This window comes from Mycolicibacterium sp. MU0053 (assembly GCF_963378095.1).
GTDB classification, from domain to species: Bacteria; Actinomycetota; Actinomycetes; order Mycobacteriales; family Mycobacteriaceae; genus Mycobacterium; species Mycobacterium burgundiense.
The window spans coordinates 4,834,353-5,289,941 of record NZ_OY726397.1; the positions used below are offsets into that span (position 1 = coordinate 4,834,353).

The following is a 455,589-nucleotide window of genomic DNA, read 5'->3' on the forward strand; positions in this document are numbered from 1 at the left end:
GTCATTGCGCTCATCCCATCTGCAGCGTTTGACCGCCGTCGACCACGAGTTCGGAACCGGTGATGAACGAGGCGTGCTCGGATACCAGGAAGGCGACCGCGTCGGCGATCTCGGCGGGTTTGCCGAGGCGGCCACTGACCGCCGAGGTGGCCAGCTTCGCCTGGGTGGGCTCGTCGAGCATCGGAGTCTGCACCGGACCGGGCAGCACCGCGTTGACGCGGATACCGATGCCCGCGAGTTCGGCGGCCACGATCTGGGTCAGTCCGCGCAGCGCCCACTTCGAGGATCCGTAGGCGGCGTGGTTGGGGAATGCCCGGATCGCGCCGGTGCTGCAGGTGTTGACGATGGCCGCACCGTGGGCTTCCCGCAGCGCCGGCAGGCAGGCCTGAATACCCAGGAACGCGCCCAGACAGTTGACCCGCCAGGCCCGTTCGAAGCCGGCCTGGTCCTCGTCGGCGATCGCGGCCCGATGCAGCACCCCGGCGTTGTTCACCAGGGTGGTCAGCAGGCCCAGGCGGGTGGCGACCTGCTCGACCGCCCGGCTCCACTGGTCCTCGGAGGTGACGTCCAACGGCACCGCGATCACACCTGGATCGTCGAGTGCCGCGACGCCGGCGGTGAGTTCCTCGGTCCGCACGTCGCAGGCCGCCACCGCGAAGCCGTCGCGGCGCAGGCGGGCCACGATCGCCGCACCCTGGCCGCGGGCCGCCCCGGTCACCAGGGCGATCCGGTCTGTCGCCGTCATGTCAGCTGTATCCCTTCGACGTGTCCTCGACCGCGGTCGGCCGTTCACCGGTGGCCTCGCGCAGATGTTCGGCCGCGCCGCGGCGCAGCGCCTGGGACTCCGAGGCCAGCGAGATCAGCTGAAATCCCCACCCTGCCACCAGGTTTCCGATCCGGCCAGCACCCGCGTGAATACCGGTGACCAGCCCCGCCGCGGCGGCGGTGCGCTGAATCTCTTGGACGGTGTCGGTGACTTCGGCGGTCTCCCACAGCCCCGGCACCGGGTGGCCGAGCGAGATCGCGAGGTCGGCCGGTCCCACATAGATGCCAGAAAGCCCTGGCACGGCGCAGATGTCGGCAAGGTTCGCGCACCCGGCCGCGGTCTCGATCATCGCGTACACGCCGGCGCGTGCCTCCAGCGCCGCGGTGTCGACGCCGAGGCCGGCCCGCAGCGGTCCGAAGCTGCGCACCCCGGCGGGGGCATACCTGGTGGCCGCCACCGCCTGGGCGGCCTGCTCCGGGGTCTCCACCATTGCGATGATCACCGCATCCGCGCCGGCGTCGAGCACCCGGCCGATGGGAGCCGGTGCGGCCGAGGGCAACCGCACCGCGGTCGCGATCGGGACGTGTTCGAGGCGGCGCAGCAGCAGCGCCGCGTCGGCGTCGCTCAGGTAGCCGTGTTGGGTATCGAGTCCGACGTAGTCGTAGCCGGCCGCGGCGAACTCCTCGGGGCCGAGCAGCGTCGGTCCCACCACCCACCCGCCCCAGGCGCGGGCACCGCCGGCCAGGGCCGACTGCAGTCTGCTCGCCGTCACGCCGGACTCCCCTCGTCCGCGATCGCGATCTTGACCCGGCCGGGCTCGGGTCGACACGCCAACTCGAAGGCGGCCGGCACCTGGTCCACCGAGAAGGTGTGAGTGATGTAGTTCGGCAACAGCTCGGGGTGGTCCCGAGCGAAATCGTCGGCGGCGCACAGCATCCGGGCGCGGTCCAGCGTCACCCCCGAGCGCAGCGTCAGGTTGTTGCGCAGCATGGTCCGCATCGAGATCGGGTAGCTGTCGTCGTCGGGCACGCCGAAGTAGAAGACGGTACCGCCGAAGGCCGCCGCCTCGATCGCATGGCTCAGCGTCGCGACCTGGTGCCCCACCGCCTCGATCACGATGGCCGGACGATCGGTCGCGGACAGGTGGACCACCCAGCGGTCGCTGGTGGCGCGCACCATCTCGTCGACGCCGAACGCCGCGGCCAGGGGGGCGCGGTCCACCGGGTCAACCCCGGTCACCTGGGCGGCGCCCAATGCCTTTGCGACATAGGAGAACAGCAGGCCGATCGAGCCCTGGCCGATGACTGCCACCCGGCGGCCCGCGATCTCGGGGAGCTGTTCGAACGCGTACAGCACACATGCCAACGGCTGCAGTCCCACCGCCTGGGCGGGGGTCAGGGCCGGGTCATAGGACGCCAGCCCGTTTCCGTCGGCCACAACGTAACCCATCAGGCCGTCGAATCCCGAGGCCCACCCCACCACCCGGTCCCCCGGCCGGTGGTGGGGATGCCGGCTGGCCAGCACCTCGCCGGCGATCTCATGCACCGGGAAGCCGTTCATCTCCGCCGCGCACGCCCCGGTGTCACCGGGCAGCTTGCCCTGGGTGCCCCGGTACCCGGGCAGGTCGCTGCCGCAGATACCGGCCGCCTCGAACCTCAGCAGGACCTGTTGGTCGGCAAGGGATTCCGGTTCGGGGGCGGGCAGCTCCCGGCGCTCGAAAGTGTACGGGGCGGTCAGCCGATAGGACCACATGAGCTACACCTGCACCGGGATGTTGTTCCAGCCCCATTGGAAGCTCGACGGCGGCCGCGACGCCGCCTCGGCATCGATCGAGAATTCCGGCACCCGCTTGAGGAACTCCTGGATCATGATGGTGATCTCGAGTCGGGCGACGTGCACCCCGAGGCAGAAGTGCTGTCCGCGACCGAAGGCCAGCAGACGTTCGATGGGCCGGTCCCAGCTGAACGCGTCCGGATCGGGGTACTCGCGCTCGTCACGGGCCGCCGACGCCAGCAGGGCGATGACGCGCTGGCCGGGCTGAATCGTGGTGTCGTGAATCGGGTACGGCCGGCGCGCGGTTCGCGCGAACCACTGCGCCGGTGCGCTGTGGCGGATGATCTCCTCACGGGCGAGCGGGACATTGGTCGCCAGATCGGCGCGCACCGCGGCGAGTTGTTCGGGATGCTTGCTGAGCTGCCACAGCCCCGTGGCGGTGATCTTCGGGACGGTTTCGGTCCCGCCGATGAACACCCCGAGCATCTGGGTCGCGGCCTCGACGTCGTTGAACGACGATCCGTCCGGCAACGAGAAGTTGATCAGACTGTCCGCGATCGGGACGCTGCCGTCGGCCCCTGCGGCGCGACGACGTTCGATGATCGGGGTCAGATACGACAGGTAGCCCGGCCGCGAGTTGCCCACCTCGACACCCTGGCCGGGCTGGGCCAGGCTGCCGGCGTTCACCGTGGCCAGCACCTCGCCAGCGAGATCGACTGGCAGACCTACGAATTCGCACACCATGGCCGCCGCGACGATGCCGCCGTAGTCCTGCGTGAGGTCGAAGCTGCCGCGGGGCAGCAACTCGTCGAGCCGCTCGTTGGCCAGCGTGCGGATGCGATCCGCGAGCTTGGCCGCGGACCGGGGCCGAAACTGCGCCGACGTGCAGCGCCGCACGTTCTCGTAGATCGGGGAGTCGAAGTTGGCGTGGAACGGCATCGGATGCACCGGCGGATCGGGCACCGGTCCGTCGTTGTGCTTCGCCAGCACCGTGGCCGCCGGCAGCGTGCCCTCGGAGGCCACGAACGTTCCGTCGGTGAGCCCGAGCACCTGCCAGATGTCGTCGAACCGCGACAACGCGTAGGTGTCCCACTTCGGGATGTAGTACACCGGATGCTCATCGCGCAGCACCCGGTAATAGGGCAGCGGATTCGCCATCACGTCCGGATCGAACGGATCGTAGCTGAAGTCCTGGGCGACACTGTGATTCATCGTGGGAGTCATTTCAACGGCGACGGGGGCAGCGCGGCCAGAATGGAGTCCTCCCAGCCGTCGCGCAGGGCGGGCGCCACACTCATCCAGGTGACGATCTCGGCAGGCGGCTCGCCCTTCCACGACGGGTAGTGGTTCTCGAAGCAATCCCAGTCACCGTCGAGCGCCCAGTAGTGGATGACCTCGTTGAACCGGAACGTCGTGATGTAGGAGCCCAGCCAGCGCTTGCCGGTGCTCTCCGACCACGGCACGTAGAGGCGTTCCAGTTCACGGATGTAGTCGTCCTGGCGACCGGGCTTGGTCTGCATGATCTCCTGAATCACCAAGCCCGCCCGGAAGTCCGACTCCCGCAACTGCGCCAACGTCTTGTTGTACTTGCCGGCGTACATGATCCGGCCCTCGCCGCGGGCTCCGGTGCCGGCCAGGTACCGCGACCACGCCGCGGCCGTGTCGGCGTGGCTGCCGCCGCGGGCTTGCGCGCGCCCGATCCGGGCGTAGTCGGCGAACGCGTCGATCTCCCAGATGATCGTGACCTGCGGCCAGTGGCCGTTGTAGGGCGTGGTTTCCCAGATCGCGAACAGTCGGGCGCCGAGTTCGTGCATCATCGGTTGGTACAACTCGGTGAATGTCGCGGTGAACTCGTCGCTGCGCCCGGACCCCAGGTCAATGGTCTCGTGGAGGTAAAGCAGCGTATGGCCGTAGTACTTCTTCATGGCCATAACCGGGGGCCTGTTGACAGTGACACCTAGCGAGCGTGACACTTGTCCCGTGTTTTGTAAAGGTAGACGGGCCGGGTCGAGGCAACCGTGCTGACAGTGACTCCATTGGCCAACGGTTTCTGCTTCGGCGAGGGCCCACGCTGGTTCGAAGGACTGCTCTGGTTCTCCGACATGCTCGGCGAGGCCGTGCACACCGTGACACTGGGCGGGGCCATGACCACCCTGCCCGTCGAGGGGCACGCGCCATCGGGGCTGGGGTTCTGCCCGGACGGCTGCCTGCTGGTGGTCTCCGGCGAGAAGCGGCAGGTCCTGCACTATGACGGCGAGGACGTCACCGGGTTCGCCGACCTGTCGGAGCTGGCACCGGCGAACCTGGGTGACATGGTGATCGACCCGCTCGGGCGCGCCTATGTCGGCTCCCAGGCCCGCTCCGGCGGGGTGATCATCCGCGTCGATCGCGACGGCAGCGCCCGGGTGGTCGCCGAGGATCTCGACTTCCCCAACGGCATGGTGATCACCGCCGACGGGTCGACGCTGATCGTCGCCGAATCGGTGGGGCGTCGGCTCAGCGCCTTCAGCATCGACGCGGCCGGGGCCCTGCACGACCGCCGGGTCTTCGCCGACGGTCTGGGTGCCCCACCGGACGGCATCGCGCTGGACGCCGAGGGCGGCGTCTGGACCGCGATGACCCTGGGCTGCCGATTCGACCGCATCGAGGCCGGCGGCGCCGTCACCGACAGCATCGACATGGGCGAGCGCACCGCGATCGCATGCACGCTCGGCGGGCCGGAGCGCCGCACGCTGTTCCTGTTGTCGAGCACCGACGCCTATCCGGAGCGCCTGATCGGCACCAAGAACTCGCGCCTCGACGCCGTCACCGTCGACGTCCCCGGGGCGGGATGGCCCTGATGTCGGACTGCTACTACGAACTTCTCGACAGCGACCCCGACGGCGAGCGATTCGCCCCCACCGATCTGGTGCGCAGCACCTGGTCGGCGAGCATCCAGCACGGCGCGCCGGTCTCCGCGCTGCTGACCCGCGCGCTGGAGCGCTGCGCGCAGCGCGAGGACACCCGCCTGAGCCGGGTGGTGGTGGATCTGCTGGGCGCCGTTCCCGCCGAGGGCGACTGCTGGGTGCGGTCGCGGGTTGAGCGCAGCGGCAAGCAGATCGAGTTGGTCAGCGCCGAGATGCTCGGGCCCGGACCCGACGGCACCCCGCGTCCGGTGGCGATCGCGACCGGTTGGCGCATCCAGAAACTCGACACCGAAGCGCTGCTACACGCGCCCGCCGAGCCCATGCCGCCGCTGTCGGCGGCCAAGGCCCGCGACATGCGCAAGGACTGGGACCGCAACTACGTGCACAGCCTGGACTGGCGCTGGCTCACCAAGCCGTTGAATGAGGGACCCGGCGAATCCTGGATCAGGCCGCTGGTGGACCTGGTCAAGGGCGAGACCATGACGCCGCTCCAGCGGCTGTTCACGGTCGCCGACGACGCCAACGGCCTCGGCAACAAGCTGGACATCCGCAAGTGGACGTTCATGAACACCGACCTCGCGGTCCACATCCATCGGGTGCCGCAGGGGGAATGGACCGGCATCCGCGCCGAAACCAGCTATGGCCCCGACGGCATCGGCGCCACGCTGGGCACGCTGTTCGACGAGCAGGGCCCAGTGGGCGCCATCGCGCAGTCCGTCCTGGTCCGCCCCCGCCCCCGCTAACCCCCTCACCCCTCACCGCGAGCGGGCGTGTCCCCGGCCGACACGCCGGCCAAAACCCCGGGTCTGCGCACGCTCGCGCGACACCGGTCGCACACCGGTCTGACTGAAGGCCTCACTGAATGTGGGCGGGCACCCGCTTCACGCCGTGCACGAAGGTGCTGTACAGCAGGTCGGGTTCGCCGAACTCCACCTTCTTGAGCCGAGTCAGCAGCTCGCGGAACAGGTTTCGCAGCTCTGCCTTGGCCAGTTGACTGCCCAGGCAGAAGTGCGGGCCGCCGCCGCCGAAACCCAGATGAGGGTTGTATGAACGGGTCAGTTCGAATGCGCCGGGGTTGTCGAACACGGCCTCGTCGCGATTGGCCGAGCAGTAGAACAGTCCGACCTTGTCGCCGGCCGCGATGGTCTGACCGCCCACCTCGACGTCCTCGGTGGCGAACCGGGCGAACTGCATGACCGGGGTGGACCACCGCACGAATTCCTCCACCGCAGGCCCGATCCGGCCCTCGAAGTCCGCCATCAACCAGTCCCGCTGCTCCGGGTTGGCCGCCAGCGCCATCATGGCGTGCGTCGTGGTCTGCTTGGTGGTGTCGTTGCCGGCCGAGGCCAACAGGATCAGAAAGGCGCCAATCTCCTCGTCGGTGAGCCGATGCCCGTCCACCTCGGCATTCACGATGCTGGTCATCAGGTCGTCGCCGGGGTTCGCGCGGCGGAACTTCGCCAGTTCGATCCCGGTGTTGGAGATCAGCATGATCTCGTTGATGGTGTCCATGGCGCGCTCTTCCAGCGTGCTGTACTCGTCGTCGCTCATGCTGAACAACTTTTCGGCGGCCGCGGCCAACGCCGGTTGGTCGGCCTTGGGCACCCCGAGCATGTCGGAGATCGTGAGCATCGGCAGCCGCGCCGAACACGCCGCCACGAAATCGACGTCGCCCACCCCGATCAGATCGTCGACGATCTTGACCGCGTTGGCCTGGATCTGTTCCTCGATCCGGCGGACGTTGCGGGGGGTGAACGCCGAGCTGATCAGTTTCCGATAGACGGTGTGCTGGGGCGGATCCATGACCAAGAAGAACGCGGCAACCTGCTGCATCTCGGCGGGCATCGGGTCCAGTGCGACGCCGCGCGCCGAGGTGAACAGTTCGGGATGACTGCTGGCGAAGACGATGTCGGCGCGCCGCGTCAACGCCCAGAACCCCGGCTCTTCCAGCTCGAACAGGGTGGGCAGCGGTGGATGCCAGCTCAGCCCTTCGCCCTGTCGAAGCTGTGCGAACGTCTGGTCGCGAACCGCGAACGGCCGGCTCCAGAAATCGTGCGAGGTGATGTCGTGCGGACTGTACTCACGTGCCTGTGCGGCGCTGGCGACCGTCACTGGATGCCTCCCTCCTGGCCGCGGCGCGACGGCGGCGACTCCGGACATCAGCGTGACATTTACCCTCAAATTTGTAAAGACTGCGTGCGATTGCCTCCGCGACTGGCGGCTTGCCATTTTCAGTGATCCGCCCCGCAGGCTTTTACAAGCGACCTAAGCTTTGTAACGTTAGATGTTTCGCGGGCGGTTCGCCCCGCAACAGCAAAGGCAACGTCGACCGGCGAGGGGGTTTCCCGTGGAGGAAACGACGTTGCCCGGCCGCGATGATCCCGACGTCGAGGGAAGTTCGTCGCGGCAGCGGATCCTGCGCGCCACCGCCGAGGTGCTGGCCCGCAACGGGCAGACCAAGCTGAGCCTGTCCGAGGTGGCGGCGCAGGCCGGCGTATCCCGACCCACGCTCTACCGGTGGTTCGCCTCCAAGGACGAACTGCTCACCGCGTTCGGCGCGTACGAGAAAAAAGGTTTCGACGACGGGATCATCGGTGCCACCGCGGGATTGCGCGGCACCGATCGCCTCGACGCGGCCTTGCGCTACATCGTCTCGTTCCAGCAGTCCTATTCCGGCGTGCGCATCATCGATGTCGAACCGGAGGCGGCGATCTCCCGGATCGCGCGCGTCATCCCGGTGATGCGCACGGGGCTGCAAAGCATGCTGCCCGGGCCCAACGGCGCCGAGAAGGCCGCGACCGCGGTGCGGGTTGCGGTGTCGCACTACATTGTTCGCAGTGATGACGCCGATCAGTTCCTGGCGCAGTTACGTCACGCCGTCGGACTCAGGCCCTGACCCGCACCGGCAGGCGTCGGTCAGCGGGCCGGTTTCGGCGCTGAGTAGTTCGGCTTGCCCAATCCCAGGATGTGCGTGGCGATCATGTTGCGGAACACCTCCAGGGTGCCGCCGTAGATGCCGCACGGTCCAGCCAGCCGGTAGACGTATTCGGCGGCGCCGTCGTCGATCGCGCCGGGGGTGTCCGCGGGCAGCAGCGCGGCGGTGCCGAGGATGTCCATCAACTCCGGTGCCACCTCCCGCATGGCGGTCACGTTCGCGACCCGACCGAACATCTCCGGGGTGCTCAACGCCGCCTCCATCCGGGCCACGCTGCGCCCGAGCCGGTATTGCACCGCCGGATCATCGATCCGGCGGCCGCCATCGGGACCTCCGGCACCCACGATCGCCGCCGCCCGGTCCACAGCCTCCGCCATCAGCAGCGCATGTTCGGACATCATCGAGATCTTCTGCAGACCCTGCGAGTCTGGTTCCATCACACCGTGTTCGGCGTCCAACGCCACCCGCATCACAGACCAGCCGCCGTTGACCTCTCCGATGCGGTAGCGGTCGTCGACCCGCACATCGCTGTAGTAGACGATGTTGGTGCGGTCGCCGTCGACGGTCCGCAGCCCCTGGATCTCGATGCCCGGGGTGTCGAGCGGAACCAGAAACATCGTCAGGCTCTGGTGCTTGGGCGCCGCCGGGTCGGTGTTGGTGAGCAGGAAGACGTACTGCGCATGCTGCGCATTGGAGGTGAACATCTTGGCGCCATTGATAATCCAACCATCGCCGTCGCGCACCGCGCGGGTCTTGCACGTCGCCACATCGGAGCCGCCCTCGGGTTCGGTGTAGCCCAGGCACAGCCGGATGTGACCGGACAGCACTCCGGGCATGACCTCCTCGAGGATGTCCGCGGCGGCGAACTTGGCCACCAGGTGGGCCACCATCGCCGTCGTGCCCCAGTGGAACCACGGCGTGTGCGCGCGTCCGATCTCCAGATCCCAGATCCGGCGGCGCAGCCGGCTGAAGCCGCCGTCGCTCTCGTCCTTGAAGTCGGCGGCCAGCAGACCCTTGGCGCCCAACGCCAGGTGGACATCCTCGTCGAAGTTGTCTCCGGTCTCGCGGTCCCGCCGGATCACGTCGTCGGTGACGAGCTCGGTCAGGCAGGTGCGCAGTTCCGCTTGGAACGCCTGATCGTCGTCCGACAACGCAACGCGGGAAAAGTCCACTCGTCCTCCGTGCTCCAACCGAATCCGCCACCTGCGAGCGTGACAGTGTTTGCCGGAGTTGTAAAGCCCGCGTTAGGCTGGCGGCCATGCCGGACCAACCGTGGAATCACCTGGAGCCAGCGCGATGAGCCTGGTGGCGGGCCGCGGACCGTTCGGCAGCGATCCGGCAGGGTGGTTCTCGGCCCCGGTACCGGCCGACATCGTCTTCGTCGAACCCCACCCGCGCCGCGTGCAGGCCCTCCTGGCCGGCCACAGCGTGATCGACACCGAGCACGCGCTGTTGGTGCATCGCCTCGGCCGCCCACTGAGCTACGCCTTTCCGGAGGCCGAAACCACCGGATTGCCAAGCGAACCCGTACCCGAGGCGCCCGGCTACGTGTCCGTGCCGTGGGAGGCGGTCGACACCTGGCTCGAAGAGGACCGCCAGCTGGTGCACTACCCGCCCAACCCGTATCACCGCGTCGATTGCCGGCCCACCCGGCGCGGGCTGCGGGTCCGCGTCGGCGACACCACGCTGGTGGACACCACGACCACCACGATCGTGTTCGAGACCTCGCTGGCGCCGCGGCTCTACGTGGACCCGGCGCTGGTGCGCACCGATCTGCTGCATCGCACCGCCACCACGAGCTACTGCAACTACAAGGGCTACGCGACGTACTGGGGCGCGACCTTGCCCGACGGCAGCGCCGTCGAGGACATCGCATGGAGCTACGAGGATCCGCTGCCCGAATCGCTGCCGATCAAGGGGTTCCTCAGCTTCGACGCCGAGCGGGTGGAGATGCTGGCCGAACTGCCCGACGCCGGCGGCGGCGATTGCGGCTGCCCGACGTAACCAATTCGCGACCTGAGCGCGGGTGTGTCGCAGGCGCGCGGCACCGCGCCCAGTGCTGAGATTGCAGGATGTCAGCGGTGGCGAGCGCGCGGTCGGCGGTCGGTGCCGCCGGCCCGGGTGCCGTTCACGACATGCACTGCAGTAACAAATCCGCGATGATCTGCGACTTTCCTGGTAGTTCGGCCGGTTCATTACGATCGGTGATTCTGGGTACGGCGAAAGGATGACCATCGTGCGGCAGGCGCTCCGCTACACCTTGGCTTTGCTGGGGATCGTGACACTCACGCAGACCGCGTGGGTCGCCGTCGGCTCCGCCGCCGTGTCCGCCCCGATCTCCGATGTCAGCGTGGTCGATGTGCAACCCCGGTCGGGCACGCCGGTCGGCGTCGGCCATCCGATCATCGTGACCTTCGGCGAGGCCGTCGCCAACCGGGCGCGCGCCGAGGGTTCCATCCGGGTCGTCTCCCCCACCGCGGTCAGCGGTGCGTACGACTGGGTCAGCCCCACCACCGTGCATTTCGTGCCCGACGCCCCCTGGCCGGCGCACTCCGAGATCAAGCTGCTGGCCGGCGGGATGCCCACGAGCTTCCAGACCGGGGCGGCCGTCAGCGCGGTCGCGGACATCTCCGCCTACACCTTCACCGTCAGCATCGACGGCGAGGTGGTCCGCCAGATGCCGGCCTCGATGGGCAAGTCCAAGTTCCCGACACCCCAGGGCCGGTTCACGGTGCTGGGCAAGGAGAACCCCGTCGTGATGGATTCCCGCACCATCGGCATCCCGTTGGACGACCCGGAGGGTTACAAGCTCACCGTCAACCACGCGGTCCGGATCACCTGGGGCGGGGTCTACGTCCACTCCGCACCGTGGTCGGTCGGGTCGCAGGGCTACGCCAACGTCAGCCACGGCTGCATCAACCTGAGCCCCGACAACGCCGCCTGGTACTACAACAACGTGGGCCTCGGCGACCTGGTGACCGTCCAGGCCTGAGCCGCGCGGCGTTGTTTGGCCCCCTCGATGGGCGGGCATCCGGCAGGAATGCAGGCAGACAACGACGAAGAACACATGCTCGAACCGTCCGAGAGCCTGGACTCCGACGAGGTCCGCAACGATGACGGCGACGAGGTGGTCGACCCGCCCGAGAAGTGGCTACCGGCCGACGACGACCGCACCCTCGATGAGCGCCTCGCCGAGGAGGTGCCCGACGTGACACCCGCGGACGTCGACCCCGCCGATGCCGACGCCGAGCGGACGGTCGTCCCGACCCCCGATGATCAACTGGACCGCGCCGATCCCGACCGACACGGCCGCGACAGCGGACAGGTCGACGGCAGCCCCGAGGACGGGGAGTCGTTCTTCACGATCGTGGAGTGAGTGCCACGATGGGTGCCGATGCGATCCGGCCCGCCGACACCGGTGGAGCAGCGGGCGGTGACGAACAGTTCGAGCTGTTGCAGGAGTTGCTCTGGGCGTATGGCCCCTGCGGGCAGGAAGACGCGGTCCGCGACATCTGCCGCCGCGAACTGGCCCCGCACGTGGACGACACCTGGGTCGATCCGGCGGGCAACGTGGTGGGGCTACTGCGCGGACGGCGTTTCGGCGACGACGACAACGCCGAGCGCCCGCCGATCACCCGGGTGATGGCGCACATGGATGAGCTCTCGATGCTGGTCAAACGTGTCTTCGAGGACGGCTCGCTGCATCTGACGCATCTGGGGACCATGTACCCGGGCAACTTCGGGCTGGGACCCGTGGCGGTGCTCGGCGATGAGGAGACGCTGCGCGCGGTCCTGACGCTGGGCTCAGAGCACACCACGAGCGAGAGTCCGCGGATCTACGCCACCAAGCCCGATCAGGGTGGCAAGGCCCTGGACTGGAGCGATGTCTACGTCTTCACCGGCCGGACCCCGGCGCAGTTGACGGCCGCCGGGGTACACCCCGGCACCCGGGTGTGCGTCGACACCAGCAAGCGCACCCTGTTGGCATTCGGCGACTACATCGGCAGCTACTTTCTCGACGACCGGGCGGCCATCGCCGTCGTGTTGGACGTCGCCCGCGCGCTGCACGACGGGCCGCGACCACCGTCGGACGTGTACTTCGTGTTCACCACGAACGAGGAGGTGGGCGGTGTCGGCGGCTCGTATGCCAGCCGCACGCTGCCCGGAGATCTGACCCTCGGGGTGGAGGTGGGCCCCACCGAGGAGGAGTACGGAACCCGCGTGGCGGCTGGGCCGATCGTGGTCTACAGCGATGCGGAGTGCGTCTACGACAAGGCGGTCGCCGATCGGCTGATGGAGATCGGCACGAAGCTCGGCACGCAGCCGCAGCCCGCGGTGGTCGGGGCCTTCGAGGCCGACCCGTCGCACGCCAAGGCCAACGGGCTCACTCCCCGCGCCGCCCTGCTGTGCCTACCGACGCTCAGCACGCACGGCTACGAAGTGATTGCCCGGCAAGCCATCCCGGCGGTCACCGAGGTCCTGACCGAGTTCCTGCTGCACCCGCAGTGACTCTCAGCCCGGCAGGGTCTCCCCGCCGATGGGGGCAAGCACCTCGCCGCTGTAGTACGACGACAGCCGGTTGGCGGCAAAGAACACGTAGGACGGCGCGATCTCGTCCGGCTGTGCCGCGCGGTTCATCGGGACCTGCTCGCCGAAGGACTCGGTCCGTTCGGCGTCCATGGTCGCCGGGATCAGCGGCGTCCAAACCGGGCCCGGTGCAACGCAATTGACCCGAATCCGGCGCTCGACCAAGGTCTGCGCCAGCGAATAGGTCAGTGCGATCACCGCACCCTTGGTGGCCGAGTAGTCGATCAGGGTCTTGTTACCGCGCAGGCCGTTGATCGATCCGGTGTTGATGATCGCCGACCCGTCGGGCAGATGGTTCAAGGCCGCCTTGGTGACGTGGAAGAAACTGTCGATGTTCACCGCAAACGTGTGCCGCCATTGCTCCTCACTGAGGTCGGCGAGACTCTCCACCGGCGATTGATAGGCGACGTTGTTGACCAGAATATCAAGCCCGCCAAGCTGTTTGACGGTCTGATCGACGACGGATCGGCAGTGGGCCGGACTCGCGAGATCCCCGGCAATCTCCATCCCGGTGCGGCCGGCGGCTTCGATCAGCGCGACGGTGTGGGCGGCGTCCTCGGTTTCCTCGAGATAGGCGATCGCCACGTCGGCCCCCTCCTTGGCGAAGGCGACGGCGACGGCGCGCCCGATGCCCGAATCCCCACCGGTGATCAGCGCGCGTTTACCGGCCAACAGATCGGAGCCGGTGTAGTCGCGCATCTCATCGCGCGGATGCTCGGACATTTCCGCGGTGCGCCCGGGGTAGGGGATGACGCCATGCGGGGCGGGGTCGGTGGGGTCCTTTGACATGGCCGACGCATACCCCGGCTAAAGCCGTCCAAACCGGCGCGGTGCTCAGGCCACCACGCGGATGCGGTCCAGCGACGGGTCGGCGGGGTCGGGCAGCGTCATGCCGGCGGTCAGTCCACCGCGCAGGTAGTCGAGAACGGCGTCGTTGAGCCGCTCGCCCGGCACCACCGCCGGAATGCCGGGCGGGTACGGGGTGATCTGTTCGGCGGCAATCCGGCCGCCGGCCTGCTGGACGGGGACCATCTCGGTGGCGCCGAAGAAGGCGTCGCGGGGCAACATCGCGCTTTCCAGCTGTAGCTCGGCGGGGGCCGGCAGTCGGATCTCGGGCGGGGTGGCAAAAGTCTCGGCGGCCGCGCGCCACGCGGTCATCGCCTGCACCAGCCGCTCGGTGGTGGCGTGGTCGTCCGCGAAGGACATGGTGGCCAGAATCCGGCGGTGGTCACTCATCCCGACATCGAGCCGGCAATGGCTGCGCAGCCAGTCGGCGGCCTGATAGCCGGTGGTCCCGGTCTCGGAGACGTCCATCAAGATCTGCAGCCGGTCCAAGTCGTCGGAGGCCTCGACGCCCAACAGTTCCTGCTCGAGCACCTGCAGGCCTGGGATGTCGTCCAGCCGAGCCCGCACGGACTTCGCCAGCCCGAGGGCCTCGCCCAACAACGTGGTGCCGTGCTCGACCATCTGGCGACGCCAACCGTCGAGCGCGCAGTACAGCATCACGTTGGGGCTGGTGGTCATCAGCAGATCAGCGCAGGCGGAAAGCCGGTCCCGGTCGATCAGATCGCCCTGCACATGGAACACCGAACCCTGCTCGAATCCGGCGCCCATCTTGTGCACGCTGACCACACAGACGTCGGCGCCGGCATCCATCGCCCAGGTGGGCAGGTCGTCGTGGAAGGGCAGGTGCGCGCCCCAGGCCTCGTCGACAATCAACGGCTTCCCGCGCTCATGACACACCTCGGCGATCCCGGCGATGTCGGCGCAGGTCCCGTACGGGCTGGGACTGACGATCAGCGCGCCCGCCGCGTCGGGGTTCTCCTCCCACGCGTCGCGGACCTGTTGCGGCGACGGGGGATGCGACATGTGGTGCTCGGCGTCCCAGCGCGGCGCGATCCAGCCTGGCTGCACACCGGAGAAGATCAGCCCCGCCACAATCGACTTGTGGCTGTCCCGGGCGACCAGCAGGCCACCGTCGGAACCGCCGGCGACGGCCATCATCGCCGCCTTCACCGACAGCGAGCTGCCGCAGGTCGAGAAGAAGGCGTACTCGGCGCCGACCGCGTCGGCCATCAACGCCTCGGCGTCAGCCAGATATCCGTTACTGGAATGCCAATCGTCCAGTCCTCCCGAAGCCAACACGTCGTTGCGAAAGGGCTCGGAGCCCATGACGTCCAGCACTCGCGAGTCGGTCCCCCGGCCCTGCCGGTGCCCGGGCGGGGTGAAGCCGTATCGGTCGGCGCGATGGTATTCGGCAAGCGCCGTCAGCAGCGGCGCGCGACAATGATCCATGCGAGCGGCGTACCCGATTCCCGGTTCGGTAATCGGTGCGCAATCAGGCGCGCCCCGCCAGATCCGAGGTTGCCGGGCCTTCCAGGAGGCGGCCGTCGGGCGCGAACCGCGAACCATGCAGCGGACACTCCCACGCGTGGTCCACCTCATTCCAGTTCAGCACGCCGCCCAGGTGCGGGCACACCGCCGACACTGAGTGCTCGGCGCCGTCGACGCAGCTTTCGGCGCGCAGCCGCCACGGCGGCCCGGAGACCGCCGCCGCGCCGTCCGCGGAGACCCGCCGACCGACCCGCGGCGTCGCCCAGCCGCGGGCCAGGTGAAAGCCCACCTCCAGGTTGGCCTTCAATGCCGCACCGACACCGGCGAACTCGTGCGGGCTCCAGCTCGCGAAGGCCCCGGCCCACGGCAGGTGGCCGCCGAGTACCCGCCCGGACAAGGCGAGACCGGCGGCGACCGCGTTGGTCATGCCCCACTTGTCGAAGCCGGTGGCCACGAGAATCCCGTCGACTCCCGGCAGAATTGGTCCCACATAAGGCAATTCGTCGGCAGGTGAGTAGTCCTGGGCCGACCACAGGTGGGTCTGCTGCGCCCCCGGGTAGTAGCGGGTCGTCCACTCGGTCAGTTCATCGAGTCCGCTGCGTTCGTCCCGGCCGCGTCCGACCGTGTGTCCGGCGCCGCCGACGATCAGGTGTTCGGCTCCCGACGCCGACGTCGCGTAGCGCACCGATCGGGTGGGTGCGTCGGTGGACAACAGCATCGGTCGGGTCACCCCGCCCGGCACCTCGAAGGCCAGGCAGTACGACCGTTCGGGAACGACCCGGGCGAAGAACCCGCCACGGTCGAGGATCGGGATGCCGGTGGCCAGGACGCAGTGCCGGGCGTCGACGGTGATCTGCTCCGGCGGCTGGTCGTTCCGGACCCGGACCTTGATACGCACCGGCCCGCTACCGGACACCGATTCCGCGCGCACGCCCTGCAGGCAGCGTCCACCGTGTTCTTCGAGTTCCACCAGCAGGCTGTCGAGCACCGGCAGGGGGTCCAGTTGCGCCTGCTCGGGCAACCGGACGCCGCCGTGGAACGGGAACGGGACATCGGCCTCCATGGCCCAGCTGACCGGCAGTCCGGCCTCGCGGGCGGCCCGAAGTTCGGCGTCGGCGTCGGCCAGACCGGTGGTGGACTGCGCGTACGTGTAGGCGTCCTCGATCTGGGTCGACAACCCGTGGCTCTCGCAGTAGCGCAGCAGCCAGCTTTGACCTTCACTGTTGCCGGTCAGGTAGTCGCGCACGGTGTCGGGGCTGTGCTTGGCCCGTATCCGGGACAGTTTGGTGCCTTGCAGGAGGCTGACCTTGCCGGTGGTGTTGCCGGTCGTGCCGTCGCCCACATGCCGGGCCTCCAGCACGACGACGTCCTTGCCCGCCCGGGCCAGCAGCACCGCCGTGACCAGTCCGGTCAAGCCGGCTCCGATCACGGCGACATCGACGGTCCCGGCCGCTCGCGCCTCTGCTGCGCTGGCGGAGCGCTCGGCGCGGTCCGCGTTCCATAGTGACGGCACAGCTGCGATCTACCCGTTTCGGATCGACCCGAACCCTCGTTTGGCCATCCCCGTCTCGGGTATGCGACGTCAAAGCCGATCCTCGGCCAGAGGAGTGAGATGAGCCAGACAGTTGCCGACGTCGTCCTGAGTCGGCTGCGCCAATGGGGCGTCGAGCAGGTCTTCGGCTACCCGGGTGATGGCATCAACGGCCTGGTCGCGGCGTTTGGCAAGGCCGATGACGCGCCCGAATTCGTCCAGTCGCGCCACGAAGAGATGTCCGCGTTCGCCGCGGTCGGTTTCGCCAAGTTCTCCGGCGACGTCGGGGTGTGCATGGCGACCTCCGGGCCCGGGGCCATCCACCTGCTCAACGGCCTCTACGACGCGAAACTCGACCATGTGCCGGTGGTGGCGATCGTCGGGCAGACCGCGCGCTCGGCGATGGGCGGCAGTTATCAGCAGGAGGTGGACCTACAACGACTCTTCGGCGATGTCGCCGGGGAGTATCTGGTCGAAGTCAACGTCGCCGAACAGCTGCCCAACGCGTTGGACCGGGCGATGCGCACGGCGCGCACCCGCCGGGGGCCCGCCGTCGTCGTCATTCCGGCGGACCTGCAGGAGGAGCCCTACAGCCCGCCGGAGCACGAGTTCAAACAGGTGCCGTCCAGCGCGCCCAACGACTACGCCGGGGCGTACAGCCCGCCGGATGAGGCCGTGGCGCGCGCCGCCGCGATCATCAACGCGGGCTCGAAGCTGGCGATCCTGATCGGCCAAGGCGCCCGCGGCGCGGCCGAACAGGTCCGTCACCTCGCCGACTTGACCGGCGCCGGGGTGGCCAAGGCGCTGCTGGGCAAAGACGTGCTCTCCGACGAATTACCTTATGTGACAGGCTCTATCGGCCTGTTGGGCACGCGTCCGAGTTATGAGCTGATGCGCGACTGCGACACTCTGCTGATCATCGGTTCCAACTTTCCGTACAGCCAGTTCCTGCCCTCCTACGGACAAGCCCGCGCGATCCAGATCGACATCGACGGCACCTCGATCGGCATGCGCTATCCCACCGAACTCAACATCGTCGGAGACGCCGCCGCCACCCTGGACCGGTTGATCCCGCTACTGCGACCGGAGTTGGACCGCTCCTGGAGCGAGACCGTCGCGGCCAACGTCACCGAGTGGTGGGAGGTCCTGGAACAGCAGGCGATGGTCTCGGCAGAACCGGTCAATCCCATGCGGGTCACCTGGGAGCTTTCGCAACGGTTGCCGCGCAACGCGATCGTCACAGCCGACTCGGGTTCGTCGACCACCTGGTATGCCCGCTGTCTGAAGTTCGGTGACGAGATCCGGGGCTCCCTTTCGGGCACGTTGGCGACCATGGGCTGCGCGGTCCCGTACGCGATCGGTGCGAAGTTCGCCCACCCGGACCGGCCGGTGATCGCGCTCGTCGGGGATGGCGCGATGCAGATGAACGGGCTGGCCGAACTGCTCACCATCGGCCGGTACCGCCACCGGTGGGACAACCAGCAACTGGTCGTCTGCGTATTCCACAACAACGATCTCAACATGGTCACCTGGGAGTTGCGCGGGATGGGTGGCGCCCCCAAGTTCGAAGAGTCCCAGTCGATTCCGGATCTCGACTATGCCGCGGTGGCCCGCGACATGGGTATGCGAGCGATCCGAGTGGATGAGGACGAGGCCGTGGCCGACGCCTGGGAACAGGCGCTGCGCGCCGAGGAGCCCGTGTTACTGGACGTCTACTGCGATCCGGAGGTGGCCCCCATTCCGCCGAACACCACCGCGGCTCAGCTCAAAGACCTCGGCTCCGCGGTGCTCAAGGGCGATCCGAATGCGGGACATCTGCTGTTCCAGAACGCGAAAACCAAGGTGCAGGAGTGGGTCAGCACTCGCCGCGGCGACTGAGCCGCTCCCGGTGACGCCGAACATCCGGATTCATCCGCGACACGCCGCGATCGCGTGTCAATCCGCAGGCTCGACGACGTCCCCCGCGGTCAGCTCTCGCTGATCGCGTGTTCCGGGCAGGCCTCGATCGCTTCCCGGACCGCGTCGTGGTGCTCCGGCGCGACGTCGTTCTCGATCGCCTCGGCACCACCCCAGTCGGCGAGGGTGAACACCTCCGGGCAGATCCCAACACACACGCCGTGCCCGCGGCACAGGCCGTCGTTGACCGATACTTTCATCGCTGTCCCATTCCTGGCTTCACGCCCCCGCAGCGTTCTCGGCGACGGTGAACTCGAGGTGCAACTCGGTCAATCCGCGCAGGATGAACGTCGGCACGTAGGTGAACCGGCGCGCGTCGGCGGGGCCGTGATGCTCCTCCGACAACCGGATGTCGGTGGTCCGGGCCAGGATCCGCTCTAGGCTCACCCGGGTCTCCGACCGCGCCAGCGGCGCCCCCGGACAGCTGTGCACACCGCGCCCGAAGGCGATGTGGCGCCGCGCATTCGAGCGGGTGATGTCCAGCTCGGCGGGCTTCTCGAACAGCCGCGGATCGCGGTTGGCCGCGCCGTTCATCACCATCACCGTGGTCCCGGCCGGAACGTCGACGCCGCCGATCGTGGTGTTGCGCTTGGCCAGCCGGAAGTCGCCCTTGACGGGGCTTTCGAAGCGCAGGCATTCCTCGATGAAGTTGGGGATCTTGTCGGTCTCGGTGCGCAACCGCTGCTGCAGTGCCGGGTCTTCGGCGATGATCTTCAGCGCGGTGCTCAACAGCCGCACCGTGGTCTCCTGGCCCGCGGTGTACAGGTTGGCCGCGATGCGCACCACGTCCATCACCTCCGGGGTGGACCCGTCCGGGAACTTCGCCGCGGCCATCTCGGTCAGCGCGTCCGCGCGGGGTTCGGCGCGGCGCTCTTCGATATAGGCGGAGAACTTCTGATACAGGTACTCCAGCGGGCTGTGCGGCAGGTTGCCGCCGCCGGTGGCGCCCACTCCGCCCTGGCTGTGGTCCATGTACTTACTGAACTCCGGGCGGTCCTCCTCCGGGACGCCGAGCAGGTCGGCGATGATCGCCAGCGTGAAGGGGGCCGCGAAACCCTTGATGAAGTCGCCGCCGGTCGCGAGGTAGGGCTCGAGCATGGTGTCGGCGTGCCGCCACATGAACTCTTCGTTTTCCTTCAGGCGCTTCGGCGTGATCAGCCCCATCAGCAGCGCGCGGTGCGCGGTGTGCTTGGGCGGGTCCATCACCGTGACCTGATCGCTGAACGGCAACTGCTCGCGATACTCCTCGATGATGTCGGACACGTCGTCGGCCTGACCCTCGATCGGCACCGGGAATCCCGGGAAGGGCCCGGTGACCGCGGTGCACGACGAGAACGTGTCGGCGTCGCCGAACACCGCGACCGCCTCCTCGTACCCGGTGACGACCAGGACGTTGTGGTGCGGTTCGCGGCGAACCGGGCAGCCGGCGCGCATGGCCTCCATATACGGATACGGATCGCCGACCACGCTCTGGTCTTTGAAGAAATTTATCTGGTCCAGTTCGGTCATCGTGGTCGCTTTCGGTCATTCGGGCGGCATCGAGCTTTACGATCGACTAGTAAGTTACTATACGATCGTAAAGTTGGTCCAGGCAATCATCGATCAGTGCAGGAGGGCGCTACGTGGGTCAAGCCGCAGCCGACGCCGCGACTGCGGACGCCGACCATTCGCGCCAGGACACCCGGCAGCGCCTGATCGACGTCGCGGTCGAACTCTTCATCCGGCACAGCTTCGCGGGCACCTCGCTGCAGATGATCGCCGACGAGCTCGGCTTCACCAAGGCGGCCATCTACCACCACTTTCGGACCCGCGAACAGTTGCTCTACGCGGTCGTCGGACCCATGTTGGAGCGGCTCAAGACCGTCATCGCCGAGGCCGAGAAGCTGCGCGGCGCCAACGCCCGCGCGGACTATCTGCTCACCGGGTTCGCCGAGCTGGCCGTGGAGAATCGGGTGGTGGCGGTCCTGGCCACCGACCCCGCCGTCGCCAAGATGCTGCGCGCAAGCGAGTGGGACGAACTCATCCAACGCCAGATGGCGCTGCTCGCCGACGTCGACCCCGGTCCGGCCGGCCTGGTGAAGGCCACCATGGTGTTCGCCGGTGTCGCCAGCGCCTCCGGCCCGATGTCCGCCACCCTCGGCCGCGATGAACTGCTGGGCTATCTGGTCGACACCGGTCGCCGTGCCCTGGGTCTGCGCGCGCCCCGCCCCAAGCCCTGAACTCTCCATTCTCAAGCCAGCCCCACCGGAAGGAAACAGTTATGTCGGAGACGAACGCCCCGAAGGTCGCATTGGTGACCGGCGGCGGATCGGGTATCGGTAAAGCGATCGCCGAACGCCTCGGCGCCGACGGCTATCGCGTCGCGACGCTCGACCTGCAATCCTCCGATGCGCCGCATTGCTATACCGCCGACGTGACCGACCGCGACCAGATCGATGCGGCCCTGACGAGCATCCACGACGAACTCGGGCCGGTGGGCATCCTGGTCAACGCGGCCGGCCTGGACGGGTTCAAGCCGTTCCTGAAGATCTCCTTCGAGGACTGGCAGCGGGTCGTCAACGTCAACCTGCACGGCGTCTTCCACATGATTCAGGCGGTGCTGCCGGAGATGATCGAGGCGGGCTGGGGACGCATCGTCAACATCTCTTCGTCGAGCACCCACTCCGGCACGCCCTACATGTCGCACTACGTCTCGGCCAAGTCCGGCGTCAATGGGCTGACCAAAAGCCTTGCGCTGGAATACGGTCCGGCCGGGGTCACCGTCAACGCGGTGCCACCGGGCTTCATCGACACCCCGATGCTGCGCAAGGCAGCGGACAAGGGTTACCTCGGCGACATCGAGAAGACCATCGAGGCCACCCCGGTGCGCCGGATCGGCAAGCCCGCGGACATCGCCGCGGCCGTGGCGTTCCTGGTGTCCGAGGAGGCCGGCTACATCACCGGTCAGATCCTCGGGGTCAACGGCGGCCGCAACACCTGATCCCGCGGGCGGGCCGCCCCGCCCGCGGGCCGGACGTCCTAGGAGGGGAAGCCGCTGAGGATGACGCCGTTGCACTCGGCGGCGGCCTGCCGCAGCTTGAGGGCGGCCTGGTACTGATCGGAGTTGTACCACTCGCGGGCGGCCTCGACCGACTCGAATTCCAGCACCACGGTCTGGCTACCGTGCCAGCTACCTTCGAGCACCTCGGGCTTGGTGTCGACCGCGACGATCTTGGCGTTGCCCATCGCCGGCCCCGCCAGCTTGGCGTACTCCTTCATCCCTTCCGGGTCCTTGATGTCCTCGGTGATGATGATGTAGCCCTTGGCTGCCAACTGAGTCTCCCTTTTTTAATCGCGGCGTCTCGAGAACGTCGCTCTCTGAATCGGAATATGAGATTTCCAGAGTTGCCCCGGCGCGTCAATCGCCCAAGGACTCACCCGGCGCCGGCGGCCGTGGCCACGTCGTCGCCGAACCACTTTTCCCTGATGATGTTGTAGGTGCCGTCCTCGCGCATGCGAAACAGCGCCTGGTTGATCGGTTTGCGCAGCTCACTGTTGATGTCGAGGACGAATCCCTGGCTCTCCTCCTGGAACACCGGCCCGGCCATCACCGCCACACCCTCGCCGCGGTGGGCCACGTAGTAACGCAGCACCGGGGCATCGAAGACCACCGCGTCATAGCCCTCCTCGCGCAGCAGGTGATAGGAGTCCTCGACGGTGGTCGTCTCGGTCGCGTCGATCCCCATGCTGCGCAGGAACGCGGAGGCGGTGGTGTCGGCGACGGTGGCCACCGACTTCTCGTAGAGGTCGGCCGGCCCATTGACCTTCGCGTCCAGCTTGGCCACGGTCAGCGTCGCGCTCAGGTTGGCCGAGTAGAACGCCACGAAGACGATGCCCGCGAAGGCCCACAAAATGGCCAGACCCTGAGTGACGGCCCGGGTCGCGGTGGTGGTGCGGGCGCCGACCAGCGAGCCGATCCCCCACCCGAACGACTGGAAGATGCCCGGGAAGTAGGACCGCGACACCACCGGCTTGGCGCTGCGGCGCTCGATGAACCAAAAGATGTGCGCGGGCAGCACGCTGACCACCACCGCGGCACTGAGCCAGATCAGCATGGTCCGGGAGAACAGCAGTTCCAGGTAACCACCGAGGCCGGGCACCGACGCCCGAGTGTCGTGCACCGGGACGATGATCTGCGATCCGCCGTCCATCGTCGGGTGGGTGAAATCGAAGGACTGTTCGCGCTCGGCGGTCAACGACACGGCCCCGGCCGCCACCTGGGCGCGCCGCTCGGCCACCGCCGCCAGTTGGTCGCGCACGTCGTCGGTCATCAGGTAGTCGGTGGTCCAGTTCAGCCGGTTGGCGACTTCGTTCCACAAGTCGATGCTGAAACCGGTCAGCTCCCCGCCGCTGGTCGCCATCACGAAGGGTTCCAGGGTGTGGATGGCGACGGTGACCGTGCGGTCGTCCGGCTCCGGTTGGGCCTCCGCGGCCGGGGCGAACGCCGAAGCGATCCCGAACAGGCACGCCATGAACACCAGGGCGGTCACCACCCCATACCGCGGACCCATGCACTCACATCCTCTTTGATCGGGCGCACTCGCACCCTATCGACCTTGGCCATGACGGCGGCGATGTCGGGCTGCTATACACGTTCACAACCAGTACGACAGCCCCGAGGAGGGCCATGACCGACCAGGTGAGCTTCAACCTGTCGAAGGTGTTTTCCACCGTCGCGGCCGAATTGCCCGACCAGGACTTCCTGGTCTGGCGCGACAAGCGGTTGAGCTACGCCGAGGTCGAGGCCCGCGTCGACGGGGTCGCGCACTTTTTGACCGAGCAAGGCCTCGGTTGCCACACCGAGCGCGCGCACCTGCGTGGCCACCAGAGCGGGCAGGACCATCTCGGGCTCTACCTGCGCAACGGCAACGAATACCTCGAGGCGATGATCGCCGGGTACCGGGCCCGGGTCGCACCCTTCAACGTCAGTTACCGCTACGTCGACGAGGAGTTGCTGTATCTGCTCAACGACAGCAAGGCCACGGCGCTGGCCTACAACGCGGAGTTCGCGCCGCGGGTGGCCGCGATCCGCGACCGACTCCCGCATCTGCGGGTGCTCATCCAGGTGGCCGACGAGTCCGGCAATGAGCTGCTACCCGGCGCCGTCGACTACGAATCCATCACTGGCACAACCGCTCCCGCGGGGGGACTGCCCGAGCCGACCGCTGACGACCTCTACATTCTCTACACCGGCGGCACCACCGGCATGCCCAAGGGTGTGTTGTGGCGCCAACACGACATCTTCATCTCCGCGATGGGTGGGCGCCCGTTCGGCAGCGACACCCCGCTGGGCTCGTATGCGGAGTTGGCCGAGCGCGCCAAGATGACCGGCGGCGCGATGTCGATCCTGATGCTGCCGCCGTTCATGCACGGCGCCGCGCAGTGGGCCGCGTACAACATCATCACGATGGGCGGGCGGATCGTGATCCCCGACGACGTCGAACGTCTCCAGATCGACGATGTGCTGCGCCTGGTGGAACGCGAACGCGTGCTGAGCATTCCGGTGGTCGGTGACGCCATGGCCCGACCGTTGATCGACGCGATCGAGGCCGGCGATTACGACCTGTCCGGCCTGGCGTCGGTGACCAACGGCGGCGCCCCGATGTCCCCGGGCGTGCGCGACCGCATCCGCGCGGCGCTGCCCAACGTGCTGCTCATCGATGCGGTCGGTTCCTCGGAGGCGGGCCAGCAGATGAACACCGTGGCCACCGACGAGGAACAGTCCGCGGTGTTCAATCCGCAGGCCGACACCGCGGTGGTGTCCGCCGACTACGACCGGGTGCTGACCCCCGGCGACGACGAGACGGGTTGGTTGGCCCGGCGCGACATCATCCCGCTGGGCTATCTCGGGGATGAGGCCAAGACCGCGCGCACCTTCCCCACCATCGACGGTGTGCGGTGGTCGGTGCCCGGCGACCGGGCCCGCTACCTCCACGACGGCCGCATCGAGTTGCTTGGCCGCGACTCGGTGACCATCAACTCCGGCGGCGAGAAGATCTTCGCCGAAGAGGTCGAACGGGCCATCGCGGCCCACCCCCACATCTACGACGTCGTCGTGGTGGGCCGGCCCTCGGAACGCTGGGGCAGCGAGGTGGTGGCGGTGGTGCAGTTCGCCGAGGGCACCACGGTCAGCGACGAGGAACTCGTCGAGACCTGCAACCGCAGCATCGCCCGCTACAAGGTGCCCAAGTGCTTCATCCGCACCGACAAGGTGCTGCGCTCGCCGGCGGGCAAGGCCGACTACCGCTGGGCCAAGGACATCGCCACCTCGTCCCCGTAACGCCCAAACTCACCTTTGGGCCGGTTTGTGCGAGTGCCGTCCGGCATTTCGTCAATCTCGGCGCGGGGGTCAGGCCGTCACCAACGGCTTGCCGGCGGTCTCGCGCAGGGTTAGTACCGTCACCAGGGAGATCAGGGCGGCGACCACGATGTAGTAGGCCGGCGCAATCGGATCCGCGCTGGACGCGGTCAGCCAGGTCACGATGTAGGGCGTGGTGCCGCCGAACACCGCGACACACAGGTTGTAGCCGACCCCGAACCCGCTGTAGCGGACCCGGGTCGCGAACATCTCCACACCCGCCGACACCGCGACCGCGATGTACACGCATTCGATGACCGCCAGCCCGATGTGCGCGGCGATCGCCGCCGCCAACGAACCCGAATTCAGCAGCAGGAACAGCGGATACGCGAAGACCGCGAACCCCACCGACCCCGCGATCAGCATGGGCCGACGCCCGATCCGGTCCGACAGCGCGGCCAACGGCAGGATCAGCACGATGGCCACCAGGCACGCCGCCGTGATGGAGATGAACGCCGCGGCCTCGGAGAACTCCAAGGTCCGGATGAAGTACGTCGGCAGATACGCGAACACCACGTAGTAGCCCACGTTGAAGATCACGAACATCCCGATGACCTGCAGGATCTGCCGCCACGACGTCCGAAGCGATTCCCGCAGCGGCGATTTCGCGACGTCGTCGTTGTCGCTGAGTTCCTTGAACTCCGGGGTGTCGTCCAGCTTCAGCCGAATGTAGAGCCCCACCAGGCCCAGCGGTCCCGCGATCAGGAACGGAATCCGCCAGCCGTAGCTGTGCATGGCCTCGGCCGACAACGCCGCCTCCAGCAGCGTCACGGTGATCGAGCCGAGCAGAAAACCCACCACCCCCGACCACACCATGAAGGTGATGGTGCGCCCCCGGGTGCGGTCCTCGGCGAACTCAGCCAGATAGACTGCGCCGCCGCCGTATTCGCCGCCGGCCGAGAAGCCCTGGAGGCAGCGCATCAACAGCAGCAGCAACGGCGCGGCCACCCCAATGGCGGCGTAGGTGGGCAGCAACCCGATGGCCAGCGTGGCCGCCGACATCAGCAGGATCACCAGCGCCAGCACCCGATGCCGCCCGATCCGGTCGCCGAGCGGACCGAAGACGAATCCGCCGAGCGGCCGCATGAAGAATGCGGCGGCGAAGATCGCGAACGTGTTCAGCAGGGCCGCGGTGTCGTTGCCCGCGGGGAAGAAGTTCGCCGCGATGAACGTTGCGAGGAATCCGTAGATGGCGAAGTCGAACCATTCGACGGCGTTGCCCACCGACGCCCCGATGATGACCTTGCGCAGGGTCACGTTGTCCGTCTCGCTGACCTGCGTCATGAAAACCATCCTCTCATCGACCGAGAAGGCAGTTTACAAGCCAGGCCCGCGCGGGTTGCCCCAGGAACGGTGCGTCGAGGAACCGGCCCCGAAAGCTGCGGGTGCGCAGCTCAGTTCGGTGGCCGATAAACCCCGCGGCCGGTCCCCAGCGGAAGATCCAATGTGGTGTGCAGTCCGGGGGCGGCCGCGACGACGTCGGGAATCGCGTTGACGATCCGGCCGGCGGCGGCCAGGATCGCGGCGTAGTTGTGGTCGCCGCGACTGCTGCTGGGGCAGATGTCGACCGCGTAGGACGGCTCGCCGGTGATCTCCAACCGGTAGGAACCGCCGGGCTGCGCCGGTTGCGTCCAGTCCGGGCGCAGGTCGTCCCGCAACCGGGTGATGTGCTCGACCACGACCGCGGGGTGGCCGTCGACCAGTCCCCGGATCTCGAACCGCAACGCCGCCACGGTGCCCTTCTTGATCCGCCCGACCGCGACGTCGAGATCCTCGGGGGCCGGTTCCTGTTCGACGGAGTCGGTGATCTCGTCGACCTCGATGCCCAGTCCGGCGGCCAGTTGCCGGATGGCGGTGCCCCACGCCAGCGACAGGATGCCGGGCTGGAACAGCAACGGCAGATCACCGATCTCGTTGCCGAACCCCATGACGTCGAACATCACCTCCTTGCCGTCGTAGCTGGCGTAGTCGGCGATCTCCAGGGTGCGGATCTGCTCGATGCGCTGACAGGTGCTGGCGAACGCGAACGGGATCAGGTCGGTGACGAAACCCGGGTCGACCCCGGTGATAAAGATGCTCGAGTTGCCCTGTCGGGCTGCCTCTTCCAGCCGGTCGATGGCCTTGCCCGGTACCAGGCCCCACGGGTACTGCAGGGTGCCCGGTGCGGAGCCGACGACATTGACCCCGGCCGCCAGCGCGCGCATCACGTCGGCGGTCGCCTCGACGGGGCGGGTGTCGCCCATCGCGCAATACACCAGGCAGTCCGGCGCGGTCGCCAGCGCCGCCTCCATGCCGAGGGTGGCCGTGATCCCGGTGACGACGTCGACTCCGGCGAGTTGGCCCGCGTCCTGGCCCACCTTGTCCGCGGTGGACACTCCGACGGCAGTCAGTTCGAACCGCGGATCCTCGATCAGCTGGATCAGGGCGAGCCGCCCGCAGTTCCCGGTGCCGATCAGCGCGACGCGGATGGTCATACCTGTCTCCTCACGGTGGCGTTTCCAGGGCAGTATGCGCGGTTCTCGGCAAAATTGGAACAGGTTCTAATTTTGCCCGCGCGGTGCGGTAACCTGACGCCCCATGGGACGTGTGGCCGGAAAAGTCGTATTGATCAGCGGCGGAGCCCAGGGCATGGGCGCCGCACACGCACGCATGCTTGTCGCCGAGGGCGCCAAGGTGGTCATCGGCGACATCCTCGATGAACCGGGTTCGGCGCTGGCCGACGAACTCGGGGACGCCGCTCGCTACGTCCATCTCGATGTGACCCAGGCCGATCAGTGGGATGCGGCGGTCGCGATGGCGGTCGAGGCCTTCGGCGCCGTGACGTCGTTGGTGAACAACGCCGGGATTGTCGCGATGGGCAAGATCGGCAAGTTCGATATGACCCAGTGGCAGAAGGTCATCGACGTCAACCTCACCGGCACCTTCCTCGGCATGCAGGCCGTGGTCGGTCCGATGAAGGCCGCCGGCAGCGGGTCCATCATCAACATCTCCTCGATCGAGGGCCTGCGCGGCGCCCCGCTGGTGCACCCGTACGTCGCGTCGAAGTGGGCCGTGCGCGGATTGGCGAAGTCCGCGGCGCTCGAGTTGGGCCGGCACAACATTCGGGTGAACTCGGTGCATCCCGGCTTCATCCGCACCCCCATGACCGAGCACTTCCCCGAGGACATGGTGACCGCCCCGCTGGGCCGGTCCGGCCGGTCCGAGGAGGTCTCGACGTTCGTGGTGTTCCTGGTCAGCGACGAGTCCTCGTTCGCCACCGGCGCCGAGTTCGTCGTCGACGGCGGCCTGGTCACCGACGTCAACCACAAGGACAACATCTTCTAGCCCCAGCCCGTGCCGCTGCCCCTTCTTGGCGCGAGCGGGCGTGTTCCCGGCCGACACGCCGGGCGGATCACCGGGTCTGCGCACGCTCGCGCGAGGTTGGGAGCGCGCAAGGTTGAGAGCGCGCGAGGTTGGGAGCGAGCGCGCGCTCAGGAGCGCTGAGCGGTGAGCCAATGACGGTGCTCGGCAGGCGAACCGAACAGCGCGCGGTTCAGCGTGGCCCGCTTGAGGTAGGTGTGGATACCGGCTTCCCAGGTGTAGCCGATGCCGCCGTGCAGTTGCAAGGCCTTACCGGCCACCTGCACCGCTATCTCACCGGCGTAGGCCTTGGCCATCGCCGCGGCGCGGGCGGCGTCCGGGCCGTCCGCGACCATCGCGGCGACGCCGGCATCGATCAACTGCCGCGCGACCGTGATCTGCACCAACATGTCCGCGCAGGCGTGCTTGACCGCCTGGAAAGATCCGATCGGCCGCCCGAACTGCTCGCGCACGCCCAGATAGGCCACCGTGGCGTCCAGCATCGCGGCAGCCAATCCCACGCTGTCGCAGGCGAGGGCGAGGTACCCGCGGTCCAGCACGGCGGCCAACCCGTCGGGGCACCGCGACACCGCACCCTCGTCCACCTGGACGTCAACCGCCGAAACCGCTGCCAGCAAACGGGTTTCGTCCACGACGGGCTGACCGACCACGCTCAGCCCGTCCGCATCGGCCTGAACCGCGACGACGACGAGTTCACCGTCGGGGTCGGTGGCGGGGATCAGTAGCCACGGTGCGGCGCCGTCGATGACGAAGGAGACCGCGCCGCCCACCCGCCGCTGCGCGTCGAGCGTGAACGCCGGGCCGGCGCCGCGTTGCGCCGCGGACAGCGCGACCGCCACCGCGTTCGAGCCCGCCGCGACCTCGGCCAGCAGCTGATCTCGAACGGGGCTGCGCGGCAGCATGTTCAGCAGTCCGACCCCGAGCACGACACCGCCCAGGTATCCGCTGCGGGCCGCGGCGCGGCCCATCTCCTCGCAGATGAGCGCCGTTTCCCGGAAGGTGGCGTCGGCGCCGCCGCACTCCTCGGCGATCTCCAGGCCGGTCCAGCCGGCCTGCGCCAACAGCGGGGCGCCGATCTCGGCGCCGGATGCCTTGCCCAGCACATCGCCGGCGATGGCACGCAACTCGTCGTGCAGCTCACTGAAATCCGGTCCGGTCACTGCACACTCGGTTCCCGCGGCAACCCCAGGCCGCGCTCGGCGATGATGTTGCGTTGGATCTCGCTGGCCCCGCCCGGAATGGTCCACTCCCACGAGCCGATGAAATCCAGTACCCAGGCGCCGGATTCCCAGCCGCTGGACATCGGTTTGGTCAGCACGGTGTGGGCGGCCACGCCGCCGATCTGCACGCCGAAGTCGGTCATCCGCTGCAGCAACTCGCTGTAGAACAGCTTCACCACCGATGCGTCGGCGGCTCCGGCGGTGCCGGCCTCGCTGCGCTCCACCAGGTCCCGGCACAGCCCGCGCAGACCGGCGATCTCGATCTCGAACGCGCTGACCTGATCCTGCACCGCGGAGTCTGGGTTGTCGCGGCAAGCCTGCACCAGCCAACGAAATCCGGCGTTGCCCAGCCGTTCGGCCAACTCCAGCATGGTCATGCCACGCTCGGCCCCCAGGGTGGCCTGGGCCACCTGCCAGCCGGCGTTCTCGGCACCCACCAGGTTGGCCGCCGGGATGTGCACGTCGTTGAGGAAGATCTCGCAGAAGTGGGATTCGCCGATCGCGTTGCGGATGGGCCGCACCTCCACACCGGGGCTGGACATGTCCATCAGGAAGTACGAAATCCCCTTGCGTTTGGGCGCGCTCGGGTCGGTGCGCGCCAGGAGCAGGCACCAGTGCGCGTGCGATGCGCCGCTGGCCCACACCTTCTGCCCGGTCACCACGAACCCGTCACCGTCGCGGCGGGCGGTGGTCCGCAACGACGCCAGGTCCGAGCCGGCTTCCGGTTCGGAGAAACCCTGCACCCAGATCTCGCCGTCCAAAATGGCCGGCAGGTGGCGCTGCCGTTGTTCCTCGGTGCCGGCCACCAGCAGCGTCGACGCCGCGTGGTGGATGCCGACGAACGCCAACACCAGCCGCGGCGCGTCGCGCGCGGCCAGTTCCTGATACAGCACAACCTGTTCGGCCACCGACATGCCGCCGCCCCATTCGGCCGGCCAGTGCGGCACCGCATAACCGACGGCGTGCAGCTTGGCGAACCAGTCCTGCTGGAACGCCACGAACTCGTCCTCGGTGGTGGCGGCCTGCGTTTGCCGCCAGTCCGCCGGCACGTTGGCGGCGCACCATGCCCGGACCTCGGCGCGAAACTCGTCCAGCGCGGTCACGTCGAGTACAGCCCGGTCAGACCGCGCCGCCCGACTTGGGCGGTGAGCAGATCACGGGTCGCCGACAAACCAAAGGGCAGGCGCCGCAACGGCTGACTGTAGCGCGAGAGCCACGACAGCGTCGTCTCGTCGCAGAACCCGACCGCGCCGTGCAACTGATGGCACACCCGGAACACCACCTCGGCGGCCTCGATCGCCGCCATCCGCAACGCCAGCGCGTCCGCGAGCGCCTCGGCCGCCGAACTCGGCGACGACGACCCCGCGCTCCACAGGGCGTGCTTGGCCAGGATTTCCAGCCCGCCGCGCTCCACCTCGGCGTCGGTCAGTTGGAACTGCACGCTCTGGAACGACGACAGCGGCTGACCGAACTGCTGACGCAGCCGGACATGGGCGATGGTCAGTTCCAGTGCCCGGTCCAGCATCCCGAGCAGCGTCCAGCACGGCAGCACCAGCGCCAGCGCGACGTCACTTGGGGTCGACGTGCTCGTCGATGACAGTTCGAGTTCGGCGACGAAGCCGGGCCGCGCCGACGAGGTTCCGGCGACGGTGTGGCACCGGCCGTCCAGTGTCACCGCCGACCACGGCAACTGCACGCCGACGACCGGCGCCGACGGGTTGTTCTCGGCCACCACCAACAGGCCGGCGGTGTCGCCGTCGGCTGGGCGGGACAGCCGTTCGGCGACCGGATACGGCAGCGCCCAGTAACCCGCGCTGCGACACAATGCGGCAGCGGCCTCCAGGCTGTCGGTGTCGCCCCGCGGTTCCAGCTCCCAGGCGCCGAGTCCGGTGAGAACCGAACCGACCAGCGCCTCCCGCGCTTGCGGCTTGGCCTCGGCCTCCTGCAACAACTGGTCACCGCCGGCGGCCTCGAACGCGCGCAGCGCCTGCCGGCCGAATTCGGCGGCCTCGGGGCTCAAGTCCAGGATCATGACGCCGCCAACAGCGCGCGGGACAGCAGGATCCGCTGCATTTCGATGCTGCCGGAGGACACCGTGGACGCCTGCGAGTACCGCCAGTGGTCCTCGACCTCGTCGCGGAATCGTTGCACCGCGGGGTCGGCCGCGTCGGCGGCCGCAATGATCTCCATCAACACCTCGGCGCTGTCCTGGTCCAGCTTCGTCACCGCGATCCGGTAGCCGGACGCGTCCCCGGGGCGCACCTGCCCCTTGCTTTGCAGCTCCACCAGCCGATACGCCAGCAGCCTGGCCCGACGGCAATGCACCTGCATCCGGGTCCACCTGGCGCGCAATTCATCCGGCAGTTGGTCCCAGGCCGCCCCGAGCGCTTCGGGAGCGTCGAGCAGCAACTTCTCGCACCGGGCGTACCGGGCGATGCCGACCCGTTCGAACGACAGCACATCCTGCACAATCGACCAGCCGGCACCGACCTCGCCCAGCACTTCGGCGTCGGTGACCCGCAGATCGTCGAAGAACACCTCGTTGAGGTGGTGCGGGCCCATGATGCAGCGGATCGGCCGGACCTGGATCGCCGGATCGGACATCGGCACCAAGAAGATCGTCAGACCCTGCTGCTTCTTGCCCTCCTTGGAGGTCCGCGCGAGCAGAAAGCACCACTGTGCCATGGTCGCGTACGACGTCCAGATCTTCTGACCACTCACCAGCCAGCCGTCGCCGTCGCGGCGGGCGGTGGTGCGCAGCGACGCCAGGTCGGAACCGGCCTCGGGTTCGGAAAACCCTTGGCACCAGATCACTTCGCCGTTGGCGATCAGCGGCAGGTGCCGGCGCTGCTGTTCGGCGGTGCCGTGGCGCATGATGATCGGGCCCACCCAGTTGACGCCCATGTACTGGGCCCCGCGCGGTTCGTGGTGCGCCCACATCTCCTCACGCACCACGGTCTGTTCCCACACCGAGGCGTCCCGGCCACCGAACTCGGCCGGCCACGACATGCACAGCAGACCCTCGTCGGCCAGCGTGCGGCAGAACTGTTGCGCGGCTGCCAAATCCGCGGGGTCGTCGGTGAACGCGCCCATGAAGTCGGCGGGCAGGTGCTCGGCCACCAGGTTGCGGAGCTTGCCGCGCAGCGCGCCGGCCTGCTCCCCCATCTCGAAATCCACTGTGGTCCCCTATCCCGAACCCAGTACGGGCTCGGCGTCGTTCTCCGGCGCCGACGGCGCGGTCGCCAGCACACCCAACTCCGCCAACACGGCGGCGGTGTCGGCGCCGAGTTCCGGGGCCGGCCCCCGGACATGACCGGGAGTGCGCGAAAACCAGGTCGGCACACCGGGAAAGCGCACCGGCCCGTGCGGCGTCTGCACGGTTTCGAACAGGCCGACGGCGTTGAGCTGCGGGTGGTCGAACAGCGCATCCGGGGTGTTGATGGGCGCCGCGGGAATCTCCAGCTGTTCGAACAGCGTCAACCACTGCTCGGTGGTGCGTTCCTTAAGGGTCTCGGCCACAAAGCCGTAGACCACGTCGATCTGGCGGGCCCGATGCTCCAAGGTGGCGTACGCCGCCGGATCCGCTGCCGCCCAGGGCGGCCGGACCGCCTCGATGAACGCATTCCAGTGCTTGTCGTTGTAGATCAGTACCGCGATGTGCCCGTCCTTGGTTTCATACGGGCGACGGTTGGGGGCCACGGTCCGTGGATAGACCGCCGGTCCCAGCGGCGGATCGAACATCGCGCCGTTGGCGTGTTCGACGAGCATGAACGAGGCCATCGTCTCGAACATGCTGACCTCGACCTCCTGGCCCTCCCCGGTCCGTTCCCGATGGAACAGCGCCATCATGGTGGCGTAGAGCGCGGTCAGGCCGGCGACCTTGTCGGCGATGATGGTCCCGACGTAGTTCGCCTCGCCGGTCAGTTGCTCCTGGACCGCCGGTAACCCGCATTCGGCCTGGATGGTGTCGTCGTAGGCGGGTCGGTCGGCTGCGGGCCCGCGTCGGCTGTAGCCGTAACAGTTGGTATAGACGATCGTCGGGTTGATGGCCGCCACGTCGTCATACGAAAAGCCCAGACTGGCCACCGCTTTGGCCCGCATCGAGTGGATGAACACGTCCGCCGACTCGATCAGGGCCCGCAACGCGGCCGTGCCCTCATCCGAACGCAGATCGAGCACCGCGCTGCGCTTGCCGCGGTTGACGTTCACGAACACCCCGCTCATGCCGGGTGCCGGGCCCACCGAGATGAACCGGGTGTTGTCACCCTGCGGCGGTTCGACCTTGATGACCTCGGCGCCCATGTCCGCCATGATCTGCGTGCAGTACGGACCCATCACCATCGCGGTGAGGTCCACCACCCGCACACCGGCCAGCGGGCCCGCGGCGCTCACGTCTCCACCGCCTGCGACGCCATCCCGAAGCTGTACCGGATGTGGTCGGCGTGGCCGTCGGGGACGACGGGAAAGACGATCTGATGGGCGGTGTCCCGGATCTCCGCCAGGTTCTGCGCGACGTCCTCGAGGGTCCACGACGGCCGGTACACACCGCGGGTTTCGGCGATGTAGGCGCGGGCGACCCGACCGGCCAACGCCACCATGATTTCGCCGGTGACCGAACAGGTCTCGTGGGCGAGCCAGCCGACCGTGGGTGCGACGAGTTCCGCCCCCATCGGCGGGTAGGCCGAGGTGTCCAGGCCGTCGGCCATCCGAGTGACCGCGGCCGGCACGATCACATTGCAGGCCACATTCGCCGCGGCGCCCTCGAGCGCGGCCACGTTGGACAGTCCGATGATGCCCGCCTTGGCGACACCGTAGTTGGCGACGTCGTGGTTGCCGTACAGTCCGCCGATCGACGAGGTCAGCACGATGCGGCCGTAGCCCGCGGCGAGCATGTGCGAAAACGCGGGCCGCACCACGTGAAACGCACCGCGCAGGTGCACGTCGACGACGGCGTCGAAGTCCTCGTAGGACATCTCGGCGAGCGGTGCGCGGCGCACGTTTCCGGCGTTGTGGATCAGGATGTCGACCCGGCCGTATTCGCGCAGCGCAGTATCGACGATCGCCTTACCGCCTTCGGCGGTGGCCACCGATTCGGTGCAGGCCACCGCCTGCCCACCGGCGGCGGCGATCTCGCCGACCACCGTGCTGGCCGGACCCGCGTCGGCACCGTCGCCGGTGAGCGTGCCGCCGACGTCGTTGACCACGACCTTGGCCCCACGCGCCGCCAACAGCAGCGCGTACTCGCGGCCCAGCCCGCGGCCGCCGCCGGTGATGACGGCCACCCGGTCATCGAATCTCAGGGCGGCACTCAACGAATCTCCAGTCCCTCGAGGTCGCCCTGGTCCCGCCACTGTGCAATGAGTTCGTCGAAGGCGTAGAACCCCGGCGAGTAGAAGTCGCCCAGGAACGCCCCGTTGCGTTCGGCACCGCCGCGGCCCTCGTTGTTGTAATAACCGGGCGTGCAGGACAGTTCGAACGCCGAGTTGTCGATCGCCAATTCGCCGACGGTCGCCACCCAGGCGTCCTGCCCCTCCTGGGTGGGCTCCACCAGGCTGGCGCCGCGGGTCTGTGCCTCGGCGATGAGGTAGGCGATGTGCTTGGCCTGCTGTTCGAACATGGCCGTGGTGTTGGCCGACACGCCGCCCTGGATGAACCCCATGAAGAACTGGTTGGGGAATCCGCGGCTGGTCATCCCGTGCAGCGTCTTGTAGTCGTCGCGCCAGTGGTCGAACAGGGACAGCCCGTCGCGGCCCACGATGCGATCGATCGCGAAGCGACGGCTGATCTCGGTGGAGATCTCGAAGCCGCTGGCGAAGATCACGCAGTCGACTTCGTACTCCACCCCGTTGGCGACGATGCCCTTCTCGGTGAGACGTTCGACGCCCTTGGACTCCGACACATCGACCAGCGTCACGTTGGGTCGATTGAACGTGGCCAGGTAGTGCTCGCTGGACGTCGGGCGCTTGCACATGAAGCGGTAGTAGGGCTTGAGCGCCTCCGCGGTGGCCGGGTCCGCCACGACCTCGGCGACCAGGCGGCGCAGCCGCTCCATGATCTTGAAGTCCTCCTCCTCCCGGAATGCCATGATCTGCTCGATGGTCACCGCGGCCGGGTCCGCGGTGGCCGCGATCCGTGCGGTCAGGTTGCGCCCCAGTTCGGTCCAGAAGTCGCACACCAGGTCCGGTTCGCCGAACACCACACCCACGAACGGCGACCAGTTGTGGAAGTTGCGTTTGCGTTCTTCCTGCCAGCCAGGCTGCAGCGCGGCTGCCCAGGCCGGGTCGGTGGGCGGGTTGGTGCGGGCGTCGACCGAGGACGGCGTGCGCTGGAAGACGTAGAGCTGCTGGGCGTCCCGGCCCAGGTGCGGCACCAGCTGGATACCGGTGGCGCCGGTGCCGACCAGCGCGACCCGCTTGTCGGCCAGCTTGTGCAGGCCACCATCGGCGTTGCCGCCGGTGTAGTCGTAATCCCAGCGCGCGGAATGGAACACGTGGCCGGTGAAATCCTTGATGCCCGGGATGCCCGGCAGTTTCGGGCGGTTGTAGGAACCCTGCGCCATCACCACGAAGCGGGCCCGGATCTCGTCACCGCGGTCGGTGCGGATCGACCAGCGTTGCGGTGCGTCCTCCCACTGCAATTCGCGCACCTGGGTGGAGAAGAGCGCACCGTCGTAGAGGCCGAAGTGTTTGCCGATGTTGCGGCAGTGCTGGAAGATCTCGGCACCGTCGGCGAACTTCTTACTCGGCATGAAGTCGAGTTCTTCCAGCAGCGGGATATAGCAGTAGGCGTCGTTGTCGCACTGGATGCCGGGAAACCGGTTCCAGTACCACACGCCGCCGAAATCTCCGGCCATCTCGATGACCCGAATCCCGTCCACCCCGGCCTTTTTCAGGTAGGCCCCGGCCAGCAGACCGGCGAAGCCGCCACCGAGGATGACGACGTCGACGTCCTCGGTGATCGGGTCTCGTTCGACGGGGGTGGTGTAGGGGTCGACCTCGTAGAAATCGGCGAAATCGCCTTCGAGTTCCAGGTATTGGTCGCCGCCCTCGGGTCGCAGCCGCTTGGCGCGTTCCGCGGCGTAGCGTTCCCGGATGGCCGGGATGTCGATGTCGGTCGGGGTGTCGGTGGGCCCGCACTCGGTGCCCGGCGGGGTCGCGGTCATGCGCGAACCCCTTCTGGCAGCGCGGCCGGGTGCAGTGGCGCGGCCATCTCGTGAACGGCGGGCAGCACTTCGGCGGCGAACAGCTTGGTGCTCTCGAAAGCGTCCTCGTACGGCATGGTGCCGAACTGCGGAACGATGGTGACCTCGGAGAACGAACACGCCTCCTGCGCGGCCTTGAGCTTCTCGAACACCACCTCGGGCGTGCCGATCAGCAGGTTCGACGCGTGGTATCCGGGCGGGCCGCCCTTCTTCTGATCTCCGGTGACCGCCGAGGCGAGTACCGCGGTCGCGGTGGCCTCGCGGGCCGCGTACGCCTCATATCCCTTGACACCCTTGAAGTTCGACGAGTCGGCGAACCCATAGTGCACGTTGACGTCGCGGTTGGCCGTCCAGATCCATTCCTCGGTCAGCGCCGCGAGCCGGTCGTCTTCCTTGGCCGTGCAGTACATGAACATCACGTTCTTGGGCTGACACGGCTCGAACCCCTCCTCGGCGCGGAAGGTGTTGACCTTGGCCACCTCGGCGCCGGCGTCCCAGATCGGCTTGTTGCCCACGAACAGCGGCACCATGCCGCGGCGGGACAGGATCTCCAGCGATTCGGCCGTCGAGGACGAACTGTAGATCCGGGAGAACAGGTCGGTGCTGATGGGCTCGGGCCGCAGCGACATCTCCGGAAAGCTGAAGATCTCACCGTCGTAGGAGAAGCGTTCACCGGAGAAGGCGAGCTCCAAAATGTCGAGGGTCTCGTTGAACCGCTGTCGGCTCTCCTCGCGGGGCACCCCGACCGCGTCGAACTCGGTCTTGGACACGCCGCGCCCGATTCCGATGGTGTTGTAGCGACCGTTGGACACGATGTCGAGGTAGGCGATCTGATGCGCCAGTCGCACCGGGTTCCACCACGGCGCCACCGCCACGAAGGTACCGAGGCTGACCCGCTCGGTGCGACCCGCGAAGTAGGTCAACGCCTGAATCGGGTTGGGCGTCATGCCATACGGGGTGCCCTGATGTTCCGGGAACCAGATGCCGTCGAAGCCCAGCGGCTCGGCGAGGTCGCCGAGCGCCAGCGCGGCCTGCACGCACTGATAGTCCGGTGTCTCCGGCGGGGTGCTGAAATCCCCGGCCATGACGCGTTCCCAGTCACGAGAGTTCTGCGCTCCGGTGCCCAGATTGACTTTCATCTTCTTCTCCTTCGGGGTGATTTCGGTGCGCTCGGCGGCGCTGAGCGCCCCCACGCGCACCGAAATCGCGGGGCTACAGGTCGCGGGGTTCGCCGGTACCCATGTACTTGGACAGTTGGTGGTGCAGGTTGACGGTGCTGCGTTCGCGGTACGGATTGGGCCGGGTGCCGGGGAATCCCATCGACTTCATGCCCTGCTGCACGGCGGCCATGTTGGAGAAGTCCTGCGGCAGCACCGACCGCCAGCGCGGGTCGCCCACCGGCGTGTACTCCCAATCATTCTCCGGCTCTTGCCCTTCCGGGTACAGCTCGAAGACCGAGACCTCGAAGATGCATTTGTTCGGGTCGTAACCGGGGTCCGGGCGGGCGCCGTAGCACAACGCCGAGGTCAGACCCTGCCCGATCTGGAAGTTCGGGAACAGCTGCCAGGCGGTGCCGCTCTGGCCGAGGATCTCCGGCGGGATCGTCGGCCAGATCACGCCGCGGGCCGCGTCGTCACGGCGCGCCGAGCTCAGCCAGTGCTCGAGAACCTTGTCCGGCGGGGTGCCCTCCGGCAGTTCGTCGACGAGCCGCAACGCGGCGTTGACCAGCGTCTGCGTGGTGGTGGCGTTGGTCTCTTCCATGGTGTAGACCTGCATCTCGGCCGTCGAGATGCGGGGGTCACCGGTGCCGAGGCGGATCTTGGACTTGGTCTCCTCGAGATCCTTGGGCGCGTCGTAGCCGATGTTGCTGTGCCGGCCCTGGGCCTTCGCCCAACCCTTGAACTCGCCGAACTTGTTGAACTCCGGATGGGTGGTGAACACGTGGTAGGTCTCGTTGAATGCCTCCAGCGCCACCTTCCAGTTGCAGTCGAAGTTCACGAACTTGCGCCACTTGCAGCGCATGTTCTGCAGCCCGAACGGGTCGAGGATCTTGGCGGCGGGATGCAGGTAGTCGGCCAGCGATTCGCAGTCGGGGTCCATGTTGATCCACAGCCAGCCGCCCCAGGTGTCGACGCTGACCCGCGCCAGGTGCGTGTTCTCCGGCGTCAGGGTGCCCTGCCAGTCGTCCTGCTCCCGGATGTGGGTGCAGGCGCCGTCCAGACCATAGGTCCAGCCGTGGAATCCGCAGATGAACGACTTGCGCGCCCGACCTCGAGCGTTCTTGGCACCCTCGGGCACATCGACGAGCCGGCGCCCGCGGTGCATGCACACGTTGTGGTGGGCGGCGAAACTCTCGGCGGACGAGCCGGTTCCGGTGCGCACCACCAGAATCGAGTCGTCGAGGATGTCGTAGGTGAGGTAGCTGCCTACCTCGGGCAGTTCCTCGACCCGGCCCACCTGCTGCCACACCTTGCGCCACAACTTGTCTCGCTCGGCTCGGGCGTACTCCGGCGAGGTGTAGGCCTCGGTCGGGATGGTCGTCGGGGCCGACAGTTCTTCGCACCTGTCGACGTCGATGTTCGCATCGTTGGGGGCGTCGGTCATGCGGTCCTCGCTTTCGCTGGTGGCCAGTGCTGCGCTGGCGCTGCCATCAGGGCTCCCATCGGGTGATGGCGGCGCGGAAATTTTCGTCCTTGAGGAACAACGACGTGTTGTCGGCACCGAGGTGCGTCCAGCGCAGATTCAGTCCGCCGTCGACCAGCAGGGTCTGTCCGGTGACATAGCTCGACAGCTGCGACAACAGGAACAGGACGGCACCGGCCTGTTCCTCGGGGGTGCCCCGGCGGCCCATCGCGATGGCACGGTGGTCGCGTTCGGGGTCGTCGTCGACATAGGTGCCCGAGGCCGGGGTCTCGGTGACGCCGGGCGCCACGACGTTCACCCGGATGTTCGCGGCGGCCAGTTCGACGGCCATGGTGCGGGTGGCGGCGATGACCGCGGCCTTGGCGGTCCCGTAGGCGATGTGGAACGGCGCGGTGTTCACACCGCTGATCGAGGAGATCGAGACGATCGAACCCGGCCGTTGCTCGCCGCGCAGTTCCGCGGCGACGGCCTGGCTCATGAAGAACATGGTCTCCAGGTTCTGGGTGAACAACGCCCGCCAGTCCGCCCGACTCACCCGGGTACTGGGCATCCAGGTGTTCGGGGCCGCGCCGCCGGCGACGTTGACCAGACCGTACAAGTCACCGTCGACGTCGCGAGCCTGCTCCAGGACGGTGGCAATGCCCTCGTCGGTGGCGGCGTCGGCGGCCACCGGGACCACCGGCAGACCCTCTTCGATCAGCGGGCCGATGTGCTGGTTGAGGTTGTCCAGCGAACGGCTCACGGCCACGACCGTGGCCCCGGACCGGGCGACGGCGCGGGTGATCATGGTGCCGATCCCGCCGCCGCCGGCGCCCGACACGATCACCACGCGGCCCGTCAGCCCCAGCAGATCGTCACCCATGTTTACGCGGCCCACCTAATTGTCCGGACAAATAATCGGCATGTACCGATTTGAGAACATCATTCTGCACGGGCTCGCCGCTAGTCAAGGGCGGATTGGGAAACTACGGGTTTCCTATTGTCTGGACTTATTTACGTTGATAGGGTCCGTGCCGTGAACGGTGGACCGATGACACGCGCTGGCCAGTTCTCGACCGCGCCGGGCAGCGCCACAGGTTGGCGCATCGATCGAATCACCGCCCCGAGCCGGCTGTTCGGCGCCAACGGGCTGCGGACCGGCCCGGACGGCCGGGTCTACATCGCGCAGGTCACCGGCAGTCAGATCAGCGCGCTGGACCTCGGCTCCGGTCAGATCGACGCGATCAGCCCCAAGGGCGGTGCGATCGTCGCCCCGGACGACGTCGCCTTCGCCGACGACGGCACGCTGTTCGCCACCGAGGTGATGGACGGCCGGGTCAGCGCGTACGCGAACGGCCACACCCGCGTCCTGCGCGACGATCTGCCCTCGGCCAACGGCATCACCGTGCACCGCGGCCGGTTGTTCGTCGGCGAGTGCCGCGAGGGCGGCCGACTGCTCGAGCTCGACCTGGCCGGCGGCCCGCCCCGGGTGCTGCTCGAGGATGTCCCCTCCCCCAACGCCATGGAGTTCGGCCCGGACGGGCTGCTGTATTTCCCGGTCATGGGCGCCAATGAGATCTGGCGCATCGACCCGGACCAGTCCGGATCCAGCACCGCCGAGAAGGTCGCGGGTGACCTCGGCGTCCCGGACGCGGTCAAGTTCGATGCCGACGGGCAGATCGTCTCGACCCAGGTCGCCAGCGGTCAGGTGCTGCGGATCGACCCCAAGACCGGCGCCCAGACTGTGCTCGCGACGCTCACCCCCGGATTGGACAACCTCACCTTCGCCGACGGCCGGTTGCTGGTGTCGAACTTCACCGGCGAGATCACCGAGATCGTCGACGGCGCCGCGCGCACCGTGTTGCCCGGCGGTCTGAACTGGCCGCTGGACCTGGCCGTCGGCGCCGATGGCCACCTCTATGTCGCCGACGGCACGTACTTCTATCGGCTGGGCGAAGGCGGCGCACTGCAAACCGTCGGAATGCTGTTCAGCCCGGGCTATCCCGGCTTCCTGCGCGGTATCGCCGCGTCGGGAACCGACGAATTCGTGGTGACCACCTCGGGTGGTCAGGTCGCGCGGTACCGGCCCGGGGCCGCCGAGACCGAATACTTGGCCGACGGCTTCGATCAGCTCTACGGGGTCGCCCTGGCACCCGGCGGCGCCGCGGTGGTCGCCGAATTCGGCACGGGCCAAGTGCTTTCGGTGCAGTCCGGCCAGACCAGCGTGTTGGCCACCGGGCTGGCCGAGCCGGTCGGCGTCCTCGTCGATACCGCCGGCACCGTCCTGGTCACCGAGTCCGGCGGCGGCCGGGTGGCCAGACTCGCGGGCGGCGGCGCCGAAACAGTGCTCGACGGGCTGGTCAGTCCGCAGGGCCTGGCGGAGTTCGGTGGCCGGCTCTATGTCGTGGACGCCGGCGACAAGTCGGTCGTCGAATTCGATCCGGCCACCGGCGCGCGCCGCACGATCGCGACGGGGTTGCCGCTGGGTGTACCACCGGGAGTCACGCCCCGGCCGCTGCACGGAATGCCGCCGTTCTCGGGTCCGCAGGGGCCCTTCGCCGGCATCACCGCCGACGCCGACGGCACCCTTTTCGTCTCGGCCGACGGCGACGGCAGCGTCCTTGCCTTGCGCCGCACGACGGCATGAGCCGATGACCGAGGCCCGCACCGCCGATCCCCGCTACCTGCAAGTCGCGCGCGCCCTGCGGCAGGACATCGTCGACGGGGTCTATCCCGTGGGGTCCCAGCTGCCCACCGAACATGCGCTGTGTGAACGCTTTTCGGTGAGCCGCTACACGGTCCGCGAGGCCCTGCGCCGCCTGCGGGAGGATCATCTGATCTCCTCACGGCCCCGGGCCGGGACCCTGGTCGTCCCGCGCACGTCGACGAGTTCCTACGCCCAGGACGTGATGTCCATCGACGATCTGATGGCCTTCGCCACCGGCGCCCGCTTCGTGATCCACGCCAACAAGATGCTCACCGTCGACGCCGACCTGGCTGATCGGACCGGACTTCCCATCGGTGAGGAATGGCTGGCCGTGGGTGGATTCCGACAGGTCGAGGGCGCGCCCAACCCGGTGTGCTTCACCGAGTACTACATCAATCGATCGTTCGCCGCGGTCGGCCGGTTGCTCCAGCGCCACCAGGGACCGGTCTTTCCGCTGATCGAGGACATGTTCGGCCGCAGCGTCGTCGAGGTCCATCAAGAGATCTCGGCCGTGCTGATGCGATCCGATCTCGCTGCCCGCCTCGATGTCGACCCGGGCACCGCGGCGCTGGAACTGCGTCGCACCTACAAGACCTCCGACGGTGAGATCGCCCAGGTGACCATCAACACCCACCCCTCGTCCCGCTACCGCCACTCGATGACCCTGCGGCGGGTAAAGGGCTAGGACGCAACACGATGAACAGCACCATAATTCGAGACGCGGCCTACCAACGGGGGCTGTGGGTGACCGACACCCTGGCCGATGCGCTCCACGACGCGGCCACCCACACCCCCGACCGGGTGCTGCTGGTCGACGGTGAGGTGCGGTTGGACGGTGCGACATTGCAGCGTCAGGCCCGCGCGCTGGCGCAATCGCTGTTGTCGCGGATCCCCACCGGCAGCGTGGTGTCGTTCATGTTGCCGAACTGGCATGAGGCCGCCGTGGTCTACCTCGGCGCCACGCTGGCCGGGATGATCGTCAACCCCATCCTGCCCTCCCTGCGGGACCACGAACTGGCGTTCATCCTGGACGACGTCGACTCCCGAATGATCTTCATTCCCGCCACCTTTCGCGGCCACGACTACGCGGCGATGCTGGCCCGGGTCACGGCTCAGCTGAGCGCACCGCCGGAGGTGGTGGTGGTGCGCGGCGACGGACACACCCCGTACGCCGCCGTGCTCGCGCCGCACACCCAGCACACCGAGCTGCCGCAGCTGGATCCGGACGCGGTGCGGATGGTGCTGTACACCTCGGGCACCACCGGCCGCGCCAAAGGTGTGCTGCACAGCCACAATTCGCTGCACGCCCTGATCAGCCAGCTGCGCGACAACTGGCTGGTGAGCCCTGGCGACACCTTCCTGGTGCCCTCGCCGATCGCCCACATCGGTGGCTCCATCTACGCATTCGAATGTCCGCTGCTGCTCGGCACCACCGCGGTCCTGATGGAGCAGTGGGATCCCGACGCGGCCGTGACGCTGCTGACCGCTGAGCGCTGCTCGCACATGGCCGGGGCGACACCGTTTCTGGCCGGTGTGCTCGGTGCCGCCGAACGCGCCGGCACCCGACTGCCGGACCTGAAAGTCTTCATCTGCGGTGGTGCGTCGGTGCCGCCCTCGCTGATCCGGGCCGCCACCGCGTACTTCGACAAGGCGGTGGTCAGTCGCGTCTACGGATCCACCGAGGTTCCGGTGACCACGGTGGGGTCGATGACCCCCGGCGATGTAGAGCATGCCGCGGAGACCGACGGGCGGCCCGGCATCGCGGAGGTCATCCTCGCGGACGGGGAGATCCGGGCCCGGGGCGCCCAGATGCTGCTGGGTTATCTGCATCCCGAGGACAACGACACCGCATTTGACGCACACGGTTACTTCCGCACGGGCGACCTCGGGGCCTGGGTCGACGACGGCTACCTGGTGGTGACCGGGCGCGCCAAGGACATCATCATCCGCAACGGCGAGAACATCTCCCCCAAGGAGATCGAGGACATCCTCCTGGCGGTGCCGGAGATTGCCGAGATCGCGATCGTCGGTGTACCCGACGACCGCACCGGCGAGCGGGCCTGCGCCGTCATCGTGCCCGGGCCGGCAGGCGCCCCGGATGTGCACCGCCTGCACGAGGTGCTGCTTGGCCACGGCGTGGCGAGGTTCAAGGTCCCCGAGCAGGTGGTGATCTGGGATGAGCTGCCCAAGAACGACGCCGGCAAGGTACTCAAGCACCAGATTCGCGCGGCGCTGACCGAGGCCGTCGACGCGGAGTCCGACCGCTGACTTCGGTGACGAGAGGGGATTGGCGATGCAGGTAGCGATAGTCACCGGGGCCAGCAGCGGCATCGGGTTCGGTTGCGCGACAATGCTGGCCGAACAGGGCATGGCCGTGTTGGGCACCGGCCGCGACGAGCAGCGCCTCGCCGCGCTGACCGAGGCCGTGACCGCGGCGACCGGTGATCCGACGCGGGTCGCCACCGTCGCACTGGACCTGACCGCCGATGACAGCCCGGCGCGCATCGTCGAGACCGCCCTGAACCGGTGGGGTCGCATTGACTTCCTGGTCAACAACGCCGGGGTGGGCAGTCCCAAGCCGCTGCATGAGACCGATGACGAAGATCTGGACTACTTCCTGGGCTTGATGTTGCGCGCGCCGTTCCGGCTGGCCCGCGACGTGGTCGGGCATATGCAACCGGGTTCGGCGATCATCAACATCACCTCCACCTTCGCGGTGGTCGGCGGGTTGCGGGGCGGCGCCTATTCGGCGGCCAAGGGCGGCCTGACCGCATTGACCACCCACATCGCCTGTCAGTATGGGGCGCAGGGGATCCGGTGCAACGCGGTGGCCCCGGGCGTGACCGTCACCCCGATGGTCGAGAAACGGCTCGAAGACGAGCGCTTCCGCAAGATCAACACCGAGATGACCCCGCACGAACGGTTGGGCCGCGTCGAGGACATCGCGAGCACCGTCGCCTTCCTCTGTTCCCCCGGCGGCAGCTTCATCAACGGCCAGACCATCGTCGTCGACGGTGGCTGGAGTTCGACCAAGTTCCTATCGGACTTCGCGCTCGGTTCCGAATGGGTGCCGCGGTGAACATCTTCACCATGCTCGACCGGGCCGCGACCCGCTACCCCGACGAGGGCGCGCTGTATCTCGGCGATCGCTGCGTGGTGTCCTGGCGCGAGTTGCGGGAGCGCGCGCTGCGATTGGCCGCCTCGATTCGGCGCAGCGCCGCACCCGGTACCCGGGTCGCGGTGGCCAGCGAGAACCGGCCGGAGATCGTCGAGTTGATGTTCGGCATCTGGGCCGCCGGATGTGTCTTTGTCCCAATGAATTTCAAGCTGCACCCGCGCGAGATGGCCGACATCCTCAGCGACTGCGAGGCGGCCCTGGTGGTTGCCTCGCCGAAGCTCGCCACCGCCCTGGCCGCGCACACCGGGATCGCGATCGACGTGTTGGACAGTCCGGCGTACCGGGACCGCTTCGACTGTCCGCCGATGAGTCCGGCCGACGTCGCCCCGGACGCGCTCGCGTGGTTGTTCTACACCAGCGGCACCACCGGCCGGTCCAAGGGCGCGATGCTCTCGCACCGCAACCTGACCGCGATGACCGTCGCCCATCTGGCCGATATCGACGATCCGGACCAGGGCTGCAGCCTGGTGCACGCCGCGCCCATGTCGCACGGCTCCGGCCTGTACATCCCCGCCTATGTGCTACGCGGCGCCCGACAGGTGGTACCCGCCTCCGGCGCGTTCGACGCCGACGAATTCCTGGACCTGTGCGCCGCTCATCCCGGCTGCACCGCGTTCCTGGCCCCGACGATGGTGCAGCGGCTGGTCGATACCGGCCGCTCGGCGCCCGACGCGCTGCGCAGCATCATCTACGGCGGCGGCCCGATGTATGTCGAGAGCCTGAAACAGGCGTTGGCCGCGTTCGGTCCGATCTTCGCCCAGATCTACGGCCAGGGCGAATCCCCGATGACCATCACCGGTCTGCGCCGGGCCGATCACGAGTGCGGTGACGATGCGATCCTGGGCTCGGTCGGTGACGCTCGCTCGGGCGTCGAGGTGGCGGTGCTACGGCCCGACGGCACCCGGGCCGATCCGCACGAGATCGGCGAGATCGTCTGTCGCGGCGACGTGGTGATGACGGGGTACTGGAACAACCCGGCGGCGACCGCGGAGACGCTGGCCGGCGGTTGGCTGCACACCGGCGACCTCGGTTCCTTCGATGAGCACGGCTACCTGACCCTGCGCGACCGCTCCAAGGACGTCGTCATCAGCGGTGGCTCCAACGTCTACCCCCGCGAGGTCGAGGAGGTGCTGCTCGAACACCCCGAGGTTCGGGAGGCCTGCGTCGTCGGGACACCCGACGCCGAATGGGGCGAGGCGGTGGTGGCTTTCATTGTGGGCGAGGCGGATCCGAGGTCGCTCGACGCGTACCTGCTGGAGCGCATCGCCCGGTTCAAACGACCCAAACGGTATCTGTTCGTCGAGGACCTGCCCAAGAACAGCTACGGCAAGGTACTCAAACGTGCACTCCGGGCCCGCCTGAGCTCGGAACCGGTTACGGGCCCGAATACCTGACACCGCCGGCGAAGAAGCGTTCGGTGCGGGTGGCCGCAGCCGGGGCGGATGCCATTACGAGGGCACGGCTCTTGAACGCATGCGCTGCCGCGGTCAGCCGGTGCTCGACGACCGTCGTCGCGGTGTCGACCGTGGCCGGCAACGCCGCGCCCCAGAACGTCACCTCGGTGCGGCCGCGACGCAAGGCCGAGACCACCTCGCGGCTGATCCGCAGGTCCCGGGCGAACATGTCCGAGGACACCGCGAGCGCTTCCGGGCGGCGGCTGTCGGCTGCCGCCGGGCGCAACGCCGTCTCGAGGTCGAACACCCGGGCACCCACGATCGACAATGGTCGGATGTCGCCGGGCTCCGCCAGCAGCACGTTGACTTCCCAGCCTGCCATCACGCGGTCGAACAGCCAGCCGCCCGAAGCCGAGACCGCGTCGAGCACCGAGGAGGCCACCACGTTGAGCTGGTACTTCAGCGAATCCTCGCCGGGGACCCCGCCGAGGGTGAATTCGTCATGCTCCAGGGTCGCAGATGTCACTGGAAACCTCCGTGTCGGCGTGCTGAGCTCCGTCCCACGAGCGTGACAGTTTTATCGAGATATGTAAAGGCTCGATTTGGCCACAGCGGGCGCGTCGCCTGTTTACAGTTCGACGCTTGGCTGTCACAGGTGGAGCAGGGCCGTCCGGTGCCTCAGGCGAGCGCCGAGGACAGGTCGCCGATCCGATCGAAGCGCATCCGGACGGTGGTCCCGTGTGCCGAGCAGTCGATGACCACCTCGTCGGCGAGGGCTTCCATCAGCGGAATGCCACGCCCGCGCAGCTGCGGATTGCCCGCGTCGGTGGGTTCACGCCAGGCACCCTCGTCGGTCACCGTGACCGCCAACGATCCGTTGGTCGGGTCGCAGGCCGCGGTCAGGGTGACAGATCCCGGCTCACGCTGGTGCCGGTACGCGAACTCTGCGGTGTTCGCGAGGGCCTCGTTGACCGCCAGCACCAAATCGTTGTGCCGGTAGGTGGCGAGACCGAATTGGCGCAGCCAGCGACCGAACTCTTCGCGAAGACGGCCGACGCTCAGGGCATCGGCGGTTTCGCTGCGGTGGTGGGACTCGGCTGCGGGCATGTCGGAAGTTGGGTTACCCGTTTTCGCTGGCCACTACGCCGCCAGCTTTTCCAACGCCTCTTCCAGCGTTGTGTATACGTCAACGATGTCGGCGACGCCGACCAATTTCAGTGGCCGACCGGTGACCGGACCGTCGGCGACCACGGCGAACCGGACGCCCTCGGGGACCTGCTGGTTGGCGGCGATCAACACGCTCATCCCGGCGGAGGCGAGGAACTCGACGTCAGTAAGGTCCACCACCAGTGCCGCCGGCTTCTGCACCAGCGCCGCCGCGATCCGCTCTTCGAGCTTGGGCGAGGTCAGCATGTCGACGGTGCCGGCCGCGGAGACCACGGCGACCCGATCGAACCACTTCTCCTCGACCACGCACTCCGGCGGCAGGATCACGTCGTCGGTGATGTTCGTTTCTTCTGGCATCAGGCACCTCACTGTAATCGCACTCTGCCGATTACGTCACTCACGTTGCAAGGCTTCGGGCTGAACCTGGCATGGTCGTCTCGAGAAGGATACTGCCCTGCTCACGACGGCCTGGCGGCTAGGGCGCAACGCCCGGGCGTTCCGGGTGTTGCAGCCAACCACAACCGCTTTACCTCTACGATCTGGTTCATCATACGTACATCGCACCAACCGACCCGGGTAGGACCTGCGCAGTGAACCGACCTAGCACCACCACCGCTGCGGTGGATGCCGTCGACGACAACTCGACGCGGCAGCGAATTCTGGCCGCTACCGCCGAGGTGCTGAGCCGCAGCGGGCAGACGAAGCTCAGCTTGTCGGACGTGGCTCAGCAGGCCGGGGTGTCCAGGCCGACCCTGTACCGGTGGTTTGCCTCCAAGGAGGCGCTGCTCGATGCGTTCGCAGTCTACGAGCGGCAGATGTTCGACACCGGGGTCAGCCGCGCGACCGCGGAGTTGCGCGGTTCCGACCGCCTCGATGCGGCACTGCGGTTTATCGTCGACTATCAGCACTCCTACTCCGGGGTGCGCGCGGTGGACATCGAACCCGAGGTGGTCATCGCCCGGTTGTCCCAGGTCATCCCGGTGATGCGGGCCCGGCTGGAACGCCTCCTCAGCGGACCCAGCGCGCAGGTCAAGGCAGCCACCGCGATCCGCGTCGCGGTGTCGCACTACATCGTCCGCAGCGACGACGACGACGGCTTCCTCGACCAGTTACGGCACGCCGTCGGCATCAAGCCCACCAGCAGGTAGTCGGACGCGGCGCCGTCAGCTGATGATGACGGCGCCGCCGAACATGTCCAGCAGGACCCCGGTTCGCCACCACACCAGAGCCACGAACACCACCAGGAACGCCGCGGTCACCGTGGCCGCCACCGCGGTGCGCTGCTTGGCGGGGGCGTAGACGAAGGCTGCGGCCACCAGCGCGCCCGTGATCAATCCACCGAGGTGGCCCTGCCAGCTGATCGCGCCCGCGCCGGCCAGCGGCGCCACGAACGTGATGACCAGGTTCAGCCCGATCAAGATCACCACGCCTCGGACGTCGAGGTTCAGTCGGCGGCCGATCACGAAGGCCGCACCGAACAGGCCGAAGATGGCGCCCGAGGCCCCGGCGGTCGCGGTGTTGAGCGGCGACAGCAGATAGACCAGCAACGAACCGCCCAGCGCGCTGAGGCCGTAGAGCAGCCCGAACCGCAGCCGCCCGAGGGCCAGCTCCAGCTGGGGACCCACCACGTAGAGGGCCAGCATGTTGAACAGGATGTGCATGGTGCCGTAGTGCAGGAAAGCCGACGTGACCAGCCGGTAGACCTCGCCGTCGGCGACCGCCGGCGGCCACAGGGTCAATTCGCGCTCGAGCTGACCGGAGGCCATTTGCAGGACGAACATCACCACGTTGATGCCGATCAGCGTCCAGGTGACGATCGGCTTGCCGGAGCCGTGCCACCGACCCCCCAGTGCGGTGCGGGGTTGGCGCACGCTGGCCGCACCCGCGCGCACGCAGTCCACACACTGCTGCCCGACCGCGGCCGACCGCATGCAATCGCCGCAGGCATAACGCTGGCAACGGTTGCACCGGACATAGGTGGTGCGGTCGGGGTGCCGATAACAGACCGGCGTCGATCCCGGTGCGCTCGGGTAACTCATGCCAATAACGTACTTGGGCGCTGCCCCGCACATCGTCGGGCGAGGGCACCGGCGAGGCGGTGTTCTGCCCGGCGCCGAACTAGGTCTCCGACTCGTCCGATTCCGACGCCTCGACCAGCAGCGCCATGCCGTGATGCGGGGGCATCTCGACGGCGAAGCTGTGCAGATCGTCCACCGTCGCGAATGCGTGGCCGCTGAACATGTCCGAGACCGTGGACCCGGGCGGCAGCGTGTCGGAACGCACGGTGCCGGCAATGGGCTCGTCGGCGAAGTTGAGCACGGTGAGCTGGTACTGCTGCGGATTCTCGAGTTGATGGACCATCACCAGCATGGCCCGGTGCGACACCTCCGGGATGTCGATCTGCCGGCTGGTGGCGATGCCGTAGTGCGCCCGCACCCGCAAGATCGCCTGCAGCTGCCGCAGGAAGCTGGTCTCGTCCGCCAGCTGATCCGGAATCGACCCGTAAAGACTTCTGCCCCTCGGCATTCCGGCCATCGACTGGGTCGCGGTGGGGTTGACCCCCATCAGGTCGTGCGCGGCGCGGTGGATCCAGCGGGTGTCGCCGAACCGCAACAGTTCGGCGACGTCGTCGACCGGCAATGTCAACATGCCGCACAGGTCCCAGCCGGACAGCGCGAACACGCCCGGCTGCAGCGCGTTGAACATCGCCAACAGCAGATGGGCGCGACGCACCCGGTCGACGTCGTCGGGGTCCTGAAGGTCGTCGAGAGCGCTGAAACCGAGCGTGGCGGCGATCAAAGATGCGGTGGTGCAGGCGATCCCGTTGGTGGTGAAGACGCGGTTGTACGGCGCATTGTCGCCGGTGAGCTTTTCGATCAGGTCCCCCCGGACGATCTCGCCGAGTTCCTCGCCGGTGACCTCGGCGGACTTGTAGGTGAAGCGGTCGTCGCGGTGGCCGGCGGACCAGTGCACCAGCTCATAGGTCAGCTCGTCGTGGTTCTGCAACGCATGCACCAGCGACGCCGGATCGACGCCGAGCTCCAAGGTGGTGCGCAATGTCAGCCGCAGAAACTCGGTGTCGGCCATGGCGAAGGCGTGCTGATAGGCGGGCCGGTTGATGAAATCGTAGGACAGGTCGGCGCCGGCCTCACCGATCTGCCGGATGTCGTCGATGGTCAGATTCAGTTCCTGGAAGGTGAACCCGCCGAGTTTGCGCACCATGCTGGCGATCAGGTGGTTGGCGGCTTCGGACAGCGGGTGTCCCTCCGACCATCCCGGGTTGTCGTCGGCGGCCGTCTTCTCGGCACCCAGAAAGCCGTTGGCGTCCAGCCGCAGTCCACCGGTACCGAGGTCGGTCAGCGAGTGCAGGGCATCGCCGATCACCAGGCGCATCCCGGCGAACGACGGGTCCAGCCAGTTGATCGACGGCTGCCCGTCCTTGAAGTAGTGCAGATACACCCAGCGGCGCTCGACCCCGTCGACCCCGAGCACCGGGCGGGTCACGCTCCAGTTGGTCTCCTTGACGCCCTCGGCGTAGAAGATCACCCGCTGCAGGCGGCCGATGATGTAGCCGGCCTTGTCCAGCCAGTCCTCGCAGGCCGCATCGATGTTGACCGAATCGGCGCCCACCGGCACCGCGGGCAGGTGCTCCCAGTCCCGCGGATCGATCTCGACCATGTGATAGATGCCCGGATAGTCCGCGTACTTCATCTCGGCGAGCCGGAAGTCCGCGCCCTTGCCGGTGTGGCCGGGCACGATGTCGTCGATGATGGTGCCGCCGTACCAGTTGGCCGTGCCGCACAGCTGCCGGAAATCGTCCTCGGTGCCGAAGGCCGGGTCTATCTGGGTGCTGATCCGGTCGAAGTGCCCGTCCACGCTCGGGGTGTGGGTCCATCCGGAGATGCCGCCGGCGCGTTTCACCGGGCCGGTGTGGACGCCCTCGATGCCGATCTCGGCGAAGGCCTTCCACATCGCCTCGTCGGCCATCGCCTTGAGGAAGGACTCATCGGACCGGGTGATCAGCGAAAGCGGGTAGGCGGTGAACCACACCGAGGCGGTCTCGACGGCACCGCGCGGCATGGGCGTCGCGTACGGGTTCTGCCACATCGAGCCCTGTCCGGAGAACTGCTGGCTGATCGTGTTGGCGTCGGCCAGCATCGACTGGGAGAGCAACCAGGACACATAGGCCGGGTTGCCCGCGAACGGAGAGCCGTCCTGCGCGATGGACTTCCGGGTGAACGACGCCTTGACCCGCGGCCGATACCGCAGCGTCCGCGGACGGGCGGGATGCAGGTGTTCGTCGAAGGTGAGCTCGGGGGTTTCGCTGTGCTGCTCCGGTTGCTCGCCGGGCACCGACTCCACCGGTTGCGACATCGAACCCCTTCCGTGTGGTCAGACCGAACCGCGTATTCCACGAGCCTACGGACGGGGGTCCCCGTTGCCGTGCGTGCCCGTTGCTGCGAGGTCAGTATTGCCACGCCGGTCGAACGCCGAAACCCGGGCGTCCACGGCGATCCGCTATTCGGCGCTGCCCATCGCTTCGGCGATGGCCGCGGCCAGGAACGAGACGGCCTGGTTGCGGCTGACCGACCCGAGCAGTTGCGCCGCCGCGCGCATGTCGTCGCCGACGAAGACCGTAGGTCCCTCCTTCAGGCTGGCGAACGCCTCGGCTACCACGGACGAGACCTCGACAGCGCCGGGCGGGGCGTGGTCCTCGGCCGCGATCTGTCCGCGGCTGTATTCGAGGCGTCGCAGCGCCGGGGTGTTGGTCTTGCCCAGGATCAGACCCACGACGTCGACCCCGGCTGGGTTCAACTCGGTCCACAAGGCCTCGGCGAAGACCATGTCGAAGGCCTTGCTCGCGGAGTAGGCGACCATGTTGGGTCCACCGGCCAGGCCGGCCCCCGAACCGAAGATCACGATGCCGCCGCGGCCACGTTCCACCATCCCGGCGGCGTAGTGATGGCACAGCCGCAGCAGCGTGACGCAGTTGCGCTGCACCATTGCCACCGCGGCGTCCGCCGAGGTGTCGAGGAAGGGCTGGAAGGCCGGATCGGCCCCGGCGCAGTAGACCAGAAATCCGACCGCCAGGTCCTCGGTGGCCGCAATGATCTGTGCCGCAGCGTCGTCGGCCGCGAGATCAACCGCCAGCGTGCGGGTTCGGACTCCGGTGCGCGCGGCGATGCCGGCCGCCACCTCCTCGAGTACGGCCGCGCGCCGCGCCAGTAACACCACGTTGATTCCGCGTTCGGCCAGTCCTTCGGCGAATGCGGCGCCCACTCCGTCGGAGGCGCCGGCCACCACCGCCCACGGCCCGTACTCGTCGGCGAAGGTGCTCACGCGCCACCGACCGGGCTGACCCGCACCGTCGTGAAGCGGCGCCGGGCAATTCGCCAGCCGTCGCCGGTGCGCGCCAGGTCGTCGTCGTAGCACCCGACCGCGTTGACCCCGGATTGATTGTCCTGCGACAGGATCAGGGCGTCCACATAGGCGCGCGCTTGGGCCCGATCCCCGTCGACGGTGACGACGATATTGCTCAACCGGTGCAGCGTGTGGCCGGCCATGGCGTGGGTCTGTGTCATGAAATCGGTGACCGCGTCGACCCCTTTCCACGCCCCGATCTCGCCGTAGTCGAGTTCGCAGTCGGCGGTGAAAACCGTTCGGAACAATGGCCAATCCCGGCGGTCGATGCCGGTGGCGTATCGGATCAGGACATCGGCGATGTCCCGGTGGTCATCGGTCTGTGCCATGACGGCCTCCCGTTCGTACGGACGCAAGCAGGCTTTACAACTATCGCTACCAGTGTCACCCTAGGCGAATGACCCAGCCGCACGGAGCCGGTTGGCCGGGGAGGAAATCCATGACCGCGTCCCCCGTCGTGGACGGCCCCGGTGCCACCGACCGCGTGTACACGTTCTGCCGGTATTGCCTGGCGGCCTGCGGTGTCGAGGTCACGGTCGAGGGCAACCGGGTCACCAAGATCGCCGCGGACAAGCAGAATCCGCACAGCTGGCAGGACTTCTGCGCCAAGGGCCGCAACGCGCAGCAACTGGTCGAGCATCCACGCCGGATCCTCGCTCCGATGAAACGCGTCGGAGATCGCTACGTGGCGGCCGGCTGGGACGAGGCGATCGCCGACATCTCCGCGCGGCTCACGGCGCTGATCGCCACCGACGGACCCGACACGGTCGGCGCCTACTACGGAAACCCGGCCGGATTCTCGTCGTCCAACCTGATCTTCTTGAACGGCTGGCTCGACGGCATCGGCACTCGGAGTCGCTACGCGGTGGGCTCGGTGGACCAGAACGCGCTGCACGTCGTGGCCGAGGCCATGTACGGCTCGGCGATCATGGTGCCGGTCTCCGACATCGATGCCTGCGACTACTTTCTGCTGGTCGGCACGAATCCGGCCGTGAGCGCGTGGAACTGGGTGGAAACCGTGCCGGGCGGCTGGCGGCGCGCGCTGCAGCGGCAACGCGGCGGCGCGAAGATCGTCGTGGTCGACCCGCTGCGCACCGAGAGCGCCGACCTGGCCGACACCCACATCGCGGTGCGGCCCGGCCAGGACTGGGCGCTGCTGCTCGCGCTGGTCAAGGTCATTCTCGACGAGGGCCTCGAACACCGGCAGGACTGCGCCGAGCGGGTCAACGGGATGGGCGAGTTGCGCGCGTTGGTCGCTGCGGCCGACCTCGATGACCTGGCCGCCCGCTGCGACGTGCCGCGCGCGCTGATCCAGGACACCGCGCGGGATTTCGCGGCCGCGCGCGGCGCGATGGTGGTGACCCGTACCGGGGTGTCGCTGCACCTGGCCGGCACGGTCGGGGAATGGCTCGGGCACGTTCTGAACGTGATCACCGGCCGGATGGACCGCCCCGGCGGACGCCGGTTCGAGCCCGGCTACGTCGACGCATTGCGGCTGGCGGGCCTGGCGAAGACGCCCGAGCACCGCAACCGGGTTTCTGGCCGGCCGATGGTCGCCGGGGCGCACTCGCTGAGCGACCTGGCGAACGAGATCGCCACGCCGGGACGCGGCCGGATCCGCGCGATGGTGATCGACGCGGGCAACCCGGTGGTCTCCGGCCCGGATGGCGCCGCCCTGGACCGGGCTTTTCAGCAGCTGGATCTGTTGGTGGCCATCGACTTCGTCCAGCGCGAGAGTCACCGGCACGCGCACTGGCTGCTGCCGGCCGTGCATTGGCTCGAACGCGACGACCTACTGGCGCTCACCAGCAACATGCACGACGAGCCGTTTGTCCAGTACGGCGCCCAGGCGGTGCAACCGCCGCCCGAGGCCCGACCCGAGTGGCGAATCTTCGCCGACCTGGCCATCGCGATGCGCACGCCACTGTTCGGTGTCCGCGGGCTCAACGGTTTCCTCAAGGCCACGGCCGCGCTTGCGCGGCTCACCCGACGCCCGGGCCTGGCATTCAGCCCGGCGTGGCTCGACCGGTTGATGATCGCCACCTCGCGCAAGGTCAACGGGCGGCGGCTGCGGTGGCGCGACCTGGTGCGGAATCCGCACGGACTGGTGCTCGGTCCCCGCGAATACGGCCACTTCACGACGGCGCTGCGCACCGCGGACAAGCTGATCCAACTCGCCCCGGCCGAACTTGTCGCCCGCACCCGGGAGTTGCTCGCGGCGCCGCACCCGGTGGCGCCGCGCGGGTACCCGTTCCAGCTCGGGAACCGCCGCCATCGGCACTCGATGAACTCGTACCTGAACGAACTCCCCGGCTTGCATCCCGGCGGCCGGGGTAACCGGGTGCTGATGAACTCCGATGATGCGGCCGCTCTCGGTGTCGCCGACGGCGACCGGGTATCGGTGTTCTCGGCGGTCGGCGAGGTGGAGTTGGAGGCCGAGATCAGTGACCGGCCCCGCCGCGGTCTGCTCGTGCTGGACCACGGCTGGGGTTCACGGGTTTTCGACCCACGCGGGTCAGAGCCGGCGCAGTCCCATGGCGTGAACCGCAACCTGTTGATCGACGCCAACCCGGTAGATCCGCTGTCGCAGACGCCCGCGCTGAGTTCTGGATACGTGGGAGTTCGGCGATGCGCGGTCGAACGAGCCCCTACACTGGCAAGTTATGAGGTCTAAGCAAACCGTCGGGCTGGCCGCCACGCTGGCCCTCGTCGGCTGGTGCGCCTCGGCGGCGATCGCGGTTGCCGAGCCCGAACCCGCGCCGGCTCCGCCACCGGGTCCCGTCACGACGTTCGAAGGCGACGGCACCTATGCCGTCGGCACCGAGATCACGCCGGGAACCTACAGTTCAGCGGGTCCGGTCGAGGGCGGCGGCGCGTGCTACTGGAAGCGGGTCAGCAACGGCAAACTCGTCGACAACGCGATGAGCAAGAAGGCCCAGGTCGTCAAGATCGAGGCCGGCGACACGTCCTTCAAGACCAGCGACTGCCAGCAGTGGAACAAGATCAACGACTGCCTGCCCGGGTGCGGGCCGCAGGGCGCCAATCCCGCCGCGATCCTGGGCCAGCTCGGACAGATCGTGCTCGGCAATCCCGGCGGCCCGCCGCCCGCGTCTCCGGCCGCTCCGGCTGCCCCCGCCGCCGAGGCCGCCCCGGCCGCTCCGGCCGGCACCGGCCCGGCCCCTGGTCCCGCCGAAGCCGCCTCCTGATCCACCGGCACCACACATTCCCGGCGCTGCGTCGCTGACGCTTTAGTAAGGTTCAGCGGGTGAGCATGCCGTCCGCGCGCGCCCGCCGCCCGCGCGGCGCGTTGATCGGTGGCTGTTCCGCGCTGGTCACCGCGGCCGCGCACGCGGGCGCCGGCGGTGGGCTGCCGGGCGGCGGCACCCTGATGGTGCTCGCCCTCGTCTCGATCACCATCGGTGTCAGCGCCGGCCGGTTCCGGATCGAGGATCGGCGCGGCCAGGTCGGCGCGCTCGTCGCCGCGCTGCTGGCCGCCCAGGCGCTCGGCCACCTGACGCTGGCGTTGACCGCCGGCCATGCGCATGAGTCCCTGCTGCCGTCGGTGCCGATGCTGCTGTTCCATACCGCCGCCGCGGTCGGACTCGCCGTGCTCATCGCGGCGGTCGAGCATCTCTACGCGGTGTGCGAATCGGTGCTCTGCTGGCTTCGGCTGTTCCTGGTCGGACGAACCCGGCCCGCCGTCAGACCACGCCGATTCCGTGCGACCGATGTTGTCGCACAACCGATTCTGTCGTATTGCGGGTTGGGCATGCGCGCCCCGCCCGGTCTCGCGTCGCACGGCGCCTAGCGCCGCTCCCCACCGCCCCCGGCCCCGCCCGGCGGGCATTCCAGGGCACCGCAACCGAACCGTCGGTTCGGTTGCGCCCTCCTCTTCGACGCAGACGAAAGCGCACCATGACCACTACCCAACCCGAAACACCACCCCCGAACGACGAGGTCCTCGCCTCCGAACCGAACCGGCGTCCACCCGGCTTTGCCGCGCTGCTGCGCCGGTTGCATTTCTACGCCGGCGTGTTCATCGGCCCGTTCATCCTGATCGCGGCGGTGACCGGCCTGCTGTATGCCCTGATCCCCCAGATCGACACCGTTGTGCACCGTGAGCAGTTGACCGTCGACCGGGTCGGCGATCAGCGCCTCCCGTTGGCCGACCAACTCGCCGCCGCCCGCCTCGCGTACCCCGAGGGCGCGGTGGAAAGCATCCGGCCACCGGCGGCGCCCGACGAGACGACCTGGGTCACCCTCGCCGTCGACGACGTTCCGCCGGATTACGCCCGCACGGTGTTCGTCGACCCGTACAGCGGCGAGGTCCGCGGCGCGCTGACCACCTACGGCCAATGGTTGCCCGTGCGAGCCTGGTTCGACGAACTGCACCGCAACCTGCACCTGGACGCCGTGGGTCGCCATTACAGCGAACTGGCCGCGAGCTGGCTGTGGATCACCGCGCTCGCCGGGCTGTGGTTATGGATCGGGCATCGTCGTCAGACCGGATCCTGGCGTCGCATCGCGGTCCCCGACCGCACCGGCAGGGGGCGACGACGGACCCGGTCCTGGCACGCCGCGATCGGGGTGTGGATTCTGGTGGGTCTGCTCGGCCTCTCGGTCACCGGTATCACCTGGTCCCGGTACGGCGGGGCGTCGATCGACGCGGTGCAGCAGGCGTTGCACACCACCGCGCCCGCGGTCGACACCACCCTGACCGCCAACGGACCTGCCCCGGCGGCCGGGGCGCACTCCCATCACGGTGAATCCGTAAGCGCGGGAGTCGATTTCCTGAACGGCGCCGATCACGCGTTGCATGCCGCGCACGGCGCGGGCCTGACGGAACCGATGTGGATGTACCCGCCGGGCAACAGCGCGGAGGGCTGGCTGGTCGCCGAGAACAAGCGGGACTGGCCGACCCGCAACGACGCGATCTCGGTGGACCCGGACACCGGGGCGATCACCGACCGCGTCGACTTCGCGCAGTGGCCGTTCCTGGCCAAGCTCACCCGCTGGTCCATCGACACCCACATGGGGATCCTGTTCGGGGTGCCCAATCAAATTGTGTTGGCGCTCACGGCAATCGGATTGATCTTCCTGATCATCCACGGCTACCGGATGTGGTGGCAGCGCCGCCCGACGCGTGGGTCGGCGTGGTCCGCCGGCCGGCCCCCGCTGCGGGGCGCGATCCGGAGCCTGTCACCGGTGGCGGCCGTCGCGCTGGTGGTCGCGGCCGCCGCGGTGGGCTGGTTCCTGCCGCTGTTCGGGCTGAGCCTGCTTGCGTTCGTCGTCGTCGATGCGATCATCGGTGTCGTCAAGCGCAATCGCCGCGCTCAACCGGCGGCGGCGGACTAGCGACAGGAGCGGCGATGCCCGACGGCGGACTACCGGACGATCATGTGGAGTTGCTCCGCCGTCGGGCACTCACCGAGGACCAGGCCCGACCCGAGGCGGTGCAGCGCCGCCACGGCGCCGGTGCCCGCACCGCCCGGGAGAACATCGCCGACCTGGTCGACCCCGGATCCTTCGTCGAATACGGCCGATTCGCGATCGCCGCGCAACGACAGCGGCGGCCCGTCGACGAACTGATCGAACGGACCCCGGCCGACGGGCTGGTGGCCGGCACGGCGCGGGTCAACGGCGAGCTGTTCGGGCCGCGGCGCAGCGCCTGCGCGGTGCTGTCCTACGACTACACCGTGCTGGCCGGCACCCAGGGCGTGTTCGGGCACCGCAAGAAGGACCGACTCTTCGACCTGATCGAGCGGATGCGATTGCCGACGGTGTTCTTCGCCGAGGGCGGCGGCGGACGTCCCGGCGACACCGACTATCCGACGGTCTCCTCGCTGGAGGTCCGCGCGTTCAAGCTGTGGGCGGCGCTGTCGGGGCTGGTTCCGCGCATCGCGGTGGTCAAGGGCCGCTGTTTTGCCGGCAACGCCGTCATCGCGGGATCCGCCGATCTGATCGTGGCCACCGCCGACACGTCCATCGGGATGGGCGGCCCGGCGATGATCGCCGGCGGCGGCCTCGGCGACGTGGCCCCCGATGACGTCGGCCCGATCTCGGTGCAGGAACCCAACGGCGTCGTGGACGTGGTGGTGGCCGATGAGGCCGAGGCGGTCGCGGTCACCAAGCGGTTGCTGTCCTATTTCCAGGGTGTCACCGAACCCGGCCCGGCCGCCGACCAAACCGGTTTGCGCACAATACTTCCCGAACGCGCCCGGCGGGCCTACCTGGTCGACCCGATCATCACCACCCTCGCCGACCAGGACTCGGTGACGTTTCTGCGGCCCCGGTTCGCGCCCGAGTTGGTGACCGCGCTGGCGCGCATCGAGGGCCGTCCGGTCGGGATCATCGCCAACAACACCCGGGTGATGGCGGGGGCGATCACCGCGGCGGCCGCCGACAAGGCCGCGCGCTTCCTGCAACTGTGCGATGCCTTCGACCTGCCGGTGGTGTCCCTGGTGGACTGTCCGGGTTTCATGGTCGGCCCGGACGCCGAGGCGCAGGCCCTGGTCCGGCGCGCGTCCCGGATGCTGGTGGCCGGCGCCGCGCTGGAGGTGCCGCTGATCGCAGTGATCCTGCGCCGCGGCTACGGCCTGGGTGCGCAGGCGATGACCGGCGGCAGCCTGCAGGAACCGCTGCTGACGGTGGCCTGGCCGGGTGCCCACCTCGGGCCGATGGGGCTCGAGGGTGCGGTGCGCCTGGGACTGCGCAAGGAACTCGAGGCCATCGCGGACCCCGCCGAACGCGAGGACCGGGTGCGGCAGGCCACCGAGGCGGCGCAGGACAACGCCAAGGCGCTCAACGCCGCGCAACTCTTCGAGATCGACGACGTCATCGACCCCGCCGAGACCCGCGCGCTGATTGCGGCGACGCTGAACGCCGCCGCGCTGCACGAGCGCGGCCCGCGCCGGCCCAGGTTCGTCGACACCTGGTAGGACCCGAATCACACCCCGCCCTATCTTGACGGGTGTCTGTTCCATATCGTGGCTCACATGAGCACCGCTGCTGATTCCGAACGGGTCGCCGACCTTGCCCGGCAGGTCCTCGCCGACCACGACCCGAAATCCGTTCCCATCCCCGACTACCTCGGCGCCTGCTACGACGCCGGGCTGGCGTGGGTGCACTTCCCCGAAGGCCAGGGCGGGCTCGGCGTCTCGCGCGGCCTGCAGGCCGTGGCCGACGGGATCCTGCAGGGCGCCGGCGGTCCGGTTCCGCTGAGCCTGAACCCGATGGGCTACGGCATGGCCGCGCCCACCATCCGCGAGCATGCGCAGTCCGACGACCTCAAGAAGTCCTGGCTGCGGCCGCTGGCCACCACCGAGGACATCTGGTGCCAGCTGTTCTCCGAGCCCGGCGCGGGTTCGGACCTGGCCGGCCTGGCCACCTCCGCGGTGGTCGACGGTGACGACTGGGTGATCAACGGCCAGAAGGTGTGGACCAGCCTGGCGCACCGGGCCCGGTGGGGCCTGTTGCTGGCGCGCTCCAATCCGGACGTGCCCAAGCACAAGGGCCTCACCTACTTCGTCGTTGACATGCACGGCCCCGGCGTGGAGACCCGTCCGCTGCGCCAGCTGACCGGCCAAGCCGAGTTCAACGAGGTCTACTTCACCGACGCCCGGATTCCCGACGCCCACCGTCTCGGCGCCGTCGGCAACGGCTGGGGCGTGGCGATGACCACCCTGATGAACGAACGCAGCGCCCTCGGCGGCAGCGGCAGCCGGCGCGGCGCCGGGACCATCTCCGATGCGGTCGCGTTGTGGGCCGCGCGGCCCGAGTTGCGCACCCCGGTGTTGCGCGATCAACTGACCCAGCTGTGGCTGCGGTCCGAGGCGCAGCGCCTGACCGCGGAGCGCTCGCGCGCCACCGCCGGGGTCGGCGGGCCGGGCCCCGAGGGGTCGATCGGCAAGCTGGTCGGCGCCGAGCTGAATCAGCACATCTACCAGTGGTGCATGGATCTGCTTGGGCCCGAAGGCATTCTGTACCACAACTACAACCTGTTGGACGAGCGGGATTCCGAGGCCGACTGGCGCGGACCGGTTCAGCAGCGGTTCCTGCGCAGCCGCGCCAACACCATCGAAGGCGGCACGTCGGACGTGATGCGCAACATTCTCGGCGAGCGGGTCCTGGGCCTGCCGGGCGACCTGCGTGCCGATGCCGGCATGCCCTGGAAGGAGATCCCCCGTGGCTGAGTTCACGTTCACCACCGAGCAGCAGGAGCTGCGCAACGCGGTGCGCAAGTTCGCCGCCGACAACTTCGACGAGGCCACGGTGCGGCGGCTGATGGAGTCCGATCCGACCTTCGACCCGAAGGTGTGGGCCCGGCTCGGTGCCGAACTCGGCGTGCTGGGCCTGGCCGTTCCCGAGTCGGCCGGTGGGGTCGGTGGCACGCTCGTCGACCAGGCGGTCGCGGTCGAGGAACTGGGCGCCGCATTGGCCTGCGGTCCGCTGTTCGGCACCGTGTACCTGGCCATTCCGGCCTTGGTGGCCGCCTCCGCTGGGGCGGCGCGCGACGAGCTGCTGCCCGAGCTGATCGAGGGTCGCAAGACCGCGGCGTTCGCGGTCGGCGACCACGGCGGGGCCTTCGCTGCCGCGCAGGTCCCGTTGACCGCGGTAGCCACCGGTGACGGTGTCGCGATCACCGGCACTGCTGACCGGGTCGTCGATGCCGGCGCCGCCGATGTACTGCTGGTCGCGGCAACCGGACCCGACGGCGTGGGCCTGTACGCGGTCGAGGCCGCCGGCCCCGGGGTGCAACGCACGAATCTGGTCACCCTGGATCTGACCCGTCCCCAAGCCACCGTCGAATTCCACGAGGCCCCAGCACAATTGGTCTCCGCCGCCGACGAGGCCGAACGCGTCATCAACCACGCGCTGCAGGTGGGGTCGGTGCTGCTGGCCGTCGAGCAGGTCGGCGCCAGCCAGCACCTGCTCGACATCGCGGTGGACTACGCCAAGACCCGGTTGCAGTTCGGCCGGCCGATCGGCTCCTTCCAGGCCGTCAAGCATCGGTTGGCCGATCTGCTGGTCGACGTCGAGCACGCCAGATCGACTGCCTACCACGCAGTCTGGGCGCTGACCGACGGCAGCGACGACCCGGCGCTCGCAGCCAGCATCGCGCAGGCCGTCGGATCGGAGGCGTTCAGTCGCGTCGCCCGCGACACCATCCAGACGCTCGGCGGCATCGGGTTCACGTGGGAGCATCAGACGCACTTGTACTTCAAGCGCGCCACCACCGATGCGGCACTGTTGGGTTCGGCCGAACAGCATCGCTCACGGGTGGCCGATATGGTGCTCGACACCGCAGCCGCGGACCGCGTTCCGGATGTGGCGGTGGGCGTCCCCGGCTGAGTCCGCGGGGGCCACCCCCCAATAGCGCGAGCGCTCACTGGGGTACGGAATCCGCACGATTTCTGTACCCCAGTGGCCGCTCGCGCTGGTGTTGGGAGGTGCCTACCTTCGCAGGACCTGCACGGGCACCCGGTTGTATCCCGCGACGTTCTGCATCTGAACCCGCGCCAGGCGATCCCACTGCACCTCGTAGCGCGGCATGAAATCGAGCAGCCGCTCCAGCGCGATCGTGGTCTCGAGCCTGGCCAGCGCCGCCCCGAGGCAGCTGTGGATCCCGTAGCCGAAACCCAGGTTCTGCGCCTCGCTGCGATCGCGGTCGATGTCGAAGACGTGCGCGTCGGTGAACGCCCGCGGATCCCGATTGGCCGCCGCCTTCATCAGGAACACCGGTTTGCCCGCCGGAATGGTGACGCCGTGCAGATGCGCCTCTTTCAGCGTGTACCGCACGTTGTAATGCACCGGACCGTCGAAGCGCAGCATCTCCTCGACCGCGGCCGGCACCTTGGTGCGGTCATCAAGCAGCTTCTGCCACTGCTCGGGGTTCTTGGCGAAGGTCACCATCGCGTTGCCGATCAGCTTGGTGACGGTCTCGGCGCCGGCCCCGCCCAGGAGTGCGGTGAACCCGGCGACCTCGATGTCGTCGAGGGTCCGGACCTGACCGTCCTCGCCCACGATCTCGGCGGTGATCAGCCGGCTGATCATGTCGTCCTGCGGGTTGGCCCGACGCTCCAGAGCCAGCTGGTAGTAGTACGTGCCCGATTCGATGGCCGCCTGCGTGCCGGCCTCGGTGAAGCCCATGTTGCCGGGTTCGCGGGCCAGTGAAATGTCGATCCACTCCCGCACCCGCTGGCGATAATCCTCGGGCACGCCGGCCATCCGGGTGATGACCTCCACCGGGAACGGGCCGGAGAAGTCCTGCACGACGTCGAAGTTGTCGGGATCGGCCTGACTCAGGTAGTGATCGATCAACTCCTCGACCGTCGCGCGCTGCGACTGGATCGCACGCGGGGTGAACGCCTTGTTCACCAGGCTGCGCATCACGCGGTGATCCGGCGGATCCATGAAGATGATCACCTTCGCCTGCGGGCCGTCGCCGGCCTGCACGGTCGCCAGGTCGCAACCCTGCGACGAGGAGTAGGTCTCGTGGTCCTTCAGTGCGGCCGCGACATCGGCGTGCCGGGTCAACGCGAAGAAATCGAGTTCCTCGCTGTGATAAACCGGGGCATCGTCCTGCATCCGCAGGTAGATGTCATAGGGATCGGTGAAGTACTCGTCGGAGAACGGGTCGAAAACTACCTGCGGCTTGGTCATGGATCTTTCTCGAGTTGACGGGGTGAAACGCACCGGTCAGCCGACCGGTTTGGCCTTGCGTTCGAATGCGTCCCGGTCTTCCTGCGGGCGCAGCGGATTCAGGGCGTAGACGACACAGAATTGCTTTCCGGCCGGATCGGCCATGATCACCCACTTTCCCGGATGGTCCACGAAGGAGTCGTCGACCACCGTCGCGCCCAGGCCTTTGAGTCGTTCCACCTCGGCTTCCAGATCGTCGGTGTGGATATCGAAGTGCACACCGGCCTGACCCGAGTGCGCGTTCTGGACCACCACCCGGTAGTCGTCCGAAGCGCCTTCGAGGATCCGGTAATCGCGGCCACCGCGCGGCCGGAACGCTTCGGCGTCGAGCGCCCCGGCCCAGAATTCGGTCGTCTTCTCGAAGACATCCGACGGCGCATCGATCAGGAAGGTGCTGAGCAGTATGCGATGCATGTGGTCCTCGGGTCAGGGGACGAAGGTGGGCATGGCGGCCCAGCCGCGTACGGCGGCGGTCTCCGACGGAGCCGCGTTGGCCCAGTCGACCTCCCACTCGGGGAAGCGCTTGAGAATCTCTTCCATGGCGATGCGAAGCTCCAGCCGAGCCAGCGCGTTACCCATGCAGAAGTGAGTACCCGCACCAAAGGTCATGTGTGCGCGCTGTTCCCGATGGATATCGAAGACATCACCGTTCGGGAACCGCCGCGGGTCCCGGTTGGCCGCGCCGACCAGCAGCAGCATCGCCGAACCCTCCGGCACGGTTTGGCCGTAGTACTCGACGTCGCGGGTGACGTAGCGCGCGAGCTGCAGCGCCGGCGGCTCCCAGCGCAGGATCTCCTCCATCGCCTGGGGAATCAGGCTCGGATTCTGCACGAGGTCGCGACGCTGATCCGGAACCTCGGCCAATGTCTTGCCGGCCCAGCCCAGCATCCGGGTGGTGGTCTCGGAGCCCGCCGTCGCGATCACCGTCAAGTACAGCAGGAGCTCATCTCGGCGCAGTTTGCGCACCGTGCCGGTCTCGTCCTCGAACTCAGCGTTCAGCAGTTCGGTCATGATGTCATCGGAGGGGTTCTCGATGCGCCAGTCGACGAACTCCGCAAACACCTCACCGGTGGCCAACGAATCGACCTTGTCCTTCTTGAGCGTCTCCTCACCGTGGTCGGTGATGGCCTGCTGCCGGTCTTCCGGTATACCGAGCAACATGCCGATCACCCGCATCGGCATCTGTTCGCCGAGGTCGTTGACGAAATCGAACTTCCCCGTCCCCACCACTGGGTCCAGGCATCGGGTGGTGAACTCGCGGATTTGCGGCTCGAGGGCCAGCACCTTGCGCGGGGTGAATACCCGCGACAGCAGGTTGCGGTGGATGTTGTGGATCGGCGGGTCCTCGAAGATCAAGGTGCCGGGCGGCATCTCCATCCCCGATTTGATGAGCTCCAGCAAAGCCCCGCGACCCGAGATGAAGGTCTCGTGGTCGATGACGCCCTTGTTGACGTCGTCCCAGCGACTCAGCGCATAGAAGTCGTGCTGCTCGTTGTAGTAAAGGGGGGCCTCTTCCCTGAACCGGGCGAACACCGGATAGGGATCCATGTTGAGCTCGATGTTGTACGGGTCGTAGTACATATCGGCCGCGGTGGGTGCAGTCATGAGATCGTCTCCAAGAAGTGGGCAGGCGGAAGTTACTGCGGGGAAATCGGGTTGGCTGCGGGCACGGCGATCTCCTGAACGCGATGATGTGCTGGGCACCTGCTTAGCAGACGCGTTGTCCCCTGGTCAAGGCTTGCTCGCAAATTTGGCGCCGACAGCCCGGTAGCGCCGGCGCGCGCGCAAAACATCGGTGCGGTTACCGCGCTGTCGACGAAACATCCAGTAGTACAGGCGTTTCCGGCCGGCACGTCGCTCACCGATCGAGCCGATTGCGTGCGCCGGGGCGCGCGGTGGGCAATCGAGGGAGTAGTGTCGCGGACCAGTTCGATTCACAGCGGAGGGAAAAGTCATGTCTGAGTTGCGCTTTGATGGCCGGGTAGCCATCGTGACCGGCGCCGGCCGTGGGATCGGGCGTGGTCACGCGCTATTGCTGGCCCAAAAGGGCGCCCGGGTCGTCGTCGCCGACTACGGTGTCGACCCCGCGGGCAACGGGACGTCCTCGGCCCCCGCCGACCAGGTGGTGCAGGAGATCAAAGACCTCGGCGGCGACGCCGTCGCGTGTTGCGCCTCGGTGGCCGAAGAGGTTTCGGCGACGTCGATCGTCGAGACGGCGATCGAGGCCTTCGGACGGCTGGACATCGTGGTGAACAACGCGGGCATCCACGACCCCGCGAACTTCGATGAGCTGTCGATCGAACAGTTCCGAGCCATGCTTGACGTGCACTTTTACGGGGCGCTGTACGTGATCCGGGCCGCCTGGCCCCATTTCGTCTCCGCCGGATACGGCCGCATTGTCAACACCGTCTCCGAGGCCATGCTCGGCGGCGTTTCGGGGCTGACCAGCTACGCCTCGGCCAAGGGTGCCGTCTACGGGCTGACCCGAAACCTCGCCACCGAGGGCCTGCCCGCGGGCATCCGGGTCAATGCCGTTGCGCCCCGGGCCTACACGCGGTTATCGGCCGATCATTGCGACAGCCTCTCGCACCTGTACGGGATGTCCGAAGACAAGATTCAGCAGGTCAACGCCAGCATGCCGCCCGAGTTGTGCGCCCCGGCGGTCGCCTACTTGGCGCATCAGGACTGCCGGCTCAACGGCGAGGTGCTTCAGGTCGGAATGGGCGGCGTCGCCCGGATGGCCTTCATCGCGACGAAGGGTTTGCGCGAGGCCGCGCTGACCGCGGAAAGCATCGCCGACAACATCGACACCGTGCTCAGCATCGACCGCGCCCAGGTCCCGTCAACCGACGACATCTTCAGTCCGCTGCGGGCAAAGTAGCACTGCCCGAACGCGTTTGAACAGCGCGTTCAACCCTCGGTAAGCCGTGGTCGCTGTCCGCTGAGCGACTGCGCGTGCTCGAGAATCCGCGTCCGGGTTCGCGGCTGCGCGACGGCCAACAGGCAGATGTCGAAGGCATGCAACGCGCCCGCGCGCAATCCGGCGTCGTCGAGTTCGCCGGCGGTCCATCGCCGCTGCAGGTGGAACAACACCATGGCGGCATGCTCGGCCAGCAGTTCCGGCGCAATATCGTCCCGCAGCGCGCCCGCCTTGGTCGCGGCGCCGATCTCCGAGACGATCAGATCCCAGCCCGTCCAGCGCACATTCACCACGTCGACCAGGCGATCGTCCATGACGACGGCACGGACCACGGCCTTGGGCACCTCGGCCGCGGTCTTGTCGATCGAGACGGCGATGGCCTCCCAGATCCGTTCGATCGGGTCGGTCGCCGAGAGGTGGTGGACCGCGACATCGATCGAGTCCAGCGACCGTTGGACCAGTGCGGTGAGCAGCCCGTCCTTGTCGCCGAAGTGGTTGTAGAGCGTGCGAACGCTGACGCCCGCCTCGGTGGCCAACCGCCGCATCGACAGTTGCTCGAGGCCGTGCGTCTCGATAAAGGCCCGCGCGGCGTCCAGGACCTGTCGACTCGTCCGCTCCTGAACCCGCGATTTCATAGCGAAAACCCTAGTCAATGCCTTGGGCGGGCCGATCGGCCCCCATTGATTGCCACATCGGGGCAAAAGTACAACACCGTTGCAAAAAGGGGCTCCGGTCGTCTAGCATTTCCCCAACGAACCGCCCAGAGCGCCGAGCCGCCGCGCCTCATCGGGCTCACATTTCGCCAGCACGAGGGGAAGACATGTCGCTAGATCAGTCGGAAACCGCCGGAGCCGTTCAGGCCGACCAGCGCTACGTCACGGTGTCGATCGACAGCCACGTCGGTCCGTCGGTCAAGGACCAGCTGCGCCCGTACTGCGACGCCAAACACCTCGACGACTTCGACCGTTTTGTCGCCGAGATGGAGAGCCAGGGACTGTTGTCCTGGCGGTCCTCGGAAGCGAAATCCGGTGACAAGCAAAGCTGGTCGCTGGGCAAGTCCCAGGCCGAGAAGGGCAAGGCTCGGGCCGAGAAGCTGGGACAAGCCGAGGCGGAGAAGTTCGGCAAGCAGGCGGGCATCCGCAACGCCGACCAGGTCGGAGCCCGGTTCCTGCAACGCAGCTACGAGCACAGCCTGGCCCCCGGACTGCAGGACCATGACGCGCGGATCGCCGACATGGACGAACAGGGTGTGGCCGCCGACGTCATCTTTCACGGCGGGCTCAACGGCCAGTCGATCCCGTTCTCGACCACGGGCCTGATCAGCTGGGGCGACACCGCCTACGACTATCTGGAGAAGGTCGGGGTCCGCATCTACAACCGCTGGTTGGCGGACTTCGTGTCCCTGGCCCCGGAACGGCATGCGGGCATCGCGCACATCCCGATCTCCGACCTCGACGCCTGTGCGAAGGAGGTCGAGTGGGCGGCCGAGGCCGGCCTGAAGGGCATCAACCTCCCGGCCCCGCGCGGCGACTTCCCGATGCTCAATGACCCTGCGTGGGAACCTCTTTGGGCAGCCTGCAACGAGACCGGCCTGTCGGTCAACACGCACGGCGGCGGCGGCGAACACTACCCCTACGAGGGGCAGGGCGCGCAGATGATGTACATGATGGAGACGCCGTTCCGCACCCGCCGCGGCCTGTGGGTGATGATCTTCAGCGGAGTCTTCGAGCGTTATCCGAACCTCAAGCTGGTACTCACCGAGCAGTGGGTGGACTGGGCGCCCGCGGCCATGGCCGACATGGACGGGCTGTACCACGGCCCCACCGGCGCCGCCATCCGCGCGAAGCTGCCCAAGCCGCCGTCGGAGTACTTCCGCCGGAACTGTTACATCGGAGCGAGTTTCATGTCCAACGCGGAGGCCAAGCTGTCCGTGGAGAACGACCTCGTCGACAACGTCATGTGGGGTGACGACTACCCGCACGCTGAGGGAACCTTCCCCGACACCCGCGAGGCCATGCGGTTCACGTTCTCCGACATCGACCCGAAGTACACGCAGAAGTTCCTCGGCGAGACGGCCCTCGATCTGTACGGCCTCGACCGCGAGAAACTCACCAAGGTCGCCGAGCGCATCGGCCCCACCGTCGGCGAGGTCGCGACCCCCTACACGCTGCCCGAAGACGCCGTCGTCGGTCTCTACGCGTTCCGGACCGGGCCGGGCATCTTCATCTGAGGCAGCCCCGCCGCTCACCCATCACCCGCCAATTCCGTTGCCTACGAGGAGATGACTACCCAACATGGATGACACCACCGGCCTGAAGTCGCCGTGCCGCTTGGTCACCGCGGATGAGGTCGCACATCTCCACGAGCATGGCTGGGTGAAGCTCAAGCGTTTCGTGGATCCCGACGTCCTGGCCCGGATGCTCGAGCTGGCCCAGGAGAAGATGGGCGAGGACGCCGACAGTAATCCGTTGAAGGCCGGCATGTCCCCCGCCGCCGAGGGCGAGGCCAAGGGTGCGCTGGCCTACTTCAACGCCGAGCGCAGCGGCGGCCTGGGCAGCCCGGTGCTACGGCCGCTCATCGACGAGATCGGCAAGAGCGCAACGCTGTTGCTGGGACGTCGGAGCAACGACGGGACGTCCGTCGGAACCCGGTACTACTCGGATTTCTTCGTCCCGAAGCTGCCGTCTACCAAGTCTTCTCGGCACGGCGGCAACGGCGCGACGGCCTTCCACCAGGACTACATCACCTTTGCCGTCGACCGCACCGGCGGCATGACGTTCTGGATCCCGCTCGAGCCGTACGGACCGCAAGCCGGAACCATGTCGTTCGTGAGCGGGTCCCATCGCCTCGGCGTCATGGGTGACTACACCACCTACGGCGGCGGTGACGCCCTGGGCGCCTTCCCGGAACTGCGCGATCTCGAGATGAGCGACCAGATGGACTACGAACTGGGCGACATCACCGTGCACACGCACCTGACCATTCACGGCGCCGGCGCCAACATGATGGACCGCCCCCGGTGGGGTTACCTGCTGGTGGTCCAGCCGGCCGACGTCTGCTGGAACGGCTCGCCATGCCCGAACTTCGACACCACCGAGATGGTGCCGTGGCAGGCGCTGAACGATGAGCGGTTCCCCGTGATCGGCTGAGCGGGGCACCGCCTGCGCACCGCCTGACCCGACCCCTAAGGACGCCTTCGTGACCATCGCCGCACCGCTTGTCAACCAGAATTTCATGCAGGTCTGCTGGGTTGTGCCCGACCTTCGAGCCGCCATTGAAAACTGGTCTCGCACCGCCGGGGTGGGTCCCTTCTTCTGGTTCGACGGTGTGGACTGCGTCGACGGACGACACCGCGGTGTCCCCGCCGCCTTCCCGGGGGTGACCGCGGCGATCGCCTACGCCGGTGATCTGCAGGTGGAACTCGTCTGCCAGGACAACGACGACCCGGGGGTGTTCCGGGACATGTTCGACCGCGGGCAATCGGGTTTGCACCACATGGCGTTGGTCTGCACCGACTACGAGTCCGAGCGCGACGCCTACCTCCGGGGCGGCGCCGAGCTTGCCTTCGAGGGCCGGGTGGGCAACAGCCGCACCTGCTGGGTCGACACCACCCCCACGCTCGGCTTCATGATCGAGTTGCTCGAGCCGAGTCCGGTGCGCGCGAAGGGGTTCGCCGCCATGCGGGCCGCCGCCGAATCCTGGGACGGCGTCGATCCCATCACCAGGTTCTGACATGGACCGCCCACGTCCACGAGACCAACGGTCCCACCGATGACCGGCACCGAACCACCGTCGACGTTTCCGCAATTGCTCGCCCGGATCGTCGCCGAGCGCGCCGACCACGATGCACTCCTGGTCGGCGCCGACGCGCTCAGCTACCGGGATCTCGATCAACGCACGAGCCTCCTGGCGCGCGCGCTGTTGGCGATCGGCGCCGGCAAGGGCACCCGGATCGCCGTGCTGGCGCCGGACAGCGTGGCGCTGCTCACGACCTTCTATGCCGCGCTGCGCATCGGCGCACTGGTCACCCCGATCAGCACGTTGACGACGCCGAGCGAACTGGCGCACATCGTCCGCACCAGTGATGCACAGATCCTGATCGGCGTGCGACGCTTCGGTTCTCGCGATTACGGGACCAATCTCGAAGCTGCGCTGCCAGGTCTTCGTCAAGCCGCGCGCGGTGCTCTGCGGCTGCCGGCCGCACCCTATCTGCGGTCGGTGTGGTTCGACGATCCGACCGGACTGCCGTGGGCCGGGTCGGTCGAGGATCTGCATCTGCACGCCGCGGGTCCGACGGCCCCGGATGCCGCGTTGCTCACCGCCGTCGAACGCGAGGTGGTCGACGGCGACGACGCCTTCGTGGTGTACACCTCGGGGAGCACCGCCACCCCGAAGGCCGTGGTGCACGGACAGTGGGCGGTGGCCCGCCAGCCGCCCGTCCTGGCCACCTACTTCGACGTGCAACGCAGTGACCGCACGTTGTCCCTGCTGCCGGCGTTCTGGATGGGTGGCATCTCGGCGGCGCTGCAAGTACTCAGCACCGGAAGCACTTTGGTGTACCCCACCAGCCCGGACGTCGACACGGTCCTGGACACCATCGAACGTCATCGCATCACCAACATCGTCATCTGGCACATGCTGACCAAGCTGCAGGCGACCGCCAAGGACCGCGGCATCGACCTCGACGAGATCAAGATCACGACAGGGCCGACCCGGGACGAGACCGGTGCGCCCATCCCCCGGCCCCTCCAGACCCGGATGCTCGGAATGTCGGAGAGCTTCGCGCCGCACAGCGCGGAGTCGGTGACCACGCGACTACCGGAGTCCAAGGCCGGCGCGGCCGGGCGCGCCGTCAACGGGATCGAGCGTCGGGTCGTCGATCCCGAGACCGGACAGGAAGTGGCCCCCGGCGAGGTCGGTGAGTTGCACCTGCGTGGCGGCGCGCTGATGACCGGCTTCTACAAGGTCCCCCGCAACGAGGTCTTCACCGCGGACGGGTTCTTCCCGACCAAGGATCTCGTCCGGATCGACGCCGACGGTTACGCATTCTTCGTCGGCCGGATCAGCGACATGATCAAGACCAACTCCGCCAACGTTTCTCGGCTCGAGGTCGAGGCGGCGCTCAACGCCCTGCCGCAGGTGGAGCTGTCCGTGGTCGCCGGCGTCCCCGATCCCGAACTCGGCGAACTCGTCGTCGCCGCGGTGGTCCGCGCCGAGGGCAGCGACGCAGGCGAGGCCGAACTCCAGGCGGCGCTGCGCGAGACCCTGTCCGGCTACAAGGTCCCCCGTCGCATCGTCTTCATCACCCACGATGACATCCCGAGGACGCCCACCGGGAAGGTGCGGCTCTCCGACTTGACCGACATGGTCGCAGCACACCTCGAGGCGCACGCGCGCCCGGATCACGCACATTCGGCAACCGGCTGAAATCGATGACCGACTTCGCCGTGGTGACGAAAACCGACAGGAGACGCAGCACATGACAGACCAAGCAGAACGCACGCCGGAGTCCAAGGCCAGTCCGTCGGCCGAAGAGATCGTGCTGTACGAGAAGGACCCGGAGACCAAGATCGCCACGATCACCTTGGATCGTGCCGACGAACTCAACGCGATGACCATCGATGCGCAGCACCGCTACGCCGACCTCATCCACTACGCGAGCATCGATGACGATGTGAAAGTTCTGGTGATCCGGGCGAACGGGCCCAACCTGGGCAGTGGCGCGGACCTTGCGGAACTGCTGGACACCATGGCCGGCCGTGGCGAGGGCACCATGAACCACGCCGTGCGGGTGCCCGAGGACGCCGATGTGGTGTACCCGCCGGAGGGCACCTACCGTCGCCGCGCGACCACGGTGCAGTACTACACCGACCCGAGCGCCGGGATGCGCAGCCTGCAGGACTTCAAGAAGATCAGCATCCTGGAGGTCCGCGGCTACTGCTACGGCTGGCACTTCTATCAGGCCGCCGACGCCGACATCGTAATCTCCTCGGAGGACGCCCTGTTCGGGCATGCGGCCTGGCGATACGCGGGATTCGCTGCGCGGCAATGGCAGTGGTGCAACACAATGGGCGCCCGCAAGTTCATGGAGATGGTGTTCACCGGGCGGCCGTTCACCGCAAAGGAGATGCACGACTGCAATTTCGTCAACGCGGTGGTGCCCTTCGACGAACTCGAAGCCATGACGGCGAAGTACGCACTGGCCTGTTCGCGCAGCCGGCCCACCGACACCGTGTTCGCGCAGAAGACGTTCTTCGAGATCTACAAGCAGCATCAGGGTGAGTACATGGGCAGCATCGTCGCGGGTCTGCTCGAGTCCACCCTCGATCAGTTGCAGCCGGACCCGCGCACCAACTCCATGGAACTCGACGAGGCGACCCTGGGCCGGCTCACCGACACGGTCCGCGACAACGACGGGCAATTCCCCCCGGACTGGCGGCTGAGCCGGCGGGGCCGGGCCGCAACATAGTTCGGAGGGCAACAAATGTTGGCAATCACCGAGGCCAAGGTCTTCGACGGCCGAAAACTGCTGCCGGGCAGGCACACCGTCACGGTCGAGGCGAACACGATAACGGCGATCGACGGGCCGGTCCCGGCCGAGTCGACGGTCATCGACGCCAGCGGTATGACGCTGATGCCGGGCCTGATCACCAGTCATCTGCATTCGGACTTCTTCAAGTTCAACATCGCCGACAGCGACCGACTGGGCAAGGAACGGCCGCCCGGTGTCCTGATGGCGATCGGCGTCCGTACCTGCCGGGTGCTGCTGGAGAGCGGGTTCACCGGCTATGCCGGGGCATCGTGCTCCAACGACATCGACGCCCAACTCAAGATGGCGATCGAAGAGGACATCATCCCGGGCCCGCGCATTCGCGCCTGCGGGCACCACATCGGCACCACCGGTGACATGAACAACGGCGGACGCTGGTGGAAGGCCTACCAGACCCCGGGCACCGACATCTGCGCCGACGGCCCGGATGCGTTGCGCACGTTGGTCCGCCAGGAGATCAACCGCGGCGCCGAGACCATCAAGATCTTTGCCAGTGCCGGTCACGGGCAACCCCATCGGACCACGCGCAACATGTCCCGCTCCGAGATCGCCTCGATCATCGAGACCGCCCACGAGCGCGGCGCCAAGGTGCGCGCGCACGTCGCCGACAAGGCGATGATCATGGAGTGCATCGAACTCGGTCTCGATGTCGTCGACCACGGCGACGAGATCGACGACGAGGTCATCGCGGCGATGGTCGAGGCCGGGACCTTCTGGGTGCCAAGCCTGATCTTCCTCAGGTGCGTTCTCGAACTCGGCTACGGCGACAGCATGGGCGTGCGACCGGAACAGTACGAGCACGTCCGCACCGTGCTCCCGGCCGCGCAGGCCGCCGGGGTTCGCATCCTGATCGGCGATGACTACAGCGGTGTGTTCCGCGACCTCATCGAGGACGACCCCCTGGACCACCAGGTCGGCAACTATGGCCGCGAGTTCGCCTACTACGGCCAGATCGACGGCCTGACACCGCAGGACGTGCTCAGTTGGGGCACCCACAACGCCGGCCAGTTCCTGGTGGACCCGCCCGCCCGGGTCGGCGTGATCGAACCCGGCGCACTGGCGGATCTGATCATCCTCGACGGCGATCCCACCGAGGACCTATCGCTGCTGGCCCGCCCGCGTCAGGCCTTGCGGGCCGTGATCCGCGACGGCGTCCCGGTCCTGAACCGGCCGGGCGGCAACCATTCCGAGCGACCGCATACCGAACTGGACAACCTGCTGGCACCGGTAGGACCGTCGTGACTTACCACAGAGATGAGCAACAGTGGCACCCGTAGAACCGCAGAAGGTCGCCTTCATCACCGGTGCGGCATCCGGCATCGGCCGCGCCGCCGCCGAGGCATTCGTCCGGCGCGGGTACGCCGTGGCGCTTGCCGATGTCGACGATGAGGCCGGCGCCAAGGTCGAGGCCGAACTCAGCGCCTGGGGTACCTGTACTTTCGTGCACTGTGACGTGACCGACGACGCCGGCGTGGCCGAGGCCGTCGCGCACACGGTCGCGGTGTACGGCCGCCTCGATGCGGCGTTCAATTCCGCCGGCGTGGACGGCGAACACGGCAAGCTGACCGCCGATTCCACCATGGCGAACTGGAATCGCGTGATCGCCGTCGACCTCACCGGGACGTGGTCGTGCATGCGGTATCAGATCCCGGCGATCATCGAGGCCGGCGGCGGCGCCATCGTCAACTGCGCCTCGGTCGCGGGTCTGCGGGCGGCCCCCACCGTGTCGGCATACACCGCCGCCAAGCACGGCGTCGTCGGCCTCACCAGGGTCGCCGCCCGCGAGTACGCGAGCCAGGGCCTGCGCGTGAACGCGATCTGCCCCGGCACCGTCGACACCCCGATGTTCCGCGAATCGATGTCCCCCGAGGTGATCGAGAACCTGCTCACCGCAGCACCTATCGGCCGTCTCGCCGAAGCCGGCGAGATCGCCGACATCGCGCTGTGGCTGTGCGCTGATGCCCCCGGCTTCCTGACCGGTCAGGCGATTGCCGTAGACGGCGGAATGGGGGCCTGAGCTTTGAGTCAGAACGCTACTGAGACAGCACAACCCGGTCTTGCCGGACCCATCGAAGGGAACAGCCCAGTGCCCACCGACCAGATGGCGCCCACCAGTGGCGTCAGCTACGACCCCTATGACCTCGACATCAACCGCGATCCCTACCCGACGTTCCGCAGGCTCCGGGACGAGGCGCCGCTGTACTACAACGAGCGCCACGACTTCTACGCCGTCAGCCGGTACGACGACGTCGCCAAGGGATTGGCCGACCGCAACACGTTCAAGTCCGGCCGCGGCAACATCCTCGAACTGATCAAGTCGGGTATCGAGATGCCGCCCGGCCTCGTGATCTACGAGGATGCGCCGACGCATGCCATCCATCGCAAACTGGTGTCGAAGATGTTCACCCCCAAGACGGTCGCCTCACTGGAGCCCAAGATCCGGGAGTTCACGGCGGCCTGCCTGGACCCGCTGGTGGGCCTGGATCGGTTCGACATCATCTCCGAGTTCGCCGCCCAGATGCCGATGCGGGTGATCGGAATGCTGCTCGGCATCCCGGAAGAGGACCAGGAACACATCCGGGACCGCAGCGATGCCAATCTGCGGGTAAAACCCGGAAAGGCCATGAAGTTCAAGGAGAACAGCCTGGTGCGCGGTGGCGTGTTCGCCGAGTACCTCGACTGGCGGGTGGACAACCCGTCCGACGACATCATGAGCGAACTCCTGCACCTCGAATTCGTCGACGAGACCGGCACGCAACGGCGCCTGACCCGTGCGGAGATCCTGGCCTACGTACAGGTCGTTGCCGGCGCCGGCAACGAAACCACCACGCGCTTGATCAGTTGGATGGCCAAGGTACTTGCCGAGCATCCCGATCAACGACGCCAACTCGTCGAGGACCCGGCGTTGATTCCCAACGCCGTCGAGGAGATCCTGCGCTACGAACCGCCCGCCCCGCATATCGGCCGATACGTCGCCGCGGATGCCGAGTTCCACGGTCAGACCGTTCCGGCGGGCAGCGCAATACTTTTCGTGGCCGGCGCGGCCAACCGCGACGACCGGGTGTACGACGACCCCGACCGCTTCGATATCCATCGCAAGATTCCCTCGCTGCTCACCTTCGGCATCGGCGCCCACTTCTGTCTGGGGGCGGCACTAACGCGCCTCGAGGGTCGCATCGCGTTGGAGGAGATGCTCATTCGGTTCCCGGAATGGGATGTCGATCTCGACGCCGCGGAGATGTCCCCGACGTCTACGGTTCGGGGGTGGGACTGCCTGCCGCTGACCGTGTCGTGACATCTGGTGTGTAGAACCGGGATTCGCCAGTGCAAGCGATTCCGGGATACCCACCGTCGTGCTAACTTGATTTTCGAATTCATAACTGGGACAAGGGGTAATGATGACCGCCGAGGAAGTAGTGCGCGCCGAGATCGCCGCATGGGGCCGCAATGACGTCGACGAAGTCATGAGCCACTTCGCTGACGACGCCACCTTTTTCATCGGGCCCGAGTATCCGGAGCTTTCCGGACGCGAGGCGATCCAGCAGATCATGAAGGCGTTCTTCGCCCGTGGAAAGTGTGTGGACCTCGAGATCCGCCACCTGGCCGTCACCGGCAACGTCGTGCTGATGGAGCGTTTCGATCACTGGATCGTCGAGGGCAAGCAGAAGAGCTGGCCGGTCATGGGCGCCTATGAAGTAGTGGGCGACAAGATCACGGCCTGGCGCGAGTACTTCTTCACCCCGCCCGAGGACTGACCGCACAGACCGGGCGTGTACCATTCGGTCCATGCCGGCACCGCACCCTTTCGACGAAGCGCTGATCCTGAAGCCCGCCGCCGACGGAATGCTGCGCGGACATACCCACCCCGCGTGGGCCAACATGGTCGGCCCGTTCGGCGGCATCACCGCGGCCACCCTGCTCCGGGCGGTCGAGGAGCATCCCGAGCGACAGGGCGAACCGCGGGCCCTGACGGTCAACTACCTCGCCCCGATCGCCGACGGCGAGTTCACCATCGCCGCGCGTGCGGTACGCACCAACCGCACCAATCAGCATTGGCAGATCGAACTGTCCCAGGACGGTGCACCGCGCACGACCGCGACCGCGGTCTTCGGGATACCGCGGGCCACCTGGTCTGACACCGAACTGAGCGCGCCGACGGCCCCGGCCGCGGAAGACGTGCCCACCGCGGAGGCCCCGGACGGCGCCGTGATCTGGGTGGGGCAGTACGACATGCGGTTCGTCGAGGGTGCGATGCCGGGCCCCGGTGCCGGATCCAGCCCGTCGTCGACGACCACGCTCTGGGTACGGGATCGTCGGGGCCGAGGCATCGACCACGCCGGCGTGACCGCGTTGTGCGACATCTTCTATCCGCGGACCTTCCTGCGACAGGGCGGTCCCGGGCCCGCCGGAACGGTCACCATCACCGTCTACTTCCACGCCGGGGCCGGCGAACTGGCCGACTTGGGCGGTGATTTCGTGCTGGCCACCGCACGCGGCAACCGGTTTACGGCCGGTTACTTCGATCAGTCCGCCGAACTCTGGTCGCGGTCGGGAAACCTGCTGGCGACCACGCACCAGCTCGTGTACTTCAAGGGTTGACCGGTCACCCCAGCACGGCGTCGATGGCCCGGTAGATCCGCTGTTCGCTGACCGGCCGCGGGGTGCCCAGTTGTTGCGCCCACAGGCTGACCCGCAGTTCCTCGATCTGTCTGGCGATCTCCCGAACCTCCGGTGCGGCCGTCCGTGCTGACGAAATCGACTGCAGTAGCTCATGATAGGCGTCCTGGACCGCATGTACGCGCAGCATCCGGTCCCGGTCGGCGGCCGGGGCCTGCGGCAACCGCTCCAGGCGGCGACCGATCGCGGTGAGATAGCGGGCCAGATCAGCCAGGTGCGCTGCTCCGGTGGCGCTGACGAATCCGGTCGGCAACAGATCCGCGAGCTGCTCGCGGATGTCCGCGATCGCCTCGGCCTCGGCCGCCCCGGGACGGTCCGGGAGCGCCACCTGCACAGCGTGATAGGCCGCCAGCACCCGCTCTACTTTGGTGAGGATGTCGCGGGTTCGGGGCCCCAACTCGGCGGCAACCCTGGCCCGCAGGGTGGCGAACTCCGCAGCGGTCCATGCCGGCTCGGGCATCAGGGCGTCAGTGGCGGCGTCGGCGCAATCCTCGATCAACGCGGCCAACGAACCGTCCGGATTGTTACCGAGCACCAGTCTGACGCGGGGATCCAGGCCGCGCTCGATGGCTTTGACCGGGACGGGCACCGCGAGTCGCAGCAGCCGCCGAGTGCCGTTGCGCATCGCCGTGCGCTGTTTCTCCGGTGTCGGGAACACCCGCACGTCCACCGTCTGGCCCGCGTCCACCAGCGCCGGATAGCCGCGCACCGGGTTGCCGGCGCGCACCGACTCCACGGTTTGCGGCAGCGTCGCCAGGTCGTCGGGCCATGCGCGCAGCCCGGCGCGTTCCACCCCCGCCGCGACCGCCTCGGCAACCGCGGCGCGAGTGGTCCCGGCCAGGCTCTCCCGCAGCGCGTCGATGTCCTTGCCGCGCGCCACCTCTGAGCCGTCGACGTTCTCGACGGCGAAGTTGACACGCAGGTGCGCCGGAACCTTGTCCAGGTCGAAGGCGGACACCGGCACCACCACTCCGGTACGCCGGCGCAACGCCCGCTGCAACGCGTCCAGCAGCGGCTCGGTTTCGGCGTCCAGTTCCGGCAGCACGGCCCGGGCGGTGTCCGGCGCCGGGACGAAGTTGCGGCGCAGGTCCTTTGGCAGCGAACGGATCAAAGCGGTGATCAACTCTTCCCGCAACGCCGGGACCTGCCAGGCGAAAGTGTCACCGCCCAACCGTGCCAACACTTCGACGGGCACATGCACCGTGACCCCGTCGTCGTCGGCGCCCGGTTCGAACCGGTAGGTCAGCGGTAAGGCCACATCGTCGGCCCGCCAGACATCGGGGTGCTCGGCTTTGTCATCGCTGCGCAGCAACTGCTCGCGGGTGAAGGTGAGCAACTGCGGGGCACGCTGCCGCTGCTTTCGCCACCAGGCGTCGAAATGGCGGGCGGAGACGATGTCGGCCGGAATCCGGGCGTCGTACAGCGCGTAGATCTCGTCGTCGGTGACCACCAGATCGCGCCGCCGCGCCCGTTCCTCCATGTCGGCGAGTTCGTCGAGCAACGCGTTGTTATCGCGGAAGAAGTGATGCCGGGTGTCCCACTCGCGGTCCACCAGGGCGTGCCGGATGAAGAGTTCGCGCGCCAGTTCCGGGTCGATCTGGGCGTAGTTCACCCGACGCCGCACCACCAGCGGCAGGCCGTACAGCGTCACCCGCTCATAGGCCATCGCGGTGCCGTGTTTGGAGCTCCAATGTGGTTCGCTGTAGGAGCGTTTCACCAGATCACCGGCGATGGCCTCGATGGCTTCCGGTTCGATTCGCGCCGCGATCCGGCCGTAGAGTCGGCTGGTTTCCACCAGTTCGGCGACCACCAGCCAGCGCGGCGGCCGCTTGGTCAACACCGATCCGGGCGCGAGCACGAAGCGCGAGTTCCGCGCTCCCTGGTACTCCCGGGTGTCGCCTTCGCGCAGCCCGATGTGTGAGAGCAGGCCCGCCGCCAACGCCGCGTGGACCCGGTCCGGATCCGTCGGCTCATCGGCGCTCTCGTCGGCCCGGATGCCCAGGCCGGCGGCGATACTGCGCAGCTGCCCGACCAGGTCCTGCCATTCCCGGATGCGCAGGTAATGCAGGAACTCCTCGCGGCACATGCGTCGGAACGCACTGCCGGAGCGTGCCTTTCGCTGTTCGCTGAGGTAGTTCCACAGGTTCAGATAGGACACGAAGTCGGAGTGTTCATCGGCGAACCGGGCGTGCTTTTGCCGGGCCGCGTCCTCGCGGTCGGTGGGCCGCTCCCGCGGGTCCGGGATCGACAGCGCGGCCGCGAGCACCAGTACCTCCCGCACGCAACCCTGGTCGGCGGCGGCCAGGATCATCCGGCCGATCCTGGGGTCGACCGGCAGCTGCGCCAGCCGTCGGCCGAGGGCGGTGATCGCCCCCGCGGCGTCGAAGGCGCCCAGTTCCTGCAGCAATTGCACGCCGTCGCGGATGCTGCGGCTGTCCGGTGGATCGAGGAACGGGAAGCGATCGATGTCGCCCAGTCCCAAGGCGGCCATCTGCAGGATCACCGCGGAAAGGTTGGTGCGCAGGATCTCCGGGTCGGTGTAGCGCGGCCGCGTCTCGAAGTCCGTTTCCGAGTACAGCCGGATGCAGACGCCGGGGGCGGTGCGCCCGGAGCGGCCCGCGCGCTGATCGGCCGAGGCCTGTGAGATGGGCTCGATCGGCAGGCGCTGCACCTTGGTGCGCCGGCTGTAGCGGGAGATCCGGGCGGTGCCGGGATCGACGACGTAACGGATCCCGGGGACTGTCAGGGATGTCTCGGCCACGTTGGTGGCCAACACGATTCGACGGCTCAGGTTACTGTCGGGCCGCGGCGCGAACACCCGCTGCTGCTCGGCGGTGGGCAGCCGGGCGTACAGCGGTAGCACCTCCAGCTCGCGGCCGCCGGTGTGGGCGGCCCGCAAAGCCTCTGCCGTGTCCCGGATCTCACGCTCGCCGGACAGGAACACCAACACGTCACCGGGCGGTTCGGCGGCCAACTCCGCGACCGCGTCGAGGATCGCCTCGGTCTGGTCGCGGGTTTCGGTGCGGATGATCTCGCGGTCGGGGTCGTCGGGGTCGGAATCGTCGTCGTCTGACGTCGTCACCATTTCCAGTGGGCGATACCTGATCTCCACGGGGTACGTCCGGCCGGACACCTCCACGATCGGCGCCCCCCGAAAGTGCTCCGCGAACCGTTCGGGTTCGATCGTCGCGGAAGTCACGATCACCTTCAGGTCGGGTCGGCGCGGTAGTAACTCGCGCAGATAGCCCAGCAGGAAATCCACATTGAGGCTGCGCTCGTGCGCCTCGTCGAGGATCAGCGTGTCGTATCGCAGCAGCCTGCGGTCCCGTTGGATCTCGGCCAACAGGATGCCGTCGGTCATCAGTTTGATCAGGGTCCGGTCGCTGGCCTGGTCGGTGAACCGGACGGTGTAGCCGACGGTCTCACCCAACGGGGTGCCCAGCTCGTCGGCGATGCGCTGAGCCACGGTGCGGGCCGCCAACCGACGAGGCTGGGTGTGACCGATGGTGCCGAGGATCCCGCGGCCCAACTCCAGACACAGTTTGGGCAGCTGCGTGGTCTTGCCCGAGCCGGTCGCGCCGGCCACCACGACGACCTGGTGGGCGTTGATGGCAGCGGCCAGCTCGCCGCGGCTGGCGCTGACCGGCAGGTCCGGGTAGGTGACCTCGGGCACGGCGGCGCGCCGCACGGCCACCAGCCGCTCGCCCGCCGCGATCTGGGTGTCGATTTTGTGCAGCACGTCCGGCGCCGGATCCCGCAGATTCTTCACCCGTCGCCCCAGCCGGGCGGCGTCGCGCAGCGTCAGTCCAGCCAGGCGGGAGCGCAGATCACGCACCGCCTCGCGCGACGAAGGCTCAGACACTCAGTCGAGGATAGGCGGGGACCAGTAGGCCAGCAGCTCCGCGAAGGTGTCGAAGGCGGCCTTGTTCACCCCGTAGGTGGCTTCCAGGTGGATGCTCAGCGGGAAGCCGAGGTCGGCAACCCCGTCGATGACCCGCTGGTAGAGGTCGAGCATCTGCCGGCGGCGCTGGGCCGGTTCGGCCGCGGCCAGCGTTTTGACAAAGGCCTGTTCCTCGGCGACCGCGGCGTTACCGGGGTCCTGGATCAGCCAGTTGATCAGACCGACTCTGGTCTCGACCTGCGGCACGAACCCGAACGACAGCAGGATCTCGGGGCGGTGGTCGGTCTCGGCGGCGAATCGGGCCAGGAAGTCCACGATCGCGTCGGAATACAGCAGCTGCGTCAGCCCGTAGGTGATGCCGCGGTCGCACTTGAAGTTGAACCGGCCGTGTTCCCCGTCGCGGGTCGGAATCAGGATCGCGCCGCGGTTCGGCACCTCGGCCTCGAAGATCGACAACGCGTCGGTGGGGGCGACACCCGAGCCTTCCCCGTCGTTCATGGTGCGCGGGACGCCGACGAAGGCGATCCCCTCGATGCCGGCTCCGCGCAGGTCCAGCACGCGCCGGCGCAACGTCGGCTCATCCATGAACGCGGTGACCTGGGTGCACAACCCGCTGACCCCGGGCAGTTCCGGCCTGATGGTCTGCCAGTAGTCCAGGACGTCCATCTTGGGCTTCATCTCGATGGGGCGGTCGCCGTCCTCCTCGATCATGCTGGGCATCATTACGTGCCCGATCCGGCCCTCCAGCCCGGTCGCCGAGGCCGCCTCCCGCACCTTGTGTGCCTCTTCGATCGCGCGGTCGCGGCCGAGCTCGGCGTTCGGCGGCACGAGTTCGAGCGCAACGGTGTTAAGGGTCACGTAACAGCTCCTTGGACGGCGTGCCGGTGAGTCTGGCGGCAGCGCCCGACTTCGGCGGCCGAGAATCGGCACCTCAGGACACGATAGCCGCACCTGGTTCGCGGCTGGACGCTAGGACGAGCTCCACGTCCTACTGCGAGTCGAACAGGACCGGGACCGCGGTGGGTGATCGGAACACCTGGCCACGGATGTGCGGGTCGTCCGCGTCGGGATCCAGTCGGAGGTTCGGCAACCGGTCGAGCAGCAGGTTGATCGCAGCGCGCATCTCGAGGCGCGCGAGGTGCATACCCAGACAGACGTGTACCCCGTGCCCCCAGCCGAGGTTGCCCTTCGGAGTGCGGAAGATGTCGAATGCGTTCGGGTTGGGGTACCGGTCCTCCTGCCGGTTGGCCGATCCCAACATCGGCATCACCGTCGCGCCGGCCGGGATCTGCACTCCCGCCAGTTCCGTGTCGCGCGTGGCCACGCGAGTGATGGTCAGCAGGGGTGCTTCCCACCGCACGCCCTCCTCGATGGCCTGGGGCAGCAGCGACCGATCCGCGCGGACGGCGTCCAGCTGGGCCGGCTCCGACAGCAGCGCCAGCAGCAGGCTGCCCAACGCCCGGTACGTGGTTTCCACGCCGGCGGGCAGCAGCAGCCGCAAAAACGAGAAGATCTCCTCGTCGGCCAGCTTCTCCCCGTCGATTTCGGCGGCCGCCAATGCGCTGATGAGATCCTCGCGGGGCTCGGCGCGGCGCGCCTCGAGGATCGGCGCGAAGTACTCACACAACGCCGCCGACGCCGCCAGGCCACGTTCGGGGTTCATCAGCCAGCTCAGCAGGGAGATCGACCACCGTTGGAACTGCGGGTAGTCCGCTTCGGGCAGTCCCAGCAGGCCCGCGATGATCTGGCTGGGGTAGTCGAAGGTGAACTCCTTGACGAGGTCGGCCTTGCCGTTCGGTGCGAACTTGTCGATCAGGTCGTTGGCCACCCTGCCAACCAACTCGTCCTCCCAGCGCGCCAACGCCTTCTGCGTGAACGCCTTCTGCACCAGGGCGCGTAGCCGGCCGTGCACCGGTTCGTCCATGCCGAGCATGACCCGCTCACCCAGCACCGGTCCGAACGCCGCGATCACGCTGGCCGACGAGAAAGTCTGGTTGTCGCGCAGCATCTGCTGCACTTCCTCGTAGCGGTACACGATGAACATCGGCAACGACTCCTCGTGCGGCAGCGCACCGGAGGTTTCCAACCGTTGTACGGGCTGCTCGTGGCGCAACCGGGCCAGTTCGGTGTACGGGTCGCGGACGTCACCGGATATCGCGTCGTCGAAGGACCCGAAGTCGTCGAGGTCGTCGAATAGCTGCTCCATGCTGCTCCTTGAGGGATGAACGTGCTTGGCGCAAGCAAAGATCACTGAGCCGGATAGGCCACCGATTTCACTTCCGTGTACTGACTGAAGCCGACGAGGCCGTTCTGCCGGCCCACGCCGCTGTCCTTGTAGCCGCCGAACGGGGTGTCCGCGCCGTACCCGGCGGTGCCGTTGAGCCCGATGAATCCCGCCCGCAACCGTCGCGCCACCGCCAGGGAGCGCTCCAGCGAATTCGACATCACGTTTCCGGCGAGGCCGTACGCGCTGTCGTTGGCGATGCGAACCGCATCGTCCTCGTCGTCATAGGGGATGACCGCGAGGACGGGCCCGAAGATCTCCTCCTGCGCGATGGTCATCTTGTTGTCGACGTCGATGAAAAGTGTTGGGCTGACCCAGAATCCCTTGTCGAACTCGGTGGGCGGTTCGGTGCTGCCCACCAGCATCTTCGCGCCCTCGTCGATGCCCTTCCGGATGTAGCCCAGAATGCGGGACTGCTGCCTGGCCGAGATCACCGGGCCGCACAGGGTGCCGGGGTCCTGGGGATCGCCGGCGGCCATGTTCTGGTACATGCCCTGCAGGATCGCGACGCCCTCGTCATACCGGGAGCGGGGCAGCAGCATCCGGGTCGGCGCCGCGCATCCCTGGCCGGCGTGCATCAACGGCCCGATGCCGAGCAGGCACGCAGTATTGAAGTCGGCGTCGTCCAGAACGATGGTGGCCGACTTACCGCCGAGTTCGAGGAACAGCCGTTTCATGGTTGCGGCCCCCTTCTCCATGATGCGTTTACCGACCCCGGTGGAGCCGGTGAACGAGATCATGTCCACCTTGGGCGAGATGGTCAGCTCTTCGCCGACAAGGTGATCCGAAGCGGTCACCACATTCACCACACCGGCGGGGATGTCGGTGTGCTCGGCGATAAGCCGTCCCAGCCGGGTGGCGTTGAAGGGGGTGTCGGGCGCGGGTTTGAGCACCACGGTGTTGCCCGCCGCAAGCGCCTGTCCGAGCTTGTTGATGCTCACCTCGAACGGGAAATTCCACGGCACGATGGCACCGACCACGCCGACCGGCTCGTGCCAGACCTTGCGGGTGGTGTTGACGCCGGTGACCGAGACCACGGTGTCGCCGAGATCGATTTCCCACGGGAAGGTTTCGATCAACCGGGCCGGATACCTGAGGCCGTCGGCGAGCGGGGCGTCCAACTGCGGGCCATGGGTCAATGCGCGCGGCGCACCCACCTCGCGGATCAACTCTTCCCGCAGTTCCTCCACTTCGGCTTCGATGGCCTCATGCAGCTGCTCGAGGCACCGCTTGCGCAGTTGATGCTGGCGCGACCAGTCGCTGTCGTCGAACGACCGGCGGGCGGCCTCGATCGCGCGGCGCATGTCCGCCGTCGACGCGTCGGCCACCTCGCCGAGCACGTCTTCGTTCGAGGGGTTGATGTTGGTGAAGGTGCCGGCCTCACCGTCGACGAGTTTGCCGTCGATCAACATTCTGGACTCGAACGTCACAGCCGGGGCCTCAGCCATCGGTCTCACTCTTCTTCTCGGTGGATTTCTTGGCATGCCGCCGCTCGGCCGCCTCGCCGAGGCGGCGCAGGACCGGCTGCGGAAGGACTTTGGCGGCCAGCACCATGGCCCGCTGCGCGGCGGTCAACGGCACCGCGCCGCCCCGCATGGCACCCTGCCTCGGAATGCCGAGGACCAGGCGGGACATGTGGTGCATCCCGGCGGCGGGCAGAACTCTGTTGGCCACCAACAACATCGACGCCTCGGCGCCGACACCGCGGCGACGAAATGGGGCCCGGTCCCCCAGTGCCCGCAACAGACCATCGGCGAACTTCTCCGGCGGACGGGCAAAGCTCATCGCAAACCTTCCCCGGGTGTTCATGGTGTCGTGCACCCGGGCGTAGGGCCCGTCGAGAATCCGATCGTCGATGGTGCCCGCGTCGGTGATGATGTCGGTGTCGTAGGTGCCGGTCACCAGCACCGTCACGCCCAGCCCGAACGGCGCGATCTCGCCGGCCATCGACTCGCCCCACCGCTCCAGCGCCCCCTTGGCCGCCGAGTACGCCGCGATGCCCGGCTGTCCGCGCACCCCGCCCGCGCTGGAGATCACCACGATGCGCCCCTGACCCGCAGCGCGCATAGCGGGCAGCAGAGCCTTGGTCAGCGCGACCGGCCCCATGACGTGGGTGGCGAACATGTCCTGCCACAGCTGGACATCCGCTTCCTCCACCATGCCCGCGGCGGAAATCCCGGCGTTGTGCACCAGCGCGTAGGGCGCACCGACCGTCTCCTCGATAACCTTGGCGGCAGCGGCGATCGACGCCGTGTCCATCAGGTCCAGCTGGACGGCGATCAGTCGGTCGTCGTCCTCGCTCGCCCCGGTCGCCTCCCGCAGCAGCGGCATCCCGCGATCGGGGGTGCGCATCGCGGCGACCACGCGCCACCCCTCGCGATAGAGGCGCACGGCCGAGGTGAAGCCCAGGCCCCGCGACGCTCCGGTGACGACGACGGTGCGCGGCTCAGCCATCCTGGTTCTCCGGCGCGCAGTTGCCTTCACCCGGCGGCGGCGGTTCGACGTCGGGCCGCCCGTTCGGCAGGCCGCTCTGCCAGGTGGCCCACTTTCCGACCGAGAACGGCCCCTCGGCGCCCTCGCGTTCGAAATAGCCTTGTGGGTCATACACTTTGGCCTCGGGGTACGGCCACGGGCAGGCCACCGCGGTCGCCAGCCCGCTCGCCTTGATCGCGGCGAACCAGGATCCGTAGGCGAAGTAGGCGACGTTGATGATGACGAACATCACCAGGAAGGTGCCCAGCGCCGGCTTCGTCGGGAACAGTCGCGCCCGGGCCGCGAGTTTCTCGGCGACCGACTTGCCGGTGTCATCGCGGTAGCACAGGACCGCCGCCGGGATCATCACGAACGTCACCGCCAGCGACTCCCAGATCAGCGGGAATTGGAAGGTCGTGCCGGGGAACAGCGTTCCGAACGGGATCGCCTGCGAATAGATGTACAGGCCGGTGCGGACCAGGCTCACCTCGAGAATGGCGTCGAAGACGAACCCGATGACCAGCACCAGCAGGCCCAGGCTGATCAACGGATGCCGCGACACGAACGCCGTGGGGCCGTGCTTGGCCTGCCACTTGCGCAGAATCCAGATCGCCGGGAAGAACGGCGCGAAGTAGAACGCGACGTAGCCGAACACGATGAACGGCTCGACCGTCGGCGACAGCATGATCAGCGGCCAATTCTCGGGCCAGTGAATGAGTTCGGGGTTGTAGACCGCGAACGGCGCCCAGTTCATGATCGGGTCCTGCCACACGATAAGCGTGGTGCACAGGAACATCAGCATGATCGGGCTGCCCGGATCGCGGCGCCAGCCCCGGACGAAGATCGCGACCAGGATCACCAGCAGCACCACGGTGCCGATCTGGTGGACCCACAGCCAGCCGTCGAAGCCGAAGAGGAACTCCACCGGCCGGGGCCGGCCTTCGAGGTTCGGATTCGCGACCCGGGGGTGGACCTCGGTGCGCGCGAAGGCGATGAAGATCCCGAAGAAGGCGACGAGCGCGAACGCGCCGAGCCACCGACCCCAGTTCGGCCCGTTGCCCGCGGACTTGCTGCTGGCCTCGCCCGGTGTCTTCTCCGTGACCAGCGGGGTCTCCTCGGTGGTCATCGGGGGTCTCGGATCGGCACGTCCATCGGTGTCAGCCTTCCTCGCCGAAGCGATCGACCAGATGCGAATTGATGCCGTCCGCGTCGAGGGTCCGTGCCACCAGATACCCCGAGCCCATCCACGCCCGTCGGGTCCATTTGCCGAAGGACACCCGGGTGCCGGGCGCGCCGGAGGCGGCGGGCATCATCTTGACCCGCTCGAGGGCTTCCTTGACGCCGCGCGGGCTCAGCGGATGTGCGTCGGCGAACGCCCGCACCAACGTGGCGGCGACATCGTGGTTCACCACCGACACGCAGTACTCGGGACGACTGCCGTCGTACCTCGTCGCGTACCGATCGAGCCAGGCCTGCCCCACCGGGTTGCCCTCGTCGTACTGATCGACCCCGATCCAGCCCAGGAAGGCGTTCCACATGATGGGGTTGACCCACGCGTTCTGGAACGCGGTGGTGGTGAAGCGCGGTGGATCCCAGTCGACGGCCTCGAGCGCGGGATTGATGAACACGATCCCGAACCCGAATCCGAGGTGGACGATCGCCTCGGCCTTCGCCTCGTGCAGGGTGCGGACGGCCTCGTCGATGTCCTGGGCGGTCTGGGCGATCGCGGCCTCCGCGACGATGCGAATGTTCCTGCGCCGAGCGGCACTTCGCAGGTTCTTCAGATAGGTCTCGCCAATGAGGTTCTGCTCTACCAGCACCCCGATTTCGGTCAATCCGCGCTTGGCGATCAGGTCGATGAGAAAGATCGGCTCGTCGGTCAGCGACCCCTGCGGAAAGGCGAAGGTCCACTCCCCGAGCCAGTCATCGGTGCCGGTGACGCTGATGGCCGGGACCTTGAATCGCTCCTCGATCGCTTCCCGCACCGGCACGCAGTTGTCGGTGATGTTCGGCCCGAACACCACCAGGCAGCCCTCGTCGACGAGTTCGCCGTACGCATCGATGACCGCCTTGACCGAACCCTTCGGCAGACCCTCGACCTCGCGGTAGATCATCTGCACCGGCCGATCCATCAGTCCCTGTTGGACCGCCTCTTCGAATACCAGATCGAAGGTCTGGGTGAAAGAGCCCATCAACTCCTCCGGGAACCCCGGCGGCAAGGTGAAGTCCATCAGGTAGCCGACCTTGATGGGCTCTGCGGTGCTCTCGTACGACATTTGACCTCCGAGGTGGGGTTCCGGGCCGTACCCCATGTGTAACCTAATATTTGTTGCGATCCTATCGGCGGCGGGACTGGAGCGTCAATGATTCGGCGCCGGGCGGCCCAGGTAGAGATCGATCATTTCGCGCAGTCCACGTAGCACGGCCGCGTCGTCGGTGAGCGGGCCCGCAATGGCCACGCGGGCCGCCTCGACGGTCGACAGCCCCTCGACAATGAGGCGCCCCGCGGCGATGAGCACGCGAGTGGACGCGACCTCCCGCAGCCCGCCGGTCTCGAGGCGCCGGATCGCCTGCCCGAACCGCACCAGCTCGACCGCGGTGGAATGGTCCACCCCGGCCTCGCGAGCGACGATGCCCTCCTCGATATCCGGCTCGGGGAAACCGAATTCGATCGCGACCATGCGCTGCCGGGTCGAATCCTTGAGATCCTTGAGCACACTTTGGTAGCCCGGGTTATAGGACACGACGAGGCCGAACCCCGGGGCCGCGTCGAGAGTGATGCCGAGCCGTTCGATCGGCAACTGCCGCCGGTAGTCGGCCAGCGGGTGCAAGACCACGGTGGTGTCCTGCCGCGCTTCGACCACCTCGTCGAGATAGCAGATCGCGCCCTCGCGCACGGCCCGGGTCAGGGGACCGTCGACCCAAACCGTCTCGTCGCCCCGCAGCAGGTACCGGCCGACCAGATCGGCGGTGGTGAGGTCGTCGTGGCAGGCGACCGTGATGAGCGGCCGGCCGAGGTCGTGGGCCATGGCCTCCACGAAGCGGGTCTTTCCGCAGCCGGTGGGACCTTTCAAGACAATCGAGAGGCCCTGGCGGAAGGCCGCTTTGAACACCGCATCCTCATTGCCCACCGGCTGGTAATACGGTCGGGTGCTCGCCGCCTGCGGGTCCACCCCGTTCTGGTAGACGAGCCCGGATTCATTCGACATCAACACACCTTTCTCCAGGGCCCCATCACGACACCCTCCTGCGGACTTCCCCCGAACGGATCGCCGATCTGAACATCGGCCCGATGACGTTCGCCAGCTGGTCCGGCCGGGCGATCGTGGCGTGCGCGGTGCTTCCGAACACCTTGCCCAGCGACACCACGTCCGTGCTGGCACCGACGGTCAGGCACACGCACCCGGTTCCCCGGCGGCGCGCCTCGGCCAGCGCGTGCCGCGCGTCAGCGGCGCCGTAGGCCCGTTCGTATCCGTGGTCATAGGCGAGGCCATCGGACAGGACGACCAGCAGTCGACGGGAGGTGCCGCCGCGCTCCTCCAGAATCGTTGAGCCGTGCCGGATCGCAGCGCCGAGGCGCGAGTATGCACCGGGCTCCAGGCTGTTGAGTCGTCGGAAGATCCGCGCGTCGAGGTGATCGTCGAACCGCTTGACCGGGACCATGTTCACCGCCGAGCGCCCTTGCGAATAGTATGCGTACAGGGACACCCGGTCGCCCAGATCGTGCAACGCGACCATGAGGTGCGCGGCGGCCGCACGCTGTTGTTGGTGCACCGTTCTCCCGACCGTCCCGGGTTCGGCGGCTGAACCCGAGATATCAAGCAGCAGTAGCACTGACAGGTCGCGCCGACGTCGCAAGCTGTCCAGGTAGACCGACTCCTCGGGCACCGATCCGGCTCTGGCCTCGACGCGCGCTTCGACGGCCGCGTCGAGATCGATGTCGTCGCCCTGGGGCTGGCGGTGGCGGCGGTGCAGGCCCATCCCGAGCCGAGCGAGCGGACGCCGCACGCCGATGGCGCCCTCGACCTCCTGCGTGGCAGCGGGTTTGATCTCCGGCTGCACCTCGCGGATGGTGCACCAGTCCGGTTTATAGTTGCGGTGCTCGGCATCCCACTCCGGATACTTGAGGCCGTCCTTCTCGATGTCGGCCGTGTCGTCGCTGTTGAGCGTTGCCAGGGATGACACCGCGTAGGCGCCCCGGTTGGCCGAGTTGGTCCGGTGGGTGGGTGCGTCGGCACCGGGCGGCCCGGCGCCCTTCCCACCCGTCTTCCGAGCAGACGACAGCAACTTCTTCAGAAGTTTCCCGATTGCCCCGCCCCCGCCGACCGGACTGGAGAACAGGTCGGGGTCATCGGAGTCGTCGATCTCGCCGTCGTCCAGTTCCTCCAACTCCTGGCGGGGCTGGCTCCGCGGAGCGTGACCGACCGTTTCGTGGTCCACCTGCTCGGCCGCCGCGGCCGATGCCGTCAGGATTTTCTTGGGGCGAAGCACACCGAACTCCCACGGCGCGACCTGTAGCGGCTGCTTGCCGCCGGCAACTTCGAGCGACCTCGCGCTCGAACCGCTCAGGCCTGCGACGGCGCGATCCGCCAGCACCCCCAGCCGCGGCGGCAACATCGTGCCGTTGGCGACAAGCGCACGATGGGCCTCCACGGCGAGGTACCTCTTGGCTTGTCGCGGGTGACGGACCAATGCCCGGACCACCTCGGGTTCCAGACTGCCGGCCGCGATCAGCGAGGCATGCACGGCAACGGATGCGGTGCAATCGACCGCCGGTGCGGTCGGATCGAGAAAGATGGTCTGGCCATCGGTCCAGGACGGTTCACCCGCTGCCAGCGGCGAAACCCCCACCGGGCGACCCGCCAGCGCCGATGCGAACATGCCCAGCGCTCCGACGCGAGCGTCGTCCCCGTCGCTGTGCACCCATGCCCTCCAGTTCGCCGCCCGCCCTCTGTTGACCAAATATCTGTTCCAGAATAAGGTTCACCCTCTGAGCAGTCAATCGATTGGCGACCGCAATATCGGGAGTTTTCGAGATGATCGATTTCCACGGGCAAGTCGCGATTGTGACCGGCGCGGGCCGGGGCCTCGGCCGGCACTACGCCCTGGAGCTGGCGCGCCGCGGCGCGTCCGTGGTGGTCAACGACCTCGGTAGCACCATGCATGGCGACGGTGCCGACGTCACGGTGGCAGACGGTGTGGTCGAGGAGATCACGGCGGCCGGCGGCCGGGCCGTGGCGTCCCACGACTCGGTGGACAACCCCGAGGGCGGTCAGGTGATCGTCGACACCGCGATCAGGGCGTTCGGACGGCTCGACGTCGTGATCAGCAATGCCGGGATCTTCAACAGCATTCCATTCGAACAACTCTCGGCCGACGAATGGCGCCGGATGCTGCGGGTGCATCTCGATGGCGGCTTCTACCTGAGCCAGCCCGCATACCGGGCGATGATGAAACAGCGGTACGGGAGGTTCGTGTTCATCTCATCGTCGGCAGGCAACTTCGGGCAGCCGATGGAAGCCCATTACGCGGCCGCCAAGACCGGCCTGGTGGGCCTTTCCAATGTCATTGCCATCGAAGGTGCTGAGCATGGGATTTCGTCGAATACGGTTTTACCCACCGGTTTTTCACGGATGGTGACCGAGACGGTGGGCGATGAACAGTTCCTGCGCGAGTCGGGGTTCATGCGCGCCATCCGGCCTGACCTGGTCGCCCCGTTGGTGGTATTCCTGGCCAGCAAGGCCTGCAATTTCACGCACCGCAACTACTCCGCATGCGCGGGACGCTACGCACGGGTTTTCGTCGGACTCGGGCACGGCTGGCTGGCAACCGCCGATAGCTCGCCGACCGTCGAAGACATTCACGCGCACCTCGACGAGGTGTCGGCGCTGGAGCCGTTCGTCGTGCCCGACGGCATCGTCGACGAGGTTCTCGAGGTGTGTGACCGCCTCGGGATCAGCGCGATGCCCGGCGACGCGGAAATATCGTTTCCCGACCCCACCCCGATCTAGTGTGCCGCAGCAGCCGTAACTCACGCTGAACAATTTTTTGGGACCGACACGTGAGTTCCGCGGCGCGGTCCGCCCTGAGCTGTGAGCGGATCTCGACCGGCCGGCCGCGACCTCTACACTCGGTCGCGAAGCCCCGACCAAGCAGAGAGGTGGTGCCGTGGCAGCGCTACCCGTGATCGCGCTGACCGGCTACCTCGGCGCAGGCAAGACCACGCTACTCAACCACGTGCTGCGCGCCCCCGATGCGCGGATTGGTGTGGTGATCAACGACTTTGGTGACCTCAATGTTGATGCATCCCTGGTCACCGGGCAGGTGGACGAACCCGCCTCGATCGCCGGGGGGTGCATTTGCTGCCTGCCCGACGAAGGTGGACTCGACGGGGCGCTGGCCAAACTGGCCGACCCGCGATTGCGGCTGGACGCGATCATCGTCGAGGCCAGCGGGCTGGCCGAGCCAGTCGCAGTGGGCCGGATGATCCGGTTCAGCGGCGTCGAGAACGTCCGGCTCGGCGGTGTCGTCGACGTCATCGACGCGGCCTCACACTTCGAGACGGTGGATCGCGATCCCAGCCCCCCGGCCCGTTACTCGGCATCGTCGCTGGTGGTGGTCAACAAGCTGGACCAGATCGCGGAGCGGGACCGCGCGGCCCAACTCGACCGAATCGAAGCGCGTATTCGGGAATCCAACCCGGCGGTGCATGTGGTCGGCGCGGTCGCCGGGAAGATCGACCCCACGTTGCTGTTCGACATCGCCGACACCGTCGAGGATTCGGGGCAGCTGTCCATGCGCGAGCTGTTCCTGGCCGACGGCAGGAGCGAACCCGAGCCTCACCTGCACCTTCACCACCGCGACGGCACCCACGCCGCGTCGGTGACCGTGACCAGCACCGGTGACGTCGACCCGGGTGCGTTGCTCGACCTACTGGAGAATCCGCCGGCCGGGGTCTACCGGATGAAGGGCACCGTCGCGGTGCGGTCCCGAGAGCGGTCGCGGCGCTACCTCGTCAATACGGTCGGAACGACGATCCACATTGGGGCGGCCCCACCGAAAGCCCGGACCAATGCTTTGGTCGCCATCGGTACCGGCCTCGACGTCGACGACGTCCGCCGCCGGGCCGAGACGGCGGTACGACCGGTCGTTGGGCCGGCACCGACAGCCGGGTTTCGCCGACTGCAGCGCTACCGCAAACTCAGCATCTGAAGCCGCCGCTTCAGCGGTACCGCCACGGTGCCGGTTCGGCCGGTAGAATCGCGGCAGAATCCTCGTGCCCGAGCGCACCGGTGGGATTGCTGCGCCAGAGGTAGGACGGAGTCGGTAACCGTGCAAGAAGCGGTGAGCAACGGTGTCGTGACCGGGGACGCCAGTCGGCGTACCGAAATCCTGCAGACGGCGAACACCGTGATCGCCAATTCCGGCCTGCGGACCTCGTTGCAGCAGATCGCCGACGCGGCCGGCATCCTCGCCGGCAGCCTCTACCACCATTTCGAATCCAAAGAAGCGATCCTCATCGAGTTGATCCGGCGGTATCACGCCGATCTGGACCGCATCGGTCAGGACGCTCTCGGTCGTCTCGACGATCCAAGCCCTAGCCCCATCGACCAACAGGTCATCGCGCTGGGGTGTGCCATCGCAGCGTGCGCGGTCGAACATCGGGCAGCTCTTCAGATGTCGTTCTACGAGGGGCCCAGTGCCGATCCGGAGTTGATGGAACTGACCCGGCATCGGCCGACCTCCATTCAGGAGGCCATGCTGCAGATCCTGCGGGCCGGCCGGTGGAGCGGTCATATCCGAGCCGAGATCGATCTTCCCATCCTGGCCGACCGGATCTGTCAGACCATGCTGCACGTGGGGCTGGACGTGATCCGCAACAATGCTCCGAGTGACCGCGTCGCGACCGTTCTGTGCCGAATACTGTTGCAGGGACTGGCCACCGGCCAGCCCGCTGATGCCGCGCTGGACCAGTCGGCGGCGTTCGCCGCGGCCGACGAGGTGGTGAACACCTGGGATGACGGCGACGACGGGGACTCCGAAAGCAAAGCCGACCGAGTGCGGTCCGCCGCCCGCGCCGAGTTCGGCCGGCGCGGCTACGAGGGCACCACGGTCCGCCATATCGCCGCGGCCGCCGGGATGGGAACCGGAACGGTGTACCGCCTGATCGGCTCGAAGGAAGAGCTGCTGATGTCCATCATGCTGGCGTTCGGCCAGCGGGTGGGCGCGGGGTGGACGGCGGTGCTCCGCTCGAAATCGACGCCGATCGAGAAGTTGGATGCCCTGAGTTGGGTCAATATCAATGCGCTGACCCGCTTTCCGGACGAGTTCCGGATCCAGCTGGCGTGGATGCGACAGTCACCGCCGGACACTCCGAATCCCGGCGCCGCCTTCACCACCCGCATTCGGCAGATGAAATCCTTGCTGTCCGAAGGGATCCGCGGCGGAGAGATCAGCATCGAGCATCCGAACGCGGAGATGCTGGCCCGCTGCATCATCGGGGTGCAATGGATTCCGGAGAACATACTGCTCGCACTCGGCCCACGGGATTCCTTGATTCATGCCCGTGACACCGTGATTCGCGGTGTCACGATCCGCGCGAGCTGACGGGGCCGCACCGGATCAGTTGTCGTAGCGCGCGAGCTGTTCGGTCAGTTCGCAGGCATAGGCCAGTTGCCGGGCGAGTTCGGTGCACGCATCTTGGGCCTGCCGATGACATTCGAGGACGTAGGCCCTGGCAGCTGCGTTTTCGACGGCGGTGCTGTCCGCGGCGTCCAGCGCATGCAGGGCCGCGAGTAGTCGGCGCATCTCATCGAGACTGAAGCCCAGGGGTTTCATCCGGCGGATGGACAGCAGGCGGTCGACGTCCGCTGCGGTGTAAAGCCGAAAACCTCCCGTCGACCTAGCGGACGGAACGACCAATCCCACCTCGTCGTAATAGCGAATAGTCTTGATCGACAGTGCGGTTCGCGCGGCGACCGCGCCAATCTGGAGATGCTGCTCGCCGGCGATCGGGCTGCTCATCATGGACCCCTCGGTGTGCCGATCAACTTGACCCGGTGAGTCGTCCGCTGAGCCGTGCGTGTCGCTGGGCGCTGTTGTCGTTCATCCCGATAATGCTGACGGTCTTCCCTTTGGCCGCGTACTTGGTGGTGATCGCGTCCAGGGTCGCCACCGACGAGGCATCCCAGATATCGGCTTGACTCACATCGATGATGATGTTGTCGGGGTCGCCGGCGTAGTCGAACTGATAGACGAGGTCGTTGCTGGAGGCGAAGAACAACTCCCCCCGCACCGCGTACACGCGGGTGTGCTCGTCCGGGTGGGCGATGTCGACGACCTCGGTGAGGTGAGCGACGCGACGGGCGAACAGCACCATGGCGGTCAGGATGCCCACTCCGACTCCGTAGGCGAGGTTACCGGTGGCCACCGTGACCCCGACGGTCGACAGCATGACGACGGTTTCGCTCTTGGGCATGCGCCGCAACGTCTTCGGGTGGACGCTGTGCCAGTCCAGCGTGGCGACCGACACCATGATCATGACCGCGACCAGCGCCGCCATCGGGATCAGCGCCACGATGTCGCCGAGGCCGACCACCAACCCGAGCAGGAATACCCCGGCCAGGAAGGTGGAGATCCGGGTACGGGCACCGCAGGCCTTGACGTTGACCATGGTCTGCCCGATCATCGCGCAGCCGCCCATGCCGCCGAAGAAACCGGTGACGACATTGGCGACACCTTGACCGAGCGCCTCCCGGGACTTGTCGGAATGGGTGTCGGTGATGTCGTCGACGAGCTTGGCGGTCATCAGCGATTCCAACAATCCGACCACGGCCATCGTCAGCGCGTAGGGGGCGATCACCCCGAAAGTCTGCAGCGTGAACGGCACATCGGGGATCAGTAGCGCGGGCAGGCTCGACGGCAGTTCGCCTTCGTCGCCCACATTCGGCACCGACCATCCCAGTCCGATGGTCGCGACGGTGAGCACCACGATGGCGATCAGCGGGGCGGGGATCGCGGTGGTCAGCTTCGGCAGCGCCACCATGACGACGATCGCCACCGCGACCATCGGGTAGACCAGCCACGGCACGCCGAGCAGATGCGGGAGCTGAGAGAGGAAGATCAGGATCGCGAGGGCATTGACGAACCCGACCATTACGCTGCGCGGCACGAACCTCATCAGCTTGGCGACCCCCAGCCCGCCCAGGACCAGCTGCAGCACTCCGGCCAGGATCACCGTGGCGGTCAGATAATTCAGCCCATGGCTGTGCACCAGCGGTGCCACCACCAGCGCGACGGCCCCGGTGGCCGCCGAGATCATCGCCGGCCGACCGCCGACGATCGAGATGGTGACGGCCATCGTGAACGACGCGAACAGACCGACCCGAGGATCCACCCCGGCGATGATCGAAAACGAGATCGCCTCCGGGATCAGGGCCAGTGCCACCACCAGGCCGGCCAGGACCTCGGAGCGCAGCCGACGCGGTGAACGCAACGTAGCCAACACCGACTGCTGCTCGCGCGGTGTGATGGCCTCGGGCAGTTGTTTCACCACAGCTCCGTTCCGGCACCGCACCGCACGCCGGCGTGGCGAATGTCAAAGATCCATCGGGACGCGCGACGTTGCGCGAAAGTCGTTGCCAGAACGGTGAATCAATGACCTGAACGGGAATCTCTGCGTTGGGTCAGGTCACCCGTGCGTCGGCGACGACCGAACCCTACCCCTACGGGAGGGTTGGGCTCCAATCCCGATGCCCGGGTGTGGGCAAGCCCACGTCCGGCGGGCCGTAGGTGATCACGCGATGCGGCCGCGGCGCTCATGCCCGAGGTGTCAGTGTGAACGGCATCTCGATGGTGAGCCACCGATTGACACCGCATGCGCCGCTGGGCCCGACGGTCTTGTCCCAGCCGATAAGCACCGCCGGGTTGGCCCGGTCGGGCCAGAACGAAAACCCTTGTTTGCCGGGAGCGGTCGACCCGTCCGGACACCTGATCCAGTCGGGCAGCGTTTGCGCTACCCACCATTGGCCGCTGCGATAGCTCAGATCGGCGCTCCAGCCGTGGTCGCTGACGACCCGCCCGGTGCAGTCCAGATAGTTCTGACAGGTCGAGCTGACGGTCCAGGTGCTGATCAACGACGGCCGGTCCTCGTAGCGTTCATTGGTCTTGGCCCATTCGCCATCCGATACCGCGGTGTATACCCCGTTGATGGCCACGTCGTCGGCGTGTGCGAGCGGTGCACAGACACCCGCCAGCAGCATTCCGACAGTTACCGACATGACCACGGCCCTCATGTCGTCTCCTGCCGGAGCACCAGATCCCGCCAGTCTCGCGGGCCGGCGACCAGGTCGGCCTGCCGATAGCTGTGCCCATCGGTGCCCAGGTAGCGTCCCGTTCGCGGGTCATACTCGGCGACGGCCACGGCCGGTCCAGACTCCGCGGTGGTTTCCGCCGCGCTCGGCGCCACCGTTCCGGCCGGGTGCCCCGGGGGAACCGGCGCCGGCGGAGGCAGCGGCGTCCCCTCGATCGGACCGAAGATCTGCGCATCGCCGCCGGCTCGGTCGTCGAGCGGCACGCCTTGGCCAACCAGACTGGGGTCGAACGGTGCGGGTCCCGTCGCATGTGGCCGCATGGCCAACGGCATGAATTCCTGATCGCTCTCACAGATCTCGACCGTTGGGGCCCGTTTGCCCGGCCTGGTCATGCACGGCAGATTCCGGGCTCCGCGGACGGCGATCGGTGAATCCTGAGGCAACTTGCAGTACAACCCGTCCGGGGTGTCGACCGTCGTGGTTTCGGCCGGCGAGCGCCACTGCGACGCCGGAAGAAAGCCGACCGTGCACCCCGGCGGGTCGTCGACCGATATGCGGAAGTCGCCCAACGGTATTCCGGTCGCATTGTTCTTCGGCATGGAGGACTGGTAGTAACTCGTCACCGGCGGCAGCAGCAGCAACAACTGCTCCAGGCCGGGGCGGTAGGTCACGCCGACCTGACCGAGACTCACAAGATTGGCGAGCAGGATCGGCAGCGTCGGCCTGACCTGGTCCAACAGTAATGAAACCTCTTGCGCCAGAGTAGGTCCCGTCTGCAAAACCGTGCGGATCTGAGGGTCGTTCTCGGCGAGTTGTCCCATGACCCCGGCTAGGCTCTTCGCCCAGCTTCGGGTGGACTGCTGGGCCTGCACCTGGCCGTCGAGCAGCGGCGCGCCGTCCTCCACGAGGACTCGCAGCTCGGATCCAACCGAGCGACCGTCCCGGGACAGTGTTGCTGCGGAGTCCAGTAGGGAGCCCAGATCGGGGCCGGCGCCGCCCAGACCCTGATAGGTCTCGTCGAGCAGTGCGGAGATGCTGTCCTTCGGGAGACTACCCACCAGCTCACTCACCTGATCCAGCATCGGCCCTATCGGTTGCGGAATCCTGGTGTTGCGCACTGGGATCACCGAGCCGTTCCGCAGATAGGGTCCGGCACCGTTCGCCGGTAGCAGTTCGACATATTGTTCACCGACCGCCGAGACGCTGCGGACCTCGGCGATCAGTTGCTCGGGGATCTTCGGGCTGGCAGCCAACGACAACTTCGCTCGGACCCCGTCCCGGTTGACGTCGACCGCGGTGACCTTGCCGACCTCCACGCCCCGGTAGGTGACGTTGCCGAACCGGTACAGACCGCCGGCGGCGGGAAGTTCGAGGGTCACCGTGATTCTGCCCAGCCCCAGCAGGGTCGGCACCTGGATGTACTGGAACAGCATCGTCGCGACACCGATCACCGACGCAATCGTGAAGATGATCAGTTGCACGCGCACGAATCGGGTGAGCATCAGCCGGTTCCCGGGGGGAGGCCGGTCGGCGGCGGATCGACTGCCGGTGGCGGTGGGCCGTTGGGAGACTCCGCGATCGGAGCGGTCACCGGATTCCCGCCGTAGAACGCGTTGTAGCCGGGATCTCCTGGTGCCGGCACCAAGGGCAGATCGGAGTTCCCCCACCGCGTACCGGCAGCCAGTCCCTTCTTCAGGCGGTGCTGAGTCAGGTCGATGGTGACAAAGAGGTTCATGTAGTCGCCACGGATCCCCCGGTCGATGAGGTTTTGGCCCAGCGGATAGACCGGGGCGAAGGCGATCGCATCGTCGATGTCGGGGCCCACATCGGCCAGCGCTGCGACGGTCGGAACGAGGTTACGCAGGTTGCGGACCAGATCGGCCCCGGCATCGTCGATCAATCCGCGGGCGGTGTCGGCGAAGATGCGCAATTTATCCAGGGCCGTGGTGAATCGGGTGCGTTCCCGATTGAGCACCGCCAGCGCCGGCGGGATCCGTTCCAGTGCCGCGCTGACAATGTCCCGCTGGGAAGCCAAGGTCGCGGCGAGCCGGTTCATCGCTGCGATGGAAGCGATGACGTTGTCGCGTTGCTGATCGAAGACGCCGACGAAGCGGTCGAGGCGGGCCAGCAGGTTCCGGGCCTGGCTCTGACTTCCGGACAGCGCGGCGCCGAAGTTGTGCACGATGTCGCCGATTTGCCCCAAACCGCCGGCGTTCACCACCGTCGACAGCGACGCCAAGGTCTGTTCGGTGGACGGGTACGCCCGCGACCGGTCGGGCGCGATGGTGGCGCCGGGTTCGAGCCGACCGCCCACCGGTTCCCCCAACGGGGCGTCGAGGGCGACGTGCATGGATCCCAGCAGGCTGGTCTGGCCGACGGTGGCCACCGCGTTGCCCGGGACGGCGACGTCGGATCGAACCGAGATCTCGACGTGGGCCTGCCAATGGTTCAGGCGCATCGAACGGACACTGCCCACCACTACGTCGTCGATCAGCACCGGCGAGTTCGGTTCCAGCGTGCCGACGTTCGCGAGTAGAACGTGGTAGACGACGCCGTCGGCGCCGCGTCCGACGACGCCGGGCAGCGGCAGCGAGTTGATCCCCTGAAACGCACACCCCGGCAGCAGTGCACAGCACCCGACGGCGAACGCGCGGCGCAGCAGTCGTGTGGTCCTCATGACGGCGGGCTCCCCGCATCGGGTTGTAGGCCGTGCTGCTCGGCCGGTAAGGGCCGGACCGGTCCGGTCGGCAGGAGAACCTCCGGAAGCTGCGCAGGCGGGCCCCATCCGGGTGGTGGCGGCACATCCCCGATTCCGGTGTAGGCCGAGACAGCCGGCGGTGGTTCGGGGGCCGCCGGCGGCGGGTCGGCGGCCAGGTGGGGTTCGGAGTAGATGAGGTCTTCGGGCCGCGGTTGCGCGGTCAACACCGGGTTGAACGGGAAGGGCAGGTAATTGAGGCTCGAGCTCCGCAATGCCGGACCGAGGGTCTGTGCGCACAGGCTTGTCGTCGTCGGGGCCGTGATGTTCTCCAGGGCGCCGATCTGTCCGCAGATGAACTTGACCGGGTCGGCGAGGTTGCTCAAGGTGAACACCCCGCCGGCGGCTCCGGTGCGCGGGTCGAACATGTTGTAGGCGTTGGCGTATGCCGTGGGCGCCACGTGCAACACCTCCTCGAGGTCCCTGCGGTGATCGACCAGCGTCTGCGTCACGTTGGACAGGCGCTGCACCTGTTCGACCGTCTGGTCCCGGGTGCCGCGGACGAAGCGGGTGACCTCCCCGATCACCTCGGAAATATTGCGCAGCGCCAGGTCCAGATCGGACCTGCTGCCCTCCAGGACGCTCGACAGCGTGGCCAGCCGACCCTGAAATTGGACGATCTGATCATTGCTGCTGCGCAATGTGGTGATGAAGTTCTGCAGGTTCCTGACGATGTCGACGAGGTTCCCGCTGCCTTCGGCAAGAATCCGGCCGGCACCGGAGAGTTGCTCGAGTGTCTCGCGGAGCTTGGTGCCGTTGCCCGCCATCGCACCGGCCGCGCTGTCCACCATGCGCGACACCGTGGTCTCCGCTGCCGCGGCGGTCGGACCCAGCGCGGTCGCCAGGCGCATCACCTGATCCTTGACCTCATCCCACTCCACGGGCACCGCCGTCCGGTCCGCGGTGATGAGGGCCCCGTCGGCCATGGTCGGGCCGGTGTCGATATAGGCGGGGGCCAGTTGGACGTAGCGGGCCGCCACCAGGTTCGGCGCGACAATCACAGCCCTCGCCTCAGCCGGGATGGGAATTCCGTGCGCGACCTGCAACGTGACGGTGACGTGGGCACCGTCGGGCCGGATGGCGGTGATGGTGCCTACCTTCACCCCGGCCACCCGGACATCATCGCCGGGGTAGACCCCGGTCGCCGCGGTAAATTGGGCGGTGATCGTCGTCGGCCGGAATACATTGGCACGCAACAGCACTGCGCACCCGGTCAGCAACAGGATCACCAGCGCCGCGGCCAGAGCGGTTCGAGCCCTCGTCATCACCGCGGCTCCTCCGGAATCCCGTTGTACGGGAAGGGGAATTCCGAACGTGGACCGACATTGTCGGGCGGTTGCCCGGCATTGACGCCGCGGCGGAATCCGAAGGCGTAATCGAGGAACGGCTGCAGCAGGGGCGGCAGATCGAGGTTCGGGATGAATGCGGTGTAGAACGGACCGCTGGCCACGGTCTCGCCCAGCGTCACCTGGAACTTGGCCAGCCCGGGCAGGGCCTTGGCAATGTTGTCCCGGCTGTTCTCCAACATCGCGGTCACCGCGTTCAGCTTCTCCAGCGTGGGAGCCAACTCCCGTTCGTTCTCGGCCACCAGTCCGGAAAGTTCTCGAGCCACTGCCGATGTGCCGTTGATGAGGCGGACGATCTCATGTCGGCGTTGAACCAGCACGTCCAGCAAGTCGTTGGCGTTGAGCAGCAGTGTGTTCACCTGCTGACTGCGTTCCGACAGGATCCCGGTCACCTCGCCGGTACTGGCGAGCAATTCGCTCACGGTGTCGTTGCGCCGGTTGACCGACTGGGACAGCCGGGACAGCCCGTCGAAGGTCGGCCCCAGCTGTGGAGCGATCCGGTCGATGGTCGCCGCCAGGGTATCCAGCGCCTGGTTCAACGTTTCGGTATTGGTTCCTGCCACATTGGTGGTCAACTCGCCGACGGCCTCGGTCAGCGAATAGGGCGACGAGGTCCGGGTGACGGGGATGACCTCGAGCGGTTTCATCGTGGTCGCGCCGTCCGACTCGAGGATGAGCATCCGCTCGCCGAGCAGCGTCCCGGTCCGGATGTGCGCGGTGGTCTTCGATCCCAATGACACCCTGCTGTCGACGGTGAAGGTGACCTGCGCGTGTCCGCGCTGCAGTGAAATACCGGATACCGTACCGACTTTGACACCGGCGATCTTCACCTCGTTGCCGGTCCCCAGGCCGCCCGCCTCGGCGAAGGCGGCGTGGTACTGGATCGCGGAGGCCCAGCTGACAATGCGTTGGGGCGCCAGCCCGATGGCGACGACGAGCAGCATAAGCACCGCTCCGATGAACCCGGTATGAATCAGGCGCGGTCCGCGGTACCGGTTCATGAGGGCTCCGCGCATCGACCGGCTTCTTGTTTGAAGACCGGGAACTGGGCGGTGCGGTTCTGCAGATCCGAGATACGGATGGCGATCGAGCAGATGTAGTAGTTGACGAAGCTTCCATAGGAACCGATCCGGACCAGCTTGCGGTAGTTCTCCGGGGCTTTCTGCAACGCCGTTTCGATGCGGTCCTTCTTGGCATCGAGTGCGGGCGCCAGCCGGTGGAGCTGGTCGATGGTGGCGGCCAGCGGTGGCCGGGCTTCGCTGAGCAGGTCCACCAGGGAACTGGTGCCGCTGCTGAGCGCATCGATGGCCGCACCGATGGGTTCACGTTCGGCGGCAAGGCCGCTGATCAACTGCTCGATCTCGTCGACCAGGTCGGAGAATTGGGCGCCGTCGGAGGCCACGGTGGTCATCGCCACGTTGAGGTTGTCGATGAGTTGCTCGAGGATATGGCCGTTGTCGGCCAGGGCCGTGGTGAAGCGCGAGGTGCGCGCGAACAGCGATTCCACGGTCCCCTCCTGGCCCTGCAGGACCTGGACGAGTGCTGAGGTCAGCGCGTTGACATCGGCGGGGTTCAAGCCCTGGATCACCGGTTTGAGGCCGCCGAGCAGCGAGTCCAGATCCAGCGCCGGCGCGGTGCGCTCGACGGGAATCCGGCCGCCGGCAGGCAGGATCGCGGTGGGGCCCGGTCCGTCCACGAGTTCCAGGTAACGGTCACCCACCAGGTTGAGGTAGCGCACCACGGCCCTGGTCCCGGTGGTCAGGACCGCCGCGCGATCGGCGTCGAACTCCACCACGGCGTTCTTCTCGGCAGTCAACGCGACACCGCTGACCCGACCGACCCGTATCCCCGAGATCCGCACGGAGTCACCCTTTTTCAGGCTCGACACATCCGTGAAGACGGCGCTGTAGCGGTGCGTGTCACCGCCGCGGTACTCGCTGAAGATCACCACCATCAACGCCGTCAGCAGCACCATGACCACGGCAAAGGCCCCGAACTTCCACGCGGTCCGGTTCGTGCGGCTCACCCTGGTTGTCCGATCTGCGCCGTGTTACGCGGCGGGCCGTCCAGCGGACCGAACAACGCCTGCTTGAGGCCGTCGTAGTTGAGCAGGATCCCCTTGTTGTCGTATTTCCACGGGTTGGCCCCGGTATCGGCGACGACGTAGGGGGCCCGGGTATCGAACGGGACCACGGGCATGTGCGTGCACTGCGGTCCGCCCTTGGCGGCCACCTTGGGCAGGTTCGAGGGGTAGCGCCACCGCTCCTGCCCCCAGAGGAAGCCAGCCAGGACCTCCACTCCGGGTGGCTTGAGCGGCGTGGCCTGCGCCATGGTCACCACACCCCCGAGTCCGCAGGTCAGCGCCGGTCCGTACTGATTGGTCAGATCGGTGACCGGTGCCAGCAGATGCAATGTCTCGGTCAACGGGGTGCGGTTGGCAGCCAGCACATCGGTGCCGATGTCGGCCAACCCGATGACGCTCACCAGCAGGGCATCGAGGTTGTGCTGCTCGTCGACGATCGACCGGCCGATCTGGCCGGCATTGGCTGCCGTGGTCATCAGGTCGGGGGCGGCGTCGGCATAGGTATCCAGCACGGGCGGCAACACCGCGACGTCATGGGCCAGCGTCGGCAGGCTCGGCTCGAGTTCGGCCAACAGAGCGTCGAAGTCGGCAATCGTAGCGCCCAGTTGCGCTCCGCGGCCGTTGACCCCGGAGGCCAACGCGCCCAGCGTTTGATTCAACTTCTCCGGTTCGACGGCCGACAGTACGGCGGACAGCCTCTCGAAGACCGTGTTGACCTCCACCGTGACCCGCTCGGCCTGCACGACCGCCCCGGGCCGCATCGGCGCCGCGGCCGGTTCCGTCGGCGGGAGAAACTGGATGAACTTCGCGCCGAACACCGTCGGCGACGTGATGTCCACCCGAGCGTTGGACGGAATCACGTCCAACCGGTTCGGCACCATCGCAAGGTGGATCGCCGTGGTGCCGTTGTCGAGTTGTTCGATCGAGTCGACCCGTCCCACCTGCACGCCGAGCATCTTCACCTTGGCGTCGGGATTCATCACGAGCCCACTGCGGGCTGCGAGCACGGTGACCGGCACACTGGCTTCGAAAGAGCCGCGAAAAAAGGCTGCCGACAGGGCCACCAGCCCGACCATTCCGGCCACGGTGAGTACGCCGAGGATGGGGCGAATCAGGTGATCTCGCGTTCCCGGCCGGTTCGGCTGGAACCCACTGGGCCGACCTATCCGCTGCATCGTGAGCTCCCCCCGGTCGCCGTCACCCTGTGAAAGGTGCGGCGCTGTCGCGGTATCCGGCGGGCCTCTCCCGGCCTCTGTCGGCCGGCGGCCGTGAGCATTTCGCGGATCTGGACGTGGGCTACCTCCGTCGGTGGTGGACCCGATCGGGCCCGGCGACTTCCCGAAAGCTGAGCGTGGGTGAGGTTACGACAGAAACAGATGTTAGGTCAATAGCGGCTCATAGTCCCGGTCCGCGGGACCCGCTCGGCGATACCCCGAGCCGACACCACCCGTCCGAAGCTGACAGCGGTTATTTACGTTGATGTCGGGATAATCGGCTTACTTCTGGGCCGGCGACCGCGGAGTCCAGACCCTTCGCGCCAACGGTGACGGGGCGGGCCAACCGAAACAAACCTTAGGGAATTTGTAACTTTGGGTGGCCGGCGGTAGACACGCTGCACTCCCGCTCCGATTGGGTCATCGGGATCATCGCGACACGCGCCGACCATCTGATAGCGTTTGCCGTTACCGCGGGCTTCGCCACACCGGTGCCCGAGAGTTCGACGCGACGATGGTGTTTGACCGCTCGGCGCGATGTGAGTTCGGCGGCCTTGGAGGTGTGATGTCGCTCCACCAGTCCTCCGGCGCTAGCGGGTCCAACAAAAAGCGCCCCCGTGCGCGACCGACCGACACGGCCCCCCGGGACAGTTCGCGACGTGCCGAAATTCTGACGACCGCCGAGTCCTTGATCGCCACAACAGGTTTGCGAACCTCCCTTCAGGAGATCGCCAACGCCGCAGGAATACTGACCGGAAGCCTCTATCACCACTTTGCCTCCAAAGAGGATTTGCTGATCGAATTGGTCCGCCGCTACCACGCGGATATCGCACAAGTGGGGACCGCCGCACTGCGCAGACTGGACGCCGCCGACTCGGCCAGCGTCGAGGACAGGGTCATCGAATTGGCTTCGGAGATCGCCCGATGCGCGGTCCGCAACAGAGCCGCGCTCCAGATGTCCTTCTTTGAGGCACCCACGGAGAGTCCCGAGTTGATGGCGTTGCTGCGTCAGCGCCCGGTCGCCATCCAGGACGCCATGGTGCAGACGCTGCGGGCCGGGCGGTGGAGTGGGTACCTGCGCTCCGACGTCGATCTCGTCCCGCTCGCCGACCGCATCTGCCAATCCCTGCTACACGTGGGCCTCGACGTCATCCGTCGCGATGCGTCGACCGAAGACGTTGCCACGGTGCTCTGCCAGCTTCTACTGCATGGTGTTGCGGCGCAGCCCGTTGACAATGACCGACTGGATCGGTCCGCTGCCCGTGCTGCGGCAGATCAGTTCGTCCGCCAATGGGAATCCACCGACAGCACCGGTGGAAAGTTCGAGCACATTCAGCGTTCGGCACGCACGGTGTTCGGCCGCAAAGGCTTTGAACTCACCACCATCAGAGACATTGCCGCCGAGGCCGGACTCAACGCCGCTACCGTCTATCGGGTGATCGGCTCCATGGATCAATTGCTGGCATCGATAATGCAGGCGTTCGGCGAGAAGGTCAGTGCCGCGATCGTCGCCGCCCTCAGTTCGGAGTCCAGCGCCGTTGAGAAGCTCGATGCGCTGACGTGGATCCATATCAACGCGGTCCTACGCTTCCCCGACGAGTGGAAGATCCAACTCGCCTGGATGCGCCACTCGGCTCCCGACAGCCGCAACCCCGCCCATGCCTTTGACGAACGGATGCAGGATTTGTCGGATCTGCTTTCCGCCGGCCTGCGCCAGGGCGAATTGCGCGTCGTCGCCCCCTCCCTACTCGGCCTCCTGACCCGGTGCGTCATCGACGTCCTGTGGCTACCGGAGAACCTCATTCAGGACCTCGGTCCCGAGACTGCGTTGGCCATGGCGCGCGACGACGTGATCCGGGGCATCGTCAACCGCGGCTGATCGTCCTCGCCGCGGCGGGGCCCTCGGCACAGTGAAACAGATGTCTGGTGCACATCGGCGCAACGATGGGCCGCGTTAGGTCATCTTTGGACGGAGCTACCCTGCCATTGACCGCCTGACGAGATTGACGCTAGTCTGGCCCAGAACAAAGGTTAGGTTTCCGCGGCCCTGAATCGTGCATCCCAACTGGAGCGGGAGAGTCTTGTGACCGACTTCGAAACAGTGGACTTCTTCACCGACGAATCGCTGGTTGCGGACCCCTATCCGTACTTCGACCACCTGCGGTCAAAGTGCCCGGTGACCCCCGCGACCCCGTTCGATGTCCTGGCCGTCACCGGGTACGAAGAAGCACTGGCGATCTACAAGGACCCGGCCTTCTCCTCGTGTGTGGCAGTGGCGGGCCCATTCTCAGGCCTACCGTTCGGGCCCGGCGACTCCGACGACGTGTCGGAGTTGATCGCTCAACACCGCAGTCAGGTGCCGCTGGCCGAACACATCACCACCGAGGACCCGCCGGTGCACACCCGCACCCGCGCCCTGCTCAACCGACTGATCACCCCCAAACGTCTGAGCGAGAACGAAGAGTTCATGTGGCGGTTGGCCGACCAGCAACTCGACACGTTCCTCGAACGCGGCGCGTGCGAGTTCCTGGCCGACTACGCCAAACCGTTCTCGCTGTTGGTGATCGCCGACCTGTTGGGTGTGCCCGCGGAAGACCACGAGGAGTTCAAAGCGGCGTTCGCGCTCTCGCAGGTCGGCGAACTCGGCCAGGAAGCGCCTACCGACCACAATCCGCTGAGCTGGCTGAACGAAAAATTCTACGGCTACATCGAGGATCGGCGGCGCGCCCCGCGGGAGGACGTACTGACCGAGCTTGCCCAGGCAAAACACGAGGACGGGTCGACGCCGGACATCGAACTGGTCATGAATCTGTCGACATTCTTGTTCGCGGCCGGCACCGAAACCACCACGAAGCTGGTGAGTTCCGCGGTGCGATTCATGGGCGAGAACCCGGGCGCGGAGGCCGACCTACGTGCCGACCGCGGCAGGATCCCGGCGTTTCTGGAGGAAACGCTGCGGTTGGAGAGTCCGGTCAAGGCGCACTTCCGGATGGCGAGCACCACGACCAAGGTGGGCGACGTGGAGGTCCCGGCCGGCACCACCGTTATGGTGCTGCCCGGCGCCTGCAATCGCGATGGTCAAAAATTCGTTGACCCAAACACATTCCGACCCGACCGCAAAAACGTGCGCGAGCAAATCGCGTTCATTCGCGGGGTGCACTCCTGCCCGGGGGCGCCGCTGGCACGTGCCGAAGGCCGGGTTTCGCTCAATCAAATCCTCGATCGGATGTCCGACATCACGATTTCCGAGGAACACCACGGACCGGCCAACGACCGCCGCTACGTCTACGAGCCGACCTTCATCATGCGCGGACTCAGCGCACTCCACATCAACTTCAAACCACTCGACTGAGCTAACGGAAAAGGACCCCCAGATGACCGGAAAGCTCGATGGCAAGGTCGCCTTCATCACCGGCGCCGCGCGAGGACAGGGCCGGGCTCACGCGATTGCGATGGCCAAGGAGGGTGCCGACATCATCGCCGTCGACATCTGTCGCGACATCCCGTCCAACCCCTATCCTCTGGCCACCCCGGATGACCTCGCCGAAACCGAAAGAGCGGTCAAGGAACTCGGGCGTCGTGTGGTGTCCAGGGTCGCCGACGTCCGCGAGCGCCACGAACTCCGAGACGCGGTCGAGGCGGGAGTGGCGGACTTCGGCAAGATCGACGTCGTGGTGGCCAACGCCGGGATCCTGCCGATGGCCATGGGCAATCCCGATCCGATGGGCTTCGTCGATGCCTCCGACGTCGATCTGGTCGGCGTGATGAACACGGTCGCGGTTGCGATTCCGCATCTGCCAGACGGCGCCTCGGTCATCGTCACCGGTTCCACCGCGGGCATGATCCGCGGCACCACGACGAGCCCGGACATGGGACCCGGTGGGGCTGGGTACGGCTGGAGCAAACGGGTGGTGATCGAGTACGTCGAGGAGATGAGTCTTCACCTGGCGCCCCGCATGATTCGCGTGAATGCCATCCATCCCACCAACTGCAACACCCACCTGTTGCAGAACGACGGGATGTACGGCGTGTTCCGGCCGGATCTCGTCGCAGAGGGAAAGAAACCGACCCGCGAGGAGGCCGAGCCGCTGTTCTCGATCTTCCAGGCGATGCCGATCCCCTATATCGAACCCGAGGACATGGCCCACCTCGGTGTGTTTCTGGCCAGCGACGACAGCCGCTACATCACCGGGCAGCAGATCCGGGTGGACGCCGGATCGCTACTCAAGTGGCCCAACGGCCCCGGCGGATAAGCCGTTCAGTCCTGCCGGTGCAGGAATCCGTGCAGGATCGCCTGGACGAGTTCGTCAACGATCGCGTCGCGCGACGGCGGGCTGTCCCCGAAGAAGGTCGACCGCATCGCCACCATGCCGACGATCATGGCCACCGTGGAGTGCGCGGGCAGATCGGGCTGACCCGAACGCATCCCGCGCAGACTCATGCCCTCGGCGCTGATCTGCCCGAGCGCCGCGAGGGCCCTCCTGATGTCGGCGATACCGGCGTCGTTGATCTCGTCTGCGCTGAGTCCCTCGGAGGCGACGAGGGTGAGCAGCAGCCCGCGGTGTTCGACCAGCAGGTCATAGAGCTGACCGACGAACTGCCGGGACAGCTCCTCCTCGTCGGTCTCCTCGGGTACGACGGCCTGCCAGGTCAAACGGAACCCGTCGACGAAAGTGGTGAACGGCAGAACCAGCGCTTCGCGGAAAAGTCCTGCCTTGGAACCGAAGTGGCGGAACAGCAGGTACTCGCTGACCTCCGCGGCTTCAGCCACCTCGCGGGTGGTGGTACGGCGGTAGTCCTGGCGGGCGAACAGCTCGCGGGCCGCGTCGAGCAGCAATCGGCGCGCCTCCCCACGAGGTCGCCGCCCGGCAGGCGCCGACTTGCCGACGCCGGGCGGCGTCTTGCTTGAACGTCCCTGAGGCACGGTGTATCACTCCTTCGACCGCGCTGAGCGGTTGAACTTTCCACGATAGGCCCACCCTTGACCTGCCGCTGATAATAGTGTGCACTATTACTAATAGAAGACCCCTTCCATAGGAGGCGCATGTGGGCGCAATCATCATGTTGGGCACCTTGTTTGGACTGATCGTGCTCATTGCCGGGTTAGTGCTCTATTTCGACCCGGAAGCCCGGGCCACCGTGAGCACAGAGGGTGACCAGTGAACGTCAGTGCCGACTTCCTGATCACCGCCGGCGTCACCTTCGCCTATGTCGGCGGGTTGGCGTTCCTACTCATCGGCAGCTATCTGAGCTACCGGCGCGGTCGACTGCATCCGCTGCTACTGCTGTCCATTTCGGCAATCTCGTTCTCCTGGATCGAGGCGCCCTACGACTGGGCGGTGTATGCCCAGTTCCCGCCCGCGCTGCCCCGGATGCCGTCGTGGTGGCCGCTGGACATGACCTGGGGCGGCCTGCCCTCGGCGGTGCCGGTCGGCTACATCGCGTACTTCGTGCTGCCCGCGGTCATCGGCGCGGCGCTGGGCAGGTGGGTGGCTCGCAAGTTCCAATGGCGTCGACCGCAGACCCTGCTGGTCGTGGGATTTGCCGTCGGCTTCTTCTGGGCCTTCGTCTTCAACGCGTTGATCGGCGCGCGGTTGGGCCTGTTCTACTACGGCTATGTGATCCCCGGTCTCGGGCTGTGGGAGGGGACCAAGAACCAGTACCCGATCTACGACTCGATCGCCATGGGCGTGCAGATGATGACCTTCACCTATCTCCTCGGCCGGACCGACGCCGGGGGTCGCAACGTCCTCGACATGCTCGCCGACAAGTTCTCGAAGACGCGCCTGCAATCGGCGCTGATCTCGGTGGTCGCGGTCATCCTCGTCGGGCATGCGGTCTACGCCTCGGTCTTCATGCCGCACTTGGTGACGAAGCTCAACGGATGGGTGACGTCCGGCCCCACCGAGCAGCTCTTCCCCGGCGTACCCAACCAACCCCAGTGACGCCTTGCATCAACGCGCACGCGCGCACCAGAATTGGAAGATGGAACCGCAGTGACGATTGATCCGGTGACCGACGTCTATTACGACCCGTTCGATTTCGAGATCGATGACAATCCGTACCCGGTGTGGAAGCGCATGCGGGCCGAGGCGCCGTTGTACTACAACGAGAAGTACAACTTCTATGCCCTGAGTCGTTACGACGATGTGGCGCGGGCGCTTCCGGATTGGCAGACGTATCGTTCCGGGCGGGGCACCACCGCCGACATCTTGTTCAGTGGCATCGAGGTGCCCCCCGGAATTCTGTTGTTCGAGGATCCGCCGCTGCACGATCTGCATCGTCGACTGTTGTCGCGGGTCTTCACGCCAAGACGGATGCTCGCGGTGGAGGATCTGGTCCGGGGCTTCTGCGCGCGCGCCCTGGATCCGCTGCGCCACGCCGACGGTTTCGACTTCGTCGTGGATCTCGGTGCGATCATGCCGATGCGGACCATCGGTTACCTCCTCGGCATCCCCGAGGAGGGCCAAGAACAGATCCGGGCCCGCACCGACAAGAACATAACCGTCGGCGAAGACGTCGGCGACGTCAGCGCAACGGTCTTCGCCGAGTCACTCGCACTGTTCGCCGATTACATCGAGTGGCGCGCCACCCACCCGTCCGACGATCTCATGACCGAGTTGCTCAACGCCGAGGTCGAGGAACCGGACGGCACCCGGCGTCAGCTCGAACGCAACGAGGTGCTGGCCTACACCGCGATGATCGCCGGCGCCGGCGGTGAAACGACGGCCCGGTTGATCGGGTTCATGGGCGAACAGCTGGGCAAGCACCCCGATCAGCGGCGCGAACTCGTCGCCGACCCGTCCCTGATCCCGTCGGCCGTGGAGGAAACGCTGCGCTACGATCCGCCGTCACCGGTGCAGGCGCGCTATGTCGCCAACGATCTTGAGCTCTACGGGCAGGTCATCACCGAGGGTTCGTACATGTTGCTGCTCAACGGATCCGCCAACCGCGACGAGTCCAGGTTCACCGATCCCGACCGCTACGACATTCACCGCAAGGGTGGACATCTCAGCTTCGGACAGGGCATACACTTTTGTCTCGGCGCGGCACTGGCACGACTGGAGGCACGCGTTGCCTTCGAAGAGGTACTCAAGCGGTGGCCGGATTGGGAGGTCGACTACGACAACGCGCGCATGGCGCACACGTCGAGTGTGCGGGGTTGGGCACAACTGCCGGTCACGGCGCCCGGACCATGACGATGTCGGCCGCCCGCGTGAGATAGGTCCAGCGACCGCGGTTGGCCGCCCGCCCGCACCTCAGCCGAACGCGTGGCGCGGCAACGTATTCGGCATGTCCAACGAACTCAGCAATCCGGCCTTCGCGTCCACGACATACGGTATGGCGTTCACCACGCGCATGGCCGTCGCGGCCATCGCCCCGCGGCCCGCGCCATGGCCTTCGGCGTCGCCCAGGGTCATCTCGCAGTGGATATCGGGCTCTCCCTCGATATCTACCCGGTAGGTCGCATCGGCTTCCGAGGCGGGCCAGTCCGGGGCCACATCGCGGGACATCCGGATGATGTGCTCGACGACGATGCGCTCCTCGCCCTTCACGACGCCCGCCGCGTGGGTGCGCACCGCGCCGCAGGTGCCGGCCGGGATCGTGCCGAACGCCACCTCGATGTCGCGGTCGGTGACGGCGCGGTCCAGCTTGCCGACAACGTCGTCAAGCTGCACGCCGAGTCCGTCGGCCACCAGCGCAATCGTTGCCCGCCACGCGATTTCGATGAATCCGGGCGTCTTGAGCATCGGTTCGAACTCCAGCGGGCGGCCAAACCCCATGCCGTTCATCATGACGTCGGCGACCGGGTAATGGTCGTTGAGCGCGACCTCGGTGACCGTGATCTTGCGGATGGAGTTCGATTGCGTCGACATCAACAACGCAAGCTGATCGGAGCCGAAACCGGGGAAGACGCCCGACACGTAGAACGAGGCGTTGCCGGCCTTCGCCGCGGCGTCCAATTGTCCGAGCCACTCCGGCGAGTAGTACGACGGCGGATACACCAGCGCGGTGGACGACGTCGAGACCACGTTGATCCCGGCCTCCAACAGCCGCACGTAGTCGGGCACGGCGGCAGCGTCGCGCTCCGGCCCACTGGCGGTGTACACCACGCACTCCGGCCTAAGCGCGATGAGGGCCGCCGCATCGTCGGTGGCCTTGATTCCCAGCGCCTCGCCGCCGGCGAGTTCTCCCGCGTCGCGGCCCACCTTGTCCGGGGAGTGCACCCACACGCCGATCAGTTCGAGGTCGGGCCGGTGCCGGATGGCATCGATGGCGACCGCCCCCACACCGCCCGTCGCCCAGACCACGGTGCGCAGTGGTGATGTCATCCGCACTCCTAATCCCTGTTGTGATTCAAGGTCTTTCGTGCTGCAAGTGGCTCACCTCGACTACCCGTTCCAGGTAGGGCCAGGCGATCTCCGGCGGCATGCCACCGCAGAGCGGAAGCAGCGGCAGCGGCTGTCCGGACTGCATGTACTCGGTCGCCTGCCGTTTGGTCAGGATCCGGTACGGCCCGGGCGGGTCACGCAACTGCGCCACGGTGCCCGCCCGCGAGATGCTCGCCACGGTGTCGTCGCCGCGCCGATAACCGGCGGCCGCGATCGCGTCATGCAGCAGATAGTCGCCGATCTCCTGCCACGCCCTGTCTACGTCGTCGGCGACAAAGACCGCAGTCGGCGCATCCGGCGCCGGCCACTGGACCGGTCCCGGCTCCAGTCCCGCTGACCGGCAGCAGGATTCGTAGTACTTCTTGAGACCCTCGTCGGGGGTCTGCGAGATGAACCCCAGGCCGTGCCGGGCGGCGCGCCGCGCCGCCGCCCGACTGCCGCCGGCTATCAACACCTTTGGACCGCCCGGGGTGACACATCGCGGAGTCACCCGAATGCTGCGTCCGCCGGACTTGACGGTTTCGCCGCGCAGCAGGCCCAGCAGCAACGGCAACTGTTCATCGGCCGCGGCGCCCCGGCGATGGTAGTCGAGTCCGAACATGTCGTACTCCGCGGCACGGTGGCCGAGACCCAATGCGTAGGAGATCCGGCCGGTGCTGAGGATGTCGAGGACGGCGATCTCTTCGGCGAGTCGGACAGTGTCCCACAGTGGCAGGGGGACGGCGGCGAGCAGAATCCCCAACTGCCGGGTCCGTGCGGCGATGGCAGCCGCCAGGATCAGTGGCGCCGGCAGGTGCCCGTCCTCGGCGCCATGGTGCTCGGACAAGACGGTCAGTACCGCACCGCGCGTTTCCGCCCATGAACACATCTCCACGGCGGCCGCGTACAGGTCGGAGACATCGGCGCCGCCCGGCGCCCGCATGTCAAAGCGGAGGATGAGCATCCGCAGCAATATAACCTAATTTTTGTTTCACAGACCGCGGTTGGGCGACAACTCTGCGTCCAGATTTTGAATTCCATCCCATAATCCGGTGTCTCCTGCCGCAGTCACCAACCCCGGGTAGCGTGCGGCGGTATCCGCCGCCGGGCCGCCGCCGGGCGCAACATCGCGACGAGGAGCGCATGAACGAGACAGCCCCGCCGACGCCGTCCCGCGAACTCGCCTTGGATCTCTACCGCAGCGCAGCCGTCGCCCTGGTGGTCATCGGCCATTGGCTGCTGTCGGTCATGACTTACCGCGACGGCACGTTCGGCCGCGACAACCCACTGGTGCTGATGCCCTGGACGCAATGGCTGACCTGGCTCTTTCAGGTGGTGCCGGTGTTCTTCGCGGTGGCGGGATACGCGAGCGCGGTGTCGTGGGCCCGCTTCGAGGCCGACGGCACCGTGACCCGTCAGCAGTGGCTGCGTCGACGCGTGGGCCGGGTTCTCGGTCCGACGGCGGCCTATGTGCTGCTGGTGCTGGTCATCATGGCCGCCCTGTTGCTGGCGGGCGTCGACGGCGCGGTACTCGATCTCGGTGGCTGGGCCGTCGCGATGCACCTCTGGTTCCTCGCGGTGTACCTGATGGTGGTGGCCTTGACGCCGCTGGCGGTGGCCGCACACCGGCGTTGGGGACTGGCCGTCCCGGCCGCGCTGGCCGTCGGCGTCGTCGTGGTGGATGCGGTCGGGATCGCCACCGATCAAGCCGGGCTGCGGATGGTCAACTACCTGCTGTGCTGGGCCGCCATCTACCAACTCGGAATCGCCTGGCATGCGGGCGTTTTACGCAGACCGCAGCTGCTCTCGATGGCCGGGGTGGCCGCGGTGGCCTTGCCGATCCTGGTGACGTGGGGCCCGTACCCCGTCGCGATGATCGGCGTGCCCGGGGTCCGCGTGGAGAACAGCGCACCCCCGTCGGTCGCGCTGCTGGCCCTGGCCGCGGTACAGATCGGGGTGCTGCTGGCGGTCACCGGACCCGTCAACCGGTTCCTCGCGCGCGGCCGGTGGCCCGGAATCATCGGGGTCGCCAACAACAACGTGATGGCGTTGTACCTCTGGCACATGCTCCCGGTCGTGGTCGTGACGTTGGTCGGCTATCCCACCGGCCTGCTGCCGCAGCCGGCCACCGGGTCGGGCGCGTGGTGGCTGGCCCGGTTGGAGTGGGAGTTGGTGCTCGCCGTCGTCACCGTGGGGCTGCTGGTCCTGTTGTGGTGGTGGCGCGCCGTGTTCGCCGCGCCCGTGCCGACATTCGGCCTCCCGATCCCGGGTCCGGTCGGCGACGTCGCACTCTATGCCGGTACCGCGGCCGCGGCGCTGGCGCTCGCGCTCCTGGCCGCCGGCGGGTTCGCGCCCGACGGACGTTTTCCCGTCACCACGGCGACGCTGTTCGTCGGCGGGCTGGTGTTGGTCGCGGCGCGACCGCGGAGCCGGGTCAAACGGCCGGCCTGATGCCGAGATCAACGAAATGCCGGACGCCACTCGCACTTTGCGGCCCAAAGGTGAGTTTGGGCGCAAGAGAAGGGGGGCTAGGTGGTGGGGGCCGGGGCAAACCCGTGGTCGGCCAGCACCCGCTGTCCCGGCGCGCCGGTGACGTAATCGACGAAGCGCTGGGCCAGTTCCGGCTTCGCGGCCCCCGCGAGCGGCGCGATCGGGTAGGTGGTGGGCGCCGCGGCGGCCGCCGGGAACGGCACCTCGGTGACCCGATCACCGGCGCCCAGGGCATCGGTGACATAGACGATTCCGGCGTCGGCCTGGCCGCTGGTGACCTTGTTCAGCACATCGGCGACCGAGGATTCCTCGCTGACCGGATCGAGTTCGACGCCCACGGCGGCTGTGGCGGTGGCGGTGGCGGCGCCACACGGAACGACCGGTGCGCAGGTCACGACCGTCAGGCCGGGACCGGACAGATCCCGAAAGGTGCTCACGCTCTTCGGATTACCGGCGGCGACGACGATCGTCAGGGTGTTGGCGGCGAAGTCGACCGGGGCGCCCCCGACCAATCCGGCGTCGACCACCTTCGCCATGTTGCGCGCGTCGGCCGAGGCGAACACATCCGCGGGCGCACCCTCCACCAGTTGAGTGGCCAACGTCGAGGAACCGGCGAAGGAGAATTCGACCATCGCGCCCGGATGGGCGGTCTCGAACTGCGCACCGATCTCGCTGAACGCGGCGTGCAGCGACGCCGCGGCAAACACCGTGAGGACGTCATCGGAGCCCCGCGGCGCCGCACCGCACCCGGTCAACGCCACCACCACCGCTCCGATGGCGGCCCAACCCCGCGTCCGCATCCAGCGAGCCTAACCGCGCATCGCTGCGCGGCGATCGGGAGCTTGCCGGCTCGTCACCGCGCCGCGGCACCGTCGCGCAGGATCTGCTCCAGCCGCTCCAGCGGATCGCCGGTCTCCGGGTACAGCCGCCGCACGTTGTCGTCGTCTTCATCGGCGCCGCCGGCAACCGCCGGCGGCGGCGCGGTCGGCGCGGTCGGCCGGACCGGCGGCGGGGGCGGCGCCACCTGAACCGCCCTGATCTTGGCCTGCAATCGCGGCAACGTGTCGTCGCGCACGGCGCGCCGCTGCAGGTCCGGGTCGGCATTCCCGGCGAAACAGCCCGGCGGTGCCTGCTCGACGACGTCCAACGCACGCAGGTACCGCGCCAACGCCGACGCGCCCTCGAAGACGGCCGCCGCACGGTCACCCGAGGTCTCTCGCACGAGTACGAGGTTGACCCGGGCGGCGCAGGACCGCTCGCCGGAGCTGTGCGTCAGCGCGTCGGAGAACGCCCGGTCGGCGTCATCGAGCCGATCGTGCAGCGCCGCCTGCGCGCCCGCCGCGAAATGCGCCTGGCCGGGCTCTATCACGTCGAGCAGCCGCATGACCGCGACGTCGGAACCCAGTGCGGCGGGGTCGCGGGCCTCGAAGCTCGAAACCGCGGAGTTGCCCGCGAGCACGACCGAGACGCATTTGAGCACCGCCACGACCACAACGAGAGCCACCGGGGCCGACCACACCAACAGGCGACGTCGCAGCCGCAGCCGGTCCGTTTCTCGGGGCGATCCTTCCGCGACGCGTCTCATGGTGCACCGGACTTTCGGAGGTGGGTGCGCAGCGTCAGCAACACCAGATAGAGCTCGATCAAGAGCAGGATCGCCGCGGCGGCGGCGGGAATCCAATACAGCTCGGTGCGCTCCGAGGCACGCACCATCGGGCCGGAGTCGTCGTCGACGCCGTCGGGGGGCAGCACCTCCTCGAGCGGAGCGGCCGCCGAACGGGCCTGGTAGGCCACGCCGATCTGGTCGGCGACCGCACGCAGCACGGGTTCTGCGGCGGCGTCGCCGTAGCCGAGCACCGCGCCGCCGTCCACGGTCGTCCCCGAAAGCACAAACTCACGTTGCGGTACTTCGGATTCGGGCGCGCCGGCGCCCAGATAGAACACCAGGTTGTCGGCGCGCGGGTACTGCTGGCCGGCACTGATGAGCTGATAGCGCAGCATCGTGCCGGCCGCACCGGCATTGGTACGGGCGATGTTCTCGGGTGTGGCCGGTTGGGGACGCACGGTATCGAGGACCGGCCGCAGGCTCCAGGTGTCCGCAGACAGCGGCCAGAGCCGCGCCGGCTGGGCGGCGAATTCGAGCACCGCAAAACGCGCGTCCGGATACCGGTCGATCAGCGCGTCGATATCGGCTCGGGCAACCGCCATTCGGGAGCGGTCCGCACCCATCGGTGCCGCCATGCTCGGGGAGTTGTCCAGCACCACAAAGATATTCGGTGCGCCGTCGCCCGCCGGCACGGGAGCTTCGGTCCCGCCGAGAGCGGGCCGCAGCGCCGCGAGAAACAACAGCACCCCGGCCGCGGTCACGCCACCCCAACGCCACCACGCCGGCCCGGAGCGCGACGGACCCGAACTCCGTCGCAGCACCAGCACTCGAGCACCGAGGAAGACGGCGAACAGCACGGTGAGCGCCACCGGCGGCAGCACGGGATGCACACTCATCGGCGCACCGCCACCGGCCACACCGCCAGCGCCGTCAATGCCAACAGCGCCATCACCAGCGGGACATCGGGGGTCTCGACGTTGGCCGCCGCGGTCGCCGCCTCGGTATCCCCCGGCACCGGCGGATGTGCTCTGATTTCGGTCAGTTGCGGCGCCACCTCCGCGGCCACGGCATCCGACCGCCCACCGGTATCCCGGGCCAGCGCATCCAGCCCCGGATCTGCCGGGCCCGTATTGAGCACGTTGATCTGCACGCCAGCGGCCGTGGCCAGGTCCCGCACCTGATCAGCACTGAACAACGCCGGCGTTCCCGGAGATGCACCGGGGCCGCCCGGCCCGACGTAGATCAACGAGCGCCGCTGGCGGCTCGGCTCCTCGAACGAGGGGAACCCGGTCAGACACAGCGCCAGCACATCCTCGACCGTCGGTGCGTAATCGGCGTAGGCCACCGGCGCGACCAACGCGGCGAGCTCAGCGTCATCGGCGGCGCGCGCATAGTTGGTGAACTGCGCCGCCGCGTACTCGTAGTCCCGGGTCAGGGGAAGTGCCCGACGGTTGGCGGAACTGAGTCCGATGCGTTCGGTGCCGAAGGTGGGGATCTGCTCGGCGAAGTAGCTCAGGGTCTGGCCGACCGCCGGGGCGTCCACGGGTCCGTTGGCGCAGACCATGATGTCCTCCGGATGGCCCGTGGCGGCCTGTCCCGCCAGCGCCGGCAAGCCGGCCGGGCGGGCCGTCACCAGCACGGCAGCCGCGAAGGCCACCGTCACCAGGAAGATCGCGACAATCGCGGCCAGCATCCGGCGGCGCAGCGCCCGGACGTATTCGGGCAGCCGAGTCAAGCGGCCGACGTTCGCCAGGAGCCGCAGCTTGCGGCTCTCGGCGGCGTCCGGACGCAACAGCGCCGCAGCGATGCACCCCGCCAGCAGACTCATGCCGAGGATGACCACGCCCCACCAGGTCAGGTCCATGTCCGGATCAGCTCCTCGGTGGACTCGCCGACGATCACCAGGTCGACCGTGGATTCGGCGTTGAACTGCGCGTCGATCAGGTCGGCCAGAATCGGGGCCGCGGGCGCGAGTTCGCTCTCGGCGATGGCGCTGAGTTGCAGGTGGTGCGCGCGGACCCCGGTCAGCTGGCCCAGGAAGGTGCGCAGCTCGCGGCTGATCGCGGCGCCGGCGGCGACAGTGTCCGAATCGCCGGCGCGGTAACTGGTAACGATGCGGCGCACCGACCCGGCGGACCGGCGCTTGAGCCATTCGTTTCGCGCGGTTCCGACCACTGGGATCTCGGCCAGCTTGCCGGGGGCCATGGTGAGGACGAAAACCAGTACGTACCAACCGATCAGCCCCACCGCCAGGACCACGGCCAGCCAGAGCCACCGAACCGAGTAGGGCGTCGGGCCGATCAGATATTGCAGCAGTTCATCGGGCACGGGTGAGCACCCCGGTCACGGATGTCAGCGCAGCGCGCACGTCACGGCTACCGGTGAGCGTGGCATGCGCGACACCGTGGGAGGTCAAGAACTCCGTCAACGCACGGCGGCGCGCGGCCTCGGCGGCCCGGTAGGCCTCGACCACCTCTGCTCCCAAGCTCGCACCGCTGTCCACGAAGCGACCGGTGCTCACGTCGTAGCCCGCGCGGTCGTCGTCGGCCGAGCCGATCGCCGGCATGTCCGCGATCATCGTCCAGATCACGTCATGCCCGGCGGTGAGCGGCCGCAGTACCTCCGACAGCCGCTGGTCGGCGTCGGGCTCATCGGAGACCGCCACCACCAGCAGCGGGTGTCGGTAGTGCCGCGCGACCCAGTTCAGTTGTGTCACAACGTCGCTGCGCGCCGGGCTGGTCAGGGTGTGGTCGTTGAAGCGGTGCAACATGCTTTCGATGTGCGCGTCGCCGCGGCGCAGCCGGATGTCCACACACCCCCGGGCGTCGCCGAACACCATGCCGATCTCGTCGGAACGCTGCAGCGTGATCAGACCCATCGCGCCGATCACGGTGGTGGCCACATCGCGCTTCGGCTCGCCCGACGGCGCCCACGCCATGGTGTTCCGTCCGGCGTCGGCGACGACGATGATCTTGTGGTGCTTCTCGGTGACGAACCGCTTGATCAGCGTGTGACCCGAACGCGCCGTGGCCTTCCAGTCGATGTCGCGAACGTCGTCACCGGGCACATAGGGGCGCAACTCGTCGAATTCCATGCTGCGGGTGTGGATCAGCGCGTAGCGCCCGCCCTCCAGGAATCCGCCGGTGTCGCGGCCGAAATGCATTCGGGCCCGGTCGAGGTAGCTTCCCATGACGGCTCAGGGCACCGGGACCGCTCGCAGCACCGCGTCGACGACGACATCCGGGGTGACGCGCTCGCTCGCGGCCTGGAAGCCCAGGATGAAGCGATGCCGCAGCACTCGGTGCGCCAGCCGCGCAACGTCCTCGGGCACAACATGATTGCGGCCGCGCAGCACGGCCATGGCCCGTGCGGTGCGACAGAACGCGATGGTGGCACGAGGGCTCGCGCCGTACTCGACCAGGCGGGCCAGCTGCGCGGGCAGGTACTGCTCCGGATCCCGGGTGACGGAGACCAGCGTGCTGGCGTACCGGATCAACTCCGGAGCCATGTGTACCGCGCGGGTCAGTTCCTGGACGCGTCGAATATCAGCCGCGGTGACGACCGGTGCGGCAGGTCGGTCCCGGTCGAACACCCCGGCGTCCATCCGCGCGATGACCTCGACCTCGTCGTCGACCGACGGGTAGCCCACCAGTTCCTTGAGCATGAACCGGTCGGTCTGCGCCTCGGACAGCGGATACGTGCCCTCCTGGTCGACCGGGTTCTGCGTGGCGATGACCAGGAACGGCCGGGGCATCGGATACTGCACGCCGGCGATGGTCGTTTGGCGTTCCTCCATCGCCTCGAGCATGGCGCTCTGTGTCTTGGCACTCGAGCGGTTGATCTCGTCGAGCAGCACGATGTTGGCGTGCACCGGACCGAGCTGCGTGACGAACGAGTTGGTGGCCGCCTCGTAGACCTGCGTGCCGATGATGTCACTGGGGAGCAGGTCCGGCGTGCACTGGATGCGCCGGAACTCGCCATCGATGGACTCGGCGATGACCCGGGCCGCGGTGGTCTTGGCCAGGCCGGGCACACTCTCGATGAGCAGATGGCCGCCGGCCAACAAGGCCACCAGCATGGATTCGCGGAGATGTCCCTGTCCGACGACCTTGGCCGAGAACGACGAGGCCACGGCGCCGACGATGCGCTGCGCCTCGGCCACCTCCCGATGGTCGAGCTGCATACCTGCTGTGGTCATGTGTCCTTCCGAAAGCGTCCCGACCACCTGCAGGTGTACCCGCATGTGCGGATCTCATGCGAACGGCTACCCGGCGGTGTGCCGGGTAGCCGCTGCGAGGGACGTGCCGAGCGCCTGCCTAGCCGTCGTCTGCTGGGAGGTGGTAGGCGAACGACTTCTGCTGACGCACCTTCATCTTCTCCAGGCATTCGTGATGTTTGCGGGCGTGGTAGGCCAGCGGAAAGTAGGTGAGCCGGTCGGGCAGGACTCGGTAGGCCAGCCGGATCGCGGCATAGATCCGGGTGAGCTGGCGTTCCTCGGCCGCGCTCCAGGTGAGACCGAGTTTGTCCCGGAGCCGGGGGTCGAGCAACCCGACGATGGACAGGTAGTTGAACCGCAGCAGCGGCCGGACCGCGGCCCGGACCACGGGATAGAGGAATTTGGGTAGTGCCGGCGGCAGGTCGATCTGCCCCGTGACCATGTCCTCGACCAGCTTGTGGGCCTGCGGAGTGCCCTGCAGCGTGTCGACCATCGCCTCGAAGTACTCATCGAACTCGGCGTCGGTGGTCGGGTAGCCGCGCATCGGAACATGCAGCAGGCGCGCCAGCCGCCCGTTGTCGCGCAGCAGCTCCTCCTTCTCGGCGTTGGTGAACTCCCGTCCGATCAACAGCCGGCCGGCCTTGGCGGTCACGAGGTAGCCGGTCGCGATCACCCACTGATAGGCCTCGGGATTCAGCGCGCTGATCTGCTTGCCGGTGTCGGCGCTCTTCATCACGATGGGTTGGTGCATCGCACGGACCCGATCGCCCTCGGCTACGGCCTCGGTCCCGCCGTAGGTCCAGCGCAGCACGGAGTCGATTGAGCGCACCGCGCGCCCGGCCGGATCGCCGTGGAACGCCGCCGAGTAGCGCCCGGTGATCTCGGCGATCACCGGATGCATCGCCTGCATCATGAATGCCGCGCCGTCCAGGATCAGGAAGGTCCACCGCCCGGTGTGCTCGGCGGTCAGGGAGTCCAGCGGGACCAACTCGGGTGCGGCCGGCTCGGACGCTGGCGCTGCGACGTCGATGTCACTTGTGGCAGTCATGCTGCACCTCCTGTTGAGCTGACGGCCATGACGCTAATATGACCGCCAGGTCGCATTCAAGTCGCGTTAGGGAGCCGGATTGACTTCGTCTAGCAGCAGGTCAAAGCGTAGAAAGCTGCCCCAGCAGGAACGGTCCCGAGAAATGGTCGCGAAAATTGTGTCCGCCACGGTGGGTCTGCTTGGGCGGTCGGATCCGGACCGGGTCACCACCAATCAGATTGCCGAGGCCGCCGGAGTCAGCAAGGGTTCGATCTATCAGTACTTCACCAACAAGGACGAGATCATCGACGCCGCGATCGAACAATTCGCCGCCGAGCAGGCCCCCGCCATCGAAGAAATGCTGCGCATGGTGACCATGGATGAGCCGGCGGCGGCCATGGAGCGTTCGATCGACATCCTGATCGAGGTCACGATCGCCAACCGCCGCCTGATCCGCTATCTGGCCGAGCGCCCCGATCACGTGCGCACCTTCGAGAATGTCTCGGGTTTGAATGCCACCCTGTTGGCGATGGCGACCGTGCACATGGGGCACTACCGCGACCAATACCGCCATGAGTTGAGCCCCCGCGCACTGGCCTGGCTGTTCTTCAACATGGCCGTGGCGACAACAATGCGCTACATCGAATCCGACGACCCGATTCGCCTCGAAGAACTCCGCAGTGGCCTCAAGTTCGCATCCACCGGACTGTTGGCCGGCGGCCGCAGCTAGCGGTTACCGAAACCGTCAGCCGCGCGCGGTTCATGCAACTAATTTCGTTGTGTGGCCATCGAATTTAGACGGATTTCGAGTCAGATCGCGATAGCGTATCGCGGGAAACATCCCGCCAGCTGTGCGTTTTCTGGCTCACGAAAAGACTGCCGCTGCGACGAAATCCGTAGTAATCTCGACTCTGGTTGAGCTTACAGCCGTGGGTCGCAACGCATGCCCGCGCTATACAGCCGAGCACCGTTACGACTCCTCTCACTGGCTCGCGCACATGGGGATAGGGGTGCGATGACGATGGCTGATCGCATGGCCACACACACAATCAATGGTCGCGCCGCGGGCGTCGCGGCTTGCCCCGGGTGGCGCCGATGACGAGCCCCGCCGGCACCATCAGGCTCTACCGGCCCGATCCGAACTCGATCTGCGAATCAAAGCGCTGCGGGCGGGCCACATTCACCGTTCACCCGGCCTCACCCGGCAGGATCCGGATTGCCGCCTACGGCGATGTCGACGCCGTCAACGGTCGGGCCCTCGGCCACTACGTGGAGGCGCACACCGGCACCTCCCAGCAGTTGGTCCTCGACCTGCGCGCTGTCGACTTCTTCGGCACCCAAGGGTTCACCGCCCTGTACTACATCAGCGTCCAGTGCACGCGGCGGGACGTCGACTGGATGCTCGTCGGCAGTCCCCCAGTGCACCGCCTGCTGCGAATCTGCGATACCAGCAGCGAGCTACCGCTGTGCACCGACCTCGCGTCCGCGTTGGCGCGACTCGACCAGATCACCCAGTGCCGCGGGCGCATCGCATCCGCCGGCTGAGATCGGCGCGGTCCCGCCACCACGACCGCGCGGGTAACTCGCGTTACGACGCAGGATCTGTGGGTATACCTCTGCGACTATGACGCCTGAGACCCTGGATCGCCGGTGACGACGGAACCCGATCGCGAACCGTTCGAAAGCCTCGTCGCGGCGCTCGATTATCCGATGTTCGTCGTCACCACCCGCGCCGGGGAGACGCGCTCCGGGTGCTTGGTGGGGTTCGCGACCCAGACGAGTATCAACCCACCGAAGTTCCTGGTCGGGTTGTCGCGAAAGAACGCGACGTTCCGGGTGGCGCGGCAGGCCACCCACCTGGCGGTACATCTGGTAGCGCGCGAACACCTCGAACTCGCCGAGCTGTTCGGCAGTCAAACCGGGGACGAGGTCGACAAGTTCGCGCAGTGCGACTGGCACGAGGGACCGGCCGGGGTGCCGATCCTCGACCGCGCCCTGGCCTGGTTCGTCGGGGAGATCAGCGACCGGTTCGACGTCGGTGACCACGTCGGACACCTGCTGATTCCCATTGCCGGTCAGGCCCCGGCGGAGTGGCCGAACTGGGTGCGCTTCGCCGACGTGCGGGACCTCGAACCCGGCCACGACGCCTGATGCAGCCGGCAACAGTGCCCGCGGGCGGCCGGCTCCGCGAGTTCTATCGCGACGCCCCGCTGGGGGTGCGGGCCAACATGATCTTCAGCGCGGATGGCGCCGCCGCGTTCGGCGGCCGAGCGGGACCGCTGTCCTGCCCCGCCGATCAGCAACTGTTGCGCGAGCTACGTGGGTATGCCGATGTGGTTCTGGTCGGCGCGGGGACAGTCCGGGCCGAGCGCTACGGCCCCGTTCGCCTGTCCGACGAGCAACTGGCCGAGCGCCATGCCGCCGGCCGGCTTACCCTGCCGCCCCTGGCGGTGGTCAGCCAGACCGGGCGATTGCCCGACTCGATGTTCACCGACCCGATCCAGCGACCGATCCTGATCACCAGTGCCAGGGCCGCCGAACAGCACGGCCTCACAACCGATTCCCGTCGGTCCGTGCTCGTCGCCGGTGAGAAGACCGTCGAGATCGCCGCCGCCGTCGACACGCTACGCAGCCACGGCATGCACCGCATTCTCTGCGAGGGCGGCCCGACGTTGCTGCACGAAATCGTGGAGGCGGATCTGCTCACGGAAATCTGCATCACCGTCGCGCCGCGCCTGGCCGGCAGTCAACCGGTTGGGAGCGCCCCGGCGAGTGCGCTGGCGTTCCCCGTCCCGCTGACGCTGGCCCACGCGCTGGTTCACGACGGCTATCTGTTCAGCCGATACGTCCGTGCCGATCGCCCGGATGCGACCGGGTAGCGCCTGGAACACCCCGGTCCGAGCTCACCGCCTCGGGACTCAAACCTGTTGCCCAAGCGAGTATTCAAGTCCGATACCGGTGCCAGGACCTCGCCGAGAAGCACGGAAAAAGTATTAGCACTCCCCGTCGTCGAGTGCTAATCTGGACGGCGTAGCGCAGTACGCGGCCCGCCACGGGGGCGGGCCCCAGCGATGGAGGAGGTGGACTACTGTGCTCCGTTTTGATCCGTTCAGTGACCTTGATGCCGTGACCCGGGGATTGCTCACGAGCCAGACCGGATCGAGTCGAACCCCGCGATTCATGCCGATGGACCTCTACAAGGTCGACGACCACTATGTGTTGACCGCCGACCTGCCGGGCGTCGACCCCGGGTCCGTCGACGTCAACGTCGACAACGGCACCCTTACGCTGACCGCACGCAGAACCGCCCGGTCGGAGGAATCCGTTCAATGGCTGTCCAGCGAGCGGTTCTTCGGGACCTATCGTCGTCAGCTGTCGCTCGGCGAGGGTGTCGATACCGAAAAGATCACCGCGACATACGAAAACGGTGTCTTGACGGTTACGATCCCGCTGGCCGAACGGGCCAAGGCAAGACGCATCGAAGTCGCTCACGCCGGCGATGCTCGATCGATCGAGCCCGCGACAGTCGACGCCGAAACATAACAGCACCGGCCCGGGGGCCACGGGTCACGACGCGTGGCCCCCGAGTCGGTCGTCCCGCACAATCGCCTACGCGGACCCCCTGGTGACCGAGACCGCGTAGCCGGACATCCGAGAGGAGGTTCAGGTGGTCGCGTCGGGGGATCCTGCCGAGAACGGGTCCCCCACGCGCGTCGGCAACTTCACCTTGAACCTGGCGGAGGGAATTTTCCATTGGTCGCCCGCGATCGCCGCCATGCACGGATACGCCCGCGAAAAGATGACGGTGTCAACGGAATTCGCGCTGTCTCATAAGCACCCCGAGGATCGGCCACGCTTTGCCGCACTGCTGCACCGGCTGCGCGCATCGCCCGAGCCGTTGTCGAGCAGGCATCGCATCATCGATCGACACGACACCGTCCGCCACGTCTTGGTGGCCAGCACCCGCCTGGTGGACGGCAGCGGCAGCCCCGTTGCGGACGGGTTCTACGTCGATGTTTCCGGCGCCGCCGATGACCGACTGGTTCATGTGATGGATTCCGCGGTGGCCGAGTTCAGCATCCACCGCGCGGTGATCGAGCAGGCCAAGGGAATGCTGATGCTCATCTACAACATCCCGGCCGACCGCGCCTTCGACATCCTGCGGTGGCGGTCCCAGCAGACGAACGTCAAGCTCCGCACGCTTTGTGAACAGCTCATCGAACGATTCAGCACGCAACCGGTCCTCGGCGACCTCGACCGTGGGACCGCCGACCACATCCTGATGACCGCCGGGGTCTCCACCGTCGATGCAGAGCCCTGAACCGCCGACGCCCGGGTTTCGCGCGTTTGCCCGGCGACGAGCACGGGTATGACGTCACGACGCGTTGCGCCAGGCCGCACCCCGAATCAGACCGAGTCATCGCCCCAGAACTGGAGATACCCATGGCCGCCAAGAAGCCGACCAAAGCCGCCACCACGGTGGATGCCCCGGGCACCGATCTGCAGGGGGCGGTCGGCCCCGCCGTCAGTGGCTATTTGACTACGGCGCAGGGCGTCCGGATCCCGGACACGGATCACTCGCTGAAGGCTGGGGAGCGCGGACCCACGCTGCTCGAGGACTTCCACCTACGCGAGAAGATCACGCATTTCGACCATGAGCGCATCCCCGAGCGGGTGGTGCATGCCCGCGGTTCGGCGGCACACGGCGTGTTCGAGTCCTATGGCAACGCCGCGAAATACACCCGAGCCGCGTTCCTGGCGGAAAAGGGCGCCAGGACGGAGGTGTTCTGCCGATTCTCCACGGTGCTGGGATCCCGCGGGTCGGCCGACACCGTGCGCGACACCCGCGGATTCGCCGTTAAGTTCTATACCAGCGAAGGCAACTTCGACCTGGTGGGCAACAACATGCCGGTCTTCTTCATCCAGGACGGCATCAAGTTCCCCGACGTCGTACACGCCGCGAAGCCGCACCCGGATCGGGAGATCCCGCAGGCGCAGTCGGCGCATGACACCTTCTGGGATTTCGTCTCGCTGCACACCGAGGCCACCCACCACGTGTTCTGGGCCATGAGCGACCGCGGGATACCCCGGTCATACCGCACCATGGAGGGCTTCGGCGTGCACACCTTCCGGCTCGCCGACGCCAAGGGCCAGACCGTGCTGGTGAAATTTCACTGGAAGCCGGTCGCGGGTGTGCACTCGTTGGTGTGGGAGGAGGCGCAGATCGCGGCGGGCTGCGATCCGGACTTCCACCGACGCGACCTGGCCGACGCCATCGACGCCGGCGCATATCCGGAGTACGAGTTGGGAATTCAGGTGCTGCCCGACGACGGCACCCATACCTTCGCCGGAATCGATCTGCTCGACCCGACCAAGATCGTGCCCGAAGAGTTGGCGGAGGTCCAACCCATCGGCAAGCTCACCCTCAACCGCAACACCACCAACTTCTTCGCCGAAACCGAACAGGTCGCGTTCCACATCGGCAACCTGGTACCCGGCATCGAACCCACCAACGATCCGCTGCTGCAGGCCCGGCTGTTCTCCTACCTGGACACCCAACTCATCCGGCTCGGCGGACCGAACTTCACGCAACTGCCGATCAACCGTCCGCACTGTCCGGTCAACGACATGTTCCGCGACGGCATGCATCAGACCGGCGTACACACCGGGGTCGCACCGTACCGGCCCAACAGTCTGGACCAGGGACTACCGGAGGTCGCCACCGCCGACGAAGGCGCCTACGTGCCCACGCCGCGGACGGTGGAAGGACCGGTGGTCCGAGCCCAGCCCGCATCGTTCGACGATCACTTCAGTCAAGCCGCGATGTTCTATCACAGCCTCTCTGCGGTGGAGCGCACCCATTTGATCGAGGCGTTCACCTTCGAGCTGGGCAAGTGCTACGAACAGTCGGTCAAGGAACGGGAACTGGCGGTCCTCGCCAATGTCGACGCCGACTTGTGCCGCCAGGTGGCCGCCGGTCTCGGCCTGCCCGCCCCGAAGGGGACGCCGCCCACCGACGTCACCCCGTCGCCGGCGCTGTCGCAGGTCGTCACCAAGCCGGGTCCCATCACCGGTCGCCAGGTGGGCATCATCGCGGATGCGGGCTCCGATCTGGCCGAGGTTGCGCAGCTGGTGAAGACGCTGACCAAGCTCGGTGCCCGACCGCTGGTCACGGCGCCGGTGGGCGGAACCCTCAAAAGCGGACGGCGCAGCGTCATCGTGGAGCGCACTTTCCTGACGGTGCGTTCGGTCGAGTTCGACGCCGTTGTCGTGGCGGATCAGCTGTCGACTCCGCCCGACATCAAGCTGGTGCTCCTGCTGCAGGAGGCCTATCGACATTGCAAGCCGGTGGGGGCCTGGGGCAGCGGCGCGAAGCTGCTTGAGGCAGCGGGCATTTCAAGGAAGGATCCGGGTGTGCTGATCGCGAAGCAACCGGATCGCGCATTCACCGACGCGCTGACCGCCGCCTTGGGTCTGCATCGGGTCTGGGAGCGCAGCACGCAGATCATGGCCTCGGCCGCGCCGCCGGTGCGCCCGGCCGCCGCGCGCAAGCGGTGATCGCGGCGGCAGGTTTGGCTGCGCGCACGGCGGGCACCCAACTCGGATGAAAGTTTCCGAGGTCGCTTCACTGCCATTCCGGGCCGGCTCCGCCCTGCGGCATGCCCGCGTGTTCCACCCCGACGGGGTGCTGTGCGCTGGGTCGATGGTCCGCCTCGCGGCCGAGGGCGAGGGCTTGCCTGTCACCAACGGTGACGTCATCGGCCGCCTCTCCAAAGGCGTCGGCACCCCCCGCGGCCTGCCGGACTTCGCCGGTCTGGCGTGGCGGGCGCAGTCGCCGGGTGCGGGCCGGCCGTGGGACATCCTGATGGTGTCGGCCAACGCCCGCGTACTGCTACGGCCCACCACCTCATGGACGGCCGCCGAGTTCTCCACGTTGATGCCGTTCGGATATCGCGGCGACGTGTTCTGGCTGCGGGCCCGGCTGACCTCGCCCACCACCCTGCCCGGCCTCGAACTCGACACGGTGCGCCAGCACCTGGCGAGCAACCCGATGGTTTTTGCCGTCGAACAGGCTCGGGGTCGCGGCGAGTTCACCCCGCTGGCGACGTTGGAGTTCAATCGTGAACTCGAGAGCGCCTGGCCGCCCGAAGACGTGGCCTTCGATCCCACGTTGAACACCGCACCCGAGGTGTCTCTGCTCCCGCAATGGTTGACCGCCGTCCGGCGGCGCGCCTATCGCAGCAGTCGGCAGGGCCGGCACGTCGAGTGACCGACAGCCCTGCTGAGGGCGTTTCTCCCGGCCCCGATCTGGGTATCTTGGAGCACATGCTCACCATGGTTGATCCTCGGCTGCCCGTTGCGGCCGGTGCCATCTCGTCGGAAGTCCTGAATGCGCTCCGCAGCGAAGGCTCCGAACCCCGGGTCGAGCGAGATCTGGCGAGAATCTCCACCGCGGCCGCCGATGCGGATCCGTATGGTCTGGACCTGCAGTTGGCGCTCTACACCTGCTACGAGTTGCACTACCGCGGGTTTGCCGAGGTGGATCCGGCGTGGGAATGGAACCCGGCGCTGCTGGGTCTGCGCGCCCATCTGGAGCGCCGCTTCCTCGACGCGGTGCGCGACGAGGTCGGCGTCATCGAGGACAACGCGACTGCGGCCGACGAAATGGCCCAACTGGCAGTCGAACCCGCCGAGGGCAAGGGCCTGTCCTATTTCCTGCGTGACGACGGCAGCTGGGATCAGTTGCGGGAGTATTTCGTTCACGGCTCGCTGTATCACCTCAAGGAGGGCGACCCGCATGCGTGGGCCATTCCACGGCTGACCGGCCAGGCCAAGGCGTCGTTCGTGGCGATCGAGTTCGACGAGTATGGCGGGGGGCGCGGCGACCACGTTCATCAGCAGTTGTTCGCGGATCTGCTGGCCGCCGCCGACCTCGATTCCGCCTATCTCGGCTACCTGAATGCGGTGCCGGGTGTCACGCTGGCCGTGGTGAACCTGATGTCGTTGTTCGGGCTGCATCGTCGTTGGCGGGCCGCCGCGATCGGTCATTTCGCAGCCACCGAGATCACCTCACCACCGGGATCCCGCCGGCTGGTGGAAGCCATGGAGCGCCTCGGCGCCCCCGATACCTGCGCGGTGTTCTATCGCGAGCATGTGGTGGCCGACGCCGTTCATGAACAGATCGTCCGCACCGATGTCGTCGGCAATCTGGTCGACACGGACCCCCGACTGGACCGCGATGTGGTGTTCGGGATTCGGGCCCGCGACGCCGTCGAGGGCCGGATGGCGGCGCACCTGCTCGAGCAGTGGCAGGCCGGCGAGTCGTCGCTACTGCATCCCTTGGGCTGACGCCTCGGCGGGTTTGGCCGCCGCGCTGTCGGTCTTCGCGCGGCGGGCCCGGCGACGGTGGCTGGTGTCGCACCATGGATAGGTCTTGCTGCGGTGGCACGCGCAGATCGCCACCATAAAGCGGTCGGATTCGGCAGTGCTGCCGTCTGGAAGTTCCAGGCAGACCGGCCCTTCCACCATGATCGGACCGCCTTGGACGATTCGGACGCGTCGTGGTGCGACCTCGGTCATGGCTTGTCCGCGCGAATGACGATGAGTTCCTCGACGCGTCGGCCGGGTTCCAGCAGTCGCACGCGCTCCAGCCAGGCCGCGCGCGCCCTCAGTACCGGACCGAACGGAATCGCTTGACGGGCAACCACGTCAGCAGAAAGACCGGATCCCTGCAGGAGTTGCAGGGAGCGCTCGACGCCCGAAAACTCGGAATGCACAAGGAAGAACACGCCGTTGGGTGCGAGCAAGTCACCGACGGTGCGGCACAACGGATCCAGTATGGACCGCCCATCGAAGCCGGCGTTGTAGGCCAGCGGCGGCCCCGCCTCCGCGGGGATCTGCTCGAGGTCGTCGTCGAAGTCGGGCACATAGGGCGGATTGCTCAACACCACGTCGTAGGGCGCGAACTCGGCGGCGCGGGTCCACGGACCCAGGTGCACCGACACCTCGACACCCGCAACCGCGGCGTTCGATTTGGCAGCCTGCACCGCCTGCGGACACAGGTCGAAGGCGCGGACATTACGCGCCCCCGCCGCGGCGGCCGCGATGCCCACCACGCCCGACCCAGTGCACAAGTCCGCGACCTCGCGACCCGCCAGCGCACCGCTCTTGGCGGCGATATCGATGAGTAGCTGTGAATCTTCCTGCGGTGGGTAAACATCCAATGGCACACACGAGGGCCTGAGGTCACTTTGCGCGGTCGTCACGGTGCTCTCTTTCGGTCAAGATATTTACCAGTCACAAATGCCCAGTCTGGGTGCGGATCAAACTTCGGGAGTTGAACTCGATCACCGGCCGCGACGAGGACGTAGCCGTTTGCCGCGCAGCGTACCGGGGTACGCGGCAGGCCAGATGGGCGAATGTTGCAGGTCACCACAGTAACAACTTGCCGCCCACACCGAGCCACAACATGGAGGGGAAACGGTGTCTGTTACTCGTAAGTCCGCTGCCAGCCGTCAGCGGGTCTGGGACGTCATGGCCGACGGCTGGACCTATTCGCAATGGGTGGTGGGCAACAGTCGCATGCGGGCCGTGGATGCGAACTGGCCTGCCCCCGGTTCGACCATCCGGCACTCGGTGGGAGTCTGGCCCGCAGCCATCGACGACGAAACCGTGGTCGAGGAATGCATACCGGGCGAGCGCCTGGTTCTGCTCGCGAAGTTCGGACCCGCGGGGGCGGCCCGCGTCACCCTGGAACTTCGAGACAGCGACTCGGGCTGCGAGATCGAGATGCATGAGGTGCCGGCCCAGGGCCCGGTCAACTTGGTACCCGACAAGCTGGCCGAGTTGGCGGTCCGGATCCGGAACCGCGAATGCACGTGGCGCCTCGCCGCGTTGGCGGAGCGCTTGGTGCCCAAGGAACTGACCTGACGCCCGCAGCCGTCCCTCACACCGACAAGACGTAAGACAGGAAGAACCCGGCGACGGTGGCGAACGCGTTCAGCGGCTGGCCGTGTTCGAAGGCTTCCGGCATCAAGGTATCGGCCACCGACGCCAACACCGCGCCGCCCGCGAAGGCCAGCGCCAACGCCACCGTCTCGGGCTGCAGGCCACCGGCAAACATCCGTCCGGCGACCACCGCCCCGGCGAGCAGCACGGCCGCCACCGACCAGGTCAGCAGCACCGCGCCCGCACTCATACCGCCCTTGCGCATGTCGACGCTGCCCGCGAGCGCCTCGGGCAGGTTCGAGAAGAAGATGGCGACCAACAGCGACAATGAGGCGCCACCCACCAGCGTCACGCCCAGCGCCAAGTTCTCCGGCACCCCGTCGAGGGTGACCGCCGCGAGCAGGGCCAGGCCCACGCCGCCTCGGGCCGCCGACTTGCCACCGCGCCCTGCCGACTTCTTGTCCTTCGTGCTCTCGACCCGGCGTTCCAACACCCAGTCGATGAGGATGAAGGTGGCCGCGCCGGCCAGCAGGCCCAGGCCCGCCCGCCACGGCCCGCCCATCTCGAAGGAATCGTCGAAAAGTTCGAAGGCCAGCGCCGAGATCAGCGCACCACTGGCGAAGGCCAGCAGCACCCGGAGGAGCTGGCGTGGCGGCGTCCACCGCGCCCCGATCGCGGCACCAATCACCAGCGCACTCGAGGCAGCCACCCCGTACAGCACGGCCATCAGCATCGGAGCGCACCTCCACGGAGCGGAACCCAGCGGCCGGCGGCCGACCGAAGTACCAGCCGATTACCCGAACCCGGTCGAGCCAAACGCCGGCCGGCCCGGGACGGTACTCGTCCCGGGCCGACCTGCGGCAGTGCGTTGGGTCAGCTGATGCCGACGACTTCCTGGGCGATCGTAGCCAGGCGAGCCTGCGCCGCCGAGACCACGCGCGCACGGTTCTTGTGCGCCTCCTCGTAGGCGATGATCACCCGGATGTCGGCGGGTTCGGTGAGATCCTTCACCGCGGTCGCCGCCTCATTGACGTTGAGATCGTCGTAGTCGGCCACCGGGAGCTCGTCCGCATCCAGTACGCCCGAGGCTCCGCGCGCCGAATGGATGGCTTCAGCGGCCCGATCGGCTCCCTCGCCGCGGGTGATCCGCTCCGCGGTCTGCAGTGCAGAGTCGCGGGCGCCGGACAGCGTCTTCGCCGCAATCTCGCCGGTCCGGGACCCGCGGTTGACCAGCTCGGAAATGGTGGGACGCACCGAGCGCACGGCCTCAGCGGCCCGTTCGGCACTGCGCGCCGACCAGGTCAGCGGCAGGTTCACGAACTTGATCGCGCCGCCGGCCGCAGCCTGCAGCGGTGTCCGCCGCAGTGCGGCCGGACCGCCGAGCGCATCCTCGGCCAAAACCGTGGTCAGCCACTCGACAGTCGCCGAATGCGCCGTGATGAGCCGGGTCGCCAACGCCTCGACGTCCTTGTCGCCGGCAGCGACGGCCAGCGCCTTGACGTAGCGCGACCGGTCCAACAGCTGGTTCTCCAGCGCGAGGTCGCCGAGCAGCGCCTCGTCGAACGGCTCGGCCTGCTCGGTCAGCGCCTTGACGGCTGCCGCGGCACGGCCCAGGAGCGGCCCGATCACGTCGGGGAAGCCGCCCAGGTCACGAATCGCCTTCTCCAGCGCCTCCGCCCGGATGCGGCCGTTGTTGGCGTTCTGTTCCAGCTCGGTACGCACCGCCTCGGTACGGGCCTGCGCGATCCGGGTCTCGGCGACCTGGATCTCGGTATGCGTCAGGTCCAGCAAGGTGCGCAGCTGGGCGAGCAAGGTCGAGATATCGGTCTGTGTGGTGCGTGATGCCATGCTTTTCCACCCCTAAAGAGTTTGTCGATGTTCTTGTAATGCCGACAGCACGGGACTGCGGCCTCCCCGTACGGTTACCCGGCACCCCCGGCGGGATAACCAAATCAACGCGGTGTGAGATAGCTCTCGATGCGTGTAGCGCGGCGCCGCATCGGGGAGCGGGGACGCGTTTGTCCGGGGCGCAGGTGGGAACCCGACGACGAACACCACCAGCACCAGTCAAGGAGGCGGGCTCATGACCATCTGCGCTACCTGCGGCAACGACTACGACAAGGCTTTCACCGTGACCTGGCACGACGGTCGCGAGGCAACGTTCGACAGCGTGGAATGCGCCGCCGTGCACCTGGCCCCCGAGTGTGAGCACTGCGGATGCCGAATCCTGGGCCACGGCATCGAGACCGACGCGGGGATGTTCTGTTGCGCGCATTGTGCCCGCAAGGACACCAACGCCGATGTCAACGATCGCGATCCGGTGCCGGCCGGCGCCTGAATCAGCTCGAGATCGGCACCGAAACCCCCTGCGCCGTCGGCCATTTCGGGGATACCCCGGCCCACCGTCGCCGCGACGCGCACTATTGATCTTTTTTGCTTATCAATAGAGCGTAAATGTGTCCTTGTTGTTGATGAGTCCGACACCTACCGTCTGAGGTGTCCACCATCACAGGGGACACCCCACCGACCGTTGAGCGGTGCCGCGCTGCCGAGATCTGCACTGGGCCCGTGAGCCACGACCGGTGGTCGGACACCGTCCGCCTCGTCGGGCGCAGATGAAAGGCCCACCATGACGCTCGCTCCGTCGATCCGCGTCCAAAGCGTGATCGATGACACCCCAATGAATTTGAAACGCTGGGGCGTTGTCGCACTGTGCTTCGTCATCGCCCTCCTGGACGGTTTCGACACTCAATCCATCGCCTTCATCGGGTCCTCGATCGCCGAAGAGTTCGCGATGTCGACGGCATCGATGACCGCCGTGATCACCGCCAGCACCGTCGGCATGGCACTCGGGGCCATCACCCTGGGCTCGGTCGGCGACCGCATCGGACGCAAGCGCGCAATTCTATTGGCGCTCAGCATTTTCGGATTCTTCTCCTTCCTCGGGGCGTTCGCCCAGGCGCCTTGGCAGATCATCCTGCTGCGCTTCCTGATCGGACTCGGCATGGGCGGCGCCACGCCGTCGCTGCTGGCCCTGGCGGCCGAATACAGCCCCGTGGAATCGCGAAAGATGTCGATGACGCTGGTGCTGCTCGGCCTACCCGGCGGCGCGATGCTCGGTGGTGTGGTGGCCGCGGCCTGGTTGCCCGTCCTCGGCTGGCGCGGCATCTTCCTGCTCGGCGGCGTGCTGCCCCTCTTGCTGCTGGTGCTGGTCGTTCTGCTACTCCCCGAGTCCCCGAGTTACCTGGCCACCCGCGGTGATGCCGCCAGCCAGGCCAAGGCACGTAACCTGTTGCGCCGCATGACCGGTGTGACGGTCGCCGAGGGCGCCACGCTGCAGGCCGAGGAGAACGGCGAGAATGCCGGATCCATCAGGGCCCTGTTCCACGCCCAGTTCCGCAGTTCGACGATCACGATCTGCGCGATCTACCTGGCGAACTGGGTGGCGTGGTTCCTGTTGCTGCAATGGACACCGACCGCACTGCACCAGGCCGGGCTGTCCAAGGAGCAGGCCGCCTCCGGCACCATCGTCGTCAACGGGGCGTTCATCTTGTTCTCGTTCCTGGTCACGGCGTTGCTGGCCCGAGTGGCGGTACGCACCCTGCTGCTCGGCATGTTCGGCGTGGGCATCCTGGTCGCACTGGGTCTGTCCGTCAGTGGCTCGAACTGGACGTTGACCTTCATGTTGATCGCGTTGGCCGGCTTCGGGATCGGTGGCCAGCAGCTGGTGTTGAACTACCTGATCGCCGAGACGTACCCGACCCACCTGCGGGGCACCGCCACCGGATTCTCGATCGGCGTCGGTCGCACGGGCTCGATAATCGGGTCGGCTCTCGGCGGCGCGCTACTCAGCAGTGTCGGCGTCGGCGGATACTTCGGATTCATCGCGATCCCCCTGGCGATCGCCGCGCTCGCAACCCTGATGCTCCGGTCCCGACGGAGCGAGATGCCCGGCGGAAACGAGGACGACGAGGTGCTCGTGTCGGTCGGAGACCAGCGATAAATCGTCGCCACGCGGCCGCCGGCACCGTGGCGCCGTCGGCGACCGTGCCGGGTCGATAGTTTCGACTGGGACGAATCTGGGGAATCGGCTGCCGAGGGAAGGCGGTCTGCTCGGTGGATGTTCCTGGTTGGGTATGGGCCCTGACGGTCGCCGGCATCGCCGGCTTGCTGGCCTTCGACTTTATCTTCCATGTCCGAAAGCCCCACGTCCCCACGCTCAAAGAAGCCGCCGTGTGGTCGGCGCTCTACGTCGGCATCGCGCTGTTGTTCGGGGTCGGGGTGCTCGTGTTCGGGGGCGTCGGGCCCGGATCGGAATACTTCGCCGGGTACGTCACCGAGAAGGCGTTGTCGGTGGACAACTTGTTCGTCTTCCTCGTCATCATCGCCAGCTTCCGGGTGCCCCGCGAGGATCAGCAAAAAGTGCTGCTGTTCGGGATCGTCTTCGCACTGATCGCCCGCAGCGGGTTCATCTTCCTCGGCGCCGCGTTGATCAACATGTTCGCGTGGGTGTTCTACGTATTCGGGCTGATCCTGCTGCTCACCGCCGGCGGCCTCCTCAAACCGGAGGACAGCGACGAGTCCCGGAGCGCGGACAACTTCGTGGTCCGCACGGCCAAGAAGCTCATTCGGACCAGCGAGCACTATGACAGCGACAAGCTGACCACGGTAGTCGACGGCCGGCGGATGCTCACCCCGATGCTGCTGGTCATGGTTGCGATCGGCGGCACCGACCTGTTGTTCGCGCTCGATTCGGTCCCGGCGATCTTCGGCCTGACTCAGAACGTCTATCTGGTCTTCACCGCGACGGCGTTCTCGCTGTTGGGCCTGCGGCAGCTCTACTTCCTCATCGACGGCCTGCTGGATCGGCTCATCTACCTGTCCTACGGTTTGGCGACGATCCTCGGATTCATCGGCGTGAAGCTGATCCTGCACGCGCTGCACGAGAACAACGTGCCGTTCATCAACGACGGCGAACCGGTGCCGGTGGTCGAAGTCAGCACCGGCACATCGCTGACGGTGATCATCGGCGTGCTTGTCGTCACCGTGGTGGCCTCGCTGCTCAGCAACAAGGGCAAGGCCCAGACGGCGATCATCAACGCGCGCCGCCACGCCACGGCCTATCTCGATTCGGAGTACACCCACGATCCCCGGGAACGGGAGCGGATCTTCGCCGACCTGCTCAAGGAACGGGACCAGATCCTGGCGCTCGGACCCAAGTACCGCCAGTTGGTCCGCGACGAGGCCGCGCTGTTGGAGTTGCTCGAACGCGCGGCCGCCAGCCACGACGAGGCCGTGGCCCGCGGGCAGGCCGAGCCGTTCACGCGCCGGGGTTTGACGTAGCCGGCCGCCGTGCGGTCCAGCGGTTGGCGATCAGTGCGCCGCACACGATCGCGCACCCGATGGTGCCGATGGCCAGCGGCATGTTGATGCCCGCGTCGGTCGGGTACAGATCGGGGGCGAGGTGCGCCGCGAGCACGGCCGCAGACACCGCACTCCCGAAAGCGCCGCCGACGGTGCGCAGCACCTGGTTGAAGCTCACAGCACTACCCAGCGCCGTATCGGCGACGCTGCGCTCGATGAGGACGGGCATCGCCGCGTAGGTCATCCCCATCCCGACGCCGAAGCCGAACATCCCGATCATGACCTCCCACAGTTCGTCGTGGGCGAGCCACATCAGCAGGCTCGCGGCGGTCACGAGCCCGGACCCGACGAGAATCAAGGTGCGCAAACCGATTCGATGCGCCAGCAGACGTACGGCGCGGTTGGCACCGAAACTTCCGACCGACAGCGGGAGCATCACGAAGCCGGCCCAGAACAGCGGCATCGCGATCCCGTAGCCCGTCGCGGCGGGCGCCTGGGCGATGAGGCTGACGATCGACAGGCCCACATACATGGCCGCGCCGAGCCCGATTGCCGTGCAGTTCGCGACGAGCACATCCTGGTTGCGCATCACCCGCAGGTTGATCAGCGGGTGCGGGGTTCTCAGCTCCACCGCGCACCACCCGGCCAGGATGGCGGCGGCCGCGGCCAGCAGTGCCAGCGTCAAGGGCGACAGCCACCCCCAGTTGGAGCCCTCGCTGATGGCGAGCAACAGAACCGACAGCCCGACAGCGATCAGCACCGCCCCGCGGACGTCGAACGGACCGCGCGGTGCTCGCTCGTCCGGACCGTCGGGAACCATCCGCCACACCACCGCCAGGGCCGCCAGCAGGAACAGGGCGGCGAACCAGAACGCCGAGCGGAAGCCGAACAGGGCCGCCAGGATGCCGGTCAGCGGGTAGCCGACGCCCAAACCCGTTGCGACGGTGACCGACAGGCTCGAGATACCCGGTCGGACCTGGCGATCGGGTAGGTAGCGGCGGGCCATCGCGATGGTCACCGGAACGATGCCGTAGGTCAGGCCCTGCAGCGCGCGCCCCGCCAGAAAGATCGCGAAGTTAGGGGCCGCCGCGGCCAGGGCCGAGCCAGCCAGGATCAAGGCCAGCGAGATCAACAGCAGCCGCTTCTTGTGGGGGCCATCGCTGAGCCTGCCCATGATCGGGGTGGCAATGGCACCGACCAGGAGATTGACGGTCAGCGTCCATTGCCCGGTGCTGACCTCGACGCTCAGCTCGTGGGAGATGGTCGGCACCAACAGCATCCCCAGTGAGCTCACGACGGCAGTGGTGAGCGCGGCGAACACCAGTGCGGCCAACAGTCGCGGCTGCACTGCGGGCTTAGTCAACGTCATCGGCCACCAGCTTGTGCAACAGCGGGATGACGGCCGCCAGGGCGCGCTGTTCGTCGACGGTCAGTCGCTCTGCGATGGCCTCCTGCAGCCAGCGGGCTCCGGTGCAGCGTTCCGCCTCCAGGCGGTCCCGTCCCGTCGCGGTGAGTTCGATCCAGATTCGGCGGCGATCGCACTTGTCCGGGGTGCGCGCGATGAGGCCGAGACTTTCGAGCTCACGCACCGTCGTGGTGATCGCCTGCGGGCTGATCTTTTCGGCCGCCGCCAGCCTGGACGCCACGGTGGGACCGTGTTTCTCCAGGTAGGCCAGCACGCCGACCTTGCCTACCGAGATCGTGCGGTCGGCCGCGAACCGCCGCCACAGCGGGCGCAGCGCCTCCCGCAACTGATGCGCGATCTGTGGGTCGTCGGTCATTGCGTCGACAATACATATTGGTCAACTATGTTTACCAATTGGTCGTGGCAATCCCTCTCGCCGCCACACCGTATGGTTTGGCCGACGCCCGACGGGGAACAACTGCGGGATCACCGACGTTGTGCAGCCGAAGCCGCGTGCAGACCGAGAGGGACAATGATGGCCACTGACTACGACGCACCCCGCCAGAAGGAAGCCGACCTGTCGGCCGATGAATCGCTGGAAGCGCTGGCGGGCCGACGCCAGGACGCCGCCACCGCGGTGATCGACGTCGATGAGGCCGCGGACTTCGAGGCCTTCGAACTGCCCGGCGCAGACCTTTCCGGCGAGGAGTTGACCGTGCGGGTGGTGCCCAAGCAGGCCGACGAATTCACCTGCACCAGTTGCTTCCTGGTGCAACACAGCAACCGGATGGCGCGCCAGAGCGACAACCAACTGATCTGCGCCGACTGCGCCTGAGTCCGGCGCGGCCGGGCTAGCGCAGCCGCCGCAGCGTGATCGGCAGACCGTCGTCCGGGGTGGGCCCGGTCCCCCACGTCAGCTGCGGTCGGTAGCCGGCCGGGACGCTCCACTCGAAGTGCCGCAGCAGTTGATGCAGGATGGCCTTGACGTTCATGTTGGCGAAGTGCTGACCGATGCACTTGTGGGCACCACCCCCGAACGGCGCGAAGGCGTACCGGTGCACCGCCGTCGCATCGGCGCCGGCGAGGAAGCGGTTCGGATCGAAGCGGTCCGGATCGGGCCACCAGTCGGCCAGCCGCATCGAGGCGTAGACGTTGATCGCGACCTGCGTGTTGCGCGGAACGTAGTGACCGGCGATCTCCGTGTCGGTGATGGCCTGTCGAAACAGCGTTCCCGCCGGCGCATACATCCGCAAGATCTCCTTGAAGGCCGCGTCCAGCACCGGATAGTCGTCCAGATCCGCGAGCGTGAGCTGATCGTTGGCGTTGGCGAGCGCCTCTTCGCGTAACCTGTCCTGCCACTGTGAATTTCGGCCAAGCTCGTAAACCAGCATGGCGATGGCGATCGCGCTGGTGTCGTGGGCCGCCATCAGCAGAAAGATCATGTGGTTGACGATGTCGGTGTCGCTGAACCGCTCACCGTCGTCGTCGCGGCTGCGGCACAGCATCGAGAACAGGTCGGTGCCGTCCCCCGCGCGGCGGTCGGGCAGTTGGGTCGCGAAGTAGCGCTGCAGGCGCTCGCGGGCCCGCAGGCCGCGCGCCCACGTGCCACCGGGGACATCGGCGCGCACGACGGCCTGCCCGCCGCAGACGGTGGCATGGAAATCGGCGGCCAGCTGGTCGGTTTCGGCACCGAGCTGCGCGCCGACGAACACCTCGGCGGACTGGTCCAGCAGCAGATGCTTGACCGAGGTGTAGAACGGAAACTTGCTTGCGGCAGGCCAATTCGTGACGGTTCGCGCGATACCAGGTCGCATCAGGTCCAGATAACCCTCGAGTGCGGAGCGCGTGAACGCCTGTTGCATGATCCGACGGTGGTCGCGGTGCTCGTCGAAATCCAACAGCATGATGCCGCGGTGGAAGAACGGCCCGATGACCGGAGCCCACCCCCGAGTGCTGGAGAACGCCTTGTCCCTGTTGATCCACACCGTCTCCAACGCCTCGGGACCCATGGCCGACACGACCCGGAAGCCGACGCCGCCGGCCCACCACACCGGCCCATAGCGCTCATAGCGCTGCCGCGCGAACTCGAGCGGATCGGCCAGCGTGCTCATGATGTGCCCCAGCACGGGGAACCCATAGTTGCCCAACACGGGTTTGAGGCCCGACCCCTGGGGCGCCGGCGCGAGTTCCTGTTCTCGGCTCGGGTAGCGCGAGGTGAATGCCGCTGCCGCGCTCTGCAGTCGATGTTTGGCCAGGGCCGCACCCGGCGGCGACAGCAGTGTCGTCGGTGCATTCATCCCGGGCCTCCTCGTGGAGCGGTCTCTGGTACATTTTCCGCCAGATATTGGTACAGAACCGTGCCAGATGGGTGAGACGGGTGTCAAGAGTCGAAGCGCGATTGCAACGCAATTACGGCGGCCAAACCGCGGCCGCGCGCCGGGCGCGACGCCGTACGCAGCTGATCGACGCCGCGATCGACGCGATGGCCGGCGGCGAGTGGCGCCTGGTGACCGTCGAGAAGTTGTGTGCCGCCGCGGGATTGAACAAGCGGTATTTCTATGAGAGCTTCCCCGACCTCGATGCGGCCGCGGCGGCCGCCATCGACGACATCGCCGAGGAGGTGCGCACCGCCACCCTGGCGACGTTGGCCGCCTCGACCGATCTACCCGTGGAACAGCAGACCCACGCGACCGCCGACGCCGTCGTGCAACTGTTGCTCGCCGATCCGCGGCGGGCACGGGTGCTGCTCGGCGGTGTCGCCACGAGTTCGCCTACGCAGCACCAGCACCGGGCCCGGGCGATGCGCGGACTGACCGCGGTGCTGGTGGGGCACGCGCGCACCGGGCACGATGTCGAACTCGCGTCCGACCCGCTGGCCCAGCTCACTCCGGCGTTCATCATCGGCGGAACCGCCGACGCCATCCTGGCCTTCATCGATGGCCGCGCGGCGGTCACCGCCGAGGACCTCGTTACCACCCTCGCCACGTTATGGCTGCTCACCGGCAACGGCGCCGCCGAGATCGCGGCGCAGCGGGCCCATCGGTGCACCGGTTCGGCAGCGCGGCGCCCCTGAGATTGCGCTCCTGGCGTCGAGCTTCACCCAGTGGCGAGAATCGGGGTGCTTTCTCGCCCTAGGCTCAATCTCGGGGCCAGGAGTGCAATCTCGGGCCCCCGCGTGACCCCGCGTGGCCTACGCCGGCGGCGGGCAGGGCGGGTTCGGGTCGATACCGCACATCCCGTGATGCACATAACTCGGCACGTCCTCGGCGGGCTGGACATGGGCGTGCTGATTGACGAAGTTGAAGCCCAGCATGAAGACCATCATGATCAGGTTGAACACCGCGGTCAGGGCCAGAACGCGGCTCACCGGCACCCACCGCTTGTTGCGGATCGTCTCGATGCCCTTATCGGTGAGCATCATGCCGGCCTGGTCGCGGAAGCAGTAGATGCCGATCGACATCACTGTGACCACGCCACCGAAGAAGATGCCCTCATACAGCGGGAACTGGTACATGGTGCCGGTAAAGATCGACCAGTCGTCGTTGACGCGCAGGTAGTGCCAGGCGCCGATGCGATGGAAGAACTGCTCGAGGGTGATGCACAGGAACGTGAACAGCGCGATCATGAACACGATCACGCCCGCCTTGTTGATCCGCGGGAACCGCTTGCGCACCGACTCGATGAGCTTGTCGATGCCCATGATGGCCAGCGGTGTCAGGACGATGTAGCTGGCCAGGAAGTACACGATCGGCTGCGGATTCTCCGCGCCCTTCTCCACCCAGCCGGGAATGAACTCACCCCAGGTGCCCATGTTGAAGAAGCCGCCGTTGTAGCCGAACACCGGCCGCACCGCGTTCACGCCGACGTCCTGCCACGCCGCCAGCAGCCATGCCAGGACGAACACCCCCAGGGTGGGGAACTGCCGCTCGCGGCGCATCTTCCGGATGATGAACCAGAACAGGCCCACCCCCAGCACCAGGCAACCGATTTCCCAGAACCGGATCCAGGCCATCGTCCCGCCAGGGATCTCGTCCGGCCCGTTCGCCGACGGCGTGAAGTTGTCGGAGAAGATCCAGCGCAGGTACACGTAGGTCTGGAAGAGGACGAACACCGCACCGAGGCGGGCCAACCAGACGATCGGTGGCGAGTCCTTGGCGCCGGTCCAGAGCCGGTCGAAGTTCTCCGATTCCGGTCTGGTCACTTGATCTGCGGTCACTGTACAGCTCCCATCTGGCCGAAGAGTTCGGCTACTTGTGCGCCGTAGAACTTGCGGCGCCGGTTGCTCACGAGAAAGCCTGGCGGCGAAAGGAATCCGAGGTCGGGCAGGCGTTGCCGCGCCGCGAGCATCTCCCGGGCCTGCGCGGTGTCACCGCAGACCGCCATCGCCCACAGCATGTCGTCGCTGACGCGCTCGCCGAGGCGGCGCGGGTCGCCGGTGGCGAACTCGGCTCGGATCGCGGCGACCTCGTCCTGCCAGCCATGCAACGCCACCAGCGAGTCGTAGGTCTTCACCGTCAGGTAGAACCCGAGTTGGCGCTTGGCGTCCTGCACGGCTCGTTCGGGATCGTCGTCGTCGACGGCGGTGATGACCCACCCCCAACGCAACAGTCCGGCACTGTCGCGGCCGGCGCGGTGCGCACCGAGCGCGAGTTGCGGGTCGACCATCTCGGCCCACCAGCGGTCGGTGAACAGCCCGTGTCCGAGCACCCCGTCGGCAACGGCGCCCGCGGTCCGCAGCATGTGCATGTTGAAGGCGCCCAGCAGGATCGGGACCTCGATGCGTCCCAGCACCGGTGCCTGCACGGCCGCGTCCAGCGAGTAGTACTCACCGTCGAAGCGGACGCGCTGCCCGTTCTCGGCCTCCAGGAAGGCCCGAACGCAACGGACGAGTTCGGCCATCCGGGGCGCCGGATGAGACGAGTCCACGCCGAACCAATCGCGGTTCATCCGGCTGGTCCCCGCGCCCAGGCCGAGGAAAACCCGCCCGGGGGCGATTCTGTTCAGGTGCCGCACGGCCGCCGCGTGCACGAACGGAGACCGGGCGAAGGCGTACGCGATACCCGGGCCGGTGCGGGCCGAGGTCGTCGCGTGCGCCATCTCCGAGGCCGTGACGTAGGCACCGGTGTCGGCGAATTCGCCGGCACAGAACGCCGTCGCGCCGGCCTGCTCGCATTCGCGGGCCAATTCGGCGCCCGGCCAGGGTAATCCCCACTCCATTGCGTCGCCGTCAAAACTTCAGGCTCGCACCGGCATCGACCTTGAGTTGCACGCCGGTGACGTAGCGGGACTCGTCGGAGGCCAGATAGGTGACCGCGTGCGAGATGTCCTCGGGCTCCACGAACGGAATGGGCATGCCCTGCATCATCGGGAAAGTCAGGATCGCGTCGTCGAGACCCGGGTGTTCCAGATCCGGGCGGAACATCTTGTACATCTGATCGTTGTGCAGCATCGGGGTGTTCACGTTGGTGGGATGCACGACATTGGCGCGGATCGACAGCGGCGCCAGTTGTCCGGCCAACGCCATCGTGTACTTGTCGATGAATTGCTTGGCCAGGTTGTACCCGGCACCGCCGGCGCCCTGCGGGCCCATCGCGCCACCGGGGCCGGCCCTTTCGGCCAGCAGGCCGGCCACCGACCCGACCGTGATCACCGAGGCGCCCGCCGTCAGGTACGGCAGCGCGGTGTGCACGGTGTTGACCACGCCCAGGAAATCCACGTCGAAGGCGTTGGCGAAGGCACCGATGGGCTGATCGCTGCCGAGCGGACAGATGCCCGCGTTGGCGACCACGACATCCAGCTTTCCCAGCTCGCCCACCGCATCGGCCAGCGCGGCCTGCAACGCGTCCCGGTTGCGCACATCGACCGCGCTGGAAACCACTCGGTGGCCGGCCTTTTCGACCTCGCGGCAGGCGTCCTGCAGATCGTCCTCGGTGGCCAATGCATAGCTGTTGTGCTCGATGTCGGCACAGATGTCGAACAGGATGACGTCGGCCCCCTCCTCGGCCAGCCGAACCGCATGTCTGCGGCCCTGCCCCCGTGCCGCACCGGTCACCAGAACTACCTTGCCTTCGACACGCCCCATCTCACTGCCTTTCAGTTCGCGTTGGTGGATTGCAGTTGTGCTCTCAACAGGTGTTTCTGCACCTTGCCGCTCGCCGTGCGCGGAAGCTCCTCGACCACGACAATGCGCTCCGGGACCTTCTGCCGAGCCAACCCAGCCGCAGCGAAATGTGCTGCGGCGTCGCCGATTGCAAAGCTGTGACCCGCGGCGACGACCACGAAGGCGCAGACCCGCTCGCCAAAGGTGTCGTCGGCCGCGCCCACCGCGGCCGCTTCGGCGACCGCCGGATGGCTGCTGAGGACGTCCTCGACCTCCTTCGACGAGATGTTCTCGCCGCCGCGGACGATGATGTCCTTCTTGCGATCGGTGATGGTCAGATAGCCGTCGGCGTCCAGGCAGCCGACGTCACCGGTGCGGAACCAGCCGTCGACCAGGCTCGCGGCGCTGTGCCCCGCGTCGGTGTAGCCGCTGAACAAGTCGGGTCCGCGGGTCCATATCTCGCCCGCGCGGCCACCTTCGACGGCGCGGCCCGCGTCGTCGACGATCCGGATCTCGGTGCCCGGGGTGAGCCGACCGTCGGTGTCGGCGCGCTTGTCCAGCGAATCCTCGGGACGCCCCGAGCTGATGGTCGGCTGTTCGGAGGACCCGTAACAGCGGAATGCCCCGACTCCCAGCCGGTCCGCCCGACGGATCAGCGAGCCCGCGACGCTCGCCGCCCCGGTGGTGTATTCACGCAGACTGGAGAGGTCCAGGCCGTCCCGTTCGGCGACGTCGAGAATGCCCTTGAGATGGATCGGCGCACCGCCGGATGCGGCCACGGCGCGCTCGGCGATGAGGCGCGCCGCCTTTTCGGCGTCCCAGGAATCCATCGCGAGCGTGGTGTTGGCCCGGCAGAACATTCGCAGGATGCCCAGCGTTCCGGCGATATGGCCGGGCGGAAACACCGACAGCGTGGTCAGTCCCGGCCCGGCCGACCGCAATTCGTCCATCGAGCGGATCTCGTCGAGCAGACTCGCGTGGGTATGTTGCACGCCCTTGGGTTCGGCGGTGGTGCCAGAGGTGTAGACGAGCAGGCAACGGTCGCCCGCGCCGGCCGGCACCGGAGCCAGACTGGTCGGCGCGGCCTCGGCCAACTCGGCGTAGGACACCGTGCCCCGCAGCGGGTCGCCGACGAGCACCCGCACCTTCAAGGCAGCCGAGTCGGCCACCGCGGCCAGGGTGGGTGCAGCGTCGCGGCGGCGGATCTCACGGGCGGTGATCAGCACGCGAGCGCCGGACTGACCGACGACGAACGCGACCTCGGCGGGCCCGTAGATCGGCACGATCGGCAACACCACGGCGCCGCACAGCCAGCTGGCCGCATGTGCGGTGAAACATTGCCGCCAGTTGGGCAGCTGGATCGCGACCACGTCGCCGGGACGTACGCCGAGGGCAGCCAGGCTTGCCGCGACCCGGCAGCTTTCGTCGAACAGCTCACCCAGCGTGGTGTCGTCGGGATGAACGTCGCTGTACACCTGCACCGGGGTGTGCGGGTATTCGCGCACGGCGGCGCGGATCTCGTCGGGAATGCTCGCGGTCAGCATGACAGCAACACACATCCCGCGATGGGGCCGCCGCCGGCCGACACCACCGCGACCTCGGGGCGGGTCGGCAGGGTCGTCGGGCCGGCGCGCCCCCGCAACTGCTGACACGCTTCGTGCAGAACCCAGTAGCCGTGCATCCGTCCGGCCGAGAGCTGGCCCCCGTAGGTGTTCAGGGGCAGTTCGCCCGTCGGGGCAATGCGGTGGCCACCGTCCACGAACGCGCCGCCCTCGCCGTCCCCGCAGAAGCCGAGCGCTTCCAGCCAGGCCAGCGTCAGATAACTGAAGCCGTCGTAGAGTTCGGCCACGTCCACGTCGCGGGGCTTCAGCGCGGTCTTCGACCACATGTCGGCGGCGGCGTCGGTGGCGGCCATCTTCGGGTAGTCCGGTCGATCGGTCCAGCCGCCGGCTCCCGGCGCACCGCCGGTGGCCTCGACGGTCACCGCTCCGTGCGGGGTGTTGGCGGCGTGCTCGGGCGTCGAGACCACCACCGCGATGGATCCGTCCACCGGCACATCGCAATCCAACAGACCGAAGGGCGACGAGATCGGTCGGGCACTCAGATACTGCGCCATGGTGATCGGATCGCGGTACACCGCAAGGGGATTGCGGGCGGCGTTGCGACGGGCATTGATCGCGATCCAGCCCAATTGTTCCTTGGTGGTGCCGTAGAGATCCATATGTCTGCGGCAGTGCATGGCCAGCCAGTTGGCAGCCGAGTAGGCGTGGGCGGCAACCAGATGCTCGAAACCGCCGGGCCCCGGTGCCGCCGCCTTCGAGGCCCCACTCTTGGTGTTCTTGGCCGGCTTCGGACCGGCATCGGCGGTGCCGCCCATCATCTGCACCGTGCGGTAGACCAACACGTGCCGGGCCCGTCCCGCAGCGACGACGTCGCAGGCCTGCACCACGGGTTGCAGCAGGCCGCTGGGACCGAACGCATCCCCGAGGTCACCAACACCTCCGAGCCCGAGGTGGGCCGCGGCTTCATCGGCCGGCACGTCCCCCAGCGTGCTGACACCGTCGATGTCGGCGGGGCTCAGCCCGGCGTCCTCGATCGCGGCGGTCGCAGCCTGCGCGGTCAACTCCAGCGCGGCGATCCCGCTGCGGCGCTTGACCTGTGAGATCCCGGTTCCCGAGATCACGGCGCCCCCTGCTGATCCCACCTCGGCCCCTTCACGGTGAATAGATTTAATTCAGTGTACTCTATAGATCGTGACTCAATCGCCCGAATTGCCCGTTTCGATCCCGCGGACACTTCCCGAACTCGACGAATGGTCGCGGCCGTTCTGGACGGCCGGCGCGGCCGGGGAACTACGTATCGCCCATTGCCCCTCCTGCCGGAAGTACCTGCATCCGCCGCGGCCGCACTGTCGGGACTGCGGGACGGCGCCGGAGTTCGTCGCGGTCTCCGGTTGCGGCACGGTGTTCACGTTCACCGTGGCTCAGCAACAGTTCCACCCCGAAGTCCCAACGCCTTTCGTGATCGCACTCGTCGAACTCGACGAGCAGGACGATCTGCGGTTGGTGACCAACATCGTCGACTGCGACCCCGACGCGGTGACGACGGGGATGCGGGTCAAGGTGGGATTCGAGCAACAGGGCGCGGTGTTCGTCCCGGTCTTCTCCCCGCTGTCCTGACCCATCCCAGACTCACTTGAGCAGCGGGTCGCGCGGTAGGCCGAGGATGCGTTCGGCGATCTGATTGCGGGTGACCTCGGACGTACCGCCGGCGATCGTCATGCCGCGGGCGCCGAGTACCAGCAGTCCGGACACCTTCGCCGGGGCGGTCAGCAGTGCGACGTCGGCACCGAACAACTCCGCGGTCAGTCCGGCGCGGTCCACCACGTGGTCGGCGATCAGCAGTTTGGTCACGTTGCCTTCGGGTCCCGGTTCGGCGCCGGCCACACTGCGGGCGACCCGACGCAGATTCAGCAGGCGCAGGGCATGCTCGTCGGCCAGGAATCGGCCGGCCCGTTCCACGGAACCCGCGACGCGCTCACCGTACCGTTGGGTCGCCTCGGCGATGGCGGCCACGGCTCCACGGCTGGCCGAGACCCCGCCGCCACCGATACTGACCCGCTCGTTGCCCAAGGTGGCACGAGCGATCCGCCAGCCGTCACCTGCCGCGCCGACCACATCATCGTCGGGCACGAAGACATCGGTGAGGAACACCTCGTTGAACTCGGCGGCGCCGGTGATCTGGCGCAGTGGGCGCACCTCGACGCCAGGGGCAGCCATATCGATGATCATCATCGTGATGCCGCCATGTTTGGATGCCCCCGGATCCGTGCGCACCGTGGCGAGGCCGAGTTGGCAGTACTGCGCACCGCTGGTCCAGACCTTCTGGCCGTTGACAACCCAACCGCCGTCGGTGCGAACACCTTTCGTGCTCACCGCGGCCGCGTCGGAACCCGCGCCGGGCTCGGAGAACAACTGACACCACACCTGCCGGCCACGCAACGCGGGCTCGACGAGCCGGTCGATCTGTTCCTGGCTGCCGTGCTGGATCAGGGTCAACACCGTCCAACTGGTGATGCCCAGATCGGGTCGTTTGATGTCGGCAGCGGCCATCTCCTGCTCGATGACGAGCTGCTCCACCGCGTCCGCGGCCCGACCCCACGGCCTCGGCCAGTGCGGCATCAGGAATCCGGTCTCGATCAACCGGGCCCGCACCTGTGCTTCGTCGAGGTCGGCCCACGACGAGACCTCGCGCCGGATCTCGCTGCGCAACTGCTCGGCTTCCGGCGGCAGGTTGATCGAGTTGCCCCGCACCACACCCTTGCACGTCAGCTCGAAGACATCGGCCGGGGCCAGTCGTCCACCGAAGAGGCCGCGCACCGTCAACGCGCGCCGCAACTGCAGGTGCGCATCGTGCTCCCAGGTGAACCCGATGCCCCCGTGCACCTGGATGTTCAGCTCGGCGTTGTGCACGTAGGCGTCGAATGCGAGCGTCGCAGCCGCGGCGGCCATCAGCTCGAACTCCTGCTCGGCGGCAGCACCGGCCGCGGCCGCCCGCGCCGCGTCCCATACCGTCGCGGTCGCCGATTCCGCCGCCACCAACATGTTGGCCAGGTGGTGCTTGATCGCCTGGAAGGTACCGATGGTGCGGCCGAACTGCTCCCGCACCTTCGCGTACTCCACAGCGGACTCCAGGCAATCCTGCGCTCCGCCAACGGCTTCGGCCGCAGCGATGGTCCGAGCCACCGCGACGGCCACCGCCGCACCACCGGTGATGATGGCGGAGGGCACGAGTTCCACCTGGGCGAAGCTGACCCGACCCGATCGCCGGGTGGGGTCCAGGTTGGCCGGGACCTCGACGGTGAGCCCGTCGGCGCGGGCGTCGAGGACCACGACGTCGTCACCCACGGTCACCAGCACCAGATCGGCCAGCCCGGCGCCGAGGACCACCGCGCCGTCACCCGAACAGCGATCGCCGTCGGCGCTGACGTTGGCGTTCAGACCGACGCCGGCGGTCACCGTGCCGTCGACGAGGCCGGGCAACCAGCGCGCCCGCTGCTCGTCGCTGCCGACGGCCGCGATGATCGCCGAGGCCATCACGGTGGGGACGAATGGTCCCGGCGCAACCGCACGTCCGAACTCTTCGACCACGACCACCAGTTCTGGCAGGCCGAAACCCGTGCCGCCGTACTCCTCGGTCACGTGCAGACCCAGCCAGCCCAGCCCGGCCACCTCAGACCAGAAGTCCGGTCGCTGTTCGGCCTCGGCATCGAGCAGGTTACGGGCGGCAGCCCGCGCCCCCCGCGCGTCCAAGAACGCCCGGACGATTCCGGCTAGTTCGCGGTGGTCTTCAGCGATTGCGATACCCAACGGTCCTGATCTCCTTCGATGCGGTGCTGGAGCGGCGGCCAGGTTCGGCTTCGCAAGGCGCCGGAGGCCGTGCGGGTCAGGTAGTCGTCGCGCTTGATGCCGCGCCACAGTTGGGCGACATAGTCGCGCTCGGCCAACTCTCCGCGGCCGACCAGCTCCGCCAGGGCCGCGCGGCCCCCCGACACCGATTCCGGTGGTGTTCCCAAATACCCTGCCAACTCCGCGATCTCGGCGGCATCGACCTCGGCGCCGACGCGATCCACCTCGGCGAGGAACTTCACCAGCCGCGCTGCGCCCTTGACGTAGCGCACGGCCAACGCGTCCTCGGATCTCGCCGCGGCCCCGGACAGCGCGGCCGCGGTGGCATCGTAGACCGACGAGTAGTCCGAGCGGTGGTCGTCGTCGGGCAGTTCGACGGGTACGTCGGGGATGCCGACCACATGGGCCAGGGCCTCCACCAGTAGGCGCCGGTGCAGCATGCCGTAGATGAGGCTGTTGCCCGCGTCCGGCGAGCCGGGCGGGGCCGAGGCCCGGACGTCGACGGTCCCCGGGCTCATCGAGGCCAGTCGGGTCTCGGCGAACAGCCGGTAGTACCAGACCCGGTCCTCATCGATGCGATGGCCCGAGAGCTGTTCGTACTCGGCGAGCCGAGCGGGGAAGTCGGTGAACGTGTCCTGCACGGTGCGCAGCGACAGCCAGGCGATATCGTCCATGGGGTCGCCGAAATGCGCCAGCTCCCAGTCGACTATCGCGGTCACCGCACCGTCGGCGTACATGAAGTTGCCCGGTCCGGTGTCGCCCTGGACCAGTACCGTCGGGCCGTCGTAACCGGGGACGTTGCGCTCGAGCCAATCGATGCAGAACCGGAGCAGCGGTGCGGGTTTGCCGTACTTGTCGACGCGCTCACGCATTGCCGCGATCTCGGCACGCACATGCCCGGGCACCGGGCCGGCGGTTCCGAGGCTCTCGATGCGTAACTCGTCCGCGTCGATGCGATGCAACGCAGCCAGTTTGGTGATGAAATCCTGAGCGGTGCGCACTTGTTCGTCGGGGTCTTTGATCAACCGGAACCAGGTCTCGCCGCCAACGCGGTCCATCAATACGGCCTGGACGACGGGATGAGCGGCCAGTACCCGCGGCACGTGTATGCCGTGCCGGTGCAGTTCGGCGATGATCTCGGCTTCCACCTGCAACGGGTGAAACGCGCTGCCGGCCGGCGACTCTCGGGGGTCGTACCGCAGGAACAGCTCCTGGCGGCCGGTGTCGGTGTCCGCATCGACGAACCACGCCTGTCGGCTGGCACCGCCGGATACCTGCTTGACGGCGACCTGGTGCGCACCGGTGACCTCGCGGATCCATTGCCTCAGGTCGTCGGGAATCCCCGGCCGCGGCGCGGTGTTGTCAGCGCTCACGTTTGCCACCGGTCTTGGCCGCGTTGGCCAGCCATCGCTGGACCGCGTCTCGATGTTCCTGGGTCATTCCGCTGCGGACCATCCGCTCGCTTTCCTGGCGCAGTGCCTCCTCGAGCGAAAGCCGGTGCGCGTCCAGAATGTTGGCCTTGGTCCCCGCAAAAGCATAGGTGGGCCCGGCGGCGATCTGGGCGGCCCACCGCAGGGTGGCCGCGGGCAACTCGCTGTCCTCGACAACCCGGTTGAACAGGCCCAGTTCGGTACCGGCGGCGGCGTCGATCGGACTGTCACCGATCAACAGCTCCAAGGCCTTGGCGGGTCCGACCAGCCGGGTCAGGAACCATGCCCCGCCGAAATCGCCGGAGAATGCCAGCTTCGACCAGCCGGGCACCAACCGGGCCGAACGGGCGGCGATCCGCAGGTCCGCGGCCAAGGCAATGCTCATCCCGGCACCGACAGCGGCACCCGGCAGCGCCGCGATCGTCACCTTCGGCATCGCATGCAACAGCGTGACCATTCGGGCATGCTCGGTCAACAACTCGGCGCGGGATCGCACCAACTCCTCCGGATCACCGGTGGACACCAGCTTGGCCGAACCGCCGTCGCGCACGTCGCCACCGGCGCAGAACGCACCGCCGGCCCCGGTGATCACCACGGCCCCGACGCCGTCGTCGTCGGCAAATCGCTGCAACAATGCGGGCACCGCGGCATACATCTCGACGTGCAGGGCGTTACGACGCTGCGGCCGGTTCAACGTGATGACCCCGACGCCGTCGATGGTCTCGGCCAGCACCGTGTCGGTGCCGGTGTCCAGGGTCTGGGCCGCGCCCATGCCGGCCTGCGTCACCGCGGCTTACCGCGGGACAATTCGTTGTGCCGCGCCATCATTGCCGCGGCCTTGCGGCGCAGGTCCGCATCGGGCTGCGGGAGCACCACCGGACCGTACTCGCGACTCGGCAGCGCCACGGTCGCGGTGGCCGGCGCGGTGACCTCGCCGCGTTGGCTGGTCGCACGGAACTCCACATCGACTACGGCGTTCCCGTTTTCGACGCGCTTGGCGACCACTTCACCGGTGATGAACTGCGTGTCACCGATGAAGTTGAACTTACGCATCTCGTCGTGCTGGCGCACCAGCCAGCCGTCGTCGCCCATCCAGTCGGTGAGGTAGTGGGTCAACCAGCATTCGCGCATGACACCGTAGTCGTAGGCCATTGGGTTGCCGATCGACTGCGACCACTCGTTCTCCCAGTGCAGTCGTTGGGCGACGTCCGGAATTCCGGCCGCATTCTTGATGTAGAACTTGGGGACCCGCTGGCGATTCTTGTAACCGACTCGCGCGCCGCCGATTCCATAGGGACCGAAGCCGTATCCCCCGGCGTGGAAACTGATCATGTCGGTGAGGGTCAGCGGACCCTTGACCATCTTCGGCAGCGCCTCGCCGATCTGGACGTCCTCGTAGTAGCGCGGTTCGGCCCCGCGGGGGCCCTCGGCCGCATAGATCTCGTCGATCTCCGCGATCTGTTCATCGGTGTAGGTCGCGGCCGTGAGGTCCATGTACTTGCCGCGCTCCCGGGACTTCTTGCGTTCGGTGGCGATTAGGATGGTCCGCTCGATCGCGACGACCTCGGCGCGCTGGTTGATGCGCACCGCGCGCCGGATCCGGATGACGGAGCGGCCGGCGTACTCGCTGTTCTTGACCTGCGTGGTCTCCATGCCGCCGAATCCGAACAATTGATCGCCGGGCCGCACGGGCAGAAACCATTCGGTGTCCTGCCCGGACACGAAAAGGTGTACACCGGAAAACAGTCCGCGGGTGGCCTTGCGGATATCCTCGGGAATCGGGTCACCGAGCATCTTGCGCGACAGTGCGCAGTGAATCATCGGGGGCGCGATCGGTCCGCCCCACCGAGTCTTCGCCGCGTACTCGGGGTCGACGAACAGCGGGTTGTCGTCGCCGTAGCCGATCGCGAACTGGCGGATTGCGTCGGTGCTCAACTCGCGGTGGTGTTCGTCGATACTGATGGGCGCGTCGATGCCGAGCAGCAGCTGTGCCCGCTCGATGTCCTCGTCCTTGATCGCGTGATCGAAGTCCTGCGCCTGCTCGGTCTGTGTCATCGGTCGTTCTTTCCGCTCATCTCAGTACATCCGTATCGGTAATCTGGTCAACCCTCGAAGCGACACCGTGGGCTTGTACCGCAAGGTCTCCGGCGCGGTGGCGAGTTCCCAGTTGGGGAAGCGCTCGAGCAGCGTGGCCAGTGCCGTGCGCCCCTCCAGCCGCGCCAGCTGGTGGCCCAGGCAGTAGTGAATGCCGAAGGCGAAGGCCAAGTGCCGATTGGGTTTACGCGTCAGATCGAGCGACTCCGGGTCGTCGAACACCGATTCGTCACGATTGGCCGAGGTGATGGCGCCGAGCACCTGCGCGCCCTTCGGGATCGAGACCCCGTGCAGCTCCATGTCCTCCAACGCGAACCGCGCGGCGCCGTCGGCAACCGGCGAGGTGAACCGCAGCAGCTCCTCGATGGCGGTGGAGTCGAGCAGCTCAGGCTGACGTCGCAACAGTTCCAATTGATCGGGATTCTCGATGAGCGTCAGCACGCTGTTGCCGATCAGGTTGGCGGTGGTGTCGTGTCCGGCCAGCAGCAGCAGGAAGACCATGGAGACGAGCTCTTTGTGGCTGAGCCGGTCACCGCCCTCGTTGGCACGGACCAGTTCGGAGATCAGGCCCTCGTCGGGATTCAGGCGCCGGGCGTCGATGAGGGCCTCGAACAGCTTGACGAGCTTGCGCGCTGTCGGGACACCCCGCAGCATGTTGCCCTGCTGGCTTCCCAACTTCTCCACGAGGAAGGCGAACTGGTCCCGGTCCTCGTCGGCGACGCCGAGCATGGTTGCGATCACCGCGAGCGGGAGCCGAATGGCGTACTCGTGCACCAGGTCGACATCGCGTTTTGCCGCGATGTCATCGGCAAGTTTCTCGGCGATCTTGGTGATATCCGGCGCCATGGTGGAGACCAGCTTCGGGGTGAAGGCCTTGTGCACCAGGGTGCGCAGCCGCTTGTGGTCGGGGTCGTCCTTGAACACCATGGTCTGGGCGAGCATCCGCAGGCTCGGCGGCAACAGCCAGACGAACTTGCCCGCATTCGTGTTCTTCAAGACGTCGGTGGAGAACCGCTCGTCATTGAAGACGAACTGGACGTCGTCGTAGCGGGTCAACATATAGCCGCCCTTGCCCTGCAGCAGGCCGGTCGCGGTGGCCCACGACACCGGATGGTGCTCCCGCAGATAGGCGAAGCGCGCATGCGGGTGGTCGAGCATCTCGCGGGTATCGAGATCGGTTTTCTCCAGTGTGCCAATATTTTTCGACATTGTTACTCCCATCGACGCCCCAACTCACGCACATCCATCCAGGTTTGATTCGACGTGCCGCGGCCCACTGGGACTGCCGCCGGGCCTCCGACGGACGCCACGCACGGTATCGCTACATCGGTCCAGACTGCCCATCCTTGCGCTCCCGCCATTACCCGTCTTTCGGCGTCGGTTCATTAGTACACTGATTTCCATGATTCCCGCTACCCCTGAAGATGCACTGACCCCCGAACCACCAGGCGCACCCCCGGCTCCGGACTCGCTGGAGACCATCGAATTCGATGTCCACGAGCACGTCGCGACCATCACGTTGAACCGCCCCGATGCGCTGAACGCCATTTCGGGACGGATGGCCGAGGAGCTGGCGTGGGCATGGCGGACGGTGCGCGATACCGACGGCATCCACGTCGCGGTGTTGCGGGCCGCCGGGGACCGGGCGTTCTGCACCGGCGTCGATGTCAAGGGTGACGGCAGCTGGTTCTTCAAGACGAATGTCTGGAACACGTTCGACCCGGGCCTGCTCATCTCCCCGAAGATCCAGCACCGCTGCTGGAAGCCCGTGGTCACCGCGGTACACGGATTGGCCGCCGGCGGAGCGCAGTATCTGATCAACGAGTCCGACATCGTGATCTGCTCCGACGACGCCGCATTCTTCGACCCGCATGCCAACGGCGGCATCGTCTCGGCGCTGGAACCCATCGGCATGTTGCAGCGCGGGGTGCCGCTCGGGGAGGTGCTGCGCTGGGCGTTGATGGGCACCGAGGAACGCATCTCGGCGGCCACTGCGCAGCGCATCGGACTGGTCTCCGAGGTGGTGGCCCGCGACCAGCTGTGGGAGCGGGCAAATGACATCGCCACGCAGATCGCAGCGCGCAGCCCGCAGGCGATACAGGGCACCATCCGCGCGATATGGGAATCTTTAGACATGACCCGGTCGACCGCCCTCCAGAACGGCATGGCCTACACCCACATCGGCAACCCACCCCTGGCGGAGCGGCGGGCCGCACCGCGCCGCAACGGTCCACCGCTTTACCGGTGACCGGAGTGAGTCAGGAGATGATCGCTCCGCGCATCGATTCGCGGAAGGCCAAGCTGGCCGGTCGAGCTGCCGAGCAGATTGTCGCCGACGTCATCGAGTTGGGCTGGCCGGTCGGCCACGTCCTGGGTTCCGAAGCCGAACTGCTGGAGCGATACGGCGTCAGTCGGGCCGTGCTGCGCGAGGCGGTGCGCTTGGTGGAGCACCAGCGGGTGGCCCGCATGCGGCGCGGTACCGGCGGCGGCCTCGTCATCGACGAGCCCCATATCGACGCCGTGATCGGCCCCGCGATCATCTACCTGCTGCGGGTCGACGCGACCCTGGACGACATCTTCGACACCCGGATGCTCCTCGAGCAGCTGGCCGCCGAGATCGCCTCGCAGCGGGCCGGCGAAAACGACATCGCCGAGCTCCGCGCGACCCTGGAACGCGAGGCTGCCGGTGCGGCCGGTGACTACCGTCTGCTACACGCCCACGTCGCCGCCCTGACCGGAAATCCGGTGTTGGAGCTGTTCGTCGAAACGTTCAGCCAGGTCAGCAACTTCTACTTCGCCGACGAGGCGGCGCTGCCCAGCGACATGGCCCACGAGGTGTGCCGGGCGCACGACGCCATCGCCCGGGCCGTCCTGGCCAACGATCCCGGGCTCGCGCGGGAACGGATGCGCCGTCACCTCAGCGCCGAGGCCGACTTCATCCGACGACAGCCCGACACCGTGCAGCGGCTCGATCCGGCGGTGGCGCTCGCGGGCTCGTTGACCGACAAACGCGGCGAGGCGTTGGCGCGGCAGTTGTTCACCGACATCGTCACGGCCGACGCCAAACCCGGCACCTTCATCGGGTCGGAGACCGCGCTGATGGCACGGCATCAGGCCAGCCGGGCCGTGGTGCGGGAGGCCATTCGCATCCTCGAGTACCACCAGATCGCGCTCACCCGGCGCGGACCCGGGGGCGGGCTGTTCGTGGCCGAGCCGGACAGCTCCGCACTCGCCGACGTCATCGCCATTTTCCTGCGCCGGCGCGGAGTGCAGGTTCGCCACATCAGCGAGCTGCGCACGGGTCTGGAATTGGCGGTGATCGAACGGGCAGCGGCCCGGCTCCACACCGCTTCCACGGCGACCGCCGAGACCATGACGGCACGCCTCGAACATTCGCTGCGCGCGGAAACCGAGCAGGGCCCGGAGCTGGCGTTCAGTCGCGGCGAAGACTTCCACTCGACACTGGGCAGCCTCACCGGCAACCCGGCCTTGCAGCTCGTTCACCACGTCACGATGCGGCTGGGCTGGCAGTTCTTCTCGCAGCTGGCCAGCGGCAACCCGCAGGTCAGCGCGATCTCCGCGCCGGCGGCCCTGGAACCGGTGCACCGCGAGATCACCGAGGCCCTGCTGGCCGGTGACGCCGAAGTGGCGTTGATGCGGATGCGTGCCCACCTGAATATCACCGGCCGCACCCCCTCCTGACCGGCCCGGCACCGCCCGGCCCGCGCTACAACTGTTCAGATCGCGCGATTAAGGATACTGTTCTATCTCATTGAGCTAGGAGGTTGGATGCAGCATCCGTGGGATCAGCGCCTCGGCGTGTGGTGGATCGCCGAGGATCACCCGGAGGCGCCCGCCATCGTCGCCTCACCCAGTGGCCAGACCCTGACCTTCGCCGAGTTGGCCGGCGCCGCACACCGAGCGGCCCATGCGCTGCTGACCCGCGGCCTGAAAGCCGGCGACGCGGTGGCCTACGCGCTGCCGAACGACGTGGATGCCGTGGTCTGGCAGTTGGCCACCACCGAGATCGGGTTGCGCTACCTCACCCTCAACACCGATCTGTCCACAGTGGAGTTCGCATCGATCCTCGCCCACTCGGAAGCGGCGGCCCTGATCTCCCATGCCGATTTTGTCGACCGGTTCCCCGCCCTTCCCGAGGACATCGGAATCCGGATCGTTGTCGGCGGGAGCGCCGCCCCGCCGGCCGCGTACGGATTTGTCACCGAATCGGAGTTCTTGGCCGGTGCGCCGAGCACGCCCCCGCCCGGGCGGACCCAGGGTGATGCGATCCGGTACTCGTCGGGCACCACCGGAAAGCCGAAGGGCATCATGCGACCCCTCGGCGGCCAAGACCCGGGGGAAGCCGCCAACGCGATGGCGATCTTCGGTCGGGCGTTCGACTTCCGACCGTTCGACGGCGCGCATCTGGTCTCGACCGGCATGCACCATGCCGGCTGTCAGAGCTTCTACCTGGGCGCCCTCAACGTCGGACAGGCCCTGGCGATCCTCGGCAGGTTCGATCCCGAGCAAACCCTGGCCGCCATCGACGAATACCGGGTGACCAGCGCCTACATGGTCCCCACGCAGTTCGTCCGGATGCTCAAACTCGATCCGGGCGTGCGGGCCCGGTACTCCTTGTCGAGCCTGCGGTCGGTGGTGCACTCCGCGGCGCCGTGTCCGCGTCAGGTCAAGAAGGACATGATGGCCTGGTGGGGCCCGGTGATCTGGGAGACCTACGGCGGCACCGAGGGACCGGCCACCGTGGCCAAGCCGCACCGATGGCTGGAAAAGCCCGGGACGGTCGGCCGCCCGATCCGCAACGTCCGGGTGAAGATCCTCGACAGCGAGGGACAGGAGTTGCCGCCCAACGCCATTGGCGATGTGTACATCGAGCGCACCGACGGACTGCGGTTCGAGTACCGCAACGACGCCGAATTGACCGCCGCCGTGCACCGCGGCGACGCATTCACCATCGGCGATGTCGGTTACCTCGACGAGGACGGCTACCTGTTCATCTGCGACCGGGCCAAGGACATGATCATCAGCGGCGGGGTCAACATCTACCCGGCCGAGGTGGAGGGTGTCCTGGCGAGCCACCCCGCGGTGGCCGACGTCGCCGTCATCGGCATCCCCGATCCGGAGTGGGGCGAACAGGTCAAGGCCGTGGTCGAACTGCTCGACGACGCTCAACAGTCGGCCGAACTGGCCGACGAACTCATCGCCTATTGCCGGCAGCGCCTCGCGAAGTTCAAGTGTCCACGGACGGTGGATTTCGATTCGGCGCTGCCGCGCACCGAGTCGGGCAAGCTGGTCAAACGCCAGATCCGGGACGGCTATTGGGCCGAAGTCGGCCGCCGAGTCTGACGTCTATCTATCCCCTAAATTAGTATCCTTTACGTTAGGATGACCCCATGGTGCCTGTAGCCCCTTCCGGCCCGGCGGCCCCGCCAACCAAGATCACCGCGGACACCCCGTTCGGACCCGCGGACGACGCCTTCCACGTGGCACCCGATGACAACCCGTACTGGGCCGAGACCACGTGGTGGTCATTCAACATCCCAGAGCGCAAGATCGGCTGTTGGTTGCACGCCACGTTCAACACCAACCGCGGCACCGTCACCTGGCGGGTATACGTCTGGGACGCTGGCGGCGCGGATCCCGAGAATCTGCGGTACTTCCGTATGGTCACCGACGAACCGGTCACCGATCCCGCCCCCGACCTCCGCGACATCACCATCCCCGGCGGGGGCTTCAGTGTGAAGATGCTCCGCCCGCTGCGCGACTATCAGATCGAATTCACCGACGCTGCAGCAAATTTCGCAATACACCTGAACTTCAAAGGTGTGCACGACCCGCGTCGCTTCACTCCCGGTGAACCGCCCTTCATGGAGCACGCCCACCTCGACCAACTCGGACACGTCACTGGCGAACTGGTGCTGGACGGGGAACGAATCCCGGTGGACTGCTACTCGATTCGGGATCGCTCCTGGGCGCCACGCGGAGAACCCCGGCCGCCGTCGAGCAAGCCGGCCGGCACGGATGCCGTCCCCGCAGCCCGGGTCCGCCATCCCGGCGGACCCCGGTGGCGGGAGATCGAACGAGAACGGGGTCGCGGCCGGATCCAGTACATCTTCGGCCACTCCGGATCCGACCTCGGATTCTTGGCCTTCGCCCGCGTCCAGGACGGCGACGTCGCGGGCTGGTCGCCGCTCAATCACGGCTGGTTGCTGCGGGACGGACGATTCGAACTGCTCGACAAGTCCGCGAGCCGAATGAAGAACTACCGCAACCCCGAGACCGGCTGGAGTTCGCACATGCAGGTCCAGCTGGCCGATCTGCACGGTCGCGCAATGGAGGTCGAGGGTTTCGCGGTCAGCCACATCTGTGAACGAGGCGGCGGCAGCACGGCGCTGATGCGCTGGGACCTGGACGGACAGATCGGTTGGGGGGAAGACCAGGACATCTGGCATCCAAAGCATTTCGCGCGCATGCGCGATGCCCTACAAGCCGTGCGCTGAGCAGCTGCGGCAGGAACGGGAGAACCAACAGTGATCGGACCATTCGACGGTGTCCGGGTCATCGAAGTCGCGGCCTGGACGTTCGTCCCGGGCGCGGGGGCCATCATGGCCGACCTCGGCGCCGACGTGATCAAGGTCGAACCGCCGACCGGCGACCCGCAACGCGCTCTGCGCAATGCGCTCAACGCCGATGACTCGAGCCCGAATCCCTTTCTCCAGGTACCGAACCGGGGCAAGCGCAGCATCACCTTGGACCTGCGTTCGGAAGCCGGGATCGACGCACTGCTCCGGCTGGCCAAGACCGCGGACGTGTTCCTGACCAGCTACCTGCCGAAGGTGCGTGCCAAGTTGGGCATCGACGCCGAGCGACTGCGGGCCGAGAACCCGCGGTTGATCTATGTGCGTGGCTCGGGCTGGGGCCGCATCGGGCCGATGGCTGACGCCGGCGGATTCGATTCGGCCGCCGCCTGGTCGGCCGCCGGGGTGCAGAACAAGCTGACCGCACCGGGCGCCGCCGAACCGGCGGCCCAACCGGCCGCCTTCTTCGACCTGCAGGGCTCCAGTGCGATCGCCGGCGCGGTCGCGATGGCGCTATTCCGCCGGGAGCGTCGAGGCGAGGGCGCCGAGGTCGACGTTTCGCTGTTGGGCACCGGGATGTGGACCATGGGCCCCGATCTGGCCGCGGTCGCCGCCGGCTCGGGTGAACTGCCGCGCCAGTATCGGCACCAGGTCGCCAATCCCATTGTCAACACGTATCGCACCGCCGATGACCGCTGGATCAATCTGGTTTGCCTGCAATCGGATCGGTATTGGCCGGAGCTGTGCGAGGTCATCGGTCGCCCGGAACTCGCCACCGACGACCGGTTTGCAGATATGGCCGGCCGCTACGTCAACCGGGCCGTTTGCATCGCGGAACTGGATGCGACCTTCGGTCAGCGCACTCTGGAACAGTGGCGCGCGGCCTTGGCCGGTTTCTCCGGCGTGTGGTCTGCGGCGGCCACTTTCGAGGAGGTATGCGACAGCCCGCAGGTCGCCGACAACGGTTTCCTGCCCGAGGTGGTCGGCGCGGACGGGCGGCCGTTCAACCTCGTTGCCCCGCCGTATCAGTTCGACGGCGTACCGAGCACACCGGCGGGCCCGGCGCCGGAACTCGGCCAACACACCGAGGAGATCCTGCTGGACTGCGGCTGGGACTGGGACGAGATCAGCGTCTTACGCGAGGAGGGTGTGCTCGGGTGAGCGTGCGGTCAGGCGAACAGGTCGATCACCGTCTCGGTGCCGAGGGTGCCCCACAGCATCTTCCGACCCGCCCGGTCCATGTGCTCGGCCCACAGGTCCCTGGCCGCCTCGGCATCCTTGGCCTCCACCAGCGCAATGAACCTCCGAAACGTTCGGAGCGTGTTCTTGAACTGCTTTTCGATCACGGCCTGGTCGGTGGTCGAGGCGACCGCACGCGTCATGTGTCGGGTGATGACTTCGCGCAGCACCGCGCCGAGCAGTGCCAGGGTGGTGTTGCCGGCACGCTCCAGGATCAGGTCGTGGAACCGGAAGGTGGCCGCCGACCACTCCGCGAGGTCGGCGCTCTCGGTGCCCTCGTTGACCAGGGCCGCCAACGCGCCCGCCGCGGCCTTGAGTTCGGCGATGTCCTCGTCGGTCGCGCGTCGGGCCAGCATCTCCGCCGCCGCGGGCTCGAAAACCTTTCGGGCGTCGTACACGTCGGCGAGCGTCGTGCCCGACATCTGCAGCAGCAGCCCGAAATCTCTTGCCGCAACCGATGTTTCCGGCGCGGACACCAGCACACCGCCCCGCGAACCGCGGCGGACGATGATCAACGACTCGCTCTCCAGGATGCGGAACGCCTCGCGCAGCGTCGGGCGGGACACGCCGAATTGTTTGACCAGTTCCACCTCGGTGGGCAGCGAGTCGCCCTTCTTCAGCACGCCGCGGACAATGCCGCTGCGCAGCTGATCCGCGATGAGCTCAGCGGTTTTCGGCGCTCGTACCAGTTTCGATGCGTCACCCGCACGATTCACCGCAGCCATCGGCCATCCGTTCTTCTGGGCATCAATCACCTAAATGATGCCACTCAACCCGGATACTAGGAGACTTGATGACAACCACCCAGTTGATCACCCGCAAACTCTTCATCGACGGGGGCTGGACCGACGGCCACACCCAGGAAACCATCGAGGTGGTCAACCCGGCCACCGAGGAGACCATCGCTGAGGTTCCCCAGGCAGGCCCGGCTGATATCGACACCGCGGTGAGCGCCGCGCGGCGCGCCTTCGACGAGGGCCCCTGGCCGCGGATGAAGCCCGCGGAACGCGGTCGCATCCTGTCGGCGATGGCCGACGAACTCACGCGCCGGCGCGACGAGTTGGTGGAACTGAACATCGCCGAGGCCGGATCCACGCGGATGCTCGCCGACATCCTCCAGGTCGGCACACCGATCGACCACTTCCGGGATCTGGTCGAGCGGGTGCTGCCGCAGTTCGCGTTCGAAGAACCGGTGCCGCCGATCGTCGGCAACGGCATCGGCCAGGGCTTGGTGGTGCGGGAAGCCTACGGGGTCGCCGCGTTGATCACCGCGTTCAACTTCCCGTTCCTGCTGAACCTCGCAAAGGTGGGTCCGGCGCTGGCGGCAGGGTGTACCGCGGTGTTGAAGTCCTCGCCGTACACCCCGCTGGAGGCCCTGGTGCTCGGGGAGGTCGCCGAGGCTGCCGGGTTGCCGCCAGGAGCCCTGAACATCGTCACCGGCGACATAGCGGCCGGGGAACGCCTGACCCAGCATCCCGACGTCGATCTTGTCAGCTTCACCGGTTCCGACGCCGTCGGCCGCAAGGTCTACGCGCAGGCCGCGGATTCGGTGAAGAAGGTGGTCCTCGAGTTGGGCGGCAAGTCCGCCAACATCATTCTCGAGGATGCCGACCTCGACAAGGTGATGGAAAGTGTGTTGGCGGGCATCATCACCCACGCCGGCCAGGGCTGCGCGCTACTCACCCGGATCCTGGTGCACGAATCGCTACACGACGAACTGGTCGCCCGGATCGTCGGCATCCTCGGCTTCATCAGCGTCGGCGATCCGTCGGACCCCGCCACCGTGATGGGTCCGCTGATCCGGGATGTGCAACGCCGGCGGGTGGAGGCACTGATCGCCTCGGGTGTCGAGGACGGCGCCGAGATCGCCTTCGGCGGTGCGCGCCCCGCCCACCTGGAACGCGGTTTCTACCTGGAGCCCACGCTGTTCGTCGGCGCCGACAACGGCATGCGGATCGCCCAGGAGGAATTCTTCGGACCGGTCGGTGTGGTCATCCCGTTCAAAGACGATGCCGACGCCGTCCGGATCGCCAACGACAGCCGGTACGGACTGGCCGGCGGGGTCTGGTCGGTCGACCCGGTCCGCGCGGCCGCAGTGGCACGCCAACTGCGTACCGGGATGGTGGTCATCAACGGCGGCGGCGGCGGCCTGAACCCGGCCTCCCCGTTCGGTGGCTACAAACAGAGCGGGATCGGTCGGGAGTTCGGTGAGTTCGGGTTGGCGGAGTACCTGCAGCACAAGGCCCTGCAATGGCCCATCGGTTGACGGGGTAGCGCGAATGTTCCTGCGGAGCACGGCGGCAGCGGCGGCGATCCTCCTCGCGGCCGTGGGTGCCGTCGGCCCGGCCCACGCCGATCAGCGGCCCAACCGCCCGCCCGATGCGCCGCGCTATATCGATCGCGTCGCGTGGGAGTACCACGGCGAACGCGCCACCTTGCGGATCTTTCCCACCGCGTGGGGATGGTCGGCGGCCGGCGTGTTCACCAACGGCGCACAGAGCTACGACGCGTGGGCCGAACTGCTGCAGCACGCGCCGGACGCCAACACCCTGACCATGCAGAACCAGTTCCTCTGTCACTGGCAACTGGCCACCTTCACCAATCCGGGCAAGGTGGGCACCTGGAATCTGGAGCCCTGGCGGCCGGTCGTCACCAACACCATGCTGATGAACGCCGGCTGCAATCCTGGTGGGCCCGATGACGTGCTCAACTGGTGATGGCGGCGAATTCCGGGGCGATCAGGTCGCTGACACCCACCCACGGCACGGTGATCACACGCAGGCCGCGGCCGAATTGCCGGTCCGGGAAATGCAATTCGATGCCCTCGGCGGTGGGGATCCAGAACTTGAAGTTGCGCTCGAGCGGTGCCATCGACGGGCCGTACTGCGCCCACCCACCCAACGGCGGCTGCGGGTAGCTGGCCGGCAGGATCTGCTCGGTCAGCTCGGACAACCGCGCCAACCCCGCTTTCCGATCCCGAAACAGGTTGCCCCAGACCAGTTGAATCCCACTGCGGGAATCGAAGACCCGGGTCGCCACGGTGTCCACCGGCATGTTCGGCAAATCGGTCGCGTGGTACTGGCCCGTGAACAGTGCCGAGATGGTCATGGGCCGGAACAGCAGTCGACCCTGCGCGTGGAACGTCCAGGGCGAGGTCTTGCTGGCGCTGGCGGCAGACAACCACACCTGGCCGTCGGCCTCGTCATCGACGATTCGGTTGATCGGGTCCATGACCTTGGGGTCACCACCGGCGACCTTCTCGTAGTTCACCGTCCAGGTGCCGATGCCGTTGGGGCTCACTCCCGCGCGGACATCCGGCACCACCGCATAGGTGACTCCGCTGGAGACGGTGTCGGCGTGGGCCGGCTGCGCGGGGCCGAGCACGCTCGCCGCGGCAGCGATCGTCGCTGCGGCGATAACCAGGGCGCGGCGCGTCAGGGTGGCATCGTCACCGTTTCGGGTCATCGCTGTCGCTCCTCCATCCGGTCTCGGGTCACGGTCCGCTCGGCGGTGGCGGCAGCGGCAGGTCGGGACCCGCGTACGGGGTGGGAATCGTGTAGGGCCCCTTGGGCGTGGGATCCGCGCGCCGCAGCGGATCGGCCCCCGGCGGTGGCCCGGCGGTGTCGTCGTCGGCCGGTCGCGGGGCGTTACGGGCGCCCCGCACCAGGTACTTGGGGTCCGGGTTGGGGCAGTAGGTGTAGAGGTACGGTTCCGGATGGTCGGCGACCGACGGCGGCGCATGCGGCAGGTTGTAATCACACGAATACCGTTGATACAGGCTGACCGCTCCCCACACGCCGCCGTCCCGGAAGGTGGAACCGAGCGCTTCGAGCGCGGAGCCGTCGCGATTCTCGGGGAAGAAGAACGCTTGCAGGGCCGGCACCCGCAGGTAGGTCAGTTGCGAGACCGTGGTCAGGTTACCGAGCAACTGCACCATGGTCGGCGAGTTGTCGGCGATCAGGTCGTCAAGCGACTGCATGGTCTCGGGCCCGCGATCGAGCAACGTGCGGTAGCCGCCGTCCATGCGCTGCACCCCGCCGAGGATCGCGGAGAGGTCCGCCGAAGTGGCGACGAGACCGGGACTCACATCCCGGACCGTGGAAAGCATCACCTTGCTGGTGTTGAGCAGGCTCACCGTCTGCGGCAACACCGAGTCCAGCGTCGACACGAGCAGCGCACCACCGTCAAGGATGGCCGCCAGCTTGTGGGCGCCCTGCGGCCCGACCCGCAACTCGTCGAGGACAGCAGCGAGCTGATCCGGCTCGACCTGCTTCAGCGTGCCGTCCAGATTGCCCAGCAGCGTGGCGAGAGTGACCGGGGTTTGCGTTCTGGCACTGCCGATTTCGCTGCCATCGATCAGGTAGGGTCCGGCGCTGGTGTCGGCCCGGAAATCCAGGTACTGCTCGCCGGCCGGCGACAAGGCCGACACCCGAACCACGCTGTCGACCGGAATCTCCGTGTCCGGCCGCAGCGCCGCAATCGCCACCACACCGTCGTCGGTCAGGTCGATGGAACGCACGCGGCCCACCGGCACCCCGCGCAGGGTGACGTCCTGCCCCGGCAGCAGGCCGCCGGTCTCCGCGAGTTGCACGCGCACGATCTTGTCCGAGCGGCCCGGATCGATCTGCAACGTCCCGAACAGCAGGTAGGCCACCCCGACCACCAACATCAGCGCCAGCGCGCCCGCGGACAGGCCCAGTCGACGGTCTCGCAGGTAACGAAGGATGGCGACGAACCGGGCGCTCACGGCGTGCCTCCCGGTGCCGGGCGGGGCGGCGCCGGGGTCAGCGACCCGGGCGCCGGGCCGATGAGATTCGGCGGCGGCACCGTTCCAACCGGCGGTGTCGGAGCGCCCCAGAACTTGTCGCGGACCCTGATCAACTCGTAGGTGATGCTGCCCACCATGTTGCGGAAGTCCTCCCGGGTCGGTCCCCGGCTACCGGGATCGGCGGGGTGGTGCGGGTCGGCGAAGGCCCCCACCGCCATGTCGGCCAGGTCGATCGAGACATGCGACGAGGTCGCGTTGGTCAACTTGAGGACCGGCCCGAACAGCAGGTTGAACGTCGCCAGCGAGGCGCCCGGCGCCGTCGCGGCGGCGTTCAACTCGGCGGACAGCCGATTCATGTCGGCCATCATGCTGCGGGACTCTTCACCCCGAATCGACGGGAACTTCGCCAGCTGCAGGGTAATTCGGTTCACCTGCGCGATCAGGTCCACGATGCGGTCGGTGTTCTCGGCCAGAGTGCCCAGAGCGGGGCCGGCCGCGGAGATCGCTTCGTTGATGGCGTCCTGGCGGGCCGACAAGGTCTCGGCGACGTCACCGGTCTGGGTGAGCGCCCGCTTGATGGGTTCCGACCGCGCCGACAGACTCTGGACCAACCGGGTGGACTCGTCGAGGAACAGTTGCAGATCCTCCCCCTTGCCGCCGACGGCCTTGCCCATTCCGTTGATGACCTTGGTCAGGTTCCGGATCGCGCCGCCGTTGACCAGCAGTGCCGCGGTGCTCAGCACATCCTCGACCGAGGACGCGGATGCGGTGGCGTCCACCGGAATCACGTCGCCGGGCTGCATCGGCGCGGCGCTGAAGTCCTGTTGCGACGGCGGTGTGAGCGACACGAACACATCACCGAGCGGTGTGGCCGAGCGCAGTTCGGCCTTGGTCCCGGCCGGAATCTGGACCGTGGCGGAAATCTGCATGGTGACGAACGCCGTGTAGTTGCGGGCCGTCATGGATTGCACTTCGCCGACGTCGGCGCCCGACAGTCGCACCTTGGCCTTGGCCGGCAGATTGAGCGCGTCGGTGAACGTGGCACTGATCGGATAGGTGGTGCTGCCCGCCGACGGCGCCGGCAGCGGAATCCGGTCGAGCCCCACCGAGCAGGAACTCACCACGCTCACCGTCGCCACCGCGGCGGTCGCGATCAGCAGCGTCCGGGTCGCCCGGTCGCGCGACGAGTAGGTCATGATCCCAGTCCCGCCAATCCCTCGAGCATGCTGGTGACGCCGAAGTCCGGGCCGAAGTCCGCGATGGTGCCGGTGGCACAGCCGAGTTGCTTCAGGCCGAGCAGATTGCACAACTCCTTGGTGGCCTGGCCGTTGAGCTCCACCTTGTCCAGCGTGGGATGCGCTCGGATGGCGTCCTTTTCGTGGTCGATCATGTTGTAGACGTTGTCCAGCACCATCGGCGCCAGGTCGAGTACCTCGGCAAGCTCGCGGCGGTAGTCGGCGATCGCCCGGGTGACGAGCTCGGTGTTCGACGTCGCCGACTTCAGCGTCTCCCGGTTGGCCTCCAGCAGCTCGGCGGTCCCGGTCAGTACCTGGTTGACCTGAGCGCCGGCCGACCCGGTGCCCAGTTCCTCGTCGGCCACCGTGGCGCTGAGCTGTCGTATCGCCGTGCCGAATTCGCGGATCGTCTGGTCGTTCTCGGTGGCGGCTCGGCTCAGGCTTTCCAGGCTGGTGACGATGGTCGTGAGCGCGTCCGCGGTCGGTGCGCCGCGTTCGTCGCTGAGTTCGAGCGCCGTCGACAGTTCGCTGAGCGCTGACCGGATCTTGGGTCCGTTGCCGCTGGTCATCGCGGCGCTGACGGCGACGAGATCGGCGATGGGCCCGGACCCCTGACCGTCGCCCTGCATTTTCACCGCGAGTTCGTCGACCATCGCCAGCACCCGATCGAATTCGACGGGGGTCCGGGTGCGCGCCAGGCTGAGGGTGTCGTTGTCGGCCAGCGTGGGTCCGCCCCGGTAGACCGGCGTGAACTCGATATGACGGTCGGTCAGGATGGACGTCGAGACGGTGACCGCGTGCGCATCCGCCGGGATCTGGACGCCGTCGTTGATGCGCATCGTGACCTCGACGTACTGCCCCTTGGGCTGGATCTTCGTCACCTTGCCGACCGGCATGCCGAGGATCGCGACGGCGTTGCCCTCGTAAAGGCCGCTGGCATTGTCGAACTGCGCGGTGACGGTCATGCCCCGATCGCGGCTGATCGGTCCGCCGGAGCACCCGCTGGCAATCATCGCCATGGCGAGGATGGCGATCACCTTGGCGGTCGCCCTGCTCGGGCCATGCCGAGTGTCTGGGCGTCTCATGCACAGTCCTCGAAGTAGTTGGGCAGGTTGAACTGTTGGGCTCGGCCGCTGATGGCACACATCCAGGAATCGATCATGGTTCCACCGGAGGAGGTGAAGTCGAACTCGTTGCCGCTGCCGGTCGCGTTGGCGAAGTTGCGGACCGGCACCGGCAAGATCTGCAGCGTGTTGCGAAAGAGTTCGTCGTTGCGGCCGACCGACGACAGCATCCCGTCGAGGTTGGTCAGCAGTTCGTCGATCTGAGCCCGGTTCCCGATCAGCACGGGCTGCAATCGGTTCACCAACTTCGTGGTGGCGTCGAACAACCGGACGATCATCTCGCGGCGAGCCGCGAGGTCGGCCAGCACCGCGTGGCCCTGGTGGACGAGCAGGCCGAGGCTCTGTTGCTGGTTGCCCAGCAACTCGGTCACCCGCTCGGAGCTGCGCAGCAGGTCCCCGATCTCGTCACGGCGCGCGGTCATGACCGAGGACAGGTGTTCGACGTTGTCCAGGGCCTGCGGCAGGATCTCGGGGGTGCCCTGCAGCTGCTGCGACAGCGCCGTCATCGACTCGGCGATCTTCTCGGCGTCGACGGCTTCGAACGTCACCGTGGCATCCTGCAATGCCGTCTGCAGGTCGTAGGGAACTTCGGTGTTCGCCAACGGGATTCGTCGGTCCGTCAACTCCCCCGGACCGGCCGGCTTCAGGTCGACGTAACGTGCCCCCAGCAACGTGGTGAGTTTGATGGCCGCCTCGGTGGCCGCGCCCAGGCGCAGACCGCTGTCGATTTCCATCGTCACCCGAACGTGATCGTCGTCGAGCTGCAGGCTTTTCACCGCGCCCACCCACACACCGGCGACGGTCACCTGATCGCCCGCGCTCAGGCCCGCCGCCTGAGCGAATTCGGCGGCATATTCGGTCTTGCCCAGTCCGAGGCGGCCCACGCCCAGCGCCGCACCGAGAGTGAGCGCGATGATCGCCACCGCAATCACGCCGAGCCGCAGCTTTCCGTGCGCCTCGATCGGGCGGCGCAGTACCTCTTTGACAGGTCTCATCGCGCTCTCACCGACACTTCGCACTGTGTTGGGCGACACCGGCCGGCGTCGCGGCCTCCACGATCGCGGTGATCAGGCTGTCGATGCGCGGGAATTGGCTGACGGTCAGGTCGCAGGCGTACACGTCGAGATAGGAGCCGCCCTGGCTCATCCTGGCCAGCCCCTTGAGCATCAGCGGGGTGTTGAACCCCAGGTAGGCGAACGCCTGTTTGTCCGCCATGAAGTGTTGGGCGAATCCGGGTTCCCGGTCGAGCCACTGCTGCAGATCGGGCTGCACATCGCTGATCACGTTGGCCAACCGCTGCGCGACGATCGAAGCCTGGTCCATCGAGTCGACGAACTCCTCGCGTCGCGCGGCGAAACCGCCGAACAACGCCTTGGTGGAGGCGATCGTGGCGTCCAGGTCGCCGCTGCGCTCGGCCACCGAACCCAGCACCGAGTTCAGGTGCGTCAAGACCCCGTCGAGGATCTGATCGGTGCCCGAGTACTCCTCGGCCAATCTGGTGGTCTCGGCGATCAAGGTGGTGACCGCGCCGGAGTCACCCTGCATGGCCCGCATGACGGCCGTGGTGAGGTTGTCCACCTGGTCCGGGTTCAACAGTGCGAACAGCGGCTCGAAACCGTTGAGCAGGTTCGAGATATCGAAGGACGGTTCGGTGCGCTCCACCGGGATCACCGCCCCGGCCGGCAGCACCTGCGGGTCGTCGAACTCGCCGAGCGCCAGGCCCAGGTAGCGCTGACCGATGATGTTCTGATAGTCGATGGACGCCTTGGTGTTTCCGTAGAGCAGCTGTTCTGATTCGACGCGGAAGTCCACCCGCGCACCACCCTCGTCGGTCAAGCCGATCCCGTCGACCCGGCCCACCTTCACCCCGGCCATCCGCACCTCGTCGCCGACCTTGAGCCCCATGACGTCGGTGAATACCGCGGCGTAGTCCTTGGTCGGTCCGTCGACGTTGCGCTGCAACGTCACGAACACCGTCCAGACCAGGGCAAAGCAGACGACGACGAAGAGGCACAGCCCCATCAGGGGGCGGCGGTACCCTCTCACGGACCCACCCCCGACGCGGGTGCAGACGAAGCGGGCGGCGCGGCCTCCGCCGGCAGCGGTGGTCCAGGTGCTGGTGCCGATGGGTCGGGGATGATCTGTACGGTGGTGCCCCGCACGACCGGCCCGAGGAGCAGTTCGGACGCTGAATTGGGCTCGGGTCCGAGGATCTCACTGAGCTGCGCGCGCTCCTGTGGGCTGCCCACCGAGCCCACGTTGCCGCCCGACATCTGCGGTGCCACCGGGTAATTCCGCGGATGCAGCGAGTGCGGCAGCACCGGCGGGTCAGCGGTCACCGGCGCGGTGTGGCAACTGGGCCCCTCCAACTTGCCGTAGCGGGGGCAGTCCTGACGGGTGTACATCTTGTTCGGGGTGAGCACCAACAGGAACTTGCCGACTGCGAGGTTGCGGTCGGGCTTCCAGACGTGGTCGAAGAACCGATTGGTGACCGTGTTGATGCGGGTGACCATAGGTGCGAACTCCTTGCCCCCGTCGGCGAGCACCCCGAGCACCGGCGACATCTGCGTGGTGATCACGATCATCCGGTCGGTGTTGTTCTCGAAGGCCTCACCGACGGTGCCGAAGGTGGTGTTACCGGCGGACAGAAAACTCAGGAGTTCCTCGCGCTTTTCGGCGACGGTGCGCATCGGGACCGCCGCCTGGTGTACTGCCTCGAGCAGATCGGGTGCGGCGGTCTGCAGCCCCTGCAAGGCCTCGGAGAGCACCTGCAGTTGCGACTCGGTTCCGTCATCGGCGATGACGGCGTTGAGTTCCTTGACGATGCGGTTGGCTCCGCCGCCGGCCTGTGACAGTTCGTCGCCGCGGCCGTTGGTGGCCTGGGCCACGGCGGCCAGGACACCCACGTTGTCACCGGATCCGGGGCGCCCGGCCGCGGCCATCACGTCGCGCAGCTTGGTCAGCGCGGTCTGGAACTGCACGGTGGCCAGGCTGTCGTCCTGGCTGATCGCGGCCCCCGGCGCCAATTTCGGTCCGGGTCCGTTGTCCACCAGCTGTATCGATGAGACCGCGAAGACGTTGCTGGGCACCACCCGAGCGGTCACGGTGGCCGGGATTCCGGGGGCGAAGTGCGGGTCGAGGCTCAGTCTGATCTCGTTCGGGCGGTCCTCCGACGCGGGCCGCACCCCCTCGACGGTCCCCACCAGGGCACCGCGAAACTTGACGTCGGATCCGGACGGCAGCCCGTCCCCGACATTGTTCAGCAGCGCGAAGACCTCGACGCGGCTCGAGAAGAAGCCCTCGGACTTCGCGATGGCCGCCGCCGACAGCAGCGCCGCGCCGAGCAGCAACGCGAGCCCGCGCAACAGCAACCGCCCGTCGGAGATCTGCCGGGCCGCCGACTCGAGCTTCTGCATCATCAGCCGCCCAACCTCGCGCCCGACCCGATGCCCCACAGCCCAACGGTGAGCAGCAGATTGGCGATGATCATCACCGAGATGCTGGCGCGCATGGCCCGCCCCGCCGCAATGCCGACGCCCTGCGGTCCGCCGGTGGCGAAGTAACCGTAGTAGCACTGGATCGTCGAGGTGATCGTGACGAATACGACGGCCTTCACCACCGAATAGGCGATGTCCGAGCCGGTGAGCACCAACCGGAAGTAGTGGTCGAAGGATCCCGCGGAAACACCGCCGGCGAAGGTCACGATGGTTTGCACGGCGGCGTAGTTCACCACCAGACACAGCACGTAGAGCGGAATGATCGCCACCACCGAGGCCAGCAGCCGGGTGGTCACCAGGTACGGAATCGGCCGGATGGCAAGCGATTCAATGGCGTCGACCTCCTCGGAGATTCGCATCGACCCCAACTGCGCGGTGAACCGGCAGCCCGCCTGCGCCGCGAACGCCAACGCGGCCATGATCGGCGCCAGTTCGCGGGTAGACACCGTGGAAGACAGCAGACCGGCCGCGGGTTCCATGCCCAGCAGGTGCAGCGCCTGATAGCCCTCGATTCCGACGATCGCACCCGCCGTAGCGCCCAGCACGATGATCACCCCGGCGGTGCCACCGCCGACCACGATGGAACCGTTGCCCCAGGTGACATCGGACAGAATTGCCAAGAACGCCTTGCGGTATCGGGTCAGGGCCACCGGCACCCCGGCCACCGCATGGCCGAAGAACGTCAGCAGGTGTCCGAGCCGGACGCCGAGTCCGGCCACCGACAACGCCGCGACGACGAACGGCCGGGTACCTCGCGGATAGTAGGTCGCGGCCGCCATCACAGCGCCGCCTTCGGGAACAGCAGGACATACATCTGCGTGAAGACGACATTGGTGATCATCAGCAGCAGAATGGACGCGACCACGGTGGCATTCACCGAGTTCGCCACGCCGGCGGGACCGCCCTTGGTGGTCAGTCCCTTGTCGCACGCGACGATCGCCACGATCGCGGCGAACACCACCGACTTGATCAGAGTCAGCACCAGGTCACCCACCGTCGCGAACGACGCGAACGTGGTGACGAAGCTGCCCGGCGCACCGTTCTGCACGAACGTGTTGAACAGGTAACCGGCCAGAAAGCCGATGAAGCAGACCAGTCCGGTCAGCCCGAGTCCCACCACGATCGCCGCCGCCAGCCGGGGGGCGACCAGCCGGCGGATTGCCGAGATCCCCAGTACCTCAAGGGCGTCGACTTCCTCCCGGATGGTCCGGGAGCCGAGGTCGGCACAGATCGCCGATCCCACCGCGGCGGCCATCAACAGCGCCGCGACCAACGGTGCGCCCTGCTTTATGACGGCCAGTCCGCTCGCCGCACCGGCCAGCGACGTCGCGCCGACCTGACCGGCCAGCAACGCGAACTGGATCTGGAGCGTGACACCGATGGGGATCGCCACACACATCGTGGGCAGCATTGCAGTGGAGGCCATGAAAGCGGCCTGCCGAACGAACTCCTCGAAGGGGAACCGCCCTCTGGCGATATCGGTGACCAGATACTGCAACGTCCGCAACCCCAGGATGAACTGGCTGCCCACGGTTTCCAGCGACGCTATCGGGTGCCGGTCCACGTAGCCCCGGGTCCAGTCCGTGATATCACCGACCGGTGACGGGGTCGGTCGCGAGGTCACCATCGATCTCCGGGTCCTTGTGTCCGATCGGTCAACGCCATTGCGGCCGCTGATCGGCCGACGGTGCCGCGACGGTGCCGAACCGCCGCTTGAAGAATTCGTTCGTGTGGCCCTCGCGGCGGTAGCGCTCGCCGCTGCCCCTCAGCTGCGCCATGCGTTCCTCAAGGGCTTGAATCCGACCCGCATCGGGTTGGGATGCGGCGCGCGCGTTCCAGTTCGGTTGCCATCTCGGCCAATTCCTCGTCGATGCGGGCGGCGACCTCGCCGAAGGTCAACAGGTCGTAGTCATCGGTCTCGGGGCGATCGACCGCGGCTTCGTCGGGGGCGGCCGGCGGCCCATCCACGTCGTCGGGCTTGCCACCCATTACCGACCGCCGTCGAGGCGCAACAGTTCGCGTGCGTTCAGTTCGACAATGCGGTGCGCCTCGTGATCGGGGACGTTGATCAGGTTTTCGGCGATTCGCTTGCGGCTGTTGGGCCAGTTGGAGTCCGAATGCGGGTAGTCGACCTCGATGAGGATGTTCTCGACTCCGATCAGCTCGCGCGAGTTCACCCCGTGGACATCGTCGATGAAGCAGCCCCAGAAATGCTTCCGAAACAGGTCCGACGGTCGGTCGGTGCGACTGATGTTCTGATACCAGCGATGTCGTTCCCAGGTGTAGTCCAGCCGTTCGAGCAGATACGGAATCCAGCCGATGCCACCCTCGGACAACATGAACTTCAGCTTCGGATGGCGTTGCAGCAGCCCCGAATACACCAGGTCGGCGGTGCTCCACATGAGGTTCGTGGAGAACGTCGCGATCGCGACCGCGAACGGCGCCATATCGGTCGGCGACGGATTCTGGAACGAGAAGCCGGGCACATAGCCGCCGGCTCCGAAGTGCAGGCAGACCGGCAGGTCGGCCGCCTCCAACGCCTGCCAGAGGACCTCCCAGTGCGTCGGGTGGTGGAAGGACGGCAGACCCAGCGGGACCGGACTGTCGGGGAAGGACACCGCCCTGGTGCCGAGCCGGGCCAACCGTTCCACCTCGGTGGCGGCCAACTGGGGATCCCACGTCGGCAGGATGCCCAGCGGGATCAACCGGCCTGGGTCCCCGGCGCACCATTCCTCGACCTGGAAGTCGTTCCAGGCCCGCACACATTCCAGGGCCAGTTCCTTGTCCTTGGCGCGTTGGAAGACGCCGCCACCGAAGCCGGGGAACGACGGAAACGACAGCGCCCCGTGCACGCCGTCGATGTCCATGTCCTTGATCCGTTCGGCCGGGTCATAGCAGCCCGGGATCATCTGGTCGTAGCGCACGGGCTCCATGCCGTACTCCGACGGCGGTTTGCCCGCGACCGCGTTCAGCCCGATCTGCGGATACAACTGATCCTCGTAACGCCACACATGGTGACCTTCCGCGGTCTCGATGATCTGCGGGCCCTGCTCCCGGTGCGCCTCGGGCAGCCGGTCCTGCCACACCTGCGGATGTTCGATGACGTGGTCGTCCACCGAGATGATCTTCATCCAATCCTGCAGCGGCATCAGTTCTCCTCCAGTTCGACACTCAGTGCGGAGTTCGGCGGTGCGGTACGCCCAAACACGTTCGTCGTCAACGGGGTAGCCCCAACGCCCGCTCCGCTATCACGTTGCGCAGCACCTCGTTGGTCCCCCCGGCGATGGTGAAGGCGCGGGCGTACAGGAAGGCGTCCTGCCACCAACCCAGGTCGGGCACGAACGCGTCGCCCTCGACCCGGACACCGTCGGCACCCTGTAACTCGAGGCCGTATTCGTGCAGTGCCAGGTTGATCTCGCTGAACAGGATCTTCGACACCGGCGCGTCCGCGGCGTCGGCCGAGCCGTGCAGGGCCCGGCTGTCCCCGTACGCGGAGACCAACGAGTTGACATAGACGTCGGCGACGAATCCGCCGATGGCCTGGCGCACATCGTCGCGATCGATCGCGGGATGTCCGTCGCGTGGGACGTCGGCCGCCAGTCGCGCCAACCGGTCCAACGCGCCGAACAGCGAGGCGCCGCTGCCCGCCGCGGATCGTTCGAGGACGAGGCTGGCGGTGGTCACCGCCCAGCCCTGGTTCACCTGCCCGATCACCTGGCTGACCGGAATGCGCACCTCGTCGAGGAAGACCTCGTTGAAGTCCGCGGTGCCGGTGATCTCCCGCAGGGGCCGAACCGTGACCCCGGGGGTGGTCATGTCCAGCGCGAACGCCGTGATCCCCGCATGCTTGGGGGCGTCGGGATCCGTGCGGGCCAGCAGGTATCCCCAGTCGGCATACTGACCGTTGGTGGTCCACACCTTCTGTCCGTCCACCACGAAGTGGTCGTCGGATCGGCGGGCCCGGGTCCGCAGTCCGGCCAGGTCACTGCCCGCATCGGGCTCGCTGAACAGCTGACACCAGATGTGCTGCCCGGAGCGGATGCGGGGCAGGAAATAGTCCTTCTGCGCGGCGGTTCCGGAAGCGATGATGGCCGCGGCCGCGAGCAGACCGCCACCGACCGGCCCGGGCGCGCCGACGCGGATCAGTTCGTCGTAGACGGCCGCCTCAAACAGCGGGTGGGGGTGGGCCAGGCCGCCGTATTCGACCGGCCAATGCACTCCCAGGAGCTGCTCCGAGAACAACTGCCGGGTCCATTTCCGCAGCGCCGGGACCTCGTCGGCCTCCGGTGCCCGGACGCCGGTGTGCCGGTTCCGGGGTGGCGCGTGTTGCGCCGCCAGCTCGCGGACCCGACGTCGCACTTCGTCCAGTTCCGCGTCTTGTCCGAGTTGCACGAACCGTCTCCCAGCCGCTTGATCCAAACCAAATTGAGCTTAATCAGTATCCTGTATGTTCGGGTGACGTTTGGCAATCCCCCAGAACTTCGTCAGTCGACTTTCAGCGAAGGAGCAGCACGTGGACTTTGAGCCCACCGCCGAGCAGAAGGGCCTCGTCGATTCCACCCGATCGCTCCTGACGGCCCAGGCGTCGCTCGAGCGGGCCCGCGATCTCATCGACGGTCCCGCCGGATTCGACGCCGAACTGTGGCGGCGCGGGGTCGAGCTCGGCTGGCCCGCCCTGGCGGTTCCGGAGGACGACGGCGGACTGGGTCAGCGGTCCATCGACCTGGCGCTGGTGGCGGTCGAGTTGGGCCGCAGCCTGGCAAGCACACCGTTCATCCCCACGGTGGTCGCCGCCGATGCGCTGACACGCTGCGATAGCGAGCGGAAAGCCAAACTGCTGCAGTCGATCTGCGAAGGCGCCCTGATCGCCTCCTGGGCGCATGCCGAGTACGGCCGGCCCTGGGGGGCCGCCGGCGTCACGACCGCTGCCCGCGCGCAGGACGGCGGCTATGTGCTGGACGGGTCGAAGGTGTCCGTGCCCGACGCCGACAGCGCGCAGCTCCTCATCGTCGACGCCGTGCTGGACGGGGCACCGGCCCGGTTCCTGGTGCCCACCGATTCCGCGGGCGTCCGGATCGACCGCCAGCAGACCCTCGATATCACCCGTAGCTATTGCGACGTGACGCTCGCCGACGTCGCCGTCGACGCCGCGGCCCTACTGGCCCGCGGCGCAGCCGCCAGTAGGTCACTGGAGCGCACGATGCAGCTCGGCGCGGTCCTGACGTGCGCGGAACTTGTCGGCATCGGGCAACGACTGTTGGAGATGACCGTCACCTACGTGAAGGAACGCGAGCAGTTCGGTCGCCCGGTCGGCAGCTTCCAGGCCGTCAAACACAAGTGCGCCGACATGCGCATCTGGGTGCAGGCCAGCACCGCGGCGACGTACTTCGCCGCGCTGGCCCTGGACAGCGAGCACCACGACGCCGATCGTGCCACCAGCATCGCCAAGGCATACGTGTCCGACGCCATCAACCGGGTGGCGGGCCACGCGCTGCAGCTGCACGGCGGCATCGGCTTCACCTGGGAACACGATCTACATCTGTATATGCGGCGGGCCCGGGTCAACTCGGTGCTGTGCGGGGATGCCCGCCATCACCGCGAGCGACTCTGCGCGACGCTGGAAGACCAATTCGCCTGACCGGCGGCTCGGCGAAAGACGCAGTTACACAGACTGAAACCTGGAATTCGGTCGGCGCGCGTGTTTAACTATCAACCAATTGATTGATTATTGCCCCCGATCTGCCGCCGGGCGATCCGACCTCGGAGACCACATGACGAAGACCCTCGAGCAGCGCGTCGCCCTGATCGAAGACCGGGAGGCGATCGCGGCACTCCAGTTCCGGTACATCAACCTCAACGACGGCGGCTGGGGGCAACCCACCCATCGCGACCCGGACGCGGTGGCTGACCTGTTCACCGAAGACGGCGAGTGGATCGGCCCGCTCGAGACGATGCGCGCAGTGGGGCGCATCGAGATCGCGGAACTGTTCCAGCAGTTTCAAGCGATCCCGTTCATCATTCACAACGTGATGAACCAGCTGATCGAGGTCGATGGTGACCGGGCACGCGCCGAATGGCATGCCATCGTGGCGAGTACGTTCCCTGGTGGTCAGGCGTTCTGGACGTTGGGGCGCTACCACAACCGATACCTCCGAACGGCGGACGGCTGGAGGTACACCTCGATGTCCTTCGAGACTGCGGCCGCGTCTCCCTACGAAAAGGGTTGGGGAGTCGAGCAATTCATGGGAGCAGAGGCTAGCGTGGTGGATTAGGACCCAGCGACATCACGGCTCACATGCCGGTGATGCCCTGCTCCTTGAAGAACACCGCCGCCTTGCGGATGGAGTCCTCCACCGGTTGGGGCTTCCAGCCCAGCTCCCGCTGCGCCTTGCCGGTGTCCAGCGGCGCCATGACATCGGCCATCCGAAGAGCGACGGTGGAGAACTTCATCTCTCGGCGCAGGACCCGCCCGACGAGATCGCTCCCACGTGCCACGGCGTAGACCGCAGGCATGGGCAGCCCGAACGTCGGTAGCCGTACGCCGGCCGCTTCGGCCGCCAGGGTGTGCATCTCGCGCTGGCTGACCCAGCGGTCCGAAATGATGTACCGCTCACCGACTCGACCATGTTGGGCGGCCAGCAGCATCGCCGAGGCCGCATCCTCGATTCCGACTATCTCCATCGAGTTCTTGAAGTGGAACGGGAACCGCCCGGCGGCAACCAGTGCCAGCAGCGAACCGTGGGGCGTGGGCTGCCAGTCGCGCGGCCCGTATGTGGTGGAGATGCACAGCGCGACGGCCGGCAGCGCCTTCTCCCGAACGTATTCCAGCACCAGGTTCTCAGCCGCCACCCGGGACTGCACGTAGGGTCCACCGTCGTGCCAGTCGAATGGGTCATCCTCGGTCACTGGAGTGCCGGCGCCGACCGCCAGTGTGGCTACCGTGCTGGTGAATACGAACTTCCGTAGGTCCGCTGCGGAGGCCACCTCGAGGACGTTGCGCAGTCCCTCGACGTTGGTGCGAAACAGTGGCGCTGGATCGCGCAGCCAGGCTCGGGCATCAACCACGCAGTAATATACGACATCACAGTCGGCCATCGCGGCCCGAAGTGCTTCCGTATCGAACACATCGCCGTAGACGCGTTCCACCGCGAGATCATCAATCCCCTTGGTGGAACTGGTCTTTCGAACCATGACCCGGACATCGTCACCACCGTTCACGAGTTGGCGGGTGACGTGGGAGCCGAGGAATCCGCTGGCCCCGATAACTAGTTTCTTCATGCTTTCAGCCCCCAGGCGTGTCGTCGGCACTCAGCGGGTTGACGAACCACTGGTTCTCTTCACGCAGATCGCGGCTGAGCCAACCGGACTCGGCCCGGACGAGTTGGTGGTGGTAGTAGCCGCCGCAATAACTCAGGTCGGTTTTGCCAGGCAGCTGCATCGGGTTGAAGAACATCGCCCGTACCTGTGCACTGTCACCGGATACCGTGATTTCGATGTTGGTGATGTAGTGCTGCTTCATGGGCAGGAAGGACATCGAGACCTTGAGCCAATCGGCCACCTCATCGCGGGTCCCCGCGATCCCACCTGCGGAGCTGTAATCGACTCGCGCATCGGGGGTGAACAAGGAGCGCCACAGATCCCAATCTTCGGTGTCCACGGCGCGGGCGTACCGAAAGAGCAGCGCCCTGATCTCGGACTCGTCTCCGATGCGCTGGATATCCATCACAGCCCCCCGCCCGGGAGCCCGAGCCGCGGCGAGGTCAGCCGGTGCGACGCGTGGCGGCCGGCTTCTTGGCGGTGGACTTTTTGGCCACCGGCTTCCTGCTCATGGCTTTCTTGGTCGGCGAGGCCTTGTCGGTGGCCTTCCGAGGCACCGCGCCCGATACCAGTTGGCCCTGGATGAGCAGTTTGAGCGCACGGATGGTGGCGTGGAAGTCGGCCGCCGGGGCCACCGCCGCATGCTCGGTGAGCCCCCTGATCACCGTGTAAATTGCGTTCGTGGCACTCGCCACGTCCGTTCCAGGCGACAACGTCCCCTCGCGCTTGGCCTGCTTGATGATGTCCTCGGCGAGGGTGTGCAGTGTGGTGGTCATGGTGACGGCATCGCTGTTGATCACGTCGACTCGAAGGGAACTCTCCGCCCGGATTGCCCGGTCGAACGCCGCGACGTACGGGAACTCGTTCATCACCGCATCGCATTCGTCGAGCACTGCCAGCAGTTTCGCCAGCGCGTGCCCTTCTCGACCAGCAACCTCGGCCAACCGCGGCACCGTCATCTCCGCGTATTCGGCGACGGTTTCCTTGACGAGTTCGGCCTTGTTCGGAAAGTAGTGGTACAAGCTGCCACTGGTCATCTCGGCCATCCGGGCGATTTCCCGGATCGTGGCACGCGAGTAGCCGACTTCGGCCACGCAGCGCATGGTGGCCTCGATGATGCGGCGCCGGGTCTCCTCGCCGTTCGAGCCGGCGGGGCGCCCGAGCATCGGCGAGATGGACGCCATCTTTCCTCGTCAATCGCTCTACTAGTGCCAAGACGTACTCTCCTAGCTTCTCATGTCCGACGTGGTTACCGATACGGCTCCCACCCGGCGGGGCGCACCCTCGGCCCGGCTCCGGTCCCCGGCCGCCGCTTCCGGCGCGGCCGAGGTGCAAGTGTCTTAATCAATCGCTTGATCGATTGATTGCTCACCGTATGGCGCAGCGCACTCTGCGTCAAGAGTGTGATCACAACCTCACGATGTGATACAAATCAATCAACCGATCAATTGCTGGCCATGCCGGGCGGGTAGACCTCAGATCTCGGTGCCACCGAAACGAATGGACCAGGGCTATGCGTGACGTGCCGCCGGAGCTGACGCGTCGATACCGGGACAACGGCTGGTGGACCGATGAGACCATCGGCGACCTGTTGACCCAGGGCCTGAAGACACATCCCGGGAGCACATTCCGGGTGCATTCGGCGGTGCGGCCGTTTGTGGGGACCTTCGATGATGTCGAGAAGGTCGCCCGCCGGCTGGCCGCCGGATTGCGGACGCGTGGCATCGGGCCCGGGGATGTGGTGGCATTTCAGCTGCCCAATTGGATGGAAGCTGCGGCCACGTTCTGGGCCTCGGCGTTTCTGGGCGCCGTGGTGGTTCCGGTGGTGCATTTCTACGGACCCAAAGAGGTCACCCATATCCTGCGTGCAGCCGACGCCAAGGTGTTCATCACCGCAGAGCGCTTTGGTCGGATGTCCTTCGAACCCGAAGTCTGCAAAGACATTCCGATCGTCGGCGTAGTCGGCCGCGATTTTGACGCGTTGTTGGCTGAGTACGCGCTGGAAGGTGTACTCGACGCGGACGCGACAACCCCTGCGCTCATCGCTTTCACCTCGGGCACCACCAGCGACCCCAAGGGTGTCGTTCACAGCCATCAAACGCTCGGGTTCGAGTCCCGCCAACTTCTCGCGATGTTCCCCGAGGACCGTGGCAACCAGCTGACCGCCACCCCGGTCGGCCACTTCATCGGGATGCTCAGCGCCTTCTTGATCCCGCTGCTCGACGGCTCCCCGATCAATCTGTCGGACACCTGGGATCCGGCTCAGGCCTTGCGGCTGATGAGCGACTGCGGGTTGACCGTCGGCGGTGGGCCGCCGTATTTCGCGACGAGCCTGCTCGATCATGCCGACTTCCGGCCGGAGCACTTGCAGCGGCTCAAGTACATGGGCCTCGGCGGGGCTTCTGTTCCGGTGGCCGTCAGTCGGCGCTTGACCGACATGGGCATCATCGTCTACCGCTCCTACGGCAGCACCGAACATCCTTCGATCACCGGCAATCGGCCGACCGGGGCCGAGGACAAGCGCACGCTCACCGATGGAAATCCCCTCGAGGGCGTCGAACTGCGACTCGGTGCCGACGGTGAGATCCTCAGCCGGGGCCCAGATCTGTGCCTGGGCTACACCGACGAGAACCTCACCCACAAGGCATTCGACGCCGACGGCTGGTACCACACCGGCGACATCGGCGAACTTGATGCCGACGGCTTCCTGACCATAACCGATCGCAAATCGGACATCATCATCCGCGGCGGCGAGAACATCAGCGCGCTCGAGGTCGAAGAGGTGCTGCTGACGATGCCGGAAATCGCCGAGGCGGTGGTGGTCGCCGCGCCCGATGACCGCCTCGGTGAGCGAACCGCGGCGGTTCTTCGACTCAAGCCCGAGGTGAAGGCCCCGTCATTGGACGAAATACGGGCGCACTTCCAGGAGTCCGGGGTCGGCCGGCAGAAATGGCCGGAGTTGGTCAGGTTGGTCGATGATTTCCCCCGCACACCGAGCGGCAAAGTACAGAAGTATCTGGTGCGCCAGTCCATTCGGGACGGTAGCTGAGCCTTTCGAACGGCAGCAACCCCAGACCTGTTCTGCTGCTTTTCTTTAAGTGATCTAACAACGTGTTGCACTTTGCGTGAAGCAATCCCGTTTTCCGCCGGGCGCGGACTGCAGCAAAACGCTATACAGTCGTACAATGTCGCTGTACTATCGTACAGTCAGACTGGGCCCGCGCCGGCCGAGGCGATCCGCGTCTACGCCGCGCTCCAGCGTCTTGGTGTTCGCGAGGAGCCGCAATGATCGACCGCACCGGCCGCTGTCAAGCAGCGCTCCCTGCACGCCTGGCGGCCGAACCCCTCGATGACCAGGAGATGCGTCGTTGAGGAAGATGCATCGCTTCCTGACCGGCCTGGTGATGGTGGTCGCACTAGGCGCGGTCATTGCCGTGGCGGCCGGCCTGTTTCAGGGGAAATTCACCCGCACCGTCCCGCTCACCGTGGTGTCCCAGCGGGCAGGCCTGGTGATGAACCCGAACGCCAAGGTGACCCTGCTTGGCGTCCAGATCGGCACGGTCGCCTCCATCACCGCGAGTCCTGACGGAAACGCCCTGGTGCACTTGCGAATAGAGCCCCGACGTCTCGAACAGATCCCGGCCAATGTGCGGGTCGTCATCGCCTCCCCCACCGTTTTCGGAGCCAAGTCGGTGGATTTGGTGCCGCCCGTCGCTCCCTCATCGCAGAAGCTGAGTGCGGGCCAGGTGCTTCACGCCGGCCAGGTCACGGTCGAGATCAACACCGTGTTCGAAGAATTGCGATCTGTGCTGTCGCGAGTTCAGCCCGACAAGTTGGACGCCACGCTGCATGCAATATCCGGTGGCCTTGACGGTCGCGGCGACATGCTGGGACAAACGCTGAGCACGTGGGGCCGTTTCCTGACCGAGCTCGAACCGAGCCTGCCCGACCTGTCCCGCGATTTCGAGATTGCGCCCGAGGTGCTGGGCGCTTACGCCGACTCGGCCCCGGGCCTGATGAGGATCGCCGACGATGCCACCTCCATCAGCAAGACGCTGGTCGCCATGGAGCACGACCTGGATCGCATGCTCGTCAGCGCGATCGGCCTGGCTGAAATCGGAACCGAAGTGGTCCAGGCCAACCGAGACCCGCTGACCGACACACTGAGGCTGTTGGTCCCCACTACCGACCTGACCCATCGCTATCACGAGGCATTGACCTGCGCGCTGGCGGGTTTGGACAATCTTGCGCAGTTGCCGGCATCGCCGAAACCGGGCGTTGTCGTGACCACCGGCTTCATGCTGGGACTCGAGCGGTACCGCTATCCCGCGAACCTTCCCAAAGTGGCCGCACGCGGCGGGCCGCAGTGCCACGGGTTGCCCGACGTCCCCTTCGACACCCGCCCACCCTTTGTGGTGGCGGACATCGGCGCAAACCCGGTCCAGTACGGCAACCACGGCATCCTGTTGAACTCCGATGCCCTCAAACAGATGCTGTTCGGCCCCATCGGTGGACCGACCCGAAACTCTGCGCAGATCGGCGAACCCGGATGACACGTTCTTCCAGAGCCGGGTTGAAGTTCGGCGCTTTCGCGACGGTAGCCCTGGTACTCACCGCGTTGTTGATCGCCGTCTTCGGTCAGTACCGGATGGGCGCGAGCATCGCCTACGGGGCAGTGTTCACCGACGCGTCGGGCCTGAAGACCGGAGACTCGGTGCGCGCGGCCGGCCTTCGGGTCGGCACGGTGACCAACCTGGCCATGCAAGCCGACAACACCGTCCTGGTGGAGTTCGACACCGACCGCGAGGTGGTACTCACCGGGCAGAGTACGGCTGCGGTGCGCTACCTCAATCTGGTCGGTGACCGCTATCTCGAAGTGCTCGACGCGCCGGGCCCGCTTGCTCCCATGCCTGCCGGATCACGAATCCCGTTGCAGCGGACCACCCCGGCGCTGGATCTCGATCAGTTGCTCGGCGGGCTCAGACCCGTCATTCGGGGCCTCGATCCGCGCGAGGTCAACGCCTTGACCGCATCCCTGGTGCAGGTGTTCCAAGGCCAAGGGGGGACGCTGGAATCGGTGCTGTCCCGCAGTGCCGTATTCTCCGATGAACTGGCCGACAGCAGCGAGACCGTCGAACTCCTGATCGACAGTCTCAATTCAGTGATGGCAACGCTCCGGACCGACGGCGACGCGCTTGGACAGGCGGTGGACCGCTTCCAGCGGCTCGTCTCCGGGCTCGCTCAAGATCGCGATCCCATCGGCGCGGCCATCGACTCGCTGAGCACTGGCACCGCTGCGATCGCGGACCTGCTCGGTGGTGTCCGCCCTCCGCTCGCGGAGACAGTGGCGCAGCTCGAACGAGTGGCACCGCTGCTCGAACAGGACAAAGGCCGACTCGACGCCGCGCTGACCAAGGCGCCGGAGAACTACCGCAAACTGGGCCGACTCGGCGCCTACGGCAGTTGGCTCAACTACTACATCTGCGAACTCTCCTTCCGTGTAAGCGATCTGGAGGGTCGAACCGTCGTGATCCCGTGGACCAAGCAAGACAGCGGAAGGTGTAGCGAACCCTGATGCTCAAATACCGCGGATCAAACCTCATCCGGTCGGGAATCATCGGCTTGACCCTGATCATCCTGATCATCGCTGTGGGGCTGCAACCGGCCACGATCTCACAGTGGGCAACGGCGCTGCGATATCAGGCCCTGTTCACCGAGGCCGGCGGGCTGACCGCGGGCAACGAGGTGATGATGTCGGGTATGACGGTGGGCGCCGTCTCTGACATCTCGCTGCGCGACGGCAAGGTCCTCGTCGACTTCGTCGTCGACAGCCGGTTCCACCTCGGATCGAGCAGCACCGCCCACATCCGCACCAGGACATTGCTCGGCGAGCGCGTGCTGACAGTGGAATCCATCGGCAGCGCAAAGCAACCTACCAACGATGTCATTCCGGTGACACGCACGTCATCGCCGTATTCGTTGAACGACGCGGTCAACGAGCTGACAACCAACACCGCCGGGACCAACACCGGGGATCTCAATGAGGCCCTGGACGCGCTCACCGCGACCCTCGATCAGATCGCCCCGCAGTTGGGTCCGACATTCGACGGTTTCACCCGCTTGTCGAAGTCGTTGAACAGCCGGGACGTGGTGCTGCGCGAACTGTTGGACAACACCCGCGATGTCACCGGCGTACTGTCCGAGCGCAGCCGGCAACTCAACACCTTGATCCTCGATGCCAACGCGCTGATCGAGGTGCTCAACGATCGGCGCGAGACCATCGTGAACCTCCTCACCAGCGTATCCACGGTCAGTCGGGAACTTTCCGGCCTGGTGGCCGACAACGAGCAGGCACTGGCTCCCGCCTTGGAGAAGCTCAATTCGGTGACCGAGGTGTTGCAGAAGAACCGCGACAACATCGCCGCGGCGCTACCCGGTCTGGCGAAATTCCAAGTAACCCAGGGCGAAACAGTGTCCAGCGGCTTCTACTACAACGCCTATGTCCCCAACCTGGTACCGGCGCAAGCCCTGCAACCGTTCATGGACTACGCGCTCGGATTCCGGCGTGGCGTCGGCGCCGGTCAGCCACCCGACAACGTCGGGCCGCGCGCCGAGTTCCCCTTCCCCTTCAACGGGATTCCGGGAGGATCCAGATGACGTGGCGTTCCCGAAAGCGGGCCCTGGCAGTGGGATTCACGCTACTTCTGGCGGCGAGCCTCGTGGTGGCGGTCGGCACCACATACTTTCGACCGACTCAAATCGTCATCTACTTCACCAGCGTCACCGGGATCTACCCCGGTGACGACGCCCGCGTGCTGGGCGTCAAAGTGGGCAAGATCGCGGCCGTCGACCCCGCGGGGGCGCACGTCAAAATGACGGTCGACATCGATGCGGACGTTCCGATCCCAGCGGACGCCAGGGCGGTGATCGTCGCACAGAGTTTGGTGTCGTCTCGGTATGTGCAACTTGCCCCGGCGTACGAAACATCCGGTCCCACAATGCGGAACGGAGCGGTGATTCCCGTCGAGCGCACGGCGGTCCCCGTCGAATGGGACGAGGTGAAGACCCAACTGATGCGACTGGCCACCGAGTTGGCACCCAGTGCGCAGGGCCCCGATTCGTCGCTGTCCCGGTTCATCGACAGTGCCGCCGATGCGATGCAGGGCAACGGTGAAAAGCTGCACCGCACCCTGGAAGAACTCTCCGGAGTGGGACGGATCCTGGCAGACGGTGGGGGGAACATCGTCGAAGTGATCCGGAATCTCCAAACGTTCGTGAGCACCCTTCGCGACAGCAATGTGCAGATTGTCGAATTCCAGAATCGATTCGCCACGCTGACCAGCGTGCTCTCCGATAGTCGCTCCGCGCTCGATGGTGCCCTGACCGACCTGTCGAATGCGGTCGGCGACGTGCAGCGGTTCGTCGCCGGCACCGGTGCGGCAACCACCGAGCAACTGGAGCGCCTCACCGATGTCACGCAGGTTCTGGTGGATCAGAAGGCAGATCTGGAGAACGTCCTGCACGTGATGCCCAATGCGATTGCCAACAGCTACAACGTGGTGAATCCCAACACCGGGACCCAGGTCGGGTCGTTCGTCATCAACAACTTCAGCGACACCCTGGGCTTCATATGCAATGCAATCGCTGCGGTCACGAACGTGACGTCGGAAGAGACAGCACGTCTGTGCCGACAGTATCTGGGACCCGCGCTACGGCTGCCGAATTTCAATTATCTTCCGATTCCGATCAATCCCTATCTCAGCAAGGCCGGGGGCGACATCATTTACACCGATCCCAGTCTGGCACCAGGCGGCACCGGAGCGAACCCACCTGAGCCGGCCCCGTCGATATCGGCCTACACCGGCGCGATCGACAATCCCTTCCCGGCGCCGCAGGGGGCACAGCCCCCGGCCGTTGCTCCGGGCCCAGGCGCTCCAGCCCACCTTCCCGCGGCACCCGCACCGGCGCTGTACCCGGGGGCACCTGTGCCTGCCGCCCCCTCCGTCGGGCCGGCCCTTCCCGAGCTGATACTGCCGGCACAGGGGGCGTTATGACGGTCCATAACCGGTCACACCGCGGATTTCGGCTACGCGCCGCGGCGCTGATCGCCGGGAGCGTGGTGGTGGCCACGACAGGTTGCGCATTTCAAGGCTTGAACTCCCTGCCGTTGCCCGGCACTGTCGGCGGGGGCAAGCACGCGACGAGCTACCACATCGAATTCGCGAATATCGGTGCTTTGGAATCGAATTCGCCGGTCATGGTCGATGACGTGGTGGTGGGACACGTCGGAAAGATGTCCTTCTCGAACTGGCACATCGATGTCGAGATTTCGGTACACGCCGATGCGGTGGTCCCGGCCAATGCACTGGCCAGCATCGGGCAGACAAGCCTACTCGGATCCATGCACGTGGCGCTCGACCCACCCATCGGCCAGGCGCCCAACGGTCGGCTACCCGCCGATGCGACGATCCCGCTGGACAAGTCGATGATCTTCCCGTCCACCGAGCAGACCCTGTCGGCACTGTCGGCCGTGGTGAATGGCGGCGGGCTGGGCCGAATCGGCAACATAATCCACAACTTCAACGCCGCGCTATCCGGTCGCGAAAGCGACGTGCGTGACCTGTTGAACCGGCTGGATCGCTTCGTCGAGGTGCTTGACACCCAGCGTGCGAACATTGTCGCCTCGATCGACGAAATGAAAGATCTTGCCGTCGTCTTCGCCGATCAGAGCCAGGTGATCTCGGCTGCGCTGCGCGAGATCCCGCAAGCCTTCGACGTATTGATCACCGAACAACCACGCATCACCCACGCCCTGAAGAAGCTGCACGCATTCAGTGACAGCTCCACTCGCCTGGTCCACGACACCCAGACCGATCTGGTGACCAACCTGGACAATCTCGGGCCGACGTTGCGCGCACTCGCCGACGTCGGCGACGGGTTGGACCGCGCACTGGCCTACCTCACGGTCTATCCCTATGGACAAAACCTGATCGACCGGGCGGTGCGCGGCGACTACATGAACCTCTTCGAGATCATCGATCTCACCGTTCCGCGGCTCAAGCGAACGACGATGTTGGGGACACGCTGGGAAGACCCCAACGCCCCCTTGGTGCCGGCACCGGGAGAGCCCGCCTATCTGAATTTCATCGCCGATCCGCTGCGGAGCATGACCGACGCCGCGGCCGGGACGCCGACCGGCCCCGACCAGGGCCCGGCATCTCAGCCGGCCCCGTCATCAGCCCCCGCCCCCGCCGCCGGACCGCCCCTGATCTTCGCCGGACCCTACGGCCCACCCGCGGGAGGCGGCTGATGCTCACACCGCTGATCCGTCTTCAGCTGATCCTGTTCACGATTGCCTCGGTGATCGGAATGCCCCTGATGGCCACGCATTACCTGCAACTGCCGACCCTCCTCGGCATCGGGAGAATCACGGTCAAACTGCAGTTGCCGGCAGCCGGCGGCCTGTACCGCTTCAGCAATGTCACCTACCGAGGCGTGCAGGTCGGGCAGGTCAACTCCATCGATGTGCGGGACGGGAAATATGTAGAAGCCACCCTCTCGCTGGACACCCGGCCCCGCATCCCTACTGATCTCATCGCGCATGTTCGCAGCATGTCGGCCGTCGGCGAACAATACGTCGATCTGCAACCCCGCAATGAATCACCACCATATTTGGTGAACGGGTCGGTCATCCCGGCGGGGAAGACAACCATTCCGCAGCAGGTGGGGCCGATGATGAACCAGGTCAGTACGCTGCTGGACAGCATTCCGCAGGACAAGCTGAGCACGATCATCGATGAGTCGTTCGACGCCTTCAACGGATCAGACTTCGCGTTCGGCTCGCTCCTGGACTCCGTCGCCAAACTGAGCACGGACCTCAACAGCGTGGCCAACGAGGCCGCCACCCTGATCACCGATGCCAGGCCCCTGCTGGAAGGCCAAGCACAGAGCAGCGACGCGCTACGGACCTGGATCCGCAGTCTCGGCGGCGTCACCGAGCAAGTGCGGCACAACGATCAGCACGTTCGCACCCTGCTGCAGCAAGGCCCGCCCGCCGCGGACGAGGTATCCCGATTGCTGGCCGACGTGCGCCCGACGCTGCCTGTGCTCCTGGCGAACCTGACCACCGTCGGCCAGGTTGCCGTGACATACAACGCGTCACTCGAGCAGCTACTGGTGCTCCTTCCTCCCAATGTGGCTGCGGTACAGGGCGTTGCACCCAACAAGAACGCCACCGGAATCGCCCTGGGAGATTTCGCCATGACGATGTCCGATCCGCCCCCGTGTACGGTCGGTTTCCTACCCCCGTCATCATGGCGATCACCGCAGGACCAATCGGTGATCGATACGCCCGACGGGATCTACTGCAAGCTCCCGCACGACTCCCCGATCGCAGTCCGCGGGGCGCGCAACTACCCGTGCATGGAGCACCCCGGTAAACGTGCCCCGACGGTGGAACTGTGCAACAGTCCGGAGGGCTTCATGCCGCTGGCCCAACGGCAGCACATACTCGGCCCCTACCCGGTCGACCCGAATCTCCTCGGCCAAGGCGTACCACCGGACAGCAGGGCGGACCCGGACGAGGGCATCTTCGGCCCGTTGGAAGGGACCCCGCGGCCGGCGGACACCGGACCTCCTGCACCACTGCCACCACCCGCGGCGCCCGCGGGCTACGACGATTCGGCGCCGGTCAATGTACAGACAGCGCAATACAATCCACATACCGGGGCATACATGGCCGATGACGGCCGCATCTACTCCCAGTCGAATCTCGCCGAGTCGTCGACGAGCGGCGGTTGGACAGACCTGGTGATGCCGAACCCCTGAAACCCAGCTGGGTCGAAGGACAGCAGCCATCCCACCGAGCGCACCGAACCAACTGTGGAGGAACAGGACATGAGCCGACTCGAGAACAAGGTGGTCATGATCACCGGCGCTGCCCGCGGACAAGGTCGCAGTCACGCACTGCACATGGCCGCCGAGGGTGCCGACATCATCGCGCTCGACATCTGTGCCGACATCGCCAGCAACCCCAACCACTTGGCCACCGACTCCGATCTGGCGGAGACCGGACGTTTGGTCGAGGCGGCGGGAAGGCGTGTCATCACCGCCAAAGTCGACGTACGCGACCGGTCCGAGCTGGCGGCTGCGCTGGGTTCCGCCGTTGCCGAGTTCGGCGGACTCGACGTCATCGTGGCGAACGCCGGCATCTCTGCGTTCGGTCCGACGGTACCCGTGCAAGGCTTCGTCGATGCATTCGATGTCGACTTCGTCGGCGTCGTCAACACGGTGAGCGTCGGGCTGCCGCATCTGAAGCCGGGCGCATCGATCGTTGTCACCGGATCAATTGCGGCGCTGGCATCGCAGGTGACCCGCAGCGATGGGTTGGGACTGCAGGGGCCGGGCGCAGCCGGCTACGGACTGGCCAAGAGCATGCTGTGCGACTACACCAAGTCCCTGGCCCTGGTACTGGGCGAGCAGCGGATTCGCGTCAACGCGGTGCATCCCACCAACGTCGACACCGACATGCTTCACATCGATTCGATCTACCGGGCATTCCGTCCCGACCTGGAGAATCCCACCCGCTCCGATGCCGAGGTCGGGTTCACCTTCATCCATGCCATCCCGGTTCCCTACGTCGATCCCGCCGACATTTCCCACGCGGTCGTGTACCTGGCCTCCGACGAATCCCGCTACGTGACCGGGCAGCAATTGTTCGTCGATGCCGGCGCCGCCGTCAAGGCCGGGATGTGAACGAAACGCCGAGCGAAAGGACGGGCATGAATCGACTCGCAATTGAGTACCTGAGCGTCTTCGGACTCTCCCCCACCGAATTCGTGGACGTGGCAGCCGAACTCGGGTGTGGGTACATCTCGATGGGTCTGACCGGGATACACCTGGAGTCCCTGGGCTACCCGCACTATTCACTGCGCGAGGACGCCGCCCTGCGCCGGGAGTTTCGCGCGGCGTTGACAGACCGTGGCGTCGCGATCTCCCTGGGCGAGGGTTTCCTCATTGCGCCGGGCACCGATTGGAACGCCTACGCCTCCGATCTTGACGTGATGGCGGAACTCGGCGCCGCCCAGATCAACACCCTCGGCTTGGATCCGGATCGAAACCGCACCTTCGACCAGTTCGCGAGGCTCACGGAGTTCGCCACCGACCGCGGTATGCGGACCACGGTAGAGATGATGCCCGGCACCGTGGTGGGTGACCTGGATGCGGCAGCGGCCGCGGTGGCCCACGTCGGACAGGCGGACTTCCGATTGCTCATCGACACCATGCACCTTGCACGCGCAGGCGCGGACGCTGACGACATCCGGCGGCTGGATCCGGCCACGATCGGTTATGCGCAACTGAGCGACAGTCCCATCATCACCGATATGGCGGCCTACATCGAGGCCGCAACTTTCGAGCGCATGGTCCCCGGCACCGGAGCCTTACCTTTGGCGGAGATCCTCCAGGCGCTACCCCAAGAGATTCACATCGGGCTCGAGGTTCCCATGCGATCGCTCGCCGAGGCGGGCGTTGGGCCGCTCGAGCGGCTCCGCCCCTGTGTGGAGGCCGCCCACGCCCTCATCCCGGCGTAGTTCGGGGCACTGAGAGCCGGCCTACGCGCCGGACGGCGCGCGTGTGATGGTCATAAAGCCGGCGCCCACAGCGTGCTGCGGTTCGGCGTCGCCCTGTACCTCCACCGCCAGCGCGATGTGGGCGAAGCTGAGAAACAGTTGCATGAGCCGGTTTTCGTCGTCGTCGTACTCGGCGAACGGCTTCTTGTCCAGATAGGTCAGCCCGTCCTGCAAGCGATCTTTGGCCGCATTGAAGAATGCGATCCGCTCGGCTTCGGTACTGCTGAGCCGCCCCTTGAGCCGGGCGTCGGCGGACTCGAAAACCCACCGGCCGACGAATGGTTCCAGGGTCTCGAAGCCCGGCGGTAAGAGTTCCCCGGTCACCGTGCCACCCCCGCCTGATGTGCCGACACCGCAGCGTCGACCTGCTGGAAGAGATGCCGCAGTAGCACCTCCTGAGCCTGAAAGTGAATGTGGCTCAATGCGCCACTGCTGATGCCGCGTTGGCCCGCTTCGATGACCTCCCGGTCCTCGGAATGAATATCCAGGGTCGTGCAGGCGGCGTATTCACGGGCGAAGCGTTCGCTGGCATTCACGTCATCACCCACCCAGTACAGCCGCACGACACCGCGTGACTTGGTCGCCGAGATCGGGTAGACCACGTGGGAGAAGTGCTGGATGGCCATCCCGAAGATGAAGAAGTTCGGAAACAGCACCAGATAGTCCATGTTGAATTCCAACTGCCTGGACATCGCCCCCTCCAGCTGTTTCATCAGCGCAATGCCCTGCACCTCGGCCGGCGTGAATTCGGGGTTGGTCCAGACGGTTTGGTAGCGGTGGGGGCCGGAGAACCCGATGTTGGTGGGGTAGCCGAATGGGTTTTCCGGTCCGGTGGGTCCGTTGCCGCCGCTGCGGGGATGGATGAACCGCAGGTGGTAGTTCTCCTGAAAGTTGTCGAAGGTGAGCTTCCAGTTCGCGTCGATCTCGTAGACGTACTCGGTGAAGGTCGTCGCCTGAGCCACCGGCAGCAACTCGAGCTTGGCTGCCATCGGCCCCAGGAACTCGCGCAGGGTTTGCTTCGGTTCGGGATCCAGGTTGATGAAGATCAACCCGGCGCAGACATCGACCGAAATCTTCGGCAATCCACACTGGGCCTTGTCGATATAGAAGTTCCCGAAATCCGGTGCGGACCGCAGTCGGCCGTCCGGGGTGAAGTTCCAACCGTGGTACTGGCAGCTGAATGACGACCGTTGCCCGCCCCGGTCGAGGACCAGCTGGGTGGCGCGGTGGGTACACACGTTGTGGAACGCGCGGATCTCGCCGTCCTTGGCCCGGGTGATCAGTACCGTGGTGTTCGCCACCTCCAGGTCGCGCACGATATAGCTGTTGGGCTCGGAAAGTTCGCAGATATGGCCGATCTCGAGCCAGGTCTGCTTGAACACGGCCTCACGCTCGGCCTCGAAGTACTCCGGCCGGTAGTACGGCCCGGTCGGTATCGGGTCGGTGCCCAGGCCGTGGGTCTCTGGGCGGGCTAAGACGGTTTCCGTTGTCATCGCACTTCCTTGTCTTGGGCCTGATCAGCTGACGCAGTAGCCGCCGTCGACGGTGACGACGGATCCGGTGATGAACGCGCTGTTCTCGGTGCACAGAAAGATCACGGCATCGGCGACCTCCTCGGGTGTTCCGAGCCGGCCCAACGGGGTCCGCGCGCACTGCTCGGCGATGTAGTCGGGCACCAGTTCCGGGGAGGTCATCGGAGTGTCGATGAATCCGGCGGTCACGGCGTTGACCCGGATGTTGTCCGGCCCCCACTTCATCGCGAAGTTCCGCGTCATCGCCAGGAGACCTGACTTCGCCGCGCCGTAGGCGGGCACCATGGGAACGGCGCGCACGGTGGACAGCGAGGACAGACCGACGACGCTGGCGCCGCCAGGCGCGGACGACTTGGCCAATGCGTCGTGCAGCGCGGTGGTGAGTTCGAAGGGGCCGAACAGATTGAGATCCACGGTGGACCGGAAGCCCTCGGGCGTCGACTCATCCAGCCCGCCCGCGAAGATCGCTCCGGCGTTGTTCACCAGGATGTCGAGGTGCTCGAATGTGCCGGACAGTTCTTGGATCCCGGCGCGGTCGGTGAGTTCGAGCTGATGGTAGGTCATACCCTCCAGGTCGACCCCGTAGTCGGCGGCCTGTGGCTTGCGACCGGTGGTGGTTACCGCAGCACCGGCGTCGCGGAGCTTGGTCACGATGGCGTGACCGATGCCGCTGGTACCGCCGGTCACCAACGCGGTGCACCCGCTGAAGTCATAGGTAGCGCGTGAGGTCACGAGAGTTCTCCGATCTGTTTGCGAAGCCAGGCTGATTCCCAGAAGTTGGTGCTCTGCGCCAACAGCGCCTCGTGGGCGGCCTTCACCACCGATCGAGCGCCGGGGTGGGCACGGTCGGCATTGAGGACGATCTCGCCCAGATGGATGGCGCGCAGGGGCTCACCGGCGGCGAGTAGCCGATCGGCGCGCTCACTGAGCGCGTCAGCGCCGGCCAGTTCGACCACGTCCGCGCTGACCGATTCCGGTCCCACGGAATACAACTCGGTGGCGGAGCGGCGGTGGAACCAGCCGTTGTAGGTCTCCCAGATGGCCCGGACGTTCCAGCTGACCTTCCCGTATCCCTCGCCGACCTCCAGGTGTGGCGGCAGCACGATCTGTGCCATGGCGTCGCGGACGTCATCGCCGGCGTTCATCGCCGCGACGGTTTCGTCGTGCAGGTACTGGACGGCGTCGCGCAGCCGGATCAGCTCGGCGTTGATCCGGGCCGCCCCGCGGATCGGCTCGAAGTGACCGGTAAGCAAGGCCTCGGGTTGCAGTTGCCGTACCCGCTCATAGGAGTCGACGGCCGTCAGGGCGTCACGATAACGGTCACCACGCATGGTCACCAGGTTCGGGATGTGCCCGAATACCGGGCCGAAGAGGTTGCTACACAGGCAAACCCGCTCGTCCGGCAGCCACACGACCATCGAATCAGTTGTTTCGCCACCCGGGGTGGCGATCAATTGCATCTTCCGGCTGCCGACCTCCAACGACAAGATGTCGTCGACAATGACGTCCGGGTTCGGGACCGCTTGTGCGGGCAGCACCTGGCCGAATCGCTGCTGGATGCCGGCGACCGTGGCGCTGATCTTGTCCATGAACGCGAACGCGGTGTTTCTGGCCCGGTGCATCAACAGCCGGTCGGTGTCGTCGCGCCACATTTCCCAATTGGCCTGCGCGACAACCTGTGTTCCCGGTTCACGGAACACGTCAGTGCCGCCGACGTGATCGGGATGACCCTGGGTGTAGATGATGTAACGGACCGGGCTGTCGTCCACCGCATCGAAGTTGGCTTTGTGCACCGGCGCCTCGAACCCCATGCCGGTGTTCACCACAATCCGGCCGTCACCGGTCGTGAGCAGATAGGAGTTCGTCAGCCCCGGCGACATCCAGATTCCGGGCGCTACCTCTTGAGCCTCAGTTGCCGAGGCACCGGCCAGTTCTTCCACACCTGGCCTGCTGCGGTGCAGCGGTGCGAAGTCATGCAGGCCGTCGTCGGTCATCGTCGTCACCGCTGCTTCCCGCCGATGGGTTCGGCGCGAACGTCGAACTTGTCGAAATAGAAATCGAAGCGGCTGCGGATCTCGTCGGGACTGCGGCCGAAGTGTTTCTCCAGGTCGTAGGCGATGCGACCGTGCTTGCCGCGCGGATTCCCGGACAGATACTGGTTGAACGCGGCCCGGGTGTCATTCGGCAGGTCGACTCCGCCGCGCTGGTAGAGCTGCTCGAGGAACGGGATCTCGTTGCCGTTGAGGTGATGGAAGGAGATGTCGATGCTGCGCTCGGCCGGTACCAGGTCGCGGTCCCGGACGCACGCGCCCAGGAGCCGCTCCACCCGGTCGACCCAATAGTTGATGACCCAGTCGGTGTCCACCTTCTCGCGGCGGATCCGATCGCCGTAGGCCATCAGCGTGACGGTCGACTGGATGACGGCCACAGGGTCGCGATGCGTGAACGCGAAGGTCGCATCCGGGAACACCTCCAGCAAGGCTGGAATCTGCTCACAGTGCTGCGGGGCCTTCAGCACCCAGGTCTGCGGGCCGCGCAGGAAGGTCAAAGCCTTGAGCACATTCTTCAGGTAGCCGTAGTGTTTGACCTGATCCAACCCGAGGTAATAGTCCCGCCATTGCGGCACCTGTGCGTACCACTCCACGATGTAGTTGGAAAAGTCGAGGTCGAGTTCGATCTCTTCCTCGATGGCTTCCGGGTACCGGTCATGGACGGCCATCGCAATGGGCATGAATTCCTTGACGAAGCCGTACTCGTCGGCGGTGCGCTGGTACCGGGGATCGATGCCGTTGGGGCCGGCAGCTTCGCCGTGGATCGGGAACGGTTCGCGGCTCTCCCAGTACGGCAACGCCCGACGGCGGCCATCGGCGGCAATGAGATTCACGAAGTGCGTGGTGCCAGAGCGCGGCATGCCGATGACGATGAACGGCTTCTCGATTTCGATGTCTTCGATCTCGGGATACCGACGCATCAGATCGGTGAACAGCACCCGGTTCCGCAACAAGCGGACCGACCTCTCCCGCAGGGTCATCCGCGACAGCGAGTTGAGATTGTCGGCGTCGATGGCTCCGAAGTGCACCGCAAGCCGCTCGCGGAATTCACCGTCGAGGCCTGCACCGTCGAATCCCCGTACCCCGGAAGACTGGACAGCCTCATCGAGGATGGTGTCGATGTCGAAGTCGACCTCCATCCCCTCGGTGGCGTCCAAGACTTGCCGCTGCAGGTCGGTCAGCTGGGGATCACGAAGATCGTCGACACAGTACACCTCGGTCATGCACTCTCCTGGGTCCAATTCGCATAAGCGTGGAACTAATCAACCAGTTGATTAGTGAGCTGAGACTATGACTTGGCTCACGCGGAGTCAAGGCCTGCGGCGCGGGCACCGAGACTTGACGCGGCACTTTCCGGGACCCTATCGTGCTCGAATCAATCGTATGGTTGATTTCGACGCGGTTCGTCTCGACCGGGACGCCGGCGTCGGCTTCCCGCACCCCGGTGCCGCAAACAAAGGCTCTCCGACATGCAGACAGGCTTGGAACACCGGACCGTGCTGGTCACTGGCGGCAACGCCAACATCGGCCGCGGCATCGCGCTGGCTTTCGCCGCGGAAAGCGCCAATGTTGTCATCGTGGGTCGAGATCATGACCAGGGCGCCAAGGTCTGCACCGCGGCCCGGGCGGCCGGCGCGAATGCGGCGCTCTGGCAACACTGCGACGTCACCGACCATTTGGCGGTCATGGAAATGGTTGCCGCCGTGCAGGACCGGTTCGGCGGGGTCGACGTGCTCGTCAATGGGGTCGGCGGCAATGTGGGCATGGATGAGTTCGCCAAGTCCGCGCCCGAGACCTGGCGTCAGGACATCGATCTGAACATCATGTCGACCCTCAACTGCACGCACGCCGTACTACCTTCGATGATTGCCCGGCAACACGGTCGCGTCATCAACATCGGATCGACCTCGGGGATTGTCGGGGACCCGCTGCTTGCGGTGTACTCGGCGATGAAGGGCGCGGTGCACTCCTTCACCACGGTTTTGGCCAAAGAGGTCGGCCGATACGGCGTCACCGTCAACGCGATCGCACCCTACTCCACCTTCCCCGACGGGGACGATGCCGTCAGTTCTGGCAGTCGGTGGCACCCCGACGGTGTGTTCGCGCGACTCATGGTCGATCGCGCGGCCGAACTGACCTCGATCGGGCGCCGCACGGTGCTGGCGCGCCAGTTCGCCTACCCCAGCGAGGTCGGCGCGGCTGCCGTCTACCTGGCCTCGGATGCCGCCGCTTTCGTGACTGCTCAAGTGCTGTCCGTCGACGGCGGAACACAAATTGCTTAACCGAATGGAGTACAACATGCGACCATCCCCCATATCGGGACCCATCCGGCAGATCGGCTATGTGGTACCCGATTTGGAATCAGCACTGCAGTCCTGGTTGGCCGCTGGAGTGGGGCCGTGGTTTGTGCTGAGCAACCTGACGCAACGCGCCCAGTACCGCGGCAGCACCTGCGAGGTCAATTGCTCTATCGCACTGGCCAATAGCGGCCCGCTGCAGATTGAGCTGATCCAGCAACACGACGACACCCCCAGCGTCTACACCGAGTTCCTTGCCGACGGGGAGGGCTTTCATCAGCTGGCATATTGGCCCGAGGATTTCGATGCGGCGCTGGACGCCGTGGAGAAGGCCGGCTGGCCGGTCCTCTGGCGGGGTGGCGAGGACAGCGGCGTGCCCTACGCCTACGTCGAACCTCCCGGCGGGCCCGCCGCCGTCATCGAGTTGATGGAACTCAACGACGTCACCCGTGGGCTGGCTCAGCTGGTGGGCGATGCCGCCGAAAGCTGGGACGGCAGCACCGATCCGATCCGGGCGATGAACTGAGGCACCCCTCTTGACGGGGTGTGTCGCACGCCATACTCTGTTCAATCAATCACTTGATTAATTCCCATTCGTCGCTATCGAGGAAGTGCATCAGCCCGATGACCACCACCGAAACCCGCCTCGGCCAGGATGTGCTGGTCGGTATCTACCGCACCGCCGCACGCATCCTGGCGTTCGACGAGACTTACCGCGCCCAGATGATGAGCGGCAAGTTCGCCGGCATGTATTACTCCCCGCGTGGACAGGAGTTCGCCGCGGCATCGGTGGCAGCCCATCTACGGCGCACCGACTTCGTCGTGACGACCTATCGCGGTTTGCACGACCAGATCGCCAAAGGGGTTCCGTTGCGGGACCTGTGGGCGGAGTACCTGGGCCGGGCGGCGGGCACATGTCGGGGCAAAGGCGGACCAATGCACGTCACCTCGCCCGAACATGGGCTCATGGTCACCACGGGAGTCGTGGGGTCGGGACTGCCGATCGCGAACGGTCTCGCACTGGCCGCCAAGATGCGCGGCACCGACCAGGTCACCGTCGTCAACTTCGGGGACGGAGCCAGCAATATCGGCGCCTTCCACGAGGCCCTCAACCTCGCATCCCTATGGCAGCTACCGGTGATCTTCGTCTGTCAGAACAACAAGTGGGCCGAGTACACGCCCCTGGCCGGCGGCACCACGGTGGCCAATATCGCCGACCGGGCCGCGGCGTACTCCATGCCCGGAGTGACCGTCGACGGCAACGACCCCACTGTGCTCTGCGGGGCGGCCGGGGAGGCGATCGAGCGGGCCCGCGGCGGCGGAGGGCCGACCCTGCTGGAAGCTGTCACCTATCGGTTCTGCGGCCACTACTTCGGCGACCAGAGCGAGTACATTCCGGCCGAAGAGTTGGCCACCGCCAATGCCGCCGATCCGATTCCGATCTTCCGCCAGCGCCTGCTCGACGAGTTCGGTGTTGCCGCAGCCGAACTCGACTCCATCGACGAGCAGGCCCAAAAAGAGGTCGACGACGCCGCCGAGTGGGCATTCGAGCAGCCCCTGCCCCAACTCTCAGAACTCACCACAGACGTCTACGCAACGGAGACCGCGCGATGAGCACCGCAACCGCCCCCAGCACCATGATGATGATCGATGCCATCCGCGATGCGCTCGACGTCGCGCTCGACCTCGACGATGCGGTCTTCCAACTCGGCGAGGACATTCAGGATCCCAAAGGTGGCGGCTTCGGTGTCCACAAGGGACTCGAGACCAAGTACGGTTCCGAACGGATCCGGTGCACACCGATCAGCGAGCAGGCCATCATGGGCGCCGCGATCGGCGCCGCCATGGCAGGTATGCGGCCGGTGGCCGAGATCATGCTGATGAACTTCATCTCGGTCGCCGCCGACCAGTTGTTCAACCATGCCGCCAAGTTGCGGTACATGTCCGGCGGCGCCACCCCGATCCCGCTGACCGTGCGTACCACCACCGGCGCCGGAGCCGGGTTCGGGGCACAGCACTCCGACATGCTCGAGGCCGCGCTCATACACACGCCCGGCCTCAAAGTCGTAGTACCGTCGACCGCCGCCGACGCCAAGGGGCTGCTGCTGTCGGCGATCTTCGACGACGACCCCGTCGTAGTCGTCGAGATGAGCAGCCTGTACTTCGGTGTCCGCGACGAGGTGCCCGCCGGTGACTACCGCGTGCCCCTCGGGCAGGCGCGTATCGCGCGCGCAGGCACCGACCTGACGCTGATCACCTACGGCAAACAGGTGCTCGACTGCCTGGCCGTCGCCGAGCAGCTTGCCGCCGAGGGTATTTCGGTGGAGGTGATCGATCTGCGGACCCTGCAGCCGCTCGACACCCACGCCATATTCACGTCAGTATCCAAGACCCGGCGCGCCGTGGTCGTGCACGAGGCCGTCACCCGCGGCGGCTTCGGGGCCGAACTGAGCGCGCAGATTCATTCCGAGCTCTTCGGCGAGCTGCTCGCACCGGTCGGCCGGGTCGGCGGCGCGGACACCCCGGTGCCCTATGCCTCCTCGCTCGAACAGAGTTTTCTGCCCACCAGCCGTATCGAACCGGCGATCCGCGCCGTCCTCGGCTAACGAAAGACAACTACCGCTATGGCACATGAAGTACGCATTCCCAAGCTGGGCGTTGCCGTCGAGCAGGGTCAGATCACCGAATGGCTCTGCGAAGACGGCGATGTCGTGGCCGCCGGCCAGGCCATCTACGTCCTTGCCACCGACAAGACGGAGACCGAGGTCGAGAGCCCGGCCGCCGGTCGCATCGCCATCATCGGCGAAGTCGATCAGGACTACCCCGTGGGGTCAGTCGTAGCCACCATCAACTGATTACGGGCCAGCGAGCAATACGAAAGGCACGGCATGACAGCCCAACTCTCCCCCACCGAGGTCCCGGCCACCGAGCAGGCCGCGCCCTACGTTCCCCGGCACGACGTCGACACCTCCCGCGTGCCGTTTCGGTTGGCCGATGGGGTGCACCTACCTGTGCAGCGCTACTACGACCAGCACTTCGCCGACCTCGAGTACGAGAAGATGTGGTTGCACACCTGGCAGTGGGCCTGCCGCGAAGAGGACATCCCCGAACCCGGCGACTACATCGAGTACTCGATTGTCAACAAGACCGTGATCGTGGTGCGCCAACCCGACCGCAGCATCAAGGTGCTCAACAACGTGTGCCCACATCGGGCCACCCAACTGGTCGAGCCCGCCGACTCCGGCGCCTTCGGCGGCAGCCAGATCGTCTGCCCCTTCCATGGTTGGCGTTTCGACCTCGACGGGAGTCAGAACTACATCTACTGCCGCAAGGGCTTTGCGCCAGGTTCGATCGATCCGGACACCACGCGGTTGACCGAGGTGCGGTCGGCGGTCAAGTACGGGTTCGTGTGGATCAACTTCGATGACGAGGCGCCCACCCTCGAGGAGTTCTTCGGCGATTACGACAAACACCTGGCACCCATGGCGATGGACCGGATGCGGGTGCGGTGGTGGAAGTACGCGGTTGTACCCGGCAACTGGAAGGTCGCCACGGAGGCGTTCCTCGAGGGTTACCACGTCATGCAGGCCCATCCCGAACTGGCGTTCGGTGCCACCGACGACCAATACGACGCCGACGGGATTCCCTTCTACCACCACGGCATGGGGCATGTGGACACGGCCGCACCGTTCGACCCCGAGCATCCGGAGAACTACAAGCTGCCGCCACCGCTGATCGCGGGGATGGAACCGGGGCGCTTCTTCATCGACCAGAACCAGGTCCTGTTCGAAGGAACCGACGGCTTTGCCACCGCACGTGACGAGTACATCGCCGACCGGATCCGCGACTTGCCCGATGACCAAGTGCTGTGGAAGTTCTTCGAGGAGCTCTACCGGTACGCAGAAGAGGCCGACATCCCGCTGCCGCCCATGGATCCCAACGCTTCGACCTACGGATTCGTGTTTCCCAACCTGGTATTCCTCGGTCTCACCGGGAACCTGCTGTTCTACCGCTTCCGGCCCAATGGCACCGATCCCAACACCGCGATCTTCGAGGCGTTCGCAATGCAGATACCGCGGCGTTGCGACATGGACAACGCGGCCCCGGAACGCGAGGGACCGCTGGAGCCGGAGGACTGGCCGTTTGTTCTGCAGCAGGACATGGGCAACATCTATCGGCAGCAGGCGGGCTACCGATCCGGGGCCATCACGCACTCCACGCTGTCACCTCGCTACGAGCCGATGATCTTCTCGTTGCACAGCGAGATCGACCGCTACATTGCCACCACCTGAACCACCGTCGGTGACGATGCGGGTGGAGCCGGCCGGATTCGATATCGAGGTCCGGCCGGGGGAGACACTGATCCAGGCCGCCTGGCGTGCCGGATACAGCTGGCCCACCCTGTGTTACGCCATGGGGCGCTGCACCGCGTGTCAATGCGAGGTGCTCGATGGGCTGCACGCCCTCTCGGAGCGAACCGAAGCGGAATCCGCACTCCTCAACAATCTCGACCGCAGGGTTCGGCGGGCCAATCCGCGGCGAGTGCGACTGGCCTGTCAGGTCACCGCGACGGCCGACATCAGAGTGCGTAAACCCGGCGTGCAGAAGCAGTGCGCGGACAGCGACGAGAGGACTTCGAATTCCGATGTCAGCCAATGATTTCGACGTGATCATCGTCGGTTTCGGCGCCGCCGGTGCGTGCGCGGCGATAGCGGCTGCCGAGAGCGGCGCCCGGGTGCTCGCGGTGGACCGGGCCATGGGCGGCGGCGCATCCGCGGTCTCCGGTGGCGTGATCTACGCCGGCGGCGGCACACCGCATCAGAAGGCCGCCGGGTATGACGACACCCCAGAGAACATGTACAACTATCTCAAACAGGAGGTACAGGGCGTCGTCAGCGACGACACCCTGCGCCGATTCTGCGAAGAGAGCGCCGACCAGCTGGCGTGGCTCGAGGAGCACGGCGCCCGGTTCGAGGGATCGTTGTGCCCCTATAAAACTGCGTACCCGCCCAAGCACTATCTGTACTTCTCGGGTAATGAAAAGGCGTACCCCTACCGACTGCACGCGGACCCCGCACCGCGCGGTCATCGACAAATCGCCAGCGGGACCAAGTCCGGCCGTGACCTCTGGCGCAGCCTGCGCGACGCCGCCGTGCGTCTCGGTGTCACATATCTGCCGCGTACCGTCGTGGACGATCTTGTCGTGATCGACGGTCGGGTCCACGGAATCCGCTGTCGCACTTGGACACAAGGTCACCGCATGGAACAGGCCGTGCACGGCCGGGTCAGCGCCGTGGGCGCCAAGCTCACCAACTGGTTTCCGCCGGGCGGCCTGGCCATCAGCGAGTGGGGTGACCGGATCTGGCGGCGCCGCGCCCAGTCCTGCACGTACACCGCACCCAGCGTGATCCTTGCCGCCGGCGGGTTCGCCTTCAACGAGGACATGCTGCATCAGCACGCGCCGGCATATCGGCAGATCCGGCCCCTGGGGACCCGAGGCGACGACGGCGCCGGAATCACGCTGGGAACGGCGGCCGGCGGCGGCACCGACCTCCTGGACCGCGTCACCGCCTGGCGTTTCTTGTCTCCCCCGTCGGCCATGATCGAAGGGATCACCGTCGGCGCCAATGGAGAACGGATCATCAACGAGGATCTCTACGGCGCCACCCACACCGAGGCCATGGTCCGCAAGTTCAGCGGCACCGGGTTTCTTGTCCTGGACGCCGATATCTGGCGACGGGCCCGGGGCCAATTCTGGGGGCAGACGGAATCGATACTCCGATTGCAGACCGCCACGATGTTCACGATCAACTATCGGAAAGCGCGAACGCTGGACGGTCTTGCCGCCAAGCTGGGTATTGCACCGGCCGGGCTGGCGGCCACCGTCGCGGCCTACAACGAGGCCATCGCCACGAAGAGCACCGACCCGGCGAACAAGGCAGCGGAGTACTGCGCACCCATCCTGCGGGCACCGTTCTACGGCTTGGACATCTCGGTGAAGCCATCGCTGACCTTCCCGGTGCCCGGCCTGACGCTCGGCGGCTTGAAGGTCGATGGCGCGACCGGACAGGTGCTCACCGACCAGGGCGGCGGGGTCCCCGGCCTTTACGCTGCGGGGCGTACGGCGGTGGGAATCTGTTCCAACAGCTACGTCAGTGGTCTGGCGCTGGCCGACTGTGTGTTCTCCGGCAAGCGCGCGGGTGAGCACGCGGCAGCCGCCACGCAGGAGCCGCCGATCAGCGGTAACTCTCAGTGTTCAGGGTCAGCACCGTGATATCCGGTCGCGCGCCGATCCGCACCGGCGGACCCCAGAACCCCGCGCCCCGGGAGACATACAACTGAGTGTCGTTGACCGTGGACAGCCCGGCCAGCGACGGCTGCACGGCGGACACGGCGTAGTGGAACGGCCACATCTGGCCGCCGTGTGTGTGCCCGGAGAGTTGCAGGTCCACTCCGCGGGCAGCGGCCTCCTGGACCAGAACCGGTTGGTGGGCAAGCAGAATCGTCGGTCCGGACGGGTTCACCCCAGCCAGTGCCCGATCGAAATCCGGTCCGTCGGATTTAATGTCGCCCGCGATGTCGTTGACGCCGGCCAGGTCGAAGCGCGCCGCGCCGCGCCGAATTACGGTGTGCTCGTTGCGCAGCGGCTGCAGGCCGAGCCGTTCCAACTCGTCCAACCACTCGAAGGTGTCCTCGACGAAGTATTCGTGGTTGCCGGTGACGAAGAACGTGCCGTCGCGGGAAACAAGGTCCTGGAACGGTTCCGCGGCCGGGCCGAGCTCCGCGACCGTGCCGTCCACGATGTCGCCCACCACCGCCACCAGATCCGGTTCGGCCTCGTTGATCATTCGCACGATCCGTTCGGTGTGTGTGCGGCCGGCCAGCGGGCCGAGGTGGATGTCGGCGACCACCGCTATCCGATACCCGTTGAACACCGGGTCGAGCCGACGCAACCGGACCGGGACGCGCAGCAGGTCCGGCGGGCCCAGCGCGGTCGACGCACCTACCCCGACCAGACCGACCGACGCCACGCCGGCGGCCACCGCGCTGGTGCGGGCCAGGAACAGGCGGCGGTTCAAACCCGCCGCGGCTTCGGGCCGAACCGGTTCGGCCGGTTCCGGTGTCGCCGTGGGTTCCACCGGCGTCGAACGCCCGCGCCTGACCCAGCCGCGCAAGATCAGCCGCACCGGTTCCAGCGCCAGCAGCGTCAAGAACAGGTAGGCCAGCAGCCCGAACCAGAGATAGCCCGGCCAGGCGAACCACGCTGATTCGGTCAGCTCGATCAGGCGCGGGCCGATCAACGTCGCGGCCAGCAGCACCCCGAGCCCGATCAGGCCGACCGTGAGCAACCGGCGGGTGCGCCCCGCCGTGGTGGTGTCCTTGACCAGCCGTTTCCACAGGTAAAGGTGCATCAGCCCGAGGATCGCGCACAGCACAACGATGAACATGACTTCCCTTTGCTCGGACAGCGCGAGCCTAGTTGCCGGGTCGACGGGCGCTCGTCCGGGCGGTTTGAAAATAGGGCAAATACCCCATTGCTCCGGCCCGGACGGGCGCCCACGATAAATGCAACGCCGGTGGCCGATGCCGGCGACTTACCGGGGGACAGTCCGATGACCACACAAGATGCCGCACCCGCGGTCGATACCGACAAGCTGATGGCCTTCGTCTTCCGCGCGGTGGAGGAGGCCGGAGCGGCCCTGAACTGCGCGCTGGTCGTGATGGGAGACCGCCTCGGCTACTACCGCAGCCTGGCCGAGCACGGCGCCAGCACGCCCGCCGAATTGGCCCAACGCACCGGAACCGAGGAGCACTACGCCCGGGAATGGCTCAACGCTCAGGCCGCGGGTTCCTTCGTCGCCTACGAACCCGACACCGGTCGCTACCACCTGCCGCCCGAGCAGGCTGTGGCCCTCACGGATGAGACCAGTCCCGCATTCGTCGGCGGGCTGTTCCAGATCGCCCTTGGCACCGCCAGCGACGCGGCCAGGATCGTCGCCGCCGCGCGCACCGGGGACGGGGTCGCCTGGGGCGATCACAGCAGCGACGTGCACATCGGATGTGAGCGGTTCTTCCGCCCCACCTACAACGCCCACCTGGTCAGCGAGTGGCTACCGGCACTGGACGGTGTCGTGTCCAAGTTGGCCGCCGGAGCCGCGGTCGTCGATATCGGGTGTGGACACGGGTCGTCGACAATCCTGATGGCCCAAGTGTTTCCGGCGTCGACATTTCTCGGAGTGGATTCCCACCGGGAGTCGATCGAGACGGCACGGCAGCGCGCCGCCGAGGCCGCGCCCGCAGCACGGATCAGCTTCCAGGCCACCGATGTGTCGACCGTCGACGGTGGACCCTACGACCTGGTCACCATGTTCGACTGCCTGCACGACACGGGCGATCCGGTGGGGGCCGCCCGTCGCATCCGCGAGATCATCGCCGCGGACGGAACCTGGATGATCGTCGAACCCGCCGCCGGAGACCGCGTCGAGGACAACCTCAACCCGATCGGCCGTGCCTACTACGGGTTCTCCACCTTGCTGTGCACCCCGGCGTCGTTGGCGCAGCCCGTCGGCCTGGCGCTGGGCACCCAGGCGGGTCCGGCCCGGATCAAGGACGTGGTGACCCAAGCCGGGTTCACCCGGTTCCGGTTGGCCGCCAACACCCCGTTCAACAACGTCTTCGAGGTGCGGCCCTAGCCTTCCCGCGATCCGATCCGCACCGTCAGGTTCACCCGCTCGCCACCGCGCGCGACGACCATCGGCTGCTCCTGGCCCGGTTGGGTGCGGCGCAGGGCGCCCAACAGGTCCTCCACGTCCTGCACCTGGGTTCCCGCGAGATCCACGATCACGTCGCCGGGCCGGGCGCCCGCAACGGCGGCCGGGCTCCCGGCCTCCACGCCGCGTACCAGGGCGCCGCCGCTGACCTGCACGCCGAGGCGCTCCCGGATGGCCGGCGTGAGCCGGCTGGTGGTGACGCCGAGATACGGGTGGGAGGCCCGGCCGTTGGCGAGCAACTGCTCGGTGACGTCGAGGACGGTGGCGGTCGGGATCGCGAAGCCCAGCGACACCGCCCCGGCTGCCGGCGGAATGTAGGCCTCGTTGATGCCCACCACCCGCCCGTCGGCGTCGAGCAGCGCGCCCCCGGAGTTGCCCGGCGAGATCGACGCGTCGGTCTGGATGAGATCCACCAGCGATGCGCTCTCCACGGCGGAACCGGGGATGTTGCGGTTCAGGCCCGAGATGACGCCCGCGGTGACCGTGTTCTCGAACCCGAGCGGACTGCCGATGGCGATCGCGACATCGCCGGGGCGGGGCAGTTCGCTGCGGTACTCCGGTACCGGAAGATTCCGACGCTCGGTCCGCACCACGGCCAGATCGGTCACCGCGTCGGTGGCCAGCACCTGTCCGGGTGAGCTGACGCCGTCGGCGTAGCCGATCATGACCTCGCGGGCCCGGCCGACCACGTGCGCGTTCGTGACGATGACGTCGGGTCGCAGGACGACTCCGCTGCCCACCCCGCCCTCGAGTTGCACGGTCACCACGCTGGGGCTGACCCGCTCGACGACGTCGGCGAACCCGGTCGTCGACGGCGGATTCGCCGCCGGCGCGGGTGGCGCCGCTGCGGTGGTGGTGGTGGTCTGGTCGACGTCCAGCTCGGCGGTGGAGGCGCACCCGGACACCGTCAGCAGGACGGCGGCGCCGGCGATGAGCACGTGTTTCCGCTTCACCCGTCGCAGGCTACCGGGGCTGCACTGCGAATCCGGTCGAAACTCGGGCTATTCGCACGGCTACTTCCAGGCGAATACGGGCTGTTCCAGGTCGGCCACCGGGTCATGACGGCCCTCCAGGCACAGCCACCGCAACTGCAACAGCACCGCGCCGGTGGGCGCGTGGATGAGATCGTTGCCCAGCGGGACTTGTACCACCGGGCGCGGGCTCTCCGGGATCGTGATGAACCGCGGCGAATCCTCGCGGAGCAGATTATGCAGCCCGACCCGGTAGGCGGCCACCACCTCGTCGGGCGCGGGCCGGGGATCAAGCCGGCCGCCGCCCCAGATCACCACCGGGGTGATGACGTAGCCGGACCGGGTCGGGTAGTCGTCCAGCAAGCCCAGCACCGTGGACTCGGGCAGCCCGATGCCCACCTCTTCGTCCAGTTCCCGCAGCGCCGCTTCGGGTACGGTTTCGCCCGGGTCCACCCGCCCGCCGGGAAGCGCCCACTGAGCGGCGTGCGAGGAAAGTCGGGATGCCCTGCGGCACAGCAGAAAAGACGCCCCGCCGGAGACTCCGACCATGCGGCCGTCCAGACCCATCTCCGGCAGCGGACGACCGGCGTTCCAATCGTCCACCGGCGCCGGATCCACCCGGTCCTCGCCGATCTCGGAATCGACGATCACGACGGCGACGGCCGCGTGCCGCTTCGTCGGATCGGTCAGGACGCGGCGTTCGTGGCGCGCCAGGTGTTCGGAGAACCGCGCCCGCAGCGCATCGTCGTAGCTGATGGTCACCGCTTGACCATAGGACGGCCCCCCTGCCGGGTCTCGACACGGTCACGGGTCCGCATCTATCGCGCAGCACAGATCACAACCACCCCATCCATCACTAGCGTCACAGCAGCTAACTGTTGACGTCCTCGCCGCGTCCCCGTCCCCCGAGAGGTTGTGACATGTCGCCGCGTCAACGAACCGCGATGGCCACGACGGCCGTGATCGGCCTTTGCGTGGCCATCGGCGTCGCGCCCGCGGCGGTCGCCGAACCCTGCACCGGCGCTGCCGCCGCCGCCCAACCCCTTCCCGAGCAGGCCGTCCAGATTCCGAGTCCGTCGGCGATCGCACCACTTCAGCGCCCGATCGGGCACAAGCCGCCGGGCGCCAACGAGTCGGCGCCGCTGCCCAAGTTGGGTCAGCTTCCGTTGGCGATCCTCAAAGCCCTGGTTCCCAAGTCCGCGCAGGTGCAGCAGCAGGCGGCGGTGGCGCCGGTCCCCAACCCCCGGGCCAACCAGCAGGCCCCGGCGGCACCCGCGCCGGCGGCCACGCCACCGGCATCGGCGGCCGCGCAACCGGTACCGTCCGCTCCCCCGGGCACCTCGATCGTGGGCTGGGTCACCGGGCCCGACAGCCCCAACGACACCATCAAGCGCTTCGCCATCACCGGAACCGATCTCGGGATCATGTGGGACAACGGCGATCCCGCCAACCGCCAGGTGCTCATGGCCTTCGGCGACACCAACGGCTATTGCGGCATTCCCGGCAAGCAGTGGCGGTACAACGCGTTGTTCCGCAGTCAGGACGGCTCGTTGTCGAAGACCGTCGCGGTGCCCAACGGCGTTGTCGGCAACAGGTATTCGGGCTCACCAGTGTGGCGACCCGGCATCTCCAAGCAGATCATCAACACCATCGGCCGGACGAAGGAAGAGACGGGCATCATCCCGACCTCCGGCGTCGCCGTCGGCGGACACCAATACCTCAACTTCATGTCGATCCGGAATTGGGACAGCCCGGGGTCGTGGTCCACGAACTACTCCGCGATCGCGGTGTCCAAGGACAACGGCGAGAACTGGGGCGTGTTCCCGGGCACCATCCGCACCCCCGCGGCGGGACACCAGAACTTCCAGATGGGAGCGTTCCTCAAGCCCGGGCCGGGTGATCCCTACCTGTACACCTTCGGTACACCCAACGGGCGAAGCGGTTCGGCGTATGTGGCGCGAGTGGCACCCAGCCTGGTGCCGGACCTGGCCCGTTACGAGTACTGGAATTCCGACAACGGTGCCTGGGTCCCCGGCAACCCGGCGGCCGCGACGCCGGTGATCCCGGGTCCGGTGGGCGAGATGTCGGCGCAGTACAACACCTATCTCAAGCAGTACCTGGTGCTGTACTGCAACGGAGCCAGCAACGATGTCGTGATGCGGACGGCCCCGGCGCCGCAGGGCCCGTGGAGCCCCGAGCATCGGCTGGCGTCGTCGGCGGAGATCCCCGGCGGCATCTACGCCCCACTGCTGCATCCGTGGTCCACCGGCAAGGAGTTGTACTACAACCTGTCGCTGTGGTCGGCCTACAACGTGATGTTGATGCGCACCGTCCTGCCCTAGTCAGGCAGGCTGGGGGTCAACATGTCCCAGTCGACCGCAGCGCCCCTCCTCGACGATCCCAGCGATCTGTCGGCCCTGCGCGCCCGCGGCGCCGACCCCGACGAACTGTTCGCGTCCTTCGCCGCCTGGGCCGAGGACAGCGGGACCACGCTGTATCCGGCACAGGAAGAGGCGCTGATCGAGCTGGTCAGCGGGTCGAATGTGGTGTTGGCGACGCCCACCGGTTCGGGCAAGTCGCTGGTGGCCACCGGGGCGCTCTACGCGGCGCTGGCCGCGCAGCGACGCAGTTACTACACCGCCCCCATCAAGGCGTTGGTCTCGGAGAAGTTCTTCGCCCTGTGCGAGGTGTTCGGCGCGGCCAACGTCGGGATGCTCACCGGCGACGCCGCGGTCAACGCGTCGGCCCCGATCATCACCTGCACGGCCGAAGTGCTGGCCAACATCGCGCTGCGGGAGGGCGCAGCCGCCGACATCGGCCTGGTGGTCATGGACGAGTTCCACTTCTACGGCGACCCGGACCGCGGCTGGGCCTGGCAGGTGCCGCTGTTGGAGCTGCCGAAGGCGCAGTTCCTGCTGATGTCGGCCACCCTGGGCGACGTCACGTTCCTGCGCGACGACCTCACCCGCCGCACCGGTCGGCCCACGGCGCTGGTTGCCGGCGCCGAGCGCCCGGTCCCGCTGTTCTACAGCTATGCGACCACGCCGATGCACGAGACCATCGGCGAGCTACTCGAGACCAAACAGGCACCGATCTACGTCGTGCACTTCACCCAGGCCTCGGCGCTGGAGCGGGCGCAGGCGTTGATGAGCGTGAACGTCAGCACGAAGGACGACAAGAAGGCGATCGCCGAGCAAATCGGTTCCTTCCGTTTTTCGACGGCGTTCGGCTCGACGCTGTCCCGGCTGGTGCGGCACGGCATCGGGGTGCACCACGCCGGCATGCTGCCCAAGTACCGGCGGCTGGTCGAGCAGCTGGCGCAGGCCGGTCTGCTCAAGGTCATCTGCGGCACCGACACCCTGGGCGTCGGCATCAACGTGCCGATCCGGACCGTGGTGTTCTCGGCGCTGTCGAAGTACGACGGAGTCCGGACCCGGTTGCTCAGCGCCCGCGAGTTTCACCAGATCGCCGGGCGGGCCGGCCGCGCCGGCTACGACACCGCCGGCACCGTCGTCGTCCAGGCCCCCGACCACGAGGTGGAGAACCTCAAGCAGTTCGCGAAGGTCGCCGACGACCCGAAGAAGCGCCGAAAGCTGGTGCGCCGCAAGGTGCCCGAGGGCATGGTGCCGTGGAGCGAATCGACGATGACGCGGCTGATCGATGCCACGCCGGAGCCGTTGACCAGCAACATGCGGGTATCGACGGCGATGATCCTCGATGTGGTCGACCGCCCCGGCGACCCGTTCGTCGCGATGCGCCGGCTGCTGACCGACAATCACGAGCCGCGCAAACGCCAACTCCAGCACATCCGGGCGGCCGTCGGCATCGCCCGCTCGCTGCTGCAGGCCGGCGTCATGGAGCGCCTCGACCAGCCGGAGGCCGATGGTCGCCGGTATCGGCTCACGGTGGATCTGCCTGCCGACTTCGCGCTCAACCAACCGCTGTCGACCTTCGCCCTGGCCGCGGTGGAAGTGCTTGATCCCGAGTCGGAAACCTATGCGCTGGACGTGGTTTCGGTGATCGAGGCGACGCTAGAGGACCCGCGGCAGATCCTGTCCGCGCAGCTGAAGAAGGCGCGCGGGGAGGCCATCGCGGAGATGAAGGCCGACGGCATCGAATACGACGAGCGGATGGAACTGCTCGACGACGTGACGTATCCCAAGCCGCTGGAAGAGCTGCTGCAGCACACTTACGAGCTGTACCTGCAAAGCAACCCGTGGGCCGCCGATGCGCACCTGTCCCCCAAATCCGTCGTCCGGGAAATGTGGGAGCGGGCCTTCACCTTCCGCGAGTTCGTCAGCGTGTACGGGCTGACCCGCTCCGAGGGTGCGGTGCTGCGCTATCTGTCTGATGCCTTCAAGGCGCTGCGCTCCGGGGTGCCCGCGGGCGCCCGCACCGAGGAGGTCACCGACATCGTCGAATGGCTCGGCGAGCTGGTGCGCCAGGTCGACTCGAGTCTGCTGGATGAATGGGAACAGCTCACCAGCCCGGATCAGCCGCACGAGGTGCCCCTGTCGGTGCCCGCGCGCCCGCGACCGCTGACCGGCAACGAACGCGCGTTCACCGCGATGGTGCGCAACGCGCTGTTCCGGCGGGTGGAGTTGTTCGCCCGCGGTTACAGCTACGACCTAGGCGAACTCGACGCCGGATCCGGCTGGACCGCCGAGCGGTGGGCCGAGGTCATCGACGCCTACTTCGCCGAACACGACGAGGTGGGCACCGCCGCGGACGCCCGCGGGCCGGCGTTGCTGATCTTCGACCGACGGCCCGACGTCTGGCGGGTGCGGCAGATTCTGGACGACCCGGCCGGCGACCACGACTGGGGATTCGACGTCGAGGTGGACCTGGCCGCCTCGGATGAGGCGGGCGAACCGGTCATCCGGATGGTCGACGCGGGCGGCTCGGGACGGCAATGAGCCCCGCCACCATCTTGTTCTTAGGGCCCCTGGGGCCCGGGCACGTGAATCCGACGCTCGGCATCGCCGCCGAGCTGGTCCGCCGCGGCCACGGCGTCTCCTACGCCGCGCCGCGGATGTTTGAACAACGCATCGTCGAGACCGGGGCAACCTACATTCCGGTGGCCTCCACCTGGGAATCCATGCCGCGAGACGGACTGCCGCAGATGCACGGGGCGGAACTGATCCGCGCGACGTCGCTGCTGCTCGACGAGACCACGGCCATGGTCGAGCAGCTCGGTGACATCCCCGTGCCCGAGTTGGTGGTTCACGACGGACCGCTGGTGTGGTGGGGTCGAATCCTCGTTCACCGGTGGGGTGTGCCCGCGGTGGAAACCTGGCCGAACTTTGTCAACAACCGACATTGGAACATGAGGCGGTACGCCAAGCTCAATCCGCTGCATCCACGGTTTCTCATCGTGCTGCTGCGGCTGGCCCGCTTTCTGCGCCGGGAGGGGCTGCGCGACGTCGGTGGATTCTTCCGGGGCGCGGGCGCAGCAGATCGCATCGTCACGGTGCCTCGCGCGTTCCAGCCCGCTGGCGACACCTTCGGCGAGGGTTACCGCTTCGTGGGTCCGGTACTGACCGACCGGCGGTTCCAAGGCGACTGGCATCCGCCGAGTTCGGCGCCGGTGCTGTTGGTGTCATTGGGCACGGGATACAACGACCGGCCCGAATTCTTCCGCATGGTCGTCGAATCCGCGGCCGGTCGGCCATGGCAGGTGGTGCTGGCGGTGGGCGACGCGGTCGGGTCGGACGCCCTCGGGCCCCTACCGTCCAATGTTGAAGTGCACGAGCAGGTTCCGCAGCTCGCCGTCCTACGCCATGCTTCGGCGTTCGTCACGCATGCCGGCATGGGTGGGGTGCTGGAAGGCCTGGCGCATCAGGTGCCGATGATCGCCGTCCCGCAGATGGCCGAGCAACGCGCGAACGCCGACCGCCTCGTCGAACTCGGTCTCGGCCGGCAGCTCGCACCGGTTGGCATCACGGCCGAACAGCTATGGGACGCCATCGATTCCGTGGTTTCCGATGCACGGATGGGCGAACGCCTGGCCTGGATGCGAGGCGAGATCGAGGCCGCCGGCGGCGCTGTCGCGGCTGCGGACGCCGTCGAGGCTGCGCTTCGTCCCGCTTGGTGAGGCGTTGCGGTTTCACAGCGCCCCGATGGCATCGAACTCGTTGAGATTGCCATCATGGCGACGAGATTGTGATGGTGGCGGTAAGTCGGCTACATCTTCGCCGTGAGTTCAACCCCGAAGCCACGAACGCAATCTCGCGGATGACGGTGGATGTGCCGAGCTTCGGCCCGCCCACGCCCAGCCAGATTGGCATGTCGTGGGCGGGCGCGGGGCGTACTCAGGCCTTCGCCGACTCCTCAGCCCTCCGGGCGGCGATCTTGGCGTGGACATCGTCCATATCGAGCGCCTTCACGCGAACGATCAAGTCCTCGAGTGCCGCCGGCGGCATCGCCCCGGGCTGGCTGTACACCAGCACCCCGTCGCGGAAGGCCATCACGGTGGGGATCGAGCGAATGTCCAGGGTGGCCGCCAGGTCACGCTCGGCCTGGGTATCCACCTTGGCGTGCACCACGTCGGGATGGGCCGCCGAGGACCGTTCGAAGACCGGACCGAAGGCGCGGCAGGGGCCGCACCAGGATGCCCAGAAGTCCACAAGCACAATCGGATTACTGGTAATGGTGGACTCGAAGTTGTCGTAGGTCAAGCTCTTGGTGGTCATTTCTGCATCCCCTTTCGTTGGGCGCTCCTAGGCCAAGCCCTTGAGCATCAGGTTCCAGTACATGAACGGCAGGCCGTACTTCTTGAGGTACCAGTAGCCGCGGTGCGGCTTGGTGGGGTCGAGCAGCGGAAACGACGGCGTCAGATTCAGGTCGTAGTCGAACTCGGCCAACAGCATTGCTTCCGAGGAAGTGACGATGGGACACGAGCCGTAGCCGTTGTAGGCGGCGGTCAGCGGCCGCCCCTTCAGCATCGAGTCGATGTTGTCGACCACGGCCGGTGCCTGCTTGCGGATCGCCGCCCCGGTTTTCGAGTTCGGGGACGAGCCGACATCCCCGAGGCTGAACACGTTGGGGTAGCGCACGTGCTGCATGGTGTGCTTGTCGATCTCCACGTAGCCGCCCGCGTCAGCGGTGGACAGCGGGCTGGACTTGATCCAGTCCGGCGCCGACTGGCGGGGCACGGCGTGCAACACGTCGTAGGGCAGCATGAAGTCGGATCCACTGTCCCCGCACGCGGTCACACCCACCTTGTGGGCGGCGGCATCGATGGCGGTCACCTCCGCGTTGGTGTGCACGGTGATGCCGTAGTCGGCAGCGACGGCATCGAGGTTGTCGGCAATCGCCGGGATGCCGAACAGGCGCGGCGTAGGTACCACCAGGTGCACGTCGATGTCCTTGAGTACGCCCTGGGACCGCCAGTAGTCACTGGCCAGGTAGGCGATCTTCTGCGGCGCCCCAGCACATTTGATCGGACCGGACGGCATGGCGAACACCGCGGTACCCGACCGCACATTGCGGATGAACTCCCAGGTGCGGGGTGCGAGGTCGAACCGGTAGTTCGACGACACCCCGTCCTTGCCGAGTGCGTCCGACAATCCCTCGGTGCGGTTCCAGTCCAGCTGGATGCCGGGGCAGACCACGAGTACGTCGTACTCGTAGTCCGCCCCGTCGGCACAGGTGACGGTGTTGTTGTCCGGGTCGACCGTGGCCGCGGCATTCTTGATCCAGGTGGCCCCCTTGGGCATCACCGAGGCCTCGGGCCGTGCCGTCGTCGACGCCTTGGCCTGACCGCCGCCGACCAGTGTCCACAGCGGTTGGTAGTAGTGCGTGTCGGACGGTTCGATGACCGCGACGTCGGAGTAGCCCCGCCGCAGCAGGCGGGCGGCCACCGAGATGCCGGCTGTGCCGCCGCCCACGACCAGGATCTGATGTTTTGCGAGAGTCATGCTGTTCTCCTGTTCCTTTCCTGATTCGCCGGCTCAGGCGTTCTGCCGGGATTCTTCCCAGGCGCCGAAGCCGCCCAGGATGTCGCTGACATCGACGAACCCGTTGCGCCGCAACAGGCTTGCGGCCACCGAGGACCGATAGCCGCCGGCGCAGTACACGACCGTCGGTCGGGCGGGATCGAGCTCAGCCAGCCGGGACGGCAGCTGACCCACCGGGATCGCTATCGCGTTCGGGACGGTCCCCGCGGCGACCTCGCCGGGGTTGCGCACGTCGACGATCTGCAGGTCGCCCAGCTCTGCGACGCGCTGATCGAAGGCCTTGGCCGTCAACCGGGAGGCGATCTGGACGTCGCCCTGATGTTCGAACATCGCTTCGAACGGGCGCTCCAGGTAGCCGATCACCCGGTCGAAGCCGATCCGGGCCAGCCGGGTCTTACCCTCCATTTCCTGCCCCGGCTCGGTGAACAGCACGATGTCGACATCGGTGGGCACCACCGACCCCGCGAACTCGGCGTACCGGCCCTCGAGACCGATGTTGACAGCGCCGCGCAGATGCCCCAGGGCGAACTCCTCGGGGTTGCGGCCGTCGACCAGGACCGCACCCGCGGCCATCGCGGCGCGGACCTGCTCGTAGGTCATCGCGGTCGGCATCTTGGTCTCGTCCAGCAGCTCCCGGTCCTTGCGGTTGAGAATCGCGTCGTAGACGAAGTAGCTCGGCGCGGGTGGCTGGCCTTCGGTGACCAGCTCCATGAAGGTGGCCTTGTCCGGGGCGCGCAGCGCGTAATTGGTCTCCTTCTGCTCCCCCATCGTCGACCACAGTTCGGTGGACAGGTTCTTGCCGCAGGCCGAGCCTGCGCCGTGGGCCGGGTAGACCCGGGTGGCGTCGGGCAGCGTCATCAGCTTGTTGTGCAGCGAGTCGTACAGCTTGTCGGCCAGCTCTTCGCGGGTGAACCCGATCGAAGCCAGCAGGTCCGGCCGGCCGACGTCACCGATGAACAGCGCGTCGCCGGTCAGCACTCCGTAGGGGACCTCGTCGCCGGCGTGCTCGTAGACCACGATGCTCAGCGACTCGGGGGTATGTCCCGGGGTGTGCCGGAACTCCAGGGTCACCTCCCCCAGCGAGTAGCGCTCGCCGTCGGCGACGCCCATCGATTCGAACTCAGTCTCGGCGATATCGGAGTACACGATCTTGGCGCCGGTGGCCTTGGCCAGCTCCAGGTGTCCGGACAGGAAGTCGGCGTGGAAGTGCGTCTCGATGATGAGCTCGATCGTGTAGCCGTGCGCCTGCGCGTCGGCCAGGTACTCGGCGACGTCGCGCTGCGGGTCGACAACGACTGCGCGTCCGGTGGTTTCGTCGGCGATCAGGTACGACGCGTGGGAGAGGCAGTCCAGGTAGTACTGGGTGAACTTCATTTCCGAGGTCCTTTCGGTCGGGGGCGGGTGGGCCTTCTGTCAGCTACTGTGCCTATACCCCTACGGGTATGTCAAGTACCCTAGGGGGTATATAAATTCCCGCTTGCTTTTACCCCTGGGGGTATGTGTAACATGATCCGTAATATACCCCCTGGCGTATATGGTCGCAAAGCCCGCACCCATACGCAGCACCGAAAGGAAACGCCATGACCGCACCGGCCACCATCGACTCGCAGACCCTCAAGGACATGCTCGGCTCGACCACGCCGCCCCGGATCCTTGACGTGCGCACTCCGGGCGAGTTCGAGACCGCCCACATCGCCGGCGCCTACAACGTGCCGCTGGACCTGTTGCGGGAACACCGCGACGAGATCATCCGCCACCTCGATGAGGACGTGGTGCTGGTCTGCCGGTCCGGGCAGCGGGCGACCCAGGCGGAGGAGACGCTGCGCAGCGCCGGGCTGTGCAACGTCCACATTCTCGACGGCGGCATCACCGCCTGGGAGGCCAAGGGGTTCGCGGTCAACCGCGGTGCCCAGCGCTGGGACCTCGAGCGTCAGGTTCGCCTGGTCGCCGGCTCGATCGTGCTGTCCAGCATCCTGGGTAGCCTCGCCGCACCGAAGCTCAAGTGGGTGGCCGGTGCCGTCGGCGGCGGACTGACCTTTGCGGCGCTGTCGAACACCTGCGCCATGGGCATGATGCTGTCCAAGCTGCCCTACAACCGCGGCGCCACCTGCGATGCGCAGACCGTCGTCTCCAAGCTCGTCGGACCGACACCGAAGGCGAGCTGCGGATCATGATCGGCCTCGCCATCGGGCTGGCCGTCTTCGTCGGCATCGCCCTGGGACTACTCGGCGGTGGCGGTTCCATCCTGACCGTCCCGCTGCTGGCCTATGTGGCCGGCATGGACGCCAAGGAGGCCATCGCCACCTCGCTGCTGGTGGTGGGCGTCACCAGCCTGGTCGGCGCCGTCTCGCACGCAAGGGCCGGCCGGGTGCAATGGCGCACCGGTCTGATCTTCGGCGCCGCGGGCATGGCCGGCGCCTACGCCGGCGGCATCCTGGCCCGCTTCATCCCGGGCACCGTCCTGCTGATCGGCTTCGCGGTGATGATGATCGCCACCGCCGTGGCCATGTTGCGCGGACGCAAGAACGTCAAACCCGCCGAGAACGGTCATCGCCTGCCGGTGCCCAAGATCGTGGCCGAGGGCCTGGTGGTGGGCCTGGTCACCGGCCTGGTCGGTGCCGGCGGCGGATTCCTGGTGGTGCCCGCCCTGGCACTGCTCGGCGGATTGCCGATGCCCGTTGCGGTGGGCACGTCGCTGATTGTCATCGGGATGAAGTCGTTCGCCGGCCTGGGCGGCTATCTGTCCAGCGTCCAGATCAACTGGTCGGTGGCGCTGGCGGTGACCGCCGCGGCGGTACTCGGGAGTCTCGTCGGCACCCGCCTGACGGCGCTGGTCAACCCCGACATGCTGCGGAAGACCTTCGGATGGTTCGTGCTCGCGATGTCCTCGGTCATCCTGGCACAGGAGATCCATCTGACGGTGGGCATCGCCGCCGCGGCATTGACCGCGATCGCCGCGACGTTGTCCTTCGCCTGCGCCCGGTACGCGCACTGCCCCCTGCGCCGCCTCACCAGAGCCCGCCCCCGGGCTACGGCGGCGGCATGAACCGCAGATGGAATACCCCCGCGGGTACTATGGCTATATCGTTCGTAGAGAGGAGCAATGCCATGGTTGGTGACGAGGACGCGATTGTCGCGGTGCTCAACAGGCTGCGCAGAGCCCAGGGACAGCTGACCGGGGTCATCTCGATGATCGAGCAGGGGCGCGACTGTAAGGACGTCGTGACGCAACTGGCGGCGGTGTCCAAAGCCTTGGACAGGGCCGGATTCAAGATTGTTGCGACCGGATTGCGGGAATGCATGACCGGAGAGGCCGCCGAGGGCCAGCAGCCAATGACCGAGGCCGAACTCGAGAAGTTGTTCTTGGCCTTGGCCTGACCCGGGCTGCACTGAACGAGTTATTGGAGGCACGATGAGTTACGCATTGTCGACGACGCTGCAAACCACGTTCGAGGACGCGGTACAGAGAACTCGTAAGGCATTGGCAGATCAGGGTTTCGGGATATTGACCGAGATCGACATGAAGGCCACGTTAAAGGCCAAGCTGGGCGAGGACATGGAGGATTACCTGATCCTGGGGGCCTGCAACCCGCCGTTGGCGCACCGCGCGGTCAACGCGGACCGCCAAATCGGTCTGTTGCTGCCCTGCAACGTCACCGTGCGCGCTGACACCGCCTCCGGTGCCGACGGGGTGATCGTCGACGCGATGGACCCACAGATCATGGTTCAGGTGTCCGATCAGCCGGGGTTGCGCGAGGTCGCCGACGAAGCCGCGGCCAAGCTGCGAGCGGCGATCGAGGCTCTGCAGTCCGCAGACAACCGGTAATGGACGGCGAAGTTCAGGTCGCCATCATCGAGACCTCCGGGCTCGGTGACCGCAGCTACCTCGTCAGCGCCGACGGCATCGGCGCCGTGGTCGATCCGCAACGCGACATCGACCGGGTGCTCAACCTGGCCGACGCACTCGGGGTGCGGATCACCCATGTTCTGGAGACCCACCTGCACAACGACTACGTGACCGGTGGCTTGGAACTCGCCCGGAACACCGGTGCCGAGTACGTGGTTCCCGCCGGCGACGAGGTGGGCTATCAGCGGCGCGCTGTGATCGACGGAGACGTCATCGATGCCGGGCCCATCAAACTGCACGTGCTGCACACTCCCGGCCACACCCATCACCACGTCAGTTACGTCGTGCGCGACGCCGCTGACTCCGTGGCCGGGGTGTTCACCGGCGGGTCGATGCTGCACGGGACAACCGGGCGCACCGACTTGCTGGGCGCCGAGCACACCGAGGAACTCACCCACGCACAGTTTCACTCGGTGCGCCGTCTCGTGGCCGAACTTCCCGACGACACCCCGATCTATCCGACGCATGGCTTCGGCAGCTTCTGCTCCGCGACGCCGGCCAGCGGTGACTCGTCCACCATCGCCGATGAGCGCCGGACCAACCCGGCGCTGACCCAGGACGAGCAGACCTACGTCGACGAACTCATCGCGGGGCTGGGAGCCTATCCTGCGTACTACGCGCACATGGGGGTCATCAACGCGCAGGGGCCGGCCCCGGTCGATCTGTCGCTGCCGCAACCGGTGGATCCGGCCGAACTCCGTCGGCGCATCGACGCCGGCGAGTGGGTGGTCGATCTGCGCACCCGCACCGCCTTTGCGGCCGGGCACCTCGGCGGCTCCCTGGGTTTCGAGCTGTCGGACTCCTTTGTCACCTACCTCGGCTGGCTGCACTCCTGGGGTTCGCCATTGACCCTGATCGGCGAGGATATGTACCAAATCGCCGACGCGCGACGCGAACTCGTGCGAATCGGGGTTGATGATCTCGCGGGGGCCGCCGTCGGCGACATTCACACGCTGGCGGGAAGCGCCGTGCTGCGGTCCTACCGAGTCGCGGACTTCGCCGATCTCGCCGAGGTCGACGATGAGCGCCAATCCACCGTCCTCGACGTCCGCCAGAGCGGTGAGTACGACGACGGACACATCCCCGGCGCAATCAACATCCCGCTGCATGAACTCAGCAAGCGCATCGGCGAGGTTCCCGGCGGTGAAGTGTGGGTCCACTGCGGTTCGGGCTATCGCGCCTCGATTGCCGCCTCGATGATCGACCACCCCGGCCGTACCGTCGTCCTCGTCGATGACTCCTTCGAGCAGGCCGAGAACTTGGGCCTCGTGCGCTAGCGGTCACGGCGCGTACAGGAGCGCCAGCAGGACCGCCACGGCGAAGCCGCTCGTGGCACCGCCGATGAGCAGCACCTCCGTACGCGGAGCCGCGATCACGAGCCGGTCCGCGATGACGGGGCTGTCTCTGATTTCTCGCGAGCGCCGATAGCCGAGGGCCAGCACGAGCAGCGCCAGCAGGGTTGCCACGAGCGCCAACACGGACCGCCCGGGGCCAAGCGGGCCGTGCTGCCGGAGCAACACCAACGCACCGCCCACCAAGAAACCGAAAGAGGCTCTCTCCCAGGACAACAGGGTGCGCTCGGCGGGAAGACCAGGTTTCTCGGGGGCTTGGGACATCGCACTACTCCGGCGGCCAGATGACCAGCACCACCAGCACGACCACCGTGACGACGAAGATCGCGCCGCCGAGCAGTAACGGCACGCGGGTGGCCGGCAGTTCGTCGCCGCGGCGCATCGCGGTCTGCACGCGTTGCCAGCGGTGCACTGCCAACGCGGCCAGCAGTCCACCAATGGCGGTCAGCGCCACACTGAGCCCAAGCCGCACGCCCGGAATCCCGAAGGACGGCGCGAACTGGACAACTGCGATCCCCCCGGCGATCAACGCCAGTGCCGTGCGAATCCACGCCAGAAAGGTGCGCTCATTCGCCAGGGTGAATCGGTGGTCGGGCTCCTGTTCGGTCGATTCGCTGGAACGCCCGTCATCGGCAGTACGCATCGGCCCCCTCATTCGAGCGTGTAGCGGCCGGCCTTACGCACGGCCGCCTCGATCACCGCTCGATCCAACGCGATGTCTTCCTTGTGCTTGAGAATCAGCGTCGACTCGCCACCAGGCATGATCTCGGTGGCTACCGCACCGATGCCGGGGACGGCGCTGAGGCTGTCCTTGACCGCGCGTGCGTCCGCAGCGGTCACCATGCCGCCCACCCGGTAGCTGGTGCTGATCATGCGACGCTCCTCGTCAGATCCGGTCTACTCAAATTCGGCCGTTGAACGCTTGCAGGGCGGCGTCCTCGCGGGTTCCGCCGCGGCCGTCGCCGTAATCGGCGTAGTCGGAGATCCATTCGATGGATTTGATCCATTTGACCATCTTGTATCCGTGATTCGATTCGACGCGCAGCCGCAGCGGCGCGCCGAGATGGACTTCCAGTGGGCCGTCGTTGCGCTCATAGGCCAGGATTGTGTCGTCCTCGGCGACCAGATCCAGCGAGAGCACCGCATAGAACGGTTCGCGCGCGCGATGGTCGATCATCTCCTGGGCCAAACCATGCGAGGTCACGATCACGTAGTTCGCGTCGTCCGGACGCGGTCCGAGCAGCGCCAAAACGTCGCGCAGTCGCACCCCGCCCCACTTCGAGGTGGCGGTCCAGCCCTGCATGCAGGAGTGGACCGCAATGTATTCGGTCTTTGGAAGTGCGCGCAGCTCCGCCATGCTCAATTGCAGTTTCCTGCCGCTCAACTCGCCGCCGACCGCAAGCCGCCAGTCCCGGAAGTCGTTGTCGCGGTGCGCGAGCCACTCGGTGGACTCGTCCGCCGTCGGTGGCAGGCCGTTTGTCCAGTGGTATTCGGAGATGTCCTTCTCGGTGTAGGCGCGTTGGCGTCCCATCCTGGGCTTCATCCAGCCCAACCCTGCTTTCCGTACCGGTTCGGTGAGCGCGACCAACCACTTCTGCGCGCGTACCCGGTCGGCGAGCGTGAGATAGCTCAGTGCGATCCAAAACCCTACTGCCACCACGATGGTCGCGAGGACAATGGTGAAGGCCTGCGCGTAGCGGCTCGGGTCGGTGACGCCGAAAACCATGTGCGGCAAGTTGTATTCGGGATGGACGAGAAACACCAGGCCCACGTGCATCACGATGAAGACGATCATCGCCACCATGCCGAGGAAGTGAATCGAACGCGCCCCCTGGTGCCCACCCCATATCTTCACGTACCACGGAAAGCGGGACCGCACGGCCGGCGACATCGCGATGCCGGTCAGGATCATGACCGGCGCCAGGATGAAGACGACACCGGTGTAGGCGAGCATCTGCAGCGCGTCATACGGCTGGAAGTGCTCGATCGACGGCACCCCGAAGCCGAGGTAGATCCGCAGCGAGTCCAGCGCTTCTCCGATCACGTCCCATGAGGTCGGGACGATCCGGCGCCACAGCCCGGTCGCGAACAACAACACCACGTAGACGATGCCGTTGAGCAGCCACAGGGTTGCTCCGAGCCCGTGCCAGTGTCGTCCCAGCCCGACGTTCTTGCGACCCGGCAACGTCAGCAGCGGACTCGCCGTGCGCTCGTCCATCAGCGAGGTGTAAACGCCCTCCTCCTGCGGAATCTTGCGTCGGGTGAACTTGATCCATTCGGTGCCCGGCTTGCAGTCGTTGCGCCACCACAGCCGCGGCAGCGAGGCGATGATCTCCCAGCCGCTGCGCACCACGATGCCCATCAGCAGGAAGTTGATCAGGTGGGTGCTGCGCAGCCATAGCGGAAAATCCGGATCCAATGTGAGCCTCCGTCGATTCAGACCCAACCCTAGGCGCTAAGACGCGCCCTTGTGCCACACCGAAGGGATCAGCGGGGGTTTCGTTCCTGCATCTCGTGGCAATACTGCAGCGCACGCACCACGCAAGTAGCGACTCGCAGCAGTTGCGGGTGCGGCACCGACGAAAGGATCAGCCATGGCACTCGACGACGACGACATCACCACCACCCCGGGCGAAGGCGGCGGCGAAGGCACCGCTGACGGCGGCTCCAACCCCGAAGGCCACGACGGCGGCGCCGACGGTTCCGCGGATACGGGCGAGGGCACCGCCGACGGCGGTTCCAACCCCGAGGGCCAAGACGGCGGCGCCGACGGGACCGCCTGACCGCTTCGCGATGCTGAGCCGCTGCATCGCCACCGACGCGCACACTTTCGCCGCCGAGCACTGGGATCGCAAGCCACTGCTCAGTAGGGCCAGTGAGCTGCCCCGCGACTTCGGCGACCTGCTCTCCTCCGAGGCGGTCGACGAGTTGATCGCCGAGCGCGGAGTGCGCGCGCCGTTTCTCCGCCTGGCCAAGGACGGCGACGTGCTGGCCCGGGATTGCTATCTCGGGTCGGCCGGCTTCGGCGCGGAGATCGCCGACCAGGTGGACTCGGCCAAAGTGCTCGCCCAGTTCGCCGGCGGCGCAACGATAGTGCTGCAAGGCCTGCACCGGTTGTGGCCACCGCTGATCGAATTCGTCCGGCGCGCCGTCGACGATCTGGGCCATCCGGTGCAGGCAAACGCCTACATCACGCCGCCGAGCAGCCGCGGGTTCGATCCGCACTACGACGTCCACGACGTGTTCGTGCTGCAGACAGCCGGGGAGAAGCGCTGGATCGTGCACGAGCCGGTGCACGCCCACCCCCTGCCGTCCCAGCCGTGGACCCGGCACCGAGCGGCGATCGAGCAGCGGGTCACCGACGAACCGGTGATCGACACGGTGCTCGCTGCCGGCGATGCGCTGTATCTGCCGCGGGGCTGGGTGCATTCCGCCCTGGCCCTGCAGAGCACGTCGATCCATCTCACCCTCGGGGTTTCGGCGGTGACCCGCCTCGATGTCATCCAGGCGGTCATCGATCAACTCGTCAACGATGCCGGGTTCCGGGAGTCGTTGCCGATGGGCGCCGACCCCACCGACCCGGATGAGACACTCGCGACGGTGACGAAAGTGATGGCGGAGATGGTCGATACCCTGCGCGACGAGACGACCGCGCTCAGCGCCGGCGCCGCGGCGCGGTTGACCCAACGGCACGCCGAGCGGACCCGTCCGGCCCCGGTCCGCCCGCTGGCCTCGCTCGCGGCCGCACGGACTGCCGCCCGCACGCCGGTGCAGTGGCGCCATGGGCTTGTCGCAGCTCTTGAAAACCGCGGCGAACGGCTCGCCTTGCGGCTACCGGACCGCGTCATCACGTTTCCGGTCTCGTGCGCGGAGGCCCTCCGGGCGCTGCACCGCGGCCTTGTCGCCGACGCCGCCACGTTGCCCGGTCTCGACCGAGCCGACGCGACGGTATTGCTGCGCCGACTGCTGCGCGAGGCTGTCGTGGTGCCGGTGGCGCACGAATGACGGCTGCCCGGCGGCGGCCGTGCAGCGATCAGTCGCTGGCCCGCAACGACCCGATGTACGGCACGGCGTCGGCAGGGCATGCCTGGATGTTGCTGGAATTGTCCGGCGGGTGGGGACATTCGGCGTTCCTCCAGTCGCCGTCGGTGATCGACCCCGAGCTGGGCCGCGCCATCGTGCGGCGAGCCGAGAAGGCCGGCATGCGGATCGCGGCGATACGCCGTCATGGCCGGCGGTCGGCCCCGCCGCTATGGCGCTGGTTCATCGCGCACTCCGATGTCGGCAGCGAGGCTATGTACCGCGGCGAGGTGAACGATCCACGCGACTACCTGGAGCTGGCCCTCGACGGATCCGACGGCACGCGGTCCGCCGAGCCGCTGGTCGCCATCTGCGCCCACGGCAAACACGATCAATGCTGCGCGGTCCGCGGTCGTGGCGCCACCGCGGCAATCGCGGCGGATTATCCCCAAATCACCTGGGAATGTTCACACTTGGGCGGTGATCGCTTCGCCGCCACCATGCTGATACTGCCGGAAGGCTTATGTTACGGGCGCGTCGACACCACCGATTCGGCTCGTCTGGTGCGGCTGTATTTCGACGGCCGGCTGGACAACGACTTCCTCCGCGGACGCACTTCGCTGCCGCATCCGGCGCAGGCCGCCCAATATTTCGTCCGCGAAGCCCATGGCGGAGACCGTATCTCGAGCCTGGCCCCGCTGGAGGTCAAGCGCGGCGAAGGACAGGTACGAGTGCTGCTGCGCGGCGAGTCGGGTCCCATCGAAGTGGTCGTGAACGAGGAGCACTCCGAACCGCTGTTGTCCCAGTGCGATGCCAAGCATCCGGGCCGGGTGCGGGTCTATACCCTGGCTTCGATCTCCGCGCCGTAGGCCGCAGCTGCCTCGAATCGACCTCAGGCCTCGGGGATTTCGAAGTCGAAGTTCTCGCGCGCGAACACCTCGGCCTCCGGGCCGCCGCGGACGCCGGTGTCCAGCGCGTCGATGCCGCCGAGTTGGTCATCGGTGAGCACGAAGTCGAAGACATCGAAGTTCTCCGCGATCCGGGCGGGGGTCACCGACTTCGGGAACACCTGACGGCCCTGCTGCAGATGCCACCGCAGCACCACCTGAGCCGGTGTCTTGGCATGCGCATCGGCAATGCGGGTGATCACCGGATCCTTCAGCGGGGAGCCGTGGGAACCCTCGAAGTAGGTGGTGATCCCGCCGAGCGGCGACCAGGCTTGGGTGAGGATGCCGAGGTCATCGTCGATGGCCAGCACGTCCGATTGCCGGAAGTACGGGTGCAACTCGATCTGGTTGACCGCCGGCACCACGTCGGTCTCGGCCAGCAGCCGTTCCAGGTGCGCCGGGGTGAAGTTGGAGACACCGATCGCGCGCACCTTGCCGTCGGCATACAGCTTTTCCAGGGCCCGATAGGCGGCGATGGTCAGCTCGAACTCGCCGGGCATCGGGTGATGCAGGATCAGCAGATCGAGCCCATCGACGCCGAGTTTGCCCGCCGACTTCTCGAAGGCATGCAGCGTCGAGTCGACGCCGTAGTCGCTGATCCAGACCTTGGTCTCGATGAAGACGTCATCGCGGTCCACCGCGGAGGCGCTGATTGCCTCGCCGACCTGCCGCTCGTTGCCGTATGCGGCGGCGGTGTCGATGTGGCGGTAGCCGGTGTCCAAGGCGCGCCCGACCGCGGCCGCCGTCTGTTCCGGGGTGGCCTGGTAGACGCCGAAGCCCAGAGCCGGGATTTGCACACCGTTGTTCAAACTGAAAGTAGGGCTGCCCATCCCCCCACGCTAGCCCAGGAACTCCGGCCGGGCAGCGGGACAGCTACGGCGAAAGCTGCACCCGGGACTGCGATTTCGCGCGGAGCGCAGCCCCGGATGCCACCCGACGAGTACACCCGTCGGATCAGCGCCTGGACCTAGAACTGGTTGCAGGTGTCCAGCACGGTCTTCATGGCCGCGATCTTCGCCTGGCCCTCGGGCGAGTTCTTGCGTTCCTGCCATTCCGCGCGCTTCTCGGGGCTGATGTCGGCCTTCTTCGCGCGCATCTCCGCAGCCTTGGCGTGGCGTTCCTCGACGGAGAGGTTCAGCACCTTCTCGAACTTGGCCATGCGCTCCGGCTTGGCAGCGAGATCCGGGGCGTGCTGCTGCGCGGCCGCCTGGAACTGGGTGTAGCTGCAGGTGGTATCCAGCAGCCCGCCATGCGGTTGAGCCGCTGCGGCGCCGGCGCCGAACAGCAAGCCTGCGGTGGCCAATCCAGCGACGGTCGCAATCAGTGGGGTCCGGGTGACAGCCAAGATGACGTCCCTCTCTCGTTGTTGTGACCTGGCCTCCGAAAGGTTCGGCAGCCGCCACCGAGTTAACCAGAGTCGGCGTTCTGCCTGCGTGTGGCGTTAACGGGTGGTCGGACCCGCCCTGCCGATCCGACAAATCTCCCTGCCGACGATCCGCGATGGTGGTAATTTTCGGCGTATCCCGATCGCGAACGGATACCCATGAGCACTTCCGCAGAACGTGCCACCCAGCTGAACCTTGTCGCGCGGTTGAAGTCGGCCTACCCCGAGCTCCCCGATGCTCCGACGCCGGATCTGCTCGACCATGCCCGCATCGACGCCTACCTCAAACCCGTCCATGACGTCGGCGGTGAACCCGACGTCCCGATGAAGTACGAGAACAAGGACTACGAGTACTGGGAACACATGACCTATGTGATCTGCGAAGTCCTGGCTTGGCGCGGCATCTGGCTGTCCGAGGAACGACGGCGGATCGGCAACGTCGACGTCGGCCGCGCGGTCTACCTCGGCTTTCCTTACTACGGGCGCTGGTTGCTGTCGGTGGCGCGGGTGTTGGTCGAGAAGCATCACATCGGTCTCACCGAACTCAGCGAGCGCATGGCCGAGGTCAAGCAGCGCTACGCCGACGGCCTGGCCGGCGGAAAGCTGACCGCCCAGCCCAAGTCCGAGGGCGACGGTTCGGCGGTCAAACGCAACAGCCACATCGTCCATGCGGTGGGCAAGGGCGATCCGCAGGTGTATGCGGGGAAGGCCGGGAAGCCGAAGTTCAAGGTGGGTGACCCGGTCACCGTCCGTGAACTGCCGGTGCTGTTCTACACCCGCACACCCGAATACGTGCGCGGCGCCACCGGTCAGATCGACGCCGTGGCCTACGAAAGTCCCGCCCCCGAGGACGAGACGTGGGATATTCCCGACGCCAAACCGGAGTGGTTCTACGTGGTCCGGTTCAGCATGGCCGAGCTGTGGGATGACTTCAACGGACCGGCCGCCGACAGCCTGCGGACCGAGATTCCCGAACGCTGGCTCCAAGCCGCGCACTGATCGAACGGACGAGCATGACACCGCATGACCACGACCACGACCGCACCGTCAAGCCCATGGTCGATGAGGTCACCGACTTCGAGGTCCTTGAGATCGCCCTGCGCGAATTGTGCATCGAGAAGGGCATCTTCACTGCCGAGGAGCATCGGCGCTTCACGGAGTTCGCCGAGCAGATCGGCCCTACGCCGGCCGCGCGCCTGGTCGCGCGCGCCTGGCTGGACCCGGACTTCAAGGCGCTCGCGCTCGCTGAACCGATGACGGCGAGCAAAGAGGTCGGCGTCGACTGGCTTGAGCCCACCGGTTTCGGCACGCCCAGCGATTTCACCGCATTCCAAATTCTGGAAGACACCCCGACAGTGCACAACGTGATCGTGTGCGCGCTGTGTTCGTGTTATCCGCGGCCCATCCTGGGCAATTCACCGGAGTGGTACCGCACCCCCAATTACCGTCGCCGCCTTGTTCGTTGGCCGCGACAGGTGCTTTCGGAGTTCGGCTTGTACCTCTCCGATGACGTCGAAGTCCGGGTGCAGGATTCCAATCAGAAGCACCGCTTCATGGTGATGCCGATGCGTCCGGCCGGCACCGACGGGTGGACCGAGGATCAGCTGACCGAGATTCTGACCCGCGACTGCCTGATCGGTGTCGCATTGCCGAAGCCGGGAGTGACCACCAACGTGATCACCGCTACCCGCGCCGCCGTTCATCCCGTCGAGTGAGATCGGAGCCGGTTATGGACAGTTCCCCCGAAATCCTGCAGGACATCGTCGGACGCAATCAGGTGTGGCCGCGGATGGCGGCGAAGTACGGCGTCGAGAACCTGGTGCCACCGTGGAAGACCAGCCTCGACGGGTTGTGCGACGCCCTTGACCAGGCCGGCTGTGACGCCGACATCCCCAGTTTCAAGGACCGCCGCGACGAGGAAGACGCCCTCTCGGCAACGCTGTACGCCGACCTGCCCTACCCGGAGAATCAGCTCCTCTCGCTCGCGCATTCACTGTTGGAGCGCGGTGTCATCACCGAATCGGAACTGCGCCAACGGTTGTCCGCCATTCGGGCTCGACTCGAGGCGTGACGCTCACCAGAGGCTAGACCGAGCCTGCGGTGCCGCAAACACCCGCGTACCCGGCGTCGTAGACTGCACCGGTGAATGCGGTCCAGTTCGTCGGAGCCGGCCCCGGTGCCGCCGATCTCCTCACGCTGCGCGCCGCCCGCCTGCTCGCCGAGGCCGACGTGGTCCTCTACCCCGGCACCTATTTGGACCCCGAAGTCCTCGAAAACTGCTCGCCGAAAGCCGATCTCGTCGACACCCAGGATCTCGACCTGGATGCCATCATCGAGCGGATCGTCGTCGCGCAGCGAACCGGGATGCGGGTCGTCAGACTGGTTTCCGGCGACCCCACGCTCTACAGCGCGGTCTCCGAACAGACCAGGCGCCTCGACCGGGCAGGGGTGCCCTGGGCGCTGACGCCGGGGGTGCCCGCCTACGCCGCGGCCGCAGCCCGGGTCGGCCACGAACTCACCGTGCCGCTGGTCGCGCAGTCGGTGGTGCTGACGCGGACCCAACACCGTTCGACGGCGATGCCCGAATCCGAATCGCTCGCCGCCTTCGCGGCCACCCGCGCGACCCTGGTACTACATCTGGCCATCACCCGCACCCGGGCGCTCATGGATGAGCTCGCGTCGTCATACGGGCCGGACTGCCCCGTGGTGGTGGTCTACCGCGCCTCCCAGCCGGCGGAACTGGTCCTTCGCGGCACGGTGGCCGACATCGCCGACCGCGTGGAGGCCGCCGATCTGCGGCAGGCCGCGATCATCCTGGTCGGCCGCGCGCTGGCGCAGCGTGCCGACCCAGAGGCCGGCGAGAGCTTTCTCTATGCCCCCACGCGCGAGCGCAGCCGCAGAGCGCCGGACGGCGACCCGCAATGAACCTGTACGACATCATCGAACGCCGCCGCGACACCCGTCGCGAATTCACCGGCGCCCCAATATCTCCCGATGTGCTCACGCGCGTGTTATCGGCTGCGCACGCCGCACCCTCGGTGGGCATGTCGCAGCCGTGGGACTTTGTCCTGGTCCGTTCACCGGCAACGCTGGCCACCTTCCGCGACCACGTGGCCTTGGAGCGGGAGGCCTTTGCCTCCCGACTGACCGGCGAGCGGGCGGACACCTTCGCGCAGATCAAGATCGAGGGTATCTGCGAATCGCGGCTGGGCATCGTCGTCGGATACGACCCCACCCGAGGCGGCCCGCAGGTCCTCGGCCGGCACGCGATTGACGACGCGGGTCTCTACTCGGTGATCTGCGCGATCCAGAACCTCTGGCTCGCCGCTACCGCGGAAGGCCTTGGGGTGGGTTGGGTTTCGTTCTACCGTGAGGATTTCCTGCGCGATCTGGTGGGAATGCCCGCGCACCTGCGACCGGTGGCCTGGCTGTGCGTCGGCCACATCGCCGAGCTACCGGAGGTGCCCGACCTTGAGCGGCACGGCTGGCGCAGCCGCAGCCCGCTCGAGACCGTGGTGCATCAGGAGCGGTATTCGCCCCGCTGAGGTCACGCCTTGATGTAGGCCCACTGCGTGACCGCACGACCCGGCGTCCAGCCGGTGAACGACCCCACCGGCGCGGCGCGTTCCACATGAATCCGGGTCAGTTCGCCGCCGTGCTCGGAGCGGGCGCGGCCGAGCAGCATTTCGGTCTCCACGGTGACGCCGTGCACCACCAGTCGACCCGCCGGTGCCAACACGGCCATGCACGCGTCCAGCACCCCGGGCCGGGTGGCCCCACCGCCGATGAACACCGCGTTGGGGGCCGGCAGCCCCGCCAACGCGTCCGGGGCGCTGCCGTGCACCACCTGCAGGCTCGGCACCCCCAGGTTGCGGGCGTTGCGGGCGATCCGCTCGGCGCGCGTCGCGTCGGCTTCCACTGCGATCGTTCGGCACATCGGGTGCGCGCGCATCCATTCGATGCCGACCGAGCCTGCACCCGCGCCGATGTCCCACAGCAGTTGGCCCGGCACGGGCAGCAACCGAGCCAGCGCCGCCGCGCGCAGATCCCGCTTGGTGAGCTGCCCGTCGTTCTCGAAGAGATCATCGGCTATTCCTGTGGCCCAACTGGTTTCGATGGGGCCGGCGAGCTCCAGGGCGACGATGTTCAGACGCGGGGCCGCTCCATCAAACGTCGCGGGTGTGGTCTCCGTTCGGGTTTCGGTGGCGCTGCCCAGCTCACCGAGGACCACCATTCGGCTCGAGCCGTAGCCGCGCCGGGCCAACAGAGCCGCCAGTTCTCCCGGGGTGTGCTCATCCGAGGACAGCACCAGCACTCGGCGGCCCGGCGCCAATTCGCGCAGCACCGCGTGCACGTCGCGACCCACCACGCTGACGACGGCGGTGGACTCGGCCGACCAGCCGAGGCGGGCGCGGGCCAATGCCGGCGACGACACGTGCGGCAGCACCGTCACTCGATCGGCACCGAGCAGGTCGATCAACGTGGTGCCCACGCCACTGAGCATCGGGTCACCGGAGGCGAGTGCGACGACGTGGCGCGCATCGATCGACTCGATGACGGCCGGCAGGGCGGCACGCAGCGGAGAGGGCCAGGGGGCGCGTCGCTGGCCGCTGACCTGCGGGAGCATGTCGAGGTGCCGGGGAGCGCCAAGGACCACTTCGGCGTGCTGAATCAGTGCGCGTGCGGCGTCGGGTAACCCCGCCCAGCCGTCCGCCCCGATTCCGACCACGGTGAGATACACATCTTCAACCGCCACGGCGGCGATGCTAGCGTGGCCGCGTGCTTAGCGTGGGATTGGCCTAGATGCCGCAGGGACAGCCGTCGGTGGTTCCCGACGACAGCCTCACCACCCGTCAGCGCCGTAACCGGCCGCTGTTGCTGGTCCACACCGGCGACGGCAAGGGCAAGTCGACCGCGGCGTTCGGGCTGGCGCTGCGCGGCTGGAACCAGGGCTTTCGGATCGGGGTCTTCCAGTTCGTGAAATCCGCGAAGTGGCGGATCGGTGAGCAGACGGTCCTCGAGCGTCTCGGCGACCTGCACACCGAAACCGGCGAGGGCGGTCCCGTCGAATGGCACAAGATGGGTTCCGGCTGGTCCTGGAGCCGTAAGGCGGGGTCCGACGCCGACCATGCGCAGGCCGCCGCCGAGGGCTGGACCGAGATCAAGCGCCGCCTCGCCGCAGAATCCCACCAGCTGTACATTCTCGACGAGTTCACCTACCCGATCAATTGGGGTTGGGTCGACATCGACGACGTCGTCGAGACGCTCACCAACCGCCCCGGCCACCAGCATGTGGTGATCACCGGCCGCCGCGCCGACCCGAAGCTGACCGAGATCGCCGATCTGGTCACCGAGATGCAGAAGATCAAGCACCCGATGGATGCCGGGCAGAAGGGGCAGCGCGGCATCGAGTGGTAGTTGCGGATGTGTCCGGTCTCCGGGACGCCCCTCGGCTGTGGACCGTCATCGTCTGATGACGACTTCCAGCCGAGCGGCCGTAGGAGACAGGCAGCACCGCACGGCGAGAAAGCAACCGACCAAGCCTCTCTCAGAGCTTGAGGACCCGACCCGCCACCACCAGGTGCACCTCGTCGCAGACCGTCGCCACGCGCTGGTTGACCGTTCCGAGCAGATCGCGAAAAAGCCTGCCGGAGCGGTGTTCTGGCACCACGCCGTAGCCAACTTCGTTGGTCACCAGAACTGCCTGCGGACGCGCGCGCAACGCGTCGCAGACCGCGTCGACGCGCGCCCCGACCACGGTGTCGACGGTGTCGGCCGGGGCCTCCCACAGTTGTTCGTCGTCGACCAGGGCGGTGAGCCAGGTGCCCAGGCAGTCGACGAGGACCGGGCCCTCGGCTCCGCGCAGGGCGTTTTCGAGGTCGGCGGTCTCCACCGTGGACCAGCCGGCGGGTCGGCGCGACCGGTGCAAGCTCACGCGCGCATCCCAGTCGGGGTCGCCGCCGTCGGCGCGGCGCCCCGGCGCGATGTAGGTGACATCGGCGGTCCCGGCCAGGAGTCCTTCGGCATGCCGGGACTTGCCGGAACGCACCCCACCGGTCACCAGAATCCGCACTCGCTCATCGTAGGCGGCGTTGGTTGCGCACCCAGTCCAGCGCCTCGTCGACGCCGGCCACGACGGGAACCTCACCGGGCACACCCGGTCGGCGCACGATGACCACCGGTATGCCCAGTTCCTCGGCGGCCAGCATTTTCGGCCAGGTGTATTCGCCACCGGAGTCCTTGGTGACCAGCACATCGACCCGGTGTTCGCGCAGCAGCGTCAGCTCGCCCGGTAGCTCGTAGGGGCCGCGGCTGGTGAGCAGCCGCCACCGGGCCGGCAACTCGAAGTCGGGTTCGTCCACGACCCGGGCCAACGTCGCACGCTCCCGCAACGCCGGCACGAACAGCGCGAGCCGCTGTCGACCGATGGTGAGAAACGGCCGGTCGCCGAGGCGCGCCGCCTCGGTCGCGGCCTGTTCATGGGTGTCCACCCAGTGCCACGACGAGCGTGACCGCTCGGCCCACCCCGGGCGTTCCAGGCGCAGCAGGGGTCGCCGGACCGGGCCGGTGGTGCAGGCGGCGACGGCGTTGGCGGATATCGTGGCCGCGAACGGATGGGTGGCGTCGACGACCACGTCGTACTCGGCCAGCGCATTGCGCAGCCCCTCGACGCCGCCGAACCCGCCGATGCGCACCGGCCCGACCGGCATTCGCGGGTCGACCACCCGGCCGGCCAGTGAGCTGGTGACTTCGATGCCGTGGTCCACGAGTCTTGCCGCAAGTCCCCGCGCCTCGGCCGTGCCACCCAACAGCAGAACACGCATCGACATCACGGCGCTCCGGGAGAAAGGAAGGGCAGCGCCGCGGGGGCGCCGGCGAAGATCAGGTCCACCAAGGCATCCACGTCCACATGGTGTTCGACGAGGTCACCGAGCAGATCGAGGCGGCGCTCGCGGGCGGCGGGAAAGCTGACCCCCGACGGTGCCAGGCCCAGGGTCTCGCGTAGCAGCGCCGCGCGGAACTCGTCGCCTTCCAACGCGCCGTGCCACATGGTGCCGAACACCGATCCGGACCGGGCGCCGCCGAGAAACGGTTCGGCCCCGGGCCCGCGGTGGATGCGTCCGTGGTGGATCTCGTAGCCGGCGGCGCGTGCGCCCAGCTCCGTTGTATCCGGCAGGCCAAGGACTTTCGTGGCCGAGAAGATGGTTTCCACGTCGAGCAGCCCAAGCCCGTCGACCTCGACCGCCGCCACCTCGACGCCCGCCGGGTCGCGGACCGTGCGCCCCAACATCTGGAATCCGCCACAGATTCCGAGCAGTGGCTTGCCGGCCGCGGCATGGTCGAGCACCGCCCGGTCCAGCCCGCGCTCCCGCAGCCACGCCAGGTCGGAAATCGTTGCGCGAGTGCCGGGTAGCACCACCAGATCGGCATCGCCGAGGGCGCGCGGGTCCGAGGCGAACACCACGTCGAGATCCGGTTCGAGCCCCAGCGCGTCGACGTCGGTGAAGTTACTGATGCGCGGCAGTCGGACCACCGCCACCCGGCGCGACCCGAGGGCGGCCGATCGCCGGGACTGCAGATCCAATGCGTCCTCGGAGTCGAGCCAGAGATCGGGGTTCCACGGCAGGGTTCCGTAGATCCGGCGGCCGGTGACGCGCTCGAGATCGCGCAATCCCGGCGCCAACAGGGTTTCGTCCCCACGGAACTTGTTCACGATGAACCCCGCCACCAACGCCTGATCCTCGGCCGAGAGCAGGGCGACGGTCCCCAGGAAGGCCGCAAAGACCCCGCCGCGATCGATGTCGCCCACCACGACGGTGGGCAGCCGGCCGTGGCGCGCGAGGCCCATGTTGACGTAATCGCCTGCGCGCAAGTTGATCTCGGTGGGGCTACCCGCGCCCTCGGCGACGACTACATCGAAGCGGCCGGCGAGGTCGTCGAACGCGGCGTGCGCCGCCGCGGCCAGTGGGCGTCGGCCGGCCACCCAGTCCGAGGAGGACACCGCTCCCCACGGCCGTCCCATCAGCACGACGTGGCTGCGCCGATCACTACCCGGTTTGAGCAAGACGGGGTTCATTGCCGGCTCCGGCGTCGCTCGTGCCGCGAGCGCCTGCACCCATTGCGCGCGGCCGATCTCGACGCCCTGTCCGTCCGCGGTCTCGCACACCATCGAGTTGTTGGACATGTTCTGCGCCTTGAACGGCGCCACCTTGAGGCCTCGGCGCACCAGTGCCCGGCAAAGACCGGTGGTGACAACGGTTTTGCCCGCATCGCTCGTGGTGCCCGCGACCAGCAGACCGGGCATCAGCTCTTCCTCACCAGGAACAGGTCCATCACCCAGCCGGCCTCGTCCTTGGCGGCCGTCCGCGCTGCGGCGACGTCGCCGAGCACCGCGCCCAGCCTACCGGTGACCAGGCGCTCGGACTCGGCACCGAGATTGCCCCCCCACCACAGGGTCCAGTCGTCGAGACCCGTCAGGTCCAGCCGCTCCGGGGGTGGATTGAGCATTGCGACGATGTTGTCCAACCCGGCGGCGACGGCCTCCTGCAACCGACGTCCGGTGGTCACGTGCACCGGACGGCCTATCTCGTGCAGCACGATGCGGTGGCGGGCGGCCAGCAGTTGTGGCGCGCTGATACCCGGCAGCACATCGAATTCCAGCGGTACCCCCAGGTCGCGAACCCGCTCGACGATTCGGATGGTCGAGTCGTAGAGCGACGGGTCGCCCCACACCAAGAACGCCGCGGTGCCGCCGCGCTCGCGCAGCACCGCGGCGTAGCGTGCCGCCCGCGCTTCATGCCAATCGGCCACGGCGCCCTCGTATCCGGGGGTGTTCAGGCCGACGGCGCGGTTGCGCTCCGGGTCAGGCACGGTGACGATCTCGGGCGGGTCACCCGGCCGGCCATGGGCCTCGACGATCTGGCGCCGCAGGGCGAGCAGACCGTCGTCGCCGTCGCTGGGGCTCTTGTCGGCAGCCAGCACGTAGTCCACGTCGCGCAGGGCCTCGGCGACTTCAGCTGTCACATGATGGGGTCCCATCCCGACACCCAGGATCCGGACCATCACCGGCTCAGCCATGCCAGGGTCCTCTCGGTCGGCGGTGTCAACGCCTACGAGTATGGCCCGCTTCTTCTCAGCCGTTGGCGGCGGCCACCCGGGCCCGCTCCCGCATCGAGGCGACGACGCCGCCGTCGTTCAGAATGTCGGTACCGGTGAGGTATCCGGCCTTGTCGCTGACGCAGAACGCGAACAACTCGGCCATTTCCTCGGCCTTGCCCCACCGCGGGACCGCGGCGTCGGCCACCATCGCACCGGCACCGGCCTGTTCTTCCAACCGGCCCATCTCGGTGTCGACCGAACCGGGCGACACCGACACGATCCGCAGGCCGCGACCGTTGAACCTTTCGGCCTGCGCGGTGGAGTACCAGCGGACGAAGTTCTTGCTCACCGCGTAGGCGATGCCGGAGCGCATCTCCTCGGGCACGATGTTGCAGGCCGCGAGCATGTCGGTCAGGAAACGGTCGCGGTCCTGCAGCGCGAGCGGGAACGTAGCGATCGGGACCATCTCGTCGGGCAGCAGGTGGGCGGCCATCGAGGCGACGTTGACGATCGCCGAACCCTCCCCTGCGATCTCGAAGAAGGCCTCGTTGACGTTGACCGTGCCGAGCGCGTTGGTGCGCATGACGTAGTCGGCGTCGCCCATGCTCGGGCTCACCCCGGCGGCGTGGACCACTGAGGCCACCGTCCCGAGGCTCGAAGCGGTATCGAAGAGTTGGCGGACCGCCTCGCGGTCGGTGACATCGCAATTGAATACGGTGGCGACGATGCCGAGATCCGCGAGGGCCGCGGCCGCGGTCTCGAGACGGTCCTGGCGAACGTCGCCGAGTACCACCAGATTGTCTCGGCCGACGATCTTCGCCGTCGCCACGCCCATGCCGCCGGCCCCACCCGTGATTACCGATACGCGGTTCATAGGGCCTTACGGTAATGCAGCTTGTTCGGGGAATTCGGCATGGGGTGAAGCGGTCAAACTTGGACGCTGGGCTGCGTGCCTCAGATCGCCCCGAGACCGGTGATCATCTGCCATACCCCGACGAGCACGAACAGGGCCAGCAGGATCTGCATGCGGTGGGCCTGCGCCCATCCGTGTAGCGGTTCCAGGACGGCCTGGGTTCTCCCGGGAGTAACCGCATAGCTCAGCAGCGCGATCTCCAGTACCGCCAGCATCACGAAGATGAACGCGAAAACGGCCAGAATCTGGGTACCGATCGGGACCCCCGATCCCACGATGATGGTGTCCACCAACAGGATCAGCGGGGGCGGCGCAATGTAGCCGAGCCCGAACAGCAGCGAGACCCATACGGTCCCGCTTTCCCAGGCCTCCTTGGCCCGCGCGAAGAGCCGCCGGATTGTAGATTCCAGCGGGGCGAACGTGCTTCTGATGCGACCCGGTGGGCGCGGCGGGGTCGGGTCCAGAATCAGGTCAGAGGTGGGACCACCGGCGCCGACCGGCACCGGTTGCCTCACCCGTCGACGCATCATGTGCGCGGCGATCAGCGTGGCAATCAAGAGACAGAACGCCCCGGTACCGAGTTGCAGCGGCTGAACACCGGAGTTCGGGTCCGGGGTCACCATGTCGCGGGCGAAGGATTCGAAGGACGGGATCAGGTGCAGCGCCAACAGCGCGCCCAGCCACAGCGGCACATTCACGATCAGGCAGCCGACCCAGAAGGCGAGCAGATTCTGCACCGGTCGCGGCCGCGAAAGCACGAGCAGGATGAAGGCGAGCAACATCGGATTGAGCGCCGCCAACAGCGCCAACCCCAATACGTCGCTCCACATTGCCGTCACCCTACCTTGTTTGCCATCTATCGATACCCGATTGTATTGTCATTGAATTATGTTGGCTGGACCCGACTTAGCGAAACTCAGCGCCAGCTGGCTCCGTTACTCAGGTTTGCTGTACGCGAGCTGAAGCCGAACTGCGCGGTCGACGTCGTTGCGATGCACGTCGACCTTCGATTTCGATTCCAACTCGCTCTACAGCAATCCGAGCAACTGCAGGTCGGTCACGTACTTGACGATGTGACGGGCGGATACCTGTGGAACATCGTGGTCGGCACCGATTTTCGCCTCCTGCACCGCCGCTTGGAAACGGTCTGCCGGCGCGTAGGAGCCCAGTGTCGGCTCTGGGGCCTGCAGATCCCCGGCATGCTCCTTGAGCATGGTCAGCATCTGCAGCACCGAATTCTGCCGCTGCCGCTCCGGTAGCGCCTGCAGGCCGGTTTCAAACCGCTGCAACCACTCGCCGAAGTCACTGATCCGCTCGATCGGATAGCCGGCCTCGATGAGCCAGTCGACGTAGGTGTCGATCCCGATGCCGTCATCGTGGGGGTTCATCACGTGATAGGTCTCGAAGACCTCCGCCGAAGTCGGGGCCGAGCGCGCGATCTGCCAACCCAGCTTGGTGATCGCCTCCGCGACGAAATCGACAGGCAGTCCGTCGAAGTGCGCCCGCTGACGCTGGCCGTCGGCGCCGAGTTGGTAGAACGACTCGGGTGCGACCCCGGCGGCGACGATGCTCAACACCATCCGGGAAACCGTGTCCGCCACGTTCAGCTGTCCCGCGTAGGTCGGGTCGACCATGATCATGCCGGACCGGAAGACCGCCACCGGCAGCCCGCAGTGGTCATGGGTCTCCCGCAGCAGGACCTCGCCGGCCCACTTGCTGTTGCCGTAGCCGTTGGCGTAGGTGGCATCCACGGCGCGGGTCGCGCTGATCTCGCGGATGTCGGCGTCCTCGATGAATGCCGACGGCTCCACCTGCCGACCCACATCGGAGGTCGAGACGAAGTTGTAGGGCTTGAGCTTGGTGGTCAGCGCAAACCGAATCAGCTCCGCCGTCCCGACGACATTGGGCCCGAACAACTCGCTATAGGGCAACACGCTGTTGACGAACGCGGCGGAGTCGACGATCAGGTCGACGCTGCCGGCCAGCTGCTGCCAAGTCTCGTCGTCCAAGCCCAGGTTCGGCTCGCCCTTGTCCCCGGCGACGACCCGCAACCGCCCGGCCGCCAACTCCTGGAAATGCCTGCGCAGGATCGGGTCGGTGTCGAACGTCGCCTCGAGCCGCCGGCGCGCGTCGTCGTCGGACTTGCCGCGGACCAGACAGATCACGGAGTCATCGACACGACGCAGCTTCCGCAACCATTCCAGCAGCAGATAACGGCCGAGGAATCCGGTGGCACCGGTCAGCAACACCGTCTGCACGTGCCCGTTCGGGCGAGGCAGGGTCGTCGCGGTCCGCAGCGTCGCGGCGTCGATGAACTTGTCCAGTGTCAGGTCTCCGGCGTGGACCTCGGTGACTCCGCTGCCGTGCACGGACGCGAAGCTGAGTCCGTCCGGACGGGAGCCCCTGCCCGAATCGGCCTCGAGGTCCAGCTGGAGGCTGAGGCTTCGCACTGCGGGGCTCTCGAACAATGCGCGCACGGAAAGGTTCGCATCGAGGGCGGTGTTGATCGCGGCGATCGCCCGCATCGCGGAGATCGAGTCGCCGCCCAGGTCGAAGAACGAGTCGTCGACTCCGACCCGTTCCACGCCCAGCACCTGCGCATAAATTCCGGCGATGGTCGCCTCGACCGCGGTTTCCGGAGCCCGGTAACGATCGGCGCTGCGGTACTCGGGCGCCGGCAGTGCCCGCCGGTCGAGCTTGCCGTTGACCGTCAACGGCAGGGTCTCCAGTGGCACAACGGCGGCGGGCACCATGTACGACGGGAGCCGGTCACCCAGCGCGGTGCGCACTTCGCCCGGATCCGCGGAGCCGGTGATGTACCCGATGAGCCGCTTGTCGCCGGGCCGGTCCTCGCGGGCGATCACCACTGCCTGCTCGACGCCGTCCAATTCGGCCAGCGCGGCCTGGATTTCACCGAGTTCGATCCGGTAGCCCCGAATCTTGACCTGCTCGTCGGCGCGACCCAGATACTGCAGTTGACCGTCGGGTCCCCACCGCACCAGGTCGCCGGTCCGGTACATCCGTTGCCCTGGCGCGCTGGCGAACGGGCACGCCACGAACCGCTCAGCGGTCAACCCGTACCGGCGAACGTATCCGACGCCGACACCCCGTCCGGCGAGATAGAGCTCGCCGACCACACCGGCGGGCACCGGCCGCAGCCAATCGTCGAGGACGAAGGTCGCCCCACGAGGTACCGGCGATCCAATCGGGACGACGCCCGAACCCGCCTTAAGGGGCGCGCTCATCGCGGCGTAGATGGTGGCCTCGGTCGGACCGTAGGCGTTGATCATCACCCGTCCCGGCGCCCAGCGGTCCATCACCTCGGTCGGGCACGCTTCACCCGCGACCACCAGCGTGGTGTTCTCCAAGCCCTCCGGCGCCAACATGCCGACCGCGGACGGAGTTTGGTACAGCACGCTGACCTGCTCGGCGACCAGCAGCTCGTGCAGATCGGTCGGCGAGCCCGCAATGGCTTCCGGCACGATCACCAGCCGGGCGCCGTGCAGCAGCGCACCCCAGACCTCCCACACCGACACGTCGAATACCAGCGAATGCCATTGCGACCAGACCTGTCCCGGCCCCGCCGGCAGATCTGCGTGCAAGGCGGTCAGGGTTTCGGTGACGTTGCCGTGCGTGACGGCGACGCCCTTCGGAACCCCGGTGGTTCCGGAGGTGTAGATCAGGTATGCGATGTCGTCCGGGGCCGGCATCAGCAACGCGGTGCGGGGATACAGGGCCGTCGGAACGGGGTCGTCGACCTCGATGACGGGCAGGTCGACTCCGTCGAGTCGCGACCGTAGGTCGGCGGTGGTGAGCGCGGCGACCGGCCCGGCGTCGGCGAGCATGAATTCCAGCCGCGATGCCGGCACCGTGGGGTCGATGGGTAGATAGGCCGCACCGGTCTTGAGGACCGCCAGGATTGCGACAATCGCATCGGCGGAACGCGGAATCAGCAGCGCCACCGACTCTCCCGGACCCGCGCCATAGACCGCGAGCAAATTCGCCAATTGCGCGGCGGCATCGTCGAGTTCACCGTAGGTCATGTCCTGACCCTCGAACGTCAACGCCACCGCGCCGGGCGCCGACGCGACCTGGCGCGCGAAGACCTCCGGGATCGACAGCGTGGCGGTCGCCGGTTCGGCCAGGATCGCACGGTTGCCCCACTGCGCGAGGCGGTTGTGTTCCCCGTCGTCGAGCACGTCCAGCGCCGACAGTCGCCGGTCGGGGTCGGCGGTCATTTCGCCCAGCACCCGCTGGAAACGTTCGACCAAGGCCTCGATGGTGGCCGTGTCGAACGCGTCGGTGTCGTATTCGACGCGCAGACCCAACTCGTGGCCCGGCAGCGCCATCACCGAAAGCGGATAGTGGTTGTACTCGCGGTTGGTGAAATCGGTGATCGCCAATTCCTGCACGCCCATGAACGCGCTGGTGTCGATCGGATAGCTCTCATACAGGAACAGGGTGTCGAACAGCTGATCGTGCCCGGTGAGGTGGTGAATGTCGTTCAGCGCCAGGTGTTCATGCTCGAGCGTGTCGTTGTGGGCGTGCTGCAGTTGCCCCAGCAGATCGGCGACCGTGGTGCTCGCGGTGCTGCGCGCGCGCACCGGCACGGTGTTGATCAAAAGGCCCACAATGGCATCAGAACCGGGCATGTCTGCGGGTCGCCCCGACACCGCGGTGCCGAAGGCCACATCGCGTTGTCCGGTCAGGGTCATCAACAACTGCGCCCAGGCGGCCTGCAGCACGGTGTTGATCGTGGTGCGCTGCGAGCGCGCCAGCTCCCCGAGTGCGCGCGTGGCCTCGCCGGACAACCGGTAGGACTCGATCCCGCGTGGTCCCGCGGTCCCTGGGGGCGCGACCAGCGTGGGGGTCTCGAATCCAGCCAGCGCCGCACGCCACGCCGTTTCCGCCGCGTCCCGGTCCTGACGCGCCAGCCAACTGACGAAGTTGCGGTACGACGACGGGGCGGGCAACCGCTGCCCGAAATAGCTCGCGAAGATCTCGCGCAACAGGATCGGCAGCGACCAGCCGTCGATCACGATGTGGTGGAAGGTCAGGACGAACCGATGCTGATTTCCGGAGGTGCGGATCAGCGCGGCGCGGAACGTCGGCCGGTCCATGAGGTCGCAGACCGCGGCCCGCTCGGCGGCGCACAGTTGCTGGATTTCCTCATCGGGTTTGAGGTCGTCGCCACGCAGATCGAGATACCGCCACGCCATCATCGGCTGGGCCGGGATCACCTGCACCGGTTCGCCGAATTGATCGCTGAAGCGGGCCGCGAGGTTTGGGTGACGGTTGACGACCGTGTGCAGCGCATCGCGGAGCCGGTGCTGGTCGACCACGCCGCTCACGGTGATGTCCAACTGCACCGCGTACACGTCGTTGTCGGTGCCGCGGGCGAATGTCGAATGGAACAGCAGACCCTGCTGCACCGGGGTCAGTGGCAGCACGTCGGCAACTTGGAATTGCTCGGTCAACTCGTCGATCTGAACCTGGCTGAGCCGCGCCGGTAGCAGGTCGGACGGGGTGAGGCCGCCGCCGCCGCCGCGTACGTGGGCGCAGATCCCGGACAGCGCTTCGAACCACAGTCGGCTCAGCGTGTCGATCTGCTGCTGGTCGATGACCGACGGCGCCCAGGTCCAACCGGCCTGCAGCAGGGGTCCCTGGTCGGTGTCCATGGTCCCGGCATTGAGATCCACGGTGTGCATCAACGGCATCGGCACCGCCGAGGCAGCGCCGGTCGCCGAGAGCGCTTCCTGATCGATGCGCCACAGGTCCTCGGAGAGGTCGGCCGCGCCGGCGCCCAGCCGACCCAGGTAGTTGAAGCCGATGGTGGGATCGGTTTCGGACAACTCGACGTCCGCGTTCAAATATCGCAGTAGCCCATAGGTCAAGCCGTCGGGCAGGGCCCGCAGCTGTTCCTTGACGTCCTTGATGACCGCGCCCAGGGCCGCATCGCCGCTGCTGACCTGCTCCCACGACAACCGGTCCGGGGCCAACGCGACCGGGTACTTGGTGGTGAACCATCCGACGGTCCGGGACAGGTCGACGTCGCCGAGCAGTTCCTCGGCGCGGCCGTGTCCCTCGACGTCGACACCGATTGTCGTGTCGCCGCCGAGGAACTCGTTCCACGCCAAGCCGAACGCGATGAGCAAGATGTCCTGTACCCCGGCGTTGAACGCCGCCGGTACCTCACCGAGCAACTGACGGGTGGTCTCGACGTCCAGCGATACGGTCAGCTGGCCGGCGGTGGCGTAGGTGTCGACCTCGGGTGCCGGCGCCGGCAACACCGCAGGCGTGGCGGCCACCTCCTGCCAGATCTCGGCGGTCTCCGAAACCGCGGGGTCGCCGGCATAGTCGGCCAGTAGCGCAGACCAACGCGCGAAAGAGATTCCGCCCGTCGGCAGCGCGATTGGTTGTTGGCTGTGGTGCTGGGCCCAGGCGAGGTTCAAGTCCTCCAGCAGGATTCGCCAGGACACGCCGTCGACGGCCAGGTGATGGATCATCAACGCCAACTGCCGCGACTCGGGCACCCAAACGGCGCTGAGCATCCTGCCTGCTGCGGGATCCAGTCGCGTCCGCGCTGCCACGACTGCATCGTCGTCCAACGAGGCGACGCTGGTTACACAGTCACGTGCCTGCACCGCACCGACTTCGGGCACCAGCAACGACCAGTCTGCGCCGCTGTCCTGCTCCTCGACCCGCAACCGCAAGGTGGCGTGCCGATCCAGCAGGGCCTGCAGTACGACGTGCACGTCGGCCTCGGTCACCCCAGCTGGGGCCTTCAGCACCAACGTCTGGTTGAACTGATCGACCGGGCCATCCACGCTTTGCAACCAGTGCATGATCGGGGTGGCCGAAACCGGGCCGGTTCCCTCGTCGACCTCGTCGGACTGACCCGCGGCGAACGATGCGACCTGAGCGACTCGGGCCACGGTCTGCTCGACGAACAGATCGCGTGGCCGGCATTGCACACCGGCCGCCCTCGCGCGGGACACCACCTGCATGGACAGGATGCTGTCGCCACCGAGGTCGAAGAACGAATCGTCGACGCCGATTCGCTCGACGCCGAGCACCTGGGCGAAGATGTCGGCCAGGATTTCTTCGAGGGCGGTCGACGGAGCGCGATATTCCGCAGCCGCACTGCGGTATTCGGGGGCCGGCAGCGCGCGTTTGTCCAGCTTTCCGTTGACGGTCAGCGGCAGCGTCTCCAGCACCACGACTGCGGCCGGGACCATGTAGGCCGGCAGGGTCGCGGCCAGGGCGGTGCGGGCCTGGGCCGGGTCAGCGGTACCGGTGATGTAGCCGACCAGCCGCTTGTCGCCGGGACGATCCTCGCGGGCGATCACGACCGCCTGCTCGACGCCGTCCTGGCGGGCCAACACCGCCTGCACTTCGCCGGGTTCGATGCGGTAACCGCGGATCTTGACCTGCTCGTCGGCGCGGCCCAGATAGTGCAACTGTCCGTCGTCGCCCCAGCGCACCAGGTCTCCGGTGCGGTACATCCGTGCACCAGGCCCGCCGAACGGGCACGCCAGGAACCGCGATGCCGTCAACCCGGACCGACGCGCATATCCCGGTGCCACGCCGGTACCTGCGACATACAGCTCGCCGACGACGCCCTCGGGTGCCGGCCGTAGGAACTTGTCGAGCACGAACAGCGCCGCGCCGGGTACCGGCGAGCCGATGGGGGCCACCCCGGCGCCTGGTCGCAGCGGCGCACTCATGGCCGCGTAGATGGTGGCCTCGGTAGGACCGTAGGCGTTGATCATCACGCGCCCATCGGTGGCCCAGCGATCCACCAACTCGGTGGGGCAGGCCTCACCAGCGACCACCAGCGTGGTCGATTCGAGCCCCTCGGGGGACAACATGCCCGCCGCCGAGGGAGTTTGGCACAGCACACTCACCTTTTCGGTGATCAACAGGTTGTGCAGGTCCTCGGGAGACGTGGCGACCGCCTCCGGCACGATCACCAGACGGCCGCCGTGCAGCAGCGCACCCCAGATCTCCCACACCGACACGTCGAACACCAGCGAATGCCATTGCGACCACACCTGCCCCGGTCGGGCGGGCAGGTCGGCGTGCAGAGCGTCGACCAGCTGTGCCACGTTGTGATGGGTGACCGCAACCGCTTTCGGAATCCCGGTCGTGCCCGACGTGTAGGTCATGTACGCCAGGTCATCCGGCGCGGGCGCCGGTAGCGCGGCGCTGGACTGACTGTGCACTGCGGGGTCGTCGACTTCCAGGACCGGTAGGTCGGATCCTTCGAAGCGGGCCCGCAGGTCCGCGGAGGTCAGCGCCACCACCGGGGTGGCGTCTGAAACCATGAAGTCGATCCGCGAATCGGGGTGCGCGGGGTCGATCGGCAGGTACGCCGCCCCGGTCTTCAACACGGCCAGGATGGCCAAAATCGCTTCGGCGGAGCGGGGAATCAGCAGCGCGACGGTTTCACCCGGGCGCGCGCCCTTGCTTGCCAACAGGTGGGCCAACCGATTGGCCGTGTCGTCCAAATGTCGGTAGCTCCACTGGCGGTCCCCGCACACCAGTGCGACCGTGTCCGGCGCGCGGTTCACCTGCGTGGTGAAGAGCTCCGGAATCGAAACCGGGGTGGGGCCGGGCTCGGTCAGCACCGCGCGGTTGCCCCACTCGTCGAGCAGATCGTGCTCGTCGTCGTCGAGCGCGTCAAACGACAACAGCGTCCGGGTGGAATCCACAGTCATGATTGCTCCCTCGTGTCCGCTGTCATGTTCTCCAGTACCCGTTGGAATCGCTTTACCAACTTCTGGATTCGTGCTGCGCTCAACACGTGGGTGTCGAATTCGACGCGTAGACCCAGTTCATGACCCGGAACCGCCTGCACCGAAAGTGGATAGTGGTTGTACTCGCGGTTGGTGAAATCGGTGATCGCCAACTCGCGGACGCCCAACAAGGCGGCCGCGTCAATCGGGTAGTTCTCGTACACGAACATGGTGTCGAACAACTGATCATGATCCGTTACACGGTGAATTTCGTGCAGCGCCAGGTGCTGGTGGTCCAGGGTGGCCGTATAACCGCTTTGGATCTGGCTCAGCAAGCTGGCGATGGTGGTCTCGGCCGTGATGGTCGCGCGCACCGGCACCGTGTTGATCAACAAGCCCACCATCGACTCCGCCCCCACCAGATCGGTGGGTCGCCCGGAGACCGCGGTGCCGAACGCGACATCGTGCTGACCGGTCAGCCACGTCAGCAGCTGTGCCCAGGCGGCCTGCAACACCGTGCTGACGGTGGTGCGGCAGGACCGCGCCAATTCGCCCAGGGCCTGCGTGATTTCCGCGGACACGGTAAACGACTCCACACCGCGTCGCCCCAGTGCCAACCCCGACGGTCCCACCAAAGTCGGTGTCTCGAATCCGTCGAACACCGCGCGCCACGCTTCGCGGGCGGCATCGTTGTCCTGGTCGGCCAGCCAGGTGACGAACCGGCGGTACGGCACCGGCGCGGGCAGCCGCTCGCCGAAGTAACTGGCGAAGATCTCCTGCAGCAAAATGGGTTTCGACCAGCCGTCGAGCACGATGTGGTGGTTGGTGATCACGAACCGGAACTGATCCGCTGCCGTGCGGATCAACGCGGCTCTGAATACCGGCTGCTCGAGGTCGACGACGGCCGCACGTTCCGCGGCGGACAGCCGCTGGACTTCGTCTTCGACGTTGCCGCCGCCGTTGCCGGTCAGGTCGACGTACTGCCACGCCAGCGCGGGATCGGCCGACAGAATCTGCACGGGCTCGCCGTAGTCTTCGCAGAACCGGGCCACCACGTTCGGGCGTCGCTTGAGCACCGTGTGCACGGCTTCGCGCAGGCGCTGGGGCTCGAGCGGCCCGGCCACCGTGATGTCCAGCTGCACCGCGTACAGATCCTCGCCGCCCTGTGTAGCCACGGTGTGGAACAGCAGACCTTGTTGCAGCGGGGTCAGGGGCAACACATCGGCGACCGACTCGCGCTGCGTCAGCTCGTCGATCTCCTGCTGGCTCAGGCGGGCCGGGGCGAGGTCCGACGGCGTCAGCCCGCCGCCACCGGTGCACACGTGTGCGCAGATACCGGCCAGCGCCTCGAACCACAACCGGCCAACGCGATCGACCTGGTCGCGATCGAGGGCCGACGGCGCCCACGTCCACGTTGCGTGCAGCTGCGGCCCGGCGTCGGTGTCCATGGTGCCGGCGTTGAGTTCCACGGTGTGGCCCAACGGTGTTGGCACGGCCGATCCTGCGGCGGTGACCGCCACCGCGTCCTGGTCGATGCGCCACAGGTCCTCGGAAAGGTCCGCCGTGCCGGCGCCCAGCCGACCCAGGTAGTTGAAGCCGATGGTCGGGTCGGTTCCGGGCAACTCGACGCCCGCGTTCAAATACCGCAGCAGCCCGTAGGTCAAGCCGTCGGGCAGGGCGCGCAGCTGCTCCTTGACGTCCTTGATGACCGCGCCCAGGGCCGCATCGCCGTTGCTGACCTGCTCCCAAGACAGGTCACCGACGGCCAACGCGACCGGGTACTTGCTGGTGAACCATCCGACGGTGCGGGACAGGTCGACGTCGCCGAGCAGTTCTTCGGCGCGGCCGTGCCCCTCGACGTCGACACCGAACGGCGCGTCGCCGATGCCCAGGAATTCCTTCCAGGCCAACCCGAATGCGATCAGCAGAATGTCTTGCACCCCGGCGTGAAACGCCGTCGGCACCGCACCGAGCAGTTGCCTGGTGGTCTCCACATCCAGCGACACCGACAACTGGCCCGCGGTGGCGTAGGTGTCGGCCTCGGGTGCCGGTGCCGGCAGCACCGCCGGTAATGCGGCCATCTCGCGCCAGGTGTCCGCCTTCGCCGCTACCCCGCTGTCGGCGGCGTAGTCGGCCAGCAGCGACGACCAGCGCGCGAATGACGTGCCCCCCGAAGGCAGCTCGATCGGCTGTCCACCGTGATGCTGCGCCCACGCGATGTTGAGGTCTTCCAACAGGATTCGCCACGAGACGGCGTCCACGGCGAGGTGATGGATCAGCAGCGCCAACTGGGAGGTCTCCGGCACCCACAGCGCGCTCAGCATCTGTCCGGTCGTCGGGTTCAGCCGCCGCCGCGCGGCAACCAGCGCGTCCTCCGACAACGCCGCCACCGTCGACAGGCAATCAGGTGCCGAGACCGCGCCCTCGTCAGGCACGGTCAGCGACAAGTCACTCCCGGACGCGCGCAACCGCAGCATGGCGTGGCGATCCAACAGCGCCTGCAGAACCACCAGGACGTCGGGTTCTGTCACCCCGGCGGGAGCACGCACCACGACGGTTTGGTTGAACTGATCCACCGGGCCGTCGAGGCTGTAGAGCCACCGCATGATCGGGGTGGCGACCACCGCACCCGTGCCCCGATCGACGACACCGGTTGCGTTGTCGGCAAAGGCGACCACCTGGGCCAGCCGGGCCACGGTCTGCTCGGCGAAGATGTCCCGCGGCCGACATACCAGTCCGGCCGCCCGCGCTCGGGCCACCACCTGCATCGACGAAATGCTGTCTCCGCCAAGGTCGAAGAACGAATCATCCACTCCGACTCGCTCGACACCGAGGACCTGCGCGTAGATTCCGGCGAGCAGTTCCTCAACCGCGTCGGCCGGCGGACGGTACTGATCCACGTCCTGGAATTCGGGGGCCGGCAGGGCCTGGGTGTCGAGCTTTCCGTTGACCGTCAGCGGCAGTGCCTCCAACACCACCACCGCCGCCGGCACCATGTAGGCCGGGAGTCGCTCGGCCAGCGCTGCCCGCACCTTGACGGGATCGGCACTGCCGGTGATGTACCCGACCAACCGCTTGTCACCGGGACGGTCCTCGCGCGCGATCACGGCAGCCTGCTCGACGCCGTCGAGATCCGCCAGCGCGGAATGCACTTCGCCGAGTTCGATGCGGTAGCCGCGGATCTTGACCTGTTTATCGGCACGACCCACATACCGCAACTGGCCGTCGGCGCCCCAGGACACCAGATCCCCGGTGCGATACATACGTTGTCCCGGCGCTCCTGCGCCGACGAACGGGCAGGCCACGAAACGCGTCGACGTCAGATCCGAGCGGCCGACATAGCCGCTCGCCAGGCCGGACCCGGCTACATACAGTTCGCCGACCACGCCCACCGGCACCTGCCGCAACCAACCGTCGAGAACGAAGAAGGCCAGGTGCTTGAGCGGCACGCCGATGGGGCTGGCGTTGTTCGCGACGTCCTCATCACCGATCTCCCGGAACGAGGCATGCACGGTGGTCTCGGTGATGCCGTACATGTTGATCATGCGCGGCAGTGTTGGATGGCGTTGCAGCCAGCCGGATAGCTGTTGTGGCTCAAGGGCTTCGCCGCCGAACACCACGGTCTGCAGCGCCAGCTGCTGGCCCAGCTCGGGCTGCAGCGCGTCGGCTGTCTGGAGGGCGTAGAACGCCGAGGGTGTCTGGCTCAGCAAGCCGACCTTCTCGGTGACCAGCAGGGCGTGCAGGTCCTCGGGGGAACGAACGACGGAGTCCGGCACCACGAGCAGGCGCCCGCCGTAGAGCAGTGCGCCCCAGATTTCCCAGACCGAGTAGTCGAAGGCCAGTGAATGACACTGCGTCCACACCAGTTCGGCAGAGAGCTCCGAATCCAGCGCTTCCAGCAATTGGGTGACGTTTCGGTGTGTGACCGCGACGCCCTTGGGGGTGCCGGTGGTTCCCGAGGTGTAGATGATGTAGGCGATGTTGTCCGGGGCCGGGATGGGCAGCGCAGTGCTGGGCTGTGTGTCGATTGCCGAGTCGTCGATGGTGACGATCGCCATCTGTGGCACATCGGAGGTCACCAGTCGCGCCCGTAGGTCCGCCGTGGTGATCGCCGCCACCGGAGCCGCATCCGAGAGCATGAACTCGACGCGGGTGTCGGGATGGGCGGGGTCGATCGGCAGATACGCCGCGCCGGTCTTGAGCACCGCCAGGATCGCCGTGATCGCATCCGCGGTGCGGGGCAGCAACAACGCCACCCGCTGGCCCGGCCCGGCGCCTTGGCTGGTCAGCAGATTCGCCAGTCGGTTGGCCGCCTCGTCGAGTTCGCGGTAGGTCAGCGACCGACCCTCGAAGGTCAGCGCGACCGCGTCGGGAGCACGCATTACCTGCTGGTCGAACAACGCCGGGATGGCGACCGCAGTGGTGTCCGGGCGGGTGAGGACCTCGCGGTTGCCCCACTCGTCCAGGCGTCGGTGCTCGGCGTCGTCGAGCAGGTCGATCGCGGACATCCGCCGCGTGGGGTCGGCGGCCATGGCGGCCAGCACGTGCTGGAGCCGATTGATCAGGGTTTCGACGGCGTCGGCATCGAAGATCTCGGTGTCGAACTCGACGCGCAGCCCCAGCCGTTGCCCGGGCATGGCCACCACCGACAGCGGGTAGTGGTTGTACTCGCGGCTGGTGAATTCGGTGATCGCCAACTCCTGCACGCCCAGGAGTGCGTCGGCGTCGATCGGGTAGTTCTCGTAGACGAACAGTGTGTCGAAGAGGCGATCCTGGCCGGTGAGGCGATGGATTTCGTTGAGCGCCAAGTGGTCGTGCTCGACAGTGTCGTTATGGGCGTGTTGCAGCTGGTCCAGCAGGTCGGCGACGGTGGTCGTCGCCGTGATGTTCGCGCGTACCGGCACGGTGTTGATCAACAGACCGACCATCGATTCCGCGCCCGGCAGGTCCGCGGGTCGCCCGGACACCGCGGTTCCGAAGGCCACGTCGTGCTGACCGGTCAACCAGGTCAACATCTGTGCCCACGCGGCTTGCAGCACCGTGTTGACGGTGGTGCGCTGCGCGCGGGCCAGTTCGGTGAGAGCCCGGGAGATGTCCTCAGGCACGTGGTAAGACTCCACCCCGCGTAGTCCGGACTGCGCCGGTGGCGCGACCAGCGTGGGCGTCTCGAAGCCTTCGAAGACCTTGCGCCAGGCCGCTTTGGCTGCCTCGGCGTCTTGGGCGGCCAACCAGGTCACGAAGCCGCGGTAGGGCGCGGCGGCCGGAAGCCGCTGCCCGTAGTAACCCGCGAAGATGTCCTGCAACAGGATCGGCAGCGACCATCCGTCGATCACGATGTGGTGGATGGTCAGTACCAGCCGGTGCCGGTTGCCCGCGGTGCGGATCAGCGCCGCGCGGAACACCGGCTCGTCGTTGAGCTTGCAGACCGCGGTACGTTCGGCGGCGCAGAACTGCTCGACCTCGTCGTCGGCTGCCGTCAATTCGACGTACTGCCAGGCTATCTCCGGCTTCGCCGGGATGATCTGCACCGGCTCACCAAAGTCTTCGCAGAACCGTGCGGCCAGGTTCGGATGACGGGCGATCACGGCATGCACCGCCTCGCGCAGCCGGTTCGGCTCCAGCGCACCTGTCATGGTGATGCCCAATTGCACCGCATAGATGTCGCTGTCGGTGGCCCCGCCCGGGCCGTCGGCGCCTGCCGTCGCCTCGACGAAGCTGGACTGGAAAAGCAGGCCCTGCTGCAGCGGGGTCAGCGGCAGTACATCGGCGATCTCGGAGCGCCGCGTCAGTTCGTCGATCTGCTGCTGGCTCAGCTGAACCGGGGCAAGGTCCGACGGTGTCAAACCGCCGCCGCCCGAGCGCACGTGCGCACAGATGCCGGCCAGCGCTTCGAACCACAACCGACTCAGTGTGCTGATCTGATCGCGGTTCAGCGCTGAGGGCGCCCAGGTCCAGGCGGCCTGCAGGAGCGGTCCGGCGTCGCTGTCCATGGTCCCGGCGTTGAGTTCCACGGTGTGCGCCAACGGCATCGGTACCGCCGAGGCGATATCCGTCAGCGCCAGGCTGTCCTGGCTGATCCGCCACAGTTCCTCAGAGAGCTCGGTGGCTCCGGCCCCCAGCCGGCCCAGGTAGTTGAAGCCGATGGTCGGCTCCGCCCCGGCCAACTCGACGTCGGGGTTCAAGTAACGCAGCAGGCCGTAGCTCAGGCCGTCGGGCAGGGCCCGCAGTTGCTCCTTGGCCGCCTTGATGACGGTACCGAGGGCGGGCGCACCGGTGCGCACCTGCGCTTCCCAGTCGAGTCGGTCCACGCTCAAGGCGACGGGGTACTTGGTGGTGAACCAACCCACGGTGCGGGACAGGTCGATGTTGTTGCCGAGTTCCTCGGCGCGCCCGTGGCCCTCGACATCGACGCCGATCGGGCCCGCGGTGCCCAGGAACTCGGTCCAGGCCAGCCCGAATGCGATCAGCAGGATGTCTTGAACCCCGGCGTGAAACGCGGTGGGAGCCGCACCGAGCACCTGCCGGGTGGTGTCGGCGTCCAGGGACACCGAGAGCCGACCGGCGTTGGCGTAGGTGTCGGCCGTCGGCTGCACCGCGGGCAGCACCGGCGGTGTCTGCAATACCTTTCGCCACGCGTCTGCTTGCCCGGCCACCTCGGCGGTACGGGCGTGTTCGGCCAACAGCGCCGACCAGCCGGCGAACGACGTCCCGCCCGTCGGCAACGCGATCGGCTGACCGGTGTGATGCTGCGCCCAGGCAATGTTCATGTCTTCCAACAGAATTCGCCAGGACACCCCGTCCACAGCCAGGTGGTGAATGATCAGTGCCAGTTGTCCGGTGTCGGGCACCCAGAGGGCGCTGAGCATCTTTCCGGCAGCCGGATCCAGCCGCGCTCTCGCGGCCACCAACGCCTCTTCGGACAACGTCTCCACGCTGACCAGGCAAGCGCGGGCCGGTACGGCGCCGGCCTCGGGCACCAGCAGCGACCATCCGTCGGCGGCATCGCGCTCCTCGGCGCGCAGCCGCAGCGTGGCGTGCCGGTCCAGCACTGCCTGCAGAACGACGAGCACATCGGTCTCGCCGACCCCGCCCGGAGCCTGTATCACCAGGGCTTGATTGAACTGGTCGGTCGCCCCGGTGTTTTCGCGCAACCAGTGCATGATCGGCGTGGCGACCACGGCGCCGATACCCTCGTCGACCTCGGCGGCCTCACCGGAGACGACCTCGACCACGGTGGCCAACCGGGCCACCGTCTGCTCGACGAAGACGTCGCGCGGTCGGCACAACACCCCGGCTGCCCGCGCCCGCGCCACCACCTGCATCGACAGGATGCTGTCGCCGCCGAGATCGAAGAACGAGTCGTCGACACCGACCCGCTCCACGCCCAGAACCTGGGCGTAGATGCCGGCCAGGACTTCTTCCACCGCCGAGGCCGGGGCGCGATAGTCGCGACCGGCACCGATGTACTCCGGCGCCGGCAGGGCGCGGGTGTCCAGTTTGTTGTTGGGGGTCAACGGCAATGCTTCCAGCACCACCACGGCCGCGGGCACCATGTACGGCGGCAGCCGGTCCGCCAGTTGGGCGCGAACCTCGGCGGGGTCAGCGGTTCCGGTGATATAGCCGACCAGACGCTTGTCCCCGGGCCGATCCTCACGTGCGATCACGGCGGCGGTGGCGACACCGTCGAGCGCGGACAACGCGGCGTGCACTTCACCCAATTCGATGCGGTAGCCGCGGATCTTGACCTGCTCATCAGCGCGGCCCAGATACTGCAGTTGGCCGTCGTCGCCCCAGCGCACCAGGTCTCCGGTGCGGTACATACGTTGCCCTGGCGCTCCCGCGCCGACGAACGGGCACGCGACGAATCGCGACGCCGTCAGGTCGGATCTGCTGATGTAGCCCGGTGCCACACCGTCACCGGCGACGTAAAGTTCACCGACCACTCCCGCAGGCACCGGTTGCATCCAGGTGTCCAGGACGTACAGCGCCGCCCCGGGTACCGGCGAGCCGATGGGCACAACCCCTGATCCGGCCTGCAACGGTGCGCTGATCGCGACGCACATGGTGGTCTCGGTCGGGCCGTAGGCGTTGATCATCACGCGTCCGGGTGCCCACCGATCGACCACCGCAGCGGGGCAGGCCTCACCGACGACCGCCAACGCGGTTGACTCCAGCCCCTCGACCGGGAGCATCGCCACCGCCGACGGAGTCTGGGTCAGGACGTTGACACCCTGCTCCACCAGCACCCGGTGGAAGTCCTCGGGCGAGCCCGCCACGGATTCGGGCACCACCACCAGGCGGCCGCCGCGCAGCAGGGCGCCCCAGATCTCCCAGACCGACACGTCGAAAGCCAGGGAGTGGCACAGCGGCCACACCCCGGGGTTGGGCAGGCCGGCATCCAGTGACGTCATCAGCTGGGTGACGTTGTGATGGGTAACCGCAACGCCTTTGGGGGCACCGGTGGTGCCCGAGGTGTAAATGATGTAGGCGATGTCGTCGGGGCGCGGGCCGGGCAAGGGCGAGCTGGGCTGGGCATCCGCCGCGGGGTCGGCGACGTCGACGACGGTGATGTCGTAGCCGTCCAACCTTGCTCGCAACTCGGCGGTGGTGATCGCCGCGATCGGCTTCGCGTCGGAAAGGATGTATTCAATTCGGGAGGCCGGCACCGCCGGATCGATCGGCAGATACGCCGCACCGGTCTTGAGCACTGCCAGAATCGCAACCACGGCGTCGGCCGAGCGCTCCGTCACCAAGGCGACCCGCTCGCCCGGCCCCACGCCGCCGGCCGCGAGGACGTGCGCCAAGCGGTTGGCGGCCGCATCGAGTTCGCGGTAGGTCAGCGCGCGGCCCTCGAAGGTCAACGCGACCGTATCCGGAGCCTCGGCGACTCGCCTCGCGAAAAATTCGGTGATCGCGATCGTGTCCGCGTCGGGGGCCAGGGCGTCCTGGTTGCCAAAGCTTTCCAGTTCAGCGCGCTCATCGCCCGCGAGCAGATCCAGTGACGACAATCGTCGGTCCGGATCGGCAGCCATCGCCGTGATGACACGTTGAATGTGGTCGGCCAATTCGGCCACCTCGAAGTTCGCGAACGGTTCCCCCGCGCCCGCGGTACTCAGAAACAGCTCGTCACCGGCGCCGAGGAAAAAGAGTCCGAAACTGCTCGTGGGGCCGTGGTTGGTGTACGACACCGATATCGGGGCGCCGGCGAGGTCCGCGGTGAGCCTGGACGGAATGAAGTTGACGGCCACCCGGTTCGAGGCTTGCCGCGGACCGCCGACAGTTCCGTCCGCCCCCAGGGCGTGCACTGGAAACCGCTGATGTTTCAGAAGTTCCCGGATACGCACATCGACATGTCGACAGAATTCGCCCACGGTCATCTCCGGCGGAGCGCTCAGCACCAGAGGCACCACGCCGGCCAGCATGGCGGGAAGCGTCTTCGACTCGGCCTGCACTCGCCGGCTGACCGGGAAATCGAGTGCCACCTCCGAACCGTTCGCGGACCACGACCGTGCCAACAGCGCGCACGCCGCGGTGGTCACCGTGTACCGACGGATGCGCAGGCTCTTGGAGAGTTCCTTGATATCGCCCACGACCGCCGGATCGATGGGAACCGACGCGGAGGGCGCGTACGCGTCGCGCCCGTCAGCCCCTGAAGATTGCGGCTGATCGAGTCCGGCATCCGGCGGCGGGTTGCTTTGCCAGTACGCCAGATCGTCCTGGAAATCGGTCGACTCCTCGTACTGAGTCTCGCAATCGACAAGGTCTTGCAACGATCCGAAATAGGCGGGCGGAACCGTTTCACCTTTAGCCAATGCCGTATAAATTGTCGCAATACGTCGGCTCACCAGCGCCATTCCCAAGCCGTCGACTGAGATGTGATGTCCCAATCCGAACAACCAGAATTCATTTTCCTGCGTGCGGAATAGCGCAAACTTCACGAGCTTGCCGGTGAGCGGCAATGGGGTGTGCTGAATTGATGACGCTAATTCGCGAACTTCCCGTTCCGGGTCGCCCGCGTCTCGGACATCAAATAAAGGCAGCTCCAGGTCGGAGTAATCGAGGGCCCGCTGGAACACCTGGCCGTCCACTTCAAAGAACGACGCCCGCGCCGGCTCGGCCTCTTGCAGAGCCTGCCGAACAGCCCGCTCCATGAGGTCATGCCTGACGGCGCCGTCAATTCGACCCAGCAGGCCCAGCTGCCATTCGGTGCCGGCGAGGCCGCTTTCCTGCGAAAGCCAAATGTCCAACTGGCCGCGCGACAGCGGTAGCGCCCCGAGGTCAGGTTCCATTATTCAAATTCCCCACCAAAAGAATTGGCCCTAAAGAACCCCACCCTGCGCCAATCTCTGACGCAGGCTCTTCGGCCGTATATCGGTCCAATTTTGTTCGATGTACTCTAAACAGGCAGCGCGACTCGCTTCGCCATAAACCACCTCCCAGCCGGCTGGCACGTCGGCAAAATTCGGCCATAAGCTGTGCTGCTCTTCGTCATTGATCAAGACGTAGAAGCTGCCATTGTCGTCATCGAACGGGTTGATGCTCACTTTTCTCCATACTGCTTAGCGGACATCAGACGTACCCCAACATACGGGAGGTCTCAGGATAGCGCCTGAGATATTCGCGAAGTTTCCGGGGGTAGGCTGGCTTATTGAATTCAGTTAGCCCGCTTATACACTTAGCTGTAAAGCGACTTTCAGACACTTTAACGAGGTTGTGGCGCCTGTTGCGCAGGGCCCGGATATTGCGAGTTTTGCCAGATTGTGAGAGTCATGTGGGTTGGGCCCCGTCCGCCCCCTGCGACACCGGCCCCGGATTCGTGGTGCGAACCCGTCCAGCTCGGCTTTTCGCAGGTCCGGCGCATCTTCGCTGAGCACGCCGTGCCGCGGCCGATTCCACCGGAGAGCCACGACCGACAGCGCCGACGGTGCCCGATCGGCTACTCCCACCGGGGCCGGGTCGAGCCTCGGAGCAGGCCGTCGCCGCCCGCGCGCGAACTGGGCAAAGACGCGCCAGATCAAGCCGGTCGGTGCCGCGAAATGCCAAAGATTCCACCTGATCGTTGCCCGTTCACCACAGTCGTGGAGTAAAAGATTCGGTGCCGGCGCGGACGCATCACGACGCCACTGATCGGGTGGAAATGCAGCACGGGGCACGGAGCCGAAGAGGTAGCCGGGTCGGCGCGGAGCAGAGAAACTTACTGGCCGAGGTCGGTATCGGAGCGTTCCGGTGCTTCCTGCAACGGCGAAGACCCCCTGGGCAGGATCATGACGAACACCGGGACCCGAAGCGTGACGCCGCCGGCGATCGGTGATCGGATGGCGAAGGAAACCACCTCAAGCTCGAGGCGGCGGCCTCGCTGCGTCTCCATTTCGAGTCGGCCCGGCAACTGCTTGGGAGCCTTGAGCCAATCCAGGCCACGTTCGATCGACTCGGCGAGATTCATATCGTCGACTATACCCACCGCAAATGTCGGCCATCGGTATGGATTTGTGACGGAAACAACGGGCCCGCTGTTCTTTGCATTGCACTGCAAGCTATTTCGGCGCTACCCGGGATCGACGTCACTCCTTGACGAAGCTGTACATCCGATATTCCGAGGACCCGTCGCTGCCCAGGTCGTCGTAGGCCCGTTGCGCCGGTGCGAAATCCCGCACCACCCGACGCAAGGGCCGGGGCGTGACGCGATCGATCACGTTCTGCCATTGCTGCAGGGTGGTTGCCATCCCGCGTCTGACCTCGGTGTTGATCACTCGCTGCGTGCACAACCGTAGCGGCGCCGCCGCCAGCGCGGCCTCCCAGCCGGCGATGGCATGGGCTGCGCGGGCATCGGTGTAGAGGAAGTGTCCGCCGGGCGCCAGCACCCGCGCAACCTCTTCGAGGAATCGGGGAAACCGCGGGTATAGATGGGATGACTCGACATTGAGGACGGCATCAAAGGATTGGTCGCCGAACGGCAGATCCTCCGCATCGCCCTGGACGAAATCCAGGCCGGCCACGTCATGCGTCTTCCGGCAGTACTCGATACCGACCGGATTCACATCCAGGCCGGTATAGGAACTCGGTTGCAACGCGCGCGCAAGATAGGCGGCTCCGCCGCCGTGGCCACAACCGACCTCGAGGACGCGCTTGCCTCGCAGGTCGGCCTGGGTGGCGGTGCTGTGATAGAGCTGGATGGCATAGCGGTTCGGTTCATCGACCTCCGCCAGTGGCACCGACATCGGCGGATCTTCCTCGTAGCCGTAGTTGAGGAACACCACCTCCTCGGCGTCATCGGCGTCGAGCCTGCGAGTTGTATAGCGATAGATGAACTTTTGCGCAGATTGGGTGAACTTCGCGTTCAACTTCGCCCGAATACGAGGCTCCCGCCCCGGACTTCTGAGAGCCATCTCCGGAGTATGTCAGAGACTGGGCGTCTCGTAGCCGATTTCATCGGCGTAAAGCGCACCCGCTGGGAGCTTGTGATATCGATATGACACGGCGGCGGCACGGACAGCCGTGCCACGATCGGCGGTGCCGGCAAGCGAGCGACGATGAAAGGTCCAGACCTGTATGAAGTTTGCGCTGGCTTGTTACGGAACCCGCGGCGATGTCGAGCCGTCGGTGAGTATCGGCCGCGAACTGCAGCGTCGAGGACACGACGTCCGCTTGGCGGTGCCGCCGGACCTGGTCGAGTTCGCCGAGGCGGCCGGGCTGGTCGCGGTCCCCTACGGCCCCGAGCTGCCGCGATTCCTGCAGGAGGAATTCCTTCGGAATTTCTGGACGCAGCTGCTGCGAAACCCGCTCGGCTCACTGCGGGAATTGTGGCGGCCGATCGTCGAGTACTGGGGTGAGACCAGCACGACCCTCGCCTCCCTGGCGGCCGGCGCCGACCTGCTGTCGACCGGCCTGAACTACGAACAGCCCGCGGCCAACGTCGCCGAGCATTACGACATCCCCCTGGCCACCCTGCACCATTTCCCGATGCGACCCAACGGCCGCCTGGTGCCCATGCTGCCGTCGGTGCTGGTGCGCTCCGCGGGGACGATCTCGGAGTGGATGCTGTGGCGCATGACCAAAGAGGTCGAGGACGCGCAGCGGCTCGAACTCGGGCTACCGAAGGCCACTGCCCCTTCCCCGCGCCGAATTGCCGCCCGCGAGTCACTGGAAATCCAGGCCTACGACGCGGTTTCAGTCCCCGGACTGGCAGCGGAATGGTCCACTTGGGGCGACCGGCGTCCCTTCGTCGGAGCGTTGACGATGGGATTGGCCACCGAGACCGACGCGGAGGTCACGTCCTGGATCGCCGATGGGACGCCTCCGATATGCTTCGCGACTGGCAGCATTCCGGTCGCGTCCCCGGCCGAGACAGTCGAGATGATCAGTGCCGCATGCGCGCAACTGGGCGAGCGCGCATTGGTCTGCGGTGGCGGGACCGACTTCAGCGGCGTGGGGCATTCCGCCCACGTCAAGGTGGTGGGCACCGTGAACTATGCGACAGTATTCCCCGCGTGCCGAGCGATCGTGCATCACGGAGGCTCCGGCACCACGGCCGCGAGCCTGCGCGCCGGCGTTCCCACCCTGATCCTGTGGAGTTCCGCAGACCAGCCCTACTGGGGAAATCAGCTGAAACGGCTGAAGGTAGGGGCTTCCCGACGTCTCTCCAGCACTTCCGAAAAATCGTTGACCGCCGACCTGCGCCGCATCCTCACGCCGGAACATGCAAGTCGGGCCCGTGCGGTCGCCACCATGATGACCGAACCCAGCCAAAGCGTCACCAAGGCCGCGGACCTCTTCGAAGGTGCGGTGCGCCGGCGGGCGCGTTGAGTCGGCCGTCGACGGGCGCCGGTCTCAGCCGGCCGGCTTGAGGAGCAATCCCTGGCCCGTCGGCAGGGCGCAGATCACCACACCCAACTCTGCGGCCACCTCGTCCATGGCCATCCGTTGCTCATCGCGACCGCGTTGGGTGTAGTCGTCGAGGAGCACGACGGCGCCGGGCACCAACCGCGGCCAGAAATGACGCAGCGCCGCGACTTCGGGTGGTGCACAGTTCATGTCGATATGGAGGAAGGCAATGGTGTCCGTGTCGACCTCAGTCAAGGTCTCGGGGACCGTGCCCGCGATGATCCGCTGATTGCGCCACTGCGCGAAATTGGCCCGCACACTGTCGGCGGAGTTCGCGTAGATGCCGAAGTCCAGTGCCGCCTTGCTCTTGGTCAGCGCCCCGGCCTCACGTTCCTCGGCAGTGACGAACCGGGCATCCATCCCGTCGAAGGTGTCCATCAGGTAGAAGGTCTTACCCAGACGGTCCCAATCGAGATACTGCATCACGGCACTGCTCAGGAAACCGTGGCTGACGCCGCACTCGACGAAGTCACCCTTGAGGTGGCTGGCCGTGGCCGCCGCCCATAGGCCGACGTGAACCCGCCATTCCCAGTGGTAGAAGTCCTTGCCGCCCAAGGCCTGCACGCCACGCTGGTAGGCGCCCTTGAAGGCCGGGTCGTCCATGAACGCATGGCTGTTGAAGCAGATCAACGCGTCGTTCGAATAGACACTGGGCAGCACCGTGCGAGGGATCCAATACGCGGTGCGCAAAGCGAACCAAGCAAGACGGAACTTGACTGACCACGTTTGCGCCACCCGGTCACGATACCCTGCTGGTCTATGGATATCGTTGGCGTCCTGGAACTTCCGGCGCCCAGCCTCAGTTCGGTGGCTTGATCAGCAAACCCTGACCGGTGGGCAACGCACATATCGACACGCCCAATTCGCGCGCAACGTCATCCATGGCAACGCGTTGCTCATCCCGGCCCCGGTTCGCATAATCGTCGAGGAGGACGAATGCGCCGGGGGTAAGTCGCGGCCAAAAATGGCGCAGAGCGGCCACTTCGGGTGGAGCGCAATTCATGTCGATATGTAGGTACGCCACCGATTCCGCGTCGACCTGGTCCAAGGTCTCCGGTACCGCGCCGACGATGATGCGCTGATTGGTCCATTGTGCGAAGTTCGCCCGCACGCTGTCGACGGAATCGACATACATTCCGTTGCGCACGAGTTCGTCGCTCTTTGCGAGGGCTCCCGACTCGCGTTCACTATCGGTGATGAAGCGGGGGTCGATTCCCGAGAAGGTGTCGAGCAGGTAGAACGTCTTGCCCAATCGATCCCAATCGAGGTATTCCATGATGGCGCTGCTCAAAAAGCCGTAGCTGACTCCGCATTCGACGAACTCGCCCTTGAGGTGGCTTGCGCTCGACGCGGCCCACAAACCGACATGCACGCGCCACTGCCATTGATACCAATCTTCGTCGCCGAGCGCGCGGGCGCCTCGCTGGTAGGCGCGCTGAAAGTCCGGGTCGTCCACGAAGGAGTGGCTGTTGAAACAGATCAGCGCGTCGTTCGAGTACACATTGGGTAGCAGTTTGCGTGCGACCCAGTACTCGGCACGGATGGCGCGCAACCAAAGGCGGGTGCGTCCAGAAATTTTGCTCACTACAGCGGCCACCTTAATGTTCGACTTCTACAGCCTGCAGGGAAGTTGTACCTGCGCGCCGAATACCCTACCCACGAGGCGTATTCAGCCAGCTGCCCGTTTCGGACCGTCATGCCGGCTTGACCAGCAGTCCCTGACCCGTGGGCAGCGCGCATATCGGAACGTTCAGTTCGATCGCCAGTTCGTCCATCGCCCGGCGCTGCTCGTCGAAGCCTCGATAAGCGTAATCGTCCAGGAGGACAAAGGCACCGGGAGTGAGCCGCGGCCAGAAGTGCCGTAACGCAGCGACTTCAGGTGGTGCGCAGTTCATGTCGATGTGGAGGAACGCGACCGCGTCAGAGTCGACCTGATCAAGCGTTTCTGGAACCGCACCGACGATGATGCGGTGGTTGCGCCACTGCGCGAAATTCGCCCGAACACTGTCGACCCCGCTGACATAGGTCCCGTGTTGCAGACTGCGCTCACTCTTTTTCACCGCCCCCGCGTCGCGCTCACCGTCGGTGATGAATCGAGGATCGATACCCGCGAACGTGTCCAGCAGGAAGAACGTCTTTCCGAGTTCGTCCCAATCGAGATGCTCCATCACGGCGCTGCTCAAGAAACCGAAGTTGACACCGCACTCCACGAAATCGCCCTCTAGACGGCTCGCACTTTTGGCCGCCCACAAGCCGACGTGCACGCGCCAATGCCACTGGTACCAGTCGAGGTCGCCCACTGCGCGCGCGCCGCGCTGGTAGGCCCTTTGGAATTCCGGATCGTCCAGGAACGCATGGCTGTTGAAGCAAATCAGGCCATCGTTGGCGTACACCTTCGGCAGCAACTTTCGCGCCAGCCAATACTGGCCGCGTACCACCTTGACCGCCAGACGCGCACTAGCCGACAGTTCGTTGGCCATCTCATGCCGCCCGTAACACGAAGGCGGTCTGGTCACCACGGCCCTCTCGATTGAGCCGTTCCGACCGCCGTTCCCAACGCCACATCTGCTTGGGTCCGAAGATCCGCAGCAATTCGACGAAACTCTTGATCTCGGGTAGCGCAATGTCACGCCGGTAGGCTTCGCTCCCGAAGAACTGCGAGGAGTTCGAATCATCCCAGGTGTCCACCACCTGCAGCCCCACCGCCTCCGCCGCCAACGCCATTCCGCGCCTCGAGGGCACCAGGGTATGCCGGGGCGCGTCGATCAGGCACCAGTGCGCTCCGTAGACCGACCATGCTTCCGACGAGGTAGTCGGCAGTCGAACCAGGCAGATCCCGTCGGGCGCCAACCTCTCGCGCGCGGCCTGGAGGGTCGCGACCGGATCCGGAACATGCTCCAGCGAATGGTTGAACATGATGAGGTCGAACTCACCCTCGACCTCGCCCATGAATCGCTTAGTGATCGGCACGCCGGATGGCGTCCGGGTGTCAGCCTCGATGAAAGGGTCCGCGCCGGCGAGGTCGGTGAACCCCACTCTGGCCAACCGCTCGAGCAGCCCGCCGCCGCCGCAGCCGACATCCAAGACTCGCGCCTGGCGACCCACGTTCAACAGCCCCAGCATTCGGACGACGTCGCCGCTGGCATCGCGAGTCCCGACCAGCGAACGGATTCCCGGGGGCAGCGCCGCGATTATCCGGCCGATGAACTTCCCGCCGGTCCCTAATGAAAAGCGATCCTGCTGCATCGTGAGCCAGGGGAACACGCCCGCTTCCACGGGAGCATTGTAGGAATAGTATTTGCGGGGATAGTGCCGGGCGAGTTCTTCGCCTTCGAGCACGGTCAATATCTGCAACGTATCGCAGCCCACGCACACGTAATACTCGAACAGCTCGCGGGTTCCGTAATACATCTCTTTGACCGAGATGACCAGGTGTGGGCCAGTCGATCCGCAGGCCCGGCAGCTTTCGTCGACTTCGTTCATTTTCCCTCCCAGTCAATGTTCGTTGTCCAGCTCGTTGACCCCGCACCGACCAGGACGTGCATCAGCGTCAGGCCGGCCGCCTCGAGTCGGCGAACTTCTCCACCACGTCGGCGGCGTTGATCACGCTGTCCGCTGGTTTGGACATGGCGGTCGCGAGTTCGCGGGCGCGGCCGGCGTAGCCCGGTGCCAGGATGCGGCGAAGGTCGGCCACCAGATTGTCGCGGTTGGATTTCGAAAAGCGCCGGGTGGTACCCACTTTCAGGCGCTTGATCTGGCCGCCCCAGAGCGCTTGATTCGCATCCATCGACAGGATCAGCGTCGGAACTCCGGCGCGCAGGCTCGCGGCGGTCGTACCCGAGCCGCCGTGATGGACCACCGCGCGGCATGTCGGGAAGACCGCCGCATAGTTCACCGCGCCCACCACCTTGACGTGGTCGGGGAGGTCGACCTGGCTGAAGTCGCTCCACCCGGCGCATACCAGCGCGCGCTCCCCCAACTGCGCACACGCCGAGCCGATCATTGCCACCGTCTCCGCTGGCGATTCGACCGGCATGCTGCCGAAGCCGAAGCAGATCGGCGGTGTCCCGGCGGCGATCCACGACAACACCTCGTCATCGGATTCGGTCGCCAATTCCATGGTCAAGGTGCCGACGAAGGGTCGCTTGTCCCGCCATCGGGACCACTCGGCCGCCAGGCCAGGGAATGCCGCATCGTCGTAGGCCTGAACTTCCAGCGATCCGCGGTCGGCGATGCGTCGCGAGGTGGGTCCGGTGGCCCTCGGCAGGCCGAGTTCCCGCCGCTGGGCATCCTCGACCTTCTTGTTCAACCGCCAACCCAGCCAGTCGAACACCGTCATCGCTGTTCGACCCAGCGGCGACGGCAACAGCGTGACAAGCTGACCATTGGGCCGCATCGGGATGTGGTGCACAGTCACCAACGGGATGTCGTGGTACTCGGCCACATTGGCGGCCGGCTCCTGATAGCTCTGCCCCGCGATCAACACGTCGGCGTCCTCGGTCGCCGCCGTCAGCGTGGTGTTCATCTGGGCCCAGGATTCGTCGCTACGAGCCCACATCTCGCGCCACAATCCGCGGATCTCCCGGACTTTCCAGAACCGGTGCAGGACGAACGTCCAGAAGCTGCGGTAGACGTCCAGCCACGTCTTGGTATCCAGCCCATAGGCGACCGCTTCCAAGCCTGCCGACTCGGTGAAATCGACCAGGTCCGGCGGGACGGCCATCACCACGGAGTGTCCTCTGCGCTGCAGTTCCCGGCCGACAAAGACGGAAGGCTCGATATCGCCTCGGGTTCCGTAACTGGCCAACACAAACTTCATCGCGGATCGCGCCCTCTCACGTGTCGCGGCGCCAGCCGTGCTGCGTCAGTATGCGAAGACTGGTCATTCCTTGCGCCAGAGCACTCCGGTGCCGTCGATCTCGACGATCTCGGCAGAGATCCCATGCGTGGCGCGGAAATCCGTCACGGCCTGCCGACACCCATCGATGGCGTGGTAGTCATCGATGATGCAGAACCCGCCCGGGGACAACCGCGAATAAAGACCATCCAGGCCTTGGATCGTGGATTCGTAGAGATCGCCGTCGAGTCGCAGCACCGCAATGCGTTCGATCGGAGCGTCGCCCAGGGTGTCTTTGAACCAACCCGGCAGGAATCGAACCTGGTCGTCCAGCAATCCGTAGCGCTCAAAGTTGGCCCTGACGTCCTTCTCCGAGACCGCCAGGATCGGCGCGGCCAGATGAAGCCGGTCGCCCTTGTCCGCCTTGTAGTTTGCCGCATCAGGCGGCGGCACACCGGCGAAGGAATCCGCGAGCCAGACACATCGCGTCTGATCCCCGTACGCCGACAGGACGGCGCGCATCAGGATCGACGCTCCGCCGCGCCACACGCCGCATTCGACCAGATCACCGGGGACGTCCTCGGTCAGCACCGTCTCCACGCACTGTTGCAGGCTGGTGAGCCGCGTCATCCCGATCATGGTGAGGGCATCCGCCGGCCAGTCCAGACCCAAGTCGCGCTTGCGCTGATCGAACGGGCGCTTGCGCACCAACATGAAGTTGCCGATCTTGAAGACGGGTCGGTGCAACCAGTCCCATCCCACAGGTACCAGCTCATCGTTTCCGTACCTGGTCAAATCCTGCCGAAGCAGGTCTAGATAGGCAGATCGGCTATCACGATCAGTCACGGTCAAAAAACTGCCCCAATCTCCATACCGGCAAACCGGGATAAGCCTAGCCCCCCATCGACACGTTGGTGCGCAATCGGGTTCGCCTTCAGCCGTTGGGGCCGAGGGCTTTTGGTGTCTTGTCGGTCGATTTCAAACGCCACGCTGAGTTTTGGGCGAAGTTGCACCGGACGTCTGTAGACGCGGCTCCGAGGCAAAAAGGAATCTTGCGCCGATGCTGGCAAAGAAATGCTCACACCTGGCGGCCCTCCCGCTAGCGGAACACGGCGCGCGGCAGATGCTTCGATTCCGCCGCCCGGTGGACCACCACCACCGAGTCGAAAACCTCGATCCTGTCGATGATCGTCGTGGCGAACGGCACCCGGACCTCCTTGACCCGTTTCTGGTGGCCTTCCATGAGTTGGTACACCGAACTCATCTGCTGGTAGTGGGCGTGCATGGCGTCCATCAGCCACTTGGTGAAGTCGACGAATGATTCGCGCTGGTCACGGTAGAGCGTCCAGTAATTGGCGCAGACGTCTTCGACGATGTAGACCCCTCCCGGCTTGAGGCGGGGGAACAAATACTGGAACGAGGCGATCATCTGCTTGTTCGTGTGTCCACCGTCATCGAGCACGGTGTCGAACGGGCCGAACTCCTCGAGCACGCTGCTCAAGAAACTGGTGTCGGTTTGATCGCCAACCCGCACGTGGATGTCGTTTTGCGGGTCGTCGTACTGCGCGACCTTCGGGCTGATGTCGAGCCCGACGATGGTCGCGTCCGGAAGGTATTCCCGCCACATCCGCAGCGAGCCGCCCCGGTCCACGCCGATCTCGAGCATCCGTTCGGTGCGGGTCAGCACCGATTGGTAGATGGGGAAATAGTGGCGCAGCTTATGGACGTTCTCGGTGGTCTCGAACACCCGCCCGATGGCGGTGTCGCCGGGCGCGCTGTCGTCTGACCGCATCGGCACCTGTCGCGCCAGGTCGGGCCCCAGAGCGTCGAGCATGCGCTGCCGGTCTTTGTAGGCGTAACGCCGGGTAACGAACGGAGGCTTCGGCTGCAACGCCAGTCGGAATGTGCGCACCGTCACGAAACCCTGTGCCGGTCAACGCAAATAGGCTCTTTGGGAGCTCTGCAAAACGCCATGCGGATCAGCTTACTCGCCATACTTGGCAACGCCGTCAAATTTTGCCGTGAGCTGACGCGACGTCGTCAAACAGCTCGAGGTTCCGCTCCGGGGACACGTTCCCAGCAGGTCGCTCAGCCGGACGCAGCCGGGCCCACCCCGGCTTGGGCCCTCGGATCGGTGTGCTTCGGCTTGACGCGGGACTTCAACGCCAACGCTCGCTTTTCCACCAGGAACCAGCTCGCTGCGGCCAACGGCAGGGTGGCCGCCACCGAGATCACGAAGAACAGGAACGGGTTCATGCTCGCAAGCCCCGCGACTGCCAGCAGCTGCTGCACCGGGAAGGCGTAGATGTACATGCCGTAGGACACGTCCGTCCTGATGTTCAGGCGCTTCTGCTTGAGCAGCACGCCCGAGACAACCACCGCGTACGCCAGCGGCAGCCCGGCGACAATCCGGTAGTCCGGCAGCGCGCCGGCCGCCACCACGATGGCGACGCAGACTGCGACGAGCGACCATCGCGCGGGAATGACATCACGCCAGTGGTAGAGCACCGCGCCTGCGGCGAACATGATCGCGCAGCGCATGGCGAGCTGGGGAATGGTCCATACCCCGGGGAACGTCAGCGGCGGCAACATCGCCGCCCCGATTGTCGCCAGCACCAAGATCACCGGCGACACCCAGCGGAACTTCGCCAGCCCCGCGATGCCGAGGCCGACGACCGCGAGATAGCACATCAGCTCCCAGATCAGCGACCACAGCGACGCATTCCAGATGCCCGCGAAGGGGATGTCCGCCGGCGTGCCGCCGACATCGAAGTGGAGGTGGATCACCCCCAGGTTCTTCAGCACATACTCGATCGGGGCGCTGGACATCAGTAGCCGCATGGGTGAGCCACCCTGGATGGCCACGCTCACCGGGGCAATCACGAACGCCGTGACGAACAGGCAAATGTAGAAGCCGGGCAGAATCCGCAGCGCGCGAGCCGCGAGGTACGAACGGACATTCGGGTTACGCAACCAGCTCGCAGTGATCAGGAAACCCGACAGCGCGAAAAACCCGTCGACGCCCACGGAGAACAACAACTGCAGAACGACCGGCGACGATACGGCATGACCAGTGACCGGAAACGAGTGGAACAAGATCACTTCCGTCGCAAGCACCAGACGAAGCGCGTTCAACGCATTGTTGCGCGGATCGAACGCAATCCCGAGCTTCATCCGCCTCCTCAGTTCCCGGTCAGCCGCGCAATCGTATCCCCAGATTGGCTACAGCCGTAGAACTTTCACCCCTGTGGGGCGGCAGATCATCAGCTGAAGTTCGCCGACAATCGCGATATTCTTCAGTGCCTCAGGTCAGAGCCTGATACGAGTTGCCGATCACGTTTGCTGAAATTGCACGGATCGGTCAGGCCCAGGTCCCCTTGCGCCCGTGCGCAATCGCGACCCCTTCGTACAGCGGCTTCATGAATTTGCGGGAGAACCGGTACAGCAGGTTGAACTGACCACGGAAGTCGTCGAGCGCCGTCCGGAAGCCTGCTTCGCCGGCTTGGAACGCCGTGAACACCCGGTCCAGCTCGGATTCGTCCCAGGATTCGTCGCGCGCGGCCGCCCGCAGCACCTCATAGGAAACGGTCAGCCAGTCCGTCCCGAATGGTTCGGCGATGGGACCGGAATCGCGTTGCCGTCGAAGCCCCGGCTCGATGAACTCGTCAACCGCGCTCTTGTCTCCGGTGTCGAGCTCGATCGGAAGGATGGCGGAAATTCGCTTCAGTTCCCGACGCCAATCCTCGAGCAAGTTGCCGTAGTCGACGAATACTCTTGGCAGACCGCGCGTCTCCCGCTCGGCCAGCAGATTGTATTTGAGCCACAGGGAGCTCGCGAGCTGCGGTGTGGCCTTCATGAACTTCGACAGTGAGGCGCTGACCTCTTGGGGTTCACGTACCGCCAACACGGCGGCAATGTCGTAACCGGTCATACGGGCCGCATCGAACCACGCCTTACACAACACTGAGATGTGTAGGACCTTGATCACCACCAGGGGCGCGTCCGGCAGTGTCCGCAGGTAGGCCGCGATGTCGGCGGTGAAGGCCGCCTGCTCGGCGTCGCTGACCGCACCTTCGGCCTGCAGCCGAAGCGTGGGATCGAAATAGCTACTGCCATGTCGGTAGAGGAACTTCTCGTTGAGGTGCAGCGCGGCCCGCGGCTCCCAGTACCCGCGCGGATTGTTCGCGTCCGCACCGAGCATGCCAGGCGGAAGCGTCGCGCCGCTCAATGACAGCACCCGGGTAAGCGCGGAGGTGCCCGAGCGCCCCATTCCCAAGACAAATACGATGACGGGCCGCTGTTGCGTTCCGGTCCCGCCGCCGGCGCTCACGAACAACATCCCCGGGTCGGGGTCAATCCCTCAGGCTGCCTAACAGATTCGGTCATCAGAACCTCCGGTCGGGCCATCCTTGCTTTACAAGTTTGGTCCACTGAGTCAACAGTGACCGCTTGTCCCGACGTTAGCTGTGGGTAGACGTCGTCCGCAAGAGGCAAGCGACATAATTGCCATTGTGTGTACCGCTTTTGGGACACCCTATCCGGCGGGGAGACTCGGGATCGACCGGCCCACCGGCCATTTCGATCTACCGCTCGGCAATCCATTCCAACAGGGCCGGAAGACCGTCCTCGAGTGACCACTTCGGACCCCAGTCCAGGCAGTCCCGCGCTGGTTGCAGGTCGCAACTCGCGGCACGGACATCGCCGTCGCGGAATTTCGTAACCACGATCGGTTCTGGTGCCGCGCAGATGGCCGCGACTTTACGCGCCAACTCGTGGATGGTCGTGGCGTCGCCGGAACCGATATCGAGGCAACGTCGTCCGCTGGCAGGGGTACGTATCGCGGCGTACAGCGCTTCCACAACATCGTCGATGAAGACGAAGTCGCGCACAATTCGGCCGTCCTCATAGACCTCCAGGGCCTGCTGTTCGCGCGCCAGTCGGGCGAACAGGGTGACGATCCCGGTGTACGAGTTGGTCAACGACTGCCCCGGACCGTAGACGTTCTGCAGGCGCAGCACACTCAGGTTGGTGTCGTGGGCGGCCGCCCAGGAGGCCAGGAGATGCTCCTGAGCGAGTTTCGTCGCGGCATAGATGTTGGTGGGACGCGGCTCCGTCTGGCCAGCGCGGCTCGGGACCGGGACCGCGGGTTCGCCGTTGGCGCCCTGCGGATCCCAGTTACCGGCCGCCAGCTGGGCATGGCTGCGGGGTCCCGGGTAGAAGGTGCCCGTGGCACTGCGCCATGCGCCTTCACCGTAGACCGCGCGCGACGACGCCAGTACCAGTTGCCGAGGCACCAAGCCGGCGCGACTCAGCGCATCGAGAAGCTGGGTGGTACCGACTACATTGACCGACCCATGGCGCGTCGCCTCGGACAGCGATTGCGCGGTACCTGTTTCCGCGGCCAGATGAACCACCTGTGCGGGCTTGAACAACCGCAGCACCGCGTCCCAGTCGGGGGCGTGCGTAACATCTCCGGTGAACAGCCGCACCGACTCCGGCAGGTTGATGTCACCGTCTCCGGCGTGGACCTGCGGGTGCAAGACGTCCATCACGGCGACCCGGTAACCCGATTGGACCAGACGCAACGAGAGCGCCGATCCGATGAAGCCGGCGCCACCGGTGATGAGTACGGATTCAGACAAGGGTCGACGCCTCCTGTGCGGCTGCAGAGTCAGTAGGTGACCGACTGATGGCCACGTGTGCGGCCCAGGCCATGGTATCGACGTTGCCGGAAGCGGGCACAACGATGTCCCCGATCACGTCCAACGCCGCACACTCGCCAACTCTTCGATCAAATCGGCGGCTTTGTCGATGCTCTGCGCCGGGTCGGTCATCTGGGCGGCGACCGCGCGCGCACCGACGGTGTATTGCGGAGCGAGGATGCGGCGCAGGTCGGCCACCAAGGTATCCCGGGTGGTGGTCGAAAACCGGCGCGCCGTACCTGCTTTCAGCCGGTTGAGCTGCGCTCCCCACAGCGGCTGGTCACCGGCGGTCCAGAGCGCGAGCGTCGGGACGCCCGCCCGGAGACTGGCCGCCATCGTGCCCGACCCGCCGTGGTGGACCACCGCGCGGCACTGCGGGAAGATGGCGGCGTAGTTCACCACCCCCGCGACATACACGTTGTCGAACTGCGGCAGTTCGGTCAGGCCCGTCCCCCCGGCACAGACCAGCGCTCGCTCGCCCAGTTCAGCGCAGGCCGAGCTGATCATCGCGACGGTCTCGCCGGGAGATCCGATCGGGATGCTGCCGAACCCGAAGCAGATTGGCGGCGAACCCGCGCCGATCCACGACGCGACTTCCGCATCGGCCGCGGCCGCCAACTGCATGGTCAAGGTGCCGACAAAGGGCCGCCGAACCGCACTCTCCGCCCATTCGTCGGCGAGACCAGGGAAGCACACGGCGTCGTAGGCCTGGATCTCCAATGCGTCGCGGCCGGCCATGCGCCGCGGCGCCGGAGCGGCCGCGCTTGGGAGCCCCAGTTCATGCCGTTGCGCGTCCTCCGCCTGCCGCGTCAGCCGCCACCCCAGCCAGTCGTAAACCTCCATGCCCGTACGCACGACCGCGGGCGGCACCCGGGGAACGAGCCTGCCGTTGGGGCGCCATGGAAAGGTGTGCAGCGCCACCAGTGGGATGTCGTAATACTCAGCGACATTGGCGGCCGGCTGCTCGTAACCGACCCCAGTGGACAACAGGTCGGCCCCATCGGCAAGCCTGACCAGCGTCCCGTTCATCTCGGCCCAGTGCTGCTTGACGCTGCCCAACGCCTCACGGGACAGCTCGACCAAATCCTGGACCCGCCAGAACCGGCGGGTCCAGCGCGTCCACCCGTCGCGGTAGGCGTCGAGTTGCGGTTCTATCTCGGCGCCGTAGGCCATCGCAGCGAGGCCCGCCTCGTCGGCAAAGCCGACCAAATCAGGCGGAACGGCCATCGTCACCTGGTGGCCTCGGCGCTGCAGTTCGCGCCCGACCGCCACCGACGGTTCAATGTCACCACGGGTCCCGTACGTCGCCATTGCGAACCTCATGAAGGTTCCGCCCTCCCGAAATATCCGAGCATTTGCAGGCCACCGTGAGTGCTTCCCGCATTATGACCGATTTCTCGCGCGTCCGACAGACTCCCCCCTTGCGCACACCGCACGATGTGCGAATTGCGAAACATTCAGGCAGCTAACGTCATTAGACCCCGGTATGCGTCGCTACGTACGCATAAACCACGGGGCAGGAAAGTCTGGCAATGCGTCGCTAATGCGCCTACGGGCATTGTGGTGCAGCAATATTCGTTTCGAACTGGTGGGCGCTCGCGCAGTCGAACCGGTGCGGCCCCGCAGTTCGGCAGTATTTGCGTGCCCGGCAGCACAATTTGTCGGCATTCCCTGCGTTGCACGATAGGGTGGAATACGTGCTTCACCACGATGACGTAGCCCAGCCAGGTGGCCTCCTGTCCGCGACCCATCGCTGCGGCGAATCCTTCCGCGTCGGATAGGCAAGATATGCGCGGCATCATTCTCGCCGGCGGGTCGGGCACCCGACTGCACCCGATCACGACGGGTGTCTCCAAGCAGCTACTCCCGGTGTACGACAAGCCCCTGATCTACTACCCGCTGTCGACGCTGATCATGGCCGGCATCCGGGACATCCTGGTGATCACGACACCGACTGACGCGCCGGCTTTCGAACGCCTGCTCGGCGACGGTTCAGCCTTCGGGGTCAACCTGCGTTACGCCGTCCAACCGGAACCTGAGGGGCTGGCGCAGGCGTTCCTCATCGGCGCCGAACACATCGGCAATGACACCGTAGCGCTGGCGTTGGGCGACAACATCTTCTACGGGCCGGGCTTGGGTACCAGCCTCAGTCGTTTCCAAAACGTCATCGGTGGCGCGATTTTCGCTTATTGGGTCGCCAACCCCTCGGCGTACGGCGTGGTGGAGTTCGGTCCCGACGGGACCGCCTTGTCCCTGGAGGAGAAACCGGAGACGCCCAAATCTCAGTACGCCGTACCGGGCTTGTACTTCTACGACAACGACGTCATCGAGATCGCCCGATCACTCCGGAAATCGGCCCGCGGCGAGTACGAGATCACCGAGGTCAACCAGACCTACCTGAACAGCGGCCGACTCTCCGTCGAAGTGTTGGCCCGCGGAACGGCGTGGCTGGACACGGGCACCTTCGACTCCCTGCTCGATGCCAGCGACTTCGTCCGCACCATCGAGCGTCGGCAGGGACTGAAGGTGAGTGCGCCCGAAGAAATCGCCTGGCGCGCTGGGTTCATCGATGATGCCCAGTTGGAAGCACGAGCCCGTGGCCTGCTGAAATCCGGCTACGGGAGTTACCTGCTGCAACTCTTGGAACGGAAGTAGTCGCCGTGTTCTCGTGGCCCACTCGACCGCCCCAAGCGGCTGACTTCGTTGTAACACAACGGAATCGCCGACAGATAGGGAAGGTAGGCCTCGATGCATGTTTGAGGCCGAGACGTTGGTGGTAGTTCAACCGATATCGGGTATCGACGTCCAGGCATTCAGCTGGACCAATAGTTCAAGCAATCAGTGAGAAGGATGGGACCACATGATCAAACCGTCGTTGACCAAATTGGCCGTCGCCGCGAGCGGTCTGGCCTTGTCCCTGTCGGCTGGGGCGGGGTTCGCGTCCGCTGATCCCACCTACGGCCCGATGGTGGACACGACCTGCAGTTTCGATCAGGCGATGACGGCCGTGCGCACCGAGAACCCGATGGCAGCGCGGTATCTCGACCAATCGCCACCCAACGTGCAATTCCTGCGCGTCTACCTCGGGTCGCCGCGCGATGAGCGGATCAACCTGCTCAACCAGATCAAGGACAACCCCGGCGCCAATCAGGCGCTACCGGTGTTCCAGCAGATGTTGACCAGTTGCACCAAGTACTGAGCTGAGCGTGGCGCTTCGGCGCTGCCGCAATAGGAGAGTCCCCAGTGGTCGCCCATCGTGGCAACCGCTGGGGACTTTTTGCTGGCCCGCGACGCCCGGCCGGACGTGGCCGCACACCGGCTATCCGGACTTGCTATTCGGGCCGTCGGATCGGCCCGGTATCGGCGGTGGCGTCGTCGGCAGTGCCGCCCCGTGCGCCATCCCCCAGCAGCAGCGCGCGCACCAACGGACGCGGTCCATAGGGCTGCAGTAGCGCACTCGCGGGGCGGGGACGTACCCGTTGTGGCCACCAGAACCACCGTCCGAGCAACGCCGCGATCGACGGCGTCAAGAACGCCCGCACGATCAGGGTGTCGAAAAGCAGTCCAACGCAAATGGTGGTGCCGATCTGGCCGATGATCCGCAGGTCGCTGACGACCATGGCCGCCATTGTGAACGCAAACACCAGGCCCGCGATCGTCACGACCTTTCCGGTGCCCCCCATCGCCCGGATGATGCCGGTGTTCAGGCCCGCACCCAGCTCTTCCTTCATGCGGGACACCAACATCAGGTTGTAGTCAGACCCGACCGCCAACAGGATGATCACCGACATTGCCAAAACCATCCAGTGCAGGTGGATGCCCAGGATGTACTGCCAGATCAGCACGGACAAGCCAAACGATGCACCCAGCGACAAGACGACCGTGCCGACGATCACGAGTGCCGCGATCGGACTTCGGGTGACGATCAGCATGATCAGGAAAACCAAACAGACCGCGGCTATCCCCGCGATCCACAGGTCCCAGGTGGAGCCGTCGTGCCAGTCCTTCGCCGTCGCCGCAGCGCCGGCGAGATAGATCTTGCCGTTTACCAGTGGCGTCCCCTTGAGGGCCTCCTGCGCAATCGACATGATCTTGTTGGTCCGAGCGATGCCCTCCGACGAGGCGGGGTCCCCGGTATGAGAAATGATGAACCGCGCGGACTTTCCGTCCGGCGACAGGAAGAAGTCCATCGCGCGCTGGAATTCTGGGTTCTCGAACACCTCGGGAGGCAGGAAGAACGAGTCGTCGCTCTGGGCCGCGTCGAACGCGCGTCCCATGACACTGGCGTCCTCGGCCGCATCGTCCACCTGGCCGAGCAGGCCGGACATGGTGCTGTGCATGGTGAGCGACATCGTCCGCATCGACTTCATGCTCTCGATCATTTCCGGCAACTGCGCCAGCATCTGCGGCATGAGCGCGTCCATCTTGTCCATCTCGTCGGTGAGCAACGCGATCTCGTCGTTCATCCGATCGACTTTGTCGATGGCGTCGAACAGCGAACGAATCGACCAACAGATGGGGATGTTGTAGCAGTGCGGTTCCCAGTAGAAATAGTTGCGGATGGGCCGTAGGAAGTCGTCGAAGAGGGCGACTCGGCCTCTCAATTCGTCTGTGATGTCCCGTAATTCATGCATGTTGCCGACCATGCTGTGGGTGGTGGCGGCCATTTCCCGCATCACCCGGTGCATGTCCTCCATGGTCCGGATCATGGTCGACATGTCGTCGGCCTGCTGCAACATGTCGTTGATGCGGGCCTTCTGGAAGTGGTTGACCTGCCCCTGGGTGGCCGACTGCAGGCTGAGCAGGAACGGTATCGATGTCCGTTCCATCGGGGTGCCCTCGGGACGCGTGATCCCCTGCACGCGAGAGACGCCGCGCACCTGGAAGATCGCCTTGGCCAACCTGTTCAACACCAGGAAATCGGTGGGGTTGCGGAGGTCGCGGTCGGTTTCCAGCATGAGAATCTCGGGGGTCAACCGGGCCTGCGCGAAATGCCGGTCGGCGGCCTCGAAGCCCGCGTTCGCCGGGATGTCGCCGGGGATGTAATGCCGGTCGTTGTAGCTGGTTTGGTACCCCGGTAGCGCGAGAAGGCCGACCAGCACGAGCGCCAGGGAGGCGACCATGATGGGAACCGGCCAACGGACGATCGCCGTACCTATTCCCCGCCACCGGTGGACGTTCAACGTGCGCTTGGGTTCCAACAACCCGAATCTGCTGGCCACCGCGATACCGGCCGGCACCAATGTCACCGCGACGGCCACCGCGGAGGCCATGCCGACCGCGCAGGGAACGCCCATCGTGTGGAAGTACGGCAGTCGGGTGAAGCTCAGGCAGAGCATCGCCCCCGCGATCGTCAAACCAGACGCCAACACCACCGGGGCAACACCGCGGTACATGCTGTAATAGGCCGTTTCCGGGTCCTCTCCGGCCTGCCGCATTTCTTGATAACGGCCGAAAAAGAAGATGCCGTAGTCGGTTCCGGCCGCGATCGCAAGGAACACCAACATGTTGACGGCAAATGTCGAAAGCTCGACGACGCCGTTGTGTCCCAGAAACGCCACCACCGCCCGGGCCGCACCCAATTCCAGGCCGACCATCACCAACAGCAGGATCACGGTCATGATCGACCGATAAACCAGCAGCAGCATCACGAAGATGACCACCGCGGTGACCACGGTGATCTTCAAAATCGACCGGTTGCCGCTGTGCTGCATATCCGAAACCAGCGGCGCCGCACCGGTCACGTACACGTCTATTCCCGGGGGAGGTGGACGCTGATGGACGATATCGCGGACGGCGGCCACCGACTTATCACCCTGCGCGGTGCCTTGATCGCCTACCAGATTGAGCTGAACGTAGGTCGCCATGCCGTCGGGGCTCTGCACACTCGATGAAGTGAGCCGGTCCCCCCATAGATCCTGGACATTGGCGACATAGCCTGGGGCAGAGCGTAACTCGGCGACCAGCTCCGAGTAGTAGGTACGCGCCTCCTCGCCGAGCGGTTGCGCCCCCTCCAGCACGATCATCGCGAAGCTGTCCGAATCGGACTCCTGGAACACCTGGCCCATCCGGGCCATCGCCTTGGCCGACGGCGCGTCCTGGGGCATCAGCGAGACGGAGTTCTCTTCCCCCACGGTCTCCAGCAAGGGAGCTGACAGGGTCAGGACGAGGATGAGGGCCAGCCAGCCCACGATGACCAGCGGCGCGAACCGGCGAATGAACCGCGGTGCGAACGGCGGGCGGGAGTCCTTGGTAGTCATACGGCTTTCGCTAGTCCCTCAGCAGGAGAGACCGCACCAGCGGACGTGGCCCTACCGACCGCAGCATCGAACTCGCGGGGCGCGGGCGCACCTTCTGCGGCCACCAGAACCAGCGGCCCAGCAGCGCGGCAATGGACGGCGTCATGAAGGCGCGCACCACCATGGTGTCGAACAACAGACCGAGACCGATCGTGGTGCCGACCTGACCGAGCATCAGCAGGTCGCCGACGATCATCGAGGCCATCGTGGCGGCAAAGACCAGACCCGCGATCGTCACAACCCGGCCGGTACCGCCCATCGCCCGGATGATGCCGGTGTTCAGGCCAGCGCCGATCTCCTCCTTCATCCGCGAGACCAACATCAGGTTGTAATCCGAGCCGACCGCCAAGAGCACGATGACGGACATCGCCAGGACCACCCAGTGCAGTTGGATGCCGAGAAGGTGCTGCCACACCAGCACCGAGAGTCCGAACGATGCGCCGAGCGAGAGCACCACCGTGCCGACGATGACGAGGGCGGCAATAACGCTCCGCGTCATCAAAATCATGATCATGAAAATGAGGCAGATTGCCGCGACCGCCGCGATCAGCAGGTCCCATACCGAGGCATCGACGAGGTCTTTGACGCCGGCCGCTGAGCCCGCGAGAGCTATCCGCGAACTTTCCAGCGGGGTCCCCTTGAGCGCCTCCTCGGCGGCAATTCGTATCGGGTCCACCCGAGACATTCCCTCGGGCGTCGCAGGATCACCGGCCTGGGTGATGATCATGCGTGCGGCCTTGCCGTCCGGCGACAGGAAGATATCCATGACGCGCTTGAAGTCCTCGGTTTCCAGGACCTCCGGCGGCAAGTAGAACGAATCGTCGTTGTTGGAGGCGTTGAACGCCTTGCCCATGGCGGTGGCGTTATCGCTGGAATCGTCCATCTGATCGAAGATGCCGGACATGGTGCTGTACATCGTCAGCATCATCGTGCGCGTCGACTCCATGGTCGAGATCATCTGCGGGAATTGGAGCAGCAACTGCGGCATGATGGTCGCCAAATGGTCCAAATCCTTGACCATATGCGTCATTTTCTCGCTGATCTCGTCCACACCGTCGAGCGCGTCAAATATGGATCTGAAAGACGAGCAGACGGGAATGTTGTAGCAATGCGGTTCCCAGTAGAAATAGTTGCGAACCGGCCGGAAGAAATCGTCGAAATTCGAGATATGGTCCCGTAACTCCTCGGTGGTGTCCTGGAGTTCGTGGGTGTGCCCGACCATACGCTGAGTGGTTTGCACCATTTCCGTCATCAAAGCGTGCATACGCTGCATCAATGCGATGGTGTTTGTCATCTCATCGGCCTGCTTCAGCATGTCGGCCATTCGGGCCTTCTGAAAGGGCAAGCTCAACCGCTGGCTTGCATTCGACATGCTGATCATGAATGGGATCGTCGTGTGTTCGAGCTGGGTTCCTTCGGGCCTGGTCACCGACTGCACATTCGCAACCCCGGGGACCGCGAACACCGATTTGGCGAGCCGATTCAAGACAAGGAGATCGGCAGGATTCCGCATGTCGCGATTCGCCTCGATCAACAACACGTCCGGGGTGGCCATGACGGCAGGCGGGAAATGTCGAGCCGCGGCCTGATATCCCTTACTCGCGGGAATGTCGTCGGGAATGAACTCCTGATCGCTGTAGCTCGGGTTGTATCCGGGCAACGTCAAGATTCCGACAAATGCGACAGCCAGGCTGGCTACCAGAATCGGACCGGGCCACCGGACCACCGCGGTGCCGATTCGGCGCCACCGACGTGTCATGACATGACGCTTCGGGTCGAACAGGCCAAAGCGGCTGCCCAGGGCGATCGTCGCCGGCACCAAGGTCAGCGCCACGATCACCGCCACCCCGATGCCCAGGGCGCCGGGTATCCCCAGCGGCTGGAAGTGGGGTAGCCGGGTGAAGCTGAGGCAGGCGATCGCGCCGGCGATCGTCAGACCGGAGGCCAGGACCACCTTGGCGACGCCGCGGAAGGAGGTGTAGTAAGCGGATTCGCGGTCCTCGCCGGCTTGTCGCGCCTCTTGATATCGCCCGAAGAAAAACACGCCGTAGTCCGTTCCCGCGGCGATCCCCACGGATACCAACAGGTTCACCACATACGTGGTGAGTCCGACCACGCCGTGCAAGCCCAGGAACGCGACCAACCCTCGCGCCACCTGCAGTTCTATCAGGACCGCAAATAGCAGGACGATCACCAGGACGGGCGAACGGTAGAAGAACAGCAGCATCAAGAAGATCACCCCGACGGTGACCAACGTGATGAGAATTACCGTGCTGGTGCCACTGTCACCGGCGTCGGCGGCCAGTGCCGCCGGCCCGGTGAGAAACGTCTCGACCCCGGCCGGCGCCGGCGTGCGGTCGATGATGTCGTGGACCGCGCGCACCGCCTCATTCGCTTCGGCCTGTCCGAAGCGCCCGGTCAGATTTATCTGTACGAAGGCAGCTTTGCCGTCGGCACTCTGCGCGGCACCGGCGGTGAGTGGGTCGCCCCAGAAATCGCGGATGTGCTGCACATACTCCGGCGCGTCGCGCAATTGTCGGATGACGTCGTCGTAGTAGCGGTGCGCTTCGTCGCCGAGGGGTTCCTGACCCTCCAGGACGAGTACCACCACACTCTCGGAATTTGGCTCCTCGAAGACCTCGCCCATGCGCGCCATTGCGTTGATGGCGGGCGCATCGGTGGGAATCAGCGAGACCGCGACTTCTCGTTCGACCACCTCGAGCGGGGGGACGAAGACCGTCATGACGACGGCGATTCCCAACCACGCCAAGATGACCAGCGGCGCAAAACGGCGCAGGAAGGTGGCCACCCGCGGTCGCCGTTGGACCTGCTGCGTGTCGGTGGCTCCGTTACTCATGCTGCCTGCAGGACACAAGAGGTAAAGGCATTAACTTGGCTTGAAACCTTCTCCTCTTTAACCTCGTCGTCTACGGTGATTCGGCAACCGATATTGTTACTGTCGCCTTGGGCCATGATGCTTCCGATTGCGGTGGTTTGGGTGATCTCGAATTGCAGCGACCACGGCAGGCTGATGCCCTCGATGAACTGCGGATCCGTATTGACGTCGAAATAGCTGATATTGGCCACGGTTCCGGGCGCCCCGAAGACCTCGTAGGTCATTCTCTTGGGGTTGTAGGTGACGGCCTCATTGCGCTCTGCGGCGGCGTAGGTGGGCGGTATTTCCGAGCCGAAAATGCCGTGCAGTCGTGAGACGGTGAACCCTCCGGCGCTGAACACCACGACCGCGAGTAGCGGTATCCACAGCCGCTTCAATAGCCGCAAAATCGTAGATCTCCTCCGTCAATCGCCACACTCGGCACCACGATGTGCCATGCCCACATATTGCGTGGCCCCCCGGGGGCGCAACCTAGTCTTGGAAGAGTAAACCATGCGAAAGGACCGCATCTGAGCGCGCGCCCACCCCACCAACTCGGGCAAAGCCGGACCTCGCGCGGCTAAAGCTCCATGCCTGCAACAAATCCCAAATGTGCCCCCGCTGGCGAATATTCTAAGGATACCCAGCACATTCAGCCGAGGGCCGTAACACCCGGGGCGCCAGGCCATTTCCGATGGCCGACGGACCTGCAACGACGGCCGCGGACCGATCGGGACGGCGGGACCGGCGGCCCCCACCACAGGCCACCAGCTCCCGTTCGGAGCGTCGCCGGCACCGAGGGTACCTTTGATCAGGTGAATCACCCCGACGGCGACCGCGCCGACGCGAGCACCCTGTCCGGGGTCTCGGAAACGGCACTGCTGACGCTCTACGGGAGGGCACATCAGGCCGGCCACCGGGACGCGATCCTCGAGGATCCGATGGCCATCAGGCTGGTGGAGTCAATCGACTTCGATTTCGAGAAGTTCGGCCGCAAGGGCCAAGAGATGGCGTTGCGGTCCCTGGCGTTCGACCGCGCCGCCGCCGAATACCTCTCGGCCCACCCGTCCGCGACGGTGGTGGCGTTGGCCGAGGGCCTGCAGACCAGCTTCTGGCGTCTGAGCAGCGCACTGCCAGAACTCGAATTCAGCTGGCTCACCATTGATTTCCCACCGATCATTGAGTTGCGGCAACGCTTGCTGCCATCGTCGCCGCGGATCCACACGCTCGCGCAGTCGGCGCTGGACTACTCCTGGATGGATCAGGTGGACACCAGCAACGGTGTGTTCATCACCGCGGAGGGTCTGCTGATGTATCTGCAGCCCGAGGAGTCCATGGGCCTGATCACCGAGTGCGCCCGCCGGTTCCCGGGCGGCCAGATGATCTTCGACCTGCCGCCGGTGCTGGTGAAGAAGTTCGCGCCGAAGGGCGTGCGCTCGTCGCGCCGCTACCGGGTTCCGCCCATGCCATTCAGCCTCAAGCCCGCCGAGTTGGCGGACCTGGCCAACACCGTGCCGGGCATCCGCGCCGTGCATGACCTGCCGATGCCGCGCGGCCGCGGCTGGCTGTTCGACAAACTGTTTCCGGCCTTCTGGCAGTGGCCGCCCACCAAGCAGTACCGCGGCGCCTACACGCTGCTGGAGTTCGGCTGATCAAGCTCGGTCCCGGCAAATGACTACCGCACGGATGCCGGCGTGAACTCGATGTGTAGTGCCGACAGACCCCGCAGCAGGAAGGTGGGGTCATACCCGTAGCGCCGGTTGTCAGCGGGGCCGTGGAAGGCTTCGTCAATCCTGATCTCCCGCATGCGTTCCAGCATCCGTCGGACCGTGATTTGCCCCTCGACCCGCGCCAACGGCGCCCCGGCGCAGGTGTGGATGCCGCGACCAAAAGCAATGTGTTCGCGCACATTCTTGCGCTCTGGCCGGAACTCGTGCGGATCCTCGAACTTGCGCGGGTCGCGATTCGCGGCCCCCAGGCACAGCATCACGATGGTGCCGGCCGGCAGGTGCACTCCCCCCAGCGTGGTGGTCTTGCGGACCAGCCGAAAGTCGACCTTGGTCGGCGAGTGCATCCGCAACGACTCTTCGATGAATGTCGGTATTTGGTCGGGGTGCTCGCGCAGCCGCTGCTGAAACTCCGGGCGATCGCCGAGCACCTGGACTGCCGCGCTGAGCAGTTTGGTGACGGTCTCCTGTCCCGCGGCGAACAAGAACGTGGCGGGCTTGACCAGCTCGATGAGCTCCGGTGTCGAGCCGTCGGGGTAGACCGCCGCGGCCATTCCCGACAACACATCGCCGCGTGGTTCGCGACGTCGTTCAGCCAGATATCCGGCGAACTTGTCATCCAGGTATTGCAGCGGGTCGAGGCCCACCGGTTCCCCGTCGAGGGCGCCGACCCGGGTGCCGCCCGGTTGCTCGGCGCCGAGCGCCGCCAGAAACTCGGGCCGATCGTCCTCGGGCACGCCGAGGAGGTCGATGATCGCCGAAGTGGCGAACGGCTTTGCGTATTCGGACAGGAATTCGCATTTCCCGTCTCCGCCATCGGGATCCATGATCTGGTCGAGTTGGCTGTCGACCAGTTGCCACATGTACTCCTCGTTCTCCTTGAGGCGCCGCGGCGTCAACAGCTTGTTCAGCAGCGACCTGGCCCGTTCGTGGGCGGGCGGGTCCATCACGACCATGTGCTCGTGGATCGGAAACAGGTGCCGGTGCGCCTCGATCTGCGCCGAGATGTCGTCGCCCTCGGGTTCGAACGGCAACGGCGGGAACGGCCCACCGATCGCATTCACCGCCGAGAACGATTCGTGATCCTTGAAGGCCGTCATGACCTCCTGATAGCCGGTCACCGCGACGACACCGTAGTGCGGCTCCCGAAAGACCGGTCCCTGGTCACGCAGGTGGTCCCAATACGCGTACGGGTCCTGGCTGATGTCCGGGTCGGAGAAGTAATCGACTGCGGCGAGGTCGGTCATAACGGGCCGTCCTTTCGGTCGTGATGCGGGGCTGGGCTGATCGGTTGCTGGGCTAGGGGTCTTCGGTGATGGTGATCGCTCCCCGGGGGCACACGTCCACGGCCGCGCGCACCACCGCGTGCAGGTCGCTCGCGGGACGCTCGACGCAGGTCGCGAGGTCGTCGTCGGCAAGGGTGAATACGGCCGGCGCGGTTTCCACGCAGAGGCCGTGGCCCTCGCACAGTCGTGGATCGACGTGCACCCTCATGTATCCGCCCCGGTCATGCCGCCTCCGTCGAGTCATACTGATCGATCGATCAAACTGTTAGAATGCGCCATGCCTATCACGGGGTGCGTCAGACGGTCAAGCAATCCAGCGACAGCAGCCGGCTAGATGGCAAGCCCCCGCAAGACCCCGCCCGCCGACACCGGCGCACGGAGCCGACTGATCGAGGCGACCGCACAGATCATGCGCGACGAGGGCTACGCCGCCGCGACCTCCCGGCGGGTGGCCACGGAGGCCGGCGTCAAGCAGGCGTTGGTCTACTACTACTTCCCGACGATGGATGACCTGTTCGTCGAGGTGCTCCGCACCGGGGCGGAGGTGTCGCTGGCGAATATGCGCGCCGCACTCACCGACAACGACCCGATCCGCACGCTGTGGCTGATCAACAGCGACCTCCGAATGACTGGCCTGAACACGGAGTTCATGGCGCTGGCCAACCACCGCAAGGCGATTCGCGCCGAGCTCAAGGCATACGCGGAGCGGGTCCGGGACATCGAGACCGCGGCGGTCACGGTGGCGATGCGCGCCAGCGGGGTCGACCTGCAGAAATACCCGCCGGTGGCGGTCTCGATGATCATCGCCCAGGTGGCCCGCAGCCTGTGCAATGAGAGTGCGGTCGGGGTCACGCTGGGCCATGACGAGTTGCGCGCGTTCATGAAGCGCCAACTCGATCTCCTGGCCGCGCCGCCACCCGCGGGCACGTGAACCGCCGGCGCCTGGCTCTCGGCCCGGATGGTTGACAGCCGCGCCGCATCAGTGTCACGCTCCTGATCGATCGACCAGTTCCGGTCGATCGAGCCATCACGCCGGACGGGCGATCGCTTGCCGGCGTCCAAGGAATCGAGGAGCGTCATGGGCGGACGAGTCGAGGGGAAGGTCGCGTTCATCACCGGCGCGGCGCGCGGCCAGGGGCGTAGTCACGCCGTACGACTGGCCGAGGAAGGCGCGGACATCATCGCGATCGATGTCTGCCGGAAGATCAGCAGCGACAGTCGAATTCCGTCGTCCACCCCCGACGAGTTGGCCGCAACCGCGGACCTGGTCAAGAACCTCGGCCGTCGCATCGTCACTGCCGAGGTCGACGTCCGCGACCACGACGCGATGAAGGAGGTGGTCGACAGCGGCGTCGAGCAGTTGGGCCGGCTGGACATCATCGTGGCCAACGCCGGGATCGGCAACGGTGGCCAGACGCTGGACAAGACCAGTGAAGAAGACTGGGACGACATGATCGACGTCAACCTCTCGGGGGTCTGGAAGTCGGTCAAAGCCGCTGTCCCCCATCTGATCTCCGGCGGAAACGGCGGATCGATCATTCTGACCAGCTCGGTGGGCGGCCTGAAGCCCTACCCCCACACCGGCCACTACATCGCCGCCAAGCACGGCGTCATCGGGTTGATGCGGACCTTCGCCGTCGAACTGGGTCAACACTCGATCCGGGTCAACGCCGTCTGTCCGACCAACGTGAACACGCCCCTGTTCATGAACGACGGCACCATGAAGCTGTTCCGTCCCGATCTGGAGAACCCCGGCGTCGAGGATCTCAAGGTCGCCGCGCAGTTCATGCACGTGCTTCCGGTGGGGTGGGTCGAACCGATCGACATCAGCAACGCGGTGCTGTTCCTGGCTTCGGATGAGTCCCGCTACGTCACCGGACTTCCGGTCACGGTGGACGCGGGCAGCATGCTGAAGTGATGCCGTCGGCCCGAGGTGTGGCCGGGCCGATTCCGGGCACTCTCCGAAGATGAACACCGTCGAGTACACCACCGGCCGCTTCGCCGACGTCTTCGGAGAAGCCTCGGGCCCCACGGTCCTGCTTTGGCACGGCACCCAGACCGACGCCCGGGCCACGGTCCGTCCGCTCGCCCAATTGCTTGCCGACCGCGGGCTCGGGGTGGTGGCCCCGGACTGGAACTCGCACGCCGCGGACCGTGGGCGCTCCGACCTGTTGAGCTCCGTGGAATTCGCACGTAGCCGATCCGACCGCCTGGTGCTGGTCGGCTGGTCGCTGGGGGGCGTCGCGGCGGCCGGCCTCACCATCGGGGCCCCCGAGTACGGCGTCGACCTCGCCCACACTGTGTGCCTGGCCGGGGCGTTCATGGTGCCCGACCCGATTTCGGGTGAGCAGCTGAGGCCGCAGTTGTCCGGAGAGCGCACCGGAGCCCCGTTCACGTTGCTACACGGCTTGGCCGACGACGTGGTGCCGGCGCAGACCAGCCGGTCCTTCGCCGCCGATCTCGACCAGGCGGGCTGGCCGGTGCGACTCGTCGAGCTCGAAGCCGATCACGGCAATATCGCTGGGGCGCGGTACGACGCGGCGGCGGACCGCTATGAGCCCGCGCACGACCCGGCGACGCGCCAAGTCGCCGGCACGGTAGCCGACCACATCGCCGGCGTGGCGATGGAACCGCCGGCTACGGGCTGACGACGAGACGTTCCGGGACGGTCACGTGGGAGAGAAGGGGTTGGCCAGCCGGACCCCTTCGATCACCTGCCCGTCGTTGAGGTCCTCGGTCCATAAAGTGTCGCAACGTAATTCGGTTGCGCTGCGCACGATCATGGCATCCCAGAAGGAGAGCTGATGACGACTCGACAGCATCGCAGCGGCAACAACATCGTCGGCCAGCGGCGAGTGGACTCGCCAGCGTGACAAGCTGTTCAATCTGTCGATTGCAACTCCAGAGGCGATCGTCTTGGCGACCTTGCGCGTCGCGTTGACGTAGAACTCCTGTAATACCTGGACGCTGATCGCTCCGCGACGCTCGCGCCACAGCCGATCCACGAGAGCCTGGGACATCTCGTGCTTTTCACCCGCTGTCGCATCGTATGCATAGAGCAGAATATTCGTGTCGACGAACTCCACGGTCAGCGCTCGTGGAGTTCGTCGCGGGACCACGTGATCGGCCCCACCCGCAGATCGAGGCCGTCGCTCATCAATCGACGCTCAGCCGCCCAGACCTCGTCATAGTCACGCACATCGCCGACTAGCTGCTCCAGCAGGCGCGCAACCAGGCTCGATACCGACGTATCGCGCTGAGCGGCCAGCACCTTCGCGCGGCGAACCAACTCCTCTGGCATCGACAACGTGATGTTCTTGGTTGCCATGTGATCCAGCGTAGCACTGAATCACAGGCACGAACTTCGAGTATCTCGGGAGGTGTCCGCGCCAGCATTGGCACATCGTCGGCCGCCGCGAGTCCATCTACTGATTCAAAATCGTGAACGCGGGAACTAGTCATAGCATGGCCACGTATCGAGTTCTCAATCCACACGGTGATGTCGTCGACACCAAAGACATCGAAAGCGCCGACGACGCCCACGCTTGGTTTGTCGACCAGAAGGCAGATCCCGAACTGGGCTGGCGGATGGAAGTGCGCTCAGACGACGGCGACTGGGCCTTCTTCGACAGCAGCGAAGGCGACCGCAAGTACTAGGTGACTAGTCACCGCTCCGACGGCGGCACACCCCCGATGCGCGCCGTGATGTCCGCAGCCGCGTCCCGGATCTGCTCGCCGAGTTCCATCACGCGGTCACCGGCCAGGGGTTCCGGCGCATCGACCAGGCTCAAGACCAGCGCCGCAGCGGACTCGGCGTTGAAGACCGCGGCGCTGATCGCGACCACCCGGTAGGACAGCTCGGGGTGGATGTCGCGCAGCAGAGAATCTGCGTGTGGGCTCCCCGTGAGCTCCCGCAGAGTCGGCCCGGCGGCGAGACTCTGCAACGACAAGGCGTGCTGTCCTCGTTGCTGTTGGACCACCTCGGCAACGCCGGTGCCGTCTCGGGAAAGGTGTTCGACCGCATATCCGCGCTCCCTGATCAATTGCAGCGCAGACGAATAGGCGCCTTCGAGGATGCCGGCTGCGATACCGAGGTCCCGCTCGCCCCGTGCGTGCCATTGCCCGAGTTGATAATCCGGCAGCCACGCGGCGGCCACGGCTCCCAGCGGCGGAGCGAAGTCGACCCGGTCGCCGAGCCGAAGACCCAGGCTCCCCCGGCGCCCGCTCGCGGGCTGGATGATCTCGGCGACCACCAAGTCGGCGGCCGACGGGACGAAACCCAGACACACCACGTCGGCCGCGTCGGCGAGCGCATGCATGGCGTCGCGGGCGTGGTCGACCACGTCGATGGCCCCCGCCGCGGCCTGGCCGACCGGGATCAGCGCCGGGCCCAGCTGATAGGTCTTGTGACGAGGGTGGCGCACCAGCCAGCCGGCCCTGGTCAATGCGATGACCATCGGATAGCAGGTTGCCTTCGCGGTCCCGAGGTGTCGAGCGATCTCGGCCAGGGTCCGGCCCCGGCCGGGCTCGGCCATCAGCAGATCCATCAGCAGCAAGATCCGCTCGGTTTGCGGCGATTCACGCACCATTGTTTGCACTATGCCAACAGTGGAACGCACTATGCAACTTCGCTATGGTCGAGGCGGCGTCACGACGTGACGCGGCACACGAACGTAGAAAAGAGTGAGACCAATGTCGGTCACCGGTGGACAGTTGCTGGCCCAGGCGCTCGCCGACGCGGGGGTCGACGATGTATTCACGCTGCACGGCGGTCACCTCGACGCCTTCCTGGTCGCCTGTGGCGATGCCGGGATCCGACTGACGGACACCCGCCACGAATCCAGCGCCGGCCACGCCGCCGATGCCTATGCGCGCGAAACCGGCAAGTTCGGGGTGTGCGTCGTAACCTCGGGACCCGGCTTCACCAATGTCTACAGTGCGCTGGCGAACGCCTTCCTGGACCGGGTGCCCACGCTGTTCATCGTGGGGGCGCCGCCGCTGCGGGAGACCGAAACCAACCCGCTGCAGGGCGGTTTCGACCAGATCGCCGCCGCCGCGCCGGTCACCAAATGGTCGCACCGGGTTACCGACCCCGCGCGCATTCCCGAACTGGTGGCGCTGGCCGTGCGCAAGGCCACCTCCGGTGCGCCCGGCCCCGTGCTGCTGGAGATCCCGATCGACGTCATGTTCTCCGAGGCCGAGGCAGACCGGGTGCGCCGCCCCACCAACTACGTGCTCGACAGCCGCACCGCGCCGGAGCCCGCGGCAATCGACCGCGCACTCGAAGTCCTGCACAGCGCGCAGCGGCCGGCCATCCTCATCGGCGGCGGCGTCGTGTTCTCCGGCGCCTCCGAGGCCCTGGTGCAATTCGCTGAAACCGTCGGCGCCCCGGTGTATTACCCCGGCAAGGCCGACGGCGCCATCCCGGCCAGCCATCGCCTCGCCGCCGGCGGGTTGCTGGCGCTCAGCGCGCTGCCGATGGCGGGCCTGGACACCCCCGACGTGGTCTTCCTCGTCGGCACCCGGTCGGGCATGTTCACCGGCGGGCGCGCCAGCGTGTTCCCCGGCGCCCGCATCGTGCAGATCGACCTCGACGCCTCCGAGATCGGCCGCATGCACGACGTTGAGGTACCCATCGTCGCCGACTGCCGGGCCACCCTGGAGGCGTTCAACGCCAAGGCAGCCGAACAGGATTGGCCCGACTGGTCGTCGTGGGTGCAGGCCGCCACCGGCATGCGCGCCATGCACACGGCGCTTTACACCGACGAGGCCACCTCCACCGGCAAGCCGCACCCCTACTTCGCCGCCCGGGCCGTCGTCGAGGCCTGTCCGCCCGACACCATCTTCGTCCTGGACGGCGCCGAGGCTCCGCAGTGGGCCGAATTCTTCACCACCGCCGAGGAAGTCGGTCAGATCCTGCGGTTGGGTTACCTCGGCTGCCTCGGTGTCGGTCCCGGCTTCGCCATCGGCGCTCACCGCGCCCGGCCCGATGCGCCGATCGTGCTCATCACCGGCGACGGCGCCGCTGGTTTCCACATCCAAGAGTTCGACACCATGGTCCGGCACCGCATCCCCGTCGTCACGGTCGTGTTCAACAACGCGGTCTGGGGCATGTCCATCCACGGGCAGCAGGCGGTATACGGCCAGCCCGGCGTGGTCGTGACCGAACTGGCCGAGACCCGCTACGACCAGGTGGCCCAGGCCTTCGGCGCGCACGGCGAGCATGTCAGCTCGGTCAGCGCGATCCCCGACGCCATGAAGCGTGCCTTCGCCGCCGGCGGACCGGCCTGCATCAACCTCGAGGTCGACCCGGAGATCGTGCACCCGATCACCACCATGATGCTCGGCGATGTCAACGCGACAGACGAGATCGTCGTGCCGTACTACGAGAACATTCCGCGCTGATCGACGACTGCTATCTAGCTGTGTATCAAGCAGATCCGGCTGCGTTTCGCCAGCGCACGGTTTCGTCCTAGTCTGTTACGAAACCTGACTGTAGGAGGGGCCGTGCCGGACCATGAGGTTCGAATGATCGTGCTGTCCACCGATGATCTCGATGAGTCGATCCGGTTCTACAGCGAAACCCTGGGCATGGCCGTGAAGTTCCGCGACGGCGCCCACTTCGCCGCGCTGGATGGCGGATCGGTGACCCTCGGGCTGGCCACGGCCGTGGACCATCCGATACCCGGTCAGGTCGTCGTCGGCATCAAGACGACCGACGTCGACGGCGCCGCCAAGGCCGTCGAGGCGAGCGGCGGCGGCATCGTCAAGGGCCCGTACGACGACGCGCACGAGCGACGCGCGGTGGTGTACGACAACAAGGGCAACGGGCTGGTCTTCTACAGTCCGCTGGCGCGCTGAACACGCCCGCGAAACCTTGGACGACCCAGCGGATCAGGGGCGGGGCGGTTTCGTTCGCAGCGTCGCCCTGGAACTGATGAGTTCGGTCAGCACCAGGTAGAGCGACCTACGTAAGTCCTCGATGTCGGGCAATGGTTGGGTCTGCTGGTACCCGGTGAGAACGAACATCCCCAGCCGCGCCAGGCTGTGCGCTTCGAGCGGATCGTCCACGAGTCGCAGCACCATCTCGAAGGTGACGCGGTACCGCTGCTCATCGACAGCGGCCTGGATCCGACGAACCTCCTGGTCACTGTGCGACCACGCCCGAATCGACGCCTCGGCACGGTGCGGCAGTTCGCAGGCGAAATCGACGAGGACGGCAACGGCCTGCTCGGCGTCGTCGTATCGGCGAGCAGCGTCGGCGAGCAGGACGGTCCGCTCGTCGAGCCAGAACTCGAGCAGCGCGGTCTTGAAACCCGCCCAGCTCTTGAAGTAGTGATAAAAGGACCCGGTCGTGACATCCAGTCGCCGACATAGCGGCGCCATCTTCAGTCCGCCGTGTTCGACTTCCCCGAGGATGTCGATCGCCGCCGAAAAATAATCCCTACGCTCAACCACCTTGCGAATTATCCACGCCGTGATCCGCACTCCCGCTTGGGCGACCTCGAATCCCCCGAAGCCGACACCGCAACGGGCGGGTTGGTCGAGCGGCACCTACTGTCCCCGCTTCGGACCCGGAGTGAACGTGATCGGCATTTGGCCCGGATCGAGTCCTCCATCTTCGCCACCGCGCGCGGGGACCGCCCATGACGGCTGGCCTGCGTTTACGGTCGAGGCGTGAACATCGACGAATACCGCGCGTACGACGCCACCGGGCTGGCACAACTGGTCGCCGACAAGGCGGTGACGGCGGCCGAACTGCTCGCACTGGCGCAGCAGCGGGCGGCGGCGGTCAACCCCCGGATCAACGCGATCGTCCAAGACGTACCCGCCGATCCCGGCCGGGGACCGGCCGGGCCGTTCGCCGGTGTTCCGTTCCTGATCAAAGATCTCGCGCAGGACTACGCGGGGCTGCCCACCTCGGCCGGGTCCCGTGCGCTGATGAGGCGGCCCGCGGCCGAACACGCGAGCGTCGTGCAGCGCTGGATCGATGCCGGGCTGGTGATCTTCGGTAAGACCAACACCCCGGAGTTCGGCGCCAAGGGCATCACCGAACCGGCGGCGTGGGGTTCGACCCGCAACCCGTGGGATCTGCACCGCACCCCGGGTGGGTCCTCGGGCGGGTCGGCGGCCGCGGTCGCCGCGGGCATCGTGCCGTGCGCCGGTGCCAGCGACGGCGGCGGTTCGATCCGCATTCCCGCGGCCAGTTGCGGTCTGGTCGGTCTCAAGCCCGGCCGCGGGTTGACTCCGTCGGGTCCCGCGACGGGCGAGTCCATGCACGGGGCGGCCGTACATGGGGTGATCTCGCGGACCGTGCGTGACACCGCGGCGATGCTCGACGTCCTGGCCGGGGGCGAACCCTGCGGGCCCTTTGCCCCCGCGATGCCGACGCAGCCGTTCGCATCATGCGTCGGGCAGGATCCCGGCCAGCTGCGAATCGGCGTGCGGGTCCCGACGGCGATCAACCCCGACCCGCACCCCGAGGCGTTCGCGGCGGTAGAAAACGCGGTGCGCACCCTGACCGACCTCGGGCACCACGTCGAAGAACTGCCACGGGCCCCGTTCGACGACGCCGCCCTTGCCCGGGACTTCCTGCTGACCTGGTTCGTCTACACCGCGTGGGAGCTCGCGGAGGCCAAGCGCGTGACGGGCGCCGGCGACCAATCCTTCGAGCGCGACACGCTGATTCTGGCCGGGCTGGGCCGGGCGACCAGCAGCGTCGACTATCTGGCTGCCGTGCAACGCCGCCACGAGCACACCCGCAAGCTCAGCACCTACTTCGAGTCCTACGATTTGCTGCTGACCCCGACGCTGGCGACCCCGCCGCCGCAGATCGGCGAGTTCGATCTGCCCGTTGCCTTGCAGCGGGGCGCGGACGTGCTGATCAAGACCCGCACCGCGGGCCTGCTGCGCTACACCAAGATCGTCGACGACATGGTCGACAAGAACCTGGCTTGGGTGCCGTACACGCAGTTGGCCAATCTCACTGGCCGCCCGGCGATTTCGCTGCCGTTGCATTGGACCGCGGACGGTCTACCCCTGGGCGTTCAGTTGGTGGCCCCGCTTGCCGGCGAGTCGCTGCTGATCCGGCTCGCTGCCCAACTCGAGGCGGCGTTGCCGTGGCGTGATCGCGTGGCCCCGATCTGAGCTCTGGTCAACCCCAGTAGGCGAAGCTGCAAGTGGGCCGCGGCTCGGTCACGAAGGACACCAGCTGATCGCCGTCGAAGGTGATGGTGCAGATGAGTTCGGCGTCGCCGCCGTCTGCGCTGACTTCGGTCTCCAGCTTTTCGTACACGTCGTACTGCTTTTCCCAGGGCAGGACCACATTCGTCTCGGTCTGCTCGGGGCCCTCGTTGATGCGGTAGCGGATCGTCACCCGCGCGTCGCCGCCTCGGACGGCCAGGACCGCGGTGCCGACGGGCGCACCGGTCGGGGCCGCCGGCGCCGCCTGCAACGTCGTGGTCTGAGTCGAGGTAGTGGTCGGGGAGGTCGCCGGCTCGTTCCCGGTTTCAGCCACCGGGGTGCCGGCGGTGCTGCCACATCCCGTCGCGACGAGGGCTACTGCACTGACGAAAACTCCGACGGCATGGCTCCACAGGCGCATGCCTCAGCCTACGATGCCGCGGGCCGGCGTCGGGACGGAAATTCTCGGGCCGGGACGCGGCGGAATCAACATCGGTGTCGCCGCGTTGCACTGATCCGTGGCTATCGCTGATCTCTTCCGACCCCTTGCCCTCCGCTCGCTGACGGTGCCGAACCGGTTCGCGATGGCGCCGATGACCCGGCAGGCCTCCCCGCACGGCGTTCCCGGCGCCGATGTGGCCGAGTACTACCGTCGCCGCGCCGCGGGGGGCGTGGGACTGATCATCACCGAGGGGGTGCGGCTGCCGGACCCTGCCGCGGCCTTTCCGTTCAGCATTCCAACGCTGGCCGGTGACGAGGTCCTCGCCGGCTGGCGACGCGTCGTAACCGCTGTGCACTCCGAAGGCGGGACCATCGCAGCGCAACTGTGGCATCAGGGCGGGGAACGCAGCGACTCCGACGGTGTCGTCCCGGTGAGCCCGTCCGGCGTCGACGGCCTTGGACAGCCCAAGGGCCGGGCACTCGAGCGTGGCGAACTCCCCCAGGTCGCCGACCTTTACGCCCGCGGCGCCGCAACCGCCCGCGAACTCGGTTTCGATGCCGTCGAGCTACACGGTGCCCATGGTTACCTGCTCGACGAGTTCCTCTGGGAGAAAACGAATCTGCGTACCGACGAATACGGCGGGCCGCTGGCGGCACGGACCCGTTTCCCGGCCGAGGTGGTGGCCGCGGTGCGCGAGGCCGTCGGACCGGATTACCCCATCATCTTCCGCTTCTCCCAGTGGAAGGGCACCGACTACGCGGCGAGCATCGCCGATGACCCGACACAGCTGCAGGAACTGCTCGCGCCGCTGGTCGACGCCGGGGTCGACGCATTCCACCCCTCCACGCGCAGGCATTACGTGCCCGGCTTCCCGGACCACGACCCCGAGTTGAGCCTCGCCGGGTGGACGAAGAAGCTGACCGGGCTGCCGGTGATCGCAGTCGGTTCGGTGGGCCTGGAGACGCAGTTCCGCAGCGAGAAGCAGGGGCAGCTCATCCAACCCGCGCCGGTTGACCGCCTGGTGAATCAGTTCGAGGCCGGCGAATTCGACATCGTGGCGATCGGACGGGCGCTGCTCGCCGATCCCGCGTGGGTGAATCGCTTGCGCGACGGCGAGTTGGATCGCTTCGCCGGGTACAACCCGGAAACCGCGCTGGCCGCGCTCGCCTGACCTGGCGCCCAAAGGTGAGATTGGGTCGCTTGGGGCGAGTGGCTTTCGGCATTTCGTCGAACTCGGCGACCGTCAATGCGAGATCCGGCATAGTTGCCCGCGGGACGCCGAACTCTCAGCGGAGGTGCATCGATGACCGATCGCGAAAAAGCCAAACAACCGAAGTTACTTTCGGGCGGCAACCCGCAGATCCCCAAGGGGGAGGGCGACGGTCCGGTGCAGGACTACATCGCCGCCATGCCCGAGTGGAAACGGGGCCTGGGTGAACGTCTCGACGACCTGATTGCGCAGACGGTTCCCGACGTGCACAAGGCCGTGAAATGGAACCAGCCGTTCTACGGCAAGCCGGACGGCGGGTGGTTCCTGTCGTTCCGGTGTTACACCAAATACGTTCAGGTGCAATTCTTCCGGGGCAGCTCGCTGAACCCGCAACCACCGAAGTCGTCCAAACACGACGAGGTGCGCTACTTCGACATCCACGAAGACGACGAACTCGACGAGGCCCAGCTGCGGTCCTGGATCGAGCAGGCCAGCGAGCTGCCCGGCGAAAAAATGTGAGGTGGCCGCCGCCCAACGACGGCCACCTCACAGCTGCCAACTCAGTGGATCTGCGGATCCGGCGGATTCTCTGAAGCCCGCCCCGAAAACGCGTCCCGAACGTGATCGACGGTCGCGGTCACCATGCCCATGGTCTTCAGCACGGTCGGGTTCGGCGGGGTGTCCGGGTGCGGCCGAGCCGGCGCGATTCTCTTTGCCGCTTCAAGCTTTGCACCCAACTTCAGCAGTTTCTCCTGTGACGACGGGGAGCGAGTGGTCCAGGCCGCGCTGCGCGACCCGGTCCCAGTGATCGCCGTGCAGGTGCGACAGCACAATCGCATCGATGGGCGGCAACTCGGCCACCGTGAGCGCCGGCGGCTTCCGCCGCTTGGAGACCAGACCGTATCCGAGATAGGCACGCTGACCCTGATGGAGGAAGTTCGGGTCGGTGAGCACCGTGATGCCACCGGCCGAAATCAGGGTCGTGGCGTCCGACGAACGTGACCGTGAGCTCCATCAGGGATCAGCGTCGGATCAGGACTGCTTGGCCCGCTCCGATTGCCGCTTCTGCTTCTCGACGTCCGCCAGTTCCTCGACCCGATCGGCCTGCGCACGTTTGGTTTCGGCCGCCTGACGCTTCTTAGCCGCATCCTGGCGCTTGGCGTCCGCGTCCGCGGCGGCCTTCTTCTCCGCGGCCCGGATTCCGTCCAGTTCCCGCCGTTTGGTGGCTTCCACCGACTCCTTGCGGCGGGCAGCGACATCATCGGCCTGTTTCTTGGCTGCGGCGGCGCGGTTCTCCGCGGTGGTGGTCGCGGCGCTCTTGCGCTGCGCGGCCGTCGACTGTGCGTTTGCGACTGCCGTTTCCGTTGCGGCGCGGGCTTCCTGGCGGTCCTCGACCGCCGCGTCGCGGGTGGCCTTCAACTCGGCGTCTGCCTGCTCCTTCTTCTCGGCTGCCGCCGCATCGAGTTCCGCCGCGCGGCCCCGCACCTCGCTGCTCTTGGCCAGCGCCGCACCCTCTCGCATCAAGTCGGGCTCCGCCAAGGCGTTACCAACGGTGGCGTCCAATACGCCCAGCGAGCGCTCGTAGAACAGGCGGGCCGGTGCTTCTTCACCCATCCGCGACATCACGCGATCCCCGATGAGCTGTAGTGGAAAGCGGACAAGCTGATACTGGAACCGCAACACGGTGCGCGGAACTTCGATGATCTTCATTTGTTGACTCCTAGGGTTCGCGTGTTCAGGGACGGTCGGTTTGGTCGGACAGGGTGTCGGCACGTTGCCTGAGTCGCTCCGCTTCCGCACGGTCGGCTTCAGCCTCTTTCACCTCGTTGCGATGCTCGTCAACGGCGTCGACGACGTCCCGGGTGGCGGCGCGGACCTCGGCCCGCTCCTGGGCCTGGGCGCCCTGCACCTGCTGCTGAGCGTCGATTTCCGCCCGCACCTTCTCCTGCGCGGCCTCCTGACGGGCAGCCCGTTCGGCCTCCTGCTTCTGTGCGGCCTGCTGTTGTTCCACCGATTCCTCGACGGCTGCCGTGGTGGCGCTCACTGCACCCTGCGCGGTGGCGCTGCGCTGACGGGCCTCGGTCTCCTCGATCCGGGCAGCGGCAGCTTCGGCATCCGCGACCGCGTCAACCGTGTTGGCCTCTTTGCGTTCCTGGGCCTGCACCTGTTCGAGCTGGCCTTCTGCGGTCAGCGAGTCGTTGCCGGTAACCGCGCCGACGACTTCCTTGGCCTTGCCCTTGACGGTATCGATCAAACCCTTGCGGGCCTGGCCGGCCTTGTCGTGCTCACTCATACATTTCTCCTGTTGATTTTGGGGACGACGTCGCGGCGGTCAATACACGTGCGACGTCCCGATATCACCCACAACGCTGGGGCTCGGCCCTCTGCATGCTCGTTTTGCGCAATGTTCAAACCCGAGCGCGCCGGTCCGGGCGTGGTTAATGCTTCACCGCGGCCTTGCCGGCCTGGCTCAACAGCACCCCACCAGCACCCACGGCCCGGCGATGAGCAGCGGATCCATCAAGGTATGGGAGTTGTCGACGCGGGGAGTGCCCACGCGAGCCTTCCACCCGTTGTGGGTGAATTCACGTCTGATGCCGGTCTGTGTAATCGGGTTGTCCGGACGCAGGCTGACAAGCGACGCCACATGGCTCTCGATTGCGTTGATGCGGTCGGCACCCAACAGCAGCAGCCAGTGGGCGGCGCGCGCCTCGCTGTAGCGGTAGGCGTACCTGCGGACCATGCCGGACAGGCCCCGCGGTGGGGTGGCCGTGCCGAACACCGGTGTCAGGCGTTCGTGTTCGATCGACCGTTCCCGCGGCCACTTCTCCGGCTGCTGCTCGGGCAGGTCCCAGTGCGCCCCGGTGACGGCCGGATCGAACTTCAGCCGCGGGACCGACGGTCGGTCGTTGGGGTCGAGGTCGACACCCCAGCCGGGGATGCGGGCCCGCAGGGCATCGCTGTCCGGAACCGGGGGACGGTCTGCTGTTGCGCGAACGTCCGCGCCTTGGCCAGCCGATTCTCCAGGTAGTCGATCACGATGACGCGGCCCGCACCCATCAACCAGGCCGACTTCGCGGCGTACAGCCCGACCGGACCCGCCCCGAACACCGCGACGGTATCGCCTTCGGCGATGTCGGCGAGCTGGGCACCGAAGTAGCCGGTGGACAGGGCGTCGGTGCACAGCAGTGCGTCCTCGTCGTCCATCCAGTCCGGGATGACGGCGGGGCCCACATCGGCGAACGGCACCCTGACGAACTCCGCCTGCCCACCGTCGTACCCCCCGCACGTGTGGGAGTAGCCGTAGATGCCGCCGACGGCCGTAGCGTTCGGATTCACGTTGTGACAGTTGGAGTACAGCCCGCGCGCGCAGAAGTAACACGATCCGCAGAAGACGTTGAACGGCACCATCACTCGGTCCCCGCGTTTGAGGTTCTGTACCGACGGACCGACCTCCTCGACCACCCCGATGAACTCGTGGCCGAACGTCATGCCGACCCGGGTGTCCGGCATCGCACCCACGAAACGCGCCCTGCCACCGCCGATGTGCCCCCGCCTCCCGGATCGGCCCGGCGGCAGCTATGCATACCTGGGGCCCGCGAGGGGTACTCGGGACCGGCGCCGCCGCGGCGCTCTATGCCCACAAGCAGCACAGGAGGCGGGGATGGCATCGGCAGCGACGGCCAACGTACGGGAGGGCGGACCGCCCGAGAGCAAGCTCAAGCGCAAGATCACCGGGCCGCTGTTGTTCCTGTTCATTCTCGGCGACGTGCTGGGGGCCGGCATCTACGCCCTGATGGGTGTGCTGTCCGGCAAGGTCGGCGGCGCATTGTGGGCGCCGCTGTTGGTGGCGCTGCTCCTGGCGCTGCTGACCGCAGGCTCCTATGCCGAGTTGGTCACCAAGTACCCGAGGGCCGGCGGCGCGGCGGTGTTCGCCGAGCGTGCCTTCGGCCGGCCCCTGGTGTCCTTCCTCGTCGGGTTCTGCATGCTCGCCGCCGGCGTGACCAGTGCTGCGGGGCTGTCGTTGGCGTTCGCGGGTGACTACCTCACGACCTTCATCGACGTGCCGCCGATAGCGGCTGCGGTGGTGTTCCTGGCATTGATCGCCGCGCTCAACGCGCGCGGTATCAGCGAATCGGTCAAGAGCAACGTGGTCATGACGATCGTCGAACTGACGGGCCTCCTCGTCGTGATCATCGCCGGGGCCGTAGTGCTCGGCGGCGGTCGCGGCGACGTCGGTCGCCTCGGCGAGTTACCCGACGGATCGGTGCCGGCGGTCGCGATCCTGGCGGGGGCGATCATCGCCTATTACTCGTTCGTCGGCTTCGAAACCTCGGCCAACGTCGCCGAGGAGATCCGCAACCCAAGCAAGGTTTACCCGATGGCACTCTTCGGCGCCCTCATCACCGCCGGGATCGTCTACGTCCTGGTGGGGATCGCCAGTTCCGTGGTGTTGGCCCCCGAAGACCTGTCCCAGTCCTCTGGCCCGTTATTGGATGTTGTCGCCGCGTCCGGGCTCGGCTTTCCCGACTGGGCATTCAGCGCGATCGCGCTCATCGCTGTGGCCAACGGGGCGCTGCTGACGATGATCATGGCAAGTCGACTCGCGTTTGGAATGGCCGAACACGGCCTGCTCCCGGGGGTTCTCAGCCGGGTGTTGCCGCAGCGCCGCACGCCATGGGTGGCCATCCTCGCCACGACCGGGGTCGCCATGCTGCTCACGTTGGTCGGCGACCTTTCCACCCTTGCCGAAACGGTGGTGCTGCTGTTGTTGTTCGTCTTCATCGCGACCAACGTCGCAGTCCTGGTGTTACGCCGAGACAGCGTGGAGCACAGCCATTTTCGGGTGTGGACCGGCGTTCCGGTGCTGGGGGTGGCCTCCTGCGTCCTGCTGCTGACCCAGCAGACGGCCAAGGTGTGGCTGTTCGCGGCCATCCTGTTGGCCGTCGGTGTGGTGCTGTACTTCGCAGCGCAAGCCGCAGCGCAGCGTACCGTCGACGATTCGGCGTCCTGAGCACGCGACCTCGGGCGAAATCCTCGGCTCGCATCCCGCGGTTTTACGCCTTTCACCTGCATCCGGAACGGCAGCCAGGTAGGATGAGGGACGGTTCAGCAGCAGCCGTCCGGGTCGCGATCGCGACACATCGCCACCCACAGTTTCGACGCTGAGGCGATAGGGCTGACAGATATGACAGATATCCTCACCACGGATCCATTTGGGCGACGCTCCCGAGGGCGAGCTACTCCCCCGGGTACCGGTTTTCGCCGTGCGGAACCCGAAATAGCCACGGACTGGCAGGATTTCGACTTCGCACGGGTCTTGGTGTCCGGGGACATCGATGCGGCCCACACCTGCGAAGTGCGCGACTACGTGCTGAGCAAGGTGCTGGTCTGCCACCGTCTGGTTCTCGACCTCACCCGTGTACGGTTCTTCTCGTGCGAGGGATACCGGATGCTCGGGACGCTCAAACAGCGGTGCACCCTGGCTGATGTCGAGTTCAAGGTGCTCTACGGACCGCACGTGACAACCACCATCGGAGTCTGCGAGCAGGCCGACCAGCACGCACGCACCGCGGTGAACTAAGGGGCGTCGGCGAGGTCACCGCAGGCGGCTGTCGATCACTTTCTGCGCGATGTCGGCGAGCTTGATGTTGCTCTCTTGCGACAGTTGGCGCAGCATGTCGAACGCGCGCACGTCGTCGACGTCGAACCGCTCCATGATGATGCCCTTTGCCTGGCCGATCCGGTCCCGGCTCAGCAGCGCCGTCTCGAGCTGATGCCCGTGCTCGTTTGCCAAGATGGCCGCGGTGGCATGGGCGGCCAGCACGCTACCGACGGTCTGAGCGTCGCTGTCCCATACGTGCGGCTGAAATCCGAAGAGGTTGAGCGCCCCCGCGGTCCGTTCGGCGGTGAACAGTTTGAACGAGATACCGCTGAGCACACCGATTTCCACTACCGCCGGCGAATACTGCGGCCACCGTGTCTCCTGCCGGAAGTCTTCCGTGCGCACCACCAAATCGTCGAGTGCCGCCTGGATGCACGGCCCTTCGTTGAACTTCACCTGCAATTCGTCGAGACGCTCGGGTATGTCCGTGGTGCCGCCGAGGGACTCGAAACCGTTTCGACGAATCATCAGCACCCCCGCCGTGTCCACCCCCGGAATCAGCTCCACGGCCGCAGCTGTGACCTCGGCAAGCACATCCTCGGTCGCGCGTCGCGCCGCCGTCGCTCGGGCCAGCTCGGCCATTCGTGCCGCCAGGTCGCGATCCGATTGCGTCGCCATACTCCGCCCTTTCCCCTTTGGTCGGCCCGCTGCTCACGGAACGGGCGCGATTCTGGGCATCGAGTCTATGGTTTGGACTTCTGCGTTACTGGATATCAGCCTGCGATGGGCGCGGAATGGGATTGCGTCGTCGTCGGGGGCGGGGCGGCGGGTTTGAGCGCCGCATTGGTGCTGGGCCGGGCGCGGCGCCGGACCCTGATGATCGACGCCGACGCCCAGAGCAACCGCGCCGCCTCCGTCATCGGCGGACTGCTCGGTTACGACCAGCGGCCACCCGCCGAGTTCTACGAAGCCGGCCGTCGGGAGCTGAAGGCCTATCCCAGCGTCCAATACCGCCCCGGGGAGGTGCTGGACGGCACCCGGACCGTCGACGGGCTGGGGCTTCGTCTCGATGACGGTCACCGCGTCGCGGCCCGACGGGTGTTACTCGCCACCGGCATGCAGTACTGCCCGCCAGATCTACCGGGTCTGGCGGAATTGTGGGGCACGACGGTGTTCCAGTGCCCGTTCTGCCACGGGTGGGAGATGCGTGATAAGCGGCTGGCCGCGCTGGCAAACGGCGAAGAAGCGGTACACGCCGCGCTGATGCTCCGAGGCTGGAGCGACGATGTCGTCGCCGTGACCGACGGTCCCGCTGACCTCGACCCCCACCAGCGTCGACTGCTGCAAGACGCCGGTGTGGCCGTCGATGAACGCCGGCTCGTCGGCGTGGTCGGCAGCGCGGGCAAACTCACCGAGCTGACCTTCGCGGAAGGCCCGCCGTTGCCGCGCGACGGGCTGCTGGTGGAGGCCCCGCTGCAACAGCGGTCGCCGCTGGCCGAAAAGCTGGGCGCCAGTTGCACTTCCGGCCCGCTGTCGCCCGATGCGATCCGCGTCGACGAGCTGTTCAGGACGGATTCACCTGAGGTATTCGCCGCCGGTGACGTCTGCACCGAGCATCCGCACGTCGCAGGCGCAATCGCCGCGGGCTCCAATGCCGCGATGATCGTGGTGCAAAGCCTGCTCGCCGATGACGTCGGGCTGCCCTATCCGCCGTCCTGATTGCCGCGTGCACGTTTGGCCGACGACGGTACCGGGAACCTTCAGCCACAGTGCAGCGTGGCCGGTGGGGGTCCGCCGGCCAAGAGGGCAGGGAGGCCGAGATGCAACCGAAACCCGACGCCGATGCGCCGATCGGGGAGCTGATCGCGCAGTTGTCGGCTCAGACCACGCGGCTGGTGCGTGACGAGATGCGCTTGGCGCAACGCGAATTCACCGAATCGGCAAAACACGCCGGCCGTGGCGCCGGCATCATCAGCGCCGCCGGGATCGCGGCGATGTTCGGATTGGCCAGTGTGGTCACCGCCGCCATAGCCGCTCTCGCCCTGGCGGTACCGGTGTGGGCGGCGGCGCTGATTGTTGCCGCCATCCTCTTCGTCAGCGCCGGTATCGCGGCTCTGGTCAGCAAAAAACAACTCGAGCAGGCCTCCCCCACCCCGGAACGGACCGTGGCCAACGTGAAACAGGACATCGAGGAAGTGAAGGGCGCTCGACATGAACGCTGAGAACACACCCCCACCCGACCGCAACGACGAGCCCGGGGCGGACGCCGATATCGACGAGATTCAGGCCGACATCGAGAAGACTCGCGATGAACTCGGCCAGACCGTGGAAGCGCTGGCAGCCAAGGCCGACGTGAAGGCCCGGGCCGAGCGGAAGCTGACCGAGACCAAGGAGCGGCTCAGCGAGCAGGCCTCGCACACCGGCGAGGTAGTAGCCGACAAGGCGCACGCCGCCCAACTCGCCACCCGTGAAGCGCTCACCACCGACACCGGAACGGTGAAACCGGCGGTTCCGGTGGCCGCCCTGATCGCCGCAGGCGCCCTCATCATCGGCGTCGTGCTCTGGCGTCGTCGCCGCTGACCATTCCCTGCTTGCGAAAGGAAGCACATCCCATGCCGAACAAACCGAGCACGTCCGCGAAAATCCTGTACCGGCCCGTGGGCCTGGTGAGCTCGATGGTCGGCGGTCTGCTTGCCAGCGTCATCTTCAAGCAGGTGTGGCGGCGCGCCTCCCCGGGCGACAACTCCGATCCGCCCCAGCCGTTGGAAACCGAGTACCCGTTCAAGGAGATCTTGCTGGCCGCCGCCATTCAGGGCGCGATCTTCTCGGTGGTCAAGACCGTGATCGACCGGCAGGGTGCCCGGTTGTTCGAGCGGGCGACCGGTGAGTGGCCCGGTAGCTGACCTCGGCGTCCCCACTAGTGCCGGCGGACGAAGCTGACCTCGGATCGGGTGAGAGGCCGGGCGCATTCGCTGCAACTGAGCCGCGGCGACAACGCCTCGCCGCATCGAAGATGGGTCAGTCGAACGGGTGGCTGCCCCTTCGCCAACCACCGGTCCCCCCAAGCCAACATCGACAACGGCACCGGATACAAATCCAGCCCCTTGGCGGTGAGCCGGTATTCGTAGCGCGGCGGCCGTGTTTGATAGGCCTGCTTTTCGATGATGCCATGGTCGACGAGGTGCTGGAGGCGCTGGCTCAGAATGTTGGTGGCGATACCGAGGTGTTGCAGGAACTCCTCGAAACGGGCCGTGCCGTAGAACAATTCGCGGATGATCAGCGCGCTCCAGCGGTCGCCGAGGACCTGGAGGGTGGCGGCGATGGAACTGCGCCGCGGGCGCTGCAGCAGATCCAGATTGGGCGCGCGCCGCCGCGCGGCGGTATCCGGGCCCGCGTCGAGCGCGCCCGGTCGCCGGTCGAAGCTGACGTCACGCGCGTGGATCACCTCGTTGCACGCGGCGCAGCGCAGCTCAGCCCGAATCCGGTCACGACAGCCGATGTGAGCCACCCGCAGCGGGACCGGTTCGCCGTCGGAATACCAACGATCGCCCCAGGCCATCGCGGTCATCGCGCACATGAAGAAGTCGGCTCCGGCCGGGGTGAGGGTGTAGTCGCGGCCGTCCTGCGCCATCAACCCGTTGGCGCACAACGACGACAGGCGCGCGCTCAGGGTCGAGCGCGCGATCTGCAGGCGGTTCTGAAACGCATCGAACCGGTGGGTGCGGTCGATGATCGCGTCGCTGAGCAGCAACCATGACCAGGCATCCCCAATGGCCTCGACGGCGCCGAACACCGAACAGCTGAGCGGCGCAGATGACTCGGCCAGGTCCGACACCGAATCAGCCTACCGCCTGCAGTTCGGATCAGTCCTGCCAGAACGTCTTTGATCGCTGTCGCCGCTGCTGACGACGTTCCCGGTCCCGGAAGTCGGAGACCCCGTCGGTCTTGTGGCGACCGATCCATTCGGCCTCGAGCGCGAGGCCGACGGCAATGTTGTCGGCGCCGTAGTTCAGGCACTTCTTGGTCCTCTCGAGGGTGCGTGGGTTCTTCTCCAACAACACCTCGGTCAAGGCCTCGACCTCGGCGTCGAGTTGCTCCGGTGTGGTGAGACGGTTGATCAGGTTGTACTTCTCCGCGGTCGCGGCGTCGAAGAGGGCACCTATCAGGTTCCACTCCTTGGTCTTTCGGCGCCCGGCAAACCCGGCCAGCCGACTGGTGCCGCCCCACCCCGGGGTGATCTCCCAATCGATTTCCGGCATCCCCCACCGCGACCGATCGGTGGCCACCACAAAGTCGCAGACCAGGGTGAGTTCGAGGCCGCCGCCGACGGCGATCCCATCGACCTTCGCGATCGTCATCTTCGTCAAGTCCTCGATGATCTTCGCGGTCTCCTGGTACAGCCGGATCTGCCGGCCGGCGATCTCCTCGTCCCAGCTACTGAACTCGGCGACGTCATCGCCGGCGCAGAAGGTGTCGCCGGCGCCCTGGAGCACCACCACCCGGCACTCCCGGTCGTCGCGAATCTCCCGTACGGCGTGGTTGAGCTGCTCGGACAGGTCGCGGTCCAACGCGTTGTGCACCCGGGGCCGATTCAACGTCACCGTGGTCACCGGACCGGAACGCTCCACGATCAACTTCCGTTCGTCATTCATGGCAACCTCCAACTAGTTACTTGCATAACAAGACGTACTTGCATAACGAGACTTTAGAGCACCTGCGCCTGTCGGACAAGGGCCGGCGCGGATGACTGCGGCGCGTGGCCGTCGACGGTCCCGGTTCGATGCTTGAACGTGTTGCAGCAGAAGGCCGTTCGTTCCTGCAGGATTGAGCCGGCCGCGCCGCCGGCCATTGTGGCGCGCGCAAAACACCATGACGGCGATTAAGTATCAACTACTTGTCATCTTGGCGGCTGCGAGCTACGGTCGGAGCCGGTAGCCCTGCCCGCAGCGACGGAAGAACCTACGGCGCACTGCAGACGGGGTCCGCTGGTACGCAGCCCTGCGCCGGCGTTCTTTGAGGTCGAATTGCAGAGGAGCGGGCATGGCTCGGTTTCCCAAACCAGCTGAAGGCAGCTGGACGCAGCACTACCCCGAACTCGGCACCGGACCGGTGTCCTACGAGGATTCCATCAGTCCCGAAATCTACGAACTGGAGCGCAAGGCGATCTTCAAGCGGGCCTGGCTCAACGTCGGCCGCGTCGAACAGGTGCCCCGCACCGGCAGCTACTTCACCAAGGAGATGAAGGCGGCCAACACGTCGATCATCGTCGTGCGCAGCAAGTCCGGCGCCATCAACGCGTTCCACAACGTGTGCCGGCACCGCGGCAACAAGTTGGTCTGGGACGACATGCCCTTGGAAGACACCAGCGGGATGTGTCGGCAGTTCATCTGCAAATACCACGCCTGGCGTTACGACCTGGACGGCAATCTCACCTTCGTCCAGCAGGAGGAGGAGTTCTTCGACCTGGACAAGAGCCGCTATGGACTGGTGTCGGTGCACTGCGAGGTGTGGGCCGGGTTCATCTTCGTCAACTTCGCCGAAACCCCCGAGCAGTCGCTGCCCGAGTTTCTCGGACCGATGATCACCGACCTGGAGGGCTATCCCTTCGACAAGCTGACCTCGCGGTTCACCTACCGCTCGGAGGTGAAGGCGAACTGGAAGCTCTACATGGACGCGTTCCAGGAGTTCTACCACGCACCGGTACTGCATGCGAACCAGTCGCCGACCGCCTACTCGAAGGCCGCCGCCGAGTCGGGTTTCGAGGCACCCCACTATCAGATCGAGGGCCCGCATCGGTTGGTGAGCACCTCCGGAGTGCGGGCCTGGGAGATGGCCGACGAGATGCGTAAGCCGATCGAGGACATCTGCCAAAGCGGGTTGTTCGGCCCGTGGGACAAGCCCGATCTCGGCGAGATGCCGGTCGGCCTCAACCCGGCCAAATGTGATCCGTGGGGTCTGGATTCATTTCAGCTGTTCCCGAACTTCGTCATCTTGTTCTGGAGTCAAGGTTGGTACCTGACGTATCACTACTGGCCGACCTCGTTCAACACCCACACCTTTGAGTGCACGCTGTACTTTCCGCAGCCCCGTACCGCTCGCGAACGGCTGGGTCAGGAGTTGGCGGCCGCGTCGTTCAAGGAGTACGGCCTGCAGGACGCGAACACCCTCGAGGCGACCCAAACCTCGATCGAGTCCCGCGTGGTCACCGAGTTCCACCTGTGCGACCAGGAGATTCTGCTGCGTCACTTCCACCAGGAGACCGCCGCGTGGATCGACGACTACCAGCGCACGACAGCCGGAGTGTGAGCGCCATGCCAAGCATGTTGCCGTCGGAATTCGCCGACCTGGAACAGTTTTCGGAGTGGTGTCTGGGCTCTGAACCGGAGCGCTACGCCAAGCGCCTCGGCAGCGACATGACCCAGATGCAGGCCTTCTACGACGCCATCACCGCACGGGCCGAGGAGGCGATCTCCTACTGCGACAAGTTCGCCCTCGATGACATGCCCGAGGACGTACTGAACCTGATGCACTTGCTCTATTCCATGGTGACGGTGTCTTTTTCGGTCGAGTGCTGGAAACAGCCGCGGGTTCCCGATTCCGGTGCCACCTCGTTGGACTGCGTCGCCGAGCCCGTCCCGTGACTGCCGCGGCCGAGGCCGGGTCCGGGGCCACGGTTCTGCGGGCGGCCCGCTGGGCCGACGTCGCCGCGGGGGTCGTTCATTCGCCCGCGGTGATCGTGGTGGACGGCAACCGCATCACTGCTGTGAACCCGGAAGGACCGCTGCCCGACCCGGGCACCGAGATCGACCTCGGCGACGTCACTCTGCTGCCCGGCCTGATGGACATGGAACTCAACCTGCTCATCGGCGGGCCCGGCAGCCCCGAGGGTCTCCCCACCCCGATGCACGGGGTACAGGACGACCCGGCCTACCGAACCCTGCGCGGCGCGGTCAACGCCCGCACCACGCTCGACGCCGGATTCACCACCGTGCGGAACCTGGGTCTGATGGTCAAGACCGGCGGCTATCTGCTCGACGTGGCCCTGCAACGCGCGATCGACCAGGGCTGGCATCCGGGTCCGCGCATCTACCCCGCCGGGCATGCCGTCACGCCGTACGGGGGGCACCTGGACCCCACCGTGTTTCAACGCCTGGCGCCGGGCGTCATGCCGTTGACCGTTGCCGAGGGTATCGCCAACGGCGTGCCCGACGTGATCGCATGTGTGCGCTACCAGATCCGGCACGGCGCCAAGCTGATCAAGGTTTCGGCGTCCGGCGGGGTGATGTCGCACAGCACCGCACCGGGCGCACAGCAGTACTCGGATGCCGAGTTCGCGGCGATCGCAGACGAGGCGCACCGCGCCGGGGTCCGGGTGGCCGCGCACGCGGTCGGCGACACCGCGATCCGGGCCTGCATCCGCGCCGGGATCGACTGCATCGAGCACGGCTTCCTCGCCAGCGACGAAACGCTCCAGATGATGGTCGACCACGGCACTTTTCTGGTGTCGACCACGTATCTGACGGATGCGATGGCCATCGACCGGATCGCGCCGGAGCTGCGGAAGAAGGCGCTCGAGGTCTTCCCCCGCGCAAAGGCGATGCTGCCCAAGGCCATTGCGGCCGGGGTGAAGATCGCCTGCGGTACCGACGCCCCCGCGATCCCGCACGGGCAGAACGCCAGGGAACTCGGCGCGCTCGTCGAGCGCGGAATGACACCGATGCAGGCACTGCAGGCGGCGACGGTGGTCAGCGCCGACCTGCTGGACGCGGCGGCCGAACTCGGCCGCCTGGCTCCGGGCTACCTGGCCGACATCATCGCCGTGCCGGGCGACCCGAGCGTCGACATCACCACCACACGCGACGTGCGATTCGTCATGAAGGACGGGAAGATCGTCAAACGGGCGTGAGGGCGATGTTCGTCCCGGGACTCCGACCGCCCACAGCGACGTGCGCTAACGTCGAGGGACCGCGCAGCGCGGGAGTGGTGGTCCGCGGTGGCGGCAGGAGGCGGACATGGAACTCACCGACAACACGTTGTGGCTGCTCAAGCAAGCCTTCTACTTCTCTTTGACCTCCGTGAACGACGCGGTCAAGGGCCACGGCGTGAGCACCGCCCAGATCGGCGTGCTGCGCCAGTTGGCCAACGAGCCCGGCCTGTCGGGCGCCGAACTGGCTCGCCGTCTGCTGATCACCCCGCAAGGCGTGCAGCTGGCCCTGACCGCCCTGGAGAAGCGCGGCCTGGTCGAGCGCAAGCAGGACCCGCAACACGGTCGCATCCGGCAGGTCTTCCTCACCGACGAGGGCCGCGCAGTAGCCGGTGCCGTGGTCAGTGACGCCATTGCGGCCCACGACAAAGTGTTCGGCGTCCTGACGCCGGCCGAACAGCAACAGCTGCGCGCCCTGCTCGCCCGCATCGTCGAGCAAGGTACCGGGCACACCCTCTTCGCCGACCACGTCGAGAGCTAGACGACAAGGCCACGAGCCGATGGGCCCGGCCCTTGTCCCCGATGACAAGTACTTGATACTGTCGACGGGTGCATCCCGTGACTCGGCCTTTCGACGCGGTCGAGGCGGTGCCCGTTCCCGATTCGAACGGGTTCTCGCCGCTGCGCGTGAAGCGGGTAGTGCAGGAGACCGACGACGCGGTGTCCCTGATCCTCGATGTACCGGCCGCCGACCGGGAACGCTTCGACTATCGCGCCGGCCAGTTCGTCACGCTCCGGGTGTTCGTCAACGGTCAGGAGCATCGGCGGTGCTACTCGATGTCGTCCTCGCCCGCGGTGGAAACGGACCTGAGGATCACCGTCAAACGCGATCGCGACGGACTGGTCTCCAACTGGCTCAACGACACCGCCACCGCCGGCGACGAATTACACACCGCACCGCCCGAGGGCCGCTTCGTCCTTGCCGACACCGACCGGGACCTCGTTGCCTTCGCCGGCGGCAGCGGGATCACGCCGGTGTTCTCACTGATCCGCACCGCATTGGCCACCACCTCCCGACGGGTGGGGCTCTACTACGCCAACCGCAACCGCGACTCGGTGATCTTCGGTCCGTCGTTGACGCAGTTGGCCGAGGCCTACGGCGAGCGCTTCACCGTGCACCACCACCTCGATCACGATGCGGGCATGGTGGCGCCGCAACAGCTCATCGCTTTCATCCGCGACTTCAGCGATGCCGAGGCCTACATCTGCGGGCCCGCACCGTTCATGGACACCGCCGAGGCCGCGCTGCATGCAGCCGGCATTCCCAAGCCGCGGGTTCACCTGGAGCGTTTCACCGTTGCCGCGGCGCCGGCACCCGATCCGAGGGCCGCCGCAGTCACCGAGGAAGTGACCATCGAACTCAACCGAAGCACGGTGACGGTGCCGTACCGGGCCGGCAATACGCTGCTGCAGACCGCCCGCCTGGCCGGACTCAAGGCCCCGTCGTCCTGCGAAACCGGTTCGTGCGGAACGTGTATGGCGCAGGTGACGGAGGGGGCGGCGCGGATGCTCAACAATGACGCCCTCGACGAGGACGAGGTGGCCGACGGCTGGGTGGTCACCTGCCAGTCGCTACCGACCACCCGGACGGTACGGGTGGTCTACGAGTGATGGTCATGGAAAGGGCGTTTCGGTTGAGGTTCGCGGCGGCGTTGCGATGACGCGGGTAGCGGTGGTGACCGGCGGCGCGTCGGGAATGGGGGAAGCGACGTGTCACGAGTTGGGCCGCCGCGGGTACCGGGTAGCGGTTATGGATATGAATGTCGATGCGGCGCAGCGGGTCACCGATGATCTTCGCGGCAACGGGATCACCGCGGTGGCCGCGGGTGCAGACGTCACCGACCGCACTCAGGTCGAAGACGGCTTCGCCAAGATCCGCGGCGAACTCGGCCCCGTCGGCATCCTGGTCACCAGCGCGGGTTTGTTCGGCTTCGCCGCGTTCGCCGACATCACCGTCGAGTCCTGGCAGCGCATGATCGACGTCAACCTGACCGGCACCTTTCACTGCTGTCAGGTGGCGCTGCCGGACATGGTGGACGCGAAATGGGGCCGCATCGTGATGATCTCGTCGTCGAGCGCCCAACGCGGCACCCCCTTCGCCGCGCACTACGCGTCGTCCAAGGGCGCGCTGCTGACCCTCACGAAATCCCTGGCCCGCGAGTACGCGTCGGCTGGTATCACGGTCAACAACATCCCGCCCTCGGGGATCGAAACACCGATGCAGCACCAGTCCCAGGCTGCCGGCCACCTGCCGTCGAATGAGACGATCGCCGGCAACATACCCCTCGGCCGGCTGGGCACCGGTGCCGATATCGCTGCGGCAGTGGGCTTTCTGTGTTCGGACGAGGCCGGCTTCATCACCGGGCAGACCCTTGGCGTCAACGGCGGGGCCGTGATGTGACTCCGCACCGTGCAGTCTCGATTCACCACTATCCGCAGGGAGGTTCGTATGGCGATGCAATGGCCGAAGCCGGCTGAGGGTTCCTGGACCGAGCATTACCCGGAACTCGGCACTGGACCGATCTCGTTCCGCGACTCGACGTCCCCGGAGTTCTATGAGGATGAGCGCGAAGCCATCTTCAAACGGGCCTGGCTCAACATCAGTCGCGTCGAGGAAACCCCCGATACCGGCAGCTACATCACCCGGCGGGTGGAGGCCGCCGACGCCTCGTTCATTGTGGTGAAAGACGACCGCGGCCAGATCCGGGCCTTCCACAACACCTGCCGTCGGCGCGGCCACACCGTGGTGGACGTGGACTATCGCAGCACTGAACTACGCGACACCGGAACCGCATTCGAATGCCGGCACTGTGGTTGGCGCTATGGGCTCGACGGCACACTGCAATCCGTCCCGGACTCGGAGCGCTTCCCGCATCTGGACCGCGCAGATTTCGGCCTGGTTGCCGTGCACTGTGAGGTGTGGGCCGGCTTCGTGTTCGTCAACTTCGACGAGAAGCCGCGGCAGACGCTGCGAGAGTTTCTGGGCCCCATGGTCACCGGGCTCGACGACTACCCCTTCGGCAAGCTCACCGAGCGTTACGACTGGGTCGCCCACAACAACAGCAACTGGAAGATCTTCGCCGACGCCTTCCAGGAGTACTACCACGTGCCGGCCCTGCACACCCAGCAGGTGCCGCCAGAAGTACGCCAGCCCAACGCGGGCTTCACCTGCGCCCACTTTCAACTCGACGGCCCGCACCGGGTCGTCTCAACGGCGGGCACCCGACGGTGGCTGCTGGCGCCGGAGTACATGTACCCGATCGAGCGCGCCACCGGCAGCGGCCTGGTCGGGCCGTGGCGCACCCCCGACCTCGGTGACCTACCGGCCGGACTCAATCCCGGCGGGATCGAACCGTGGGGGATCAGCAACTTCCAGATCTTTCCCAACCTGGAGATCCTGATCTACGGCGGCTGGTACCTGGTGTACCGGTACTGGCCCACCTCGTACAACACGCACCGCTACGAGGCCTACACCTATTTCCATCCGGCCCGCACGGTCCGGGAGCGGATCGAACACGAGGTGGCCGCCGTCGTTCTCAAGGAGTTCGCGCTGCAGGACGCCGGGATGCTCGGCGGCACCCAGGCGGCGCTCGAGTATGACGTGATCGATGAGTTCCCCGTCAATGACCAGGAGATCCTGGTCCGTCATCTGCACAAGACCGCCGTCGATTGGGTGGCTGCCTACCGGAGCGAACGCACCCCGGCGGGAGCGTCGCAGTGACGGCCCCGCGGCTGCCGAGTGCGTTCGCCGAACTGGAACCGTTCGCCGAGAGATGGTGCCTCGCGACCGAGACCGAGCGCTGGAATGAACGGGTTTCCAGCTCGATGCCGGCGATGCGGGAGTTCTACGATGCCTTCTTTCCGCGGGTGGAAGAGGCGATCGAGTACTGCGACAAGTTCAGCCTGGACGATCTTCCCGAGGATGCACTCAACCTGCTGTACCTGATTTATTCGCTGGTGCTGGTGGCGATGGCGGTGGAGATCATGCACCAGCCCACCCCCGTCGACGCCGCGGACGCGGTCATGATCCGTACCGGCGAGCCGCGGCCGTGATTGCTCCAACTAGGAAAGGCGACAGCGCATGAGCGTGTTGACCCTCAACAAACTGACCTCCTCGGTGGGCGCCGAAGTCGTGGGTGTCGACCCCGATCGCCTCGCCACCGACGACGGTCTCGGCGCCGCAGTCCTCGACGCCCTGGAGGACAACGGGGTGCTGGTCTTTCACGATCTGCATCTGGCGCCGGCGGCGCAGGTGGCGTTTGCGCAGCGTCTGGGCGCGATCGACCGCTCCGCCGACGGCCACCACCCGGTGTCGGGGATCTATCCGATCACCCTCGATCGAACGAAGAACAGCGCGGCCGAGTATCTCAAGGCCACGTTCGACTGGCACATCGACGGCTGCACACCCATCGGCGAGGAGTGCCCACAGAAAGCCACGGTGCTCTCCGCGATCCACGTTGCCGCCCATGGCGGGGAGACGGAGTTCGCCAACTCGTATGCGGCCTACGACTCGTTGAGTGAGTCCGAGCAACGGCATTACGAGACGCTGCGGGTGGTGCACTCCCTGCAGGCCTCGCAGAGTCGGGTCTACCCGAACCCCACCGAGGAGCAACTGGTCCGCTGGCGCGCCCGACCCACCCACGAACACCCCTTGGTGTGGACGCACCGCAGCGGCCGGAAGTCGTTGGTGTTGGGGGCCTCTGCGGATCACATCGCCGGGATGGACGTCGAGGAGGGACGGGCGCTGCTCGATGCGCTGCTGGCCCACGCCACCTCCCCGGACAAGGTGTACAGCCACCACTGGTCGGTGGGCGACACCGTGATCTGGGACAACCAGGGGGTCCTGCACCGCGCGGCGCCCTACGATCCGGACTCGCCGCGGGAGATGCTGCGCACCACGGTGCTCGGCGACGAACCCATCCAGTAGGGCTACGGAATGAGTCCCTGCAGCCGGGCTTGCGAGACCGCTTCGTGGCGGGTACCCGCGCCCAGCTTGCCGGCCGCGCTGCGCAGATAGCTCTTCACCGTCTCGATCCGCAGCGAAAGTCGTTCGGCCGCTTCAGCGTTGGTGCAACCGAGGGCGACCTGCGCGAGCACGTCACGCTCGCGGGGCGTCAGTCGTACTGCCGCGGGCCCGGGGCGCCCCGCGAGCTGTTCGGCCAGCTGCTGCAGGTGCTCACGCATTCCCGGCTCCGCATCGGCGGCGAGCCGGCGCAGCTCCGCGTGGACCTGCCGGATGGTCTCCGGGCTCGCGGCGCCGGCGACCTGCGCCTGCCGCAACCGCAGTCGTCGGTCCACCTCATCGCGGATGCGTAGCTCGTCGGCCAACCGGCGACCCGAATCGATCATGAGCTCGACGGCCCGACCGCCCATCGGGGCACCCGAGCGGTACGCGCCGTACAGCATCGCCCGCGGCGCCCCGTCGACGACCACGGGCACCGCCAACACCGACTGGATGCCCTCCGAGAGCACGGGGATGTCGTAATCGTGGGTGATGGTCGACGCGGTCCGGTAATCGGCGACCGACAACGGCCGACCGGCCACCATGCTGGCGCCGCCGAGCCCCGAACTCGGCTGCACCACCACGCCGCGCAGCAACCCCGTCCGGGTGCCGACGAACTCGCTGAGCAGCAAGATGCCGTCGTGCACCTGGCCACCGAACAACACCGGAATGCCCCCGTGGGACGCGAGGTGACGCAACTCGGCCCGCAGTGCGTCGGCATCGCGCGGTCGCAGCAGCGCCGAACCGGTCGACATGTTCTTCACCCTCTTCCGGGGGTAGCGGGCGGACGAGTGTGACGTAGATCCTAGCTGTCATGACCAGCAACACCGATTTGTATCGTGACGCCCGCGACCTCCTCGTTTCCGTCCTCGGCGACTACGACAAGGCAATCGAGACGTTCGCGTGGCCGCAGGTGGCGGGCACGTTCAACTGGGCGACCGACTGGTTCGACGTCATCGCGCGCGACCCGGCGTCGGCGAGCCGACTCGCGCTCTGGATCGTCGAAGCGGACGGCGGCGAGCAGAAGGTGACATTCGCCGAGATGGCCCGGCGCTCGGATCTGGTCGCGACCTGGCTGCGGCAACTCGGCGTCGGCAAGGGCGATCGCGTCATCCTGATGCTCGGCAATCAGGTTGAGCTATGGGAGGTGATGCTCGCAGTGGCCAAGCTCGGGGCGGTCATCATGCCGACCACGGCGGCGCTGGGTCCGGCCGACCTGACCGACCGGATCGGCCGCGGCGGCGCCCGCTTCGTCATCGCCAACGCGGCGGACACAGCGAAGTTCGACGCAGTGCCCGGCGACTATGCGCGCATCTGTGTGGGCGACGCCGTACCAGGGTGGCACGCCTACGCCGACGCCGACGAGGTCCCGACCGCGGGCCCATTTCAGGCCTGCACCGACGCGGCCGACCCGATGCTCATCTACTTCACCTCGGGCACCACCAGCCGGCCCAAGCTCGTCGAGCATTCGCAGGTCTCCTACCCCGTCGGGCACCTGACCACGATGGCGTGGATCGGCGTGCGGCCCGGCGATGTGCACCTGGCGATCAGCTCGCCGGGGTGGGCCAAGCACGCCTGGAGTTGCTTCTTCGCGCCGTGGATCGCCGAGGCGACGATCTTCGTCTACAACTATCCGCGGTTCGACGCCGCCGCGTTGTTGCACCAGCTGCGCCGGGCCCGGGTCAACACGTTCTGCGCGCCGCCGACGGTGTGGCGGATGCTGATCCAGGCGGATCTGGGTCCGAAACCCGACGGGCTGCGCGAGGTTTTGGGTGCGGGCGAGCCGCTGAATCCCGACGTCATCGCCCAGGTCGAGCAGGCCTGGGGACTGACCATCCGCGACGGGTTCGGCCAGACCGAAACTACGCTGCAGGTCGGCAACACCCCGGGTCAGCCCGTCAAGGCCGGGTCGATGGGCCGGCCGATGCCGGGGGTGCCGGTGGTCCTCGTCGACCCGATCTCCGGGGAGCCCGCAGACGAGGGCGAAATCTGCCTCGACCTCAGCCACGCGCCGCCGAACCTGATGACCGGCTACGTCGATGACCCCCACCGCAACGCGATCGTCACCGCCGGTGGCTACTACCACACCGGCGACGTCGCCAGCCGCGACGAAGACGGCTACATCACCTACATCGGCCGCACCGACGACGTGTTCAAATCGTCGGACTACAAGGTGTCGCCGTTCGAGTTGGAAAGCGTACTCATCGAGCATCCGGCGGTCGTCGAGGCCGCCGTCGTCCCGCAACCCGATGACACCCGACTGTGCGTGCCGAAGGCGTATGTGGCGTTGGCCGACGGCTGGGACGCCGACGCGGGCACCGCCAAGGCGATCATGGAGTACGCCCGCGACCATCTGGCGCCCTACCTGAAGGTGCGCCGGGTCGAATTCTTCGACCTGCCCAAGACCATTTCGGGCAAGATCCGCCGCGTCGAACTGCGCGACCGCGAGGACGACGCGCACCGCCGCGGCGTTCCCATCGACACCGAACACCGCTACGAGGACTTGGTGGACTGAGTCGCGTCCTCCGTACTCTGGTGGGATGAGTGTCGCACCGGCCAACCCCGTCGCCCTGAGCAGCTGGTTTGCCCGCGAACTGCCGGAGATGGCGGTCACGTGGCAGGCCGCAACCCCGCCCGATCCGAGGCTGCTGATCGTCAACGAGCAGCTTGCCGCCGACCTCGGCCTGGACCCGCGCTGGCTGGCCAGCCCGGCCGGCGTGGGGTTCCTGGTCGGCACCGCCGTGCCCGAGGACGCGGCCCCGGTCGCGCAGGCCTACGCCGGCCACCAGTTCGGCGGTTTCGTGCCGCGGCTGGGCGACGGGCGAGCGCTGCTGCTCGGCGAGTTGGTCGACACCGAGGGCCGGGTACGCGACGTGGCACTCAAGGGGTCCGGTCGCACCCCGTTCGCGCGCGGCGGGGACGGCCTGGCCGCCGTCGGACCGATGCTGCGCGAGTACCTCATCAGCGAGGCCATGCACGCGCTGGGTGTGCCCACCACACGGTCGCTGGCCGTCGTCGCCACCGGATCGCCGGTGCACCGCGAGACACCGCTGCCGGGAGCGTTGCTGACCCGGGTCGCGAGCAGTCACCTGCGGGTCGGCAGCTTCCAGTACGCGGCGGCGAGCGGCGACCTGGCGCTGTTGCGCCGCGTGGCCGACCACGCAATAGCCCGCCATGCTCCGGCCGCGGCGGAGAGCGCCAAGCCGTATCTGGCGCTGTTCGAAGCGACGATCGCGACGCAGGCCGCCCTGATCGCGCAGTGGATGCTGGTCGGCTTCATCCACGGCGTGATGAACACCGACAACATGACGATCTCCGGCGAGACCATCGACTACGGGCCGTGCGCCTTCATGGACGGCTACCACCGCAGCACCGTCTTCAGCTCGATCGACGTCGCCGGCCGCTACGCCTACGGCAACCAGCCGGGGGTGGCGATGTGGAACCTCGCGCGGTTCGCCGAGACCCTGCTGCCGCTGTTCGCCGACGACACCGAGCGCGCCATCGAGATCGCCACCGGGGCACTCGACGGGTTCAGTGGTCGATACGAGGCCGCCTGGACCGCCGGGATGCGCGCCAAGCTCGGCCTGGCCGACGCCGACGATGCGGCGGTGACGCCACTGATCGACGACCTGCTGACGCAGCTGACCCAAAGCGGCGTCGATTTCACCTCGTTCTTCCGCGCCCTCGCGAGTGCCGCGCGTGGCGACCGCGAGCCCGTCCGTGGATTGTTCCTCGACCTGCCAGCGTTCGACGGCTGGCTGACCCGCTGGCTGGCGATGGGCCCCGACGACGACGCGATGGACCGGGCCAACCCGATCTACATTCCCCGCAACCATCTCGTCGAGCAGGCGTTGACCGCCGCGACCGACGGCGACCTCGACCCGTTCACGCGGCTGCTGGCAGTGGTCACCGACCCGTATGTGGAACGGCCCGGGCTGGAGCACTACGCGCAGCCGGCGCCGGACTCGTTCGGCCCCTACCAAACCTTCTGCGGCACCTGAGGTCAGAGCACGTGGTCGCCGATGAGCCTGCTGATGGTGCGCATGTCGACCTGTCCTCGGAAGTCCAGCCGAACCGTGCCGAGGCCGGCGAACCACATCTCGAGCTCGGCGTCGACGTCGAAGCGCCCTGTGGTCTCGATGCTCCACGCGTGAATCTTGTTGTAGGGCAACGATGAATAGTTCCGATTTTTGCCGTTGATGCCCTGCACGCTGATCACGATCAATCGCTTGTTGGTGAAGACCACCGAGTCCCGCATGCCCTTGAAGCTGAGTTCGACATGTTCACCGTCGACCAGGATCGGTGCCAGCTCGCCCGCGGCGGCCTTGGGACCGGCTGGGCCCAGCTTGACGAAGAGACCGTTTTGAAAGTCGATCATGGCCCGGACGGTACGTCCCGGCGTCAGGCAGCGGGACGGATCGCTCAAACTCGGGGCTGCCACGCGATTTCGGTGCGCTCAGCGGCGCTCAGCGCCTCCGGGCGCACCGAAATCACGGGCGCAGCGGTCGGATGAGGACCTCTTGGGCGGTGCTGGCCACCACGGCTCCCGCGGTATCGACGATGGTTCCGCGGACCAGCGCGCGGTGTCCGAAGATCGTCACCGCCTCCTGGACATAGAGGTGCCACTGGTCGAACTGTGCCGGCCGGTGCAGCCAGATGGCGTGGTCCAAGCTCAGTCCGGCGGCCGTCGCATAGTTGACCGCATCGGGGTGGACGCGAAACGCCATGTCCACGAATAGATAGTCGCTGGCGTAGGTGAGCAGCGCGTGGTGCAGCGCCGGATTGTCGCCGATGTCTCGCGGCAGTCGCATCCAATGCCCGCGCGTGCCCGCGGCCTGGGCGCCGCCCAGGAAAGTGGGTGCCTCAGCCATCCGCAGTTCCAGCGGCGGAGGGACGTCGATCCAGGTCTGCGCGAACGTCTGGAGTTCCGGCGGCGCCTGCTGCGCCCAGTGCTGCAGCAGCGGCAGCTCCTCCGGCGGCGGCCCGGCGGGGCGCACAGCCGGCGTCTGCGGCGCTTCCGGGTTGGTGTGAAAGGACGCGACCGCGGTCAACACCGCGGCGCCGTCCTGCCTGACCTCGACGTGCCGCGTCGACAGTGACCGACCATCGCGCGTGCGCTCGACGACGATGTCCACCGGCACCTCGGTTTGCCCGGAGCGCACGAAGTAGGCGTGCAGCGAGTTCGGTTGTTGGCCCTCGACCGTGCGGCTGGCGGCCAGGACCGCTTGCCCGAGCAGCTGACCGCCGAAGATGTGCCCGAACCGGTCGGGCTCGCTGGCAGCCCGAAAGGTGCCGTCGCCGACGGGTTCCAGCTGCAACGCCCGCTCTACATCGTCGAGCGCCGCCAGGATGGACTTCTCCAGGGGCAGCCCGGTACCGCGCAGCGGACCCGTGAATTCACCGCCGCCCGGGGTCGGCGCATCGTGGGACCGGGTCACCGCGCTCCTCCTCGAACCACCCGCGCCAACCGCGCGAAGAATCTACGAACCGCACAGGACCGTAGCCCGCGGCGGGTAAGTAGACCAAGACGGGTGCTTAGGGTAATGGGCCTGATGCGCACCATAGGACTCCGTGGCGCAGGGCCTCGGCCGAAACATCACCGAATGGCTGCGGTCCGGTCACACCCGGGCTCGTTTGCATCTCGGTCCAGCATCCAATCCGCTTTTGGCCCCAGGAAGTCCTTATATTTCAGATGCGTAATTTCTTCCCTGTAATTCACCCGACCAACCAGAAGGAGTCGACGGTGCGGCTTAATTTTGATCGATTCCTTATCGCGGGAGTGGCCTGCATTGGATTAGGCGCGGCCGCAGTGGGATTGAGCCCAGTTGCGGCAGCCGGCGGGGCCGACTGCGTCGAGAAGATGTCCGGCACCGCGGCGCCCTGCGCCGCCGTCTCGATCGAGGCGTCCGGCATCGGCGCGCTGCCCGGACCCCCGATCGCACCGCCGCCCGTGGTGCCACCCCTGGTCCCACCGCCGGTGGTGCCGCCGGTCCCGCCTCTGGTGCCGCCGCTGCCCCCGGTCCCGCCGTTGGTGCCGCCGGTGCCCCCGGTCGTGCCACCGCCGGTGCCTCCTGTCGTCCCGCCGCTGGTGCCGCCCGTCGCCGCCGCCGCACCCCTGGTGCCCGCCGCAGCAGGCGCGCCGATGGTGCCGATGAGTGGCCTGGGCGGCAAGGGCGTGCCGACCAACCCGCAAACCACCGGCGGGCCCGCCGCCGGGGTGCCGACGCTGCCCGGCGCGGCCAACTAACAATCGGTACCCATTGTGCCGCAGATGGATTCCCTTCCATCTGCGGCACAATGCGCTGGCGGGCACGCACCGGTGCACGGGGTCAAACCGTGACCGATAATTGACCTAAATGTCAATGGTTGCAACCACATTCGTTGACGACAAGCACCTAGGATGGGTGCGTATACATGGTGTTGTTCATCTCAAGAGGTCGGGTACATGCGAGCGGTAGTTCGTTTTGCTTTCGCGGCGGTCGTGGTCGCCGCCACTGTGGCTTCGCCGACGGCTAGGGTCGAAACGACTGCGGTCGTGCGACCGCTGGACTCGACGATCGAGTCGATTCAGCCGATCGGCGACGAACCCGTTGGCGTGGCCCACCCGGTAGTCGTGACATTCAACGGACCTGTGGCAAACCGGGCAAGTGCGGAGCGTGCCCTGCGGATCACCGCCACCCCGGCTATGACGGGCCACTTCGAGTGGTTGGAAAGCAACGTCGTGCAATGGGTTCCAGACCAGTACTGGCCCGCGAACAGCACCGTGAAACTGGCGGTGGGCGGCAAGCGCACCCAGTTCGTGACGGGCCCGAAGGTGCTCGGGGTCGCCAGCCTGTCCAAACACACGTTCACGGTGACCATCGACGGCGACCCGGCGGGGCCGCCGGTGCGGCTACCCGCACCACACCACCTGCCGCACGCCGGCGAGGAGGGGGTGCTGCTGGCCTCGATGGGACGCGAAAAGTATCCGACGCCCGTGGGCAAGTACACGGTGTTGGAGAAGAACCGGACGGTGCTCATGGACTCCAGCAGCGTCGGGGTTCCCATCACCGAGACCGAGGGCTATCTGCAGGAGGTGGACCATGCCGTGCGTATCACCTGGCGGGGCATCTTCGTGCATTCGGCGCCGTGGGCCGTCCCCTCGATGGGTCTCGAGAACACCAGCCACGGCTGCATCGGCCTGATTCCCGCGGCCGCCGAGTGGTACTACGACACGGTCAAGGTCGGCGATCCAGTGATCGTGGAGGAATAACCGCCGGTCCGACACCGTCCAATTTCACGGCATGCCAGGGAAAATTGTTTCCCGCCGCCCCCTGCTGATCCCCACCACGGGGTATGGTCGAGGAATCGGGACCACCCAGGACCCCATAATTCAAGGGGCCAGCATGTCTGATAAGTCTCCTCGTCAAGCCATGGCCAAAAAGTCCGGCAAAAGCCTGAAAGAAAAACGCGCCGCCAAGCACGCCAAGGCCGCCCAGGCCCAGTCGTCGGCCACCGACTCCCTCATCAATGGCAAGAAGCGCTGACCGGCCACAGCTTTCGCTAGGCGTCCTGGCTCATTCGCGTAAGCCGAATGAGCGCCGATTGCCGATTCATCCGGCGCATTTCAGCCGCATCGACGCCGGTATCCAGCACCGTGTCTTCGTTGAGCACGGCTACGGCGCCGGCTTCGGCGCCACTGACGAAATGCTGGCCGAATCCGTCGGCGGAATCAGGACTCGGGCACAGCTGATCGCGGACTGCGATGTCGTCCTGCTCCCCAAGGTGCAGGCCGAAGACCTCGTGGAAATGAAAGACGGACAGGTTGTTTGGGGCTGGCCGCATTGTGTGCAAGACACCGCGCTGACCCAGGTTGCCATCGATCGACGATTGACGTTGATCGCGTTCGAGGCCATGAACCATTGGCGCAGCGACGGCGGCTTCGGTGTGCACGTCTTTCACAAGAACAACGAGTTGGCCGGGTACTGCTCGGTGCTGCACGCGATGCAGCTCGCGGGGGTCACCGGCAGTTACGGGCGCCGGTTGAGTGCGGCGGTGATCGGCTTCGGCGCGACGGCTCGCGGGGCGATCACCGCCCTGAACGCCCACGGCGTCGACGAGGTGCGCGTGCTGACCAACCGAGAGGTGGCCGCCGTCGCATCCCCGATCCACTCCACCCAGATCTTCCAGATGGGGCAGGACGAGGACGACCCCACTCGGACCTGGGTGGAGATGCCCGACGGGCCGGTGGCGGTGGCCGAGTTCCTGTCCGACAGCGACATCGTCGTCAACTGTGTGCTGCAGGATCCCACCTCGCCGTTGGTATTCGTCACCGAAGACGAATTGACGAAGTTCGCCCCGGGCAGCCTCATCGTCGACGTCTCGTGTGATGCCGGCATGGGTTTCAGTTGGGCCCGGCCGACCACCTTCGACGATCCGGTGGTCGAATTGCCCAGGGGCGTACTTTATTACGCCGTCGACCACAGTCCGTCGTATCTGTGGAGCTCGGCGACCTGGGAAATCAGCGAGGCGCTGTTACCGCACCTCGAAACTGTCCTCGACGGTCCGGCCGCGTGGGACGAGTCCCCGACGATTGCGCGCGCCATCGAGATTCGCGACGGCGTGGTACTGAACCCCGCCATCTTGTCGTTTCAGAACCGGGCCGAGGCCTATCCGCATGAGCGGCTACGCTAGGCGCGGTATACCCGCGACGGGGCCAGGAAGTCGGTGTGAATCCGGCACGGTCCCGCCACTGTGACCGGGGAGCGGACCCCATGCGTGACCACGGCCTTCGGGCTGGAAGGTCGGGGCGAGTGATGATCCGGGAGTCAGGACACTGCGCCGCCGCGGACCGCAATGGCGGGGCGTGGAGACCCCGGAACGGAGATCGCTCATGTACGCGCACGCCTGCCCACGGATGCCTCTCGGCCTACCGCACCGCGTTGCACCGCGGGCCGATCCCGAGCGGGTGCGGGCCGCGGTTGCGGACGTGGCCAGGTTCGGCCCGCCCTATCCGCTGTACCTCGATCCCGGGACCGCCGCGTTGTCCCGTCAGCAGTTGTGCGAGCCGAGCCAACTGCGATCGCTTCTCGGTGCGATCGGGGACCGCGTCGGCTCTGACGAGGATCGGGTCACCGCGTCCACGCTGCAGTACGGCTTCGCCGCACGGTGTTGGTCGCTGGTCTTGGGCGCCTGGCAACGCGGCGGCGTGGTGATCGACCTGCGCGGTCTTGGCTACGTCGTCAATCCCTCTGGGTCAGTAGATTTGGCTCTCAACGACTTCCGGGGTTGGGAGGGCAGCTCGATGGAATTCGATGAGGTGGTCGAGGTCATGGCGTACTCGATTCTCAGTGATCAGTTCACTGGTTTCCACGCGGCATTGCGCGGGGTTGCCCGGGTTGCCGATGGATTGCTGTGGGGGAACGCGGCCTCGGCGTTGTCCTCGGGCGCGCGCAGGGTTGCCGCGGGCCGGTCCGACGATCGGGTCACGCCGCTGGCGACTGCGCTGCTGTCCAGGGCTCCGTTGCGCAACAAGATGGTTTCCGCGCCGGTCGGCGGCGCCCGTCGGAGTACCTGTTGCCTGTGGTACCGCACCCGGGACCGGACCAAGTGCGGCGACTGCCCGCTGACCGAGCGCGCTGTCCTGCGGCGGGACGTTCGCCACTGAGCGGGAGGTGCTCTGGCGCAGCGCCGCCCCGGACACCACCATCGGATCAATGCACGCAGCCGGTGAATACGACGTCATCGTGGTGGGTTTCGGCGCGGCCGGTGCCGCCGCCGCGATCGAGGCCGCCGATCACGGCGCGCGGGTACTGGTCCTGGACCGCGGTTATGGCGGCGGCGCCACCGCGTTGTCCGGCGGCATCGTCTACGCGGGCGCCGGCACGGCCGAGCAACAGGCCGGCGGCTATGCGGACACCGTCGAGGACATGCGCGCCTACCTGCGGGCCGAGGTCGGTGATGCCGTCAGCGACGACACCCTCACCCGGTTCTGTGAGCAGAGCCCGACGATGATCGAGTGGCTCAAGGCCCAGGGGGTGCCGTTCCGCGGCGGCCCGGTGTCGTCGTACAAGACCTCCTACCCCACCGACGACTTCTACCTCTACTACTCCGGCAACGAAAAGGCCTACCCCCACAGCCGGCACACGCGTCCGGCGCCGCGCGGCCACCGCGTCGTGGCCCCCGGCATGAGTTCGGGCAAGGTCATGTTCGAGCACCTGAGCCGCTCCGCCAAGACCAAGGGCGTCGACGTCGTCCCGCTGGCACGGGTACACGATCTGATCAAGGACGACCAAGGCCGCGTCACCGGTGTCCGCTATCACGCGGTGGATCCCAATCATCGCGCTGCACAGCGGTACTCGAGGCTGACCAGACTTACCGGCAAGGTGGGCACCTGGATGCCTGGCCTGGTCAAGGGCGTGGTCGCCCGGGCTGAGCGGATCTGGTCCGAGGCCGCGGTGGAGCATGAAGCCCACGCCGGCGCGGTGGTGCTGGCGGCCGGTGGCTTCATCTACAACCGCCCGTGGATGCAGGAGTTCGCACCGCAGTTCATGAAGATCTCGCCGCTGGGCACCCCCGGCGACGACGGCACCGGGATCGCCCTCGGCCTGTCCGCCGGCGGCAAGACCGACAAGATGGGCAATGTCACCGCGTGGCGCTTCCTGGCGCCGCCCAGCGCGTTCCTGGAGGGGCTGACGGTCGGCGCGGACGGTCGGCGGATCGCCAACGAGGACCTCTACGGCGCGACCCATGGCAACGTCATGATGCGCGAGTTCAGCGGCTGTGGGTGGGCGATATACGACGCACCGACCTGGAAGAAGGTCCGTGCACAGATCGGCGAGCAGACTCAACTGTTCCAGCGCCTGCAGCTGATCTACCTCTTCACAGTCGGGCACAAGAAGGCCGCCACAATCGAGGCGATCGCGCGGAAGAACGGCATCGACCCGGCGGGGCTGCGACGGACATTCGACGAGTACCGGCGTGGAATCGACAGTGGTGCCGGTGATCCGGGCCGCAAGGTAGCCGAACTGTGCCCGCCGATGCGAACGGGACCGTTCTATTCGATCAACATCTCCGCCGACTCGTCGACGTTCTACCCCATTCCGGGGCTGACGCTCGGCGGCTTGGTCGTCGACGAGAGCACCGGCGAGGTCGTGCACCGCGACGGTGGGGTGGTGTCGGGACTGTACGCCGCCGGCCGCAACGCGGTCGGCATCTGTTCCAACAGCTATGTCAGCGGCCTGTCGATCTCCGACTGCATCTTCAGCGGCCGCCGCGCCGGCACCCACGCGGCGCAGACCGGGCCCAACGGACCGTCGCACCACTTAGGGTCAGCACGGTGACGACGCAGACCTACGACCATGACCAGACCTTGCGCGAGGTAACGACCCCCGCGGGCGTGCTTCGGTATCACGAGGCCGGCGACGGCCCGCCGCTGCTGCTGCTGCACGGTTCGGGCCCGGGCGTGACGGGGTGGCGCAACTTCCGCGGCAACCTCGCCGTGTTCGCCGCACACTTCCGCTGCCTGATCTTGGAATTCCCCGGTTACGGCGTGAGCGACGACTTCGGGGGTCACCCGGTGGTGGACGCGCAGGCCGCCATGGTGCATTTCACCGATGCCCTGCAACTGGAGCGCGCGGACATCATCGGCAACTCAATGGGCGGCGGCGTCGGCATCAACTTCGCGATCAATCACCCCGAGCGGGTCGGCAAACTCGTCACCATCGGCGGGATCGGCACCAACATCTTCAGTCCCGGCCCCAGCGAGGGCATCCGGCTGCTGCAGGAGTTCACCGAGAACCCCACGCGGGAGCGGCTGATCGACTGGCTGCATTCGATGGTCTACGACCCGGCGCTGGTGACCGAGCAACTCATCGAGGAACGCTGGGCGTTGGCCACCGAGCCCGAGACCCTGGCGGCCGCGCGCCGGTTGTACGGCAAGGCCGCCTTCGCCGCGATGATGGACATGATGCGCAAGGCCGACTTTCCGATGCCGTGGGCGACCATGCACAAACTCACCGTCCCGACGCTGCTCACCTGGGGTCGCGACGACCGCGTAAGCCCGCTGGACATGGCATTGATCCCGATGCGCACGATTCCCAACGCGGAATTCCACGTGTTCCCCAACTGCGGACACTGGGTGATGATCGAGGCCAAGGCCGCGTTCGAGCGGACGGTGCTGTCGTTCCTGGCGCGGGACCGAGGCTGACTCTCCTCGCCGCCGTGGACGGGGCGCGCGCCGCGGGTCTCGACGAGCTACGGCTCATCCCGACGACCGCCGATCCCGACGAAATCGATCGTGCACGTGAGGTGCTCAGCATCTAGGCCCGGCCTTGCGATGCGTGTGATGTTTCGCGCGGCTGGCCAGCGCAAGGATGCGTTGGTTTCGCTGCTCTCCACGAGGCTCCTCGATCGTGGCCCGTCATCGTCTGCTGACGTCCATCCACAGCATGGACCGCGCACGGGCCCCTCGCCGGTCACCTGTGGATATCCGTCACCCGAAGATGACGGCATCTGGTCGAGAGGCCGTCCGGAGACAGCCCGGCAGCCTATTCAGCGATGTCCTAGACCTGCTTGAGCAGATCGAATCCCTTGTAGCCAGCACCCGCCACTTCCGCGCAGATGTCGAGGTAGGCGGCGAACCCGCCGATGAAAAGCAGGAACACGCGCGGCTTTCCGGGCACGTTGGCGCCCATGTACCACGAGTTCGCCCGCGGGAACAGCGTGCCCTCGGCGCGGCGATTGCACTCGGCGATCCAGTTGTCCACCGCGTCCGGGGTCGCCTCGATGGCGGCGAGGTCGTGCTGGTCGAGATGGGCGATGGCATCGGCGATCCAGTTGATGTGGGCCTCGGCGTGCAGGACCATGTTGGCCAACACCGCGGGCGCCCCGGGGCCCGACACCAGGAACAGGTTGGGGAAGCCGTCGACACCGAGGCCCAGGTAGGTGCGCGGCCCGTCGGCCCAATCCTCGACGAGTCGCTGTCCGTCTCGACCGACGATGTCGATCTTGGCCAGGGTGCCGGTCATCGCGTCGAACCCGGTGGCCAGCACCAGGGCGTCGACGTCGTAATGCGCCGCCGCGGTCGCGATGCCCGACTCGTCGATCGACTCGATCGGAGTCTTGCGGACGCTGACCAGGGACACGTTCGGGCGGTTGAAGGTCTGAAAGTAGTTGGTGTCGGTGCAAATTCGCTTGGTGCCGATCGGGTGGTCATCGGGGATCAGCAGGTCGGCGACCTCCGGGTCGTCGATGACCGCGCGGACCTTCTGCTCATAGAACCTGCGGGCCTCTTCGTTGGCCTCGAGGTTGATCATCTGGTCGGAGAACGTCTTGGAGAACAGCACTCCGCCCAGGCTCCACCGCTTTTCGAACGCCGCCTGCCGTTCCTCCGGGGTGACCTCCATGGTCAGCTTCGGGTGCGCCACGTGCGGAGATCCGCCGCCGCTGCGCCAGGACATCCGTCGCCGCTCGTCGTAGGTGTCCTTGGCGTGCGCGATCTCCTCGGCCGTCAGCGTCCGGTTCCCCGCCGGGACACTGTAATTCGGGGTGCGCTGGAACACATACAGTTCGGCGGCCTGCTTGGCGATCACGGGAATGGACTGAATCCCCGAGGAGCCAGTCCCGATCACCGCAACCCGCTTGCCGGTGAAGTCCACGCCCTCATGCGGCCAGTGGGCGGTGTGATAGACCTCGCCGCCGAAGGAGTCCAGCCCCGGGATGTCGGGAGTCAGCGGCGAGGAGAGCGGGCCGGTGGCCATGACCACGAATCGCGTGGTGATCACCTCACCGGTGTCGGTGCTGACCGTCCACCGCAAGGTGTCCTCGTCGAGCACCGTCGAGGCGACCTTGGTGTTGAACGTGATTCCGGAACGCAGATCCAGTTTGTCGGCAACCCAGTTGATGTAGGCAAGAATCTCGGGTTGGGTGGCGTACTTCTCGGTCCACGTCCACTCCTGCTGCAACTCGTCGGAGAACGAATAGCAGTAGTCCAGACTCTCGACGTCACATCGCGCGCCCGGGTATCGGTTGAAGTACCAGGTGCCGCCCACCTCCGGGGCCGCCTCGTACACCCGGACGGTGAGGCCTTGCGCACGGAACTTGTGCAGGGCGTACAGACCGGCGAATCCGGCACCCACCACAACAACATCGACATGGCTATCGGTCGCGGTACTCACGGCAGCGAGGTTAGGTCGCCGCCGCGGACCGGGCCGGGGTGCTTCCCGGTCAACGGGCAACCGGATATTTCTCCCGACCACCGGTGACTGCGACTTCCGGGCCGCGCCGCTCGAACCAGAATGCACGCCATGACCGACGCCGAATCCAGCGACCGGCCCGCGGCCTCTTCGCGCGGCGTACCGCTGACCGTGACCGCCGTGATCGACGAAAGCCACGACGCCAAGTCGCTGGTGTTCACGATCCCCGACGAGCACCGCGCCCGGTTCGATTACCGCCCGGGACAGTTCCTGACGCTGCGCATTCCCAGCACGCAGACCGGTTCGGTGGCCCGCTGCTACTCGCTTGCCAGTTCCCCGCACACCGACGCCGCCCCCAAGGTCACCATCAAACGCACCGACGCCGGCTACGGATCGAACTGGCTGTGCGACAACGCTGCTGTCGGTGCCACCATCGAAGCGCTGCCGCCCGCGGGCCTTTTCACACCCGATGATCTCGACGCGGACTTTCTGCTGTGGGCGGCCGGCAGCGGTGTCACGCCGGTGATGTCGATTCTCAAGTCGGTGCTCACCGGCGGCGACGGTCGGGTGGTGCTGTGTTACGCCAACCGCGACGAACGCTCGGTCATTTTCGCCGCGGAACTGCGGGAGCTGGCGGCCCGCCATGCCGGTCGGCTGACCGTCCTGCACTGGCTCGAGTCGATCCAGGGTTTACCGACCCGCGCGCAGCTGAGCGGTTTCGCCCGCATGTTCACCGGATACCAGTCGTTCATCTGCGGACCGGGACCGTTCATGGCGGTGGTGCAGGAGGCGCTGACCGAGGCGGGCACACCGCGGGAGAACATCCACCTCGAGGTCTTCCAGTCGCTGACCGGCGACCCCTTCGTCGACGGTCCCGTCGAGGACCTCCCCGACGACGGTGCGGCCGCGGAAGTGGCGGTAACCCTCGACGGAACGGTGCACAACCTGCGCTGGCCGAAGGGACGCAACCTGGTCGACGTCATGCTCGCGGCCGGTCTCGAGGCCCCGTACTCGTGCCGGGAAGGCAACTGCGGATCGTGTGCGGCCACCCTCGTCGAAGGCGAGGTCGACCGGGGTGATGCCGACATTCTCGAGGCCGAGGACATCGCCGACGGGCTGTTCCTGGCGTGCCAGGCGTGCCCGCTGTCGGACCGGGTGCTGGTGGAATTCTGACCAGGGGATCCGGTCCGCTCAACGGGATGGGACTAGCGGACCGGGGCCCTGCCCAGCCACTATCTTCAGCATGACGAAACGGGTGATCGACAGCCTCGCCGAACGCGCCGACCAGTTCCGCGAACAGGCCGAGGAAGCCGAAAAGATCGGCCAGCTGACCGACGACACGGTCAAGACCATGAAGCAGATCGGCAACATCCGACTGCTGCAGCCCAAAGCACATGGCGGCCTCGAGGTTCACCCGCGGGAGTTCGCCGAGACGGTGATGGCCACGGCCGCGCTGGATCCGTCCGCGGGGTGGATCAACGGCGTCGTCGGCGTGCACCCGTACCAGCTGGCCTACGCCGACCCGCGGGTGGCCGCCGAGATCTGGGCCGACGACGTCGACACCTGGGTGGCGTCGCCCTACGCCCCCCAGGGCGTGGCCGTACCCACCGACGGCGGCTACATCTTCACCGGTCGCTGGCAGTTCAGCTCGGGCACCGATCACTGCGACTGGATCATCCTGGGCGCCATGGTCGGCGACGCCGACGGCAAACCGCTGATGCCGCCGCAGATGCTGCACATGATCCTGCCCCGCAAGGATTACCAGATTGTCGAGGACTCCTGGAATGTCGTGGGTCTGCGCGGCACCGGCTCCAAGGACGTCATCGTCGACGGCGCCTTCGTCCCCGACTACCGGACCATGGACGGCATGAAGGTGATGGACGGAACCGCGCAGCGCGAGGCCGGGATGACCGAGCCGCTCTACCTGATGCCGTGGTCCACGATGTTCCCGCTGGGGATCTCGTCGGCCACCATCGGGATCGCCGAGGGCGCGCTGGCCGCGGCCCTCGACTATCAACGCCGGCGCGTCAACTCCAGCGGCGTGGCGATCAAGGACGACCCCTACGTCATGTACGCCATCGGTGAGGCTGCCGCCGACATCAACGCCGCCCGCCAGGAACTGCTGGCCAACGCCGACCGCATCTACGACCTGGTGGCCGCCGGCAAGGAGGTGTCCTTCGAGGACCGCGCCGCCGGCCGGCGCACCCAGATCCGGGCGGTGTGGCGAGCCGTGTCGGCCGTCGACGAGATATTCGCCCGCTGTGGCGGCAACGCCGCACGGATGGACCAACCGCTGCAACGCTATTGGCGCGACGTCCACGTCGGCCAGGCGCACGCCATTCACGCTCCCGGCAGCACCTACCACGCGTCGGCGCTGAGTTCGATCGGAGTGGACCCGCAGGGACCGCTGCGGGCGATGATCTAGGGAGTTGGTCATGAGTCTGATCAGAAGCCTCGGCTACGTCACCGTGCAAGCCACTGACATGGTGCGGTGGCGCCAATTCGCCTTCGATGTCTTGGGTTTCGCGCAAGGCAGCGGGCCCGATACCGACGCGCTCTACCTGCGGATGGACGAACGTGCTGCCCGCATCATCGTGCGACCCGGCGACGTCGACAAGATCGTCACCGTCGGCTGGGAGGTACGCGACCAGGCCGCGCTCGAAGAGGTCAAGCGGGCCCTGGCTGCTGCCGGCACCGAATACGAGGAGCTCTCGCAAACCGAGGCCGACGCCCGCCGGGTCGAGGAGGTCATCGGTTTCCTCGATCCGGCCGGCACCGCGCTGGAGGTGTTCCACGGCGCCGTCCTGGACCACAGCCCCGTCGTCACACCGTTCGGCGCGAAGTTCGTGACCGGCGATCAGGGCCTGGGCCATGTCGTGCTGCCGGCGACGGACGTCAACGGGATGTTCGATTTTTACACCCGTGTTCTGGGTTTCCGGTCCCGCGGCGCGTTCCGCGTCCCCGCGCCGCCGGAGTTCGGTCCCATCCGCGTGCGCTTCCTCGGAATCAACGAACGCCACCACAGCCTGGCGATCTGCCCGGCTGCCACCGTGCGCGATCCCGGCCTGGTGCACATGATGGTGGAGGTCGACTCGCTCGACGCCGTTGGGCAGGCCCTGGACCGGGTCGCCAAGGACGGCTTCCAACTGTCCTCGACCCTGGGCCGCCACACCAACGACAAAATGGTGTCGTTCTACGTCCGCGCACCCGGCGACTGGGACATCGAGTTCGGCACCGAGGGCATGCGGGTGGACGAAAGTTACTACACCGCTGAGGAAATCACCGCCGACAGCTACTGGGGTCACCAGTGGGTGGACGATCTGCCGGCGGCGATGCGCCCGTGAGCGTCTGACCTCGTCCCGGTACCGGCCGACGAGATTGCGGTGACGGCGCCGAGATTCACCTCACGGCGCCGAGATTGAGCTAAGGGCGGCTGGATCGCCCGTTTCCCACCCGGGGCGCAATGTCAACGCCCGGGATGCATTCTCAGGATTACCGTCGCGCCCGCGGCGCCGCCCGTGTTCTCCGTGCCTGCTCGGCGCCCGTGCCGTTGCCCCATTCCGCCATCTGTGTGACAGCGCGCACACAGTGTGGTAGATATATGCGGATTAGGCATATGCCTATTAGTAGTGTGCGGAGCCACGGAGGACACATGACCGCGAGCATCGAAGCCCCAGCCCCAGTCGAGAAGAACGCCCGGCCGGAAACCCCGAGCGCCGTCATCGACCGGGTGTCCCTGGTCCTCGACGCATTCGACGGCCCGGGGCGTCTGACCTTGGCGCAGATCGTGCGTCGCACCGGGCTGCCCCGGTCCTCGGCGCACCGGATGCTTGAGCGCCTGGTGCAGCTGCGCTGGCTGCGGCGCAGCGGCCGGGACTACGAACTCGGCATGCGGCTGGTCGAGCTCGGTTCGCTCGCCGTGCACCAGGACCGGCTGCACAAGGCCGCGATCCCCCGGCTGCATGAACTGCACGCGGCCACCGGGCTGGTGGTGCACTTGGCAGTCCTCGAAGGCACCGACGTGGTGTACATGGAAAAGATCGGCAACCGGATGGCCGCGGCCATCCCCACCCGAGTGGGCGGCCGCCAGCTGGCGCACTGTACGGCCGTCGGCAAGGCGATGCTGGCCTTCGCCGACGAGGACGACGTCGACGTCTTGGATGCCGCCCTGGTGCCGCGCCTGACCAAGTACTCCGTCGCCACCCACGCCCAACTGCGCACCGAGTTGCTGAAGGTCCGCTCCCACGGCATCGCCTTCGACCGTGAGGAATCGCTGCCCGGTTTCGGGTGCGTGGCCGCCGCCATCGGCGAGCCGGGCGAGGCCGTGGCCGCGGTGTCGGTGTGCGGTCCGATGAGCCAGATGATGTTCGATCAGCGCCTGGTGGCCCCGGTTCGGATGGCCGCGATGGGCATCTGGCGAGCCGTGGAGGGCGGGCCCGTGCGGGTGACGCCCACGCTGCAGCAGATGCGCCCGTTGCGCGTCGGCCCAGGCGCACGCCCCGCAATCCAGCACGCCGCCACCCGCAAGCTCGCATGAGTCTCGATCCGCAGATCGCCGAGATCATCGAAACGCTGGACGCCGGGTTCCCGCCGGTGCACACGATGACCGGAGTGCAGGCCCGCGCCGCAATCCGATCCCGGTTCGTCCCCGCCGCCGATCCCGAACCCGTCGCCGCCGTCGAAGACAGCACGGTGCCGGGCGCGGAGGGACCCATCACCGTCCGTGTCTACCGGCCCCGCGTCGCGCTCGAGAGGCCGGTCCCGACACTGGTTTTCGCGCACGGCGGCGGCTGGGTCTTCTGCGACCTCGACAGCCACGACGGATTGTGCCGCGCCTTCGCCAACGGGATGGCGGCGGTGGTCGTCTCGGTGCACTATCGCCGCGCCTCGGAAGAGGGCCGGTGGCCAGCGGCCGCCGAGGACGTCTATGCCGTCACGTCCTGGGTCGCCGAGCACATCGGCGACTACGGCGGCGACCCGTCGACGGTGTTGGTCGGCGGCGACAGCGCCGGGGGCAACCTGGCGGCCGTCACCGCGTTGATGGCCCGTGACCGAGGCGGCCCCGCACTGGCCGGTCAACTACTGCTGTATCCCGTCATCGCAGCCGATTTCGACACCGAGTCCTACCGCCTGTTCGGCGAGGGCTTCTACAACCCGCGCCCGGCACTGCAGTGGTACTGGGACCAGTACGTGCCGACCATCGCCGATCGGACGCATCCCTACGCGTCGCCGCTGCACGCCGCGGATCTCTCGGGTTTGCCGCCCGCCGTCACGGTGGTGGCCGGTCACGACCCGCTGCGCGACGAAGGCCTTGCCTATGCGGAGGCGCTGCGCAAGGCCGGGGTACCCACGACTGCGCACTACTTCGAGGGCGGCGTGCACGGTTTCATGACCATGCCCGCTTTCGACATCTGCCGGCAAGCGCGGGCCCAGGCGTGCGCCGCCATGACTGCAATCCTGGACCGGCCCGTCACAAGGTAGCGGAATGCGATGCGGGAGCCGTATTCTCGGTCGCCACCGGCGTCGTGGCGCCGTAACGCTGGGTGGGGTCCAGCACACAGTGGGTGCGCCCAAAGACCGTGACCATGCATTTGTTGTTGTGATTGCACCGGCTGCGTACGCTACCGTCGGCGATCATCTGATTGACCAGATCCGGTTCGCGCAGCAGGGCCCGGCCCATGGCCATGAAGTCGAATCCCTCCCGCATGCCGGTCTCCAGGTGATCCCGATTGGTGATACCACCGAGCAGGATGAGTTTGGTGTGACGCAGCACCGGCACGAACTGCCGCGCCGCCGGCAGCATGTAGAGATCTTCGTAGGGATAGCTGCCCATCGCCCACTTGCCGGCCAACCGCACCCCCGGACGCATGGCCTTGGGCATCACCTTCGCGAACTCCCGCACCGGCACGTCACCGCGGAACAGGTACATCGGCTTGAAAACCGAGGAACCCTGGGTCAATTCGATGGCATCCAAGGTGGCGTCCGCGTCCAACAGCTGCGCCGTGCGCAGTGCCTCGTCGATCCAGATGCTGCCGGGCAGGCCGTCATCCATGTCCAGCTTGGCGATCACCGCGATCCGATCGCCGACGACAGCACGGACCCGGCGCGCAATCTCCCGCACGAACCGGGACCGGTTGTCGATATTGCCGCCGTACTCGTCTTTGCGACGGTTGATCAACGGGCTCAGAAATGAGCTCGGGAGGTACAGGTGCCCGAAATGCAGTTCCACCGCGTCGAAGCCGGCGTCAACCGCGACCTGGGCGGCAGCCCCGAATTGGTCGATCACGGCCAGGATCTCGTCGCGCCGGATCTCCCGGCAGTAGGCGAACGAGGTGGGGTTGACGAAGCGGCTCGGTGCGACCGCCGTTACCCCCGTCAGGCTCTTCGGGGCCACCACACCGGCGTGGCCGAGCTGCGCCGAGATCATCGCGCCCTCGTCGTGCACCGCGTCGGTGAGTCTGCGCAGACCGGGCAACGCCTTGGTGTCCATGACGAGTTGCCCAGGCGCGCTGGCCCCTTCCGGGGACACACAGCAGTAGGCGACCGTGGTCATCCCGACCCCGCCGGCCGCGAACGTGCGATGAAAATCGATCAGGTCGTCGGTGACCAGTCCGTGCGGCGATCGCCCCTCGGAGGTGGCGGCTTTGATGATCCGGTTACGCAACGCCACGGGCCCGAGTTGAGCGGGGGTGAACGGGTCCGGGCTGACGTCGGTCATCCGGCAACAGTTCACCGTGTGGTGGGGCACGTCAACGGCGGTGTCCCGATGGTCGGGAGTGCGGCGGCGCCGCGGGTGTCACGCCGCCTAACCTCGATCCATGGCAGGCGGTGAGGTCTTCGTCATCGACCGGGTGCTGACCAAACCCGGTCGGGCCCGTCAGTTTGTCGACCGCTACCTGGCCGAGTACGTGCCCGGGGCCAAGGACCGCGGGATGACGTTGCTGAATGTGTTGGTCAGCCCGCCGATCTGGTTCGAGGATCAGTCGAACACGGTCACCGTCACGTGGTCCCTGCCCAGCCCACTGGCCTGGTGGCAGATGACGTGGCAGGCACGCCCAGATCCCAGCCTCGGCCAATGGTGGTCGGCCATCGATGAATTGGTGATCGAACGGTCCCGATCGGTCGCCGCGGCGGCTGCCGACGTCGACGCGCTCGGTGAACCGTCCGATGTTTAGCGTCACCCGACTCCTGGACGTGGCGGCCGCGGATTGCGACCGGGTGCTCACGGCCGTGCGCGCCGCCGCGGGCGACAGCGGGGCGCTGCGGTGGGTCGTGGAACAGACAGACCCTGGGTCGCGCAATGGCGGCGACATACTGACGCATCTGCGCTTCGCCGACGAATCGCACTGGCGGGCCGCCGAATCCGCCATCGCTCAGGCGTTGACCGATCCCGCGATCACCCGAGTCAACGGGGTGTCGTACACCGGGGAGCCGAACTGCAGCGGCACACCGGGCACGGTGTACCGGGCGCTGCTGCTGCGCGTGCAGCCGGGCACCTCGGACCAGACCGTTCGGCGCTTCGAATCCGAGTTGCGGTCGATGCCCCGGTACGTCGACACCATCCGGGCATGGCAACTCAGCCGGGTGATCGAGCCGCTGGGCGCATCACCCTGGACCCACGTTTTCGAGCAGGAGTTCAGTGATGTCGCGGGCCTGATGGGCCCGTACCTGATGCACCCGATCCACTGGGCCGCCGTGGACAGATGGTTCGACCCGGAGACGACCGACGTGATCATCCGAGATCGGGTATGCCACAGCTTCTGTCGGATGGCCAGCCCGGTGCTCCACCCGTCGTCGTAGCCGCGTCCGGGAATCTCAGCCGGTCACAGACCGGCCGGCAGGATGTTCGGGTTCGCTGCCACCGGGGGCTCCAGCGGTGGCAACAGCGCGGCGCCGTCGAGGCTGTGCACCGGCAGTTGCTGCGACCACGGGTAGTGCAGACTGAACGCCACCAGGCCGGTGCGCTCGGCGGCCGGGCGGTGGCACATCGCCAGCACCGTCTCGGCCAGGTACTCCACCGGTTCGGTGGGAAAGGTGTCCGGGATCAGGCTGGCGGCCCCCGGGGTGCGGATCGCGCTGGACGGGCCGACCACGTTCACCGCGATGTTGGAGTCCAGGAGTTCGGCCGCCACCCCCTGGGTGAACCGGTGCAGGGCCGCCTTCATCGACGCGTAGACGACATCCCCGGAGGATTTGTTGTACTCCCGGTAGGGCCGCGCCGGGGCCAGGCCGGTGACCGAGCCAATGTTCACGATCCAGCCTGCACCCTGGCTTTGCATGTGCGGAATCGCCTGCTGGGTCAGGATGAACGGGGTGCGCACATAGTGCTCGACGGTGCGCTCGAAGGTCTCGATTGCCATGTTCTCGATCACCGAGTAGTCGGCGTAGCCGGCATTGTTGACGAGAATGTCGAGGCGGCCGGTCCGCGCGACGACCCGATCGATCAGCCCCGCCCGCTGCTCGGCGTCCTCGAGGTCGGCCGCGAGTCCGAAGGCCGTACCGCCGGCGGCTTCGATCAGTTCGATGGTCTCGGCGATGGTGCCCGGCAGCGCCGTGGCCTGTCCCGCGCGTACCGACATCGACGCCTCGTACGAGCGGGCCGTGACCGCCACCGTGGCCCCTTCGGCGGCCAGGCGCTGGGCCACCGCCCGCCCGATACCGCGGCTGCTGCCCGTGACCAATGCGGTTTTCCCGCTGAGTAATCCGCTCACTGGAGGCTGAGGTCCTCTTCGATCGGGGTGCGGTGGCTTTGCCATACTTCGATCAACCGGAACGGGAATGCGGTGACGATGCGACCGCCGCCGGACCGGTAGTAGGTGTGCGCGGTCGGGGTGTGGCACCACACGGTGTTGGCCATCGTGTCGTCGATGTGGCGGACGTAGTCCTCGAAGGCCTCGGGCTTGACCTCGATGGTCGCCGCGTTGCGCTGCGCCATCAACTGCAGGCATTCCAGCACGTAATGGACCATGACCTCGACGCCGAAGTTGTGTCCGGCGCCGTGGCCCGGACTGTAGTTCGGTGCCGAGGAGATGAACAGGTTCGGGAATCCCGGGACCAGGCCGCCGCGATAGGAACTCGGGCTGTCGCCCCAGAATTCGCTGAGCCGCAGCCCGTCTCGGCCGCGGATGTCGAGGGTGGCTAGGAAGTCCAGGTGGTAGCCGGTGGCGTAGACGATGACGTCCAGGTCCAGCTGTCGGCCGTCCTGGGTGACGATGCCGCGCTCGTTGACCCGGGCCGGTTCGCTGGCCTCGACCTCGACGTGCGGCCTGGTCAAGGCCGCGTAATAGCCGCCGGGGTCACGGATGATGCGCTTGCCGTAGGGGGCGAAGTCGGGGGTGACCTTGCGTCCCAGTTCGGAGTCCGCCCCGAAGACCCGATCGATGTAGTCCAGGCACATCTGCAGCAGCACGTCGTTGGCCGGCGAGATCGACAGGTGCTCGGCGGCCCACTCCGGGTCCCGCACGATGACCGGGTAGTTGTTGTCGGCGGTACCCCAGAACGACTTGAGCCGAGTCCAGTTGGCGTAGAACGGAATATGGGAGTTGAGCCAGCGGCGGTGGTCGGGGACCTCGTCGGTCAGCCGGCGACGGGGTGCCACCCAGTGCGGTTGACGCTGAAACACCGTCAGGTGCTCGACCTCGTCGACGCAGGCGTCGACGATCTGCACGGACGTGCAGCCGGCCCCGATGATGGCCACCTTCTTACCGCGCAGATCCAGGTCGGTGTCCCATTCGGCGGAGTGCACGCTCACACCCGCGAAGCTGTCGCGGCCCGGCAGGTCCGGCCACCTGGGACGGTTGAGGTAACCGACCGCGGGAATGACGACGTTCGCGTAGCTGACGTCGCGGGTGCCGGCGGCGTCGACCGCATGCACCTGCCACTGCTTGCGCTCCTCGTCCCACCACAGTGCCTCGACCTCGGTGCCGAACCGGGTCTGCGCGCGCAGGTTGTTCTTGTCGGCGACGGTCTGCAGATACTTCTGGTACTCGTCGCCTTGTGGGTAGTAGCTGGACCAGGCGCCGTTGATGTCGCGCGACAGCGAGTAGTAGGCCGAGGGGGTGTCCACGCCGATCCCGGGATAGCGGGTGGTGTACCAGGTGCCGCCCACCTCGGGGTTGCGATCGATGATCTCGTAGTCGATGCCGGCGGCCGCACATTCCAGCGCCGCCGCCATCCCGGAGATACCGGCTCCGATGATGAGGACCCTGAAGTCGGTGGGCAGGTCGGCGTCGCGCGCAAGCACCGGCTGCGACGGATGGAATCCGCCCTGCTCCAGCAGCAGTCCCACGTACTCTTGGCCGACCTCGGAACCCAGGGCCACCGGCGCGATGCGGGCGAACAGACCGGCGTCGTCGAACGGCAGGGCGCCGTCGGGACGTGGCCGGTCCAACGCCTCGGCCACCGCTTCGACCAGGGTCTCGAGGGTCTCGGGGTCGGTGACGCCCACCTGTTCGGGCGGGTTGGGCTCGAACGAGATCTGGTCCGCGAACCGGTCCACCACGGCGGCGTCCCCGGTCAGTTGCGCCAGCACCGCGACCAGCACCCCTGCGTCGGCCAGGCGCAGGTTGGCGCGCAGTTCGTCGGAATCCAGCCCCGTGCCGTTCGTCGACACAGTCGCATCGGTCGTCATCGAACCTCCTCGCTCGCCGTCGAGTATGTGGTGCCCAACGCTCGCGCGGTGGGCCCATTCCGACTCAGCGGGATGCTGCTTGATCGACGGCGGACAGCCGCGCCTACAGTCCCAGGCATGACTGACCTGGACGCCCTGCTCGCTTCGACGCGCAGTCACGCCCTCGGCGACATCCCCCGCCGCTCCGCCCGCAAACAGCCCGACAAGGTCGCGATCATCGACGGCGAGGTGTCGTTGACCTTCGCCGAGTTCGAACATCTGGTTGACCGCGCCGCGGCGGCGCTGCGCGACAACGGCTTTGCACCTGGTGACCGGGTGGCTCTGCTGGCCCACAATTGCTGGCAGTACGCGGTACTGGCGTTCGCGACCGCCCGGGCCGCAGTCGTCCTGGTACCCATCAACTTCATGCTCACCGCCGAGGAGATCGCATTCATCCTCGGACACAGCAAGGCCACCGGCTTCCTTGTCGAAGCCGAGTTGGTGTCCACCGCCGAGCAGGCGATGCAATTGGCCGGCACGGTGAGCACCAAGGCCGCGCTCGTCCCGCCGGGTCAGGCGCTGCCGACGGGCTGGGACGACTTCGCGCACTGGCTACAGACCAGCTCCCCCGCGCCGAGCCCGGCGGTCGCCGATGACCAAGTGATCCGGTTGATGTACACCAGTGGCACCGAGTCACAGCCCAAGGGCGCCATGCACTCCAGCCGCAGCCTGATGGGCAACTACATCAGCACGATCATCGCCGGGTCCATGGCCAACACCGACATCGAGGTGCACTCGCTGCCGCTGTACCACTGCGCGCAACTCGACAACTTCCTGATCACCGACATCTACCTCGGCGCGACCAGCATCATCGTGGCGCGTCCGGACCCCGAGTTGGTGCTGCGGACCATCGAAAAGTACGGCGTCACCAACTATTTCGCTCCGCCGACGGTGTGGATCTCGCTGCTGCGCTCACCGGTCTTCGACGAGGTGGATCTGTCCAGCCTCCGCAAGGGGTATTACGGCGCCTCGGCGATGCCCGTCGAAATCCTGGCCGAGATGCGCGACCGCCTGCCCGACCTGCGACTGTGGAACTTCTACGGCCAGACCGAGATGGCGCCGCTGGCCTCGGTGCTGGGACCCGACGAACAGGACTCCCACCCCGGCGCGGCGGGACGGCCGGCGATCAACGTGGAGACCGCGATCCTCGACGACGACGATGTCGAGGTCGGCCCCGGCGTGGTCGGCGAGATCGCCCATCGCAGTCCCCATTTGATGCTCGGCTACCTGGACGACGCGGCCAAGACGACCGAGGCGTTTCGCGGCGGCTGGTTCCATTCCGGTGACCTCGGCTATTACGACGAGTTCGGCCTGTTGCACGTGGTGGACCGCAAGAAGGACATGATCAAGACGGGCGGGGAGAACGTCGCCAGCCGCGAGGTCGAGGAGGTGCTCTACCGACACCCCGGCGTCGAGGAGGTCGCGGTGTTCGGCCTGCCGGATCCGGTGTGGGTGGAGGCGGTGGTCGCGACGGTGGTGGCCCGCCAAGGCGTGGAGGTCACCGAGGACGAGCTGGTGGCGCACTGCCGAGCGCACCTGGCAGGGTTCAAGACCCCGAAGCAGGTGTTCTTCGTCGACGCGTTGCCCAAAAACCCCAGCGGCAAGCTGCTCAAGCGCGTGCTGCGGGCGCGTTTCGAGTGATTTCGGTGCGCACAGAGGCGCCCAGCGCACCCGGGCGCACCGAAATCGGTCCCACTGACCGGTCAACGCGGTGTCGCGGTAATCATGGTGCGGGTTGACTCGTCATCATGACCAGCGAGATCACACTGTCGGAAGTCCAGGAGTTCATCGCCCGTTTCTGGTACCACTACGACCAGGGCCAATTCGATGTGCTCGCCACCTTCATCGCCGACGACATGGAGTACCTGAGTCGCTCCGATTCCGGTAACTGCCCATTTGAGGAACTACTGGCCGCCGAGGTGCACGGCGGCTCCGAGACGCTGGCATGGCTGAGCAAGCACCGTGACGAGAACCCCTACCCGCTGCGGCATCACGCCACCAACATCTTCCGCACCGGAACCAATGGTGACGCCACCAAGGTCCGCTTCTACCTCTACGTCAACCAGGTCACCAACAACGTGCCGTTCGACGTGTCCTCGGGGGTGGTAGACGTCGACATCCGGCGTACCGACCGCGGGTTGGTCTTCTCGTCGATGACGGTGATCCTCGACGCCGAGGACTCGATCCCGTTCGCCGAGTATCGGGCGAAGACGGCCGCGAACGCGTGAGTCGGGCTCGCGAAACTTTTGGCGGCGGTGTCGCCGTCATCACCGGCGCCGGCGCCGGTATCGGGGCGGGCCTGGCCCGTCACGCACATCGGCTCGGAATGACAGTGGTGCTGGCCGACGTCGACGCTCCGGCCATCGCCGCGCTACGCGAGGAGTTGGTCGCCGACGGCGGCACGGCCGTCGACATCGTCTGCGATGTGCGGGACGCCGACGCGATGGTCGACGTGGCCGAGCGCGTCTACCGCGACAGCGGCCCGGTGCGCCTGCTGGTGAACAACGCCGGTATCGAGCAGTTCGGCTACCTATGGGACACCCCGGTGGCCAATTGGAACCGGGTGATGGACATCAACGTCAGCGGCGTGTTTCACGGCGTGCGGGCGTTCTTGCCGAGGATGATCGCCGAGGCGTCACCGGCCTGGGTGTGGAACCTGTCCTCGATCGGCGGTGTCGCGGCGGTCCCGCTGCAAGCGCCCTACATCATCAGCAAGCACGCGGTGCTCGCCCTGACCGAATGTTTGCGACTGGAAGTGCAATTGGCCGGCCACGACCACATCCAGGTCCAGGCGGTGTTGCCCGGAGCGGTCAAGTCCAACATCTTCGAGGCCGCCGGTGGCGTCGAGGCCGACCGGGCGGGCACCGATGTCGATGCCGCCGAATCCCAACGCGAAGCCATGCTCGACATCAAGGCCGCCGCCATGGATCCCGTCGAGGCCGCCGAGGTGGTCTTCGAGCAGTCGGCGCAGGGCGACTTCTACCTGCTGACGCAACCGGACTACGTCAGCTCCGCGATGGCCGAGCGGGCGCAGGTGCTTACCACTCGGGTGCCGCCGCAGCTGCGGACCAAGCGCCGCTTCGACCCGGACAAGCACTGAGGCCAGGGCGATGAACGGAGTCCACCGGCCAGCTCTCGACCCGGACGCCGCGGCCCGCATCGCGGGCTTCGGCCCACCGGTGCCCATGCGGGAGCGGGGCCTCGAGGCGGTGCGCGCGGCCGTCGAATCCACGCCTGCCCCAGCGGATCTGACCGCGATGGCCGACATCGATGACACCGCGGTAGCGGGCCCCGGCGGGCCCATCCCGGTGCGCATCTACCGGCCCGTCGACGCACCCGATCCCGCGCCGGTGCTGGTGCATCTGCACGGCGGTGGCCTGGTGATGGGTTCGCTGAACTCCTTCGGACCGTTGGCGCGGGCACTGGCGGCGGCCAGCGGAGCCGTAGTGGTGTCGGTGGGATACCGACTGGCACCGGAGAACCCGGCCCCGGCCCAGTTCGACGACGCCTGGGCCGTCACCAATTGGGTTGCCGCCAAGGCGGACTCCCGGGGCTGGGACGCGTCCAGGATGGTGCTGGCCGGCGACAGCGCCGGGGGTGCCCTCGCTGCGGCCGTTGCGCTGGCGGCGCGCGCCGACGACGGCCCCGCCATCTTCGCCCAGGTGCTGATCTACCCCGGCCTGGACCGCGACATGGCGGCGCCGTCGATCCTCGCCCAGCCCGACGCGCCGATGCTGAGCCACGACGACATCGTCTACATGCACGAGCTGGCCGACCGGGGCGCGGGAACACCCCACGACATCCGGCGGGTGCCCGCCTACGCCACCGACCTGCGGGGGTTGCCGCAGGCCATCGTGGTGACCGCCGAACTGGATCCGATCTCGGATTGGGGCGAGCGCTACGCCGCGCGGCTCCGCGACGCCGGCGTGCAGACGACGATCACCCGCTACCCGGGCATCTACCACGGCTTCCTGATGCGGTCGGAGTCCACGGCCCGGGGCAGACTCGCGCTGGCGGAGATCGGGGCGCTGCTGCGCGCGAAGTTCGCCAATCCGCTGCCGTTCTAGGTGTTTCTCCCGCTGGGCGCGGGTGCGGCCAACCTCCCGATGATCGGACACCTCGGGTTCCGGCGCGGGCGCCACCGCACACAATCGATGCAGACCTAGCGTGCATCCACGCCCGAACTTCACCAGAAGGAGTCCCTGTGATGCTCACAGAACAGCGGCGAATGGAGCTGTCCGACATCTTGCGCCCGGCCGCGCCGCCCCGCGAGATCGACAACGTCTACACCGATGACCAACGCGAGCGCCTCCTCGATGTGGTGCGCAAGGACGGACCGTGGCGGCTGATCATCGCTCAGCACTTCGCCTCCGCTGAGGAGCTGATGGCCACCATGAGTGGCGCCTTCCCCGAGGGCTTCGAACCCAGCCTGGACCTGTTCCTCACCCCCACGTTCCGCGGCCATCTGGCCAATCACGGCACGTTGCTCTACCCCGAACTGCACGACTGCTTCTACAACGCGAAGTTTCTCGACGCGGCCAAGTCGTATTGGAACGCCAAGTACGCCAAGCCGCAGATGATGCTGTTCAACATCAACGGCCCGTGCGCCAACCGCGATCCGGGACACCTGGATTCACCCAGCTTCCGCGGTGTGCGTTACGAGAACGCGCCGACCTGGCTGGTCAGCGTCATGGGCAAATCTGGCCTGTTCGCCGACTACCTGATCAAGATGGCCCAGGTGATCACCTGGTTTTCCCACGACGCGGGCAGCGGCTTCACCTACTGGCCGGAGGGACCGTTGAAGGCACCCCAGCGCATTCAACCGCCGGTCTATAACCGTGGCGTGGTGGTTCAAAACGAGATGCTGGTGCACCGGGGCGAGGCCAACGGGCCGTTGGATCAACAGGTTCCGTCCGGCCTGGCCTTCGACACCGTCTTCGCCGGCGATCCGCAGTCTCGTGACCATTGGGTGCTCAAGAACGACGACGACGTCATCGCGCGGCATCACACCGACGAGTTGCGCTTCCTGGTGCACTGGTCGGCGGAGGTCTTCGAGGACTACGACGAACTGAAGAAGAACATGGACCACTCCGACGATCTGACCATTGACAAGGCGATCGACATGATGGTGGACGACCTGGCCAAGAAGGGCGTCGCCATCGACATCCCGAGCGCCCCGCTGCACGACCCCGCGTTCATCGGCGCACTCAACGCCGCCTACGACTTGGGCGGGCCCGCAACCTATCCCGAGGAAGCCCCACTGAGCGCGTTCCAGCTCGCCTGATCCGACGAATGGTTCCGCTCCGGTGGAGCACTCAAGTTCTGCCGGTCAGATCATGAGGTAGCCGAGCCGGCGTGCGCTGTCAGCGATGCGCAGCGTCAGGCCTGGGTGGCTGAGTGGGAGGGAAAGGGCGGGTCGCGGGGGCATTGCGGAGGTAGCGGCATTGAACAACGCGATGCACGGTTGGCCGGCGAATCGGCTGTTGTACCGCAGGCCGTCCAGGTCCGGGAATGCTTGAGTGATGGTGCGGGCCCAGCGTTGCGTGATGGAGTGGGGGCCCGTGGACAGTGCGAATGTGCCGCCGGCACGGGTAGGCCAGGCACCGCTGCTGTCGGTGGCCAAGTCGAGCAGCCGGAGTTCCCGGGTGAACCGCAGTCCGGTGAGATAGGGGGCACCGCGGAAGCGGTCGACGGTGCGGTGGGTTTGGAAGGCTTCCGCCAACGCTGGGGTGGGCCCGGAGGCGCCGTACCAGACGCCGACGCCGTCGTGGTGGCGGGGCGGCGAGGGGTGCGGGTCGAATCGCAAGTGCGGGCCGTGTTCACGGAAAGCGTTCCAGGCCAGCACGTGATCGCCAACGGTGCGGTGGACACGCCACCACAGCTCCTCCCGCGCGACGCGGTAACACTCCTCGTCTCGGATGCCGATGGTGCGAAGCTCTGCTGCGGGCGGCGGCCCGGGCAGGCGTGTGGTCACACCGTGTACCAGTCGGCGCCGGCCGCCACCGCGGCAGCCTGGTCCACGTCGCCGCCGTCGCGCAGCCACTCCAACACGGTGACAGGACGATCGAGGAACAAATCCGGCTGAGGGGTACGCAAGAATCCAGCTACCGCGATCGGGTGCAGATCGGCAGGTAGCGCGCGGAGTACTCGGTCAAGGCCGCGGATGTGCCGGGTTGGGCCGCCGTTCTCACCGATTTCGAACTGCAGCAATGGAAACACCCAACTCTGCCCGTCTGGGATGGCCCACAGTTCGCCGGCGAGACGCTTCTGTCGCACCCGGGAGTCGCTGATCCCCAGCCCGTTGGCGACTTCATCGGCGGCGAATGCGGTGACGGCAATGCGCGCGGCTTGACCGGCGATCTCGGTGCCGGCAGCTACGAACGCGTCGCGGTCTTCTGGGAAGTTCGCACTGTCGAGCAGACGCGCTTCATCCTCGGTGAGCGCGGTTGCCCATGGCCGCGCCACCGGCAGGACCTTCAGCGCAGCGACGAACTCAGCCGGGGTCACCTCGAAACGTTCACGGAGCAACCGCTCCAGCTCCGTCGATACAGCCATCAGCCCTCCCTAACGCAGACTAACGACATGCTACGTCCGTTAATGGCGGCTGTCCATTGCAGCGGCGCTGGCACGATGCCGACCGAAAAGAGGTGAGTTACCAGCTAAACGGTCCGTCCGCACGGTTACGGCTGCGCCCAATTAGCACCGTCGGCTGCGCAACCAGGCCGGAAGCGTCTGCTTACCGCGGTCCGTCGAGGACCGGAAGCGCGCCGTCGCGAGCCGCGGTCTCGATCGAGGCCCGCAACCGCGCACACGCCATGAACAGGCCCGGCCGCAACACGGCACCGCCTGCCAGGGACGGCGTAGCCGGTTCCTCGACCTGTCGACGCTCGATGCACCGCTCCAGCGAATTGCGGTTCCACTGCACGCTGGTCTGCTCCCAACTGCTCTTGCGGGCCAGCACGCGCGCCCCACACGACCCGCAGGAGACCGGCATCATCGGTGCATCGTTGAGCCGGTTGTCGGGCCGCACGGTCATGTCGTCAGACCCACCAGCCGCGGCAGGCGATTGGCGGCCAGGTTCTCCTCGACTTCCTTCAGCCAGGCCTCGCGGGGACGGGTGGTGTCGATCTCGAACTCGAAGCGGTCCACCATGTCCGGAGCGACGTCGGCGACATCGACGTAGAACTGCTCGTACCACCGGCGCAACTGGTAGACGGGGCCGTCCTCTTCACACAGCAGCGGGTTGTCGATCCGGGCCTTGCGCCGCCAGATCGCCACGTCCTGCTCGAAGCCCATCTTGACGAAATCGCCCAGTGCAGTTGCCATCTCGATCGCCACGTCCTCGGGGACCGTTTCCGACTTCTCGACGGTGATCCCGTACTGCAGCACGAATGAGTTCTCGTCGATCGGATAGTGGCAGTTGAGCAGGACGGTGCGTTGATCGCTGTGCTCGTAGTGGTAGGTGAGATCGTCGATCATGAACGACGGCCCATAGTAGGAGGCCACCGACGTGGTGCCGAGGATCTTGGCGCCCTCACCCGAGCCGAGATCCGGTCGGGCCTCGCTCTTGTAGTACTGCGTGGCGACGTGACCCTCGAAGATGTTCTTGAAGCCCGTCGGCAGGCCGCCGTGAATGTAGAAGAAGTGCGCCATATCGACCACGTTGTCGATGATTTCGCGGCAGTTGGTATCGACGATCGTGGTGTACCAGTGCCAGTCGGTCCAGGAATCGGTGCCCACGCCCTCGATCCTCGGGATGGCCACCTCGGCGGGCGGGGCCTTCTTTTCCGGGTCGTTCCAGACGAAGAGCATGCCGTCCTGCTCCATCGTGGGCCAGGTCGCGGTGCGGGCGAGCTTCGGCACCCGTCGGCTGTAGGGCACCTTCTTGCAGCGGCCGTCCCCGCCCCAGCGCCAGTCGTGGAACGGGCAGGCGATCTCGTTGCCCTTCACTTCGCCGTCGGACAGGTCACCGCCCATGTGCCTGCAGTAGGCGTCCAGGACGTTGATGGCGCCGTCCGCGCCCCGGAAGACCACCAACTTGGTGCCGAATGCGCTGATGGAGTGCGGCTTTCCGTCGCCCAGATCACGCGTCAGACCCAGGCAGTGCCAGCCCCGGGCGAAGCGGGCCGGTGCGGCCTGAGCCTCGATCTGTCGAACCTCGGCGACGCCGTCAGGCTGCAACCATGTCATTGTCGGCCATCCTCGCTGTGTATTGCTGGCAGGGAACAGACCCGTTGTAGCACCGGGGCGGTCCGCTGACTGGGTGGCGTTCCACTGACCGGACGGGGCCCCGGCCGATTTCGGTGATCGGGGGTGACAATCGCCCGGTGACCGAACCACAGCACCACACCGTCGATCTCCTCGTCATCGGCTCCGGCACCGGAATGGCCGCCGCGCTGGCCGCGCACGAGCTGGGGCTTTCGACGCTGATCGTGGAGAAGACGTCTTACGTGGGCGGGTCGACGGCCCGTTCCGGGGGCGCCTTCTGGATGCCGGCCAATCCGGTGCTGGCCGAGTCGGGTTCGGCCGACACGCTCGAGGCGGGACACACCTACATCGACACCGTGGTGGGCGACGATGCCCCGCTGGACCGTGCGCACGCATTCGTCGACGCTGGGACGGCCACCGTGCAGATGCTGCGCCGCAATACCCGCATGAAATTCCTTTGGGCCAAGGGTTACTCGGACTACCATCCGGAGTCCGCCGGCGGCAGCGCCGTGGGCCGTACCTGCGAGTGCCGGCCCTTCAACACCGCGGTGCTGGGTCCCGAGTTGGCCCGGTTGCGGCCCGGTGTCATGAAGTCCTCGTTCCCGATGCCGGTCACCGGCGCCGACTACCGCTGGCTCAACCTGATGGCCAAGGTGCCGAGCAAGTCCTGGCCTCGCATCCTGTTGCGCGCCTTCCAGGGCATCGGCGGCCTGGCCTTGCGACGGCGTTATGCCGCCGGTGGTCAGGCGTTGGCGGCGGGCATGTTTGACGGGGTGCTGCGCGCCGGCATCCCTGTGTGGACGGACTCACCGGTGGAGGAGTTGGTCCTCGACGGCGGCCGCGTGACCGGGGCCGTCGTGCAACGCGACGGCACCGCGGTCACCATCACCGCCCGCCGCGGCGTGGTGCTGGCCACCGGCGGGTTCGATCACCTGATGAGTTGGCGACACAAGTTCCAGTCCGAACGACTCGGCGAGCACGCCAGCCTGGGCTCCGAGGGCAATACCGGCGACGGCATCCGGCTGGCCCAGGACACCTGTGGCGCGGGCACCGGTCTGATGGAACAGGCCTGGTGGTTTCCCGCGTTCGCCCCGCTGCCCGGCGGCGAACCGACGGTCATGCTCGCCGAGCGCTCCCTGCCGGGCTGTCTGCTGGTGGACCAGACCGGCAGGCGCTTCGTCAACGAGGCCGTCGACTACATGTCCTTCGGACAGCTGATCCTCGAACGGGAGCGGGCGGGCAATCCGGTCGAGACCATGTGGATGGTGTTCGATCAGAAGTACCGCAACAGCTATCTGCTTGCCGCGGAGCTGTTTCCGCGCATGCCGATCCCGCAGGAATGGTATGACGCCGGGATCGCGCACCGCAGCGCGGACCTGCCGACGCTGGCGGAGGCCATGGGCGTGGATCCGTCGACTTTCGTCGCCACGATGGAGCGCTTCAATGCACTGGCCGGCGCAGGCGTGGACACCGACTTCGGCCGCGGCGCCAGCGCCTACGACCGGTACTACGGCGATCCGACCGTCACCCCCAATCCCAACCTGCGTCCCCTGGCGTCCGGTCCCTTCCACGCCGTCAAGGTGGTCCTGAGCGACCTGGGCACCTGCGGCGGCCTGCGCGCCGACACCCGGGCCCGGGTGCTGCGGGAGGACGGGTCGGTGGTCGAGGGGCTGTACGCGATCGGCAACACCGCCGCGAATGTCTTCGGGATGCGCTATCCGGGCGCGGGCGCCACCATTGGGCAGGGACTGGTGTTCGGGTACCTCGCGGCGCGGGACGCCGCGGGCCAACCGAGCTGAGTACGACGGGTCTCAGCCCGGCGCGGCCGAGCCGTCCGCGTCGTCCTCGGCGACCATTCGCCGCTCTACCTCGTACCAGTACTCCCGCACCGGGAACTGGACCTCCTGCTGAGCGGATTCGCCGAAGGTCTCCTCGACGGCATCGAGATCCTTGATCATCTGCAGCGCCCGTTCATGTTCGGACGCGTAATACTGCTCGGACCACCGCAACGCCAACCGGGCGTACGCCCAGGCGGGCTGATCGGCCGTCCACCGGACCTCCCTGGCGACGGACTGGTACATCTGCTCGGCATAGTCGGCATGGGCGGTCAGAATTTCCCTGAGGCGACCCGGTTCGGCCAGGTGGCCGAGCATCACCCGCAGCACCGGATTGTGCTTGAGCGCAGGAGGTTCGACGGGTTCGTCATTGGCCCAGCGGGTGACGGCGGCCAAGCCTTCCGGGGTGATCTTGTACATCCGCCGATTCCGGACACCGTCGTCGACCCGGGAACTCACCATTCCATGCCGCTCGAGCCGTTTGAGCTCGGAATAGATCTGGCTGTAGGCCGGGCTCGAATAGAAGTACCGGATGGCCCAGTTGATCCACTTCTTGATGTCATACCCGGACAGCTCATCCCCGCTCGAGAGCAGGCCCAGCAACGCCCAACCGGTGGGCGACACGTTCACCCCACCAGGTCCGCTGTCGGCCGGTTCCGTCACCGACCAAGGCTAACAACCGTCACGCTACGGGCGGACCTCAGCTGCCGCTGACCGGGACGGGACGTTGCGCAATCGCTGTCGCGGCCGACAGAGTGGTCCGCAGGTCAGCCAGCCAGCGCTGCGGCGAGAGGAAATCCATGCCCGAGGAGGCCGTCGGCCCACAGATCCCCGCCGCGGCGAACTTCGATGCCGTCTTCGATGTGGTCGTCGTCGGCTCCGGCGGCGGCATCGCCGGCGCCTACACGGCGGCGCGGGAAGAGCTGTCGGTCCTGCTGGTGGAAGCCACCGAGCAGTTCGGTGGCACCACCGCCTACTCCGGCGGCGGTGGCATGTGGTTCCCGTGCAATCCCGCGCTGGCACGCGCCGGCAGCGACGACACCATCGATGCCGCCCTGACGTATTTCCGAGCGGTTGTCGGCGACCGCACCCCGGCCGACCTCCAGGAGGCCTACGTCCGCGGCGGCGCCGGATTCATCGAGTACCTGGAAGAAGACCCCGGCTTCGAATTCATGGCGTTGCCCTGGCCGGACTACTACGGTTCGGCGCCGGGCGCTCGCAACGACGGCCTGCGGCACACCATTGCGGTACCGCTGCCCGACCGCGACCTCGGGCAATACGCCGGATCGGTGCGCGGCCCGCTCGATACCGAGCGACTCGGCGCGCCCGCACCCGACCTCCTGATCGGTGGCCGGGCCCTGGTGGGCCGCTTTCTGGCGGCCCTCGACAAGCTGCCGAACGCCTCCTGCTGGCGCGAGGCCCCCCTGACCGAGCTGATCGTCGACGACGGCCGGGTGACCGGAGCGGTGATCGAACGCGACGGCACGCCCATGCGGGTGCGGGCCCGGCGCGGCGTGCTGCTGGCCGCCGGCGGCTTCGAGCAGAACGCGGCGATGCGCGCCGAATACGGCGTGCCGGGCAGCGCCACCGACACCATGGGCGGGCCGGGCAACACCGGGGCCGCCCACCGCGCGGCGATCGCGGTCGGCGCCGACACCGACCTGATGGACCAGGCCTGGTGGTCGCCGGGGATGACCCACCCCGACGGCAGGTCGGCCTTCGCGCTGTGGTTCACCGGCGGCATCTTCGTCAACCAGGATGGGCGCCGATTCGTCAACGAATCGGCCCCCTACGACCGGATCGGCCGAGAGGTGATCCGCCAACTCGACAGCGGCGCGACCACGCTGCCGTTCTGGATGGTCTACGACGACCGCGCCGGGGCCATTCCGCCGGTGGGCGCCACCAACGTCAGCATGGTGGCGGCCGAGGAGTACCGCGCGGCGGGGCTGTGGCACAGCGCGGACACCCTCGAGGAACTCGCCGCGATGATCGGCGTCCCGGCCGGCAACCTCACCGCCACCGTCGCACGCTTCAACGAACTGGCGGCCCTCGGCGTCGACAGCGACTTCGGCCGCGGCGACGAACCCTACGATCGCTCCTTCACCGACGGCGCCAGCCCGCTGGTTCCCATCGACACAGCGCCCTATCACGCTGCCGCCTTCGGGCTTTCGGATCTGGGCACCAAGGGTGGGCTGCGGACCGACGTGCACGGCCGGGTGTTGGCCCGCGACGGCGCGCCGGTGCCCGGTCTCTACGCGGCCGGTAACACCATGGCGGCCGTCAGCGGAACCACCTATCCCGGCGGCGGCAACCCGATCGGTGCCTCGATGTTGTTCAGCCACTTCGCGGCCCTCGACATGGCCGGCGCGGAGGTCCACCGTTGAACCGGCCCAGCACGCCCGACGAGATCCAACGCAGCGAGGCCGTTTACAGCCCGTTGACCGAGTCGTTGCGGCGACTCATCGACGTCACGATCCGCAGCGATGCCGGCGAGGCCGACGTGCGCCGGGCGCACGCGCTGATCGAAGAAGCCACCGACCTTTTGAGTGTCCAGCTGGACCCGGATCCCTTCCGGGTGCGCACTACGCCCGAAGGCCGGCCGTTGACCTGGGGCAACGTCGCGTTCGGCCTGCGTAACGCCGTTGCCCCTCCCTTACGGGTCCAACGCGACGGGACCGGCAGGGCAACAGCGGATCTCGTGCTCGGCGCCGCGTATGAAGGTCCCGCCGGTCAGGTGCACGGTGGCGTGTGTGCGTTGATCCTCGACCATGTGCTCAGTGCCACCGCCCACCGCCGGGACGCACCGGCCGTCACCGGCACGCTGACGCTGCGCTATGTGGCCCCCACCCCGCTGGGCCCGGTCCGTGCCGAATCCTGGACCGACCGGGAGGAACGCGGGAAAACCTTTGCCGTGGGCCAACTCCTGAATGCCGACGGTGCCGTCACCGTACAGGCCGAGGGAATCTTCATCCGACCGAAGGCAAAGTCATGAGCGTGCCGCAGCTAGTCCGAGGAGCCGTCAAATGTTGCGTATTCCAGCAGTTCTGACCGCGGTAGCCGCCGCTGCCTTGGCCGGGGTGGCGACCAGTGCCGTGGCCGCAGCGGACAACCCGGACTGGGGGATCAACGGCACCTACACCGCCACCTCTAACGGGGAGTGGGCGCGCAAGAACGAGGTCTTCTACGATCAGGACAGTCTGCGCAGCACCTGGACCGTCAACACCCAGTGCAGCTATCCGGGCGAGTGCACCGGCACCGTGCACAGCGAGTGGGGCTGGTCCGCGCCGATCTATCAGAAGAGCGGCGTCTGGTATGTCAAACACACGATCGATGACTGGATACCCTGCCCGGATGGCAGCACCGCCCCGGGTTTTCAGACGTTCCGGTTCAAGGCGATGACGCCCGAGGGCGCCAACGCGGACATCACGTCGACGACGCTGGTGGGCGAGGACATCACCACCGGCCCAAGCGGTGCCTGCGGAGTGAACAAAGCCGTGTACATCAACATGCCGTTCAAACTCACCAAGGTCGGTTGATCCAAAGCCAGTGCAGCACCGCGGTTTCCGCCCGTCCACCGACGCCCTACCGCGGCATCAGGTCTTCCCAGCTCTGCGCGGCCGGCTGCGCCAAATCCGATTGGCGGAACACCGAGCCGTCCGGTGTGGCGTACTGCCCGGTGCCCGGGTTGTACGTGGCGATCGCGACCGAGGGACCGGCCGCATCGTGGGCGCTCGGCGTCACCGGCAGCGCCCCCTCGACCGGGGCGGGTCCCGGCGCCGGAGGCGGCAACGGAGTGCCCTCGGTGGGTCCGAAGATGTTCGCGTCGGGGGTAACCCGGTCATCCGGTGGGACTCCCTGGGCGATGAGGCCCGGATCGATCGGGTACGGGCCGAGGGCATGCTGGCGCTGCGCCAACGGCCGGAAAGGCTCGTCGCTCTCACAGATCTCGACCGTCGGTGCGCGCTTGCCCGGCTGGGCGATGCAGGGGTAGTTGCGTGCCCCGCGCACGCCGATCGGTGAATCCTGCGGCAGCTTGCAGTACAGACCCTCCGGGGTGTCCACGTCGGTCAGGTCGGTCGGGGAACGCCACGACGAGGGCGGCAGGAATCCCACCGTGCAGGCCGCCGGGTCACCGAGGGTGACGGTGAACTCGGCCAGCGCCAGGCCGGTCGGGTTGTTCAGCGACGACCCGTAGGACTGGGTGGCGGCCAGATACGGCGGAAGCAGCACCAGCAACTGTTCGATCGACGGATGGTAGGTGACCCCGATCTGTCCCACCGTGGTCAGGTTCGCCAGCAGCACCGGCAAGGTCGGCTTGATCTGGTTGAGGAGCCGTGAGGCCTCGTCCGCGGTGTCGGAGCCGGTACGCAGGATGGTCCGCACCTCGGGGTCGCGGGCATCGATCGCGCCGGTGATCCCGGCCAGGCTGCGCGCCCAGGTGCGGATGGCATAGACGCTTTCGGCCTGACCGTCGAGCAGCGGACGACTCTCCTCGATCAGCGTGCGGGTGCTGTCGGCGTGGTCGTTGAGGTCGGCGGCGAGCCGGGCCGACGAGTCGAACAACGAGCCCAGGTCGTGACCGGTTCCGTTGAGCGCCTTGAAGGATTCGTCGAGCAGGCCGGTGAGCTTGCCGGTGGGGATGCTGCCGACCAGATCGTTCATTTGATCGAGCATCGGGCCGACGGGCTGCGGCAGCGCGGAATGGCCCGCCACGATCACCGTCCCGTCCTCCAGATAGGGACCACCCTCGGTGCGCGGCAACAGATCTACGTACTGTTCGCCGACCGCGGACACGCTGAGCACCTTCGCTTCCAGGTCGACGGGGATCTTCGGCGAAGTCTTCAGCGACATCGTCACCTCGGCACCGTCGCGGGTCGGACGGATGTCGGTGACCTTGCCCACCTCGATGCCCCGGTAGGTCACGTTGGAGAACTGGTACAGGCCGCCGGTGCCGGGCAGTTGCAGCTGCACCGAGATCCGTCCGATCCCGAGTAGCACCGGGGCCTGCATGTATACGAAGATCATGGTGCCGACGCCGATCACCGAAGCGACGGCGAAGATGGCCAGCTGGGTACGGACGAAACGCGTCAACATCAGCCCTGTCCTCCCTCGAGCGCCGGCGCCGCACCCGTGGGCGCATCGACCAGCGGCGGAATGGTGGCCAACTCGTCGGGCACCGGGGTCAGCGGAGCTTTCAGCGGGTCCCGCGTGTAAGTCGAGTACCAGGGATCACCCGGCGCCGGGACCAACGAGGCGTTCGGCTCGCCCCACCGGGTACCGAGCAGGAGTCCGCTCTTCAGCCGCGAAATCGTGAAGTCGAACACGATGAACTGATTCATGAAATCGCCGCGGATGCCGCGGTCGATGAATTCCTGGGTGTACGGATAGGTGGGCAGGTACGCCAGGGCGGTCGCCAAATCGGGTCCCACATCGGCGAGTGCGCGCACCGTCGGTTCCAGGTTCTCCAGGTTGCGGACGATATCGGCCTGGGACTCGTTGACGAGTTGCGTTGCGGTGTCACTGAAGTCACCCAGCTTGCGTAGCGCCGTCGTGATGCGCGGGCGCTGCTCGTTGAGCACCTCCAACGCCTTGGGGATGCGGTCCAGGGCGTCGGTGAGCACGTCGCGTTCGCCGGCGAACGTCGCGGCGAGCCGTTCCAACTCCGAGATCGAGGCAATGATGTTGTCGTGCTGGTTGTCCAGCAGGCCGATCACCTTGTTCATCCGGGTGACCAGGTCCCGGATCTGAGGCTGCCGACCGTCCAGCGCGGCGTTGAAGTTGTTGATGATGCCACCGATGTGGCTGAGCCCGCCGCCGTTGACGACCACGGACAGCGACGACAGCGTCTGCTCGGTGGAGGGGTAGGTCGAGGCCTTGTCCACCGGAATGGTCGCGCCCGCCGGCAGCCGGCCGGTGGGCTCCTCGCCGACCGGCGGGTCCAGGGCCAGGTGCATGGATCCCAGCAGGCTGGTCTGCCCCACGGTGGCGACGGCGTTCGCCGGGACCACGGCATCGGGCTGCACCGAGAGTTCCACCTGGGCGCGCCAGTCGTCCACCACCATCTTGCGCACGGCACCGACGACGACGTCGTTCACCATGACCGGCGAATTGGATTCCAGCGTACCGATATTGGCGATCTGAACCCGGTAGGGAATCGCATCCCCACCGGTACCGACGGTGCCGGGCAGTGGCAACGAGTTGAGACCGTCGAAGGAACAGCCGGACGCCACCAGTGCGACACCGCACGCGGCGGCTATCGCGCGTCTGATCCGCGGTGTCCTCATGGGGTGGTTCCCGTCGGTGCCGGCGCTTCCGCGGGCAGCAGCATCTCGGCCAGGTTCGACGCGGCAGGTGCAGCGGCCGGCGGAGCGGGCAGCCCCGGCGGGACGGGGGCGCCCGGGTACAGCGCAGGATGGCGAGCAGCGGGCAACCCGTCGGGGGCGTAGGCCCCGGGGGGCTGGGGCGGGTCGAACCATCCCGGCGGCGGCGGGGAATCGCCGCCGGCGCCGGTGTACGCCGAGACCGCCGGCGGTATCTCGGCCGGCACCGGGGCCCCTCCCGCACCGCCCGGCGCGAGGCTGGGATCGGAGTAGATCACGTTCTTGGGGGCGGGCCCCAGGAACGCGTTGAACGGCACCGGCAGGTAGTTGAAATTCATCAACCGCAGCGCGGGCCCCAGGTACTCGGCACAGGCCTTGCCCGACTCCGAGGCGGTGACATTCTCGACCGCTGCGATCGATGCGCAGATGGCGTGCAACGGGTTGGCGAAGTTGTGCACCGCGAACGACCCGCGCGGGCCGCCGGTGTCCGGGTTGTAGATGTTGTAGCCGTTGACCAGCGCGTTCGGCGCGGCATGCAGCACATTCTTGACCACCATGCTGTTGTCGGACAACACCTGGGTCACGTTCGCCAAGCGCTGCATCTGCTCGGCGGTTTGATCCCGCGAACCGGCGACAAACCGCTGCACCTTGCCGACGGCCTGGGACAACTCGCCGATGGCCGAGTCCAGATCCGCGCGGCCGCCGTCGATGACGCCGGTGACATCGGCCAGCCGGTCCTGGAACTGCACGATCTGAGTGTTGCTGTTGCGCAACGCGCTCACGAACACCTGGAGGTTCTCGATGGTCGACGCAATGTCGCCGCTGCCCTGGCCGAGAGTTCGCCCCACGTCGGACAATTCGGTGATGGTCTGCTTGAGTAACTGCCCGTTGCCGGACATCGCGTCGGCGGCGGTGTCGATGAAGCGTCCCAGCGAGGTGCCCGAGACGCCACTTTCCGGGCCCAGTTCGGTGGCCAAGCGGGTGAGTTGTTCCTTGATCTGGTCCCACTCGACCGGGATCGCGGTGCGATCTTCCCCGATTTCGCCGCCGTCGGCCATGGTCTCGCCGGTTGCCTCCGGACGCGAGCCGTAGGCGGGAGTCAACTGCACATACCGCGCCGACACCAGATTCGGGGCCACGATGATCGCCTTCGCGTCGGCCGGGACGGGGACGTCGCGGTCGACGTGCAGGGTGAGTCGGGTCCGGGTGCCGAGCGCGTCGATCGATTTGATGGTGCCCACCCGCACGCCGACGATGCGCACCTCATCGCCGGGGTAGATGGCCGTCGCCGACGTGAAGTAGGCGACGATCGTCTTGGGGCCCAGAAACCTCTGATGCCCCACGTAGCCGACGCCCGCCACCAGCGCCGCTGCCACAGCGGCGAGTAGGAGTTTCGTGGCCCGCGGACCGAGCCGCCGATTGGCGATCATGGTCATCCTCCGGGAATACCGTTGTTGGGGAAGGGGAATTCGGCACGCGGTCCGGCAGTGTCGGGTGGCTGGCCGGCGTTGACGCCGCGGCGGAATCCGAGCGCATAATCGAGGAAGGGCTGCAGGGCCGCGCCGGGCAGCATATTGGACGGAAACCCGTTGTAGTAGAACCCGTTGTTGACCGCCTCGCCCTGGGTCAGTTGGTACTTCGCAAGGCCCTCAAGCGCTTTCGTCAGGTTGTCGCGGTTGCGTTCGAGCATCTCGGCGACCCGGTTGAGTTGTTCGAGCGTCGGGGCGAGTTCCTGCTCATTGTCATCGACGAGACCGGACAGTTGCTGGGCCACCGCCGTGGTGTTGGCGAGCAGGGTGACGATCGCGTGCCGTCGGTCCCGCAACACCCCGAGCAGGTCGTTGGCGTTGAGGATCAGGCGGTTCACCTGTTGACTGCGCTCGGCCAGGATTCCGGTGACGTCGCTGGCGGTGCTGAGCAGACTACCCAGGGACTCGTTGCGGTTGTTCAACGACTTCGACAACCGGCTCACCCCGTCGAAGGTGGGGGCCAGTTGTGGCGCCACCCGCTCGATGGTCTCCGACAACGTATCCAGCGACTGGTTGATGGCGGCGGTGTCGGTCGCGGTGGTGTTCGAGGTGAACTCGTTCAGGGCGTCGGTCAGCGTGTAGGGCGACGCGGTGCGCGACAACGGAATGACACCGAGCGCACCGATGCTGCCGCTGCCCCGTGGTTCAACCACCAAGACTCGTTCGCCGAGCAGCGTGCCGATGCTGATCTGCGCTTCGGTGTCCTGGCCGAGTCGCACCTTGCTGTTGACGGCAAAGGTCACCAGTGCCGCGCCGCCGTCGAACTCGACATCGGAGACGGCGCCGACCGTGACCCCGGAGACCTTGACGTCGTTGCCTGCGGTCAGGCCGCCCGCTTCGGCGAAGACCGCCTGGTATCGGACCGAGGTCACCATCGACAGCAGTTGTTGCGGCTGCAACCCGACCGCGATGACCAGCATGATCAGCACCAGGCCGATGAATCCGGCACGGACCAGGGAGGATTCCCGATATTTGAGCATCAGGGCTCCTCGCATCTTCCGGTGTTCTGGATGAGCCAGGGGAAGTAGGCGGTGCGCCCCTCCAGGTCCGAGACCCGCATCGAGATTCCGCAGAGGTAGAGGTTCAACCAGCTGCCGTAGGAGCCGAGCCGCACCAGTTTGCGGTAGTTCTGCGGGGCCTTCTGCAAGGTGAGGTCGAGTCGGGCCAGGTCCGTTTCATTCGACAGCAGCGGTGCCAACCGGGTGAGTTGATCCACGGTGCCCGACAACGACGGTCGGGCTTCGGTGAGCAGGTCCGCCAGGGAGGCGGTGCCGTTGTCCAGCGCCGTGATGGCCGCACCGATCGGATCGCGTTCTTCGGCGAGACCGCTCACCAGGCGCTCGAGGCCGTCCACCGCACCGGAGAACCTTTTTCCGTCCTTGGCCAGTACCGCCAGTGTCTCGTTGAGGTTCTCGATCAGGCGCTCCACGGTCTCCCCGTTGTCGGCCACGGCGTTGGTGAACGACGACGTCCGGGCGAACAGCGACTCCAAGTCCCCGCCCTGTCCCTGCAGGATTTGGATCAACGAGGCGGTCAGCGCATTCACGTCATCGGGATCGAGCCCTTGGATGACCGGCTTGAGGCCACCAAGCAGCAGGTCCAGATTCAGTGCGGACTCGGTGCGATCCAACCCGATGTGGGATCCCGGCGGTTGGATGCGGGCGGCGCCGGGTTCGTCGAGCAGTTCCAGGTAGCGGTCGCCGACGAGATTCAGGTACCGCACCGCAACCCTGGTGCCTTCGGTGAGGCGGATGTGGTCGTCGGCGTCGAAGGCGACCAGCACGGTGTTGTCGGGCTGCAACTCCACCTCCCGCACGGTGCCGATCCGAATTCCGGAGACCCGCACCGAATCCCCCGATCTCAGGCTCGACGAGTCTTCGAACAGCGCCGAATAGGTGTTGGTGGAGCCGGACCGGTACTGGCTGAAGATCACGAACAGCCCCCCGGTCAGCAGCACCATCGTGACCACGAAGGCGCCGAATTTGGTGGCCGTGCGTCCCAGTCCGCTCATCCGGGGTGCCCAACCTGTGAAGAGTTGCGCGGCGGCCCACCGATGGGTCCGTAGAGCATCTGTTTGAGTCCGTCGGAGTTCAGCAGGATCCCCTCGTTGCCGTATTGCGCGGGGTTGGCACCGACGTCTGCGATCACGAACGGCGGACGCTTCTGGAACCCGACCGTGGGCAGATCGGTGCACTGCGGCCCGCCGGTGGCGGCCACCTTCGGCAGGTTCTGTGGGTAGCGGTAGCGCTCCTGGCCCGGGACCACGGCCTGCAGGAGCACCCCGCCGGGCATCGGGGTGCCGGGCGCCTTCGCCAGTTCGGCGGCACCGCCGATGCCGCAGGTCAGCGCCGGGTTGTACTGGTTGGTGAGGTCGGTGGTGGGCACGAGCAGGCGCATCACCTCGCTGATCGCGCGCCGGTTGGTACCTACCACGTCGTTGCCGGTGTCGGACAGGCCGATCACGCTGATCAGCAGGGCATCGAGATGCTGCTGTTCCTCGACCAGAGTTTGGCTGATCCGGCTCGACGCGGCGACGGTGGTGATCAGATCTGGTGCGGCGTCGGCATACGCTCGGAAAACCTCTGGCGCAACGGTGATCTCGTGCTCCATCGCCGGCAGACTCGGGTCGATCTTGACCAGGAACTCCTCGAAATCGGACAGCATCTGGCCGATCTGCTCGCCGCGGCCGTCCACCGCCGTCGCCAACGCGCCGAGCGTCTCGTTGAGCTTCGTGGGTTCGATCTTGTTCAGCACCGAGGACAGCTGCTCGAAGACGGTGTTGACCTCGACCGAGACGTGGTCGGCGCCCAACACCTGGCCGGCCTGCAGCGGCTCGGCGGCGGGATTCACCGGTGGAATCAGATCGACGAACTTGGAGCCGAACACCGTGGTGGAGGCGATTTCCACGCGGACGTTGGACGGGATGATGTCCAGGTAGGCAGGGTTCATGGCCAGGTGCAGCGCGGCCCGGCCGTCCGGCAGCGATTCGATCGAGCGCACCGTACCCACCTGGGCGCCATGCAGTTTCACCTTGGCGTCGGCGTTCATCACCAGACCGGCGCGCTGCGAGAGCACGGTGACCGGAACCGACGTGGTGAAGCTGCCGCGAAATAGGCCCACCGCCACGGCCACCACCGCCACGGCAGCCAGTACGCTCGCCGCCCCCACCAGTCGTCTCTTGATCTCCGGATCCATTGCCATCAGTTGCGCTCCGCCCTAGCCCGAAAGGTTGAAGTTGCCGTTGGAGCCGTAAATGGACAGGGAGACCAGCAGGGTCACCGAGACGACGGCGACCAGCGAGGTGCGTACCGCGTTACCGACCGCGGCCCCGACCCCGGCCGGCCCGCCCGCGGCGAAGTAGCCGAAATAGGTGTGGATCAACAGGATCGTGATCGCCATCAGGATCGCCTGCAAAAACGACCACAACAGGTCGATCGGATTCAAAAACGTATAGAAGTAGTGGTCGTAGAGGCCACCGGACTGCCCCAACAACACCACCGTGGTGAACTGCGCGGCCACAAACGACATGATCACCGCGATCGCATACAACGGCGTGATCGCCGTCATCCCCGCGATGATCCGCGTCGAAACCAGATACTCCACCGGCGGAATCCCCATCGACTCCAGCGCGTCGATCTCCTCGTTGATCCGCATCGCGCCCAACTGCGCCGTCACCCCCGCCCCGAACGTGGCGGCCAACCCGATACCGGCCACAATCGGCGCCGCGATACGCACGTTGATGAACGCCGACAAGAACCCCGTCAACGCCTCGATGCCGATATTGCCCAGCGACGAATAACCCTGGATCGCCAACACCCCACCAGTGGCCAACGTCAAGAACCCGACGATCACCACGGTGCCGCCGATCATCGCCAGCGTGCCCGCACCCATCGAAATCTCGGCGATCAACCGGATGATCTCCTTGCGGAACCGCACCATCGCCGGCGGCACCCCAGCCAGGGCACGACCATAGAACAAGATGTGATCGCCGATCCCGGAAAAGAAGTCCACCGGCCGGCCCGCCTGGCCGACCAGCCGCGGAAAGCGTTGCCGCAACAGCGTTGAAGTACCCATGGCGCCCGCCCTACCCGTTCGTCATCTGAATGCCGATGGCCGTGACAATCACGTTGATCACGAACAACGCCATGAACGCGTACACCACCGTCTCGTTGACCGCATTACCGACCGCCTTGGCCCCACCGCCAGTGATCGTCAACCCCCGATAACAGGCCACCAACCCCGCGATCAGACCGAACAACGCCGCCTTGACACACGAGATGATCACCTCCGGAACCCCGGTCAACAGCGTGATCCCAGCCGCGAACGCACCCGGATTCACATCCTGAATGAACACCGAAAACACATAACCGCCCAGGATCCCGATGATCACCACCAAGCTGTTCAACAACAGCGCCACCAGACCCGCCGCCAACATCCGCGGCGTCACCAGACGCTGCACCGGATTGATGCCCAGCACCTCCATCGCGTCGATCTCCTCACGAATGGTCCGCGACCCCAGATCCGCGCACATCGCCGTCGCACCCGCACCAGCCACGATCAACACCGTCACCATCGGACCCAACTGCGTCACCGCACCGAACGCCGCCCCCGCACCCGAGAGATCCGCCGCCCCCAACTCCCGCAACAAAATGTTCAACGTGAACGACACCAGAACCGTGAACGGAATCGCCACCAACAACGTCGGCGCCAACGACACCCGCGCCACAAACCAGCACTGCTCCAAGAACTCCCGGCCCTGAAAGGGCCTACGGAAGAGGAATTTGAGGGCGTCGGCGGACATCGCGAGGAGTCCACCGACCGCCTGCATGGGTCCGGATTTGCCGGCTCCGAAACCGCGCAGTCCGACGGACCAGCGGTCCTGGGCATTACTGACCATGTGCCGCAGAAGCCTCCCTCGACTGGCTCAACCGAAAACCCAGCTCCGCGCGCCGATGCACCGGACAAGGAGACGGTGACAGCCCGCGCCGACCGGCGGCACGTCCCATCCCATCTACCGGGAAGCGTCGGAGCCGCACCCCCGCACGGCGGGAGACCGTAATCTCCTGTCAGATGTGTGCGCGTTCGCCGATCCGAGGAGTTGAGCCGTGTCGCTGCCCCCTGAACCCCCACCCGCGCTGTCGCGTTATGCCCAGCGCCGCGTGCTGATCACCGGCGGTGGTTCGGGCATCGGGCAGGCCTGCGTGCTGCGGATCCTTGCCGAGGGGGGTCACGTGGTCGCCGCCGACATCAGCGCCGACGGACTCGGCGACACCACCGCCCGGGCCGGCGCGCACGGCAGCCGCTTGTCCACGGTGGTCATGGACGTCGGCGACGAGGGTTCGGTCCAGGCCGGGGTCGGTGCCGCGTCGGAACGATTGGGTGGCCTCGACACCCTGGTCAATGCCGCGGGGATTCTGCGCTCCTCACATCTGACGCAGACCACGTTGGCCGATTTCGAACAGGTACTGCGGGTCAACCTGGTGGGGACTTTCCTCGTCACCCGGGAAGCCATCGGCGCTCTGCACGCCGGCAACGGGCCCGCGGTGGTCAATTTCAGTTCCACCTCGGCGCACTTCGCCCATCCCTACATGGCCGCCTACGCCGCCTCCAAGGGCGGGGTGCTTGCGATGACCCACAGCTGGGCGATGGAGTTCGCCAAGGCCGGTATCCGATTCAATTCCGTTCAGCCCGGCTCGATCTCGTCCGGGATGACCGACGGCACGGGATCCTCGCGGCAAAGCGTCGGGCCGGGACTGCCCGAGGACGCCGACTTCGCCTTGTTCGGCAAGGTCGCACCGATGCTGCCGCTGGCGGGCGGACAGATTTTCGCCAGCCCGGACGCTGTTGCGGGAGTCGTGGCGATGCTCGGCAGCGACGACGCGCACTTCATCACCGGCACCGAGGTCCGGATAGACGGCGGCGCCCACATGTGACGAGCCGTCCTGCACGTGCAAGTTCGGCCCGAACCACGGAGGATTGACATGAAGATGGCGAAGCTGCTGGGCACTGCTTCAGCCGTGGCTCTCATGAGCCTATTAAGTGCTGCGCCAAGCAATTCCGAGCCATTCTTCGCCAATTACCAGCTCGTCATCCCGGACCGGTACGACTTCCACACCTGGACCTGGGCGGTCTCGCACTGCGCGCCGGTCGCTGAGGACTGCAAGTACATCTCCGCGATCCCGATGCCCGTGGCCAAGGCGTTCGAGTACACCGGCACCGCCCACTTGGCCGACGGTCGCTACACGTTGGCGGTGGATGTCCCCGACGGATTACGCTGCGGCAACGTCTATTACGGACCGATCATCGCGACCCACGACGTGTATTCCTGGGACGCGGCCAGCTTGCAGGGTACGTTGACGTCGTCGTTCGCGAGCGGCTGCGATGGCACGCCGGGCGGCGCGTTCAGCTATCCGTTCTCGCTGGTGCGGCTGTAGGCCGGTATCAGCGGCCCTGGGTGTAGCGAGCGGCATCGGCCGCGTGTTCGGCTGAAACACACACGTCGTAGCGCTGCGCCTCGAGCGATTGCACACTGGAGAAGTCTCGCTCACCCCCGGTGGCGAGGTGGGCGAAGAAACCGAATACAGCACCCCAAAAGGCGCCGATGGCCAGGGCGACCAACATCGTCACGATCCACGCGGGCCCCAGCGTGAAGATCGACAGCAGCAGGCCGATCAACAAGCCGAACCACGCACCGGCGGCGGCACCCGAGAGCGCCGCCCTGCCCTTGTTCATGCGGCCCGTGACACGTTCGACGGTGCGCAGGCCGTCGCCGATGATGCGCACGTGCTCGACGGGGAAGCCGTCGTCGGACATCCGGTCCACGAGCCGTTGGGCGTCGATGTACTTGTCGAACGACGCGATCACGTGCCGCTCGGGGGACCCCACTCCGGGGTGTTCGGGCTGACCGCTGGGCATTGTCACTGCTACCTCCAGATTTGTCGCGGGCGCGGGGTGCGCCGACACCGAGTCGGATACCCGCTTCGCATGGATGGAACCTTCTCCTAGCCGGCTACGTCGAAACTCGCGATGACCTTGCTGGGTGCGATGCGCACCACCAATTCGTCGGGCGCCGCGTTGCGCCGACCGTACTGCTCGGCGCGGTCCTCGCCCATGTAGCGTGCGGCGATCCGGGTGGCGACCGCAAGCAGATCGGGGTCGTCTTCGCGCAGCGCGGCGACGCCTTGGATCTGCACGAACGCGAACGGCGGGCGTTCGTCGTCGACCACCAGCACGACCCGCGGATCACGTTGCAAGGCACGTCCTTTGGCGGTGTCTCGACCCGTGTTGAAGACGATTGCGCCGTCCTCGACCAGAAACCAGACCGGAGCGACGAGCGGGCGGCCGTCGCCGGCGAGGTACCCGAGCTTGCCCGTGCGGGTGCCCTCGGACAGAAAGGCCACGACGTCGTCGCGTAAAGCAATTGCCGCCACGCGGTCCATGATGCCGGGTGGGGCGCGGCGACGGCGCCGATTGGGGAGTCTATTCGGCGATTTCGGCGATCGCCGACGCCGAATCCAAGTCGCCGAACGCGATCGCGTAGCGCTGGGCCAACGCCACGGCGACCTCCGCGCGCTGCCACATGCCGCCGTCGGCGCTGGCGGTGACCAACCACAGCGCCAAACCGTGGGCCACCGAGGCGCGGTAGCGCAGCCAGATCTCGTCGGCGGACGGCGTCTCGTCGCTCGGGAGTCCCAGCGCGTCGCGGTACTCGGCCAGCAGTGCCCGCTCGTGCGCGCGTCGGTCCTCGGTGGTCACCGCGCCCTGCAGGAAATAGCCGACGTCCAGTGACCAGTTGCCGCGCCGGGCCATCTGCCAGTCGAGAAATCCCACCTCACCGGCCGGCGTGACGTAGGTGTTGCCGATATGGGCGTCGCCGTGCAGCAAGGTCTGCGGCGAGGTGGTCAGCGTCCGGATGTAGGGCTTCCAGATCGATTCGACGAGCTGATCGATGGTCAACGACAACACTTCGGCCGGGGTATCGGCATCGAGTCGTTCCAACGCCGAGGGCAGCGGGGCGTACTGCAGACCATCGAAGGGCTCGAACGGCTCGAGCCAGCCCAACCGGGGATGCGCCAGCACGCGCTCACCCCAGAAGCGTCCGTGCATCCGGCCCAGGGCTCGCATGCCGGTGGCGGCCTGCTCCACCGAAAGCGGCCGCAGCGAATCCCGAGGATCGGCGCCGCGCGCGGACAGATCCTCCATCACCAGGCAGAAGTCGTAGGCGTCCTCGTCGGCCACCGCGGCATAGACCAGAGGGTGCTCGAGCGGCAACTCCACCGCCGCGCTGAACAGCCGCGGTTCGTGGAACATGCCGCTGGTCATCCGGATCAGATCCTTGTGCGCGGGGTCGGCCGCCTTCACGAACACCGTGGCCGGCCCCGCGCCGGCCGAATAGGTCAGCCCCAGCCGGGCGCGGCGGTTCGTGCCGTCGTCGCGCAGTTCGACGGTCACCGCGTCGACCACGGCGTCCGGGTGCTGCTGCGCCAGCGCGGCGGTCATCCACTCGGACGTGATTTCGTCCAGGTTCGCGGGCACTGTCAGGGGCAGCGTGTTCACGCGAATGCTCTCCTCGCGGTCGGGCCAGCTGTAGTTACGACACGACTCGTGTCGTAACGGCCGACGCTACCCGACTCGGGCACGCCGGGGAAGGGTTTGCCTGCTCTAAGCTCGCGGCATGCCTCAGGCCCGGGGTGGCAGGCCACGCGACGCCCAGTTGCACGACGAGATTCTGGTCGCCACGTGCACGTTGCTCGTCGCGCGCGGCTACGCCGAGGTCTCCATGGACAGCGTCGCCGCCCTGGCGGGAGTCAGCAAGAAGACGCTCTACCGACGCTGGCCGTCGAAGGCGCCGATGGTCGCCGAAGCCGTGCTCAGCGCCTACGGTCGCCGCAGTACCTTCGAAGTGCCCGAGACCGGTGACCTGCGCGCCGATCTGCGCTCCTGGCTCGTCGAACACGCCGAATTCCTGGGCGAGGCAACCAATGCGGCGCTGATTCGGTCGCTGATCGCCGCGGCCGCGGCCAGCCCAATGGACAACGAGGCGCTGTATCGCCAGCTCAGCGTTCCGCAACACGACGGGCTGGTCACGCGCCTGGGCAGGGCCGCGGCCGACGGCGAAATCCGCCGCGGGCTCGATCATGAGCGCATCGCCGATGCCCTGATCGGCACCCTGCTCCTCCGCGTCCTGGTGGCGGCTCCACAAAACAGCGCGCCCGCAACAGAATTCGATGGCCTGCTCGATGCCCTGCTGCACGGGATCGGCCCGGCCGAATAGCCCGCGCGCACACACGGGCGGGCCGCCGCGGTGTCGATTGGTAGCCTCAGCCCGGAGAACGGTCGCATCCGCCTGAGGGCGGGTGCCAGGGAACCCGGTGTGAATCCGGGACTGGCGCGCAGCGGTATGGGAGACGGACTCGACACTGGCCACTGGAAACACTTCCGGGAAGGCGTCGGGTTCGAACGATCCTGAGTCCGAAGACCTGCCGTTCTTCGTTGAGTCCACCGTGTAACTCGCGCACAGTTACCCAGACTTCGAAGGCAAGACGTGCACAAGACGGGCGTTCCCGCAGTACGACGGCTCCGCGCCGGTCCATTGACCGCGCTGCTGGCCGTCCTCACGGCCGTGAGCATCCTGCTGTCCGTCGCCTTCGGCGCCGAGCACATCCCGATCGGTGAGGTCTGGCGCACCGTCACCGGCCGATTCGGCGGCACGGAGGTGGACGTCGCCTACGACGTGATCATCTGGGACCTGCGACTGCCCCGCTCGGTGTTGGCCGCGATCGTGGGTGCCGGACTGGCGCTGGCGGGTGCCCTGATGCAGGCGCTCGTGCGCAACCCGCTCGCCGAGCCCTACCTGCTCGGGGTGTCCGCGGGCGCCGCCGTGGGTGCGACGGCCGTGATGACCCTCGGCGCGCTCGCCGGCCTGGGCGTGTGGGCGTTGTCCGGCGGCGCGCTGCTCGGCGCGTTGGTCGCCACCGTCACGGTCTACAGCGTGGCCCGCGCGCAGGGCGGGTTGACCGCGCTGCGGTTGATCCTCTCGGGAGTGGTGCTGTCCTCGGCGTTCATGGCGTTGTCGTCGTTGCTGGTGTTCACCGCCGGGGACCCGCACGCCGCCGAGGGCGTGATGTTCTGGATGCTGGGCAGCGTCGCCGGTGCGACGTGGGCCAAGGTGCCGCTCGCGGGCGCGGTGGTGGCGATCACGCTGGCCGCGATGATCGCGATCCACTCGTGGCTCGACGCCTACGCCGCCGGCTCGGATACCGCCACATCCCTGGGCGTGCCGGTGCGCGGGCTCCGCACCACGCTGTTCGTCACCCAGGGCGTGCTGGTGGGTGTGCTGGTTGCGGTGTCCGGGGGTATCGGGTTCGTCGGCCTCATCGTCCCGCACGCGGCGCGCCTGGTGGTCGGCGCCACGCACCGGGCAATGCTGCCCGTCGCGGTCTGCGGCGGAGCGCTCTTCCTCGTGTGGGTCGACGTGATCTCGCGGGTGGCGGCGTCCCCCCGGGAGATGCCGTTGGGCATTCTCACCGGGCTGATCGGCGCACCCATCTTCCTGTTCCTGATGGGGCGTCGGCGCTACGAGTTCGGCAACAGCTCATGAGCCCGACCTCGGCCGCCCTGACTGCGCAGGGGCTGCGGTGTTGCCGCGGCGTCCGAACCATCGTTTCCGAGGTTGAACTGGACATCCCCGCAGGCACTCGGTTGGCCGTCGTCGGCCCCAACGGCGCGGGTAAGAGCACCCTGCTGCGCGCGTTGGCCGGCCTCGACACTCCGACGGCCGGTGCAATCCAGATCGACGGCCACGACGTGCGCCGGATGTCCGCCCGGCACCGGGCTCTCACGGTGGCCTTCGTCGGGCAGGAGGAGCGACCGTCCGGGGAGTTGACCGTCGCCGAGGCGGTCGGTCTCGGACGAACCCCGTATCGGCAACCCTGGTCTGTCGCCGCCGCGCAGGATCGCGGAATCATCGACGACGCGTTGGTCTCGGTGGGCCTGGGCGGCTGGGGCGATCGATCCTGCACCCAACTCTCCGGCGGCGAGCGTCATCGCGTGGTGCTGGCCCGGGCTCTTGCGCAGCAGACCGCCGTGCTCGTCCTGGATGAACCTACCAACCACCTCGATGCGGCCTGGCGGCTGCGGTTCATGCAGGTGCTGGACGAGCTGGAATGCACCGTCGTTGCGGCGATGCACGACTTGGACCTGGTACTGCGGCATTTCGACGCGGTCGCCGTCGTCGCCGAAGGCGGGGTCCTCGCGCACGGACCACCCACCGAAGTGCTGAACGCCGCGTTGCTCCGACGGGTCTTCGAGGTGGCGGGAGATATCGTCCCCCATCCCGAAACCGGCCTCCCCTACCTGCTGCTCACCCACGTCGACCCAGCCGTCCACTGAATGCGAGACACGGTCATGAAACATTCCAAATCCGGTGCCAGGCTTTTGTTTTCGGCCCTTGTCGTGAGCCTGACAGCCTGCGGAGCGCAGGCCGAGAGCGCCGCCAAGGACACGGTGACCGTCACCAACTGCGGCGCCGACGTCACCTACGAACAGCCCCTTGAGCGGCTGTTCGTCAACGACGGCGGCATGATCGGGATCGCCCTTGCCGCCGGAGCGCGCGAACAGATGACCGCGGTGAGTTCCCTGGCCCGCGACGTCGACGTCCTGCGTCTCGCGTTCGGCGAACAGGTCGACAGCCTCGACGAGGTCGCGCCCGCGCAGCCGTCGCTGGAGAACATCGTCGGCGCCCGTCCACAGGTGCTCTACGCCGGCTACAACTACGGGATGGGTGAGGCCCGCGGCATCACGCCGGAGGTCCTCGCGCGGCACGGGATCGAGGTGTACCAGCTTTCGGAGGCGTGCCGACCCGTCGAGGGGGAACGCGTCCGCGGCACCATGGACCCCTGGGTCGCCCTCGACACCGATCTGCGCAATATCGGGATCATCACCGGCAACGCCGAAACCGGCGCACGCGCGGCCGACGGTATCGCGAAACGACTCGAGAGTTTGCGTGCCGCACCACAACCCAAGCACAAGCCGAAGGTCTTCGTGTTCGACAGCGGCAGCGACACCATCTTCTCCTCCGGTGCCTTCGGCGGACCGCAGGGCATCATCGACGCGGCCGGGGCGCGCAACGCCACCGACGACGTGCAGGACACCTGGACCGCCGTCAGCTGGGAACGCATCAGCATCGCCGATCCGGACCTCATCGCGTTCGTCGACTATCCGGGCCAGTCGGTCGAGGAGAAGATCGGCGCGCTGCGCAGCCATCCGGCCAGCAGGAATCTCAAGGCGGTCCGCGAGAACCGGTTCATCAACTTCCCCTACGCGATGTGGGTGTCCAGTCCGCTCAACATCGACGCGGCCGAGGCACTGCGCGCGGTGCTCGAACGCCGGGATCTCGCGCCGAAGTCCGGCATCGAGCCGCGACTGGACGTCGCTCAACTGCAGCTGGGCGGCAACGACTGGCTGCAGTAGCGCTGTCGGCGGCCCACCACTGGCGCGAGGGGGCGCAGACTACGTAATTTGCGCGGCGTGTTGGCCGGGGACCCGCACGCTCGCGGTAAGGGTGGGGTGAGGGGTGGGGGTGAGGGTGAGGGTTTGGGAGGTAGCGCGCGCTACCAGCCCGCGTTGCGCGCCAGTTCGAGGGCGTAGTCGTTGTCCCAGGTGCCGGCCGGCGGGTGCCCGTTGCAGGCGCCGTCGGATTCACCGGGCCGTTTGACCCACAGGTAGGCGTCCACGTTCGGGCTCGCGGTCGCGGTGGTCGGCGCCGCGCCCAGGGCGCGGCCCGCCGGGTTGCACCAGTAGAGCTCGTCGTCGGTGGCCCCGAAGCCGTTGCGCGACGTGTCGATCACGTAGGGCGACCCGCCGGTCATGCCGGAGATGGCGTCGCCGTAGCCGATCTGCTCCTCGGTGGTGAAGAAGTTCGCGGTGTTGAGGCTGAACCCGCGCGCGCGGTCCACCCCGACCTCGTTGAGCATGCCCGCCATCGCCTCGGCACTCACCCAGCGCGAGTGGCCGGCGTCGATGTACACGGCCGTCGCCGGGTTGGCGGTGAGCCGGTCCACCGCATAGCGGATCAAGTCGAGGCGCTCCTGACGCTGCGCGGGCGACAGGCAGTCGGCCATCGCGAGCGCGTCGGGTTCGAGGATGACGGCCGCCGGGCCCGAGCCGATGGCACCGGCGACGCCGTCGATCCAGCCCTGATAGGCGCCGGCCGATCCGAAGCCGCCCGCGGCGTAGCTGCCGCAGTCCCGGTTCGGGATGCCGTAGAGCGCCAGGATCGGCATGGTGCCCGCGGCCTGCGCGGTGGCGATGTACTTCGCGTCGACCGCCGGGGTGGACCGGTGGTCCATCCAAAGCGCCTGCGGGGTGTTGGCGATGGCGGTCAACTGGGGATTGGGCGGATTGGCGCTGTTGGCAGCCCGCATGGCCGCCGAGTTCGGGTTGACGTAGAAGGTCTGCCCGGCCAGCGGGTTGGCCTCACTCGTCAAAAGCACCTGCGGGGACTGCGCGACGGGTGCCGGTTCGGCCACCAGACCCATGCCGGCGATCACCGCAACTGTCAGGAAAGGGGCGCTCCACCGCGCGACTGCACCAGCAGCTGAGGACATCACCCCCAGAAAAGTAGTGCCCTGGCGCACTATGCGCCAATCCCGCCGGGCCGTTGCCGAGGCGAACCGCCGTCAGCGTCGGTACGTCGCGCCAAGATCGCGCTGCCCAGCCAGTCCCGCAGAAAGCGTCGCAACTCCTCGCGGCTGCGCGACGCGTCATTTGGCGCGACGAAGAAGGACAGCATCACTCGCAGGGTGAATTCGACCAGGTCACGCTTGGCGGACTCGTCGTAGCCGTACTGCGCCCAGTCGACGTCGAAGCGCGCCAGCATCCGCAGCCCGAAGCCCTGCGCGGTTTCCGAGGCCACATCGCCGGTGTGGGCACCGCCGTACGACTCCGACAGCAACGTGCCCAGATGCGGGGTGCGCGCCACCTCCTCCAGGGCGAACAGCACGCCCTCGACCATCGCATCGGCCGGGTCGGTGATGCCTTGCACCGCCGCGGCGAGCTGATCGAGGAACCCGTCGACCGACGCGAACGCCGCGGCCTTCATCACCGCGTCGGCAGTCGGGAAGTACCGGTAGACGGTCTGCCGGATGACCCCCAGTTCGGCGGCGACATCGGCGATGCTGACCGCCGCTCCGCGCTGAGCGATCAGTTTGACCGCGGCGGCGACAATCCGCTCGGCGGCCTCTTCGTCGTTGCCCGGCGGATCCCCGACCCAGCCGCGTCTGCGCGCCACACACAACTCCTTGACCTGAACCGACCCGCAGTTTAAACGCCGGAGGCAAGGCGAGGTCGAGAAGCCGGCGCTAGACCAGGTCCGGTTCCACCTGGGGTGCGGGCACGCTGGCCCGCGCCACAGACCGATGGGCCGCCACCGCCGACGCGAGTGTCACCGCGGCGATGGCAAAGCACATCAGCGTGTACCACAGGCTGCCGATCGGATCGCCGTTGGCGGTCACGCCCTCGACAGCACCGAAATAGGACGGCAACGCCGCGATCCACAGCACCGCCATGACCGCGAGGTACACCCCGGCGTAGCCGAATATGATTCCCGGCGAATGCGGTTGGTTTGCCGCCAGGTCGTCATTGACACCGCTGCGCAGTCGGCGCCACTGCATGACGAAGACGGCGATCGCAACGCCGGCGACGACCACGAGTTCGGCGGCGTAGGCCACGCCGATCACGGTGGTGCTACCGGTGATGGCGCCGGAGACGGTGGCGGGCAGCGGCAGCAGCGCGGTACCGATCGAGGCGAGCACACCGATCACGAGCGTGCGCCAAATCAGTTGGCCGGCCGAGAAACTCCGCCCCGCATCGACGTGGCGGCCGACGAAGAACTGCACGCAGAACGCCAGCGACATCGGCCATAGTGCGGCGAACACCACGACGCTGGGCAGCGGCACCGCGTCGAGGAACGGTTGGTTCATCGGGTGATCCAGCGTCCACTCCCACCACCGCAGTTGCGGGCCGAGGTGGTCGAAGATCTCGTAGAACGCGTGGTGGACGAAGCCGACGCAGACGGCGCCGATCAGCGTGCCGTAGCGGCGGAAGATTCCCAGGGTGCGGACGATCTCGAACGCGATGGTGGCCATGATGGGGTAGATCGCGATGATGTACAGCGGCAGTCTGCCCCAAAGGAATTCGACCGTGAACACGTTGTGGGCGAACATCGTGTCGACGTGTTCGCTGATACCGAAGGCGGCCGGGAAGTACAACGGCGGTTCGATGATCAGCAGATAGGCGATCGCCCCGATCCACAGCACGAGGTTGGTCGGGTCGTTGTGCCGGCGCAACCGCGCGATCGCGTATGCCAGCGCAACGAGCGCGCCGATCACGATCAGAAGCTCGAGGACCGGTAGCGTCCAATTCTCCAGCGCCAGGGGATTGCGGAGTTCGAACAGGCCGCCGGCTTCTTCACAGGTGAACCCCAGCCGGGTAGCCAAACCCTCGAAGGTGGACGCGCACAGATCAGACATCAGCGGCCTGCTTCCACTCGATCTTGTCGTTGTCGTCGGCGGTGTACCACCGGGTGACGTCGTAGCCCGCGTCGTAGCGATCGAACCAGACCTGGGCCAGTTCGGGCAGCTTTTCGTGCGCGGGGTTGTGCCCCGGGATCTGGCTGCGGACAACGCCTATCATCGCCGCCAGTTGGTCCCGAACCGGTAGGTGCCCGAAGGCGTTGCCGAACGGGCCGTCGTTCCCGGCCTTGACGAACGGCAGCTTCTGCAGCACAGCCTTCTTGCGCCGCTGCATCCCGAAGGTGGAGATGGCGTCGACCTTGCGGTCCTGCACCGGGATGTACTTGTTGAAATCGTCGCAGGCCAGCTGGATCACCGACCACACGTGTCGGAAGATACTGGGGGCCACCCGCATTCGGTACCACGGCTGGTCGACAACCTCGTCGTAGATCAGCAACGCGGAACTACGGTGCTCGACCTCCTCGACGAAGTGCCACAGGAACAGGGAGGCCACCCTGTCGTCTCCCGGCGCGAACAGGGTGTCGTCGTGGTCGAGCATCAACTTGAACACCGGCGTGAAGGTGGCCTCCAGGTCGGCGGTGTAGGCCAACCGGTACTTCAACGGGGTGTTGGCGGTCATGTCGTCGAAGGACCCGATGACCTTGTCGTAGGTGTCCTGAAGTTGCGGATACGCCTTGATCAGGCCCTTGGCATGCTGGCGGTGGGCCATCGCGTGTTGGCCCTCCTGCCGCACGAACGCGTCGGCCTCTTCGGCTATTGCCGGGTCCTTGATCAGCGGCATGGCCTCGGTGATCATCCGCCCGATCATCTTCTCGAAACCGATGGCCAGGAAGGATACCGCGTTGGCCATTCCGGAGAAGGCCGGGTTCGCCTCGTTCCACAGGAAGGGCACCGGGTGGTTCGCGAACGCGAAACGCATCTTGCGGACGATCAGATCCGTCATGGCCGACCCCTCATCGCGCGTTGCCGGTGGCAACGGTCATCAACATACAACAAGACACTATTCCGTCTGACTGTATGATGACAAGTCCCGGGGTGCCGCCTGCCGCCCCCGGCCTAGTCGTCCCAGCCCATCGAGAACACCTCGAACGTCGTCGCGTGCGTCACGGCCATCCGCTCCCCCGCCTGCCGGGACGCTTGCCCCAGGAATTCGGCGGGATCGAACTGCGCCCAGCCCAATCCCTCGATGTAGGCCCGGTGCGCCCGCAACGACTCCACGCCCAGCTCAAAGGTTTCGGTGATGTCGACGCCGTGCCCCGAGTCCGGGGAACCGGCCGCCCAGACCTCGGTCACCCCGCCCCACGGCTCAAGGCTGCCGTCGAGTTGCTCGGCGAAGATCCACCGATTACCGGCGTCGCGGACCGCGTCCAGCGTGGCCTTTCCGGTGGCGATGTGGTCGGCCTGGTTCAGTGCGCGGCCACCCCAGCCCTCGCGGAAGTTGTTGGTGATGACGATGTCCGGGCGGTGCCGTCGCACCTCGGCCGCGATCACCCGGCGCAGCGGCACACCGTATTCCAGGATGCCGTCCGGCAGCCTCAAGAAATCCACGGTGTCCACGCCAACGATGCGGGCGGATGCGACCTGCTCGGCCTCGCGGGTGGCGGCGCATTGTTCGGGATGCATGCCGTCGATGCCGGCCTCCCCGCTGGTCACCATGCAGTAGACGACGCGCTTGCCCTGCCGGGTCCAGCGCGCCACCGCCGCCGCGGCGCCGAACTCCATGTCGTCGGGGTGGGCGACCACGCACAGCGCGCTGTCCCAGTCCTCGCGGACGGGCTGCAATGCGGGCGTCGAACGATCATCACCGAGAGGCATGCGGCGAGCATCCCACCCGTGCGGCAGAGTGATCAATCGATGGGTGTCGTCCTCGCTCTGCTGTCCGCCTTGGGCTACGGAATCTCCGATGTCTTCGGTGGGCTGGCGTCGCGGCGCATCTCGCCGGTGCGGGTGGCCCTGATCGGGCAGGTTGCCGGCCTCTGCGCCGCCGCGGTGGCACTGCTGGTCGTCGCGGCCGCGTCGCCGGCGGGGGCGGACCTGGTGTGGGGCGCGTGCTCGGGTGTCGGCACCGGACTCGCCATGGTCTTCCTGTTCCGCGGCCTGAGTCGCGGGGCGATGTCGGTGGTGGTGCCGGTCAGCGCCGTCGGCGGCGTGGCGTTGCCGGTGCTGGTCACGGCCGCGTTCCTCGGCGAACGGCCACCGGCACTGGCCTGGGTCGGCGTGCTGCTCGCGTTGCCGGCGTTGTGGTTCATCAGCGGCGGCTCGGATCGGTCCGGGACGGTGCAGCGCGCCGCGGTGTATGACGGCCTCGGGGCCAGCGGCGGCATCGCACTGCAGTACCTGTGCCTCGCGCAGGCCGATGCGTCGGCGGGCCTGTGGCCCATCCTCACCGGACGCGCCGCGGCCGTCGCCGCGGTCCTGGTCGCCGCGGTGACCTTCATGCGCCACCGCGGCCCGCGCGCCACCGCGACGTCGCCAGTGGCCGCGCGCCCGTTCACGTTCAGCGTCGCCGCCGGCGTGCTGGCCGCCGCCGCCCTGGCCGCCTACCTCTATGCCCTGCGCACCGAGTTCGTCACGGTCACAGTGGTATTGGCCTCGCTATACCCGGTGGTGCCGGTGATCGTCGGGCTCGCCTTCCTCGGCGAGCGGCTCCGCACCTCCCAGGTAGCCGGGCTGGCGGGGGCACTGGCGGCGGCGATCCTCATCGTCGTGGCCTAGAAGAGGGCCGCGGAAGCCCCGGGGCGCGGTCGCACCGATCGCGTCGTCGAGGTGGTCACACCGTGATCCCGGCGGCGCCGAGCGTGCGCTCCAGGGCCTCGACGTACTCGCTGGTGCCGTTGAACGGGCCGTGCACACCGATCGCCACATCGAGGAAGGCGCTGTACTCGTCGTTGACGTGGGTCTCCCACCGGGTCAACTGTCCGTCATCGTTGGTCTGGATGAAGCTGTAGGAGTAAAAGCCCATCTTCACACCGTCTTTGGTGTGGCCCTCCCAGCGCGTCTTCATCGTCACACCGTTGCTGGCTGGCCAGTAATCGAAACCGGCCGGCTTCCAATCCGGGAAGGTCAGCGAATAGGCCTTGGCCTCCATGGTCGAGGCCCGAGCGGTGTCGGTGGGAAACTCGCTGAACGGGAACACCTGATCACCGGTGAAGTACGGCGACACATACACACCGTCGTCGGCGAACCTCCACGCATCGGCGAAGGCAGCGCCGTCCTTGACGCCCTCGTTCAGGTAGGCGTCGCGGTAGGCCTCCGCCATCCGGGTGTGGTGGGCGATGCGTTCTTCCAGATTCACTTCGGCGTCCTTCTTCTCGGGGGAGCAGGGGGTAGCGCACAAGTCAGCAGAGCTGACGTCCGGCGAGGGCCTGCCGGACGCGCGGAGCGCGTCGACTCCACGAGTGTGACGGGCCTCACGATACACGGGTGCATCGCGGATACAAGTATGCATAAAGTGGTCGACGCCACACCTGCGGCGGAGCGCGGACGCCGCGGGCTCTCGGCTCGGGCGCGTGATGGAGGATGCTCCGGTGGTGGAACGCTGGACCGAGGAGCGCCGCGCCGAGCAGCTACGCCAGCTGCTTCTCGACGCGGCGGAGGAAGTCTTTGCCCGCAAGGGCTGACCGGGGCGGCGCTGGAGGAGATGCCGACACCGCCGGGGTCACCCGCGGTGCGATCTACTCTCAGTTCGGCGCGAAAGAGACCCGACGATGAATTGTCGATCGCCACGTCGTCTCGCTGAGCTGCGCGGTCCGGTGCGTTCGGCCGCCCGCGCTGCCACTCGCGTCAGGCCGGTAGGTTGGCCTTCAACACGGCGAGCGCCTCGGTGCTGAGCCGGGCGAGTTCGTCGGCCTCGGCGGGTTCCAGTGCGGCCGCGAAGATCTCGGCCATGCGCCGATTGGTCGCCTGCTCGACCTCCGCGTAGCGATCCTTCTTGTCCGCGCCGTCGGCGAAGGGCTCCGGCCAACCGAACATCTTGGTGTACTCGACACCGCCGTGCAGCATGTGCGCTTCTACCGGGGCGATCCCCGAGACGGTGAGCAGGTTGAAGTGCACGTCGGCGCGCAGTTCGCGCAGCACCATCATGACCTGCAGGGCCCGCGCCGGCGCGTCGTCGGCCAGCGGCATGGTCCGCCAACCCGCAAACATCGGCGTGCCCGCGATGGGGGTCGGCGCGATCAGCTTCTCGCCCAGCGCGGCGATGCGGTCCAGACCCTGCGCGCCGGACAGGTACTTGCGCCCAAAGTCGGCGATCTGCTCCCAATACTGTTGGGCGGCACCGAGGGCGCCCCGCACCGCAATGCCCTCGTCCCACAACGCGGCGGTGGAGGTCGGTTCGAACACCGCGAGCACCGCCGCGACGGTGGCGCCGCCGGCCTCACCGAGCACCCCGGCGCGGCCGGCGATGTAGCCCGCCAGCGGATTCTGATAGCCGGCCGCGACGCTGCCGGCGAAGGTCTCCGGGTGCAGCATGAAGCGGCCGAGGGCGTCTCCCATCGCCGCACCCGTGTCGGCGGCCGCGGCCGCCATATCGGTATTGCTCATGACAATGACTCCTCTTGGTCAGCGCACAACGGACGTCCTGCAACGGGTGCGGGCGACGCTCTTCGCGAGATGTTTTGCGTCCTACAACATTGCGATTTCGTAGTCGCGGATCTGCCCGCTCAACACACCCAGCTGATCCTGCGCGGAACCGAGCGTGTTGTCGATCGCGGTGAGCCGCGCCGCGTAATGCGCGACCGGGTACTCGGCGGTGATTCCGATGCCGCCGTGCAGTTGGATGGCTTCCTGACTGATGTGCCTGCCCGAACGGGCGATCTGCAGCTTGGCCCGGGCGGCGACCGTGGGATCGAGCACGCCGTCGGCAATCGACATCGCGGCGTAGAGGTTCATGCTGCGGGCCAACTCCAGCGAGACGTACATGTCCGCCGCGCGCTGCGTCAACGTCTGGAACGTGTTGAGCGTGACCCCGAACTGCTTGCGGCTCTTCAGATACTCGGACGTCAGGCGCAGCGACTCCTCCATGGCGCCAAACGCTTCGGCGCACAGCGCCGACTGGATGCGCACCAGTGCCCGCTCGATGGCCGGTGTCGCGTCGGCGGCCGATCCCAGCGGCGTGGCCGGCGAGCCATTCAGGTCGATCTGTGCACCACGCAGGCCGTCGAACGTCCGGAAACCCGTCTTGTTCACCGCATCCCCGTGGACCAGGAACAGGCCGGTGCCGCCGTCGGGTAGGGCCGCGGTGACCACCAGGGTGTCGGCGGTGTCGCCGGCCGGCACCGGGTTCTTCCGGCCGCTGAGCACCCAGGCTTCACCGTCGGGACGCGCGGTCGTGCTGACGGCCGCGGTGGCGCCGCGCATGCCGGGTTCGGTGTGGGCGAATGCCAGCAGCAGGCGGCCCTCGGCCACCTCGTCGAGCAACTGCTTCTGTTCGTCGGTGCCCTGCTCGGCGATCACCGCGCCGGGGGCCAGCGCGGCCTGCAGCACCGGCTCCGGAGCCAGCCGCCGGCCGATCTCGGTCATCACCGCCGTGATCTCGATCTGCCCCGACTCCGACGGGTCGAAGCCGAGACCGAGGATGCCGGTGTCGGCCAGCTGCCCCCAGACCTCGCGGCTCCAGCCCACATCGGTGGCGATGACCTGATTCCGGCGTTCGACGTCGTAGTGCCGGGCCAACAGGTCACGGGTGGTGTCGCGCAGCAGTTCCTGCTCGTCGCTGAGTTGAAAATCCATATTCTTGCCGGCCTATCTCACAGTCCGAGGATGGTGGAAGCGATGATGGTGCGCTGCACCTCGTTGCTGCCGCCATAAATGGAGGTCTTGCGGTAGTTCAGGTAATGCGGCGCGCTGGCCTGTGCCCACTCGGGCGACGCGATCGCGTCGACCTCGAACGGCAATGCGTCGGGCCCCGCGACCTCCACCATCAGCTCGGTGGTGATCTGTTGCAGCTCACTGCCGCGCAGCTTGAGCACCGACGATGCCGGGTTCGGCTGGCCGTCAGCGGACCCGGCCGTCACCCGCATCTGGGTGAGTTCCAAGGCCAGCAAGTCGTTCTCGGCCTCCGCGAGCCGTGCCGCGAACAACGGCTCGTCGATCAGACCGGTTTCGACGGCGCGCTTCTTCACCTCGGCCAGCCGCACCTTGGTGGTGCCGACGTGCGCGATGCCGGTGCGCTCGTTGCCCAACAGGAATTTCGCGTACGACCAGCCCTTGTTCTCTTCCCCGACCAGCTGGTCGGCCGGCACCCGGACGTCCTCGAAGAACACCTCGTTGACCTCGAAGCTGCCGTCGATGAGCTTGATCGGGCGCATGGTGATGCCCGGGGTGCCGAGGTCGATCAGCAGGAAGGAGATGCCGGCCTGCCGCTTGGGTGCCTGCGGATCGGTGCGCACCAGGCAAAAGATCCAGTCGGCGTACTGGCCCAGCGTGGTCCAGGTCTTCTGCCCGTTGACCACGTAGCTGTCGCCGTCGCGCACCGCGGTGGTGCGCAGCGAGGCCAGGTCGGAGCCGGCCTCGGGCTCGGAGAAGCCCTGACACCAGAAGATGTCGAGCGCGGCCGTCGGCGGCAAAAAGCGTTCCTTGAGTTCCTGCGAGCCGAACTCGGCGATCACCGGCCCGACCATCTTCGCGTTGAACACCAGCGGCTCCGGGACACAGGCCAGCTGCATCTCGTCGAGCCAGATCTGCTGCTGCGTCAGCGTCCAGTCCTTGCCGCCCCATTCGACGGGCCAGTTGGGCACCGCCAGACCGTGCTCGTGCAGGATCTTGTGGCTCGTCACGATGTCCTCGCGACTGAGGTGGCCACCCTGCCGATAGCGTTCCCGCATCTCTTCGGGGAATTTGGTGGTGTAGATGGTCCGGAGTTCGTCGCGGAAGGCGGCTTCCTCCGCAGTCAAAGCCAGCTGCATAGACCCCAGACTAGCCCACCGGTTGGTTGGGTTGGTTGACGCTTGGCTGGAGTCGGGCGGCGCCCCAGGGCAAGACCGGCGGCTGATCCCGCTCACGCCACGAAATCGTCCCAGTTCGTCGCCAAATAGTTCAGAAATCGTGGGCCGACCGCCTCGGCCGTGAGGTGTTCCCGGGACACCGGCAGCGCCGCGGCCCGGTAGGTCGGATCGGCCAGTGCCCGTCGGGCGAAGTCGTGGTGCAGGATCGCCGCCTTGCCGATCAACACGAAATCGGCACCGCTTTCCAGGCACCGGCGCGCCGTCGGCACGTCGGTGATCTTCCCGGCGACCCCGACGCGCGTGTTCCCGCGGGGCAGATCCATGAACACCTCGATGAGACGGCGGCCGCGGTGCGCCTCCTCGTGCGGTTCCTTGAACGCGTCCCACAGCGAAAGATCCAGGTAGTCCAACTGACCGTCGGCGAGTACGTCCGCCGCCAAGACCCGCGCCTCGTCGAGGACGATGCCGTAGCGCTCCGGTGAAAGCCGCAGCCCGAGTTGAAAATTCGACGAGGTGGCCGACCTGATCGCGGCGATGATCTCGTGGACGATGCGGAATCGATTCTCGGCCGAACCGCCGTAGCGGTCGGTGCGGTGATTGCGACGGGCGTCGAGGAACTGGGCCACCAGATAGCCGTGTGCGCCGTGGATCTCTGCGCCGTCGAAACCGGCCTTCTCCGCGCGGACGGCGGCATCGGCAAAATCCAGGACGACCCGCTCCACCTGGGCTGTCGTGAGCGCGGTGGCACCCTTTTCCGGCTCGTCCCAGGGCGCCACGACCGGCACCCCGGTCAGTTGCCGATCGGCGCGGCGACCGCCGTGCTGCAGCTGCACCGACGAAACGGCGCCGGCGGCCCGCAGACCGGCGGCCAGGCGGGTCAGACCGGGCAGGTGCCGGTCATCGCACACGCCGAGTTGGCCGTCGAATGCCTGGCCGTCCCGGCTGACGTGCGCGGCGCACGTCATCACCATCGCGAAACCGCCCTGGGCGCGGCGGACCAGCCACTGGTACTCGTCGTCGTGCAGGGAGCCGTCGGCGTTGCTCTGCATGTTGGTCAACGGCGCCAACGCCAGCCGGTTGTGCCACGCGGGTCCGCGCTCGAAGTGCAGCGGGGCGGACAGGTCGGTCATGGGCGTTTCTCCAGACAGATCGGGTCGTGTCGTCGGCCCAGGCTACGCAACCGATCGTGCTGGACTCCGCGCCGGTGAGCGCCGCGGACATCGGTGTGTAGGGCGCGACCATCCCCGCGCGATAGTCTTCCTTGTCGGCCTCAGGTAACAAGCCGATAGAAAAGTTGAGCAATTCATGACCGCAGCACCTGAAACGTCGGCGCTCGAATCGCGGGTCGGCCACTACTACACGATGGACGACACGTACATCGTCGGCCATGAGAAGGTCCGCGAGTACGCCCGCGCCGTCCAGGACTACCACCCTGTGCACTGGGACCTTGCCGCCGCCGCGGATCTGGGCTACCCGGGTCTGGTGGCGCCGCTGACGTTCACCTCGACCCCTGCCATGGCGGCCAACCGGCATCTGTTCGAATCGGTGGTGCTCGGTTACGACACCTACATGCAGACCGAAGAGGTCTTCGAACAGCACCGCCCCATCGTGGCCGGAGACGAGCTCCACGTCGACGTCGAACTGTCGGCGGTGCGCCGGATCGCCGGGCGGGACCTGATCACGGTGACCAACACGTTCACCGACACCGCCGGCGAACGCGTGCACACCCTGCACACCACCGTCGTCGGTGTCACCGCCGAGGATGTGGATCCGGCGATCAAGTCGGCCGTGCAGAACGCCATGATGCACGACGTGAACCTGTTCGGTCCCCCATCCGATGTCGCCTACCAGAAGACCGTGCGTCCCGAGGGCGCGGTCCGGATCGCGCAGGCGGGCGCGACGCGCACGCCCGGGACACCGTACTTCGACGACGTCAAGGTCGGCGACCAGCTACCCGTGCACCATGCTCGGCTGACCCGCGGCGACCTGGTGAACTATTCCGGCGTGGCCGGCGACGCCAACCCGATCCACTGGGACGAGGGCATCGCCAAGCTGGCCGGGCTGCCCGACGTGATCGCCCACGGCATGCTCACCATGGGCCTGGGTGCCGGGTTCGCCTCGGCGTGGTCGGGCGATCCCGGCGCGGTGACCCGCTTCGCGGTGCGGTTGTCCGCGCCCGCGATCGTCTCGGCCACCGAAGGCGCGGACATCGAGTTCAGCGGCAAGATCAAATCGCTGGACCCGGCGACCCGCACCGGTGTCGTGCTGATTTCCGCAAAGTCCGCCGGCCGCAAGATCTTCGGCCTGGCAACGCTGGACGTCCGCTTCCGCTGAGCGGGCTGTTCACAGCTCCATGACCTGTCCGCCCTCGACCAGCCACGAGCGGTCCAGCTGGACGTTCTGCAGCATCCGGCGGTCGTGCGTCACCAACAACAACGCGCCGTCATAGCTTTCGAGCGCCTGCTCGAGTTGCTCGATGGCGGCGAGGTCCAGGTGGTTGGTCGGTTCGTCGAGGACCAGCACGTTGGTACCGCAGGCCTGCAGCAACGCCAGGCCGGCGCGAGTGCGCTCCCCCGGCGACAGATCATCCACGGCGCGCTCGACATGGTCGGCACCGAGGCCGAACTTCGCGAGCAGCGTGCGGACCTCGGCCGTCGGCCAATCGGGCACCCGGTGCTCGAAGCGGTCGACGAGTCGCTGCGGACCGGTGAATTCCGCTCGGGCCTGGTCGATTTCGCCGATCGCGACACTCGGCCCCAGACTCGCCCGCCCCTCGTCGGGCTCCCGGCGCCCCAGTAGCAGCCGCAGCAGTGTCGACTTCCCGGCCCCGTTGGGTCCGGTGATACCGATCCGTTCCCCGGCGGCCACCTGCAGCGACACCGGCCCCAACACGAATTCGCCTTGCCGCGCAACGGCCTTGTCGAGGGTCGCCACCACCGCGCTCGAGCGCGGCGCGGCGCCGATGGTGAACTGCAGCGCCCATTCCTTGCGGGGCTCGACGACTTCCTCCAGGCGCGCGATCCGACTCTCCATCTGCCGCACCTTCTGCGCCTGCTTCTCGCTGGACTCGGTCGCCGCGCGCCGTCGGATCTTGTCGTTGTCGGGGGCCTTGCGGATTGCGTTGCGGACACCCTGGCTGGACCACTCCCGCTGGGTACGGGCGCGCGAGACCAGGTCGGCCTTCTTCTCGGCGAATTCCTCGTACTCTTCGCGCCGGTGCCGCCGCTCGACCTCGCGCTCCTCCAGATAGCTTTCGTATCCGCCGCCGAAGACCCTGGTGCTGTTCTGGGCCAGATCCAGCTCCAGCACGCGGGTGACGGTGCGGGCCAGGAACTCTCGGTCGTGGCTCACCAACACCACCCCGCCGCGCAGCTCACCGACGAACCGTTCCAGCCGTTCCAGCCCGTCGAGGTCCAGGTCGTTGGTGGGCTCGTCGAGCAGCACGATGTCAAAACGCGACACCAGCAGTGCCGCCAACCCCACCCGCGCGGCCTGCCCACCCGACAACGCGGTCATCAGGGTCGAATCCGGACGCACCGCGTCGGTGTCGAGACCCAGGTCGGCCAGCACGGCCGGCAGCCGCTCCTCGAGATCCGCGGCGCCGGTGGCCAGCCAATGATCCAGGGCCACCGAATAGGCGTCCGCCGGATCCGGCCCGCCCGGCTGCGGGTCCGCCAACGCGGCGGCCGCGGCGTCCATGGCTCGGGTTGCGTCGGTGCAGCCCGCCCGCCGGGCGATGTAGGCGGCGACGATTTCCCCGGGCACCCGGTCATGCTCCTGCGGCAGCCACCCGATGAAGGCGTCGGCCGGCGCGACGCTGACCGTCCCGTCGAGTGGTTCGAGAACTCCCGCCAGGATTCGCAGCAAGGTGCTCTTGCCGGCACCGTTGGCACCCACGACTCCGATGACGTCACCCGGCGCCACGGTCACGTCGACGCCCTCGAACAGGGTGCGGTGGGCGAACCCGCCGGCCACGTTCTTCGCGACGAGCGTTGCGGTCATGGCCTCATCGTCGCACCACCGCGAAACCGCCGACCTACCGGAGGCGGGCCTCCAGCGTGGGCGCGAACTCGGCGAACCAGTCGAGTGCAGCCGGGTTTGCAGTCGCGTCGCGGTTGGCCACCTGCTCGGGCGGCCGGCCCAACAGGATCCTGCGTACCGGAACTTCCATCTTCTTGCCGGACAGGGTCCGCGGCACCTCCGGGACGACGAAGACGTCGTCGGGGACGTGCCGGGGCGATACCTCGCTGCGAATCGCGGCGAAGACCCGAGCCCGCAGGTCGGCCGGTACGACGTCGACGTTGCCGTCGCGCAGCACGACGAACAGCGCGAGGTAGGACGGCCTGCCGCGATACTCGAGGTCGATGGCCAGGGAGTCGAGGATCTCCGGGTACTCCTCCACCACGCGATAGATTTCGCTGGTGCCCATCCGGACGCCAGCCCGGTTGATGGTGGAATCCGAACGGCCGTAGATGATCCCGGTCACCGACTCGGGTCGCGGAATGAGCCGCAGCCAGTCGCCGTGGCGCCACAGACCGGGATAGGTCTCAAAATAGCTTTCGTGATAACGCTTCCCGCCGTCGTCGCCCCAGAAGTACAGCGGCATCGACGGCATCGGCTCGGTGACCACAAGCTCGCCCACCGCATCCATCAGCTCGCGGCCGGAGTCGTCCAGCGCCTGCACGGCGACGCCGAGGCCGCGGCACTGCATCTCACCGGCGTACACCGGAAGAATCGGGCACGAGGTCAGGAACGCCGCGCCCGGATCGGTGCCGCCGGAGATTCCGGCGAGCATCAGGTCCTGCTTCACGTGCTGATACACCCAGCGGTAGGCGTCCGGAGTCAGCGGCGATCCCGTCGAACCCAGGCTGCGCACCGCCGAGAGGTCGTAGTCGTCACCCGGTGAGACACCGGATTTGATGCACGCGGACAGGTAGGCCGGGCTGGTGCCGAGGAAGGTGGCCCGCTCGCGTGCGGCGAATTCGAACAAGGCACCGGCGTGCGGATAGCCGGGATTCGCGTCGAGTTGCAGAATGGTGCAACCGGCGGCCAGTGTCACCACCGACAGATTCCACATGATCCAACCGGTCGAAGACCACCACAGGAAGCGGTCCCCTTCGCCTACGTCGAGTTGGAGTGCAGCGGATTTCAGGTTCTCCAGCAGGAAGCCGCCGTGACCGTGCACGATCGGCTTCGGTTTACCGCTGGTCCCCGACGAGTAGACGACCCAGAGCGGGTGGGCGAACGGCACCGGGGTGAACTCCAGCGGGGCCGGGGTCGCCACCGCGTCGCCGAAGGCCAGCGTCGACACCTCGCCCGGCGCCTCGAAGTCCGCGGCGGCGTCGAGGTGTGGCACAAGGATCACCGTTTCCAGCGACGGCAGCCCCCCGGCGATCTCACGCAGCACATCCCGGCGGTCGAACGCCTTGCCGCCGTAGCGGTATCCGTCGACCGCTACCAGCACCTTGGGTTCGATCTGCTGGAACCGGTCGAGGACGCCCGCGGCCCCCATGTCCGGTGCGGCACTCGACCACACCGCACCCAGGCTCGTGGTCGCGAGCATCGCGATGACCGATTCCGGCACGTTGGGCAGGTAGGCCACGACCCGATCGCCCTGCCGCACCCCGAGGCCGCGCAGCGTCGCGGCGAGTGCAGCCACCTGCTCGCCGAGGTCTTGCCAGGACAGTTCCATGCGCGGCCGGGACTCCGACTCACACACCACCGCGGCGCGCGCGGCCCAATCCGGATGCTGAGCGCGCCACAGCGACTGCTCGGCGTAGTTGAGCAGGGCGCCGTCGAACCAGCGTGCCCCGGGCATGCCGCGACCGTCCAACACCCGCTCGTACCCGCGGTGCGCGACGATCCCGGAGAAGTCCCAGATCGAGGACCAGAACGCCGACAACTCGGTCACCGACCATCGCCAAAGTTCCTCGTAGCCGCTGAACTTCAGCCCACGCTCATCGCGCAACCAGCGCAGGTACTTCGTGATCGCGGCGCGTTCGACGCGGTCAGCGGACGGGGTCCACAACAGCTCAGCGGCATCGTCGGTCATGTCCATCCACCTGTTTTCGTGTCCATCGCTGGACCCACGATAGATCGGCGAACAGCCGTCCGGGGGGTTGCGCCCCGCGCCGGGTCCTCACGCTGTGGCAGCACGGCGGAAATCGCTGGGATTGACGCCCCGAATCCGCTTGAAGGCCGCGCTGAACCCGAACGGATCGCTGTATCCCACGGTGCGCGCGATCTCGGCGAGGGTGGTGGCCTTCTGCTCGGCCAGCATGTCCGCTGCGAGCGTCATGCGCCATCGGGTGAGATAGGTCAACGGCGGTTCACCCACCACGTCGTTGAACCGCTTCGCCAAGGTGGACCGGGATACGCCTATGCGGTCGGCCAACGACGAGATGGTCCACGGCGCAGCGGGTTCGGCGTGCAGAATACGCAGCGCTTCGCCCGCCACCGGGTCGCGTTGGGCCGCCCACCAGGACGGCGGCTCGGCGCCGGGGCGGTCGAACCACGCGCGCAGCGTGCAGACCAGCATCCAGTCCAGCAGGCGGTCCAGCACCAACTGTTGGCCCGGGGCATCGACGGCAACCTCGGCGGCGAGGTGGTCCACCACGGGATCTCCGGTGCCGCCGGCCTCCACCCGCAACGCCACCGGCAGCGCGTCGAGCAGCCGACGGCTGATCTCTCCGCGTACCGGATAGGCGCCGACGATCAAGGTGGTCGCGCCGGCGTCAGCGGGGTCACTCCAGCCGAGGCGGTGTCGGGTACCGCCCAGCTCGGGCGTCGCGCAGAACTCCCCGCACGCCACCGGCTCGGCGTCGGTGGCGGGATCATCAACGAAGGTGAAGGTGCCCGGCCCCCGCACGATGATCGTCTCGTAGGCGCGCAGCGGCAGCGGCGGACCATCCTCGGGCACGATCCACCCCGACCCGCCCAGCACGGTGCACAAGGTCAGCGGCGCCCCGTCCACGAAGTGCAGGGCCCAGGGTGGGGAAAGCGTCGAACTGCCGAACAGCGAGCCCTGGGCCCGCACGCCCCGGAGCAGGTCACCGAGCACATCCATCCCACGATATTAGACGAATGGACAGGTAATCCGGTCTATCACCTATGGAACTGTCCGACGGTGCGGCGTTGGATCGAAGCCATGCCAACAGAAACCGTCCTCGTTCTCGGCGCCACCGGCAAGACCGGCCGTCGGATCCTCCCCCGGCTACGACTGCACGGCACGGCGGTGCGCGCGGCCTCCCGAACCAGCCCGACCCCATTCGACTGGTCCGCGCCCAGCGGCTGGGATGTCGCCCTGGCCGGTGCCGCCGCCGTCTACATCGTGGCCCCGCCCACCACCGGCCCGGCGCACGAGTTCGTCGCCCGCGCCGAGGCCGCCGGCGTGCAGCGTCTGGTCCTGCTGTCCGGGCGCGGCGCCGACACCTGGGGGGACTCCCCGTTCGGGCTGGACATGCGCGACGCCGAGGCAGCTGTGCGAGGTTCGTCGCTAGATTGGACTATCCTGCGCCCCAACAACTTCAACCAGAACTTCGACGAAGACGTCTTTCATGCCCCGCTGCTCTCGGGCGAGTTGGCACTGCCGGCCGGTGAGGTTCCCGAACCCTTCATCGACATCGAGGACGTCGCGGACGTCGCCGCGGCGGTCCTGACCCAACCGGGCCGCCACACCGGAATGACCTACGAGCTCAGTGGACCGCGTGCGATCACGTTCGAAGAGTCCTGCGAGTTGATCGCGCGGGCCTCCGGAGAATCGATCACCTACAAACAGGTTTCCCCCGAGGAATACGCCGCCATCCTGGTCGAGCAGGGACTGGGCGAAGACACCGCGCACCACGTCGCCGCGATGTTCGTGATGATGGAGCAGGGACTCGTCACGGGGGCCGCGGCGGCTACCGACGGCGTGGCCACCGTGTTGGGACGGCCGCCGCGAACGTTCGAGGACTACGTCGTGCGGACCGCGGCCACCGGGGCGTGGCAGCGATGAGCACCGCCGCCGGTGGGCTGACCGCTCAGGACCTGGAGTTCCTGGCCCGGCCCCTGCACGGCTTTCTGTCCACCGCCGCCGGACCGACACCGCCGCAGCCGCGCCCGGTGTGGTTCGAGGTCACCAGCGAGGGCGGCATCCAATTATTCACGGGCGTAGACACTTTGAAGGTGAGACGGGCCCGTCGCGACCCGCGCGCCTCGCTGGTCGTCACCGCCCCCGTCGGTGAGCGCGAACGATGGATCTCGGTGGCCGGCCGCACCACCGTGGATCCCGACGGGGCGCGTGAGCTCGCCACGCGCCTCGCGGCTCGCTACTGGGACCTCGATGATCCCGTGCGCGTCAAGGACCTCGACGCAATGCTGGCAGAAGAACACGTTCGCCTGATCATTGCGCCGCAGACCGTGCAACGCAGCGCGTACTGATCGGTGCAAACGCGTCCGAAGGTCAGGCCCAGTCCAGCACCGTGTCGCGCAGCGGCGCCTTCAGCACTTTGCCGGATGCGTTGCGCGGCAACGCGTCGGTGATCACCACCTTGGTCGGCTTCTTGTAGGACGCCAACCGGGTCGAGACAAACTCGATCAGATCAGCTGATGTCGGCGGATCGGAGGGGTCACGGGGAACCACCACCGCCACCGGAGTCTCGCCCCATTTGGGGTGGGGACTGCCCACGACGGCGACTTCGTGCACGTCGGGATGGTCGGCGATCGCCGCCTCCACCTCACCGCAGTAGACGTTCTCGCCACCGGAGATGATCATGTCCTTGAGCCGGTCGACGACGTAGAGGAAGCCGTCTTCGTCGGCGCGAACCAAGTCGCCGGAGTGGAACCAGCCGCCGCGGAACGCCTTCGCGGTCTCCTCGGGATTGTCCCAATAGCCCAGCATCGTCTGGGGTCCGCGGTACACGATCTCGCCGACGGCACCCTGCGTCACGTCGTTCATCTCGTCATCCACGATCCGCACATCCACCAGCGGCACCGGCTTACCGATTGACCCCAATTTGTCGAGGGCATCGGCGCCGTCGAGTGCCGTTGTCACCGGCGACATCTCGGTCTGCCCAAAGGTGCACACATTGGCCGCGTCGGGGAACGCGGTGGCCATGGCCCGCAGGATGGCCGCGGAGGCCGGCGCCGCGCCCCACGAGATGGTGCGCAGGCGCAGTTGTCGGTCCGGGATCGTCGGGCTGGAACACACGGCCTGCCATTGGGTGGGCACCAGGAACGCGTTGGTGACGCCCTCGGTCTCGAGGAGATCGAGGAACCGTTCGGGATCGAACGCGCCGGTCGGTGTGATGACCGTCGGATATCCGAAGATCAGATTGGGCACCAGTGCGCCGATGGCGGCAATGTGGAACATCGGCGAGGTAACCGCGACCACCTCGTCGTTGCGGACCAGCTGGAATGCCCGTGCGAGGGTGAGGGTTTGCCCCAGCAGGTTCTGGTAGGACAGCATCGCCCCCTTGGGCCGACCCGTCGTCCCCGAGGTGTACATGATCATCGCGCAGGTACTGACGTCGCCGGGCCCGTCGCCGAGGTGGGGCGGCGAGGCCGCCACGGCGGGTTCGTAGGTTTCAGCACCTGGGCCCGCGCCCTCGGCGCGCCCACCGACGACCAGGCATGCCAGCTCGGGATGCTGCTCGCGCACGCCGCTCACCAGCGGCGCCAGCTCCGCTTCCACGATCACCGCACCCGCGCCGGAATTCTCCGCGAGGAAGGCCACCTCGGCCGCGACGAGCCGGAAGTTGACCGGGACGGCGATGGCCCCGAGCCGGTTGACCGCCAGCAGGGCCTCGACGAACTCCGGCCGGTTGGTCAGCAGCAGCAGGACCCGGTCGCCGGCGTCGACGCCCCTGTCCGCGAGTGCGGTCGCCAGCCGACGGCTCCGGTCGTCGAGTTGCTGCCAGGTGGTCGTGGTTCCCCGGAATCGCAAGGCGGCGCCGCTCGGTTGGCAGCGTGCGTGCTTGCTGACCTGCTCGACCCAGGCCAGGGCGGTGTTCGGGTGAGGTCTGGTGGCACTCATCCATACAGACTTACACGACCGGCAGTTTTCGACCCGGGCCTGGCGCGCGGTGCGGCGGGGCTAGTTGTACTGACCACGGACGTTGGTGACGGCGTGGTGAGGTGACAAGACGAAGACCTCCGAGTGAAGTGCGAGCTGTCTAGGAACGCACCGACTCATCTCGGAGGTCTTCGTGTCTCACCGTAATGCTCCTTTGTCCGAAACCGGTCGTCTGCGGCTGGCTCGTTGCGTCGTTGATGACGGCTGGTCTCTGCGTCGGGCCGCGGAACGCTTCCAGGTGTCGGTGTCCACGGCCTCGCGCTGGGCTGGCCGCTACCGCGAGCACGGTCAAGCCGGCATGGTCGACCGCAGCTCGCGGCCGCATCACAGTCCCAATCGCACGCCCACACGCACCGAGCGGCGCATCATCGGAGTTCGGGTGACCCGGCGTTGGGGACCTGCGCGGATCGGTTATCTGCTGGGGATTCACCCCTCCACGGTGCATCGGGTGCTGACCCGCTACGGCATCGCCAAGCTGCGATGGCTCGACCGCGCCACCGGACGCGTCGTGCGTCGGATGGAGTCAGCGCGCTGCGGCGACCTGGTGCACGTTGATGTCAAGAAGCTGGGCAAGATCCCCGCCGGCGGCGGCTGGCGCATGCTCGGGCGCGCGAAGGGCCGACGCAACGCCAAGGCCGACAGAAGCAGCGGTGTGGTCAGCAAGCACGGCCACCCCATCCGCGGGTATCACTTCATCCACACCGCGATCGATGCCCACTCGCGGTTGGCCTACTCCGAACTGCTGGCCGATGAGCGCAAGGACACCGCCGCCGACTTCTGGTTGCGCGCCAACGCATGGTTCAACGAACACGGCATCAATGTACGAAAAGTACTGACAGACAACGGATCATGCTACCGCTCGCACGCTTTCCGGGACGCACTCGGTGACATCGAGCACCGTCGCACACGACCCTACCGACCACAGACCAACGGCAAGGTGGAGCGCTTCCACCGCACCCTGGCCGACGAATGGGCCTACGCGCAGCTCTACACCAGCGACGCGAAACGCTGCGAAGAGTATCCGCGCTGGCTGCACACCTACAATCATCACCGCGGCCACACAGCACTCGGCGGTCAACCACCCGCCAGCCGCGTACCTAACCTCTCAGGTCAGTACAGCTAGTCCTTGCCGTGCGGGTCGGCGGCGTTCAGAGTCTCGACAACCTTGTCGTAGTCTCCGCGCGCCTCCCCGTACCGCAGGAACTTCACCCGCTCGACCTGGATTTCCTTGGCGTCGGGACTGGTCTCCAGGATGTCGATGGCCTCGCCGATGAAATCGTCGAGCGGCATCGCGAAGGCGCTGTCACGCTGGCCGGGCATCAGGTCGGTCGCTACCGACGGTGGCTGCAACTCTTTGAATTCAACGCTGGTGTCGGCGAATTGGAGCCGTAGCGATTCGGTCAGCAGATGGATCGCGGCCTTGGATGCGTTGTAGCTCGGCGTGGCCTGCAACGGCGCGAACGCCAAGCCCGAGGACACCGTGATCACCGTGGAGTCGGGCTGGCGCTGAAGATGGTCGATGAACGCGGCGATGAGGCGGATCGGGCCCAGGACGTTTGTGGTCACGGTGGCCTCGGCCAAGGCCAGGGCGGACCCCGGTCGGCGCCAGTCTTCGATGTGCATGACACCCGCCATCGGGATCAGGACGTTCAGGCTGGGGTACCTGCCGATGACCTCCGCCGCGGCGGCCGCGACGCTCTCGGGATCGGTGGTATCGATCTGGACGGTACCCAGGCCTGGATGCTGTGCGGCAATTTCCGCCAGCAACTCGGCTCGTCTGCCACCGACGATGACGGTGTTCCCCTTGGCCCGCAGAGCCAGCGCCAACGCCAGACCGATGCCGCTGGTAGATCCTGGAATGAATATCGTGTTGCCCGAGATCTGCATGGCCACTGGCCTTTCGTCGTGCCGCGGGGACTATCGAGAAGCGTGTGAAGCCATAACTGTTGGACTTCGTACTTTATGCCCAGATGTTCGGTCGAGCGCGGGGCAATTCGGACTCCGCGGCGTCATCGTGCGGGTTCGATCCGCACGCAGCAGTACCGCTCGTGCGGAACCAGGCGGGCCCGGCGTCCGGTGCACTGCGCGCCGCTGAGCAACCCTTCGATGAGTCCGAGGTTCATCCCGCACACGAGGTCGGTGTGCCGGTCAGCGAGCGCGTGGAACGGGCAGTTGGCCAGCAGGATGCCGGTGCCGTCGACGCGGGGTTCGTAGCCGCACCGGGCGAGGACGGCCAGCACCCCTTCGTCGGTGGGTTCGGCGTCGGCGCCTAGGGCCTGGCCGAATTGGCCGGCTCTGCGCTTCAGACTCGTGCGGGGTGACTCACCGGTGCTCTCGGCGTCGTCGACGGCCTGCGCGAGCAGTTCTCCGGCCAGTTCATAGGAGCGTTGCGGCAATTGCACGGCGATGGCGGTGTCGCTGCGCCGGTACAACTTGGACGGCCGGCCCGCGCCCGGACCGGACCGGCCGCTGCGACGGGCGAATTCGACGGCGAGCAGACCGGCTTCGGCGAGCTTGTCGAGGTGGAACGCCGCCGTCTGACGGGGCATCTCGAGTGCCTCGGAGACCTCATCGCGACTGACCGGGTCCGCTTGGACGCACACGTAGTCGTAGAGCCTGCGGCGGGAGGGTTCGTCGAGGGCTGCCACGGCGCTGATATCCGGTGTGCGGTCCATGCCGCCATTCTAAAACTAATCACCATTGACTCAATCGACACGCCGGTTCTAAAATTAGTGATTATCGTTCTTAGAACTAGGAGGAGTCATGGCCACCAGCGCCCCCACCCACAAGTTCGTCGATTCGGACCGGCTGTCCGAACCCGGCTACCAGGCCTTCCTGCTGCTGCGGACGGTGTTCACGGTCGCTCCGATCCTGTTCGGCATCGACAAGTTCACCAACCTGATGACGGATTGGCCGCAGTACCTCGCCCCCTGGATCGACAACATCCTCCCTGGCACCGCACTGCAGGGCATGTACGTCATCGGAGTGATCGAGATTGTCGCCGGCATCGCCGTCGCCGTGATCCCGCGTTACGGCGCGCTGATCGTTGCAGCGTGGTTGGGCGGCATCATCGTCAACCTGCTGACCCTGCCCGGCTATTACGACGTCGCCTTGCGTGACTTCGGTCTGCTGGTTGCCGCGGTCGCGCTCGCACGGTTGGCCGTCGCCTACACCGGACCGAACGCGCATCGGTAAGCCCACCCGAGATCGGCCGTCAGGGCGGTGACGGAAACTCCTCGACCACGGCCGAGGCCGCCTCCTCGATGATCGCGCGCATCGCCCGCTCGGCCTGTCGCTCCTCGCCCATCCTGATCGCCCGCGCCACCTCGTCGTGCAAGGCGATCGCCTCGAGATTGGGCCGCTCGGGCATCATCCCGTGATGCGTGCGGCCGGCCAGCACCTCGGCGACCACGCCGTTCAACGCCCGAAACATCTCGTTTCCGCTGGCCTCCAGCAGTGTCTGGTGAAAAAGCTTGTCCGCCAACAGGTACGCATCGAGGTCGCCGGACCGCCCGTGCACCACCATGTCGGATACCGCAGTCGCCATGGTCCGGCACTGATGGGGGCTTGCGCGTCGCGCGGCCAATGCCGCTGCCGCCGGCTCGAAGCCGAGGCGCAGCTCGGAGAGCGACACCAGCTGGGCAGTGCGGTCCCCGACTTCCAAGCGCCACCGGATCAGCACCGGGTCGAAGACGTTCCACTTTTCGCTGGCCTGGACCGTGATCCCGACCCGCCGCCGAGATTCGACCATGCCCATGGATTCCAGTACCCGGATCGCCTCGCGGGCGACGCTGCGCGACACCCCATGCTCGGCGCTCACGCCGCCCAGATTCAGGACCCGCCCGGGCCCGTACTGGCCGGAGACGATGGCCGTCCCCAAGGCAGTCACCAGACTGCCGTGGAGAGCGCCCACATTCGGCCGATCAAGCATCAATAGATGATGTCAGAGACCCCGCCGTCGCGGTAGGAACATCTGATTCCGACTTGCCCCTTGCAATAGTATGACGATTGATGCAGGCTGTGTGACGACGCACACACGGATCAGGCGGAGGGCGCATGGCAGCACCGATCGTCGTCATGGGAGTTTCGGGCTCGGGGAAGTCGACCGTCGGCGCCGCGCTGGCGCAGCGAATCCGGGTCCCCTTTGCCGACGCCGACGACTTTCACCCGCCGGCCAACGTCGCGAAGATGTCGGCCGGTCACGCGCTCGACGACGACGACCGGGGCCCGTGGCTGGAGTCGATCGGAGAGTGGTTGGCGCGGCACCGCGACGGCGGCGTGATGAGCTGCTCCGCCCTGAAACGCCAGTATCGCGATCAACTGCGTAGGCACTGCGCCAAGATCGAATTCCTGCATCTGGAGGGTTCGGTCGAGACCATCGGCCGGCGCCAGGCCAGCCGGCCCGGACACTTCATGCCGGCGACGCTGCTGGCCTCTCAGTTCGAGACGCTCGAACCTCTCGAACCCGATGAGCACGGTGTCGCCATCGATGTGGACCAGAGTATCGACGCCATCATCGAGAGTTACATCAGCACAACCGAAACCCAGGCAGCCGAGCAGGAGGACCGATGATTCGAGACACTGAAGGCACCGCGGTCGGGAGGTCCAATGGAGGCAATTGACCCGGCGTTCGGGACCACCACACTCCTGCTGATCGCGGCGGGCGCGGTCGCTCTGCTGCTGTTCCTGATCATCAAGGTGAAACTGCACGCCTTCGTCGCCCTGGTGCTGGTCAGCGTGCTGACGGCGCTGGCGGCCGGCATCCCCGTCGCCGATGTCCCGGATGCATTGTCTTTCGGGTTCTCCAACACGCTGGGCTCGGTGGCGCTGCTCGTCGGGTTCGGTGTCATGATCGGGCGCCTGCTCGAAATCACCGGCGGGGCCCAAGTTCTCGCCGACACACTCATCGGGCGGTTCGGCGAGAAGCGGGCACCGTTCGCGCTCGGCGTGGCGGCCCTGTTGTTCGGTTTCCCGATCTTCTTCGACGCCGGACTCGTCGTCTTCCTCCCGATCATCATGACCGTGGCGCGGCGGTTCGGCGGCTCGCTGTTGTTGTACGCGTTCCCGGCCGCGGGAGCGTTCGCGGCCATGCACGCGTTGGTCCCGCCGCATCCGGGTCCGGTGGCGGCCGCCGAATTACTCGGCGCCAACATCGGTCTCACATTGATAATCGGCGTCCCGGTCGCCGTGGCGTCCTGGTACGTCGGTGCATTCCTGGTGTCCCAAATCATCGGTAAGCGCGTGCACGTCGACGTCCCCACCGCGTTGTTCGGTGAGCTCAACGGCGGCCGCGACACCGAGGGGGAGGCCGGCGGTACCGCCGTGACGGCCGGCACGGTCGGCACCGTCACCCGGACACCGCCGGCGTTCATCACGGTGCTCGGTGTGCTGATGCTGCCGTTCGTGCTGATCTCGTTCAACACCGTGCTCAACACTCTGATGACCGCCGGGGTGATCGAGGAGGGCGCGACGTGGGCGGAATACCTGAAGTTGTTGGGCACCACCTCGGTTGCGCTGCTGATCACGGTGATCGTGGCGACCCTGGTACTCGGATTGCGCGGTCGGTCGATGGCCGCCGTCAGCGACATCCTCGACAACGCCCTGGGCCCGATCTGCGCGATCATCCTCATCACCGGTGCCGGCGGGATGTTCGGTGGTGTGTTGCGGCTCAGCGGCATCGGCGATGCGCTCAGCGGGTCGCTGTCCAATCTCGGCATGTCGCTGATCCTGCAGGCGTTCATCATCTCCACGCTGCTGCGCGTCGCGCAGGGTTCGGCCACCGTCGCGTTGACGACGACGGCCGGACTGCTCAGTGCGGCCGTCGCCGCAGCGGACCTGTCCAGCCTGCAGCTCACCGCGTTGGTGATCGCGATCGCGGCCGGCGCGACGGTGCTCTCCCACGTCAACGACTCGGGTTTCTGGCTGGTCAGTAGGTTCTTCGGCATGGACGTCAAAACCACGCTCAAGACATGGACTGTCATGGAGACGACACTGGGCCTGAGCGCCTTTGCGATCAGCCTCGGGTTGTGGGCCATCGCTTGAGTCGGCAGGGATAGGAGAAGACATGACTCGCAAGATTGCGACGGAAACCGCCGTGGACGTCGAGCACCTGCTGGAGTTCGTGCGGCCGCGCCACCAGATGATCCTGCTCACCCGACGTTACGACGGCACCCCGCAGGCCTCGCCCGTCACCGGCGGCGTCGACGACTCGGGACGGATTGTGATCTCGACCTACCCCCAGCGCGCCAAGACCCGCAATGCGCGCGCTCGTCCCGACGTCAGCGTGGTCGTGCTCTCGGCGGACTGGAACGACGCCTGGGTCCAGATCGACGGAAGCAGCGAGATCGTCGAGGCCCGCGACGACGTCGAGCCCTTTGTCGAGTACTTCCGCAACATCTCCGGCGAGCATTCGAACTGGGACGAGTTCCGACAAGCCATGCGTGATCAAGGCAAGTCGCTGATTCGGATCACCCCGACCCGCTGGGGTCCGATTGCGACCGGAGGCTTCCCGCCGGACCTGGCGTAGTCCCATCACGTTGCATGGCATCGCGGAAGTCGGCGATCAGCGCGGTGACCTCCGCGGCCTGTTCGATCTGCGGGAAGTGGCCCGCCCCGGGCAGCATCGCCGCGGTCGCCCCGGGCACACGGGCAAGCACCAGGTCGATCCACGCCGAACTCTGTCCTGATTCGAGTGACACCCGCTCTCGTGCGGTGTTGAGCGTCGTGCATTGAATCGCCAGCAGGGGCCCGCGGACAGCGGCGAGTGCACTCTCCACCGCACCGGCATCCCAACCGACCAGGCTGGTCAGCAGATTCCTGCCGGCCGGCGCGGGCAAACCGACCCCGCGGCGAATGATCCGGTCCGCGAGAACGGGGTCACTCGACGGGACGAACATCGAATCGAAGAACCGCTGCATGAATCGTCCGTAGCCGGTCCCGGCGAGTTCATCCGACATGGCCTGCGCGGCGACTGCGGGATCACCATCGCCGATTCGGCTGCCGTCGACGAGTACGAGCCCGGCTACGGCGCCGGGTGCCACCCGGCACGCCTCGAGGACCACGCGACAACCCATGCTGTGGCCCACGAGGATCGCCGGCGGCAGCCGCAACGCCGTCATGGCTCGGGCCAGCGCAGCGCCATACGCCTCGACCGTGCAGTCCGCCGGCGTGCCCGGGCTGGAACCGTGCCCGGGTAGCTCGCCTACGACGACGGTGGTCCGTGCCTTGAACCAGTCGACCTGGGCCTGCCAGTCCGTGGCATCGCAGGCCAGCCCGTGCACGAAGACCATGGGCGGCCCACCACTGCCGGCACGTGTCATTCTCATCTCGGAGCTCCTTTGCTTGAGCGGGGGTGTCACGTCGCCGCTCTTTACAGCTTCGGTTCGGCAGCTAGCCGATGCACCACATCCCTTGTGGCCAGGTATAATTCGCGCCAAGTCCGATACAGCACGTCGTAGCTTTCACGGTTGGCGGCAGCCGGGGTGATCTCCGAGGCGATCACGGTCCAGTCGGTGTCGGGCGGCACCAACCCGACACCGATGGCCGCCAGTAGGCAATCGCCGTAGCTGGCACCGATTGTCTGCTGCGGAACCAGCTGCTGACGGCCCGTGACATCGGCCAGCGTTTGCGCCCACACCGCACTGTGCAGCCCACCACCCACCGCCACCGTGCGCGTTGCGGTGCAGGCGTCGTCGAACCCGTCCAGTATTTGCCTGACTCCGAACGAAATACCCTCGTATGCAGCACGAAACAGATGTCCGCGGCCATGGCGGAGGGTAAGGCCGGCGAACACCCCGCGCGCATCCGGGTCGAAGACGGGTGTGCGCTCGCCGGCGAGGTAGGGCAGCATCAGTAGGCCGTCACTGCCGGGAGGAACCGCCTGCGCCTCGGCTGTCAACGTCTCCAACGGCGCCCCACCGGTCACGCCCTGCAACCAACTCACGAGGCTGCCGGCAGTCGAAGTGCCCGCGGCCAGGGCCAGGCTGTCAGGCTCCACCCCCGCCGTCGTCCAAAAACCGGGCTCGCTGAAGTACGAATCGATGATCTGCACCAGAAACATCGTGGAGCCGTACATGAGCATTTGATCGCCCGGTTTGCGAACCCCCACCGAAAACGCCTCTGCGAACGCATCGACGGTGCCGGCCACCACGGGCGTGCCGCAGGGGAGGCCGGTGGCCGCCGCGGCCGACTCGTGAATGACGCCGACGATCTCGCTGGGCCACACCAACCGCGGAAGCGGCAGGTGGCCGCAAATACGCTGCGCCCATTCGGTATTCCAGCCGAACTGCCGCGTCGCATACAGCGGATCGCACTGACTGGCCGTGTGGTGGTCCAGCACGTACTCGCCGGTGAGCTTGGCCGTAATGTACGAGTTCGAGCCGTACCAACCCCTCGCCCGGGCGAATACCTCCGGTTCGTGGCGCCGCACCCACTCCAGTTTGGGACCGACGGCCTGGCTCGACAGCACGGTTCCCGCTCGGTCCAGGATTGCGTCGGCACCCAATTCCGCTGTCAACAGGTCGATCTCGGCGGCTGCCCGAGTGTCGATGCCGTACAGGATGGCCGGCCGCAACGGCCGCAGCGCTTCGTCGCAGAGCACGAGGCACGGGCCGACACCGCTGACGCACAGTCCGGCCACCGCCGATCCGGTGGGTACCTGGGCGATCAGCGCGGTGCTGATGTCACAGATCTCACCCCACCACGTGGCCTCCGCGTCGACTTCGGCCCAACCGGGACGGGGCAGCCGCATCGCATGGCTCGACGTTGCTGAGGCCACGACGGCCCCGGATGCGTCGACGAGGATGCCCTTCGTGCTCGCCGTCCCCATGTCGATTCCGAGCAGCAAGTCCGACACGCCAACCATGAGTGTGGCCTTCCCGCGAGTCATGACGTGCGCCGTTGCCGGCGCAATCCGTTCACGCTAGAACGCTTCGGGCAACGGTGGCGGCAGATTATCGATTACCACTAGAGGCTCTCGACCCGCTGACTACGGGCTGAGTTCGCCGGCGACTGCTCGCAACGCCGCGACCACGGCGCGGGCGGCCGCACTGGGCCGCGCACCGGTGACCGCGAGCGTGCGCCGGCCCAACCAGGCCGGGTCGTCGACGTGGACGCAATGCACACCGGACGGCACCGACTGCGCCGACAATGCCGGGAGCAGACACACTCCGAGGCCCGCGCCCACCAAGCCGAGCCGGGCGGGCCAGCTGCGCACTCGGTAACCGATCACCGGATCGGTTAGCGTGGGCCAGGCCGCGAACTGTGGATCCCCCGCCGAACCTGTTCCGGCGATCCACACTTCGTTCACCAGCTCGCTGACGCAGGCTTCGGCGCGGCCGGCGAGGCGATGTCCGTCCGGCACTGCGACACAAAGATCCCCGGCGTACACCCGATGCCGTCCGAGACCGTCGAGGTCGTAGTCCGGTAACCCGGCGCCCGCACCGATCACCGCCACGTCGAGCCGATTACCGCGAACATCGCGCAGCAACGTGGGCGTGCCCGCCTCGGTCAGTGCCACGACCAGTCCCGGGTGCTCGACGGCAAGCCGCGCTACGGTCCGCGGCACCAGCACTGACATTGCCGCCGGGAACGCTCCGACGGCCACCCGGCCGGCGAGCTTGTCTCCCAGGGCTTTCAGGTCGTGGTGCAGGGAGCTGACGGCGCCGAGGATCCGCGCGGCGTGCTCGATCACCCGAGTACCGGCGGGAGTCACGCTGACACCGCGCAACTCGCGCACGAACAGGCGATAACCCAGCGCCGACTCCATCGCCGCGACCTGCCGGGACACCGACGGTTGCGAATAGCCAAGAGCGCGCGCAGCCGCCGTGAACGATCCTTGCAGCGCGATCTCACGACAGACGCGCAAGCCTTCCAACGTCACTTCGGCCACGCCTCACCGTACCCATGCGCAGCATGCATGGATAAAGAGCGAAATGCGGATGCCAGGCATGGAGTGCGCTGCCACCGGCACGCGTTGAGCCAACGGGACAACGAAAGGGATCGACATGGCCAAGACGTGGTTCGTCACCGGCGCCTCGCGGGGAATGGGACGCGAACTCGTCGAGCAGGTGCTCGAACGCGGCGACTCGGTGGCCGCGACACTGCGGAGACCTGAACAACTCGACGATTTGGCGCAACGCTACGGCGACCGACTGTGGCGCCAGGCCCTCGATGTGACCGACAACTCCGCTTTACGCGCCGTGGTTGCAGCGGCATTCGACACACTCGGCCGAATCGACGTCGTCGTATCCAACGCCGGCTACGGGGTCTTCGCCGCGGCCGAGGACCTCACCGACCACCAGGTCCAGCAGATGATCGAGACCAACCTCGCGGGCTCCATCCACCTCGCCCGCGCCGTGCTGCCGCATCTTCGCGCGCAGGGCGGTGGATTGCTGATGCAGATGTCGAGTATGGGCGGACACATCACGTTCCCCGGATTCTCGCTCTACCACGTGACGAAGTGGGGTATCGAGGGCTTCTACGACGCCTTGGCCACCGAGGTCGAGCCGTTCGGAATCCGCACCACCCTCATCGAACCCGGCGTCGTCCGCACCGGATTCTTCGACGCGGCCGAACATGTCCCACCCAGCGCCGCCTACCGAGGAGGACCGGCCGACCGGGTGCCACCCGCCCCCGAGGACATGCCGGTCTGTCCCGAGCGCACCGTCGCGGCGATCCTCCGGGCCGCGGACTCCGACACGCCGCCACGCAGGCTGGTGCTCGGCACCGATGCGTGGACGCTGATGACCGACGCGCTGAGCCGGCGCCTGGTCGAGGTCGCTGCGCAGCGGGACAACGCTGCGACGGCGGACTTCAGGTCCTAGCGCCGCTTTTTGCGACTGTCCGACTTGCCGGAAAGCTGTAGTGCATTGACCCAGAGTTTGGTCAGGATCGCCACGACGTCATCGAGATCGCGCTTCCCGATGACGAGGGCCTCCATCGCCATTCGGCTCACCATTCCGGACAGCGCATAGGATGTGAGGAGCGGATCCAGGGTCTCATCCGCCAAACCACGGCTTTGCAGCTCTGCTATATGACGGGCATTGCGCTCAACGAACTTCTCCGATCGGTGCCGTCGGAGTGCTTCGAAGTCCGGGTCGACCGTGGCGACCTGCTGCATGAGCGCCATCAGTTTCGCGTTCCGCAGATACGCAACAAGATAGGCGCGGTTGCTGGCCTCGATCACCGCCGCAGGATCGTCGTCATCGGCGACGCGGGGCATCCCGGGGTGCAACATGTCATCCTGCGCAGCCTCCAGCACCGCTGCAAAGATCTCTTCTTTACTGGAGAAATAGGTGTAGAAGGTCCCGGCCGAACACTTGGCCTCTACGGTGATGTCGGACAGCCGAGATCCGAGGAAGCCGTCACGCTCGAATACCGTCCGGGCTGCCGTCACCAGCGCCGCGCGGGTCCGCAGCCCGCGGGCGGTAGCGGGCAACTCCCTTGCTCCGGTGCCCCCGGCAAGAACCGGGGCATCGGCGCCGATGTCCGTCCCATCCTGCCCGCTCATGGGTCAAGTTCTACTTGAATCGCGATTCGCCCCGCAACCACCGAGTCACCCGTCAGAGCGCTTTCAGCTCGTCGATGACGTCGGAGACCGATTTCTTGGCGTCACCGAACAACATCGAGGTGTGGTTGAGAAGGAACAGCGGGTTCTCGATACCGGCGTAGCCCGACGACATCGACCGTTTCAGCACGATCACCGAGCGGGACTCGTCGACGTTGAGGATCGGCATGCCATGAATCGGTGAACTCGGGTCGTTGCGCGCCGCGGGGTTGGTGACGTCGTTCGCGCCGATCACGATGGTGACGTCGGTGCGGTTGAACTCACCGTTGATGTCGTCCATCTCCTTCATCGCGTCGTACTCGACATCCGCCTCGGCCAGCAGCACGTTCATATGCCCCGGCATGCGCCCGGCCACGGGATGGATGGCGTACTTGACGTCGACACCCTTGGCGTCGAGCAAGCCGGCCATCTCCTTGACCGCGTGCTGTGCCTGGGCGACGGCCAGGCCGTAGCCGGGCACGACGATCACCTGGTTGGCGTAGGCCAGCTGGATCGCCGCATCGGCGGCTGACGTGGCCTTGACTGAGCCCTGGTCGCCGCCGGTTGCGGCAGCGACTCCGCCGTCGGCACCGAAGGAGCCGAACACGATCGCCGGGATCGACCGGTTCATTGCCTTGGCCATCAGGTTGGTCAGGATCGAACCGGAAGCGCCGACGATCATGCCGGCGACGATCATCGCGGTGTTGTTGAGCGCCACACCCGCTGCGGCAGCGGATAATCCGGTCAGCGCATTGAGCAGGCTGATGACAACCGGCATGTCGGCGCCGCCGATGGGGAACACCACGAACAGACCCATCAGACCCGCCAGCACCAGCACTGCCACGATGGTCCAGGTCGCGTTGCCGACGCCGGCGTTCAGCCCGATGTAGACGGCCGTCGCGACGGCGCCGAGCAGCAGCACAACGTTGGCGATCTGAAATACACTGGCAGACTTGACCAGTGCCTTCTCGATCGTCTTCGGAATCGATTCCTGCAGCTTGAGGAACGCCACCAGGGAGCCCCAGAAGGACACCGAGCCGATGATTGCCGCGAACAGCGACCCCACCACCAGTGCCACCGTGGGGTTTTGCTCGGGGGTGAAGTAGGCGAACCCGTCGGTCTCGATGAACTCCGCCCACGCGATCAACGCGACGGTGCCGCCACCCACACCGTTGAACAACGCGACCAATTGCGGCATCGCCGTCATCTTGGTCTTCTTCGCCGGTGGCACGCCGAGAATCACTCCGATTGCAAGCCCGGCCGCGATCAGGATCCAGTTGGTCGCAGCAGTGTCACGCACCGAGAGCAGGGTCGCCACTACGGCGACGCCCATACCGGTGGCCGCGATCCAGTTGCCGCGCACCGCGGTCTTGGGGCCGGTCAGACCCGACAGACCCAGGATGAACATGCCGAAGGCCAGAATGTAGAGGACGGTGACGAGATGGTTCACTTGGCGACCTCAGGCTCGACCTGGCAGGGAGCGGGCCTGCGCCCCTTGAACATTGCCAGCATCCGGTCGGTGACCAGGAAGCCACCGATCACGTTGACAGTGCCGAAGATCAGCGCGACCAGCGCGATGATCCGCACACCCCAACCGGCGTCGGCGGGCAACTGGCCCAACACGATCAGCGCACCGAGCACCACGATGCCGTGAATCGCGTTGGTGCCCGACATCAGCGGGGTGTGCAAGGTGTTGGGCACCTTCGAGATCACCGCGAACCCGACGAACCCGGACAACACCAGGATCGCCAGATTGGCCAGCAGTTGGTCGTACATCCTCTAGTGCTCCCCTTCACGGCTGACACACGAGGCCGCGACGACCTCGTCGTCGAAGTCGGGTGCCAACGCGCCGTCGGTGATCAACAGTTCCAGCAGTGCGGTGACGTTCTTGGCGTACAACTCGCTGGCGTGCTCGGGCATCGTCGCGGCCAGGTTGGTCGGCGCGGCGACGGTGACACGATGGCGGATAACGGTCTGGCCGGGCTCGGTCAGCTCGCAGTTGCCGCCGGTCTCCCCTGCCAGATCGACCACCACGCTGCCGGCCTTCATGCCCCGCACGGCGGTGGCGGTGACCAGCCGCGGCGCGGGCCGACCCGGGACCAGGGCGGTCGTGATCACCACGTCGAACCTTGTGATCGCCTCTTCGAGCGCCTGCTGCTGCAACGCACGTTCGGCGTCGGAGAGTTCGCGGGCGTACCCGCCCTCACCGGCCGCGGCCACCTCGTTCTCGCCCAGGCTCAGCCACTGGGCCCCTACCGAACGCACCTGATCGGCGACCTCGGGACGCACGTCGTACCCTGTCGTCCGGGCACCGAGTCGCTTCGCGGTTGCCAGGGCCTGCAGGCCGGCCACGCCTACGCCGAGTACCAGCACCGTCGCCGGTTTCACGGTCCCGGCAGCGGTGGTCAGCATCGGGAAGAACCGCGTGGACTCCGAGGCCGCCAGCAGCACGGCCTTGTACCCGGCCACATTGGCCTGTGAACTCAACGCGTCCATCACCTGCGCCCGCGAGATCCGCGGGATCGCTTCCATCGCGAAAGCCTGCACGCCCGCTGCCTTGAGCGCCCCGATCTGATTCTCGGTGTCGCGCGGTGCCAGAAACCCGATCAACGACTGACCCCGACGCAGCTTCGCCACCTCCACATCGGACGGCGGCGCCACCTTGACCACCACGTCCGCACTCCACGCATCCCCGGTCGTGGCCCCGGCCGCCGTGTACAACGCGTCGGGGATCAACGCACGCTGACCGGCGCACGCCTCGACCACCACCGCGATACCCGCACCGACCAACGACGCGACCGTTTTCGGCACCAACGCCACCCGGCGCTCGTCGGCGCCGGTTTCGGCGACCACGCCGACGGTCAAGGTGTTGTTCTCCCGGTGGTTCACCGGAGCAGCGCTCGGCTCATGACGACCCGCTGAATCTGGTTGGTGCCCTCATAGATCTGAGTGATCTTGGCGTCGCGCATCATTCGCTCGACCGGGAAGTCGCATGTGTAGCCGGCGCCCCCGAACAACTGCACCGCATCGGTGGTGACTTCCATCGCGACGTCAGAGGCAAAGCACTTCGCTGCCGCTGAGATGAACCCCAGATTGCCTTCACCGCGCTCAGCGCGCGCCGCGGCGGTGTACACCATCAGGCGCGCGGCCTCGATCTTCATCGCCATGTCCGCGAGCATGAACTGCACGCCTTGGAAATCCGAGATCGACTTACCGAACTGCTTGCGGTCCTTGGTGTATGCCAGCGCCGCATCCAACGCTCCCTGGGCGATACCGACCGCTTGCGCGCCGATGGTCGGCCGCGTGTGGTCCAGCGTCTGCAGCGCCGTCTTGAACCCGGTACCGGGATCACCGATCATCCGGTCGCCCGGAATTCGGCAGTTCTCGAAGTACAACTCTGTCGTCGGAGACCCCTTGATTCCCAGCTTGCGCTCCTTGGGTCCGACGGTGAATCCCTCGTCATCGATGTGGACGACGAATGCCGAGATCCCGTTGGCGCCCTTGTCGGCATCGGTGACCGCCATCACGGTGTACCAGGACGACTTTCCGCCATTTGTGATCCATGCCTTCGCGCCGTTGAGGATCCAGCCGTCGCCGTCGGCCTTGGCCCGGGTCTTCATTGCGGCCGCATCGCTGCCGGCCTCGCGCTCGGAGAGGGCATACGACGCCATCTGTCCGTCGACCAGATCGCCGAGTACCCGCTTCTTCAGATCGTCGGATCCGCGCAGGATCAGGCCGGTGGTGCCCAGCTTGTTGACCGCCGGAATCAAGGATGCCGATGCATCTACGCGGGCCACCTCCTCGATGACGATGCACGCCGCCACCGCATCGGCGCCCTGTCCGCCATAGGCCTCAGGCACGTGGACAGCGTTGAAGCCCGAGGCATTCAGCGCCCTGAGCGCCTCTTCCGGGAACCGCGCGTTCGCGTCGACATCGGCGGCGTGCGGAGCTATTTCCTTCTCCGCCAGTCGGCGAATCGCGGCGCGCAGCGCGACGTGCTCCTCGGGAAGCTGATACAAGTCGAACTCTGGTTGTGCTGTCGCACTGCGCATGTCAGTCGGCCGTAGCCAGGAAGGCCAAGCGGCCAACCGTGCTGCCCTCAGCGAGTCGCGTCAGGCCATCCGGCACATCGGAGAGCCCCAGGTGTTCGCCGATGAGCGGCTTGACCACGCCGCGCTCCGCCAGCCTGGTCAACTCCTGGTGGCATTCCCGGACGGGGCCGGCATCCTTGGCGTTGTACAACCCCCAATGCAGACCGATGATCGAATAGTTTTTGATCAGTGCATGATTCAGGCCCGGAGTGGGAATGGTTCCGCCGGCGAACCCGATGACGAGGATGCGCCCCTCGAACGCGATGCACTTGGTGGACTTGGTGTACGAATCGCCGCCGACCGGGTCGAAGACGACATCTGCTCCGCGACCTCCGGTGGCCTTCTTGACCACGTCGACGAAATCCTGCTCACGTCGGTCCACGACGACGTCGGCCCCGAGTTGGGCGGCGTAGGCCGCTTTGTCGGCACCCCCGACGACGCCGATCACGGTGGCACCGGCCGCTTTACCCAACTGCACAGCGGCGCTTCCGACGCCACCTGCGGCGGCGTGCACCAACAATGTCTCATCCGGCAGCAACTGCGTGCGGCGGTGCAGCGCAAACCAGGCGGTCTGGTATCCGATGGTCAGCACCGCGGCCTCGGCATCGTCTAGTGACGGCGGGGCGAGGAACACTGTGGACACCGGCATGAGTGCCGACTCGGCGAAACCGCCGTGCTGCGGGTTGACGACGCCGATCACGCGGTCGCCGATGGTGAACCCTGCCACCCCGTCGCCCAGCGCGGTGATCTCGCCGCACAGTTCCGAACCGGGGGTGAAGGGTAGGTCAGGTCTGACCTGATACTCACCGCGGCACAGCAGCACGTCGGCGAAGTTGGCGGCCGCGGCAAGTACCCGCACCCGAACCTCCCCGGGCCCGGGCTCCAGCTCGGCTACGTCGCGGAGGCGAAGAACGTCGCGGGGCTGACCCAATTGTTCGACACGCCAGGCTTTCATGATTCTCAGTCCCTTGGTTCAACGTTCTCTGGATTTGGAAATGACACCGATTGGACGGGCGATTGCCCGGTCACAGCGGGATACCTCAACACATCTAATATGAAGTTGAGGCCAAGTTCAAGTTGAGCTCAACGGTGGCGGCTGATGAGGTCGAGGCTGCGACGCTCCATCAGCAGCGTGAGCCGGCCGAACGCCTGGAAGGCCGGGTTGGTGGTCTGGCCGTGGTAGTACCGGTAGTAGATCTGTTGGCATATCGCCGCAGTCCGGAACAGTCCGAAGATCTCGTAGAAGGCCCATTCCCGTTCACTGAGGCCGATATTCATTCGGTCGCAGTAGTAGTCGACTACTTCTGCTCTGGAGAGCATGCCCGCGATATGGGTCGGCTGTCGGCGGAACTGGTGCAGTTCGGGCTCATCGCCGGCCTCGATCCAGTACGCCAGGGCGCCACCGAGATCCATCAGGGGGTGCCCGATGGTTGCCATCTCCCAGTCCAGCAGGCCGACCGGCGAGTGTGGGTGCGCGCGGTCGAAGACGAGGTTGTCGAACCGGAAATCGTTGTGGATCAGGCATGATCGGTCGTCGGTCGGCTCATTCTCGTCGAGCCAGACCATCACCGAATCGAAGTCCCCGACGTCCGGCGTCTTGGCCTGTCGGTAGCGTTTGGACCACCCTCGTAGCTGGCGGTGAATGTACCCGTCACCCCTGGACAGCCAATCCAGCTGGGCTGCCGCCGGGTCAAGCTGATGCAGGTCGATCAGGACATCCAGCGAGCGGATGCACAGGGCCGAAATCTCGGCAGCCGAGAGATTCATCTCCGGCGGGAACTCCTGACGGGGAATGTGGCCGTCGATCCGTTCCATCACGTAGAACGGCGTGCCGATGACCGCAGTCTCTTCACACAGCCCCAGCGTCCTTGGCACGTACTCGAAAACCGGCTGTAGCGCATGCTGGATGCGGTACTCCCTGGACATGTCGTGCGCACCCGCCGACTTGTGTCCGCCCGGGGGCCGGCGCAGGATCAGGTCCCGCTCCGGGAAGCGCAGCAGATAGGTGAGGTTCGAAGCGCCGCCGGAGAATTGCCTTACCCCGGGACGTGTCGTCACGCCGAGTTCGTGTTCGGCCAGCCATGCGCACAGCCGGTCGACATCGAACGCGTCCTCGGGGCGCACCGCTGCGGCATCCGCGACATCGGCGGTGTCGATGAGACCCTCTGTGCCCTCAGACATACTTGCCCAGTTCCAGTCTGCTGATGACACCGAGGTGTACCTCATCGGGTCCGTCGGCGAGCCGCAGTTGGCGGGCCAACGACCACGCCCCGGCCAGCGGGAAGTCGTCGGACAGCCCACCGCCGCCGTGGATCTGCATGGCGAAGTCGACGATCTCCTGCACCACCGCCGGCACATGGGACTTGATCTGGCTGACTTCGCCGAGCGAGCCGCCCGGTCCCACGGTGTCCAGCTTCCATGCAGCGTTCAACACCAGCAGCCGGGCGGTGTCGATGGCGATGCGGGCCTTGGCAACTCGTTCCTTGTTCCCGCCGAGGTCGATCAGCGGCTTGCCGAAGGCCCGCCGCTCACGACCACGTCGGCAGGCGAGCTCGAGAGCCATCTCGGCCAGACCGATCAGCCGCATGCAATGGTGCACGCGCCCGGGTCCCAGCCGCCCCTGAGCAATCTCGAAGGCCCGGCCGGGGCCGAGCAGAACGTTGGCCGCAGGCACCCGGACATCGGTGAAGGACACTTCACCGTGGCCGAAGGGCTCGTCGAATCGGCCCATTGCCGGAAGCAGTCGTTCGACCACAACCCCAGGGGTGGTGCGCGGCACCAGCACCATGGTGTGCCGAGATCGCCGCGGCGCCTCGGGATCCGACACACCCATGAAAATGAGCAACTCGCAGTCCGGATGTCCGATGCCCGTGGTCCACCATTTGCGCCCGTTGATCACGATGTCGTCCCCGTCGGGGATGGCGGTCGCGGCCATGTTGGTGGCATCCGAGGACGCCACACCCGGTTCGGTCATGGCGAACGCCGACTGGATGGACCCGGCCAACAACGGCTCGAGCCAGCGCTCGCGCTGCTCGGCGGTCCCGTAACGCAACAACACCTCCATGTTCCCGGTGTCCGGCGCGTTGCAGTTGAAGGCGTACGGGGCGAGTTCCGAGCGGCCGGTCTCCTCCGCAATCGGCGCGTAGTCGACGTTGGTCAGTCCCAGCCCGCCGTCGGTCCCGAACCGGGCGGCGTAGTCGCCGGCGTGTTCGGCGGGAAGGAACAGATTCCACAGGCCGGCGGCTTTGGCCTTGTCCCGGAGTTCGCTCAGCAGCGGCAGCGGTGTCCAGGGATCTCCACCGCCGGTGCGCAGCGCAGCGACGTCGGCGTGGTAGCGCTCCTCGACTGGTGCGATCTCTTCGGCGATGAAGGCACGTACGCGATCAAGAAGTTCGGCTGCGCGAGGCGACGGTTCGGAGTTCATGTGCTTGACCATACCCGCTCTATTGAGCAATGCTAAACAGATGGTGAGCAAGCGAGAGTCACGCCCGGGGTCACGTCCTGCGCTACGGCTGAAGTTCGGTGATCGACGAGATCAATTGCTGGCCATCGGGTTAGGAATCCTCGTCAAAGAGCCAATACACAAGTTGTCGCTGGACGAGGTGGCACGCAAGGCCGAGATCTCACGCAGTCTGCTGTTCCATTACTTCCCGACGAAGAGCGACTACTTCGACGCGGTACTCGACGTCGCGGCCCAACGGGTACTCGACAACACGGCCCCGCCCGCCGACGCCGATCCGGAGGCGGCGCTGCGCCACGTCGTATCCGCGTTGTTCGAACAGATCGATCGGCGCCGCGAGTTCTACCTGGCGTTCATCTTTGGTCAAGGCGCGCTCACGCTGGGTGGGGACCGCGTCGCCACCCTGCGCGCCGACCTCGGTCAGCGCGTGGTGGATGTCCTGGAACTGGGTGAGCGCGACGGCGCCGCGACCATCGTGCATGCCTGGGTGGCCTACGTGGAAGACCTTGCGCTGCAGTGGACAAGCGTCCCGGAACCCCAGCGCGGGAGCACCCTGGCCGAGCGCGTCGAACACTGTGTGGCCGCGCTGCGCGGTTTGATCGCCCTCCTACCGAACGCGCGTGGCGCCTGATCCGGCACCGCCAGATCGGATCACCGGCCCGTCGCCATGGCCTTGGCCTTGGCCTTGGCCTTGGCCTGAACGACCAGGAGTTGAGCCAGTGCCTCCCGATCGATCGCGCGTTTGAGAATCTTGCCGGTCGAACCCTTCGGCAGCTCGTCGACGAACTGCAGCACCCGTGGAATCTTGTACGCCGACAGCCGCTCTCGCGCCCAGGCCATGAGCGCAGCACCGTCATGAGGCATGCCTGGGTTCACCACGATGACTGCGGCGACCTCCTCGCCGTAATGTGCGTGCGCGATGCCGATCACCGCGGCCTCGAGGACCTCGGGATGAGCATAGAGCACCGCCTCGACCTCACTGGGGTAGACGTTGTAACCGCCGCGGATAATCAGCTCCTTGGCCCGGCCCACGATGCGTAAGTTGCCCTCGGCGTCCAGCTTGCCGACGTCGCCTGTGCGCAACCAGCCGTCAGCCGACAGCACCTCCGCCGTGGCGTCCGGACGACCGCGGTATCCCCGCATGATCGTCGGACCTTTGATGTATACCTCGCCGGATGCATCACCCACGACCGGCGAACCTGCGGAGTCGCGAATCTGGACCTCCGTCTGGAACGCCGCCGCGCCGACACTGCCGGGCGGCGTGCCGGGACCGCCATAGGTTCCGATCGCGGTGGTCTCGGTGAGCCCGTACGCCTCGAACAACGTGCAACCGAACTTCTCCTGGAACGCACTGTTGACCGCGCCAGGTAACGACGCACCGCCGGACAGCGCGAGACGAAGATGGATGAAGTCTGCAGGGACTGCATCGACCGCGTTGTGCAGCATCGCATTCCACATGGTCGGTACGCCGCACATGACGGTCAGTCGATCGCGACGGAGCAGCTCCAGCATGGCCTCGGCCGAAAACCGGTCGAGCAGCGACATCGTCGCACCGGCGGTGAGGGTCATCATCAGCACCGCCGTCTGGCCGAACACATGGAACAACGGCAAAGCGGAACCGATCCGATCCTGCGGCGTCACGCCGGCGAGCCGGACGGCGATCTCCCCTGCGGACAACACATTCCCGACGGTCAACTCAGCCCCCTTGGCCCGGCCGGTGGTCCCCGACGTGAACAGGATGACGGCGACATCGTCGGACGCGCGTTCTTCCGCAACAGTCAGTGGCACAACGTCACTCACCGCCGCGCCTTCAGGCAGAATGCAGTGGCGGATGCCTGCGGCGGCCGCGGCATCGGCGGCGACGACGCTCGACTCGTGCCACGCGATCACGAGCGAACATCCGGCCGCACCGATGAAGTAATCCAGCTCGGCCCGCGTCGACATGGTGTTGACCGGGACCACCACGGCGCCCAGCGCCTGGATACCAAGGTAGGCGACGACGAATTCCGGCACGGTCGGCACGATGAGCAGGACACGATCTCCCGCGACGATGCCCTGGCCGATCAGAGCGCCCGCGTACGCGAGGACGCCGTCGCGGAGCTGCGCGTAGGTCCAACTGTGCTGCGCGTCCGTCATGGCGAGTTGCTCAGGCTGCGATCCGGCATGCCTGAGCATCGGCGTGATGACGCTAACCATCTGCTGCCTTCGGGATCAGGCACTGGTCAGACTTGATCTGCCCCATCACTGCGGCAAATCCACCAGTACCGCCAGCCGCGCCCGGTGCCGGCCCGAGGTGCCCAGTGCGATCTGATCCGCTTTGGCCCGCTTGAGATACAGATGCGTCGTGTGCTCCCACGTCATGCCGATTCCGCCGTGCATCTGCACTGCCTCCTCGGCGGCGGTGACCGCCACCTCACCGCAATACGCCTGGGCGACACTGGCGGCCACCGCTGCGTCGGGATCATCAGCCGTGGCCGTCGCAGCGGCATAACGTGCCGCCGCAGCCGCGGACTCGACTCCGGTGTACAGATCTGCCAGCCGGTGCTTGAGCGCTTGGAAACCGCCGACAACCCTGCCGAACTGCCGCCGCTCCTTGACGTAGTCGACCGTCGCCTCCAGACACCATCTGGCCAGGCCAAGCTGTTCGGATGCCAGTAGGGCGGCGCCGACCTCCAGCGCGCGCCGGATCGCCTCGGCTGCATCGCCGTTCACCAAGGTGCCTGCCGCGCTGTCCAGCGTGACGTGTGCGAGCTGCCTCGTCATATCCAGTGAGACCACCGGAGTCAGGGTGAGATCAGCGGAAGCCACTGCGTACACGGCAATTCCGGCTCGGGTGGCAGCCGGCACCAACAGTACGTCGGCCTCCAGTGCCCCGGCCACGCTGGTAATGGTGCCGGTCAGCCGTCCGTCGACGAGCTGAACCGTCGCCACATTGGAGGTCGGCTGGGTCGACCAGGAGACGGCCAGCGCCGCCGTCTGCTCGCCCTGAGCTATGGGTCCCAACAGGTCGGCGTCGGAATCCAGGAGCATCGTGGTGGCGATCACCGCGCTGGTGAGGAACGGTACCGGCGCGACCATGCGGCCGAGTTCCTCGAGGACCACCGCGGCTTCCCGCAACGAGCCGCCCGCTCCGCCATGCTGCTCGGGCACCAGCAGCCCGGCCAGGCCGATCTCGACCGACAGCGCCTTCCAAAGACCAGCGACAACCGACCGGTCTGCGTCGTACATCCGGGTGATGGCATCCGGGTCGCACCGTGCGGCGAGCAGACTCCGTACGCTGGCACGCAGCTCTTCCTCGATTTCGGTGTAGAGCAGGTCGAGTTCACTCACTTGGCCGTCTCCTTCCACGGGATGTCCTTGTCGACGCGGGCTTCTGCGGGCAGACCCAGCACTCGTTCGCCGATGATGTTGCGCAGGATTTCTGAGGTACCGCCCTCGATCGAGTTGCCCTTGGCGCGCAGATAGCGGTAACCCGCGTCGCGGCCGCACAGGTCGACGCTGGTGGGCTGCACCATGGTCCAGTCCGAGTAGTGCAAACCCTCTTCGCCGAGCAGCTCCAACTCCAGGCCGGTCAACTGCTGATTCAGGGTGGCGAACGTGAGCTTCATCGCCGAACCCTCGGGGCCTGGTTGGCCGAGTGCGAGCTTCTGCCGCAACCGAGTCCCGGCCAGCCGGGCCACCTCGGCATCGACCCAGTGCCGCAGCAGCCGGTCGTGCAGCTCCGGTGTCCGTTGTTCGGGGCATTTACGCCAGGTGCCGGCGACGGTGCCGATCAGTCCGCCTTCGCGCGGTGCCGCCTGACCGCCGATGGCCACCCGCTCGTTGTTGAGTGTGCCGTTGGCCACCGCCCAACCCTGGCCCTCCTCACCGAGCCGCTGGCCGTCGGGCACCCGCACGTCGGTGAGGAAGACTTCGTTGAATTCTGCCTCGCCGGTGAGCTGCCGTAGCGGTCGCACCTCGACGCCGGGCACATTCATGTCGCACAGGAAGAACGTCATGCCACGGTGTTTGGGGATGTCGGGGTTGCTGCGTGCGAGCAGGATCCCGAACCTGGCGTTCTGCGCGTCCGACGTCCACACCTTCTGACCGTTGACCACCCAGTCCTCGCCGTCGCGCACCGCACGGGTGGCCACGGCTGCGAGGTCCGAGCCGGCGCCGGGCTCGCTGAACAGCTGGCACCAGATCTCCTCGCCGGTCCACAACGGTCGCAGGTAGCGCCGCTTCTGTTCCTCGGTCCCGAAGGCCAGGATCGTCGGCGCCGCCATACCCAACCCGATGATGTTCGATTCCGGTCGGTTGTTCGGCGCGCCGGCCTGCTCCAGCAAGGCATCGACCTCAAGCTGCCAGGCCGCCGGCAGGCTCAATCCGCCGTGTCCCTCGGGATAGGACACCCGCGCCAGTCCGGCGTCGAATCGGGCCCGCAGGAACTCCAGCCGATCCGTGGTCTCCACGGCGTGGGCCGCGAGGAATTCTTCGACCAGCGCCTGCAACTCGTGCAACGTCATCGTTTCGGAACCTCTCTTGTCGCTCACGTGTCACCGGTGGTTAGGCTCACGCCGCCGTCGACCACCACGGTCTGACCGGTCATCCAGGCCGCATCCTCGGAGAGCAGGAATGCCACCACACTGCCGATGTCGTCGGGTTCACCCAGCCGCTTGAGGGGATAGCCCGCGGCGACTTGATCGGCGCGCCCCTCGTAGAGCGCGGCGGCGAACTTGGTCTTCACTACCGCCGGCGCGACGCCGTTGACCCGGATAGCCGGGCCGAGTTCGACGGCAAGGAGTTCCGTGATCGAGTCGAGCATCGCCTTGGTGGCGCCGTAGAACCCGATTCCGGGTTCGGTGCGAATCGCCGAGAGTGAGGATACGTTCACGATGACACCGGCGTTGTCGTTCATCCATGCCCGGTGAACCTTCTGCACCCACGACAGTGTGGAGATGCAGTTGACCTCGACGATCTTGCGTGCCGCGGCAAGGTCGAGTTCCAGCACCGGGCCGTAGGTCGGATTGATGCCGGTGTTGTTGACCAGGAAGTCGATGCTCCCGAAGGTCGAGATAGCTTGACGGACAGTGTCATCCTGATGCTCGAGATCGTCGGCCTTGCCAGCGACCGCCAACGCGTTCTCGGCCCCGCCCAGCTGCGCGACCGCGTCATCGAGCGCTTCTTGACCACGCGCGGTGATGACCACCTTCGCGCCGTCTGCCACCAACCGTGCCGCGATCGCCAGGCCTATGCCGCGGCTGGCCCCGGTGACGATGGCGGTCTTGCCGGCGAAGCGGGCGCTCACGAGAGGCGTTCGATGATCATGGCCATGCCCTGGCCGCCACCGACACACATCGTCTCCAGCCCGAACTGCTTGTCATGCCACTGCAACGAGTTGATCAGCGTGCTGGTGATGCGGGCGCCGCTCATGCCGAAGGGGTGACCGACCGCGATGGCACCACCGTTGACGTTCAGCCGGTCCAGCTCCAACCCCAGCTCGCGCGCCGACGGAATCACTTGCGCGGCAAAGGCTTCGTTGATCTCGGCCAGGTCGATATCGCCGATGGTCATACCCGCGCGGGCCAGCGCCTGGCGGGACGCCTCAACCGGACCCAGCCCCATGATCTCGGGAGACAGGCCGGAGACGCCGGTGCTGACGATGCGAGCCAGCGGAGTCAGGCCCAATTGCTTTGCCTTGGTGTCGGACATGACCACGACCGCGGCCGCTCCGTCGTTGAGGGCACAGCAGTTGCCCGCCGTGACGGTGCCATCTGGACGGAAAACCGGCTGCAGGGAGGACAAGCCGTCCAGCGTCACCCCGGCGCGAGGTCCGTCGTCCTTGCTGACGACGGTGCCGTCGGCCAGCGTCACCGGCGTGATGTCGCGCTCCCAGAAGCCGTTGGCGATCGCCGCTCCGGCGAGGTTCTGGCTGCGCACCGCGAAGGAGTCCTGCTCGGCACGAGTGACGCCCTTGAACTGTGCGACGTTCTCGGCGGTCTGCCCCATGGCGATGTAGACATCGGGAAGCGATTCGTGGTCGCGGGGATCGACCCAGGTCTGTCCACCCGCGGCGAACGTCGCGGTGCGGGCCTTGGCGTCGTCGAAGAGCGGGTTCTCCGTATCGGGCAGGCCATCGGCGGCGCCCTTGGCGAAGCGACTCACGGTCTCCACGCCGGCCGAGATGAACGCATCGCCCTCCCCTGCCTTGATCGCATGGAAGGCCATCCGGGTGGTCTGCAGGCTGCTGGAACAGTACCGATTGACGGTCACCCCGGGCAGCTGGTCCATACCGGCAAGTACCGCAACGACTTTCCCGAGATTGTGGCCGGCTTCACCCGCGGGCTGCCCGCAGCCCAGCATGAAGTCGTCGATCATCGCCGGGTCCAGCTCGGGCACCTTGGCAAGGGCGGCCAGGACCATCTGGACGGTCAGGTCATCCGGCCGCATCTCCTTCAACGATCCCTTGCCGGCTCTGCCGATCGGTGATCGGGCAGTCGAGACAATAACGGCTTCGGGCATCAACGCTCCTTTGAAGGTTCCAGACAGGCGCTCAGGCCAAGCAGGCGCAAACCACACCTGCAGAGGTTCCAGAGTGCTCCGAAATCGGCTGGATGGCCTATATCTGGCGCACTTTTACCCCCGGGTGGGGGATGCCGTGTCTCACGGCGTGGGAATTACCTACGTCGATGTGGGCGCATCGACCACGCCCCGAAGAAGGATGTCGCTCATCGCTTTTCCGATCTCGGCGCCGGTCAGCGGACCGCCGGGACGGTACCAACGGTGCATCCAGTTGACCGCGCCGAGGATCGTGTAGGTCACCATCCGGGCATTGAGGTCAGACCTGAACTCTCCGTTCCGAATTCCGTCTTCGGCGATCGACCGCACTGCATCCTCGAAGCGTCGCGCACTCTCGACGAAGACCTGTTGCAGTTCGGTGCCCGAGGAGCTGATCCAGCGAGCATCCTCCTGGACGTAGATGTTGAGGAACGGATACTGCATCTCGTAAGACGTGGCCAGCAACTCGACCACCTCAGCTATGCGATCTGTCGCTGAATTCGGCTTGGCGGCCACAGCTTCGGCGCCGTGCACGTTGTAATCGGTGCTCTGTCGCACCAGCTCCAGGAAGATCTCTTCCTTGGTACCGAAGTAGTAGTAGATGTTGGATTGGCTGATTCCGAGGTGGTTGGCGATGTCGGTGATGCTCGTGCCGTTGAATCCCCTGATGGCGAACACTTCGGCGGCCTTCTCGATAATCTGCGCACGCTGCTCCAGCCACGCCGGGCTGCGTTCCTGGCGCGCCAGCTCGCGCCGTTGCGCGATCTTGCTGGGCTGGCGAGCCTTCGACTCCTTCATGAGTCAACTTCCTCGTCGTCCTGGACATGCCGAGACCTCACCCGTGGATCGTAGGGTGCGGTCGAGGACCGAGGGTACCGCCCAGACCCGACTGCGGTCAATACAGCTATTGACCATCGCTAGGCCCTGGTACTCAGCCGATCGTAGGTCGCGGAAGTGTTTCCTTGATCCCGCAGCAGGTGTTTGCGCACCCGCGATGTCGGTGTCTTGGGGAGCACCTCCGCAAGCTCGAGATAGCGCGGCTGCATGAATGCGGGCAACCGGTCGCCGAGGAACTCGACCACGTCCGAAAGCCGGATCTGCGCGCCGGCTTCGGCGACTATGAAGACCTTCACCTCGTCATCGCCGGCGTACTCGCCGGGATGGGCGACACAAGCCACCTCTTCAATGCCGGGGAACGCCAGCACTTCCCGCTCCACCTCGAAGCTGGAGATGTTCTCGCCGCGTCGGCGCAACGAGTCCTTGTAGCGATCGTGAAAGTAGTAGAAGCCGTCCTCGTCGACACTGACCGCGTCGCCGGTGTGGTACCAGCCGTCGCGCCACGCCTCAGTCGTCGCATCGGCGTCACCCTGGTAGCCGAGCGACATCAGGGTTCGCTCGTCCGAGCGGACGACCAGCTCACCGATGGTGCCCGCGGGCACGTCCTGACCTGCACCATCGATGATCCGGGCGTGAAAACCCGCGCGCACGGTGCCACAGCTTCCGGACGGTACGGACTGTCCGATCACCTTGGTGATCACCATGCTCGTCTCCGTGGAGCCGTATGCCGTACACAATCCACGCAGCCCGAACCGCTCGATGAAACCGGCGGCATCGGCGGGCAGCGGGGCTGCGAGCAGGAACTCCATGCCGTGGTCCCGGTCCGCGGGGGATACCGGCCGGGACTCGAGGTACTGAGCGACGGTGCCGGGGGCGACCGCGAAGGTGGAGCCGAGTTCCTTGGCAGTCTGCCAATAGGTGGACATCGCAGGTGAGCGCCGCACGACGATGGTGCCGCCCAGCCGCATCATCTGTACCGACGGGGCAAACGCCGAGAGATGGAACCAGGGCAGATCCGCCTGGAAAACCGAGTTCTCGGTAAGCCCGGCGCCCTCGATCAGCCAATCGACGACGCTGCAGAAGTACGCGTGGGTGCTGATCGAGGCCTTGGACGGCCCCGTCGTCCCAGAGGTCAGGAGCAGACAGTGTGGGTCCGACGGCAGTACCACCGGCGGCGGCGCAGCCGGTGCAACCCCCGCCTCGGCGAGTACGCCGGGGTGGATTCGTCGCGCCGCCCAGCGCGCGGGCAGGTAGTGCGCCTCGGTGTCCTCGGCAATCACCACGGCAGGGTCGATCCGGTCGCATGCGCTGCTGAGCATCTCGCCGCGATAAGTCGGATTGACCGGCGCGATGACAGCGCCGAGCAGCGTCGCACCCCACCAGGACCGGATCCAGCCCTCTCCGTTCGACAACAGAATCATCACCCGGTCCCCCGGCCCCACGCCCAGCGCAGCGAGAACCGCCGCAGCACGATTCCCGGCATCAAGGCTGTCCTGCCACGTCCACGTCACCCCGCCCTCGTACTTCACCAGCGGGCGGTCCGGCCAGGTCTCCGCGCCGCGACAGAGGAGACCGAGGATGGTGTCGGATTCGGACATGTGGGCTCCTCTTGGGGCAAATGCAGCCCGTCCCGCCGGAGGTTATCCGGCGGGAAGGGGCCGCTGGGTGCGACTGTAAGGGTTGATTTCTGCGGACCCGGATTCGGGTTAGTGGAAGTCCATCCAGTGCCCGTGCGGGGTCCAGCCCACGGCGAAGGGCAGTTCGACCTTGGCGATGGGGCCGGCAGGCAGATCCTCGGCGTTGAAGATCATGAAGTCGGTGTGCCGTTCGTTGAAGTACGACACCGGGGTGATGAGGTAGCCGTCGCCTTCGGGCGCGTCCGGGGACCGCGGCACGAACACCGATTCGTAGACCCCGATCGGACGGTCGTGTTTGATGGTGTAACTGTCCTCTTTACCGGTGTGCACGTTGCGGCGCAGCACAGTGTTCATCCGCATACCGTCGTTGACCTGTTCACCGGCAATGTAGAAGCCCCACTCGTAGGGCTTGCCCCAGAACCGCTCGTCGATCTTCGGCAGCTCCGCCGGGATGTCACTGAGATGCTCACTGGTGGCCTTGCCCTTTTCCAGGTCCAGGACCCAACGGCCGATGCAGGTAGTGCCGACCTGCCAGAACGGGACGAACGGCCCGCCGGGCGGAAACACCTCGTCGGTCTTGAAGGGCGGTGAGTTGAAGATCGGTCCGTCGAGCACGATCTTGCCGTCGGTCTCGTTGGCCGACAACGTGTGCATGATGTATTCGGGCTCGAAATCGGCCTCGATCCACTGCACCGGACCGTCGATGTCATCACGGCGGATCACCGCGATGACGGTGGGCAAGTTTACATCCCAGCCATATAGACCCCGCCCCTGGGCGATGCGGGCCCGGTCCTGCAGGAAGGGCGCGAACGCGACGATGGCGTAATTCTCGGTGATCCACATGTCGTGCGCGATGGCACAGTACGGCCCGTCATCGAGGTGCTTGGTACGCACCACCCCGTCGAGGGTCACACAGTGCACGCTGATGAAGGGTTTGCGGTCGCGGTAGGTGCAACTCCACAACTCCTCCTTGACCTCATCCCACTTCGGGTGCGGCCCGAAGGCCCCGTCCCCGAAACACACCTTCTCGAACAAACCATCGGAAAGCTGACTCGACCACGGGACAATCCCCTTGGTCTCCAACGTGATCGGATCCAGCGCGATCGGCGGGCACCCCTGCTCCGAGAGTGCCAGCACCTCACCGTTGAACGGCATCGCGTTGATGTTGGCCACGCCTTGGGGGATTCCCGCGTTGTGCTCGTCACGGATGGCATCGCCCAGGCCCCAGGCCCGCCAGTCATCGAATTTACCGTCGGCGTAGGAGAACAACGACCGACCGGCGCGCTCCTCGGCGACGAACTTCGGCGTCCGCACCCAACGATTGCGGAACTCGACCTTGCCGTCGCGAAACACCAAGCCCTGCACCATGCCGTCGATCGTGTACACCGTCTCAAGACCCTGCTTGTTCGGACGACGCCAGGTCGGGCCGTTGCGGTAGAAGCCGCCCTCCAACCCGTCGGGCAGTTCACCGGAGACAATGCAGTCTTCGATCGTGGCTTCGAAACGCATGGGCCGGAACGGCCCTCGCTGATTCGCGGGAATACCCATAGAGATCCAACTCCTTAACTAAAAGCATTGAGACACCCCGGCAGGCCGCTCGCGGTCGGGGTTGTCAATAGCATTATTGACAGCTCGGCGGCTGGGTGTCAACCCACTGAGTCAGTGGACAATTCGACGAACACCAGCAGTGATCGGAGTCGACGCAGCAATGGGCCCGGCGGCGAGGAGCGCGCTCCCCACCACCGGGTTGTCCGGTTCCCCGCTAGCGGAAGTCCATCCAGTGCCCGTGCGGGGTCCACCCGACCACGAAGGGTAATTCGATCTTGGCAACGGGGCCGGCAGGCAGATCCTCGGCGTTGAAGATCATGAAGTCGGTGTGCCGTTCGTTGAAGTACGACACCGGGGTGATGAGGTAGCCGTCGCCTTCGGGCGCGTCCGGGGACCGCGGCACGAACACCGATTCGTAGACCCCGATCGGACGGTCGTGTTTGATGGTGTAACTGTCCTCTTTACCGGTGTGCACGTTGCGGCGCAGCACAGTGTTCATCCGCATACCGTCGTTGACCGGCTCGCCGGCGGTGTAGAAGCCCCACTCGTAGGGCTTGCCCCAGAACCGCTCGTCGATCTTCGGCAGCTCGACAGGGGTGTCACCGAGACGTTCACTGGCAGCCTTGCCCTTTTCCAGGTCCACGACCCAGCGCCCGACACGGCTGGTGGAGACCTGCCAGAACGGGATGAACGGGCCACCAGGACTGAAGAGTTCGTCGGTCATGAAGGGCGGCGCGTCGAAGATCGGTCCGTCGAGCACGATCTTGCCGTCGATCTCGTTGGCCGACAACGTGTGCATGATGTACTCCGGCTCGAAATCGGCCTCGATCCACTGCACCGGACCATCGATGTCATCACGGCGGATCACCGCGATCACCGTCGGCAGACTGGTGTCCCAGCCGTAGATGCCGCGGCCCTGCGCGATGCGGGCCCGGTCCTGCAGGAACGGCGCGAACGCGACGATGGCGTAGTTCTCGGTGATCCACATGTCGTGCGCGATGGCACAGTACGGCCCGTCATCGAGGTGCTTGGTGAGCACCACCCCGTCGAGGGTCACACAGTGCACGCTGATGAAGGGTTTGCGGTCGCGGTAGGTGCAACTCCACAACTCCTCCTTGACGTCATCCCACTTCGGGTGCGGCCCGAAGGCCCCGTCCCCGAAACACACCTTCTCGAACAAACCATCGGAAAGCTGACTCGACCACGGGACAATCCCCTTGGTCTCCAACGTGATCGGATCCAGCGCGATCGGCGGGCAGCCCTGCTCCGAGAGCGCAAGCACCTCACCATTGAACGGCATCGCGTTGACCGCACTCACACCCTGGGGGATTCCCGCGTTGTGCTCGTCACGGATGGCATCGCCCAGGCCCCAGGCCCGCCAGTCATCGAATTTACCGTCGGCGTAGGAGAACAACGACCGACCGGCGCGCTCCTCGGCGACGAACTTCGGCGTCCGAACCCAACGATTGCGGAACTCGACCTTGCCGTCGCGAAACACCAAGCCCTGCACCATGCCGTCGATCGTGTACACCGTCTCAAGACCCTGCTTGTTCGGACGACGCCAGGTCGGGCCGTTGCGGTAGAAGCCGCCCTCCAACCCGTCGGGCAGTTCACCGGAGACAATGCAGTCTTCGATCGTGGCTTCGAAACGCATGGGCCGGAACGGCCCTCGCTGGTTGGCCGGAACACCCATGGAGTCGCCTTTGCTAGCGCAACGAAGCCCTGACAGACCCGCTTCGTCGTCAATACGATTATTGACGGACTGCGGGAACGGTGTCAAGGCCGCTGCTCATGGGGAAGTGGCGCTCGGGGCGTTGAGTGCAGACGTCGTTCAGCGCACCGGGGTCAGTACGAAGATCGGTATCTCACGGTCGGTATTACGCTGGTAGTCCGCGTAATCGGGCCAGGCCGCCACGGCGCGTTCCCACCAGAGTTGCTTCTCCTCGCCGAGGACCTCGTGCGCGTCGTAGTCAGCGCTGACCGTCCCATCCTGCAACTCGACGCGAGGGTTGTTCTTGACGTTGAAGTACCAGACCGGATGTTTGGGGGCCCCACCCAACGAGGCGACCACGGCGTAGCTACCGTTGTGCTCCACCCGCATCAACGGGATCTTGCGCAGCTTACCGGTTTTGGCGCCCACGCTGGTCAGCAGGATGACCCGCTTGCCTTTCAGCACGGTCCCGCGAGTGCCACCCGATTGCAGGTACTCCTCGGCGTTTTCGCGGGCCCAATCCAATGTGCATGGTTCGTATTCTCCAACAAGTGGCATGCCGCCAGCATAGCCCGTGCAGCGCTGTTAGCGGGGGCACTGCGTCCCTGATGGTGCTCGAATCATGTTGTGCAGCAGGATCTCGCGCGTTAGGCGATGAGGCCGAGTTGCTGGGCGCGGCTCGCCGCTTCGGCCCGGTTTCGCACGCCCAGTTTCCGGTAGACGGCACTGGTGTGCTGCTTGACCGTCCACCGCGACAGGTTCAGCCGCACTGCCACTTCCGGGTTGCTCAGCCCTGAGGCGACATGCTGCAGGACGTCGAGTTCACGCTTGGACAGGCGGGCCGCAGACGGCGCGGGGTCCTTCGGGAACACCCGCCCGCCTTCCACGACCCGTTTGATTGCATCGATCATCGCGGCCGCCGGCAACTGCTTGGGCAAAGATGCCACCGCCCCGTGCCTGCGAGCCAGCGCGGCCGACACCGGTGCCTCTTCCGACATCAGCACAATCTTGAGATCCGGGATCCGTTCCTTCAATGCGCGGCACAGCGCGAACCCGGACCGGCCTCCCAAAGAAGCGCTGATCAGCACTAATTGGGGGCGGCGCTGCTGCACCACCTGCCAAGCAGCCGCCGCCGATGCCGCAACCAGACAGGATGTCACCCACGGCGCACCGGCCAGCACCGCACGAAGACCGGCTCGCACCAGTGGGTGCTCGTCGACAACCAGGACGCGCTGCGGCATGCACCCGTCCGCTGAGTGGGGGCGCAGGACTTCCCGCATCACCACGGTGTCATCGACCGCACCGGCATCGTGACCTACCGTGAACATGAAGATACCTTCCCGACCGAGTTCAGTCGTCGTAGATGATGACGCCGCGGAGGTTCTTACCCTCCCGCATGTCGCTGAAGGCCTGGTTGATGTCCTCGAGCCGGTACGTCTGGGTGATGAGCTCGTCGAGCTTCAGCCGCCCGCCGCGGTACAGATCGCAGATCCGCGCCACGTCGTTGCGCGCGATGGTGTTTCCGTACAGGGATCCCTGAAGTCGCTTGCCGGACATGGCCAGTGAGAACAGATTGATCTTGACGTCAAGCTGCGTCGCCGGCGCCGCGGAGGTCAACACCATGACCCCGCCGGGGCGGGTCATCACTTCGGCGCCCTCCAGCAGGTCGCCGGTCATCACGCCTACGGTGATGATCACCCGGTGGGCGCCTTGGCCATTCGTCAGCTGCGCGAGAATGGGCGCTGCTTCCTCGTAGGTGGCCACCGCATGCGTGGCACCGAATTCTTTTGCCTTGTCCCGCTTGAACGCCACCGGATCGATCGCGATGATGTCTCGGGCGCCCTTGTGCACCGCACCCTGCACCGCGTTGATGCCGACCCCGCCGATGCCGATGACGACGACGGTGTCGCCCAATTGCATGTCGGCGGCGTACACCGAGGAACCCCACCCGGTGGGCACACCGCAACCGATCAGGGCCGCCTTGTCCAGCGGAATGTCCTTGCCGATCTTGGTGACCGCGTTGACCGGAGCGCACACGTACGGTGCGAAGGTGCCGAGGTAGGACATGCAACCCACGCCTTGACCGCGCGCGTGCACGCGGTGGGTGCCGTCCGGCGCGAGACCGCCGAGGATGCCGGCGCCGAGCACACACAAGTTGCCGCGACCAGAGGCGCACAGGTCGCAATGTCCGCACGCCGGCAGGAACGACATCACCACGTGGTCGCCGACCACCAGGTCGTCGACACCCGGCCCGACCTCGGTGATGACACCGGCGCCCTCGTGACCACCCAGCAGCGGCGCGAAGGGGATCGGGATCACTCCGTCGTCGAAGTGGTTGTCGCTGTGGCAGATACCCGAGGCCGCGAGCTTGACCATCACCTCGTGCTGTTTCGGCGGATCGATCTCGATGTCCTCGACGCTCCAGCCGGAATTGGTGCCCGGTTCCCAGAGCAACGCGCCTTTGGTCTTCATACCGTTCTCCTCTGCCTGGACTCGCTGGTCACCACTGGATCATCTTGGTTTCGAGGTACGCGGCGATCCCTTCGGGACCGCCCTCACGACCGTGGCCGGACTGCTTGAAGCCACCGAAGGGCTGTGACGCACACACCCCATGGTTGTTCACGAAGATCTGACCCGTCCGGACCTCGCTGACAACACGCTTGGCGACCTGTTGGTCATTGGTGTACACCGAGCCCGACAGCCCGTACGGCGAATCGTTGGCGATGTCGATCGCCTCGTCGATGCTGCCGTAGGAGATCATCGAGATGACGGGACCGAAGATCTCCTCGCGCGCAATCCGCATGCTGTTGTCGACTTCGGTGAACAGCGTCGGTTCGATGTAGAAGCCCTTGGCCAGATGCGCCGGTCGTCCGCCACCGCAGGCGACCTTCGCGCCTTCTTGACGGCCGATCTCGATGTAGCTCTCGACCCGGTCGCGCTGACGCTCCATGGCCAGCGGTCCCAGCATGGTCGCGGGATCGAACGGGTCGCCGACCACCATCGCGCTCATGGCGGCGGCCATCGCCTCGGCGAACTCCGCAGCGCGCGAACGCGGAACGAGCACCCGGGTCAGCGCCGCGCAGATCTGTCCGGAATGGCCGATGCCACCGGCCAGCAGGGTCGGCAGGACGTCGGCGAGTTCGGCGTCCTCGGCGATGATCGCGGCCGACTTGCCGCCCAGTTCGAGGGACACGCGGGCAATGCGCTCGCCACAGAGGCTCCCGACGCGCTTGCCGGCTTCGGTGCTGCCCGTGAACGTGACCTTGTCCACGTCGGGATGCCGAACCAGGTGCTCGCCCGCCTCGCGGCCGGCCGGCAGGATGCTGACAACACCTTCGGGTACTCCGGCGGCCTCCAGACATTCGGCCAACATGTAGGTCGTGAGCGGGCCTTCGGGCGCCGGCTTGAGCACCACCGTGCAACCGGCGGCCAGCGCCGACCCCAGCTTCAACGCGGCGCCTCCGACCGGCGCGTTCCACGGGATGATGGCGCCGACCACGCCGACGGGTTCGCGGACGATGCTGACGTTGGCCTCACCGTCCACGCGATCCTCGGAGAACGCCACCTGCTCGTGCAGTCGGGCAGCCTGCCGGAACATCTGCACGGCCATGGCGTGCAACGGCCCGCCGAGGGCGACCGGCGCCCCGATCTCAGCGGCGAACACCGGGGTGAAGTCCGGTACCCGCTTCTCCACCTCGTCGGCGATCCGGTTGAGCAGTTCGCCGCGCTCCTCGGGGCTGGTCTTGCGCCAGCCGCCCTGGAACGCCTCCCGCGCCGAGGCCACCGCGCGATCGATATCCGCGGGAGTCGGTTCCGGGACCCGTGAGATGACCTCCTCGGTGCTGGGCGAGATCACCTCGATGTGCCCGTCGCCTGCCGGGTCGACCCACTGGCCGCCCACATACAACTTTTCGAAAGTCGGGACGGAGTTCTTGTTGAGTACTGATGTCATCGAACGCTCCTCTGCGCGGTTGGTGCCGGTTGGTCTGGTTGGGGCCGGCCGAGTGCTCGGGCCATGTTCCGGTGCGCCTCGGTCACCGAGGGCTCGTTCGCACCGATGAGCAGACTGTCGCGCAAGCCGCTCTGAATCGCTGCGTTGATCCCGGGGACCTGGGCGTAGTCCTCTTCCTCGAGCGCAACACTGGCCAGTTCGTAGAACGGTCCGATTGCGGCACGTTCCTCGTCGGTCATATTGGCCTTCAGCATGATTCGGTTGTCGGTCAGCTGTGTATCGGGTCGCCGCCCGGGAAACAACCGGGTGATGAAGCGGATATCGGCGAAGTCCGGGGCGGTGATGATCGTGTTGGGCCACAGGTACAGCACGGTGTTGTAGGGAGCACTGGTGAGGCTGTCGAGCACTGCCTCGACATCCGGAGCCGCCGCCATCTCTTTGACCACGTTCATCGACCAGGTGGTCCGGATGTGGCGCCCCTGCGGCCCGAACGCATCATGGGTGGAGCCGTTGCCGATGAAAGACGGGGCCAGAGTGCGGGCGTGCACCGTCTTGACGTGGTAGCTCTCCAGGTAGCCGCACAACGCCACCTTCCAGTTCACATCATGTGGCAGCAGCTGCAACTCTTCGACGGCGAAGGCGTCGAGATCACACATCGCGAGCTGAGCGGCGAAGTCCCCGAGGAACGCGTCGATGTCCATCTCGACCTTGGGGTCGAGCACCACGAAGATGAACCCGTGCCGCTCGGCGCAGGGCAACTCGACCAACCCGTAGTCGCAGAAGTCGATATCGCCGAACTTGCCCGGCTGGGTCACCGAGAGCAGCTCGCCGGCCGGACTATAGGTCCAGGCGTGGTACGAGCAGCTGATCCGCTTCTTGATCTCACCGCTGCCCTCGAGGAGCTTAGCCCCGCGGTGCGAACAGGAGTTCAGAAAGGCCTTGACCGACCCGTCGTTTTGGCGCACCAACATAACCGGGACGTCGAACAACAGCTCGGTGCGAAATGTCCGTGGACCCGGCAGCTCACCGGACAGCGCCGCCACAATGGGCACCGCGTGCATCAACGCACGTTCGGCCGACGCCACCTCGGGGTCCAGATATTCACCGGCGGGCACAACTCGAGCGCCATCGGGATGCAGATCCGTGGTGCCCGCCTGGACGTGCTCGATATGGCGCAAAGTCAGCACACGGCGCGTCAGCTCCGCGAGGTCGCCGGTCTCCGGTGCCGACTCGATGGTCATGCCGGGCAACGCTACCGCTCGGCAGCAACATTCGTCAATAACTGTATTGACGGATGTTGTCGTCGACTGTTTGGATGATCCGAGCCGGGGCCGAAACGTCTCGCGCTCCCACGGAACGTGCGCGGGGACCCCGCACCTCGCGGCGCGGGCCCAACCGGACGGCCAACACCCGTCGGCGGTGCCCAGGCGGCCGGAACGGCTCATCCAGCATCGCAGCGCGCACGCGAAGGCGACACCGACACGCTTTCCGATCCCCGCCCGCGACACGAAGAGGAGCCCAGCGTCACATGAAGATTCGCTTTGATCGCAGCAAATGCCAGGCGCACGGCCAGTGCCACGGCATCAACCCTGAGCTGTTCCCGCTCGATGATGACGGGTACCCGACGTTGACCGAAAGTGTCGTCGAGTCCGGCGATGAGCAGGATGCCCGCTCCGCGGTCGCCGCCTGCCCAGAAGATGCGCTCACCCTCCGGGCGGATTGATCTCCAGAACGCAGCCGTCGCTGCCCGACCGGTGCGCACGGTGCAGCCGCGGGTCCGCCATGGCCGAGCGGGCGCAGCAAAGCTGTCAATAGCCACATTGACAGCCCCGCCGGCCCGCCGCTATCTTCGGGAAGTTCTGTGAGCTGCACCATAACGCAGTGCAGCCGCCCTCGATTGCCACCACGTATCAGAAGGGGAGCCAGCCATGCCTGAATCCGACAACCGTGAGTTCGTCCAAGGTCTCTACGCAGCCCTCGCCGAAGGAAACCCCGGCCCACTGTTCGAGGCCATGGACGAGGACTTCGTCACCTACGAGGCCGAATCACTGCCTTTCGGCGGCGAGCACCGCGGCCCGGCTGCCAACCAGCGATTGGTGGAGTCCATCTCCCGCTACGTCGACTTCGCCAGTATCAAGATGGACCAGTTCCTCGCCGGCGGCGACTTGGTGATGGCGCTCGGCACCGTGGTGTGGCGGGGAGTCGACGGCGACCAAGCACTCGAGATGCCTCTCGGCGAGATCTGGGAGGTCCGCAACCGCCGGCTGATCTCAGCGCGCCCGTTCTACCTGGACACCGCCGCCATGCTGGCACCCAAGGCAAAAGAAGCCACGGTGTAGCTGCGAATCCGGCTTTCCCGTCCGCGATGATCTCGCTGGACGGGGAAGCCGGCCTATCGCCGTGTTTCGTTGTGCTACTTCGACTTCCCGGTACCGGTGATTGCCGACCCTGCCGACGCTGTTGTCAGCTGCGGGGTGCCGGCGTCAGCATGGTCTGCCACGTTTTGTCCTTCGGTGCATTCTGTCCGAGATCGGCTTGGGTGTAGCTCTTTCCGTCCGGGCCGGTATAGGTACCGGTTTCCGGGTCGTACAGCGCAGTGGCTATCGCCGGTTCGGCCGGTGCTGGTGCGCGGGCAACACCCGGGGGCAGCTGTGGAACATCCTGGCCGGTCAGTGTTGCGTTCGGGTCACCCTTCCAGTTGTGGCCCTCGTTGAGCGGCACATACTCCTCGTCGCTCTCACACATCGCGACCGTGGGTGCACGCTTGCCCGGTCGCGTCAGGCACGGATAGTTGCGGGCACCGCGCACGGCAGTGAAACGCGACTCCTGCGGTATCCGGCAGTACCGGTCCCCGGGTGGGGCGTCCGGTGCGTCTTCGAAGCTCGGTGGCCGAATCTGCGAAGCCGGCAGGAACCCCGTCGAGCATGTCGGCGGCGCATTGAGATTGAGGTTGAAGTTGAGCAGGGTGCCGTTGTACGGGGTCTTGACGTCTTTGAGCATGACGGCACTGCCCGACATGTTGGCGACGCCCTGCGGCAACAGGACCAGGAGCTGTTCGATGGCGGGTTGATATGTCACCCCGACGTTTCCGATACTGACGAGGTCTGCGAGCAGCACCGGCAAAGTCGGTTGCAGGCGCTCGACGAGTTGACGGGCTTCATCGGCTGCCGGCGGGCCCGCGGTGAGAAATCCCGACACTCCCGCGTCGTGGCTCTGTAGAGATCCGGAGACGGTAGCCAAGTGCGAGGCCCACGCCCTGATCTGATCCGCCGTCTCGGTTTGAGAGTCGAGTACCGGCTGGGTGTTGTCGATGGCCGACGTGATGGACTCCAGGTTCGCCCGTGAATCGATCGCCAGCGCCGTCGTACCCTTGACGAGCCGGGCGATGTCGGGACCCATGCCCCCGAATGCCTGGTAGCTCTCCTCGATCACGGTGTTGAGGTCGTCCTGAGGTATTGCCTGCAGACCCCTGTTTGCGGCGTCGAGGAGGCCGTTGATATCGGGCGGCACAGTGGTTCGATCCACCGGCACGACGTCACCGTCGCGCAGCGGACGCGACGCTCCGTCGCGGGGAAGAAGTGCGATGTATTGCTCACCGATGGCGGACTGACTGTGGACTTCCGCGTCAAGGTCAGACGGAATCGGGATGTCGGCATCCAACGACAACACGGCGTGCACCCGGCCGTCCACCAGGTCGACGCTCTTGATCCGGCCGACCTCCGTACCGCGGTAGGTGACGTTGCCGGCGGAATAGATGCCGCCGGCACGCGGCAGTTCGACGGTCACGGCGTAGCGACCGACTCCGAAGATGAGCGTGGGCGCCTTGATGTAACCGAAGATCATCACGGTCCCTGCGACCAACGCGATCGAGAAGAACACCAACAGCTGGAGCTTTATCCGCCTCGTCAAAATCACGTCAGGACCCCTGATTCAACTGGTAAGGAATGATGAGCGGGTTTCCAGCCGTGTACGGACTGGGGAGTTGACCTATGGTTCGGCCCCAGCGCATCTCGAGCTCGGTCAGCTTGCCCTCGAACCGAGTTCCGGTGAACATCGCCGCGTCGATCCGACTGAGGGTCAGGTCGAAGATTCCGGTCAGGTTCACGTAATCGCCGCGCACCCAATTTTCGATGGTCTCCTTGGGGAACGGATACGTCGAGAGGTAGCTCAGTGATCGGGTCATCGCGGGCCCCGCGTCGGCCAGCGACTTGAGCACCGGTCCGACGTCGTGGAGTTCCTTGACGACGTTGCCCTTGCTTCGGTTCACTGCATCGGCCGCAAGCTCGCTGAAGTTGCCGAATTCAGCGAAAGCGTCAGTCAGGTCGCCCCGCTCGTCGCTGAGCACTTCCAACGCGTCCGGAATGGTCTTCAGTGCCTTGTCGACGACGGGCTGCTGCGCGGCGAACTGCCCCGCGACGGCATTGAGGCTATCGGCGGCCGCGATGATGTCGTCCTTCTGGACATCGAGTTCACCGACGAAGACGTTGATTTGCTCCAGGAAACTGCGCATGTCCTGTTCGCGGCCCTTGAACGCGGTACTGAACGTCCGCGTGATGTCGTGGACCTGCCCCAGACCGCCGCCGTTGAACAGCATGGACACCGCGGCCAATGTCTGCTCTGTCGTCGGATAACTGGCGTCGCTCTCCAGCGGTATCAGAGATCCGTTCTGCAGCTTGCCTTCCGGCTTCTCATGCACTGGCGGGGCGAGCTCGATGTGCAACGTTCCCAGCAGGCTGGTCTGTCCGATCTTGACCGTTGCGTTCGCCGGAAGCTCGACGTTCCCGTTGAGGGTCATGGTGACCAGCGCGTGCCAGCCTTGCCGTTCGATATCGCTGACGTTGCCGACGGTGACGTCGCCGACGCGCACCCGTGAGTTCCGCTCCAGGTTGGTGACCTGAGGCAATTGCGCCTGCACCCGGTACGCGCCGGATCCACCACCTTCGGTGCCCGGCAACGGCAGCGTATTGACACCACGCCAGCCGCAACCCGACAGCGCGGCGACCAATGCCAGCAGCACCAGCGCCACCAGGACGCGTCGCCGCGGACCGGCCGTCATGAGCCCGCCCCGGCGGGAACCATCAGTCCGGGCAATCCGGCCGCGGGATCGGTGGCAGGCGGTCCGGGCCGGCCGGGATCCGAGTCTGCGTCACCCTCGGCGGACAGCGGCGTGTGCGCCGGTGGCGGCGCGGGCCGGTAGTCGGGCCGCAGCCAATCCTCGCTGTGGGTGATCTCGTTCGGTCGTGCCACGGCGCCGACCACCGGATTGAGTCCGATGGGCGGAAAGTTGTACTGCCGGTTCTTGATGATCGGCGCCAGGTACTGGACGCACAACTTGGCCGACTGCTCCGCGTTGAGTCGAGAGGCCGCCTGCAGCGCTCCGCACAGGAACGAGACCGGATTGGCGAAGTTGTTCACGGCCAGGATGCCGGTGGCCGCGGCATTGCCCGGCGGGAAGATGTTCACGAAGTTCTGCAATCCGTTGGGAAGAACGTGCAAGGCCTGCTTGACGTCGCCGAGGCTTTCGTCGACGGCGGTGCTGATCGATGCCAGCTTGTCCGAGGAGGTGCCGAGTGCCTCGCGGTTCTCCGCGACGAACTCTCGGACGTCATCGGCCGCGGTGAAGATGTCGCTGATGGCCTGACCGAACTCGTCGTGGTCGTTGGCCAACACCGAGGTGGCGCTTGCCAGATTCCGATTGAGTTGACCCATCAGATCTGTGCTCGACTGCAGGGCCGTCACCAGAATCGACAGATTCTTCACGGTCCCGAAGATGTCGGTGCTGTGGTCACCGAGCGCGGAGAACGCCTGAGCCAGTTTCGTCAACGTGTCGCGGATCTCGGCACCCTGACCGCGCAGGTTGGCGGCGGCGGTGTTGATGAACCCGCCCAGCGGGCTCACGCCCTCGGCGAGGGTCGGTTGCAGAGTCTCGGTCAGCGTCTGCAACTGTTCACGAAAATCGTCCCACTCCACCGGAACCGCGGTGCGCTCCGTCGGGATCACCCCGTTGTCGGGGAACTCAGGCCCGCCGGTGAACACCGGCGTCAACTGGATGGCGCGTGCCGAGACCAACTGCGGAGAGATGATCACCGCCTGCACGTCGGCGGGGACCTTGTACTTGCCGCTCACCCAGAAGCTGATCTTTGCGCGGTCGGGTTGCGGTTCGATGGTGTCGATCTCGCCGACCGGGACGCCCAGTACCCGAATCTCGTCGCCGGGGAAAATGCCATTGCTGTTCGCGAAATACGCCACCACATGGGTGCGTCCGGTCTGCGGCACCGTACGCACCGCGACGACGACGGCCACCACCAGGGAAAACGCCACGGCGATCGCCAGGGCGACGCGCACGTTCGCTTTGGCGCCGTTCATCGCTGCGCTCCGTCGGTCGCTGGTGTTGATTCCGCATTCGGCGGCGGGGGCATGATCGCCGGCGGGCCGGGCGGCGGCCCACCGGGTGCGGGCGCCGGCAGCGGCTCGCGGTACGGATAGCGTAGATCTCCGGGATTTCCGGTGATCGCCTCAGGCACAGTGAGTTTCGGCTCGCCACCCTGGCCCGTCCGGGGGAAGGGCATTGGTAGGGGCGGCGTGGCGGGCTGGCCTACCTGAGGATCAACGCGTTCGGTGGGCAGCAGAACATTCGGATCCAACCCCAGGTCCGAGAATGCTGCGTCGATGAACGGTTGAATGAACTGTCCGGGCAACACGTTGGCCAGGATCGCCTTGAAGTACGGACCCGAGGCCACCGACTCGCCCAAGGACATGGCATAGGAGTTGAGCAGCTTGATGGCCTTTTGGATCCGCTCCTTGCGGCCCTCGATTATCGCCAGGGCCCCGTTGAACTTGTTCAGCGCCGGCCGCAGCGTCTCACGGTTGTCCGCGACCAGCCCCGAGACCTGCCGCGACAGCGCCGAGATATCACCGGAGAACCGGTCCAGGGCAGTGCTTTGCGTCTGTAACTGTGCCAACAATGCGTTCGTGTCGGCGATCAAACCGACCACCTCGTCGGTGCGCTTGGCCAATACGCCGGTCACCGTGTTGGCGTTCTCCAGCAGCCCGCGCAGTTGCGCATCGCGCTCGTTGAGCGTCTGTGAGAAACGCGCCGCACCCGCCACGGCAGCCTGCAGATCGGGCGCGGTGTTCTGAAACGTCTGCGCCAGCGTCGTCAGCGATTCGTTGAGCTGGTCGGTGTGCAACTCGCCGATGGTGTCCGCGAGATCCCCCAGCGCGTCGGGCAGCTGGTAGGCCGAGGTGGTGCGGTCCAACGGTATTGGACCCCCGAGCTTTCCGTCTCCCCGTGGGGTGACCTCCAGGATCTTGGCGCCGAGCAGGCTCTTGGTCTTCACAGCGGCTTCGGCGCGATCGCCGAGATCGACGTCGTCGTTGACCTTGAACTTGACCACCACGCTGGTGCCCTCCAGGTCGACGACCTCCACCTCGCCGACCCGCAGTCCGGCCACCTGCACAGCGGCGCCCGTCTTCAGACCGCCGGCTTCGGCGAAGTACGCGCTGTACTCGGTGCCGGAATCGAAGAACGGTAGGTGCTTGTACTGCAACGCTCCCAGCGTGACCACGGCGGTCACCGCCACCCCGACCACGCCGACGATCCCGACGTTGCGTTCAGAGAAGTGTTTCATTTCGCAGCGCACCGTCCCGTGTCCTGGGTTGCGAGTTTGACGTAGACAGGCTGGCCGCCCTTGCCGTTGACCTTCAGCATCAGGTCGCAGATGTAGTACGAGAAGTAGTCGCCGTGCATGCCCTGTCGGGCGAGTCGCTGATAGGCGTCGGGCAGCGTCTCCAGGAGGTTGTCGACATATTCGTGGTCCGCGACCACCAGGCCGCTAACTCGATCCGACTGTTCCACCACGGTTTTCAACGGAGCCCGCGCCTGGCCGAGCATGTCTGCCACGGAGTGTGAGACCGCGCTGGTGTGGGCGATGGCAGCGCTCACGTCTGTCTTGCGACTTGCCAAGGCGCCGATGAGTTCCGATAGCGAGTCGACCGCCTTCGCGAACTGGTCGCCCTGGTCGCCCAGCGATGCCAGTACGGTATCGAGATTGCCGATGACCTGCCCGATCAGCGCGTCGCGGTCGGCCAGGGTGTCGGTCAGGGCGGCCGTCTGCGAGAGGAAGGAACTGATGGTCGTACCCTGGCCCTGGAATACGTCGACCAACTGACCCGTGAGCAAGTTCACCTGCTCGGGATCGAGCGCACGGAACAACGGACGGAAACCACCGATCAGTGCGTCGAGGTCCAGTGCCGGTTCCGTACGGTCCTGCGGTATCACCTGTCCGGCGGCGAGCCGCTGAAGGCTGCCAGTGCCTTCGCGGAGCTCCAGGAACCGGCCGCCGATCGGATTGTCGTATCGAATGGCCGCTTCGGAACCCCCAGTGAGGACCACCGAGTCGTCGGCGGTGAACTCGACCACCGCCAAACGCTGTTCGTTGAGCACGATGTTCTTCACCTTGCCGACCTCTACGCCGGCAATACGGACGAAGTCGCCCGCCTCGAGGCCACTCACGTTCGTGAAGTCGGCGCGGTAGCTGGTTTCCTTCTGAAACCGGAGTTGCGCGAAGAGCGTCAGCAGGGCAAACGTGCCCAGCAGACAGACCAGTACAAAGAGTCCCAGACGCCAGATCACGCCCCCGAGCTTTTCTCTCACCGCGTCATCTCTCTATCGTTCATTCGGTCACGCTCGGAGGCGGGTCCTGCTGCGCAGGAGCGGGGTTGGTTCCCGGCCCGGTGCCATAGGGTGGCGGCGGGTTCGGTACACCGGGCACCGGGGGTGGTGGCGCTCCGGGCGGTGGGCCGGCCCACAGCGGTGTTCCGTCCGGTCCGAAAAGCGGTGCCCCGTACGGGGGTGCCCCGGGGTAGGGCACCGGACCGATGGCCGGCGGTCCGTCACCCCGGACGCTCGGCTGTTCCGGCACACCGCGGGTGGCGGGCAGCCAATTGACCCAGGACGGGCTGCCGATTCCCGGATTCGGACGGATGTCGAGGCCCGTTCCCCATCCAGTGTTGGTGACCAGCTGGCGGACCGGGAAGTTCTGATGCGGGTAGGGCAGCGATCCACAGCCGGGCTTGCCATCGGGGCCGCCCTTTGCTGCGACGATGGGCAGGTTCTCGGGGAACTTGTACGGGTCCTTCCCGAAGTGCAGTGCGGCGTCGGCGATTTCAGTTCGGCCGTTGCCCCCGAAGGCGCGGTACCCGCCATTGTCGAGGAAGGATTTCGTCCCCACCAGCAGACAGGTGTAGCTGGGGTTGTACTTCAGCAGCAGATCGGTGGTCGGCTCGAGTATGTTGACCGCGTTGACAAAGTTCTCCTTGTTGGGTTCCAAGAAGTCACCTGCGCTCCGCGAGAAGCCGATCACGCTCAGCAGCAACGTATCCAGTTCCTCAGCCTTGTCGGTGATCGTCGCACTGGTAGTGCTGGCGGCATCGAGCGTTGATAGGATGTCGTCCGCAGCAGCGGAATAGGTGTCGCCGAAGTCCTTGAGCGACCGGAAGTTTTCCGCGACTTGACCCATCCGCGGGTTGACGGCCAGCAGGACCTCGTTCGCATCGGTAGTCGCCTGACCGATGCGTTCGCCCTGTCCTCGCACGCCTTCGGCGAACGCGCTGAGCACCGCGTTGAGCTTCGAGGGGTCGACTTGGTCCAGCACTCCCAGCAGGCTCTGGAACACCGTGTTGACCTCGGTGCTGACGTTGCGTGATTGCAACACCGCACCCGCCACGAGTCCGCTCGGACTGGGATTGGCCGGGGGGATCAACTCGACGTACTTGGCGCCGAAAGCCGTCGTCGCACGGATCTCCGCCAGCACATTGGACGGAATTGCGGCGGCCTGATCCGGAAAGATGTCCAGTTTGAGGCTCACTGGATGTCGGCCACCTTCGATACCCGCCACCCGCCCCACCTGCACGCCGAGCATCTTGACCTTGGCCCCGGACTCCATGACGAGGCCGGCGCGGTCCGAGGTCAGCGTGACCGGGACGAACTTGCGGAATGTGCCCGCGAACAGGCCGGCGCTCAACAGCACCGCCACGATCACCACGCCCACCAGAAACGCCGACCACCAGACCGGGTGAATGCGGGTGTACAGACTCTTGTTGTTCATAGTCGCTAACCCGAGAGGTTGAAGTTGCCGGATTGTCCGTAGATGGCCAAGGAGACCAGCAGCACCGCCAACGCCGTAGCGACCAACGAGGTGCGCACGGCACGCCCTACTGCCTCGCCGACCCCGGCCGGGCCGCCGGACGCGGTGAACCCGTAATAGGTGTGGACCAGCATGATGACCACGGCCATCGTGACGGCGAGGAAGAAGGACCAGATCAGGTCGGTCGGGCTCAGGAAGGTGTTGAAGTAGTGGTCATACACGCCGGAGGACTGGCCGTACACCGCGGTCGTTCCGAATCGCGCAGCGAAGAATGACATGAGGATCGCCACGCAGTACAGCGGGATCACGACGATGATTCCGGAGATGACTCGGGTCGAGGCCAGGTAGGCGACCGACCGGATGCCCATCACCTCCAGTGCGTCGATCTCCTCGTTGATCCGCATTGCCCCCAACTGGGCCGTCGCCCCGGCGCCGATGGTCGCCGCCAGCCCGATTCCCGCCGTCAGCGGGGCGATCAAGCGGACGTTGAAGTACGCCGACGCGAAGCCGGTCAGCGCTTCCACTCCGACCTGTGAGAATTGGTTGTATCCCTGGACAGCCACCAACGCACCGGTGGTCAGTGTCAGGAACCCGACGATGACCACGGTTCCGCCGATCACCGCCAATGCCCCACTGCCCAATCCCATCTGAGCGATCAGGCGCAGCAGTTCGGTCCGGTACCGACGGAAGACCTCACCCGTGGAAACCAACGTCTCGACGAAAAACTGGGTCTGTACACCCAGCTTGATCCAGCCGCCGGTCCAGCGGCGCAGCCGTCGTTCCAGGCGCGGGAAGATGGTACGCGCCGCGATGTGGGTCACAGGGTCGCCTCCACACTGACACTGCTCGCCAGGATGTTGATCGCGAACAGCGCCACGAAGGTGAACACGACCGTCTCGTTGACCGCGTTGCCTACTCCGGCCGGCCCGCCTGCGACCGAAATCCCCTTGTAGCAAGCGATCAAGCCGGCCGCCAGTCCGAAGAGTCCTGCCTTGATGAGTGCGGTCACGACGTCCGCGAGGCCGGTGATGATCGTCATGCCGCCCGCGAAGGCCCCCGGTGTCACATCCTGGACGAATACCGAGAAGAAGAAGCCGCCGGCGATACCGACGAGGATCACGACCGAGGACAACAGCACCGCGACGAAGGTGGCGGCCAGCACGCGGGGCACCACCAGCGCCTGAATCGGATCGATGCCCATCACCCGCAGCGCGTCGAGTTCCTCGCGAATGGTCCGGGCGCCGAGATCTGCGCACATGGCGGTCGCTCCGGCCCCTGCGATCACCAAAACGGTGACCACCGGACCCAATTGGGTGACGGTTCCGTACGCCGCCCCGGTGCCCGAGTAGTCTCCGGCACCGAACTCGATGAGCAGGATGTTGAAGGTGAAGACCAGCAGCACCGTGAACGGGATCGACAGCATCAACGTCGGCAGCAGTGAGACCCTGGCAACGAACCACGCCTGGGTGAGGAACTCCCGCCACGCGAACGGCGGTTTGAACATCAGCACGAAGGTATCCGCGGACATCGCGAAGAACGCGCCGATCCCGCGGAACGGCCTCGTCAGACTGTCTGTCGCAATCATTTGTGTCCCTTATTCATTCGCGGTCACATAGCTCGGAGTTACGGTTGGCGCTGCGCGCGCGGATCATCGAATGAGGTTGTCGCGCTGGCGAGTCCGGCTACCGGCGACTGCGTCTTGCACTGTCGCCGGCAGCTGCAGCGGACTGGTGGTCATGAAAAGGTAGGCTACCTGCATTTCTCAGCAATCGTCAATAGTTGTATTGACGATTGCTATATCGGGCGGATTGCGAGATCACGGGATGCGCTGGTGTTTCCTGTCCCACCGGCCAGCGCACACCGTCGCGTTCAGCCACGCGGCCCTGTCGGCATACGCTCAATACCTTGGCCGGCCGGGGAATTCAGGTATTCGCGGAGTGCAGCGTTGCCCGACATCCAGCCGCCCCAGCGACTTGTGATTCGGCGGGGCAACCGGGCACTGGTGCGTCGGGTACGGAGAAACCACGACTGACTGCGTTATGGCGCTCCCGGCAAACAAGTTGACCGCGGGAGATCAGCCTCAGAGGGACGGCGCCGGAAGGCTAGCCGGCTCCGGCCAGACTCGCTGCGGCAGTGCTGTTCGCCAGCCCCTCCCCTACCTGCAGAACCAGCTTGCCGGTGTTGGCACCATCGAACAGCATGTTCATGGTGCGCCCATACGCCTCGATACCACCGGTCTCCACTTGCTCGTGAGTGACCACGTCACCGCGGCGAATCCAGTGCCCCAGTGCGGCATACGCTTCGGGATAGCGCCTCGCGAAGTCGAAGACGATGAAACCGGTCAGCGATGCCCGCTTCATCAGCAATTGCATGTAGCGGGTCGGTCCCGGCTGCGGGTCGGTGGCGTTGTACGAGGAAATCCCGCCACACAGCGCCACCCTGGCACCACGACGCAGGTGGCCCAGCGCCGAATCCAGGACGTCACCACCGACATTGTCGAAGTAGACGTCTATGCCCTTGGGCGCAGCCGCTCTGAGCGCCTTTCCGATCGAGCCGGCCTTGTAATCGATGGCGACGTCATACCCGAGTTCGTCGGTGAGCCAGGCGCACTTCTGCGGGCCCCCGGCGACGCCGATGACTCGGCAGCCGGACACCTTGGCAATTTGTCCTGCAATGCTGCCGACCGCGCCGGCCGCACCCGAGATCAGCACGGTCTCACCGGGTTTCATCCGGCCGACATCGAGCAGTCCGAAGTAGGCGGTCAGCCCTGGGAAGCCGAGGGCGCCGAGCCAGGCCGGCGCCGGTGCCAGCGACTCGTCGATATGCATGACGTCCTCGCGACCGTCGGAGACGGCGTACTCGCACACCCCGAACATTCCGGAGACCGTCTGGCCCACTTCGTATTCCGGATGACGGGAGGCATAGACGCGGCCGACGGCATGGGCGCGCATCACGGCGCCGATCTCCACCGGCGGCACATACGTCGGGACCTCGCCGATCCAGCCACGCATGGCCGGGTCCAGCGACACGTATTCCACGCGGACAGCGAATTCGCCCTCACCGGGCTCGGGAATCGGTTCGGTGGTGATCTGCCAGGTTGAGTCGTCGGCACGGCCCACCGGGCGTTTTGCCAACCGGACTTGTTTGTTCACTGTCATCTCCGTTTTGGGTGTGTTCCGAGCCGGCCGACGATGCGACGTCGGCCGGTGCTGGTTCGAGTGCGTTATTTGCCTGGTGCGACGGGCCGGTCCGGGTTGGGACGCCCCAGCGCCCGTGCCATCACCCGGTGTGCCTCGGTGACCGAGGGCTCGTTCTCACCCACCAGCAAGCTGTCGCGGAGGCCGCTGCGGATCGCCCGGTTGATCCCGGGCACCTGCGCGTAATCTTCTTCCTCCACAGCCGTCCGAGTGAGTTGCTGGAAGGGCTCCACCGTCGCGCGCTCGTCGTCGGTCATGTGTGCCGGGATCATCGTCCGATAGTGGGTGATCTGCTCATGCGGCTGGTGTCCGGGGAACAGGCGGTTGATGAATCGAATGCCGATGAAATCCGGCGCAGTGATGAAGGTGTTCGGCCACAAATACAGCACCGTGTTGTAGGGCGCATACTGCAATCCGTCCAGCACCGCCTCCACATCGTCGGCCTCGGCCATGTCGACGACCTCGTTCATCGACCACGTGGTCCGGAAGTGACGTCCGTCCGGCCCGAAGGCATCGTGGGTGGACACGTTGCCGATGAAGGCGGCCGCTAACGTCTTGGCGTGCACCACCTTGACGTGGTAGCTCTCCAGGTACCCGCACATTGCGAGCTTCCAGTTCACATCGTGGGGCAGCGTCCGCTCGTCGGCGACAGTGAATGTGTCCAGATTGCACAGCGCCAACTGGGGGCCGAAGTCCCCGAGGTATGCATCGATGTCCATCTCACCCTGCGCATCGAGCATCACGAAGATCAGTCCATAGCGCTCGGCGCACGGCAACTCCACCAACCCGTTGTCACAGAGCTCGACTTTGCCGAACTTGGCAGGCTGCGTCACCGACTTCAGTTCGCCGCTGAGCGAGTAGGTCCATGCGTGATACGAACAGCTGATTCGCTTACCGATTTCGCCCGAACCCTCGAGCAAACGCGCCCCGCGATGTGAGCACGAGTTCAAGAACGCCTTGACCGACCCGTCGTCCTGGCGCACCAGCATCACCGGCACATCGAACAACATCTCAGTGCGGTAGGACCGTGGCCCCGCCAACTCACTGGAGGTTGCCGCCACCAGCGGGACAGTGTGCATCAATGCCCGCTCGGCCGCGGCCAACTCCGGATCCGTGTACTCGCTGGCAGGTATCACCCGCACCCCGTCGGGGTGGGCGTCTGTGGTGCCCGCGCGAATGTGCTCGATGTGCCGCAGGGTCAACGCCCGCCGCGTCTCAGTCGCCAAATCACCGGTACTCATTGTGGACTCGATCGTCATGCGCAGCGACGCTACCGCCACCCGGCAACATTCGTCAATAGCGGTATTGACGACGAGGCTCGCGTGGGGCATTGAGTCCGGCCCCAACGCATCGACGTCGCGTTTAGCGCGTACGTGGGCGGGCACCCAACAAGGCATGCGAGCACAGGAGGTCTTCATGCAACCCAACCGCTTCCGCACGCTGCTGGACCGCGACGGTCCGTTCGTGTCGGTCCACTTCGACAGCTCCCATGACACCGAGGGCGCGGCGGCGCAACTGGAACTGCGTTGGCGGGCGATCCGTGACGAGCTCGAAGCACAAGGGGTCGGGCGTCGCCGCCGTTCTGCGCTACAGACGGCGTTGAGGCACGCCCCGACCCAACCAATACGCTTGCACAGAAAGCTCCCCCGATGACCGCTTCCCCGCCGGACCCTGATCCCGCGAACACCCCGGACCTCGAACTCGGAGGTGGTGTCGCCGCCGGCGGCACACCACCGGAGTCGGCTCAGACATCAGGCCTCGCAGAGCCGGCACCGCGGCCGCGCCACCGTTACACGCCCACGCAGATCGTCACCCTGATTGCCGTGGCGATCTTCGTCCTCGTCTTCGCCGGGACCGCCGTGGGGTTAATCCTGAACATGGTGGGGTGACCGGTCAGCTCCGGCTGACCAGGGGTTTGAGCATGGCCGGAACCCGCCCCGGCGCCGGTTTGGCACCGGGCGCCGTGGGTAAGCGAAAACGAAAGCTACAGCGAAAAGGAGGAAGCATGACCGATCAGCAGCCTGGCAACATCATCGACGACATCATCGATGATCACCGCGAATTCGAACAACTCTTCGCCCAGATCAAATCCGGCGACCCGCGAACCAGGTCCGAGGTGGTCGAGCACGTGATCGCCGAAATCGTCCGCCACGCCATAGCCGAAGAGCAATACATCTACCCCGTGGCCCGCGAGGTGCTGCCCAACGGCGACGAATTGGTCGAGCACGAAATCGCCGAACACTCCGAAGCCGAGGAGGTGATGAAGGAGATCGAGAAGACCGATACCAATGATCCGAAGTACGGTGAGCTGGTCGAAGAATTCATCGCCGATATTCGCCACCATATTGAGGACGAGGAGAGCAAGCTACTGCCTCAGCTGCGGGATGCTTGCCCGCGCGAGCGGTTGCAGGAGCTCAGCGAGACCTTCCAGAGGGCCAAGAATCTCGCGCCCACGCGGCCGCATCCGCTGGCTCCGGACCGGCCGCCCGCCAACAGGATCCTCGGCCCGGGCGCCGGTTTGGTCGACCGCGTGCGGGATGCGCTCTCGGGCCGCAACGCCTGACTGCCAGCACCCGCGGTTGTCCCGGTTACAGCTCAACACCCTTCGGCCGTCGCCGCAGCGGCCACCTCAATCACGTCCGACACGGCACCGCGGCGCGCCCAGGCGGCGCGTTGACGCATGGCGCCGTTGCCGTCGGCGAAGACGCGGCCGAGTTCAGCGTCGACGAACTCGAAGTCACCCACGGCTCGCAGTGCCGGCGCGAGACGCTCGACCAACTCCCGCAACAGCTCGATGGCCGGCGCGAGTCCGCGGTCCCCGAAGGGGTCGACCGCCAGGCCGTCGAGCCCGTCTCTGGCCGACTTCCATTGCGCCGCAGCCAATTCATGCTGCCGAAGACGAGGAACGCCGACGCCGCGCGCTTCGTCGTCCAGCGCCGTCATGACCGCTGCACGGGTCAGGGCGGCGAGTAGCACCGTTTCTGCGGCGGTGGCGGGCACGTCAGCGACGCGCACCTCCACGGTCGGAAAGTTCTCCGACGGGCGGACGTCCCAATAGACCATGCCGTCGTCGAGCATGGCGCCGACGTTCTGCAGCTGCTGAACCGTGGCGTCGTAGTCGTCGACCGAGTCGAAGTGCGGTGGGGGTCCGGCGCTGGGCCACCGCGACCACAACACCTGCCGCCAACTGGCGTAACCGCTGTCGGCATTGCGGTAGATCGCGGAGTTGGCCGTCAGTGCCAGCAGCAGCGGCAGCCACGGCCGCAGCCGGTTACTCACGCGGATCGCCGCTTCCCGGTTGGGAACCGCCACGTGCACATGGGAGCCGCAGATCCCCTGCTCGTGCGCGATCATGCCGAACCGCTCCCCGATCTGCCGATAGCGCGGCGAGTCGGTGATCGGAAAATGGTGCGGCACCGTCGGCGGCAGCCCGACCGCCAGCAGCTGCGCGCCCGCGGCGGCGGCCGCGTCCCGGGTGACGCCCCGCAGCCGCAGCAGCTGTGCGCGCAGGTCATCGAGGGTGGCTGCCACCTCGGTGGCGGTCTCCACTTGGCAACTGGTGAGCTCGAGTTGCAGCTCGACGCCCTTGGCGGCGGCGAGTTCGGCGACCCGGGTGTTTCGGGCGACTGGCTCACCCGTGGACGGATCGACGAGAAGGAACTCCTCCTCCACGCCGATCGTGGGATGACTGGCCATGATCTCTTCCGACGCGCTGATGGTCCTGCTCAATTGCCCGCTTACCGTGGCGCGGAAACATGGCATCGGACACAGGGGCCGGAGGCTCCGCACGCCAAGGCAGCTCCGGGACGACTTGTGCCGCGGTATCCAATGGAACCGACCCTCGCGAGTCGCTCTCAGTCCACGACTCGATACTCCACGCCCAGTGAGCGATACGTGCGCTCAGCGCGCCGATCACGGGTGAGCAGAGTGTGGTGGTTGTCGACGGCAGCTTGACCCACGAGGGCGTCGTAGACCGAGCCGCCGACGATGCCGAGTCCGGCAAGGCGTTCACGAAGAACGCGGGTTCCGGCCGCGTCGAGCCAGCAGTCTCCGGGGAAAGCCGCGGCCAACACCGTGGCCGCTTGATCGGCACTCAGTCGCAACGGCAGCGGCAGGCGAGTCAGTACCGAATACGTCTCAAACGCGGCATGCCCGGCGAGCACCGGACGAAGGTCAACCAGGGCGCGCCGGCACGCCCGGTGAGCTTCGTGGGAGGGGTCGAGAGCGGCGACGGCAACGCTGGTGTCGCACGCCCAACGGTCACTCACCGTTGGGTGTCGTCGCGAAGTCGGCGCACGTCGTCATCCGTCAGCACGGCACCCTCGACGTCGCCGAGAAGCGGCAATCCGTCGGCGGCGTTGTCGATCGAGCGTTGCCGCGGCCGAACCGGTTCGATCCGCAGGCCGGATCCATCCGGAATCAGTTCAAGCGGGGTATCCGGCGTGATGCCCAACGCGACACGCAGCGCCTTTGGGATGACCACCCGCCCCACCCGATCAATTGTCACGTACATGGCATGACATTACCATCGAATTGGCAAGATGGTGCGGACGTAGCGCGCACCTCCGACCCCTCCGTGGCACGACCTCAAGAACCTCAATCACCGTCCGACCACCGGAAGACCGCCAGGCAACCGATCAGCCCACCGATGCTCCACGCCGTCAACACCAGGAAGATCCGCCAATGCTCCCAACTGCCGGCCGGCTCGATGGCCACCAACTCCGGCGGCAGCAACACCGACCGGAATCCCTGCGCCATCCACTTCACCGGAAACAGCGACCCGACGACCAACATCCAGGCCGGCAACACCATGAGCGGAACGTAGGTTCCCGACACGAACTGCAAGCCCACGGCCGGGCCGTTGGTCAGGGCCGCCGCCGAGACCGCGTTGCTCGCGAAGTTGCTGATGAGCACACCCAGCAGCGAGCAACTGATGACACCGAGCAAGAAGACCCAGGTCAGCGTGAACCAGCCGAAAAGGTCTGTGGGCAAGCGCAGCCCGAAGACGAGCACGCCGACGGCCAACAGGATGACCGCCTCGGCCAAGCTGACTATGGCGACCAACATGATCTTGCCGATGAAATACGACGTCGCGGTCGTCGGGGTGCCGCGTAGTCGCCGCAGCGCCCCGGTGTCCCGGTCGGCGGCGATGCTGATGCCCAGGTTGACGAACGATGTCGACAGGATGCCGTAGGCGAGCATGCTCGCCGCGATCACCGAACCCGTGGTGACTGCGCTGCCGGGCAGCCTGGTCGAGAAGATCGAGCCCAGCAGCAGACAGATCACCGCCGGCATCGAGAACGTCAGGACCACCTGCTCGGGCCGGCGGTAGAACATCTTCAATTCGGGCACGACGCGCGAGAATCCGATCCGCACCGCCGACGGGACCCCCGCCGCGGTGGTGTTCGCGAGTCCGGTCGACATCACGCCAGTCCGATCAACTGCAGGTAGGCGTCTTCGAGCGTGGGTCGGGTCACGGTCAGCTGGGCCAACTCTTCGCCGGCGTTGCTCCGCTGCCTGATGAGTTCGGTCGGATATTCCGTCCGCTCGACGTGGACTCCGTCTCGGTCGGTCCACCGGACGGTGGCAGCGGTGTCGACATGCGCGGTCAGCCTCGCCGGCGAGTCCACCGCGACCAGCTTGCCCGCGGCGATGACCGCCACCCGGTGCGCCAACGCCGCTGCCTCCTCCAGGTAATGCGTGGTCAGCAGGATCGTCGTGCCATCGGCGGCCAGCAATCGAATCAGGTCCCAGAATTGGCGCCGGGCCTCGGGGTCGAAACCGGTGGTGGGTTCGTCCAGGAACAGCAGTTCCGGCTTGCCGACGATGCCGAGAGCGACGTCGAGTCGGCGGCGCTGGCCACCCGACAGCGCCCGCACCCGCGAACCGGACACCGCGGCGAGACCGACGAGTTCGAGCACTTCCGCCGGTTCCCGTGCGGTGCCGTAGCAGCTGCTGAACATCTGCACCGTTTCGCGCACGGTGAGCATCCCCGCATCGCTGACCTCCTGCAGGACAATCCCGATTCGAGCGCGCCAGTCCCGGCCGGCGGCTGCCGGGTCAACGCCGAGGACCTGTACCCGCCCGGAGTCCCGTTTCCGATTGCCCTCCAGGATTTCTATGGTCGTCGACTTGCCGGCCCCGTTGGGGCCCAGGATCGCGAAGATCTCGCCGTAGCCGACATCGAGGTCCAGACCGCGCACCGCGTCGGTCCCGCCGTAGGTCTTCGACAGGCCCCGAACATGCACCGCGGAAACGCGTTTCGTGGCATCCGCCGCCGGGCGGACCTCGGAGCGCGTCACGACTGCGACCCGCCCAGCTCCGGCTCGGTTGCCTCCGCCTCCAGCTGGGCCAGCAGTTCCCGCAATTCGGCTTCGGACAGGTCCTTCATCAGCACTTCGACGGGATCCTCGGTGACGGCTACGGGCGTTGCGTCCGCCGCGGTCGCCGTGCCGTGGATCGAGTGGAGTTCGGCCACGATGCGGGCGGACAACGAGTTCACGCTGACCCCGCGCAGGATCTCGAGCACGGGCAGGTCGATCGAGAACATCGTGTTGATCCGCACCCGGAAGTCCATGGCCATCATGGAATCCAGGCCGATCTCATCCAGCATGGCCTCGGGTTCGATGTCGCTGGGCGCGCACTCGAAGACCGCGGCGACGACGCGTTGTACGTGCTCGGCGACCATGCTCGGCCGGTCGGCCTCGGGGGTCGCGGCCAGCACGTCGAGGATCGACGTCCCCGAATCGGTGGGATCGCCTGCTCCCCGGGTAGTTTCGAGCTCCGAGAACATCATCGGCAACCGGCCGCCGAGCCCGGCATGCCGGGCTCGGTTCCAGTCGGCGGTGATCGCCACCACGGCGGGCACCTGCTGGTTGATGACGCGCTCGAGGATCCGCGCGCCCACCGCCGGGGTGATGAGCTCGATGCCCCGCTGCGCATAGATCTTCTCCAGCTTGAGTTCTTCGACCATTCCCACCGACCACGGTCCCCAGCCGATGGTGAGTGCGGGCAGCCCCTGTGCCTGTCGGTGCTGCGCGAAGGCATCGAGGAACGCGTTGGCGGCCGCGTAATTCCCTTGTCCCGGAGCCGCAATGGTGGATCCCGCCGAGCCGAACAGAACGAAGAAGTCGAGGGCGTGCTGGTTGAACGTGTCGTGCAGCACGCGGGCGCCGGCGATCTTCGGGGCCACCACGGTCGCGTAGTCGGCTTCCGCCATGTTGACCAGGAGCTGGTCATTCACCACCCCGGCGGCGTGGATGATCCCGCGGACCGGGCGGCCGCCGCCGCGGATGTGGTCCGTGAGCCACGTCCTCATCTGGTCGGCATCGGTGACATCGATACTGGCGCTGCTGATGTGGGCGCCATGCCGCTCGATCGCGCGGATCGCGGTGATGGTGTCGAAGTGCGGGTCGTCTTCGGCCAGTGTCGCCCACTGCTCCCTCGGCGGGAGAGCCGTGCGGCCCACGAGCGTGATGTGTCGTGCGCCGCGTTCGGCGAGGAACGTGGCCACGACGCGGCCGAGTGCCCCCGCTCCGCCGGTGACCAGGTAGGTCGCATCGGGGGCGAGTTTGGCGGGGAAGGGCTTTGTCAGGTCGCGGCAGGGCCGCAGGCGCGGGACGAAGGTCATGGCGCCACGGATCGCGATCTGGTCTTCAGGGTCGCCGCCGCACACGTAGTCGCAGATCCGCGCGGCCGAGAACGCGTGCGAATCCGCGGCGTCGATATCGATGAGACCGCCCCAGTGCTCGGCGAACTCCTGGTGGCCGATGACGCGCCCGAGACCCCAGAGCGCGGCCTGGTCAACGCCGGTCAGTTCGGCGCCGGGGGCCGGCTGTGCGTTGGCGGTGACCACGAAGAGACGGGGCTTGGCGCTGCGGTGCTCCGCGAGTGCCTTGACCAGACGCAGGATGGTGAACGCGCCCAACTCGTCGACATCGTGCGAGTCCGCCGACATGTCCAAAGGCCAGCAATCGATGATGCCGGCACCCGCCCCGTCGAGGTGCGCGGTGATCAACGCGCCCCAGTCGATGACGGTGTGCGCACCGGCGGAGGAGTGCGCGACGGTGTGCACACGGTGACCACGACCGCGGATCTGCTCCGCGAGTCGAGCGCCGACACCCGATTCGTCGGCGAGGATCAGCCACGATGCCGGCTCCGATGCCTCGTCATCAGGAGCACTGGTGGTTGCCACGTCAGGCTTTTCGACCCACTGGATGTCGTACAGGCCCTTGTCGATGTGATCATGCGACATCCGCGACGATGCACTCACCGATTGCACCGTGAAGCCGTCGAAAACCGCGGTCAGGGTGCCCTCACGGTCGGTGATCGTGATGTCACACTCGACGGCCTCTCTCGTCGCCAATTGCACCCTGACCTGCACCGTCATGCGTTCGTCCGCAGGGCCGTAGAGGGCGCAGTGCCGGATACGCGTCGGCAGGAACGGCCCGTCGCTGTCCTCTTGCCCGGAAAATGGTGCGCCGAACAGCGTTTGGAAGGCGCCGTCGATGAGCGCGGGATGGAAGCGGTAGTCGGCGAGTTCACCGGCGATCGTTGGCGGGACGACGATTTCGGCGGCTGCCCAGTCGTGGCCGGCGGTGACGCTCGACACCGATCGAAAGGCGCGGCCGTAATCGAATCCGAGAGCCTCGGTGCGACGGTAGAACTCCTCGGCGTCGACGGCCGTGGCCGGCCCTGCGGCGGGTAACGCGCCATGACCGGGCGGTGCCGCCGGACGGGTGTTGAGTTCTGCGGTCGCGGTGATCGTCCACTTCAGCTCGCCGTCGGCGGTCGCCGTGAACGCCGCGAATTCGAGGGTGCCGTCGTCCTGGTTGAGGGTGGTCCGCAACACCGGGTCGCAGGTGTCATCGAGAATGACCGCGCGGCGCAACACCAGGTTGTCGACGCTGTGCTCGGCGCCGTATGTCTGCCTGCCGGCGGCCGATGCCATCTCGACGTACACCGCCCCGGGCACGACCACGCTGCCCTGGATCCGATGTTCGGCGAGGAACGGGTGGGTGGTCGCGCTGAGTTCGACCTCCCAGGTCGGATGCACCGCACGCACCGGCTGCCCCAGCAGGGGGTGCACCGGCTTGTAGTACAGCGCCTCCTCGGCTTCATAGGTCTCGTTCCAGAACCGCTTGGTCTGCCACGGGTAGGACGGCAGCTTGAGCAGGCGCGCACCGTCGCCGGGGTTCAGGTTCTCCCACGCGACGTCGCGGCCCTGGCAGTGCAGGGCGCCCACGCAGTTGAGCAGCACCCGGCTGTCGTCCTGGTCGCGTCGCTGCGTCGCGGTCACCGAAACCTTCTGTGTTCCTGCGGTTTCGGCGATGGCCGCGGCCAGCACCGGATGTGGTCCCAGCTCGACGAAGTGGGTGCACCCGTCGTCGAGCATCCGGCGCAGCGCCGGTTCGAACAACACGGTGGCGCGGGTGTTTTGCCACCAGTAGGCGGCGCCGTCGTCGTAGCGATCCAACAGCTCCCCGGTGACCGTCGAGTAGATCGGCAGCGTCGCAGCCTTCGAGGACAGGCCGTCGAGGGCGACGAGCAGTTCGTTCTTCACCGCGTCCATGTAGTGGGTGTGATACGGCACCGCGACCGCCAGATAACGGTGGAACACCGCCGCCTCGTCGAGTTGACGCGCGATGCTGTCGAGGACGCGGTGGTCGCCGGCGACGGTGACCGCCGTGGGGCTGTTGATGGCGGCCACCGACACCCGGTGCCCGAACTCCGCCAATGTCGGCGCGTCGAGCGACTGCATGAGTGTCTCGGCGTCGAGCCCGACCGCGAGCATCCGGCCCTGCCCGCTGGTGCGCTGCTGCAGGCGACTGCGGTGATAGATCACCGCAACGGCCTGTTCGAAGGTCAACAGACCCGAGAGGTGGTGCGCGGCCACCTCGCCGGCGCTGTGGCCGACGACCACGTCCGGGGTGATGCCGAAGTGCGCCAGTTGCTCCGCCAACGCGACCTGCACCGCGAAGTTGGCGGGCTGCGCGATCTCGGTTTCCGCCATCCGGGAACGGTTTTCGTCGGCGCGCAGCTCATCGAGCAGGGACCAGTCGGCGTAGCGGGACAGCTCGCGGTCGCAGCGCTGGATGCTCGCAGTGAAAACGGGGTAGACGTCGAGGAGTCCGCGGCACATCCGCCACCACTGCGGTCCCATCCCGGTGCAGACGAATGCCAGCTTGGGTGCGGAGGCGGCGCGCTCCACCGAGAGTTGTCCACCGGCCGAGATGGCCTGGAGCTGGTCGCGCGCCTCGGCGATGCTCTCGACGGTGAAGGTCTGGCGGTAGCCCAGGTGGGCGCGGCGCCGCCCGAGTGTGTAGGCCAGGTCCGCCAGGGTGATATCCCCGGGCGTCGCCAGGTGTTCGGCCAGCCGACCCGCCGTCGCGGCCAGGGCCTCTTCGCTGCGCGCCGAGATCGGCAGCACGGTGTGCGGACCGCCCCCGTGGGCGTCGGGAGCGACTGCGGCCGCCGGTGCGGGCGGTTCGGCGAGCACCACGTGGGCATTGGTGCCGCCGAACCCGAACGAGTTGACGCCGGCCACGCGGCGGACGCAGTCGGGGAAAGGTCGGCCCGCAGCGGGAACCTCGAGCTTGAGGTCCGGCAGCGAGACGTGCCTGGTGGGGGTGCGCAGGTGGAGGTTGGCCGGGATGAAGCCGTGCTTGAGCACCAGGGCCGCCTTGATCAGTCCGGCGACCCCGGCGCCGGCCTCGAGGTGGCCGATGTTGGTCTTGACCGATCCGATCACCAGCGGCTGCGTCGCCGGCCGCTCGGCGGTCAACGCGTTCGCCAGGGCGCGCATCTCGATCGGGTCGCCGACCGGTGTGCCGGTGCCGTGCGCCTCGACGTAGCCCACCTCGTCGGGGTGGACATCGGCTCTGCCGAGCGCGGCCCGGATCGCGGCTTCCTGAGCCTCTTCGCGGGGCACGGTGATGCCGTCGGTGCGGCCGTCCTGGGACACCGCCGTGCCAAGGACCTGAGCGTAGATCTCGTCGCCGTCGCGCAGCGCCTGCTGCAGCGGTTTGAGGACGACAACAGCACCGCCCTCGCCACGCGCGTAGCCGTCAGCGGAATCGTCGAACGCCTTGGAACGCCCCTCCGGGCTGAGGAATCCGCTGGTCGATTCCGCGATGGCGGTGTTGGGTCCGATCATGATGTTGACGCCGCCAGCCAATGCCAGGTCGCATTCGCCGTTCCAGATGCTCTGCGCCGCCAGATGCAGCGCGACGAGCGAACTGGAGCACGCGGTGTCGACCGTCATGCTGGGGCCGCGGAAGTCGAAGGCGTGCGAGAGGCGGTTCGCCAGCATCGTCATCATCATGCCGGTCGCCGAATGCGGCTTGAACCGGTAGCGGCTGGTGCGGCCCTGGTTCTGCAGGAGTTGATAGTCCAGGGTGAAACCGCCGACGAACACGCCGATCTCGCTGCCCGCCAAGCCGTCCGGGGGGATCCCACCGTCTTCCAGCGCCTCCCAGGTGACCTGCAGTAACAGTCGTTGCTGCGGATCCAGGGAATGCGCCTCGCGCGGCGATATCCCGAAGAACTGCGGATCGAATTGGTCGATCTCGTCGAGGAACCCGCCCCGGCGGGTGACGATCTTGCCGAGCTTCGTCGGGTTGGGATCGTGGTAGCGCGCGGCATGCCACCGGGTCTCCGGCACATCGCACGTCGCATCGACCTCGTCGCACAGCAGACGCCAGAACTGCGCTGCGGAGCCCGCGCCGCCGGGGAATCGGCAGCCGATTCCGACGATCGCCAATGGTTCCGGGCTGGGGCGCGCGGTCATGCTCGACCCACCGTTGACGAACGGTCGGCGGGCACGGGGTCGCTGACAGGCATGGGCACTCCTCGTCCTATGGCACGGCTTGTGAGTAGTTCGTCACCGCGGCCAAGCTGGATGGGTACCCACTTGGGCCGCTGATCCGCGCAGCGTGGGCGGCGAGGTCAGCTCGGTGCCAGCGCGGGCACGGTGGCGACGATCCAACTCCTGCTGAGGGGGTTGGCGGCCGATTCCGCGCGGTGGATTCGGCGCAGTTCGCGCAGCAGCGGGTCACGCTGCCACGCCTGGACCTGCCGCACCATGGCGTCGTCGTCGAACCGGTGGACCTTCTCCTCGAGCACGGCCTCGACAAGTTGGCCCGCCACGTGGCGCAGCAGGCGGGCGTTGGTCTCGAACTGCGCGGTGAAGTCCTGGCTGGGGCCCATCATCGCGGTGTGCAGCGTGGCCATGAAGTTCAACGGCGCGTACAAGTCGACGAACGGCACCGCGGCCGACTTCTCCGCGACCGCAGCCCACTCCCGGAAGAAGCGCTGCATCCGGTTGCTCAGGGCGATGAGACCGTCGAGGTGCGGCACGAATCCGGGATCGTCGGTGACGCCCACGAATCGGTCGTTGATGTAGAGCAGACCGATGAATCCCCAGTAGAAGGCGACATCCCAGATGATCTTCGCCGCCATCACCGCCGGCGTACCCATCAGCGAGTATTGGTCCTGGTAGACCGCCAGCCACATCTCGGTCAACGAGCGGAAGAGCGAATCGCTGATCTGGGCCCGCGCCGCGACATCCTCGCCGTCGAGTTCGCGCACCACCATGTCGGTGATCAGACCGTTGCCGATGGCCACGAGGTCCAGCCCCGAGGAATACAGCGGGTCGAGGAAGATTCCGGCGTCGCCGGTCACGCACCAACGGTGCGCACCGTCGAAGACCTTCGCCGCGCCGTGGCTGTAGTTCTTCATGACGCGGAAGTCGCGGATCTCGTGGTCGTGTTCGGCGAGGACAGCAGCGCACTGCGGCTCATGCTCGCGCAGCCACCCCTTGGCCTTGTCCAGCGTGTTGAAGTCACCGAACGCATGGAATGCGGGGTCGGCCACGATGCCCACGCTGGTCGCGCCCGAGCCCAACCGGATGAGCCAGACCCAATAACCCTCACCCATCAGGTGATTGGTGGACAGGGCGCGGTCCCCCTCGACGAGCCGGCCCTGCCACGCCGGGTCCTGGCTCCACTGGCCGACGTCGATCTCGGTCGCGACCCGAAACCAGACGGCGTTGCAATGGTGCTGGTTCGCGCGCTTGAGTTCCAGCTGCCGCGGCAGCACCCGATTCCGGCCCGACGCGTCCACGACCCACCGCGCGGTGATCGACGCATTCGCGTCGTCGCCCTGGACGGAGACAACGTGTCGGTCCGCGCCGAAGTCCACGGCGCGGACCCGGCCACGAGCGGTGTCGATGCCTGCGGCCACGCAGCGCCGATAGAGTTCGTTCTCCAACCTGCCGCGGTCGATCTGGTAGGTGACCTGCGGGACGAACGAGGAACTACCCACCTCCATTCGGGCGGCGATATCGGTGTTCCCGTTCTGGGAGAAGAACATCCGAAGACCCATCTTGCGGATGTGCGCCTCGCCCAGGTGTTGGCCCAGGCCGAGGCGGTCCCGGAGGTAGTGCGCCGACACCTCCACCGTCGACTCGCCGACGGTGTGGGTGACCTCCGGGACCGGGTGCACGTTCGGTTCGATGAGCAGAATCCGGGTTTGGGCGCGCGCACTGCGGATCTCCAACGCGAGCGTCAGTGCCGCGATGCCGCCACCCACGATGATCACGTCGTGATCCACTGCGGGAGCCGGGGATTCGACCAACTGGCTTCTGATCCGGCGGACCAGGGCCGCTCGGGCGGTCGCGTCCAGCTTCGCGACCTGGTCAGGCACGTTCATACGGATACCCTTCTTCAGCCGGCACCGAGGGCTCTTCGGTGCGGTGACGGCCGTACACGGCCTCGAATATGGGCGAGGCCATCAGCGTCGTGATGATGGCGACCAACACCAAAATGGTGAACAGCGTGGGGGTGATGATGCCCGCCTCCAAGCCGATGTTGAGCAGGATGAGCTCGATCAGCCCGCGGGCGTTCATCAGCGAACCCAGCGCCACCGACTCGCGGGCCGAAACCCCGCTCACGCGCGCGGCCACCGCGCACGCGATCCCCTTCCCCGCGACCGCGACGACCAGCAGACCCAGGGTCACCGCCCACAAGGCCGGCGTGTTGACCAAACCGATCTCGGTGTTCAGGCCCGAGTAGACGAAGAACAGCGGCAACAGCAATGTCGTGGTGAGCGGTTCCAGCTTCTCGGTGAGACGCCGCGCGAAGAAGCCGGACGGCATCGCGACCCCGAGGATGAAGGCGCCGAAGATCGCGTAGATGCCGATCGTGTCGGTGACCCACGAGCACGCCACCAGCAGGATCAGCACGGTGCTGAGCACCGGGGTCGGGATGCTCTGCCGTTCCTCCGAGACCGCGCCGAGCCGCACGAAGGCCCGACGTCCGAACGTCAGCACCGCGACCGTGTAGAGCAGGCCGCCGACGATCGCGACCACCGCCATCTCGGGACTGTTCCGATGGACGGCCAGCACGGTCGCCAGCACGCACCACGAGATCGCATCCGAAGTCGCCCCGCAGGCCAGCGCAAGGGTCCCCAACGGGGTTCCGGCGAGCCCCTTTTCGAAGATGATCCGGGCCAACATGGGGAAAGCGGTGATCGCGACCGAAGCGCCCAGGAACATCATCGCCATACCGAGACTGACTCCGGTGCCGAAGAACCCGCCGGCCGACAGCAGCGGAATGGCGGCGAGCGCACCCAGCGCAAGCGGGGCAAAGGTTCCGGTCATCGACACCGCCGCGGCGGTACCGGCTCGCTGCTTGACGTGGTTGATGTCGAAGTTGAGACCGACGACGAACATGTAGAGCACCAGGCCGATCTGCGCCGTGGTGTAGAGCACGACGTTGCTCACCCCGGACGGAAACAGGGCCTGTTGCAGATCGGGCGCGACCCGGCCCAGCAGCGACGGGCCGAGCGCGACGCCCGCGATCATCTCGCCGACGACCTGCGGTTGCCCGATACGCTGCGCCGCCAATCCGGCGAATCGGCACGCGGCCAGGATGACGGTCAGTTGCAGGAAGAAATGGATGGCGGTCTCGGTGGGCATGGCTCAGCACCGCCTGTTCGGCGTGCCGGTCTGCGGCAGTGGTGGTAAGAACGAGGGCGCGGGTGGCGGCACTTCGCCAATGTAACTCCGGTCGGATCGCGCCGATCGCGGGAAAGGGTTCGTCCTGCCCCCGCCGAAGCGCTCCAACCGGTCTCCGCGACGCGCCGGAAAGACGGTGGAATGTCCGGAATTTACTGTCCGCCAACGTGTTAGGTCGGCACCTCAGCACTGGGCACTACGGCCGGACCTCGGCATCGCCACCGCCCGCAACATGTCACGGACTCGTCACAACCTCGGGAGCAGTGCACCCGACTTTCGCAACGGGCCAAGGGATTACATCGCCGCGCGAAAACATCTTCTCGAAAGGATTAAGGCGGCCCGCATTTGGTTACCCTGCGGGGATGTCTGAATCCCCCACGACCGCCCGTATCGACGACGCAGCTCCCGGCGACCTCATCACCTTTGACCGTGGCGTCGGGGAACAGGCCTTCAAGGTGGTCCACAAGGAAACGGCGGAATCGGGTTTCCTGATCACCCTCGAAGGCGACGACGGCGAGACTTGCCAGCTCGAAATGGCCGCCGGCACGCCCGTCAAGCGTTCACTGGAGTCCAAGTGGGAGTCGACGCAAAGCCCGACCCCGGATTCAAACTCCTGATGCGATAGCCGCCGCGACCGCGTCAAGTGGGTACCCCCTCACCCATGACCAAGACCCACCGCCGAGAGAACACCCCCAACAGGGCGGCTGATCAGCGTCCCGACGTCGTGGTCATCTTCGCGCCGCTGCCCGTCCTGACCGTGACGGTCGAGGACCGCTCCGGCGTGGCAGACATCCATGTCCACGCCGGGGGGGCAGGGGGTGTGGCAGTCACGCATGGTGTCCTCGCTCGGGGTGCCGGTAGTGCTGTGCGCGGCCCTCGGCGGCGAGACCGGCGAGGTTCTCGACCACCTGCTGCCCGTCCAGGACGTGACCGCGCGGATTGTTCCAATCAGCTCGCGCAATGGCGCGTACGTGCACGACCGGCGCACGGGCAGCCGCGAGGTCGTCGCCGAAAGTCGCGGCAGTTCGCTGGACCGCCACGAGCTCGATTCGCTCTACGAGCTCACCCTGACCGAGGGCCTGACGCACGGCAGGGTGCTGCTGTCAGGACCCCAGGAGGATGACGTGCTGCCCGCCGACCTCTACCGTCGCCTCGCCACCGACCTCGGGGCCAACGGCTGCAAGGTGGCGGCCGACCTGTCCGGTGAGCGGCTCGAAGCGGTGCTGGCCGGCAAACCCGACCTGATCAAGGTGAGCCATGAGGAACTGCTGGACGACGGTCGAGCAAATCCGACAAGGTCGACGACCTGGTCGCGGCCATGCGTGGCCTGCGGGACGAGGGCGCCGGCACGATCGTCGTCTCCCGCTCGGGCGCCGCCCCGGCGCTGGCGCTGCTCCACGACGCGCACTCCGATGACGACGTCATCGAGATCGAGATGCCGAAATTGGAACCCGCGGACCCGGCCGGGGCCGGGGACTCCATGACGGCGGGCATGGTCGCCGCCCTGGCGCGAGGTCGTTCGCTGCGCGCCGCGCTGCAGATCGGGGCCGCCTGCGGGGCGCTCAATGTCGTGCGGCACGGGCTGGGCACCGGCGGTGCGCAGGCCGTGGAAACGCTCGCCGAGCGGGTCGAACTGCGCCCCTGGAAGTAGAGCGGACGGATAAGGCGAAGGAGGACGACACGTGCGTCGCGCACTGATCACCAACGACGACGGGATCGACTCGCCAGGCCTACATGCGCTGGCCGAAGCGGCTCGAGACGCGGGGTTGGAGGTGATCGTGGCGGCCCCCGTAGAGCAGGCCAGCGGTGCGAGCGCGGCGCTGAGCGCGGTCCGCCGGGACGGCCGCACCGTCGTCGAGCGCCGGGAGCTGCCCGGACTCGGCGGCGTCGACGCATGGGCCGTGCACGCTCAGCCCGGACACATCGTCGCCGCCGCGCTCAACGGCTGGTTCGATCCGCCCCCGGACCTCGTCCTGTCCGGCATCAACCACGGCGCGAATGTCGGTCGGGCCGTGCTGTATTCGGGCACGGTGGGGGCCGCGCTCACCGCGAAGATCCACGGCGCTCGAGCGCTGGCGGTGTCCCTGGATGTGGCACTGCACCCCTCGGGCGAGCGGCACTGGGACACCGCCGCCGGTCTGGTGGCGCCGGTGTTGGAGCTGCTGCTCGAGGCGCCCGAGCACACGGTCCTGTCCCTCAACGTCCCCGATCGGCCTGCGGCCGAGCTTGGCCCGCTACGCCACGCACGGCTGGCCAGCGGCGGGGTGGTGCAGGCGCGCGTCGACGAGATCCGCGACGGCGACCTGCATCTGGGCGAGTTCGAAGTCTCCGAAGAGCCAGAGCCGGGCACCGACAGCGCGCTGCTGATCGCCGGGCACCCCACGCTGACAGCGCTGCGGTCCGTCGATGCCGATGACGGCGACCTCGTGCAGCAGTGGCTGGGCTCGCTACACCATTCGTAACTGTTCGCCCGTGAGGCGTCTTCCCGTCCCCACTATAAAGGCGAGGTGGGGGCTTGCGGCAAGCCCCCGAACCTCGTGCACAATCGCCGGGCCACTGATAACGCATGGGGGTTTTGTCATGACGGCTACGCCGGAACATTTTCTGATACACGAGTCGGGCGCGTATCTGCACGGCACGAAAGTCGACCTCAAGGTGGGTGACTTCTTGGTGCCCGGCCGACCGTCGAACTACGAGGCCGGTCGCATCTCCAACCACGTCTACATGACCAAGGTGTTGGCCGGTGCGGTGCTGGCGGCCGAGATGGCGCTCGGGCCGGGGCGGGGGCACGTGTACATCGTTGAGCCGCAAGGGTCCGTCGAGGACGACCCGAATGTCACGGACAAGAAATTTCCGGGGAATCCGACGCACTCGTACCGCAGCCGGGAGCCGGTGCAGATCGTTGGGGAGATCACCGATTGGGTGGGGCACTCACCGGAGTACTTGCAGGCGTTCCGCGAAGGGTTGGACGACTTGCGGCGCAAGGGGCTCGCCGTCATCTACGACTGACAACCGTGGCCCTATTGCGGCCAACCCGTCAACGCCAGGTCGGCGACGGCGTGCAGGTCTGTCCGGCTCGCCCCGCTGCGGGCCTGCACGGCGATTCCCTGGCACACGACGGCGATCCAGCGGGCCAACA

The 455,589-nt window shown here is 66.8% G+C and carries 426 protein-coding genes, 5 pseudogenes and 2 riboswitches (2 of these 433 running past the window's edge); of the genes and pseudogenes, 185 read left to right on the plus strand and 246 right to left on the minus strand.

Annotation, left to right across the window (positions count from 1 at the left end; genetic code table 11):
* The 6 genes in view from RCP80_RS22995 to RCP80_RS23020 are tightly spaced (at most 8 nt apart) and all read right to left on the minus strand, a layout consistent with a single transcriptional unit that may run on beyond the window.
* Positions 1-14 carry the start of a flavin-containing monooxygenase gene (locus RCP80_RS22995; RefSeq protein WP_373693398.1) on the minus strand. 1,507 nt of this gene lie to the left of the window's left edge, so only the first 14 of its 1,521 coding nucleotides appear in the window; it begins with the start codon at positions 12-14; the stop codon falls past the left edge of the window.
* Positions 11-745 (minus strand): SDR family NAD(P)-dependent oxidoreductase, encoded by a 735-nt coding sequence (locus RCP80_RS23000; RefSeq protein ID WP_308479876.1) that lies wholly within the window; start codon positions 743-745, stop codon positions 11-13. Before RCP80_RS23000 ends, RCP80_RS22995 begins: the two co-directional genes overlap by 4 nt.
* Before the next feature lies 1 nt (position 746).
* Positions 747-1,538, minus strand: coding sequence for an HpcH/HpaI aldolase family protein (locus tag RCP80_RS23005; RefSeq protein ID WP_308479877.1), 792 nt, complete (start codon positions 1,536-1,538; stop codon positions 747-749).
* A complete protein-coding gene (locus RCP80_RS23010) occupies positions 1,535-2,518 on the minus strand; it encodes a zinc-binding dehydrogenase (protein WP_308479878.1) in 984 nt (327 codons plus the stop codon). Before RCP80_RS23010 ends, RCP80_RS23005 begins: the two co-directional genes overlap by 4 nt.
* Positions 2,519-2,521: 3 nt before the next feature.
* Positions 2,522-3,751, minus strand: coding sequence for a cytochrome P450 (locus RCP80_RS23015; protein ID WP_308479879.1), 1,230 nt, complete (start codon positions 3,749-3,751; stop codon positions 2,522-2,524).
* Between the two features lie 8 nt (positions 3,752-3,759).
* Positions 3,760-4,464, minus strand: a complete 705-nt coding sequence (locus RCP80_RS23020) for an NIPSNAP family protein (protein WP_308479880.1) — start codon at positions 4,462-4,464, stop codon at positions 3,760-3,762.
* A gap of 96 nt (positions 4,465-4,560) precedes the next feature.
* Between RCP80_RS23020 and RCP80_RS23025 the strand changes: the two genes are divergently transcribed.
* Positions 4,561-5,379 (plus strand): SMP-30/gluconolactonase/LRE family protein, encoded by an 819-nt coding sequence (locus RCP80_RS23025; protein ID WP_308482992.1) that lies wholly within the window; start codon positions 4,561-4,563, stop codon positions 5,377-5,379.
* Positions 5,379-6,188, plus strand: a complete 810-nt coding sequence (locus RCP80_RS23030) for a thioesterase family protein (protein WP_308479881.1) — start codon at positions 5,379-5,381, stop codon at positions 6,186-6,188. Before RCP80_RS23025 ends, RCP80_RS23030 begins: the two co-directional genes overlap by 1 nt.
* A gap of 112 nt (positions 6,189-6,300) precedes the next feature.
* Here the strand turns inward: RCP80_RS23030 and RCP80_RS23035 are convergent, their stop codons facing one another.
* Positions 6,301-7,557 carry a cytochrome P450 gene (locus RCP80_RS23035; protein WP_308479882.1) on the minus strand — a complete coding sequence of 419 codons (1,257 nt, stop codon included), beginning with the start codon at positions 7,555-7,557 and terminating at the stop codon, positions 6,301-6,303.
* A gap of 235 nt (positions 7,558-7,792) precedes the next feature.
* On the opposite strand from RCP80_RS23035, the gene RCP80_RS23040 reads away from it, so the two are divergent.
* Positions 7,793-8,341 (plus strand): TetR/AcrR family transcriptional regulator, encoded by a 549-nt coding sequence (locus RCP80_RS23040; protein WP_308479883.1) that lies wholly within the window; start codon positions 7,793-7,795, stop codon positions 8,339-8,341.
* 20 nt (positions 8,342-8,361) lie between these two features.
* Here the strand turns inward: RCP80_RS23040 and RCP80_RS23045 are convergent, their stop codons facing one another.
* Positions 8,362-9,552 carry an acyl-CoA dehydrogenase family protein gene (locus tag RCP80_RS23045; protein ID WP_308479884.1) on the minus strand — a complete coding sequence of 397 codons (1,191 nt, stop codon included), beginning with the start codon at positions 9,550-9,552 and terminating at the stop codon, positions 8,362-8,364.
* A gap of 124 nt (positions 9,553-9,676) precedes the next feature.
* Here RCP80_RS23045 and RCP80_RS23050 point away from each other — a divergent pair, with 124 nt between their 5' ends.
* From RCP80_RS23050 to RCP80_RS23065, 4 genes are all read left to right on the plus strand, one after another.
* Entirely contained in the window at positions 9,677-10,384 is a 708-nt protein-coding gene (locus RCP80_RS23050; protein WP_308482993.1) for a DUF427 domain-containing protein, read from the plus strand.
* Positions 10,385-10,607: 223 nt separating this feature from the next.
* The gene (locus tag RCP80_RS23055; RefSeq protein WP_308479885.1) at positions 10,608-11,372 is read left to right on the plus strand and encodes a L,D-transpeptidase; all 765 of its coding nucleotides are present in this window, start codon (positions 10,608-10,610) and stop codon (positions 11,370-11,372) included.
* Between the two features lie 75 nt (positions 11,373-11,447).
* Positions 11,448-11,756 carry a hypothetical protein gene (locus RCP80_RS23060; protein WP_373693399.1) on the plus strand — a complete coding sequence of 103 codons (309 nt, stop codon included), beginning with the start codon at positions 11,448-11,450 and terminating at the stop codon, positions 11,754-11,756.
* Positions 11,757-11,764: 8 nt separating this feature from the next.
* A complete protein-coding gene (locus tag RCP80_RS23065) occupies positions 11,765-12,889 on the plus strand; it encodes a M42 family metallopeptidase (RefSeq protein ID WP_373693553.1) in 1,125 nt (374 codons plus the stop codon).
* A 3-nt stretch (positions 12,890-12,892) separates the two neighbouring features.
* Here RCP80_RS23065 and RCP80_RS23070 read toward each other — a convergent pair whose 3' ends face one another.
* From RCP80_RS23070 to RCP80_RS23080, 3 genes are read right to left on the minus strand one after another with little or no spacing between them, the layout of a single operon-like run.
* Positions 12,893-13,756 (minus strand): SDR family oxidoreductase, encoded by an 864-nt coding sequence (locus tag RCP80_RS23070; protein WP_308479888.1) that lies wholly within the window; start codon positions 13,754-13,756, stop codon positions 12,893-12,895.
* A gap of 45 nt (positions 13,757-13,801) precedes the next feature.
* Positions 13,802-15,262, minus strand: coding sequence for an aminotransferase class I/II-fold pyridoxal phosphate-dependent enzyme (locus RCP80_RS23075; RefSeq protein WP_308479889.1), 1,461 nt, complete (start codon positions 15,260-15,262; stop codon positions 13,802-13,804).
* Positions 15,263-15,305: 43 nt separating this feature from the next.
* A complete protein-coding gene (locus tag RCP80_RS23080; protein ID WP_308479890.1) occupies positions 15,306-16,814 on the minus strand; it encodes an FAD-dependent oxidoreductase in 1,509 nt (502 codons plus the stop codon).
* A 99-nt stretch (positions 16,815-16,913) separates the two neighbouring features.
* Between RCP80_RS23080 and RCP80_RS23085 the strand changes: the two genes are divergently transcribed.
* Positions 16,914-18,710 carry a thiamine pyrophosphate-requiring protein gene (locus RCP80_RS23085; RefSeq protein ID WP_308479891.1) on the plus strand — a complete coding sequence of 599 codons (1,797 nt, stop codon included), beginning with the start codon at positions 16,914-16,916 and terminating at the stop codon, positions 18,708-18,710.
* Positions 18,711-18,799: 89 nt separating this feature from the next.
* Here the strand turns inward: RCP80_RS23085 and RCP80_RS23090 are convergent, their stop codons facing one another.
* Together RCP80_RS23090 and RCP80_RS23095 are read right to left on the minus strand one after the other, a co-directional pair.
* Positions 18,800-18,988, minus strand: coding sequence for a ferredoxin (locus tag RCP80_RS23090; RefSeq protein WP_308479892.1), 189 nt, complete (start codon positions 18,986-18,988; stop codon positions 18,800-18,802).
* A gap of 19 nt (positions 18,989-19,007) precedes the next feature.
* A complete protein-coding gene (locus RCP80_RS23095; protein WP_308479893.1) occupies positions 19,008-20,297 on the minus strand; it encodes a cytochrome P450 in 1,290 nt (429 codons plus the stop codon).
* Positions 20,298-20,410: 113 nt separating this feature from the next.
* Here RCP80_RS23095 and RCP80_RS23100 point away from each other — a divergent pair, with 113 nt between their 5' ends.
* Positions 20,411-21,007, plus strand: a complete 597-nt coding sequence (locus RCP80_RS23100) for a TetR/AcrR family transcriptional regulator (RefSeq protein ID WP_308479894.1) — start codon at positions 20,411-20,413, stop codon at positions 21,005-21,007.
* Between the two features lie 41 nt (positions 21,008-21,048).
* The gene (locus tag RCP80_RS23105) at positions 21,049-21,768 is read left to right on the plus strand and encodes an SDR family NAD(P)-dependent oxidoreductase (protein ID WP_308479895.1); all 720 of its coding nucleotides are present in this window, start codon (positions 21,049-21,051) and stop codon (positions 21,766-21,768) included.
* A gap of 38 nt (positions 21,769-21,806) precedes the next feature.
* Here RCP80_RS23105 and RCP80_RS23110 read toward each other — a convergent pair whose 3' ends face one another.
* Together RCP80_RS23110 and RCP80_RS23115 are read right to left on the minus strand one after the other, a co-directional pair.
* Positions 21,807-22,100, minus strand: coding sequence for a DUF1330 domain-containing protein (locus tag RCP80_RS23110; protein WP_308479896.1), 294 nt, complete (start codon positions 22,098-22,100; stop codon positions 21,807-21,809).
* A gap of 101 nt (positions 22,101-22,201) precedes the next feature.
* A complete protein-coding gene (locus RCP80_RS23115) occupies positions 22,202-23,338 on the minus strand; it encodes a transporter substrate-binding domain-containing protein (protein ID WP_308479897.1) in 1,137 nt (378 codons plus the stop codon).
* 116 nt (positions 23,339-23,454) lie between these two features.
* Between RCP80_RS23115 and RCP80_RS23120 the strand changes: the two genes are divergently transcribed.
* Positions 23,455-25,107, plus strand: a complete 1,653-nt coding sequence (locus RCP80_RS23120) for an acyl-CoA synthetase (RefSeq protein ID WP_308479898.1) — start codon at positions 23,455-23,457, stop codon at positions 25,105-25,107.
* A 69-nt stretch (positions 25,108-25,176) separates the two neighbouring features.
* Here RCP80_RS23120 and RCP80_RS23125 read toward each other — a convergent pair whose 3' ends face one another.
* Positions 25,177-26,469 carry an MFS transporter gene (locus RCP80_RS23125; protein ID WP_308479899.1) on the minus strand — a complete coding sequence of 431 codons (1,293 nt, stop codon included), beginning with the start codon at positions 26,467-26,469 and terminating at the stop codon, positions 25,177-25,179.
* A gap of 110 nt (positions 26,470-26,579) precedes the next feature.
* Positions 26,580-27,659 carry an NAD(P)H-dependent amine dehydrogenase family protein gene (locus RCP80_RS23130; RefSeq protein WP_308479900.1) on the minus strand — a complete coding sequence of 360 codons (1,080 nt, stop codon included), beginning with the start codon at positions 27,657-27,659 and terminating at the stop codon, positions 26,580-26,582.
* Positions 27,660-27,762: 103 nt separating this feature from the next.
* Here RCP80_RS23130 and RCP80_RS23135 point away from each other — a divergent pair, with 103 nt between their 5' ends.
* Positions 27,763-28,509 carry a glucose 1-dehydrogenase gene (locus RCP80_RS23135; RefSeq protein WP_308479901.1) on the plus strand — a complete coding sequence of 249 codons (747 nt, stop codon included), beginning with the start codon at positions 27,763-27,765 and terminating at the stop codon, positions 28,507-28,509.
* 146 nt (positions 28,510-28,655) lie between these two features.
* Here the strand turns inward: RCP80_RS23135 and RCP80_RS23140 are convergent, their stop codons facing one another.
* From RCP80_RS23140 to RCP80_RS23185, 10 genes are all read right to left on the minus strand, one after another.
* Complete coding sequence (locus tag RCP80_RS23140; RefSeq protein WP_308479902.1) at positions 28,656-29,705, minus strand: acyl-CoA dehydrogenase family protein; 1,050 nt, start codon at positions 29,703-29,705, stop codon at positions 28,656-28,658.
* Positions 29,702-30,868 carry an acyl-CoA dehydrogenase family protein gene (locus RCP80_RS23145; RefSeq protein WP_308479903.1) on the minus strand — a complete coding sequence of 389 codons (1,167 nt, stop codon included), beginning with the start codon at positions 30,866-30,868 and terminating at the stop codon, positions 29,702-29,704. Before RCP80_RS23145 ends, RCP80_RS23140 begins: the two co-directional genes overlap by 4 nt.
* Complete coding sequence (locus RCP80_RS23150) at positions 30,865-31,797, minus strand: acyl-CoA dehydrogenase family protein (protein WP_308479904.1); 933 nt, start codon at positions 31,795-31,797, stop codon at positions 30,865-30,867. The genes RCP80_RS23145 and RCP80_RS23150 overlap by 4 nt, the downstream gene beginning before the upstream one ends.
* Positions 31,794-32,930, minus strand: coding sequence for an acyl-CoA dehydrogenase family protein (locus RCP80_RS23155; RefSeq protein WP_308482994.1), 1,137 nt, complete (start codon positions 32,928-32,930; stop codon positions 31,794-31,796). Before RCP80_RS23155 ends, RCP80_RS23150 begins: the two co-directional genes overlap by 4 nt.
* A 21-nt stretch (positions 32,931-32,951) precedes the next feature.
* Positions 32,952-34,106 (minus strand): CaiB/BaiF CoA transferase family protein, encoded by a 1,155-nt coding sequence (locus RCP80_RS23160; protein ID WP_373693554.1) that lies wholly within the window; start codon positions 34,104-34,106, stop codon positions 32,952-32,954.
* A gap of 47 nt (positions 34,107-34,153) precedes the next feature.
* The gene (locus RCP80_RS23165) at positions 34,154-35,077 is read right to left on the minus strand and encodes an SDR family NAD(P)-dependent oxidoreductase (protein ID WP_308479906.1); all 924 of its coding nucleotides are present in this window, start codon (positions 35,075-35,077) and stop codon (positions 34,154-34,156) included.
* Positions 35,074-36,927, minus strand: a complete 1,854-nt coding sequence (locus tag RCP80_RS23170; RefSeq protein WP_308479907.1) for a flavin-containing monooxygenase — start codon at positions 36,925-36,927, stop codon at positions 35,074-35,076. The genes RCP80_RS23165 and RCP80_RS23170 overlap by 4 nt, the downstream gene beginning before the upstream one ends.
* Positions 36,924-38,105 (minus strand): LLM class flavin-dependent oxidoreductase, encoded by a 1,182-nt coding sequence (locus tag RCP80_RS23175; RefSeq protein WP_308479908.1) that lies wholly within the window; start codon positions 38,103-38,105, stop codon positions 36,924-36,926. Before RCP80_RS23175 ends, RCP80_RS23170 begins: the two co-directional genes overlap by 4 nt.
* 73 nt (positions 38,106-38,178) lie before the next feature.
* Positions 38,179-39,570, minus strand: a complete 1,392-nt coding sequence (locus RCP80_RS23180) for an aromatic ring-hydroxylating oxygenase subunit alpha (protein ID WP_308479909.1) — start codon at positions 39,568-39,570, stop codon at positions 38,179-38,181.
* A gap of 46 nt (positions 39,571-39,616) precedes the next feature.
* Positions 39,617-40,471 carry an SDR family NAD(P)-dependent oxidoreductase gene (locus tag RCP80_RS23185; RefSeq protein WP_308479910.1) on the minus strand — a complete coding sequence of 285 codons (855 nt, stop codon included), beginning with the start codon at positions 40,469-40,471 and terminating at the stop codon, positions 39,617-39,619.
* Positions 40,472-40,639: 168 nt separating this feature from the next.
* On the opposite strand from RCP80_RS23185, the gene RCP80_RS23190 reads away from it, so the two are divergent.
* Genes RCP80_RS23190 through RCP80_RS23210 form a run of 5 tightly spaced genes read left to right on the plus strand, consistent with a single transcriptional unit; the run spans position 40,640 to position 46,867 of the window.
* Entirely contained in the window at positions 40,640-42,235 is a 1,596-nt protein-coding gene (locus RCP80_RS23190) for an SMP-30/gluconolactonase/LRE family protein (protein WP_308479911.1), read from the plus strand.
* A gap of 4 nt (positions 42,236-42,239) precedes the next feature.
* Positions 42,240-42,980, plus strand: coding sequence for a GntR family transcriptional regulator (locus RCP80_RS23195; RefSeq protein ID WP_308479912.1), 741 nt, complete (start codon positions 42,240-42,242; stop codon positions 42,978-42,980).
* Positions 42,981-42,991: 11 nt separating this feature from the next.
* Positions 42,992-44,563, plus strand: a complete 1,572-nt coding sequence (locus tag RCP80_RS23200; protein ID WP_308479913.1) for an AMP-binding protein — start codon at positions 42,992-42,994, stop codon at positions 44,561-44,563.
* Positions 44,564-44,588: 25 nt separating this feature from the next.
* Positions 44,589-45,374, plus strand: a complete 786-nt coding sequence (locus RCP80_RS23205; protein ID WP_308479914.1) for an SDR family NAD(P)-dependent oxidoreductase — start codon at positions 44,589-44,591, stop codon at positions 45,372-45,374.
* Positions 45,359-46,867 (plus strand): acyl-CoA synthetase, encoded by a 1,509-nt coding sequence (locus RCP80_RS23210; RefSeq protein WP_308479915.1) that lies wholly within the window; start codon positions 45,359-45,361, stop codon positions 46,865-46,867. The genes RCP80_RS23205 and RCP80_RS23210 overlap by 16 nt, the downstream gene beginning before the upstream one ends.
* On the opposite strand, the gene RCP80_RS23215 is transcribed toward RCP80_RS23210, so the two are convergent.
* The 3 genes from RCP80_RS23215 to RCP80_RS23225 all read right to left on the minus strand — a co-directional run bounded on the left by RCP80_RS23215 (position 46,848) and on the right by RCP80_RS23225 (position 48,391).
* Complete coding sequence (locus tag RCP80_RS23215) at positions 46,848-47,393, minus strand: hypothetical protein (RefSeq protein WP_308479916.1); 546 nt, start codon at positions 47,391-47,393, stop codon at positions 46,848-46,850. The genes RCP80_RS23210 and RCP80_RS23215 overlap by 20 nt on opposite strands.
* 152 nt (positions 47,394-47,545) lie before the next feature.
* Complete coding sequence (locus RCP80_RS23220; protein WP_308479917.1) at positions 47,546-47,974, minus strand: ATP-binding protein; 429 nt, start codon at positions 47,972-47,974, stop codon at positions 47,546-47,548.
* Positions 47,975-48,007: 33 nt separating this feature from the next.
* Positions 48,008-48,391 carry an STAS domain-containing protein gene (locus RCP80_RS23225; protein ID WP_308479918.1) on the minus strand — a complete coding sequence of 128 codons (384 nt, stop codon included), beginning with the start codon at positions 48,389-48,391 and terminating at the stop codon, positions 48,008-48,010.
* A 233-nt stretch (positions 48,392-48,624) separates the two neighbouring features.
* Here RCP80_RS23225 and RCP80_RS23230 point away from each other — a divergent pair, with 233 nt between their 5' ends.
* On the plus strand, positions 48,625-49,182 hold the full coding sequence (locus RCP80_RS23230; protein ID WP_308479919.1) for a TetR/AcrR family transcriptional regulator: 558 nt from the start codon (positions 48,625-48,627) through the stop codon (positions 49,180-49,182).
* A gap of 15 nt (positions 49,183-49,197) precedes the next feature.
* Here the strand turns inward: RCP80_RS23230 and RCP80_RS23235 are convergent, their stop codons facing one another.
* The 4 genes from RCP80_RS23235 to RCP80_RS23250 all read right to left on the minus strand — a co-directional run bounded on the left by RCP80_RS23235 (position 49,198) and on the right by RCP80_RS23250 (position 53,784).
* Positions 49,198-50,073, minus strand: a complete 876-nt coding sequence (locus RCP80_RS23235; RefSeq protein ID WP_308479920.1) for a rhomboid family intramembrane serine protease — start codon at positions 50,071-50,073, stop codon at positions 49,198-49,200.
* 79 nt (positions 50,074-50,152) lie between these two features.
* Positions 50,153-52,408, minus strand: a complete 2,256-nt coding sequence (gene treS, locus RCP80_RS23240; protein WP_308479921.1) for a maltose alpha-D-glucosyltransferase — start codon at positions 52,406-52,408, stop codon at positions 50,153-50,155.
* A 144-nt stretch (positions 52,409-52,552) separates the two neighbouring features.
* On the minus strand, positions 52,553-53,374 hold the full coding sequence (locus RCP80_RS23245) for an SDR family NAD(P)-dependent oxidoreductase (protein ID WP_308479922.1): 822 nt from the start codon (positions 53,372-53,374) through the stop codon (positions 52,553-52,555).
* Positions 53,371-53,784: a nuclear transport factor 2 family protein gene (locus tag RCP80_RS23250; protein WP_308479923.1), complete on the minus strand. Its 414-nt coding sequence runs from the start codon at positions 53,782-53,784 to the stop codon at positions 53,371-53,373. Before RCP80_RS23250 ends, RCP80_RS23245 begins: the two co-directional genes overlap by 4 nt.
* A 110-nt stretch (positions 53,785-53,894) precedes the next feature.
* Between RCP80_RS23250 and RCP80_RS23255 the strand changes: the two genes are divergently transcribed.
* The 7 genes from RCP80_RS23255 (at position 53,895) to RCP80_RS23285 (ending at position 62,806) form a co-directional block, all read left to right on the plus strand.
* Positions 53,895-56,129 (plus strand): molybdopterin-containing oxidoreductase family protein, encoded by a 2,235-nt coding sequence (locus tag RCP80_RS23255; protein WP_308479924.1) that lies wholly within the window; start codon positions 53,895-53,897, stop codon positions 56,127-56,129.
* Entirely contained in the window at positions 56,119-56,661 is a 543-nt protein-coding gene (locus tag RCP80_RS23260) for an Rv1352/Rv1906c domain-containing protein (protein ID WP_308479925.1), read from the plus strand. Before RCP80_RS23255 ends, RCP80_RS23260 begins: the two co-directional genes overlap by 11 nt.
* A gap of 65 nt (positions 56,662-56,726) precedes the next feature.
* Positions 56,727-57,263, plus strand: a complete 537-nt coding sequence (locus RCP80_RS23265) for a hypothetical protein (protein ID WP_308482995.1) — start codon at positions 56,727-56,729, stop codon at positions 57,261-57,263.
* Positions 57,264-57,370: 107 nt separating this feature from the next.
* A complete protein-coding gene (locus RCP80_RS23270) occupies positions 57,371-58,810 on the plus strand; it encodes a PepSY-associated TM helix domain-containing protein (protein ID WP_308479926.1) in 1,440 nt (479 codons plus the stop codon).
* Between the two features lie 14 nt (positions 58,811-58,824).
* Positions 58,825-60,393 carry an acyl-CoA carboxylase subunit beta gene (locus RCP80_RS23275; protein WP_308479927.1) on the plus strand — a complete coding sequence of 523 codons (1,569 nt, stop codon included), beginning with the start codon at positions 58,825-58,827 and terminating at the stop codon, positions 60,391-60,393.
* A 57-nt stretch (positions 60,394-60,450) separates the two neighbouring features.
* Entirely contained in the window at positions 60,451-61,647 is a 1,197-nt protein-coding gene (locus RCP80_RS23280) for an acyl-CoA dehydrogenase family protein (RefSeq protein ID WP_308479928.1), read from the plus strand.
* Positions 61,610-62,806: an acyl-CoA dehydrogenase family protein gene (locus RCP80_RS23285; protein WP_308482996.1), complete on the plus strand. Its 1,197-nt coding sequence runs from the start codon at positions 61,610-61,612 to the stop codon at positions 62,804-62,806. Before RCP80_RS23280 ends, RCP80_RS23285 begins: the two co-directional genes overlap by 38 nt.
* Positions 62,807-62,908: 102 nt before the next feature.
* Here the strand turns inward: RCP80_RS23285 and RCP80_RS23290 are convergent, their stop codons facing one another.
* Genes RCP80_RS23290 through RCP80_RS23300 form a run of 3 tightly spaced genes read right to left on the minus strand, consistent with a single transcriptional unit; the run spans position 62,909 to position 65,761 of the window.
* Positions 62,909-64,117: a cytochrome P450 gene (locus RCP80_RS23290; protein ID WP_308479929.1), complete on the minus strand. Its 1,209-nt coding sequence runs from the start codon at positions 64,115-64,117 to the stop codon at positions 62,909-62,911.
* Positions 64,118-64,153: 36 nt separating this feature from the next.
* On the minus strand, positions 64,154-64,570 hold the full coding sequence (locus RCP80_RS23295; protein WP_308479930.1) for a VOC family protein: 417 nt from the start codon (positions 64,568-64,570) through the stop codon (positions 64,154-64,156).
* 12 nt (positions 64,571-64,582) lie between these two features.
* Complete coding sequence (locus tag RCP80_RS23300; protein ID WP_308479931.1) at positions 64,583-65,761, minus strand: cytochrome P450; 1,179 nt, start codon at positions 65,759-65,761, stop codon at positions 64,583-64,585.
* 349 nt (positions 65,762-66,110) lie between these two features.
* Here RCP80_RS23300 and RCP80_RS23305 point away from each other — a divergent pair, with 349 nt between their 5' ends.
* Positions 66,111-67,037, plus strand: coding sequence for an SDR family NAD(P)-dependent oxidoreductase (locus tag RCP80_RS23305; RefSeq protein ID WP_308479932.1), 927 nt, complete (start codon positions 66,111-66,113; stop codon positions 67,035-67,037).
* Positions 67,038-67,066: 29 nt separating this feature from the next.
* Here RCP80_RS23305 and RCP80_RS23310 read toward each other — a convergent pair whose 3' ends face one another.
* Entirely contained in the window at positions 67,067-67,711 is a 645-nt protein-coding gene (locus RCP80_RS23310; protein ID WP_308479933.1) for a TetR/AcrR family transcriptional regulator, read from the minus strand.
* A gap of 185 nt (positions 67,712-67,896) precedes the next feature.
* Between RCP80_RS23310 and RCP80_RS23315 the strand changes: the two genes are divergently transcribed.
* The 10 genes from RCP80_RS23315 to RCP80_RS23360 all read left to right on the plus strand — a co-directional run bounded on the left by RCP80_RS23315 (position 67,897) and on the right by RCP80_RS23360 (position 78,225).
* Complete coding sequence (locus RCP80_RS23315; RefSeq protein WP_308479934.1) at positions 67,897-69,306, plus strand: amidohydrolase family protein; 1,410 nt, start codon at positions 67,897-67,899, stop codon at positions 69,304-69,306.
* Between the two features lie 64 nt (positions 69,307-69,370).
* Positions 69,371-70,225, plus strand: coding sequence for a phytanoyl-CoA dioxygenase family protein (locus RCP80_RS23320; RefSeq protein WP_308479935.1), 855 nt, complete (start codon positions 69,371-69,373; stop codon positions 70,223-70,225).
* A 49-nt stretch (positions 70,226-70,274) separates the two neighbouring features.
* Positions 70,275-70,808 carry a VOC family protein gene (locus RCP80_RS23325; RefSeq protein WP_308479936.1) on the plus strand — a complete coding sequence of 178 codons (534 nt, stop codon included), beginning with the start codon at positions 70,275-70,277 and terminating at the stop codon, positions 70,806-70,808.
* 39 nt (positions 70,809-70,847) lie between these two features.
* Complete coding sequence (locus tag RCP80_RS23330) at positions 70,848-72,503, plus strand: class I adenylate-forming enzyme family protein (protein WP_308479937.1); 1,656 nt, start codon at positions 70,848-70,850, stop codon at positions 72,501-72,503.
* Between the two features lie 52 nt (positions 72,504-72,555).
* Positions 72,556-73,545, plus strand: a complete 990-nt coding sequence (locus RCP80_RS23335; RefSeq protein WP_308479938.1) for an enoyl-CoA hydratase/isomerase family protein — start codon at positions 72,556-72,558, stop codon at positions 73,543-73,545.
* 15 nt (positions 73,546-73,560) lie between these two features.
* Positions 73,561-74,868, plus strand: coding sequence for an amidohydrolase family protein (locus tag RCP80_RS23340; protein ID WP_308479939.1), 1,308 nt, complete (start codon positions 73,561-73,563; stop codon positions 74,866-74,868).
* Positions 74,869-74,890: 22 nt separating this feature from the next.
* On the plus strand, positions 74,891-75,643 hold the full coding sequence (locus RCP80_RS23345; protein ID WP_308479940.1) for an SDR family oxidoreductase: 753 nt from the start codon (positions 74,891-74,893) through the stop codon (positions 75,641-75,643).
* Between the two features lie 84 nt (positions 75,644-75,727).
* Positions 75,728-76,921 carry a cytochrome P450 gene (locus RCP80_RS23350; protein WP_308482997.1) on the plus strand — a complete coding sequence of 398 codons (1,194 nt, stop codon included), beginning with the start codon at positions 75,728-75,730 and terminating at the stop codon, positions 76,919-76,921.
* Between the two features lie 103 nt (positions 76,922-77,024).
* A complete protein-coding gene (locus RCP80_RS23355; RefSeq protein ID WP_308479941.1) occupies positions 77,025-77,381 on the plus strand; it encodes a limonene-1,2-epoxide hydrolase family protein in 357 nt (118 codons plus the stop codon).
* A gap of 31 nt (positions 77,382-77,412) precedes the next feature.
* Complete coding sequence (locus tag RCP80_RS23360) at positions 77,413-78,225, plus strand: acyl-CoA thioesterase (RefSeq protein WP_308479942.1); 813 nt, start codon at positions 77,413-77,415, stop codon at positions 78,223-78,225.
* Positions 78,226-78,229: 4 nt separating this feature from the next.
* On the opposite strand, the gene hrpA is transcribed toward RCP80_RS23360, so the two are convergent.
* From hrpA to RCP80_RS23405, 9 genes are all read right to left on the minus strand, one after another.
* Positions 78,230-82,165, minus strand: a complete 3,936-nt coding sequence (gene hrpA / locus RCP80_RS23365) for an ATP-dependent RNA helicase HrpA (protein ID WP_308479943.1) — start codon at positions 82,163-82,165, stop codon at positions 78,230-78,232.
* Complete coding sequence (locus RCP80_RS23370; protein ID WP_308479944.1) at positions 82,166-83,062, minus strand: mycobacterial-type methylenetetrahydrofolate reductase; 897 nt, start codon at positions 83,060-83,062, stop codon at positions 82,166-82,168.
* Between the two features lie 130 nt (positions 83,063-83,192).
* Complete coding sequence (locus RCP80_RS23375) at positions 83,193-84,410, minus strand: cytochrome P450 (RefSeq protein WP_308479945.1); 1,218 nt, start codon at positions 84,408-84,410, stop codon at positions 83,193-83,195.
* A gap of 41 nt (positions 84,411-84,451) precedes the next feature.
* Entirely contained in the window at positions 84,452-85,936 is a 1,485-nt protein-coding gene (locus RCP80_RS23380) for an aldehyde dehydrogenase family protein (protein ID WP_308479946.1), read from the minus strand.
* Positions 85,929-86,942, minus strand: coding sequence for an SDR family oxidoreductase (locus tag RCP80_RS23385; protein ID WP_308479947.1), 1,014 nt, complete (start codon positions 86,940-86,942; stop codon positions 85,929-85,931). The genes RCP80_RS23380 and RCP80_RS23385 overlap by 8 nt, the downstream gene beginning before the upstream one ends.
* On the minus strand, positions 86,935-88,086 hold the full coding sequence (locus RCP80_RS23390; RefSeq protein ID WP_308479948.1) for a spirocyclase AveC family protein: 1,152 nt from the start codon (positions 88,084-88,086) through the stop codon (positions 86,935-86,937). The genes RCP80_RS23385 and RCP80_RS23390 overlap by 8 nt, the downstream gene beginning before the upstream one ends.
* 31 nt (positions 88,087-88,117) lie before the next feature.
* Positions 88,118-89,236, minus strand: coding sequence for an ABC transporter substrate-binding protein (locus RCP80_RS23395; protein ID WP_308479949.1), 1,119 nt, complete (start codon positions 89,234-89,236; stop codon positions 88,118-88,120).
* An 84-nt stretch (positions 89,237-89,320) separates the two neighbouring features.
* The gene (locus RCP80_RS23400) at positions 89,321-90,169 is read right to left on the minus strand and encodes a CbbQ/NirQ/NorQ/GpvN family protein (protein ID WP_308479950.1); all 849 of its coding nucleotides are present in this window, start codon (positions 90,167-90,169) and stop codon (positions 89,321-89,323) included.
* 25 nt (positions 90,170-90,194) lie between these two features.
* On the minus strand, positions 90,195-91,883 hold the full coding sequence (locus tag RCP80_RS23405; RefSeq protein WP_373693400.1) for a nitric oxide reductase activation protein NorD: 1,689 nt from the start codon (positions 91,881-91,883) through the stop codon (positions 90,195-90,197).
* 113 nt (positions 91,884-91,996) lie between these two features.
* On the opposite strand from RCP80_RS23405, the gene RCP80_RS23410 reads away from it, so the two are divergent.
* The 3 genes from RCP80_RS23410 to RCP80_RS23420 all read left to right on the plus strand — a co-directional run bounded on the left by RCP80_RS23410 (position 91,997) and on the right by RCP80_RS23420 (position 95,567).
* Positions 91,997-92,971 (plus strand): SDR family NAD(P)-dependent oxidoreductase, encoded by a 975-nt coding sequence (locus RCP80_RS23410; protein ID WP_308479951.1) that lies wholly within the window; start codon positions 91,997-91,999, stop codon positions 92,969-92,971.
* A gap of 157 nt (positions 92,972-93,128) precedes the next feature.
* Positions 93,129-94,172 (plus strand): CobW family GTP-binding protein, encoded by a 1,044-nt coding sequence (locus RCP80_RS23415; RefSeq protein WP_308479952.1) that lies wholly within the window; start codon positions 93,129-93,131, stop codon positions 94,170-94,172.
* A gap of 132 nt (positions 94,173-94,304) precedes the next feature.
* Positions 94,305-95,567 (plus strand): TetR/AcrR family transcriptional regulator, encoded by a 1,263-nt coding sequence (locus RCP80_RS23420; protein ID WP_308479953.1) that lies wholly within the window; start codon positions 94,305-94,307, stop codon positions 95,565-95,567.
* Between the two features lie 15 nt (positions 95,568-95,582).
* On the opposite strand, the gene RCP80_RS23425 is transcribed toward RCP80_RS23420, so the two are convergent.
* From RCP80_RS23425 to RCP80_RS23465, 9 genes are all read right to left on the minus strand, one after another.
* Complete coding sequence (locus tag RCP80_RS23425; RefSeq protein WP_373693401.1) at positions 95,583-95,984, minus strand: MerR family transcriptional regulator; 402 nt, start codon at positions 95,982-95,984, stop codon at positions 95,583-95,585.
* Between the two features lie 22 nt (positions 95,985-96,006).
* On the minus strand, positions 96,007-97,512 hold the full coding sequence (locus tag RCP80_RS23430; RefSeq protein WP_308479955.1) for a SulP family inorganic anion transporter: 1,506 nt from the start codon (positions 97,510-97,512) through the stop codon (positions 96,007-96,009).
* 265 nt (positions 97,513-97,777) lie between these two features.
* Positions 97,778-98,254 carry an Rv2253/PknI dimerization domain-containing protein gene (locus tag RCP80_RS23435; protein WP_308479956.1) on the minus strand — a complete coding sequence of 159 codons (477 nt, stop codon included), beginning with the start codon at positions 98,252-98,254 and terminating at the stop codon, positions 97,778-97,780.
* Positions 98,251-99,774, minus strand: a complete 1,524-nt coding sequence (locus tag RCP80_RS23440) for an MCE family protein (RefSeq protein WP_308479957.1) — start codon at positions 99,772-99,774, stop codon at positions 98,251-98,253. The genes RCP80_RS23435 and RCP80_RS23440 overlap by 4 nt, the downstream gene beginning before the upstream one ends.
* Complete coding sequence (locus tag RCP80_RS23445) at positions 99,774-100,949, minus strand: MCE family protein (RefSeq protein ID WP_308479958.1); 1,176 nt, start codon at positions 100,947-100,949, stop codon at positions 99,774-99,776. The genes RCP80_RS23440 and RCP80_RS23445 overlap by 1 nt, the downstream gene beginning before the upstream one ends.
* On the minus strand, positions 100,946-102,292 hold the full coding sequence (locus tag RCP80_RS23450; protein WP_308479959.1) for an MCE family protein: 1,347 nt from the start codon (positions 102,290-102,292) through the stop codon (positions 100,946-100,948). The genes RCP80_RS23445 and RCP80_RS23450 overlap by 4 nt, the downstream gene beginning before the upstream one ends.
* Complete coding sequence (locus tag RCP80_RS23455; protein WP_308482999.1) at positions 102,292-103,374, minus strand: MCE family protein; 1,083 nt, start codon at positions 103,372-103,374, stop codon at positions 102,292-102,294. Before RCP80_RS23455 ends, RCP80_RS23450 begins: the two co-directional genes overlap by 1 nt.
* The gene (locus RCP80_RS23460; RefSeq protein WP_308479960.1) at positions 103,371-104,399 is read right to left on the minus strand and encodes an MCE family protein; all 1,029 of its coding nucleotides are present in this window, start codon (positions 104,397-104,399) and stop codon (positions 103,371-103,373) included. Before RCP80_RS23460 ends, RCP80_RS23455 begins: the two co-directional genes overlap by 4 nt.
* Positions 104,396-105,631, minus strand: a complete 1,236-nt coding sequence (locus tag RCP80_RS23465) for an MCE family protein (protein WP_308479961.1) — start codon at positions 105,629-105,631, stop codon at positions 104,396-104,398. Before RCP80_RS23465 ends, RCP80_RS23460 begins: the two co-directional genes overlap by 4 nt.
* Positions 105,632-106,235: 604 nt before the next feature.
* Here RCP80_RS23465 and RCP80_RS23470 point away from each other — a divergent pair.
* From RCP80_RS23470 to RCP80_RS23480, 3 genes are all read left to right on the plus strand, one after another.
* On the plus strand, positions 106,236-107,549 hold the full coding sequence (locus tag RCP80_RS23470) for a TetR/AcrR family transcriptional regulator (RefSeq protein WP_373693402.1): 1,314 nt from the start codon (positions 106,236-106,238) through the stop codon (positions 107,547-107,549).
* Between the two features lie 204 nt (positions 107,550-107,753).
* Entirely contained in the window at positions 107,754-109,022 is a 1,269-nt protein-coding gene (locus tag RCP80_RS23475; RefSeq protein ID WP_308479962.1) for a cytochrome P450, read from the plus strand.
* A gap of 22 nt (positions 109,023-109,044) precedes the next feature.
* The gene (locus tag RCP80_RS23480) at positions 109,045-109,923 is read left to right on the plus strand and encodes a mycofactocin-coupled SDR family oxidoreductase (protein ID WP_308479963.1); all 879 of its coding nucleotides are present in this window, start codon (positions 109,045-109,047) and stop codon (positions 109,921-109,923) included.
* 5 nt (positions 109,924-109,928) lie between these two features.
* Here RCP80_RS23480 and RCP80_RS23485 read toward each other — a convergent pair whose 3' ends face one another.
* A complete protein-coding gene (locus RCP80_RS23485) occupies positions 109,929-110,594 on the minus strand; it encodes a TetR/AcrR family transcriptional regulator (protein ID WP_308479964.1) in 666 nt (221 codons plus the stop codon).
* Positions 110,595-110,829: 235 nt separating this feature from the next.
* Here RCP80_RS23485 and RCP80_RS23490 point away from each other — a divergent pair, with 235 nt between their 5' ends.
* On the plus strand, positions 110,830-111,615 hold the full coding sequence (locus RCP80_RS23490) for a spirocyclase AveC family protein (protein WP_308479965.1): 786 nt from the start codon (positions 110,830-110,832) through the stop codon (positions 111,613-111,615).
* 135 nt (positions 111,616-111,750) lie between these two features.
* Positions 111,751-112,869, plus strand: coding sequence for a cytochrome P450 (locus RCP80_RS23495; protein WP_373693555.1), 1,119 nt, complete (start codon positions 111,751-111,753; stop codon positions 112,867-112,869).
* A 60-nt stretch (positions 112,870-112,929) separates the two neighbouring features.
* On the opposite strand, the gene RCP80_RS23500 is transcribed toward RCP80_RS23495, so the two are convergent.
* The gene (locus RCP80_RS23500; protein ID WP_308479967.1) at positions 112,930-114,003 is read right to left on the minus strand and encodes an NAD(P)H-dependent amine dehydrogenase family protein; all 1,074 of its coding nucleotides are present in this window, start codon (positions 114,001-114,003) and stop codon (positions 112,930-112,932) included.
* Between the two features lie 25 nt (positions 114,004-114,028).
* Positions 114,029-115,006: an LLM class flavin-dependent oxidoreductase gene (locus RCP80_RS23505; RefSeq protein WP_308479968.1), complete on the minus strand. Its 978-nt coding sequence runs from the start codon at positions 115,004-115,006 to the stop codon at positions 114,029-114,031.
* Between the two features lie 179 nt (positions 115,007-115,185).
* Here RCP80_RS23505 and RCP80_RS23510 point away from each other — a divergent pair, with 179 nt between their 5' ends.
* Positions 115,186-116,493 (plus strand): acyltransferase family protein, encoded by a 1,308-nt coding sequence (locus RCP80_RS23510; RefSeq protein WP_308479969.1) that lies wholly within the window; start codon positions 115,186-115,188, stop codon positions 116,491-116,493.
* Positions 116,494-116,570: 77 nt separating this feature from the next.
* Here the strand turns inward: RCP80_RS23510 and modA are convergent, their stop codons facing one another.
* From modA to RCP80_RS23550, 8 genes are all read right to left on the minus strand, one after another.
* Positions 116,571-117,332: a molybdate ABC transporter substrate-binding protein gene (gene modA / locus RCP80_RS23515; protein WP_308479970.1), complete on the minus strand. Its 762-nt coding sequence runs from the start codon at positions 117,330-117,332 to the stop codon at positions 116,571-116,573.
* Positions 117,333-117,385: 53 nt separating this feature from the next.
* Positions 117,386-118,036, minus strand: coding sequence for a hypothetical protein (locus RCP80_RS23520; RefSeq protein WP_308479971.1), 651 nt, complete (start codon positions 118,034-118,036; stop codon positions 117,386-117,388).
* Positions 118,037-118,113: 77 nt separating this feature from the next.
* A complete protein-coding gene (locus tag RCP80_RS23525) occupies positions 118,114-119,034 on the minus strand; it encodes a vWA domain-containing protein (protein WP_308479972.1) in 921 nt (306 codons plus the stop codon).
* On the minus strand, positions 119,031-120,002 hold the full coding sequence (locus RCP80_RS23530) for a hypothetical protein (RefSeq protein WP_308479973.1): 972 nt from the start codon (positions 120,000-120,002) through the stop codon (positions 119,031-119,033). The genes RCP80_RS23525 and RCP80_RS23530 overlap by 4 nt, the downstream gene beginning before the upstream one ends.
* Positions 119,993-120,466: a hypothetical protein gene (locus RCP80_RS23535; RefSeq protein WP_308479974.1), complete on the minus strand. Its 474-nt coding sequence runs from the start codon at positions 120,464-120,466 to the stop codon at positions 119,993-119,995. The genes RCP80_RS23530 and RCP80_RS23535 overlap by 10 nt, the downstream gene beginning before the upstream one ends.
* Entirely contained in the window at positions 120,456-121,328 is an 873-nt protein-coding gene (locus RCP80_RS23540) for a DUF58 domain-containing protein (RefSeq protein ID WP_308479975.1), read from the minus strand. Before RCP80_RS23540 ends, RCP80_RS23535 begins: the two co-directional genes overlap by 11 nt.
* A 6-nt stretch (positions 121,329-121,334) precedes the next feature.
* Entirely contained in the window at positions 121,335-122,336 is a 1,002-nt protein-coding gene (locus RCP80_RS23545) for an AAA family ATPase (RefSeq protein WP_308479976.1), read from the minus strand.
* A 118-nt stretch (positions 122,337-122,454) separates the two neighbouring features.
* Complete coding sequence (locus RCP80_RS23550) at positions 122,455-123,402, minus strand: oxygenase MpaB family protein (RefSeq protein ID WP_308479977.1); 948 nt, start codon at positions 123,400-123,402, stop codon at positions 122,455-122,457.
* Between the two features lie 142 nt (positions 123,403-123,544).
* On the opposite strand from RCP80_RS23550, the gene RCP80_RS23555 reads away from it, so the two are divergent.
* The 9 genes from RCP80_RS23555 (at position 123,545) to RCP80_RS23595 (ending at position 131,730) form a co-directional block, all read left to right on the plus strand.
* Positions 123,545-124,111: a TetR/AcrR family transcriptional regulator gene (locus RCP80_RS23555; protein ID WP_308479978.1), complete on the plus strand. Its 567-nt coding sequence runs from the start codon at positions 123,545-123,547 to the stop codon at positions 124,109-124,111.
* Positions 124,112-124,476: 365 nt separating this feature from the next.
* A complete protein-coding gene (locus tag RCP80_RS23560; protein ID WP_308479979.1) occupies positions 124,477-124,926 on the plus strand; it encodes an STAS domain-containing protein in 450 nt (149 codons plus the stop codon).
* A 165-nt stretch (positions 124,927-125,091) separates the two neighbouring features.
* Positions 125,092-125,532, plus strand: a complete 441-nt coding sequence (locus RCP80_RS23565) for a flavin reductase family protein (protein ID WP_308483001.1) — start codon at positions 125,092-125,094, stop codon at positions 125,530-125,532.
* Entirely contained in the window at positions 125,532-126,260 is a 729-nt protein-coding gene (locus RCP80_RS23570; protein WP_308479980.1) for a pyrimidine reductase family protein, read from the plus strand. The genes RCP80_RS23565 and RCP80_RS23570 overlap by 1 nt, the downstream gene beginning before the upstream one ends.
* Before the next feature lie 211 nt (positions 126,261-126,471).
* Positions 126,472-126,924: an Hsp20/alpha crystallin family protein gene (locus RCP80_RS23575; protein ID WP_308479981.1), complete on the plus strand. Its 453-nt coding sequence runs from the start codon at positions 126,472-126,474 to the stop codon at positions 126,922-126,924.
* 124 nt (positions 126,925-127,048) lie between these two features.
* Positions 127,049-127,702, plus strand: a complete 654-nt coding sequence (locus tag RCP80_RS23580) for a PAS and ANTAR domain-containing protein (protein ID WP_308479982.1) — start codon at positions 127,049-127,051, stop codon at positions 127,700-127,702.
* Between the two features lie 122 nt (positions 127,703-127,824).
* Positions 127,825-129,939 (plus strand): catalase, encoded by a 2,115-nt coding sequence (locus tag RCP80_RS23585; protein WP_308479983.1) that lies wholly within the window; start codon positions 127,825-127,827, stop codon positions 129,937-129,939.
* Between the two features lie 46 nt (positions 129,940-129,985).
* Positions 129,986-130,651, plus strand: coding sequence for a phosphodiesterase (locus RCP80_RS23590; RefSeq protein ID WP_308479984.1), 666 nt, complete (start codon positions 129,986-129,988; stop codon positions 130,649-130,651).
* 56 nt (positions 130,652-130,707) lie between these two features.
* Positions 130,708-131,730, plus strand: a complete 1,023-nt coding sequence (locus tag RCP80_RS23595) for an iron-containing redox enzyme family protein (protein ID WP_308479985.1) — start codon at positions 130,708-130,710, stop codon at positions 131,728-131,730.
* On the opposite strand, the gene RCP80_RS23600 is transcribed toward RCP80_RS23595, so the two are convergent.
* Positions 131,710-131,961, minus strand: a complete 252-nt coding sequence (locus tag RCP80_RS23600; protein WP_308479986.1) for a CDGSH iron-sulfur domain-containing protein — start codon at positions 131,959-131,961, stop codon at positions 131,710-131,712. The two genes, RCP80_RS23595 and RCP80_RS23600, sit on opposite strands and share 21 nt — an antisense overlap.
* Positions 131,958-132,647: a HemK2/MTQ2 family protein methyltransferase gene (locus RCP80_RS23605; protein WP_373693403.1), complete on the minus strand. Its 690-nt coding sequence runs from the start codon at positions 132,645-132,647 to the stop codon at positions 131,958-131,960. The genes RCP80_RS23600 and RCP80_RS23605 overlap by 4 nt, the downstream gene beginning before the upstream one ends.
* A 217-nt stretch (positions 132,648-132,864) precedes the next feature.
* Here RCP80_RS23605 and RCP80_RS23610 point away from each other — a divergent pair, with 217 nt between their 5' ends.
* Entirely contained in the window at positions 132,865-133,311 is a 447-nt protein-coding gene (locus RCP80_RS23610; RefSeq protein WP_308479988.1) for an SRPBCC family protein, read from the plus strand.
* A 16-nt stretch (positions 133,312-133,327) separates the two neighbouring features.
* Here the strand turns inward: RCP80_RS23610 and RCP80_RS23615 are convergent, their stop codons facing one another.
* A complete protein-coding gene (locus RCP80_RS23615; protein WP_308479989.1) occupies positions 133,328-134,062 on the minus strand; it encodes a ZIP family metal transporter in 735 nt (244 codons plus the stop codon).
* Positions 134,063-134,202: 140 nt separating this feature from the next.
* Positions 134,203-135,177, minus strand: a complete 975-nt coding sequence (locus tag RCP80_RS23620) for a ferritin-like domain-containing protein (RefSeq protein WP_308479990.1) — start codon at positions 135,175-135,177, stop codon at positions 134,203-134,205.
* 235 nt (positions 135,178-135,412) lie between these two features.
* On the opposite strand from RCP80_RS23620, the gene RCP80_RS23625 reads away from it, so the two are divergent.
* From RCP80_RS23625 to RCP80_RS23635, 3 genes are all read left to right on the plus strand, one after another.
* Complete coding sequence (locus tag RCP80_RS23625; protein WP_308479991.1) at positions 135,413-135,667, plus strand: metallothionein; 255 nt, start codon at positions 135,413-135,415, stop codon at positions 135,665-135,667.
* Positions 135,668-136,009: 342 nt separating this feature from the next.
* Positions 136,010-137,332 carry an MFS transporter gene (locus RCP80_RS23630; protein ID WP_308479992.1) on the plus strand — a complete coding sequence of 441 codons (1,323 nt, stop codon included), beginning with the start codon at positions 136,010-136,012 and terminating at the stop codon, positions 137,330-137,332.
* A 113-nt stretch (positions 137,333-137,445) separates the two neighbouring features.
* On the plus strand, positions 137,446-138,672 hold the full coding sequence (locus RCP80_RS23635; protein WP_308479993.1) for a TerC family protein: 1,227 nt from the start codon (positions 137,446-137,448) through the stop codon (positions 138,670-138,672).
* Here the strand turns inward: RCP80_RS23635 and RCP80_RS23640 are convergent.
* A complete protein-coding gene (locus RCP80_RS23640; RefSeq protein WP_308479994.1) occupies positions 138,650-140,062 on the minus strand; it encodes an MFS transporter in 1,413 nt (470 codons plus the stop codon). The two genes, RCP80_RS23635 and RCP80_RS23640, sit on opposite strands and share 23 nt — an antisense overlap.
* The gene (locus RCP80_RS23645; protein WP_308479995.1) at positions 140,049-140,474 is read right to left on the minus strand and encodes a MarR family winged helix-turn-helix transcriptional regulator; all 426 of its coding nucleotides are present in this window, start codon (positions 140,472-140,474) and stop codon (positions 140,049-140,051) included. The genes RCP80_RS23640 and RCP80_RS23645 overlap by 14 nt, the downstream gene beginning before the upstream one ends.
* A 159-nt stretch (positions 140,475-140,633) precedes the next feature.
* Here RCP80_RS23645 and RCP80_RS23650 point away from each other — a divergent pair, with 159 nt between their 5' ends.
* Entirely contained in the window at positions 140,634-140,933 is a 300-nt protein-coding gene (locus tag RCP80_RS23650) for a DUF4193 domain-containing protein (protein ID WP_308479996.1), read from the plus strand.
* 16 nt (positions 140,934-140,949) lie between these two features.
* Here the strand turns inward: RCP80_RS23650 and RCP80_RS23655 are convergent, their stop codons facing one another.
* Positions 140,950-142,395: a cytochrome P450 gene (locus RCP80_RS23655; protein ID WP_308479997.1), complete on the minus strand. Its 1,446-nt coding sequence runs from the start codon at positions 142,393-142,395 to the stop codon at positions 140,950-140,952.
* 80 nt (positions 142,396-142,475) lie between these two features.
* Here RCP80_RS23655 and RCP80_RS23660 point away from each other — a divergent pair, with 80 nt between their 5' ends.
* Positions 142,476-143,171, plus strand: coding sequence for a TetR/AcrR family transcriptional regulator (locus RCP80_RS23660; protein ID WP_308479998.1), 696 nt, complete (start codon positions 142,476-142,478; stop codon positions 143,169-143,171).
* A gap of 117 nt (positions 143,172-143,288) precedes the next feature.
* Here RCP80_RS23660 and RCP80_RS23665 read toward each other — a convergent pair whose 3' ends face one another.
* The 5 genes from RCP80_RS23665 to RCP80_RS23685 are packed head-to-tail and all read right to left on the minus strand — an operon-like array spanning position 143,289 to position 148,902.
* The gene (locus RCP80_RS23665; protein WP_308479999.1) at positions 143,289-144,299 is read right to left on the minus strand and encodes a spirocyclase AveC family protein; all 1,011 of its coding nucleotides are present in this window, start codon (positions 144,297-144,299) and stop codon (positions 143,289-143,291) included.
* An 11-nt stretch (positions 144,300-144,310) separates the two neighbouring features.
* On the minus strand, positions 144,311-145,315 hold the full coding sequence (locus tag RCP80_RS23670; protein WP_308480000.1) for an LLM class flavin-dependent oxidoreductase: 1,005 nt from the start codon (positions 145,313-145,315) through the stop codon (positions 144,311-144,313).
* Between the two features lie 10 nt (positions 145,316-145,325).
* Positions 145,326-146,180, minus strand: coding sequence for a mycofactocin-coupled SDR family oxidoreductase (locus RCP80_RS23675; RefSeq protein ID WP_308480001.1), 855 nt, complete (start codon positions 146,178-146,180; stop codon positions 145,326-145,328).
* An 11-nt stretch (positions 146,181-146,191) separates the two neighbouring features.
* Entirely contained in the window at positions 146,192-147,742 is a 1,551-nt protein-coding gene (locus RCP80_RS23680) for a class I adenylate-forming enzyme family protein (RefSeq protein WP_308480002.1), read from the minus strand.
* Positions 147,736-148,902, minus strand: a complete 1,167-nt coding sequence (locus RCP80_RS23685) for a thiolase family protein (RefSeq protein WP_308480003.1) — start codon at positions 148,900-148,902, stop codon at positions 147,736-147,738. The genes RCP80_RS23680 and RCP80_RS23685 overlap by 7 nt, the downstream gene beginning before the upstream one ends.
* 49 nt (positions 148,903-148,951) lie before the next feature.
* On the opposite strand from RCP80_RS23685, the gene RCP80_RS23690 reads away from it, so the two are divergent.
* A complete protein-coding gene (locus RCP80_RS23690) occupies positions 148,952-149,377 on the plus strand; it encodes a Zn-ribbon domain-containing OB-fold protein (RefSeq protein WP_308480004.1) in 426 nt (141 codons plus the stop codon).
* Positions 149,378-149,389: 12 nt separating this feature from the next.
* Here RCP80_RS23690 and RCP80_RS23695 read toward each other — a convergent pair whose 3' ends face one another.
* Genes RCP80_RS23695 through RCP80_RS23715 form a run of 5 tightly spaced genes read right to left on the minus strand, consistent with a single transcriptional unit; the run spans position 149,390 to position 156,339 of the window.
* Complete coding sequence (locus RCP80_RS23695) at positions 149,390-151,567, minus strand: acyl-CoA dehydrogenase family protein (protein WP_308480005.1); 2,178 nt, start codon at positions 151,565-151,567, stop codon at positions 149,390-149,392.
* Positions 151,531-152,979, minus strand: a complete 1,449-nt coding sequence (locus RCP80_RS23700; RefSeq protein ID WP_308480006.1) for a phosphotransferase family protein — start codon at positions 152,977-152,979, stop codon at positions 151,531-151,533. Before RCP80_RS23700 ends, RCP80_RS23695 begins: the two co-directional genes overlap by 37 nt.
* Positions 152,969-153,823, minus strand: a complete 855-nt coding sequence (locus RCP80_RS23705) for an enoyl-CoA hydratase/isomerase family protein (protein WP_308480007.1) — start codon at positions 153,821-153,823, stop codon at positions 152,969-152,971. Before RCP80_RS23705 ends, RCP80_RS23700 begins: the two co-directional genes overlap by 11 nt.
* Entirely contained in the window at positions 153,820-155,091 is a 1,272-nt protein-coding gene (locus tag RCP80_RS23710) for an FAS1-like dehydratase domain-containing protein (RefSeq protein WP_308480008.1), read from the minus strand. Before RCP80_RS23710 ends, RCP80_RS23705 begins: the two co-directional genes overlap by 4 nt.
* A gap of 21 nt (positions 155,092-155,112) precedes the next feature.
* Entirely contained in the window at positions 155,113-156,339 is a 1,227-nt protein-coding gene (locus RCP80_RS23715; protein WP_308480009.1) for a cytochrome P450 family protein, read from the minus strand.
* Between the two features lie 193 nt (positions 156,340-156,532).
* Between RCP80_RS23715 and RCP80_RS23720 the strand changes: the two genes are divergently transcribed.
* The 5 genes from RCP80_RS23720 (at position 156,533) to RCP80_RS23740 (ending at position 162,887) form a co-directional block, all read left to right on the plus strand.
* Positions 156,533-157,378, plus strand: coding sequence for an enoyl-CoA hydratase/isomerase family protein (locus tag RCP80_RS23720; RefSeq protein WP_308480010.1), 846 nt, complete (start codon positions 156,533-156,535; stop codon positions 157,376-157,378).
* A complete protein-coding gene (locus RCP80_RS23725) occupies positions 157,375-158,832 on the plus strand; it encodes a FadR/GntR family transcriptional regulator (RefSeq protein WP_308480011.1) in 1,458 nt (485 codons plus the stop codon). Before RCP80_RS23720 ends, RCP80_RS23725 begins: the two co-directional genes overlap by 4 nt.
* An 87-nt stretch (positions 158,833-158,919) precedes the next feature.
* Positions 158,920-160,494, plus strand: a complete 1,575-nt coding sequence (locus RCP80_RS23730; RefSeq protein ID WP_308480012.1) for an AMP-binding protein — start codon at positions 158,920-158,922, stop codon at positions 160,492-160,494.
* A 47-nt stretch (positions 160,495-160,541) separates the two neighbouring features.
* A complete protein-coding gene (locus tag RCP80_RS23735) occupies positions 160,542-161,648 on the plus strand; it encodes a DUF7064 domain-containing protein (RefSeq protein ID WP_308480013.1) in 1,107 nt (368 codons plus the stop codon).
* 30 nt (positions 161,649-161,678) lie between these two features.
* Positions 161,679-162,887 (plus strand): CaiB/BaiF CoA transferase family protein, encoded by a 1,209-nt coding sequence (locus RCP80_RS23740; RefSeq protein WP_308480014.1) that lies wholly within the window; start codon positions 161,679-161,681, stop codon positions 162,885-162,887.
* A gap of 8 nt (positions 162,888-162,895) precedes the next feature.
* Here RCP80_RS23740 and RCP80_RS23745 read toward each other — a convergent pair whose 3' ends face one another.
* Positions 162,896-163,690 (minus strand): FadR/GntR family transcriptional regulator, encoded by a 795-nt coding sequence (locus RCP80_RS23745; RefSeq protein ID WP_308480015.1) that lies wholly within the window; start codon positions 163,688-163,690, stop codon positions 162,896-162,898.
* A gap of 68 nt (positions 163,691-163,758) precedes the next feature.
* On the opposite strand from RCP80_RS23745, the gene RCP80_RS23750 reads away from it, so the two are divergent.
* Positions 163,759-165,231 (plus strand): aldehyde dehydrogenase family protein, encoded by a 1,473-nt coding sequence (locus RCP80_RS23750; protein WP_308480016.1) that lies wholly within the window; start codon positions 163,759-163,761, stop codon positions 165,229-165,231.
* A 13-nt stretch (positions 165,232-165,244) separates the two neighbouring features.
* Positions 165,245-165,682 (plus strand): DUF2599 domain-containing protein, encoded by a 438-nt coding sequence (locus RCP80_RS23755; protein WP_308480017.1) that lies wholly within the window; start codon positions 165,245-165,247, stop codon positions 165,680-165,682.
* Here RCP80_RS23755 and RCP80_RS23760 read toward each other — a convergent pair.
* From RCP80_RS23760 to RCP80_RS23820, 13 genes are all read right to left on the minus strand, one after another.
* On the minus strand, positions 165,672-166,430 hold the full coding sequence (locus RCP80_RS23760) for a DUF3298 domain-containing protein (protein WP_308480018.1): 759 nt from the start codon (positions 166,428-166,430) through the stop codon (positions 165,672-165,674). The two genes, RCP80_RS23755 and RCP80_RS23760, sit on opposite strands and share 11 nt — an antisense overlap.
* 28 nt (positions 166,431-166,458) lie before the next feature.
* Complete coding sequence (locus RCP80_RS23765) at positions 166,459-167,712, minus strand: MlaD family protein (RefSeq protein WP_308480019.1); 1,254 nt, start codon at positions 167,710-167,712, stop codon at positions 166,459-166,461.
* A complete protein-coding gene (locus RCP80_RS23770; RefSeq protein WP_308480020.1) occupies positions 167,709-168,929 on the minus strand; it encodes an MCE family protein in 1,221 nt (406 codons plus the stop codon). Before RCP80_RS23770 ends, RCP80_RS23765 begins: the two co-directional genes overlap by 4 nt.
* Positions 168,926-170,053 (minus strand): MCE family protein, encoded by a 1,128-nt coding sequence (locus RCP80_RS23775; RefSeq protein ID WP_308480021.1) that lies wholly within the window; start codon positions 170,051-170,053, stop codon positions 168,926-168,928. The genes RCP80_RS23770 and RCP80_RS23775 overlap by 4 nt, the downstream gene beginning before the upstream one ends.
* Positions 170,050-171,087 carry an MCE family protein gene (locus RCP80_RS23780; RefSeq protein ID WP_308480022.1) on the minus strand — a complete coding sequence of 346 codons (1,038 nt, stop codon included), beginning with the start codon at positions 171,085-171,087 and terminating at the stop codon, positions 170,050-170,052. The genes RCP80_RS23775 and RCP80_RS23780 overlap by 4 nt, the downstream gene beginning before the upstream one ends.
* Before the next feature lie 7 nt (positions 171,088-171,094).
* Positions 171,095-172,138 (minus strand): MCE family protein, encoded by a 1,044-nt coding sequence (locus tag RCP80_RS23785; protein ID WP_308480023.1) that lies wholly within the window; start codon positions 172,136-172,138, stop codon positions 171,095-171,097.
* On the minus strand, positions 172,135-173,511 hold the full coding sequence (locus RCP80_RS23790) for an MlaD family protein (protein ID WP_308480024.1): 1,377 nt from the start codon (positions 173,509-173,511) through the stop codon (positions 172,135-172,137). The genes RCP80_RS23785 and RCP80_RS23790 overlap by 4 nt, the downstream gene beginning before the upstream one ends.
* Positions 173,511-174,368 (minus strand): ABC transporter permease, encoded by an 858-nt coding sequence (locus RCP80_RS23795; RefSeq protein WP_308480025.1) that lies wholly within the window; start codon positions 174,366-174,368, stop codon positions 173,511-173,513. The genes RCP80_RS23790 and RCP80_RS23795 overlap by 1 nt, the downstream gene beginning before the upstream one ends.
* Positions 174,368-175,216, minus strand: coding sequence for an MlaE family ABC transporter permease (locus RCP80_RS23800; RefSeq protein WP_308480026.1), 849 nt, complete (start codon positions 175,214-175,216; stop codon positions 174,368-174,370). The genes RCP80_RS23795 and RCP80_RS23800 overlap by 1 nt, the downstream gene beginning before the upstream one ends.
* Positions 175,217-175,244: 28 nt before the next feature.
* A complete protein-coding gene (locus RCP80_RS23805; RefSeq protein ID WP_308480027.1) occupies positions 175,245-175,367 on the minus strand; it encodes a hypothetical protein in 123 nt (40 codons plus the stop codon).
* A 7-nt stretch (positions 175,368-175,374) separates the two neighbouring features.
* The gene (locus RCP80_RS23810) at positions 175,375-175,578 is read right to left on the minus strand and encodes a hypothetical protein (protein ID WP_308480028.1); all 204 of its coding nucleotides are present in this window, start codon (positions 175,576-175,578) and stop codon (positions 175,375-175,377) included.
* A complete protein-coding gene (locus RCP80_RS23815) occupies positions 175,578-176,738 on the minus strand; it encodes an amidohydrolase family protein (RefSeq protein ID WP_308480029.1) in 1,161 nt (386 codons plus the stop codon). Before RCP80_RS23815 ends, RCP80_RS23810 begins: the two co-directional genes overlap by 1 nt.
* 67 nt (positions 176,739-176,805) lie before the next feature.
* Positions 176,806-177,981, minus strand: coding sequence for an acyl-CoA dehydrogenase family protein (locus RCP80_RS23820; protein ID WP_308480030.1), 1,176 nt, complete (start codon positions 177,979-177,981; stop codon positions 176,806-176,808).
* A gap of 121 nt (positions 177,982-178,102) precedes the next feature.
* On the opposite strand from RCP80_RS23820, the gene RCP80_RS23825 reads away from it, so the two are divergent.
* Together RCP80_RS23825 and RCP80_RS23830 are read left to right on the plus strand one after the other, a co-directional pair.
* Complete coding sequence (locus RCP80_RS23825) at positions 178,103-179,227, plus strand: acyl-CoA dehydrogenase family protein (RefSeq protein ID WP_308480031.1); 1,125 nt, start codon at positions 178,103-178,105, stop codon at positions 179,225-179,227.
* A 133-nt stretch (positions 179,228-179,360) separates the two neighbouring features.
* A complete protein-coding gene (locus RCP80_RS23830; protein ID WP_308480032.1) occupies positions 179,361-179,861 on the plus strand; it encodes a nuclear transport factor 2 family protein in 501 nt (166 codons plus the stop codon).
* A 19-nt stretch (positions 179,862-179,880) separates the two neighbouring features.
* Here the strand turns inward: RCP80_RS23830 and RCP80_RS23835 are convergent, their stop codons facing one another.
* The 3 genes from RCP80_RS23835 to RCP80_RS23845 are packed head-to-tail and all read right to left on the minus strand — an operon-like array spanning position 179,881 to position 182,090.
* On the minus strand, positions 179,881-180,867 hold the full coding sequence (locus RCP80_RS23835) for an NAD-dependent epimerase/dehydratase family protein (protein WP_308480033.1): 987 nt from the start codon (positions 180,865-180,867) through the stop codon (positions 179,881-179,883).
* Positions 180,868-180,871: 4 nt separating this feature from the next.
* Complete coding sequence (locus RCP80_RS23840) at positions 180,872-181,312, minus strand: nuclear transport factor 2 family protein (protein WP_308480034.1); 441 nt, start codon at positions 181,310-181,312, stop codon at positions 180,872-180,874.
* A 37-nt stretch (positions 181,313-181,349) separates the two neighbouring features.
* Complete coding sequence (locus RCP80_RS23845; RefSeq protein ID WP_308480035.1) at positions 181,350-182,090, minus strand: TetR/AcrR family transcriptional regulator; 741 nt, start codon at positions 182,088-182,090, stop codon at positions 181,350-181,352.
* A gap of 329 nt (positions 182,091-182,419) precedes the next feature.
* Here RCP80_RS23845 and RCP80_RS23850 point away from each other — a divergent pair, with 329 nt between their 5' ends.
* The 9 genes from RCP80_RS23850 (at position 182,420) to RCP80_RS23890 (ending at position 193,496) form a co-directional block, all read left to right on the plus strand.
* Entirely contained in the window at positions 182,420-183,955 is a 1,536-nt protein-coding gene (locus RCP80_RS23850; RefSeq protein WP_308480036.1) for an AMP-binding protein, read from the plus strand.
* A 328-nt stretch (positions 183,956-184,283) separates the two neighbouring features.
* A complete protein-coding gene (locus RCP80_RS23855) occupies positions 184,284-185,459 on the plus strand; it encodes an MCE family protein (protein ID WP_308483002.1) in 1,176 nt (391 codons plus the stop codon).
* Entirely contained in the window at positions 185,456-186,481 is a 1,026-nt protein-coding gene (locus tag RCP80_RS23860; protein ID WP_308480037.1) for an MCE family protein, read from the plus strand. The genes RCP80_RS23855 and RCP80_RS23860 overlap by 4 nt, the downstream gene beginning before the upstream one ends.
* The gene (locus RCP80_RS23865) at positions 186,481-187,563 is read left to right on the plus strand and encodes an MCE family protein (RefSeq protein ID WP_308480038.1); all 1,083 of its coding nucleotides are present in this window, start codon (positions 186,481-186,483) and stop codon (positions 187,561-187,563) included. The genes RCP80_RS23860 and RCP80_RS23865 overlap by 1 nt, the downstream gene beginning before the upstream one ends.
* On the plus strand, positions 187,560-188,960 hold the full coding sequence (locus RCP80_RS23870; protein ID WP_308480039.1) for an MCE family protein: 1,401 nt from the start codon (positions 187,560-187,562) through the stop codon (positions 188,958-188,960). The genes RCP80_RS23865 and RCP80_RS23870 overlap by 4 nt, the downstream gene beginning before the upstream one ends.
* On the plus strand, positions 188,957-190,216 hold the full coding sequence (locus RCP80_RS23875; RefSeq protein WP_308480040.1) for an MCE family protein: 1,260 nt from the start codon (positions 188,957-188,959) through the stop codon (positions 190,214-190,216). Before RCP80_RS23870 ends, RCP80_RS23875 begins: the two co-directional genes overlap by 4 nt.
* Positions 190,216-191,733, plus strand: a complete 1,518-nt coding sequence (locus tag RCP80_RS23880) for an MCE family protein (protein ID WP_308480041.1) — start codon at positions 190,216-190,218, stop codon at positions 191,731-191,733. Before RCP80_RS23875 ends, RCP80_RS23880 begins: the two co-directional genes overlap by 1 nt.
* Before the next feature lie 69 nt (positions 191,734-191,802).
* Positions 191,803-192,660 (plus strand): mycofactocin-coupled SDR family oxidoreductase, encoded by an 858-nt coding sequence (locus RCP80_RS23885; RefSeq protein ID WP_308480042.1) that lies wholly within the window; start codon positions 191,803-191,805, stop codon positions 192,658-192,660.
* A gap of 26 nt (positions 192,661-192,686) precedes the next feature.
* On the plus strand, positions 192,687-193,496 hold the full coding sequence (locus RCP80_RS23890; protein ID WP_308480043.1) for a sugar phosphate isomerase/epimerase family protein: 810 nt from the start codon (positions 192,687-192,689) through the stop codon (positions 193,494-193,496).
* A gap of 21 nt (positions 193,497-193,517) precedes the next feature.
* Here RCP80_RS23890 and RCP80_RS23895 read toward each other — a convergent pair whose 3' ends face one another.
* The 5 genes from RCP80_RS23895 to RCP80_RS23915 are packed head-to-tail and all read right to left on the minus strand — an operon-like array spanning position 193,518 to position 198,341.
* Entirely contained in the window at positions 193,518-193,859 is a 342-nt protein-coding gene (locus RCP80_RS23895) for a hypothetical protein (RefSeq protein WP_308480044.1), read from the minus strand.
* Positions 193,856-195,028, minus strand: a complete 1,173-nt coding sequence (locus tag RCP80_RS23900) for an aromatic ring-hydroxylating oxygenase subunit alpha (protein ID WP_308480045.1) — start codon at positions 195,026-195,028, stop codon at positions 193,856-193,858. Before RCP80_RS23900 ends, RCP80_RS23895 begins: the two co-directional genes overlap by 4 nt.
* A gap of 24 nt (positions 195,029-195,052) precedes the next feature.
* Positions 195,053-195,799, minus strand: coding sequence for an SDR family NAD(P)-dependent oxidoreductase (locus tag RCP80_RS23905; protein ID WP_308480046.1), 747 nt, complete (start codon positions 195,797-195,799; stop codon positions 195,053-195,055).
* Positions 195,796-197,061: an alkyl sulfatase dimerization domain-containing protein gene (locus RCP80_RS23910; protein WP_308480047.1), complete on the minus strand. Its 1,266-nt coding sequence runs from the start codon at positions 197,059-197,061 to the stop codon at positions 195,796-195,798. Before RCP80_RS23910 ends, RCP80_RS23905 begins: the two co-directional genes overlap by 4 nt.
* A gap of 5 nt (positions 197,062-197,066) precedes the next feature.
* Positions 197,067-198,341, minus strand: a complete 1,275-nt coding sequence (locus tag RCP80_RS23915) for a sulfotransferase family protein (RefSeq protein WP_308480048.1) — start codon at positions 198,339-198,341, stop codon at positions 197,067-197,069.
* Between the two features lie 246 nt (positions 198,342-198,587).
* Here RCP80_RS23915 and RCP80_RS23920 point away from each other — a divergent pair, with 246 nt between their 5' ends.
* From RCP80_RS23920 to RCP80_RS23955, 8 genes are all read left to right on the plus strand, one after another.
* A complete protein-coding gene (locus RCP80_RS23920) occupies positions 198,588-199,400 on the plus strand; it encodes an SDR family NAD(P)-dependent oxidoreductase (RefSeq protein ID WP_308480049.1) in 813 nt (270 codons plus the stop codon).
* Between the two features lie 16 nt (positions 199,401-199,416).
* Positions 199,417-199,941 (plus strand): VOC family protein, encoded by a 525-nt coding sequence (locus RCP80_RS23925; RefSeq protein ID WP_308480050.1) that lies wholly within the window; start codon positions 199,417-199,419, stop codon positions 199,939-199,941.
* A gap of 98 nt (positions 199,942-200,039) precedes the next feature.
* Complete coding sequence (locus tag RCP80_RS23930) at positions 200,040-201,029, plus strand: thiamine pyrophosphate-dependent dehydrogenase E1 component subunit alpha (protein ID WP_308480051.1); 990 nt, start codon at positions 200,040-200,042, stop codon at positions 201,027-201,029.
* Entirely contained in the window at positions 201,026-202,021 is a 996-nt protein-coding gene (locus tag RCP80_RS23935; protein WP_308480052.1) for an alpha-ketoacid dehydrogenase subunit beta, read from the plus strand. Before RCP80_RS23930 ends, RCP80_RS23935 begins: the two co-directional genes overlap by 4 nt.
* Positions 202,022-202,039: 18 nt before the next feature.
* Complete coding sequence (locus RCP80_RS23940; protein WP_308480053.1) at positions 202,040-202,270, plus strand: biotin/lipoyl-containing protein; 231 nt, start codon at positions 202,040-202,042, stop codon at positions 202,268-202,270.
* Between the two features lie 33 nt (positions 202,271-202,303).
* Positions 202,304-203,707 (plus strand): aromatic ring-hydroxylating oxygenase subunit alpha, encoded by a 1,404-nt coding sequence (locus RCP80_RS23945; RefSeq protein WP_308480054.1) that lies wholly within the window; start codon positions 202,304-202,306, stop codon positions 203,705-203,707.
* Positions 203,708-203,723: 16 nt separating this feature from the next.
* A complete protein-coding gene (locus tag RCP80_RS23950) occupies positions 203,724-204,074 on the plus strand; it encodes a 2Fe-2S iron-sulfur cluster-binding protein (RefSeq protein WP_308480055.1) in 351 nt (116 codons plus the stop codon).
* On the plus strand, positions 204,061-205,689 hold the full coding sequence (locus RCP80_RS23955; RefSeq protein WP_308480056.1) for an FAD-binding protein: 1,629 nt from the start codon (positions 204,061-204,063) through the stop codon (positions 205,687-205,689). The genes RCP80_RS23950 and RCP80_RS23955 overlap by 14 nt, the downstream gene beginning before the upstream one ends.
* Here RCP80_RS23955 and RCP80_RS23960 read toward each other — a convergent pair.
* Positions 205,652-206,863: a metallophosphoesterase gene (locus RCP80_RS23960; RefSeq protein ID WP_308480057.1), complete on the minus strand. Its 1,212-nt coding sequence runs from the start codon at positions 206,861-206,863 to the stop codon at positions 205,652-205,654. The two genes, RCP80_RS23955 and RCP80_RS23960, sit on opposite strands and share 38 nt — an antisense overlap.
* A gap of 165 nt (positions 206,864-207,028) precedes the next feature.
* Between RCP80_RS23960 and RCP80_RS23965 the strand changes: the two genes are divergently transcribed.
* Positions 207,029-208,108, plus strand: coding sequence for a class I SAM-dependent methyltransferase (locus RCP80_RS23965; RefSeq protein ID WP_308480058.1), 1,080 nt, complete (start codon positions 207,029-207,031; stop codon positions 208,106-208,108).
* Here the strand turns inward: RCP80_RS23965 and RCP80_RS23970 are convergent.
* Both RCP80_RS23970 and RCP80_RS23975 read right to left on the minus strand, forming a co-directional pair.
* Positions 208,105-209,139, minus strand: coding sequence for a S1C family serine protease (locus RCP80_RS23970; protein WP_308480059.1), 1,035 nt, complete (start codon positions 209,137-209,139; stop codon positions 208,105-208,107). The genes RCP80_RS23965 and RCP80_RS23970 overlap by 4 nt on opposite strands.
* A 60-nt stretch (positions 209,140-209,199) precedes the next feature.
* The gene (locus RCP80_RS23975) at positions 209,200-209,919 is read right to left on the minus strand and encodes an NUDIX hydrolase (RefSeq protein WP_308480060.1); all 720 of its coding nucleotides are present in this window, start codon (positions 209,917-209,919) and stop codon (positions 209,200-209,202) included.
* A gap of 158 nt (positions 209,920-210,077) precedes the next feature.
* Here RCP80_RS23975 and RCP80_RS23980 point away from each other — a divergent pair, with 158 nt between their 5' ends.
* From RCP80_RS23980 to RCP80_RS23990, 3 genes are read left to right on the plus strand one after another with little or no spacing between them, the layout of a single operon-like run.
* Complete coding sequence (locus tag RCP80_RS23980) at positions 210,078-211,499, plus strand: glycoside hydrolase family 183 protein (RefSeq protein ID WP_373693404.1); 1,422 nt, start codon at positions 210,078-210,080, stop codon at positions 211,497-211,499.
* Positions 211,500-211,520: 21 nt separating this feature from the next.
* Positions 211,521-214,073: a DEAD/DEAH box helicase gene (locus tag RCP80_RS23985; RefSeq protein WP_308480062.1), complete on the plus strand. Its 2,553-nt coding sequence runs from the start codon at positions 211,521-211,523 to the stop codon at positions 214,071-214,073.
* A 44-nt stretch (positions 214,074-214,117) separates the two neighbouring features.
* Positions 214,118-215,251 (plus strand): macrolide family glycosyltransferase, encoded by a 1,134-nt coding sequence (locus RCP80_RS23990; protein WP_308480063.1) that lies wholly within the window; start codon positions 214,118-214,120, stop codon positions 215,249-215,251.
* A 217-nt stretch (positions 215,252-215,468) separates the two neighbouring features.
* On the opposite strand, the gene trxA is transcribed toward RCP80_RS23990, so the two are convergent.
* From trxA to RCP80_RS24005, 3 genes are read right to left on the minus strand one after another with little or no spacing between them, the layout of a single operon-like run.
* Positions 215,469-215,849 carry a thioredoxin gene (trxA, locus tag RCP80_RS23995; RefSeq protein ID WP_308480064.1) on the minus strand — a complete coding sequence of 127 codons (381 nt, stop codon included), beginning with the start codon at positions 215,847-215,849 and terminating at the stop codon, positions 215,469-215,471.
* A gap of 27 nt (positions 215,850-215,876) precedes the next feature.
* Positions 215,877-217,076 (minus strand): NAD(P)/FAD-dependent oxidoreductase, encoded by a 1,200-nt coding sequence (locus tag RCP80_RS24000; RefSeq protein WP_308480065.1) that lies wholly within the window; start codon positions 217,074-217,076, stop codon positions 215,877-215,879.
* A gap of 33 nt (positions 217,077-217,109) precedes the next feature.
* Entirely contained in the window at positions 217,110-218,489 is a 1,380-nt protein-coding gene (locus tag RCP80_RS24005; protein WP_308480066.1) for an MBL fold metallo-hydrolase, read from the minus strand.
* Positions 218,490-218,695: 206 nt separating this feature from the next.
* Here RCP80_RS24005 and RCP80_RS24010 point away from each other — a divergent pair, with 206 nt between their 5' ends.
* The 5 genes from RCP80_RS24010 to RCP80_RS24030 all read left to right on the plus strand — a co-directional run bounded on the left by RCP80_RS24010 (position 218,696) and on the right by RCP80_RS24030 (position 222,299).
* Positions 218,696-219,289, plus strand: coding sequence for a rhodanese-like domain-containing protein (locus RCP80_RS24010; protein WP_308480067.1), 594 nt, complete (start codon positions 218,696-218,698; stop codon positions 219,287-219,289).
* On the plus strand, positions 219,286-220,161 hold the full coding sequence (locus RCP80_RS24015) for a sulfite exporter TauE/SafE family protein (RefSeq protein WP_308480068.1): 876 nt from the start codon (positions 219,286-219,288) through the stop codon (positions 220,159-220,161). The genes RCP80_RS24010 and RCP80_RS24015 overlap by 4 nt, the downstream gene beginning before the upstream one ends.
* A gap of 62 nt (positions 220,162-220,223) precedes the next feature.
* The gene (locus RCP80_RS24020; RefSeq protein WP_308480069.1) at positions 220,224-220,493 is read left to right on the plus strand and encodes a metal-sensitive transcriptional regulator; all 270 of its coding nucleotides are present in this window, start codon (positions 220,224-220,226) and stop codon (positions 220,491-220,493) included.
* 34 nt (positions 220,494-220,527) lie between these two features.
* Positions 220,528-220,941 (plus strand): DUF302 domain-containing protein, encoded by a 414-nt coding sequence (locus RCP80_RS24025; protein WP_308480070.1) that lies wholly within the window; start codon positions 220,528-220,530, stop codon positions 220,939-220,941.
* Entirely contained in the window at positions 220,941-222,299 is a 1,359-nt protein-coding gene (locus RCP80_RS24030; RefSeq protein ID WP_308480071.1) for an MBL fold metallo-hydrolase, read from the plus strand. Before RCP80_RS24025 ends, RCP80_RS24030 begins: the two co-directional genes overlap by 1 nt.
* 3 nt (positions 222,300-222,302) lie before the next feature.
* On the opposite strand, the gene RCP80_RS24035 is transcribed toward RCP80_RS24030, so the two are convergent.
* Genes RCP80_RS24035 through RCP80_RS24050 form a run of 4 tightly spaced genes read right to left on the minus strand, consistent with a single transcriptional unit; the run spans position 222,303 to position 224,793 of the window.
* On the minus strand, positions 222,303-222,638 hold the full coding sequence (locus RCP80_RS24035; protein WP_308480072.1) for a DUF202 domain-containing protein: 336 nt from the start codon (positions 222,636-222,638) through the stop codon (positions 222,303-222,305).
* A gap of 4 nt (positions 222,639-222,642) precedes the next feature.
* Entirely contained in the window at positions 222,643-223,017 is a 375-nt protein-coding gene (locus RCP80_RS24040) for a YidH family protein (protein ID WP_308480073.1), read from the minus strand.
* 8 nt (positions 223,018-223,025) lie between these two features.
* Complete coding sequence (locus tag RCP80_RS24045; protein ID WP_308480074.1) at positions 223,026-223,247, minus strand: hypothetical protein; 222 nt, start codon at positions 223,245-223,247, stop codon at positions 223,026-223,028.
* Between the two features lie 28 nt (positions 223,248-223,275).
* The gene (locus RCP80_RS24050; RefSeq protein ID WP_308480075.1) at positions 223,276-224,793 is read right to left on the minus strand and encodes a molybdopterin-dependent oxidoreductase; all 1,518 of its coding nucleotides are present in this window, start codon (positions 224,791-224,793) and stop codon (positions 223,276-223,278) included.
* A gap of 175 nt (positions 224,794-224,968) precedes the next feature.
* On the opposite strand from RCP80_RS24050, the gene RCP80_RS24055 reads away from it, so the two are divergent.
* Genes RCP80_RS24055 through RCP80_RS24065 form a run of 3 tightly spaced genes read left to right on the plus strand, consistent with a single transcriptional unit; the run spans position 224,969 to position 227,263 of the window.
* Positions 224,969-225,157, plus strand: coding sequence for a hypothetical protein (locus RCP80_RS24055; protein ID WP_308480076.1), 189 nt, complete (start codon positions 224,969-224,971; stop codon positions 225,155-225,157).
* A gap of 10 nt (positions 225,158-225,167) precedes the next feature.
* Positions 225,168-226,379: a cupin domain-containing protein gene (locus RCP80_RS24060; protein ID WP_308480077.1), complete on the plus strand. Its 1,212-nt coding sequence runs from the start codon at positions 225,168-225,170 to the stop codon at positions 226,377-226,379.
* The gene (locus RCP80_RS24065; protein WP_308480078.1) at positions 226,376-227,263 is read left to right on the plus strand and encodes a ferredoxin family protein; all 888 of its coding nucleotides are present in this window, start codon (positions 226,376-226,378) and stop codon (positions 227,261-227,263) included. Before RCP80_RS24060 ends, RCP80_RS24065 begins: the two co-directional genes overlap by 4 nt.
* Positions 227,264-227,286: 23 nt before the next feature.
* On the opposite strand, the gene RCP80_RS24070 is transcribed toward RCP80_RS24065, so the two are convergent.
* Together RCP80_RS24070 and RCP80_RS24075 are read right to left on the minus strand one after the other, a co-directional pair.
* Positions 227,287-228,171 carry an aldo/keto reductase gene (locus tag RCP80_RS24070; RefSeq protein ID WP_308480079.1) on the minus strand — a complete coding sequence of 295 codons (885 nt, stop codon included), beginning with the start codon at positions 228,169-228,171 and terminating at the stop codon, positions 227,287-227,289.
* A 137-nt stretch (positions 228,172-228,308) separates the two neighbouring features.
* Complete coding sequence (locus tag RCP80_RS24075) at positions 228,309-228,686, minus strand: hypothetical protein (protein ID WP_308480080.1); 378 nt, start codon at positions 228,684-228,686, stop codon at positions 228,309-228,311.
* A gap of 198 nt (positions 228,687-228,884) precedes the next feature.
* On the opposite strand from RCP80_RS24075, the gene RCP80_RS24080 reads away from it, so the two are divergent.
* From RCP80_RS24080 to bluB, 5 genes are all read left to right on the plus strand, one after another.
* Positions 228,885-229,724, plus strand: coding sequence for an SH3-like domain-containing protein (locus RCP80_RS24080; protein WP_308480081.1), 840 nt, complete (start codon positions 228,885-228,887; stop codon positions 229,722-229,724).
* Positions 229,725-229,738: 14 nt separating this feature from the next.
* Positions 229,739-230,440 carry a thiocyanate hydrolase subunit gamma gene (gene scnC, locus RCP80_RS24085; protein ID WP_308480082.1) on the plus strand — a complete coding sequence of 234 codons (702 nt, stop codon included), beginning with the start codon at positions 229,739-229,741 and terminating at the stop codon, positions 230,438-230,440.
* A 14-nt stretch (positions 230,441-230,454) separates the two neighbouring features.
* Complete coding sequence (locus tag RCP80_RS24090) at positions 230,455-230,796, plus strand: thiocyanate hydrolase (protein ID WP_308480083.1); 342 nt, start codon at positions 230,455-230,457, stop codon at positions 230,794-230,796.
* A 71-nt stretch (positions 230,797-230,867) separates the two neighbouring features.
* A complete protein-coding gene (locus RCP80_RS24095; RefSeq protein ID WP_308480084.1) occupies positions 230,868-231,650 on the plus strand; it encodes a cobalt-precorrin-4/precorrin-4 C(11)-methyltransferase in 783 nt (260 codons plus the stop codon).
* Entirely contained in the window at positions 231,647-232,270 is a 624-nt protein-coding gene (gene bluB, locus RCP80_RS24100) for a 5,6-dimethylbenzimidazole synthase (protein WP_308480085.1), read from the plus strand. Before RCP80_RS24095 ends, bluB begins: the two co-directional genes overlap by 4 nt.
* A 2-nt stretch (positions 232,271-232,272) precedes the next feature.
* Here bluB and cbiE read toward each other — a convergent pair whose 3' ends face one another.
* Complete coding sequence (gene cbiE / locus RCP80_RS24105; RefSeq protein ID WP_308480086.1) at positions 232,273-233,481, minus strand: precorrin-6y C5,15-methyltransferase (decarboxylating) subunit CbiE; 1,209 nt, start codon at positions 233,479-233,481, stop codon at positions 232,273-232,275.
* A 47-nt stretch (positions 233,482-233,528) separates the two neighbouring features.
* Here cbiE and cobO point away from each other — a divergent pair, with 47 nt between their 5' ends.
* Entirely contained in the window at positions 233,529-234,143 is a 615-nt protein-coding gene (cobO, locus tag RCP80_RS24110; RefSeq protein WP_308480087.1) for a cob(I)yrinic acid a,c-diamide adenosyltransferase, read from the plus strand.
* 130 nt (positions 234,144-234,273) lie between these two features.
* Here cobO and RCP80_RS24115 read toward each other — a convergent pair whose 3' ends face one another.
* The 11 genes from RCP80_RS24115 to mtf2 all read right to left on the minus strand — a co-directional run bounded on the left by RCP80_RS24115 (position 234,274) and on the right by mtf2 (position 259,861).
* Entirely contained in the window at positions 234,274-234,798 is a 525-nt protein-coding gene (locus tag RCP80_RS24115) for a bifunctional adenosylcobinamide kinase/adenosylcobinamide-phosphate guanylyltransferase (RefSeq protein WP_308480088.1), read from the minus strand.
* Positions 234,799-234,802: 4 nt separating this feature from the next.
* Entirely contained in the window at positions 234,803-235,549 is a 747-nt protein-coding gene (locus RCP80_RS24120) for a cobalt-precorrin-6A reductase (protein WP_308483003.1), read from the minus strand.
* A 5-nt stretch (positions 235,550-235,554) separates the two neighbouring features.
* On the minus strand, positions 235,555-237,030 hold the full coding sequence (locus tag RCP80_RS24125) for a cobyric acid synthase (RefSeq protein ID WP_308480089.1): 1,476 nt from the start codon (positions 237,028-237,030) through the stop codon (positions 235,555-235,557).
* A complete protein-coding gene (gene cobF / locus RCP80_RS24130; protein ID WP_308480090.1) occupies positions 237,030-237,803 on the minus strand; it encodes a precorrin-6A synthase (deacetylating) in 774 nt (257 codons plus the stop codon). Before cobF ends, RCP80_RS24125 begins: the two co-directional genes overlap by 1 nt.
* Before the next feature lie 55 nt (positions 237,804-237,858).
* Entirely contained in the window at positions 237,859-238,698 is an 840-nt protein-coding gene (locus RCP80_RS24135) for an SDR family oxidoreductase (protein ID WP_308480091.1), read from the minus strand.
* Positions 238,699-238,778: 80 nt separating this feature from the next.
* Positions 238,779-239,567, minus strand: a complete 789-nt coding sequence (locus RCP80_RS24140; protein ID WP_308480092.1) for a GAP family protein — start codon at positions 239,565-239,567, stop codon at positions 238,779-238,781.
* 198 nt (positions 239,568-239,765) lie between these two features.
* Positions 239,766-247,457, minus strand: coding sequence for a non-ribosomal peptide synthetase (locus RCP80_RS24145; protein WP_308480093.1), 7,692 nt, complete (start codon positions 247,455-247,457; stop codon positions 239,766-239,768).
* A complete protein-coding gene (locus tag RCP80_RS24150; protein WP_308480094.1) occupies positions 247,454-257,764 on the minus strand; it encodes a non-ribosomal peptide synthetase in 10,311 nt (3,436 codons plus the stop codon). Before RCP80_RS24150 ends, RCP80_RS24145 begins: the two co-directional genes overlap by 4 nt.
* 30 nt (positions 257,765-257,794) lie before the next feature.
* Positions 257,795-258,019, minus strand: coding sequence for an MbtH family protein (locus tag RCP80_RS24155; RefSeq protein WP_308480095.1), 225 nt, complete (start codon positions 258,017-258,019; stop codon positions 257,795-257,797).
* 650 nt (positions 258,020-258,669) lie between these two features.
* Positions 258,670-258,918 carry a hypothetical protein gene (locus RCP80_RS24160; protein ID WP_308480096.1) on the minus strand — a complete coding sequence of 83 codons (249 nt, stop codon included), beginning with the start codon at positions 258,916-258,918 and terminating at the stop codon, positions 258,670-258,672.
* 118 nt (positions 258,919-259,036) lie between these two features.
* The gene (gene mtf2, locus RCP80_RS24165; RefSeq protein ID WP_308480097.1) at positions 259,037-259,861 is read right to left on the minus strand and encodes a fatty-acid O-methyltransferase Mtf2; all 825 of its coding nucleotides are present in this window, start codon (positions 259,859-259,861) and stop codon (positions 259,037-259,039) included.
* A gap of 163 nt (positions 259,862-260,024) precedes the next feature.
* On the opposite strand from mtf2, the gene RCP80_RS24170 reads away from it, so the two are divergent.
* Complete coding sequence (locus RCP80_RS24170) at positions 260,025-261,278, plus strand: glycosyltransferase (protein WP_308480098.1); 1,254 nt, start codon at positions 260,025-260,027, stop codon at positions 261,276-261,278.
* A gap of 24 nt (positions 261,279-261,302) precedes the next feature.
* On the opposite strand, the gene RCP80_RS24175 is transcribed toward RCP80_RS24170, so the two are convergent.
* The 11 genes from RCP80_RS24175 to RCP80_RS24225 form a co-directional block, all read right to left on the minus strand.
* Positions 261,303-262,013 carry a class I SAM-dependent methyltransferase gene (locus tag RCP80_RS24175; protein WP_373693556.1) on the minus strand — a complete coding sequence of 237 codons (711 nt, stop codon included), beginning with the start codon at positions 262,011-262,013 and terminating at the stop codon, positions 261,303-261,305.
* A 142-nt stretch (positions 262,014-262,155) separates the two neighbouring features.
* Positions 262,156-262,941, minus strand: coding sequence for a class I SAM-dependent methyltransferase (locus RCP80_RS24180; protein ID WP_373693405.1), 786 nt, complete (start codon positions 262,939-262,941; stop codon positions 262,156-262,158).
* Positions 262,942-263,050: 109 nt separating this feature from the next.
* Complete coding sequence (locus RCP80_RS24185; RefSeq protein ID WP_308480101.1) at positions 263,051-263,836, minus strand: class I SAM-dependent methyltransferase; 786 nt, start codon at positions 263,834-263,836, stop codon at positions 263,051-263,053.
* Between the two features lies 1 nt (position 263,837).
* Positions 263,838-264,839 carry a class I SAM-dependent methyltransferase gene (locus RCP80_RS24190; protein WP_373693406.1) on the minus strand — a complete coding sequence of 334 codons (1,002 nt, stop codon included), beginning with the start codon at positions 264,837-264,839 and terminating at the stop codon, positions 263,838-263,840.
* Between the two features lie 67 nt (positions 264,840-264,906).
* A complete protein-coding gene (locus tag RCP80_RS24195) occupies positions 264,907-266,175 on the minus strand; it encodes a glycosyltransferase (protein WP_308480102.1) in 1,269 nt (422 codons plus the stop codon).
* A 63-nt stretch (positions 266,176-266,238) separates the two neighbouring features.
* Positions 266,239-267,039 (minus strand): TylF/MycF/NovP-related O-methyltransferase, encoded by an 801-nt coding sequence (locus RCP80_RS24200; RefSeq protein WP_308480103.1) that lies wholly within the window; start codon positions 267,037-267,039, stop codon positions 266,239-266,241.
* Positions 267,040-267,292: 253 nt separating this feature from the next.
* Positions 267,293-268,027, minus strand: a complete 735-nt coding sequence (locus RCP80_RS24205; protein ID WP_308483005.1) for a class I SAM-dependent methyltransferase — start codon at positions 268,025-268,027, stop codon at positions 267,293-267,295.
* 254 nt (positions 268,028-268,281) lie between these two features.
* On the minus strand, positions 268,282-269,367 hold the full coding sequence (locus RCP80_RS24210; protein ID WP_308480105.1) for an acyltransferase family protein: 1,086 nt from the start codon (positions 269,365-269,367) through the stop codon (positions 268,282-268,284).
* Between the two features lie 187 nt (positions 269,368-269,554).
* Entirely contained in the window at positions 269,555-270,463 is a 909-nt protein-coding gene (locus RCP80_RS24215; protein ID WP_308483006.1) for a sulfotransferase family protein, read from the minus strand.
* A gap of 313 nt (positions 270,464-270,776) precedes the next feature.
* On the minus strand, positions 270,777-271,835 hold the full coding sequence (locus RCP80_RS24220) for an NAD-dependent epimerase/dehydratase family protein (RefSeq protein ID WP_308480106.1): 1,059 nt from the start codon (positions 271,833-271,835) through the stop codon (positions 270,777-270,779).
* A 114-nt stretch (positions 271,836-271,949) separates the two neighbouring features.
* Positions 271,950-273,218 (minus strand): glycosyltransferase, encoded by a 1,269-nt coding sequence (locus tag RCP80_RS24225; RefSeq protein WP_308480107.1) that lies wholly within the window; start codon positions 273,216-273,218, stop codon positions 271,950-271,952.
* Between the two features lie 465 nt (positions 273,219-273,683).
* Between RCP80_RS24225 and rfbA the strand changes: the two genes are divergently transcribed.
* Positions 273,684-274,550, plus strand: coding sequence for a glucose-1-phosphate thymidylyltransferase RfbA (gene rfbA, locus RCP80_RS24230; RefSeq protein ID WP_308480108.1), 867 nt, complete (start codon positions 273,684-273,686; stop codon positions 274,548-274,550).
* A gap of 205 nt (positions 274,551-274,755) precedes the next feature.
* The gene (locus RCP80_RS24235) at positions 274,756-275,094 is read left to right on the plus strand and encodes a hemophore-related protein (RefSeq protein ID WP_308480109.1); all 339 of its coding nucleotides are present in this window, start codon (positions 274,756-274,758) and stop codon (positions 275,092-275,094) included.
* A 133-nt stretch (positions 275,095-275,227) separates the two neighbouring features.
* On the opposite strand, the gene RCP80_RS24240 is transcribed toward RCP80_RS24235, so the two are convergent.
* Genes RCP80_RS24240 through RCP80_RS24250 form a run of 3 tightly spaced genes read right to left on the minus strand, consistent with a single transcriptional unit; the run spans position 275,228 to position 281,467 of the window.
* Positions 275,228-278,155 (minus strand): MMPL/RND family transporter, encoded by a 2,928-nt coding sequence (locus RCP80_RS24240; RefSeq protein ID WP_308480110.1) that lies wholly within the window; start codon positions 278,153-278,155, stop codon positions 275,228-275,230.
* 10 nt (positions 278,156-278,165) lie between these two features.
* Complete coding sequence (locus tag RCP80_RS24245; protein WP_308480111.1) at positions 278,166-281,051, minus strand: MMPL/RND family transporter; 2,886 nt, start codon at positions 281,049-281,051, stop codon at positions 278,166-278,168.
* Positions 281,048-281,467: an MmpS family transport accessory protein gene (locus tag RCP80_RS24250; protein ID WP_308480112.1), complete on the minus strand. Its 420-nt coding sequence runs from the start codon at positions 281,465-281,467 to the stop codon at positions 281,048-281,050. Before RCP80_RS24250 ends, RCP80_RS24245 begins: the two co-directional genes overlap by 4 nt.
* A 417-nt stretch (positions 281,468-281,884) precedes the next feature.
* Here RCP80_RS24250 and RCP80_RS24255 point away from each other — a divergent pair, with 417 nt between their 5' ends.
* Entirely contained in the window at positions 281,885-282,721 is an 837-nt protein-coding gene (locus RCP80_RS24255) for a class I SAM-dependent methyltransferase (RefSeq protein WP_308480113.1), read from the plus strand.
* Between the two features lie 23 nt (positions 282,722-282,744).
* On the opposite strand, the gene RCP80_RS24260 is transcribed toward RCP80_RS24255, so the two are convergent.
* Both RCP80_RS24260 and RCP80_RS24265 read right to left on the minus strand, forming a co-directional pair.
* Positions 282,745-284,043 (minus strand): cytochrome P450, encoded by a 1,299-nt coding sequence (locus RCP80_RS24260; protein WP_308480114.1) that lies wholly within the window; start codon positions 284,041-284,043, stop codon positions 282,745-282,747.
* 52 nt (positions 284,044-284,095) lie between these two features.
* Positions 284,096-284,290, minus strand: coding sequence for a ferredoxin (locus RCP80_RS24265; RefSeq protein ID WP_308480115.1), 195 nt, complete (start codon positions 284,288-284,290; stop codon positions 284,096-284,098).
* Between the two features lie 126 nt (positions 284,291-284,416).
* On the opposite strand from RCP80_RS24265, the gene RCP80_RS24270 reads away from it, so the two are divergent.
* The 3 genes from RCP80_RS24270 to RCP80_RS24280 all read left to right on the plus strand — a co-directional run bounded on the left by RCP80_RS24270 (position 284,417) and on the right by RCP80_RS24280 (position 286,730).
* Complete coding sequence (locus tag RCP80_RS24270) at positions 284,417-285,013, plus strand: TetR/AcrR family transcriptional regulator (RefSeq protein ID WP_308480116.1); 597 nt, start codon at positions 284,417-284,419, stop codon at positions 285,011-285,013.
* 147 nt (positions 285,014-285,160) lie between these two features.
* Entirely contained in the window at positions 285,161-286,000 is an 840-nt protein-coding gene (locus RCP80_RS24275) for a mycofactocin-coupled SDR family oxidoreductase (protein WP_308480117.1), read from the plus strand.
* A 49-nt stretch (positions 286,001-286,049) separates the two neighbouring features.
* On the plus strand, positions 286,050-286,730 hold the full coding sequence (locus RCP80_RS24280; protein ID WP_308480118.1) for an alpha/beta hydrolase family protein: 681 nt from the start codon (positions 286,050-286,052) through the stop codon (positions 286,728-286,730).
* 21 nt (positions 286,731-286,751) lie between these two features.
* Here RCP80_RS24280 and RCP80_RS24285 read toward each other — a convergent pair whose 3' ends face one another.
* The gene (locus RCP80_RS24285; protein WP_308480119.1) at positions 286,752-287,168 is read right to left on the minus strand and encodes a PIN domain-containing protein; all 417 of its coding nucleotides are present in this window, start codon (positions 287,166-287,168) and stop codon (positions 286,752-286,754) included.
* Between the two features lie 2 nt (positions 287,169-287,170).
* Complete coding sequence (locus RCP80_RS24290) at positions 287,171-287,410, minus strand: DUF6364 family protein (RefSeq protein WP_308480120.1); 240 nt, start codon at positions 287,408-287,410, stop codon at positions 287,171-287,173.
* 137 nt (positions 287,411-287,547) lie between these two features.
* On the opposite strand from RCP80_RS24290, the gene RCP80_RS24295 reads away from it, so the two are divergent.
* The gene (locus tag RCP80_RS24295) at positions 287,548-287,739 is read left to right on the plus strand and encodes a hypothetical protein (protein WP_308480121.1); all 192 of its coding nucleotides are present in this window, start codon (positions 287,548-287,550) and stop codon (positions 287,737-287,739) included.
* Between the two features lie 8 nt (positions 287,740-287,747).
* Here the strand turns inward: RCP80_RS24295 and RCP80_RS24300 are convergent, their stop codons facing one another.
* A complete protein-coding gene (locus RCP80_RS24300; protein WP_308480122.1) occupies positions 287,748-288,671 on the minus strand; it encodes an IclR family transcriptional regulator in 924 nt (307 codons plus the stop codon).
* 103 nt (positions 288,672-288,774) lie between these two features.
* Between RCP80_RS24300 and RCP80_RS24305 the strand changes: the two genes are divergently transcribed.
* The gene (locus RCP80_RS24305; RefSeq protein ID WP_308480123.1) at positions 288,775-290,487 is read left to right on the plus strand and encodes a thiamine pyrophosphate-binding protein; all 1,713 of its coding nucleotides are present in this window, start codon (positions 288,775-288,777) and stop codon (positions 290,485-290,487) included.
* Positions 290,488-290,589: 102 nt separating this feature from the next.
* On the plus strand, positions 290,590-290,943 hold the full coding sequence (locus tag RCP80_RS24310; protein ID WP_308480124.1) for a VOC family protein: 354 nt from the start codon (positions 290,590-290,592) through the stop codon (positions 290,941-290,943).
* Positions 290,944-290,976: 33 nt separating this feature from the next.
* Here RCP80_RS24310 and RCP80_RS24315 read toward each other — a convergent pair whose 3' ends face one another.
* Positions 290,977-291,540, minus strand: a complete 564-nt coding sequence (locus tag RCP80_RS24315) for a TetR/AcrR family transcriptional regulator (RefSeq protein ID WP_308480125.1) — start codon at positions 291,538-291,540, stop codon at positions 290,977-290,979.
* A gap of 219 nt (positions 291,541-291,759) precedes the next feature.
* Here RCP80_RS24315 and RCP80_RS24320 point away from each other — a divergent pair, with 219 nt between their 5' ends.
* Positions 291,760-293,229, plus strand: coding sequence for an amidase (locus RCP80_RS24320; protein ID WP_308480126.1), 1,470 nt, complete (start codon positions 291,760-291,762; stop codon positions 293,227-293,229).
* 7 nt (positions 293,230-293,236) lie between these two features.
* Here the strand turns inward: RCP80_RS24320 and RCP80_RS24325 are convergent, their stop codons facing one another.
* Positions 293,237-293,686, minus strand: coding sequence for a hypothetical protein (locus RCP80_RS24325; protein WP_308480127.1), 450 nt, complete (start codon positions 293,684-293,686; stop codon positions 293,237-293,239).
* 97 nt (positions 293,687-293,783) lie between these two features.
* On the opposite strand from RCP80_RS24325, the gene RCP80_RS24330 reads away from it, so the two are divergent.
* A complete protein-coding gene (locus tag RCP80_RS24330) occupies positions 293,784-294,878 on the plus strand; it encodes an NADH:flavin oxidoreductase (protein ID WP_308480128.1) in 1,095 nt (364 codons plus the stop codon).
* Positions 294,879-295,010: 132 nt separating this feature from the next.
* Positions 295,011-295,436 carry a DUF1801 domain-containing protein gene (locus RCP80_RS24335; RefSeq protein WP_308480129.1) on the plus strand — a complete coding sequence of 142 codons (426 nt, stop codon included), beginning with the start codon at positions 295,011-295,013 and terminating at the stop codon, positions 295,434-295,436.
* Positions 295,437-295,477: 41 nt separating this feature from the next.
* Here RCP80_RS24335 and RCP80_RS24340 read toward each other — a convergent pair.
* From RCP80_RS24340 to RCP80_RS24365, 6 genes and pseudogenes are all read right to left on the minus strand, one after another.
* A pseudogene (locus RCP80_RS24340) lies at positions 295,478-295,675 on the minus strand (hemerythrin domain-containing protein); the annotation flags it as partial.
* Positions 295,671-295,932: pseudogene (locus RCP80_RS24345) on the minus strand (MBL fold metallo-hydrolase); the annotation flags it as partial. The pseudogenes RCP80_RS24345 and RCP80_RS24340, both read right to left, overlap by 5 nt.
* Before the next feature lie 17 nt (positions 295,933-295,949).
* Complete coding sequence (locus RCP80_RS24350; protein WP_308480130.1) at positions 295,950-296,627, minus strand: IF2 family translation initiation factor; 678 nt, start codon at positions 296,625-296,627, stop codon at positions 295,950-295,952.
* 25 nt (positions 296,628-296,652) lie between these two features.
* Complete coding sequence (locus RCP80_RS24355) at positions 296,653-297,210, minus strand: CsbD family protein (protein ID WP_308480131.1); 558 nt, start codon at positions 297,208-297,210, stop codon at positions 296,653-296,655.
* Between the two features lie 177 nt (positions 297,211-297,387).
* Positions 297,388-297,870 carry a hypothetical protein gene (locus RCP80_RS24360; RefSeq protein ID WP_308483007.1) on the minus strand — a complete coding sequence of 161 codons (483 nt, stop codon included), beginning with the start codon at positions 297,868-297,870 and terminating at the stop codon, positions 297,388-297,390.
* A gap of 26 nt (positions 297,871-297,896) precedes the next feature.
* A pseudogene (locus RCP80_RS24365) lies at positions 297,897-298,436 on the minus strand (alcohol dehydrogenase catalytic domain-containing protein); the annotation flags it as partial.
* A gap of 145 nt (positions 298,437-298,581) precedes the next feature.
* On the opposite strand from RCP80_RS24365, the gene RCP80_RS24370 reads away from it, so the two are divergent.
* Positions 298,582-299,931: an APC family permease gene (locus RCP80_RS24370; RefSeq protein WP_308480132.1), complete on the plus strand. Its 1,350-nt coding sequence runs from the start codon at positions 298,582-298,584 to the stop codon at positions 299,929-299,931.
* A 309-nt stretch (positions 299,932-300,240) separates the two neighbouring features.
* Positions 300,241-300,501, plus strand: a complete 261-nt coding sequence (locus RCP80_RS24375) for an STAS domain-containing protein (protein ID WP_308480133.1) — start codon at positions 300,241-300,243, stop codon at positions 300,499-300,501.
* A 15-nt stretch (positions 300,502-300,516) separates the two neighbouring features.
* Here the strand turns inward: RCP80_RS24375 and RCP80_RS24380 are convergent, their stop codons facing one another.
* Positions 300,517-301,164, minus strand: coding sequence for a GAF and ANTAR domain-containing protein (locus tag RCP80_RS24380; RefSeq protein WP_308480134.1), 648 nt, complete (start codon positions 301,162-301,164; stop codon positions 300,517-300,519).
* A gap of 141 nt (positions 301,165-301,305) precedes the next feature.
* On the opposite strand from RCP80_RS24380, the gene RCP80_RS24385 reads away from it, so the two are divergent.
* From RCP80_RS24385 to RCP80_RS24400, 4 genes are all read left to right on the plus strand, one after another.
* Positions 301,306-302,241 (plus strand): NAD(P)/FAD-dependent oxidoreductase, encoded by a 936-nt coding sequence (locus tag RCP80_RS24385; RefSeq protein WP_308480135.1) that lies wholly within the window; start codon positions 301,306-301,308, stop codon positions 302,239-302,241.
* 101 nt (positions 302,242-302,342) lie between these two features.
* On the plus strand, positions 302,343-302,744 hold the full coding sequence (locus RCP80_RS24390) for a phage holin family protein (RefSeq protein WP_308480136.1): 402 nt from the start codon (positions 302,343-302,345) through the stop codon (positions 302,742-302,744).
* Positions 302,734-303,102: a DUF3618 domain-containing protein gene (locus RCP80_RS24395; RefSeq protein ID WP_308480137.1), complete on the plus strand. Its 369-nt coding sequence runs from the start codon at positions 302,734-302,736 to the stop codon at positions 303,100-303,102. Before RCP80_RS24390 ends, RCP80_RS24395 begins: the two co-directional genes overlap by 11 nt.
* Before the next feature lie 32 nt (positions 303,103-303,134).
* Positions 303,135-303,425 carry a DUF4235 domain-containing protein gene (locus RCP80_RS24400; protein ID WP_308480138.1) on the plus strand — a complete coding sequence of 97 codons (291 nt, stop codon included), beginning with the start codon at positions 303,135-303,137 and terminating at the stop codon, positions 303,423-303,425.
* A 14-nt stretch (positions 303,426-303,439) separates the two neighbouring features.
* On the opposite strand, the gene RCP80_RS24405 is transcribed toward RCP80_RS24400, so the two are convergent.
* Both RCP80_RS24405 and RCP80_RS24410 read right to left on the minus strand, forming a co-directional pair.
* Positions 303,440-304,357 carry an HxlR-like winged helix-turn-helix transcriptional regulator gene (locus RCP80_RS24405; protein ID WP_308480139.1) on the minus strand — a complete coding sequence of 306 codons (918 nt, stop codon included), beginning with the start codon at positions 304,355-304,357 and terminating at the stop codon, positions 303,440-303,442.
* 28 nt (positions 304,358-304,385) lie between these two features.
* Positions 304,386-305,174 carry an enoyl-CoA hydratase/isomerase family protein gene (locus RCP80_RS24410; protein ID WP_308480140.1) on the minus strand — a complete coding sequence of 263 codons (789 nt, stop codon included), beginning with the start codon at positions 305,172-305,174 and terminating at the stop codon, positions 304,386-304,388.
* A 388-nt stretch (positions 305,175-305,562) separates the two neighbouring features.
* Between RCP80_RS24410 and RCP80_RS24415 the strand changes: the two genes are divergently transcribed.
* The 9 genes from RCP80_RS24415 to RCP80_RS24455 all read left to right on the plus strand — a co-directional run bounded on the left by RCP80_RS24415 (position 305,563) and on the right by RCP80_RS24455 (position 313,433).
* On the plus strand, positions 305,563-306,828 hold the full coding sequence (locus RCP80_RS24415; protein WP_308480141.1) for an aromatic ring-hydroxylating oxygenase subunit alpha: 1,266 nt from the start codon (positions 305,563-305,565) through the stop codon (positions 306,826-306,828).
* Between the two features lie 5 nt (positions 306,829-306,833).
* Positions 306,834-307,163, plus strand: coding sequence for a hypothetical protein (locus RCP80_RS24420; protein WP_308480142.1), 330 nt, complete (start codon positions 306,834-306,836; stop codon positions 307,161-307,163).
* The gene (locus tag RCP80_RS24425) at positions 307,160-308,428 is read left to right on the plus strand and encodes a metal-dependent hydrolase family protein (RefSeq protein WP_308480143.1); all 1,269 of its coding nucleotides are present in this window, start codon (positions 307,160-307,162) and stop codon (positions 308,426-308,428) included. The genes RCP80_RS24420 and RCP80_RS24425 overlap by 4 nt, the downstream gene beginning before the upstream one ends.
* A 106-nt stretch (positions 308,429-308,534) precedes the next feature.
* Positions 308,535-308,987 carry a MarR family winged helix-turn-helix transcriptional regulator gene (locus RCP80_RS24430; protein ID WP_308480145.1) on the plus strand — a complete coding sequence of 151 codons (453 nt, stop codon included), beginning with the start codon at positions 308,535-308,537 and terminating at the stop codon, positions 308,985-308,987.
* 68 nt (positions 308,988-309,055) lie between these two features.
* A complete protein-coding gene (locus tag RCP80_RS24435; RefSeq protein ID WP_373693407.1) occupies positions 309,056-310,117 on the plus strand; it encodes a 2Fe-2S iron-sulfur cluster-binding protein in 1,062 nt (353 codons plus the stop codon).
* Between the two features lie 46 nt (positions 310,118-310,163).
* Positions 310,164-310,907 (plus strand): SDR family NAD(P)-dependent oxidoreductase, encoded by a 744-nt coding sequence (locus RCP80_RS24440; protein ID WP_308480147.1) that lies wholly within the window; start codon positions 310,164-310,166, stop codon positions 310,905-310,907.
* A 48-nt stretch (positions 310,908-310,955) separates the two neighbouring features.
* Positions 310,956-312,227 (plus strand): aromatic ring-hydroxylating oxygenase subunit alpha, encoded by a 1,272-nt coding sequence (locus RCP80_RS24445; RefSeq protein WP_308480148.1) that lies wholly within the window; start codon positions 310,956-310,958, stop codon positions 312,225-312,227.
* Positions 312,224-312,559: a hypothetical protein gene (locus RCP80_RS24450; protein ID WP_308480149.1), complete on the plus strand. Its 336-nt coding sequence runs from the start codon at positions 312,224-312,226 to the stop codon at positions 312,557-312,559. Before RCP80_RS24445 ends, RCP80_RS24450 begins: the two co-directional genes overlap by 4 nt.
* Positions 312,560-312,587: 28 nt before the next feature.
* A complete protein-coding gene (locus RCP80_RS24455; RefSeq protein ID WP_308480150.1) occupies positions 312,588-313,433 on the plus strand; it encodes a TauD/TfdA dioxygenase family protein in 846 nt (281 codons plus the stop codon).
* Between the two features lie 2 nt (positions 313,434-313,435).
* Here the strand turns inward: RCP80_RS24455 and RCP80_RS24460 are convergent, their stop codons facing one another.
* Positions 313,436-314,263 (minus strand): helix-turn-helix transcriptional regulator, encoded by an 828-nt coding sequence (locus RCP80_RS24460; RefSeq protein ID WP_308480151.1) that lies wholly within the window; start codon positions 314,261-314,263, stop codon positions 313,436-313,438.
* Positions 314,264-314,322: 59 nt separating this feature from the next.
* Here RCP80_RS24460 and RCP80_RS24465 point away from each other — a divergent pair, with 59 nt between their 5' ends.
* Together RCP80_RS24465 and RCP80_RS24470 are read left to right on the plus strand one after the other, a co-directional pair.
* Entirely contained in the window at positions 314,323-316,023 is a 1,701-nt protein-coding gene (locus RCP80_RS24465) for an AMP-binding protein (protein ID WP_308480152.1), read from the plus strand.
* 25 nt (positions 316,024-316,048) lie between these two features.
* Positions 316,049-317,509, plus strand: a complete 1,461-nt coding sequence (locus tag RCP80_RS24470) for a protein adenylyltransferase SelO (protein WP_308480153.1) — start codon at positions 316,049-316,051, stop codon at positions 317,507-317,509.
* A gap of 2 nt (positions 317,510-317,511) precedes the next feature.
* Here RCP80_RS24470 and RCP80_RS24475 read toward each other — a convergent pair whose 3' ends face one another.
* Positions 317,512-317,886, minus strand: a complete 375-nt coding sequence (locus tag RCP80_RS24475) for a PH domain-containing protein (protein ID WP_308480154.1) — start codon at positions 317,884-317,886, stop codon at positions 317,512-317,514.
* 112 nt (positions 317,887-317,998) lie between these two features.
* On the minus strand, positions 317,999-318,946 hold the full coding sequence (locus RCP80_RS24480; protein WP_308480155.1) for an acyl-CoA thioesterase: 948 nt from the start codon (positions 318,944-318,946) through the stop codon (positions 317,999-318,001).
* Positions 318,947-319,317: 371 nt separating this feature from the next.
* Between RCP80_RS24480 and RCP80_RS24485 the strand changes: the two genes are divergently transcribed.
* The 7 genes from RCP80_RS24485 to RCP80_RS24515 all read left to right on the plus strand — a co-directional run bounded on the left by RCP80_RS24485 (position 319,318) and on the right by RCP80_RS24515 (position 325,695).
* On the plus strand, positions 319,318-319,755 hold the full coding sequence (locus RCP80_RS24485) for a hypothetical protein (protein ID WP_308480156.1): 438 nt from the start codon (positions 319,318-319,320) through the stop codon (positions 319,753-319,755).
* Positions 319,756-319,953: 198 nt separating this feature from the next.
* Positions 319,954-320,760 (plus strand): L,D-transpeptidase, encoded by an 807-nt coding sequence (locus RCP80_RS24490; RefSeq protein WP_308480157.1) that lies wholly within the window; start codon positions 319,954-319,956, stop codon positions 320,758-320,760.
* 133 nt (positions 320,761-320,893) lie between these two features.
* The gene (locus tag RCP80_RS24495) at positions 320,894-321,034 is read left to right on the plus strand and encodes a hypothetical protein (protein ID WP_308480158.1); all 141 of its coding nucleotides are present in this window, start codon (positions 320,894-320,896) and stop codon (positions 321,032-321,034) included.
* Positions 321,018-322,181: a N(5)-(carboxyethyl)ornithine synthase gene (locus tag RCP80_RS24500; protein WP_308480159.1), complete on the plus strand. Its 1,164-nt coding sequence runs from the start codon at positions 321,018-321,020 to the stop codon at positions 322,179-322,181. Before RCP80_RS24495 ends, RCP80_RS24500 begins: the two co-directional genes overlap by 17 nt.
* A 23-nt stretch (positions 322,182-322,204) precedes the next feature.
* A riboswitch (cobalamin riboswitch) is annotated at positions 322,205-322,326 on the plus strand.
* 54 nt (positions 322,327-322,380) lie between these two features.
* Complete coding sequence (locus RCP80_RS24505; RefSeq protein ID WP_308480160.1) at positions 322,381-323,154, plus strand: (2Fe-2S)-binding protein; 774 nt, start codon at positions 322,381-322,383, stop codon at positions 323,152-323,154.
* Positions 323,155-323,203: 49 nt separating this feature from the next.
* Positions 323,204-324,829, plus strand: coding sequence for an FAD-binding protein (locus RCP80_RS24510; protein WP_308480161.1), 1,626 nt, complete (start codon positions 323,204-323,206; stop codon positions 324,827-324,829).
* Positions 324,826-325,695 carry an alpha/beta fold hydrolase gene (locus tag RCP80_RS24515; protein ID WP_308480162.1) on the plus strand — a complete coding sequence of 290 codons (870 nt, stop codon included), beginning with the start codon at positions 324,826-324,828 and terminating at the stop codon, positions 325,693-325,695. The genes RCP80_RS24510 and RCP80_RS24515 overlap by 4 nt, the downstream gene beginning before the upstream one ends.
* A gap of 355 nt (positions 325,696-326,050) precedes the next feature.
* Here RCP80_RS24515 and RCP80_RS24520 read toward each other — a convergent pair whose 3' ends face one another.
* Entirely contained in the window at positions 326,051-327,664 is a 1,614-nt protein-coding gene (locus RCP80_RS24520) for a flavin-containing monooxygenase (protein ID WP_308480163.1), read from the minus strand.
* Positions 327,665-327,793: 129 nt separating this feature from the next.
* Here RCP80_RS24520 and RCP80_RS24525 point away from each other — a divergent pair, with 129 nt between their 5' ends.
* From RCP80_RS24525 to RCP80_RS24545, 5 genes are all read left to right on the plus strand, one after another.
* Positions 327,794-328,855: a ferredoxin--NADP reductase gene (locus RCP80_RS24525; protein ID WP_308480164.1), complete on the plus strand. Its 1,062-nt coding sequence runs from the start codon at positions 327,794-327,796 to the stop codon at positions 328,853-328,855.
* A gap of 70 nt (positions 328,856-328,925) precedes the next feature.
* Positions 328,926-330,107, plus strand: coding sequence for an acyl-CoA dehydrogenase family protein (locus RCP80_RS24530; protein ID WP_308480165.1), 1,182 nt, complete (start codon positions 328,926-328,928; stop codon positions 330,105-330,107).
* 10 nt (positions 330,108-330,117) lie between these two features.
* Positions 330,118-331,026 (plus strand): biphenyl-2,3-diol 1,2-dioxygenase, encoded by a 909-nt coding sequence (gene bphC / locus RCP80_RS24535; RefSeq protein WP_308480166.1) that lies wholly within the window; start codon positions 330,118-330,120, stop codon positions 331,024-331,026.
* Between the two features lie 308 nt (positions 331,027-331,334).
* A complete protein-coding gene (locus RCP80_RS24540; RefSeq protein ID WP_308480167.1) occupies positions 331,335-332,219 on the plus strand; it encodes an IclR family transcriptional regulator in 885 nt (294 codons plus the stop codon).
* Positions 332,216-333,163, plus strand: coding sequence for a LipP1 family hormone-sensitive lipase (locus tag RCP80_RS24545; RefSeq protein WP_308480168.1), 948 nt, complete (start codon positions 332,216-332,218; stop codon positions 333,161-333,163). Before RCP80_RS24540 ends, RCP80_RS24545 begins: the two co-directional genes overlap by 4 nt.
* Here the strand turns inward: RCP80_RS24545 and RCP80_RS24550 are convergent.
* Positions 333,153-334,400, minus strand: a complete 1,248-nt coding sequence (locus RCP80_RS24550; RefSeq protein WP_308480169.1) for an NADH:flavin oxidoreductase — start codon at positions 334,398-334,400, stop codon at positions 333,153-333,155. The two genes, RCP80_RS24545 and RCP80_RS24550, sit on opposite strands and share 11 nt — an antisense overlap.
* A gap of 100 nt (positions 334,401-334,500) precedes the next feature.
* Between RCP80_RS24550 and RCP80_RS24555 the strand changes: the two genes are divergently transcribed.
* Together RCP80_RS24555 and RCP80_RS24560 are read left to right on the plus strand one after the other, a co-directional pair.
* A complete protein-coding gene (locus RCP80_RS24555) occupies positions 334,501-334,857 on the plus strand; it encodes a hypothetical protein (RefSeq protein WP_308480170.1) in 357 nt (118 codons plus the stop codon).
* Positions 334,850-335,482, plus strand: coding sequence for a Dabb family protein (locus RCP80_RS24560; RefSeq protein WP_308480171.1), 633 nt, complete (start codon positions 334,850-334,852; stop codon positions 335,480-335,482). Before RCP80_RS24555 ends, RCP80_RS24560 begins: the two co-directional genes overlap by 8 nt.
* Positions 335,483-335,505: 23 nt before the next feature.
* Here RCP80_RS24560 and RCP80_RS24565 read toward each other — a convergent pair whose 3' ends face one another.
* A complete protein-coding gene (locus tag RCP80_RS24565; protein ID WP_308480172.1) occupies positions 335,506-336,393 on the minus strand; it encodes an SDR family NAD(P)-dependent oxidoreductase in 888 nt (295 codons plus the stop codon).
* The gene (locus RCP80_RS24570; RefSeq protein ID WP_308480173.1) at positions 336,390-338,312 is read right to left on the minus strand and encodes an NAD(P)-binding domain-containing protein; all 1,923 of its coding nucleotides are present in this window, start codon (positions 338,310-338,312) and stop codon (positions 336,390-336,392) included. The genes RCP80_RS24565 and RCP80_RS24570 overlap by 4 nt, the downstream gene beginning before the upstream one ends.
* A 117-nt stretch (positions 338,313-338,429) precedes the next feature.
* On the opposite strand from RCP80_RS24570, the gene RCP80_RS24575 reads away from it, so the two are divergent.
* The 5 genes from RCP80_RS24575 to RCP80_RS24595 all read left to right on the plus strand — a co-directional run bounded on the left by RCP80_RS24575 (position 338,430) and on the right by RCP80_RS24595 (position 343,635).
* Complete coding sequence (locus RCP80_RS24575) at positions 338,430-339,992, plus strand: acyl-CoA synthetase (protein WP_308480174.1); 1,563 nt, start codon at positions 338,430-338,432, stop codon at positions 339,990-339,992.
* A gap of 107 nt (positions 339,993-340,099) precedes the next feature.
* Positions 340,100-340,579 (plus strand): nuclear transport factor 2 family protein, encoded by a 480-nt coding sequence (locus RCP80_RS24580; RefSeq protein WP_308480175.1) that lies wholly within the window; start codon positions 340,100-340,102, stop codon positions 340,577-340,579.
* Positions 340,576-341,451, plus strand: a complete 876-nt coding sequence (locus RCP80_RS24585) for an SDR family NAD(P)-dependent oxidoreductase (protein WP_308480176.1) — start codon at positions 340,576-340,578, stop codon at positions 341,449-341,451. Before RCP80_RS24580 ends, RCP80_RS24585 begins: the two co-directional genes overlap by 4 nt.
* A 10-nt stretch (positions 341,452-341,461) precedes the next feature.
* Positions 341,462-342,418: an alpha/beta hydrolase gene (locus RCP80_RS24590; RefSeq protein ID WP_308480177.1), complete on the plus strand. Its 957-nt coding sequence runs from the start codon at positions 341,462-341,464 to the stop codon at positions 342,416-342,418.
* Positions 342,419-342,558: 140 nt separating this feature from the next.
* Entirely contained in the window at positions 342,559-343,635 is a 1,077-nt protein-coding gene (locus tag RCP80_RS24595) for a hypothetical protein (protein ID WP_308483008.1), read from the plus strand.
* A 45-nt stretch (positions 343,636-343,680) separates the two neighbouring features.
* Here the strand turns inward: RCP80_RS24595 and RCP80_RS24600 are convergent, their stop codons facing one another.
* From RCP80_RS24600 to RCP80_RS24615, 4 genes are all read right to left on the minus strand, one after another.
* Positions 343,681-344,325 (minus strand): RES family NAD+ phosphorylase, encoded by a 645-nt coding sequence (locus RCP80_RS24600; RefSeq protein WP_308480178.1) that lies wholly within the window; start codon positions 344,323-344,325, stop codon positions 343,681-343,683.
* Positions 344,322-344,906 (minus strand): hypothetical protein, encoded by a 585-nt coding sequence (locus tag RCP80_RS24605; protein WP_308480179.1) that lies wholly within the window; start codon positions 344,904-344,906, stop codon positions 344,322-344,324. The genes RCP80_RS24600 and RCP80_RS24605 overlap by 4 nt, the downstream gene beginning before the upstream one ends.
* Positions 344,907-345,087: 181 nt before the next feature.
* Complete coding sequence (locus RCP80_RS24610) at positions 345,088-345,387, minus strand: hypothetical protein (protein ID WP_308480180.1); 300 nt, start codon at positions 345,385-345,387, stop codon at positions 345,088-345,090.
* Entirely contained in the window at positions 345,384-346,541 is a 1,158-nt protein-coding gene (locus RCP80_RS24615; protein ID WP_308480181.1) for a 3-ketosteroid-9-alpha-monooxygenase, oxygenase component, read from the minus strand. Before RCP80_RS24615 ends, RCP80_RS24610 begins: the two co-directional genes overlap by 4 nt.
* A gap of 137 nt (positions 346,542-346,678) precedes the next feature.
* Between RCP80_RS24615 and RCP80_RS24620 the strand changes: the two genes are divergently transcribed.
* Complete coding sequence (locus RCP80_RS24620) at positions 346,679-348,358, plus strand: 3-ketosteroid-delta-1-dehydrogenase (RefSeq protein WP_308480182.1); 1,680 nt, start codon at positions 346,679-346,681, stop codon at positions 348,356-348,358.
* Positions 348,359-348,370: 12 nt separating this feature from the next.
* On the opposite strand, the gene RCP80_RS24625 is transcribed toward RCP80_RS24620, so the two are convergent.
* Positions 348,371-349,057 (minus strand): PadR family transcriptional regulator, encoded by a 687-nt coding sequence (locus RCP80_RS24625; protein WP_308480183.1) that lies wholly within the window; start codon positions 349,055-349,057, stop codon positions 348,371-348,373.
* A 137-nt stretch (positions 349,058-349,194) separates the two neighbouring features.
* Between RCP80_RS24625 and RCP80_RS24630 the strand changes: the two genes are divergently transcribed.
* From RCP80_RS24630 to RCP80_RS24640, 3 genes are read left to right on the plus strand one after another with little or no spacing between them, the layout of a single operon-like run.
* Positions 349,195-350,778, plus strand: coding sequence for an FAD-binding protein (locus RCP80_RS24630; protein WP_308480184.1), 1,584 nt, complete (start codon positions 349,195-349,197; stop codon positions 350,776-350,778).
* The gene (locus tag RCP80_RS24635) at positions 350,775-351,386 is read left to right on the plus strand and encodes a PaaI family thioesterase (protein ID WP_308480185.1); all 612 of its coding nucleotides are present in this window, start codon (positions 350,775-350,777) and stop codon (positions 351,384-351,386) included. Before RCP80_RS24630 ends, RCP80_RS24635 begins: the two co-directional genes overlap by 4 nt.
* 31 nt (positions 351,387-351,417) lie before the next feature.
* Entirely contained in the window at positions 351,418-351,930 is a 513-nt protein-coding gene (locus RCP80_RS24640; RefSeq protein ID WP_308480186.1) for an Rv2253/PknI dimerization domain-containing protein, read from the plus strand.
* Between the two features lie 46 nt (positions 351,931-351,976).
* Here RCP80_RS24640 and RCP80_RS24645 read toward each other — a convergent pair whose 3' ends face one another.
* The 8 genes from RCP80_RS24645 to RCP80_RS24680 are packed head-to-tail and all read right to left on the minus strand — an operon-like array spanning position 351,977 to position 361,140.
* Positions 351,977-353,488 (minus strand): MCE family protein, encoded by a 1,512-nt coding sequence (locus tag RCP80_RS24645; RefSeq protein WP_308480187.1) that lies wholly within the window; start codon positions 353,486-353,488, stop codon positions 351,977-351,979.
* Positions 353,488-354,678: an MCE family protein gene (locus RCP80_RS24650; RefSeq protein ID WP_308480188.1), complete on the minus strand. Its 1,191-nt coding sequence runs from the start codon at positions 354,676-354,678 to the stop codon at positions 353,488-353,490. Before RCP80_RS24650 ends, RCP80_RS24645 begins: the two co-directional genes overlap by 1 nt.
* On the minus strand, positions 354,675-356,144 hold the full coding sequence (locus RCP80_RS24655) for an MCE family protein (protein WP_308480189.1): 1,470 nt from the start codon (positions 356,142-356,144) through the stop codon (positions 354,675-354,677). Before RCP80_RS24655 ends, RCP80_RS24650 begins: the two co-directional genes overlap by 4 nt.
* Positions 356,145-356,146: 2 nt before the next feature.
* Complete coding sequence (locus tag RCP80_RS24660) at positions 356,147-357,223, minus strand: MCE family protein (RefSeq protein WP_308480190.1); 1,077 nt, start codon at positions 357,221-357,223, stop codon at positions 356,147-356,149.
* The gene (locus RCP80_RS24665) at positions 357,223-358,254 is read right to left on the minus strand and encodes an MCE family protein (protein WP_308480191.1); all 1,032 of its coding nucleotides are present in this window, start codon (positions 358,252-358,254) and stop codon (positions 357,223-357,225) included. Before RCP80_RS24665 ends, RCP80_RS24660 begins: the two co-directional genes overlap by 1 nt.
* A complete protein-coding gene (locus RCP80_RS24670; protein ID WP_373693557.1) occupies positions 358,251-359,438 on the minus strand; it encodes an MCE family protein in 1,188 nt (395 codons plus the stop codon). Before RCP80_RS24670 ends, RCP80_RS24665 begins: the two co-directional genes overlap by 4 nt.
* A gap of 21 nt (positions 359,439-359,459) precedes the next feature.
* Positions 359,460-360,317 (minus strand): MlaE family ABC transporter permease, encoded by an 858-nt coding sequence (locus RCP80_RS24675; RefSeq protein WP_308480193.1) that lies wholly within the window; start codon positions 360,315-360,317, stop codon positions 359,460-359,462.
* Positions 360,318-360,327: 10 nt separating this feature from the next.
* Positions 360,328-361,140 (minus strand): MlaE family ABC transporter permease, encoded by an 813-nt coding sequence (locus RCP80_RS24680; RefSeq protein ID WP_308480194.1) that lies wholly within the window; start codon positions 361,138-361,140, stop codon positions 360,328-360,330.
* Positions 361,141-361,402: 262 nt separating this feature from the next.
* Here RCP80_RS24680 and RCP80_RS24685 point away from each other — a divergent pair, with 262 nt between their 5' ends.
* Both RCP80_RS24685 and RCP80_RS24690 read left to right on the plus strand, forming a co-directional pair.
* Positions 361,403-362,176 carry an SDR family NAD(P)-dependent oxidoreductase gene (locus RCP80_RS24685; protein WP_308483009.1) on the plus strand — a complete coding sequence of 258 codons (774 nt, stop codon included), beginning with the start codon at positions 361,403-361,405 and terminating at the stop codon, positions 362,174-362,176.
* Positions 362,177-362,224: 48 nt separating this feature from the next.
* Positions 362,225-362,677 carry a hypothetical protein gene (locus tag RCP80_RS24690; RefSeq protein ID WP_308480195.1) on the plus strand — a complete coding sequence of 151 codons (453 nt, stop codon included), beginning with the start codon at positions 362,225-362,227 and terminating at the stop codon, positions 362,675-362,677.
* 7 nt (positions 362,678-362,684) lie between these two features.
* On the opposite strand, the gene RCP80_RS24695 is transcribed toward RCP80_RS24690, so the two are convergent.
* From RCP80_RS24695 to RCP80_RS24705, 3 genes are all read right to left on the minus strand, one after another.
* Entirely contained in the window at positions 362,685-363,158 is a 474-nt protein-coding gene (locus RCP80_RS24695; protein WP_308480196.1) for a general stress protein, read from the minus strand.
* Positions 363,159-363,244: 86 nt separating this feature from the next.
* Positions 363,245-363,664 carry a PPOX class F420-dependent oxidoreductase gene (locus RCP80_RS24700; protein ID WP_373693558.1) on the minus strand — a complete coding sequence of 140 codons (420 nt, stop codon included), beginning with the start codon at positions 363,662-363,664 and terminating at the stop codon, positions 363,245-363,247.
* A 58-nt stretch (positions 363,665-363,722) separates the two neighbouring features.
* The gene (locus RCP80_RS24705; protein WP_373693559.1) at positions 363,723-364,742 is read right to left on the minus strand and encodes a phosphotransferase; all 1,020 of its coding nucleotides are present in this window, start codon (positions 364,740-364,742) and stop codon (positions 363,723-363,725) included.
* A 175-nt stretch (positions 364,743-364,917) separates the two neighbouring features.
* Between RCP80_RS24705 and RCP80_RS24710 the strand changes: the two genes are divergently transcribed.
* From RCP80_RS24710 to RCP80_RS24725, 4 genes are all read left to right on the plus strand, one after another.
* On the plus strand, positions 364,918-365,517 hold the full coding sequence (locus RCP80_RS24710; protein ID WP_308480199.1) for a TetR/AcrR family transcriptional regulator: 600 nt from the start codon (positions 364,918-364,920) through the stop codon (positions 365,515-365,517).
* Between the two features lie 42 nt (positions 365,518-365,559).
* A riboswitch (cobalamin riboswitch) is annotated at positions 365,560-365,744 on the plus strand.
* A 43-nt stretch (positions 365,745-365,787) separates the two neighbouring features.
* Positions 365,788-366,843: a FecCD family ABC transporter permease gene (locus tag RCP80_RS24715; protein WP_308480200.1), complete on the plus strand. Its 1,056-nt coding sequence runs from the start codon at positions 365,788-365,790 to the stop codon at positions 366,841-366,843.
* Positions 366,840-367,634, plus strand: a complete 795-nt coding sequence (locus RCP80_RS24720) for an ABC transporter ATP-binding protein (RefSeq protein ID WP_308480201.1) — start codon at positions 366,840-366,842, stop codon at positions 367,632-367,634. Before RCP80_RS24715 ends, RCP80_RS24720 begins: the two co-directional genes overlap by 4 nt.
* 15 nt (positions 367,635-367,649) lie before the next feature.
* On the plus strand, positions 367,650-368,714 hold the full coding sequence (locus RCP80_RS24725) for an ABC transporter substrate-binding protein (RefSeq protein ID WP_308480202.1): 1,065 nt from the start codon (positions 367,650-367,652) through the stop codon (positions 368,712-368,714).
* Positions 368,715-368,854: 140 nt separating this feature from the next.
* Here RCP80_RS24725 and RCP80_RS24730 read toward each other — a convergent pair whose 3' ends face one another.
* From RCP80_RS24730 to RCP80_RS24750, 5 genes are all read right to left on the minus strand, one after another.
* Positions 368,855-369,850 carry a glycoside hydrolase family 6 protein gene (locus RCP80_RS24730; protein ID WP_308480203.1) on the minus strand — a complete coding sequence of 332 codons (996 nt, stop codon included), beginning with the start codon at positions 369,848-369,850 and terminating at the stop codon, positions 368,855-368,857.
* 29 nt (positions 369,851-369,879) lie between these two features.
* A complete protein-coding gene (locus RCP80_RS24735; RefSeq protein WP_308480204.1) occupies positions 369,880-370,533 on the minus strand; it encodes a TetR/AcrR family transcriptional regulator in 654 nt (217 codons plus the stop codon).
* A gap of 70 nt (positions 370,534-370,603) precedes the next feature.
* A complete protein-coding gene (locus RCP80_RS24740) occupies positions 370,604-371,773 on the minus strand; it encodes a hypothetical protein (protein WP_308480205.1) in 1,170 nt (389 codons plus the stop codon).
* Positions 371,766-372,719 (minus strand): metal-dependent hydrolase, encoded by a 954-nt coding sequence (locus RCP80_RS24745; protein ID WP_308480206.1) that lies wholly within the window; start codon positions 372,717-372,719, stop codon positions 371,766-371,768. Before RCP80_RS24745 ends, RCP80_RS24740 begins: the two co-directional genes overlap by 8 nt.
* Before the next feature lie 113 nt (positions 372,720-372,832).
* Positions 372,833-373,591, minus strand: a complete 759-nt coding sequence (locus RCP80_RS24750) for a PIG-L deacetylase family protein (RefSeq protein WP_308480207.1) — start codon at positions 373,589-373,591, stop codon at positions 372,833-372,835.
* 18 nt (positions 373,592-373,609) lie between these two features.
* Here RCP80_RS24750 and RCP80_RS24755 point away from each other — a divergent pair, with 18 nt between their 5' ends.
* A complete protein-coding gene (locus RCP80_RS24755) occupies positions 373,610-374,491 on the plus strand; it encodes an EamA family transporter (RefSeq protein WP_308480208.1) in 882 nt (293 codons plus the stop codon).
* Between the two features lie 55 nt (positions 374,492-374,546).
* On the opposite strand, the gene RCP80_RS24760 is transcribed toward RCP80_RS24755, so the two are convergent.
* Positions 374,547-375,071, minus strand: coding sequence for a hypothetical protein (locus RCP80_RS24760; RefSeq protein WP_308480209.1), 525 nt, complete (start codon positions 375,069-375,071; stop codon positions 374,547-374,549).
* 232 nt (positions 375,072-375,303) lie between these two features.
* On the opposite strand from RCP80_RS24760, the pseudogene RCP80_RS24765 reads away from it, so the two are divergent.
* A pseudogene (locus RCP80_RS24765) lies at positions 375,304-375,475 on the plus strand (TetR family transcriptional regulator); the annotation flags it as partial.
* Between the two features lie 84 nt (positions 375,476-375,559).
* Here the strand turns inward: RCP80_RS24765 and RCP80_RS24770 are convergent.
* From RCP80_RS24770 to RCP80_RS24785, 4 genes are all read right to left on the minus strand, one after another.
* Positions 375,560-376,318, minus strand: coding sequence for an SCO6745 family protein (locus RCP80_RS24770; protein WP_308480210.1), 759 nt, complete (start codon positions 376,316-376,318; stop codon positions 375,560-375,562).
* Positions 376,319-376,399: 81 nt separating this feature from the next.
* Positions 376,400-377,506 (minus strand): acyl-CoA dehydrogenase family protein, encoded by a 1,107-nt coding sequence (locus RCP80_RS24775; protein ID WP_308480211.1) that lies wholly within the window; start codon positions 377,504-377,506, stop codon positions 376,400-376,402.
* Positions 377,507-377,523: 17 nt separating this feature from the next.
* On the minus strand, positions 377,524-378,681 hold the full coding sequence (locus tag RCP80_RS24780) for an acyl-CoA dehydrogenase family protein (RefSeq protein ID WP_308480212.1): 1,158 nt from the start codon (positions 378,679-378,681) through the stop codon (positions 377,524-377,526).
* 92 nt (positions 378,682-378,773) lie between these two features.
* A complete protein-coding gene (locus RCP80_RS24785) occupies positions 378,774-379,850 on the minus strand; it encodes an NADH:flavin oxidoreductase (RefSeq protein ID WP_308480213.1) in 1,077 nt (358 codons plus the stop codon).
* Positions 379,851-380,025: 175 nt separating this feature from the next.
* Here RCP80_RS24785 and RCP80_RS24790 point away from each other — a divergent pair, with 175 nt between their 5' ends.
* Complete coding sequence (locus RCP80_RS24790; protein WP_308480214.1) at positions 380,026-381,054, plus strand: fused (3R)-hydroxyacyl-ACP dehydratase subunits HadA/HadB; 1,029 nt, start codon at positions 380,026-380,028, stop codon at positions 381,052-381,054.
* Between the two features lie 9 nt (positions 381,055-381,063).
* Here the strand turns inward: RCP80_RS24790 and abc-f are convergent, their stop codons facing one another.
* The 3 genes from abc-f to RCP80_RS24805 form a co-directional block, all read right to left on the minus strand.
* Positions 381,064-382,722: a ribosomal protection-like ABC-F family protein gene (abc-f, locus tag RCP80_RS24795; protein ID WP_308480215.1), complete on the minus strand. Its 1,659-nt coding sequence runs from the start codon at positions 382,720-382,722 to the stop codon at positions 381,064-381,066.
* A 34-nt stretch (positions 382,723-382,756) separates the two neighbouring features.
* A complete protein-coding gene (locus RCP80_RS24800) occupies positions 382,757-384,772 on the minus strand; it encodes an acetoacetate--CoA ligase (RefSeq protein ID WP_308480216.1) in 2,016 nt (671 codons plus the stop codon).
* An 87-nt stretch (positions 384,773-384,859) separates the two neighbouring features.
* Positions 384,860-385,786 carry an AraC family transcriptional regulator gene (locus RCP80_RS24805; protein ID WP_308480217.1) on the minus strand — a complete coding sequence of 309 codons (927 nt, stop codon included), beginning with the start codon at positions 385,784-385,786 and terminating at the stop codon, positions 384,860-384,862.
* A gap of 81 nt (positions 385,787-385,867) precedes the next feature.
* Here RCP80_RS24805 and RCP80_RS24810 point away from each other — a divergent pair, with 81 nt between their 5' ends.
* The gene (locus RCP80_RS24810; RefSeq protein ID WP_308480218.1) at positions 385,868-386,713 is read left to right on the plus strand and encodes an NAD(P)H-binding protein; all 846 of its coding nucleotides are present in this window, start codon (positions 385,868-385,870) and stop codon (positions 386,711-386,713) included.
* Positions 386,710-387,138, plus strand: a complete 429-nt coding sequence (locus RCP80_RS24815; protein WP_308480219.1) for a pyridoxamine 5'-phosphate oxidase family protein — start codon at positions 386,710-386,712, stop codon at positions 387,136-387,138. The genes RCP80_RS24810 and RCP80_RS24815 overlap by 4 nt, the downstream gene beginning before the upstream one ends.
* A gap of 22 nt (positions 387,139-387,160) precedes the next feature.
* Here RCP80_RS24815 and RCP80_RS24820 read toward each other — a convergent pair whose 3' ends face one another.
* Positions 387,161-388,732, minus strand: coding sequence for a long-chain-fatty-acid--CoA ligase (locus RCP80_RS24820; RefSeq protein ID WP_308480220.1), 1,572 nt, complete (start codon positions 388,730-388,732; stop codon positions 387,161-387,163).
* Between the two features lie 172 nt (positions 388,733-388,904).
* Between RCP80_RS24820 and RCP80_RS24825 the strand changes: the two genes are divergently transcribed.
* Complete coding sequence (locus tag RCP80_RS24825; protein ID WP_308480221.1) at positions 388,905-389,894, plus strand: IS481 family transposase; 990 nt, start codon at positions 388,905-388,907, stop codon at positions 389,892-389,894.
* On the opposite strand, the gene RCP80_RS24830 is transcribed toward RCP80_RS24825, so the two are convergent.
* Together RCP80_RS24830 and RCP80_RS24835 are read right to left on the minus strand one after the other, a co-directional pair.
* Positions 389,891-390,658 carry an SDR family oxidoreductase gene (locus RCP80_RS24830; protein ID WP_308483010.1) on the minus strand — a complete coding sequence of 256 codons (768 nt, stop codon included), beginning with the start codon at positions 390,656-390,658 and terminating at the stop codon, positions 389,891-389,893. The genes RCP80_RS24825 and RCP80_RS24830 overlap by 4 nt on opposite strands.
* Before the next feature lie 122 nt (positions 390,659-390,780).
* On the minus strand, positions 390,781-391,446 hold the full coding sequence (locus RCP80_RS24835; protein ID WP_308480222.1) for a helix-turn-helix transcriptional regulator: 666 nt from the start codon (positions 391,444-391,446) through the stop codon (positions 390,781-390,783).
* A gap of 88 nt (positions 391,447-391,534) precedes the next feature.
* Between RCP80_RS24835 and RCP80_RS24840 the strand changes: the two genes are divergently transcribed.
* Positions 391,535-391,966 carry a hypothetical protein gene (locus RCP80_RS24840; protein ID WP_308480223.1) on the plus strand — a complete coding sequence of 144 codons (432 nt, stop codon included), beginning with the start codon at positions 391,535-391,537 and terminating at the stop codon, positions 391,964-391,966.
* 19 nt (positions 391,967-391,985) lie between these two features.
* On the opposite strand, the gene RCP80_RS24845 is transcribed toward RCP80_RS24840, so the two are convergent.
* The gene (locus tag RCP80_RS24845) at positions 391,986-392,702 is read right to left on the minus strand and encodes a FadR/GntR family transcriptional regulator (RefSeq protein ID WP_308480224.1); all 717 of its coding nucleotides are present in this window, start codon (positions 392,700-392,702) and stop codon (positions 391,986-391,988) included.
* A 125-nt stretch (positions 392,703-392,827) separates the two neighbouring features.
* Here RCP80_RS24845 and RCP80_RS24850 point away from each other — a divergent pair, with 125 nt between their 5' ends.
* From RCP80_RS24850 to RCP80_RS24860, 3 genes are read left to right on the plus strand one after another with little or no spacing between them, the layout of a single operon-like run.
* Positions 392,828-393,343: a gluconokinase gene (locus tag RCP80_RS24850; RefSeq protein WP_308480225.1), complete on the plus strand. Its 516-nt coding sequence runs from the start codon at positions 392,828-392,830 to the stop codon at positions 393,341-393,343.
* Between the two features lie 36 nt (positions 393,344-393,379).
* Positions 393,380-394,813: a GntP family permease gene (locus tag RCP80_RS24855; protein ID WP_308480226.1), complete on the plus strand. Its 1,434-nt coding sequence runs from the start codon at positions 393,380-393,382 to the stop codon at positions 394,811-394,813.
* 22 nt (positions 394,814-394,835) lie between these two features.
* Entirely contained in the window at positions 394,836-395,297 is a 462-nt protein-coding gene (locus RCP80_RS24860; RefSeq protein ID WP_308480227.1) for a PPOX class F420-dependent oxidoreductase, read from the plus strand.
* On the opposite strand, the gene RCP80_RS24865 is transcribed toward RCP80_RS24860, so the two are convergent.
* The 3 genes from RCP80_RS24865 to RCP80_RS24875 form a co-directional block, all read right to left on the minus strand.
* Positions 395,239-396,096, minus strand: a complete 858-nt coding sequence (locus RCP80_RS24865) for an alpha/beta fold hydrolase (protein ID WP_308480228.1) — start codon at positions 396,094-396,096, stop codon at positions 395,239-395,241. The genes RCP80_RS24860 and RCP80_RS24865 overlap by 59 nt on opposite strands.
* 44 nt (positions 396,097-396,140) lie before the next feature.
* Positions 396,141-397,625, minus strand: coding sequence for an FGGY-family carbohydrate kinase (locus tag RCP80_RS24870; RefSeq protein ID WP_373693408.1), 1,485 nt, complete (start codon positions 397,623-397,625; stop codon positions 396,141-396,143).
* Positions 397,626-397,757: 132 nt separating this feature from the next.
* Entirely contained in the window at positions 397,758-398,660 is a 903-nt protein-coding gene (locus RCP80_RS24875; RefSeq protein ID WP_308480230.1) for a LysR family transcriptional regulator, read from the minus strand.
* A 115-nt stretch (positions 398,661-398,775) separates the two neighbouring features.
* On the opposite strand from RCP80_RS24875, the gene RCP80_RS24880 reads away from it, so the two are divergent.
* Positions 398,776-399,594, plus strand: coding sequence for an SDR family oxidoreductase (locus RCP80_RS24880; RefSeq protein ID WP_308480231.1), 819 nt, complete (start codon positions 398,776-398,778; stop codon positions 399,592-399,594).
* Here RCP80_RS24880 and RCP80_RS24885 read toward each other — a convergent pair.
* From RCP80_RS24885 to RCP80_RS24920, 8 genes are all read right to left on the minus strand, one after another.
* Entirely contained in the window at positions 399,591-400,280 is a 690-nt protein-coding gene (locus RCP80_RS24885; protein WP_308480232.1) for a TetR/AcrR family transcriptional regulator, read from the minus strand. The genes RCP80_RS24880 and RCP80_RS24885 overlap by 4 nt on opposite strands.
* A gap of 52 nt (positions 400,281-400,332) precedes the next feature.
* Positions 400,333-401,766 carry an NAD(P)(+) transhydrogenase (Re/Si-specific) subunit beta gene (locus RCP80_RS24890; RefSeq protein WP_308480233.1) on the minus strand — a complete coding sequence of 478 codons (1,434 nt, stop codon included), beginning with the start codon at positions 401,764-401,766 and terminating at the stop codon, positions 400,333-400,335.
* Positions 401,763-402,092, minus strand: coding sequence for an NAD(P) transhydrogenase subunit alpha part 2 (locus tag RCP80_RS24895; RefSeq protein WP_308480234.1), 330 nt, complete (start codon positions 402,090-402,092; stop codon positions 401,763-401,765). The genes RCP80_RS24890 and RCP80_RS24895 overlap by 4 nt, the downstream gene beginning before the upstream one ends.
* A 3-nt stretch (positions 402,093-402,095) precedes the next feature.
* A complete protein-coding gene (locus tag RCP80_RS24900) occupies positions 402,096-403,205 on the minus strand; it encodes a Re/Si-specific NAD(P)(+) transhydrogenase subunit alpha (protein ID WP_308480235.1) in 1,110 nt (369 codons plus the stop codon).
* The gene (locus RCP80_RS24905; protein ID WP_308480236.1) at positions 403,202-404,368 is read right to left on the minus strand and encodes an acyl-CoA dehydrogenase; all 1,167 of its coding nucleotides are present in this window, start codon (positions 404,366-404,368) and stop codon (positions 403,202-403,204) included. The genes RCP80_RS24900 and RCP80_RS24905 overlap by 4 nt, the downstream gene beginning before the upstream one ends.
* Before the next feature lies 1 nt (position 404,369).
* Positions 404,370-405,362 (minus strand): NADPH:quinone oxidoreductase family protein, encoded by a 993-nt coding sequence (locus RCP80_RS24910; protein ID WP_308480237.1) that lies wholly within the window; start codon positions 405,360-405,362, stop codon positions 404,370-404,372.
* Between the two features lie 128 nt (positions 405,363-405,490).
* Positions 405,491-406,588, minus strand: coding sequence for a phosphotransferase family protein (locus RCP80_RS24915; protein ID WP_308480238.1), 1,098 nt, complete (start codon positions 406,586-406,588; stop codon positions 405,491-405,493).
* A complete protein-coding gene (locus RCP80_RS24920) occupies positions 406,581-407,831 on the minus strand; it encodes an acyl-CoA dehydrogenase family protein (RefSeq protein WP_308480239.1) in 1,251 nt (416 codons plus the stop codon). Before RCP80_RS24920 ends, RCP80_RS24915 begins: the two co-directional genes overlap by 8 nt.
* A 40-nt stretch (positions 407,832-407,871) precedes the next feature.
* Here RCP80_RS24920 and RCP80_RS24925 point away from each other — a divergent pair, with 40 nt between their 5' ends.
* Positions 407,872-408,498: a TetR/AcrR family transcriptional regulator gene (locus tag RCP80_RS24925; protein ID WP_308480240.1), complete on the plus strand. Its 627-nt coding sequence runs from the start codon at positions 407,872-407,874 to the stop codon at positions 408,496-408,498.
* 20 nt (positions 408,499-408,518) lie between these two features.
* Here RCP80_RS24925 and RCP80_RS24930 read toward each other — a convergent pair whose 3' ends face one another.
* The 14 genes from RCP80_RS24930 to RCP80_RS24995 form a co-directional block, all read right to left on the minus strand.
* Positions 408,519-410,063: a class I adenylate-forming enzyme family protein gene (locus RCP80_RS24930; protein WP_308480241.1), complete on the minus strand. Its 1,545-nt coding sequence runs from the start codon at positions 410,061-410,063 to the stop codon at positions 408,519-408,521.
* 45 nt (positions 410,064-410,108) lie between these two features.
* Positions 410,109-411,197 (minus strand): acyl-CoA dehydrogenase family protein, encoded by a 1,089-nt coding sequence (locus RCP80_RS24935; RefSeq protein WP_308480242.1) that lies wholly within the window; start codon positions 411,195-411,197, stop codon positions 410,109-410,111.
* Positions 411,194-412,372: an acyl-CoA dehydrogenase family protein gene (locus RCP80_RS24940; RefSeq protein ID WP_308483011.1), complete on the minus strand. Its 1,179-nt coding sequence runs from the start codon at positions 412,370-412,372 to the stop codon at positions 411,194-411,196. The genes RCP80_RS24935 and RCP80_RS24940 overlap by 4 nt, the downstream gene beginning before the upstream one ends.
* 23 nt (positions 412,373-412,395) lie before the next feature.
* Positions 412,396-413,154, minus strand: a complete 759-nt coding sequence (locus RCP80_RS24945; RefSeq protein ID WP_308480243.1) for an SDR family oxidoreductase — start codon at positions 413,152-413,154, stop codon at positions 412,396-412,398.
* Positions 413,151-414,368, minus strand: coding sequence for an acetyl-CoA C-acetyltransferase (locus RCP80_RS24950; RefSeq protein WP_308480244.1), 1,218 nt, complete (start codon positions 414,366-414,368; stop codon positions 413,151-413,153). The genes RCP80_RS24945 and RCP80_RS24950 overlap by 4 nt, the downstream gene beginning before the upstream one ends.
* Positions 414,369-414,527: 159 nt before the next feature.
* Complete coding sequence (locus RCP80_RS24955) at positions 414,528-415,202, minus strand: TetR/AcrR family transcriptional regulator (RefSeq protein WP_308480245.1); 675 nt, start codon at positions 415,200-415,202, stop codon at positions 414,528-414,530.
* 119 nt (positions 415,203-415,321) lie between these two features.
* Positions 415,322-416,839, minus strand: coding sequence for an AMP-binding protein (locus tag RCP80_RS24960; protein WP_308480246.1), 1,518 nt, complete (start codon positions 416,837-416,839; stop codon positions 415,322-415,324).
* 108 nt (positions 416,840-416,947) lie between these two features.
* Entirely contained in the window at positions 416,948-418,426 is a 1,479-nt protein-coding gene (locus RCP80_RS24965) for a carotenoid oxygenase family protein (RefSeq protein ID WP_308480247.1), read from the minus strand.
* A gap of 214 nt (positions 418,427-418,640) precedes the next feature.
* On the minus strand, positions 418,641-420,119 hold the full coding sequence (locus tag RCP80_RS24970) for a carotenoid oxygenase family protein (RefSeq protein WP_308480248.1): 1,479 nt from the start codon (positions 420,117-420,119) through the stop codon (positions 418,641-418,643).
* A 138-nt stretch (positions 420,120-420,257) separates the two neighbouring features.
* On the minus strand, positions 420,258-420,695 hold the full coding sequence (locus RCP80_RS24975) for a nitroreductase family deazaflavin-dependent oxidoreductase (protein ID WP_308480249.1): 438 nt from the start codon (positions 420,693-420,695) through the stop codon (positions 420,258-420,260).
* A gap of 89 nt (positions 420,696-420,784) precedes the next feature.
* The gene (locus tag RCP80_RS24980) at positions 420,785-421,465 is read right to left on the minus strand and encodes a response regulator transcription factor (RefSeq protein WP_308480250.1); all 681 of its coding nucleotides are present in this window, start codon (positions 421,463-421,465) and stop codon (positions 420,785-420,787) included.
* Positions 421,466-421,487: 22 nt separating this feature from the next.
* Positions 421,488-422,609, minus strand: coding sequence for an NDMA-dependent alcohol dehydrogenase (locus tag RCP80_RS24985; protein WP_308480251.1), 1,122 nt, complete (start codon positions 422,607-422,609; stop codon positions 421,488-421,490).
* A 28-nt stretch (positions 422,610-422,637) separates the two neighbouring features.
* Positions 422,638-424,089, minus strand: coding sequence for an aldehyde dehydrogenase (locus RCP80_RS24990; protein ID WP_308480252.1), 1,452 nt, complete (start codon positions 424,087-424,089; stop codon positions 422,638-422,640).
* Positions 424,086-425,330 (minus strand): aromatic ring-hydroxylating oxygenase subunit alpha, encoded by a 1,245-nt coding sequence (locus RCP80_RS24995; protein ID WP_308480253.1) that lies wholly within the window; start codon positions 425,328-425,330, stop codon positions 424,086-424,088. Before RCP80_RS24995 ends, RCP80_RS24990 begins: the two co-directional genes overlap by 4 nt.
* A gap of 287 nt (positions 425,331-425,617) precedes the next feature.
* On the opposite strand from RCP80_RS24995, the gene RCP80_RS25000 reads away from it, so the two are divergent.
* Entirely contained in the window at positions 425,618-425,812 is a 195-nt protein-coding gene (locus RCP80_RS25000) for a ferredoxin (protein ID WP_308480254.1), read from the plus strand.
* Positions 425,813-426,017: 205 nt separating this feature from the next.
* Entirely contained in the window at positions 426,018-426,428 is a 411-nt protein-coding gene (locus RCP80_RS25005; protein ID WP_308480255.1) for a nuclear transport factor 2 family protein, read from the plus strand.
* A 124-nt stretch (positions 426,429-426,552) separates the two neighbouring features.
* Here the strand turns inward: RCP80_RS25005 and RCP80_RS25010 are convergent, their stop codons facing one another.
* The 10 genes from RCP80_RS25010 to RCP80_RS25055 all read right to left on the minus strand — a co-directional run bounded on the left by RCP80_RS25010 (position 426,553) and on the right by RCP80_RS25055 (position 438,693).
* Entirely contained in the window at positions 426,553-428,004 is a 1,452-nt protein-coding gene (locus tag RCP80_RS25010; RefSeq protein ID WP_308480256.1) for an MCE family protein, read from the minus strand.
* A 1-nt stretch (position 428,005) separates the two neighbouring features.
* Positions 428,006-429,145 (minus strand): MCE family protein, encoded by a 1,140-nt coding sequence (locus tag RCP80_RS25015; RefSeq protein ID WP_308480257.1) that lies wholly within the window; start codon positions 429,143-429,145, stop codon positions 428,006-428,008.
* Positions 429,142-430,455: an MCE family protein gene (locus tag RCP80_RS25020; RefSeq protein ID WP_308480258.1), complete on the minus strand. Its 1,314-nt coding sequence runs from the start codon at positions 430,453-430,455 to the stop codon at positions 429,142-429,144. The genes RCP80_RS25015 and RCP80_RS25020 overlap by 4 nt, the downstream gene beginning before the upstream one ends.
* Complete coding sequence (locus RCP80_RS25025; protein WP_308480259.1) at positions 430,452-431,720, minus strand: MCE family protein; 1,269 nt, start codon at positions 431,718-431,720, stop codon at positions 430,452-430,454. The genes RCP80_RS25020 and RCP80_RS25025 overlap by 4 nt, the downstream gene beginning before the upstream one ends.
* The gene (locus RCP80_RS25030; protein ID WP_308480260.1) at positions 431,717-432,745 is read right to left on the minus strand and encodes an MCE family protein; all 1,029 of its coding nucleotides are present in this window, start codon (positions 432,743-432,745) and stop codon (positions 431,717-431,719) included. The genes RCP80_RS25025 and RCP80_RS25030 overlap by 4 nt, the downstream gene beginning before the upstream one ends.
* A 19-nt stretch (positions 432,746-432,764) precedes the next feature.
* The gene (locus RCP80_RS25035) at positions 432,765-434,198 is read right to left on the minus strand and encodes an MCE family protein (protein ID WP_308480261.1); all 1,434 of its coding nucleotides are present in this window, start codon (positions 434,196-434,198) and stop codon (positions 432,765-432,767) included.
* Between the two features lie 5 nt (positions 434,199-434,203).
* Positions 434,204-435,034 (minus strand): ABC transporter permease, encoded by an 831-nt coding sequence (locus RCP80_RS25040; RefSeq protein ID WP_308483012.1) that lies wholly within the window; start codon positions 435,032-435,034, stop codon positions 434,204-434,206.
* Positions 435,035-435,054: 20 nt separating this feature from the next.
* The gene (locus RCP80_RS25045; protein WP_308480262.1) at positions 435,055-435,822 is read right to left on the minus strand and encodes an MlaE family ABC transporter permease; all 768 of its coding nucleotides are present in this window, start codon (positions 435,820-435,822) and stop codon (positions 435,055-435,057) included.
* Positions 435,823-436,339: 517 nt separating this feature from the next.
* Positions 436,340-437,395: an NADP-dependent oxidoreductase gene (locus RCP80_RS25050; RefSeq protein ID WP_308480263.1), complete on the minus strand. Its 1,056-nt coding sequence runs from the start codon at positions 437,393-437,395 to the stop codon at positions 436,340-436,342.
* Between the two features lie 65 nt (positions 437,396-437,460).
* Complete coding sequence (locus RCP80_RS25055) at positions 437,461-438,693, minus strand: aromatic ring-hydroxylating oxygenase subunit alpha (protein WP_308480264.1); 1,233 nt, start codon at positions 438,691-438,693, stop codon at positions 437,461-437,463.
* Positions 438,694-438,850: 157 nt separating this feature from the next.
* Here RCP80_RS25055 and RCP80_RS25060 point away from each other — a divergent pair, with 157 nt between their 5' ends.
* The 3 genes from RCP80_RS25060 to RCP80_RS25070 are packed head-to-tail and all read left to right on the plus strand — an operon-like array spanning position 438,851 to position 439,997.
* On the plus strand, positions 438,851-439,087 hold the full coding sequence (locus tag RCP80_RS25060; protein WP_308483050.1) for a hypothetical protein: 237 nt from the start codon (positions 438,851-438,853) through the stop codon (positions 439,085-439,087).
* Complete coding sequence (locus tag RCP80_RS25065) at positions 439,084-439,323, plus strand: DUF6480 family protein (RefSeq protein ID WP_308480265.1); 240 nt, start codon at positions 439,084-439,086, stop codon at positions 439,321-439,323. The genes RCP80_RS25060 and RCP80_RS25065 overlap by 4 nt, the downstream gene beginning before the upstream one ends.
* A gap of 32 nt (positions 439,324-439,355) precedes the next feature.
* Entirely contained in the window at positions 439,356-439,997 is a 642-nt protein-coding gene (locus tag RCP80_RS25070; RefSeq protein WP_308480266.1) for a hemerythrin domain-containing protein, read from the plus strand.
* A gap of 32 nt (positions 439,998-440,029) precedes the next feature.
* On the opposite strand, the gene RCP80_RS25075 is transcribed toward RCP80_RS25070, so the two are convergent.
* The 8 genes from RCP80_RS25075 to RCP80_RS25110 all read right to left on the minus strand — a co-directional run bounded on the left by RCP80_RS25075 (position 440,030) and on the right by RCP80_RS25110 (position 452,411).
* Positions 440,030-441,130: a glutamate--cysteine ligase gene (locus RCP80_RS25075; RefSeq protein ID WP_308480267.1), complete on the minus strand. Its 1,101-nt coding sequence runs from the start codon at positions 441,128-441,130 to the stop codon at positions 440,030-440,032.
* 158 nt (positions 441,131-441,288) lie between these two features.
* The gene (locus tag RCP80_RS25080) at positions 441,289-441,702 is read right to left on the minus strand and encodes a type II toxin-antitoxin system VapC family toxin (RefSeq protein WP_373693409.1); all 414 of its coding nucleotides are present in this window, start codon (positions 441,700-441,702) and stop codon (positions 441,289-441,291) included.
* Positions 441,699-441,947, minus strand: a complete 249-nt coding sequence (locus RCP80_RS25085) for an AbrB/MazE/SpoVT family DNA-binding domain-containing protein (protein ID WP_308480269.1) — start codon at positions 441,945-441,947, stop codon at positions 441,699-441,701. Before RCP80_RS25085 ends, RCP80_RS25080 begins: the two co-directional genes overlap by 4 nt.
* An 83-nt stretch (positions 441,948-442,030) precedes the next feature.
* A complete protein-coding gene (locus RCP80_RS25090) occupies positions 442,031-442,858 on the minus strand; it encodes an ABC transporter permease (protein WP_308480270.1) in 828 nt (275 codons plus the stop codon).
* Positions 442,858-443,736 carry an ABC transporter ATP-binding protein gene (locus RCP80_RS25095; protein ID WP_308480271.1) on the minus strand — a complete coding sequence of 293 codons (879 nt, stop codon included), beginning with the start codon at positions 443,734-443,736 and terminating at the stop codon, positions 442,858-442,860. Before RCP80_RS25095 ends, RCP80_RS25090 begins: the two co-directional genes overlap by 1 nt.
* The gene (locus RCP80_RS25100) at positions 443,733-449,222 is read right to left on the minus strand and encodes a type I polyketide synthase (protein WP_308480272.1); all 5,490 of its coding nucleotides are present in this window, start codon (positions 449,220-449,222) and stop codon (positions 443,733-443,735) included. Before RCP80_RS25100 ends, RCP80_RS25095 begins: the two co-directional genes overlap by 4 nt.
* Before the next feature lie 158 nt (positions 449,223-449,380).
* On the minus strand, positions 449,381-451,144 hold the full coding sequence (locus RCP80_RS25105; RefSeq protein ID WP_308480273.1) for an NAD(P)/FAD-dependent oxidoreductase: 1,764 nt from the start codon (positions 451,142-451,144) through the stop codon (positions 449,381-449,383).
* Positions 451,131-452,411, minus strand: coding sequence for a cation:proton antiporter (locus RCP80_RS25110; protein WP_308480274.1), 1,281 nt, complete (start codon positions 452,409-452,411; stop codon positions 451,131-451,133). The genes RCP80_RS25105 and RCP80_RS25110 overlap by 14 nt, the downstream gene beginning before the upstream one ends.
* A gap of 401 nt (positions 452,412-452,812) precedes the next feature.
* Between RCP80_RS25110 and RCP80_RS25115 the strand changes: the two genes are divergently transcribed.
* A complete protein-coding gene (locus RCP80_RS25115; protein ID WP_308480275.1) occupies positions 452,813-453,067 on the plus strand; it encodes a hypothetical protein in 255 nt (84 codons plus the stop codon).
* Positions 453,068-453,277: 210 nt separating this feature from the next.
* On the opposite strand, the gene RCP80_RS25120 is transcribed toward RCP80_RS25115, so the two are convergent.
* The gene (locus tag RCP80_RS25120) at positions 453,278-453,490 is read right to left on the minus strand and encodes a hypothetical protein (protein ID WP_308480276.1); all 213 of its coding nucleotides are present in this window, start codon (positions 453,488-453,490) and stop codon (positions 453,278-453,280) included.
* Positions 453,491-453,553: 63 nt separating this feature from the next.
* Positions 453,554-453,709, minus strand: a complete 156-nt coding sequence (locus RCP80_RS25125; RefSeq protein WP_308480277.1) for a hypothetical protein — start codon at positions 453,707-453,709, stop codon at positions 453,554-453,556.
* A gap of 38 nt (positions 453,710-453,747) precedes the next feature.
* Between RCP80_RS25125 and RCP80_RS25130 the strand changes: the two are divergent.
* From RCP80_RS25130 to arr, 3 genes and pseudogenes are all read left to right on the plus strand, one after another.
* Positions 453,748-454,101, plus strand: a pseudogene (locus RCP80_RS25130) (PfkB family carbohydrate kinase); the annotation flags it as partial.
* A 31-nt stretch (positions 454,102-454,132) separates the two neighbouring features.
* Positions 454,133-454,912 (plus strand): 5'/3'-nucleotidase SurE, encoded by a 780-nt coding sequence (gene surE, locus RCP80_RS25135; protein ID WP_308480278.1) that lies wholly within the window; start codon positions 454,133-454,135, stop codon positions 454,910-454,912.
* Positions 454,913-455,030: 118 nt separating this feature from the next.
* A complete protein-coding gene (arr, locus tag RCP80_RS25140; protein ID WP_308480279.1) occupies positions 455,031-455,459 on the plus strand; it encodes an NAD(+)--rifampin ADP-ribosyltransferase in 429 nt (142 codons plus the stop codon).
* Positions 455,460-455,470: 11 nt separating this feature from the next.
* Here the strand turns inward: arr and RCP80_RS25145 are convergent, their stop codons facing one another.
* On the minus strand, positions 455,471-455,589 hold the 3' portion of the coding sequence (locus RCP80_RS25145) for a TetR/AcrR family transcriptional regulator (RefSeq protein WP_308480280.1). The gene runs 427 nt beyond the window's last position; only the last 119 of its 546 coding nucleotides appear in the window; its start codon lies off the right edge, out of view; its stop codon occupies positions 455,471-455,473.

Excerpts from the sequence above, each read along its gene's own strand:
- RCP80_RS23000 (WP_308479876.1), bottom strand. The coding sequence starts at position 745 with ATGACGGCGACAGACCGGATCGCCCTGGTGACCGGGGCGGCCCGCGGC.
- RCP80_RS23010 (WP_308479878.1), bottom strand. The coding sequence starts at position 2,518 with ATGTGGTCCTATCGGCTGACCGCCCCGTACACTTTCGAGCGCCGGGAG.
- RCP80_RS23015 (WP_308479879.1), bottom strand. The coding sequence starts at position 3,751 with ATGAATCACAGTGTCGCCCAGGACTTCAGCTACGATCCGTTCGATCCG.
- RCP80_RS23020 (WP_308479880.1), bottom strand. The coding sequence starts at position 4,464 with ATGAAGAAGTACTACGGCCATACGCTGCTTTACCTCCACGAGACCATT.
- RCP80_RS23030 (WP_308479881.1), top strand. The coding sequence starts at position 5,379 with ATGTCGGACTGCTACTACGAACTTCTCGACAGCGACCCCGACGGCGAG.
- RCP80_RS23050 (WP_308482993.1), top strand. The coding sequence starts at position 9,677 with ATGAGCCTGGTGGCGGGCCGCGGACCGTTCGGCAGCGATCCGGCAGGG.
- RCP80_RS23055 (WP_308479885.1), top strand. The coding sequence starts at position 10,608 with ATGACCATCGTGCGGCAGGCGCTCCGCTACACCTTGGCTTTGCTGGGG.
- RCP80_RS23060 (WP_373693399.1), top strand. The coding sequence starts at position 11,448 with ATGCTCGAACCGTCCGAGAGCCTGGACTCCGACGAGGTCCGCAACGAT.
- RCP80_RS23065 (WP_373693553.1), top strand. The coding sequence starts at position 11,765 with ATGGGTGCCGATGCGATCCGGCCCGCCGACACCGGTGGAGCAGCGGGC.
- RCP80_RS23070 (WP_308479888.1), bottom strand. The coding sequence starts at position 13,756 with ATGTCAAAGGACCCCACCGACCCCGCCCCGCATGGCGTCATCCCCTAC.
- RCP80_RS23075 (WP_308479889.1), bottom strand. The coding sequence starts at position 15,262 with ATGGATCATTGTCGCGCGCCGCTGCTGACGGCGCTTGCCGAATACCAT.
- RCP80_RS23085 (WP_308479891.1), top strand. The coding sequence starts at position 16,914 with ATGAGCCAGACAGTTGCCGACGTCGTCCTGAGTCGGCTGCGCCAATGG.
- RCP80_RS23090 (WP_308479892.1), bottom strand. The coding sequence starts at position 18,988 with ATGAAAGTATCGGTCAACGACGGCCTGTGCCGCGGGCACGGCGTGTGT.
- RCP80_RS23095 (WP_308479893.1), bottom strand. The coding sequence starts at position 20,297 with ATGACCGAACTGGACCAGATAAATTTCTTCAAAGACCAGAGCGTGGTC.
- RCP80_RS23105 (WP_308479895.1), top strand. The coding sequence starts at position 21,049 with ATGTCGGAGACGAACGCCCCGAAGGTCGCATTGGTGACCGGCGGCGGA.
- RCP80_RS23115 (WP_308479897.1), bottom strand. The coding sequence starts at position 23,338 with ATGGGTCCGCGGTATGGGGTGGTGACCGCCCTGGTGTTCATGGCGTGC.
- RCP80_RS23120 (WP_308479898.1), top strand. The coding sequence starts at position 23,455 with ATGACCGACCAGGTGAGCTTCAACCTGTCGAAGGTGTTTTCCACCGTC.
- RCP80_RS23125 (WP_308479899.1), bottom strand. The coding sequence starts at position 26,469 with ATGACGCAGGTCAGCGAGACGGACAACGTGACCCTGCGCAAGGTCATC.
- RCP80_RS23130 (WP_308479900.1), bottom strand. The coding sequence starts at position 27,659 with ATGACCATCCGCGTCGCGCTGATCGGCACCGGGAACTGCGGGCGGCTC.
- RCP80_RS23135 (WP_308479901.1), top strand. The coding sequence starts at position 27,763 with ATGGGACGTGTGGCCGGAAAAGTCGTATTGATCAGCGGCGGAGCCCAG.
- RCP80_RS23150 (WP_308479904.1), bottom strand. The coding sequence starts at position 31,797 with ATGATCCTGGACTTGAGCCCCGAGGCCGCCGAATTCGGCCGGCAGGCG.
- RCP80_RS23155 (WP_308482994.1), bottom strand. The coding sequence starts at position 32,930 with ATGGGGGAGCAGGCCGGCGCGCTGCGCGGCAAGCTCCGCAACCTGGTG.
- RCP80_RS23160 (WP_373693554.1), bottom strand. The coding sequence starts at position 34,106 with ATGGTGATGGGTCCGTACTGCACGCAGATCATGGCGGACATGGGCGCC.
- RCP80_RS23170 (WP_308479907.1), bottom strand. The coding sequence starts at position 36,927 with ATGACCGCGACCCCGCCGGGCACCGAGTGCGGGCCCACCGACACCCCG.
- RCP80_RS23175 (WP_308479908.1), bottom strand. The coding sequence starts at position 38,105 with ATGAAAGTCAATCTGGGCACCGGAGCGCAGAACTCTCGTGACTGGGAA.
- RCP80_RS23180 (WP_308479909.1), bottom strand. The coding sequence starts at position 39,570 with ATGACCGACGCCCCCAACGATGCGAACATCGACGTCGACAGGTGCGAA.
- RCP80_RS23185 (WP_308479910.1), bottom strand. The coding sequence starts at position 40,471 with ATGGGTGACGATCTGCTGGGGCTGACGGGCCGCGTGGTGATCGTGTCG.
- RCP80_RS23190 (WP_308479911.1), top strand. The coding sequence starts at position 40,640 with ATGACACGCGCTGGCCAGTTCTCGACCGCGCCGGGCAGCGCCACAGGT.
- RCP80_RS23195 (WP_308479912.1), top strand. The coding sequence starts at position 42,240 with ATGACCGAGGCCCGCACCGCCGATCCCCGCTACCTGCAAGTCGCGCGC.
- RCP80_RS23200 (WP_308479913.1), top strand. The coding sequence starts at position 42,992 with ATGAACAGCACCATAATTCGAGACGCGGCCTACCAACGGGGGCTGTGG.
- RCP80_RS23205 (WP_308479914.1), top strand. The coding sequence starts at position 44,589 with ATGCAGGTAGCGATAGTCACCGGGGCCAGCAGCGGCATCGGGTTCGGT.
- RCP80_RS23210 (WP_308479915.1), top strand. The coding sequence starts at position 45,359 with ATGGGTGCCGCGGTGAACATCTTCACCATGCTCGACCGGGCCGCGACC.
- RCP80_RS23220 (WP_308479917.1), bottom strand. The coding sequence starts at position 47,974 with ATGCCCGCAGCCGAGTCCCACCACCGCAGCGAAACCGCCGATGCCCTG.
- RCP80_RS23225 (WP_308479918.1), bottom strand. The coding sequence starts at position 48,391 with ATGCCAGAAGAAACGAACATCACCGACGACGTGATCCTGCCGCCGGAG.
- RCP80_RS23235 (WP_308479920.1), bottom strand. The coding sequence starts at position 50,073 with ATGAGTTACCCGAGCGCACCGGGATCGACGCCGGTCTGTTATCGGCAC.
- treS (WP_308479921.1), bottom strand. The coding sequence starts at position 52,408 with ATGTCGCAACCGGTGGAGTCGGTGCCCGGCGAGCAACCGGAGCAGCAC.
- RCP80_RS23250 (WP_308479923.1), bottom strand. The coding sequence starts at position 53,784 with ATGGCACAGACCGATGACCACCGGGACATCGCCGATGTCCTGATCCGA.
- RCP80_RS23255 (WP_308479924.1), top strand. The coding sequence starts at position 53,895 with ATGACCGCGTCCCCCGTCGTGGACGGCCCCGGTGCCACCGACCGCGTG.
- RCP80_RS23260 (WP_308479925.1), top strand. The coding sequence starts at position 56,119 with ATGAGGTCTAAGCAAACCGTCGGGCTGGCCGCCACGCTGGCCCTCGTC.
- RCP80_RS23265 (WP_308482995.1), top strand. The coding sequence starts at position 56,727 with ATGCCGTCCGCGCGCGCCCGCCGCCCGCGCGGCGCGTTGATCGGTGGC.
- RCP80_RS23270 (WP_308479926.1), top strand. The coding sequence starts at position 57,371 with ATGACCACTACCCAACCCGAAACACCACCCCCGAACGACGAGGTCCTC.
- RCP80_RS23275 (WP_308479927.1), top strand. The coding sequence starts at position 58,825 with ATGCCCGACGGCGGACTACCGGACGATCATGTGGAGTTGCTCCGCCGT.
- RCP80_RS23280 (WP_308479928.1), top strand. The coding sequence starts at position 60,451 with ATGAGCACCGCTGCTGATTCCGAACGGGTCGCCGACCTTGCCCGGCAG.
- RCP80_RS23285 (WP_308482996.1), top strand. The coding sequence starts at position 61,610 with ATGCCGGCATGCCCTGGAAGGAGATCCCCCGTGGCTGAGTTCACGTTC.
- RCP80_RS23290 (WP_308479929.1), bottom strand. The coding sequence starts at position 64,117 with ATGACCAAGCCGCAGGTAGTTTTCGACCCGTTCTCCGACGAGTACTTC.
- RCP80_RS23295 (WP_308479930.1), bottom strand. The coding sequence starts at position 64,570 with ATGCATCGCATACTGCTCAGCACCTTCCTGATCGATGCGCCGTCGGAT.
- RCP80_RS23300 (WP_308479931.1), bottom strand. The coding sequence starts at position 65,761 with ATGACTGCACCCACCGCGGCCGATATGTACTACGACCCGTACAACATC.
- RCP80_RS23305 (WP_308479932.1), top strand. The coding sequence starts at position 66,111 with ATGTCTGAGTTGCGCTTTGATGGCCGGGTAGCCATCGTGACCGGCGCC.
- RCP80_RS23310 (WP_308479933.1), bottom strand. The coding sequence starts at position 67,711 with ATGAAATCGCGGGTTCAGGAGCGGACGAGTCGACAGGTCCTGGACGCC.
- RCP80_RS23315 (WP_308479934.1), top strand. The coding sequence starts at position 67,897 with ATGTCGCTAGATCAGTCGGAAACCGCCGGAGCCGTTCAGGCCGACCAG.
- RCP80_RS23320 (WP_308479935.1), top strand. The coding sequence starts at position 69,371 with ATGGATGACACCACCGGCCTGAAGTCGCCGTGCCGCTTGGTCACCGCG.
- RCP80_RS23330 (WP_308479937.1), top strand. The coding sequence starts at position 70,848 with ATGACCGGCACCGAACCACCGTCGACGTTTCCGCAATTGCTCGCCCGG.
- RCP80_RS23335 (WP_308479938.1), top strand. The coding sequence starts at position 72,556 with ATGACAGACCAAGCAGAACGCACGCCGGAGTCCAAGGCCAGTCCGTCG.
- RCP80_RS23340 (WP_308479939.1), top strand. The coding sequence starts at position 73,561 with ATGTTGGCAATCACCGAGGCCAAGGTCTTCGACGGCCGAAAACTGCTG.
- RCP80_RS23350 (WP_308482997.1), top strand. The coding sequence starts at position 75,728 with ATGGCGCCCACCAGTGGCGTCAGCTACGACCCCTATGACCTCGACATC.
- RCP80_RS23355 (WP_308479941.1), top strand. The coding sequence starts at position 77,025 with ATGACCGCCGAGGAAGTAGTGCGCGCCGAGATCGCCGCATGGGGCCGC.
- RCP80_RS23360 (WP_308479942.1), top strand. The coding sequence starts at position 77,413 with ATGCCGGCACCGCACCCTTTCGACGAAGCGCTGATCCTGAAGCCCGCC.
- RCP80_RS23375 (WP_308479945.1), bottom strand. The coding sequence starts at position 84,410 with ATGGAGCAGCTATTCGACGACCTCGACGACTTCGGGTCCTTCGACGAC.
- RCP80_RS23380 (WP_308479946.1), bottom strand. The coding sequence starts at position 85,936 with ATGGCTGAGGCCCCGGCTGTGACGTTCGAGTCCAGAATGTTGATCGAC.
- RCP80_RS23385 (WP_308479947.1), bottom strand. The coding sequence starts at position 86,942 with ATGGCTGAGCCGCGCACCGTCGTCGTCACCGGAGCGTCGCGGGGCCTG.
- RCP80_RS23390 (WP_308479948.1), bottom strand. The coding sequence starts at position 88,086 with ATGACCACCGAGGAGACCCCGCTGGTCACGGAGAAGACACCGGGCGAG.
- RCP80_RS23395 (WP_308479949.1), bottom strand. The coding sequence starts at position 89,236 with ATGTCGTACGAGAGCACCGCAGAGCCCATCAAGGTCGGCTACCTGATG.
- RCP80_RS23400 (WP_308479950.1), bottom strand. The coding sequence starts at position 90,169 with ATGTCGAATGAATCCGGGCTCGTCTACCAGAACGGGGTGGACCCGCAG.
- RCP80_RS23410 (WP_308479951.1), top strand. The coding sequence starts at position 91,997 with ATGATCGATTTCCACGGGCAAGTCGCGATTGTGACCGGCGCGGGCCGG.
- RCP80_RS23425 (WP_373693401.1), bottom strand. The coding sequence starts at position 95,984 with ATGAGCAGCCCGATCGCCGGCGAGCAGCATCTCCAGATTGGCGCGGTC.
- RCP80_RS23435 (WP_308479956.1), bottom strand. The coding sequence starts at position 98,254 with ATGAGGGCCGTGGTCATGTCGGTAACTGTCGGAATGCTGCTGGCGGGT.
- RCP80_RS23440 (WP_308479957.1), bottom strand. The coding sequence starts at position 99,774 with ATGCTCACCCGATTCGTGCGCGTGCAACTGATCATCTTCACGATTGCG.
- RCP80_RS23445 (WP_308479958.1), bottom strand. The coding sequence starts at position 100,949 with ATGAGGACCACACGACTGCTGCGCCGCGCGTTCGCCGTCGGGTGCTGT.
- RCP80_RS23450 (WP_308479959.1), bottom strand. The coding sequence starts at position 102,292 with ATGACGAGGGCTCGAACCGCTCTGGCCGCGGCGCTGGTGATCCTGTTG.
- RCP80_RS23455 (WP_308482999.1), bottom strand. The coding sequence starts at position 103,374 with ATGAACCGGTACCGCGGACCGCGCCTGATTCATACCGGGTTCATCGGA.
- RCP80_RS23465 (WP_308479961.1), bottom strand. The coding sequence starts at position 105,631 with ATGCAGCGGATAGGTCGGCCCAGTGGGTTCCAGCCGAACCGGCCGGGA.
- RCP80_RS23470 (WP_373693402.1), top strand. The coding sequence starts at position 106,236 with ATGTCGCTCCACCAGTCCTCCGGCGCTAGCGGGTCCAACAAAAAGCGC.
- RCP80_RS23480 (WP_308479963.1), top strand. The coding sequence starts at position 109,045 with ATGACCGGAAAGCTCGATGGCAAGGTCGCCTTCATCACCGGCGCCGCG.
- RCP80_RS23495 (WP_373693555.1), top strand. The coding sequence starts at position 111,751 with ATGCGGGCCGAGGCGCCGTTGTACTACAACGAGAAGTACAACTTCTAT.
- RCP80_RS23500 (WP_308479967.1), bottom strand. The coding sequence starts at position 114,003 with ATGACATCACCACTGCGCACCGTGGTCTGGGCGACGGGCGGTGTGGGG.
- RCP80_RS23505 (WP_308479968.1), bottom strand. The coding sequence starts at position 115,006 with ATGCTCATCCTCCGCTTTGACATGCGGGCGCCGGGCGGCGCCGATGTC.
- RCP80_RS23510 (WP_308479969.1), top strand. The coding sequence starts at position 115,186 with ATGAACGAGACAGCCCCGCCGACGCCGTCCCGCGAACTCGCCTTGGAT.
- modA (WP_308479970.1), bottom strand. The coding sequence starts at position 117,332 with ATGCGGACGCGGGGTTGGGCCGCCATCGGAGCGGTGGTGGTGGCGTTG.
- RCP80_RS23525 (WP_308479972.1), bottom strand. The coding sequence starts at position 119,034 with ATGAGTGTGCATCCCGTGCTGCCGCCGGTGGCGCTCACCGTGCTGTTC.
- RCP80_RS23530 (WP_308479973.1), bottom strand. The coding sequence starts at position 120,002 with ATGGACCTGACCTGGTGGGGCGTGGTCATCCTCGGCATGAGTCTGCTG.
- RCP80_RS23540 (WP_308479975.1), bottom strand. The coding sequence starts at position 121,328 with ATGGGAAGCTACCTCGACCGGGCCCGAATGCATTTCGGCCGCGACACC.
- RCP80_RS23545 (WP_308479976.1), bottom strand. The coding sequence starts at position 122,336 with ATGACCACAGCAGGTATGCAGCTCGACCATCGGGAGGTGGCCGAGGCG.
- RCP80_RS23550 (WP_308479977.1), bottom strand. The coding sequence starts at position 123,402 with ATGACTGCCACAAGTGACATCGACGTCGCAGCGCCAGCGTCCGAGCCG.
- RCP80_RS23555 (WP_308479978.1), top strand. The coding sequence starts at position 123,545 with ATGGTCGCGAAAATTGTGTCCGCCACGGTGGGTCTGCTTGGGCGGTCG.
- RCP80_RS23560 (WP_308479979.1), top strand. The coding sequence starts at position 124,477 with ATGACGAGCCCCGCCGGCACCATCAGGCTCTACCGGCCCGATCCGAAC.
- RCP80_RS23565 (WP_308483001.1), top strand. The coding sequence starts at position 125,092 with ATGTTCGTCGTCACCACCCGCGCCGGGGAGACGCGCTCCGGGTGCTTG.
- RCP80_RS23570 (WP_308479980.1), top strand. The coding sequence starts at position 125,532 with ATGCAGCCGGCAACAGTGCCCGCGGGCGGCCGGCTCCGCGAGTTCTAT.
- RCP80_RS23585 (WP_308479983.1), top strand. The coding sequence starts at position 127,825 with ATGGCCGCCAAGAAGCCGACCAAAGCCGCCACCACGGTGGATGCCCCG.
- RCP80_RS23590 (WP_308479984.1), top strand. The coding sequence starts at position 129,986 with ATGAAAGTTTCCGAGGTCGCTTCACTGCCATTCCGGGCCGGCTCCGCC.
- RCP80_RS23595 (WP_308479985.1), top strand. The coding sequence starts at position 130,708 with ATGCTCACCATGGTTGATCCTCGGCTGCCCGTTGCGGCCGGTGCCATC.
- RCP80_RS23600 (WP_308479986.1), bottom strand. The coding sequence starts at position 131,961 with ATGACCGAGGTCGCACCACGACGCGTCCGAATCGTCCAAGGCGGTCCG.
- RCP80_RS23615 (WP_308479989.1), bottom strand. The coding sequence starts at position 134,062 with ATGCTGATGGCCGTGCTGTACGGGGTGGCTGCCTCGAGTGCGCTGGTG.
- RCP80_RS23620 (WP_308479990.1), bottom strand. The coding sequence starts at position 135,177 with ATGGCATCACGCACCACACAGACCGATATCTCGACCTTGCTCGCCCAG.
- RCP80_RS23625 (WP_308479991.1), top strand. The coding sequence starts at position 135,413 with ATGACCATCTGCGCTACCTGCGGCAACGACTACGACAAGGCTTTCACC.
- RCP80_RS23630 (WP_308479992.1), top strand. The coding sequence starts at position 136,010 with ATGAATTTGAAACGCTGGGGCGTTGTCGCACTGTGCTTCGTCATCGCC.
- RCP80_RS23640 (WP_308479994.1), bottom strand. The coding sequence starts at position 140,062 with ATGACGTTGACTAAGCCCGCAGTGCAGCCGCGACTGTTGGCCGCACTG.
- RCP80_RS23645 (WP_308479995.1), bottom strand. The coding sequence starts at position 140,474 with ATGACCGACGACCCACAGATCGCGCATCAGTTGCGGGAGGCGCTGCGC.
- RCP80_RS23650 (WP_308479996.1), top strand. The coding sequence starts at position 140,634 with ATGGCCACTGACTACGACGCACCCCGCCAGAAGGAAGCCGACCTGTCG.
- RCP80_RS23655 (WP_308479997.1), bottom strand. The coding sequence starts at position 142,395 with ATGAATGCACCGACGACACTGCTGTCGCCGCCGGGTGCGGCCCTGGCC.
- RCP80_RS23670 (WP_308480000.1), bottom strand. The coding sequence starts at position 145,315 with ATGGAGTGGGGATTACCCTGGCCGGGCGCCGAATTGGCCCGCGAATGC.
- RCP80_RS23675 (WP_308480001.1), bottom strand. The coding sequence starts at position 146,180 with ATGGGGCGTGTCGAAGGCAAGGTAGTTCTGGTGACCGGTGCGGCACGG.
- RCP80_RS23680 (WP_308480002.1), bottom strand. The coding sequence starts at position 147,742 with ATGCTGACCGCGAGCATTCCCGACGAGATCCGCGCCGCCGTGCGCGAA.
- RCP80_RS23710 (WP_308480008.1), bottom strand. The coding sequence starts at position 155,091 with ATGACACAGACCGAGCAGGCGCAGGACTTCGATCACGCGATCAAGGAC.
- RCP80_RS23715 (WP_308480009.1), bottom strand. The coding sequence starts at position 156,339 with ATGTCGAAAAATATTGGCACACTGGAGAAAACCGATCTCGATACCCGC.
- RCP80_RS23720 (WP_308480010.1), top strand. The coding sequence starts at position 156,533 with ATGATTCCCGCTACCCCTGAAGATGCACTGACCCCCGAACCACCAGGC.
- RCP80_RS23730 (WP_308480012.1), top strand. The coding sequence starts at position 158,920 with ATGCAGCATCCGTGGGATCAGCGCCTCGGCGTGTGGTGGATCGCCGAG.
- RCP80_RS23735 (WP_308480013.1), top strand. The coding sequence starts at position 160,542 with ATGGTGCCTGTAGCCCCTTCCGGCCCGGCGGCCCCGCCAACCAAGATC.
- RCP80_RS23745 (WP_308480015.1), bottom strand. The coding sequence starts at position 163,690 with ATGGCTGCGGTGAATCGTGCGGGTGACGCATCGAAACTGGTACGAGCG.
- RCP80_RS23750 (WP_308480016.1), top strand. The coding sequence starts at position 163,759 with ATGACAACCACCCAGTTGATCACCCGCAAACTCTTCATCGACGGGGGC.
- RCP80_RS23755 (WP_308480017.1), top strand. The coding sequence starts at position 165,245 with ATGTTCCTGCGGAGCACGGCGGCAGCGGCGGCGATCCTCCTCGCGGCC.
- RCP80_RS23760 (WP_308480018.1), bottom strand. The coding sequence starts at position 166,430 with ATGACCCGAAACGGTGACGATGCCACCCTGACGCGCCGCGCCCTGGTT.
- RCP80_RS23770 (WP_308480020.1), bottom strand. The coding sequence starts at position 168,929 with ATGACCTACTCGTCGCGCGACCGGGCGACCCGGACGCTGCTGATCGCG.
- RCP80_RS23775 (WP_308480021.1), bottom strand. The coding sequence starts at position 170,053 with ATGAGACGCCCAGACACTCGGCATGGCCCGAGCAGGGCGACCGCCAAG.
- RCP80_RS23780 (WP_308480022.1), bottom strand. The coding sequence starts at position 171,087 with ATGAGACCTGTCAAAGAGGTACTGCGCCGCCCGATCGAGGCGCACGGA.
- RCP80_RS23790 (WP_308480024.1), bottom strand. The coding sequence starts at position 173,511 with ATGATGCAGAAGCTCGAGTCGGCGGCCCGGCAGATCTCCGACGGGCGG.
- RCP80_RS23795 (WP_308480025.1), bottom strand. The coding sequence starts at position 174,368 with ATGGCGGCCGCGACCTACTATCCGCGAGGTACCCGGCCGTTCGTCGTC.
- RCP80_RS23800 (WP_308480026.1), bottom strand. The coding sequence starts at position 175,216 with ATGGTGACCTCGCGACCGACCCCGTCACCGGTCGGTGATATCACGGAC.
- RCP80_RS23805 (WP_308480027.1), bottom strand. The coding sequence starts at position 175,367 with ATGGCGCAGCTGAGGGGCAGCGGCGAGCGCTACCGCCGCGAGGGCCAC.
- RCP80_RS23810 (WP_308480028.1), bottom strand. The coding sequence starts at position 175,578 with ATGGGTGGCAAGCCCGACGACGTGGATGGGCCGCCGGCCGCCCCCGAC.
- RCP80_RS23815 (WP_308480029.1), bottom strand. The coding sequence starts at position 176,738 with ATGCCGCTGCAGGATTGGATGAAGATCATCTCGGTGGACGACCACGTC.
- RCP80_RS23830 (WP_308480032.1), top strand. The coding sequence starts at position 179,361 with ATGACGAAGACCCTCGAGCAGCGCGTCGCCCTGATCGAAGACCGGGAG.
- RCP80_RS23835 (WP_308480033.1), bottom strand. The coding sequence starts at position 180,867 with ATGAAGAAACTAGTTATCGGGGCCAGCGGATTCCTCGGCTCCCACGTC.
- RCP80_RS23840 (WP_308480034.1), bottom strand. The coding sequence starts at position 181,312 with ATGGATATCCAGCGCATCGGAGACGAGTCCGAGATCAGGGCGCTGCTC.
- RCP80_RS23845 (WP_308480035.1), bottom strand. The coding sequence starts at position 182,090 with ATGGCGTCCATCTCGCCGATGCTCGGGCGCCCCGCCGGCTCGAACGGC.
- RCP80_RS23850 (WP_308480036.1), top strand. The coding sequence starts at position 182,420 with ATGCGTGACGTGCCGCCGGAGCTGACGCGTCGATACCGGGACAACGGC.
- RCP80_RS23855 (WP_308483002.1), top strand. The coding sequence starts at position 184,284 with ATGCATCGCTTCCTGACCGGCCTGGTGATGGTGGTCGCACTAGGCGCG.
- RCP80_RS23860 (WP_308480037.1), top strand. The coding sequence starts at position 185,456 with ATGACACGTTCTTCCAGAGCCGGGTTGAAGTTCGGCGCTTTCGCGACG.
- RCP80_RS23865 (WP_308480038.1), top strand. The coding sequence starts at position 186,481 with ATGCTCAAATACCGCGGATCAAACCTCATCCGGTCGGGAATCATCGGC.
- RCP80_RS23870 (WP_308480039.1), top strand. The coding sequence starts at position 187,560 with ATGACGTGGCGTTCCCGAAAGCGGGCCCTGGCAGTGGGATTCACGCTA.
- RCP80_RS23875 (WP_308480040.1), top strand. The coding sequence starts at position 188,957 with ATGACGGTCCATAACCGGTCACACCGCGGATTTCGGCTACGCGCCGCG.
- RCP80_RS23880 (WP_308480041.1), top strand. The coding sequence starts at position 190,216 with ATGCTCACACCGCTGATCCGTCTTCAGCTGATCCTGTTCACGATTGCC.
- RCP80_RS23885 (WP_308480042.1), top strand. The coding sequence starts at position 191,803 with ATGAGCCGACTCGAGAACAAGGTGGTCATGATCACCGGCGCTGCCCGC.
- RCP80_RS23890 (WP_308480043.1), top strand. The coding sequence starts at position 192,687 with ATGAATCGACTCGCAATTGAGTACCTGAGCGTCTTCGGACTCTCCCCC.
- RCP80_RS23900 (WP_308480045.1), bottom strand. The coding sequence starts at position 195,028 with ATGACAACGGAAACCGTCTTAGCCCGCCCAGAGACCCACGGCCTGGGC.
- RCP80_RS23910 (WP_308480047.1), bottom strand. The coding sequence starts at position 197,061 with ATGACCGACGACGGCCTGCATGACTTCGCACCGCTGCACCGCAGCAGG.
- RCP80_RS23915 (WP_308480048.1), bottom strand. The coding sequence starts at position 198,341 with ATGACCGAGGTGTACTGTGTCGACGATCTTCGTGATCCCCAGCTGACC.
- RCP80_RS23920 (WP_308480049.1), top strand. The coding sequence starts at position 198,588 with ATGCAGACAGGCTTGGAACACCGGACCGTGCTGGTCACTGGCGGCAAC.
- RCP80_RS23925 (WP_308480050.1), top strand. The coding sequence starts at position 199,417 with ATGCGACCATCCCCCATATCGGGACCCATCCGGCAGATCGGCTATGTG.
- RCP80_RS23930 (WP_308480051.1), top strand. The coding sequence starts at position 200,040 with ATGACCACCACCGAAACCCGCCTCGGCCAGGATGTGCTGGTCGGTATC.
- RCP80_RS23935 (WP_308480052.1), top strand. The coding sequence starts at position 201,026 with ATGAGCACCGCAACCGCCCCCAGCACCATGATGATGATCGATGCCATC.
- RCP80_RS23940 (WP_308480053.1), top strand. The coding sequence starts at position 202,040 with ATGGCACATGAAGTACGCATTCCCAAGCTGGGCGTTGCCGTCGAGCAG.
- RCP80_RS23945 (WP_308480054.1), top strand. The coding sequence starts at position 202,304 with ATGACAGCCCAACTCTCCCCCACCGAGGTCCCGGCCACCGAGCAGGCC.
- RCP80_RS23950 (WP_308480055.1), top strand. The coding sequence starts at position 203,724 with ATGCGGGTGGAGCCGGCCGGATTCGATATCGAGGTCCGGCCGGGGGAG.
- RCP80_RS23955 (WP_308480056.1), top strand. The coding sequence starts at position 204,061 with ATGTCAGCCAATGATTTCGACGTGATCATCGTCGGTTTCGGCGCCGCC.
- RCP80_RS23960 (WP_308480057.1), bottom strand. The coding sequence starts at position 206,863 with ATGTTCATCGTTGTGCTGTGCGCGATCCTCGGGCTGATGCACCTTTAC.
- RCP80_RS23965 (WP_308480058.1), top strand. The coding sequence starts at position 207,029 with ATGACCACACAAGATGCCGCACCCGCGGTCGATACCGACAAGCTGATG.
- RCP80_RS23980 (WP_373693404.1), top strand. The coding sequence starts at position 210,078 with ATGTCGCCGCGTCAACGAACCGCGATGGCCACGACGGCCGTGATCGGC.
- RCP80_RS23985 (WP_308480062.1), top strand. The coding sequence starts at position 211,521 with ATGTCCCAGTCGACCGCAGCGCCCCTCCTCGACGATCCCAGCGATCTG.
- trxA (WP_308480064.1), bottom strand. The coding sequence starts at position 215,849 with ATGACCACCAAGAGCTTGACCTACGACAACTTCGAGTCCACCATTACC.
- RCP80_RS24000 (WP_308480065.1), bottom strand. The coding sequence starts at position 217,076 with ATGACTCTCGCAAAACATCAGATCCTGGTCGTGGGCGGCGGCACAGCC.
- RCP80_RS24005 (WP_308480066.1), bottom strand. The coding sequence starts at position 218,489 with ATGAAGTTCACCCAGTACTACCTGGACTGCCTCTCCCACGCGTCGTAC.
- RCP80_RS24010 (WP_308480067.1), top strand. The coding sequence starts at position 218,696 with ATGACCGCACCGGCCACCATCGACTCGCAGACCCTCAAGGACATGCTC.
- RCP80_RS24015 (WP_308480068.1), top strand. The coding sequence starts at position 219,286 with ATGATCGGCCTCGCCATCGGGCTGGCCGTCTTCGTCGGCATCGCCCTG.
- RCP80_RS24020 (WP_308480069.1), top strand. The coding sequence starts at position 220,224 with ATGGTTGGTGACGAGGACGCGATTGTCGCGGTGCTCAACAGGCTGCGC.
- RCP80_RS24025 (WP_308480070.1), top strand. The coding sequence starts at position 220,528 with ATGAGTTACGCATTGTCGACGACGCTGCAAACCACGTTCGAGGACGCG.
- RCP80_RS24030 (WP_308480071.1), top strand. The coding sequence starts at position 220,941 with ATGGACGGCGAAGTTCAGGTCGCCATCATCGAGACCTCCGGGCTCGGT.
- RCP80_RS24035 (WP_308480072.1), bottom strand. The coding sequence starts at position 222,638 with ATGTCCCAAGCCCCCGAGAAACCTGGTCTTCCCGCCGAGCGCACCCTG.
- RCP80_RS24040 (WP_308480073.1), bottom strand. The coding sequence starts at position 223,017 with ATGCGTACTGCCGATGACGGGCGTTCCAGCGAATCGACCGAACAGGAG.
- RCP80_RS24045 (WP_308480074.1), bottom strand. The coding sequence starts at position 223,247 with ATGATCAGCACCAGCTACCGGGTGGGCGGCATGGTGACCGCTGCGGAC.
- RCP80_RS24055 (WP_308480076.1), top strand. The coding sequence starts at position 224,969 with ATGGCACTCGACGACGACGACATCACCACCACCCCGGGCGAAGGCGGC.
- RCP80_RS24060 (WP_308480077.1), top strand. The coding sequence starts at position 225,168 with ATGCTGAGCCGCTGCATCGCCACCGACGCGCACACTTTCGCCGCCGAG.
- RCP80_RS24065 (WP_308480078.1), top strand. The coding sequence starts at position 226,376 with ATGACGGCTGCCCGGCGGCGGCCGTGCAGCGATCAGTCGCTGGCCCGC.
- RCP80_RS24070 (WP_308480079.1), bottom strand. The coding sequence starts at position 228,171 with ATGGGCAGCCCTACTTTCAGTTTGAACAACGGTGTGCAAATCCCGGCT.
- RCP80_RS24080 (WP_308480081.1), top strand. The coding sequence starts at position 228,885 with ATGAGCACTTCCGCAGAACGTGCCACCCAGCTGAACCTTGTCGCGCGG.
- scnC (WP_308480082.1), top strand. The coding sequence starts at position 229,739 with ATGACACCGCATGACCACGACCACGACCGCACCGTCAAGCCCATGGTC.
- RCP80_RS24090 (WP_308480083.1), top strand. The coding sequence starts at position 230,455 with ATGGACAGTTCCCCCGAAATCCTGCAGGACATCGTCGGACGCAATCAG.
- bluB (WP_308480085.1), top strand. The coding sequence starts at position 231,647 with ATGAACCTGTACGACATCATCGAACGCCGCCGCGACACCCGTCGCGAA.
- cobO (WP_308480087.1), top strand. The coding sequence starts at position 233,529 with ATGCCGCAGGGACAGCCGTCGGTGGTTCCCGACGACAGCCTCACCACC.
- RCP80_RS24120 (WP_308483003.1), bottom strand. The coding sequence starts at position 235,549 with ATGCGTGTTCTGCTGTTGGGTGGCACGGCCGAGGCGCGGGGACTTGCG.
- RCP80_RS24125 (WP_308480089.1), bottom strand. The coding sequence starts at position 237,030 with ATGCCCGGTCTGCTGGTCGCGGGCACCACGAGCGATGCGGGCAAAACC.
- cobF (WP_308480090.1), bottom strand. The coding sequence starts at position 237,803 with ATGGCTGAGCCGGTGATGGTCCGGATCCTGGGTGTCGGGATGGGACCC.
- RCP80_RS24135 (WP_308480091.1), bottom strand. The coding sequence starts at position 238,698 with ATGAACCGCGTATCGGTAATCACGGGTGGGGCCGGCGGCATGGGCGTG.
- RCP80_RS24140 (WP_308480092.1), bottom strand. The coding sequence starts at position 239,567 with ATGTGGAGCGACGTATTGGGGTTGGCGCTGTTGGCGGCGCTCAATCCG.
- RCP80_RS24145 (WP_308480093.1), bottom strand. The coding sequence starts at position 247,457 with ATGACTGTGGATTCCACCCGGACGCTGTTGTCGTTTGACGCGCTCGAC.
- RCP80_RS24150 (WP_308480094.1), bottom strand. The coding sequence starts at position 257,764 with ATGGAACCTGACCTCGGGGCGCTACCGCTGTCGCGCGGCCAGTTGGAC.
- RCP80_RS24160 (WP_308480096.1), bottom strand. The coding sequence starts at position 258,918 with ATGAATCTCGCCGAGTCGATCGAACGTGGCCTGGATTGGCTCAAGGCT.
- mtf2 (WP_308480097.1), bottom strand. The coding sequence starts at position 259,861 with ATGGCTCTCAGAAGTCCGGGGCGGGAGCCTCGTATTCGGGCGAAGTTG.
- RCP80_RS24170 (WP_308480098.1), top strand. The coding sequence starts at position 260,025 with ATGAAGTTTGCGCTGGCTTGTTACGGAACCCGCGGCGATGTCGAGCCG.
- RCP80_RS24185 (WP_308480101.1), bottom strand. The coding sequence starts at position 263,836 with ATGGCCAACGAACTGTCGGCTAGTGCGCGTCTGGCGGTCAAGGTGGTA.
- RCP80_RS24190 (WP_373693406.1), bottom strand. The coding sequence starts at position 264,839 with ATGAACGAAGTCGACGAAAGCTGCCGGGCCTGCGGATCGACTGGCCCA.
- RCP80_RS24195 (WP_308480102.1), bottom strand. The coding sequence starts at position 266,175 with ATGAAGTTTGTGTTGGCCAGTTACGGAACCCGAGGCGATATCGAGCCT.
- RCP80_RS24205 (WP_308483005.1), bottom strand. The coding sequence starts at position 268,027 with ATGCTCGACGCTCTGGGGCCCGACCTGGCGCGACAGGTGCCGATGCGG.
- RCP80_RS24210 (WP_308480105.1), bottom strand. The coding sequence starts at position 269,367 with ATGAAGCTCGGGATTGCGTTCGATCCGCGCAACAATGCGTTGAACGCG.
- RCP80_RS24215 (WP_308483006.1), bottom strand. The coding sequence starts at position 270,463 with ATGGGGCGCTCGGGCACCTCCGCGCTTACCCGGGTGCTGTCATTGAGC.
- RCP80_RS24225 (WP_308480107.1), bottom strand. The coding sequence starts at position 273,218 with ATGAGGTTCGCAATGGCGACGTACGGGACCCGTGGTGACATTGAACCG.
- rfbA (WP_308480108.1), top strand. The coding sequence starts at position 273,684 with ATGCGCGGCATCATTCTCGCCGGCGGGTCGGGCACCCGACTGCACCCG.
- RCP80_RS24235 (WP_308480109.1), top strand. The coding sequence starts at position 274,756 with ATGATCAAACCGTCGTTGACCAAATTGGCCGTCGCCGCGAGCGGTCTG.
- RCP80_RS24240 (WP_308480110.1), bottom strand. The coding sequence starts at position 278,155 with ATGACTACCAAGGACTCCCGCCCGCCGTTCGCACCGCGGTTCATTCGC.
- RCP80_RS24245 (WP_308480111.1), bottom strand. The coding sequence starts at position 281,051 with ATGAGTAACGGAGCCACCGACACGCAGCAGGTCCAACGGCGACCGCGG.
- RCP80_RS24260 (WP_308480114.1), bottom strand. The coding sequence starts at position 284,043 with ATGACCGACCTCGCCGCAGTCGATTACTTCTCCGACCCGGACATCAGC.
- RCP80_RS24265 (WP_308480115.1), bottom strand. The coding sequence starts at position 284,290 with ATGAGGGTGCACGTCGATCCACGACTGTGCGAGGGCCACGGCCTCTGC.
- RCP80_RS24270 (WP_308480116.1), top strand. The coding sequence starts at position 284,417 with ATGGCAAGCCCCCGCAAGACCCCGCCCGCCGACACCGGCGCACGGAGC.
- RCP80_RS24275 (WP_308480117.1), top strand. The coding sequence starts at position 285,161 with ATGGGCGGACGAGTCGAGGGGAAGGTCGCGTTCATCACCGGCGCGGCG.
- RCP80_RS24280 (WP_308480118.1), top strand. The coding sequence starts at position 286,050 with ATGAACACCGTCGAGTACACCACCGGCCGCTTCGCCGACGTCTTCGGA.
- RCP80_RS24290 (WP_308480120.1), bottom strand. The coding sequence starts at position 287,410 with ATGGCAACCAAGAACATCACGTTGTCGATGCCAGAGGAGTTGGTTCGC.
- RCP80_RS24295 (WP_308480121.1), top strand. The coding sequence starts at position 287,548 with ATGGCCACGTATCGAGTTCTCAATCCACACGGTGATGTCGTCGACACC.
- RCP80_RS24300 (WP_308480122.1), bottom strand. The coding sequence starts at position 288,671 with ATGGTGCGTGAATCGCCGCAAACCGAGCGGATCTTGCTGCTGATGGAT.
- RCP80_RS24305 (WP_308480123.1), top strand. The coding sequence starts at position 288,775 with ATGTCGGTCACCGGTGGACAGTTGCTGGCCCAGGCGCTCGCCGACGCG.
- RCP80_RS24325 (WP_308480127.1), bottom strand. The coding sequence starts at position 293,686 with ATGCGCCTGTGGAGCCATGCCGTCGGAGTTTTCGTCAGTGCAGTAGCC.
- RCP80_RS24335 (WP_308480129.1), top strand. The coding sequence starts at position 295,011 with ATGACCGATCGCGAAAAAGCCAAACAACCGAAGTTACTTTCGGGCGGC.
- RCP80_RS24350 (WP_308480130.1), bottom strand. The coding sequence starts at position 296,627 with ATGAAGATCATCGAAGTTCCGCGCACCGTGTTGCGGTTCCAGTATCAG.
- RCP80_RS24355 (WP_308480131.1), bottom strand. The coding sequence starts at position 297,210 with ATGAGTGAGCACGACAAGGCCGGCCAGGCCCGCAAGGGTTTGATCGAT.
- RCP80_RS24370 (WP_308480132.1), top strand. The coding sequence starts at position 298,582 with ATGGCATCGGCAGCGACGGCCAACGTACGGGAGGGCGGACCGCCCGAG.
- RCP80_RS24380 (WP_308480134.1), bottom strand. The coding sequence starts at position 301,164 with ATGGCCGAGCTGGCCCGAGCGACGGCGGCGCGACGCGCGACCGAGGAT.
- RCP80_RS24385 (WP_308480135.1), top strand. The coding sequence starts at position 301,306 with ATGGGCGCGGAATGGGATTGCGTCGTCGTCGGGGGCGGGGCGGCGGGT.
- RCP80_RS24390 (WP_308480136.1), top strand. The coding sequence starts at position 302,343 with ATGCAACCGAAACCCGACGCCGATGCGCCGATCGGGGAGCTGATCGCG.
- RCP80_RS24395 (WP_308480137.1), top strand. The coding sequence starts at position 302,734 with ATGAACGCTGAGAACACACCCCCACCCGACCGCAACGACGAGCCCGGG.
- RCP80_RS24400 (WP_308480138.1), top strand. The coding sequence starts at position 303,135 with ATGCCGAACAAACCGAGCACGTCCGCGAAAATCCTGTACCGGCCCGTG.
- RCP80_RS24410 (WP_308480140.1), bottom strand. The coding sequence starts at position 305,174 with ATGAATGACGAACGGAAGTTGATCGTGGAGCGTTCCGGTCCGGTGACC.
- RCP80_RS24415 (WP_308480141.1), top strand. The coding sequence starts at position 305,563 with ATGGCTCGGTTTCCCAAACCAGCTGAAGGCAGCTGGACGCAGCACTAC.
- RCP80_RS24420 (WP_308480142.1), top strand. The coding sequence starts at position 306,834 with ATGCCAAGCATGTTGCCGTCGGAATTCGCCGACCTGGAACAGTTTTCG.
- RCP80_RS24430 (WP_308480145.1), top strand. The coding sequence starts at position 308,535 with ATGGAACTCACCGACAACACGTTGTGGCTGCTCAAGCAAGCCTTCTAC.
- RCP80_RS24440 (WP_308480147.1), top strand. The coding sequence starts at position 310,164 with ATGACGCGGGTAGCGGTGGTGACCGGCGGCGCGTCGGGAATGGGGGAA.
- RCP80_RS24445 (WP_308480148.1), top strand. The coding sequence starts at position 310,956 with ATGGCGATGCAATGGCCGAAGCCGGCTGAGGGTTCCTGGACCGAGCAT.
- RCP80_RS24455 (WP_308480150.1), top strand. The coding sequence starts at position 312,588 with ATGAGCGTGTTGACCCTCAACAAACTGACCTCCTCGGTGGGCGCCGAA.
- RCP80_RS24460 (WP_308480151.1), bottom strand. The coding sequence starts at position 314,263 with ATGTCGACCGGTTCGGCGCTGCTGCGACCGCGCGATGCCGACGCACTG.
- RCP80_RS24465 (WP_308480152.1), top strand. The coding sequence starts at position 314,323 with ATGACCAGCAACACCGATTTGTATCGTGACGCCCGCGACCTCCTCGTT.
- RCP80_RS24470 (WP_308480153.1), top strand. The coding sequence starts at position 316,049 with ATGAGTGTCGCACCGGCCAACCCCGTCGCCCTGAGCAGCTGGTTTGCC.
- RCP80_RS24475 (WP_308480154.1), bottom strand. The coding sequence starts at position 317,886 with ATGATCGACTTTCAAAACGGTCTCTTCGTCAAGCTGGGCCCAGCCGGT.
- RCP80_RS24490 (WP_308480157.1), top strand. The coding sequence starts at position 319,954 with ATGCGAGCGGTAGTTCGTTTTGCTTTCGCGGCGGTCGTGGTCGCCGCC.
- RCP80_RS24495 (WP_308480158.1), top strand. The coding sequence starts at position 320,894 with ATGTCTGATAAGTCTCCTCGTCAAGCCATGGCCAAAAAGTCCGGCAAA.
- RCP80_RS24500 (WP_308480159.1), top strand. The coding sequence starts at position 321,018 with ATGGCAAGAAGCGCTGACCGGCCACAGCTTTCGCTAGGCGTCCTGGCT.
- RCP80_RS24505 (WP_308480160.1), top strand. The coding sequence starts at position 322,381 with ATGTACGCGCACGCCTGCCCACGGATGCCTCTCGGCCTACCGCACCGC.
- RCP80_RS24510 (WP_308480161.1), top strand. The coding sequence starts at position 323,204 with ATGCACGCAGCCGGTGAATACGACGTCATCGTGGTGGGTTTCGGCGCG.
- RCP80_RS24525 (WP_308480164.1), top strand. The coding sequence starts at position 327,794 with ATGACCGACGCCGAATCCAGCGACCGGCCCGCGGCCTCTTCGCGCGGC.
- RCP80_RS24530 (WP_308480165.1), top strand. The coding sequence starts at position 328,926 with ATGACGAAACGGGTGATCGACAGCCTCGCCGAACGCGCCGACCAGTTC.
- bphC (WP_308480166.1), top strand. The coding sequence starts at position 330,118 with ATGAGTCTGATCAGAAGCCTCGGCTACGTCACCGTGCAAGCCACTGAC.
- RCP80_RS24540 (WP_308480167.1), top strand. The coding sequence starts at position 331,335 with ATGACCGCGAGCATCGAAGCCCCAGCCCCAGTCGAGAAGAACGCCCGG.
- RCP80_RS24545 (WP_308480168.1), top strand. The coding sequence starts at position 332,216 with ATGAGTCTCGATCCGCAGATCGCCGAGATCATCGAAACGCTGGACGCC.
- RCP80_RS24550 (WP_308480169.1), bottom strand. The coding sequence starts at position 334,400 with ATGACCGACGTCAGCCCGGACCCGTTCACCCCCGCTCAACTCGGGCCC.
- RCP80_RS24555 (WP_308480170.1), top strand. The coding sequence starts at position 334,501 with ATGGCAGGCGGTGAGGTCTTCGTCATCGACCGGGTGCTGACCAAACCC.
- RCP80_RS24560 (WP_308480171.1), top strand. The coding sequence starts at position 334,850 with ATGTTTAGCGTCACCCGACTCCTGGACGTGGCGGCCGCGGATTGCGAC.
- RCP80_RS24570 (WP_308480173.1), bottom strand. The coding sequence starts at position 338,312 with ATGACGACCGATGCGACTGTGTCGACGAACGGCACGGGGCTGGATTCC.
- RCP80_RS24575 (WP_308480174.1), top strand. The coding sequence starts at position 338,430 with ATGACTGACCTGGACGCCCTGCTCGCTTCGACGCGCAGTCACGCCCTC.
- RCP80_RS24580 (WP_308480175.1), top strand. The coding sequence starts at position 340,100 with ATGACCAGCGAGATCACACTGTCGGAAGTCCAGGAGTTCATCGCCCGT.
- RCP80_RS24590 (WP_308480177.1), top strand. The coding sequence starts at position 341,462 with ATGAACGGAGTCCACCGGCCAGCTCTCGACCCGGACGCCGCGGCCCGC.
- RCP80_RS24595 (WP_308483008.1), top strand. The coding sequence starts at position 342,559 with ATGCTCACAGAACAGCGGCGAATGGAGCTGTCCGACATCTTGCGCCCG.
- RCP80_RS24605 (WP_308480179.1), bottom strand. The coding sequence starts at position 344,906 with ATGGCTGTATCGACGGAGCTGGAGCGGTTGCTCCGTGAACGTTTCGAG.
- RCP80_RS24610 (WP_308480180.1), bottom strand. The coding sequence starts at position 345,387 with ATGACCGTGCGGCCCGACAACCGGCTCAACGATGCACCGATGATGCCG.
- RCP80_RS24615 (WP_308480181.1), bottom strand. The coding sequence starts at position 346,541 with ATGACATGGTTGCAGCCTGACGGCGTCGCCGAGGTTCGACAGATCGAG.
- RCP80_RS24630 (WP_308480184.1), top strand. The coding sequence starts at position 349,195 with ATGCCCGAGGAGGCCGTCGGCCCACAGATCCCCGCCGCGGCGAACTTC.
- RCP80_RS24640 (WP_308480186.1), top strand. The coding sequence starts at position 351,418 with ATGTTGCGTATTCCAGCAGTTCTGACCGCGGTAGCCGCCGCTGCCTTG.
- RCP80_RS24645 (WP_308480187.1), bottom strand. The coding sequence starts at position 353,488 with ATGTTGACGCGTTTCGTCCGTACCCAGCTGGCCATCTTCGCCGTCGCT.
- RCP80_RS24650 (WP_308480188.1), bottom strand. The coding sequence starts at position 354,678 with ATGAGGACACCGCGGATCAGACGCGCGATAGCCGCCGCGTGCGGTGTC.
- RCP80_RS24655 (WP_308480189.1), bottom strand. The coding sequence starts at position 356,144 with ATGATCGCCAATCGGCGGCTCGGTCCGCGGGCCACGAAACTCCTACTC.
- RCP80_RS24660 (WP_308480190.1), bottom strand. The coding sequence starts at position 357,223 with ATGCTCAAATATCGGGAATCCTCCCTGGTCCGTGCCGGATTCATCGGC.
- RCP80_RS24665 (WP_308480191.1), bottom strand. The coding sequence starts at position 358,254 with ATGAGCGGACTGGGACGCACGGCCACCAAATTCGGCGCCTTCGTGGTC.
- RCP80_RS24670 (WP_373693557.1), bottom strand. The coding sequence starts at position 359,438 with ATGGATCCGGAGATCAAGAGACGACTGGTGGGGGCGGCGAGCGTACTG.
- RCP80_RS24675 (WP_308480193.1), bottom strand. The coding sequence starts at position 360,317 with ATGGGTACTTCAACGCTGTTGCGGCAACGCTTTCCGCGGCTGGTCGGC.
- RCP80_RS24680 (WP_308480194.1), bottom strand. The coding sequence starts at position 361,140 with ATGGTCAGTAATGCCCAGGACCGCTGGTCCGTCGGACTGCGCGGTTTC.
- RCP80_RS24690 (WP_308480195.1), top strand. The coding sequence starts at position 362,225 with ATGAAGATGGCGAAGCTGCTGGGCACTGCTTCAGCCGTGGCTCTCATG.
- RCP80_RS24695 (WP_308480196.1), bottom strand. The coding sequence starts at position 363,158 with ATGCCCAGCGGTCAGCCCGAACACCCCGGAGTGGGGTCCCCCGAGCGG.
- RCP80_RS24705 (WP_373693559.1), bottom strand. The coding sequence starts at position 364,742 with ATGACCGCCGCGCTGGCGCAGCAGCACCCGGACGCCGTGGTCGACGCG.
- RCP80_RS24710 (WP_308480199.1), top strand. The coding sequence starts at position 364,918 with ATGCCTCAGGCCCGGGGTGGCAGGCCACGCGACGCCCAGTTGCACGAC.
- RCP80_RS24720 (WP_308480201.1), top strand. The coding sequence starts at position 366,840 with ATGAGCCCGACCTCGGCCGCCCTGACTGCGCAGGGGCTGCGGTGTTGC.
- RCP80_RS24725 (WP_308480202.1), top strand. The coding sequence starts at position 367,650 with ATGAAACATTCCAAATCCGGTGCCAGGCTTTTGTTTTCGGCCCTTGTC.
- RCP80_RS24730 (WP_308480203.1), bottom strand. The coding sequence starts at position 369,850 with ATGTCCTCAGCTGCTGGTGCAGTCGCGCGGTGGAGCGCCCCTTTCCTG.
- RCP80_RS24740 (WP_308480205.1), bottom strand. The coding sequence starts at position 371,773 with ATGTCTGATCTGTGCGCGTCCACCTTCGAGGGTTTGGCTACCCGGCTG.
- RCP80_RS24745 (WP_308480206.1), bottom strand. The coding sequence starts at position 372,719 with ATGACGGATCTGATCGTCCGCAAGATGCGTTTCGCGTTCGCGAACCAC.
- RCP80_RS24750 (WP_308480207.1), bottom strand. The coding sequence starts at position 373,591 with ATGCCTCTCGGTGATGATCGTTCGACGCCCGCATTGCAGCCCGTCCGC.
- RCP80_RS24770 (WP_308480210.1), bottom strand. The coding sequence starts at position 376,318 with ATGAGCAATACCGATATGGCGGCCGCGGCCGCCGACACGGGTGCGGCG.
- RCP80_RS24775 (WP_308480211.1), bottom strand. The coding sequence starts at position 377,506 with ATGGATTTTCAACTCAGCGACGAGCAGGAACTGCTGCGCGACACCACC.
- RCP80_RS24780 (WP_308480212.1), bottom strand. The coding sequence starts at position 378,681 with ATGCAGCTGGCTTTGACTGCGGAGGAAGCCGCCTTCCGCGACGAACTC.
- RCP80_RS24785 (WP_308480213.1), bottom strand. The coding sequence starts at position 379,850 with ATGACCGACCTGTCCGCCCCGCTGCACTTCGAGCGCGGACCCGCGTGG.
- RCP80_RS24790 (WP_308480214.1), top strand. The coding sequence starts at position 380,026 with ATGACCGCAGCACCTGAAACGTCGGCGCTCGAATCGCGGGTCGGCCAC.
- abc-f (WP_308480215.1), bottom strand. The coding sequence starts at position 382,722 with ATGACCGCAACGCTCGTCGCGAAGAACGTGGCCGGCGGGTTCGCCCAC.
- RCP80_RS24800 (WP_308480216.1), bottom strand. The coding sequence starts at position 384,772 with ATGACCGACGATGCCGCTGAGCTGTTGTGGACCCCGTCCGCTGACCGC.
- RCP80_RS24805 (WP_308480217.1), bottom strand. The coding sequence starts at position 385,786 with ATGGATGTGCTCGGTGACCTGCTCCGGGGCGTGCGGGCCCAGGGCTCG.
- RCP80_RS24810 (WP_308480218.1), top strand. The coding sequence starts at position 385,868 with ATGCCAACAGAAACCGTCCTCGTTCTCGGCGCCACCGGCAAGACCGGC.
- RCP80_RS24815 (WP_308480219.1), top strand. The coding sequence starts at position 386,710 with ATGAGCACCGCCGCCGGTGGGCTGACCGCTCAGGACCTGGAGTTCCTG.
- RCP80_RS24820 (WP_308480220.1), bottom strand. The coding sequence starts at position 388,732 with ATGAGTGCCACCAGACCTCACCCGAACACCGCCCTGGCCTGGGTCGAG.
- RCP80_RS24830 (WP_308483010.1), bottom strand. The coding sequence starts at position 390,658 with ATGCAGATCTCGGGCAACACGATATTCATTCCAGGATCTACCAGCGGC.
- RCP80_RS24835 (WP_308480222.1), bottom strand. The coding sequence starts at position 391,446 with ATGGACCGCACACCGGATATCAGCGCCGTGGCAGCCCTCGACGAACCC.
- RCP80_RS24840 (WP_308480223.1), top strand. The coding sequence starts at position 391,535 with ATGGCCACCAGCGCCCCCACCCACAAGTTCGTCGATTCGGACCGGCTG.
- RCP80_RS24845 (WP_308480224.1), bottom strand. The coding sequence starts at position 392,702 with ATGCTTGATCGGCCGAATGTGGGCGCTCTCCACGGCAGTCTGGTGACT.
- RCP80_RS24850 (WP_308480225.1), top strand. The coding sequence starts at position 392,828 with ATGGCAGCACCGATCGTCGTCATGGGAGTTTCGGGCTCGGGGAAGTCG.
- RCP80_RS24855 (WP_308480226.1), top strand. The coding sequence starts at position 393,380 with ATGGAGGCAATTGACCCGGCGTTCGGGACCACCACACTCCTGCTGATC.
- RCP80_RS24860 (WP_308480227.1), top strand. The coding sequence starts at position 394,836 with ATGACTCGCAAGATTGCGACGGAAACCGCCGTGGACGTCGAGCACCTG.
- RCP80_RS24865 (WP_308480228.1), bottom strand. The coding sequence starts at position 396,096 with ATGAGAATGACACGTGCCGGCAGTGGTGGGCCGCCCATGGTCTTCGTG.
- RCP80_RS24880 (WP_308480231.1), top strand. The coding sequence starts at position 398,776 with ATGGCCAAGACGTGGTTCGTCACCGGCGCCTCGCGGGGAATGGGACGC.
- RCP80_RS24885 (WP_308480232.1), bottom strand. The coding sequence starts at position 400,280 with ATGAGCGGGCAGGATGGGACGGACATCGGCGCCGATGCCCCGGTTCTT.
- RCP80_RS24895 (WP_308480234.1), bottom strand. The coding sequence starts at position 402,092 with ATGTACGACCAACTGCTGGCCAATCTGGCGATCCTGGTGTTGTCCGGG.
- RCP80_RS24905 (WP_308480236.1), bottom strand. The coding sequence starts at position 404,368 with ATGCGCAGTGCGACAGCACAACCAGAGTTCGACTTGTATCAGCTTCCC.
- RCP80_RS24910 (WP_308480237.1), bottom strand. The coding sequence starts at position 405,362 with ATGAAAGCCTGGCGTGTCGAACAATTGGGTCAGCCCCGCGACGTTCTT.
- RCP80_RS24915 (WP_308480238.1), bottom strand. The coding sequence starts at position 406,588 with ATGTCTGAGGGCACAGAGGGTCTCATCGACACCGCCGATGTCGCGGAT.
- RCP80_RS24920 (WP_308480239.1), bottom strand. The coding sequence starts at position 407,831 with ATGAACTCCGAACCGTCGCCTCGCGCAGCCGAACTTCTTGATCGCGTA.
- RCP80_RS24925 (WP_308480240.1), top strand. The coding sequence starts at position 407,872 with ATGGTGAGCAAGCGAGAGTCACGCCCGGGGTCACGTCCTGCGCTACGG.
- RCP80_RS24930 (WP_308480241.1), bottom strand. The coding sequence starts at position 410,063 with ATGGTTAGCGTCATCACGCCGATGCTCAGGCATGCCGGATCGCAGCCT.
- RCP80_RS24940 (WP_308483011.1), bottom strand. The coding sequence starts at position 412,372 with ATGACGTTGCACGAGTTGCAGGCGCTGGTCGAAGAATTCCTCGCGGCC.
- RCP80_RS24950 (WP_308480244.1), bottom strand. The coding sequence starts at position 414,368 with ATGCCCGAAGCCGTTATTGTCTCGACTGCCCGATCACCGATCGGCAGA.
- RCP80_RS24955 (WP_308480245.1), bottom strand. The coding sequence starts at position 415,202 with ATGAAGGAGTCGAAGGCTCGCCAGCCCAGCAAGATCGCGCAACGGCGC.
- RCP80_RS24960 (WP_308480246.1), bottom strand. The coding sequence starts at position 416,839 with ATGTCCGAATCCGACACCATCCTCGGTCTCCTCTGTCGCGGCGCGGAG.
- RCP80_RS24965 (WP_308480247.1), bottom strand. The coding sequence starts at position 418,426 with ATGGGTATTCCCGCGAATCAGCGAGGGCCGTTCCGGCCCATGCGTTTC.
- RCP80_RS24970 (WP_308480248.1), bottom strand. The coding sequence starts at position 420,119 with ATGGGTGTTCCGGCCAACCAGCGAGGGCCGTTCCGGCCCATGCGTTTC.
- RCP80_RS24975 (WP_308480249.1), bottom strand. The coding sequence starts at position 420,695 with ATGCCACTTGTTGGAGAATACGAACCATGCACATTGGATTGGGCCCGC.
- RCP80_RS24980 (WP_308480250.1), bottom strand. The coding sequence starts at position 421,465 with ATGTTCACGGTAGGTCACGATGCCGGTGCGGTCGATGACACCGTGGTG.
- RCP80_RS24985 (WP_308480251.1), bottom strand. The coding sequence starts at position 422,609 with ATGAAGACCAAAGGCGCGTTGCTCTGGGAACCGGGCACCAATTCCGGC.
- RCP80_RS24990 (WP_308480252.1), bottom strand. The coding sequence starts at position 424,089 with ATGACATCAGTACTCAACAAGAACTCCGTCCCGACTTTCGAAAAGTTG.
- RCP80_RS24995 (WP_308480253.1), bottom strand. The coding sequence starts at position 425,330 with ATGACCATCGAGTCGGCACCGGAGACCGGCGACCTCGCGGAGCTGACG.
- RCP80_RS25000 (WP_308480254.1), top strand. The coding sequence starts at position 425,618 with ATGAAGATTCGCTTTGATCGCAGCAAATGCCAGGCGCACGGCCAGTGC.
- RCP80_RS25005 (WP_308480255.1), top strand. The coding sequence starts at position 426,018 with ATGCCTGAATCCGACAACCGTGAGTTCGTCCAAGGTCTCTACGCAGCC.
- RCP80_RS25015 (WP_308480257.1), bottom strand. The coding sequence starts at position 429,145 with ATGACGGCCGGTCCGCGGCGACGCGTCCTGGTGGCGCTGGTGCTGCTG.
- RCP80_RS25020 (WP_308480258.1), bottom strand. The coding sequence starts at position 430,455 with ATGAACGGCGCCAAAGCGAACGTGCGCGTCGCCCTGGCGATCGCCGTG.
- RCP80_RS25025 (WP_308480259.1), bottom strand. The coding sequence starts at position 431,720 with ATGAAACACTTCTCTGAACGCAACGTCGGGATCGTCGGCGTGGTCGGG.
- RCP80_RS25035 (WP_308480261.1), bottom strand. The coding sequence starts at position 434,198 with ATGAACAACAAGAGTCTGTACACCCGCATTCACCCGGTCTGGTGGTCG.
- RCP80_RS25045 (WP_308480262.1), bottom strand. The coding sequence starts at position 435,822 with ATGATTGCGACAGACAGTCTGACGAGGCCGTTCCGCGGGATCGGCGCG.
- RCP80_RS25050 (WP_308480263.1), bottom strand. The coding sequence starts at position 437,395 with ATGACAGTGAACAAACAAGTCCGGTTGGCAAAACGCCCGGTGGGCCGT.
- RCP80_RS25055 (WP_308480264.1), bottom strand. The coding sequence starts at position 438,693 with ATGACGATCGAGTCCACAATGAGTACCGGTGATTTGGCGACTGAGACG.
- RCP80_RS25060 (WP_308483050.1), top strand. The coding sequence starts at position 438,851 with ATGCAACCCAACCGCTTCCGCACGCTGCTGGACCGCGACGGTCCGTTC.
- RCP80_RS25065 (WP_308480265.1), top strand. The coding sequence starts at position 439,084 with ATGACCGCTTCCCCGCCGGACCCTGATCCCGCGAACACCCCGGACCTC.
- RCP80_RS25070 (WP_308480266.1), top strand. The coding sequence starts at position 439,356 with ATGGCCGGAACCCGCCCCGGCGCCGGTTTGGCACCGGGCGCCGTGGGT.
- RCP80_RS25075 (WP_308480267.1), bottom strand. The coding sequence starts at position 441,130 with ATGGCCAGTCATCCCACGATCGGCGTGGAGGAGGAGTTCCTTCTCGTC.
- RCP80_RS25085 (WP_308480269.1), bottom strand. The coding sequence starts at position 441,947 with ATGTACGTGACAATTGATCGGGTGGGGCGGGTGGTCATCCCAAAGGCG.
- RCP80_RS25090 (WP_308480270.1), bottom strand. The coding sequence starts at position 442,858 with ATGTCGACCGGACTCGCGAACACCACCGCGGCGGGGGTCCCGTCGGCG.
- RCP80_RS25100 (WP_308480272.1), bottom strand. The coding sequence starts at position 449,222 with ATGACCGCGCGCCCCAGCCCGGAACCATTGGCGATCGTCGGAATCGGC.
- RCP80_RS25105 (WP_308480273.1), bottom strand. The coding sequence starts at position 451,144 with ATGAACGTGCCTGACCAGGTCGCGAAGCTGGACGCGACCGCCCGAGCG.
- RCP80_RS25110 (WP_308480274.1), bottom strand. The coding sequence starts at position 452,411 with ATGCCCACCGAGACCGCCATCCATTTCTTCCTGCAACTGACCGTCATC.
- RCP80_RS25115 (WP_308480275.1), top strand. The coding sequence starts at position 452,813 with ATGTCTGAATCCCCCACGACCGCCCGTATCGACGACGCAGCTCCCGGC.
- RCP80_RS25125 (WP_308480277.1), bottom strand. The coding sequence starts at position 453,709 with ATGGCTCACCTTGATCAGGTCGGGTTTGCCGGCCAGCACCGCTTCGAG.
- arr (WP_308480279.1), top strand. The coding sequence starts at position 455,031 with ATGACGGCTACGCCGGAACATTTTCTGATACACGAGTCGGGCGCGTAT.